We start from the raw sequence: 461,373 nt of genomic DNA on the forward strand, positions 1-461,373 counted from the left end.
TTTATCACAGCCTCGCACACAGCGTGCGCGCTCATAGCAGGGCATAAATCATAGGTCGCCACCTTTGGGCTGTCGATTAAAATGCGAGTTTCGTTTTGCACGCACTCTTCGCTGCCGCCGTTGAAAAAAAATGTAACATGAGCGTATTTTTCGGTCTCTGCGGTGTGAAGCTGTCTAAGTCCTGCGTCCGCGATGACCTCGGCAAGAGTATTTTGCAAAATGTCCTTTTTGACGATGATTGGAAATGGAAATTTCGCGTCGTATTCTGTCATGGTGATTAAATTTCGCACGCAAAATTTACGCTCAAATCCCGCGAAATCCTCCATACTCAAAGCTTGGCAAATCTCACGCGCCCTATCGTTGCGGAAATTTACAAAAATAATTCCGTCATTTTCTTTAATCCCGTCAAATTCCCCAAAAATCGCTGGCTCGATAAATTCGTCCGTAATGCCATTCTCATAGCTTTTGCGAGCATACTCGCTTGGGGAGATTTTTTGCTTCTCGCCCTCGCCCATTAGCGCAGCATAGGCCTTTTGCACCCTTTCCCAGCGATTATCCCTATCCATAGCATAAAACCGCCCGCAAACGCTTCCTACGCTAAATTTTGCTTCCAAAGCCTGCAAAAACCCTGCCCCGCTTGTGGGACTTACATCGCGTCCGTCGGTGATAGCGTGGGCAAAAACCTGCGCGCCAGCGTCTTTTGCTATTTGGCAAAGCGCGTCGAAATGGCGCATGTGTGAATGCACGCCACCGTCGCTGTATAGCCCTATGACATGCACCCTAGGGCAAATTTTTAGCAAATTTACGATTTCGGGCGCAGTTTTTAGGGTGTCATTTTCGATCATTTTATCAATTTTGACTAGATTTTGATACAGCACGCGACCGCTTCCAATCGTCATGTGCCCGACCTCAGAATTTCCCATTTGCCCCTCAGGCAAGCCCACCGCAAGCCCAGATGTGCGAAGTAGCGTGTTTGGCACAGAGGCGAAAAGCATATCATAAGTCGGCTTTTTGGCTGCAGCAAAGGCGTTAAATTCGGCACTTTGGTTGCAACCAATGCCGTCAGTTATCACAAGAATTGTTTTTTGTTTCATATTTTTCTCCTAAATTCAATGCGGACATTGAAATTTCGCATTATACTTTTTTTTAGCAAATATCACAAAATTTAAAATTTAAAAGCTAAATTTTACAAAGAAAGTATTAAAATAATCGGTTTTAAAATAAAATTTAAAAGGCAAATTTTGTTATATTATATCTACCAAATCACAAATATAAATTTCTTTCAATACACCACAGCGCGCGCTGGAATCGCGTTTTTCATAGCTTTTATTTTAAGCGTGTATCTAATGCCACGATTCATATCTTGGGCAAGAGCCAAAAACGCCTCCCAGCCTATCTACGACCTAGCCCCACAAACACACCAAAAAAAGTCCAAAACCCCCACAATGGGCGGACTTGTCTTTGTTTTCTCAGCGATTGTGGCGAGTGTTTTGTGCGTGAAATTTAGCATTTTCACAATCTGCGGTTTAATCACGCTAGCTGGGTTTTGCGCGATAGGATTTAAGGACGATTTGTCTAAAATTTTGGGTGCCTCTAACCACGCAGGGCTTAGCCCGCAAACCAAACTTTTACTCCAAAACGCCCTAGCTTTGGGGATTTCATTTACGCTGTATATTTTCAGTCCGCTTGGTGGCGAGCTGTATTTGCCTTTCGTAAAAAATCACATAATAAATTTAGAATTTTTCGCCATTGTATTTTGGATGATAGTTTTCAGCGCGAGCTCAAACGCTGTAAATTTAACCGACGGCCTTGACGGGCTAGCCACAATTCCCTCGGTGTTTTCGCTAGCTAGCCTTGGTATTTTTGCCTATTTGTGCGGACACGCGATTTATGCGCAATACCTATTTTTGCCAAAAATCGCAGGTGTGGGCGAGCTAAGTATCATCATCGCAGCCCTTATCGGCGCACTTTTTGGGTTTTTGTGGTTTAATTGCTACCCAGCCGAAGTTTTCATGGGCGATAGTGGAAGCCTGAGCGTAGGGGCGTTTTTGGGATATTGCGCGATTGTGACAAAAAATGAATTTTTGCTGATTATTATCGGATTTGTCTTTGTTATGGAGACACTAAGCGTGATTTTGCAGGTGGGAAGCTTTAAAATGTTTAAAAGGCGAATTTTCCTTATGGCGCCTATTCATCACCATTTCGAGCTAAAAGGTTGGAGCGAAAACAAAATCATAATTCGGTTTTGGATAATCGCGCTAATGGCAAATTTAATCGCGCTAACTTCGATAAAATTAAGATAAGGAAAAAAAATGAAAAAATCACTATTTGGGCATGGCACTACCACAAAAGCGTTAGCAAAAAGCGGCGGTTGGGACATTTACGATGATAATTTCAAAGAGGGCGTTGCGAAATTTGACGAATTTGGCAATGCGCTTTTAAACCCTTGCCTTTTTGACCCCGCAAAAAGCGAGCTAGAAATCCCAAGCCCAGGATTTCCCAAAGAGCATAATCTAATAAAATCCGCTAGGAATTTAATCAGTGAGTATGATTACTTCGCAAATACTGCGCCTTTTAAAATTTGGATTAGCGGGACAAATGGCAAAACCACAACCACGCAGATGACACAGCATCTCCTAGCCAGCCACGGCTCGCTTATGGGCGGAAATGTAGGCACACCACTCGCGCTTTTGGACAAGAGTGCGAAAATTTGGATATTAGAGACTAGCTCTTTTACTATCCATTACACCAAACACGCTCGCCCTGGCATTTACGCGCTTTTGCCAATCACGCCAGATCATCTTAGCTGGCATGGCAGTTTCGCTGAATACGAGCGTGTCAAACTCTCGCCACTTCTAGCTATGAGCGAGGGTTCAGTCGCATTAATACCGGCTGCGTATGCCAGTAGCGAGGCTGTGAAAAACTCGCGCGCAAGGGTGATTTGCTACGAAGATGAAAATGATTTGGCAGCCAAATTTGAAATCGAAATTGAAAAAATTTCATTTAAAACGCCGTTTTTGCTAGACGCTATCTTAGCCCTTTGTATCGAAAAAATCCTCACAGATCGCGCTAGCGTGGAGGTTTTGAACGAATTTGTAATCGAGGCAAACAAACTAGAAGAATTTTTTGATGTAAAAAAACGCATGTGGGTAAATGACACAAAAGCCACAAATATCGATGCTTGCGCGCAAGCCCTCAAACGCTACAAGGACAAAAAAATCCACCTAATCTTGGGTGGCGATGATAAGGGCGTGGATTTGGAGCCACTTTTTGCGAGCTTTGCGCCGTATGATTTGCAAATTTATGCGATTGGCTCGAACACCGATAAACTCGTAAATTTATGCGAAAAATTTAAAATTCCGTGCATTAGGTGCGAATTTTTGAAAAACGCAGTCGCCAAAATAGATGAAAATTTCTCTGGTGCGGGCGAAGTCGCACTCCTAAGCCCAGCCTGCGCTAGCCTAGATCAGTTTAAAAGCTACGCCCAACGGGGAAATTTATTTAAAGAGTGCGTGGCAAATTTAGCCATTTAAACACTGCGCCGAAATTTTTGCAAATTTAGAAATTTTAAATTTCTTACTCGTAGATTGCTTCGTCGCTTCGCTCCTCGCAATGACAAATTATTAGGCAAAATTTACGCCGAGTTTGTCATTGCGAGAATTTTGCGTTAGCAAAATTCGTGGCAATCTACGACTTTAAAATTTAAATTTTGCAAATTTGCTGTCATTACAAGCGAGTGCAACGAGCGTGGCAATCCAGTAAAATTTAGAGAAAATTTAAAATTCAACAAAATTCATTTGTGGATTAAAATTTATCGGAATTTCTCTGGATTGCTTCGAGTTTTTCAAACTCTCGCAATGACAACGAAATTTACAAAATCATAAATTTAAAAACAGAATTTCGTATCATAGCAAAACGATACGAGCGAATTTGAATTTGTAAAGAAATTTTATTTAAAGGATTAAAATTGGAAAAGTTAAAAGAAAATTTGGAAAATAATCAAAATTTAGATGAAACCATAAATTCGGAAAACAATAAAGAACCATTTATCATAAGTAACAGAAATCCATTGTATGTTTTTATTTTTTCATTACTTACTGGTTTTATGACCTTTGGCACACTGTTCCCCATATTTTTGATTTCGTCGATTACGCTAGAACGATTTATTTTTTTGATTATATTTATTTTTTCATCGTATGCCTTTTGTTCTACTATATTTTTTGAATATGCAAAATCATACAACGATAGAATTGTGATAAAGAAATATTTTTTCAAAGAATTTGTAATTTATCGTAAAGATATTATAGATACAAGAGTTTCTAGTAATCCTTTTGTAGGTAATATTTTTAGTATGTTTGTTAAAAGAAAGATAGGTATTAGATTTTTTGCCATATTTTGCTTGGCAGACAATCAATGTTATGGAATTTAAATTAACTCTTTTTCTGCATTTTATAAATTTAGACAGCTTTATTTTTTGTTACAGCTTCTATTTTTTATAAAATTCTTGCAATGCCAAATTTAGACATTGCAAGAAAATCTATTTAAGCGAAATCAAATCCAGTGGGTTTATGTGGTAGTTTTGTTGCGTTACTTCAAAGGTTAGATCCGAGCTAATTCTGCCGATTGTGTAGCCCTTTTTGACCGAAGAGCCCACGCGCACAGTATTTGGAATCTGATTTAAATGCGCATAAATCGTGTGGATTCCGCCCGCATGCTCGATGATGACGACCTTATCTAGCACGGCTGTTTCTTTGGCAAATACGACCTTGCCAGCTAGCACCGCTTTTACCTGCGTGTCGCCACTTTTCGAGCCTAACACGATATTTTCGTTAAAAAGCTTGATATTATACACAGGATCGCTGTAATTGCCAAATTTACGCTTCACATACGCCCCGTCAAGCGGTGCAGAGGTTTTTGCGCCAGTGTATTTTTTCACGCGAGAGGATTGGTAGCTAGATCCGTATTGTTTGACCTTGGTGTTGATTTTACTAACTCTCTCATCAGCTGGCTCGCTAGGCTCAGATTCAGGCTCTGGCTCAAATTTAGGCGCAGGCGGAGCTTCCTTGCCAGCTTTTTTGGCGGCGGCTTTTTGTTTTTCATACTCTTTTTTCTTGGCTTCAAGCTCTTTTTGTTTGGCTTCTTTTTCTTTTTTCTTTTGCGCTTCTAGTTTGGCTATGCGTTCCTTTTCCGCTTTTTCAGCTTTTTCGCGCTCCTCTTTATCATCGATAATTTTTAGCTCGGCTAAGGTTTTTGCAATCGCGTCTTGCTCGGCGTTTAGCTTTTCGAGCTGGGCGATATAGCTATCTTTGTTTTTTTGCAGGCTAGCTACTTTTTCTTTTTGTGCGTTTTGCTTTTCGCTCAAATTTATCTTTTTTTGGCTATAACTTTCCATATTTTCGTTGATTTGAGCGATTTTTTTGTTTTGTTCGTCGATGAAATTTTTATTATTTTCATAATCCTTCATTAGCTTATTTAGCTCGCTATTCATCACGCTCTCTAATCCGCCTAAAACCTCGCTAGCCACGATAGAATCAGGCGTAACGCTGGAATTTGTGTCGCTGATGAGATCAAATGAGAGCTCTTGGGAGATGATTTGGACGATTTTATTTTCTAGCTCGCTTTGCACGCTAAGCAAGGTTGCGTTTTGTTTTTTGAGATTTTCTAGCTCTTGCTCTTCGTTTGCGTATTTTTCTTTTAGTTCCTCGATATTTTGGCTAAGCTCTTTTATCTCGTTTTCACGCTTTTTAAAATCGTTTTGTTCTTGCACGATTAAATCAGCGATTTCATCGATTTTTTTAGACAGCCTCATCTCCTCTTGTTTAGAGGTTTTTAGCTCTTTGTTGCTTTGGGCGATTTTTTCCTTTGTAGTCGGTGCACCGTATGCAAAAAACGCAAGCGCGCACAGTATCATCAAACGCTTCATTGTGATTTTTTACCACTTACTTCTAGCATTACAAATGTAACTGCGATAAATGTCAGCCCCACAGCGATACCAAACAAAATGAGCGGTTCATACGGCAAAACAATCGTCTCGCTTAAATTTGTGATTTGACTCACGGTTTGCATGAAAATCGGCCAGTTTGGAAGCGCTAGATAAAACGCCACCACAATTAGCGTAGCTAACACGCTATCGGCTAGCGCCATGCGGTATAGCCTGCCACTTTTTATCATAAAACTAGCGCCGAATAGCTCCATAATCTCGATTCGCTCTTTGTGCTCATAGACCCAAATTCGCATTTGGCGGTGAATTAGCATAAGGCCTAAAACCACGATTAAAAGCGCAAATCCATAAACCAAACTTTTAATTAGTAGCAAAATTTTAAAAATATCATCGTGGGTTTTTTTGAAAATTTCAACCCTGCTAAGCGAACCCATGCTTTTTAGCGCGCTCTCTATGTCCTCTAAACGCGCGCTGTCTGGGAAATTTTCGAGCTTAATGCTGTAAAATTTAGGCAAATTTTTGCTAAGCTCGCCAAAGGCTGCTTCTGAAATTTTACCCTTTAATCTATCTGTGATATTATCAGCTGGAATTTCAATGATTTGGCTGATATCGCTGACCTTATCTTGCACTTCCTCTAAGCTTAGCGCCTTTTTTGAGACAAGGACGATGTTGTATTCGTTTTGGATAGATTTTTCGTAACTTTTGGCTAAATTATTTACAAAAATTCCAAACTGCACCGAAAACAAAAGCGCCACAAGCGAAAAAATAACCCCAAAATGCGTTTTAATCGATCTCAGTGACATGGGAGTCCTTTATCTCGAAATGTCTATGCGCAAAACGCAAAGTGCTAGGCATTTTGTGCGTTACGATAACCACGCAAGCGTTCCACGCCTCGCATGCCGAGCGCAATAAATTCCAAATAATATCGCTTGAATAATCGTCCAAGTTTCCAGTAGGCTCGTCGCAAAGTAGCAAGCGTGGATTGTGCGCCATAGCGCGTGCTAGGGCGACGCGCTGCTGTTCGCCACCGCTTAGTTCTAGCGGGTATTTGCCCATTTTGTGTCCAAGCTCGATATGGCGGAGCAGTTTTTTGGCCTGATCTTGGCAGACTTGCTCATTATAGCCCATAATCATCAGCGGCAGCATGATATTTCGCTCGATCGTCCATTCATTAATCAACCTGTAATCTTGAAAAATTATGCCGATTCTTTGGCGCAGTGCGCGCAAATCACTGCGACTAATGCCGTTTAAATCGCACAGGCAAACATTAAGTTCGCCACTTTTGATATCCATATCGCCGTAAAATGATTTTAAAAGCGTGCTTTTGCCACTTCCGCTTTTGCCGGTGATTACGACAAAATCTCTTGCGCCTATGCCAAAACTAGCATTTTTTATGACCTCACCGCTATCATATCCCAGTGTAAGCCCCTCGGCGGTGATTATGTTATTATCAGCTCCTATGCCTGCCATAACTCAAAAATCTCCATTATTTTTTTGTGTGCTTTGTAATTTTCGCTTGTAGCTAGCGGAGTTTTTAAAAAATACTCCGTCTTTGCCCCGATGCGAATAAAGCATTGTTGCGGGAAGTCAAACGCCCCAAACGAGGTCAAAATCAAAACCTCATCGCTATCATCAAATTTATAAATTCTCTCAAAATGCACGAAATATCCCTCGCCTTTGATAGTCAAATTTTTGAAATTTGCCTCTATTTTTTGCGGGTTAAAATTTGAGAAATTCATATCGAATTTCGCTGGTTCCTCGCCGTTTTCATCACTATTAGTAAAAATCAAATCAAAGATATTTTTATCCATTTTGCGCCAGCGATCCTCGTATTTCGAGCTAACGCTTAAATCTCTGTTTTTAAAGTGGTCTATCGCGCCACGCCCTGCACTTTGCGCTACGCCAAATTTATCCAACGCATAGGCAAAATACATATCGCTATCTGTGCGAAGCTCAAATTTCGCCCCTTTTTTGAGAGTTCGCACGCATTGATGAACAAACTCATCGCTAATGACTCTGCGGTGCGGGGCATCGTCCCACGGAACAGGAAAGTGCAAAAATATGCGAGAGAGCAAATTTGCAGGCATTAATGAAAGTAAAATTCGCGCGTCAGTGTTTATCAAAGCGACATTTTCCAAACCCTCTTTAATCGCTAGTTTTGCGACCTGCTCGATACTAGGCTTGTAAATTTCGATTCCAATTACCAGCGTTTGCGGATTTGTGCGAGCCTGATAGAGCAAATGTCTGCCCGAACCAAAGCCGATTTCGACGAAAATTTGGCTAAATTTCGTGGTTTTGAGCAAATTTAGCATTTCATCTTCATCTAGCACGAGCGGAGTTTTTTGGGTTAGGGATTTGCTTTTGAAAGCAAATGCGCTAAAAATCACACCGCTTGCGAATTCTTTCTTGTAAATTTCAAGTGCGCGTTGCAAAATACCAATTTTGGCTGGTTTGGTGGTTTTTTCGCCTTTGACTACGACTTTGTCTTTGGTGTATTTGAGAGTGACGAAAAATTCGTTATCAAAGCACCTTGTGCGCACGAGAGTGCAACTCTCATCGCTAGCGGACTCCAAAAGCTCCACGCCCTCCTTGCTAAATGGAAGGCGTGGTAGTTCTACGCTTTTTGCAATAAAATTTGGCAATTTATTCCGCCATTTGACTTACTTGGATTGGCGCGCTTGGAAGCGAGAGCATGCCTGTTTGCGATTTTGCGATTATGCGGTATTCGTATCCTGCGGTGTAATTTACATAATCAATATACTCTGCGCTAAGTCTGCCTGCGATATCTTTGACGCCACTCCACGAATCAGCGCCTTTGACCCTGCGCTCGATAGTGTAGCTTGCCACGCGCAAATCAGGGTGCGGACGCCAAATGATTTTCACGCGATCTGGCAGTGCGTAAGCCTGCGCAAACGGCACAGAATCAATCGTCTTTGTCGTGCTTACAATCGCAGCAGGCGAGCTTTCGCCCACGCCATTTATGCCATAAGCGCGCACGGTGTATTTATACGATGTGTTTGGCTCTAAGCGAGTATCGGCAAAGTGCGTAGTGTATGGATCACTAAGGGTTGCGATTTTTTTCGCTTCGCCACCGCCCATATCAGCGCGATAAACCACAAATCCTAAAAGGTTAGGATATGAGCCATAATTTGGCCACTCTAAGCCGATTTCGTTCGTGCCAGAGATACTTTTAATACCCTCGACGCGTGGCAAGCTTGCGTCATTTCCGCCCGGCACACTATGAGAGGAGCAACCAGCCGCTAGTATCGCTAAACTCGCGCAAAATGCTACTTGGTAAAATTTTTTCATAAATTTCATCCTTTTTATCGTGATTTTGTATCAAATTCTCAAACTCCACCGGCAAAGGCGCTGTAATCTGCATACGCTCGCCACTTCGTGGGTGCGTGAAATACAGCACATAAGCGTGAAGTAAAATTCTTGCTATTTTATCTTTTTCGCTCTTAAATCCGTATAAATAATCTCCGATAATATGGCGATTAATCGAGCTTAAATGCACGCGGATTTGGTGCGTGCGCCCAGTAAAAAGCTTGGCTGCGATTAGGTTGATTTTGCCAAATTTGTCGCTACTGCTCTGGCTAAATTTCGCCTGTCCCCAATCATCGCTAAAAATCGTATAAAACGCGCTTTTTGCCTCGCGTCCGCCCGAAATTATCGCCTTTTTTAGGCGGTTGTTTGGGTTGCGATCAATCGGGCGATCTATCAGGCATGGCTCTTTTAGGGGCAAATCTGTTAAAGCAAGGTAAATTCGCCCCATGCTTTTATCACTTAATTGCGCGCTTAGGGCTTGGTGCGTGGCGTTGTTTTTAGCTACGACTAGCGCGCCAGAAGTGCCCTTATCTAGGCGATGAACGATACCTGCGCGGATTTGACCATTTATCGTAGAGAGCATAAATCCTTTTTGGCGTAGCCACTCTACAATCGTGGCTTCTTTGACGCTTGGGGCTGGATGAACGACCACGCCAGCGGGCTTGTTTAACACTAGCAAATCATCATCTTCGTATAAAATTTCAATCTCGCCCTCAAAGCTAAATTTCGCCTCATCGCTATGAGTAGGCGCAGGGTAATTTACACAAATTTCATCTCCCAAATTTAGCTTTTGCGATGATTTGGTTATGATTTTTTGGTTTATAAAAACACTGCCTGATTTGATTAAATTCGAAATTTGATTGCGCGAAATGCCCAAATTTTCGCTTAAAAAAACATCGATTCTCGCCACGCAATCTGCTGTAAAATTATCCAAATTTATACCTTTTTTTGTTATTATCGCCCAAAATTTATTAGGACTTACTTTGAAATTTGACAAAAAGATTTTATCATATTTTGATTATATTCAACCTTTGCTGATTTTGCCAATTATTATTTTTTCATACCTTTTAATCAGCGAGGCAAACACCGCACTTGGCAACAAACAGCTTGTTTATTTTGGGGTTGGTTTTGTTGTTTTTATGGTCTTTTTTTTGTTTCCGATTCGCAAATTTTTGTATTTGATTCCGCTGTTTTACTGGGTAAATATCGCCCTGCTTTTAAGCGTGGAATTTTTCGGCATTAGCAAGCTTGGCGCGAAGCGTTGGTTGGAGTTGCCGTTTGTGCATTTTACCCTCCAACCAAGCGAGATTATGAAGCCAGCGTGCATGCTAATGCTAATGTATCTAATCCATAAAAATCCGCCACCGCCCGAGGGTTATGGCGTGAAGGATTTCGCTAAATTTAGCTTTTATATACTTTTGCCATTTGCGCTAATCGCCAAAGAACCAGACCTCGGAACCGCGCTAATTCTTTTTTTAATGGGATTTGCGACGCTTTTTATCATCGGCGTGAATAAAAAAATTTGGATTGCGCTGGTGTTAGCGTTTAGCGTGAGCTCGCCCGTGCTTTATAACAACCTGCACGATTACCAAAAAAAGCGCATTACGGATTTTTTGAGCGAAGAACACAACTATCAGGTCAAACAAGCCGTCATCGCTATCGGAAATGGCGGAATTTACGGCAAAAATTTAGAAGAAGCCACCCAAACTCACTTTAAATTTTTGCCAATTGCCACGAGCGATTTTATCTTTGCCTATATGGTCGAGCGCTTCGGATTTGTCGGCGCACTCGCGCTCATCGGCTTTTACGCGCTTTTAATCATGCACCTGCTTAGCCTAAATTACGACTTTGGTAGCGATTATCTCATACGGGTTTTTACCTCGGCTCTGGCGACGCTGATTTTTATCTACGCTGGGGTTAATATCTCCATGGTCATCGGATTTGCCCCTGTCGTGGGTGTGCCGCTGCCGTTTTTTAGCTACGGGGGAAGCAGTTTTATCACATTTATGATTTTGTTTGGAATTTTGCAAAATTTGCTGACTTTTAGAAACAAAGACAATTACAAAACGATAAGTATTAGGCTGTGAATTTTGAAATTTTGGCTAAATTTGGGCTAAATTTAGCGTGTAAATTTAGCCCAGATAGATTTAACTCTCTTTTAGAAGTTTCGTCGCTAAAATCGCGCCGTCATCGTGTTTGCGTGCAGATTTGTAAATTTTGTTAAAGAAAATTTCCAAATACTCGTGGTTATTAATGCGCTCTGCTTCGTTTGCCACGCTAATTGCGCTATATTCGCCGTCGCTTCCAAGCTCGTAAGCAAGCTCGGTATCGCTAAGCTGCAATTTTAAAATTTCTTTTAATTTATTTTGCAAAGCCTCGCTATAAATCGGCGTCATAAGCTCCAATCTACGCTCTAAATTTCGTGGCATCCAATCCGCGCTTGCGATATATAGGCATGGTTCTGCGTGTTTGAAATAAAAAATTCTAGCGTGTTCTAGGTATTTGCCGATGATTGAGCGGACTTTGATATTTTCGCTAAGTCCCGCCACACCTGGGCGCAAACAGCAAATTCCACGGATTATGAGATCGATTTTTACCCCGGCTTGGCTCGCTTTGTAAAGCGCCTTTATCATATCGCTATCGACGAGGGCGTTCATTTTAGCGATGATTCTGCCGTCACTTCCCTTGCTCTCTTCGACCTTAATCATCTTTAAAATTCTCTCTTTTATCTGCATTGGCGACATTGAGAGATTGCCTAGTTTGCGGTTTTTGTTATAACCTGAGAGTATGTGGAAAAAATTCGTCGTATCCTTATCGAAAGTATCCCCGCAAGTAAAAAAGCTCACATCGGTGTAGATTTTCGCACTGCTTCCGTTGTAATTGCCCGTGCCTAAGTGGATATAAAATTTAAGCTTTCCGTCTTCTTTTTTGATGATTTGAGTGACTTTGGCATGGACCTTAAAACCTGCGATTCCATAAATCACATGCGCGCCAGCGTCTTCTAGCGCCTTTGCCCAGTGCAGGTTGTTTTCCTCATCAAACCTAGCTTTTAGCTCGACCATTACGGTTACTTGTTTGCCATCGCTTGCAGCCTCGATTAGGCTCTGGACGATTGGCGAGTTTTTCTCCACGCGGTATAGCGTCATACGGATTGAGATGACTTTGGGGTCTTTGCTAGCTTCTTTTATGAGTTTTTGGACTGGATCGAAACTCTCATAAGGGTGAAAAATCAAAATATCATCTTTTTCCATTGCGCTCATTACTGAGGTGTTTTCGTTAAAGGGAGGCAGTGTTTTTGGCAGATACTGCGGGTGAGCTAGATAGGAAAAATCCTTGTTGCCAGCTATCTCCCAAAGCCCGTCAAGTGTGAGCGGGATCGAGCACTCGAAAATGTCTTTGTAGAAAATTTTAAGATGTTCGTTTAAGAAATTTAGCAAATCAGGGTCTGCGTTTTTGGCGATTTGAAGTCGCACAAAAGCCCCTTTGCGGCGCAGTTTAAGACCTGCTTCGAGTATCATCATAAAATCATCTGCTTCCTCTTCTTCGATTACGATATCAGCGTTTCTTGTAACCCTAAACGCAGCCGAGCTAATTAGCTTATAGCCCGGGAAAATCTCCTCAGCGTGGCGATTTACGATTGAATCAATCGTTACATAGGTGTTTTTTGCGACCTGCACAAATCTAGGAAGCACACGCGGGATCCTAATCATACCAAAATGAATCGCCTCTGGCGCATTTGCGTCGCAGAGTTTGACTGCAATCGAAAAGCTAAGGTTGTTTAGGTGCGGAAACGGGTGCGTCGCATCTACGGCGATTGGGATAATTACCGGCATGATTTGGTTGAAGAAAAACTCATCGGCGCTTAGCTTTAAATCAGGGGTTAGCTCGTCGTAGTTTTTGATAAAAAGGCCGTTTTTGCTAAGCTCCTCTTTGATAGCGATATAGTGCGCTTCTAGCTCGTTTTGCTCGTGTTTGAGATATGAGCGGATCTCGCGCAACTGCTCCAATGGCGTCATCTCATCATCGCCGCTAGCTGTTACGCCAGCTGTGAAAAGCTGTTTAAGCCCAGCCACACGAATCATATAAAACTCATCTAAATTTGTGCTATAAATCGCTACAAATTTCAATTTTTCAATCGGTGGAATTTGCTTTTGACACTGAGTTAAAACGCGCGAATTAAAGCGAAGCCAACTCAACTCTCTATTTAAAAATTTGCTTTGTTGCTCCATTTTATTTCCTTTTTTTTGGATTAAAAATTTTAAGATTATAACTCAAAAAAGATTAAAATGTGTTTTTTATGAAATTTAATTGCGCTTTAAATTTTTAAAGCAATTATCCAAATAAACGCAAAATTTCACGCCATTTAGATAAAAAATCCAACTTATGTAAATCCACAAAAAGAAAAATAACGCTACCGAAAATGAGCCGTAAATGCTAAGATAGGTTTTGTTATAAAACACATACTGCGCGAAAATAATCTTAGAAATCCACCATAATGTGGAGGCTACGAGAGAGGATATAAGCACGGCTTTGGGGCGAATTTCGCGGTTTATCGCCGTAGCGTAAGTGATAGCAAAAATAGCCCAAATGATAACAAATGGCAAAACCGAGAGCAAATTTATCCACCTAGAAAATTCGGTTTTATCGAGTAAATTTTGAAGTTCTGAACTAATGAAAAACGACGCGCCAAGCCCCACGGGAGCTAGTGTCATAAGCGTCCAGTATGTGCTAAGGCCTTTGAAAAATCCGCGCTTTGGCGAGTGCGAAATCTGCGCGATAATCTCCTCAAAATCATCAAAAAACAAAATCGAAGTTACAAGCACAGCCAAAAATCCCAGTGCGCCAAGGCTTAGGCCGTTTGCCATAAACTCTTCCAAATACGGAATCAGGCTTTCTTGGTTGGCTGGAAGCAGGTTTGAGAAGATAAATGCCTTGATTTTGGCGTAATAATCGTGGAAACTAGGCAGCTGCATAAATACGCTCAAAGATACCATAAGCACGGGAAGCAATGCCAAAATAGTGTGAAAACTTAGCGACGAGGCGTAGTGCATGAGGTGCGGATCGTAAATCTTGCGCCAGGATTTGATAAAAATTTTAAATTCGTCCAAAAATATCTTTAAATTTTTCATTTCGCAATTTTAGCTAAAATTTTAAAAATTTGGGTAAAAATGAAATTTAGAAAGGTTAAATTTGGCAAAAATTGGAATTCTTTAAATTTGTGGAATTTATAAATTTTGATTTTTAAATTTGTAGTTTGCAATTCTAAATTCTGCAAAAATTTGGCATAAAAAAACGGACAGGCGAACCTGTCCGTGAAATTTGGCAAAATTTAGAAAATCAAATCCTAGAATAATCCAAATTTGCCGTCTTTGCGTTTGTATAAAACGCGCATTTTAGCGTCCATATCGTTGAAAACTAGGAATTGATCGGTGCTTTCTTTTAATTTATTTAGCGCCTCGTCGATTTCTAGCGGTTTGTAAAGATCTAACTCTGTTGGGACGATTTCATCGACATTATCGTCTAAATTCGGCTCGCTAGCCTTGATGATTTCATCTACTGCGCTTTGTTTCATATCATCGCGGTTTTTGTGCGAATTTACCTTGTCATGATAGCGACGAAGCACTTTTGCAAGGCGATTTGTTGCGTTATCTACCGCTGCGTATAGGTCTTTGTCTTTTTCGCGCACTACAATTGTGTCTTGGTGAGCTAAATTTAGCGAAAAATCCATGACGAAGCCCTTGCGACCTTGTTTTTCATCTGCTGATACGACAGCACGACCTGATATAATGTCAAGGTTGTATTTTTTTAGACTATCAAACGCTTGTGTGATATAATCCTTAATAGCGTCTGTTAGTTCAAACTGTTTTCCTACTATACTTAAATTCATTCTTTCCTCCATTGAAATTAAGGTTTTTGTATTGTTCTTCTATGGTATCTGATTCGTGGTGAATCAAGAGCCGGTGTCGAAGTAACGACAACATCAATAATGGCTGCGTGACTAGTTACAGCATTTCCAGTCGTCTTGCTAAATGCGGTTGTTGTTGCCCTGTTGCACCTAGCAGGCATATTTGCATCCAAATAACTGATTGTAACATTTATGTCAAAAAGAGAATTGTTACGACTTGGATAAGTAATGTCAATTTGATTTAGACACTCTGCATTGTCAGTAGTTGTGGTTGGATACACATGTTGTTGCATAGCCAAAACAGCATACTCTGTCGCACTTTGCGCTAAAAGCACAGCCTGCTCGCGGTTGTGAGCATTATTTGTATCGCGGGCTGTCATCGTAGCGATAGAAAGCGCAGTAATAGCCGTAGTGGCAACTAAAACGATAAAAAATATTGCGGCTATCAAGCCAAAAGCTCTTCTCATCTTTTTCATTAGTACACCACCTGAGATTTACACATAATCATATCTAATTGATTAGGGTCAAAATTTCTACCATTATCTCTCATACATAGTTTCATTTCGACAGCACCATTATCATCTCTAAATCTAAACATAAACACATCTTCTGCTAACAAAACTTTTTGTGTTGTTGCGTCACTATATGTTTCACCTGCCCATGGTCTATAATTATAAGCTAATGTAAGATCGAAATTTTTGCCAGCTTTTCCACCATAATTAACCACTTGTGTTCCAGTAGGATAAATAGCATATGCTGAATGCGCCAAATAGTATTGATCTGAGAACTCTCGAACAGTAGCGCCAACATTGTCCAAACGAGTTGGATAATTTGTGATAGTCAAATTCTCATCATCATTGTTGCCTACTGTTGCACTAGCTACATAAACTCTATCGCTATTATTGCCTGTGCCGTTGTATCCATACGCACCATCGATATTCACACCATCATAGTCATTAGCCAAATAAGTAAATATAATAACAAAATCATTATATCTACCTGTTGCGCAATTAGATCTATTAACACATGTCAATTTATCAATTATATTACTCACACTATTCAAACTACTACCCTGAGAAAGTATAGAATTTGCCTTATTATCCGCATCATTAAAAGGATTTGGGATAGAGCTCATATCCACAAAACCACTCCAACCAGGATTTGAATTATTTATATTCTTAGTTTCTATACTTTGACCAATCCACTCGATAATATCGTGATCTTTACTAATACCAGCAAGATTGATAAAATCCGTTATAGGCTTACCCGCTTCTCTACCGATTACACTTCCATAAATACGATATTCCAATCGATTTGATATTAAAGTAATCGCGTTTTGCGTCCTTGATTCTAACTGATTTAGCGCACGGGTATGCAAGTATGATTTATATATTTGAGAATACAAATCGGCACCAAACATAGAGATTATACCCAAAATCACTATGACCATTACTAATTCTATTAAAGTAAAACCCTTTTTCATGTCATATTCCTAATACTGTTGCTTATCTATTTTCATAGAACCGGAGCCTATATTAAAACCATAATATCTAAGTGCAACGCTAGCCCCTGGATCATCTTCGTTTCTCGTGACTACATTTACCATTTTAACATTTGTAGGAGTTCCATTCGCAGGAGTAGTGCCAAAATTAGCTACCAAAGTAGAACTATTATTATAATTTCCAACTACTAATGGATCAGCTACATAATCTACACTAACAACAGTTTCTGTATTAAGAACAAAATCGCCTGTAACCAAATCTGAACTTTTTATCTTATGTTTAAAACCTTGATAATCATCTAAATCCCAATAAGGTTGATTTGCGCTAATAGATTTATCTTTTCCTGCGTATCGAATAGAACCAACCCCTATGCCAAAATTCCCATACGGTGTCGGACCCACATCGCTAATACTATCTTTTTTATCCTTGCCTTCCGAATCCAAAATCCCGACTCTACTTTCTTTTGTCGCACCAGCAGCTATATTCACACTATGAATAACATTAGCATTTGAACAACCGCCAGTACAACCAGCAGAAGTACTATATGCACTATCCCACTTCGCCGGCTGAATACGGCTCATCATAGATTTAGCATTATAAACAAGCTCCTGTTGCACGGCAAACATATTCAAATTTACCGTCTGAGCGACTATACGCGGTATGGCCATTGTAGTAATAGCCAAGATTACGATGGTAAAGACCAACTCGATCAGAGTGAAACCCTTTTTCATCTCGCCTTCCTTAAATTTTACTCATGGATACTCAATATCCACTGCTAGACGCATAATTATACAACGCAAAACCTTAAATTTGCTATTTTTACGCATACAAAATGAAATTTTTAAAATTTGAGTGAAATTTTGGTGTATATTTACCTAAATATTATAGAATTGCGGGTTAAAATTTCACAAGGAAAAAATATGCAAAATTTAATCAAATTTCTACTTTGTGCCTTATTTGTCGCATTTATCAGCGGTTGTAGCTCGAAAGGCGATGGCACACTTTTTAACCTCAGCCAAGAAGCATGGTATGCGCAAATCCTAGATGATTTAAACTCGCTTTCATACGATGATGCCGAGACGCACTACACGAGCTTTGCTAGCGAGCACATCGCTTCACCGCTTTTGGAAGAAATGACGCTGATTATGGCGCAAGCCTTCGTCGATGACGAAAATTACGAAAAAGCAAACAAATATCTAGACGAATACATACGCAGATACGGCACCGCGAGAAAAATCGAATATGCAAGATACCTAAAAATCAGAGCAAATTTCGACTCATTTTCACGCCCAGGTCGCAATCAGCGATTAATGCTAAATAGCATAGATGAAATTCGCAAATTTATCATCGAATACCCTCAAAGCCAGTATAGGCCGCTATTAGAGACCATGATGACCAAACTTCGCTTAGCCGAACACCAACTCAATAAAGACATAAAAGACCTTTACGAGCGCACTGGCAAGGACGAATCAGCCAAAATTTATGAAAGTAGAATCGAAAATTCGCCGATGAACAGCACCGAGATTATCAAACCGCAATCCCCATGGTATCGCGCGATATTTGAGTAGGAAATTTCTAATGCAGTTATCACAAAATAAAAAATTTCCCACAGATTTGCCAATTTTGGTCGAGGACGAGCTGTTTTTATACCCGTTTATGATAACTCCGCTTTTCATAAGCGATGAAAAAAACAAAAGAGCCATCGATCTTGCCATAAAAAATGAATCCATGATAATGGTAGTAAGCTCGACGCCCGAATTTAACGGCGACAGAAGCTTCGGCGGGATTTATCATATCGGCGTAATCGGCACTATCATGCGCACAGTGCCACTTCCTGATGGCAGGGTTAAAATTTTATTCCAAGGCTCTGCAAAGGGCAAAATTCTGCACGAAATTTCGCAAAACCCGCTATTTGCCACTATCGGTATCGTCCATGACGAGCGAGGCGACGAAGCGAAAATCGACGCATCAATCAATGTTTTAAAAGAAAGAGTCAAAGCCCTAAGTAGCCTAACGCACTTTTTCCCAAACGATCTGCTTAAAACTATCGAGGAAAACACAGACGCATCGCGAATTTGCGATTTAACACTAAGCGCGCTCAGAGTCAAAAAAGAGATAGCGTATTCGTTTTTTTCGCAGTTAAATTTAGAAAAAAGAATTTTCGATCTCATAGCCTACATTGCCGATGAAATCGAATCTTATCGCCTCGAAAAAGAGATCAAAAGCAAAGTTCATAGCAAAATCGATCAAACCAACAAAGAATATTTTTTAAAAGAGCAGTTAAAACAGATCCAAAAAGAGCTTGGCTCAGATAGCGACAGAGAGGTCGAAATCGAAGAATACAGAAAAAAGCTAGACCTAAAAAAGCCATTTATCAGCGATGAAGCCTACAAAGAGATAAAAAAGCAAATCGACAAATTTGCACGCCTTCACCCAGACAGCGCAGACGCAGGGCTTTCGCAAAGCTATCTAGACTGGGTTTTGGAAATCCCATTTGAGCAAATGGCAAAGGAAAAACTCTCAATCCAAAGCGTAAGCAAACAGCTAAACAAAGACCATTATTCCCTAGAAAAGCCAAAAGAGCGTATCGAAGAGTATTTCGCGCTAAAAGAGCTTTTAGAGCTTCGCGGAAGCGTGGATAAAGAGGGCAAACGCGTGAATAATGGCGCGATTTTGTGCTTTTACGGACCTCCTGGCGTGGGCAAAACCAGCCTAGCAAACTCAATCGCAACTGCGCTAAAACGCAAATTAATTCGTATCGCGCTTGGCGGATTAGAAGATGTCAATGAGCTTCGTGGCCACCGTCGCACCTATGTAGGCGCCATGCCAGGGCGTTTGGTGCAGGGTTTAATCAGCGCAAAACAGATGAATCCTGTCGTCGTGCTAGATGAAATCGACAAGGTATCCACCTCATATAAAGGCGATCCGACCGCTGTTTTACTCGAAATTTTAGATCCAGAGCAAAATTCAGCATTTAGGGATTATTACCTAAATTTCGATATTGATTTAAGCAAGATTATTTTTATCGCTACAGCGAACGATATTTCCCAAATACCTGCCCCACTTCGCGACAGAATGGAGTTTATCGGGCTTAGCTCATACACCCCGCAAGAGAAATTTCAAATCGCAAAAAACTATCTAATCCCGCAGGAATTAGAGCGACACGGGCTCAAACCAGCCGATATCAGCTTTCACTCTACTGCGCTTGAAAAAATCATCGCCGAATACACCAGAGAGTCAGGCGTGCGTAACCTGCGCCGCCAAATCGCTGCGATTTGCCGTAAAATCGCCGTTAGAATTCTAAAAGATAGTGAATTTAAAAAACTTGCCATAACAACCAAAAATTTAGAAGAATTTTTGGATAAAAAGGTTTTTGAAATCGACGCCGTGAAAAAAACGAACCAAATCGGCATTGTAAATGGCCTAGCTTGGACAAGCGTGGGCGGTGATGTTCTAAAAATCGAAGCGATTAAAATCAAGGGCAAGGGTGCGATGACGATTACCGGTCAGCTTGGCGATGTGATGAAGGAATCCGCTCAAATCGCATTTAGCGTGGTAAAAGTCCTAATCGATAATGGAAAATTAAAATTTGAAAAAAGCGCAAATTTGACGAAAGATGAGCAAATTTATAACAAATTTGACCTGCATATCCATGTCCCAGAGGGCGCTACGCCAAAAGACGGCCCAAGTGCTGGAATCACGCTAGCAACGGCGATTGCGTCGATTTTAAGCGAGAAAAAGGTGCGCTTCGATGTGGCGATGACTGGCGAGATTACGCTAAGTGGGGCTGTGCTTGCAATCGGCGGATTAAAGGAAAAATTAATCGCTGCGCACAAGGCCAAAATCACCCACGCCCTAATCCCGCGCAAAAATTTCGAGCGCGATTTGGACGAGATTCCAGATGAAGTCAAAAACGCCATGCAAATCACGCCAGTCGATCACATAGAAGATGTGCTAAAAATCGCATTGGTCTAAATTTAGCCTTTTAAGGGAGATGAAATGATAAGCAAAACTAGAAAAACGAAAGAAACCGACATAAGCTTAGAGCTTGAAATTTACGGCTCAGGCAAGGCTGAGATTAGCACAGGAATTGGCTTTTTCGACCACATGCTAACAGCACTTTGCAAACACTCATTAATGGATATAAAACTCGTTTGCAAGGGCGATTTGGAAGTGGATTTTCACCACAGCGTCGAAGACTGCGGAATCGTTCTGGGTGAAGCGATAAAAGAAGCGATTTATCCGATAAAAAATGTCGAGCGATACGGCGATAGTGTGGTTGTTATGGATGAAGCGGCGACTAGCTGTGCTTTGGATTTATCAAACCGAGCATTTTTGGTTTATGAAGGCTTAAAAACCGGCAAAATCGGCGAATTTGACGCTGAGTTAATCGCTGAGTTTTTCAGAGCTCTTGCATTTAATGCAAATATTACGCTCCACTTAATAAATTTGCGTGGCGAAAACGCTCATCACATAGCAGAAGCGTCGTTTAAAGCATTTGCAGTCGCATTTAGACGAGCAGTGGCTAAAAACCCACGCACAGGAACTCCAAGCACAAAAGGCGTATTGTAGCGTATGGATACATTACTTTGGCTTTTTGAATTTTTTTGGATACTTTCGTATTCTTTATTTATCCCAATTAGTATAACAATAGTTTTGTTAATCATTTCATTATATGGTTTTATTGAGCTAAAAAGAAGCGATAAAGAAAATTCGGATTATAAAAATTTGAAAAAAGTAGTCTTAAAATTTGCCATTATAACCTGCATTTGTGCAGTTATTACAATTGATTTATATATCACAAATTTAATACTCCAAGAGCCAATTTTTCATATGTAAATTTAGGAAAGTTTTAAAATGGGCGATTTATTTTTTACAATACTTTTATGGGGAATTCCGATTTTATTGCTTGTCGGAGTTAGAATTGTCGATAAAAAAATTAGAACCTATCTTAATACAAGAGGTGGCTCAAAACTTACCAACACATTGATTTATATAATTTTATCTCTTGTAATTGTAGCGATTGTCCTTATTTCTTCTTTTGTGGTGTTTATGATTTTAATGTCATTGCCCGGTGCTACAATGTAAGGAAAAATTATGAGTGATGAAAAATTTTATAAAATAATCCTTGTGATTTGCGTTATTTGGGCATTTAGCGTGGCTGGATTAGTTGCTTATACTTTTGATTTGCAAAGCAAATGTTCTATCATTTCGTATATCGCAAACGGGAAATAAGCCGTGAAAAAATCTCAAATTTTAACAATCATTTCGCTTATTTTTGCGTTTTTGGCGTTTGATTTGGCATTTTATCATGGCATTACCAAACGCTACAAAAACTCCACAAACCCCGAAATGCAGGCAAAATCAATCAAAATTAGCAAATTTTTGCCATTTGATGAAAATTCGCAAATTTACAAAACAAAGGCAAATTTAAATTTGCAAGGCGACTTGCCCGTTATCGACGGAGCGGCGGCACTTTTTCCTGTATTTTCAGCTTTTGTAAATGCGATTTATCCAAAAGATGGCGTAGAATTTGACGGCGAAAATTTCAGCGAAAAAAGCAAACTTCGCTATACAAACACTCGCGGTGCTTACAAGGCTGTGGTTGATAAAAAAGCAGATTTGATTTTTGTCGCAAAGCCCTCAAATTCGCAACTACAATATGCCAAAGAAAATGGCGTGGATTTAGAATTCGTGCCAATCGGGCTTGAAGCCTTTGTTTTTATTGTCCATAAAAATAATCCCGTATCAAATTTAAGCACCGCTCAAATCAAGGAAATTTATAGCGGAAAAATCACAAAATGGTCGCAAATAGGCGGGGCAAATTTATACATTGATGCTGTGCAACGAAATGAAGGCAGTGGCTCGCAAAGTGCGATGGTAGCGTTTATGAAAGATGAAAAAATGAAGCGAAACACACTTGGATTTTTTGGCTCAGCCATTGGCTTTTCGTTTCGTTACTATGTCGAAACTCTCGTCGCAAACGGCAAGGTTAAAATGCTAAGCCTAAACGGCGTGTATCCAAACAAGGAAAATATCAAAAACCGCTCGTATCCGATAATAGGCGAAATTTATGCTGTGTATGATAAAAATAACAAAAACGAAAATATCGCCAAAATTTTAGAGTGGATTTTAAGCAACCAAGGGCAAGAAATCATCGAGCAAAGCGGATATGTGGGGATAAAATTTTAAATTTTGCTAATCCCTCACCACGCTAAATCTTCCGCCGCCGCAGGCTAGCAGGCAAAGTGAAATTCCGATATAAAGGTATAAAATTTCAGCTTCAAATCCGCCGTGTTTTGATAATGCCAAAAAATCAGGGTGCGCTAGATAAAATATCACACCGCACAGCCCAAGCACGATGAGCGCGCCCACGCGGGTGAAAAATCCGATGATTATCATCACGGGTGCGACGATTTCGCCCAAATACACGCCATACGCGATAAACTCAGGCAATCCCTTTGCGCCAAGCATGCCCTTTATACCGCCCACGCCGTTCATTATCTTTGCCACGCCGTGCATAAAAAGGCAAACTCCAAGCGTCAAACGAAGCATTAATAATCCGAAATTTGGAAATGATTTAGGCATAGATAATCCTTTTTATGGCGAAATTTTAAAATTTTAAAATTTGGCAAAATTCAAGAATTCTAAAATTTTAAAATTTAAAAAAGGGGCGAAATTTCGCCCCCAAATGCTATTTTTTAAGCTTGACTTCTTTGTCTTTGTATAGACCAGTTCCGACTGGGATTATGTGACCTAAAATGATATTTTCCTTCAAGTCCTCTAATCTATCAAATTTTGCCGCGATACTTGCCTCGGTTAGAACCTTGGTAGTCTCTTGGAAGGAAGCAGCTGAAATCACGCTATCGCTTCCAACAGCCGCTCTTGTGATACCCAGAAGCACCGGCTCAGCGATTGCTGGCTCGCCACCCATTTTCATAATGCGCTCATTTTCTTCTTTAAACCTGCGGCGGCTGATTAAATCGCCGATGATTAGCTTAGTATCGCCACTATCTATGATGCGGACTTGGCGAAGCATTTGAGATACGATAATTTCGATATGTTTATCGTTAATCGCAACGCCTTGTGAGCGATAGACTTGTTGAACTTCGCTAACTAGGTAGTAATGAAGCGCCTTTTCGCCTAAAATTCTAAGCACATCGTGTGAGCTAATAGAGCCGTCAGTTAGCCTTTCGCCAGCATGGACAAACTCGCCGTTTCGAACCTGAATTTGGCGAGATTTATCGATTAGATACTCGGCCACAGTGCCGTCCTCACCCTCGATGATTACGCGCTCTTTTGAGCTCATAGGTTTGCCAAATCTCACAGTTCCGTCGATATCAGCGATGATAGCGGTATTTTTAGATTTGCGCGCTTCGAAAAGCTCAGAAACGCGAGGCAAACCACCTGTGATATCTTTCGATTTCGCAGCGGCTTTTGGCGTCCTAGCTAGGATATCAGCAATCGCTACCTCATCTCCGCTAGTTGCAAGAATTTGAGTTTTTGGTCCGATATTGTATTTCATCGGCTCGCCCTTGCTAGGAGTGATTACGATAGCTGGTTTTACGCCTTGCGGTAAATACTCATTAATCACCAAACTACTATGTCCTGTCGCTTCATCGTATTGCTCAGTAGCAGTGTAACCCGGCTCGATATCCTCGTAGCTAACCACACCAGCGCACTCAGCTACCACAGGGGTAGTATATGGATCCCATTGAGCGATTACGGTGTTTTCTTCTTTTTTAGGTTTTGCGATGATATCATCAAATTTAACCTTGCTATTATCGTTAAATACAAGCACAGATTCGCGTGGAATATAGTGTCTGATAGCCTCTCTGCCGTTTTCATCAGAGATTACAGCATACATACCTTTTTCGGTTACGATATTTCCCTTTTTGATATCTTTTAGACGCTCTAAATAATCGCCTTTTAAGATGAAATATTTGATCTCGCCAACTGCGCCTGATTTGATTTTTTGAGTTACAGGCTCGCCGTCTTGGACGCAAATTTCACTAGCAAACGGCACGCGAGCTGGGATATTCCAGTCTGTTTTGATAATTTCGACCAAACTCTCGTTTTCTTCGATATTATCGCCGTCTTTGCAAACGATATAATATTTGCCCTCGACCTTACCGCTAACACCAGCTAGCTCGTTTGGTTTAGCCAAATCGTGGCGGCGGATATTGTATTTGACCTCATCTTTTTTGCTTTTTACAGAGATATTGACATCATCGTGAGTTACTTCTATGCTTACCTTACCGCTAAATGGAGCTTTGATTTTTGGTTCGACCAAAAGCACAGCCGCATTTCGGCGGTTCATTACGATATTTTTGCCATTGTTTTCATAAGTTTTGACATTGTAATATCTGATATAACCCTCATCGCTAGCGATAACCTTATCTGCTTGTTGATCAGTAGCAGCCGTTCCACCTGCGTGGAAAGTTCTTAGCGTTAGTTGCGTTCCTGGCTCACCGATTGATTGAGCTGAGATGATACCGACAGCCTCGCCTGGTTTTACCAGTTTGCCCTCGCCCAAATTTACGCCATAGCATTTAGCGCAAACGCCCTTGTGAGCCTTACAAGTAATCGGAGTTCTAATGCTGACTGATTTAATTCCAGCATCTACGATAGTGCGAACCTCTTTTTCGCCAAGAAGTGTGCCCTCAGTAAATAAAATTTCATTTGAAACTGGATCAATCACATCTGCACTTAGCACGCGACCCAAAATTCTATCGGCTAAATTCTCGACCAAAGTTCCGTTTTCGACGATTTCAGTTACTTCGATACCCTCGTGTGTGCCACAATCATGGATTGTAACGCGAACATTTTGAGCGACATCGATTAGCTTACGAGTAAGGTAACCAGCATTTGCCGTTTTAAGCGCAGTATCGGCTAGACCCTTTCTCGCACCGTGGGTTGAGATAAAGTATTCGTTCGCATCTAGTCCCTCGCGGAAATTTGATGTAATCGGGGTCTCGATAATCGAACCATCTGGCTTAGACATCAAACCACGCATACCAGCTAATTGGCGAATTTGCTCTGAACTACCACGAGCGCCACTATCAGCCATCATATAGATTGAGTTAAAGCCGTCTTTGTCGTTTTTCATCAAATCCATCATCTCATCTGCTAGTTTTTTAGTCGTGCTTGTCCAAATTTGAATCGTTTTATTGTATCTCTCGCCCTCAGTTAGCAAACCACCAGAGTATTGGTTTTGGACTTCGCGGACTTGATTTTTCGCGTCCTCAATCAAATTTGACTTAGAATTTGGCACGATGATATCTGAAACAGCGATTGAAATTCCAGCTTTTGTCGCTGACTCAAAACCTAAATTTTTAAGGTTATCTAGGAATTCAGCACTTACTTCCAAACCGCCATTTTTATAGACATAATCGACTAGTTCTGCGATATCTTTTTTCTTTAATTTTTTATTCCACAATGTATCTGGGATAAAATCAGGCAAGATCGATTTGATGACCAATCTACCAGCTGTCGTAAATATAATGCGACCATCGACCATAGTTTTGATTTTAGCGTGGATATCGAGAGAATTCGCCTCCACAGCGACCATGACCTCATCGACATTGGCAAAAATTTTGTTTGTGCCTTTTGCGCCAGCTTTTTCAAGGCTAAGATAATAAATTCCCAAAACCATATCTTGCGAAGGCACAGCCACAGGCTTACCGCTAGCTGGAAGCAAGATATTCATAGAACTTAGCATTAAAATTTTGCACTCTGCGATTGCCTCTTGGCTTAGTGGGACATGCACAGCCATTTGGTCGCCGTCAAAGTCAGCGTTGAAAGCCGCACAAACAAGCGGGTGCAAACGAATAGCCTTACCCTCGATTAGGACTGGGTGGAAGGCTTGGATTGACATTTTGTGAAGTGTCGGCGCACGGTTTAGCATGACAGGGTGGCCTTTAACGACCTCTTCTAGGCACTCCCAAACCTCATTTACCTTGCCCTCAATCATTTTTTTGGCTTGTTTTACGGTTGTTGCGTAGCCTTTTTCTTGAAGTCTAGCTATCAAATGTGGTTTAAATAGCTCTAATGCCATAGTTTTTGGCAGACCACATTGATCCATACGCAAATTTGGACCTACGACGATAACTGAACGACCTGAGAAATCGACGCGTTTTCCAAGCAAATTTTGTCTGAAACGGCCTTGTTTTCCTTTGATAATCTCACTTAGAGATTTTAGTGGGCGTTTGTTTGCGCCTTTTACGGCGTTTGCCTTTCTGCCGTTATCAAATAGCGCATCGACAGCTTCTTGGAGCATGCGTTTTTCGTTGCGAATAATAATCTCTGGCGCGTCAAGCTCCAAAAGTTTTTTAAGGCGAGTGTTGCGATTGATAACTCTGCGGTATAAATCATTGACATCTGAAACCGCAAATTTACCGCCGTCAAGGCTAACTAGCGGTCTTAAATCCGCTGGTAGAACTGGTAAATTTGTAATCATCATCCACTCTGGTTTGTTGCCAGAATTTAAAAAGCTCTCTACGACTTTTAGGCGTTTGATTATATTTTTTTTCTTTAATTCTGAATTTGTGCTAGCCATTTCCTCTTTCAAATTTGAAAGAATTTCGACCAAATCAAGATCTGCTAGCATATCTCTGATAACTTCACCACCCATTTTAGCCACAAAACCAGTTTGCTCAAATCTCTCGCGCAAACTTTGGTATTGCTCTTCGTTTAAAACATCGTATTTTTCGACTTTTTTAGTGTTTTCGTTATCATAATACGCACTACCAGCGCTCTCTACGATATATGCTTCGTAGTAAAGCACGCGCTCTAAATCTTTCATTTTGATATTCAAAAGCGTGCCGATACGGCTAGGGAGCGAATTTACATACCAAATGTGCGCTACTGGGGTAACTAGCTCGATATGTCCCATGCGTGTGCGGCGAACCTTCGAACTAGTGATTTCTACGCCACATTTTTCGCATTTCCAGCCTTTGTAGCGCATTTTTTTGTATTTTCCACAAATGCACTCATAATCCCTTACTGGACCAAAAATTTTAGCGCAAAACAAGCCGTCTCGTTCAGGTTTTAGCGTGCGATAGTTGATAGTTTCTGGCTTTTTAACCTCGCCGTGGCTCCAATTTTTGATTTGCTCAGGGCTAGCAAGTCTTATGGCAAATACATCAAAATCTTGAACTCTACCGTCTTCTTTAATTTCAATTTTTTCTAAGCTATTGTTTTCGCTCATTTCTTTTCCCCGTTTCCGTAAATTTCAACATCCAAAGCAAGTGATTTAAGCTCGTTTGTTAAAACAAAAAATGTCTCAGGAATTCCTGTTGTTGGAACATTTTCGCCTCTGGTAAGTGCTTTATACGCCGCCAAACGACCATCGACATCGTCTGATTTGACGGTTAGCATTTCGCGCAAGGTATATGCCGCGCCATAAGCTTCAAGCGCCCAAACTTCCATTTCTCCAAATCTTTGACCACCAAATAGCGCTTTACCGCCGACTGGTTGCTGTGTAACAAGGCTGTAAGGGCCTGTGCTTCTAGCATGGACTTTTTCATCGACAAGGTGGTGGAGTTTGAGATAATACATACAACCCACATTTACGCGCTCTTTAATCTTTTCGCCCGTGCGTCCGTCATAAAGCTCGGTTTTGCCATCAGCGTCGATTTTCGCCATTTCAAATAGTTTCGCAAAATCCTCAGGCACGATTCCCTCAAAAATCGGAGCTGCAAATCTAACGCCCTTGCTCCAATCTCTGGCATATTTCAAAAGCTCTTCATCGCTGATTTTTTCTAGCGTTTTCTTAGCGTCCATAAGCTTAGAAACATTTGCGATATCAATCATTTTAGCGCGAAGTTCTTTTAACCACTCGCCAGTTTTTTGCTCTAAAATTTCAGCGATTTGCTCGCCCAAACGCCAGCCTACTAAACCTAAATGGCTCTCCATGATTTGACCGATATTCATACGGCTTGGAACGCCTAGCGGATTTAGGACGATATCTACTCTTTGACCATTTGGAAGGTATGGCATATCGACCTCTGGGACAATATTTGAGACAATACCTTTGTTTCCGTGGCGTCCAGCCATTTTGTCGCCGACTTTTAGTTTGCGTTTAGTTGCGACATAGACTTTGACTAGTTTTACTACGCCACTTGGCAAGATATCATCTTTTTCCAAAATTTCGATTTTTTCATCATGCTCTTCTTTAAGCTTTCGTTTTTCATTTTGGAAGTGGTTTTTCAAATCCTCATACTCTTTTTGAATTTTTTTAGAGTAACCTTTGATAAACGAATTTAGCGTAAAGCGGTTTGAACTTTCAAGCTCTTCTTTGCTAACGATATCGCCTTTTTTATACTCTTTTTTGTTTAGGCTTTGTGCGCTTTCTAGCTTGCTTTTTGATAGCAAGGCTACGACTTTTAGCATTTCTTCGCGGTCCAGCATCAAAAGTCTATCGTGGTGCTCGCGCTCTAACTCTGTCTTTTCGTCCTCATAAGCTTTGTTTGTTCTAGGATCTTTTTCATAGCCTTTTTTAGTGAAAATTTTGACATCGATTACCACACCTTCCATAGAAGCTGTCGCATAGAGTGATTTATTTACCACATGTCCTGCTTTTTCGCCAAAAATCGCCCTTAAAAGTCTTTCCTCTGGGGTTGGTTTAACTTCGCCCTTTGGAGTTACTTTTCCTACCAAAATCATACCAGGTTTGACATGGGTTCCGATTTTGATAATTCCACTCTCATCAAGGTGAGAAAGCTCTTCTTCCTTGATATTTGGGATATCTCTGGTGATCTCTTCTACGCCGTCTTTTAGCTCTCTGGCTTCAATCTCTTTCTCATAAATATGCACGCTTGTGTATTCATCAGCGCGAATCATCTTCTCGCTCATTACGACGGCATCCTCGTAGTTATAACCATGCCATGGCATAAACGCGATTAGAGCATTTTTACCGATAGCTAGCTCGCCACCGTCCATGCTAGGACCATCTGCGATGATTTGTCCCTCTTTGACACTATCACCTTTGCGCACAATTGGGTGCTGAGAAAATGTAGTGTTTTGGTTAGTGCGTAAATTTTTCTCCATTGAGTAGTGATCGATAAACGGACCTTTTTCATCTTCGCCTAAGATAAAGATATTTTTATTATCTACTTTTTCGACCACGCCGGCTCTTTTGGCTTTAATCGCTTCCCAAGAATCCCTTGCGATTGTAGCTTCCATACCTGTGCCTACAATCGGAGCAGTTGCGTATAGAAGTGGAACTGCTTGGCGTTGCATGTTTGAACCCATTAGCGCGCGGTTGGCGTCATCGTGCTCCAAAAATGGAATAAGTGAAGCAGCCACACCAGCAATCATACCAGAGCAAAGGTCGATTAGAGTGATATCCTCGCGTCTAGCCATGAGGTTTTCGCCGTCTTTTCTAGCTTCTAGCATTTCCTCGATAATCGCGCCGTTTTCGTCTAATTTAGCAGAAGCAGGAGCGATTACATGGCCCTCTTCTTGTGTAGCAGTTAGATAAACGATTTCGTCTGTTACCTTGCCATCGACGACCTTTTTATAAGGAGCTTCGACAAAGCCTAAATCATTTACTTTTGCATAAGTTGCAAGGGTATTGATAAGACCGATGTTTTGACCCTCTGGGGTTTCGATTGGACAAATTCTACCATAGTGAGTCGGATGGACATCGCGCACCTCAAATCCAGCGCGCTCTTTAACCAAACCGCCCTCGCCAAGAGCAGATAAACGACGCTTGTGAGTAACCTCGCTAAGTGGGTTTGTCTGATCCATAAATTGGCTCAACTGACCGCCTGTGAAGAATTCCATAAGTGTAGTTGTGATGATTTTTGGATTGACAAAATCATAAGGCATAAGCTCATCGATATTTCCGCTAATGCTTGCAAATTTATCTTTTATAGCTTTTTGAACCTTGATAAATCCAAGGTGCATTTCACTAGCCAAAAGCTCGCCGATAGAGCGAATTCTACGATTGCCTAGATTATCTCTATCATCGATAAAGCCTTCGCCATTTTTAACTTTTATCAAATATTTTGCTGTTTTTATAATGTCTTCGTTAGTTAGCACCGTTACATACTCTGGTGTTTCGTTGCCAAGCTTGTGGTTCATTTTCATACGGCCGACTTTTGTGAGGTCGTATCTTTCAGGGTTGAAAAACAGATCATTTACAAACGATCTTGCAGTCTCTTTAACCACTGGCTCGCCAGGGCGCATAACTTTATAAATTCTAATAGCTGCTAAATCGTTTTCGTCATCAACGCCTTCACTTTGTTGTAAAATTTTAAGAGCTTCACTATCTTGGGCAAATGAGTTGATGATAGAGGCATCGACACCACTAGCTAGGTCGTTTGCGATTGTAAATTTTTTCTGTGAATTTGCAATAGCGACTAGTTTGGTTTCATCTAACGCAGCAAGTGAATCATATATAACTTCGCCACTATCTTTATCAAAAATCGCGTCTGCTAAGTGGCGCTCTGCTAAAATTTCAGCTGGGTATTCTATAAGCTTCAACCCCTCTTCTGCTAATTTTTCAGCTTTTTTTAGAGTTAAACGCTTGCTTGCTTGGTGCAAAACCTCGCCTTTTTCGTTGATGATATCATAATCAAGTCTGCCAGCATACTCTTTTGGATCGAAATCTGTTAAGAATTTGCCTTTTTTGACATAGATTGTTTTAATCGGATAAAATAGTTTTATAATGTCTTGTTTTTTATATCCAAGTGCGCGGAAAAGTATAGTAATAGGAACCTTGCGTCGTTTATTAATGCGCACATACAATACATCTTTCGCATCGTATTCGAAATATAGCCAGTTGCCACGATCTGGTATGATTTGGGCTGTGTAGATTAGTTTGTTTAATACAGTCGGGCTCTCTTCTTCTTTGAAAATAACGCCAGGACTTCTGTGTAGTTGATTTACCACGACACGCTCGACACCGTTGATGATAAATGAAATTCTATCGGTGATAAGCGGAATATCGCGAATATAAATATCTTGTTCTTTTATATCTTTTACGCCGATTTTTTCGCCTGTTTTATCATCTCGCTCATGCACGATTAGGCGAATTTTCATCTTTAAATTTACAGAATATGTAAGACCACGCTCCATACACTCTCTAATCGAGTATTTTGGCTTGGAAAGCTCGCTACTTACATACTCGATGCTTAGTCTGTTTTGAGCATCATGAATAGGAAAGATAGCACGGAAGACTTTTTCTATACCACTATCTGCATTTGAGTTATCAAGATTTAAAAAGTGATCAAAACTTTTTTTTTGTAATTGTAATAAATTTGGTATCTCTATATCTTTTGGGACCTTAGAAAAATCAACTCTAAGACGATTACCTGAATATAAGCTATTTAACATTCTACTACCTCGTAGTTGTATTTTAAGAAAGAAGTGTCGGCGCTTGCACACCGACACACATTATGATTTGCAAAACTAATAAATTTTGCGAGATTATTTAAGTTCGACCTTAGCGCCTGCTTCTTCAAGCTCTTTTTTAGCTTTTTCAGCATCTTCTTTGCTAACGCCCTCTTTAAGAACAGATGGTGTAGACTCAGTAGCGTCTTTTGCCTCTTTAAGACCAAGACCTGTAAGAGCACGAACGACTTTAATAACATTGATTTTTTTGTCGCCTGCATCAACTAATACGATATCGAATTCAGTTTTTTCCTCAGCTGCTGCTGCACCTGCTGCTGCACCTGCTGCGCCAGCTACCATAACAGGAGCTGCGCTAACGCCGAATTTCTCTTCGAATTCTTTAACTAATTCGCTAAGCTCTAAAACTGAAAGATTAGAAATGAATTCTAATACATCTTCTTTTGTAATTGCCATTGTTTTTCTCCTAAATTTTTATTTTATGCTGTTTGTTCTTTTTTTTCTTTAAGCGCATTTAAGCCGATTGTAAAATTTTGAATCGGTGCGTTCCAGACTTGAAGTAACATTGCGATAAGCTCGTCTCTGCTTGGCATTTTTGAAAGCGCGCGAACTTTTTCGATGCTAGTAACTTCACCATCGACATAAGCAGTTTTAAGTGCAAATGCTTCGTTTTTCTCTTCAAATTTAGCAGCAACTTTACATACTGAAAGTTGATCGCCCCATAAGAAAATATTTGTATCTTTGAAACTCATACCATCTTTTTCGGCGTTTTTCAAAGCGATAGCTGCTAATGTGTTTTTGATAACTCTGACTTTTACATCAAGCTCACGAGCGCTATTTCTAAGTTCTTCTAGTTTTTTAACATCTAGACCTTTGAAATCAGATATAACAATAGCTTCGCTATTTTTGAAAGCTTCGCTTAGTTCTGCTACGATTTGTGATTTTTCATCTCTCGTCATTAGGTTTCTCCTTTCCGATCGGTGATTTCAAGCCAAGAGATTTAAATTTAAGCTAGTTAAATTTAAATCAATTAAGTCAAAGCGACCTTGAACTATCTCCAATCTAAGATAAAAATTTTAAATTTTTATTTTAAATCAATAACTTCTTGGCTATCAAGAGTAACAGCTGGGCTCATAGTTAGCGAAAGTGCTGCATGAGTCACATATCTACCTTTTGCAGTAGCTGGTTTGTGTTTGTTAATGGCTTTGATAAATGTTGTGACATTATCCAAAAGTTGTTCTTTGCTAAAACTTACTTTTCCAAGACCAGCGTGGATATTTCCTTGTTTATCAACGCGGAAATTTACTTGACCACCTTTTGCATTTTTGACAGCTTGTGCTACATCCATTGTAACAGTGCCTGTTTTAGGGTTCGGCATTACGCCTTTTGGTCCAAGAATTCTACCTACTTTACCGACTAATCCCATTAAATTTGGAGTAGCGATAAGAACATCGAAATTTATAATACCTTTTTGGATTTCCTCGATTAAATCATCTGCGCCCACGATATCAGCACCAGCCTCTTGTGCCTCAGTTGCTTTTGCGTCTTTTGCGATAACAGCAACGCGGACGCTCTTGCCTGTGCCAGCTGGTAAAACGATAGAGCCGCGAACCATTTGATCTGCGTGGCGTGGATCTACATTTAGTTTAAGAGCGATTTCAACAGTTTCGTCAAATTTAGCAGATGCTAGACCTTTTACTGTATCGATAGCCTCAGATATATTGTATAGTTTATTAGAATCAACTTTTTTCAAAAGTTCATTAAATCTTTTCGAATTTTTTGACATATATTTCTCCGCAATTTTAAAGTGCTACCGCTTTTATTTAAATCTTAGCGGTCAAAAGATTAATCTACTATGGTAATACCCATAGAGCGTGCAGAACCAGCAATGATTCTAGCTGCTTGTTCGCGATCGTTGGTATTTAAATCAGCGATTTTTTTCTCAACGATTTCCAAAACTTGCGCTTTTGTTAAAGTCGCAACTTTTTTCTTCAAAGGATTGTCTGAACCTTTGTCGATTTTAGCTGCTTTTTTAATCAAATCTGTCGCAGGTGGTTGTTTTGTGATAAATGTAAAGCTTTTATCAGCATAAACAGTAATAACAACAGGGATATTATAACCTGCCATATCTTTTGTGCGCTCGTTAAATGCTTTACAAAATTCCATAATATTTACGCCTTTTTGACCCAAAGCTGGACCAACTGGCGGACTTGGATTTGCTTTTGTAGCGGCGATTTGTAATTTAATCTCACCAACAACTTTCTTAGCCATTTACTATACTCCTTATTAAATTTTTAAATTATCTTTTCAACTTGTGAATATGAAATTTCAATCGGCGTGCTTCTACCAAAGATAGAAACATTTAATCTAAGCTTGCCGTGAAGCATATCATACTCTTCGACAATACCATTAAAATTCGCAAATGGTCCATCGATAATTCTAACAGTCTCGCCCTCATCAAAATTGATTTTTGGTTTTGGTGCTTGACGATTATTGATTTTTTCAAGAATTATTGCAATATCTTTTTCCAATAAAGGAGAAGGTTTTTTAGCCTCGCCGATAAAGCGACTAACTTTTGGCAAAATTTGAATTCTATGCCACAAAGTAGTGTCTAAATCTAAATTTGCAAAACAATATCCAGGATATAAACTTCTCTCTTTGATAGTTTGTTTTGTGTTTTTGACCTCGATAACATCTTCTGTGGGAACTAAAACCTCACCGATTTTATCTGCAAGCATCTCATCAGCTTTTAGAGCTTCGATAGCATTTTTTACTGCCATTTCACTGCCAGCATAAGTCTGAATTGCATACCATTTATGTGCCATAAAAAAACCTTTCTATGCAGTAATTGCAGTAGACATTAGAAAATCTACCAAAGCCAAAAATAACGCTATGACCACAACCACAACAACTACTGAAATATAAGCAGTTCTTGTTTGCTCTTTTGTTGGAAAAATTACCTTATCTAATTCTATTCTTGCTTGTCTATAATATTCTTTAATTTTTTCCATAATCCCTATCCTCGTGGCAGGGCAAGAGGGATTCGAACCCCCAACCATCGGATTTGGAATCCGGCGCTCTACCGTTGGAGCTATTGCCCTATAAACTTATTTAAGCTTAACTTCCTTGTGAAGTGTGTGTTTTTTTAATCTAGGGCAGTATTTTTTAAGTTCCAATTTTTCTGTTGTTGTTTTGCTGTTTTTATAAGTGCTGTAATTGATATCTCCGCACTCAGAACATTTTAGACCAATTTTTACTCTACTTGAATTTTTTGCCATATTACTTCCTTAAATTTAAAAAAACAGACGGATTCGAAAATCCGTCTGTATAAAAATTATGCAATGATGTTTGAAACAACACCTGAACCAACAGTTCTACCACCCTCACGGATAGCGAATCTTGTTCCTTGTTCAAGAGCAACAGGAGCGATAAGCTCAACTGTGATTTTAACATTATCACCAGGCATAACCATCTCTGTGCCAGCAGGTAGAGTGATTGAGCCAGTAACATCTGTTGTTCTAACATAGAATTGTGGTCTATAATTGTTAAAGAAAGGAGTGTGGCGTCCGCCTTCCTCTTTTGTTAGAATATAAACTTCACCTTCGAATTTTGTGTGAGGAGTGATTGATTTTGGTTTGCATAGAACCATACCTCTCTCAACTTCTTCTTTTTTAGTTCCTCTTAGCAATACACCGACATTATCGCCAGCTTCGCCTTGATCCATCTCTTTTCTAAACATCTCAACGCCAGTAACTGTTGTTGTTTGAGTTGGTTTAAGACCAACGATTTCGATTGTGTCGCCTACTTTAACAACACCTTTTTCGATTCTACCAGTTACAACTGTACCACGACCTGAGATTGAGAAGATATCTTCGATTGGCATCAAGAAATCTTTATCAGTGTCACGAGTTGGAGTTGGGATATAGCTATCAACAGCGTTCATAAGATCCATGATTTTTGCTGACCACTCGCCGTCGTTACCAGCTTTTGCCTCTTCAAGAGCTTGAAGTGCTGAACCAGCTACGATTGGAGTATCATCGCCTGGGAAGTTGTATTCATTTAGAAGCTCTCTAACTTCCATTTCAACTAGTTCTAGAAGCTCAGGATCATCAACCATATCAGTTTTGTTTAGGAAAACAACGATGTATGGAACACCAACTTGGCGAGATAGCAAGATGTGCTCTCTTGTTTGTGGCATAGGACCATCAGCTGCTGAAACAACTAGGATAGCGCCGTCCATTTGAGCAGCACCAGTAATCATGTTTTTAACATAGTCAGCGTGGCCTGGGCAATCAACGTGAGCATAGTGGCGAGACTCTGTTTCATACTCAATGTGAGATGTAGCGATAGTGATACCGCGCTCTTTTTCCTCAGGAGCATTATCGATATTGTCGTAATCTTTAAGCTCAGCAAGACCTCTTCTAGAAAGAACAGCAGAAATAGCAGCTGTCAAAGTAGTTTTACCATGATCGACGTGACCAATAGTACCAATGTTTACGTGTGGCTTGTTACGAGTAAATTTTTCTTTAGCCATCATATCCTCCGTTATTAATTTGTGGTTACACAATAAAAAACTAAGCAATTTTCTAAATGGAGCTCATAGCGGGACTTGAACCCGCGACCTCTTCCTTACCAAGGAAGTGCTCTACCTCTGAGCCATATGAGCATTACCCCTGGCCAAGAGAAATCGCTACCTACTATCTGACAATGTAAGACGAAATTTGGATATAAAAGCGTATAAAAGCATTAAGTTTTTACAGCTCCCAGTAAAACCCAAATGGAGCGGGAAACGGGGCTCGAACCCGCGACCCTCAGCTTGGAAGGCTGATGCTCTAGCCAACTGAGCTACTCCCGCATAGATTCATGGTGGTGAGACGTGGATTCGAACCACGGAAGACATAGTCAGCAGATTTACAGTCTGCCCTCGTTGGCCACTTGAGTATCTCACCTAATGAAAATCTGGTCAAACACTGTTACAAAAAAATGGAGCTGGTGAACGGACTTGAACCGCCGACCCACTGCTTACAAGGCAGTAGCTCTACCAACTGAGCTACACCAGCATTTTGAAATTGAAGTTTGGATTATATCTGAAAAAAAAATCTTTGTCAAGGTTTTTTTGAAAATTTTAAGTCAAAATTTCAAATTTTACTCCCCTTTTTGCTGCGGTATTATGTTTCCGCATTTTTTACACACCGCAAACGGCTTCGTGCAACTAAAAATAAAAATTTGCAAATTTCCACATTTTGGACATTTTACTAACTTTGGTTTTCCTGGAATTATGCCGTTGATTTTCATTTTTTATCCTTTATAATCGATTTTTTGTTTTTCTCGCAAAAGCGCAGGTATCGCGCCGTCTCGCCCTATGCCTAAAATTCGGCTTCTTAGCAAATTTATCTCACGCAGGCTCGCCTTTTTTTTATGCACGCTTGGATTTCGCACACTTTGCAGGGCAGTTATCTCGCCAAGCAAGGTGTAAAGTAGAAAATTTTCTAAATTTCTATCATTTAGCCTCTGAATTGCTTTTTTAATCCTAATTTGATTAAATAAAAATTTGTAAGTGCCTAAATTTGGGCGAGTATCAAACATATCTCGCACGGTGTAGTCCTTACCCTGCACCGAGTAAGGCACGGCTAAAATCTCTTTGTCAAAAATGCAAAGCCTTTTAAATAAAATTTTGACAAATTCGTAAATTTCAAGCTCCATAACCTTAGAATATCTCATCGAAATGGCGCTAAAATCGTAAATTTTATCATCTTTGTTGGCTAGGTATTCGATCTCGGCTGAGACTAAATTTTCCACGCTGTCGATATGTAAGATGTGAAAAATATCGCCGAAACAATACCTTGCCAAATTTTCTTTTACGCCCAAAAATTCGGCACTTTTATAGACATTTTTGTAAAAACACTCGCCACTGCTAAAATAATCAAGCGAATTTTTTTGTTCTACCACAAGCGGATAAACATAGTCGTTGCCGTAAATGCGGTAAGTCTTACCTCGCACCAAAAATCCGCTTAAAAAATCATCTCTGACGCGTTCGAAATCATTTCGCACAAGCTCACGCAAATCGCCTAAAATAAACCATTTCTCCACTTCTAAGCTCTCGTAGTAGCTCGGAGAGATTTCATCATCTAAGCTGTCTTTTACAGCGATGACTTTGGCTACATAAAGGCTAGAAAAATCGCTCAAAAATAGCTGAAAATAGGCATTTGTGTTCGCACTGGCATAAATTTCGTTTAGGGCGTTTTCATCTAAATTTTGCATATCCCTATCCTTGGCTCTGACCTTGCCAAATGCGACCTTGCCTTTGCTAAGCAAAATTTTTAAATGCTCTTCGATAACATTTGCCTTGAAATACGGGTTGTAAAGGATAAGGATATTTTTCATTTTTCACCTACCCATACCTAATATTGCACGACTAAATAAAGAAATAACAGAATCTAAACCTCTCCCAACCTCATTTGTTTCCACTTCTTTTTTATCGGAAACAGCCTTTTCGGAAACAGCCTTTTTTACACTCTTTTTCTTTTTAGGAGTTTTTACATTATCGTTTTTATATCGTTCATCGAAATTTACTATTATTTTCTCGCCAAAAACTTCACCAATCGCTTCTAAAAAGCCATTTATAACCTTTTCTAAATCTTTTAAATTCGTTTTTTCTAAATCAAATTTAAAATCTTCCGATTTGCTAAATTCTTGCAAATTTTTTGTGGCTTCATTGTCAAAATCTCCAAATTCTTGGCTAAAATCAAGACCAATGCTTTTTAATTTAGCCAAAATATCTTTTTTTGATTGTATGCTTGACTCTATGGCAAAGCGATATTCTTTATAAACACCATAAATTTTATCTACAATCTCATTTAGCTTGTTTGATTTTTTATCACACTCGCCAAGAAATTCATCGAGTGATTTTTTTTCATAATACCCTGTGATTTTATTTAAAGAGCTATAAGCACTAATCCCTACAAAATCTATCATATTGTCATCTAATATGCCTGAAATTTTCTCTATGATATTTTGTATATCGCTTTCGCTTCTTAAATCAGATTTATTTACGACTATATAAAGGTCTTTATTATCCAAATTTAATTCTTTTAAAAAATTTAAATCATCATTGGTTATAGTGCCACTTTCTGCACTGACTAACCATATAAATTTATTTGATTGAGCTAAAAATTCTTTTGCACTTTGTTTGTCATCGCTTTGCGCTCCTACTTTGGCTGGATTGTATCCAGGAGTATCGACAAAACAGACATTTTTATATTTCACAGCTGTTGTTAAAACCATAAAAGGTAAAATTTGTTTTAAATTGAAGCCCAATTTCGAAATAAAATCATGCGTCAATTTTGCTATAAAATTTTCAATTTTTCCTTGTGAATTTTTTAAATTTATAGATTTTTCAAAATTTGTTACTCCGCCTGTTTTGTTATATCCCAAAATCCCACTTTTGCCATCTATGATATACATAGGGATAGCAGTTGTCGGCTCGATAGACCTAGCTAGTTTTACGCCACCACTCATAAAGCTATTTATAAATTCACTTTTCCCAGCACTAAATCCACCACCAACAGGCAATAAAGTCTTGTCAAAAAGCTCCTTGCAGCTAGCAATCATCACAAGCTCATCTTTTATGGATTGTAAGATTATAAGTTGTTCTGCTTCGCTAGCTAGCGTGTCTTCTTTTTTGGCAAAATCTCTATAATCGTTATTTAAAATTTCATCAAATTTTCTAATACCACTATTTTCTAGCTTAGATGATAAAATTTCCGAAATTAGCGTGTGTTTTAAATTTAATTCATCGTAATTATTTTGCAAATTTTGCAAATTTTGCAAATTTTTTAAATTTTGATTGTTTTTGAAATTTAACTTTTCAAGATCACTCTTCATTTTTTCTCCCTCATTTTCTAAATTTATTATTTTAGCAGACGATTTCTCGTCTGCTTCTTTCATAAGCCTAATGTGCGTTTTTTCAAGCATTATCCACATTTTTAAGCTCCATTATGATTTGATTAAACTTCTCTATACTTCGCTTAGTGTTTTCTATGTTTGATTTAAGCTCGTTTATATCTTCATCATATTTAGCAAATATATTTTTACCGATATTTTGCGATTTTAAATCTCGCGTTAATGCTCCTATGGCATTTTTGATTTTTTCTTTTGCACTGCTTTGCAAATCATAAACAAAATCTCTTGCTTCTTCTAAAAACCTATCGGCGCTGTATCCCGTAAGCTCTCCACTTTTTCTTAAATTTTTAGGTAGCTCTTCTTTTTCGATAGTAGGAAATTCTACTTTTTTTACGATATTTATAATGGCTAGTTTTATAATATCAAGGTCTAAAATCTCATCTACGCTAGAATCAAATCTTATGGCTTCTAAAATTTTACTAGTAAGCGATTTTTTAAAATCCATAATATTTTTTTCATATTCTAACTCTGTCATATTTGAGAGTTCATTACAAAACTTATTTAAAGCAGAGCTTACCGCACCGGCTCTTACGGTAGTTTCGTAGCGTGTTTCATATTTTTTAGAAAATAAATCTATAAACCAATTTCTCTTAACCTGAACTTCATAAGACCTAGAACCTTCACTACTATCCATCTTTTCTTCGGTTGCATTAAAAAATTTATCCATTTGTTTAAACAATCTTTCTTTTGTATTAAACCCGAATTCTTCTATCAAACTCTCATAAGCCATATCCGCATTTGATATAGCCTTGTCTTTTATAGTTTGCATATTTTTGATTTTTTCATTTAACTCATTTATATCGGTGCTTTTGATTTTTTCTATTTTGTTTTCTTGCACTTTGATTAGCTCGTTTTGAAAAGCTTTTATATTTTTGTGCCAAACTTCTTCAAATTCAGCTTTTCGTTGTTTTAGAATTTCATCTTTTTTTATTTTAACGCCGTCAAATTTAGACTTTATAGCCTTGACGCCGTTTAATTTATCTAAATTTAACAAAGCACTTTCTTTGCTAGAAAAATAATCGCCATAATGTTTGTTTAGATTTGCCCAAACTACCTTTAAATTTTCATCCCATACTGCTTGGTTGTCAAATTTTTTAATGATTTCATAAGAGGCACTTGAAGTCAGTATCAAATCTGATTTCAGCATTTCATTTATATTAAAAACCGATTTTTCAAAGCTATTTAGCGATTTTGAAAAATTTGATAAATTTGTATTTTTTTGTGAATTTAGCGTCGTTTTTATGTTTTGTAGTGCCAAATCAAAATCACCACGCGATTTTTCTTTTTCGCTACCATAGAGTTGATTATCAGTTTGCGAAGCTACGACTAAAATTTCTCTAATGCCGTCTTTTGTGCTAATTCTCTCTAATAAATCCATATCAGAATTGCTCATAAATTGTCCTGCCGAGCTAACTATAAGCACGACATCGCAACCCTTTAAAAACTCTTTTGTGCGTTCTTCTCTCGAAACTATCGGATCATTGACGCCCGGGGTGTCAATGATTTCGACATTTTTTAAATTTTCGTTATCTATATAAAGTATGACAGATTTCGTCCAAGCTGTAAATTTGCCGTCAGCTCCGACATAATCTTTCAATTTTTCTTTTAATTCCGCCATAGTATCAGCACTAATTTGGCTACTTTCTTTAAGAGATGAAAAAGATAAATTCGAGTTTTCTAGCATAACTTGTTGTTCTTTATAAGCGCATAATGTTTTATTTTCATCTAAAACTCTTTTAGCGCTTCTTTGTGCTCTTTCTTCAATATCTTTTTTATCTATCTGCTGTCCCTTTTTTTGTGCTATGTCTTGTAAATTTTTAAACGCTTTTTCATATTCGTCTTTAAATTTTTTATCATACTCACTAGCACTTGTTTTGATTGTCTCTAAATCATCTTCATCATAAAATTCAATCTCAGCTTTTGGTGCAGTATCATACCTTAGCACAGTCAAAGCCGCCGTCATCGGTGTAGCGGCTTTTGGTAAAATGTCTTCTCCGTCAAAAAACAAAGCGTTTAAAAGTGAGCTTTTTCCTGCTTTGACACGACCGATAATACCTATTTTAAGCAATCTATTTTCATCGTTTATTTCAGCTATTCGTTTTGCTAGTTTTTCGCTTTTTTCTAGCGATAAATCTATAACTTTGCTAGTATCGATACTGTATTTTTCAATGACTTTTTCTAAATTTTGTGTTAATTTTACTATATCCATAAATCTTCCTTTTTTGATTAAATTAAGTTTGCAAATTCTCATTGAAAAAATTTGCAAACAATGCCACTTCTAATACAAATTCTCGCTTGATAGCCTTGCAAGTCTCTCTTTCGCATCTTTTAGGGCTGAAATTTTATTTTCTATTTCATTGGCATTTTCACTTCTTAAAGATACGGCTTTTGCGATTTCATCTCTTTTTTGTGTTAATTGAGCTTCAAATTCATCGCTTGCAGCCGCAACGATATTTGAAATCTGTTCGCCAAAAACAGCATTAATTTCATCTTTTAATCTGCCTTTGATTTTTGGTATCACGCTTGAAATAATCTGATTTTTTATCTCATCTTTTTTACTATTTTTTGTAAAAAATGAAATAATTTCTGGTAAGAATACAACTACAAGTTCTAAAACAGGATTTACAACATTTGTCGCAATACTTAAAATAGTAGTAAGAGCCTTATAGACCCTACCTGCTTTTTCAGCATTTTCCTTCATAGTTGTGCTTAATGAATTTAAACCACCCATAGCATTGTTTAATAAACTTTCTATGCCACTTGAAACTTTTTCTAGCCAAGTATCATCTATGGCAAAATTTGCTAAATTTAGCCCTTTTAATTCAAATTTAAAATCTCCAACTATATCTGAACTAATAGAATTTAGCTTTCTTCTACTCTCCCTAATAAGCGTATTTTGGATAATGTCATTTAGCTCGGATTCAAAACCTGCCCCACTCACAGCCAAATTTGCTAGATTATCTGCGCTATCATACAAATCTCGCTCTATGCTTCTGACGATACTATCTGCTGTGTTTGAGCTGTATTTAGCCTGAATATCAGCAATAGCACTTTCTTTTTTATCTTGCAATTTTGCCACTGCGCTTTCTAACTCTCTTATGGCTTTATCGCTTGCTTCTTTATCATTTTGAAGTGTGTTTATTTGCGTAGTAATGGCACTTTCTATCGTAAAACTATCGCTTTTTAAATCAGGCAAAACAATACTTTTAAATAGCTCTTTGCTATCGATTGATGATAAAATTTTGCCCAAATTATCGCCATCATCTAATCCGATAACAACGACTTCTTTATCGTAGTCAAAATAATCTTGAAGCTGTGATTTTATATGTGATTTGATACGCTCTACATCGTCACCTGAACGCAAATTTGCTTTGCTTACACATACTATAAAATCTTTTGAAAGCTCACTGATATTTTGTAATTCACGCATAACTTTATTTGTTATACCGCCCTCTTCGACGCTAATTAAAACTATAAAAAATTTACCTTTGGAAAGATAGTTTAAGATAGCTTTATTATGCAATGATACAGGAGAGTCAAAGCCTGGCATATCGACTAAAATAAGCGGTTCGATATTTTTTAAATTTTCATTATCTAAAAACGCTTTAACATACTCGTATTTATCTGAATTTTCATTTATAGATTTGCTTTTTGAAATTTCAAAATTATCAAATTTATCATCATCAAAAACGGCTTCGAAACGCTCGTTTTTATCATATATAAGCTCTGTTGCAAGAGCTGTTTCAGGTGTAATAGCCACAGATAAAATTTGATTTTTTAAAAACGAGTTTATAAAAGTGCTTTTCCCTGCACTAAATCCACCGATAACTGGGGCGATTAAACGCACTTCGTCAATGGCTTTGCTTAACTCTTTTTGCTTGGTTGTATCAAAGCCAATACCTTGCAAAATCCCACAAACTTCATCTAAATACGATTTGTATTTAACCTGTAAATTTTTCATATTTTCTCCTTAAAAAAATTTTTACTTCATCAAACAAACTATTTCAAATTTGTTTGATGAAGCAAATTTCACAAGTAAAATTTACTCATTTTTCTTTTAATTATATAATCTCCTTATCTCTTCAATTTCTTTTCGAATTTTTTCATTTTCTTGCTTTATATAGCTCGTATCTATGCCGTGAAAAAGCATTTCATATTTTTTGACTGCATTATTCGAAAATGCAGCTACAAGTGCGACATTTGGTTTATTAACCAAACCAAGAGCATATATATCGCCTTTGTCATTATAATGCCTTACTTCAACTCCAAAATCATTTTTTATTGAGTTAAGCACACCTTTTTTATACTCTTTAATACTTGCGTAAATTTTTTCATTATGAGATAACTCTTTTCTCTTTTTTTCTACTTTTGGTTCGCTATGATTGCTCTTAGTTTCTGCCTGTGGCTCGTCATCGTTATTTGTAGTTTTATCATTTTTTGGCTCACAGACGCCACCGCTTCCACGCAAAAATTTAAGCAAAGACCACGCCATTATCTTAATCTCGCTTTCATATTTTGTATAGTTTGATTTGCTTCTTCCACTCTTTTTAAAATTTGAGCTTCTTGTTCTTTTATATTTTGCACAGCTTTATTATTTTCGTCGATTTTTTCTTGCAGTGCCAAAATCAGAATTTTTACGGCTTTTTCTAGTCTTGCTTCCCTATTTTCATAAATTTTATCTGGTCTGCACATTGTATTTATCTGCTCTTTTAGCTCATTTATACCACTACATTTTATTAGCTCTGTATCGTTTTGCAAATTCCCATCAACATAACTTAAAGTTTCTATGCTAAAAACTTTCGCATTTGCACCAAATTCACTTTGAATTTGCTCTTTTATTTTTTCTATGGCTCTTTGAATATCATCATCGCTTTTTTCTTCTATATGATTTATGACAAAGATTGTCTTACCAAAAAACGATTTAACGCTATTTAGCTCATTTATCAGACTATGCAAATAGCCTATCTCATCTTTTTTCAGCTCGCCACCAGATAAAGAGTGCAAAAATATATTCACATCGGACATAAACTCATCGCCAAGAGCCTTTTCATCATCATTTAGCGTAGCATTTAGCCCGGGAGTATCTGTGTAAATAATGCCCCTATGCTCCACGCTTTTGGTTTCTAGCGTTTCTCGCTTGTCGGCTACTTTAAAAGTTTCGTTTTCAAAATCATCTATCAAAGCATTTAAAAGCGAACTTTTGCCACTATTATAAATCCCCATACACAAAACAATCGGCTTTTCATCTTGCAAATTTTTTAGTTTTTCTACAAGTTTTCTTTTTTCGTCGATACTCATCTTAATCCTTTTATAAAATTTGACTAAACCAACCCGCATTTAGCGGACTTGTTTAGCGAAATTTAAAGGCTTTTGGCGAGTGAAATTCGCAAATTTAGAAATTTTGCAAATTCGCAAATTTTCACTCGCACATTAGCCTACGATTTCTAAGAGCGAGGAAATGGTTTATCTCCCACAAGCATGTCTTTTACGAGACCCAAGACACCGCCAATTTGACTTCCAGTATTTACCCTTGGCACTTCGATTTTCACTTCATTTTTCTCATCATGCGTTTTTTGCAAATCCCTAGCGTCAGATAAAATATCTTCAAATTCATATTTTAAATCTTCGCCACTATCTAGCTTTTCATCGATTTTATCGCATAGCTCATCATTATCGTCCATAGCCTCCTTGGCTTGTTCGAGTTTCGCACTTTTCTCATCGATTTCTTTGATTGCAAATTCACAAAGCGCGATTATCAAATTCACCTCCAAATCCCATTGTCTAATGAGTTCTGGGGCGTTTTTTGCCCACTCGCTTTGTAGATTTGTCTTGTCATATCCGCCAGTGCAGCCAAACTCCTCAGCCTCCTCAGATATATCAGCCAATCTCTGCCTCAAATCATCTAAACTCTCATCAAGCTCGCTAAGCGTCGCCTCCGTATCTACAAAACCACTTACACCACCGACTACTGCGCTTTCATCAAAAATTCCCAAATCCATATCTTTCTCCTTGTTTTTTAAATTTCTCTCACATTTAAATATCGTTTGCAAATATCAGCTCCCAGAAACGCATTATTCTTTTTCTTGCCCCAACCAAAAGCTTCGTCTATGGCTTCGCACTTTTCGTCAATAACCTCAGAAATGTTTGAAGCCGTGCTTTCTATGGCGTCTTTCACGCTCTCGAAACCATCACAAACGCTCTCTATGACATCATCGACTTTTTCGGCGAATTCGTCATCTTCTTCGCACCTACTTTTGACATACGCTAACGCACCTACTCCTGCTATCGCACCTACGCCTAAACCTAAGAAAAACTTCCACATTTTTCATCCTTTCGTAAAAAATTTATGGTATTTTACGAAATGGCTGCGACAGGGTTTGTCGTTTCTCATAAATTTCCGCCATTTTTTAGATAATCTTGCAAAATTTTTTCAAATTTACTTTGCAAATTTGCTGGTTCGATGATTTTGATATATGGCAGATAGAGTTTTACGAAATTTAAAATTTCATCTTCAAACGCCGCAGTTACGGCGAGTATGGCGAATTTGTCGTTTTTATCAATAAAATTTTGTGTGATGAAAAATTTTTTGCGCCCAAGGTATGCAAGCGCAGTATTATCCACACGCAATCTCGCATTTATGGGACTAGATGAAAACCAGTGATTTTTATTTTCTTTGATTTGGGCTAGTTTTTTGATTTCTGGCGAAAAGGTTTGCTCCAAAACATCTAAATTTGAAATTTTCTCAAATGTAAATGTCTTTAAAACGCCCATTTCATCGCATAGCACATACCACACCCCAAGACGAAAAATAAAGGCATAAGGCTTTGCGGTGCGCTCCTTGCCCGAGTAAGTGAAATTTAAAATATTGTGATTTTTGATAGCGTAGCAAATCTCCTCAAAATCCCTTTTGAGCGTGGAATTTGGGGCAAATTTGTCAAATTTGGCGTCGATTTTATAAACGCCGTTTAGCAGGTCTGTGATTTCCTCGCTTCCAAAGCTAGGGAAAATCTCGCTAATGCCTAAATTTCGTGCTAGGCTAAGCGAGCAGGTATCTAGAAACCCCCCCCCAACGCAGTTTGCGTGAGTTACACCGTTTTTGGTCTCAAACTCAAATCCATACGCTCTAAGCGCCTTCAAATCCCTCTGTATCGTCCGAACATCTACGCCAAATTCGCTTTGCAAATCTTTCTCGCGAAAGCTCTCGCCCAAAAACGCAAATTGCATAAATTTAAGAAGTCTAATGGCGATATTTTCGCGACTATCTTTGGTTTTGCCCATTATCTTTTTCATTGTCCATTACCTAAAAATAAAGCTTATATTGTATCTTTTTCGCCTTAAAACCAAGCAATTAAAAGTTAAAATTTTGGTAAATTTAACTTATGCTATAATCACGCTTTGAAATTTACAAAAAGGTAAAAAGATGAAAATCGTTCCTTGGATTATCGTTATATTTATGATTTATGTGGTGTATTATTTTATTTCTCGTTCCGAAAAGCGCATCACAGCGCTAGAAAAGCGACTAAACCAAGCCGAGAGCAACTACGACGAGCTAAAAAAACAGATCGAAACCAACCGCATGCTAATCCAAGAAAACAGCCCAAAAGAGCCAGAAGCAGAAGAAAACGCCTACGAAGATTGAAATTTGGGGTTAAATTTAGATTTAACCCAGACTACCCCAACGCCCTAGCAATCAGTTCTAACGGATTTACGCATTTCATATCGATCTGCGCTAAGCCAAAGGCGTTATTTAGCTGCATTCTGCACGCGCTACACTCCGCACTTACGATTTTTAGGGGGCTATCTTTGAGCGAGGCGACCTTGTCTAAGCCAGCCTTGCGCGAGAGATGATATTTTTCGCTCTGCATTGTTACACCGCCAAATCCACAGCATTGATCGGCGTTTGGCATTTCGATTATTTCGTAATTTTGCGAGAGCAAATTTCGCGGTTCGCGCCAAATTCCTTGCATTTTGCGTGAGTGGCACGGATCGTGGTAGGTGATTTGCCCTATTTTTCCGCGCTCTGATAAAATTTCTTTTAAATTTGTAAATTTATCAAAATACTCCGTCGCTAGATAAATTTTACTCGCCACAGCCTTTGCGCGCTCTTGCCAATGCGAATCGCCCTCGAAAAAATGCACATAATCGACTTTTAGCATACCAGAGCATGTCGCCTCTGGCACAACGATAGCATCGAGATTAGCTAGCATTTTTTCAAAATACTCTATGTTAAATTTCGCATTTTTCTCCACAGAGCCAAAATCCCCAGTAAAATACTGCGGCGCACCACAGCAGGCTTGCTTTTTCATCAAATTCACATTGATTTTAAGCTCTTTTGCGATTTTCAAAAACGCTTCGCCAATGCCAGTATATGCGTAGTTTCCCATACAGCCGATAAAAAGCCCGATAGTTTTGCTTCCGCCATTGTCGATAAACTCGGCGTGCGAGTTCATAAAGCTTTTTTTCGCTAAGCTAGGCAGTGTGCGCTCCACGCTCATCATCGGCACCGAAAATCGCGGTCTCATCGTATTTCCGCGCTCGCTGTCTTTTTGTGTCTTAAAGGCGCACGGCACGAAAAAATACCCTAGTCTTGCTGCTAAATCCAAAATTTTGCGGTGGCTCAAAAACCAAAACGCAACCCTTTTATACCACGCTATGCCAAATTTTTGCGCGATTTTGTAGCGCGCGTTTTCGATCGCAGTATCGGTAGGCAGGGAGTCGTTGCACACATCGACACAACTCGTGCATAAAAAACAGCTCTCAAAGATATTTTTCATATTTTTATCGAGTTCGAGTTCGCCCCGCTCGACCGCACCAAGCAGGTCTAAAAACCCGCGTGGGCTGGTAACTTCGTCGCTATTGATATTATGAATCGTGCAGGCTGGAATACATTTGCCACATTTTACGCATTTATCACTTAGGGTTTTGAAATCATACATTTTTTACACCGTTTTTGAGAATTTTTTCTCGCCCAAATTTTTATGCATATACTCATCAAAGCACATTGCGATATTGCGGATTAGAAGCGTTCCAGTCGGCGTTACGCTAAGCTCATCGTCTGAAATTTTCACGAAATCTTTAAGATATTCAAGCTCTTTTAGCGAATTTGCAAAATGCTCGAAAAATTTAACACCATGCTTAGCTTCGATCTCTTTGATATTTACCCTGAAATTCGCCATTAGGCTCATTACGACATCTTTGCGAAGCAAATCCTCGCTATTTAGCAAAATTCCTTTGAAAAACGGCAATTTTCCGCTATCAATCGCCTCCTCATACGGCGCCATATCTTTGAAATTTTGCGCATAATGCCGCGCACCCTCGCCGATACTCGTTAGCCCAATGCCCACCAAATCCGCGCCACCTTTTGTGGTGTAACCTTGGAAATTTCTATGAAGCGTGCCATTTTTAAGGGCTGCGTGAAGCTCATCTGTTGGCTTAGAGTAGTGATCCATGCCGATTGGCTCGTATCCATTAGCGGTCAAAAAATCATGAGTAAATTTTAAAATTTCAAGCTTGATTTTTGGCGCAGGAAGCGTGCTTTCGTCGAATTTACGCATTGATTTTTTTATCCATGGAACATGGGCGTAATTAAATATCGCAAAACGATCTGGATTAAGGCTAAGGGCTAAATTTAGCGTTTCTTGGAAAGTCGCTAAATTTTGGTATGGCAAACCATAAATCAAATCCATATTAATCGACTTTATCCCAGCCTTTCGCGCCATATCCATTACGCTTTTTGTCAGCTCATAAGGCTGAATTCTATGGATTTCTTTTTGCACGCGCTCGTTGAAGTCCTGCACGCCGTAACTTATGCGGTTAAATCCATGCGAAATAAGCACATCAAGCTGCTGTTGTGTGAGAAATCTAGGGTCAATCTCACAGCTAATCTCAGCGTCAGCACTGAAATTTTTAAAATGTTTTTTTATGTTTTTTATGTGGCGATCAAGTTGTTCGGCGTCGAAATATGTCGGTGTGCCACCACCAAAGTGCATTTGCGTAACCACTCTGCTAGCGTCTAAATGCTCGCACAAAATATCCATTTCGCGATTTATGTAGTCTAAATACCTGTCCATTTTATCGCGTTTGCCAGTGTAGATGACATTACAGCCACAAAAATAGCACGCCGAACGGCAAAACGGCATGTGAAAATAAAGCGAAAGCGGGGCATTTTTATCTTGGGTTTTTAGCTCATTTATATACTGCTCGTAGCTGAAATTTTGGCTAAATTCTAGCGCAGTGGGATAGCTCGTATAGCGCGGTCCTGGGCGCGAAAATTTAGCATACGCGTCAAAATCAATGTTTGCCATTTCTGCTCCTTACTAACTCTTCGATATCTATAAATAAATTTGGGTGTGATTGCTTCACGCGCGAAACTATGGCGTCTAAATCTAAATTTATCTTTTTTATGCTTGGGTTTTCGCTCGTGATTTTACGGATCTCGTCCATGCACACGATCCACGCATCGCCAAAATCCACTGGGGCTTGCTGTAAAATCGAACGCTCTAATTTTAGGTTGAAATTCTCTGCAATCGCCCCTTTTGCGACTTGGATTAGATTATTTAGCGATTTTAAAGATACCATTGTGTGCAATTCGCCACTCTCATCTATCCCAAACCACGGCTCCTCGTCGCTCCATGAACCCTTTTTTAGTGTTAGTTTTTTTTCGTTTGTTTGCGGGTCGTGCGAAATCTCAAAAACCGTGCTATTAGCGTCCTCGATACCGAAAAATTCATTGATTTGATCAATTTTTGTTAATGCTTTGTCGTTTTTTTCCACTTAATTACCTCTGTGTCTATCTAGCCATACCATTACGCCCTTTTGGCCGTGCAATCTGTTTTCAGCCTCGCTAAAAACATCGCCCGCATGAGCTTCTATAATCTCATCACTGACCTCGTATCCGCGATACGCTGGCAAGCAATGCAAGAAAATAGCATCTTTTTTAGCTAGGCTCATCATATCTTTATCTACGCAAAATCCCTCGAAGAGCTTAACTTTGCGCTCTTTTTCGCTCTCTTGTCCCATTGAAACCCAAGTATCAGTCGTAACGACATCTACGCCACAAACCGCCTCGCGCGGATCGTGAGTATAGATGATTTTTGCCCCTGAAATTTTGGCGTTTTTCTCAGCTTGTGCTACGATAGACGCATCAGCCTCATAGCCCTTTGGCGTAGCGATTCTAAGCTCAAATCCCAAAATCGAAGCCAGCGAAATCCAAGTATGCGCCATATTGTTTCCGTCCCCGATATACGCCACGCAGTCCCCACTAGCACGCTCTTGCATAGTAAGATAATCCGCGATTAATTGCACCGGGTGGAGATAATCGCTAAGGCCATTTATCACAGGCACGGCTGAGTATTTGGCGAATTCTTCCAAATCACTTTGTTTATAAACCCTAAGCATAGCCATATCGACCATGCTAGAAATCACACGCGCAGTATCCCTCACAGGCTCGCCACGACCGAGTTGAATATCTTTCGAGCTTAAAAACAGCGCTTGTCCGCCTAGCTGATACATACCAGTCTCAAAGCTCACGCGCGTTCTAGTCGAGCTTTTTTCAAAAATCATTGCTAGGGTTTGGTTTTTTAGATACGGTTTGTAATCCTTCGCTTTGGCTTCTTTTTTAATCTCGGCCGCAAGGCGCAAAATTTCAAAAATTTCATCTTTGCTAAAATCTTCAAAAGTCAAAAAATGTCGCATACTCTCTCCTAAATTTAGCTAAATTTACGCAAAAGCTCAGCTACTTCTTTTGCGTGATATGAGATTATCATATCCGCTCCTGCGCGTTTTATGCTTATCATAGTCTCCATTAAAACCCGCTCATAATCGATTAATCCAAGCTTCGCTCCGCCTTTTAAAAGCGCATATTCGCCACTGACATTATACGCACAAATCGGAAGTAAAGTGCGCTCGCGCAAATCACGGATTATATCCAAATACGCAAGTGCCGGTTTTACCATTAAAATATCAGCCCCTTGTGCCTCGTCTTCTAAACTCTCATTTATCGCTTCTAGGCGGTTTGCTGGATCCATTTGATACGAGCTTCTATCACCAAAGCTAGGCGCGCTTTCCGCTACATCGCGAAACGGCCCGTAATACCCGCTCGCAAATTTCGTCGAATACGCCATAATCGGTAAATTTTCAAATCCATTGCTATCAAGTGCTGTGCGTAAAGTGGTGATTATGCCGTCCATCATACCGCTTGGGGCTATCATATCAGCGCCGTTTTTAGCGTGGATTAGGGCTTGTTTGGCTGAAATTTCAAGCGTAGCGTCGTTATTTACGGTTTGATGAACATGATCTAGTATCCCGCAGTGTCCATGGTCAGTGTATTCGCAAAAGCACAAATCCGTAATCACCATAAATTTTGGAAATTTATCCTTAATCGCACGAAGCGCAGTGGCGATTATGCCATCATCGCTAAGCGCGTCAGAGCCAATGCTGTCTTTAACCTCTGGAATTCCAAAAAGCAAAATTTTATTAATTCCCAAATTTGATAAAATTTCACACTCTTTTAAAATTTCGTCCAAACTCAGCTGAAATACGCCTGGCATGGAGCTTATCTCGTTTTTGACACCTTTACCAGGAACGACAAAAAGCGGGTAAATAAAATTTCTCATCTCTAACGAAGTTTCGCGCACGAGCTCCCTTACTACGGGATTTATGCGCACTCTTCTAAATCGTTTAAACATTGTTTTTCCTTTTTTGGGTAAAATCATCGATTTATAATATCACAAATGGAGTAAATTTTATATGAATATTCAAATTTCGCAGATTGCAAATTTGCCCTCACGCTTCGGTAAATTTAAGGTGCAGTCCTTCAAAGAAAACGAAAAAGAACACTTAGTAATCGCAAAAATGCCGTTAAATGAAATCGTAAATGTGCGAATCCACTCCGAGTGCCTCACAGGAGATGCAATCGGAAGCCTAAAATGCGATTGTAGAGACCAGCTCGAAGAGAGCCTAAAATACATAGAAAAAAACGGCGGTATGGTGATATACCTGCGCCAAGAGGGGCGAAATATCGGGCTTTTAAATAAAATCAACGCCTACGCGCTCCAAGATAAGGGCTTTGATACAATCGAGGCAAATCATCAGCTAGGTTTTAAAGCAGACGAGCGCACCTATGAAATCGTGGATTTTATCCTAAAACACTATGAAATCAAAAAGATAAATTTACTCACAAACAACCCTGAAAAGCTATCAAATTTGCATTGTGTGGAGATCGTCGAGCGCATACCGATTATCATTAAAGCCAACGAATTTAGCGAAAATTATCTAAAAACAAAAAAAGATAAAATGGGGCATTTGCTGTGAATTTGATTTTGCCTGAAAATTTCGACGAAAAGTGCGCTAAATTTGGCGAGTGTCTGCGTAAATTTAACGCAATCCACAGCCTTACGAATTACGATGATTTAAGCGAAATTATCGCTGATAGTATTGGTGGGGTGAAATTTATCCCAAAATACCCTAAAATCGCCATTGACATCGGTAGCGGGGCTGGGTTTCCGGCGATATTTTTGGCTATGGTTTTAAACCACACGAAATGGCATTTATACGAGCCAATCGCCAAAAAAGCGTCATTTTTGACCTACGCTAAGGTAAATTTGGGGCTAAAAAATGTCGAAATTCATAGAGAAAAAATCGAAAATTCGCTAAAATTTAGGGCTGATTTGATAACTTCAAGAGCTGTGATGAAAACGAAAAATTTAGTCGAAATTTGCGATGGATTTTATGATAGCAATACGCACTTTTTGCTCTATAAAGGCAGTAGCGTAGAGGCGGAAGTGAGTGAATTTTTAAAAAAATTTAATGGCGCAAAGACGCAAATTTTTAACGAAGAGAATAGAAATTATCTTTTAATAAGTGAAATTTCAAAACCAATTTAAAAGGCCAAAAATGGGAAAACTTTTATCATTAGCGATAATTATTGCGTTAATTTATTTTTTAATCGTGCCGAAATTTCGCGCCAAAAAGGGCGAGAGCGCAGACACAAAGGACGAGCAAGAGCCAACAGCGCTAATGCCTTGCGATGAGTGCGGGACATATTACGAAGCTAGCGCGCTTATCTCGCATAATTCGCGCCAAATTTGCAAATCTTGCTTGGCAAAAATAAAGGAAAAAAAATGATTATTCTAGGGCATGAATTGGTTGATTACGAGCCGTTTTACGCTATCAAACACACAGACGAGGTTTTTAGATACGATAATTTGCTCTTTAAATTTGATTCTAAATTAATCTCGCTAGCCAAAAGCACGGAGAAAAATTTCAGCGTCATTACAAACAACCTAAACGAAATTTTGCTCGCAAACGGCGCAGGTGCGAGATTTATCATCGTAAATAAAAAAACCGCTCCACTCGCGCAAAAACTAGCCAACGACTATCTTTTTGACGCTAAAATCGCGATGTTTGTCAGCTCCACTCGCGCCCTAAAACAGCTTGCCGAGCTTGGAATCGACGCCGTGGTTTTCAAAGAAGCCATCGCAAACCGCCCAAAATCCTTTTTAAGCGGGCTTTTTGCTGGCGGGCGTAAATTTCACCTGCCACACATCAATCCGCAAGGCCTAATCGGTCTAACCAAAAATTTAGGCGGAAAAATCAAAAATTTAGACACAAAAATCAGTGCGAAAAATTTATCCAAGGAGGATATATGGAAAAAATAAAAACCGCCCTGCTAATGAGCGGGCTCGTGCTACTTTTTATGTTCGTCGGCAGCCTAATTGGCGGACAAAAGGGTATGATTATGGCGTTTGTCGTGGCGTGCGGTATGAATTTTTTCAGCTATTTTTTCAGCGACAAACTAGTCTTGAAACACTACCGCGCTACGCCTGTAACTGCCGAGAGCCAGCCTATGTTATACGACATAATCGATCGCCTTTGCGCTAAGGCAAATTTGCCAATGCCAAAAATCTATATCATCAACGAGCAAGTTCCAAACGCTTTCGCCACAGGTCGCAACCCAAACAACGCCGCAGTCGCCGTTACACAAGGCCTGCTAAATCTAATGAGCCCGCAAGAAATCGAGGGCGTGCTAGCTCACGAGCTAAGCCATGTTAATCACTACGATATCCTAATCGGCTCGGTCGCAGCGATGTTTGCAGGCGCAATCGCAATGCTAGCGAATTTTGCCAAATTTGGCGCGATTGCAGGCTCAAACTCACAAAATCGCGGTGGTGCAAATGGAATTTTCTTACTCATCGGAGCCGTGATAATGCCGCTAGCTGCTAGCGTAATCCAAATGGCAATCTCGCGCACCAGAGAATTCAAAGCAGACGCCGGTGCAGCCGCGCTTACAGGACACCCTGAGTGGCTGATTTCTGCTCTATTCAAGCTAGATAATTACGCCAAAAACTACCGCATGCACTCTGCGACGGGATCGACTGCGCACATGTTTATCATAAACCCATTTAGCGGGATTAAGGCGAATTTCTCTCAGCTTTTTAGCACGCACCCTAGCACAAGCGACCGTATCGCAAAACTCGAAGAGCTAAAAGGCAAAATCGTTATCGAAAAATAAAATTTGCAAGGAAATGCGAAGCATTTCAGTAAAAATAAAATCAGCTAAATTTTAAAAAGCATTGCTTTTTAAAATTTAGCCACTTCTAAGGTTTTACAGGGGTGGGGGTTGGTAAGGGGGAGGGTAGCGTCTCCTAAAAAGCGCGCCCTCCCCCTTACAGAGAATTTCAAATTTCGCTTAAAATTTAAAAAATCGTTCAATGCTAAATTTAAGTAGAATTTTGAATTTAAATTTCCCTGGATTGACTTCGCCTACGGCTCGTCCAAATGCCCCTTCGCTTCGCTCGGGTCGCTACGCTCATTTTGCTTCGTCGCTTTGCTCCTCACAATGACAAATTATGCAAAATTTACACTTGATTTGTCATTGCTACAAATAAAAATTCCGGGTCAGTGTTTTTGCAAAATTTACAAAACTAAAATTTCATAAATTATTTCTCATTTCTTGCAATATAATCACAAATTTTCATTTTTTCAAATATTTACTATCTTGCGTTAAAATCACATTTTATTTTTCATCAAAGGAGAAAAAATGGGATTACTTTCATTTGTTGCAAATGCTGGTAAAAAGCTACTTGGTATCGGAAACGACGAGCAAAATGTCAAAGACGAGATCACCAAAAACCTCTCTTCTACCCCAATCGAGGGCTTAGATGTCAAAATCGAGGGCGATGTCGTTAAAGTAAGCGGAAACGCCGACAAAGAAACTCTTGAAAAAGCCGCTCTAATCGCAGGAAATGTAAATGGAATTTCAAGCGTAGAAATCGAAGGCGTCAATGAAGATAGCGAAGAGAACTACTACACTATCGTCAAAGGCGACAACCTTTCAAAAATCGCTAAAAAATTCTACGGCGATGCTAACAAATACCCTGTGATTTTCGAGGCAAACCGCGAGGTCATCAAAGACGCAAACCTAATCTATCCAGGTCAAAAAATCAGAATTCCAAAAATCTAAATTTATGGGCGCAAACGCGCCCTACTCTTTTTTTATTTTTCAAATTTTTGTATAATCACCCAAAATTTAGCTAGGAGCAGGTTATGAAAAACGCTTTTACTATGGTTGAACTTGTTTTTGTTATCGTTGTTTTGGGAATTTTATCTAGTATCGCTCTGCCTAGAATGAACGCCAGCAGGGACGATGCCGAAATCGTGCGATTGATGACAAATATAAAGACCCTTACTAGCGATATCACAAACTACTACAACGCAAACGGCTGTCTTAGCAACAATCCAAATTTTATGAGTAATGTCGCCACATTTAGCTCAGCCGCTGGTGGCGCACACGCAGGCAACGGCTCGTGCCTAGCTAACGGCGGTAGCGTATCAATGCACATCAGAGTCAAAAACAAACCTTGCTACGCCCTAACTTACGGCGTGAGCGAATACATGGGTGCTTGGGTGCGCATAGATGGTATGAGCGCAGGTGCCTCAAATGCGTGCGAACTAGCGCACAATCAAGCCACGATGAAATCAATGCGCGATGCAAGTTTCACATACACAGACGAAACTGGCGCGAACAAAACAGCCAAAGGCACAAGAATCGGCGGATTAAATCCGAATAAATTTAGGTAAAATTTGGTTTTGGCGGTTTTAAGGAGCTTTGAATTTTAGTTCTGTTTTCTCATTGTGGCGAGCGAAACGCCCACCCTACGATATTGCTTCAAATTTTAAAAGCAGCGTGGCGAAAATAATTTATAACCAATTTCGAACTAACTTCCTTCTTTTAAAGACAAACCACAAAAACGCAATCGCCAAAAACAAGGTAAAATTTTTGTATAATCGAAGCTCTTTTTGTGAAAATTTTACGATTTCTGCGTCTTTTCCACTATAAAATTTTAAAATTTTTGTTTTCTGCTCGTCTTCATAAACAAGCGCTTTGTAAATTTTATAAACATCGCCAAAACTTTCCTTTTTTACCCAAAATGTAAAAAAATAATTATTTTTGCTCAAATAACTAACTATCGGCTCAAATCCCAAATTTGGCTCTACGACCTTAATACAGCTATTCCCGGCGTTATTTTTAATGCAGACATTGTAATATTTTCTAGGCGATAAAACCTTATCTCTAAAATTTTTTACCGCTATTTCCTTGATAGATGTTACTTTTCCTTCGATATATTCGGTGTTTTTCAAATTAGTTTCTATATTAAACGATATAAAAAAAGCACGACAGAAAACAAAATGTAATAAATATTTTCCAAGATAAATTGTATAAATTTATTTGATTTCATAGATATTTTTCGATAAACCACCCTTACAGGCGCAAATTTCGCTAAATTTACGACCTGTAATCTGCGTTTATTTTGACATATTCATAGCTGAGATCACAGCCATACGCGCTAAATTCGCCCGCTCCAAGCCCCAAATCGCATGAAATTTCAAATTCGGCCTTTTGCATTACTTCGTGCGCTAGCCTTTCGCGCTCCTCATCTAGCTCACGGTGCGCACTATCATACACAAGCGCGTCATCGTATTTTATCACGAGTTTTTCGGCGTCGCACTCTATCCCGCACGCGCCGATTGTAGAGGCTATGCGCCCCCAGTTTGGATCCTCGCCATAAATCGCTGTTTTGACAAGCGGAGAATTTGACAAAGCCTTGGCAGCCTTTTTGGCTTCATTGTCATTTTTCGCGCCAAAAACTCTAAATTTCACTAGTTTATTCGCACCCTCGCCATCACGCACAAGCATTAAGGCAAGGTCGAGTGCGAGTTTTTTCAGCGCGGCACGAAACGCCTCTTTATCATAGCTAGCGCGCGCACTGGTCGCTAGCATGACGGTATCGTTCGTGCTCGTATCTCCATCGACACTGACCCTATTAAAGCTATCCTCCACAGCCTCGCTTAAAAGCTCGCCCATATCAGAGTGCGGGATTTTCGCGTCGGTTAAAATATAGCAAAGCATAGTCGCCAAAGCCGGATTTATCATACCCGCACCCTTGCAAATGCCTGCTATGCGAAATTTCTCGCCATTTTCCAAGCTCACTTCGTAAGCAAACTCCTTTTTTAGCGTGTCTGTCGTCATAATCGCCGTGGCTATGGCCTCAGAATCGCGCGCCATAAGGTCGAAATTTTTCGCAGCAGCTATGATTTTTTCTTTTTTTAATCTATATCCAATAACGCCGGTTGAGCTCATCACAGGATTTACTAAGGGCGTAAATTTTGAAATTTCAGAGAAAATTTCATCTATATCGCTAATGCCTGCTTCGCCAGTCATTGCGTTTGCGTTTTTAGAATTTATCAAAATGAAATTCGTGCGAAATTCCCCGCCGTTTTTCTCTAAAATTCGCCTAAAATGCGCTATTGGCGCAGCGGCAAATTTATTACTCGTAAAAATCGCGCTTATAGCAAACGGCTCATCGGCTCTGATAAATCCCAAATCATTTCCGACCTTTTTAAATCCAGAATTTAGCCCGCCAAAATAAAATCCGTCGATATTTTCGAGGCCGTTTTGCAAAGGGGCGATTTTATACATATTTCATCTCCTGCGGTTTGTATTTGCTTCTAATTAGCTTTTTGGTATCCCTGATACCCTCGGCTGTGCCGATGACTAGCAGTTTCGCGCCAGTGCCGATTAGATAATCGCCATCAGGCATAGCTACAAAGCGGTTGTTAGCTTCCTTCACGCCCACGATATTTGCGTTTGTCATCTCTTTGAGGCGGGTTTCTTTGAGGCGTTTGAACCTCATCCACGAAAACTCAGGAACTAAAATTTCTTCGATATCAATCGGGGAGTCTTTTTGATAAACGAGGCGTTCTAGGATATTTTCCATATCTGGGCGCACGCTAATCGCTGAAAGGCGCTGTGCGGCGAGTTTGGACGGCAACACGACAGAATTCGCACCAAGTTTTTTGAGGCGTTCGCTGTCGCTGTCGCTGTCAGAATTCGCCATGATAAAATACGGCGTAATACGCCCTAATTCTTTTTCATAAAGCCTAACAAGCGTGATAATAGCGATATTATCGGCCAAATTTGGACTTAGCGTGATTACGGATTTTGCGCTTGAAAGGTGCGCTTTTAAAAGCGTTTTTTGCTCGTGCGGATCGCCGATTATGTAGTATGGGTATAAATTTTCATCAGCGCTTTTTGCCAAATCTGGGTTTGGATCAATGACGACAAATGGGATATGATTGGCGCGAAATTCCTTCGCCAACTCCGCACAATACGAGTTGTTATAGCATATAATGTAGTGATTTTTGAGCCTTGCGATATTGTTTATCATAGCTTGCTCCCTGATTAAATTTTGCAGTGTTCCTTTTTTGATAACTTCGACGACGACACCCAGACAAAACGAAAATGTCCCAAAGCCCATCAAAATAAATGCGATTGTAAAAAGTCTGCCAGCAGGCGGGATTGGCGCCACCTCGGTAAATCCGACGGTGGTAAATGTCATGCCTGCTTGATAAATTGCATCAACTAGCGAAAATCCAGCGGTAAATATATAGCCCAAAGTCCCCACTAACTGCATTAAAACAATGATAATTAGTGGAAGTCTAAATGGGCGTAGTTCGTCGTAAATTTCGCTATAAAGGTTAATGTCCGGTTTAGTAGAGCCGGACCAGTTGAGGAATAATTTTATTCTGCCTAAAATAGACATAAATTCCTCTTTTTAAGGTTATCTTGATTGTTTTTTCATTGTTCTTAGAGTTGAAGCAGCTACTTTGATTTTTCTTGTAGTGCCGTCTTCTAGCTGAACGCGAACTGTGCGTAGATTGACTTGGAATTTTTTCTTAGTTCTGTTGTTTGCGTGGCTTACATTGTTTCCTACCATCGCACCTTTGCCAGTGATTGCGCATCTTCTTGCCATAATAAATCCTTATAATTTGAAAATAAACGGCGATTATATCTTAAAAAATTTCAAAATTTGCTTAAATTATACAAAGTATTAAATTTAGCAAAATTTATGAGAAAAATTAGTAAAATTGCGGGTTTTATAAATTTGATAAGGAAATTTGATATGTATGTAGCCCCTAGTATTTTATCGGCTGATTTTGGCAGGCTTAGCGAAGAAGTGCGCGCAGTATGCGATGCGGGAGCAGATCTGATCCATGTCGATGTCATGGACGGACACTTCGTGCCAAATCTCACAATCGGCCCACTTGTCGTAAATGCCGTAGCCAAGGCCTCCACAAAGCCTCTTGATATTCATTTAATGGTGCAAAATGTGCCGTTTTTCGCTGATTTATTTTTACCACTAAAACCGAAATTTTTAAGCTTTCATATCGAGGAGGAAAAACACCCTTTGCGCTTGATAGATCATATCCGCAAAAACGGCGTCAGCCCCGCTATCACACTCAATCCACACACACCAATTAGCGCGCTTGATTATATCATAGACGAGGTTGATATGGTGCTTTTAATGAGTGTAAATCCGGGCTTTGGCGGGCAAAAATTTATCCCATCAGCCTTGCGTAAAATTTCGGAACTTAGAAATTTAATCGAAAAACGGGGCGCGAAATGTATGATCGAAGTCGATGGTGGCGTAAATGGACTAAATGTCGCCGAGCTAGATAGTGCAGGCGCGGACATCGTCGTGGCTGGGAATTTCGTATTTTCATCAAACGATTACAGCGAAGCTATCAAAGCCCTAAAAGTATGAGCCAAGACAGCAGAAAAGGGCTTGATAACCTAATCGAACTTTTGGCGCAAAAAAGTATAAACTACCACGATTTTATCGCCAAAGCGCAAAAAATCGAGCTAGTTGCGGAGCTTTTTGAGCCAAAAGATTTTAGCATGTGGCGCGCCATGGGGCTAAATGTCATCAAGCTAGACAACGGCAAAATCACGCTCAAAACCCGCGAAACCGATATCGAGGACGAGATTTTTTGCTTTGTGGATATTGAAACCAGTGGCGGGCTAAGTAGCGGTCAAATCATCGAAATCGGCGCGATAAAGGTGCAAGGCGGGCGAGTTTTGGATAGATTTGAGAGCTTTGTATATGCAAATTTTGTGCCAGAGGGTATCACCGAACTAACCGGAATTAGCGCGCGCGATTTGGTGGGCGCACCAAGCCTAGCTAGCGTTTTGGAGCGGTTTCGGCTATTTTTGGGCGACGCGATTTTCGTGGCGCACAATGTCAAATTTGATTATGGTTTTATCGACGCAAGTATGCAAAAATGCGGGTTTGGCATGCTGCTAAACCGCAAAATTTGCACCGTCGAGCTAGCGCGTCGCACGATAGAGTCGCCTAAATACAATCTCGGCGCGCTAAAAGAGCTTTTGGGTATCGAAAACACCCACCACAGGGCTTACAGCGACGCTATTTCGTGCAAGGAAATCTTCGCTCACGCCATAAGCGCACTTCCATGGAGCGTGCAAAGCACAGAGGATTTGATACTATTTTCCCGCACAGCAGGGCTGAAAAAACCAATAGAAAAAGACATTAATTAAGTTTCGACAAAAATTTAAAAATTTTTAAATTTTCCTTGACTTTTAACCAATTTTGATGTATAATACAAGTTCTTTTGCATTGGGGTATCGCCAAGCGGTAAGGCAATTGGTTTTGGTCCAATCATGCGGAGGTTCGAATCCTCCTACCCCATCCACACTTCTTTAAATCATTTTTGTATCGCAGGGTAGAGCAGTGGTAGCTCGTCGGGCTCATAACCCGAAGGTCGGGGGTTCAAATCCCTCCTCTGCAACCAATTATTCATTTTTAGGCATTTGCGAAACAACCACAAAGACACTTAAAAAAATCTGAATTTTATTTAAACCGAATTTATCAAATTTTCAATCAGTTCTTTTGACTTTTTAATATTAGTTGTTATATATTTTTGCGTTGTTATTATATTTGTATGACCTAGCGCAAAAGAAACCTGCTCCACAGGAATTTTAAGATAATTTATCGAATATGTTCCGATTAAATGCCTTATATCGTGTAATCTTATTTTTGGTAAATTATTTCGTTTTAAAAGAGAATTCCAAGAACGGCGCAAATCGGTAAATTTAGTATTTGTCATAGGATTTACAAAAATATAATTATCTAAATTTTTATCATTTTTCGCTTGAATATACAGTTTTAAAAGTCTTTTATAAAGCTCATCACTCATCGAATAAACCATATCTCGCTTTGCTTTATTGATTTTACAAGGTATTATATATGTTTTTGTTTTGAAATTTATATCGCACCAACGCAAATTTAAGACTTCGCCTTTTCTGCGACCGTGTAAAAGAAAAAAGAAAATATCGGCATTATAACCTTTATTTTCGCAAATTGCTTTAATAAATTTCTTTTGAATTTTTAAAGAATAATCAAAATATCGCTTATTATCAAATTTAGGCAATTCCACGAAGTCGCAAGGATTTTTATTTATAATTTCTAGCTTCATACCAAGCTTAAAAATAACACGCAATTTCGCAAGTATGTTTTTAACTGTTTTGATTTTATAGTCTTGTTTTATTAAATCATTGCAAAACTTTTGAATATCGATGAAATTTAGCTCTGTTATATCTTTTTCGCCGATTGTGCTTTTTATGTGCTTATTGTATGTGTAAATATCGCTTTTTAGCGTATGTTCTCGCAAAATCAGCTCATAAAAAACGACATAATCAGCAAATAAATCGTTCAATATCATCGTTTGCCTTAAAATGGAAAAGGTATCAAACCACGATTAGCAAATTCATTTTGCAAAAATTCAAAATCATCTTTAAAAGGCTCAATATGATTTTTAAATCTTTGCAAAAATCCGCGTTCAATCATTTCATTTTCTAATTTTGCAAAATCAATAAAATCAAAGCAATCATCACTAATCCAATATTTATTATCTTTATAATAGCGTTTTAATCGTTCATCGCTCATATTTTCCCAAGAAGTCCTAAAAATTTTATAAGGGTTATAATGCACGATTTTATTACGATCGGCATCTTTGATATCTTTTAACTCAAAAGGATTAATCCTAGAATTACCACGATTTACAATTCGCTCATCACCACTCGCTAAATGCACGACGACTTTATCTGACCGCTTATAAGCGATTTTATGTTCTAAATAATCAAATCCGTCAATGCTTACGACTATCGTATCAATTATATAATCAGTTGATTTTAGTTTTTCGCCACTGCAAAATTTACTATTATCAGCGATTAAATCACAACTTATTAAGCCGTCACGGAATAAATTTGTCATCTGTTTTAAATCTCTAAATTCGCTTTTATGGCGAATTTTTCGATAAAGTTCCATTGTTATTAAAGTCCTACTAGTGCTAAAACGACGGATATTATAATAAATATACCAATATGCTACATCGTTAATCGCTCCATTTTTGCCGTTTGTAAAGCTTTTTAAAACATATTTCAAAAGATAGGCTATCACGCCACCGCCGTTATCGTCAAATTCGCTTTTTATATCCGTTTTTGTTTTAAAATAGTTTTGTGCTAAATTCACAAATCTATCTTTAAATTTACTAGGCACAAAAGCGACGATATGACAGTGCGGACAGCCGTCTAAATGCGGTTCAAAAACCTTTAAAAACATAATGTTTTCATTAAATTCGCTTTTTATCTCTTTAAAAATTCGCTGTCTTAAAAATTTACGCCAACTCTCACTTATAAAATCTCTTGCACGAACTACAAAATCAGCAGAGCCGTCAAATTTAGGATTATCGACAAGCTTTATATTTTTTGATTTACCTAATTTTACCTGTTTTAACGGCTTTAAATACGACGGAGCCGTCAAAGTTATAAAAATAGGCGTATCAAAACCAAGCTCGGATGCAAATTCTTGCATAGTTTTAATGCGATTATAAATTTCAGCGTGATAGCGTTTAGGCTGAATATTTGCCGAAGTCGAAAAATCAAAAAATGATATTTGCTTTTCGCCGTTAATCTCAATATATGAATTTTTGTAAAAATTCAAAGTATTTAAAATTTTCTTGTCAATATCTTTTTTATCAATGACACTTATGCCGTAAGGTTCGTTAAAAATCTCATATTTTGAACTAAAAAGATATTTTATTCCGTCTTTGATATAAACTCTCATAAAAAATCCTTTATAAAATTTCAATCGAAAGCGTTAAAGTTGTATCTTTATTCTCTTTTGAACTAAAAGAGAATAAATTTCCAATAAACCAAATATCGCTTAAAAGCGGAATAGAATACTTTTTATCGTAAGTTATTTGCTTGTTTATACCGCTTAAAACAAGCAATTCGCCTTTTTTTATGATATATGAGCTTTTTAGCTCTTTTTTGCTTGTCATAGGTTTATCGTTTTCATTACTTATAATGTCTTCAACTATCAAATGAAGCGACAAATCAACGCTTCCGTCTTTTAAAATTATCGGATAAAGCGTAATTTTTAAGCCAATATCTCGGTATTCATAGCTACTAGTTACGCTTTGTCTGCTATCTGTAAATTCTTTATTTTGCATTAAATACGGGATATTTTCAACACTGCTAAAATAAAGCTCTTTACCGCTACGAATTGTAAAAAACGGGCTTGATTTTATGTCACTAAAATCCTTTAAATCTAAAAATCGCAATACGCCATAATAACCAGACTTTGAATTTGCAGTTACATTTGAAACCGCATTATATGGCATTGTTATCAAATTTAAAAAATAGTTAAAAGTATCGCTAGGAAATGACTTCAAATATGAAGTAATTTCCGAGCCACGATCTTTTAAATCTTTTAAATTTGTTTCCAAAATCGTTAATTTGATACTTGTTTGTTTTGGCGTATCATCGATTTTTTGTAAAGCACTTAAAATTTTGCTTTGTTTTTCATCATCTGCGATATAAAAAAGAGTATTTGAATTGTCGATATAAGTTGAGTTTATATCTAAAATTTGCAAAACTTGTTTTATATCATCTTTTACAAAATTATTCAATGAAACAGAATAAAAATCAAATTCTTTATTTTCTTCATTATAAAATTCAATAGTTTTTAAATTTTTGATATTGTTTTCCAAAAAATCAACAAGAAAAAAACTATCAAATTTAATCAAAGTTAAGCCCTGTATTAAAAGCATTTCACGCAACATATCAAGGCTTATTTTTGGCTCTTTTTCATCGCTAAAAAAATAAAATTCGCCCTCATTAGCTTTTTCACTTACAATAATATTAACATTATTATGAGAAGAAGCAAAAGAAACGAATTCAACTAAACTATGTTTAAAACTATCTGCGTTCAGTATCTGAACCCAAAACACCAATATTAAAATCAGAATTTTTTTCATAGGATACTCCTTGATTTTTCATCAAATTTGTAAAAATATTTTCTTTAAAAACAAAAAAATACTTAATCGAATTTATGCTTTTTATTCGCTTCGAATAAATAGGCTTATAATTTTCCAAAAGAGCCATTAAATAAGACATAGGAAAAATTTCATATTCTTTTGAAATTTCGCAGAAATTATCATAACAAACTATAAAGACAGCGAAGCCGTCTTTATAGTTATTTAATGGCTCTTTTTCAATATGAGTGCCCGATTGTAAATCTCCTCCCCCATTTCTTACAGAAACGCCACCGCCAACCCTATTAAAATTGCTTTCAGCGACCGCCTTTTCTTTTTCTACATTGCTACCAAAAGAAAAAAGCGTATAAATAAAACTACAAATAGCAATTAAAACAAGCAAAAACGCAAAAATAAGGTATTTTTGAACGAAGCTTTTAATTTTTGTATCGTTACCGCTATGATATAAATTAAAAATTTCAGTGCTAAAAGGTATATTTAATGCACCGCCTTGAATAATTGAATTTTGATACATACGATAATTTGAATATTGAATATATCTAAATTTCTTTGAAAATAGCCGTTTTCCACTATCGACAGCTTTATAAAAAAACTCTGCAATTCGTTTATATTCGTTTGGAACAAGTGATAGATCTTGCGTTATCAAAAATAAATCATGGTATAAATGGCGATGATATGTAAGCCACCAAATCAAAATTTCATCGTTTTTCTTAAAGATATTATGAACTTCATCGATAACAAAAAGAGCATTTTTAAAACTATTATTTTCGCAATATTCAAGTAATTTTTGGTCGTTTTCTTTGTTTTGATACATAGTATAAAGATTAGTTAAATGATACATTAAATCGTTAAAATCAAACTCTAAAACATTATCAAAAAGATTAAATTTGAACTCGTTTATATTTGTATAGCAAATTTTATATTTTTGCAAATTTTCATTATCGATTTTTGATTTTTTCTTTTTGTTTTTATAGAAAAATTCCCAAATTTTATAAACTGCTAAATATGATTTTCCGCTTCCTGGATTTCCTACAATATAAGTAATAGCCATATTATTCCTTTAATGCAATAATAAGGCTTAAAACACTTATACGAAGTTGCAAAAGAGCCTTTAAAATAATTTTTGTAAGAAAACCAACAAAAATACTAATAAAACCGACACTCAAAATAGAAAACGCATCGACTGCGCCGTCCCAAACACCGCAAGATTTTAAAACCTTAAAACCAAGCGACAAAATATCATCACTATCAACGCTACTAAATCGACGAAGCAAATCATTAAAAGAACTATAAAGCCATAAAATAGTAGAAATAAGAGCGCTAAAATATGCAATAAAAGAAACAACAATCAAACTATTAATTGCCACAATAACCGCAAATTGCGCCATTTTTTTAGCAAAACTTACAGCACGAAGTCCAAAGAATTTAAGCAATTCTGCAAAAAAAGCTAAAATAGCACCAATCATTCAGCACCGCCCAAATTAATTACTCGAACAAAAATGAACTTCAAACCAAAAAACAAACAAGTAACCAAAGTCAAAAAATATAAAACAGAATAAAGACGAGATAACCAAACACACAAATCAAAATTAAACTGATAAGTAAAAAATTTAAAATCGATAGTATCAGATTTCAAAGGGCAATTTAAAACCCTAGATTTTCCAAACTGAATAAAGCCACCATTTTTAATATCATCAATAGCCGACTTTGCTTTATCAATAAGTCCATCAAGTTCTTTTTTGGTATTACCATAAGCTCCGTCAAATTGTTTTTGAGCGTCATCAAGCATTTTAGAATAATCGCTCGTAATATCTTGCGGAGTGCAATTATCACCCACACAATCACCAGAAGGGGTTTCTGGATTTTCTGAATTTTCTGGATTTTCTGGATTTTCTGGGGCAGTAGTGCCAGAATCATCACTAGGATCACCAGAACTTCCACCGCCAGAACTTCCACCGCCAGAACTTCCACCGCCTGAACTTCCACCGCCTGAACTTCCACCGCCTGAACTTCCACCACCTGAACTTCCACCACCAGAATTTCCACCACTAGGATTTTCATTGTCATCATTATTTGGGTTATTATTGCCACCACCACTAGGATTTTCATTGTCATCGTTATTTGGATTATTATTGCCACCACCACTAGGATTTTCATTGTCATCATTATTTGGGTTATTATTGCCATTTGAACCAGTGCTAGTATCGGATTGTTCGCGCAAAGTATCATCAACACTACAATAAATTTCTTCTGCATCAAATTCGCCATTACTACAAGTAACCTTACAAACAGCCAAAGGCTCATCATCATCACCATTTGAAATATTTGCAACAATACGAGAAGAAACATAAGAGCCTAAATTTTTTTGTTTGCAATGACAATCGGCACGAAATTTTAAATTTGGGATAATTTCACAATCTTTGGAACATGAACCAGTATCAGAATTAAAATATTGTCCATTTCTACCATCACAAACAACACATTTTTGATTACCAAGAATACAAACGCCATTATTATCATATTTAATACAAGGATCAAAAACATTATCATAAATTAACAAATGTTCAGAATTGATAGCATAAACACCAGAAAATAGATTGTTATAAGTAATTTTAGTCCAAAGACCAGAAGAACTAGAACCATAAGTTATATAAGAAGTAGTATTATTTATATTGTTATTATTTTCATAAGCACAATATTTATAATAAGTAAGTTCAGGATAAGTAGAATAAGGATCTAATACATAAATTTCATTTTCTTTATTAGTTGTAAGGATATCCGAAACAGGAATAGGCTTTAATTGAATATCGCAAAAGGCTAAATTAAAAAACAGCGATAACAATAAAAAAATTTTTAAAATTCCAATTAAAATTTTCATTTATGCCACCGTTTCACTAGGATACTAATAACCGCAGAAATCGGAATTAATGAAACAGAAAACCAAAAAAATATAGAGAAAAAATAATCAAATGAATTAATACCAGTCAAAGGGACAACACTATACATATTAAATCCTTGACACGAAAAACAAAACTAAACTAGCGAAAACAAATCCGCACAAAATGCCACTAAGAGCCATTAAATAGTTATAATCGCTAAAATTAAGATTTAAATTCGTAAAAATGTCGTAAGAATTCATAATTCGCCTTTCAAAAATCCGATACTTTCAGAAACGATTTTTACAAGACCAAGAAAAGCTAAAAAAATAACAAAAAACGAATAAATAAAAGTTTGCAAATTTTCAAAAGGTATTGTCATTTTAAATCCTTATTTATTCGTTTTAAAGCCCCAAAATAGGGGCTTTATTTTAACCGCGTCTAATGAAGCTAATCGCCCATCTAACGACAACAATAGCACCAAGAGCCGTAAAAATCGCAGTAGCGACACCATAAAGCGGAGAAATGTCAAAATTTCCGCTAACTTTTCCGTCTGCTGACATTGTTACATCAGCCATAGCGTTATTAACGCCAACGAACGCCAAAGCTCCTAATGTTAGGGCTTTTGCCTTTGCAGATTTTGCAAATTTTTTTAGTTTTTCCATGAAAAACCCCTTTTATGGAATTAGCTATTTAATAGCTTTATTAAGCCGATTTTGTTTAAATCGGCTTGTAAAACTATTTTTTAGATTTTGTTTGATTTTTTATAAATTCTATAAATTCGGTTAAATTAAAATCATCTACAACATAAACTTGACTTTGATTTTTGATTAAATTCCGAGTATTATTTTTATACTCATAAACTGGCATTTCTTCCGTAACTGGTAAAGTTATAAAACGCTTACCAACGAAATAAGTGTTAAAAAAATCCTTTAATGCAATTCCATTTAAATTAAATTTACGCATATAATCATCTGTAAATTTGATAATAAGTGTTTTTGTAATAGCATTTTCGCCCTTTAAAACTTCGCCATTTTCATTGACAGCATCATAAGTAACTTTAAATTGTGCTACAAGCTGAAACCACGAAACATAAACGCCGTTTTCGTTTTTATCGCCCGAAGCGTTAGCCTGATTTGGAAAAATGGTAATGTATGAAAATCGTTTAAATTGATTTTCAAAGCTAAAAGGTAAATTCTCGTTTTGAAAGATAAAATCTGATATATAACTTGACATAGGATACTCCTTAATTTTGTCTTTTTAGGATACTTAAACTCGCCTTTGTGATGAGTATCCTAAGCAATCACAAAGGCGGAACAGTTTAAAGCCATATTCAGGGCAAAATACAAATTTGATATTTCAAATCTATATTTTCTCAATATTTTTAAGTAATAAATAGATAAAATAAAGGTGCATAAAAAAATTACTTTATAGTTTATTACTTAAATTATTTTAGTATTTTAGTAAAAAACTATAAAATTGTCAAGGTTTTTAATGATGAATAACAAAGATTTTTGCAAATTACTAAAAATTTCAGAGCCAACTCTCTATAACTGGAAAAAAGAAAAAGAATTTCTATATAAAATAGTTATGGAATACAAAGAAAATTCAATAAATAAAACAGATAATGTAGAAACTGAATTTTTAAAATACTTCAATAATTTAAGCCAAACAGAGAAAGAATACTACATTGCAGACATTAAAGCTAGAATTCTTAAAAAAGAAATCGACAAGGAAAGTAAATGAAAAAAATCCTATTTTTATTTATTTTTACCTTGACTTTATCATCTGCAAACCAAGCCTTTGATTATGAATATAGTAAATTTAAGGCGTGGTATCAAAATAAATCTGCCTATGAGATCGGAAAATATATATTTGAAAGAGCAGAAAATGGATTATTTAATAAACTAAAACTAAAAGACAAATTTAGCTACAATTACGGCTACAAAGGCAATAAATTTTATTTCAAGTTAAAAGTCGATGACAAAAAGAAATTTTCAACGGCAGAATTTAGAAATGCGGTTGAAAGGCTAATTTGCCAAGAGCCTTTATTGTCTGCTGCTATTTATACTGAATTAAAAATGGAATTTAGTATTTATAATCCATATATTGACTTCACACACTACAAATTCGGATTAAACAAAAACACAGAACCGCTTTGTATAGAACATAGACAAAACATAAAACAGGTTGATAAATACTGGCAATAATTTTAATGGCGAACATTAGTATATAAAGACACAAGAGCAAACTAAGACGGGCGGTCGCAAGCTCCCGCCCATCTTAGTTTGCTGGAAGCCCCACCCCCCAATTTTATCTATTTTACTCATATAAACATAAAATTTCCCACCCTTTTAAAAATATGAGTGCCCGATTGTAAATCTCCTCCCCCATTTCTTACAGAAACGCCACCGCCAACCCAAGAAAAAGGGGTAAAGAGTTACCCACACGAATTTATAAATTGAAAGTTATAGGTAATTTTAAGATTATGTTTTTTGTTTTTAGGGGCGAAAATTCGACGACTGCAAATAAAATCACATTACGCCAATTGCAAATTTGACAAATTAAACTTGCAACACACGCTCGACGGCTACTCGCTACGCTCGTTTCACGCCGTCGGCGTTGGTATTTATGGGGCTTTGCCCCATACCCCACCCTATGCTATAAAAAGCCAATTTTAAGGGAATTATCAAAAGAAATTAAACGCACAAATTTCTCATAACCCGAAGGTCGGGGGTTCAAATCCCTCCTCTGCAACCAAATTTAATAATTTAAATCATACAAATGCATTTTTGTAACATAAATTTCATATAATTTCCAATATATTTAGAAAAAATCATAAATAAATTCAAATTTTATAACAAATTCCACAGCAATGTTTGTTATGAATAGTGGTTTCCGCGATCCAAACGGCGATTTGCTAGAAGAAATTTATCGCAAAATCAAATTTAAAAAGTGGTTTTTCGGACACTTTCACGAGGAACTTTTCTGCGTAAATAGCCAGTTTATCACACTTTGGCACGACATAGTGGAGCTGAAATTTGAGGGTGAGAAAATCAAGTATTTGTGCGTGATTTAATCTCGCTTCGCAAGCCATAAAACACTGCGCCGAAATTTTAAAATTTCCAAGGGGCAAAATCGGCTAAAATTTTGCCATTTTGGGTTTATTTATGCTTTTTTCTTTTATTCTTGCGCGGTTTTGACTCACCAGCTTTATCACCAGTAAAAATTTCATTTTTATGTGCATATTTTTGTTTTAAATAGTGCTCATAATCCACCAAATCCCCAAAACATTGTTTGCACCTTAAATTTTTTACCTCATAAAAATAAAAAGTCTTTTGACAATTTTTGCAGAAAAATAGTTTATTTTGATTGCTTTTTTTGCCAAATAAAAAGGCGATAAGCGAGGCAAAAGCCACAATAAAAACAAAAATTTTGCCCCTTGTGCCAAGTCTTACCCAGCCTTGGTGTTTGATCCACACTTTATATCCGTTTAGCGAAGCAAACCCATTAAAAAAAGAGATTGCAGACACCATAAAAGCGCCAAGCTTATCAGAACGAAAAGCATAGATAAAAAAGAGCATAATACAAATCAAAATAATGTCGAAATAATCCATACCAACACTAGATAAAAGCCCATTTATAAGGCTGTTTTGCCTAAGCATTTCTATGCCAATACAGACAAAAGACAAAAAAAGAAAAATTTGAAAATAGTTTTTATTTTTTATCTGGCTAGGTAGCGATAAAAGGGTGTAAATCACGAGAAAGATTGTTAGAAAAATTTGGATTTTTAACTGCATTTTAACTCATCAAATAAATTTATCGCAAATTCGTCGAATTTTTTACCTTTTAAGTGTGCTTTGCAAAATTCCACGATTAGTCCGTGAAATAGCGCAAATGCGCCGTTTTCGTCATTTGAAAAATTCTCATAGCGAGAATTTGCTAACTTAAAAACTTCGCTAAAATTTAGGCTCTCTAACCACTCTTTGCACTCATCATAGCACTCAAATTCATAGCCAAAATATCCCAAAATTCGAAGTGCGTAACTATCAACGACCATTGTAGGTCGCCCGCACGCATAGCACAAAATCGCGTCGCAGGTTTCCGCGCCTATGCCTTTTTGGCCGATAAGCCACTCACGGCTTACGGCGTGCGCGAAATTTTCAAAATCGCCAAATTCTGCCGCAATCGCCCTGCAAAGCGAGCTTAGCCGTTTTGCTTTTTGGTTATAAAATCCGCTTGGTTTGATGATTTCGGCTAAATTTTCCACGCTTAAATTCGCTAAATTTTGCAAAGTTAAAAGCCCTTTTTGGCGCAGGTTTTCAAGGGCAAGTTCGGCGTTTTTCCAGTTTGTGTTTTGGATCAGTATCGCGCCGACAATCACTTCAAATTCGCCATATCTCGGCCACCAGCGAAAATCATCAAATTTAATCGCGCCAAAAAGTGCGCGAAATAGCTCAGTCGCGCTCATTTTCGGGGCTAAATTTCGCAAAAAACTCGCTCGCATAGCTTAGCGCAAACTGCTTTGCGATCCGCCCGCTTCGGCTCGCCCTAACCCTCGCAAACTCGCTAGCTTTGGCGCGCAACTCGTCAAGTGCGTGCGCGAAACGCTGCCTAAACTCATCAACGCTCATAAATCTAAATGCCGCGAAATAGCTCTCCACCACGCCCAAATACTCGCTCATATTTCCACTATAAAAGCTAAGTTGCAAACCAAATCGCTCGCTAAGGCTAATGCGCTCGTTTTTAGCGTCGCTTAAATGAAGCTCGTCGGCGCCCACCTGCGCGCCCATGTTGTCGCTGGCTAGCTCGCTTAAAATGTGTCTGCGATTCGAGGTCGCATACATTAGCACATTTTTGGGCGCGCGCTCCATAGAGCCGTCAAGTAGCGGTTTTAGGTGCTTGTAGGCGTTTTCGCCAAGCTCAAAGCTTAAATCATCGCAAAAAATGATGAAATAATAATCCTGCCCCCTGATTTCATCGATTATGTCGATGAGATACTCCAAATCATCTTTACCGATTTCGACAATTTTAAGCCCGTCTTGCAAAAATTTCGTAAAAACTGCCTTTGCTAGGCTTGATTTACCACAGCCCGGCTCGCCCCAAAGCAAGGCGTGATTTGCCCCGCGCCCGTGAATAAAATTTCGCGTATTTTCTACAAGCGCAGTTTTTTGCGCCTCCAAGCCACAAAGCGCGTTAATATCCACAAAATCAATATCCTCTATCGCCCGCAGTTTTAATCCGTGTCTGCGAAACTGCGCCACTTGCACGCTTTGCCAATCAATTTTCAAATTTAACTCAGACATTTTTGTTTTCCTTTCGCAAATACACTAAAATTTCCGCTAGCACATCATCATCGTCTTTCGAAGGCGATTTTAGGCGGATTTTCTCGCCATTTTTATCTGTGATTACGATATTTACTTCCATGCTCGAAATCGCGCGCACACCGATATTTTGAGCTAACACCTTTATCATCATCATATCAATGAATTGCTTGGTATAAACATCAGCCTTGCCGAATCTATCCTCGATTTCAGCGTAAATTTCATTTATTTGCATAGCGTTTTCGCATTTGCTAAGCCTGCGATAAATATCAAGTCGCAACCTATCCTCCGCGATATATTCGCTATTTAAAAAGGCATTGACTGAAATTTTAAGCTCGACGCTTGAAATGATTGTTTTTTGGTTTAAAAGCTTGTTTATCTCATCTTCTAGCATACGCAAATACAGGCTGTATCCGATAGCCTCGATATGCCCGCTTTGCGCTTCGCCGACGAGATTTCCACCACCTCTGATTTCTAGGTCATGATACGCTAGCACCGAGCCAGAGCCTAGAAATGAGTTGCTCTCTAATGCCACGAGCCGTTTTAGCGCGTCGCTAGTAAGGGCGGTTTTATCGCTGATTAAATAGTAACAAAATGCCTGTTTGTTGCTTCGCCCTACCCTGCCTCTAAGCTGGTGCAGGTCTGCTATGCCGAATTTATCGGCGTTGTCGATTAAAATCGTATTGACGCGTGGCATGTGGATTCCACTCTCGACTATGCTCGTGCATAGCATGAGATCATACTCCCCAGCGATAAATTTAGCTATCTCGTCCTCGGTGGTTTGCGCATCGATTTTAGAGTGTAAGATTACGATTTTTAAATTTGGCAAAATTTCAAGCAACCGTTTTTTTACGCTAGGCATGCTTGCAATATGATTATGCACATAAAAAATCTGCCCGCCACGGCGAAGCTCCCTAGTAATCGCCTCTTTTACGATTTTTTCGTCCCACTCTTTAACCATTGTGCGCACATCGAGGCGATCTAGTGGCGGAGTTAAAAGCGTGCTGTAACTCTTAATCTGGCTTAGCGCCATATTTAATGAGCGTGGAATCGGCGTAGCAGACATGCTTAAAAGGTGCGAATTTTGCGATTTTTCCTTTAATTTCTCTTTTTGCTTCACGCCGAATTTATGCTCTTCATCGACGATTACAAGCCCTAAATTTGGCGCTTCGACATTTAGCAGACTATGCGTGCCCACACACACAATCGCTTCGTTATTTTTAAGCCGTTTTAAAATTTCGCTTTTTTCCTTTGCTTTGCTAAATCTATCTAGCCTAAAAACAGGGATTTCAAACTCTTCAAATCTCGCTTTTAGCGTAGCGTAGTGCTGGGCGCACAGCAAAGTCGTCGGCACGAAAAACAGCGCAGAAAAGCCACTTTTTATCGTGGCAAATATCGCGTTCATCGCCACTTCTGTCTTGCCAAAGCCCACATCGCCACTTAATAGCCTATCCATGACCTTGCCACTACGCAAATCCTGCAAAATCGCGCTAATCGCGCTTTCTTGATCTGGCGTGTATGAAAACCCGCTAGAAGCGATAAATTTGGCGTAATTTGGGCCAGTATTTTCTATCATCACGCCACGAATTAGCTCGCGTTTAGCGGCGGTTTGGATTATTTTGCTAGCGATGACAAAGAGTTTTTCGCGCACCTTTTCTTTGATTTTTGCAAAGCTTGCCTTGCCTAGGCGATCAGGGCTTACCACGCCCCCACCAGCGATATATTTGTCGATTTTATTTAGGTATTCCACAGGCAAAAGTAGCTTGTCGCCGCCTTCGTATATCAGGGCGACAAACTCACGCGAATGCCCCAAAACGGTGGCTAGTTCAAGGCCAGCGAATTTGGCGATTCCGTAGTCTTCATGCACGACAAAATCGCCCGGATTTAGCTCATCAATCGCCAAAGTAGATTTTCGCACACGCTTTTTTGGAATTAGCTTATTTAGCGAGATTATAATCTCATCAGGGCTGATTAAATTTAGGATAAAATCCTCTTTTAAAATTTTCGCATTGCTTAAATTTGAGAGATCCAAATGCGCCAAAAGCGCGTCGTTTCGCGCGATAATGGTAATTTTATCATTTTTGTGAAATTCGAAAAATTCGCTATTTGGCGTGATTTGCAAATCCTTAAATTTACGCGCGGCAGGTATTAGCGGCAGTGTATCAAGGACGCTTAGATCCCTTTCGGCAAAGATTTCATCTTTTTTGATAGGACACGCTAAAACCGCGCTAAATTCTTGCAAATAATCCGCAAACCCATCAATAAACCAAAACCCAAGCGAAGTTAGATCGTTAATCAAAGCGTCGCTATCAAAGGCGCTAATTTTTTCGTTTGCGCTCTCAAACTCGCCCTTGTTTAAATTCGCCAAAAACGGCTCAATCTCGACGCTTTCTAGCTCGATTTTTTCGGATTTTTGCGTATCAATGTCAAAATGCCTAATGCTCTCGATTTCATCATCATCGAGCAAAACCCTCACCCCGCACTCGCCTCCAAGCGGGAAAATATCGATAATCTCGCCACGAAAGCTAATCTCGCCTGCGCTTTCGACGACCTGCGTCACGCTATATCCAAGGCGCAAAATTTCATCTTTAAATTCAGCCAAATTTAGCTTTTGGGCGAATTCGATTTTTATCCCTTTTAGTTGCGATTTTGTGGGGAGTTTGTTTAAAATCGTGCGAACTGGCGAGATTAAAATTTTGCGCTTTTCGCATTTGTAATACGCGCTAAGAGAGCGTGAAATGCCGATTAGCTCGTCGTAGTAGCTTCGCAAATCCTCGCCAAAATGCGCCCTAAAATCAGGCAAAACAAAGGTTTTAAAACCCAAAAATTTCAACACCTCAGCGCAAAGTGCGCTATCTTTTTCATCATCTGTAATTAAAATTTGAGGACAAATTTGCGCAGAATTTTGCGCTAAAATTTGCGAAAAATACTCATAAATTCTAGCTTGCATTATTTTTGCGCCCCACTTTGCAAGACGCGATTTATCTCATACCACGATACATTTGGCTCGACCGACCAGATATTTAAATTCGAGCTATCCCACAGCATGAAATTCAAAGGATCTAGCGTCATACCCAAAAACCGCACCTCATAGTGCAAATGCGGCCCCGTGCTATACCCTGTATTGCCCGTGTATCCGATAACCGTGCCTTTGCTAACCCACATGCCAGGAGCCACGCTAACCGAGCTTAAATGGCCATACCTTGTCGAAAATCCGTAATTGTGCGTAATTCGCACGAGTATGCCATATCCGTTTCCGCTCTCGCCGGCAAAATCAACAAATCCATCTGCTGTGGCGATTACCGGTGTGCCGACACTGGCGCGCAAATCTATGCCGTGGTGCATGCGCTTAACGCCGGCTATCGGGTGCGTGCGCATGCCGTAATTATCGGTGATTCCGCGGTTTTTTATCGGGTAGCGGTTTGGTATGTATTGAAACATCAATTTATAGGTGTTATCGTTTGCGCTGATTGTTTTAGCGTTTGATTTGTTGCGCTGGGCCAGTCTTTCGCTGAAATACTGCGCGATTTGCGCGTCGCTCTCATCGCCGTCAGGGCCTTCGTTTGCGATATCGAGGCTGGTTTGTTCGCGCATTTGATTTGCCTGAATTATCAAATTTTGGTTTTGTTTTTCTAGCTTTTCGACCTGCGCCATTAGCGTAGCATTGGTGGTTTTTAGGTTTTTTTTGTCGTTATTTAGGCGAAAAAGCGCGAAAAACAAAACGAACAAAAAGACAATGATAAATGCGACTAAAATTTTAAGTTGAAAGCGAAAATTCTCGCCAAATTCCATGGTTTTCGAGCCGAAATTATCACTAATTGTGATTTTAGTTTTTGCCAAATTTCGCCCCGTTATTATAAAATTTCAAAAATTCCTCGACTAAATGAAACGAACCAAACACCAAATAAAGCTCATTTTCATAGGTTTCGCCTCTAAATTCAGAGTGCGCGATACCAAGCTCGTCCAAAGCCTGCGTAATCATCTCCCCGCCAAGCTCACGGCCTGGGGCCTCATAAGGCAAAATTTGGACATTTTTGATAATCGGCGCAAGGGTAGCAAGAACCTTTTTGATATCCTTATCGGCAAACGCGTTGTAAATCAGCGTAAATTTTTTGCCTGCAAATTCCTTGGCAAGTGCCGCGGCGGCTAGTTCGTTGTGCCCCACATCGATAATGATATTTGGAGCGATTGCTTCGGCGCGCCCAGGCAAATCAAGGGGCAAAATTTCAGCAATTTTAAAATTTAAGCCCCAAAATTTCGCCCCAGCCACGGCCAATTTTAAATTTGAATATTGAAAATTTGCTAGATTGTGAGTTTTGATATATTCGGCAATTTCGCGCTTTTCATCTGCGTTTAAAAAATCGCTTGCAAACGCCAAATTTGCCCCCTTTTGCGCTGCGATTTCACGCGCGATTTTCACGCTAAGGCTGTTCATCTCATCGCTTAAAATCGCATTTTGCGCCATTGCATTAAGCTTCGTGCGCGAAATTTGCTCCAAATTAACGCCCAGCATGCCGATATGATCGGTGCCAATAGGGGTAAAAAGCGAAAGCTCTCTATCAAAACTGCTCGTAGCGTCAAACTCGCCACCCATACCAGCCTCGAATACACAGTAATCACACTCCCTAAAATGCACCGCAGCCGCCAAAGTCAGGTATTCAAAATACGAAAGATTATTTCTAAATTTTGCCGGTAAATTTGCTTGCAAAAACTCGTGCGCGCCTTGCAACTCATCATCGCTAATCTCGCGCCCGTCGCGATAAATGCGCTCATTTAATCTCATAATATGCGGGCTAGTGTAGTGGCCGACGCTAAATTTAGGGCCCGAATTTCGCCCATTTGCGCCATTTGCACTCATAATAATCCTAGATAAAAACCTGCCAGTGCTTCCCTTGCCATTGGTGCCGATGATTTGGGTGATATTTTTTAGCGGGAGTGCGCTACGCACGGCCTCAAAGGCGGCTGGAAAACGCTCGTAATCGATCTTTTTATAATAAATCGGACGAGCGTTTAAGAAGTCAAAAATAGAGCTATTTTTTAGCGCGTTCAAGCTGTATGCCTTTGATCGCAAGCGCAGAAATAAACTCATCAAACGCCTGAGTAGAGGCATTTTCGATAGCGTCATAGCGCTCTTTGTCGCTGATGACTGAGATTGTGTCGTGTTTGTTTTTGACTAAGCGAGAGACCGAAAAATCATGGTCTCCTACGCAGTCTTTGCTAAAAATTTCGCCATTTTTAAGCTTTGTTTTGAAATTTAGCGTCAAATTCGCGCGATAACTCGTAATATAGCCGTATCTATCATAGGTAAGGGCTGTGAAAGTTAGCCTTTTTATGCTGGCTACAATGTAGGTTTGTGCGCTAGATTTGTCGGCTAAATTTGAGCCTAGGCGCGCTACGATACCGCTTTTGACAGCGTCTTTGATAGCCACTGTGTTTTGAGGGTCTGTTTTACTCATCAGCACATCGACATACACGCTTTTTGACATAATCTGCGAAGTGATTTTAGATACTGGCTGATATCCGCAACCAACAACCAAAACCACAAACGCAAAAACGGCTAAATTTTTAATCAAATTTCTCATTTTTTCCTACTTTACGACCAAATTTACAAGTTTGTTTTTGACATAAATTTCTTTTATTAGCGTTTTATCCTCTAACCATTTTGCGACATTTTCTTTGGCAAGTGCTAAAATTTCCGCCTCGCTCGCGTCCGCATTGGCGTCGATTTCGGCGCGTTTTTTGCCATTTACGGTAACTGCAAGCGTGATAGTATCGCTCACAAAAACCTCAGGCAAAAGCTCAATTTTTGTGAAATTTTTGCGCCCAAAAAGTGTCTGACTTAGCTCGCTTGCGATATGAGGCACGATTGGTTGAAGTAAATTTAGGATAATAAAATATCCCTCAGTGTAAATATCAGCGTTATCCTGCGCATTTAGGGCATTTAGAGCCTCCATACACGCCGCGATTAGGGTATTAAAGGCGAAATTTTCCGTATATACATCGTGCGATTTTTTTAGCGCCTCATAGACTTTTAATCTCGCATATTTTTCATCTTTGCTTAAATTTGCGTGGTTAATGCTAGGAATTTTATCTGTTTTATACGCATTGCTTGAACGCTCATAAAGGCGGTTTAAAAACTTATAAGCGCCCTCTACTGCGCTATCGTTCCACTCTAACTCTTTTGCAGGAGGTGCTGCAAAAAGTATGAAAAGTCGCGCAGTATCAGCCCCATAAGTAGCGATGATATCATCGGGATCTACGGTGTTGCCCTTAGATTTGCTCATTTTTGCGCCGTCTTTTAGCACCATGCCTTGTGTCAAAAGTCTAGCAAACGGCTCACTATCGCGCAAATAACCCAAATCGCGCAATGCTTTTTGGAAAAATCTAGCGTAAAGCAGGTGCAAAATCGCATGCTCGATACCGCCGATATATTGATCTACGCTCATCCAGTAATTCACGCTCTGCTCGTCAAATGCCTTGCTCGTCCAAGTTTTCTCATCGCTTGCATAGCGCGCGAAATACCAGCTACTCTCAAAAAATGTATCAAGCGTATCGGTCTCGCGAACGGCCTTTCCGCCGCATTTCGGGCAGGTGCAGTGCTTCCAGGTAGGGTGTTTATCAAGCGGATTGCCAAGTCCTGTGATTTGCACATCATCAGGCAACGCAACTGGCAAATTTTCGATTTTTTCGCCGACTAAACCGCATTTTTCGCAGTGAATCATCGGAATCGGCGCGCCCCAGTAGCGCTGGCGTGAAACGCCCCAGTCGCGGAGTTTGAAATTTACCACGCGAGAGCCTAAATTTCGCTCTTCAAAAATTTGCAAAATTTTCTCATTTGCCTCTTTGTATTTTAGGCCATTTAAAATTTCAGAATTTGCGTAAATTCCTGTTTTTTCGACATGTGGTAGGGTTTCGTTTTCGAAAATATTTATAATTTCAAGTCCAAATTTACTCGCAAACTCAAAATCCCTCTCATCGCCTGCTGGCACAGCCATAACCGCGCCGTCACCATAATCAGCCAAAACAAAATTTGCTATCCACACTGGGATTTTTTTGCCAGTTAGCGGGTGTAGGACATTTACGCCTAGATACGCTCCGTCTTTGTCGGCGATTTGTCGCTCTCTTGGGCTTTGGTTTAGGATCGCGCGAACCTTTTGCTCTACATCTTTTGGAAGTAAATTTTTCTCCAAAAGCTTCGCAATAACCGCGTGTTCAGGCGCAAGAGCCGAGTAGCTCATACCATAAATCGTATCAGGGCGAGTCGTAAATACATCAAATCCGTCGATTCCGTCTAGCATCTGGCGGCTTTCATCGTCAAATTTAAAGCGGAATTTCAAACCCTCACTTCGCCCAATCCAGTTTTCTTGCATGGTTAGGACTTGATTTGGCCATTTTCCCTCCAAATCCTTCAAACAATCAAGAAGTTCCCCAGCATAATCTGTGATTTTTAAATAATATCCTTGCATTTGCTTTTGCACTACTTCATTACCACAGCGCCAGCATTTGCCGTCTTCAACCTGCTCGTTTGCAAGCACGGTGCCGTCGTGTTCGCACCAGTTTAGCAGTGAGCTTTTGCGATAAATCAGCCCCTTTTCATACATTTTGATGAAAAATTCCTGCTCCCATTTTGTATAAAGCGGATCAGAAGTGGCTAGCAATCTACGCTTTGAAAAGCTAAAACCAAGCCTGTCTAGCTCGTTTTTCATATAATCAATATTTTCGTAAGTCCATTTTTTGGGGTGAATTTTATGCTTAATCGCTGCGTTTTCTGCTGGCATACCAAAGCTATCAAAGCCGATTGGTTGGAGCACATTGTATCCTTGCAAGCGGTAGTAGCGCGAGAGCGCGTCGCCGATAGCGTAGTTTCGCACATGTCCCATGTGGATACGCCCACTTGGGTATGGAAACATCGAAAGAATATATTTTTTAGGTAAGCTATAATCGTCCTTTGGCTCTGCTTCGCCCTCATCGTTCCAAATTTTTTGCCATTTTAACTCTATCTCTTTGCTATTATAAGCCATTATTACTCCTAAAATTCATCTTTTGATTTGGCTGATTCTACGGTGATTAGCACTAATGAGAAAATCACAGCAATCAGCGCGCCGATACAAAGCGCGGTTATAACCGAAAGATCACCTGGATGAACTATCATAAGCACAAACGCTGGGATTAGGTGCAAATCAGCCACAAGCGAGCTTGCGAAAAGCTCGGCTGAGAGCATATTGCGCACACCGACTTTAAGTAGCGTTGAGACTGCATTAATACTAGCAGCGATAAAGAGCAAAAGCTCGTGTCTTTCGTAGATAAATCCAGCGATTGTAGTCGCACTCATCAAAGCAAAAAATATGTATGTTACTCTTCCCCAGTTCATTTTCTATCCTTATACAGTGCCTTTTTCATACATTGCGCGCATTTTTTCTTTTTCTTTGGCGCGTCGTTGTTTATCAGCCAAAAACGCGCGGTATTTTTCCACATCGAATCCGAATAAAATCAAAAGCGGTGCAGCGATGAAAACCGAGCTAAATGTTCCAGCCACGACGCCAACAAGCATAACAAGGCTAAATCCATGTATCATAGCCCCACCCCAAACGAACAAAATCACAATTACAAGCAAGGTTGTAAATGATGTCAAAAATGTCCTTGAAAGCGTAGCTGAGATTGATTCGTTGATAACCTCGGTTAGCTTAATGGATTTGCTAGTGCGCACGCCCTCTCTAATCCTGTCGAAAACGACGATAGTATCGTTTAGCGAATAACCCATAATCGTAAGAAGTGCGGCCAAAATTTCAAGGTTAAAATCGATTTTAAATAGTATCAGCGCACCACATGCGATGATGACATCGTGCAGATCCGAAATCACCGCCGCAATCGCAAATCTCCACTCAAAACGAAAAGTAATATAGACTAAAATAAGTGCAAACGAAACACAAACAGCCATAATTCCCTTTGTGCGAAGCTCACTACCGACCTTTGGACCTACGACATCAACCTTGCGAACCTCGAAATTTCCACTTCCTTTTAAAATTTCTTGCGCTGCTAAGGCTGGATTATCGCCCAGTGAATCGCTACTGCCAGAGTATCTAATGGTAACTTCCTCATCGCTTCCAAACTCAGTTACATTTATATTTCCCAAATTTGCCGCTTCAAAGCGAGTTCGAATTTCATCAAGCGGGGCTTTTTGGTCGTATTTGACCTGAATTAGCGTTCCACCGCTAAAATCTATACCATAGTTAAAGCCCTTAATCAAAAACAGCCCAATCGAGCCAATTATCAAAATCGCAGATATCACAAATGCGATATGTCTAAATTTCATAAAATCATAAATTTTATCACTATCAAATACCTGCATTTTGCGCCTTTCTGACTTTATAACCTAGCCAAAATTTCGTATTTTTGCTCTTTTCCATTTTGCCCATTACCACCTCAAACATACCATGAGTGCCCAAAATCGCAGTAATCATCGACGCGATGATACCTATACTCATAGTTACCGCAAAACCCTTAACAGGGCCTGTGCCATACGCATACAAGGCAGCCGAAGTAATCAGCGTAGTGATATTTGCATCTACAATCGCACTCATAGCGTTTTCGTAGCCTTTGGTGATACTTTGGCTAATGGAGCCACCAGATTTTAGCACTTCCCTTATGCGCTCATTTATGATGACATTGGCATCGACTGCCATACCTACGGTCAGCACAATTCCAGCCATACCAGGCAGGGTCAGTGTCGCCCCAAACAGCGCCATAAACGCTATCAAAAATAAAATATTTACAATCAAAGCGATATCTGCAAACACGCCCGCCATACCATAGTATAAAACCATAAAAATCAAAATTACAATCGCCGCGAAAGTTAGGGCTTTCACGCTTTGATCTATGCTATCTTGACCTAGGCTTGGTCCGATACTGCGCGATTCGCTCACGCTAACAGGCGCCAAAAGCGCACCAGAACGCAGTGCAATCGCCACATCGTGTGCTTCTTGCACGCTAAATCCGCCACTGATTTGTCCGCTTCCACCACCGATTCGCTCGTTAATGCGTGGAGCTGAATAAACCTTGCCATCAAGCACGATTGCAAGGCGTCTGCCGACATTTTCGCCTGTAAAATCGCCGAAAATTTGCGCACCTTGTGAATTAAGCGTGAAATTTATGATTGGCTGATTTGTATTTTGATCGAAAGCCACCCTAGCATCGACTAGCATTGCTCCGTCTAAAACTGGAATTTCGTTGATTAGGTATTTATACTCTGGATTTTTCGCGTCAGGGTAAATTACATCGCCGTAGCTTTTGGCCTCTTCTTCGCTCATTGTTAAGGCTCTGTCTTGGCGAATTTCATCAAGTGCCATAAGTTGCAAATGCGCTGCTTTGGCGATTAAATCTTTGGCTCGTTGCTCCTCTTCTGAGCTCTTAATTCCAGGAAGCTCGACTAGGATATAGCTCTCGCCCTGTTTGGCGACCGTTGGCTCAGCAAGGCCAAATTGATCCAAGCGGTTGCGTATGGTATCCACAGCCTGAGCGATCGCGTATTCTTTGGTGCTAGCGATCTCTTCTGGCGTTAGGCTTACGCGGTATTTCTCGCCAGTTTTGGCGATTTCAAGCCCACTAGCAGCAGAGTGAAGCAAAGCGTCAAATTTAGGCGCTTCATCGGGGTCTAAAATTTCAAATTCGAAAAAATCGCTATCAAGCTTCAAGCCGTCCATTAGCAAATCATCGCGCTTAGCAGCGTAATTTACGCTAGCTGCGATTGATTTGATTTTCGAAGTTATCGCCTCGTCGCTTTGGACTTCGAGCAGCATGTGAAGACCGCCCTGCAAATCAAGTCCGAGGTTGATTTTATCGCCCTTTTCGCTCTGCAAAATCGAAGGCATAGCAAAAATCAAACTAAAAATTGCCGCTACTAAAAAGGCAATCAAACGATATGTAATCTTACTACGCATCTAACCTTCTTGCGATATAAAGTTTGTCTAGTTCGACGATAACATCATCATTAAGCTTAACTGTGATAAAATCCTCACTTGTTTTTACGACTGTGCATTTTAGTCCGCCACTTGTGACGATTTTATCGCCCTTAGCGAGCGCATCAACCATAGCTTTATGCTCTTTTGCTTGTTTTTGTTGCGGTCTGATTAGCAAAAAGTAAAAAATCCCAACAAAGACAATTAGAGGTAATAATGTTCCAAAAAGACTTCCTTGTTCCATCGTTTTCCTTTGTAAAAAATTTAAAAAGAGAGTATTTTACATTAAATAAAATAAATAACGGCTTTTTTCTTGCGCTTGGAGTTTCAAATTTTATATTTGTTGAAATTTTAAGCCAAAATTTAGGTGGAATTTTACCACTTTTGGCTGAATTTTTCTCGCCACTAATCGCGATTTTTGCGCTATTTGTCCTTTTAAAAAGCAAAAAGCAAATTTGGTTTTGGTTTGGGTTTTTTATCGGCGCGATTTGGTTTTATTGGATTAGTTTTAGTTTGATTTATTTTGGACTTTCGTTTTTAATCCCGGTCGAAATTTTAGGAATTTGCCTGATTGCGGGGGCGATTTTTCGTATTTTTGCTATTTTTGATGAGCCAATACTGCGCGCGCTCTGTTTGGCGGGGCTGAAATTTATCCACCCATTTGGCTTTGATTGGCTAAATTTCGAGCTTTTGTTTTCACATGGCATTTTTAGAGCCGAAATTTTCGCATTTTGCGCGATTTTGGCTGGAATTTGCATTTTGATAAAATTTAGGCACAAAGCCAAAATTTTGCTTTTTTGCGCTTGCTTAATTTGCGCGCTAGAATTTAAAGAAAAAGAAGCTGAATTTTTGCCATTTAAAATAAAACTTGAAAATTCACAAATTTCGCAGTTTGACATCTGGGACGAGGAGAAAATTTTAGACGCAATTAGAGAAAATTTAGCCAAAATCGACGAGGCGATAGAAAGTGGCTACGAGGCGATAGTATTGCCAGAGAGCGCATTTGCTCTGTATCTAAACCGCGAGGAAGCCTTAAAGGAAATTTTGCTAGAAAAATCGTATAAAATTTCGATTGTAGCCGGTGCTGAGGCGTATGAAGAGTCTAAATTTTACAACAGCGCCTATGTTTTTGAAAACGGAAATTTGCGCAGAGTTGACAAACACATTTTGGTGCCTTTTGGCGAGCAAGTGCCACTGCCTGCGCCGATTAGAGATTTTATAAATAACACATTTTTAGGCGGGGCTAGCGATTTTTCGATTGCCCCAAATTTTAGTTTTTATACAATCAAAGAAATCCCCGTAAAAAGCGCGATTTGCTACGAGGCGACGAGGGGCGAGTTTTACAGCGATGACCCAAAATTTGTCGTGGCGATTTCAAACAACGGCTGGTTTATCCCCAGCTATGAACCGCACCTGCAACGCCTGATAATCCGCTATTACGCCACGCTAAGTGGGGCAAGTGTGTATCACGCCATAAACGCAAGCCCTAGCGAGATAATCACGCCCAGAAAACTATGGGTGAATAAATTTTTGGCATTATTTAAAACGGCGTAAAAAGCTATTTTTAAACGAGTTTTAGATAACATAATCAAATTTTTTCAAGGAGCATTAAAATGGCAAAATTTAATCGTGTGCTCGTTAAATTTTCAGGCGAGGCACTGGCTGGAAAAGATGGTTTTGGAATAGATAGTGAAATTTTAAAATTTATAGCCAGAGAGATTAAACAGCTCGTCGATAACGGTATCGAGGTAGGTATCGTAATCGGTGGCGGAAACATAATCCGTGGCGTAAGCGCGGCAGCTGGCGGTATCATCAAACGCACAAGTGGCGATCACATGGGCATGCTAGCAACCGTAATCAACGCAATCGCTATGCGCGAAGCACTCGAATACAACGGCATAGATGTGCGCGTGCAAAGCGCGATAAAAATGGAAGCGATCTGCGAAACCTTCATCATCGGCAGAGCCAAAAGACATTTGGAGAAAAAACGGGTCGTAATCTTTGCAGCAGGCACTGGAAATCCATTTTTTACCACTGATACAGCTGGCACCTTGCGCGCAGTCGAAATCAGCGCAGACGCGATTATCAAAGCAACAAAGGTAAATGGAATTTATGACAAAGATCCGCATAAATTCGATGACGCAGTGCTTTTAAATACCATTACCTACGATCAAGCCTTGCACGATAATATCAAGGTCATGGACGATACCGCAATCGCCCTAGCTAAGGACAACAAGCTTCCAATCATCGTATGCAATATGTTTGAGAGCGGAAATTTACACAAAATCATCAATAACGGCGATTTAAGCCAATGTTCAATCGTAAAAAACTAAAAAAGGAGAATTAATGAGAACAGAACAAATCATAGCAAAAGCGTTGAAAGTCACAGGAGGCGATCGCTACAAGCTATCACTAATGACTACTAAACGCACAGAAGAGCTTGCCGCTGGGGCAACTCCACTTGTCGAAAACATCGACACACGCAATATGAAATTTGCAGATATTGCGATTTTAGAATTAGCAGAAGGTAAGATTACCCTAGATGGAATCATTGACAAGGATTAGTGACGGCTATTTGGAAAGCCTTATCGAAGATATTGTCGAAACAAAAGAGATCGAGGACGCCAAACGGCTACTTTATAGCCTAAAAGAGCCTACCCCAGTGCTTGTAGATGCGATAAATTTATGCGTTACACAGCATGAGGGGCAGTTTCGTAAAAGTGGCGAACCATACGCAATCCACCCTATTTTAGTCGCATGTTTTGTCGCATTTATGGGCGGCGATGACGCTATGGTCATTTCTGCGCTTTTGCACGATGTGGTCGAGGATACGGATTTTAGCACCGAGCAAGTTGGGGATAGATTTGGCGAAGATGTCGCAAAAATCGTAGAGGGTATGACAAAAATCGTAAATATCCGCGAGGATAAACTAGCCCCTTCTGGCGATAAAAACGCCAAGCTTCGCACCACAGCTCTGACATTTCGCAAAATGCTAATGATCTCTATCGAAGATCAACGCGTTTTGGTAGTCAAACTCTGCGATAGGCTCCATAATATGCTAACCCTAGAAGCACTCCGCCCAGATAAGCAAAAACGCATAGGCGAAGAGACGCTTCTAGTTTATGCGCCAATCGCGCACAGACTTGGAATTTCATCGATTAAAAATATCTTAGAAGATTTAAGCTTCAAATATGTAATGCCAAAAGAATACGCCACAATCGCAAACTATGTCGAAGAGCATAAACAACAGCTCCAAATAAATTTAAGCAAATTTAGCGAAACGATTAGCGAGTATCTGCTTACAAACGGATTTAGCGAAAACAGCTTTGAAATTCAAAAGCGTATGAAGCATTACTATTCAATCTACCTAAAAATGCAAAGAAAGGGCATTTCGATTGAAGAGGTTTTGGATTTGCTAGCTATCCGCATAATCGTGCAAAAACCGATGGATTGCTATCTAGCACTTGGCGTAATTCACACCAAATTTAACCCCTTGATTTCGCGCTTTAAAGACTATATCGCCCTACCTAAACAAAACGGCTACCAGACGATTCACACGACCGTTTTTAACGACAGCATGATAGTCGAGGTCCAAATCCGCACCACAGAGATGCACAATACAGCTGAACTTGGCGTGGCTGCGCACTGGAAATACAAATACTCTGGCTCACTAAATCCTAAGCTTGATTGGATTAGCGATATTGGCTTGCAAGAAGCCGATGATTCAAACGCTGATGATTTATACGAATATGCCAAAGATAGCCTATATATCGAGGATATCGCAGTGTATTCGCCAAAGGGCGGAATTTTCACGCTCCCACGAGGTGCGACTGCGCTTGATTACGCTTATGAAATACACTCACAAGTCGGTCTTAAAGCCGTCGAAGCCTTTGTCAATCGCATAAAAGTCCCGCTTCTAACCGAGCTTCAAAACGGCGATATCGTCCATATCATCACAGGAAACAACCCGCACTATCGTTGTAGCTGGCTAAATTCTGTCAAAACAGGCAAGGCAAGAGCCACAATTAAGGCATTTTGCAAACAAAAAATTCGCGATGTAAATCAAGAAGTAGCGATTAAAATTTTAAGTGCGATTTTCGCTACGACCGAAGAGAGCGTGATAAACTGGGTAGAAAAAGAAAATTTAATCAAAAAAGTCGGTAAAGCAAGCTATGATTCGGTATTTTTGAAAGATGTCGTAAATGCACTGAAAAAATACCCACTCAAAGAGAAGCTTTTCAATATGAAATTCCGCGATAAATACAGCGTAGAAAAGCAAAAATTCGACAATATCGTGGTGTATTCAAACTACAAAATCAACGAAGTAGAGTTTGATTACTGCTGTAATCCTAAACGCGGGGACGATATCATCGGATTTCGCAACGGACACAATGTCACGGTTCATCACAAGCTTTGCGAAAGAGCGGCAAATTTAATGAAAAGCGATGAAATGATTTTCGTCAAATGGACGCGAAACGCGCCACACAGATACAAAATCATACTAAACATAGAAAACAAGCGAGGCTCGCTGGCTGAGTTTTTAACATATTTGGCTAAACTAAGCGTCGATTTAGTTTCGATAAATTTGAACGAAAACAACGAAGCTGTGTCTGATTTTTTCGAAATCATTATAGAATTAAACGAAAATTTAGACCACACTTATATCAAAGACAGATTAAAAAATAGATATAAAATCGCTGATTTTATATCATTAGATGATGTGTATAAAAACTAATAAAAGGGAGAGTAAATGGCTGACATTAAAGATATAATGGCAAATTTCAAACGCGGAGTAAGCGAGATAATAGGCGAAGAGCAAATCGAGGCTTTGATTACTAAATTTTACGAGAGTGGCGAAACATTTTTGGTAAAAATCGGCATGGATCCGACTGCGCCAGATCTACACCTAGGACACACTGTCGTGCTAAACAAACTCGCATTTTTGCAACAACACGGCGCAATCGTGCAGTTTTTGATCGGTGATTTCACAGCTCAAATCGGCGATCCAACAGGCAAAAGCGAAACTAGAAAAAAACTTCCTCACCATGTCGTAATGCAAAATGCCAAAACCTACGAAGAGCAAGTTTTTAAAATTTTAGATCCAGAAAAAACAAAGGTAATGTTCAACTCAGAATGGACAAATCGCTTAGGCGCTAGCGGTGTAATCGAGCTATCAAGCACATTTAATGTAGCCAGAATGCTAGAAAGAGATGATTTCGAGAAACGCTACAAGGCCGAAATGCCAATTAGCATTAGCGAATTTTTATACCCGCTTTTGCAAGGCTATGATAGCGTATGTATGAAATGCGATATCGAATTTGGCGGCACTGATCAAAAATTTAACCTTCTTATGGGACGCCAACTCCAAAGAGTTTATAATGTAGGCAAAGAACAAGCCGTCGTTATGATGCCACTTCTTGTGGGCACTGACGGGGTAAATAAAATGAGCAAGAGCCTAGGAAACTATATCGGCGTAACAGACGCTCCAAACGATATGTATGGCAAGGTAATGAGTATCAGCGATGATTTGATGTGGGATTGGTATAATCTACTATCACAAAAAAGCAACGAAGATATCGCACTAATCAAACAATTCGTAGCAGACGAAGCTGTGCATCCAAAAGCCGTAAAAGAGGAGCTTGCCACAGAAATCGTTACGAGATTTTACGACGAGGATGTCGCATTAGAGGCGAAAGAGGAATTCGATAGAGTTCATGGTGGAAACGAGCTTCCAGCAGAAATCCCTGAATTTAGCGTTTCAGCACCAGCATGGATCGTCAAAGCTCTACTTATTTGCAAGCTAGCCACTTCTAGCTCGGATGCAAGACGCCTAATCAAATCAAACGCCGTCAGCGTCGATCAGACCAAAATTTCAGACGAGCAACTCCAACTAAGTGCTGGCGAATACACCTTACAAGTAGGAAAGAAAAAATTTGCTAAATTAAAGGTAAGATAATGAGCGTTAAAATCGGCAAATACGAGATCAAACACCCTATTATCCAAGGCGGAATGGGGCTAGGGATTAGCTGGGACAAACTAGCTGGAAATGTCAGCTTAAATGGCGGTTTGGGCGTGATTAGCTCAGTAGGGACTGGATATTATGACGACCTGAAATTTTCGGAAAAGTGTATCCACGATAGACCATTTTCTTCGCTAAATTTTTATAACAAAAAAGCCCTTACTCAAATCGTAAAAAACGCTCGCGAAATCTGTGGCGACGCACCACTAGCGATGAATATTATGTGCGCGGCTAATGATTATGAGCGCATTGTAAAGGATTCTTGCGAAGCTGGGATAAATATCATCATCAGCGGTGCTGGACTTCCTACGAATTTGCCCGAATTTACCGCCGATTTCCCAGATGTCGCGCTTATGCCTATCGTTTCATCTGCCAAGGCTCTAAAAATCATAGCCAAGCGTTGGAGTGGTAGATACAACCGCCTGCCCGATGGCGTCGTGCTAGAAGGTCCATTAAGTGGCGGTCATCAGGGCTTTACCTACGAGCAATGCACTGACCCAGAGTATCAGCTAGAAAAATTAATCCCGCAAGTAAGAGCCGAAATTGATAGCTGGGGCGATTTTCCACTATTTGCAGCAGGTGGAATTTGGGACAAAAACGATATAGATAAAGCCAAAAGCCTAGGCGCAAACGGCGTTCAAATGGGCACTAGATTTATCGGCACATTTGAGTGCGACGCCCACGAGAAATTTAAAGAAGTCTTACTAAAAGCCACAAAAGAAGATATCAAACTTCTAAAATCCCCAGTAGGCTACCCTGCGCGCGGAATTCATACGAATTTGCAAGATATGATTGCCGCTGGAAGCGCACCGAAAATTTCATGCGTTAGCAACTGCGTGGCACCTTGCGAGCGTGGCAAAGGAGCCAAACTCGTCGGATACTGCATAGCAGATCGCCTAAGCGACGCCTATCTTGGCAGACAAGAGAGCGGGCTGTTTTTCACAGGCGCGAACGGCTGGAAGCTAAATGAAATCATTTCTGTAAAAGAATTAATGGAAAAACTCGTAAATGGCGAAGATAGTTAAAATTTTATGCGCTATTGTTTTTAGCGTAAGTTTCGCATTTGGCGCGAACGCTAGTAGCGTTTTTGCGAATTTTGACAAAAACTATGTCAGCGCTAGCAAAACCGCGAAAAAAGAGCTTCACAGCGAGCTTAAAAAAATTTATTCCGCCACTTCAAATAAAGATAAAAAAACCAAAATTAGCGTCCTAAAACGGCTAACTTATAGTAGCGAGGTGCTTGGGTATTCAAACTACTCTGTGTATAAATCCGAGCTAGAAAAACTAGGCGCCAAGGCCGATTACAAGCCAGCTATCACGGACGCCAAAAAAACTTTAAGCAAGGCTGATTTGGAGTTTTTAAACTCAGGCAAAATCACGCCAAATAGCACGAAAATCGATAAATCAAAACCCTTGATTTTGCAATCAATCAGTAGCGATGAAAATAGCGTCAGAGTGAAATTTAATAGAGATTTAGACCACAGCGAGTATAAAAATTTCGTAATTAACAAAGATAAAATTTATCGCTATGTCCTAGATTTTAACGCCAAAAACAGCTCGCACACCACGAGATTAACAGGCAGTTTCGTAGATGAAGTGCGAACTTCGCAGTATAACGACAAAATCGCCCGCGTCGTGCTAAATCACAACCAAAAATTTAACCCAAAGATTGAAATTTTTGGCAATGAGTTAATCATCGCCAAAACAGGGGCTAAAATCGCTATGCCAGCGCAAACTAGCGCAAAAGCTACTCAGGTAAATTCAGCCAAAAGCGAGGCGAGCGGGACGAATAAAATTTACAAATCTACAAAAGGCAAACTAATCGTCATAGACCCAGGCCATGGCGGCAAAGATAGTGGCGCTATCGGAAATGGCTTAAAGGAAAAAACTATCGTTCTTGCAACCTCCAAAAAGCTTGGCGCACTGCTTCAAAAGCGCGGTTACAAGGTGCTTTATACCAGAAGCAACGATGTATTTATCAACCTCAAATCCCGCACAGCTTTCGCCAACAAAAAAAATGCCGATATGTTTATCTCAGTGCATGCAAACGCCGCGCCAAACGCCAAACAAGCGCCAAATTTCAGTGGCGTGGAGACATTTTTTTTAAGCCCAGCCAAATCCGAGCGTAGCAAAAATGTCGCAGCATTCGAAAACCAAGGCGACATGGAGGATATGAACGCATTTTCGCAAGAGACATTTTTAAATTTCTTAAATAGAGAAAAGATAATCGCCTCAAACAAGCTTGCAATCGATATCCAAAGCTATATGTTAAATTCCGTCCAAAAAAGTTACAAAAGCAAAGACGGCGGTGTCAGAGAGGGGCCGTTTTGGGTGCTAGTGGGGGCTACAATGCCAGCTGTGCTCGTAGAAATGGGCTATATCTCACACCCAAGTGAGGGCAAAAACCTAGGCACCTCTGCATACCAAGACCGCATAGCCCAAGGTATCGCAAACGGCGTAGATGCGTATTTTCAAAAGAATAAGTAATGAAATTTATCAACGATGCACCATTTAGTGAAATTTACGAGGATTTTTATTTTAATTTCAAAAATCCTCTTGGCGAGAGTGAATATGTCTTTATAAGCGCGCTAGATTCGGCGTTTGCTAGCAATGCGCCTATCATCGTGGGCGAGCTAGGATTTGGCGTGGGGCGCAACTTTTTGCTCTGCGCAAAAAAGGCGCTTAAATTTAACAAACGCCTACACTTTGTCTCAATCGAAAAAAATCCGCTTAGCAAGGACGAATTAGCCCAAATTTGGGCGAAATTTGGCGAACTTTCATCAGTTTCTAAAATTTTAATCAAAAAACTCCCGCCCCTTACCAATGGAATTCACCGCATAAATTTTGGCAAAAAAATCACGCTTGATCTTTGCATTGGCGAGGCTAGCGAGCTAATCAACGAACTTGATTTCAAGGCCGATGCGTGGTTTTTAGACGGATTTTCACCTGCGAAAAACGAAACCATTTGGAGCAAAGAGATTTTTGCCGCCCTTACACCACTTTGCAAAAAGGGCGCGATTTTAGCGACATACACAAGCGCTGGCTGGGTGGCAAAATCACTGCGCGAGGCAGGGTTTTTCGTCGAGAAAACAGACGGATTCGACACCAAACGCCACATGATTAGGGCGAAATTTTTGCGCGAAGATGATGAAGTAGAAAATTTTTATTTTGCCAGAAAGCACCCGCAAATTTTGCCAATACAGTTTTCAAATTTCGCCGATTTATCCGCCACGCACTGCCTATACGACCCTAATTCATACGACGAAGAGCGCGCACCGCAGGCGCAAACCCCCACAGCGATTGTCGTGGGAGCTGGAATTGCTGGGCTTTGCACGGCTTTTAAGCTTAAAAAAGCTGGTTTTAGCGTCAGCGTGATAGATAAAAGAAGCGAAGCTGGGCTAAATGGTAGCGGGAATTTCACAGGCGTGTGCGCTCCGCTAATCACCAAAGAGGGCGTGAAGCTTGGAGAGATGCACATACACGCATTTGATTTGGCTCTTAGCTTTTATGCCAAACACGCTCCCAAAAAGCTAGCTAGCCTGCTTGGGGCGCAGGATTTTGCCTATGATAGCGAGCTTTTAGCAAGGTATCAAAGCGCAGGAAACCCCGAAATTTACGAATTTAAAGCGCACTCAAAACCATATCCAAGCATAATGATAAAAAACGCCGTCCTAGCCCACCCGCACAAGCTCTGCAAACATTTCGCCAAAAAACTCGGCGTCAAATTTAACCACGAAATGCTAAATTTCAAAAAGCAAAATGAGAAATTCGAAGTGATTTTAAAAGACCGCGCAAGCCTATTTTGCGATATTTTAGTCCTTTGCGCAGGAAGCGAGAGCGAGGAATTTTTCGGTCGCGGCGCAGTATCGCAAGATGCCAAATTTAACCTAGATCCTAGCGTGCAAATCAGCTCCGTGCGCGGTCAAACCACGCTAATTCGCCCGCTAATCAAAACCAAATTTCCACTCAGTGCCTCTGGCTACATCTGCCCAGCCGTGGGCAAAAAGCAACTAATCGGCGCGACTTACGATAGGAAGTGCTACCACGACGAAGCAAGAGCGATTGACGATGTCAAAAATCTAGAAAGCGTTGGCGAGTTTTTGAGCAAAAAAGCCAAAATCATCGGCTCTAAGGTCGGATACAGGGGATATAGTGGCGATAGATTTCCGCTAATTGGCCCAGTGTGCGAGCCAGAAACTCTGGCGCGAGATTTCAAAGACCTGCCATGGAGCAAAAACAAAAAATCCGCCAGACGCGCCAAATTTATCCCAAATTTATATCTTAACACAGCGCATGGCGCACACGGACTAAGCACCGCAGTTTTGGGCGCAGAGCTTATATGCGATTATGCACTTTCGCGCCCGCTTTGCGTGCCACGCTCGATCGCAAACGAGCTAATGCCATCGCGCTTTTTGATTCGCAAACTCAAAAAAGGACTAATCAAATGAAAAAACTAATCCTAATAATTCTAATCCTTTTTGCCCTCGGCGCACTCGCACTTTACGGCATTTCGAGGACAAATCCAAATTTGTTTGCCGAGATTAAAATTTTAGCTATTTTGCTAAATACCGCGCTTTTTGCCATTGCGCTTGTGATAATCGCAATCAAAGAAAAGGACGCCGTGCGCTTTCCGTTTCTCACGGCTGTGGTTTTGGCGCTGTTTTCTGGGCTCATAAACGGCGCGATAATCTTTAAAAACCGCTACTATATCATCGCAACGGCGGTTTTGTTTATCGTTTTTGTGCTCTATTTGCAGATCAAACACCGCAGATTTTCGAATAAAATTTACAAAACCGAAGAATAGTTAAATTTTAATTTAGAAATAAATTTTGATAAATTTTAAATTTGGCGAATTTTGAAATTTTAAAATTTCCCAATTTCGCTGGCGCAACCCCCAAACCCTGCCCCGAAATTTCACCAAATTCTTATAATGCTTTTGCGCCAAGACTTTCCTTTTCGATAGCTTCTGCCAACGCATTTGCAATCAAACTTGATAATCGGCTATTTTCCAATAATCTTTGGTAAGCTTTGTCAAGCACCTTTATAGCTTCACTAATTTTTGCTGAACTTATAATAAGTTCTCCTTTCTAAAAAAAATGGTTTATCAAATTTAATTTTTCTTACTAAAAACACTATAAACACAAGGGATATTGTTTATATCTTTTTTCAAAATTTGGATACAATAAGCCCTAATTGTCTTGTATTCTTGTTCAGTAACAATTAGAATATTCATAATCCTACCACCTTTAAAATCGTTCTCATAAATTACAAATTGATCAAAAAATCTAAGCGAATTAAAACCTCCTTTGTGGATATGAAGTATAAATTTAATTGAAACAATAACCAAGATAAAACCAATCACAAAAATTAAACCTTTTTCTAGTTCTCCTGCCAAAAAACCAGCAAAAAGCCATATAGCCACAAAAGCAAAATTTAATTTATCGATATTTTGCGACCTATCCCAACGAATATCACTTGACATTTTTATTGAACTTATATCGCTGATATTTAGCTTTTTTATAATTTTTTTATCAGATAGCAAAGTGATAGAATTATTTGTAAATTCAAATCGTTTATTTTCTTTATCTGTTTGTTTATTTTTGTATAAATAAAATAGTGATAGTGGTATTAAAATGATAAAAACTCTAATATAAAATTCTATCTCTTGCGCCCCAGTGTGAGTTGTAAAAATCAAAGTTAAAAAAAGCAAAGGAAAAACTATAAACATAGAATATACGGCATATTCGCCCGTAACATAATCCTTGATAATCAACGGTTCTTTATCATAATCTCTCTTATTATAATTCATCATCTCTCCCTCACTCACACTTCTTACTCTGCCCTGCGCCTCGTCCCGACCTGCCATGCTTCGCACACCACCGCACGCTCGAAATGACAGCAAATTTAGCGCAAGGAATTTTAAAGTCGTAGATTGGCACGCGCAGTATGCGCTCGCAATGAAACTAAATTCGCGCTTTGGTAATTTTCACTCGTAGATTGCTTCGACGACTTCGTCATCTCGCAATGACAATGGCGAACAAATTTGCATAATTTGCAAATTTCGGGGCAGTGTTTTAAAAGCCTCGCTAGCGGGTTATGATAACCCGCTAATTACGCCATCATCGCTGATTTTCATATCTAGCGCGCTAGGGTGTTTGGAAAGTCCGGGCATTAGCATGATTGTGCCAGCCACAGCCACGATAAACTTAGCCCCAGTGCGAATCTGCAAGTCTTTGACCCGCAGGCTAAACCCGCACGCGCGACCCAGCGCCTTTTCATCGTCGCTGAAACTATACTGCGTCTTGGCGATACACACATCGTAATCTTCTAGCCCAAGCGCGCGAATTTGTTCCAACGCCCTAAGTGCGGCCTCTTCGAAAACAACCTCTTTCGCGCCGTAAATTTTCGTGGCGATTTTTTCGATTTTGGTCTTAATATCGTCAGTTTTATCGTAAGTGTAGTTGATATTTTTTAGGATTTTGCACTCAGCAAGGACGAGTTTTGCCAAATCTATTGCCCCAACTGAGCCTTTGGCGAAATTCTCGCAAAGCGCCATTTTGACACTGCGCGCGGTGCAGTAGTTGCGCACAAACTCAATCTCTTCATCGCTATCAAAGCTAAATTTATTCAGTGCGACAATCGGATTTAGACCGAAATTTTGCAAAATTTCAATATGCCCGCCTAAATTTTCGATTCCCACCATAAGCGCTTCTAAATTTGGCTTAGTGATTTCATCTTTGGCTGCGCCGCCATTGTATTTGAGCGAGCGAATCGTAGCCACCAAAACCACCGCATCAGGGGCGATACCTGCGCGCGGACATTTGATATCGAGGAATTTTTGCGCGCCAAGCTCAGAGCCAAATCCAGCCTCTGTCACGACAAAATCGGCTAGGCTCATCGCTGTTTTTGTAGCGATTATCGAGTTGCACCCATGAGCGATATTAGCAAAAGGCCCGCCATGCACGAAAGTAGGCGTATGCTCGATACTTTGGAATAAATTTGGCTTAATCGCCTCTTTTAAAAGCACGCTCACAGCCTGCTCGCAACCCAAATCTCGCACGAAAATCGGCTTATCATCTTCATCGTAAGCCACCATGATATTTGCGATATTTTCCTTCAAATCTGCCAAATTTTTCGACAAGCACAAAATCGCCATAATCTCACTAGCTGCGGTGATATTAAAGCCGTCTTTGCGCTCTACGCCATCAAATTTACCACCTTGTCCCACAGTGATTTGGCGCAGTGCGCGATCGTTCATATCCATACAACGCTTCCAAAGCACGCTTTTAATTTTAAGTGGATTTCCTTGATAAATCGAGTTGTCGATAATCGCGCTGATTAGGTTGTTTGCGCTAGTAATAGCGTGAAAATCGCCGGTAAAATGCAAATTTAGCTCCTCCATGGGTGCTAGTTGCGAGTATCCTCCACCTGCTGCGCCACCTTTTATGCCAAATACTGGACCCAGAGATGGCTCACGAAGTGCCAAAGCCACGCTTTTACCCAGTGATTTAATTGCGTCAGCTAGACCGATTGAGGTCGTGGTTTTGCCCTCGCCATACGGAGTCGGGCTAATGGCTGTAACTAAAATCAGCTTTGCGCTGTGTGCGCCATTTTTAGCGTGGCTATCGCCATACTCGCGCCCCGGAATTTTCGCCTTATAAAACCCATAAGGCTCGATTTCATCTTTTTTCAGACCTAGTTTTTTGCCGATTTTTGTGATTTTTTTAAGTTTTGCATTGTGTGTAATTTCGATATCGCTTAACATTTTTTCCCCTTAAATTTAAATTTTACAAATCAATCTCAATGCCGATTGGGCAGTGGTCGCTACCTGTGATATCAGCGCGGATAAAGGCGTCTTTGAGACGCGAACGCAAATTTTGCGAGATGAAAAAATAATCAATCCGCCAGCCGACATTTTTAGCGCGTGCATTGAAGCGGTAGCTCCACCACGAATAAGCATTTTTTTCATCGCCGTGAATTTCACGGAAAGTATCGATAAATCCGTGATTTATCACCTCATCAATCCATGCTCGCTCGATAGGCAAAAAGCCAGAAATTTTAGAATTTGACTTTGGATTTGCTAAATCAATTTCCCTGTGAGCAGTATTGACATCGCCACAAAATATCACGCCAAGCCCCTGCGCGACCAGCTCATCGATATAGCGCAAAAAATCGGCGTAAAATTTCATCTTATAAGCAAGGCGCTCATCGTCCTTTTGGCCGTTTGGGAAGTAGATATTTAGTAGCACCACATCGCCAAATCTATGCTCCAAAACCCGCCCCTCATCGTCGCTAGCGAAGTTGCATTTGCTAACCTTGCTAGCAAATTTAGCTAGGCTTGCCACGCCAGAATACCCAGCGCGCGTGGCTGAGTTCGTATCAATCTGCGAAAATCCCAGCTCATAAAGCTCTTTTGGGATATTTTCTGCGCTCGCTTTTATCTCTTGCAAGCCCAAAAAATCGGGCTTTTCATCATCAAGCCATGCAAATGCGCCCTTGCCAAGCACGGCTCTGAGCCCATTTACATTCCAGCTCATTAGCTTCATTTTTACCCTTTAATTATCAAAATTTGGCTATGATTATGCCTAAATTTAACTAAAATTTAAAAGGAAAAAAATGAGAAATCAGCCAAAATACAAATTTTTCGCAAACTGGGGTTATGCTTTGGCGGGGTTAGTTGAAATTTGGCGTAGTGAGCGGAGTTTTCGGCTAGAAATTTTTGTTTTTGCGCCACTTTTGGTTTCGCTATTTTTTTGGAATTTTGGCTTAGTTTGGAATTTGGCTTTGGTTTTTGGCGCGGTTTTTACGCTGGTTGTCGAGTGCATAAACTCATCAATCGAGCGTGTGGTCGATTTAGCAAGCCCCGATTTTCACCCGCTTGCAGGGGCTGCCAAAGATACCGCCAGCACCGCTGTAATGCTCACTCTAAGCCTAAATTTCGCCCTGTGGGTATGTGCGATTTGTGGTAAAATTTTTGGCTAAACACTGCGCCGAAATTTTAAAATTTAAAATTTTTGCACCTAATTTGTCATTGCGAAAATTTTGCGTCAGCAAAATTCGTGGCAATCTACGACTTTAAAATTACTTGCGCTAAATTTGCTGTCATTGCGAGGCGATTTATCACCGAAGCAAAATGAGCGTAGCGACCCGAGCGAAGCGAAGGGGCATTTGGACGAGCCGTAGGCGAAGTCAATCCAGGGAAATTTAAATTCAAAATTCAACATAAATTTAGCATTGAACGATTTTTTGAATTTAACCTGCGCCGTGAAATTCTCTGTTTTACCCCAAAGATAGTAAGAAAGCAGTTCTACTGCAAAGTTTTCGTTTGTTAAATCTAATGTTGCCATTGTTTTTCCTTTTTACTGAAATGTTTTATTAAAGTTTGTTTATCTAAAATTAGAATATTTTAAGCACCTCTTGGGTCTATTCCGTCAGCGTATTGCTTATTTGTATCATAATTTAATTTACCACAATTATCAAATTTGTAAATTTTATACTTGCAACTAACGCTTGTTTTTTTCTCGGTATCGTAATAATTGATATGATGATACAAATGAGAAATTCCATTGCCACATAAATCAAAAGTATGTTCAGTTTTTAAAGTTTTTCTGTCTTGATACCCTATGGTTAGAATAGGAATAGAAAAACCACTTTTTTTATTTTCTAAATCAAGTTCCAAAAAATCCATAGGATTTATTTTTGTAAGCCCAACTTTTCCCACCAAAAAATCTTTAACCGATTTATGTTTTATAGCTATTTTGTTAGACATAGATGATTGGTTATCTGTGTTTTTATTGTTTATTGAAATTAAAGTTGAAGAATATTCATCTAAAAAATCTTGCAAATTTGAAAAATTAATACCGACTAAACGATAATATCCAACTTTTATTGTGTTGCATTCCCTGTCTTTAAAACCACCGTTGTAAGCGCATCTATATTCTGCAATCTTTTTATTAATTTCCAATTCTTTTTCCAAAAACTCTCTAATTGCCATTTTATAAAGTTCTTCTTTATCTAAAATCTTGTTTTCTACTAAACAATAACCCTGATTATATTTGTTATAATCCCATAAGCTTACTATTTCAAAGCCATATTTATTGCCATAATTCGGCACTGTTCTAATAAAACCAAGACATAAAATAATCGTTATAATTGCAACAAACCAACTTATTTTTTTAAATTTGGTATCGAACAATTTTTTAAATAAATTTTTCACTTTTATTTCCTTTAATAAAAATTCCCTTGCAAATTCAAATTCAGGTCGTATCGTTTATCCACGATACGAAATTCTGTTTTTAAATTTGCGATTTTGCAAATTTGTTATTTTGCTTTTGGCGATTGCCACGAAATGCTTCGCATTTCTTTACATGTAAAATCAACGCAAATTTCGCTAAAACCTCGCCCTCTCTGCCCCGACGCTCGTAGGCTCTCCATGCCCCGAGTATAAAACCACCTCATCTGGCAGGGTAAAAATCTTGCCCTCGATACTAGCTCGAAGCTCAGCGTAATCGCCACCGGGCAAGTCAGTTCTACCCACGCCAAAACGAAAAATCAAATCCCCACAAAACGCCAAATTTTGCCCCACACTATAAAACACCACGCTATCGCTCGTATGCCCTGGCGTATAAATCACAGCTAACTCGCACGCCCCGTTAGCTAGCGCGATCCTTTCACCATCTTTTAGGGGCGTGAAATCCTCTATGATTATCTCTTCGCCCGTGAAATTCGATAGATTATAGTCTGGCTCGCCCAGATACACGCCTGCGTTTTCGTGCGCAAGTATCGGCGCGCCCAAAGCCCGCGAGAGCTCGCTAGCTGCGCCAATGTGATCGAAATGTCCGTGAGTGAGCAGGATTTTTTCGATTTTGAAATTTCTCTCTTTTATAATCCCCAAAAGCTTGTCAGCTTGCGCCCCAGGGTCGATTACAAACCCTGCCCCACTCGCCTCGTCGATAAAAAAATAGCAATTCTCACTGATATAACCTGCCACTTCCACGCATAAAACCATGTTTTCTCCTTGAATTTCTCCAAATTTTACGCTCTTAAATTTAACCAGCCATTAAATTTAGCCAAAAATTATCCTTGATTTACCAAAATGCAGTAAAATACGCGCTTTTGCAAATTTTTTCAAAGGAGAGCTTATGAAAAAGCTTTTGGCCGAGTTTCTTGGCACATTTTGGCTAGTATTTGGCGGTTGCGGAAGCGCGATTTTCGCCGCATACAACATCGGATTTGTCGGCGTTTCAATCGCCTTTGGTTTGACCGTGCTAAGCGGTGCTTACGCATTTGGACACATTAGTGGCGGACATTTTAACCCAGCAGTTTCAGTGGGCTTGCTATGTGGTGGCAGATTTAAAGCTAGCGAGCTGGCTGGCTATGTCATAGCGCAAGTGCTAGGCGCGATAATAGCAGGAGCTGCGCTATATCTAATCGCAAGCGGAAAGGCTGGATTTGACATCAGCGCAGGATTTGCGACCAATGGATACGGCGAGCACTCACCAAACGGATATTCAATGCTAAGCGCGCTAATCGCAGAAATAGTTCTAACTGCGTTTTTCCTAATCGTCATCATGGGCGCGACAGATAGGCGCGCGCCAAGTGGCTTCGCACCGATTGCGATCGGACTAGCCCTCACACTAATCCACCTAATCTCAATTCCAGTTACAAACACATCAGTAAATCCAGCCCGCTCGACTGGCGTGGCACTTTTCCAAGGTGGCTGGGCGCTTAGCGAGCTATGGCTGTTTTGGGTAGCGCCAATCATCGGTGGCGCAATCGGCGGAATTATCTATAAAACTTTTTTGGAAAAAGAGTAGAATTTCGCTAAATTTGGCGTAAATTTCGCCTCACCCCTTGTAAATTTTCGCAAGGGGCTTTTTAAATTCTTTGAATTCTTAAATTTCCGCTTCGCAACTCCCAAACACTGCCCCGAAATTCTGTCATTGCGAGAATTTGCGTAGCAAATTCGAAGCAATCTACGAGCGAAAATTTACCCAAACGCAAATTTCCGTGTCATTGCGAGCGAGTGTAACGAGCGAAGCAATCCAGGGAAATTTACATTCAAAATTCTACTTAAATTTAGCATTGAACGATTTTTTAAATTTTAGGCGAAATTTTACTTTTCTTGTAAGGGGGAAGGGGCTTGAATTGCGAGGTCGCGCCCCTTCCCCCTTACAATCCCCCAACCCCCGACGACGCTTTACAAGGTGGCTAAATTTAGAAAAACGAAGTTTTTCTAAATTTAGCTGGTTTTATTTTTACTGAAATGCTTCGCATTTCTTTGCGATTTCGGGGCAGTGTTTGGGGGTTGCGAAGCGGAAATTTAAAAAAGCAAATTTTAAAAATCAATGCAATCTTGGATAAAAAGTCGCTTGGAGGGGAATTCCATAGCGCAAAGGCGGGCGTTTTTGTAACCGCGCTTTTTAAAAACACAGCCCAAATCGATATTCGCGCTGTAATCATTGATAAATGGCTCATCTTGTGGCGTGTGGCCATAGACATTGAAAATGCCCGCATTATCGGTGAAATCGTCGCGCCCGCTCAACACATGCGCCTCAAAATCGTCCTTTACTGCCACGAAGTCGCGAAATTTCCACATATTTCCCACAGCCGAGTGCGAGACCACGAGAGAGCGAGAATTTTCGTCGAAAATGTCGTATTGCAAAAACACGGGCAAGTTTTGCAAATACTCTAAATGCTCGTTTAAAAGCGCGCTAAATTCGGGCGCAAAATACGATTTCATAGTATCGCTACCGCCACTTTTGGCAATCCAGTTGATATCATCACTTGCGCCGATTACGATTTCGCGGTCTCTCACGCACCTTTGTGCACTGGATTTTGCTAGCAAAAATCTGCGCTCGTGGTTTCCGCGCACGCAGTCATAGCCGTGCGAGCGCACAAACTCGATAACTTTGGCGCTATGAGGGCCGCGATCGCACAAATCGCCCACGAAGCAAATTTTGCTATCAAATTTCGCTGGCAAGCGCGCAATCAGCGCCATTAAACTCTCATAGCAACCATGCACATCGCCGATAATGTAGATATTTTGCATAAATTTACCTTTGAATTTTTAAGGAATTATATTAGAATTTTTAAAATTTAAAATTTAAAAAAGGTCAAATTTAACCCAAATTTGGGTTAAATTTGAAATTTACGCTACGACATTTGGGAAGTCAAAGACCACTTTTCCGCTTTTTATCGTTAGCACGCACGCACCTTTTAGCTCTTTGCCAAAAAGTGGCGAATTGCATGATTTTGACTTGTTGAGTTTCGCGTCGTAAGTATATCTTAGCTCAGGATCGATTATAGCGATATCAGCTAGCTTTCCGACAGCGATTTCGCCTTTGCCAAAGAGTTTTAAAATTTGGGCTGGATTATACGAGGTGAGAGCGACCATTTTTTCATAATCAATCACGCCCTCATCAACTAATTTTAGCGTCAAAGGCACGAGCGTTTGAAGCCCTAAAATCCCAAACGGTGCTTTGTCAAATTCGACAAATTTATCGTCCCAGCTGTGCGGTGCGTGATCTGTGGCGATGACATCTATTAGCCCGCTTTTTAAGCCCTCTCTCATAGCCTCTACATCGGCATTTGTGCGAAGTGGCGGAGACATTTTAAAATTCGTATCATAGCCCATAAGTTCGCTCTCATCATAAGTAAAATGGTGTGGCGTAACCTCGCAGGTTACATTTATGCCCTCTTTTTTGGCTTGATCGATGAGTTTTAGCGACCAGGCTGAGCTTACATGCGCCACATGCAGGTGTCCGCCCGTTTTTTTAGCGAGCAAAATATCGCGTGAAACCATAATCTCCTCTTTTTCGCTCGCCATGCCTTTAAGCCCTAGTAGCGCGCTCACCCTGCCCTCGTTCATCACTCCACCATGACAAAGCGAGCAATCCTCGCTATGATTTATGACAAAAGAGCCAAAATGCGCCGAGTATTCGAGGGCTTGTCGCATGACTGAGCTATCTGTAACAGGAAGTCCATCATCGCTAAATGCCACGCACCCAGCCTCGATCATATCGCCCATTTCGACGATTTTCGCCCCTTTGCAATCCTGCGAAATCGCTCCGATTGGAAGCAGGTCGATTAGCCCTCTATCACGCGCTTTTTTAATCATTGCCTTTGTGATTGCAGAATTATCATTTACAGGGTTTGTATTTGCCATAGGCATAGCGGTCGTTACGCCCCCTGCTACGGCTGTTTCGCTACCAGTGATGACATCATCTTTATACTCAAAGCCCGGATCTCTAAAATGCACATGCATATCAATTAGCCCCGGCATGACGAGCTTGCCAGTCGCGTCGATGACTTTATCTGCGCTTGGCTCGTCCTTTGTAAGTGCTGAAATTTGGTCATTTTCTATTAAAACATTTATCTTTTCGCTTCTGTCGTGGTTAATAACGGTGCCATTTTTGATTAAAATTTTCATTACAAGCTCCTATTTAAATTTATTGTGTGAAGCACCGCCATACGCATGGCCGCACCGTTTTCGACCTGATCGAGAATGCAGGTAAATCGCGGATCGTCCGCGACATCTGAGTTAATCTCCACGCCACGATTTATCGGGCCTGGGTGCATGATAATCACACCCTCTTTGGCTACTTGCATGCGTTTTGCAGTTAGTCCAAAAAATTTACTATATTCTCTAACGCTTGGAAAGCTTGGCTCACCGTCTTGGCGCTCTAATTGAATTCTTAGCATTATTATCACATCTGCGCCCTCGATTGCTTCCTCGACGCTTTTGCAAATCCTGCACCCAAACGCCTCGCAGTCTCTTAGCATCATCGGAGGACCAAAGAGTCTGACATTTATGCCTAGTTTTTTCATCGCCCACGCATCAGATCTAGCCACGCGAGAGCGGAAAATATCGCCGATGATAGCGACTTCAAGCCCATCAAATTTACCCTTGGCTTCGTGGATTGTGAGCAAATCCAAAAGCGCTTGTGTCGGGTGCTCGTTTAGTCCGTCTCCTGCATTTACAATCGAGGCGTCGCAGTTAGAGGCGATAAATTTCGCAGCACCGCTACTTGCGTGGCGCACGACAAAAATATCACTACGCATGGCTTGCATATTTTTTATCGTATCGATTAGAGTTTCGCCTTTTTTGGTGCTACTTGAACCTGCGCTGAAATTTATGGCGTCCGCGCCAAGGCGTTTGGCAGCGATTTCAAAGGAAATGCGCGTTCTAGTGGAGTTTTCGAAAAAAGCATTAATCACGGTTTTTCCACGCAAAGAGTCTGATTTTTTGATATCCAAGCGGTTTAAGGCTTTGAAATCCTTCGCCAAAGCGATGAAATCGTAAATATCGTCTGCGCTTAAATCTTGCGTGCTAAGCAGGTGCTTTAATTTATACATTTTGCCTCCTAAAATGATTAAAATTTGCGCTGTATTTTACGCAAATTTGACTTAAATTTTTAAATCCTCGCCCTGCGAATTTTCATAATGTTTTTCAATTTTTTTGCCATTATTAATCATATCGCCAAAGATATTTAAAATCTGCCCGAAGCTCGAATTTGCGTCCTTTGCCAAATCCATTAAATCCTTTTCGATCCCGCCTAGTGAGCCGTTTAAATCGCGCACAATTTTCTCGCCTTTTTTGGCTAAATCTTCTAATTTATCCGCGTTTTTTTCGGCAAATTCGTTTAAAATTTTCGGTGCTTCCTTGCTCAATCTTTCCAAATTTTCACCCAAAATTTTAGCCGTTGCGGCAAATTCATCAATTGTTTCGTTGATATCTTTTGAAATTTTGCCCTCAGGCTTTGGCACTAGCTCGATTTGAACCTTTGGTTTAGCGCTTTGGCTCAAATTTGCCTCTGGCACAGGCTCGCTTGAAGTGGTGCTTCCTGGCGCAGGTTTAGGGGCGCTCGCACTTGCTGATAAATTTTTATCCAAATTTATCTGCGTTTTTGGCTCATTTTTCTCAACCATTTTTTGAGATTTTTTTTCGATCTCTTTCTCGATATCTAGGCCGTTTTGGCTAGATTTGTCACTGTCGCTACACGCACTAAAAATAAGCGCGCAAGCAAGCAAAATTCCACATTTTTTCATACTCTCTCCTTAGTTTAAAAATAAATCACTTCTTAATTTCAAAAGCAAGCAAACTGCGATATTTGCGGCCTCTTCACGGATATAGTTGCGATCTCCGTTTAGGTGAAATTTGCCGATTATCTGTCGCCCACCAAGCTCTTTTGCCCCGATAAATACCGTTCCTACGGGCTTTTCATCGCTTCCACCCCCAGGTCCAGCTATCCCGCTAATGGCTAGGGCAAAATTCGCCCCTGAACTCTCCAATGCCCCGCCAAGCATACCTGCGACGCATTGCTCACTCACTGCGCCGTAATCTTGCAAAACCTCATCGCTCACATCTAGCCACGCGCGCTTTATCTCGTTTGCATAGCTTACCACCGAGCCATCAAAAATATCGCTCACACCGGCTATTTCGCCAAATTTAGCCGCTAAAAGTCCAGCTGTGCAACTCTCTGCAAATGTGATTTTTGCGCCGATTTCTCGCAACTTCTCCACGGCGTGAGAAATGAAATTTTTCGGCGCGATAAATGAGTTTGCGTAATATTTACTCACGCTGTCTAAAAATTTATCCAGCGCGCCAAATTTCTGCTCGCTGGCGCGCACAAAGAGCAAAAACGAGCTGTATTCGCTGATGATAAATGAAATTTTATAGCTTAATGCTAGGCTTTCAAGTCTAGCTTTTGCGCTCGCATAGTCTGTGTCAAATAGATAAAATCCCTCGCCCTCGTTTAGGGGATCTTGCAAAATTTGGGGCAGTTTTTGCAAAGGGTCTGCTTTTAGCACATTTACAAGGCAACCCTTAATATCTAGCAAAAAACTATCCTTTACCACAAATTTAGCTGCTGAGGGGGCTAGCGTGCCACAATCTTTAAGCTCCAAAGTATCAAGCGTGAGCGTGGAGAGGATTTTCCCTGCGATTGCATAAGCCACTTTTGTCGCAAAAATCGTGATATAATCGTATTTGCCGAGCATTTTTTCTATCAAAAATGGCAAATTTTTATCGTTTTCATTTATAAATTTAATATCATCAATCACGCCGAAAACCTGCTCGTATTCGCGCAAAATATAGCTAAAAAATGGCGGATTATAGCGGATAGCTTCGCCGATGATTAAAATCACATTTTTCATAAATTTCGACCTTTAAATTTTTGCCATTATAGCATAAAAAATTCTTGCATTTTCAGTCCTTTTTAAAAGCCTTTTTGCTACACTTACCAAATTTTTTAAAACACAATTAAAGGTTTTTTATGGATTACAAAGAAACACTTTTTCTCCCTACTACGGACTTCCCTATGCGAGGCTCACTCCCAGCGAACGAACCAGCGCGATTTTCTAGCTGGTATAACGAGCGAGCAATTTATGAAAAAATGAAAGCCAAACGCAAAAACGCGGGCGTCAGCTTTAATATCCACGACGGCCCACCTTATGCCAACGGACACCTGCATATCGGTCATGCGCTGAATAAATTTTTAAAAGACATTATCACTAAAACCCACTATTTTTTCGGTGAAAATATCCGCTATGTCCCAGGCTGGGACTGCCACGGCTTGCCGATTGAGCAACAAGTAGAAATCAAAATGGGCGACGCGAAAAAATCAGCTACCAAGCACGAAATCCGTGAGCTTTGTCGCGCACACGCGAAAGATTTTATTGATATCCAAAGAGATGAATTTAAAAGCCTTGGCGTAATTGGGGATTGGGAAAATCCATATTTGACACTGAAATTTAACTTCGAAGCTGAAATTTACAAAACCCTTTGCAATATCGCTAAAAAGGGTATTTTAATCGAGCGCAGTAAGCCTGTATTTTGGAGCTGGGCGGCAAAAAGCGCGCTAGCTGAGGCAGAGGTCGAGTATAAGGACAAAGAGGATTATTCGATTTATGTGGCTTTCGATTTAAGCGATGAAGCAAACGCCAAAATCGGCGCAAAAGGCGCAAAAGCCGTGATTTGGACGACTACGCCTTGGACGCTTCCAGCAAACGGCGCAATCAGCCTAAATCCAAACGAAACCTATGTCCTAACAGCCGAAAATTTCATACTTGCAAAACCGCTTTTAGAAAATTTAATCGGCGCAGGTATCACAAATGGCGAAATTTTAAAAGAATTTAGCTCAAAAGAGCTAGAAAATTTATACGCAATCAACCCGCTAAATGATAGAAGCTCAAAATTTATCCTAGGCGAACATGTCTTAATGGACGGCGGAACAGGCTTAGTCCATACCGCCCCAGGACACGGCGAGGACGATTATTTCGTGGGCTTAAAATACAGCATAGAGGTGCTAATGCCAGTCGATGAGGCAGGGTGTTTTGATGAAACACTGCGCGCGAAGGGGCTATTTAGGGCTGGTGTCGTAGATGAAATGGTCGGCATGCACATTTTCAAAGCAAATGAAAAAATAGTCGAAATTCTTGGCGATGCGGTGGTAAAAGTCGGCAAATTTACCCACTCATACCCACACTGCTGGCGCACGCACAAACCAGTAATTTACCGCGCTACAAAGCAATGGTTCATCGCTATGGATAAAGAATTTAGCGGCGGAAAAACACTGCGCCAGATCGCGCTTAGCGAAATCAAAAAGATCAAATTCTACCCAGCCACTGGCGAAAATCGCCTTACAGCGATGATTGAAAACCGCCCTGATTGGTGCATTTCAAGACAGAGAGATTGGGGTGTGCCGATTGCGTTTTTCCGCGATCGTGGCACAAAAGAGCCGATTTTCGATGAAAAAATAATGGATCATTTATACGAAATTTTCAAAGCCAAAGGTGCTGATGCGTGGTGGGATAGCGAAATTTGCGATCTTTTACCACAAGGCTCTGGCTACAACCCTGAAAATTTAGAGAAAGTTACCGATATTTTAGATGTTTGGTTCGATAGTGGATCGACTTGGAACGCTGTGCTAAAAAGCGGCGAATACGACGCAGGCGCGTTTCCAGCCGATATGTATTTAGAGGGCTCAGACCAGCACAGAGGCTGGTTTCAAAGCTCGCTTTTGCTAAGTTGCGCTGTAAATGAGTTCGCTCCGTATAAAAGCGTCTTAACTCACGGCTTCACCGTCGATGAGAAGGGTCAAAAAATGAGCAAATCCGTAGGCAACATCGTCCTTCCACAAAAAGTCGCCAAAGAATACGGCGTGGAGATTATGAGATTATGGGTTGCGCTAAGCGATTACTCCACAGATTTGAAAATCAGCGAAAATATCCTAAAACAAGTCAGCGAGCAATACCGCAAAATTCGCAATACAATTCGCTTTTTGCTAGCAAATGTTAGCGACTTAGAAGAGCTTGAAACCTCAAATTTCACAACCCTTGATAAGTGGATTTTAACCCGCGCAGTAAGGACTTTTGGCGCGGTTGAAGATAGTTTTAGAGAGTATGATTTCTCAAAAGGATTTAACCAACTTCTAAATTTCCTAAGCGCAGATTTAAGCGGAATCTACCTAGACATCATCAAAGACCGCCTTTACTGCGACCATATCGACGAACCAAGACGCAGAAGCGCGCAAAGTGCGCTAGTGCTAATTACCAGAGCGCTGCTGCCTCTGATTGCGCCTACGCTAACTTACACAATCGATGAAGTAATGCAATACGCGCCAAGTATCGTTAAAAACGGCAAAGAAGACGCTTTTGATTTGATTTATGCGCCGATTGAATTTAGCGATTTTGTCGAATATGATGAAATTTTAGAGCAATCAAGAGAGAAATTTTTCGAAATCATCGACGCGCTCAAAAAAGACAAAATCATCAAATCAACCCTAGAACTCGCTTTGCAAACTAGCTCAAATGAAATTTTATCTTACGATATTTTGGGCGTGAGTGATTGGTTTATGGTAAGCGATGTAACCTCGCTAGATGGCAACAGCGATAATGCTTTGGCAGAATTTCGCATAGGTGATGAAATTTTCCGCCTTGTAAAATCTGATAAATTTAAATGCCCAAGATGCTGGAAATTTAGCGCAAAAGAGCAAGATTGCCTATGCCCAAGGTGTGCAAAGGTGCTAAATGCTTAGTTCGCCTCAACATTTTAGTATAGTAGTTCTCACGATCGCGCTAATTTTTGTCTGCATAGGCGTGGGGATAAAATTTGTAATAAAATTTAAGGATAAAAAATGATAAGTTTAAAAGAGGCTTTGAAACTGAGCCCTAGCGAAATTTTGGCACTTCGCGCAGATTTAAAAAGCCAAATCATAGCCAATAAAAACCTTGGCGCGTATGTCGAACAACTCACGGGCGAGGAATTAAACGAAAGTGGCGCAGGTGTGCCAATCGCGATTAAAGATAATATTCAAGTCAAAGGTTGGAGCGTAACGGCAGGTTCTAAAATCCTGCAAGGCTACATTGCGCCTTATGACGCAACCGTAATCAAAAAGCTAAAAGAGGCAAATTTAGCTCCATTTGGTCGCACCAATATGGACGAATTCGCCATGGGAAGCACGACAGAGAGTTCGTATTATGGCAAAACTCTAAATCCACTCGATCACACTCGCGTCCCAGGCGGAAGCAGTGGCGGAAGTGCCGCTGCTGTGGGAGCTGGACTTGCAATCGCAGCCCTTGGTAGCGATACTGGTGGCTCTATTCGCCAGCCTGCTGCGTTTTGTGGTTGCGTGGGATTTAAGCCAAGCTATGGCAGGGTTAGCCGTTACGGCCTTGGGGCGTATTCATCTAGCCTAGATCAAATCGGACCGATTACAGGAAATGTCGAGGACGCGGCGATTTTATACGATATCATCGCTGGACACGACACTATGGATAGCACGAGCTACGCTGGCGAGTTTATCAGCACGGCTGATAAATTAAATAGCGAGCGCAAACTTACAATCGCAGTCATCGAAAACTACCTAAACGAGGCTAGCGACGAGATAAAAACTGCGCTAAATTTGGCAATCGAGAAGTTAAAAAGCTTCGGACACAAGATAATTTATAAAAATTTGCTAAATTCCAAATACGACATTGCGACTTACTATATCATCGCCACAGCCGAAGCTAGCGCAAATTTAAGCCGATATGACGGCGTGCGATACGGAAACCGCGCAAAGGCGTCAAATTTAAACGAACTTTACGCAAACACCCGTGGCGAGGGATTTGGCGACGAGGTCAAACGCAGAATGCTTCTAGGAACATTTGTGCTAAGTAGCGGTTACTACGACGCCTACTACATAAAAGCGCAAAAAGCCAGAGCCTTTATCAAGGCTGAATATGAGGAAATTTTGAAAGAGGCTGATTTGATTTTTATGCCGATTGCGCCTGATGTGGCGTATAAATTTGGCGAGTTAAACGACCCGCTAAAAGCTTATCTTAGCGATATTTACACAATCGGCGTAAATTTAGCAGGACTTCCAGCGATTTCCGTGCCAGTAGCTAGAAATTCACAAAATTTAAATATCAGCGCACAACTAATAGGACGCGCTTATGACGAACAAACGGTGCTTGATGGCGGGTTAAATTTAGAAACAATCGTAAGGGGTTAAAATGAAAATTTTGAAAAAAGCTTTGACATTTGAAGATGTTTTGTTGGTGCCACAATACTCTGAAATTTTACCAAAAGATGTAGATTTAAAGACAAAATTTACCAAAAATATCACTCTAAATACGCCACTTGTGAGTGCTGCTATGGATACGGTTACCGAGTATCGCACAGCTATCATGATGGCTAGACTTGGTGGGATTGGCGTAATCCACAAAAACATGGATATCGAAAGCCAAGCCAAAATGGTTAAAAGAGTGAAAAAAAGCGAAAGTGGCGTCATCATCGATCCGATTTTTATCAAAGCCACAGCCAGCGTGCAAGATGCGCTAAATTTGATGGCTGAATACCACATTAGCGGAATTCCAGTCGTCGATGACGAACATAAATTAATCGGAATTTTAACTAACCGCGATTTGAGATTTGAAAGCGATACCTCAGCGCGCGTTGGCGATAAAATGACTAAAATGCCACTAATCACGCTCAAAAAGGGCTCGACGCTAGATGACGCTGAGAAAGTTTTCCGCAGCACCAAGGTAGAAAAACTTCCGATTGTTGATGAAAACAACCATTTGGAGGGATTAGTTACCATTAAAGATATCAAAAAACGCATCGAATACCCTCTTGCAAACAAAGACGCTTATGGCAGACTTCGCGTAGCAGCCGCCATTGGCGTAGGTCAGATTGATCGTGCAAAAGCCCTTGTCGAAGCAGGCGTAGATGCGATTGTAATGGATTCTGCTCACGGACATACCAAAGGCATCATAAACACCCTAAAAGAGCTTAAAAAACAGCTAAATGTCGATGTCGTAGTAGGAAATGTAGCAAACCCAGAGGCTATCAAAGATATCGCCGAAGCTGGCGCAGACGCGATAAAAGTCGGTATCGGACCGGGCTCAATCTGCACCACTAGAATCGTCGCAGGTGTGGGCGTGCCACAATTTACTGCAATTGTAGATTGCGCAAACGAAGCGGCTAAATTTGGCGTTCCAATCATCGCAGACGGCGGTATCAAATACTCAGGCGAAATCGCCAAAGCCCTAGCAGCGGGCGCTAGCTCAGTAATGATGGGAAGCGTGCTAGCTGGGTGCTACGAAACTCCTGGCGAGCTAATCACCTTCCAAGGTCGCCAGTATAAGACATACCGTGGTATGGGCTCAATCGGCGCTATGCAAAAAGGAAGCTCAGATAGATATTTCCAAGAAGGCACCGCCAAAGAAAAACTCGTCCCAGAAGGCATCGAAGGACGCGTCCCTTATGCTGGTATGCTAAAAGATGTAATCTTCCAGCTAGTAGGCGGTCTAAGAAGCGCTATGGGATATTGCGGAAGCAAGGATATCCCTACCTTGCAAGAAAAAGCTGAATTTGTCGAAATCACAAGCGCAGGACTTAAAGAGAGCCATGTCCATGATGTCATCATCACACAAGAAGCTCCAAACTACCGAGTTAATCAGTGAAAATCCAAACCAAAACCCACTATTTTGACGAACCGCTCTATTTAGAGAGCGGTCGTGTTTTTTCTAAATTTCACCTAGCTTACGAAACTTACGGCGAGCTAAATTCTGATAAATCAAATGTCATTGTCATCACACACGCTCTAACCGGTAGCGCACACGCTGCTGGCAGATACGAAAATGAAAGCAAGGCTGGCTGGTGGGACAGCCTAATCGGCGATGGCAAGGCAGTGGATACGAGCAAATTTTTCGTCATCTGCATAAATATCCTCTCATCGCCCTTTGGCTCGACCTGCCCGCTAGATATCGATGATAGCACCGGCAAGGAGTATCGCACACGCTTTCCCGTGCTTGTCATCTCAGATGTCGTAAAGGCGCAGGTTAGATTGCTAAGCGAGCTTGGGATTTCGCGCGTAAAAGCCGTAATTGGCGGGAGTTTAGGCGGTATGCAGGCTCTGTGCTACGCAATCGAATACCCAAATTTCGCCGAAAATATTTTCGCGCTAGCTACCACTTATGCGACGCAACCTTGGGCGATTGCATTTAATAAAATCGCGATTAGCGCGATTAAAAGCGATCCAAATTTCAAAGGCGGGTATTATGACAAAGATGAAATCGCCAAATCCGGCCTAAACGGTATGGCAGTAGGTCGCATGGCTGGGCATATTAGCTTTTTAAGCCCTGCTTCGATGAACGAAAAATTTGGGCGAAATTATGTAGAAACCGACGGACTTTACGAGCTTGACGGCAGGTTTCAAGTAGATCGCTACCTAGACTACAATGGGGTAAATTTCTCTCATCGCTTCGATCCGCTATGCTACCTTTATATCGCAAAAATGATGAATCTTTTCGATTGCACGAGGCATTATGGCTCGCTAAAAAACGCCATGGCGCAAATTCGCGCGAAACTATTTTTGATTTCGTTTTCTGGCGATATTTTGTTTCCGCCAAATTTAATGGAGGAAATGTATAAATGCATGATTGATCTTGGCGCGAAAGAGCGCGTGTTTTACACGCAAATCGACAGCGATTACGGACACGACGCATTTTTGGTCGAGGTGGAAAAATTTGACTATATCATTAAAAGGGTTTTAGATGCAAGATAATTTCGAAGAAAAAATGAAAAAAATAGGCGAGCTATTAGAGAGCTTAAACGACAAAGACATCACGCTAGATCGCTCCGTAGAGCTGTATAAAAGCGGAATTTGCCTGCTAAAAGAGGCGAAGGAAATTTTAGAAAACGCCAAGCTTGAAATCACGCAAATAAACGAAGGTGCGCAAAATGATTAAAATCTGCGCTCTACAACTCGCCACGCTTTCGATGAGCGAAAATCGCATTGATTATTATATGAAAATAGCCCACGACAATGGCGCAAAAATCGTGGTTTTGGGCGAATACACGCTCAATTCGTTTTTTACCGAGCTAAAACACATGCCAAGCTCAATCACGCAAAAACAAAGCGAACACAAAATGGAGCTAATGCAAAATTTAGCCAAAAAATACGACCTAAACATCATCGCGCCCATAATTCGCCAAAGCAGTAGCGAGGCTGGCGAAATCGCATGGATCAAATCCTGCGCGCATTTTAGCCCCTCTGGCGTGAAATTTTACGATCAAACTATGCTGATAAACTACTCGCACTGGAACGAGGACGAGTTTTTCCTAAACGCCAAAATTCACGAAAACGGCAAATTTGAGCCACTGATTTTCGAGGTTGGTGAGGCGAAATTTGGCGTTTGTTTTGGGTTTGAAGCGCATTTTGATATGGTGTGGCAGCGCTTCGACCACGAAAGCGTAGATTGCGTGCTAATCCCCACAGCTTCGACATTTGAGTCAAATTTGCGCTGGGCAGAACTGCTTAAAATGCGAGCTTTCACGCACTCGGCGTATATCGTGCGCACAAACCGCATAGGCGAGGCAAAATTCGGCGATATGGACTTTAAATTTTATGGTGGCAGTTTCCTAGCGAATCCTTACGGCGAGATTATCAACGAATTGCGTGACGAAGAGGGCGCACTAATGTGCGAAATAGACCCAGCAATCGTGCGCGAAGCTACGGAATTTTGGGGCTTTAAGGCAAATTTGAAAAACAAAGGCTTTGCGTGAAATTTTTCCACAGACAAATCCAGCTTTGGGGCGAGGATACCCAAAACGCCCTAGCGCAAAAATCCGTCCTAATCATCGGCTCTGGCGGGCTTGGAAGCTCATTTGCGTATGCGCTAGGAGCCAGCGGAATCGGGCGGATTGACATTGTCGATTTCGACACAGTGTCGCTTCATAATATCCACAGGCAGATTTTATTTTCGCTAAGCGATGAGGGACGATACAAGGCTGATATTTTCAAAGAGCGCGTGCAGGCTCGATACGATGGAGTGCGTGTGAATACGCACAAAATGAAAGCTGATGAATTTTTTGCTAGTTGCGCGGATAAATTTGACCTGATTTTAGATGCGACTGACAATCTCGCCACTCGCGCGCAAATTGATAAGTTTGCCAAGCAAACTGCCACGCCATGGGTGTTTAGCTCGGTCGATAGCTTTCAGGTGCAAGTCTGCTTCATCGAAAAAAGCGATTTTAAATTTTTCCCAAATTTGGGCGCCACGCCAGCTGGAATTGCTGCGCCGATTGTGATGTTTGCAGCAAGTTTTGCGGCAAATTTAGCACTTCGTTATTTAGCAAATTTGGAAGTTAAAAAAGATACGCTTTATTATCTAAATTTTTTCTCGGGCGAATTTGAAACCAAAAAAATCGCTCTTGTTTAAGGCAAAAAATGGTTATACTCATAACGGGCGCTTCGCATACTGGCAAAACGCTTTTAGCACAAAAAATGGTTGAAATTTATAAATTTTCGTCTTTTTCAATCGATCACCTAAAAATGGGGCTAATTCGCTCAAAAAATACAAATCTTACCCCAAATGACGATGAAGCACTAACGCCCTATCTATGGCAAATCGTGCGTGAAATAATCAAAACTGCGATTGAAAACGGGCAAAATTTAATCATCGAAGGTTGTTATGTGCCGTTTTCTTGGCGGAGCGATTTTAGCGAAAAATATTTGCGCCAAATTCGTTTTATAGCCCTAGCGATGAGCGATAAATTTATCGATGAAAATTTTGATAAAATCAAAAAACATAGCCGTGATATAGAAAATAGGCTTAATGATACGACCTGCACAAAAGAAAATTTAAAAGCGGATAATCAAAATTTTATAAATGGCTTTGCCAAAAACGGCGAGAAAATCGTTTTGATTGATGATGATTATGAAAAAACTATAAGTAAGCTTTAAATTTACTCGGATTTAGGTATTCGCAAAACAAAAAATACCAAAGTGCTTTTTCAATATTGTTCATTTTTTTCTTTTTTTTCTTGGATTTCTAACTCATACCAGCCGTATTCGTCGCTACCGAATTTGGCTGTGAAAAGTGGCTTAAATTTCAAATCGCTTTTGAAATTTTCGCCAGTTTTAAGCTCGTTTGAGCGGAAAAATAGAAATAAATTTACTTTATCGGCGATTGAATTTAGCAAATTTTGCCCGCCTTCTATCATCACTAAGCCCGAATTTAAAGCAGTTTGCAAATCATTTGTGATAGCTACTTTGCGGCCCTCAACGCCAAAAAGCGGGATAGTTTTGTCAAATTCGCTTTGCCTAGAATAGATAAAAATATCTGGATTTTTTCCGTTCGCAATCAGCCTAGTATCGAGCTTCGGGCGATCTGTGCGCACGGTAGCGCCGCCGATCATCAAGCTATCGCAAACGCTTCTTAAATAGTGCGAAAATGTGCGAGATTTTAAATTTGAAATTTCGCCCGTAATCACGCCGTTTGCAGAAAATGCGAGTTTAAAAAAGTTAAAATTTCCGCCATTTTGCCACTGCAAAAACGGCTTCAAAAGCGCGCCACACTCGTCTTTTAAAACGCCAAATTCCACTTCCACGCCACTTTGCGCTAAGATTTCGCCGCCGCCACTAGCTTTTTCGCTTAAATCCGCCACGCCGATTACGACTTTTTTAAAGCCTAAATTTTTAAGTAAATTCGCGCATGATGGCGTTTTGCCGATATGGGCGCAGGGTTCGAGCGTAACAAAAGCAGTTGCATTTTTAAGTAAATTGCCATGATTTTGCGTGATAAATTCATAAACGAAATTTGCGTTTAAATCTTTGAATTCCAAAATTTGATTTGCAAAGTGCGATTTTGCGGATACAGCGTCTGAAATTTCAAAAAAATCGCCGTAAATTAAATTTTGCGGATTTTTGCAAATTTCGCTCAAATTCAGACCAAATTCGCTTTCATAAATTTGCAAAAATTTATTTAAAAATTCATCGCTTATCTCACAAAGTGCAACAAAAGCGGCATTTGCTTCGGCGTGTAAGAAACCTGCCTTTTTATGAGAATTTATACTTAAAATTTTGCCGTGCGTATCAGCGACCACGCACCCCACAGCAGGATTTGGAAAGGTTAAAATTTGATAATTCCACGCTTCCTTAACAGCCAAATTCATATAAAATTCGTTAGTCATTTTAAACTCTTTTGAATTTTTAAATTCATATTTTTCATAATTTTATCTTGTTTTGATTTGTCGCAAAAATCTCTGTTTAAATCGCAAATTTTTGCACCAAATTCAAGCCCTTGTTTGATTTGCAAAGGATTTTTTGGCTGGACTTCTAAAATTTTATTCATCGCTTGATAGCAACTTGGAATAAATTTTAACTCACAACCTTTTTTAAAATATTTCATCGAATTTTCAAAATCATTTTTATCACTATATAAAATTCCTAGATTGTGGCAACTTTGCGGTATTTTTTTATCACAAGCTTTTGTATAGTATCGAAAGGCTCTATCTAAATTTATATGTATTTTTGGCTCTTCGCTTCCTACATGAGACCAATATCCAGCATTATGACAACTTTTAGTTTTGCCATAATCACAAAGTTTGGCTTCAAAATTATCAATTCCATAAACAAAAGTTATGTAAAGAGCACCTATAAAAATTATCCATCCAACTAGGCTAATTAGCAAAACTTTCATCTACCACTCAATATAAGTTTTCGCCTTTTTTATATCGCTAAATTTAATGCAAATTTCGCCGTCAGTAGTGGCTAAAAATAAATTTTCATCTTCGAATTTAAGGATTTTTCCGCAAATTTTATCTTTTTCGCTCGTGGTTATTTTGACTAACTCACCCACGCTTTTGCTAAAATGCTCCATTTTGCTTAGTTTGCGCTCTAACCCCGGGCTTGATACTTCTAAAAAATACTCGCCCGAAACAGGCGGTTCGACATCGAAAATCGGCGATAAAATGCGACTTAGTCTTTCGCAGTCTTCTAAGCTCACGCCACCAGTTTTAGTCACAAAAACTCTATAAATCGTTTTGCCGTTTTCGCTAGCTGTTTCGCAATCGTAAAATTCCAGCCCACACTCGCTGGCAAGGGCGTTTAAATCAACCATTTTTATTTAAATCCTTACTAATTTTTTCAAACAAATCGTCCATTTTGTTTTGGTATTCGAGCCTATCGTCGAATTTGAAGTGAAGCGCAGGTGAGCGAAACCAGCCTTCTGCTTCCATGCAGTGGTTTTGGATAAAACGACTTACTTTTTTAAGTTTTGCCAAGATTAGCTCTTGCTCCCTTTCGTCTAAGCCCATTTTATCGAGATATACAAAGGCGTCATAGCGTCCTCTTTTGCACTCGACATCGGTTACGCAAAGCCCGTGCAAAAACTCATCATCAAGCTGCGATAAAGCCTGTGGAATAAGCTCTTTTAGGACACTTGCGGTTCGTAGTCGTCTTACTTCGTGAGCGTTCATAAATCACCTTTATAGCGTGGCTTGTTCTTCTTTTTCTTTGAAGCTTTCGATGAAATCCCCAACGCGCATATCGTTATATCCGTCTATACCGACACCACACTCGAAGCCCTTAGCGACCTCTTTTGCGTCATCTTTAAAGCGTTTAAGTGAGCTGATATTTCCTTCGAAAACCACCACGCCGTCGCGGATTACGCGGATTTTAGCTCCCCTTTGAATCGAGCCTTCTGTAACCATACAACCTGCAATCTGTCCGATTTTTGGCACATTGATGACTTGGCGAATTTCAGCTTGACCAAGGTCTTCTTCTCTGATAATCGGGCTCATCAATCCGCCCAAAATCGCCTTGACATCGTCAAGCAAGTTATAAATGACATTGTAAGTTTTTATCTCTACACCGCGTTCTTTGGCTTTTTCTTTGACTTCGCCTGTCGGGCGGATATTAAAGCCTAAAATCACGCAGTTTTCACTCGCACTTGCTAGCCCTACATCGTTTTGCGTGATACCGCCTACGCCTGAGTGTATAATATTTACCTTAACTTCGTCGTTGCGAAGTTTTTCTAAACTTGCCTTAATGGCTTCAAGAGAGCCCACCACATCGGCTTTTACGATAACAGGAAGCGATTTTAACTCGCCTTCTGCGATTTTTGCGCTTAGTTCGTCGATTGTAACTTTTGTAGATTTTGATAGCTCTTTTTGGCGTTGGTGCTCGTAAATTCGGCTCGCATACTCTCTTGCTTCTTTATCGCTTCCAACGCCAATTAGCGTTTCACCGGCTTCCGGGACTTCGCTAAGACCGATGATAACGCCACACTCACCCGGAGCAATCGAGCTTAGCTTTTTGCCTTTATCATCATTTAGAGCTCTAACCTTTCCATACGCCACACCAGCTACAACTGTGTCGCCGACTTTTAGTGTGCCATTTTGCACAATGACGGTGGCGACAGGACCGCGACCCTTTTGAAGCGAACTTTCGATAATAGTTGCTTTTGCTTGGCGAGTTTTGTCGGCTTTTAATTCAAGCAAATCGGCTTGAAGCAAGACGATTTCAAGCAAATCTTCAATTCCCATACCTGTTTTAGCTGAAATCGGCACAAATTCATAGCTTCCGCCCCACTCGGTCGGCATTATATCAAGTTCCGCAAGTCCTGTTTTTACCAAATCAGGATTTGCATTTTCTTTATCCATTTTATTGATAGCGATGATTATCGGCACGCCTGCAGCTTTCGCATGATTTACGGCTTCTTTTGTTTGTGGTTTTACGCCATCATCTGCCGCAACCACGATGATAACAATGTCGGTAACTTCGGCACCTCTGGCGCGCATAGATGTAAATGCTTCGTGTCCCGGGGTATCGATAAATGTAATATTTCGTCCGTTTTTCTCGACCATATAGGCACCCACATGTTGGGTGATACCACCTGCTTCGCCACTTACGACGCGTGAATTTCTAATGAAATCAAGCAAACTAGTCTTTCCGTGATCGACATGCCCCATAATGGTAATTACTGGCGCTCTTGTAGTTAAATTTTCTTCTACGATCTCATCTTCGTAAGCCTTGACATAGTCGAATTCCTCGGCTTCATTTACGATATTTACCTCAATGCCAAATTCTTCTGCCAAAATTTCAATCGCATCTTCGTCCAAAAAGTCGTTTTTAGTCGTCATCATACCGAGCAAAAATAGCTTTGAAATGATTTCGCTAGGCTGTTTTTTGATTTTTTCGGCAAATTCATAAACACGAATTTCTTTTGGGATATTTACAGAAGTTACGCTCTGCTCGTCGTCTTTTTTGATGACTTTTTTATGTTTTTTGCGACTTCCACGGCTAATACCCGTATCGTTCCCGTAAAACTGCGTTTGCGAACCTTTGTAGATATTTGGTTGATTTTTGGTTTTTGTTTTGTTTTCGACTTGGATAGGCTTGACGGTGAGATCCGGCAAAACTACCATATCTTCATCATCATCGATGACAATGTCCGCTAGTTCGTGGTCACTAACCAAATCGATTTTTTGGGTATCTTCTTTTTTAGAAACGGCGATTTTTTTCTTTTCAGCTTTTTTCTTTTTCAAATTTAACTCAGCGTTTGAGAAAATCGCCTCCAAGCTAGCACTTACCTTTTCGCGGCTTTCGCTTGGTTTTTCCACCTTTGGTGCTTCGGTGTCTTTTTTCTTTTTGACTATCACCAAACCACGGCGCTTTTGCAAACTCTCACTAGCTAGGCTCTCACCACTATTTATTTGAGGGGTTTGCGCTTCGGGCTTGGATTTTGGCTCGGTTTTAACTTCGGCTTTTGCTTCGATTTTCGTTTCACTTTTTGGTTGAGAGTGCGGCTTTTCCTCTTTTGGCTCAGGTTTTAGCTCAGACTTTGGCTCTTTGCTTTGAGAATTTTCAACCTTTGGCTCTGTTTTTTTGCTCTGAGTTTTTTTAGGCTCATCTTTTTTGGCTTCGCTCTGCTTTTTTGGTTTCGCAGGGGCTTTTTTAGCACTGGATTTTGGCTTTAAAGACTCTGGCAAAATTCCTGTTTGAATATACTCATATATAGCCGCTGCTTCTTCGTTGCTTACCTTGTTTGACGCGGTTTTGACCTTAGTATAGCCCATTTCTTGCGCTTTTTCGATGATGTCTTTGCTTGCGTATCCAAGCTCAGCCGCGATGTCACTGATTTTAACTCCCTCAGCCATTTAAAACCCTCTCTTTAATAATCTCAAAATTTTCATATTTTCTAAATTTTGATAAATATTTAATAATTTTTTCTTTTTGATTTATACATTGATTGCAAATATAAAATTGCCGTTTTGAATTTTCTTTTTTGAAATTTTGCACAAAGGCATTAAGCCCCGCCTTAGCAAATCTACCTCTACAAATAACGCACATTCTTATCGGTTTATTCATAAAATTATATCTTACTTTTTCTTAGCTAATATTAAAGCCGTTATTATCTATATTTAAAATTTCTACCTTGAAATTTTTAAATTTATCCACCAGCGCATTTTTTATCTTTTGCGCGTCGCTAGCATGGGCTAAATTTAAAAATGTCGAGCCACTACCGCTGAGCGAACTCATAATCGCGCCATTTGCATAAGCCACTTCGCGCACGCTAAACAGCTCAGGTAGCGCACTCATACGCACCTCCTCGTGCATTTTATCCACACAAGCAAGCCTTAGACTATCATAATCTTTTTTCATAAAACAGGCTGTCAAAAACGCAGCGTGCGAAAGGTTGCTCACGCAATCTTTGATAGTAAAACTCTTAGGCAATTTTCCGCGAGATTCGTTTGTAGGCATTGGCGTATCCGGGATAACGACGATAGCCTTGATATCAGCGTCGATCTCGCATTTTTGCGAATAGACATTTTTGCCAGAAGTTATGCTCGAAACAAACCCGCCATAAGTCGCCGGGGCAATATTGTCAGGGTGGTTTTCGTATTCTAGGGCGAGATTTAAAATTTTGCCCCTATCCACGCTAAATCCGCGCATATAATACGCTGCCGCGATTGCTCCGACTATCACAGCCGACGAGCTTCCAAGACCGCGCGAAAATGGGATATTGTTTTGAAATGAAATTTTGAAATTTTGGTTTGGATTTCCGCCTAGTTTGGTGTAAATTTCGCGGAAAATGTTTAAAAACGCATTATTTTTTTTAAGCCACGCCTTTTCGCTTCCATATCCGTTTAGCGAGATACAATGAAAGCTGTTTTCGCAAATCTCTACTTCGTTAAAAAGCTCTAAACTAAGTCCTAGTGCGTCGAAGCCTGGCCCCAAATTTGCGCTGGTGGCGGGAATTTTTATAATCAAATTTTCTCCTAAACTGCATCAATAATGTAATTTGGTAGTATATCATTGCTTTTATTTAAAGTTGATAAATTTTGCGGTAATTTCATAGGAGCAGGCTCTAATTTTGCCATTTTTATCTCGCCATTTTCGTAAATGTATGAAAATGCCTTGTTTGCCCTAATCGGCGAAAATCCATTTAGCTCAAATCCACTGACCGCGTAAAGTGGCAAATTTAGGGCGATACTAAGCGTTTTTAGCATTACAAAGCTAACTTTTATGCCCATAAAAGAGCCGGGTGTATTCGCATAGATAAGCTCTGAAATTTTATACTCTTTTAAAATTTGAGAAAATTTTTCTACCAAAAATTCATCGGCTTTTTGCCCTGGCGCGCTAGAAAATTCTAAAATTTTGTCATTTTTCTCGTAAATACCGACAAGCACGGGCGAAGTGAGTGCTACGACTAAAACGCTGATTTCTTTGATGATTTGCCCTTACGCGAAAGCTTTTTGATACTCTCTTACGATTTGCGCGTTTAGCTCGACTAATTCATAATTTTTAGCGTCGCTAAATACAGCCTCGGTGAGCTTGTGATTTAGATCATGGCTTCCAGCAAATGATGTGTAATCACCCAAAATAGGAGCTCCACTAAGTGCCAAATCGCCGATAGCGTCTAAAATTTTATGGCGGACAAATTCGTTTTCATAGCGCAAACCCTCTGGGTTTAAAATTTTATTATCGTCGATTACGACGGCATTTTCTAGGCTTCCACCAAGTGCTAGCCCCATAGAACGAAGCGCTTGAACATCTTTTAAAAATCCAAAAGTTCTAGCCCTAGAAATTTCTTTAATATAAGCCTTTTTGCTAAATTCAAAGACATGGTGCTGTGTGCCGATAATCGGATTTGCGAATTTAATCGTATAATCAAATTTAGGCCTTGCACTTGGGCTTAGGCGGACGAATTTATCGCCCTCTTTGACCTCGACATCGCGTTTGATGATAATGACTTTTTTATTCGTATCTAGCTCTTTGATCCCAGCCTCGTCCAAAAGCATACAAAAACTCGCCGAGCTTCCGTCCATTACAGGGATTTCGTTCGCATCGACGATAATGCGAATATTGTCGATTCCATAGCTTGAAATCGCGCTCATTAGGTGCTCTATCGTAGAGACATAGCCCTTTTCGTTGCCCACGACAGTGGCCATTTGGGTATTTACGACATTTTGGGGCGTTGCTTTAAAACTAACTCCAAGGTCGCTTCTATAAAATACTATTCCGCTACCTGCTTCCAAAGGCTCCAATGTAAGTCTGATTGGCTCACCTTTATGCAATCCGATACCGACACTATGGACTTTTTTAGCTATTGTTCTTTGTCTCATTTTTCCCTCATTTCATTAATTTTTGCATTATAGCGAAAAATTTGAAATTTATTTTCCTTTTTCGATAACTTTTTTCGCACTTTCGAGCACATCGCTAACATTATCTTTGATCCACTTCGGATCCATCCACTCCTCTGGCCTTACTTCCACGCCCTGAACCACTATGCCAAAGTGCAAATGATCGCCAAAGGCAAAGCCAGTGGCGCCAGTTTGGGCTAAGATATCGTTTGGTTTGACCTGATCGCCCACGCTAAGGGCTGAATTCGAGCAGTGCGCATACACGCCATAAACTCCAAATCCATAATAAACGCCCAAATTTAGGCCATAAATTCCATTATCTTGCAAAAACACGACCACGCCATAATTACTCTCTTTGATATCTGCATTTGCCACGCTAGCAAGATCAAGCCCCATGTGCCAACTCTCGCTAACTTGCTCGCTATTTAAGAAAAACAGCCTGTGATCGGCGAAACTCGCTACTGCAGCGCCCTTTGCAAGTGGATAAAACGGACGAAGCGAAAACTCGCTTATCATATCCTCATGCACCCTGCTCGTAAATGCGTGCAAATCCTTGGCGTTTTGTTCGCGCAAAGTCTCATTTACAAATTTAAATTTATCCAAATCGCTCATAGAGTTGAAATTTTGCGCATGTTGGCTGGCTAGATCGCTAACCTTGCCTGAGAGAAAATTTTCGCTAAGTTTGATTTGCGAGACCTTGTATTTTTTGTCGCTGTAAAAATAGCGAATCTGCGACGAGCTAACATTGCCAGCCTTGTCGGTTGCTACGATTTCGGCGCGAAATTCATCTTCGTTTGCCGGCCAGGCTACAAGCGAAGCGTAATACCCCTCTTTGACAAACGGCGTAGCTTGAAAAATTTTACCATAATTTGTGCGGATAAAAACCTCATCTAGCATTTCGTCCGTCGCACTGAAAACAACCACAGCCGAGCCGCCTTTGGTGATTTTATACGAATTTGCGACCAAATTTATCAAAGGTTTTTTGTTGTCGATGATTATATTTACGACTTTATCGGTTTTGTTGCCTTTGGTGAAATTCCACGCGCTAATATCGCCAGCTTCGATGTGTAGTTTGTATTTTTTATCTTTGTTTAGGATTAAATTTTTTGGAAATTCAACTGCGACTTCTAGCTCTTTTTGGCTTATACCATACTCTTCATCTTTTAGCGGAGTTAAATTTTCCCCGTCATTTAGGCTTACTTTTATTGATTTTACGCCTGTGTCATCTGAAATTTTAACCTTCAAAGGCGAGATTAAATTCCAGTAAATTTCATCTGCAATTTCGATTTTAGGGGGATTTTGTTCAAATTTAGGAGAGGTTAAAAAATGAAAAACTCCATAAGCTATCGCCAAAGTTAGTATTAAAAAAATGAAAATTTTAGGATTTATTCTGCTTCGATTTCTATACATAAATTACCTTGATTTTAAATTAAAGCCTGATTTTACTGAGTTTTTGTAAATCGTAAGTAAAGGATTGGTTAAATTTCATTAAGGTTAAATTTTGGGTAAAAATGAAATTTACCCAAAATTTGCGCCAAATTTTAGTTAAATCTAGCTCCAATGCTAAATTCGAAACTATTTGTCTTATCGTGTGGTTTTTCGTTAAGCGGTTTTGTGAAATACAACTGCAACGGCCCCATTGGTGTCAGCCACTCGATACCAGCACCTGCGCTATATCGCTCTTCCTCGTTCCAGTCATTGTCGCCTATCATACCATAATCGAAAAATGTTACAAGGCGCATTTTCATACGATCGATTAGCGGGAAGCTTAGCTCGACTGAGTTGTTGAAGCTTTGCATACCGCCAGTTTCGACATAACGGCAACTACCACTAGCTACGCAAATTTCTTTACGCGGAATCGATCTAGAATTATATCCTCTCACCGTCCTAATACCGCCTAGGAATAGTTTTTCGTTGATTGGAAGTGGATCGCCTCTATCCCAAACATATCCAGCCGCAGCTTTGTAGCGGAAAATCAAATCGTAATCAATATAATCACGCAATCCAAAGTAGTAATTAAAGCTTCCTTTGGCTTTGGTAAATTCGATATCTCCGCCAAGTCCAGCGTATTCTAGGCTAGCAGTCGCGATGATACCGCTTCGTGGCAGGTAGTAATCATCTGTGCTATTGTATGTAAGTGCCGGTGTAATCGAGCTTTTTATGCTTTCGTGGTTACGATAACCAGCGGCTGCGTAGTATTCGTTTAGCCCTTCGATTTCTGTCTTTTCTAGGTAGTATGTCAGACTTGCGCTTAAATTTCGTCCCAGCTTTCTGCCAAGCGTCAAAGCAAATCCGTAAGATTTCTCCTCGTAATCGTCCCAGTCATAATCATTAGCAAAGACCATACCGCCCAGGCTGTATTCTGAATCGAAAATTCTAGGATTTGTAAGGCTTACTCTACCGCTTAATTTATCATCTGATTTTTCTACCGATACTGAGCCACTTAGTCCTGTGCCAAAGACATTTCTATCGCTAATTCCACCGCTTAGTAGCAATCCATCATCGCTACCATATCCGATACCGCCTGTAATCGAGCCGGTTGGGGTTTCTTGGACTACGACTTCTAAATCTAGCTGATCGTCACTCACCCTAGTTTCTTTGATTTCGACATTTTCGAAATATCCAGTGCGTTTAAGAGCCGCGATAGAATCAGCATAATCGGTTCTGCTAAATAAATTTCCCTCAGTTAGATACATTTCGCGTCTAACGACTTTATCTTCTGTTTTGTCGTTGCCAGAGATTGTTACATTTCTGATATAGACTTTATTTTCAGGTATGATTTTATAAGTTATGCCTATGGTTTTGGCCTCTCTGTCTTGATCGGTTTGCGGGACGACCTTGACATAAGCATATCCTTGATCGGCGACTAAGGTTTCGATTTTTTGGATATCACGACGCATCCAGTCTGAATTCATCGTATCGCCCTTTTCGAGTTTTAGATCGCTTATGACCTTTTCTTTATCCATAGTTACATTTTCTGGGCAGTCGATATCTATACTGCTGACCTTATAACGCTCGCCCTCTGTTACATAATATGTCAAATCCGCGGTGTAATCGCCAGTATCGGCATTTACGATTGGGGCAGATACCCTAGCGTCGAGGTAGCCTTTTTTGTAGTATTCTTCTTGGATTCTATTTGCGTCGTTTGGCAACTCATTAGCTTTTAGCTGTCCGTCGTTAAAGCCCCATAGCCAGCCAAATACTTCGCGTTGTTTGTTTGAAACAGCTGGTTCGATATCATCATAATCTAGTTTTTTAGCACCGACTAAATTTACTTTTTCGATGATGATGTTTTCGCCTCTATTGACATCGACTATGACATGCACGGCGTTTCCTTCGCTATCAAGCGGTTTTGGGGTAACTTCGACAACAGTGTCAAAAAAGCCCTTTACTTCGTAAAATTGCTTGATTCTAGCGGCAGCATTTTTTGCCAAAACCTCATCATAGACCTGTCCTGGGCGAAGTCCGATTAGATTTTTGATAGCGTCTTGGTCGTTTGTAACGACATTTTTGATATCGACTTTGGCCACGCTTGGTTTTTCTTTTACGCTAATTGTTACATTTCCGCCCTGTTCGCTGATATATACATCTTCGAAATAGCCCTGAGCAAAGAGATTTGAGATCGCTCGGTTTGTGTTTTCGCCTGTGATTTGATCGCCTATTTGTAGGCCAGAAATAGCAGCTGCAACTTGCGGAGATAGGTGTTTTAAACCCTCGAATTTAATAGTTTGGATTTGCGCTGCGCAAGCAACAGAAACCCCACCTAATAATAAAAACAAACTTTTTCTCATAAAATTTTACCTAGAAATGAAAATAATTGCGTATAATAGCATATTAAAATTAATCAAAAAGAATTTACAAAGGAAAATTATGAAAATAGGCATTATAGGCTTAGGTTTGATAGGTGGCTCGCTTGGGCTTTGTATGAAAAAATCAAAGATTATTAGCACGGTTAGCGGATATGATATTTCTAGGGAAAACGAAAAAGAGGCCTTGGAGCTGGGGCTGGTGCATGAAATTTTAAGTATCGAGGAGATGAAGCAAAAATGCGATGTGATTTTTCTAGCAATCCCAGTCGAGGCGATTATCACGACGCTAGCCCAGCTAAAAGACGCGCGCAAGGAAACCACAATCATCGATTTAGGAAGCACGAAATTTAAAATTTTGCAAAGTTGCCCGCCAGAGATTAGAGGAAATTTCATCGCCGCTCACCCTATGGCAGGCACGGAAAACTCAGGTCCGAGTGCTGCGTTTTCGGAGCTACTAAACGGCGCAGTAGTCGTCATCTGCGACGATAACAACGCCGATGAAATGCATGTCAAACGCGCGGTTGAAATTTTTTCGTTTGCGGGTATGAAGATTGTCTTTATGGACGCGCTCAGCCACGACCACCATGTGGGGCTCATCTCGCACCTGCCACACGCGATTAGCTACTCACTCGTAAATAGCGTCTTAAAAGAGGAAAATCGCCGAAATATCATAAATTTAGCCGGCGGAAGCTTCACCGGCATGGCAAGAATCGCCAAATCAAGCCCTGAAATGTGGGTCGATATCTTCAAACAAAACAAAGAAAATTTGTTAAAATCGATAGAGTCTTTCAAAAAAGAGCTTCAAATTTGCACCGATATGATCGAAAACGAAAAATGGAGCGAGCTAGATAGCTGGATGCACAGCGCAAGGACACTGCGCGAGATTTTGTAAATTTTCCTGATTTGTCGCGCAAGCAATCTGAGAGTTTGAAATTTATCTAAATTTTGCTAGATTGCAACGCTATGCTCGCAATGACGCGGTTGTAATATTTTGGTTATTTTTTCTCACTGCAATGGTTAATCAAAGGATTAAAAATGATGAAATTTGATAAAAATATAAAATTCGGCGGGCAAGGATACCCACCCTACGGCGCTACAAAAGGAATTTCATTTTTAGTTGAATTATTATCAGGCATTTTCTTCCTCCTTATTAAATTTTATTGATCCAATTAAAAAATACTCTTTTGTAAATTCATTAAATTTTATATCATTAAAATAGTTTGAAATTTTTTTGTTGTCTTCTAAACTAATACGAAAGCCGTTTTTTTCAAAAATAATATATTTTTTTTCGCAAAAACGATTTAAAATTTTAAAAACCAAATTTTCCACAAATCTAATACAACACGCCACAGGTCGAATAAATATATCTGTGAAATTTATATCATCTGGTGATGGAAATTTTCCAAGCACAGGTTTGTTTGAGTATGTTATGTTAGCATTATTTAAATCCATTTTATATCGTTTTTTATTTCCGTTTGCATCATAAAAATCATATTCTATGTAGTTATCATAAATTTTAGCAACTAATGGCATTTTTTTAATTTTTTGTATTAACTTAATATTGTCAAATATTAAAATAAATGCACCACAAAGCGTAAATCCAATCCCGCCTTTTCTATACAATTCTTTTAATGGATCATCATGCGAAATACAAAGCAATACAAAACACACAATTAAACAAAACATAATCCACGGAATTGCCCCAGCAATGCGAGCTTTAATGAACCAATTATTTTCTATGATTACAAACTCTTCTGAGGTATTGTTATTTTCTTTATTTCCCAAGGTGCTATCCATTGAACTCATAGTTCTCTCCTTGTGTCATAAAAATTTTTATCAAAAATTCCAAAACTTGATTTAGCATTTGAAATATTTAATTTCACATTTTCTAAAAAGTATTTTTTAAATTCTTTAAATTCTTTGTCGCTACAAATCATAATATTCATCACTTTTCCATTTTTACTATAAATGGTAAGACAATCATAAACGCTATCATTGATTTTGCCACCATTTATTGTATGGGTTATGATTTTTGGAATTGCATAAAATACAAAGATAAGTGCAAAAATAAAAAACAAAATAATCGGTTCATTAAACGCAAAAATCGCATAAATATATGTTGAGATTATAATAAAAAGTAAAATTTTAGCAATAAATGGAATTTGTTCGTTTCCGTCTCTAAAATCAATGCTAAATTTAACATTTTTAATCTCTTTTATTTGTATAAAATCAAAAGATTTATCATTTTTTATTTGACTTATCATTTCGTTTTGCAAAATAAAGTAATTTTTGCCTAAAAATTTCATAATATAAGGAATTGCTACCATAAGAGACAAAATCGTAAAACCATTGACTTTTTCTGGTCTTACGATACACAAAATAACAAAAGCTAAAATCATCAAAAATATACCAATCAAATTTACTTGTGGCTTGTAATCTTTTATAATAATCGGATTTTCGTCATAATTTCGTAAATTCGCTTTTTTAACATTTGGTTTATTGTCGAAATTTGTATTCTCAAAATTTTCCAAATTTAATCCTTTTATAAAATCTCGGTCAGTATCGTTGATACTGAATTTTTAAATTTACAATTTTAAACCATAAAAAACCAAAATTTAAAAAAACTCCAAAATTTTATCTCGCATTAAATTTGCATTTTCTATGTGATTTATCTCTTCGCGAAATGCGCTAGCGTTTGCGTAGCCCTTGGAGTATTCGTGCAGGTGTTTGCGGAAAATCGCCACGCCGTGCGCCCCATAGTGCGCTATCATCTGCGCAAAATGCTCCAAAATAATCTCTTTTTTCAGCTCCGTGCTAGCACTTTGCCCCTGCTTAATCTCGGCGAAAACCCACGGGTGCCCGATACTTGCCCTGCCTATCATAAGCCCGTCTGCGCCGGTCGTGCTTCGCACAAATTCGGCATTTTGCGAGCTAATGTCGCCATTGGCGATAAGCGGGATTTGCACGGCACCTTTTGCCTGCGCGATTGCGTCGTAATCGACCTGCGCGCTGTATCCACCAGCTCTCGTGCGCCCATGCACCGCGATGAAATCAGCCCCGCCTCGCTCCACCGCGCGCGCGATATTTTCGATATCAACGCTAGCAAAGCCAAGCCTAACTTTCGCGCTTACGAATTTTTTGTTTGAGTGAGTTTTGATGATTTCTAAAATTCGGGCTATCTTGTCCAAATCCAGCAAAAGCGCCGAACCAGAGTTTTGCTTCACGACCTTTGGCACAGGGCAGCCGCAGTTGAGATCAATCCCGCAAAATCCGTCAAATTTATTCAAAATCAAAACCGCCTTTTTTATCACTTCCTCGTCGCTTCCGGCGATTTGGACGAAAAACGGCTCTTCTGCTTCGTTTTTTTCTAACATTTTTAGGGTTTTGTCGTTTTCAAACACTAGCGCATTTGCGCTAATCATCTCGCTTATCGTCGCATCAGCGCCGAATTTTTTCACCACACCACGCAGTGGCGGATCTGAAAACCCAGCCAAAGGCGCCAAAAAAAGCGGTTTTGTCTCGAAAAATTTATTTAAATTCATTGATTGTGTAAAAATGGCGCGAATTTGCAAATTTACAAAATTTACAAATTTGCGCCCCGAAATTTAGAATATCAGCGAAGCTGGCACTGATTTGCCATTGTCGCGTAAAAATAGCAAAATTTGGAATTTATCAAATTCGTCGCCGTCGCTCATGTGGAGCTGCTCTCTTAGCTCATCAATCATACCAAGCTCATATAGTGCATACAAATACGCCTCTGTCGCGCTTGAATTTTGGTTTTTGAGCCTTTCGAAAAAGGTTCTGTATTGCTCTGGGTTTAGGTGGTCTTTGAGCTTTTTGGCAAAATAAATGAAGTCTTTGTCGCTGAATTTATCGCTATTTATGAGATTAAACAGCTCCTCGCTACTGACCTCAAACTCGCTCTCATCGGCAGCGCGCTCTACGATACGCTTGATATCGTCGCTATCTTGGAATTCTTTATAGGTTTTAATCGCGCTATAATCGCCCTTATCGACTAAAATTTTATATGCTTTTTTGGTGATTTGATCATTATAAACGCCCTTTGTTTTTAAAATTTCGCGCGCATAATCAGGCTCAGCGTCAAGGCGGTTTAACTCATTTTGTAAAAACATACCGTTTGATTTAGGGAGTTTGTATTTTTTCAAATCCACAACCTCGCCGTTTTTTACCTTTTCGACGACATCGACTATCTCTTTTAGGCTTTCGTTTTTGATATCAAGCTCGCTACTATCATACCATGGAGATAAAATTTTAGTTATATCGCTTGGATCTTTGAAAAACTCTGTTTTGAAATTTCGGTTCGTCTCTAATCCCAGTAAAACCTCTTTTGTCATCTCGTCATACGAGCTTACATCTTTTTGTATAGCGCGGTTTTTGCGATAAACCATAAAACCATAAAAGCCCAAATGACAAAGCGCTAGTATCATATACAAAGCTAATGGCAGCACTACCCACACAGCCACAGGCAGTGTTAGCGAATGCCCGAGCAAGCTTAGCGTATAACTTGCACTTTCTTGCGTGAAAATCACAGCCGCGATGATACCGATATATATCACTGAATATACAAAAAATTGTTTTGCCTTCATCATTATCTCCTTTGTGCTTTTTCGGCAAGTTCTTTGCAAGAAATACATAGTCTTGATTCTGGGCGGACTTTTAGCCTTTCTGGGCTGATTGGCTCGCCACACTCCAAACACTCGCCATAAGTGCCATTTTCAATGCGTTCTAGCGCAGAGACTATTTTATTTAGGCTCTCTCTTTGTTTTAGCCCAATCGAATACTCAATCGTCAAATCCGTATCCATGCTAGCTACATCAATCTCATCTGTCGCGCCGTGCTCTCTAAGCTCTTCGATATCTTTTGTCGCGCTGTTGATATTAGCGCTTAGCTCGGCTTTTCTTTCTTCTAAAAGTTTTTTGTAAATTTTCAACTCACTTTTTTTCATTTTACCCTCACTTATGATATGGATGATTTGCATTTATACAAAGCGCACGAAAAATTTGCTCAAAGAGCATAAGCTTTGCAATTTTATGTGCCAAAGTTAGCTTTGTTAGGCTGATGATTTTATCGCATTTGCCCTTAAAATCATCGCTTAGCCCGTAAGCACCGCCTATGAAAAATGAAACCAAATTTTTCCCGTCTAAAATTTTAGCAAATTCCATACTATCAAGCTCTTCGCCCCTTTCATCAAGGGCGATATTATAACCTTTTAATCTAGGCATATAAACCTCGTCATACGCCCTAAGCGCGCTGGCTCTATCGATTGTCTGAGCCTTTGCGATACTAGCGTTAAAGAAAATTTCATCTTTTATGCTAGCAAATTTAGCCGACATTTTGCGATATTCGTTTAACTCGCTCGCAAATTCGTCGGTGCCTTTTTGTATAGAATTAACGATAATCTGCACTATTCGTCTTCTTCGCCGTGCGTATCAAATAGCCCCTCATCGCTACTATCATCGAGTTGGACTGGGGTATTTGTTAGCATATTTACCATATCGCTTAGATACTGACGCATTTGCGCTCTTGGCACGATAGCGTCGATTAATCCATGTTCTAGCAAAAATTCTGAGCGTTGGAAACCCTCTGGCAAATCTGCTCCGATTGTTTGTTTGATGACCCTTTGACCAGCAAAGCCAATCAATGCACCCGGTTCAGCGATAATAATATCGCCTAGCCACGCAAACGACGCACTAACTCCGCCCATCGTAGGATCTGTCAAAACAGAGATAAATGGGATTTTGTTTTCGCTTAAAATTTTAAGCGCAGCCGAAGTTTTGCTCATTTGCATTAGCGAATATGTGCTTTCTTGCATTCTAGCTCCACCGCTAGCTGAGACGATAATCAAGGCTTGCTTTTTATCAAGCGCGCGTTTGACGGCTCGCACGATTTTTTCGCCCTCTACCGAGCCAAGGCTTCCACCCATAAAATTAAAATCAAAAACGACCAATTGCACAGGTTGTTTTGAAATTTTGGCCTCGCCAGCGACGACAGCACTCGATCTACCTGTCTTTTCCTGCCCCTCGCTTATGCGTTTTTTGTATGATTTTTTATCAACAAATTTAAGCGGATCAACGGGTTCGAGGGTTTTATCACACTCTACAAACGAACCCTCATCACAGATTAGCGCGATTCGCTCATCTGCGCTAAAACGCATGTGATAGTTACATTTAGGACAGACATGGTGGTTTTGTTCCACCTCCTTAAAATACATCAAAGAAGCACAACCAGGACACTTAACCCAATGCGCAGGTGCCTCAGAAGCTTCTGGTTGGGCTCTACGAATCTTTGAAAACAAATCTCCAAAATTCATAATATTCCTTTAATTTTGCAAAATTAAACTTCTAATTCTAACCTATTTTTCTTTATTTAAATTTAAAATTTCGCTAGAATATAACCATGCAAGGATTTATATTAAAAGTCACAAAAATCAAAGACGAAGATTGTATAGTAGATGTGCTATGCGCTGACGCCTTGGTGCGCGCGTATCGCTTTTATGGTGCCAGACACCCAAATATCACACAAGGATACAAAATAGATTTTGAGCTAGTCTCAAACCAAAATTTCCTTCCGCGCCTAAGCAATGTCATGCACCTAGGATACGGCTGGCTCGCAAATAGAGAAAAACTCATTTTTTGGCAGCAATTCATCAGGCTACTGGGCGCGCATTTAAAGGACGCAAACGAGCTTGATAAATTTTACTATGAGCTTTTAAATTCCGCTGCTTCGCGCTTTGGCCGCCAAAATCCACGCCGAATAATTATCGAAAGTTACGCCAAAATTTTAGAATTTGAGGGTAGGCTTCACAGCGAGCCATTTTGTTTTTTATGCGATGAAGAGATTAGCGGCGCAGTATCACTCACACGCGGATTTTTGCCCGCTCACGAGCATTGTTTGCACCAAAAAGGCTTTAAATGGGGCGAAATTTTAGAATTTCTGCAAAATCAAAATTCGCTAAATTTAGAAGACGACGCAGTTGAAAGGCTGTATGCTATCACGCTTCAAGGCTTCTAAATTTCGGCTATTTACTTAGCTTTTTATACTCCGAGCATGAAATTTTATCACCCATAGCGCAGGCTCTGGCGTAGTAGTTTTTCGCCCCCTCGATATCGCTTTGACCTTGGAAAATAATGGCTAAATTTCGGCACGAAGTCGCGACATCTAGCTTGCAAAGTCTATCTGTGTAAAAAATCGCTGATTGGATATTTTCAGGCGTGCCTTGGGCTTTAAAATACAAATTCACCAAGGTTTCGCAAGAATCTTTATTGCCGTTTTTGCAGTCATTATCCAGCCTTGCCACAGCTTTTGTGTTTTCCAGCGTCACAAGGGCATTTTCGCAGTATTCATCCTCGCCATTTTTGCACAAAAACGCGCGAATTTCACTTAATCTTTTTTTGTTTTTATTCGAAGCAGAGTGCAATCTCTCAGCCCCTTTGCACGAAAGGACATTTTTTTGCTTACAGCCGTTTTCGTATAAATTCAAGGCTGCGTTTTTATCCGCCTTGATTCCAAGGCCGTTTTCTAACATTTGCGCGTAAGCTACGCAGGCATTATCGTGCTTTTTATCGCACGCTTTTTTAAAGAACAAAACCGCGCCCTCATCGTCTTTGGCAGTGCTTTGCCCCATATAAAGCAAAAGTCCCACCTCATAGCACGCCTGCGCGTCGCCCTTTTCGCACGCGATAAATTTCGTATCTTCGATAGCAAATAAATTTGAGAAAAATAAAAAGATTAAAATTAGTTTTTTCAAACTAACCCCTTTGAAGTGAAATTTGGGCTAAGCTTAGCCCAAATTTGTTAATAAATAGTTTTGATTACGACGCGTCTATTTGGTTTGAGACACTCTTTTAGCGCGGCACCTTTTTCGCCTGGGCAGAATTTGACCTGATCTGCCTCGCCCATGCCGATAGCTTGGATTTTGCTAGCTGGGATTCCATTTGCGATAAGTTCGTTTTTGACCATATTTGCGCGTTGTTGAGATAGAGTTTTGTTATAAGCGTCGCTTCCTAGCGGATCAGTGTAACCATAGACCTTAACGCTTCTGACCATATTTACATCGATATCTTTGGCGACAGCTGCGATTTTTTCGTGGCCCTCGGCTTTGAGATTGTCTTTGTCGAAGTCAAACAAAAAGTCAGATTCTAGCTCGACATTTTGGTTCGGTAGCTGCACAGGGGCTACATTGGCACAACCTTTTGGATTATAAAATGTGCTTCCTACGCGATAATCTTTGTCGTAGATGATTTTGAATTGGCAAATTTTATCAGGATCGCCAGCTTTTTTCTTTAAATTAAATACATAATCCCACTCTCTAACCGCATACAAGCCCTCTTGGTGGTGCGGATGACCGATTAGGAAATAGACTTGGTCTTTGCTCATACCTTTTTCTACTTTGCCCAAATTTTCGGCATTTGGGTGAGTTGGAGCGTCGATCCATGTTTTGTTCATATCCAGAAAGGTTACATCGTCCCATTGCATGACGCCGTCTTCTGGGATATTGTCGCTTACATGAGTGGTGCAACCACTAAAAAATAAAATTCCAGCCAAACTTAGAGCTGATAGTAATGATTTTTTCATTTTTTACCCTTTAAATTTAAAAAAAGCGAAACCGAAATTCATCGGTTTCGCACTAGGCTACCTTAGAAGTGGAAGCCCAAAGACGCGCCTGCGCCAATGTTGTCTTGTGTATCGACTGAGATAGATGATTTAAATACCCATTTACCATTGTCTGACATTTTTGATAGACCGATAGATAGAGCACCCTCATCTTGGTAATATCCAGTACCCACACTTAGCATACCCTTACCAGGGATTGTAGATTGTGGTAGGTTACCGATAGCGATAGCAGAAGCGATACCAGCCCTAGCCTCATCTCTAACATTGTCAATTTTTTTGTCCAAATTATCAATTCTTTGATTGATATTTGTTATGTTGCTACCCAAATGCTCGGCGATACCCTCGATAGCAGAGTATAGTTGTGAGCCGTTGATCGCATCGGTGCTGTCTTTGCTAATTAGACCAGGTGCGACATTTTGAATTCGGCGTGTTTGTGCTACACCTTTACTGTCTTTACCCTTTCCGACGCTGACTACACCTACGACTTCATCTCCGCCTGCAAATTCTTTCACGCCGATAGTAACTTCTTCGCCGTTTGCGTTTGTAGCTTTAACTTCTGCACTGTTGTAGCCTTTTGCGTTACCTTTTGTTCTAGTATTATCATCTGCTACATAAGCTGCATTATTACCGAAGAATAACGAGTTTTCAACTGTGCTAGTTACATTACTACCTAATACAAATGTATCTTTTGTAGATACATTGTTATTATTACCGACCACATAGCTTCCATCGGCTTCTAGTGTTACGGTATTTGGATCACCAAATGCACCTGAGTTGTTAGCATGGACTTCATTGCCAGTTCCGATAGAGATAGACTGAGCTCCACTAGCTTGTGCACCATTACCGATAGCGATAGATTGCTCGCCGCTTGCATTTGCATTATCGCCAACAGCTAATGATGATTTACCACTAGCGTCTGCTTGATAACCAATAGCTGTCGCATGTCCGCCACTGGCTGATGAATCGACAGTATTCTTTCTTTGTTCTTCTGGTTTGAAATTTTCATCTTCATTTGTATGGAAGTATTTAATACCTTGCTCGTTCATCTTAGAAATCGCAGTTACGACATTGTTTGTAACATACTCGCCTTTATCTTTGACATTGTAAGTTTTTAGTGTTACGGTATTGCCTTTTTCATCTTTTGTTTGAACTACATTTTTAAATGTATTGCCTTCCTCATCGGTGTAGTTTTCAACAGTGTAGTTACCAACTAGCTCTTTTAGTTGAGATACATTAACTGCATCAGTTGGAGCTGTGCCAGCTGCAACATTTTCTATTTTATTTCCGCCGACATCTACTTTATCGCCTGTGATATTTACATTGTTTTTATCACCAGTAATACTTATACTACCTTTATCCAAAGTAATATCTTTATTTAACGCCAATTCGTAGTTTGTGCTGCCGTCAGAATTTTTAGTTTCAATCATAGCCAAATTTTGTTCTCCATTTTTTAGAGAAACTGTATTTGGAGCCTTGATTTTACCTTCAACTTCTTTTAATTGAGATACATTGACAGCGTCATCATCGGCAGTTCCTTTTGCTACATTGTGGATTTGTTTTCCACCCATATCAACATTGTTTTTGGTTATAGTTGGACCATTTGCAATAGTCAAACCATCGTTGTTGATAGTAGTATCGCCAGCTTTAACACTTCCGTCTTTTCCTAGGTCAATATTTTGAGCGAGTTTAATGATCAAATCACCACCCTCATTAACAACGCCGATATTGCCGTTGGTTAGGCTATCTTTACCGGCTGTGTGGTTACCTTTGATATTTTGTTTTTCATTTAGTTTTTTAGCTACCTCGCCGTTATAATCGCCTTGGAATTTCAAGCCGTCTTCCATAGTAGCAACTTGCAATGTGATCTCATTACCAGTTTTGTTTTTAGTTTTGTAGATAATTCTACCTGGTTCTTCATTATCAAGCGTATCTTTACCCTTAGCTACTGTGATTTCGGCGTCTTTACCATCTTTACCATTGATACCGATAGTTCCCTCGCCATCTTTTGCTCCAACAGTTACACCTGGATTGCCATCTTTGTCGATAACTTCGATTTTACCATCTTCGCCAGGTTTTCCAGGTGTGCCATCGCCTTTTTCACCTATTGTTAGGTTATTAGCAAGTTTTAGGTCATAGGTGTTGTTGTCTTCACCGCCATGAGTAAGTTTTAGGTTACCATCTGTGTATTGACCAGGGGTCTTAGGTGCTTCTGTGCCACCATTGACAGTAAGATAAGTTCTATTACCCTCAGCTGCTGTTTTTAGTTGAGATACATTGACTGCGTCTGTATCAGCTTCACCAGGAGCTAAATTTGTAATCTTAACTGGTCCTCCGTTTTCATCACCAACTTTAATGTCTCCATTATCGTTGCTGATTTTTGCACCATCTTTGCCGAAGTAAATACTTCCAGCTTCTGTTAAATTTACATCCTTAGCAAGTTCAACAACTAGTTTTTCGCCATTATTGATAACACCAATGTTACCAGTAGTTAGTTTATCTTTACCAGCTGTATGAGTTCCTACTATATCTACTTGCTCATTTAATTTTTTAGCGATAGGGTCGTTAGTGCCATCTCGGTAATTACCCTCGAATTTCAAGCCGTCATTAAGCGTAGCGATAGTCTCTTTCTTGCCATCTTCTGTTGTATAGACAATTCTTGTTTTTTCGTTTGTCTCTTTTACACCAGGTTCGCCTTTTTCAAGAGTAATATCAGCTTTAACTGCGTCATTACCATCTTTGCCATTTAAGCCGATAGTTCCATTGCCGTCTTTTGCAGCGATAGTTACACCTGGATTGCCATCTTTGTCGATAACTTCGATTTTACCATCTTCGCCAGGTTTTCCAGGTGTGCCATCGCCTTTTTCACCTATTGTTAGGTTATTAGCAAGTTTTAGGTCATAGGTGTTGTTGTCTTCACCGCCATGAGTAAGTTTTAGGTTACCATCTGTGTATTGACCAGGGGTCTTAGGTGCTTCTGTGCCACCATTGACAGTAAGATAAGTTCTATTACCCTCAGCTGCTGTTTTTAGTTGAGATACATTGACTGCGTCTGTATCAGCTTCACCAGGAGCTAAATTTGTAATCTTAACTGGTCCTCCGTTTTCATCACCAACTTTAATGTCTCCATTATCGTTGCTGATTTTTGCACCATCTTTGCCGAAGTAAATACTTCCAGCTTCTGTTAAATTTACATCCTTAGCAAGTTCAACAACTAGTTTTTCGCCATTATTGATAACACCAATGTTACCAGTAGTTAGTTTATCTTTACCAGCTGTATGAGTTCCTACTATATCTACTTGCTCATTTAATTTTTTAGCGATAGGGTCGTTAGTGCCATCTCGGTAATTACCCTCGAATTTCAAGCCGTCATTAAGCGTAGCGATAGTCTCTTTCTTGCCATCTTCTGTTGTATAGACAATTCTTGTTTTTTCGTTTGTCTCTTTTACACCAGGTTCGCCTTTTTCAAGAGTAATATCAGCTTTAACTGCATCATTACCATCTTTGCCATTTAAGCCGATAGTTCCATTGCCGTCTTTTGCAGCAACAGTTACACCTGGATTACCATCTTTGTCGATAACTTTGATTTGACCATCTTCACCAGGTTTGCCGTTTTCACCTTTTTCACCTATTGTTAGGTTATTAGCAAGTTTTAGGTCATAGGTGTTGTTATCTTCACCGCCATGAGTAAGTTTTAGGTTACCATCTGTGTATTGACCAGGGGTCTTAGGCGCTTCTGTGCCACCATTGACAGTAAGATAAGTTCTATTACCCTCGGCTGCTTCTTTTAGTTGAGATACATTGACTGCGTCTGTATCAGCCTCACCAGCTTCGACATTGTGAATTTGATTTCCACCCATGCTAACATTGTTATCTGTAAGCTTGATAATTTTATCAGGGTCGGTATTATTAATGGTTAAGCCATTATTATTAACAAAAGTATTTCCAATTGTTAAATTTCCATCTTTTGTTAAATCAACAGCCTTAGCAAGTTCAATAACTAGTTTTTCACCATCATTGATAACACCAATGTTGCCAGTAGTTAGTTGATCTTTACCAGCTTTATGGCTTCCTACAACTTCAAGAGTTTCACCAAGTTTTTTGCTGATATTTTTATCAGTGCCTTCTAGGTAATTTCCACCAAATTTCAAACCATCATTAAGCGTAGCGATAGTCTCTTTCTTGCCATCTTCTGTTGTATAGACAATTCTTGTTTTTTCGTTTGTCTCTTTAACACCAGGTTCGCCTTTTTCAAGAGTAATATCAGCTTTAACTGCGTCATTACCATTTTTGCCATTTAAGCCGATAGTTCCATTGCCATCTTTTGCAGCAACAGTTACACCTGGATTACCATCTTTGTCGATAACTTTGATTTGACCATCTTCACCAGGTTTGCCGTTTTCACCTTTTTCACCTATTGTTAGGTTATTAGCAAGTTTTAGGTCATAGGTGTTGTTATCTTCACCGCCATGAGTAAGTTTTAGGTTACCATCTGTGTATTGACCAGGGGTCTTAGGCGCTTCTGTGCCACCATTGACAGTAAGATAAGTTCTATTACCCTCGGCTGCTTCTTTTAGTTGAGATACATTGACTGCGTCTGTATCAGCCTCACCAGCTTCGACATTGTGAATTTGATTTCCACCCATGCTAACATTGTTATCTGTAAGCTTGATAATTTTATCAGGGTCGGTATTATTAATGGTTAAGCCATTATTATTAACAAAAGTATTTCCAATTGTTAAATTTCCATCTTTTGTTAAATCAACAGCCTTAGCAAGTTCAATAACTAGTTTTTCACCATCATTGATAACACCAATGTTGCCAGTAGTTAGTTGATCTTTACCAGCTTTATGGCTTCCTACAACTTCAAGAGTTTCACCAAGTTTTTTGCTGATATTTTTATCAGTGCCTTCTAGGTAATTTCCACCAAATTTCAAACCATCATTAAGCGTAGCGATAGTCTCTTTCTTGCCATCTTCTGTTGTATAGACAATTCTTGTTTTTTCGTTTGTCTCTTTAACACCAGGTTCGCCTTTTTCAAGAGTAATATCAGCTTTAACTGCGTCATTACCATTTTTGCCATTTAAGCCGATAGTTCCATTGCCATCTTTTGCAGCAACAGTTACACCTGGATTACCATCTTTGTCGATAACTTTGATTTGACCATCTTCACCAGGTTTGCCGTTTTCACCTTTTTCACCTATTGTTAGGTTATTAGCAAGTTTTAGGTCATAGGTGTTGTTATCTTCACCGCCATGAGTAAGTTTTAGGTTACCATCTGTGTATTGACCAGGGGTCTTAGGCGCTTCTGTGCCACCATTGACAGTAAGATAAGTTCTATTACCCTCGGCTGCTTCTTTTAGTTGAGATACATTGACTGCGTCTGTATCAGCCTCACCAGCTTCGACATTGTGAATTTGATTTCCACCCATGCTAACATTGTTATCTGTAAGCTTGATAATTTTATCAGGGTCGGTATTATTAATGGTTAAGCCATTATTATTAACAAAAGTATTTCCAATTGTTAAATTTCCATCTTTTGTTAAATCAACAGCCTTAGCAAGTTCAATAACTAGTTTTTCACCATCATTGATAACACCAATGTTGCCAGTAGTTAGTTGATCTTTACCAGCTTTATGGCTTCCTACAACTTCAAGAGTTTCACCAAGTTTTTTGCTGATATTTTTATCAGTGCCTTCTAGGTAATTTCCACCAAATTTCAAACCATCATTAAGCGTAGCGATAGTCTCTTTCTTGCCATCTTCTGTTGTATAGACAATTCTTGTTTTTTCGTTTGTCTCTTTAACACCAGGTTCGCCTTTTTCAAGAGTAATATCAGCTTTAACTGCGTCATTACCATTTTTGCCATTTAAGCCGATAGTTCCATTGCCATCTTTTGCAGCAACAGTTACACCTGGATTACCATCTTTGTCGATAACTTTGATTTGACCATCTTCACCAGGTTTGCCGTTTTCACCTTTTTCACCTATTGTTAGGTTATTAGCAAGTTTTAGGTCATAGGTGTTGTTATCTTCACCGCCATGAGTAAGTTTTAGGTTACCATCTGTGTATTGACCAGGGGTCTTAGGCGCTTCTGTGCCACCATTGACAGTAAGATAAGTTCTATTACCCTCGGCTGCTTCTTTTAGTTGAGATACATTGACTGCGTCTGTATCAGCCTCACCAGCTTCGACATTGTGAATTTGATTTCCACCCATGCTAACATTGTTATCTGTAAGCTTGATAATTTTATCAGGGTCGGTATTATTAATGGTTAAGCCATTATTATTAACAAAAGTATTTCCAATTGTTAAATTTCCATCTTTTGTTAAATCAACAGCCTTAGCAAGTTCAATAACTAGTTTTTCACCATCATTGATAACACCAATGTTGCCAGTAGTTAGTTGATCTTTACCAGCTTTATGGCTTCCTACAACTTCAAGAGTTTCACCAAGTTTTTTGCTGATATTTTTATCAGTGCCTTCTAGGTAATTTCCACCAAATTTCAAACCATCATTAAGCGTAGCGATAGTCTCTTTCTTGCCATCTTCTGTTGTATAGACAATTCTTGTTTTTTCGTTTGTCTCTTTAACACCAGGTTCGCCTTTTTCAAGAGTAATATCAGCTTTAACTGCGTCATTACCATTTTTGCCATTTAAGCCGATAGTTCCATTGCCATCTTTTGCAGCAACAGTTACACCTGGATTACCATCTTTGTCGATAACTTTGATTTGACCATCTTCACCAGGTTTGCCGTTTTCACCTTTTTCACCTATTGTTAGGTTATTAGCAAGTTTTAGGTCATAGGTGTTGTTATCTTCACCGCCATGAGTAAGTTTTAGGTTACCATCTGTGTATTGACCAGGGGTCTTAGGCGCTTCTGTGCCACCATTGACAGTAAGATAAGTTCTATTACCCTCGGCTGCTTCTTTTAGTTGAGATACATTGACTGCGTCTGTATCAGCCTCACCAGCTTCGACATTGTGAATTTGATTTCCACCCATGCTAACATTGTTATCTGTAAGCTTGATAATTTTATCAGGGTCGGTATTATTAATGGTTAAGCCATTATTATTAACAAAAGTATTTCCAATTGTTAAATTTCCATCTTTTGTTAAATCAACAGCCTTAGCAAGTTCAATAACTAGTTTTTCACCATCATTGATAACACCAATGTTGCCAGTAGTTAGTTGATCTTTACCAGCTTTATGGCTTCCTACAACTTCAAGAGTTTCACCAAGTTTTTTGCTGATATTTTTATCAGTGCCTTCTAGGTAATTTCCACCAAATTTCAAACCATCATTAAGCGTAGCGATAGTCTCTTTCTTGCCATCTTCTGTTGTATAGACAATTCTTGTTTTTTCGTTTGTCTCTTTAACACCAGGTTCGCCTTTTTCAAGAGTAATATCAGCTTTAACTGCGTCATTACCATTTTTGCCATTTAAGCCGATAGTTCCATTGCCATCTTTTGCAGCAACAGTTACACCTGGATTACCATCTTTGTCGATAACTTTGATTTGACCATCTTCACCAGGTTTGCCGTTTTCACCTTTTTCACCTATTGTTAGGTTATTAGCAAGTTTTAGGTCATAGGTGTTGTTATCTTCACCGCCATGAGTAAGTTTTAGGTTACCATCTGTGTATTGACCAGGGGTCTTAGGCGCTTCTGTGCCACCATTGACAGTAAGATAAGTTCTATTACCCTCGGCTGCTTCTTTTAGTTGAGATACATTGACTGCGTCTGTATCAGCCTCACCAGCTTCGACATTGTGAATTTGATTTCCACCCATGCTAACATTGTTATCTGTAAGCTTGATAATTTTATCAGGGTCGGTATTATTAATGGTTAAGCCATTATTATTAACAAAAGTATTTCCAATTGTTAAATTTCCATCTTTTGTTAAATCAACAGCCTTAGCAAGTTCAATAACTAGTTTTTCACCATCATTGATAACACCAATGTTGCCAGTAGTTAGTTGATCTTTACCAGCTTTATGGCTTCCTACAACTTCAAGAGTTTCACCAAGTTTTTTGCTGATATTTTTATCAGTGCCTTCTAGGTAATTTCCACCAAATTTCAAACCATCATTAAGCGTAGCGATAGTCTCTTTCTTGCCATCTTCTGTTGTATAGACAATTCTTGTTTTTTCGTTTGTCTCTTTAACACCAGGTTCGCCTTTTTCAAGAGTAATATCAGCTTTAACTGCGTCATTACCATTTTTGCCATTTAAGCCGATAGTTCCATTGCCATCTTTTGCAGCAACAGTTACACCTGGATTACCATCTTTGTCGATAACTTTGATTTGACCATCTTCACCAGGTTTGCCGTTTTCACCTTTTTCACCTATTGTTAGGTTATTAGCAAGTTTTAGGTCATAGGTGTTGTTATCTTCACCGCCATGAGTAAGTTTTAGGTTACCATCTGTGTAAGTGCCGTCTGTCGGAGCGACTGTGCCACCATTGACAGTAACTTTTGTTTTATTACCCTCTACGCCTTTTTTCAACTGCCATACATTAACAGCATCAGTGTCATCTACGCCAGGTGCGACATTAGTCAATGTTACATTTTTATCATATATAGGCTCGCCCGCCTTGTTATATGAAACAAGAGTAATAGTGTCATTGTTATCACCACCTAGTTTGACAGGGACTTTCAAATCATAGTTTGTTGTCATATTATCATCGCTGCGTGTAGTAGCTATGATAACTGTGCCGTTTTTAGAAGTTACATTTGTATCTTTCGCGCTAAATTTAATGCCATACGCACTACTAGTTTCATTATTATCTTTGCTTAGCTCGACATACGAGATATCTACATTATCCCCAGCGATAAAGTCAAGACCAGTTTTATTATAATCCTCAGTGCCTACTGTGTGTTTGCCAAATGTAAGAGTTCCGTCATTGTTTGTGCCAGTGCCATTTTTGTCTATACCCACAGACCAAATTGTGCCAGCACCGCTCACTGCTCGTTTTAGTTGAGCGACATTGACTGCGTCTGTGTCCTCGCTACCAGCGGCTAAGCCTGTGATTTGGCGAGTGATATTTTTATCTATATTTCCGACTGCGATAGCATTTGCTGTGCCAATCCATACAGCATTATCAGGCATTTTTAAATTGTCCTTGCCTGCTGTTTTTGTTTGAACATCGTAGCCTTTATAAGTTCGGTTTTCATCGGAAGATGAAAGCGTAACTACATTATCTCTATTAGCTACCGAACCACTACCAAGCGCTATGGTATCAGCCACAGATACAGTCGCACCCTTGCCGATAGCAGCTGAATTCTCTGCCTTTCCCTCAATAATACCGCCTAATGCACCAAGTGCATTAGGAGCATAGACTTTCGAGCCATCGCCAAAAGCAGTTGAAAAATCGGCTGCCAATGAACCGTTATTATTCAAAATCCATTTTGCGATTTCTTTTCTTTGGTCTAAATCAGTAGCACCACTTTCGTTCCAAAGCCATTTTTCATCATTATCATATATGGTTACTATATTTCCTTCTTCATCTTTACCCTGCACAAAATAATAACCAGTATTAATCGTTACACTCGGATCTCCCGGAGAAGGCACTTTTTCGATTTTAATTTCAATAGTTACATCAGTGTAATCTTTACCACCATAAGTCACCGTGCCTGCACTTACCAGAGATTCTCTACCCCAAGCAGTCGAATTATCTCCTGCTGATTTAGTATGCGAACCCCAAGCGGTCGAACCTATACCGTAAGCCTCAGTATTAGAGCCCCAAGCAACGCTATTTTCAGAACTAGAAATAGTTCTGTAACCAAATGCAGTAGATTGGCTTCCTGTCGCTTGTGTTTCCATGCCAAATGCGGTTGCTCTCTTGCCACTAGCTATGGTTTGATGTCCCCAAGCAGTAGCTCTTGTTCCGCTAGCAATAGTTCTATAACCAAACGCAGTAGAATTGTCTCCACTAGCATTGGTTCCCTCGCCAAAAGCAGTAGCGTTTTTACCGGCGACTATTTTATTTATACTGCTCATCATCATGCCGCGATTCATATAATATAATTCGCCGTTTTCAGCTCTGCGATCCTTGCTACTTGCTTGCGCATCAAATCCTTCTACATAAGTACCATCTTCCTTCATAAGCACCCATGCCACAACTTCTGTACCATCTTTTAATTTGATTGTTTTTTGGATAGGAGTAACATCTTTATTATCATATTGATATTTTACTCCAGCATGCGTAGCTTCACCAAATGCAGTAGATTGATCTCCGCCAGCAATCGTATTAGAACCAAATGCAGTAGCATTTTGACCTCCTGCGACAGGCACAGAGGTTGTTTCCATGTGCGAACCTACTTCGATTTGAGCATCTTGCTCTAACTTGTAACCCCAATTATAAAAGTCTCTTCCAACGCAATCTTTGCCACCAGTTTTTTTACCATTTTCCACAAAATAAAATGCATAATTACTACAATCACTATGTGTTCCAATATATCCGCTTTGGTTATAACCTGCGCTTGCTTGATTATTAGAACGACGATAAATATCGTGTGTCTCATAATCAGCTACTTGTATTCTTGCTTCTTGCACATATCCACCAGCACTTACGCCTGTGCCCCAAGTCATAGCATTTTCACCAGTAGCAGTAGTTCCCATAAACGCAGTAGAGTTATCACCATTAGCTTGTGAATTTGCACCAATTGCTACGGCGTTTGTGCCAGTAGCTTGTGCAGAAGTAGCAGGAGCGCCTGCTACACCGTTTATGTGTATATATGGGCTTACTATTTTATCATCATCGATTCTTACGACTCTGTTGTCGCTAGTGATACTACCGCCACTTGGCAAATTCTCTATCACAGAGTATAGTTGGCTTCCATTTATTGCGTCTGTGCTAGCAGCAGAGATCAGACCAGCGGCGACATTTTGGATTCTGCGTGGAGCTGTGGCGTTGCCTATGCTCACTACGCCAGTAGGTATAGCACCTGCAAAGCTTAATTTGTTTGCCGCAATCTTTCCTATCGCGACAGAATTTGTAGAGTATGTATCCATACTAGCCGAGGTATCACCTGTCACATACGCTGCACCATCGCCAAGAAATACAGAATTTCCAATAGTAGTTTGGACATTATTACCCAAAATAAATGTTTTGTCGTCGCTGTCTTTGATTTTATTATTATTACCTATGGCATAGCTATCATCACCGTCGATATTGCTCGGATCGCCAAACACACCTGAGCGATCGCCAGTTACGGTATTATTGCTACCCATAGCAATAGAACTTTTACCGCTTACGGTATTATTAAAACCATGAGCGATAGATTTATTGCCATCTATGGTTACGGTATTACCAGAACCCACAGCGAAAGATTCCGACGCTAATGCTTTGTTTTCATAACCAAGAGCAGCTGATTTTTCAGCACCAGCTACATTTCTCATACCAGCAGCAACAGAATTTTTCTTAGTAGCGTTGTTTTCTGAACCCAGCACCATAGAATTCAAACCAGTCGCATTGTTTTCTGAACCGATAGCTAGGGTATTTGCAACCCAAGCCTCATTTCTGATACCAAATGCGGTTGAATTTGCATCCCACGCTATATTTCCTCCACCCACAGCAATAGCACCATTGCCATGAGCATAGTTTTTTAGACCTACGGCTGAACTAGTGTTACCATCTGCGGTATTTTCTAAACCGACGGTAATAGTATTTTCGTTTTTGTTTGTATTATAGTAACCAGCTGAGATAGAGAAGTTAGAGTCAAACATCCTATTGCGGTTACCTAATGCCATAGCATTTTGAGAGTGCTCGTCGATATAGTTTATTACACCGATTGCAGTAGAATTCGTGTCATAGACTTTATTTTCTACACCGATTGTGGTAGAGAGGTGACCCGCAGAGATATTGCTTACACCGATAGCGTTAGAGGCGATACCGCTAGCTGTATTTGTGAAACCTAGTGCATTAGAGAAAGTGCCTGTCGCAATAGAACTTTGACCGATAGCCATGGAAGCCAAACCACCAGATAATGTAGCTAAATAACCAACATTATTTTTCCAAGCAATTTTGCCATCGTTATTAAATGCGCTTTGTAGCATATTTGTTCTTTCGGATGCAACACCGTTTCCACCAAGCTCTTCTATATACGCTGTGATTAAATCGTATTTATTATTCGGATTATCAGTTCTGTTGTTGTCTTGTTCTTTACCAATATCATCACCACCGATAGCGATAGAGCCATACCCGATGGCGACAGTATTAGCACCAAGTGCAATTGTTTGCGAACCGATAGCCTTAGCTTGCGTTCCGATAGCTACGCTTTGCCCAGCATTATCAGATCTTTTTGATAAATCTTTTGCGATAGCTAGGTATCCAATAGCGACATTACCTTGCCCGGTTGCACCACCATCAGCCAAAGACTGTGCGCCTATGGCGACCGCTCCTTTGCCAATGGCATTAGCTCCGCCAACTTCTATTTTCCTTATTGCTTTGCCATTATCATAAACTTCATAACCACCTAAATCTCCGTTATTATATAAGCCATATTCAGTCCTATCTCCACCACCGATAGCTACGGTTCCGGCATCTTTTGCAAATGTATTTTTACCTATGGCTGTGCTTCTGTCACCCGAAGCTTGTGCCTTGCTACCAAGAGCGATAGTATTATCGGCAGCAGCTATCGAATTGTGACCTATTGATACCTGATCATCTCCACTACCCTTAGCAATATAAGCAACGGAAGAAATGTTACCGCCAAGTAATGTGCCGTTATTTTTATTATTATCTATAAACTGATTGATATTCTTAGTTACCTCTTCGGCATTATCACCAACCCAATATCTCCTATGATTTACCATATCGCCGTTATTATTGCCATCCGCATAATTTTCTCCACTGATAAAAGAATAGGTTCGAAGTAAATCTGCGCGTTTGGTTCCACTTACGATTCCGTCATCTCCCCTAGTAGCACCATCTTGATATAAATCTAAATCTCTATCCAAACCACCGACTTTAACAAATCCACTAGCAGTTTGATAACCTAAATAGTAATAAGTCTTTGTCGCAGTGCTTAGACCCATGGCTTGCATTTCTGCTTGTGTATAAGCCTTGGCTACTAATTTTGTCAATTCACCACTATTGATATAGCTGGCAATAATTTTAATTTGTGCCGTATCGCTTCCTCCAGCCTGAGCATCTTTGCCGACTGCAACAGCATTATTTGACTCCACAGTAACACCATCGCCGAATGCAATGACTCCCTCACCCGAAACTACCTGATTTTCACCATCTATAATATTGCGAGCATACAGACCCTCTGGTGCAAATGGCGCACTGATAGCCACTATCGTAGCTAGCGACATAGCCAGCCGTCCCAGAGCAGGCGCGCTCGCTATCTTGCCAATGCTTGAAAAAATCGTGCTACCGAACCCCTCGCGCACAGTTTTTTCGCCACTGTGTCCCTTAGCGATCTCGCTAACGACCTTGACGCCGTGTGAGCTCCTTTTGAGCTTATAGACCTTGTTCATGAAAAACTCCTTTTTTCTGCGAACTTAATCGCAAAATGTGATAAATAACTCCGTATTTTAACTCTTTAAAAATTAAACGAAGTTTAATTACACATTTGTAAAGGATAAAATTTATCGCCGTTTTTTTTTGCGCCGTCTTTGGGGGAAATTTGGGGGGTTGTGAGTGCGAGAATTTTCGCTCGATATGTCATTTTTGAGAATTTGCCTAATCTGTCATTGCGAGCGTAGCGAAGCAATCCAGAAAAATTTAGAGAGAATTCTAAAAATTTGTCAAAATTCATTTGATAATTTGAAATTTATCTGTGAATTAAAATTTTTTAGAATTTCCCTGGATTGCTTCGTCGCTTCGCTCCTCGCAATGACAAATCAGGCGAATTTTGATATACTTTACAAAAAATGAAGGCAAAAATTTGAAACAATACTTCGTTTATATCCTTTTTAACGAACGAAACGGCACTTTGTATATCGGCGTAACAAATGATTTAAAACGCAGAATCTACGAGCACAAAAACAAAATTTTCAAAGGTTTTACCGAAAAATATGGCGTGGATAAACTCGGGTATTTTGAGAGTTGCGATAGCGTAGAGAGTGCGATTTTGCGCGAAAAACAGCTAAAAGGCGGAAGCAGAAAACAAAAACTAGCTTTGATTGAAAGCGTAAATCCATTTTGGAAAGATTTGTATTATGAGATTTGAATTTTGTCATTGCGAAGCAATTTTTGCTCGATATGTCATTGCGAGAAATACGAAGTATTTCGAAGCAATCCAGGGAAATTTAAAGAGAATTCGAAATTTATAAAATTTATTTGATAATTGAAATTTATTGGAATTTCTCTGGATTGCTTCGTCGCTTCGCTCCTCGCAATGACAAATCAAGGCAAATTTACTTTGCTTTTGCAATGACAATAGCATACAAAAATCTCGGGGCAGTGTTTAGAAGTTGCGCTAGCGGAAAAAAATGCGAAATAAAAAAGCCTAGACGCAAGGTCTAGGCAAAGGGGGAAATGAAATTTAAATTTCAAACAAAATTTCAAGTAAAATTTTAAGCTATAAGCCCAAAATTTTAATCGTAAATTTAAACAAAATTTCAAATAATCAAAATTTCAATCACAAATTTAAGCGACCAAAATTTAAAACAAAAATTTGAATAATCAAAATTCCAATCGCAAATTTAAATAACTAAAATTTCAATCATAAAATTTAAAACAAAAATTTAAATAATCAAAATTTCAATCAAAATTTCAATCAAAAATTTAAAAAACTAAAATTTAAACAATCAAAATTCACAATCAACGCAAATTTAAATCATCAAATTTCAAGCCAAATTTAGCCAAAAAGCTTCCTCATCGCCTTGAAAAACAGCGCAGTAATCGGGTTTGACTTGCCAGTAATGCGCACAATCCAGCTCTCATAAGTCTCGCCTTGTTTTTTGAGATACTCGTTTAGCAGCGCCTCGCTAGCCTCCATACCGCCTTGCTCCTCTGCGGCGAGAAGCTTTTTATACAGCGGTTCGACGATGTCGATAGCAGCGCGTGGCGGGGCTTTGCGATAGGCTGTGTATTCGACAATCTCGCCTGTGGCGGGGTCTTTTTTAGGGATAAATTCGGTCATGACCCAGTAGTAACTGCCGTCTTTGGCCATATTTTTGACGACTGCGACGAAATCGCGACCCTTTTGGATTGTATCCCACATGAGCTTAAACGCGATTTTTGGCATATCTGGGTGGCGGATTATGTTGTGTGGCTGACCGAGTAGCTCCTCGACGCTATACCCGCAAATAGCGCAAAAATACACATTGCCAAATGTGATGATACCCTTAGGATCGGTGCGCGAGACGATATACCTGCCCGGATCTAGCTTGATTTCGTTGTTTTTAGGGGTTGGTCTTGGCATTTTTTTCCTTTACGATAAAATTTCTCTCAATTTTACAAAGTGATTTATAAAATTTAACTTAAAATAAAAAAACAACAATAATATTATGTGAAAAATTTAAAATTCAGGCAGTTTGAGTATCTCAAATGGTGCGATGAAACCCTGCGCGAAATCCGTGAAAATCGCTGTTTGCGCCTGAGAAAGAGCGCACGAAAACACAGCCCCTGTGTCGGTGAAATTTAGCGTGTAAGCGAAATTTTGCTTTTTCATAAAGTGCTCAAATTTCGCAATTTGCGCAAACGGCACGAAAAATTCGCAAGGTTTTTTGAGCTCGTATAATACTAGCTCGCTCGCATTTATCGCCAAATTTACAGCCCCACCATACGCGCGCACTAGCCCGCCAGTGCCTAGCTTAATCCCGCCAAAATACCGCACCACAAGCACAGCCGTGTCAATCAGACCTGCGCCACGAAGCGCATTTAGGCACGATGGCCCGCTCGTGGATTTTGGCTCGCCGTCGTCGCTTTGGTTCTCGACGATTTGAGAATACTCATTTAGCGCTCGATACGCCCAGACGATGTGGCGGGCTTTGGGGTGTTCGTCTTTTAGTCGCTCACGCACGCGCTCAAACTCGCCTAACGGCACCAAATGCGCGATGAAATTTGACTTTTTGACCTCTAAATTCGCGCTAAATTCGCGCTGTATGATATACATTTTCGCCTTTTTGATTAAATTTTAAATTTTGAATTTGAAATTTGAGGCTTACCACCCACCACTGGCACCGCCACCGCCAAATCCGCCTCCGCCACCGCGAAAGCCACCTCCTCGCGAACTGCGCCCAAATCCACCAGAGCCACCGCCGAAACCGCCACGAGAACCTGTGCCAAATCCACCGCCAAATCCGCCAGAGCTGCCAAAACCTCCACGCAAAATTTCATCAAGCCCGTCGCCTAAAATGATAGTGTTGCCATAATCCCCATGTGAGCGTGATTTGTTTCTCATCATCATAAAAAATACGAAGAAAAAGAAAAGCATAAAGATTATGAAATCAATGTCGATTTCCTCGCCCTGAGCGCGCTCGATTTTGGCGAATTTTATGTCGCCACTCTCGATAAAATCGAGGATCGTAAGCACCCCAGAAACTATTCCGCCCTCAAAATCCCCAGCCCTAAAATGGGGCAAAATTTTATACTCGATTATGCGTTTTGACACGCCGTCAGTCAGCACGCCCTCCAAGCCATATCCGACCTCGATACGCACCCTGCGCTCATTTGGCGCGACGAGCAAAAGCACGCCGTTATCATAGCCCTTCTGCCCTATGCCAAGCGCCCTAGCCTGCTCGTTCGCGACCTCTTCGATAGAGTAATCCCCGAGCGTTTTTAGGGTTACGACCATGATTTGATTGGTGGAATTTTCGTCAAATTTAAGCAAAATTTCGTTTAACGCACCAGCCGTAGAGGCGCGCAAAATACCCGCCTCGTCGATAATAGCCGTGTCGTTTGGCAAGGCCAAATAGTCTGAAATTTTAGCCTGCAAAAAAGATAAAGCCAAAAATAAAAAAAGTAAAATTCTTCTCATTTTATTTCCACAATCTTTTCTTTGATTTCATCTTTATCGCCCATTTCATGGGGGATTTTCGCCATTATTAGCGCGCAAAGCCTATCTATACCCACGCTCACAGCCTCGCCGAAATTCGCAGTTTTTGCCTGAACGCAAAATTCCTGCACAATCTGCAAAAATTCAGAATTATCAATCTTCGCGCTGATATTTTCGCCACAAACTATGTGCGCGATTTTTTCATTTTTGCAAACACAAAAAATCACAGCGTTTAGGATTTTATCATATCCAAACAGCTCAAATTTACTCACGGCAAAGTCGTAAGTAAGCCTAAATTTAAAGAATTTAGGGATAAAAAATTCTAAAAATTTAGGAAATTTAGAAAATAGAAATTTAAAGAGCAAAAATACAATCGCAATCAACTCAAACGCGCCTACTTTGCCTACTTGCTGGAAAAACATCAGCGCAGTGCCCACTACAAAGGCAATCGTGCAAGCCACGCCCCAGCTAAGGGGCTCTAAGTCCAAAGCCTCGCCACTTAGCACGCAGATAATCTCAGCGTCGCTCGCATCTTCGGCCTTTGAAATTTTATCCGTTATGGCGTCTTTGTAAATTTGCTCAATCATCTAAAACGAAACTTTTGGCGCGTTTTGATTGGCTTCGCCTGCGTTAAATACAGGCTTAGCTCCGCCTTTGCCTACGAGTTTGGCGATGATATTTGTAGGGAAAACCCTAATCATCTTGTTATACTCTTGCACCACAGCGATATAGTCCTTGCGAGCCACAGCTATGCGGTTTTCGGTGCCCTCTAACTGATTTTGCAAATCCGTGAAATTTGAGTTTGCTTTTAGCTCAGGGTATCGTTCTACAACCAGCATTAAGCGCGATAGAGCCGAGCTTAGCTCGCCTTGTGCGTTGTTAAACTGCGTAAAGGCTTCTGGGTTATTTGCGATATCGTTTGCGTCGATTTTCACGCTCGTTGCCTTCGCGCGAGCCTCGATTACGCCCTCTAAGGTGCCTCTTTCATGGCTTGCGTATCCTTTGACGGTTTCGACGAAATTTGGGATCAAATCAGCGCGCCTTTGATATTGGTTTTGCACCTGCGCCCAGGCCGCATTGACATCTTCGTCTTTTAGGGTCAGTTTGTTATACACAGGCACGGCGAAAATCGCAAACACAGCCAAAATTATGCCAGCGATAATCAGCCATTTTAGCCAGCCTTTTGATGATTTTTTCTCGACATTAGCAGAGCCATTGTAGGTTTGGCTTTGCTCTGCACCTTTTGCGCCTTTTTCGCCGTCATAGCCGATTTGTTCGGCGCCATTTTGGTTTTCTAACTCGTTCATACCACTCTCCTTGATATTTTTTCATGAAGTTTAACTAACACATCATACTCAATCGTGCCAAAAAATCTCGCCCACTCTCTGGCGTCATTTATCACGCACACTCGCTCGCCACCAAACTCAGCGCAAAAGCTATCCATAGACATTTTGCCAAGCAGCCTTTCTCCACTGGCTAATCGCAAATCGCCAAGCCCAGCGTATCGCAAAAGCCCGTCTGCATAGCCCAAATCATAGGTGCCGATTTTCATATCGCACGGCGCGCAAAACACCCCGCCATAGCCTACCCTTTCGCCTTTTTTAAGCACTCTTTGGCTGATTAAATCAGCCCACAAGCTAAGCACAGGGCGCAAATTTAGGCTATCATCAAACTGAGCGTATCCATACTGCGCCATACCCACGCGCACAAACTCATCATCAAACCCCGCTCTACGCTCGATCGCGGCTGAATTTGAAGAGTGTAAAATAAGCTCATTAAATCCAGCCTCATTTGCCTTAAATTTGGCGATTTTTTTAAATTCGGCGAAATTTTGCCTTTGCGCGTAAAAATCAGAGCTTAGCTCATCGCTAGCGCGGTAATGGGTAAAAAATCCGCGCAAATTTAGCGAGTGTTTTTTACAAAGCGCGAGTGCTTCGTCCAAATCATAGGCGCAAATTCCATTTCTATGCATATTTGTATCTGCGACAATATGAATATTCGTGCCTGTTTTTAGGCGCGAAAAATAGCTCATATCATTTACGGCATAAATAAAATTTGGATTTTCGTTTCCGTTTGGGATATGCGAAAGAATTAAAATTTCCTCAAAAAATTCTGAAATCTCGCGCGCTTCATCTAGCGTCCTAGTAACGGCTCTTTTGATACCAAACTCACGCGCCAAACCCGCGATTTCGCGCATGCCATGCCCGTAAGCATTATCTTTAAGCACGAGCATAATGCGCTCTTTGGCTACTTTTTGCGAAATTTGCGAAAGATTGTGAAAATACGCTGATTTATCAATCAAAATTTCAGACATTAAAGCTCACTCCATACGCCTTGTATAAATACGGCAAAAGCTTGCGAATAGCATAATCATAGCCGTAAAATTTGGCGTAAATTTCCTTTAAATTCGCCTCTTTTGCGTTTGCGAAATCAAACACATCTGTGCCCTCTATTTTTGGCACTTTTTCGTCTAGTAGCGCGAAAAATTCAGCCCTAGCGCCAAGAAGCTCTTTTATATTTTGCTCGACTAGCTCTTTTTCCATTATTTTGCAATCTCCTCTAATGCGCCCATTATCACCCTTTGCATTTCATCGCGAAATTCAGGAGTTTTAGCCTCAAATCTCGTTACGATTATCGGTGTGGTATTGCTAGCTCTCACCAAAGCCCAGCCATCATCAAACCTCAATCTAACCCCGTCGATTTCTATCATATCGCGCACGGCTGGAAGCCCAGAAATGCCGTTTTTGGCTAAATTTTTAAATTTTTCAATTATCTCAAATTTAGCGGTGTCTGTGGTTTTAAATTTTATCTCATCAGTGCTGTGCATTACAGGCAGTGCGTCAAGTTCGGCATCTAGATCAATGCCTTTTGCCACAAGCTCCAAAACTCTCATCATCGCATACACACCATCATCAAAGCCAAAATATCGCTCCTTAAAATAAATATGCCCGCTCACCTCGGCCGCCAAATCAATGCCAAGCTCCTTCATAGCCTTTTTGATATTGCTATGACCGGTTTTACCCATAAAGCTCTTGCCACGGCGGTTTATCTCATCATACATTACCTGCGAGCATTTGACTTCGCCAAGGATTTTTGGATCTTTCATATTTAACGACAGCAAGCAGGCTAGCTCGTCGCCTTTGATATTTCGCTTCGCTGTTAGCACGGCGATTCTATCGGCGTCTCCGTCGAAACCAAAGCCCAAATTTAGCCCGTTTTCGCTAATTGCATTTTTTAAATCGACTAAATTTTTCTCTTCGCTTGGGTCTGGGTGGTGATTTGGGAAATTTCCGTCAGGTTCTGGAAATAAAATTTTAGCATTTAAGCCCAATCTTTCCACGATTTTACACGCCGTAACACCTGCTGCGCCGTTTGCACAATCAATCACAAATGGTGTTTTGAAATTTTTCAAATTTGCAAATTCTTTTTCGAAATAGTCCAAATACTCGCCCAAAATATTATATTTTTCGCAAAATGTATTTGTTGGGATCTCTACGCCACTAGCCATAAATTCAGCCACTTGGCGGCCGAGTGTTTTAAGCTGTGTGCCAAAAAAACTATCCGTGCCGATTGTGATTTTAAAGCCGTTATAATTTTTCGGATTGTGCGAGCCTGTAATCATAATGTTTGCGTCAAATTTATGCGTAAATACGCCAAAATACCCAACTGGCGTAGGCAAAAGACCAATATCAAAAATCCTAAGCCCAGCGTAATTAAGCCCACTTACTAGGTATTCAAACATATCTGGCGCGCTTAGCCTCGCATCATAACCCACGCTGATACGCTCGCGGCCTAAATGTCTAAGGTGCATACCAAAGGCAAAACCAATCGCCTTAACGCTCTCTTCGTTTAGATCCTCGCCCACGATTCCGCGGATATCGTATTCTCTAAAAATATCTTCAATCATAAAATTCCTTGACAAAAAAATTACAATATTTTAAATTATAAATGTTAAAATTTGTCAAATTTAAGGAGTCAAAATGAAAAAAATTTTTCTTGTTTGTGCGATTTTGGGCGCAGTTTTCGCTAAGGATTATGAGGTGATTGATAGTGTAAATACTTCGTTTAGAATTTTTGGCAAAAACGATAGAATCGAGGTTATCAGCGTCAGCGACCCTAAAATCGACGGGGTTACATGCTTCATCTCATACGCCAAAAAAGGTGGCGCCAAAGAGATTGTTGGCGTCGAAGAAGACCGCTCAGAAGCCTCTGTTTCATGCAGCCAAACAGCCCCAAAAATCATAATCAAAGAAGAGCTTAAAAAAGAGGATATATTTGCGAAAAAATCCTCGCTAATCTTTAAAAAAACCCATGTCGTGCGTATGTTTGACGAAGCAAGCCAGAGCATAATTTATCTAGTGTATTCAGATAAAATCATCGACGGCTCGCCAGATAATTCTATCTCGGCAATTCCGTGCAATCAAGCCGTAGGCAAGGTGTGCGAATTTAATTACAAAAAATGAGAATTTTTAAGAATTTTTTGATAAAATCCCAGCTCTTAATAAAATTTATCATTTAGCAAGGAAAAATATGAAATCTATTTTTAGCATGGAATCTGCCAGCATTATGCTTGCCCTGCTGGCTATCGCGTGCGCGGTGGCGACATTTGTGGAGACTGCATTTGGCACGCCAGTAGCGTGGGCGAGTGTGTATAATGCATGGTGGTTCGGGCTGATAATGCTACTTTTGGGGCTAAATTTAGCCTACAATATCTACCGCTACCGCCTCGGCGATATCAAAAAGCTTCCGACCTTTATATTTCATTTAAGCTTTCTTTTTATTTTGCTTGGTGCTGGGCTTACGAGATATTTTGGATTTGAGGGGAATTTGCACATTAGAGAGGGAGAGGAAAGCTCGCTAATTAGCACCAAGGACGAATTTGTGCAGTTAATCAGTATAGGCGAGGATAAAAATTTCATCTCAGCCGATGAAAAAAACTACCTAAGCGGCGTGGGAAAGATGAAATTTGATCTAAATTTAGATGTAAATGGCAAAAACGCAAATTTGAAATTTAAAGAATTTATCCCGCACGGCGAGCTAAAATGGGTCAAAGACGAGAGCCAAAGCGCACCCGCTAGAATCGAGTTTTTGTTCTCAAACGATACCCAAAAACAGCCCCTTTCGCTACTTTCTGGGCAGAGTATCGAGCTAGGCGAGGTTAGCATTAGCTTTAATACCATGCCAAAAACCAAATATTTTATCTATGTCAAAAACGACGCCGATAAATTCTATATAAATTCGAATTTCGACATAAACGCCACTAAAATGGGCACTAGCGAAAAAATCGCACTAAATAAAAATGAGGATAATCTAATCGATGATTTATCACTTTATAGCTTTGAGGGGACGAATTTCGCCCCAGTTAGCCTGCTAAGCTCAGCTGTGGAAAAATTTGTTAGGGTCGAGGAAAATTTAGCCGGTATGGGTGGCATTATCGCAGATCTTAGCTATAACAACGAAAACAAAGAGGTGCTAGTAATCCAAGGCGAAAAGGGGCTTCAATACGAAGTCGGCGGCGCAAATTTTATCACGCTTTTGGGGCCAAAAATGGTAAATTTGCCGTTTAAATTAGCTTTGCGTGATTTCGTCATGGATCGCTACCCAGGCACGAACTCGCCCTCAGGATACAAAAGCAAAGTCACCGTCAAAGACGGCGCAAACAGCTATGATTACGATATTTATATGAACCATGTCCTAGATCACGGCGGATACAGATTTTTCCAAAGCTCGTATGACAGGGACGAGGGAGGCACCGTGCTATCTGTAAATCGCGACCCGGGCAAATTCCCGACATATCTAGGATATTTTCTGCTCTGCCTTGGTATGTTTTTAAACTTTTTAAACCCAAATTCGCGCTTTTTCAAGCTTTCTAAACTCATCAGCGAAAACACTCACCTTGCAAAAAGCGTGGCGATTTTGGCTGTAATTTTCGCCTGTGTTGCGCCAAATTTAGCCCATGCAGAGGGAAATGAGAGTGTGAATTTAAATGAAATCAAGCTAAATTTGCCAAATTTTGATAAGGAATTTAGCAAAGAACTAGGCAAATTAGTCGTGCAAGGTTTCAATGGCCGTATGGAGCCATTTGATACAGTTTCGCGCGAAATTTTGCACAAAATTTACCGCGGCGAAACCTACAAGGGCGAGGACGGGATTACGCTCAATCACAACGAAGCCTTGCTTTCGTTTATGCTAAATCAAGATTATTGGCGCACCGCTAAAATCATACGCGTGGGCGATAAGGAACTACGCAAAATTTTGGGTTTAGATGAAAATCAAAAATACGCTTCGATGATGGATTTTTTCGAAATGAAGGATAATGAGAGCTTTTATAAGCTTGACAAATTAAGCGAGGAAATCAACCGCAAACCCCTTGGTAACCGCTCTGCGCTCGATAAAGAAATCATCAAAGTAAATGAGAGAGTAAATGTGTTTTACGGCGCGATTATGGGCGAATACTTCCGCATAATCCCTACCGGAAAGTCAAACGATAGCACCTGGATTTCGCCGTTTGCAACCCTTGAAATGCTGGGCGAGAGCGAGCGCGATAAGGTGCGCGATATGAGCGCGATGTTTGCCACAGCTGTGATTTACGCCCAAAACAAAAACGACTGGCAAAGCGCAAACAAAATGCTAAGCATTATCAAGGATTACCAAATCAAAAATGGTGGCGAGTTAGCACCTAGCGAGAGTGCGATAAAATATGAAATTTTATACAACAACGCGCATATTTTCAAGCGACTTTTTTCGATTTATACAATCGCTGGATTTTTGCTTTTAATCTTTATTTTTATCCGTATGATGAAGCCAAATTTGGGCTTAAAATGGGCGTTTAATTTAGTTTGGTTTGTAAATGTAGTGGCGTTTTTGATACATACTTTCGGGCTTGGGCTTCGCGCGTATGTATCAGGACACGCGCCGTGGTCGAATTCGTATGAGTCGATGATTTATATCGCGTGGGCGTTAGCGCTTAGTGGAATTTTCTTTTCGCGCAAATCTGCGATTTCTTTGGCACTAACGGCGATTATGGCGGGAATTACGCTAATGGTGGCGCATTTAAGCGATATGGATCCACAAATCACAAATCTACAACCAGTGCTAAAATCACACTGGCTGACAATCCATGTATCTGTAATCACCGCAAGCTACGGATTTTTGGGGCTTTGTATGTTGCTTGGAATTTTCACGCTTTTGATGTTTTGCTTCGGCAAAAACAACCCAGAAATCGCGCGCAATATCACAGAAGCCACTAGAATCAACGAAATGTCGATGATCCTTGGGCTTTGTTTGCTAACAGCTGGAAACTTCCTAGGTGGCGTGTGGGCAAACGAGAGCTGGGGCAGGTATTGGGGCTGGGATCCGAAGGAAACTTGGGCTTTGATTACGATTTTTGTCTATGCGATCGTGGTGCATTTTAGATTTATGCCAAAGCTAAATTCACAATTTGCCTTCGCCGTAGCGTCGATGTTTGCGTATTTTAGCGTCATAATGACATATTTTGGAGTAAATTTTTATCTCACAGGTATGCACTCTTACGCAGCGGGCGAAAAAATCCCTGTGCCAAGCTGGGCATATATAATGACAGCTTCTATGTTTATTTTGGCAATCGTTGCATATTTTCGCTCGGGAAAATCGGCTAGATTGTAAAATTTATTATATGAAATTTAGAGTTTGTAAAAATAAAATTTCAAACTCTAAATTTTAAAATTTCATTAAATAATTCCCTTAAATAGGCATTTTAAGCCAAAATTCTTAACTCAAATCAATTAAATTTAATATTTATTTGGCTAGAATTACCCTTTTATTTCACAAAAAGAAAGGGTAAAGATGTCTGTTAAATCTGATTTTAGTGAAAATAGACGAGGCTTTATCGGACTTGCGTTTGGTGCGGTCGCTGCTGTGGGCGGCGTGTTTGCATTAGGCGGTATGAAAAAAAGCTGGGATCCGCTTCCTAGCGTCAAAGCAGCCGGCGTAACGACTGTGGATTTAAGCCCGATTAAAGACGGAGAGCTATACAGGACAGAGTGGCGCAAAAAGCCAATATTTATTCTCAAAAAGACAGCCGATATGGGCAAAAACGATGAACGAGATGTCGTCGTAGGTGGCGCTAGATACACGCTTTGTATCGGTCTATGCACGCATTTGGGCTGTATCCCTAGCTACAAACCAGCTTCTAAACAATTCGTTTGCGCATGCCACGGAGGCGTTTTCAACACTGACGGCGTAGCTGTGTTTGGTCCGCCACCACGCGGTATGGATATACCTCCGTTTAAAATCGACGGAACTAAACTTGTCCTTGGCGAAGAAGGCCCTGAATATCAAGCTCTAATGGGCAAAGCGTAGGAGGATTGATATGCATGTAAGAAAATCAACAGGCATCTTGGATTGGTTAGATCAAAGACTTGCTGTTAATAAATTTATGAAAGTTATGATGACGGAGTATTGGATTCCGAAAAACATCAGCTTTTTATGGGCTATGGGCGTTATTTTGATGACGCTATTTATCGTGCTTTTCGTAAGCGGTTTAATGCTTGTAATGTATTACAAACCAGACGCTGCTTTGGCCTTTGATAGCGTAAATAAAACTATCATGCAAGAGGTAGAATATGGCTGGCTATGGCGACATATCCACGCAGTGGCTGCTTCTGTCGTGTTTTTGGTGATTTATATCCACACTTTTGTGGGACTTTACTATCGCTCATATAAGCAAGGCAGAGAGATGATTTGGGTCAGCGGTATGCTACTTTTCATACTTTTCTCAGCCGAAGCTTTTAGCGGATATATGCTTCCTTGGGGACAAATGAGCTACTGGGCGGCTATGGTTATTACAAATTTATTCGGCGGAATTCCAGTCATAGGAGACGCTGTGGTCGAGTGGATCAGAGGCGATTACGCTGTAAGCGATCCGACTTTGACAAGATTTTTTATGCTTCATGTCTGCTTGCTTCCGATAGTCGTAATCTCTGTCATCGCGCTTCACTTCTACGCACTTCGCGTCCCTCATGTAAATAACCTAGACGGCGAAGAAATCGATTTTGAGGTAGAGAGCGAAAAATTCCTAAGTGGCGATACAAAAAATGCGAAAGTTATCCCATTTTGGCCAGGATTTTTATCAAAAGACTTCTTATATCTCTCAATCTTTATGATATTTTTCTTCTATTTGGTTGGCTTTCAATTCAATTTCGCAATGGATCCGATAAATTTCGACCCTGCAAACAGCCTCAAAACACCAAACCATATCTACCCAGAGTGGTATTTCTTGTGGCAATATGAAATTTTACGCGGATTTTTCTTCGATGTTGGACCATTAAAGGCAGCAGATATCGGACTTATGGCGTTTGCGTTCGCTGGCGTTTCACTAATGATAGTTCCATGGATGGATAGAAGCTCTGTCGTAGCCCCAGCTCACAGAAACAAAGCATATTTTATCTGGTTTTGGGTATTACTAATCGATATGATACTTTTAAGCCTATTTGGCAAACTCCCAGCAGACGGCGCAGAGCTTGGCATATCAAATACATATTGGGGCTTTATTTTATCGATACTTTATATCGCATTGATAGTAGTTGTCTTGCCTTTGATAACAATCGCAGAAAGAAAGAAAAGAGGTTAAGATGAAAGAGATAAAAACATTAGCAATACTCGTTGTTTTAGTAGCGGTTTTATACTGGATGATTGAGCCTTTTGCTCATACTAGACTTAGCCCGCATGTCGATCCTGCTAATTATGACTTTGCAGCCGAGGATATCACTCTTGCTACTACAAATGTCGAAAAGGCGCAAAAAGCCCTAGAAACAGCCCAAAATTCAGGCGATGAGGGTATGATCGCAAGTGCGACTAGAACGCTTCAAGACGCAAAAAATCAACAAGACAAAGTTACGCTATTTTGGGACGAGATTAATAAAATCGACATTATCAAAGGTGACGCCACAAGAGGCGCTGATACCTTTATGAACGCAGGTTGTGTGGCATGCCACGGCGTAAGCAAGCTTGGCATGGACGCTCCAATGGACGCGACAAGTGCTAGCGAAGCTTATGGCGTAAATCCACCAGATCTTAGCAGCGCAGGATATCTATACTCACCAAAATTCCTAGCCGCTCTTATCAAAGACCCTGTAATGGCGATGAAGCTAGATCATAAATTTGGCGATGAAAACCCGCACCCAATGCCAGCATTTTACGGACTTGGCGATGATATAAACCAAGAAATCGCAGATATCGTAGCATATCTACGCTCAATCGCACCAAGCGCAATGGAAAACGCGCAGGTTTTCGAGGACTCATGCCAAAGATGCCACGATGTCAAATATGCTGGTCGCAAAGTAACAAGCGATATGGAGAAAGTCGCAGCCTACATGGGCTCTACTCCGCCAGATTTATCAATGATGATTCGCTCGAAATTGCCTGATTATTTGCACGAGTTTATCAACGATACACAAAAGAAACTCCCAGGCACATCTATGCCTCGCGTTGGTTTGACACAAGAAGCTGAAAATCAAGTCGTCGCCTATCTCGAAGAAGTCGGCGATAGCAAAAAAGATGAGCGCGAAAAAACAGCACTTTACATAATGCTATATTTCGCGATTTTATCAGTTTTCGCTGGACTTTGGAAAAGCAAAGTTTGGTCGAAACTACACTAAAACTAAGTAGTCGGTTCGCCGACTACTTTTAAATTTATCCCCTAAATTTCAATAAATTTTCTCAAATTTAACCTTTAAATTTCACTAAATTTCGATTTTGAATCCGCATAAATTTTGCCCTAAATTTGGCTAAATTTCGGCTATCATTTAGCCTTGTTTTTGATAAACATTTTTATTATAGTTTAAGTATTTTGCTGTATAATCCCAAACTGATTTTGAAACCAATTAGCAAAAAGGCAGGTTATGAAATTTATCCTAAAATCATCTTTTTTACTGATTTTTCTGTTTTTATCATCGCTTTTTGGCGCAGATTACCAAGTCCATGCCCAGGCAATAAAGGCTAAATTCGAGCAGGCTTTGAGCGCGTATGATAACGGCGATAGCGCTAGTGCGCGCAAACTAACCCAAGAGGCGTATTTTAGCCATTTTGAAAATTTAGAAGCTGGAATCCGCATAAATTTAGGACAGAAAAAATCCTACGCTATGGAAAAGCAGTTTGGAAATATCCGCAAAGCCTTTAAAGCAGGCACTCCAAGAGGCGAAATCGAGGCTATGATAGCAAAGCTAAATAGCGAAATCACTGAAATTTTGCCAATCATCGAAAGCGGTCATAAACTAGTCGCCCAATATCAAAACGAGGGCGAAGAACAGTCTCAAACTAGCGCAAATCAAAGCGAAAATTCTGCCCCAAACACCACGCAAAATTCTAGCGCAAATTCGGGTGCAAATTCGGCAAATCAAACCCCAAATTCCGACCCAAATTCTCCATGGCTTAGCGTTTATAATGATTTCATCACCGAACTAAATAATGCAAAAACCGCCTTTGATAACAAAGACGAAACCGCGCTAAAATCGGCTTTAAACAAGGCTAAATTTGACATTTATCGCAACACTAGATTCGAAGAGGTCGTGCGAAAATATGTTTCTAGCAAAAACGACCAAATGATTCAACGAATTATCTCAAATTTATTGCGCGATAGCCTAAATACGGGCGAAGCGAAATTTAACCAATCTCTAAAAGATTTAGATGATTTGCTTCTTAGTGCCACGCAAAATTTGCCTAGCCAAACTTACGCCCTAGCCCCACAAAGCGCGCAAGAGGCTAGCGAAAGCGAAGTGGCGCAAAATGCAGATTTTAGCCAAACCGTAGCAAACATAAAATCCAAAATGGCGCAGGTTTTGGCTCTGTATGAGGCTGGCAAAACCGATGAGGCAATCGATGAGAGCGGAAATATCTACTTCGACGAATACGAAGAAAGTGGCATGGAAGCACTCGTGGGAGCCAAAAACTCCCAACTCAAACTTGACACCGAGGCTAGCTTTAATAAAATTTCAGCCCTAATTAGCTCTGGCGCGCCAAAAGAGCAAATTATCGCAGCGCAAAACGAGCTTTTTGCGCAACTTGAAGAGAGCCTAAATTTGACGCAAAATTCTAGCGCATGGGATCTGTTTTTATACTCGCTTATAATTATTTTGCGCGAGGGTATGGAGGCCCTAATCATCGTGGCTGCCGTCATCGCCCTACTTATCAAATCAGGTAACGAGGGCAAATTAAAAATCGTTTATAGCGCGCTTGCGGTAGCAATTGCGCTTAGTTTTGCCACAGCGTGGGGCATAAGCGCGATTTTTGGTGCCGCAAAAGCAGGTCAAAGTCGCGAAATCCTAGAAGGCGCGGTCATGCTAGTAGCCGTGGGATTGCTATTTTATGTCGGGTTTTGGCTTCTATCAAATGCAAATTCGAAAAAATGGAGCGCGTATATCAGTGGAGCGATTTCGCAAAGCCTGAGCGAAAAAGACGGCAAAATGCTATGGTGGATGGTCTTTTTAGCGGTATATCGCGAGGGAGCCGAGACGGTGCTATTTTATCTAGCGCTCATAATCGACGCTAAAACTCCGAGCGCGCTAGGTATGGTGGGCGCGGGATTTGTCGTAGGCGTAATCGCACTGCTCGTGGTTTATATCCTAATCAAAAAATTCTCGCTTCGTATCGCAATCAAGCCGTTTTTTATGATAACTTCGGCTATTATTTTTTATATGTCGATTGTCTTTGTCGGCAAGGGAATAATGGAGCTAGTCGAGGGCAAGGTATTTACACCAACCATAATCGAGGGCTTGCCTACGATTACATGGCTTGGATTTTACCCTTACAAAGAGAGCCTAATCCCGCAAGCTGCGCTAATCGTGGCTTTAATAGTTGGAATTTTGATAATCAAACAAAAAAACAAATCTATTTCAAAGGAGAATTTATGAAAAAATTATTTTCATCAGTTTTGGCTTTAAGCCTTGCTTCAAGTATCGCCTTCGCTGGCGAGCAACCTATCGGCGAACCAGTCGAAATGAACGGCATGGAGATCGCCGCTGTGTATCTACAACCAATCGACATGGAGCCAAAGGGCATTGATCTAGCACCTAGCCTAGCTGATATCCACTTAGAGGCTGATATCCACGCGATCGAGGGCAACGCAAACGGCTTTGGCGAGGGCGAGTGGATCCCATACCTAAAAATCGGCTACGAGCTAAAAAACCTAGATAACGGCAAAATCCAAAAGGGAAATTTCATGCCAATGGTCGCAAGCGACGGCCCACACTATGGCGCAAATGTCAAAATGGAAAATGGCGTGGGAAATTATGAGCTGATTTTCCATATCGAAAACCCAGGCGCAAACGGCTTTGGTCGCCACGCTGACAAGGCCACAGGCGTGGGCAAATGGTGGGGCGCATTTGATGTGAAATACACATTTGCATACACTGGAACTCCAAAAGAATAACGAAATTTCACCCTTTTTGGGTGAAATTTTAGAAGTGTTTGAAAAAAGGAAATTTGCAAATTTAGCGTTGTGAGAAATGCGAAGCATTTCCGTAAAAATAAAACCAGCTAAATTTAGAAAAACTTCGTTTTTCTAAATTTAGCCACTTCTAGCGTTTTACAGGGGTGGGGGTTGGTAAGGGGGAGGGTAGCGTCTCGCAAAAAGCGCGCCCTCCCCCTTACAGAGAATTTCACGGCGCAGATTAAATTCAAAAAATCGTTCAATGCAAAATTTGGGTTGAATTTTGAATTTAAATTTTTCTGGATTGCTTCACTTTCTGCGAAAGCTCGCAATGACAGCAAATTTAGCGCAAGGAATTTTAAATTCGTAGATTGCCACGAATTTCGCTAACGCAAAATTCTCGCAATGACAAATTAGACAAAATTTAAATTTTAAATTTGCATTTTATTTCAAACAGCTCTAAAATTTCACATTTAGGTTGCAGTTTTGTCGATATTTTTTTACCATTTTGTTTTGGCATTTTTGCCACTATTTATCGTCGCCGCGCACTTTGGCAAAAAAAATTTTGCATTTGCCTTTTTTGGAGCGGTGTTTGGGGGCGCCTGTTTTAGCGCGCTAAATCATAGTCTAATCGCGCAAGAGGGCAAAATTTTCTTTGATATTTTTGCCTTGGTTGCGCTATTTTTACTGCCATTTTGCGCTAAATTTTGCCTTGCGAAACTGGCTAAATTTTGCATTTTTGCCCTTGGCGTTTGCGCCTGTTTTGAGTATTTTTTAATCAGCGCAAATTTTAAAATTTTTAGCACCGAACTCCTTGATAGCGGGGCTATTCTAAACCTTTTTATGGTGATTTTAGCTCTTTCGTGCCTAGCTTTATTTTACCTGCTTTATAGCGAAATTTTAAAAAATCGTGCGCGCGCAAATTTTGTCGCCCTTACCCTAACCTGCGCCCTCTTATTCATCGCTAAGCTCGGATTTGTGGGGCTAGGGATCAGGCAGGGCGGATACTTCGCAAATTACGCCTCGCTCAAATTTATAAATTCGAGCGAATTTCTAAGCATAATCGCCAAAATCATCTACCACAACAACCAGCATTTAATATTGATTTTGTGTGCAATTGCCCTATTTATGGGGATTTTCTACCTAAATTTAGCCCCCAAAAAACTAGCGCAAGATGAAAATATCATCGCTTGGCGCATAAACAAAAGCGTAAGGTTTAAAATTTGGCGCACTTTCCTCTGCGCACTCGCACTTTGCGCCCTATTTTGCGCTATTAGCCTATATTATCTGCTAGTAGCTTCTCGCCCGCCTACGATTGATACACCCACACTCGTAGAACCAGTAAATGGCGAGTTTGTCTTTGACGCGCAGGCTTTGCAAGACGGGCGCCTTCACAGATACGCCTATATCAGCGATGATGGCCATAAAATCCGCTTTTTTTTGCTAAATAAATTTAACACTCATCTCTCGCCGGTTGCGGTGTTTGACGCGTGCTCGATTTGCGGAGATATGGGCTATGTCAAAAAGGGCGATGAGCTAATCTGCATAGCGTGCAATGTGCGAATTTTCTTGCCAAGTGTCGGCAAAATGGGCGGCTGCAACCCAATCCCAATGAAATTTGACTTTGACGGCGAGCGCGTAAAAATCGCGCTTAGCGAAATTTTAAGCGGAGCAAGCTATTTTAGCGAAATCGTCGAAAAACAGGTCATAGACCCCGTTTCGCGCGCGAGGATTTCAAATTCATCGAAATTCAGCTATTTGTATTATGGCAGGATTTATTTTTTCGAAAATGAAAAAAACGAAGAAATTTTTACTCAAAATCCGCAAAATTTCGTCGATGAAAACGGCACATTAAAGGAGCTTAAATAATGTTTTTTAGAATTTTAAAAGCTTCGATTTTTGGGGCTAAGGAGTCGAAATTTTTAGCGTTTTTGACGATTTTTTTATCTGTTGGCTTAATCGCTTGCATGCTAAATATCACTCTTAAAATCGGCGACAAACTAGCAAGCGAGCTAGGAAGATATGGCGCAAATATCGTGGTTTTGCCCAGATCTGCCAACCTAAATATCGAAATTGCGGGGCGCGATTTTTCGCCACTTGCAAACGATGATTTTTTGGCCGAAAGCGATTTGGTAAAAATCAAAGAGATTTTTTGGCGCAACAATATCACAAGCTACGCGCCGTTTTTATCCGAGCAAATCGATGAATTCGAGGTCGTTGGGACATATTTTGACAAACCCGCAGGCGTGAGTGATGAGCCTGATTTTAGAGTCGGGGTAAGGCACCTTTATCCATTTTGGCGCGTTAGTGGCGAGTGGGCAAAGGATGGCGCAGATGATGAAGTCATCGCAGGCGAAAAGCTAGGTTTAAAAATCGGCGATGAGATTGATCTAGGCATTTACACTGTGCGCGTGGTGGGGATTTTGCACGATGCGGAGGAATACAGCGGTAAAATCATCGCGAATTTAGCCTTCGTGCAAAAGCTCACTCACCGCGAGGGTCAAATCGCCAAAGCAGAAGTATCTGCAATGACAATCCCAGAAGATGATTTATCGGTAAAGGCTAGGCGCAATTTAGACAGCCTAGACGCCGTAGAGCACGATACTTGGTATTGCTCAGCCTATGTTAGCTCCATAGCATACCAAATCGCCGAGGATTTCCCAAACGCAAGCGCCAAAGCAGTCCTTAGCGTGAGCGAAGCCCAGAGCGGAATCACCAAAAAAATCCAAGGCCTAATGGGCGTGGTGAGTATCCTCTCGCTCATCATTTCTAGCATTTGCATTGCAAGCTTGCTTAGCAACGAAACCTTCAAGCGCAAAAAGGAAATCGGGCTTTTAAAGGCGCTTGGGGCAAGCGGTTTGTCTATATATTTGCAATTCATCGCCGAAACCCTCGTCGTGTGCCTTTTCGCTTCGATTTTAGGGGCGAGCGCGGGATACTTAGCAAGTCAGATTATCGCTCAGCAAATCTTTGGCTCGTTTTTGGGCTTTGCTCTGCTAGTTTTGCCACTAAGCATTGCATTTGGGTTTGTAATCTGTCTAATCGGCTCGATTTTGCCACTTCGTAGCGCGCTAAAACTGCCACCAGCGGAGGTTTTATATGGTAGAAAATAATAAATTTTATCGCACAATAGTCTTAAAAAGCATTTTTGCCAACTCTTTGCGCTCGTTTGTGATTTTTATCGCAATCGCCCTTGGCTCAGCAGTTTGCGCGGCGTTTGTGAATATCTGGGCAGATATCGACAAAAAAGTCGCAGGAGAATTAAACTCTTATGGGGCAAATTTGATAATCTCACCAAATTCCTCGCAGAATTTTATCATTAGCGAAGATGAACTAAAAGCGAAATTTCGCAGTATTCCAAATCTCAAAGCGCACAATAGCTATCTATTTAAAAGTGCGAATTTAGGGGTAAATTCGGCTGTGGTAATGGGCGTGGAATTTTCAAATTTGGCAAAAACAATGCCATTTTTGCAACTCAAAGAGGGCGAGCTAATCAGAGTGGATTTCGACGATAAAAACGCCCTAATCGGCGAGGATTTAGCCAAAATTTTAGGCGTGAAGCTAGGCGATGAAATCGGCATTTCTCCGCACAACGCAAATACAAATTTCACTCACAAAGTCCGCATAAAGGGCATTGTTTTTGACGGAGGCAAGGAAGATGGCTTGCTTTTAATCTCGCTAAATTTGGCGCAAAATATCTTTAATGCCAAAGGCGAAATCAACTACGCCGAAGCGATTGTAGATAGCGATTTTAAGGGTCTTAGCGAAATTTCTCGTAATTTAAGCGATGAGAAAATGAGCTTTAATGTCGTGGGCAAAGTATCCAAAACACAAGGCATAATCCTAGATAAAATCAAGCTTTTAATGCTACTAAGTGGCTTTACGATTTTAGCCATAACCTCGATTTGCATAAACACTAGCCTAAGCCAGGTCCTACTCTCTCGCATTAAAGAATTCGCCCTGCTTCGCGCTATCGGCGCAAACAGAGCCAATATCTTTCACATAATTTTGGGCGAAATTTTGCTTTTGTGCGTTAGCGGGGCAGTATTTGGCGCGATCATCGGGTATTTTTTAGCCATAATTTTGGGTCAAATTTTATTTTCTAGCGGAGTGGATTTTAGATTTATAGGGCTTGTAATGGCGGTGATTTTATCGCTGATTTTCGCGCTTAGTGCGAGTTATTATCCCATAAAACGGGCGCTAAATCCAAATTTGGCAAATTTATTAAAGGAATAATATGGAAATTTTAAAATTTAATGGTATTTGTAAATATTTTGGTGATGTAAAGGCGCTAGATGACATTAGCTTTGGCGCGAAAAAGGGCGAGTGGGTGAGCATAATGGGGCCAAGCGGGAGTGGCAAAAGCACACTTGTAAATATCCTCTCCCTAATGGATAGCCCCACAAAGGGCGAGTATTTGCTAGGCGGAGATGATGCTAGCTCGCTAAATGAAGCGCAAATTTTAGAATTTCGTCGCAAAAAAATCGGCCTTGTTTTTCAGCAATTCCACCTCATACCATACCTAAACGCCATTGAAAATGTCATGCTAAATCAATACTACCACTCCTGCGTCGATGAAAAAAGCGCAAAAAGCGCGCTCGAAAGGGTCGGCCTAGCGCACAGGCTGGCGCATAGACCAAGCGAACTTAGTGGTGGCGAACAGCAGCGGCTTTGTATCGCGCGCGCCCTAATCAACGAGCCTGATATCATCATCGCCGATGAGCCTACGGGCAATCTAGACGAGGCGAACGAGGCTGTGATTTTGGAGCTTTTTAAGGGACTGCGCGCCGAGGGAAAGAGCCTCATACTCGTTACGCACAACGAAGAATTAGGCAAATATGCCGATAAAATCGTGCGTTTAAGGCACGGAAAATTAGATAAAATCGAGGTTTTAAATGAAATTTAAAATTTTAAAATTTGCGTTAGCCCTAGCGTGCGCTTTAATGCTTGGTGCATGCGATGGCGAAAAACGCCATTTAGCCCTAAATGGCGAGAGTATCGCGACGAAATTTGACCCTAAAACTCGCTCTTTTATGGTCGGTGAAAACGACAAACCTGTGATTTTGTTTTTTTTCACGGCTTCGTGTGGGGCATGTGGGGCGCAAACCCCTATCCTAAATGAAATCCACGCCTCGCAAAAAGCCCTTGTAATCGGCGTTTTAGGCAGTGGCGGTGAGCTAGAAACGGATCTGAAAACCGCGCGCGAAAAAGGGGTGAAATTCCCTACGCTTAGCGCGCCAGCCTCTGTGAAATACCTATCAAATGTCGCTGGTGGGATATTTGGCACGCCAACCTCGCTGATATATGATAAAAACGGCAAAATGGTAAAAAAACTAATCGGTCTGTATCCAAAAAGTGCGTTTGAAAATGAAATTTAAAAATTTAGCCTAAATTCAGTAATTATTTAAATTTTTCCACTAGAATTAGTAACTTTTTTATTTAAGGATAAGAAAATGACAAACCGCATATTAATCGCGATTTTCGCCCTATTTAGCGCACTTTGCGCCGAGCCGTATAGCGCGTATTCAAACGACGCTGTAATGAAAAAAAATCCTAATGGTGGTGCGAACCTCGACATCGCCAAACTCTACGAATACTCCGACGCGCTGTGCAAGCATGCCTGCGAGTATCCGCTGAAATTTGACAGCGAGGACGAAGCCGAGCAAGGATACAACGACTCCGTGCTCATGGCGAGCGTTTTTGAGTACATAAACAAAGAGATCATCACCGATAAAATCGACGCCAAAGACCGCACGCAATTTGATATGAAATTCGCCCAAATTTATGTATCCCAACACAATTTCGATGTGCTAGGTGCGAAGGAAAAAGCCGACGCGATTTATGAGAGAATACTAGCGCGCGATAGCCAAAACACCGAGGTTTTAACGACTTATGGCGAGTTTTTGCTAAATTCCACTCGCACAGACAAGGCAAAAGAAATTTTATCTCGCGCTACCGAACTTGGCGCAAAACGCCCGTATTTGGCACTCGCAGCAATCGAGCTAATGAATCAAAACAACGCCAAAGGGATTGAGTATTTGGAGATTTACTGCGCCGAGTTTAAAGACGACGAAAAGGCCAAAACCACGCTCGAAGGGCTAAAATCAGGCGATATCATAATCGAAAAAATTGAGCGATAATTTTGGGCTAAATTTGCGAAATTTGGCGAATTTTAAAATTTGTCAAATTTCGCGCGCTAAGTTTAGAATTTATCGCGCGCGCCACGCAAAGAGCGCTAGCAAAAGCAAAATGCAGATTATATCCTCCAAGCATTCCAGATGCGTCTATGCACTCGCCTGCAAAATACAGTCCGGGGATTTTTTTGCTTTCACAATCCGCGCCTAACTCGTCCGCGCAAACGCCACCCGCGCTAATTTCGGCCTTTTCAAAGCCAAAAGTGCCAGCAGGGGCAAACTCGTAAGAGAAAATTCGCGCGATTTTTTCCAACTCTGCGTGGCTATATTTTGAGAAAATTTTATCCTGTAAATTTTGCGAGCGCAAAAACTCCAAAACAAAGCGTTTTGGCAAAAATGGCAAACTCGAAAGCTGTTTTTTCCCGCCATTTAGGGCCTTTTCTAGGCTTTGCATATTGTGATTTGGGGCGAAATTTAGAGTGATTTTGCCACTTCTCCAAAACAGCGACGCATTTAAAATCGCAGGCCCACTAATGCCTCTGTGCGTAAATAGCGCCTCGCCTACAATCTCGCGCCCTGCGAGCTTTGCGCGCACGCCAAGGCTCACGCCACTTAGATTTTTGAACCAAAACTCGCTCTTTTGCACGCAAAGCCCCACGAGGGCTGGTCGAAATTTCTCGCACTTTATGCCAAAACTCACCGCAAAGCTTAGCGCACTATCACTTGCGCCAAGCGCCCTAAAACTAGGCCCGCCTGTGGCGATTATGAGATTTTTGGCGCAAAATTTCTCGCCTTTAATGCTAAATAAATTAAAAATTTCGCCACTCTTTGAAATTTCGCAAATTTCGCAATTTGTGCGAATTTCGCAGGTTTTTTGCGCCATAGATAGTAGTTTTTGCAATACTGAACGCGAGTGGTTTTTGCAAAAATACTGAGCGTTTTTTTCTAAGCCAAATTCCAAAGGCGCAAACACGCTCAAAAGCTCATCTACGCTTAGCCGGCGCAGTATTTGCGAGATAAAATTTTCATCTCCTAAATAATTTTTCGCACTCAAATTCGCATTTGTGATATTGCACCGCCCACCACCGCTGGCTAAGATTTTGCGCCCTGCTAAGGCGTTTTTCTCCACAATCAAAACGCTTTTTGCGCGCAAATTTATAGCAGCAAAAAGCCCAGCCGCACCCGCGCCCACAACAATCACATCGTAAATCAAAATTTCTCCTATTTTTGGGCGCATTTTACTAAAATTTGCAAAATTGGGCAATAAATTTGGAGAATTTGTCTAAGCAAAATTTCAAAATTTCGCTAATATAAACCAAAAATTTCAAAGGGAAAAAATGATTTTAAAATCGATTTTTTGGTTTTTTGCTACGGTTTTGTTTTTGGGCGCGCTCGTGCTTTGCTTCGTGAAATTTCACCCTGTTTTTGGCGGAGTACCAGATGAGATTTCTATGGCGAAAATCCGCGCCAGCAAGGCTTACAATGGCAAAACCTTCGAAAACGCCCAGCCTACGGTGCTAGCGACCAGCGATGAAATGCCAAGCATGCTAAGCTGGCTTTATGATATGATTTTTACTCCCAAGGGCAAAAACCCCTCGCGCGCGCTTCCTAGCGTGAAATTTGAGCCTAGCGCCCTCAAAAACGGCGATTTTGTCTGGTTTGGGCATTCGAGTGTGCTATTTCGCATAAATGATTTAAATATCATCGCCGACCCTGTATTTTACCGCGCCTCGCCGATTTTCGTGGGTGGCGCGCCATTTGCGTATGAGATAACGCCTAGGATTTCGGACCTGCCAGATAAGCTATGCGTGGTAATCAGCCACGATCACTACGATCACCTCGACATGCGCGCTATCAGGGAGATTGACGCCAAAGCAGAGCGCTATATCGTGCCTCTTGGTGTGCGCGCCCACCTGCTTCGCTGGGGCGTGCAGGACGCGAAAATTACGGAACTGGATTTAGAAGAGAGCGCAAGCGTAAATGGTGTGAGTTTCACGCTCGAACGCGCTAGACATTTTAGCGGTAGATTTCACAGAAATACCACGCTGTGGGGCTCGTATGCGATTATCGCTGATGGGGCTAGGATTTTTTACGGAGGCGATAGCGGAGATGGCGAGCATTTCGCGCAAATCGCGCAAAAATACGGACACTTTGATATCGCCATGCTAGAAAACGGCGCCTACAACCGCGCCTGGGCGCAGATCCACTCCATGCCAGAGCAAAGCGCGAAAAACGCCAGCGTGCTTGGTGCGCGCGTGCTTTTGCCGATACACTGGGCGAAATTTGATTTGGCGTATCATAAATGGAGCGAGCCAATGGAGAGATTTGTGCGCGCTAGCAAGGAAGCTGGGGCGAAATACACTATCACAACGCCGCTTGTGGGGGAGGTTTTCAACCTATCAAATTTACCGCAAAACAGATGGTGGGAAGGCGTGAAGTAGCTGGGTTGCGGGACACTGCGCCAGATTTGTCATTGCAAAATTTTCACGCAAATAAAATTCCTAACACAAATTTTGCAAAAACACTGCCCCGAAATTTTAAATTCGTAGATTGCTTCGCTTTCTGCGAAAGCTCGCAATGACAGATTAAACAAATTTGCAAAACTCTTGCAATGACAATAACAAGCAAATTTCAGGGCAGTATTTTGCAAAATTTATGAAATTTTATAAAATCCGTCTTTTAGGGTGATTTTTCCTAAATTTAGCAAATTTGCTAAATTTGCCTTTGAGAGTTCGCTAAATTTAGCCTCTACATCGCTTAGGCTTTGAGGACGGCGAATTAGCATTGATAGGATTTCATCTTCGCTAAAATCGAGCTTTTCGCTATCGTATTTTGGTTTTGCGACTATATTTACGCTTTGATTTTTCAAAAATTTGCTTAAAAATTCTAGCCTCTCAAAGCTTACTGGCTTAGCGTTTTTAAACGCAGGCGGACGATCAATCGTGCCTAAATCAATGCGAGCGGGATTTATTTTTTCAAGCACCGAATTTAGCGCTTCAAATTCGCGCGCAGTATCGTTAAGACCTGCAACAACCAAAATTTCAATAACTAATTCGCCCCTAAATTCAGAGCTAAATTTAATCAAATTTGAGATAATTTCGTCCAAATTCACACTACTATGCGGATTATCAATTTTTTTAAAAGTTTCACTAACCACACTATCAAGGGAAAATTTGCAAATATCGCATTTCAAAAATGCTTCATAATTTTGCGAAATTCTGCTCGAATTTGATAAAACTAGCAGTTTTTGGGGCAATTTTAAAGCCTTAATCTCGCTTACAAGTTCGCCAAATTTAGGGTGAAGGCTAGGTTCGCCATTAGCCGTAAGCGTGATGACTTGGGTATTTTTAAATTTAGCCAAAGCCGCTTTTAGCTCATCAAGCACGGGCGAAATATCGCAAATCTCGCTCATCTGCGAAATAGGCTTTTTTGCTTTTAATTCGCAATATGCACAGTTGAAGTTGCATTGCTTCGAATTTGGACTTAAATCAATCCCAAGGCTCTGCCCAAAACGGCGAGAACTCACAGGACCGAAAATATATTTCATTTTCCCACGCTCATTTCATGCACTAAATTTATGAAATATTTCGCATTTTCCACAGGAATATCAGGCAAAATTCCATGCCCCAAATTAAAAATGTGCGGGCGATTTTTCATAACTTCCAAAATCTGCGAAACACCCTGTTTTATGGCATTTTTGTCATAAAGGCGGGTCGGCTCCATATTTCCTTGAAGCGTGTATTTTTGTCCGAGTTTTTTCGCAGCCAAATCAATCGGAGTGCTCCAATCCACGCCAAAAACATCGAAATTACCGCTAATCTTATCCAAATATCCGCTAATGCCCTTTGGAAAGACAATAATCGGAATTTGCGGAAATTTCGCCTTTAAATAGTCGCAAATTTCTAAAATATACTTCCAGCTAAACTCAAAAAACGCGCTTTCTTCTAATGCACTCGCCCAGCTATCAAAAATTTGCACGGCATTTACGCCGTTTTTGATTTGGTTTTCAAGGTAAAGTTTAGTCGTCTCCGTAACGGCGCGTAAAATTTCGTGCAAAAGCTCAGGGTTAGAATACGCCATTTTTTTGCAAATCGCATAAGTTTTTGTCGTGCCACCTTCGATCATATATGTCGCCACCGTCCAAGGCGAACCGCAAAAGCCAATTAGCGCCTTATCATCGCTTAAATTTTGCCTTGTTAGCGCGACCGTATCATAGACATATTGCAGATTTTTCACGGCTTTTTCGGAGCTTAAAGCCTTTAAATCTTCCACGCTCTTCAAAGGATTTTTAAATTTTGGACCCTCGCCTGCGACAAATTCCAAATCAAGCCCCATTTCAAGCGGAACAACCAAAATATCGCTAAATAAAATCGCCGCATCGACGCCTAAAATCTCCACAGGCTGGATTGTAACCTCGCTTGCTTTGCGAAAGTCCTTGCAAAGTTCCAAAAACCCGCCCACGCTTTTTCGCACTGCCATGTATTCTGGCAAATAACGCCCAGCTTGTCTCATCATCCACACAGGCGTATAATGTGTCGGCTTTTTCAAACATGCGTCGATAAAAATCATCATTGCTCCTTAAATAGGCTAAATTTAGTGAAATTTGTAAAATTTAAAATGGGCGCCTTAAATTTGCGCCCATAAATTTATTTGTTTTCTTGAAGTTCAATCCAATCAAGCGCGATTCTAACGGCATTTGTAGCCGCTCCGACGCGGATTTGATCGGCACTGCACCAAAGGTGCAAGATTTTATCATCATAAATATCGCGACGGATTCTGCCTACGAAAGTTTCGTTCGTATCGGTAGCAACGATTGGCATAGGGTATTTTTTCTCGCTTGGATCATCGCAAAGCACGACGCTTTTTGCGTTTGCTAAAATTTCGCGCACCTTTTCAAGCGTGAAATCTTGTTTAAATTTAATCGTAATCGCCTCGCTGTGGCTTCTCATGACAGGCACACGCACGCAAGTGGCGGCTACTGGGAAGTTTTTGTGTAGGATTTTTTGCGTTTCATTTACCATTTTTAACTCTTCTTTGGTAAAGCCATTTTCGTTGAAAACATCGATATGAGGGATTACATTCATTGCGATTTGGTGAGCGAAAACCTTTGGCTCGCACTCATCGAGCTTGAAGGCAAAAAACGCTTGAAGCTGTTCGACTAGCTCGCTCATGCCCTCTTTACCTGCGCCACTTGTGGCTTGGTATGTGCTCACATCTACGCGCTCGATATCAAAAGCGTCGTTTAGTGGTTTTAGGATTTGCACCATTTGGATAGTTGAGCAGTTTGGATTGGCGATGATTCCTGTTTGCTCCCATAGCTCAATATCGCCAGGATTGCACTCAGGCACCACGAGAGGGACATCATCTTGCATTCTAAAATGACTAGTATTGTCGATTACCACTGCGCCACTAGCTGCTGCAAGTGGTGCGAAATGCGCTGAAATACTTCCACCTGCGCTAAAAAACGCGATATCAATCTCGTTTTCTTCAAAAGTAGTATCGGTAAGCTCTTTTACCACATACTCTTTGCCCTCAAATTCTACGACCTCGCCAGCCGAGCGTGCGCTAGCTAGTGGCAAAATATCTGCTACTGGGAAATTTAACTCAGACAAAACTCTAAGTATCTCTTCGCCAACAGCGCCTGTTGCGCCAACGATTGCGATGTTATATCTATTCATCACCCTCTCCTTGTATGATTTGATTTTCGCTATTTTCTAAATTTAGGCTCTCGCCACCATTTTCTTCGCCCACTTCGCCCTCATCATCGCTTTCTGCTTTCGGGCAAGTAGCAATGCTAACCACATCATCGCCCTCGACATTTACCACGATGACGCCACTTGTGTTGCGTCCGGCCTTGCGTATGCTTTGGATATCTGTGCGAATCATCTTGCCACTTGTGGTTAGTGCCATGAGATCCATTTCCTCATCGACCATTACTACGCCTACCAAATCGCCGGTGCGGTTTGTGAGCTTCATGCAGATTACGCCCTTGCCGCCGCGGTTTGTGAGGCGATACTCGCTAGCTGTGGTGCGTTTGCCAATGCCTTTTTGGCTCACGCTTAAAATTTCTAAATTATCATTTAAAATAAATGTCGCCCCGATTACCTCATCGCCAGCTTCTTTAAATTTAAGCCCTCTCACGCCTCTGGCTACGCGTCCCATTTGGCGGACCTTGCCGAGTTTAAATTTAACACACATACCCTTTTTGGTAGCGATGAAAATCATATTTTCGTTGATTTCGCTACTGTTTTCATCTAAAATTTCGCTCTCAACTTCTTCGATTTCTTGCGAAATTTCTAAATTTTGTCCATTTTCATCATCGCTCTCGATTGGTGCGCTCTCGCCTGCCTCATTTGGCACGATTAGCGCAGTTACTAGCGCGTCATCATCGTCTAGGCTAATAGCCCTTACGCCAAGTGAGCGGATATTCGAAAACGCGCTTAAATTTGTGCGTTTTACGATACCATTTTTGGTGAAAAATACTAGCGATTTGCTATCTGAAAAATCGGTAGTCGGGATTATCGCCATGATTTTTTCATCGCCTACAAGTTTGATTAAATTTACAATCGCCTTGCCTTTGGCTGTGCGTGAGCCCTCTGGGATTTTATAGACTTTGAGCCAGTAAAGCTGTCCGCGATCAGTCACAAACATAAGCGTATCGTGGGTGTTGCTAGTGAAGAAATTTTCGATGAAATCATCGTCGTATGTCGTCACTGCTACCCTGCCCTTGCCACCTCTTTTTTGCTTCTCGTAAGTCTTGCTTGGCACGCGTTTGATATAGCCTCTATGCGTGATAGTTACGACCATATTTTCGTTTGGTATAAGGTCCTCGATATCGATATCATCGTAGTCATCGACGATTTCTGTAATGCGCGGGCATTTAAATTTATCTTTGATTTCTAAGAGCTCATCTTTGATAATTTGCTCGATTAAATTTTCAGATTTTAGGATATTTTCAAGGCGTGAAATTTCAACCAAAAGCTCTTTTAACTCGTTTTCGATTTTTTCGCGCTCTAAGCCAGTTAGCTTGCTTAGCCTCATATCCAAAATCGCGTTTGATTGAAGCTCGCTTAGGCCAAATTTAGCCATTAAATTTTCCCTAGCTATCGCAGTGTCGGCTGAATTTCTAATGATTTCAATCACTTCATCGATATTATCAAGCGCGATTTTAAGGCCCTCTAAAATGTGCGCCCTAGCGCGCGCCTTTTGAAGCTCGAAAATCGTGCGTCTAATGACGACGGTTTTTCTGTGATTTAAGAAAAGTTTAAGTAGCTCGATTAGCGAAAATACCTTTGGCTCTTTACCGTCAATTGCGAGCATAATTACGCCAAAAGTGCCCTCCATAGTGGTTTGTTTGAAAAGATTATTTAGCACGATATCGCTCATAGCGTCGCGTTTGAGCTCGATTACGACGCGAATTCCCTCGAAATCGCTCTCATCGCGCACTTCGCTGATACCATCGATTTGCTTATCTTTGACCAAATCCGCGATTTGCTCGATAAGGCGGGCTTTGTTTGTCTGATATGGAAGCTCGTCGATGACAATGACATCTTTGTTTGCCTTTTTTTCGATATGCGTTTTGGCTCTGAGTTTGACCCTGCCACGCCCAGTGCGATAAGCATCAATTATGCCTTTTTTACCAAAAATAAGTCCGCCAGTTGGGAAATCTGGACCTTTGATGTATTGCATGACCTCTTCAAGGCTAGCGTTTTTATTGTCGATTAAAAGCAAAAGCCCATCAACAAGCTCATCAAGGCTGTGTGGCGGGATATTTGTCGCCATACCCACAGCGATACCGCTCGATCCGTTTAAAAGCAAATTTGGCACGCGCGCAGGAAGCACATCAGGCTCACTTAGGCTCTCATCGTAGTTTGGTATGAAATCGACCGTCTCTTTGTCTAAATCTTTCAAAAGCTCTTCGGCTAGTGGCGTCATTCTAGCCTCTGTATAACGCATGGCAGCTGCGCCGTCGCCGTCAATCGAGCCGAAGTTTCCCTGACCATCGACGGTTGGAATTCTCATAGAAAAGCTTTGTGCCATACGCACTAGCGCATCATACACCGCTGTATCGCCGTGTGGGTGATATTTACCGATGACATCACCTACAATACGCGCTGATTTTTTATATGGTTGGCGAGAGCTAACTCCAAGGTCGTTCATAGCGTATAAAATTCGCCTATGCACGGGCTTCAAGCCGTCTCTGGCATCAGGTAAAGCTCGCCCTATGATAACGCTCATCGAATAATCTAAATAACTCGTTTTTATCGATTCTTCAACATCTATATCTATGATTTCTTGATTGTCAAAAATACTATCTTGCATATCTTTCCTTATTGCAAATTTAAACTTTTGATTTTAGCAAAAAAACCTTTTGAGTAACCTAAAATTCGCGTAAATTTGCTTAAATTTGTGCATTTGCCAAAACTATGCCAAAAACCACTCTAAATCCAGCCTTTTTTAAAACCTCCCTAGCCTCCAACATACTAAGCCCGGTTGTAACGATATCATCGACTAAAATCACGGGAAATTTTGGCTCTTTTGTAATTTTATAATCGCGCCTGTGTTTTAGGCGAAATTCCAAGGACTGTCCTGCGTATTTGACCTTGTTTTGGGCTTTAATCACGCCATAAGCTGGCATTATTTCGCGCGATTTTAGCGCACGAGCAAGCACGGCAGTATGCGAAAAACCCGAGCTGATATCATCATCTAGCGGGACAGCTTGAAATTTGAAATTTGGGATTTCGCGCGTCAAATTTGGCAAATTCTCATCTAAAAAAGCCTTAAATTCATTTGGAAATTTCGCTAGACTAAATTTAGCCAAGCGCGATAAAACCGCACTTCCGTGCAAATGGTGCTTTGAGAGGATTAAATTTTTAACCTCCGAGTATCCGTAATAATAAAACACCACGAAATCCTCCACCACACGCGCATTTAGGCGGTTTTGCGAAAGGGTTCGCGCACAAGAGGCGCAAAAAAGGCGCAGGGAAAATGCGCCACAATTAATGCAACGCATTTAAATTTCAAAGCGAAGAGACGATTTGATCAGCTGATTTTTTGATGATATCTCTTAGCATACTTTCGACGAAAGGCTCCATTGTGCGGACATTGCGAAGGACTGCAAACTCGCTTTGATCTTGGGCGACGCGTTTTGTAATTGTCCTAGTGCCATTTACGATAGTGATGAAAACTTCGGCTTTTGCGCTCATATTTTGTTTAGAATACCCCTCGATTGCAGCATTTAGGGTTTTGATATCCACACTTATGTTAGCCCCACCTGCGCCTATGGCTACGCCACGCGCGCCAAGCTCAGTTTTAAGGGCGTTTTCGAACCACGAACTCAAATCTGTTTTAAGCAAAACCTCGTCGATTAAATTTCCGCTATTATCGTTGATAGTGCCGATGATTAGGGTATTTTGACGAGAGTCTTTGATATTTAGCTCGCCAGCGCTTTTGGTTTTTGCTTGTGGCGCAACACCAGAAATATATGGGCTAAGCCCCAAAACAGGCGTATTGCTCGAACACCCTGCGATTAGAAGTGCAAAGATTGCGACAAAAATTGATTTCATTTTGATCCTTTTTTGAAAAATTTGGCGTAATATAGCGATAAATTTTAAATTTATAGTTTTTTTTGTATCATTAAAGGTTTTAAATCAAGGAGAAATTTTGCAAGCACTCGCACTAAAATACAGACCCAAAAACTTCGACGCCCTAATCGGACAAAACGCAATCGCAAGCTCCCTAGCGCACGCACTAGATGGCGCAAGACTAGGACATGCGTATCTTTTTAGCGGACTTAGAGGCTCTGGCAAGACCTCGACCGCGCGTATTTTCGCCAAAGCCCTGCTTTGCGATCACGGACCCACTTCAAAGCCTTGCGAGAGTTGCGATAACTGCATAATGGCAAACGAGGGTCGCCATATCGATATCATCGAAATGGACGCCGCAAGCCACCGCAAAATCGACGATATCAGGGAGCTAATCGAGCAGACCAAATACTCCCCAGCTAGTGCGAGATTTAAAATTTTCATTATCGACGAGGTTCATATGCTTACAAAAGAGGCTTCAAACGCCCTTTTAAAGACGCTTGAAGAACCGCCTGCGTATGTGAAATTTATCCTAGCTACCACAGACCCGCTCAAACTACCAGCGACCGTGCTTTCGCGCACGCAACACTTCCGCTTCAAACCAATCGCCCAATTAGCGATTATTTCGCACCTTGAAGCGATTTTGCAAAACGAGGGTATTTCTTACGAAAATGGCGCGCTCAAAATCCTAGCTAGAAGCGGTTCTGGCTCGCTCAGAGATACTCTCACGCTTTTAGATCAAGCCATAATTTATAGCGAAGAAAATGTCACGCAAACCGCAGTAGCCGATATGCTAGGGCTCCTAGATCCCGCCAAAATCAATGAAATTTTAGAAATCGTTTTGCGCCAAGACCGCGTGGGCGCTATCGAAATCGTCAAAGAGATCGAAAACTACAACGCCGAGACCATAATCGACGAGATGATTGCGAATTTAAAAGAGAAATTTTTGCGAAATGATACCAAATTTAGCATGCTAATTTATGAGCGATTTTTCCGAATTTTAGCCGGCGCAAAAAGCATGCTAGGCGTGAGTTCGGATAATACTTACTCGCTTTTGATGATGATATTTTTGATGATGGAAGCTGTGAATTTGCAAGAAATCGACGAGTTAATCGAAATTTCAAAATCCATTGGTGATAGCAGTGCAAGCGGGGCGAATTTGGGCACTGCGCCAAATTTTGCTACGCCAAAAAGCGCGCAGGCAAATGCAAATTTCAGCGCACCGCGAAATGCGCCAAATTTAACGCAAAATTCAGCGCAAAATCCAGCTCCTACGCAAAACACCACTAGCCAAAAACTAAACGATTTAGAGCAAAAAGTAGCGCAAAAAACAGGCGCAGATACGCTAAGTGCGAATTCGGCGTATGATAAATTTCTCTCAAATTTATACGATAGAAGCTATGAGCTGGGCGAGAAATTTGATAATTGCATTGAATTTGTCAAATTTGAAAACTCCACTTTATATCTGATTTCTCGCGCCAAAAACGAGGACAAAGAGTATTTGCGCGCCGCGTCAAGGGCGATAAATAGCGTTTTGAAAATGACTTTTGGCGACAATGCTAAAATTTCAATCACCCAAAATGTCCCACTTCGCGAGGCGGAGCCAAAGCCAAATTTGGCAAATTCGCCAAAGGATTTACCCAAGCCAAATTTGCTAAATCAGACAAATTTGAGCAATTACGAAATCAGCGCCGAAGTAGCCAAGCCCGATATGCAAAAAACTAAAAACGAGCTTGCCAAGCTTGCAAGCGAGGCTGTGAGCAAGGAAGAAATTTTAAAAACCGAGCTTGCAAATCTTTTCGGCGAACCGAGTAAAATCGTAGAAAATTAGCTTAAATTTATCAGCTTTGGTGTAAAATTAGGGCTCATCTTATCACAAAGGCAAAATATGCGTGGCTATAAAATAGTATCAGGAAGTGCCAATCCTGACTTCGCAAAAAAAATCTCAAAATACCTATCCCTGCCACTTAGCGAGTGTTCTATCAAGACATTTAGCGACGGCGAGATTAGCGTGCAAATCGGCGAAAGTGTGCGCGGCAAGGATGTTTTCGTCATACAACCGACCTGCGCTCCGGCTAACTCAAATTTAATGGAGCTTTTAATCCTAAGCGACGCGCTAAAAAGATCAAGTGCTAGATCAATCACAGCCGTGGTGCCGTATTTCGGATACGCTAGACAGGATCGCAAGGCAGCCCCAAGAGTGCCAATCAGCGCCAAACTCGTCGCAAATATGATGCAAACAGCGGGCATTGATAGAGTGGTGACAATGGATCTGCACGCTGGGCAAATTCAGGGATTTTTCGATATTCCGGTAGATAATCTATATGGCTCTTTGGCGTTTTTGGACTATTTCAAAAACAAAAATTTAAAAAACCCTATCATCGCTAGCCCGGATGTCGGCGGTGTGGCGCGCGCAAGATCCTTTGCTAAAAAGTTAAATTTGGATATGGTTATTGTAGATAAAAGACGCGAAGAAGCCAACAAAAGCGAAGTTATGAATATCATCGGCGATGTAAATGGCAAAGATGTGATTTTGATCGACGATATGATTGATACAGCCGGCACTATCGTCAAAGCCGCTGCTGCGTTTAAAGAAAGGGGTGCGACTAGCGTTATGGCGTTTTGCACACACGCGGTTTTAAGCGGACCAGCTTATGAGAGGCTAAATGAGGGCGCATTAGATGAGCTAATCGTCACAGATACGATTCCGTTGCGCCAAGAATGCGATAAAATCAAAGTCATCTCGGTAACATCGCTATTTGGCGAGGTTATCCGTCGCGTATATCACGACGAGAGCGTAAATAGCCTTTTTGGTTAAAAATTTATACTAAAATTCTTCAAATTTACCCACATTTGCCGTGAAATTTAAATTTTATTTTAAAATTTCACGGTAAAATTACTCCTAATATATTTTTAAAAAAAACTAAAATTTCATTTATAGGAGTATATAATGAAAAAGTTTTTACTTTTATCACTTGGCTGTGCATGTGCATTTGGTGCCTCTTTGCAAGAAATTCAATCAAGCAAAAAGGTTAAAATCGGTGTGCGAGAAAACCTGCCTCCATTTAGCTCGCAAGCAAACGGCGAGAGCGAGGGGTTCGAGGTATCTTTGGCCAAAGAAATCGGCACAAAGCTAGTAGGAAGCGACGGCTCAATCGACTTAGTAGTCATCGAGGCAAAAGACAGACTTCCTATGCTTAAAAACGGCGATTTAGACCTAGTGGTCGGCAACTTTTCTGCCACACCAGCGCGCGCTAAGGAAGTGGATTTTTCAGTGCCATACCTAGCAGATGTGCAAGTCGTAGTCACCAGAAAAGCTGACGGAGTTACAAAACTATCTGATTTAAAGGGCAAAAAAATCATAGTCCAAAAGGGTACCACAAGCGATGATTGGCTCAAAACAAATGCACAAAAATATAGTTTTGATGTTTCTTACTGCGAACATGGCGTAGAGTGCGCGGAAAAAATGCTATCAAACGAAGTCGATGGCTACATGCACACAAATATCACAGCCGCCGCAGTTGTGATGAATAATCCTAGCTTAGAAACTGGCGTCAAAAGCGTAGGCGAGATAGATTATATCTGTGTGGGCGCGCAAAAAGGCAACGCAGAGCTTGTAAATTTCGTAAATAACGCGATTATCGAGCTGACAAAGGCGGAGTTTTTCCAACACGCATATACCGATACTTTCGAGAAATTTTACAAAGGCAGTATTGATAAAAAATACCTTCTCATAGACGATTTCCTTAGCAATTTTTAAGCTAAATTCTACTTTATAAGCCCAAATTTGGGCTTATAAATTTCCCTGATTTGTCATTTGCAAGCAAACGCAGCTAACATGTTAATCCATGGGATTTTCATTGACTTTTAATTTGTCATTGCGAGCCGTGCTTGCACGGCGTGGCAATCTACGACTTTAAAATTCCTTGCGCCAAATTTGCTGTCATTGCGAGCGAGTGTAACGAGCGAAGCAATCCAGGGAAATTCAAATAAATTTTAATTCGCAGAAAAATTTATCGAAAATTTAAATTCATAAAATTTTTGAAATTCTCCCTAAATTTTACTGGATTGCTTCGATTTTCTTGCGAAAATCTCGCAATGACACGAAATTCGCATTTTGGTTATTTTTGCTCGTAGATTGCCACGAATTTTGCTAACGCAAAATTCTCGCAATGACAAATTAAACAAATTTTACCCTCGCAAAATTCTCACATGACAAATTAGGCGAAATCCGGGGTAGTATTCACCAAACAGCCAAATTTTAATCAATCTTCAAAACGCTTAAAAACGCCTCACTAGGCAAATTCACCTTGCCGATAGCCTTCATGCGCTTTTTGCCCTCTTTTTGCTTTTCGAGCAACTTGCGCTTGCGCGTGATATCGCCGCCGTAGCACTTGGCGGTTACATTTTTGCCCATGGCGCGGACATTTTCGCGGGCGATGATTTTGTTGCCGATACTAGCCTGAATCGCCACTTCAAAAAGCTGGCGCGGGACGATTTCCTTCATCGCTTTTACCAAATCCCTGCCCTTAGACTGCGCCTTTTCTACCGGCACGATGATAGAGAGCGCATCGACAGCCTCGCCAGCGACGCGAATATCGAGTTTGACCAAATTTCCGCGCCTATAATCGCTAGGCTCGTAATCAAAACTCGCATAGCCTTTGGTGCAGGATTTGAGTTTGTCGTAAAAATCCATAATAATCTCATTTGTCGGCACATCGTATTCGAGCAAAACACGCTCTGGCGTGATATAGTCCATTTTGGTCTGCACGCCACGGCGAGAATTTAAAAGCGTGATTAAATTTCCCAAAAATTCACTCGGCGTAATGATTGTAGCGCGTACATAAGGCTCTTCGATATGATCTATATAATTTGGCTCAGGCAATTCGCTAGGGCTGTGGATTCGCTTGATAGAACCGTCTGTGAGATAGACCTCATAAGTAACAGTCGGCGCAGTAGCGATTAGATCGAGGTTAAACTCGCGCTCCAAACGCTCTTTGACAACCTCCATGTGAAGCAAGCCCAAAAACCCCACACGAAAGCCAAACCCAAGCGCGAGCGAGGTCTCAGGCTCGTAGCTAAGCGAGCTATCATTTAGGCTGAGCTTATCTAGCGCATCGCGGAGCTCTTCGAATTTATCGGTCTCGACGGGGTAAATTCCAGCAAACACAAAAGGCTTTGCCTTTTCAAAGCCACCGATTGGCTGGGAAGCTTGGTTGCGATAGAGCGTAATCGTATCGCCGACTTGCACATCGCTGACATTTTTTAGCCCCATTACTACGATACCGACCTCGCCGCTTCGCACGGCGTTTGTTTTAATCGGCGCAAGAGGGTTTGGATACATGAGCCCTAGCACCTCGTGGCGACCGCCAGTGCCCATGACATAGACCTCATCGCCCTTTTTGACCACTCCGTCATAAATGCGCACAAGGGCGAGTGCGCCAAGATAGTTATCAAACCAGCTATCATAAATAAGCGCTTTTAATGGCTTGTTTTCATCGGTTTTAGGGGCTGGGATTTTCGTGATAATCGCCTCTAATAGCTCTTTTATGCCCTGCCCAGTCTTCGCGCTTACTTCGATTGCCTCCGAGCAATCAAGTCCGATTATATGCTCGATCTCGTCCTTGACGCGCGTAGGATCTGCCGATGGAAGGTCGATTTTGTTTAGCACAGGGATAATTTCTAGGTTGTGTTCGAGTGCGATATAGACATTTGCGATAGTTTGAGCCTGCACGCCCTGACTGGCATCGACGACAAGTATCGCGCCCTCGCAGCTAGCCAGACTTCTGCTCACTTCGTAGCTAAAATCCACATGGCCTGGGGTGTCGATGAGATTTAGGACATATTTTTCGCCACCAAGCTCGTATTCTAGGCGCACGGATTGGGCCTTGATAGTGATACCGCGCTCTTTTTCGATATCCATAGTATCCATGATTTGCGAGCTCATTTGACGATCTTCGACCGCCTTACACTCGCTGATTAGTCTGTCTGCAAGGGTGCTTTTGCCGTGGTCTATGTGGGCAATAATGCTGAAATTTCGTATATTTTTCAAATGTCTTCCTAATTTAAATTTTACTATTTTTTTAAATTTGATTAAATTTAAAAAAGCCTAGCACCAAGGCTAGGCTTTAAATTTTAACTGGTGTGAAAGTTACCAGTTAATGCGGTTGTTGCGGTATGATCGTCCTTCATCATTACTTTCGACGCTATCTCCAGAAGCACTAGTATCATTACCACCGACGAAGTTACCTACATTATCTTCGCCACCTTTGATAGTGCCTTCACCGCCCCAAGTGCCATCAAGTCTAAATCTAACCTCGATAGGATTATAGTATTGTCTTACACCACTATATCTATAAGCATACTCTGAATCGCTTGGTGCGTCATCTATATATACTTTATAGCCATGAACTCCATTATCTGGCGTATAAATAAGCCATGGATTTGTTAGTATCCTAATCGTATCGCTTCCTCTGGTAGCAGAAGTAACAGATATAGTCTGAACTCCGTCTTTAAATTTTTCTCCATTATTTTTGCCAGAAGGTATTATGGTTGCCTTACTAGTAGCATACCTAGACACAAAAACATCGGCTATATTGCTAGCGTCAATTGTGGAAAGCTTGTTTATAACAAAACCTCCCCCCATAGTTTCATATTCGTTCGCATCTTTAAGGGCTTTAAATATATTGCTGCTAGGTTTTAAAAGCTCATAAGTAGTATTAGGAGCTAGTAAAGTAGAGCAATCGCCTTCGCTCTTAGGACAATACAACGCCTCTTTAATATCTATTTTTTCATTAGTTTTTACTGATGGGCGTTTGATAGCGCTACCATTATCTACATCGTATGATTTGCCATATATGAAATATGCATAGGTGCCAGTTCCACTAGGCAAGGCTGCAACACCACCAAGACTTTTTGCATAATCAGCGAAATTCTCGACTTTCATCTCTCTAACGCCACCCATTGGCTGTTTAGCAGATGAAATCTCGGTAGTTGCATAAGGTATAGTTGCATAATCTTTCTTGAATTTAGCCGGCAACATAGATGCTTTATCATCTATAAATTTAAAATTGCTTAGACTAAAATCAGTCGGATAAATCACCAAAGGCAAATGCGGACTTTTTTGCATTCTATCGAAGTTAAAAAAGATAGTCGCACTAGGTGTTTGACCCTCTTTAAACGCACGAGACATCAAGATGAAATCTGGTTGTTTTGGATTCAAATACACGCCAGTTTTATTGCCATTAGAATCTTTTTTGTGGATAAAACCACTATTTAAACTCTTATCAGTATAGAAGCTAATCGCAGCACTTAAAGGAAATGCTTTTCTATCAGTAGCGTCTTCTGATCTCGTTCCAGCTGCGCCTTGACTTTTGGTATTAAATTTATAACATCTACTATCATAATTTGCGCTAGCTATACAAACATCATCGTTAAAATACTGCGTTCCACTAGGAATTTTGACCTCAAAATTAGGTTTGTCTGGATATGGTTTATAATCTATCTCGCTAGGAGTAGTCAATGCGGTTTGTCCTTTGATACAACGAGCATCGGTAGAGTTTGTAGCACAATCGTAATCAAATCCTACACTAAGCTCCATATCGCTAGCAAAACCACACAATGGCTGCATGGCCTTTCCTGATTCTGCTTCGTATGCTCTTCCGTCATAAAGTGTAGCAATAACATCGCTATATACTTCATCACTCAAATATACCTTAGCATTTGCCTTTATCATAGCCAACTCGCTCAACTGGCTAGTAACAGCTTTGTTTTTATCTGAGTCCGCAAGGGTTATAGTGACATTATTATCGCCATAATAATCTATCGTTACATCATCTTCGACTTCTACTGAGTTAAAGTATGTAAAGCGGGTTTGATTTAGGTTTGAAGCAACACCATTTGTATAATTACCTGCAAGCACAGAAGCGTTAGCATCGTAGCTACTTGCATTTTTGAGTTCACCATCTTCGACAAACTTCCAACCAGCTCCATTTAAGCCGTTTTGCAATCCGATAGATGATATCTCAATGCGATCTGGTTTATATCTCAAAACCAATCCCAAGCTCTCATTGCTATCTTTTTTCTCGGCTCGTTTTATACTGATATCACAACCTACTCTACCTGTGCTATCAGGTTTATTTGTAGCAGAGTCGATGATACATTTAGTTCCCCAATACTTATCATCGCCGTCTTTTCTCTCATCATAGGTTTGATCACCATTTTTATCAGTCCATGAGTTGTCATAAACATTTACTAGCACATCACCGACATTGTAGTAGTTAAAAATTTGACCTTTTAGGCTAGATTTACTTGCATCAGAATATAGCGTTTCGGTAGTCAATACTGCCGCTACATCTGCTTTTTCATTTGGCGCCAATTTACCTTGCACTATTAAATCATTTGTGCCAAATCTGCTTTCTATCTTAGCAGCACCCTCTGAGAGATTTACACTTTTTACACCAAAATCTGCAAGCAAAGAAATAGCATCTTTATCCCAAATTTTGTCATAATTAGTATAAAAATCTTTGCCATTGACTTTACAACCAGTATCTATTTTACCGAAATCATTATCTATCTCGTCAGTCTCTTTTTGTTTTTTCACCAACATAGTCAAATCATCTATCGTATATTTTCCGTCCTCAAATTTGAAGCCAGAGTAAAGTGAGCGAGTATTACACTCTGTGCCAAGTGTAGATTTGACACCGGTTCTATCTTGCAATTCTTTTTCTACATAGTAAGCCTGACCAGATACAACTCCATAACAATCATTAGAGATAAACGGTTTTAGGTATGTTTTTTGCTCTCTAAATGCCACATTTGCATTTGCTTCATCTACGCTTAATGATTTAATCGTATAGCTGTTTCTTTGAGCAAATCTTTTTTCGCCTAAATTGCCACCTAAGACTGCATTATAGTTAGGCACCGGATTGCCTTTGTAGCTTCTTGCATAAAATACTTCGGTTAATACATCATCATTATCTGAATATTTACCGCCTACGCGTAAATCACTAGTGGGGCTATCAACCAAAGCCTCAGTGATATCGCCGTCTTTATCAGGATCTACTAGTTTGGCGTATTTGCTAGTTTTTGCCATATCTACTTCGAAATATGCAGGTCTAATTACGAAATGATCGCTATCACACACATGGAAAGACCCGTCTGGTGACATTTCAGTTCCGAAATACGATCTTGCACTATCTAGCTCAGCCACAACAGCATTTTTTTCTTTTTCAAATTCTGCTCTTTCCTCACTTGGAGTATTACCTGTCATAGTGCCGGCAAGCCACGCTAACTCTAATCTGCGTTTTTTAGCTTGGGCTTCCTCTACTGTCCTAGCACGATATTCAGATAGCCTAATCCTAAATCTATCTAAATTATACTCGTCCAAAATAGCCCTGACACTATCAGGTATATTTGCGTCCTTGTCGATATATTTCTGATACAAGCTCTCGATTTGATATCTCTTATAATACTCTGTTGAGTTTGTTATCAGCTCAGCCTCAGCATTTGGATTATCTACTGGATTATAATTATATAGTGCAGTAGCGTTCATATCGAGTTTATCAAAATCATTGTTAAGAGTTAGACCCCTAGGTCTATAACTAAACATAAATGTAACGCCACCGAAAGCATCTTCAAACTCAATTTTTTCGAGCGGAACTACTTTTTTCTTTGATTTTTCTTGTTCTTCTTTAAATCCTGTTTTGTAGTTAAATAACCTTTCATCCTTGCCATTTACCTTAAATGGTAACTTGTCATTATCGGTTATGTATTTACAACCACTACCAGTTCTGATAGCCGAAAGATACAAATCACCAGGAAGCGGGAAGTATTGCAAACTACCGTCAAGCTCACCAGTGCTACATCCATCAGGATCATTTCCTGGCATACACACTCCCCACACATTACCTATTTTTTTATAGACTCTTGCGCGACACTCTCCCTTTTCATCAGCCGGCAAAAATATTCCAGCGTAGTTCTCACATAAATCAAAATCATCTGACTTATATTTACATTTACCATCTGTATCTCTACTGACACAATACTCATCAAAGATATCATTGATATCTGGCTTAAATATCATATTTACTTTAAATTCCTTTCCAGCTATTTGAGTAAATAATCTATCGTCTTGGGCGAGAGTTTTGTTTTTATCACTTTCGCTATCGCCATAATCTTTGAAATTTTGATTTACCACTTTAAGACCATTTAGAAGCACGATTTTTACATCGCTTTCTTCTGAATCGCAACGACTCATTATAGCAGTAGGTCCTACGACCGCTTGACCAGCTAAATTCATAGTATATCCCATTGTATAGCGGATAGGCGTATATGTAAATGTCCTACCAACCGTAGCATTATATTCCAAAAATATAGATTCGCCTTTTTTTAGCTCGCCACCGACTGGTTCATTTCCTACTAAACTACCAGCACCACGACCTACATAAAATTTAAGCTGATTATCTCTTAAAGAATTTAGCTGTTTTCCTGCATATACCGTATCAGTTACATCGGGGGTTCCACCAGCGGCTCTTTTTGCCTGAGTAGAGTATGCACCAGGTGTATTATCTTGCAAGAACTTAAACTCCTTTATGCCATCTAGACTAGCACCTGTTACAGGGACATTGTTTATACCAGATGAATTTGGCGTATAGGTATTGCTTCTACCAGTATCCACGTGCACCCATGCACCACTTGCATCTTCACTATCTTTATCATCTTTATTTCTAATCTCAGTTCTATAATACAAATTCTCGCCAGTTACGACAGTTACATCCTCTACTGTTCCGATCTTATTCTTAGGTGTGCCATCTTCGTTATAAAATCCCAACCAACCAGCTGTATCATACATTTTTTGCTCATAGCATAGTTGTGGGACATATAAATCAACAGATACTCCCACAAATTGCACATAGGCACGGTTGCTTTCGTATGTTTTAGCATCCTGTGGTTTAAATGGAGTTAGACCGACCCTGACGGCGAGCGAACTTTGATTATTATCTAATATTTTTGTACTTTTTTTTGAAATGTCAAATTCATCTAAATCGAATCCTTGGTGATAGCCTTTATTATAATACCCAGCAGTACCGCTTCTGCCTTGTAGTGTATAATCTCCGCTATCATCTAGTTCTAGCCAAGTTCTCGAACCATTAAAGAAAGAATTTGGATGATAGACACTGCTAGGTAGCTTGTTGCTATATAGGTCTTCGCCTTCCTTCGCTACAAATAAACCTTCCTTAGCACCGGTTGTTGGACCTCTATTCGCACCAAATGACGCAAATACTAGTTTGCCTTGGACATCACCATTTTTTGGCGTATAAAACCCGCTCAAAGTAAAATCAGCATAAACTGATTTTGCTAACGCTTGCTCTTCGTTACTTACACCAGAGGCAGAAGGCTCCATATACAAATATCCATCGTATAAGGTAACATTTTTTGGTCTGAAAAATCTATCTATGTATTGTTGAGCGCTTTTTTTATCACTTGCGCCGATTTTATCAGGATTGTCTAGTAGTTGTTGTTGTGATTCTAGATTTTTATCATAAACCAATACTACATACCAACCACCAAATGGCAAAAGACGAGCAGTTCCTCCAAAAAACCCAGCATCTATACTACCGCCATTATAAGCTTCAATCATCCTCCATACTTGGTTACCTTTGCTATTATAATGCGGACTTCTTCCGGTGGCATTTACATTTCCTACCGCTATGTCGATACTTTCGCTATAATCTTTAAAATTACTTTTCACAAAACTAGTAATATCAGCTGAACAACTATACTTCATATCGTATCTTTGGTCTTGACCATCTTGTGCATTTTTAGATGAATTGTAAGCAAATATTCCTTCGCAAATTTCTCTTTGGACATTATAAGCCGAACTATTTCCTACCTTTAATTTAACATCCTGATAGCCTTTTAAAGCCTTTATTTTAAGGGTTGTTGGCAATCTTTTACAACTAGCATCTCTGTGTAATTTGCCCTCTCTTTTTCGCTTCGCAACCTCATCTAACTCAGCTTGTGTGCAATTTTCTGGACCATAACTATCGTCTAATTTACTATCTAGCTTTTCGTCGCTATCTATGTCATTGTTATTGTATAAGTGACCAAACCAATAAAGCCTAGCCATGACAATATCATCTTTCGTAACGCCCTTTGGAAGTTTTATTTCATTTTTAGAGCTATTGAAAGTATCCCCTATGCCACCGTCGTCAAAAAAATCGCCGTCATAGACATCTGTGCCAGAACTCGTCATAGTATCACCAGGCATAGGTTTTATAACAGGGGCACCCGCTGTCACGATATCACCAAATACATAAGTTCCTTCACCACCAAATCTTTTACTAAGCTTTTGGCTCTGAGGATTTAATGGGTCGAGATTGCTAAAATTTATGAATTGTTTTTTTCCATTTTCATCATACCAGACATTATCGCTACCATCAGGGTTTTTTGGAGCAAGACCGCCCCATGGTTTTAGATTATTAAGTCCACTACCACCGTATGTTATGGTACCTGAATACTCACCCAAAAAATCAGAAGGAATTTCACCGCTATTTGGAATCTCCGGATCTACTCCTACACTTGCAGTAGGTTTAAAATATTTAATATTACTGGCATAGCCGTCGTAGAGTTCATCATCATCTGCGAACGCGCCAACGCTAACTCCAAACAAAATCAACATAGCAGATAACGCCCTGCTAAATACCTTTTCTTTTTTCATAATATGACCTCCATCATTTTATGTGTAAAAATTTTCTCTATTTTATTACTAAATCGCTTAAAATAAATATAAATTTAACCTTTGAAAATGTGAATAATCAAGGCATTTAGTGGATTTTTTATTTTTGTTATTTGGGTGGTTAATTTGTTTGATTTATTTTTCTGAAAATTTGTCTAATTTGTCATTGCGAGAATTTACGAGCGTGAAATTTGTCTAATCTGTCATTGCGAGCTTTCGTAGAAAGCGAAGCAATCTACGAGTGCAAACCACCAGACGATATAATCCGTGTCATTGCGAGACGGCAACGCCAGGGGAGCAATCCAGTAAAATTTATGGAGAATTACAAAAATTTTATGAATTTTAAATTCCAATAAATTTTTCTGTGAATTAAAATTTATTTGAATTTCCCTGGATTGCTTCGCTACGCTCGCAATGACAGCAAATTCGGCGCAAAAATTTTAAAGTCGTAGATTGCCACGCTCGTTACACTCGCTCGCAATGACAAATTAAGAGTTAAAAAATTCCCTGGATTGCAACGCTGGGCTCGCAATGACAAAATAAAGTAAATTTACTTCGCTTACAATGACGATAAGATTTCGGCGCAGTATTTCAGGGTGACAGATTATGTGTCATTGCGAAAAGCCAAAACCTACATATATTTTTCTAAAACTTTTGGGATTTCTATAGTGCCGTCAGCGCGTTGGTAGTTTTCCATGACAGCGATTAGTGTGCGCCCTACTGCCAAAGATGAGCCATTTAGCGTATGCACTAACGCATTTTTCTTATTTTCATCTTTATAGCGAATTTTCGCGCGTCTTGCCTGAAAATCACGACAATTTGAAATCGAGCTAATCTCTCTATATTTGTTTTGTCCCGGAAGCCAAACTTCCAAATCAATCGTTTTTGCCGCACTAAAACCAAGATCGCCGCTACAAAGCACCATGTGGCGGTGCGGCAAGCCCAAAGAAGCTAGTAAATCACTAGCGCAAGAGACCATTTCATCTAACATTTTTGCGCTATCTTCTGGCTTCGTAATCGCTACAAGCTCGACCTTTTCGAACTGATGCTGACGAATCATGCCCCTAGTATCGCGCCCGGCACTCCCTGCTTCTTTGCGGAAGCAGTGGCTGTAACTCGTAAGCTTTATCGGCAAATTCGCACTTTCGATGATTTCATCATTAAATAAATTCGTCGCCGTAACTTCGCTCGTAGGTATGAGATACAAATTTAGCTCGTCGCTATCTACTTTGTAAAGATCGTCTTTAAATTTGGGTAGCTGTCCTGTGCCGTAAAGTATCTCATCACGCACCAAAAATGGCATATTTACAAGCTCAAAACCACGGCTATTGTTAAAATCGATCATATAATTTATAAGCGCCATATTTAGCTTCGCACCAAGCCCGCGAAGCGCGGTAAAACGGCTACCGCTAAGCTTCACGCCTCGTTCGAAATCTAGCCAACCAAGGCTTTCGCCAAGCTCGAAATGCTCTTTTGGCGTAAAGTCAAATTTACGCGGTTCTAGCACGGTTTTTACGCAGACATTTTCATTTTCATCTGCGCCAAATGGGACATCATCATCGATGATATTTGGCACGACGGCTGCCACACTATTTAGCTTTTCTTCGCACTCGCTGACTACTGTGCCGAGTTCTGCGATTTTTGCCTTGTTTGCGTCAAGTTCGGCTTTTAGGGCTTTCGTGTCGCCACCATTTCGCGCGATTACGCCCATTTCTTTGCTTTTGGCGTTTTGCACGGCTTGCAAATTTTCCAAATTTGTCTTTTTTTCTTTTAACTCATTATAAGCATCAAGTAGGCTTTTTAGCGTGTCTGCGGGGACTTTTTTGGCGATTAGTTTTTTATTAAATTCGTCAAAATTTGTTTCGATTAGTCGTAAATTTATCATATCTTTCTCCGTGAAATAAAAATTTTTGGATTTTAGCGAAATTTTACTTTAAAAATATAAAGTGGGCAAATTTAAGCGAAATTTTATAATATCTAAAAATTTTTAGTGTTATTTTAAGCTAAATTCTGTAATATTACGAAACTAAAATTTTTCACAAGGAGCAAATATGAAATTTAAAATTTTATCCCTTCTAACCTGCGCCGCAACAGCGTCATTTGCGCACTTTGGCGTAGTTTTGGCAGATAGTGATACTATCGAAGATGAGAGCAAAAACAAGCTAAATTTAGTTTATGAATTCACTCACCCTTTCGAGCAAAATCGCATGAATTTAGAAATTCCAAATGTGGCTGAAATTTGGATAAATGGCGAGAAAAAGCCGTTTTTGCAAAATTTAAAAGCGCAGAAAGAGGGCGAAAACGCTTATTTCACAGCCGAATTTGAGGTAAAAGAACCGGGCGTTTATCAATTTTACTTCGATCCTAAGCCATATTTCGAACCAGCCGAGGGAAAATTTATCCGCCACCAAAGCAAAACCATAATCGACGCTTACGGATATGGCGAGGGCTGGGACGAGCCAGTGGGGCTAAAAGCCGAAATCGTGCCACTTACGCGCCCGTTTGGCCTGTATGCGGGAAACTCATTTTGCGGGACAGTATTATACAAAAATACCCCAGCTAAGGGCGTAGAAGTCGAGGTCGAATACTACAACAAATCCGCCCTAAAAGCCCCTAGCGAGGACCATATCACGCAGGTTGTAAAGACTAATGCAAACGGGGAATTTTGCTTTACGATGCCTCTATCTGGGCATTGGGGCTTTGCGGCGTTAATAGACGATGACGAAAAAATCGCGCACGAGGGCAAGGAATATGGCGTCGAGCTTGGCGCGGTGCTTTGGGTGCAGACCAAAGACTACGAAAAATAGGGATTTGCGCGTGAAATTCAGCATAAAATTTGGAGCGAAATTTAGTATGAATTTAAGCAAGAAATTTGGCATAAATTTTACCTATAAATTTAGCTCAAATTTGAGCTAAATTTCATTTAAAATTACGAAATTTAGGACATTAAATGCACATTAGCGAAGGCGTTTTACCAAGCGAAATTTTAATCTCAGGCTGGGCGATAAGTGCGCCCGTGGTGGCGTATCTCGCATACCGCTTAAAAGTGGAGAAAATCCCGCAAGTAGCGTGCATGAGCGCGATTTTTTTCATCGCTTCATTTATCCATTTGCCAGTGGGCGCAAGCTCCGTGCATTTGATTTTGGGCGGATTAATCGGCGCAGTATTGGGTGCTGACGCGATTTTAGCGATATTTGTGGGGCTCATGCTTCAAGGGGTTTTCTTTGGCTTTGGTGGGATTACGATTTTGGGTGTAAATACCGCAATCATCGGCTTTCCAGCCGTTTTGGGCGCAGTGTTTGTGCGTGCGTGGCGAAATGCTAAAATGCCCACCACGACGGCATTTTTCCTAGCAGGAGCGGTGCCGATACTCATCTCGACGCTACTTTTGGATTTAATCCTTTTTGCTAGTGGCAAGGAATTTTACACAATCATCACGCTAATCTCGCTAGAATCGGCAGTTTTGGCGGTTTTGGAGGGGATTATCGCGCTGTTTGCGCTGAAATTTATCGTGCGCGTAAAAAAGGAAATTTTGCTATGAAAAGGCTCATTTTTGCGCTGTTTGCGTTAGCTTTGGCAAATACTGCCCTGGCTCACTCGCTCAAAGTTTTCGCCAGCCAAGACGGGGAAAATGTGCGCATAAAAAGCTTTTTTTACGGCAATTCGCCCTGCCAAAACTGCGATGTGAAAATCAGCCAAAACGGCGCAGTATTACTGGAATCAAAAACCGATAAAACTGGCGTTTTAAACCTAGATTTGGGCGCTGGGGAATACGAAATCGAAATTTACGGCGGCGCAGGTCATGCGAAAAAAATAAATTTTAAAGTGGAAAATGCGGTGGAAAATTCGCAAAATTTGCAAAGCCAAAATTTAGATCAAAATTCTAGCGAAATTTTGCAAAATTCGCTTGAACCAAAAAATTCATCAAACCAAAATTTATTAAATTTTGCGCTTAGTTTGGCTATAATTCTCGCGATTTTTGGCGCACTCTACGCCATAAAAAAACGCAAATAAGGATCAAAAATCAAAACTTTTAACCCCTGCCAAAACGCCGCAATTAGCCTACTTTGCTTTGTGATTTATAGCTTTTTTGTCGCACTTGGGGGCAAAATTTATCTTAGCTATTTTTTGCCAGTTTTGGCTCTTTTGGTGCTAAATTTCGCCGATTTTAAAGAGATTTTTAAAAAACTTGCGATTTTAAATATTTTTGTATTTTTTATGATACTAAGCGCGCTAATAGCGCAAAATTCGCACTTTGCACTGCTTGTGTTTTTTCGAGCAAATTTGATTATGCTTTTTGCAATTTTGATTTTTTGGAAGAGAGACGAGTATTTTTTGGCACGCGGGGTGCGAAATTTAGGGCTTGGGGATAAAATTTCATCTATTTTTTATTTTTGCGTGAAATTTATCGCGTTTTTGCGTGCGGAGTTAGAACGCCAAAAAACCGTGCTTTTGGTGCGTGGATTTATGGCGAAAAGTTCGATTTTTAGCTACAAAACCTACGCAAACTGCGTCGCGCTACTGATTTTAGGGGCGTTAGGCAGGGCAGAAAATCTGCAAAATGCCCTGATTACGCGCGGATTTAGCGGGAAATTTTTCTTCGCCAAAGAGAAATTTGGCGCACTTGAAATCGGATTTTTATTTTTTGTATTAATTTGCCTTTTTGCAAGGCTTGGAGAGATGATTTGAGCTGTTCGGTAAAACTTAGAAATTTAAGCGCGAAAATGGGCGAGAGAGCCCTTTTTGCGGGGCTAAATTTAGATGTCGCGCACAAGGAAAAAATCGTAATCTTGGGCGAAAATGGTCGTGGTAAAACCACGCTTTTGGAGATTTTGTGCGGGTTAAGGGCACCTAGTAGCGGAGAGATCGAGATTTTTCACGAAAAAATTTCTAGCGTCAAAGAGTTTGCGAAATTTCGCCAAAATATCGGGTTTTTGTTTCAAAACTCCGACGAGCAATTCATCTGCGCCAATGTCTTTGACGATGTCGCATTTGGGCTTAGGGCGCGAAACGAAGCGATAAAAAAGGGGCAAAACGGGGGCACAAAAAAGGCTAAAATTTTAAAATTTTTCCGTAAAAATTCGGGCGAAAATTTAGAGCAAAATTCCAGCGAAAATTCCAGCGAAATTTTCACCACGCCACACAATCACCACATAAAACCACGAAAAATTTTAAGCGAAGACGAGATAAAAATCCAAGTTGATGAGATTTTGCAACGCTTTGGAATCTCGCATTTAAGGGACGCCGTGCCGTATCATCTAAGTGGTGGCGAGAAAAAACTCGTAGCACTTGCTGGGGTGATCGTGTGCGAGCCTGAGATAGTTTTGCTCGATGAGCCCACGACTGGGCTTGATTTTGCTATGCAATCGCGCGTCGCAAAAATCCTCAAAAACCTCGATATTAGCGAGATTATCGTGAGCCATGATGAGAAATTTATAGGTGCTGTGGCGGATAAAATTTACACATTGGGCGAAGAGGGATTATTTGGCATAAATGGCGAGCCTTGCGGGATTTGAACCACGCGTTTCTACACTGAGAATGTAGCGTCCTGGGCCGCTAGACGAAAAGCTCAAAAAATATGAATTATACTATTTTTTTGCTAAATTTTGCTTTTACTCTAAATAAAATTAAAAATTTCGGCAAATTTAAATGCGAAATTTGCCGAAATTTAGCTATTTGCTGTGTAGTTGCGTCTCTACAATCTCTTTTTTGCAAGTTTGTAAATCTACCCTATAAAGAAACGCCGTGTAAATCGGCGCATAGGTATATCCATTGAAAACAGTGCCATTTTCTTTTAAGCCATATTTGAAACATAAAGTCTCTCCAACTTTTGCCACGATTGTTTCGCCCCACTCGGGGATACCAACATAAATTTTCGTTTGTATATTTGCAGGAATTTCGACTTTTGCATACGCCCCGTTGCTTATCGTGCCGATTTCTTTCGCACCATCTCCATTATCATAGTAAGCCGTAGTGCGCACCAACGCCCCCATGGCACTTGTTTGTCTATAAACATAAACTATGGCATTATTATTTTGCGGTTCGACAAAATGCTCAAATTTCGCGCCTTTTGCACCACAACCACTCAAAAAAATCGCAAAAAGTATATAAAATATATAAATTGTTTTAGGCATTACAACCCCTTTAAATTTCAAAATTCAAAGCCCTTTTAATCGCCAAAATTTCATTTATATTTTTTTCTAATTCGTCTAAATTTAGCATATTTGGCCCATCGCACAAGGCTTCGCATGGATTTAGGTGTGTTTCGTAGAAAAATCCATCGACCCCCACGCTAGCAGCTGCGCGCGCTAGATATGGCACAAATCTCGCGTCTCCGCCACTTGTCGCACCGTTTGCGCTTGGCATTTGCACGCTGTGTGTCGCGTCGAAAATCACAGGCGCGAACTCACGCATTATCGGGAAACTTCGCATATCTACGACCAAATTTCCGTATCCAAAGGTGCTTCCCCTCTCGCACAGCCACACGCCGTTTTCTTTGGCAGCCTCGTAACCTGCGCTTTTTACGCCACGCGTTTCAAGGACTTTTTTCACGCTGTGATTCATCGCCTGCGGTGCGAGAAATTGCCCTTTTTTGATATTTACTACCGCTTTTGTTTTAGCAGCGGCTACGAGCAAATCAGTCTGTCGGCACAAAAACGCCGGGATTTGCAACGCATCAGCGACCTCCGCCACAGGCGCAGCTTGATTGCTTTCGTGAATGTCGGTTAGGATTTTAAATCCAAATTTTTCCTTCACTTCGGCTAGTATTTCGCAGCCCTTTTTAAGCCCTGGACCACGGAAGCTTGCGATACTCGTGCGGTTTGCCTTATCAAAACTGCTTTTAAAATAAAAATCGATCCCGTCCATTTCGTGAAATTTGCGAAGCTTCTCAGCCACCGCGAAAATTAGCTCTTTGCTTTCGATGACGCAAGGTCCTGCGATTAAAATCATTTTCTATCCTTTGTTTAAATTTCGGCTATTTTAACCAAATTTAATTAATAATTAATCTTAATACGGCTTGCCAAACATCTTCTCGTAATGCTCGTAAAATCGCTTGTAGTAGGGGTTGGAGTAGCGTTTGCGCATGCCGTAATTATAGCACTCGATTGTGTCTTTTATATTTTTGTTTTTGGCGTTCCAGCATTTGCGCAGGATTTTGGCGCATTTTGTGAGATTATAAACGGGGTTGAAGATATAATCAATCTCGCTTTTGTCGAAATTTACGGCGTTTAGCTGCCCAAGTCCCACATCGATAGGAAAGCCGTCTTCGTAGAGTTCTTTTGCGATTTGGATTGCGTAGGCTTCGTTTATGGGGTGGATCGCCACGACCCATTTGGAGCGATTCAGGCTGTAATTGCTAGTGCGAATTCGCGCATTTGGACTGCTTAGGGTGGCGAAATAATCGGCGTTTGCTTTGTTTGTGAGAAATGAAATCGCAAAGGGGTTAAAATCGCTTTCGATTTTTACGATTGTGTATAAAATTTCGGGTTTGACACCCTCATTTGTGGCGACATACGCGATGGAATTTGTAATATCTGCGTGCGAATACCCAAACAATCGTAATGAAAAAAATAAAATCAGTATAAAATTTCTCATAACTCTTTCTTATTAAATTTAGCTTTGCGTGAGTATAGCAAAAAATTCGATTTTTTTCTCCAATTTAAGCGAAATTTAATATCAATCGATATATAATCACACTTCATTTTTAATAAATGGTCGCTTAGCTCAGTTGGTAGAGCGCCACCCTTACAAGGTGGATGTCATAAGTTCGAGTCTTATAGCGACCACCACTTGTGCGATGGTAGTTCAGCTGGTTAGAATGCCGCCCTGTCACGGCGGAGGTCGTGGGTTCGAGCCCCATCCATCGCGCCACTTACTTTACAATCCGTGTCTTGCTAGCTCAGTCGGTAGAGCATCTCACTTTTAATGAGGGGGCCGTTGGTTCGAATCCAACGCAGGACACCACTTTTTTATCCACATAATTTTTAATCCTTAAAGTGTTTGGCTTAAAACCTATATAAATTTTATTTTTCTTTTGATATAATCGCCAGATTTCAATTTTTGGGTATTTTATGAAAAATTTCTTTTTGCTAATTTTCTTTTTTTCGTTTGCAAACTCGCAAGAGCTACTAAATGGCTACATAGAGGCTGAATTTACCTATATTTCACCGTATAATTCTGGGATTTTAGATGAAATTTATGTGCAAAAAGGGCAAGAAATTTCTCCCGCAGATAAACTTTTTTGCGTAGATAAGGCTCTTGGTGAAGCGAATTTAAAAATCGCCCAAAACGAGCTAATCAAGGCAAAATCAAACTACGAAAATTTAATCAAAGGCAAAAGACAAAGCGAAATCTCTGCCCTAAATGCCCAGTTAAATTCCGCTAAAATCGCACTCGAAAACGCACAAAAAGAGTTTTTTAGAGCGCAAAAACTTTTCAAATCAAACACCATAAGCAAATCCGAATTCGACCAAAAATCTGCGAATTTCGACACGGTAAAAGCCAAAGTCGCGGAATTCGAGGCAGTGTTACAAACAGCTAACCTTGGCGCAAGAGACGATGAAATCGAAATCGCAAAAACAAACATCGCCATTGCTGAGCAAAATTTAGAAAAAACAAAATTAATCTTTGCCAAAAACACAGCCGTCTCGCAACACAGCGGTCAAATTTACGATATTTATTTCAAAAAAGGCGAATTTGTCGGCGCAAATAGCCCGGTTTTATCGATTTTAGAACCGCAAAATATCAAAGTCAGATTTTTTGTGCCACAAAAAATCCTTGCGAAGCTCAAAATCGGCGATGAAATCGGAGTTTTGTGCGACGGCTGCGAGGGCGAAAAACCAGCTGTGATCTCGTATATCTCGCCAAGCGCCGAATTTACTCCGCCCGTGATTTACAGCGTCGCAAGCAGAGAAAAAATGGTCTTTATGCTCGAAGCCACCTTTGCGCCAAACACCGAATTAAAGCCGGGTTTGGGCGTTAGCGTGAGAATAAAATGAGCGAATTTGCAATCGATGTTAGCGAGCTAAGAAAAAGTTTCGGCGGCAAAGAGGTCATAAAAAATATCTCGCTTCAAGTCCCGCGTGGCAAAATTTACGGATTTTTAGGCCCCAACGGCAGCGGCAAAACCACGACAATCAGGCTAATTTGCGGACTTTTGACCCCAGATAGCGCAAAAGGTCAGGTTTTAGGATACGATGTTTTGACCCAAAGCGATAAAATCCGCGAAAAAGTCGGCTATATGACCCAAAAATTCAGCTTTTGGGAAGATTTGACGATAAGGGAAAATTTAGAATTCGTAGCCCAAATTTATCAAATTCCAAATTCGAAAACAATCATCGACGAAACACTCGCAAACTTAGGCCTTATGGATAGACAAAATCAGCTAAGCAGGGGACTTTCTGGTGGTTGGAAACAAAGACTTGCGCTTAGTGCTTTGCATACTGCACAAGCCTGAAATTTTGCTGCTTGATGAGCCCACGGCAGGCGTCGATCCAAAGGCTAGGCGCGAGTTTTGGGACGAGCTTGGCAGGCTCAAGGACGAGGGAATTACCACGCTTGTGAGCACGCACTATATGGACGAGGCTGAGCGTTGCGATGAGTTGGTCTATATCGCAAATGGCAAAATCGTCGTCAAAGGCACTCCAAAAAGCGTCGCTAGGCAAACTGGGCTTTTTTCGTTTATACTTGGCGGAATAAATTTGGCAAATTTGGCGCAAATTTTGCAAAACATGGACGAAATCACCACAACAGCGATGTTTGGAGAGAGTTTGCGAATTTGTGGCGAAGATGAGCAAAGGCTAGAAAAAATCCTGCAAACCTATAAATTTAAGCACGAACTTTCGTGGCAAAAAAGCGAGGTTTTGCTAGAAGATGCCTTCGTGTATTACCTAAAAAAGGCGCTTAAATGAGGCTAGCGCGCATAAAAGCCCTCGTCAAAAAAGAGCTAATCCAGCTAAGGCGCGATAAAACCACATTTGGCATGGTCGTGGCGATCCCGATAATTTGGCTTTTGATGTTTGGTTACGCCATAAATATGGACCCCAAAAACCTGCCCATGGCGCTTAATTGCAGGGACAATTCGCCGCTTAGCAGAAGCATTGTAAGTGGGCTTGAAAATTCTGGCTATTTTAGGATAGTCGCCGAAATCTCAGATGACAAAACCGGCGAAAAGCTCCTAAAACAGGGAAAAGTTTTGTTCGTGCTAAATATAGGCGAAAATTTTACCAAGGGTATAATCCGCGCTGAAAATCCTAAAATTTTGCTTCAAGCAGACGCTAGCGATCCAGTGGCTGTATCGTCGGCTATAAGCGCGATTTCTGGGGTCAGCCAAAGCGTGATAAATAAAGAATTTAAAGGAAATCTGGCTCATCTGCGCACCAAAAATCCGCCATTTGAAATTCTGCTTCACCGAAATTTCAACCCAGAGGGATTTACGAGATACAACATAATCCCTGGGCTAATCGGCATGGTTTTGATTTTTACCGGCGTTATGATGACGGCACTATCGCTGACAAGGGAGCGCGAGCTAGGCACGATGGAAAATCTGCTCTCCATGCCAGTAACCCCGCTCGAAGTGATGATTGGCAAAATCACGCCGTTTGTTTTCATCGGCATTGTGCAAACCTCTCTCATAATCATAATGGCGAAATTTCTCTTTGAAGTGCCTATTTTAGGCTCTTTGGCACTGCTTTTTTTCTGTTCGTTTATTTTCATTGTTTGCAATTTGGCATTAGGATTTTTGATATCGACAATCGCCAAAAACCAGACCCAAGCCCTGCAAATGTCGGTTTTCGTAATGCTTCCATCAATGCTATTAAGCGGGTTTATGTTCCCATTTTTAGGCATGCCAAGCTGGGCGCAGTTTTTGGGACAGTGTTTCCCGCTGACATATTTTTTGCGAATTTGTCGCGCGATAATGCTAAAAAACGCGCAATTTGTCGATGTTTTGCCAAACCTTGCCCCACTTTGCCTAATCGTGCTTGTAATCACCGCCCTGACGCTAAAAGCCTACAAAAACACATTGGACTGAGAAATTTAAGCATTTTTTGATAAAATATATCGTTATTGAAATTTATAAATCCCGTAAAAAGGATATTTATGCAAAATAAAATCGCAAATACGCTATTTATTCCATTAATCGCAAGAATTCATGCAAGTAAAAATTTCAAGCAGTATTTTTACGATGAGACGGCGATGAAATTTGAAGATAAAATCCCGCAAAAATTCCTAAAAATTTCGTCCGAATACGAGTCTTTGGCTTCTGCGGCAAGATACTATGAAACCGACATTATGATAAAGGATTTCATTGCCACGCATGGCGTTTGCAATGTCGTAAATTTGGGCTGTGGCTTGGAGACTTTGGCGTTTCGTTTCGGCAAAAATGGGGCTAGATTTTACAGCGTTGATTTGGCGGAAGTTATCGAATTTAGGCAAAATTTACTCCCACAAAATGATAATGAAACTCTGATTAGTGGCAATATGTTTGATATGAAATGGACAGAAATTTTAGATAAAAGCTTGCCTACGATTTTTGTCGCAAACGGCGTTTTTATGTATTTTACCGAGACAAAAATACTAAATTTAATCGCAAATTTAAAGGCAAATTTTAAAAATTCCGAGCTCATTTTTGACGCTACGACAAAATTTGGCATACGATGCGCGAATTTTTATGTAAGTAGATTTGGCGAAAATATGGCTAAAATGGAGTTTTGCGTGCAAAATGGGGGCGAATTTGCCAGTAAGTGCGAGTGTGAAATTTTAAGCAAAACGCCGTTTTTCGCCACTGCACGAAAAATGCTAAAAAATAAAACAAAACTCTCCACTCGCCTTATAATGGCGTTTGTGGATAAATTTAATTTGGCGTTTATTTTGAGATTAAATTTGCGAAAAAAATAAAAAGACGGGCAAAACGCCCGTCAAATTAAAAATTACTCCCACTCGATAGTTGCAGGTGGTTTGGACGAAATATCATAAACTACTCTATTTATGCCTTCTACTTCGTTTATAATGCGACGTGAGCAGTTTTCTAGCAGGTCATAAGGAAGACGCGAAAAACTAGCCGTCATGCCGTCGCTCGCATCGACTACGCGGATACAAACTGCATTTTCATAAGTGCGGTTATCGCCCATGACGCCGACACTTCTGACATTTAATAACACGCAAAATGCCTGCCAAGTTTTATCATACCAACCGCTCGATTTTAGCTCTTCTCTTAAAATCACATCGGCTTTGCGAAGTAGCTCTAAATTTGGCGTATTTACTTCGCCCATAATGCGAATCGCAAGGCCCGGTCCCGGGAAAGGGTGGCGGAATACGACATCTCGCGAAAGTCCTAGTTCGAGCCCTAGCTGGCGCACTTCGTCTTTGAAAATTTCACGCAATGGCTCGATTAGCTCAAATTTCATCCACTCAGGCAGTCCGCCTACATTGTGATGGCTTTTTATCGTTTTACTTGCCCCGCTTGGAGAGCTTTCGATCACATCGGTATAAAGTGTGCCTTGTGCTAGGTATTTTACATTTTCAAATTTTTTAGCTTCCTTATCAAAAACTTCGATAAAAGTCTCGCCGATGATTTTGCGTTTTTTCTCTGGCTCAGTTACGCCTTTTAAGCGGCTTAAAAACAGCTCACTCGCATCGACGCTGATTAAATTTACGCCAAGTTTGAGCTTAAACATCTCTTCGACTTGCCTTGCTTCGTTTGTGCGAAGTAGTCCGTTATCTACAAAAACTACGATTAGATTCTCTGGCACTGCGTGGGCAAGGAGAGCTGCCACCACGGAGCTATCTACGCCGCCGCTTACCGCACAAAGGACTTTATCATTGCCTACTTTTGCTTTGATTTTTGCGATTTGCTCTTTTGCGAAACTTCCCATATTCCAAGTGCTACTTAACCCGCAAATCTCTTTTGCAAAATTCTTTAAAATTTGATTGCCAAATTCTGAGTGTTGCACCTCTGGGTGGAATTGCAATGCGTAAATTTTCTTCGCGTCATTGCCAAACACGCACCACTCGCTCTCGTCCGAACACGCCAAAACCTCGAAATCCTCTGGCAGGCTAGCGACCTTGTCCGAGTGGCTCATCCACACGGTCGAGTTATCGCTCACGCCGTTAAAAAGCTTGTTTGAACGAAGTAGTTTTAGGCTTGCTTTGCCAAATTCTTTTTTCGCTGCTGGCACGACAGAGGCACCGAAATGTTGCGCGATTAGCTGCATACCATAGCAAATCCCAAGTATCGGCAAGCCTAAATCAAAAATTTTCTCATCACAAAAATAAGCGTCCTTTGCATACACGCTCGCTGGCCCACCGCTTAAAATCAAGCCTTTTGGGTTTTTCGCCATAATCTGCTCGATTGAGGCGTCAAATGGTATGAGTTCTGTATAAACACCTTGTTCGCGAAGCCTACGCGCGATAAGTTGCGTGTATTGCGAACCAAAATCCAAAACTAAAATGTCAGCTGTTTGCATATTTTCCCTTCATTAAAATTTCACTGATTATAACTAAATTTAGCCATTATTTGGTTACCTTGCTCGAATTTGAGTCTGTGCTATAAAACGGATCGGCTTTGTATCCGCACCCACTAAGCAAACCTAAAATAAAAAATGCTAAAATCAACTTATGGAAACTAAAAGTATTAAACAAATCATTGCACATGTAAAAAATAGTCCTTTATACGCCAAATTTCGTGCCAGAGAGAGTTTTATTAAAATTTTGCCCAAAAACTGGCAAAAAATCATAGCCTTTATCTACACCAAAAATGACATTTTGATGATAGCTGTGAAGCACCCAGCAGGACTTCAAGAGCTAAAACGAGATAGTAGTATAAAACTGATAAAAGATATATTAAAAATCTTTGCCAGCGTGCATAAATTTGGCGAATTTCACCCTGATATGGATGTGAAAATTTTCGTCGCTACCAAAACAATGAGCAAAAAGCGCAAGCAAGAACTCGCCCAAAAAAAAGCAAGTAGTAGCGATGTGCGCGTGGCAGAGAAATCACAGGGCAAATTCACAAACAATATCAAAGATGAAAAAATTCATAAAATTTTTGAAGAAATAAGAGAGATTATCATTGCTAATCGACGAAATCAAATCCCTGCCCGCTAATCCCGGCATTTATCAGTATTTCGGCGCAGACGGGAAATTGCTCTATGTGGGCAAAGCAAAGGTGCTAAAAAACCGCGTCAAAAGCTATTTTAGCTTCACTCCCGCGCTCGCTCCAAGCCCGCGCCTTGGCGCTCGAATCGCCAAAATGATAAGCGAAGCTGTGCATTTAGAATACATCATCACCCCAAGCGAGAGCGACGCGCTGATTTTGGAAAATTCCTTTATCAAACAGCTCAAACCCAAGTATAATATTCTTTTGCGCGACGATAAAACATACCCTTATATCTATATAAATTTAAACGACGAATTTCCGCGCTTTGAAATCACGCGCAAGGTGATAAAAGGGGCGAATATTCGGTATTTTGGTCCGTATTTTCACGGCGCGAAGGAAATTTTAGAGACGCTTTATATGAAATTTCCGCTCGTGCAGAAAAAAAACTGTATCAAAGATAAAAAAGCCTGCCTATTTGCGCAGATTGGTCGCTGCAAAGCCCCGTGCGAGGGCAAAATTTCAAGTGGCGAATATAAAAAAATAGTCGAAGAGGCGTTAAATTCGCTCAAAAATCCGCAAAAAATGGTGCCATATCTAAGCTCGCTAATGCTTAAATTTGCCGAAAATGAAAATTTCGAAGAAGCTGCCAGTATGCGCGATAAAATCGAAATTTTAAAGCAAATGAATATCAAAGTCGAGGTGGATTTAGCAAAGTTAGATGATTTTGAAGTATTTGCGATTGCTGGGGAGGCAAATTTGATTTGTGCTGTGCATTTTAGCGTGAGAGAGGGCAAAATTTCAGCCTCGAACTATCACATTTCTCACCTAAAAAACGCAAACGATGATGACGCGAAAAACGGCTATAAACAGCTCATTTTAAGCGCGTTTCCAGGGGGTTCGCCAGTAGCGTGCTCTAAAATTTATTGCTACGCCGAATTTGACGACAAGGCGCTTGTGAGCGAAATTTTAGCCAGCAGGCATGGCAGAAATTTTAGCATTATCGTCCCAAAAATCGGCGAAAAACGCAAAATTTGCGAAATCGCCTACCAAAACTGCCAAATAAACATAAAAAAATATCTCAAAACACATGATTATGGATTTTTAGCGGAATTGAAAGATTATTTTGGTTTGCAAAATTTGCCTGTAAATATTGAAATTTTTGATAACTCGCACATGTTTGGAAGTGCGCCAGTAGGGGCAATGGTCTGCTATAAAGAGGGCGAGTTTTTCAAAGAAAATTATCGCCACAAACACCTAAGCTCAAACAACGACTACGACCAAATGAAGGAATATCTCACCTCGCGTGCGCTTAAATTTGACGAGCTTGGCGCGCCTGATTTGTGGGTGATTGATGGCGGCGAAGTTTTGTTAAATTTAGCTTGCGACATTATTTCTAGCGTTGGAGCAAATGTCGATGTAATCGCGATTTCAAAGGAAAAATTGGGCGCCAAAGCTCACCGCGCCAAGGGATCGGCAAAGGATAAAATTTGCACAAATAGTGGAATTTTTGCACTCCAACCAAACGATAAAAAATTACAATTTTTCCAAAAATTAAGGGACGAGGCACACAGATTTGTGATCTCATTTCATCAAAAAACAAAACGCAAAAATGACTTAAATAGCTCAAAGCTCCTAAATTTGGGGCTTACGCAAGGCAAAATCAAAAAACTTTTGGATTTTTACGGAAGTTTTGAAAATATATATTTGGCAAATTTTGATGAAATAAAAAGCTTAATCGGACAAAATTTTGCTGAAAAATTGTTCAAATTCCGCCCATAAAATAGGCAAACAAAGCTACCTTTAAAGATTTTTAGAGTAAAATCCGAGATTAAATCTTTGAAATACAGTTTTCATTTTTCTTTGTAAAGCTTATTTTGAGGTTGAAATTTCACTTTTTTGCATTTTGCAAAATACGAAGGATGTTTTATGAGACTAAATACTTCTAGCGCTCTTAAAATGGTTGCGTGGGTTCCACTTTTAATCATTTTTGTCGTTGCGTCTTGGTATTTGTATGATGCTGCGAGGTTGTATAAAATCAACGAAAACCTCAAGCATAAAGTCGATATCTCAGCTGCTTTGTATGACTTCTACGAGGAGTTTGCCAAAGAGCGTGGTATCACAGCGGCGTATCTAGGTAGCGGTAACAATGTCGGTCTTGGCTCTGTTCTTAAAACACAACGCGCCAAAACTGATAAAGCATGGCAAGATTTCCTTGACTATCACGCTCAAACACACGAACAAGACAATGCTCTTCACCAACTTTTCATCGAGCACTCAGAGGCACAATCTGCTGCGATTAATCAAATTACAAATTTGATTGGCAGACTTCCTGAGATTAGAAAGAGCATTGATAATCGTGACAAAGTGTTCGTTGAGTTATTCGAGGAATATTATGATAAGTTTGACGAGCAATTGACTGCCTTCCGTGATACTATCAACGAAAACTTGTATTCAGCCGATGTTGGTACTCTATCGCTTACTCTTGCAAACATGTATGACACGATCTCTGGAACAGCTGCGGTTCGCGATGTCAGTATCGAATACATCATCTCAGGTAGCCCACTTCCTAGGGAAGAGATTGATCACTGGAAAGAGCACGCATGGCAATCAGAAATGCCTGACCTAGTCATCGCTACTCACTATGCTGCTACTGGTGAAGATATCGGTATTAAAAACGAGCTAGAAGAGTATTTCGCTAAACCTGAAAATGAGCAAATCGCCGAAAATGCACAAAATGCAATGAGAACGATTGAAACTCAATTAGCAACTGGCGAGTATGATATTCCATTTAACGAGTGGTTTAGTATCCAATCTAAAAAATATGCAATGCTAGATGAAGCTGTTAAAATGGCTTCTAACGCACTACAAGAGCGTGTTGATATTCACTCAGCGCAACAACTTCAAACATTGATTTTCGCTGCCGCTGCGTTCTTGCTATCACTTATCCTAGTTGGTTTCTCAATCGCCGTCGTTAGACGCATTAACAGAAACATCAACGACCTTGGAAGGGTTCTTGGTAGAGTTGGTGAGCTTTCTAACAACAACGAGCAATTCGATATCAACACAGCTGACGGTATCGACAAAGCCTACTCACTTATCGAGGACGCGATCGACTTCATTGCCTTGCAAAAAGCAGAAGCTGAGGATGCCAACAAAGCGAAATCTATCTTCCTTGCGAATATGTCACACGAGATTAGAACTCCGCTTAATGGTATTATCGGATTTACAGAGTTGCTCAAAAACACAGATTTGGACGAAGAAAAACGCGATTATGTCGATACAATCGAAAAATCATCTGAAAACCTTCTAACCATCATTAATAACATTCTTGATGTTTCTAAAATCGAAAGCAATAAAGTTGAGATTGAGGATATTTTATTCAACCCAATTCAAGATTTCGAGAGTGCTGTTGAGATCTACGCTGCAAAAGCTGCCGAGAAAAACATCGATATCTTGCTTTACATTGACCCTACGCTGGTTCATCACCTATACGGCGATATTACTAAGATTAAAGAAGTTCTTATCAACCTTATGTCAAATGCCGTTAAATTTACACCAGAGCAAGGTAGCATTGCTGTCAATATCGTCAGAGAAGAAGAGAAAAACCCTGGCGAAGCTATCGTAACATTTAGCGTCGAAGATACAGGTATCGGTATCTCTGAGGATAAACTAGCAAATGTATTTAACGCCTTCTCACAAGCTGATTCTACAATCACTAGAAAATACGGCGGAACCGGTCTTGGTCTAACCATTTCATCTAAATATGTTGCGATGATGGGTGGTAAGTTACAAGTTAAATCAACAGTTGGTAAAGGAACGAAATTCTTCTTTACTCTACCACTTAAAGAGACTCAAAAATCAGACGCAGAAGAGATGTTTGCTCACATCAGCGGCTTAAATTTCGCACTTCTAGCAGATCCTAACGATGTAATGTATAGCGATGTCGTTAAGAGATATGTAAATAATCTAGGTGCAAAAATTTCAGTCTTTAATTCAAGCGCACAACTTCGCTCTGCACAAAACAACAACTCTTTTGACGCGTTGATTACTAGATTTAAAAACTATGGCGATGTAAGCAATACTACGATTTTACCTACAATCCTAACTCTAAAACCAAAAGAGTTACAAAGTATTAGCATTACAAACCCTAGAATTTTCACTCTATCTGAGCCAGTGAACTTATCAAAACTAGGCAAAACAATAGATAAAATTCTAAAATCTGGTTCATTAAAAGCTAGACCAGCGGCAGCAGCAGCGGCAGCGCCAGTAGTAGAAGAGCCTAGCCTATCTGCTATCGCTGATGAATCACCAATTATCCCAGATATCACTCTTGATGAATCGCCAATCATCGAGGAAAGCCCTGTCGTAGAAACTCCGATAGTTGCAGAAGAGATGATTATGGATGAGGCTCCACTAGCCGTAGAAGAGCCAAAAATAGAAGAACCAAAAATAGAAGAGCCAAAACCATCTAGCTCATCAGCAGATGAATTGCGTGCTATTTTACAAAACAGACACAGAGGCACAGCTAGCGAAGCAAGCTTCGTATCTACACCAGAGCCTGCAATCTCAGAGCCAGTTGTAGAACCTAGCGTAAGCATCGAGCCTGAAATCCCAGAGATTAGAACTGATATTTCTGATATCACTCTTGATATCCCTGAAACACCAAATGTCGAGGTAGAAATTCCTGAGATTACAATTGAAGAGCCAGTTGTGGCACCAGTTGTAGAACCAGAAAGCCAAGAGATTGAAATTTCAGATATCGAAGCTCAAATCAGCGAGCCAGAAGTAGCAATTCAAACTCCTGAGATCAAAGTAGAAGCTCCAAGCGTAGAAGTTAGCGCTCCTGTGGTAGAACCGGTAGTAGAGCCTGAGCCAGTAGTCGAGCCAGTTGCTGCGGTTGTAGAACCAGTAGTAGAACAAGCAGTTGAGCCAGTCGTAGAAAAAGTAGTCGAGCCAGTGATAGAAACAGTCGCTCCTGCCGCAGTAGCTACTACACAAAGAGTAATCGAAGAAATCATCGAAGTTCCTGTTACAATCTATGAGGAAGTTCAACAAGAAGAGACAATTATGGTTGAAGAGGAAGTTGAAGTCGAAGAGGAAGTTGAAGTTCCTGCTGAGCACAATCCAAACGATGACAATGTTCCTATGGTTAATCGCAAATACGCTGCTAAAATTCTAATCGCAGAGGATAATGAAATTAACCAAAAACTTATGAAGCACACATTAAACAGCTTCGAAATGGATTTAACGATCGTAGAAAACGGCTTGCTAGCACTAGAAGCTAGAAAATCAGGCGAAGAGTATGATTTGATTTTTATGGATATTTCAATGCCTGTAATGGACGGTATCGAAGCAACAAAACAAATCAAACAATACGAAGCAGATAACAACCTACGCCATATCCCAATCGTAGCTGTTACAGCTAACGCGCTAAAAGGCGATAGAGAGAAATTTATGGCAGCTGGCTTAGATGAGTATTGTACAAAACCGATCAAAAAAGACATTTTGGCTAATATGCTTAATGACTTTATTGGTGACAAACGCTCTGACGCGGCTCCTGCTGGTGGCACAGTCAAACAAATAGTCAAAAAACTTGTAAAACGCCAAGTTCCAAAAACTATTCTAAAAACCGTGAAAGTGCCTAAAACGATAATGAAACAAGTTCCTAAGAAAACTATCATTAATGAGCCAGTAGCACAAGCTGTGAAAGCAAAAGATGTCTTGATTTGTAAAGCAAATGTCATGGAAAGCAAAATTTTCGCAAGCATTTTGAAACACCAATACAAAGATGTTGATATGGCTGCAAATTTTGAGCAACTAATTTCTATGGCAACTAACGATAGCTACAAATTGGTATTGATAGATAAAAAACTAGCTGGTATCGATTTCGCTGCCCTAGAAAATCTACACCAAAAAGCGCCAAATACAAATCTAGTATTGTTCTCTAACGACAACGACGAGAACCCTGCATTTAGCGAAGTTGTTACTTACAACATCACTAAATCTGGCCTAGAAAAACTTGCGCAAAAATATATATAAGGGATAGTTGATGAAAGAATTAAAAGTTTTGATGATTGATGATGACCTTATAAATTTGAAACTATTAGAAGTTATGATAAAAAAATATGGTAAATTTACCACAATCCTCCAAGCCAAAAACGGCTTGGACGGATTGGCCGTATTAGAGGCAGAGCCAGTGGATTTAGTCCTACTTGACATTGTTATGCCTGTAATGAACGGCTTAGAATTTTTAGATAACTTGCATTCTAGGGAGCATATCGCACATATTCCTGTAATAGTTTTAACCACAGATGAAACTGCAAAAAGAGAGGCTTTAAATAAAGGCGCGTATGACTTTATGACTAAGCCAATCGATTATTCAGATTTACAACGCAAGCTAGATGATGTTATGAACATAATCGGTGATTAATTTCACCGATTTTGTCCTTGTAGCTCAGCTGGATAGAGCGCAAAATTCCTAATTTTGAGGCCGTGAGTTCGAATCTCGCCAGGGACACCACCTATTGAATTTCAAATCAAATTTATTAAAATTTAACCCCTTTATAAAGCACAAAACGCTATAATCGCGCCAAAATTTTAAGGATAATAGTGAGAATCGCACTTTTTGGCGGGAGTTTCGATCCGCCTCATGCTGGACACGACGCGATAGTAAAAGAGGCTCTAAGCGCAAATTTAGCCGATTTGCTAGTGATTATGCCAACTTTTATAAATCCGTTTAAGTCCGAATTCACAGCCCCTCCGAGCCTGCGCCTAAAATGGTGTCAAAGCCTTTGGGGTGAGCGCGAAAATATCCTTATTAGCGATTACGAAATCTCGCAAAACCGCAAGGTTGCGACTATTGAAAGCGTGAAATTTTTAAAGCAAAAATTTAACCCTAGCCAAATTTACCTCATCATCGGCGCAGACAATCTCGCCGAGCTTGAAAAATGGCAAAATTTCGAGCAGTTGCGAGATTTGGTTTGCTTCGTGATCGCCACCAGAGAGGGCGCTAGTATCCCCATAAAATGGGCGAATTTGCCAAAAATTAATATTAATGTTAAAATCTCTTCCTCATCTTTTCGCGCTAGCTTAAAAGGCGAAATTCCAGCGCAAATCAAAGATGAAGTAATAAATTTTTATAAAGGAAAAAAATGCAAGAAGTAAGACAAAGAGCCGAAAAAATCGCACACATCCTAAGCGAGAAAAAGGCAGAAAATCCCCAAGTCATCGACATGAGCGATAAAGAATACATCGCGAAATTCGTAGTCATCGCCACCACTTTCACAGGTCGCCACGCATACTCGCTAATCGAGGAGCTCAAAACCGCTCTCAAACCCGCTGGTGAGGAGTTTTTGGCTATTGAGGAAGGCGATGATTGGAGCGTCGTTGATCTTGGAGATATCATCGTTCATCTTATGAGCGATACATACCGCACCAAATACGATATCGAGGACTTTTTAGCAAAACTTAAAAAAGAAGAGTTCTAATGGAGCGTCAAACTTGGAGTAACAAACTCACCTATATCCTAACCGTCGCAGGCGCAACAATCGGCTTTGGCTGCACCTGGCGTTTCCCGTATTTAGTCGGCGAAAACGGCGGTGGGGCGTATGTTTTTGTATTTTGCGTAGCGATGATTGCGCTTGGAATTCCAATGATTTTGGTCGAAAATGTCATCGGACGCAGGGCGCTAAGAAATTCAGTCGATGCCTTTGGTGTGCCAAAACTTAATGGCGAGAAAATCTCGCAAAAATGGAAAATCGTAGGCATTATGGGGCTAATTGGCGCGTTTGGAATTTTGGCTTATTATATGGTGCTTGGCGGCTGGGTTCTGACATACATTATCAACATAATCAATGGAAATTTCAATCTCTCCGCCCCGATAACAGACCCAAAATTTACGGAAAATTTCTACAACGCAAATATCGAAAACAACCCGCTTTGGATCGGAATTTACACATTTATTTTCGTGGCAATTAACTGGTATATCCTAAAAAAGGGCATAATAGATGGAATCGAAAAATTTGTCAAATTTCTCATGCCAGCACTTTTTTTGTGCTTTATCGCGGTTATTGTTACGAATTTGACCCTGCCTAGCGCGACAGCGGGCGTGGGATTTTACCTTAGCATTGATTTTGCCAAAATCACGCCAAAGCTTCTAATCGATGTGCTAGGGCAGGTATTTTTCGCCCTATCTTTGGGCTTTGGCGTTATGATTACCCTTTCTAGCTTTTTAGACAAGGAAGAAAATTTAATCCAAACCGCCACACTCACAGCCGTGATAAACACAATAATTGCGGTGCTTGCGGGATTTATGATTTTCCCTGCGCTCTTTTCTGTGGGCTTAGAGCCTACAAAAGGCACGAGGCTAGTATTCGAATCCCTACCTATCGCGTTTTCGTATATGCCATTTGGCAATCTAATCGGCGTCGTGTTTTTATCGATACTACTCATCGCCGCCCTTACCACATCGCTTACGATTTATCAGGTTTTGATAAATTATGTCGAGGAAAAATTTGGTCTTAGCACCACGAAATCCACAAATATCGTGCTTTTGGCTATTTTCGTGCTAGGAAATATCCCTTGCATACTTTCAAGCAATATCTTGGGCGATGTGCAAATTCTATCTCGCTCGATATTTGATGCGTTTGACTTCGTGAGCGCAAATATTTTCTTTGTCCTAACAGCCTTGATGTGTAGCCTTTATGTGGGCTGGGTGCTAGGCGATGACGCCGTGCATGAGCTCACGAACGGCGGAAAACAAGGCGCAGGTTTAGCCAAAATTTGGCTAGTATATGTGCGATTTGTGCTACCACTAATCATAGCGGTCGTCTTTGTGTATGGAATTTTTGGATAGAAATTTATGATTTTATTTTTTCTTACAATGTTTCCGATTTCGCTAATGCCGGGCATTAATATGATTTATGCGCTAAATTTAGGCATGTCGCATGGATACGCGCGCTCGCTTCCTGCGCTCATAGCCCAAACTATCGGTATTGCGCTCGTTTCACTTGCTTGCATTTTAGGTATTGCTGGGCTTTTGATAACGCACCCAAGCGCACTTTTTGTAATCAAGGTTTTGGGCGGAATTTACATTTTATATCTTGGAATTTCGCTTTTTAGAAGCAACGGAAAATTCGAAGAAAAAGAGCAAAAAATAGAGAAAAATTTATTCGCGCAAGGCTTTGTGATTTCTACGACAAATCCCAAAGCATGGATATTTTTCGCCGCGATTTATCCTAAATTTATCAATGCTAACCAAATTTTGGGTTATTACAACTTCGGCTTAATCGGCATAATGTGTCTAAGCGAGATTATCGCGCTTAGCGTGTATTCGCTCGGTGGAACGATTTTGAAAAATTTGCTTAAAACGCATTTGCGATATTTAGAGATTTTTTGCGCGATTTTAATGTGCGTAATCGGAATTTTGATGATTTTTAGATGATTTAAGGAGGGAAAATGGCAGAGAGGTATAAAGGCTACAATTTTAGGCTAAAAGATTCGCTTTTAGGCGTGCAATTTTTATTCGTAGCATTTGGTGCGCTTGTTTTGGTGCCGATTTTGACAGGACTTGATACTAATGTCGCGCTATTTACGGCTGGTATCGGAACGCTTGTTTTTCAGCTTTGCACGAGAAAGCAGGTCGTGCCGATATTTTTGGCTAGTTCGTTTGCGTTTATCACGCCGATAACTTTCAGTGTATCACAATGGGGCGTGAGTGCGACAATGGGCGGATTAATGGCGGCAGGTTTGCTCTATGTCGCACTTAGCTTTGTGGTTAGATACAAGGGCGATGGCTTCATACACAAGCTCTTACCCCCAGTCGTCGTGGGTCCTGTCATCATCGCAATCGGCCTAATCCTAAGCCCGACAGCCGTAAATATGGCTATGGCAAAAGACATCGACGCAATCCCGCAAACCACCGCGCTTATCATCGCTTTTATCTCGCTAATCGCCACGATAATCGCCATAATGTTTGGCAAGGGTATCATCAGGCTAATACCGATTTTATCTGGTATTTTTGTAGGATACATCGCCTCGCTATGCTTTGGAATCGTGGATTTCTCGCCCATTAGCAACGCAAAGTGGTTTTCCGTGCCAAATTTCAGCGCACCAAGCTTTAATCTCAACGCGATTTTATACATGCTTCCAATCGCCATAGCCCCTACAATCGAGCATATCGGCGATATTTTGACGATTAGTAATGTAACAAAGGAAAATTTCTTAAAAAACCCAGGACTTAAAAGCACGCTTTTGGGCGATGGTTTGGCGACCACGGCAGCAGCGTGTTTTGGTGGTCCGCCAAACACCACTTATAGCGAAGTTACAGGCGCTGTGCGCTTAACCAAAGCCTTCAACCCAGCCATTATGACATGGACAGCCATAACTGCGATTTTGCTTGCATTTGTGGGCAAGCTAGGGGCATTTATCGCCACAATCCCGGTGCCTGTCATCGGCGGAATTATGATTTTGCTCTTTGGAATCATCGCTTCTGTGGGCATGGAATCTCTCATCAAAGCCAAAGTTGATCTATCAAATCCGCGAAACATGGTCATAATCTCGCTAATCTTGGTCGTTTCAATCGGCGGGTTGGTGCTGGATTTTGGTTTTGCTAAATTTAGCGGCATTGGCCTTGGAGCAATCGTGGGCGTGGTTTTAAATTTAGTTCTACCAAAGGTCGATAAAATCGAAGAAATGGACTTCGAGCAGCTAGAAAGCGACGAAGAATAAACTCAAAATTTAAAGATAAATTTGCAAAAATTTATCTTTAAATTCCTACTAAAATTCCAAATAAAACAAAATTTGTAATAAATTATAATTATGTAACATTTTAAGCAAATTTATTGATTTAAATCAATAAATTTTTACTAAATCGTGCTAAAATACCAACTTAACAAATTTTAAATGAAAGGAGTGCTTTGATTACTAACAAATCATCACAGAAAAAGCCTTTTTCTGTAGCCGGCCTCATTCTTTCAGCCTTGATAGGCTTAGTGTTTGGCTTCGGTGTTTTTACATTTGTCTATGCAGACGGCCTAGTGCATCTTAGCAAAGATCCAATCGCCTGTAAAAAATGCCATGTCATGAACCAAGTCTATGAGAGCTGGGAAAAAGGTGGTCACCAGCATGTCGCTACTTGTGGTGATTGCCACTTGCCACACGACTTTGTCGGCAAATGGCTGATGAAAGCAGAAAGCGGTCTTCACCATGGCTATGCTTTTACTTTCAAGGACAACCCGGTAGCTTTTTCAGCTAGCCCTAAGAGCAAAGCAATCGTGCAACAAAACTGCATCGAGTGCCATAAAGAGTATGCTGAACCAGCGATTCACGCTAAACAAGCAGGTGGCTCAGATGTCCAAAACGAAGCCCTTAGTTGCGTATCTTGTCATAGACAAGCCGGACACGCCCATAATTATTAAAATTTAAATAGGAGTACCATAATGAAAAAACTTTTTGCTACCGTTTTTGTCATCGCGGCACTTGCAGGTGCTGGCGTCCTTGCGCTTTTCGCTGACATTAACAGTAAAAAAAATGAGGATAGAGAATATCCGCTAATGCTTACTAAGAACGACGATACTGTTCCAAATATCCAAGAGTGGGGTAAAAATTTCCCAAGCCATCTTGATATGACTTTGAAAATGAAAGACATAAATTTCGAGACTGATTGGGCTGGTTCATTACCATACTCAAAACTTCGCCGCTTCCCAGCTGCTAGCGTATTTTGGAAGGGCTATGCGTTTGCGGTAGATTACAATCGCCCAAGACTTCACTACTATTCACAAATAGATCAAATGGAGACAAAACGCAACAACAAAGAGTATCTAAATTCTCACGGATTGCCTAAATTTAACGGCCAACCAGGATATTGTATGAACTGCCACAGCGGTCATATCATGGCTATAATGAGCGATCCTGATTACAAAGAATTACACGATCCAGCTACTCGCCCAGAGTCATTTAACCAACCAATGGGTTATTTCGACAATGACAAAGAAAATGGCGTATTCAAAAAAGAAGCATGGACAAAAATGAACTCTATCCCATACTTCGATGTTGTTAAAATGATCACTAAAAAACACGGCGAAGATCCTCACGGCGGCGCTCAACTAGGTTCAGCCTGTGCTGATTGCCACCACCCAGATGATATGAGTTTGCGCGTAACTCGCCCAGGATTTGTAAATGCGATGGTTGAGCGCGGTTATGAAGCAGATCCTAAATCAGGTATCAAAGGCACAAGAGTAGAGATGAGAAACTATGTTTGTATGCAATGCCATGTCGAATACTATCCAGGCATGAACTCTACACTAGTTTTCCCATGGGCTAAATGGAAAAAAGACGAGCCTTTCAAAATCGAGAATTTCGATGAATACTACGATGAGAAAGCTGCAAATGGTCAATTCAAATTCGACTACAAACACAAACTAACTGACGCTCCAATCGTAAAAATGCAACACCCAGAAGCAGAGCTATACTCTACAAGCATCCACGCTAGAAGCGGTGTAACATGCGTAGATTGCCACATGCCATACAAACGCGAAGGTGCTAAGAAAATCACAAATCACACAATCCAAACACCTTATGCTGACATTACTGGCGCATGCAAAACTTGCCACATGCAAAGCGAGCAAGAGCTAAAAGATAGAATTTCATTTATCCAAAATCGCTATGCGTTCGAGCTTAGAAAATGCGAAAACAACCTAATGGCATTTATCCAAGATGTTGTTACAGCACGCGAAGAGCTAGCTAAACACGAGCAATTCTCAGGCCTTGATGCTGACGCTCAAAAAGCAGCTATCAGCGAGGCACTAAAAGATGTTCTAGCTTACCACAGAAAAGCTCACATCCGCTGGGACTTCGGATTTAGCGAGAACAGCTACGGATTCCACGCTCCACAAGAAGCAAGCAGAATCGTAGGTCAATGCCAAACTGTCGCAAGAGAGGGTCAAGCAGCACTTGTTAATGCCCTAGTTCCATACGGTATCACAATCGCTCTACGCCAAAACGCAGACGAGATCCCTGAGCCAGAGGTTATCACATCTCACAACTACCCAACAGCGATTGATCCTTCTGATAAACTCAAAAAACTTGACGAGGATATCAAAAATATGAATTTCAAATAATCTTTGATTGATTGAAATTCAGCTGCCCCGAGCAATCGGGGCATTTTTTTTGCCCTAAAATTTTAAAATTTAACCTTCACAAAAGCACTATTTAACGCTAAATTTTGTATAATCGCCAAATTTTATTTTTGAAGGACGCTTATGAACGCAAAGGCATATTTTGGCGCATTTGGAGGGCAGTTTGTCCCAGAAACTGCGATGTTTGCGCTAGAAGAGTTAGAGGAAGCTTACGATAAAATTTCAAAAACCAAAGAATTTCAAGACGAGCTAGCAGATTTGCTGAAAAACTACGCTGGTCGCCCTAGCCCGCTTTACCACGCTACGCGCCTTAGCGAGCATTACGGGCATGAGATTTATCTCAAACGCGAGGATCTAAACCACACTGGCGCGCACAAAATCAACAACGCCCTAGCCCAAGCCTTGCTCGCCAAAAAAATGGGCAAAAAAAAGGTCATAGCAGAAACCGGCGCAGGTCAGCACGGTGTAGCGACTGCGACAGCTGCGGCACTTTTGGGCTTGGAGTGCGATGTGTATATGGGCGAAACAGATGCCGCTAGACAGCAGTTAAACGCATTTCGTATGAAGCTACTCGGCGCAAATTTGGTTACGATTTCAGACGGCTTAAAAACATTAAAAGAAGCTACCACAGCGGCAATTCAAGCATGGGTAAATGAGATTGAAAGCGTATTTTATGTCATCGGCTCGGCTGTGGGACCGCACCCATACCCTGCTATGGTGCGCGATTTCCAGCGCATTATCGGCGACGAAGCCAAAGTACAAGCCGCAGAACTTGGCATAAAACCTGATTTCGTCATCGCCTGCGTGGGTGGCGGAAGCAACGCGATTGGAATTTTCACTGCATTTTTAGACGATGAAAGCGTAAATTTAATCGGCGTAGAAGCCGCAGGTCTTGGCGTAGATACACCTTATCACGCAGCTACTATCACAAAGGGCAAACCCGGCATAATCCATGGCATGAAAACTATCGTTTTACAAAACAAATACGGCATGATCGACCCAGTCCATAGCATTTCAGCAGGTCTTGATTATCCGGGTGTGGGCCCACAGCACGCGCATTTGCACGATATCGCTCGCGCCAAATACGCCGCCGTCACAGACGATGAGTGCATAAACGCGCTTAAACTTTGCTCGCGTTTAGAGGGCATTATCCCTGCGATTGAGAGCTCGCACGCCCTAGCCTATCTCGAAAAACTCTGCCCAAATTTGAAAGAGAAAAAAACCATAATCGTAAATGTCAGCGGACGCGGTGATAAGGATATGAACACCGTAATGAATTATCAAAAAGGAACAATCTATGGATAAGATAGCAAGCGTATTTAAGGGCAAAAAACCAAATATCGGCTACATCGTCGCAGGATACCCAAGCGTGGCGCACACGAAGGAATTTTTATCAAATTTAGACGCTGGCGCGCTTGATTTGCTAGAAATCGGCATACCATACTCAGACCCAATCGCCGATGGCAAAGATATTTTTAACGCTAGTTTTAGCGCTGTGCAAAATGGCGTTACCACCGACACAGTGTTTGAAATTTTGGGCGAAGTAAAGACGCAAAAACCGCTTGTGTTTTTGGTGTATTACAACCTAATTTTCGCTTATGGCGTGGAAAAATTCATCGAAAAATCCGCGCAGTGCGGGATTAGCGGATTTATAATCCCTGATTTGCCATTTGAGGAAAACGAGGAAGTATTTGCTCTGTGCCAAAAATTTAACCTAGCCCTAATCCCGCTAATTAGCGTTACTAGCGAGCATAGAGCCACTAGACTTTTAAGCAGGGCGAGTGGATTTATATATGGCGTGGGCGCGATCGGTGTAACTGGCACGAAGCAAACCCCGCTAGATAGGCTAAAAAACATGGTCGCAGACCTGCATAAAATGAGCGATTTGCCAGTGGCTATTGGCTTTGGAATCCGCACCAAAGAAAATGTTTCAGAAATCAAATCCTTTGCCGACGGCGCGATAATCGGCACTGCGATTGTGAATTTGTGCGCGAAATTTAGCGGAGCCGAGCTACAAAAACAAATCGCAAATTTATTTGAATAAAGAAAGAAAAAAATGAGAAAACTACTTTTAATCTTACTTGCAAATTTCGCCCTCGGGGCAAATTTATTACAATACGAAATTTTCAACAACGACGATAGCGTCGATATCGTGCTCTCTTTCGACTCGTCGTATGAGCCAGATATCACGCGCACGATCGACGGGCAGTCGATGAGCCTAGTGCTAAAAAACCTAGGCAGCGAAGAGAAATACAACGAAATGCGCACCAACCAAAAGGTTTTGCGCGGATTTACTATCGCGCCTAAGGGCAACAATGTCGAAATCAACTTCCCCACAGGGGCGAATTTAATCGCAAATGCGATTTCGCAAGACGCGAAATTAAAGCTCTCGATCAATATCAAAAACCCAAATTTCGACCAAAGCCAAATGAGCGTTTCGCCTAGCCAAAGCGAAACCGAGCAAGAAAAGCCAAGCTCAAATTCTGGCCTTGGCTGGATACTGCCTAGCATTGTCATTTTGCTACTAATCGGCGCAGTAATGGTGCTCGTGCGCAAATTTAAGGAATTTAAAGGGCGCAAAAGCATAGATGATACTTGGGAGCAGTTTAACTCATCTGTGCTAGAACGCCACAACAGCGATGAGAGCGAGGATACAGACGCGAAAGGTAGCGAGCGTAGCTATGAGGCGCGGGCGAATTTCGACGATGAAATCAGCGACGAAGTAGCACAAAACATATCCTTCACCCAAGAGAGCGAAAAATCGTGGCAAGAACTAGCTCAAAGCGACGAAATAGAGGAAGTCATGGCGGAGGAATACGAACCGCGTGGCGATAAATTTGACGATGAAATGCAAGATGAAATAGAAGAAGAATTTGAAGAAGTCCCGCAAAACAGCGCTTCTCAAAACACTGCCCCGAAAAACAGTGCGCCGCAAAGCTCATTTAGCTCGGAGCTTAAAGAGCGTTTGGAGGCTAAAAGCGATAAAATTTCAGCCTTTGAAAGCGTTTTGCGAAATGAAATCAAAGAGAGCGTAAGCGCAAGCCCTAGCGATATAGGCGTCGAGTTTGTCAAAGAAATCGACGAAAGTAGCACCGCTGTGGTGTTGAAATTTAACGGCAAAAAACACCTTGTCGTGCTCAAAAACTCAAATATCATCGAATAATTCTAAATTCAGGGCGAAATTTAGCCAAATTTCGCCTTTTTTATCTTTTTTATCAATTCATATTGTAGTTTTTATGCTTTTTCAAATTCTACATAATTTTAGAGTTTGTCACAAATTTGGACAAGTCATATCTTTTGTATCGTAAAAATTATATATTTTTGCATTTTTTACAACGCACAAATTTTTTCAATAATTTTATTTATTTAAATTTGCTATTTTTTTTATATATTGAAAATTCAAAAAATAAATTAGCGTAAATCAAAATAATCACATAGATATGTATGACAAAAATAAAAAGCCAAAATAAAAAATTAATTGATTCTAGGCTCTTCATTATAAATTCTATATCTGAAACAATAGCTAAAAAAGCAAAATAAAAATTTGGGACAAATATAAGCAAAATCGCAAAAATGCTGACCAAAAAATCACCATTATCACTCAATTCGTAAAAAACATAATAGGTTTTGTATATAAAAATACCGCCAAATAGGTAACCTAAAAAAAATAATAATATTAATCAGCAAGCTATCATCAGATACAAGATTGCGAAAATGCAAACAACTCGCCAACATAATAATCAAAACTCCAATCAAATATAAAATCCAAGAATTTTTGTTTTTTGCAGTTTTTGACATTATGTAAAATTGCTTTATTTTGATTAAAAGCACAGAAAATAAAGCAAAATAAGCCAAGCCTAAATTTATCGAGCTTGAAACTGGGAGAAAAACTATACACAAAAGACAAACGCTGACTATAAGTAATTGAATATGTATATATCTCTTATATTTTTTTAAATCAGTTTTTATTAAGTGCATTGTTCAAATTCTTTATATTTTTCTGTATTATTCTAAATTCTGCTTCTTTTTCACAGCCTCGTAAATTTCATCTACGCTGGTTAAATTCTGCTCGATAAATTTTTGCGCACTTTCGCGGGTTTTGCGCCCGAAAATCCCGTCTTGCTTGGCTCCGACAGCCTTTTGGATAAAGAGGATTTTCTCTTTTTGACTGATATTTACGCTATCGTTTGCATCGCGGATTATCACGACGGTGAAATTGCCCTCGTCCTTTATCGCCACGGGCGCGCTCGCGCTATCCCCAGGGCTAAATTTCGCGCACAGCTGGCTGGCTAAATTTTCAAATTTGCCCGCAAGCGCGATTTTTGGGACGCTGTTTTTAGCCGCCAGCGCCCCATACACGCCACCAGCTAGCACAAAAACAGCCAAAATTTTCGCAAATTTCACAAACGCAGGGCGATTTCGCAGACTTCTGCGATATTCGCTTGGGATTTCGCGCTGTTTTATCAGTGTCCAAACGCTACTTAGCCCCCACAGCACCGCACCGCACACGCTAGCGCTCAGAGCGAAAACACACAACGCGCCCAAAATCCCCACTAGCGCGCTTTTGCCTAGTGCCCCCGCCATAAATCCACACGCCCCAAGCGCGCCTAGCACCCATACTATCGCACCTAGCACGCCCCACACAGCGCGCGAGTGCGTAGGCGAAACCCTATCTAGACAGCTCCTTATCATCGCGCTCATATTTCGCGCCATTTCATCGCCGATGAAGCCCTCACATGAGCGTTTTACGATATTTGCAGCCTCGTCCTCGCTAGGATTTGGCGCGCTAGCGATTTTTTTCATCGCGCTATCAAGCACGGGCTGAGCGGAATATTTCTCGAAAAATCCATAAGCCTGACGCGCGCTCATACCGCCTTGGGATTGAATTTTGACCAAATTTATGGCATCATCGGCGAATAAATCATCGAAAATTTTAGGCTTTATAAAGATACTAAGCCGATCGCCAAAGCCCACCAAAACATAATTTTTATCAAAAATTTCAAACCTTAGCTCGACCACCTTGCATTTGCCGATATATTCGGCCTCGCACGCACTTTCGCTAAGCTCTTCCCCGCTTTGGGTAAAGGCGATTTTGCTAGCAATAAATTCTAAATTTTGCGCGCACAAATATGCCAAAAATTCATCATTATAAGCGATTTGGCGCAGTCCGATTCTAGCGCTTGCACTTGCATTTGCGCAAACGCTTCTAGTGCGGATAAAAAAGCCATTTCCCGCGCATACTTCGCAATCGCTCCAACCAGCCCCGTCGCAGGCTTTGCACTTCAATTTCCCAGTGCCAGCGCATTTTTGGCACTCTTCATAGCCCGCGCCACCGCATTTTTGGCAGGTTTGCACACCCTCGACCATTTTGGTAGAGCCGTCGCTTTGCTCCTTAATGTATGTGGCTGGGATATGACCTGCGCCTGCGCAGACAAAGCAGGGCTGTTTGCCCGCACCCTCGCATGCTGGGCAATCTTGCGTGCCTGAACCTGCGCATTTTTTGCAGGCGATTTTGCCCTCTTGGGCGCATTTTTCGCAACCCTCATAGACGCTAAATGGGCTAAATGAATAATACCTTTGCTGTGCTTGCGCGCTTGCGATTGCCGAATTTGCCCCCTCTCTTAGCGAGCTAAGCAAAATTTCATGCAGTTTTTGGCTGTTTTTGGCCTCACTCATGCACTCGCTTGCATGCGCTTCAAACCCCGCTCTATCCTTGCCAAAATGGATTGAGGCGTTTTCTCCACCGGCTACGACCTCATCGCTAAATTCGCCGTCAAATTCCCATTTAATGGAAATTTTGACCTCGCTAGGGAAAAAGTCCCCCCTAGCATTGCGCAAATCGCTAGCCTTGGCAGAGTTTTTGTCGATTAAATTTCGTAATTTTTGTATCAGTGCTTCGTATATTTCGTCCATTTCATCGCCTCAAATTTAATCCCTAATTATAATCAAATTTTGCTTTATTATTTTTCAAATTTCGCCCACCAAGGCGCAACTAGGATAAAAATTTTGTTTTATAAGCAAATTTAAATTATAATCGCTTTATAAAAAAGGAAAACGGACAAAATGAAAAAACCAACCCCCATAAACGAAGAAATTCGCCTAGAACCAGATCGCTACATCGTATCCAAAACCGATACTAAGGGCTTTATCACCTTTGCCAACACTTATTTTTGCTATATTTGTGGATACAGCGCCGATGAGCTTCTAGGCTCGCCACACTCGATTATACGCCACCCAGACATGCCACGCCTCGCCTTTAAAATGATGTGGGACGAGATAAATCAAGGGCACGATTTTATCGCGCTAGTTAAAAATTTAGCCAAAGACGGGCGGTATTATTGGGTGATGACAGAGTTTCGCCCATACCGCGATCCCCTAAGTGGCGAGATTTACGAGCATACCGCATATCGCAAGGCTCCGCCTCGCTCTGCGATTGAAACAATCGCGCCGATTTATGCCAAGCTTTTGGAGGCTGAGAAAACAGGCGGGATTAAGGCTAGCAAGAAAATTTTGGACGAGATTTTAGCTAGCAAGGGCAAAACTTACAAAGAGTGGATTTTAGAGCTGACACTACGCAAAGATACATTTACCGATAATTTTTTCCGCACGATGAGAAATATCTTTAACCGCGGCGAAATTTGAAATTTTGCATTATTCATTGTCGTTGTAAGCAAGCGCGCGTTTGATTTATCATTGCGAGAATTTGCTGAATTTGTCATTGCGAGCACGCACCGCGCGCGTGGCAATCTACGAATTTAAATTCGTTGCACCAAAATTGCTGTCATTGCGAGAATTTGCGTAGCAAATTCGAAGCAATCCAGTAAAATTTAAAGCAAATTCAACCCAAATTTAGCATTGAACGATTTTTTAAATTTTAGGCGAAATTTTGCTTTTCTTGTAAGGGGGAGGGCGCGCTTTTTAGGAGACGCTACCCTCCCCCTTACCAACCCCCACCCCTGTAAAACCTTAGAAGTGGCTAAATTTAGAAAAGCGTTGCTTTTTTAAATTTAGCTGGTTTTATTTTTCGGAAATGCTTCGCATTTCTTTGCAATGACAAATTAAAGACAAAAGGGATAATTCGGCTCAGTATTTTGAAGTTTGCGCTAGCGGAATTTGGAGAAAATGGCTAAATTTAGACTTTGCCAAATTTAGCCCAAATTTTAAAATTTAGCCGTTTTTACGGGCGAATTCGTTCATAAACTCCACGAGAGTTTTGACATTTTGCACCGTAATTGCATTGTATAGCGACGCACGGATTCCGCCTAGCACGCGGTGTCCTTTGAGCCCAATCATACCAGCCTTGCTAGCCTCATCGATAAATTTCGCCTCAACCTCAGCCCCGCTTGCAATATTAAAGCTAATATTCATCAAGCTCCTGCTATCCACCCTCGCATGCCCAGTGTAAAATCCGCCGCTCGCGTCGATTGCCTCGTATAAAATCGCGGCCTTTTGCTCGTTGCGCTCAGCCATTTTAGCTAGACCTCCGATTTCGTTTTCGATCCACTCTAACATCAAATCAAGCATATAAATTCCAAAGGTATTTGGGGTATTATACATAGAATCGGCGTTTGCTTGGGTTTTGTAGCGCAAAATCATAGGCGTGCGAGTATCATCAGCCCTATCAAGCAAATCCTCGCGGATTGCCACCATTGTTACACCTGCTGGGCCGCCGTTTTTTTGGATACCGCCATAAAACAAGCCAACGCTTGAAATATCCACAGGCCTTGAAAACAAATCGCTCGAACTATCCACGACTAGCGGGCATTTGCACTTTGGCAGAGCCTTATACTGCGTGCCATAAATCGTATTATTCGAGCAAATGTAGCCATAATCGGCGTCATCGCTGAATTTCACCTCTGGGATATGGTCGAATTTGCTCTCTTTGCTACTTGCGATTACGCGGTGATTTATGCCTAAAATTTCCGCCTCTTTTATAGCTTTGTTCGTCCAGTTGCCGGTGTTTGCGTATTCGGCGTAGCCTGTTTTTGTCATGAGATTCATAGGCACTTGCGCGAACTGCAAACTGCCACCGCCTTGCAAAAACAAAATTTTGAAATTTTCGCCAAAGCCATAGAGCCGTTTTACGCGCGCCATTGCGCTATGCAGGACTTCCTCGAAAATTTTGGTGCGGTGAGAAATCTCGATAATCGAATATCCATGACCCTTGTAGTCGGTAAATTCGGCCTTAGCGTGCTCTAAAACGCTTAGCGGGATCGTGCTAGGACCAGCGCTGAAATTAATAACTCTACTCATTTTGCCTCCTTGAAATTTAATCTAATATTTGCGCCTCTTTTTTAGCATTTTGCGATACAATCGCGATTTTATCGCCACTTTGTAACTCTTCTAGGCTGATTTTTTTGCCATCTTTTTGGATTTGCACCAAATCTTTGGTAAGCTCAAAATAGCTTGCTTTTTGTTTTAAAATTTCATTTTTTAGCTCGATTTGGTGAGTTAAATTTGCAAATTTGGCGTTGATTGTGTTTTTAAATTTAATCTCTAAATTTTGCAAATTTAATAAATTTTGCGTGATTTTGGTATCTACGGACTTGCTTTTTAGCTCGAAATATCGCATTTTAAGCTCACTATGCAAATTTGCGATTTTTTCGTTTATAAATTTTTTCAAATAATTTTCCGCGCCGTCTAAATTCTGATAAAGCGTGGAAATTTCAGGCAATAAATCCACCATAGCCGCCGTTGGCGTGAGCGAGCGATGATCTGCGACAAAATCGCTTATGCTAAAATCTATTTCGTGTCCCACAGCCGAAATTATCGGCGTTTGCGCTGCGTAAATTTCGCGAGCGAGCATTTCGTCGTTGAAGCACCACAAATCCTCTTTGCTGCCACCTCCCCTTGCGATGATAATCGCGTCATAGCTCGCGCTATCGGCCCTGCGCAGTGCCGATATGATCGAGCTTGGCGCGCTAGTTCCTTGCACCAAAGAGTTGTAAATATCGATTTTAAGCATAGGAAATCTATCGTTTGCTACTCTAAGCATATCTGCGCACGCAGCCGATCCTGCGCTCGTAATAAGCGCGATATGGCGCGGAAATTTCGGAAGCGGTTTTTTGCGCGACGCGTCGAAAAGCCCCTCGCCAGAGAGCTTTTCTTTAAGCGCATTAAAGCGCATTTCTAGCTCGCCAGCCCCAGCTTCGCGCATTTGCGTTACTTGGATTTGATACGCACCTGAGGCTGGATAAATCGTAAGTTTGCCCGTTAGCACGACACGCATACCGATTTTTGGCGCGAAATTTACCCTTTGATTGGCGAAGCGAAACATAGCGCAACTAAGGGCTGAGTTTTCGTCTTTTATCGTAAAATACCAGTGTTTGCTTATGCTTTGCTCGCTAAATTTCGAGATTTCGCCCTCGACCTCGATACCAGCAAAGGTCGTTTCTAGTAGCGCTTTGGCCTTTTCATTGACTTCGCTGACGCTAAGCATCGCGCACCTTTTTGGCGATAAAAAGCGTGCTCACATCGAAGCTAAATCCCTTTATCACAAGTGGCTCAAAGCCCGAATTTATGAGCTTTTCTTTGAAGCTTGCGGTGTCTAGGAAATTACCGATTGAGCTTGGCAAATACTCGTAAGCTTCCTTGTTTTTCGAAATCGCCCCACCGATTAATGGCAAAATTTTGCTGACATAAAAATCGCGCATTTTAAATACTAGCCCGCCATTTTGGGCTTTGGTAAATTCTAGCACCACGACTAAGCCACCTGGCTTTATCACGCGGTTAAACTCGCGCAAAGCTTCATCTAAGGCCACTACATTTCGTATGCCATAGCTGATACTTACGATATCCACACTAGCGTTTTCTAGCGTCGTTTGCGTCGCAGTCGCAGTGATGAAGGTGTGGTCTTTGAATTTCTCTTTGGCTACGCCTAGCATACCAACGCTTGGATCAATTCCTATGATTTGCTCGATTGAAACGCCGTGTTTTGGGGCTAATTCCTCCCAAATTTTAATCATATCGCCAGTTCCGCACGCTACATCGGCGATTTTTACGCTTTTGTTTTTGCAGTATTCAAGCGCCGCTCCCACGCCTGCTTTGCGCCACGAAGTATCCACGCCAAGGCTGATTGCGCGGTTTGCCTTGTCATAGGTAGGCGCGATTTCATCGAACATTTTTATGATTTTTTCTTGTTTTTCCACGATTTTTCCTATCTGTATATTTTGATTTTTGCAATTGCTTTTTTTATGGATTTTAAAAACTCATCTTTGTGAGCTAAAATCTCGCTTTTTAGGGACTTTGTCTTGGCAATTAGCTCGTTATTTAGAGCTAAAAGGTATTTGAAACTCTCATCATTTTTATCGCTTGCTTTTTGATACATGGCGATGAAATTTTGCCAAATACTCACATCTTGGAGCGCGCCAAAGCTCTCTTGCGCGATTTTTACCTGCTTGTAAGCCTCGCTGATCCTAGCGCTCTCATAAATCCTAGCGCAAAATTCAAGCTCATAGCGAACCTTTTTTAGATAAATTCGCGCGTCGTGAAATTTGGCGATTTCGCTTTTTTCGTTTAATTCGCTAATCACGCCTCTAAGGGCTTTTAACGCCTTGTTTAGGCGATTTGAGATAAATTTTTTGGCGATTTTTTCATACTCTGGGCTAAGGTAAATTCCGCCTAAATTTTTCAAAAAATCCTCAAATTTAGCCCTAAATTTATCAAATTCAGCGTCGCTTAAAGCTCTTTTTGTGCGCTCATTAATACTGCGCCCAAGCGCGTCCATCTGCGCTCCAAAGTGCGCTGGGGCGGAGTTTTGCACCAAAAATTTGCTAAATACTTCGATATCTCGCATTTGATTTGTTTTGCCGACAATATTTTTTAAAAGTGTCAAAATTTCATCAGTGATTTTTGGCGCGAAAAGCGGAACGAAAAATTTCACCATAACCCGCATTTTGCGCATTGCAATGCGAAATTTATGAAGCGCTTCCTCATCTTTGGCGCACATATATTCATCGTGCGATTTTAAAATTTGCGAATAAATTTTAGCAAAAATCACGCCAGCACTTTGCGCGCTATCGGCGTATGGCGGGATTTGAAATTTCATATCGTCAAATTTTTCAAAAACGCTTTTGGCAAAGCCATAATTTAGCTTTTCGCAAGGCTTACCAAAACGCGCTAAATAGCGTGTTTTGTAGCGAAAATCATCGCTGATATCTAAAAATTCGTGCTCGCCAAATGTTTTGATAAAATCAAACTTCTTGCTAGCTTCTTCGCTTTTGAAATTCGCAACTAGCGTGATTAGCGTAGATAGCCTGGAAGAATAAATTTCTAGGTGAAAATCAGCCTGAGAATTCGCAAAGCCATAACGGCATTTTTGCACCATTTCGCCCTGCATATCGGCCTTAGCTTCGCTAAAATCGTCTTTGGAAATTTTAAATTTTAAAGCCTCGCGGATGAGATCTTCTTTTTTATGATGAAGCGTAAAGGTATTGTTTTCGCAGACATAGTAAATTTCGGGCGAAAATGATGTATAAAACCAGCTAACATCGCTTTTGCGAAGTTTGACGCCAGCATCTTGCAATGCAAATAAAATCGCCCTATCATAAAGTAGAAATTTGCGCTTTGTCTTCATACCCACTCCAAAAATAAAATGGGTAATGATAGCAAATTTAAGCTTATATTACCTACAAAACTCGCAGTCTTCAACTGTGGCTGTGATATTTAGTTTGCGGACAAAATTTTTAAGCTGTTTTTCGACACTGGTGCGCATATCGTCCATAAAAATATCGCCCATAAACATATCGCTGACATTTCCGCATTTTTCGCAAACGACATGCATGTGCGGGGTATTGTAGATATCGTATCTTGGCTTTTGGTTTGGAGTATTTACCTCGACAACCACGCCCTCATCAAGCAATCTATTTAAATTTTTATAAACCGTAGCAAGCGAGATTGATGGATAATCCTCTTTAATCCCGTCATAAAGTGAGTCAATATTTGGGTGCTCGTGGCGGTCTAGCACTTTTAGGATACAAAGGCGTTGTGGCGTGGCTTTGAGCCCGCAGTTTTTGAGCAAATCTACATGTGTCATAATGTCGTCCTTAGATAAAATTTACTCATTATATGCAAAAAATATTAAACTAAAATTATACTAATTGATAATTTTTTGTATTTGATATTACCTTTGCCAAATTTTGCGCGTCTAAACCTAGCGATTTCTCCACATCTGCGGTGCTTCCATGTGGCAAAAACTTATCCTCAAATTCATAAGAAATAATTTTTACATTTTGAATATTTTCCTCTTGTAAAAACGCGCCTAGTATTTCGCCCACACCGCCTTTTTTCATACTTTGGCTAAATACGAACCAAATTTTGGTTTTTTTCGCTAAATTTAGTAAAAATTCTCTATCCAGCGGCTTCACAAAGACCAAATCAACGATATTTACGCTCATTTTATCATTTAGGATTTTTGCTACCTCGCACGCCTTGCCAGTGCTATCTCCATAGCCGATAAATGCGATTTGGCTAGCCTCACACTCTTTGATAAATCTCGATTTTAATGGCGAAATTTCAGGAATTTTCCCTAAATTTGGCTCCAAATTTTGCATCGTAAAACTTCCGCGCGGATAGCGAATCGCCAAAATCCCCTTATGCTCGTGCGAATACCTCATCAAAGCCCTAAAACTCGCCTCATCGCACGGCGCACACATGCTTAAATTTGGAACCCCGTTAAATAGGCTGATATCAAACACACCCTCGTGCGTCTCGCCGTCCTCGCCCACGATTCCAGCCCTATCCATGGCGATTACTGCGTTTAAATTCATAAGCGCTAAATCGTGGATCACTTGATCGACCGCGCGCTGCATGAAGGTTGAATATATCGTAATGTATGGCCTAAAACCCTCTTTTGCCATTGCTGCCATTGAGGTTACCGCATGCTCCTCGGCAATCGCCACATCCCAAAATCTATCAGGGAAACGCTCAATTAGCGCGTCTAGCCCAGTCCCACTTGGCATAGCAGCTGTTACGCCAACTACATCAGAGTGAGCCTGCGCTAGCTCTAAAAGGGCTTCTTGGTAAATTTTTGTAGCTGATTTCGCGCCCGATTTTTTCTTAAATTCGCCACTTTTTATGTCGAAAGCTCCCACGCCATGCCAGTTGCCATCGTCGTTTTCGCTGTTTTTATAACCCTTGCCTTTGATTGTTTGGATATGCACGATTACGGGCTTTTTAGCACTCTTTGCGACCTTAAATGCGCTAATTAAATCGCCTAGGTTGTGTCCATCAACTGGGCCGATGTATTCAAGTCCAAGCTCCTCGAAAAACATGCCAGGGATTATGAGTTTTAGCGAGTTTTCAAAGCGCCTTGCCATGTATGTAGCACTCTCTGGCGCGTGAGATAAAAGCTCTCTTATGCGCGATTTAAATTTTTGATATGTCTCGCCCGCCATCATTTGGCTAAGATACTTGCTAAATGCGCCGATTGGCTTAGAAATGCTCATTTTGTTATCATTTAGTATGATTACGCAAGGCAAATGCAAATCCCCTAGCTCGTTCATCGCCTCATAAGTCATGCCCCCACTCATCGAGCCATCCCCTACTAGCACCACAGGCACCCTATCCTCGCCTTTGAGTTTGATCGCCTTTGCCGCGCCCACAGCTAGGCTAATCGAGGTGCTAGCATGCCCAGCTACGAAATAATCATGCTTACTCTCGCTAGGCTTAGTATATCCGCTAAGTCCGCCAAATTTACGCAAAGAGCCAAATTCGTCCCAACGCCCAGTTAGAAGCTTGTGCGCGTAGCTTTGGTGGCTGACATCGAAGATAAATGGATCTTTTGCGCTATCAAAAACCACATGCATAGCCACTATCGCCTCGACCGCGCCCATATTTGAGCTAAGATGACCGCCGTTTTGGCTCACGACTTCGACGATTCTGGTGCGAATTTGCTCACAAAGCTCGCTAAGTTCGGTTAGGCTTTTGTTTTTGATATCCACTATAACAACTCTTTTAAGGCTTTAAAAACGCGCGAATTTTGCTTCGGAAGCCCGATTGTAATGCGAATCGCGTTTAATCCATAACTCTTTAAATTTCGCAAAATTATACCTTGTCGCAAAAGAGCGTCGCAAATTTGGGTTGAATTTTGATTTTCGCCAAGCATAAATGTTATGAAATTTGCATAACTTGGCAGGAATTTAATGCCGTTTTTGGTGGCAAATTTTTCAAATTTTTTCATCTGCTGAAAATTATTTTGCAAGGTCTTTTGCACAAATTTATCATCGCCAAGTGCCGCAATCGCCGCTGCTAAGGTCGGCGTGGTGATATTAAATGGCGGGCGCAGTTTATAAAGCGCGCTAATAATTCCACTCTCGCCAATTCCATACCCCACTCTCATGCCCCCAAGCCCATACGCCTTAGAAAATGTCCCAAGATAGAGGGCATTTGTGAAATGCGTGGCTATAAATTTAGGGTCAAGGTGCTTGTTTTTGTCCTTAAATGTGGCAAATTCGTTATAAGCTGCGTCGATGATGACAAGTGTGTCCTTATCCACACTAGCGATAAATTCGTAAATTTTCTCAGCGTCCAAACACTCGCCAAGAGGGTTATTTGGCATACACAAAAATATCGCTTTAATCTCGTTTTTGTGCGCCTCGTAAAGCGATTTTAGCGCCTCTAAATCGTGCGAAATTTCTTTGGTTTTATAAATTTTGCCCTCGCAGTGCCTTGCGTAAATGCCATACATCGCAAAACTTACCCCTGCTTGAAGTATCGCAAAACCCTTGCTAAGCACGCTGTGAAGGGCAAATTCGATGATTTGATCGCTACCTGCGCCGATTATGATATTTTCGCTTTTTACGCCAAATTTCGCCGCTAGCGCGTCTTTTAGCTCAAACATACTATCATCAGGGTAGAGATGAGCACAGGTGGCGCATTTTTTAATGGCTTTTTGCGCTTTTTTGCTAGATCCAAATGGATTTTCGTTGCTAGCTAGTTTTAGCACATCTTTTTTTTTCACGCCAAATTCGCGCACCACTAGCTCGATTGGCTTTCCAGCCTCGTAATTACTCAAATCGTCCAAAAATTTGTTAAATTTCATTATTCATCTCCATTTAAATAGCTTCCAAGCCAAGTTATTTCATGAGCGTGGCGAGTGGCGTTTTCTAGCACTCTAATCACACCCTCATCGTCGATATGCCCCTCAAAATCGATATAAAACACACTTTTGAAATCATGCGATTTAATCGGACGGCTCTCTAATTTAGTCAAATTTATCCCCTCATTGCGAAACATTTGAAGTAACTCCACTAAACCACCCGGTTTATCATCGGTTTTAGCCAAAATGCTGGTTTTGTTGCGATCACTTCTTTGGTTTTTGAAGTCGCTTAGCACGAAAAATCTCGTGCGATTGTTTGCATTATCCTCGATTTTTTCATACATTACAGGCACGCCATACAGCTCGGCTGCGATTTTAGAGCAAATCGCTGCTGAATTTGGATTTTCTAGCGTTGCCTGCGCGGCTTTGGCAGTGGATTTGGTGGCTGTAAATTTAACCCCGCTAAGCCCGTGATCGTCTAAGAATTTCAAGCATTGATTATAGGCTTGTGGGTGAGAGAAAATCTGCGTAATCTCGGCTGTTTGCGTGCAGTTCGTAACCAAAGAGTGGTGGATATCCATATAAATTTCGGCTACGATTTTGACCTCTTGATATTTGCGCAAACAATCAAGCGTCACGCCGACTGCGCCTTCGGTGTTGTTTTCTATGGGCACGACGCCGTATTTGGCCTCTTTGGTGATTAGGGATTTAAACACTGCCTCGATGTTTGAGAGCGGCTCATAGGTGCTAATCGCGCCAAATCTGGCCTTGGCTGCTTGGTGAGTGTATGTGCCAAAAGGCCCTAAAAACGCTACGACTTGCGGTTTTTCTAAATTTCTAGAAACTGAGAAAATTTCAAAAAATATCGCCTCAATCGCCTCTTTGTTTAAATTTTTAAGTTTGACGCCATCAAGCCTAGAAATTATCGCACGCTCCCTTTCTGGGCGATACACGGCGCTTCCTGTGGTTTGCTTCAATTCGCCGATTTTTTTGACATAATCCATACGCAAATCAATCAAACGAATAATCTCATCGTCGATTTTATCAATCCCTACGCGTAAATCTTCTATGCTTTTCATCGCTCTTCCATATATTTTTTTTCGTTTGCAACGAGATCCTCGAAACTCTCTCTGGCTCTGATTAAGCGATCCTTGCCCTCGCTAATAGCCACCTCAGCTGGACGCGGGCGCGTGTTGTAGTTGCTAGACATGCTAAACCCATACGCTCCTGCGCTTTTTATCACCAAAATATCGCCGTGGTCTAAATTTGGCAAATTTACATTTTTGGCTAAAAAATCGCCACTCTCGCAAATCGGCCCTACGATATCACAAAGCGAGCTTTCGCCCTCTTTTTGCACTGCTACGACCTCGTGATAGGCTTGATATAGGCTCGGGCGGATTAGATCGTTCATAGCTCCGTCTGTGATGACAAAGCGTTTGGCGCCGTTGTATTTCTCGTATAAAACGCTAGTGATAAACTCGCCCGCATTTCCTACGATAAACCTGCCCGGCTCGCATGTAATCGTAACATCTAGCCCACTTAAAACAGCCAAAATTCCTTGCGCATAATCATACAAACTAACCTGTTTTTCGTCTTTATAGCGGATTCCAATCCCTCCGCCGATATCGAAAAATTTAATCTCAATCTGCGCTGCAAGCAGTTCGCGCAAAAGATCACTTACGATTTTCGCTGCGTCGTGGATCGGCGAAATATCAGTTAGCTGCGAGCCTATGTGAAAGTGGATTCCAACTGGATTTAAAAATTCAGACTTTTTAGCGTAAAGATACATAGCGCGCGCATTATCAATGCTAACGCCGAATTTGTTTTCGTTAAGTCCAGTAGAAATGTATGGGTGGGTTTTGGCATCGACATTTGGATTTACGCGGATACTAATCCTAGCGGTTTTGCCCAAATTTTGCGCGATTTTTTCTAGGCGATACATTTCGGCTTCGCTCTCTAAATTTATATATAAAATTTCGCTTTTTAACGCCTCTTCTAGCTCGTAATCTTGCTTACCCACGCCTGAATATATGATTTTATACGGATTTGCCCCAGCTAGTAGCGCGCGTCTGACCTCGCCGATACTCACACAATCAAACCCGCTTCCTAGCCTTACTAAATGTTGCAAAATGCTTAAATTTGAATTTGCCTTAATAGCAAAGCAAACTAACGATTTGCGCGCCGCAAATGCACCTTTGAGCAATTCATAATTTTTCGTAATCTCGTCGAAATCATAAACATAAAGTGGAGAGCCGTATTTTGAGACTAAATTTTTGTAATTCATATATTTTCTTTCGGTAAAAAATTTTGCCCATTTTATCAAATTCGGACTTAACGATGCTTAAAAACCAGCCAAATCGCAAATACTAAAAGTAGCAAAATCGGCACGACAATGCCTAATTCTGGGAGTATCACGCCATTAAGCGAGAAGCGAATCAGCACGAAAAACAGCCCCCACGCACACAGCGTAATGATAAAAAACCCAAAACTCATAAGAGCTAGGTTAAAAAACCTGCCAGTAATCGGAAAATAATAATAAAGGATTAAAATCATAATCGGCGCAAAAAGCGGGAAAAATATCATATTGTATAAATTTGCCTTGATTGAATTTACATTGACGCCTTGGTTTGCGAAGGTTTTGATAGAGCGAATCGCGTCTTTGATCGAATAGACATTGCTCGTATCATACACGCTTTCGATCGAGCTTGGGTTAAAGCCCCTTAGCATGGCTTCGTTTTGGATACTTTCCCTTTTCAACCCAGCCTCGCCAAGGCTTAAATTTGTAGGAATTTGGGTTTTTTCGCCCTCTTTAAATTTCCACTCTTTCGCACTATATTCGCCGTTTTTAGCCCAAATTCTGCTTTGCAACTCGCTAGCGTTGATATCAAATGCTATCATCTCATCGGCATGGTTTTGGTGAAGGCCGTTGATATAGACATATTTGCCCTCGTATTTTAAAAACATCTCAGGCCCTACTGGGGTAAAATCCGTCAAATTCTTTTGAAATTTCAAAGCATAGGCAAAAGGGGTGGTATTTAGATAAATATATCCTAGCGTGATAAAAAGCGATATCAAAAACGGCGGGATTATCAGGGCGTTTTTGCTCACGCCAAGGGCGTAAAAGCTGATAAGCTCGCTACTTCGAATCATGTTAAAAATCATTATAATTAGCGCAAAAATCAGGCTTAATGGCAAAATATAAGTAATCGCCACGCCAGCTGTTAGCGCCACATATAAAAGCCCTGTATTGGCGCTTTGCGGGAAGTCTTTGAGATTGGTTAAGACATCGATTCCCACATAAAAAAAGTCCAAAGCTACAAATAAAATAAAAAAATATTTAAGATAAACAAGGCTTACATATTTGGCATACAGCTTCATTGTGTTACCTTTTTTATCGTGAATTTTTGCGAAATTTCATCTATATCGCTACGAATTAGCTCATTTACAGCCTTTTTGGCATACTCTAAAATTTGGCTTAGTTTTTCCGTATCATCGTCCCCAAATTTAGCCAAAACAAAATTTGCAGCATCCCAGCCTTCTGGCTTTTTGCCCACGCCGATACGCACTCTTTCATACTGGGTTCCGATTAGATTGTCGATTGATTTAAGCCCGTTGTGCCCGCCAGCGCTTCCGCCAAGCTTAAATTTAATCGCACCAAGTGCTAAATCAATATCATCGTGGATTACGATAACTCTATCAGGTTTGTAAAAATCGCAAACCGCTTTGACAGCATTTCCGCTTAAATTCATAAAAGTTTGAGGTTTAAGAAGTAGAAGTGAGCCTTTTTTATAAAGCTCACCTTGGAATTTCGCTCCGCTAACATCGCTAAAACCGCCACCATTTAGCAGAGCGTCGATTAGCATAAATCCTACATTATGCCTAGTGTGAGAATACTTCTCCCCTGGATTACCAAGTCCGACGAGCAGTATCATAGCTCACCTATTTAGCCGAAGTTACTCCGACAACTGCAACAGAGCCATCCATGATAATGCTTACGCCATCTTTTACAGGGATATCGCGAACTAGGATAAAATCGCCCAAATCTAGCTCTGTAACATCTAGCGTAAAGCTATCTGGTAGATCTTTACCAGCACATTTTACAGCTAAGCGGCGTTTTGATTGGACTAAAACACCTTTGTTTTTTAGGCCTTTTGCGATACCTGTCGTATAAACTGGAACAAGATATTTGCTAACTACATTATCATCTACTACGCGTAAATCAACATGAGTTAGGGCGTTTGTTACAGGGTGTTTTTGGTATTCTTGCACCACTACTTTGTATGTGCTATCGCCCACTTTTACCTCAAAAGGCAAAGTATTTTTGCTGCGAACTGCTTTGATAAAATCGTTTGTTTTAAACGCAGCATTTATATTTTGTAATCCTTTCGCATAAATATTAGCGATTAGATAACCATCTCGTTTTAAAGACTTAGAAGCCTTTTTACCGATACTATCTCTAACGATACCTTCTAACATGAGTTTTCCTTTAAAAAAAATAGGGGCTGATTTTACTAAAATTTAACTTTAATATAGCTTTATAAAAGGGTGCTAGCAAGAAATTCTTGCTAGCGTAAATTTAACGACGAATATCTTGGAGTTGAACGACTTCTTCTGCGAGTTGATCTGGGATATCCTCGCCGTTTGCGAGCATAATACCGCGTTTTTTCGCTAGGTCTGCGTTTTTCATTTTTAGCTCTAAGTCGTTGCGTTTAGAGGCCTTATCAAGTGCTTCATCTCTCGTAATCACCTCTTGGACATACAGATCAAGCAGGTGTTGATCGAAGGTTTGCATACCATAAGTATTGCGTCCATCAGCGATTGCGTCTGGAATTTCAGAGTCGCGTCCTTCTAAAATCATATCTCTAATACGGGTATTTTTACGCAAAATTTCAACTACCGCCACGCGTTTTCCATCAATTGTGCGCGCAAGGCGTTGCGAGATTACAGCCTCGATAACGCTAGCTAGTGTCATACGGATACGCTCTTGCTCTGCTTGTTCAAACATCGCAACGATACGGTTGATTGTCTCTTTGGCGTCGATTGTATGCACGGTAGAAAAGACAAGGTGACCAGTCTCAGCGGCATGCAATGCAGTCTCAATCGTAACAAGGTCGCGCATCTCGCCCACAAAGATAACATCAGGGTCCTCGCGCAGTGCCGCACGAAGCGAATCAGCGAAAGTGTTGCAGTCCTCGCCGATAGCGCGTTGGTTGATGATACATTTATCATCTTTGAAAACGAACTCAACCGGATCTTCAATCGTAACGATATGGCTCGTTCTAGCGTGGTTTATGCGATTTAGCATAGAAGCGATTGTGGTTGTTTTACCGCTACCTGTTGGGCCAGTTAGAAGCACGACGCCACGCATAGCAGTATCGCAGATCTCTTTGATACTTTTTGGAAGTCCTAGCTCATCAATTGTAGGAATTCTTACCGGAATCGTTCTAAATACCGCACTTACGCCGTCAATTTGGAAAAAGATATTTACACGAAAGCGGTATTCGTCGTTTAATTTGTATGTAAAATCCACGCTTTTATTTTTAATCATCTCTGGGAAACGAGTTTTTAAAAGCTCTTTTGCCAAAGTCATCATATCCTCTTTAAGATAAGGATCTTTTGTAAATTTTACAAGCTCACCATTAATCCTACCGCGCACCACAGAACCTGCTTTTAGGTGCAAGTCGCTACCGCCGTTTTGAACCAAAAAATTCAAAAATTTATCAAGTCTATCGCGTTGCTTAAAATCCAGCGTGCTTACATCGACTTGATATTGTGAATAATCAATTGCGTCAGCCATTATTTCTCCTTTTCAAGTGTTGTCATAATCTCATCAAATGCTTGTTCGAAAGCCACCAAGCCATCTTTTAAAAGCTTTTTGTAAATTTTATCCATATCAATGCCAGCCTTTTGCGCGACATCGGCGAAAAATTTATCAATTTCCTCATCGCTAAATGGAGTTTTTGGCTCACATTTTGCCCCTATGAAAGCCTTGATTGTATCAAGCGGGGCAGTATTTACGCTAAGCGGATACAAAAGCTCTTTTATATAATAATCCGCAGGGATTTCGCCACCTTTTACGCCCGTGCTAGCAAAAAGTGCCCTAACAAACGGCAAATTTTCCTTTGCGATTATATTATAGCATTTCGTAGCGTTCATAATGCCGATTTTTGCAGGCTCTAAGCCAGCTTTTTTCATATCCTCATCAAGGGCTCTATCAAAACGGCTAACAAAAATGCTAATCACAGATTGTGGCAGTTTTGCGCCTTCAAATTTAGCCGCGAACTCGCTCGTGCCCTCTTTAATCGCTTCTAGGCATTTTGCGGTTTGCTCTGGCGAGAAAATCAAGGTCGCATTTACATTTATACCCCGCCTCGTCAAAGCTCTCATCGTCTCGTATCCAGCCTGGGTCGCTGGGACTTTTATCATCACATTTGGCATTGCGATTTGCGCAAACAGCCTTTTGCCCTCTTTTATCATAGCCTCTGCATCATCTGAGATACTAGGATCTACTTCGATACTAATAAAGCCGTCATCGCCCTTAGCGTAGTTTGCCAAAAGCGCATTTGCGGCGTTTTTGATATCAGTTATAGCTAAAATTTCATAAAGCTTTTTTGTATTTTTGTGCGCAAATTTCGCCTTTTGCGCGCCGTAAGCTTGGGAGGTGGTAATGGCGTTTTTGAAAATAGAGGGATTTGAGGTCGCGCCGTTAAATGTGCCTTTTGCGAGAAATTCGCCAAATTCCTTTGCGATAAAATCGCGCTCGATAAAATCGCACCACAAGCTAAATTTGATATCGTCGTTATACATACTGCATTATCTCCCTTAAATCTTTTTTATCCACGCAATGAGTTGCCTCTTTTTTCAAAATTTCATTGGCGCAAAACGCGATTCTTAGCCCCGCTTCCCTAAACATTGCCACATCGTTTGCCCCATCTCCCACACACATAACCTCATCTGCACTTAAATGCAAAATCGCTTTGAGCTGTTGCAAGACCACGCCTTTGGAGTAGCCAAACATCATCTCTCCGCCCACATGACCGGTTAAAACGCCGTCTTTTCGGTGCAAGATATTGGCAAAACTCGCATCAAATCCTAGCACCTCTTTTGCCCAGTCTGTCGCCACATGAAATCCACCACTAAACACCACAACGGTAATTCCCTTGGCTTTGAGGTAGCTTATAAGCTCTTTTGCGCCTGGCACAAAGGGCAAATTTTGCGCGATTTTTTGCATATCCGAAAATTTCATACCCTTTAAAAACATAGCCCGCTCTTGCAAACTCTCGAAAAAATCAATCTCGCCCGCCATTGCGCGCTTTGTAATCTCTTTAACCTCTTTTTCTTTTCCTACGCTTTTTGCAAAATTCGTTATCGTCTCCCCGTCCATAAGCGTAGAATCGAAATCAAACACACAAAGTTTTATCATTAAATTTCCTTTATAAAAAAAAGCAATTATATCTAAGTTTTAATTTAAGTTTTTTGAAAAGAGCTCAAAATTTTGGCTATTTTGCACCTCGTAAATTTTCTCACACACGGCAAATGAGTTTAAATTTATATATTTTACGCCCTCAAATTCTAAAATTTCATCTTGGTGATAATGCCCCTCGATTACGATAGGCGCGGTGTAGTTGTGGATTTTTGGCTCGATATAGGATTTGAAATTCTCAGCCTTTTTATACAAAATTTTATTCTCTTGGCTTTTTAAAATCATTTTTGAAATTTTAAAATTTAGCGCGCAATCGATTTTATCCATAAATTTCAAAAACGCCCTATTTCGCAGTGATAAAAGCGCAAATTTTGTCAAAGCTGGCAAAAAAATATCGCCGTGAGAGATTTGGATTTGCCTGCCTTTAAAGCTAAAATTTGCTGGCTGGGCGCAGTTTGCGAAGACCAGTGCGTGCGGAAAAATAGCCTCTAAATTAAAATCGTGATTTCCCTCGAAATAATAAATTTCACATTTTTGCGAAATTTCGTTGATTATGGCGATATATTCGGCGTAAAATTCGCGCACAAATGTCGTATTTGCGAGGAAATCAAACATATCGCCAAGCATGAAAATTTGCGGCGGCAGTGTTTTCGCGCTCCTCAAATTTCGCAAAAATTTCAGAAAATTTCGCTTGTTTGCGTTATCGTGCGCGTCGCTGATAAAAACAGCTCCGGGCTTTATTTGCAGATTTTCCACGATTTAAATGCTATTTCCTAGGCGTGGCAAACCCTCGCCCACATCGTAGCCAAACATCAAATTCGCATTTGCCACAGCCTGACTTGACGCGCCTTTTAGCAGGTTGTCGATTGCCGAGTTTATCCAAATTTTATCCCCCTGCGTTTTGACAAAAATATCGCAAAAATGCGTTCCTGCGACATTTTTCACAGACACTGGCTCACTACGCACACGCACGAAAGGCGAATTTGCGTAAAATTCGCGCAAAATTTTCTCCGCGTCGATACTCTCTTTTAGCACGCCAAATACGCTTGCAAGCATTCCGCGCGTAAATGGGGCTAAATTTGGCACAAAAGATACGCTAAATTCCGCGCCGTTTATTAGGCTAAGTTGCTCCATAATCTCGTCTGCGTGGCGGTGAGTGAGTGGTGAGTATGCATTTATGTTTTCATTAACGCTCACGAAATGGCTAGTGGCTTTTAGCCCCTTGCCTGCGCCACTGACACCACTTTTAGCGTCGATAAAAACGCCGATTTTACTATCCATATATTTCACAAACGGCGCAGCAGCTAGAACCGAGCATGTCGGATAGCAGCCAGGATTTGCCACAAGCCTTGCAGAGGCGATTTTTTCGGCATTTAGCTCAGCCAAACCATACACAGCGTGGGCTAAATTTAGCGGGTCTAAATGTTTGGTGTAGTTTTTCTCGTAAAGTTCAAGCGATAGGCGATAATCCGCGCTTAAATCTACGACTTTGACGCTAGGAAATTTTAAAATTTCACTCGCAAACTCCATTGCCTTTTCGTGCGGAAGTGCCAAAAACACCACATCGCAACTTTGCGCGGCAGTTTTAGGATCTGCTATTTGCACCCTCATATCCAAAATCCCAGCCAGCTGCGGGAAAATCTCAGAAATTTCGCCCTCACTCGTAGCAGCGAGGTATGAAATTTCAAAGCCTCTGTGCGCTAGTAAAATTTTAACTAGTTCAAGCCCAGTATATCCACCTACACCGATGATTCCAGCTCTTTTCATATTTTCGCCTTAAAATTTAATCGGTTTGTAGCTAACGCTGATAATCTCGACATCTCTGGTGCCACTTGGCAGGTTTAGCACCACTTCATCGCCCTCGGCCTTGCCCAAAAGCTGGCGCGCTAGCGGAGTGTTGATATTAAGCAGTCTTTTTGAAATATCAGCCTCCATAAGCCCCACGATGACATAGGTTTCCTCGATTTCGGTTTCCACATCCATGAAAGTCACGGTAGAGCCGAATTTGACCTTATCGTGCTCGTAGCTTGCGGGATCTATTATGCGAGAGCGCGAGAGTATATCGTTTAGCTCGGCAATGCGAGAGAGCAAAAACGCTTGTTCCTCTCTGGCCGCGTGATACTCGGCATTTTCCTTCAAATCGCCGTGATCTCGCGCGATATCGATTTGTTTGATAATGTGCGGGAGTTTGACATTTTGGAGCTCTTTAAGCTCGGCAGTGATTTTTTCGTATCCGTAAGAGGTCATGGGTTCTGTGATACTCATAGCAATCCTTTTTCAAATTTTTCTAATTATACTTTAAATTTCGCGTTTGTCGTTAAAATTCGCGCCACATTTTTCGCACTTGGCATAGCCAAATACTCTCTAAGCTCCACGCAAGCGCGCGCAAAGCGCTCATCATCGCGCAAGGCGTATGCGTCGTAGAGATTAGCCACACTTACTTCTTCTTGAATTAATTCTTTGTGAAGCTCGTCTTTTTCGCAAAAATCAAAGATTATGTTTGCAAGGCCGACATGTTTTAGCTTCACAAACCTGCGCGCGATCGCGACATCTAGGGCTTTGGCTTTGTAGCAAAGCACAAAAGGTGTGCCAATAAGGGCGGCTTGCAGGGTCGCAGTCCCAGAGCAGATAAAGGCAAATTCGCTTTTTGCTAGGGTTTTTATAGCATCAGTTTCTATGCTAAAACCGCGCGTATCGCCGTAAATTTGCTCCACCTTATCCGCCAAAAATGGTGGCACAACTAGGCTAAATTTTAAATTTGCATTTTCGCTTTTTAGCTTTTTAGCTAACTCCCTATAAACCGGCATAAGCCGCGAAATCTCAGCCCTGCGAGAGCCTGGCATAAAGGCGATTAGGCCGTTTTTTTCATACGAGTTTTTGCGCTCTTTGATTTCATCTAAAAGCGGGTGTCCTACGAAGCAAAAACCGCTTTTATCGCTTAAATTTGGCAAATTTTCAAAATTTAGATCCAAAATTTTAGAATAAAACTGCCTCTCAAACTGCCAAATTCCACACAAAAAATCGCAATTTTCTTGCAAAGCCTTGACTCTACCGCGCTTCCACGCCCAAATTTGGGGCAGGATATAATACACTATCCTCGCACTCGCGCCCGATTTTTTCAGAGCCTTTGCAAGGGGCAGGTTAAAGGCTGGGCTATCGATTAATAGCACCACATCGCAGTTTTTTGCTAGCTCGCACATTTGCTTTAACGCCCTTTTTGCCTTGAAAATCAGCGGAATAATCTCCACAAATCCCATTGCCGAAAATTCGCTCGATTTATACAACGGCTCGCCGTGCGCGCTAAATTCCTCGCCAAAAATGCCATAAATTTTAGCGTTTTTATCGAGGGCTAAAATTTCACGCAAAACCTCGCTAAAATGCAGATTTGCAGACGGCTCCAAACACGAAATCAAATAATTCAAACTCTTGCCTTTTTTAATTTTTGGCAATTATATCAAAATGTGCTAAAATTAAACATTTTTAAATTTTAATCACAAGGAAAAATTATGCAAAAATCCCTAATTTGCGCCATTTGTGCGCTATTTGTGACAGGGTGCGCTTCCACTCCGAGCTACCAAAAAATGCAAATCGACGAACCAGATAGTGCCATAAAAGTGGCAAAGACAATGACCGCAAACAACGCCCCAGAGGGTATCGCAAGGCAAATCAGCGATAGTTTTCGCGCTCACCCTGGCGCACAGGCTGATTTTAACGGCGCAAGGCTAGTAGATGTCACGAGCGAGGGAGCAAGTGCTGTTTACCACTTCGAACTATCCTCAAAATGGGGCGAAATGAGCCCAAAAAATAAGGAAAATTATCTCAAATCCTTCCAAATCGTCCTAGCAAATCAGGCTTGCAACTCGCCTAGCAAGCGCATTTTGCTCCGACATGGCGTGAAATTTAGCCACAGATTTTTCTACGATGACCCAGCTTCGCCACTCTCATCTAGTGATGTCGATGAGAGCTTTTGCCTAAGCAAGGGGCTTTAATGCACGAAATTTTAATCACAAACGACGACGGCTTCGAAGCTAGGGGGCTTTTGGAACTTGCAAGCGCGCTAAGGGATATCGCGCATATCACTATCGTAGCCCCAAGCTCGCAAAAGTCCGCCTGCTCGCACTCTCTCACGCTCACTCGACCACTTCGCTTCATCGCAATCGGCGATGATTTTTACAAACTCGACGACGCTACGCCTAGCGATTGCGTGTATCTCGCACTCCAAGCCCTGTATTCGCGCAAACCCGACCTTGTGATTTCTGGCATAAATCACGGCGCAAATATAGCCGAGGATATCACATACTCAGGCACTTGCGGAGGGGCTATGGAGGGGGTTTTGCAAGGAATTCCCGCGATTGCAATCAGCCAGTATTACAGCGCAGATTCGCTGGATAAATACGGATTTAGCCTAGCTTGCAAATTAGCGCGAAATTTGGTTAAAAAGATTTTTGCCACCGGTTTTCCGCTTCCGCCAAAGCAGTTTTTAAATTTAAATGTCCCGGCTGTGAGTGCGTCGCAGTTTTTGGGGCTAAAATGCGCGAGGCTTGGCGAGAAATTTTACGGACACGACGCCACGCTAAATCGCAATCCGCGCGGAGAGGAGTATTACTGGCTAGGAAATGCGGTTTTTGAGTTTGACAGCGAAAAAAACGCAGGTAGCGACATAGACCTTTTGATGAAGGGCTATGCTACGCTCTCGCCGGTGCAGTTAAATTTGACCGCAAATGAGCAATTAAAGGGGCTTGAAGAGTGGATTATGAAATAAATGACCGCTTCACCAGAGCGCGCTGGATTTTTGGCGAGAAATTTGAAATTTTGCAAAATGCGCGCGTGCTTGTGTGTGGCTGTGGCGGCGTAGGAGGCGCGCTCATAGAGGCGCTGTATCGCAGTGGCGTGGTAAATTTAAGCGTGATTGACTGCGATGAATTTGACATCACCAATCAAAATAGGCAGTTTGCAAGCGAAAATTTAGGCGAGAAAAAAGCAGAAGTTTTCGCGCGCAAATTTGAAGGCGTGCGCGCAATCTGCGCCAAAATAGATAGCGAATTTTTAGCTGGTTTTGATATAGGCAAATTTGACTTCATAATCGACGCAATCGACGATGTGGGCGCCAAAATCGCACTTGCCTCGCTCGCTCACAAAAAAAATGTGAGATTCATAAGCTCTCTTGGCGCTGCCAAACGGCTAGATCCCACCAAAATCGAAATCGCCTCCGTGTGGAAAACCCACACCGACCCATTTGCGCGCAAATTTCGCTACGAACTCAAAAAAGCGGGATTTTCTGGCGATTTTCCTTGCGTTTTTAGCTCCGAGCTTCCGCGCTGCGAAAAGCTTGGCAGTTTCATGGGCGTAACGGCTAGTTTTGGGCTTTTTATCACCAGCTATGTCGTGCGAAATCTAATAAACGAAAAATGAAATTTTTCATCGCCGAGTTTTGGGCTTTTGGGCTAAAACAAATCCGAGCTTGCATTTTTGCTGGCTCATTTTTTGTGCTACTTTTCGTCTCAAAATACCTAAATTTGGGCTTCATCGCGCGCTATGATTTTTTGCTAATTTCGGCTTTGATTTTGCAAATTTTGCTTGTGGCGTTTAAATTCGAAAGTCTTCGCGAACTTTGCGCGATTTGCCTTTTTCACGCCATTGGGCTAGCCTTAGAGATTTTTAAAACCCACCCAGCTATCGGCTCGTGGAGCTACCCGGAGGCGGGAGTGTTTAAAATTTATGGCGTGCCACTTTATAGCGGATTTATGTATGCGGCTGTGGGAAGCTATATGATTCAGGCATGGCGAATTTTGCATTTACACCTCGCTCACATGCCCCGCTCATACGCTAGTTTCGCCCTTTGCGCGCTAATTTATGCGAATTTTTTCACACACCATTTCATAGGTTATGATTTTCGCTATGTCCTATTAATCGCTGTTTGCGCGCTGTATTTTCGCGCGAAAGTCTATTTTCGCCCGCGCCAAAGAGAGTATGAAATGCCGCTTTTGCTTGCGTTTTGCCTAATCGGATTTTTTATCTGGGTTGCCGAAAATATCGCTACATTTTTTGGCGCGTGGGTTTATCCAAACCAAGCTCAGACTTGGCATATTGTGAGCTTTGGCAAGATTTCTAGCTGGATTTTGCTTTGTATTATTAGCTTTATTATCGTGGCGATTTTGAAGCGAATAGAGGGCAAAATTTTGGGTAATGGCTAAATTTCGCTAGCGCAACTTTGAAATACTAAGCGCGAAATTTAAAATTTAAATTTCGGCTTTGATTTTGCAAATTTTGCTTGTGGCGTTTAAATTCGAAAGTCTTCGCGAGCTTTGCGCGATTTGAATTTGCAGTCAGGTGTCATTGCGAGAAATGCGAAGCATTTCGAAGCAATCCAGTGAATTGAAACAATGTTTGATTTTAAAAACAGCTTTCGCTGTTGCTGGATTGCCACGACGGCTTCGCCGTCTCGCAATGACAAGATTGAAACAAAATTGTAAATTTAAAAACTTTCGTATCGTGGATAAACGATACGACTTGAATTTGAATTTGCAGGGAAACACCGAATTTAAGGTTAAAAACATATCAAATTTAAGCTTGATTTTTTGTATAATGCTGACTTTGTCGGTATTGAAAGGAAATAAAAGTGAAAAGAAAATATAAAATTTTAATTCTTGCAATATTTTTTACATTGAGCTTCATTGCATATCAAACAATAACTCACAAAACAGAAATAACTAAATTCATTGTAAAAACAATACTAGAACATAAACAAGAAAATGCTTTTGAATTTGCAAATAAATTTGTAAGTGTAGTTCCAAATTACGGCATAGATGACGGCTTTGAGATAGTAAGCAAAGAAGATTATGAAAAATATCAACAAGGGTTTTGCTTGGCAGAAAATAGGATTTTAGATAAAGAAGAGTTGTATAAAAGAGCAATAAAAGAGTATTTGAATAAAAAGATTGAAATTTGGAAAGGTGTTAGAACAAGACAAATATTAGACTATGGCTATAATATAGATATAAAAAAAATAGAAAATATTGGTTATTATGTAAGTAATTTTTTTGGTAACTTAGATTGGTATGAATTTTTAATAGAAAATTTTGATGAAAACAAAACATACATAGAAATAACTAATGCTAAAAAAGTTGATAATCCTATGGATTATATAATATTTGATTTTGATAATGATGTGATAGGTTTTAGTAAGCCTGTTATTTTTAATAATTATTCAAATAACGATTTATATTTAGATAAAGGTTTTATTTTAGAAAAAAATACAATTATAGATAATTACATATCATTATCTGATAAACAAAGAATTACGGAACACGGAAGATGGCTATATAATTCCAAGATAAAAAAGAAAACTTTGGCATTTAGAAATAAAATTGATAATTGTGGGAATGTAGAAAAAAATACTCAACAAGCTATCAATAATACAGTTTTAGCTATTGTGCAAGGTGGTTAAAAGCCTAAAAATTCAAAGACAAATTTTAATAAACATTTCAATAAAAAGGATAAAAAATGACAACAACATTAAATTTAAGCACCGTAAGGTGGGTATCCTTGCTCACCATAAGGTTGTCAAAATTTTGCTAGACAAAATATCCACTCTACAACTAAAATTTCGGCGCAGTATTGCGAGGTTGCGACAGCGAAATTTCAAAATTTGCAAATTTACTCGCTAAAATGGTGCCTTACGCCCCTAAATTCACAAGTATTGTCTAAATTTCGATTCTCTGCCTTGCCAATGACGCTAATTGGGGTTTTGGTTTTGGAGGCGATTTCGTAAATTTTGCTAAGAAATTTTGGCTCGAACGCGAATAAAATCTCATACTCTTCGCCCGAGTTTAGCACATATTCTTTGGGGCTAACAAGCCAGCTCATACCCACGCCGCTAGCGCGCAAAAGGCGCTCCAAATCCTGCCCAAGCCCATCGCTGATATCTATAGACGCGCTTATATATTTGGCGGCTTTGTAGAAAAATTTCGCCCTGAGTTCTGGGCGGAGCATGCGAGAATTTGGCGAAATTTCGCTTCTCTTGCCCCCTCCAAGCAAAATTTGCAAATCAATGCCCACATAGCCGAGCTTGCCCGTGTGCGCGATCAAATGCCCGCACTTCGCACCATTTCTGAAAATCGGCTTTTTGCACTTGCCTATCATCGTGATACTAATGGAAATTTTATCGTCGCTAATCGTATCTCCACCGATAATCTCAATGCCCCATTTCTGCGCGGTTTCGTTTAGCCCAGCGCACAGCTCGTCAATCTGGGCGGTGGTAATGTCCCCAGGCAGCGAAAGCCCGATTAGAGCATATTTTGGCTTAGCGTTTTTGGCGATCATGTCCGAGATATTTACCAACATGGCTTTCGCACCGATTTCGTGCATGCTAAGCCACTCGCGCCTAAAATGCACGCCCTCGACAAAAAGGTCCTTGCAATACGCCAAATCGCCTACGATAGCGCAATCATCGCCGTTTAGTTTGCTTTTGAATTTCGTGTAAATGTAGGCCTCTTTGTCCATTTGCTAACCTTTTTCGCGAGAATTAAATTTTGCTATTATATGAAATTTAGCTTAAATTTATGGGGTAAAAGCGATATTAGGCGTGAATTTCAAGCTACGGGCTAAATTTAAAATTTAACCCATAGCCTAAATTTGGAAATTTGAGAATTTTGCAGAATTTATAAATTCTAAATTTCCTACTCGCTCACAGCTTTTTTGATTTTTTTGACTTCATCAGCTGTATCTTTTGCTTTTTTGGCTTTTTTAGCTGTATCTGTGTTTTTAGCCTTATCTTTTAGATTTACAATCTCTTTTTTGACCTTTTTATCGGCTTTTTTTGTGGCTTTTTCTTTTTCTTTTTTCACGGTTGATTTTAAATCGCTAGTGTCCGTCTTGCCAGTAAGAGTTAGGTCGTCCTTGATAGCCTCGAAGCGCTTCTCGCCGATACCTTTGATGTTTTTAATCTCGTCAATTGAGTTAAATTTGTTGTTTTTTCTGTATTCGATGATAGCCTCGGCCTTGGCTTCACCAATTCCAGGAAGTGCCATTAACTCGTCTTTTGTGGCGGTGTTTAGGTTGATCGAAGCTAGGGCTAAACTTGCAAAGAGCGCAGTTGATGATAGGATTTTAAAGATTTTCATTTTTTCTCCTTTAATTGATTTGAGAAATAATTCTAAATTTAAGCCACTTAAAATTTAATAATTTTTTTAAATTTCGATAAGAATAATTTAAAATTTAGCGATAAAGTTAAATTTGCAAAGTGAAATTTTAAATTTAAAGATAGAATTTATAGAATTTGGAATTTTAAAATTTAAAAACTACAAGCGAAATTTTAAAATTTTCATTGTAATTGATTTAAAATTTGATTGACATAAAAATTTAATTGATTTAAAAAAGCATAAAGAATAAAACAAAGTCCGCAACGACCTACTTTCCCGACATCCGAGTAACGGAGAGTATCATCAGCCATGATGAGCTTAGCTTCTTGGTTCGGTATGGAGCAAGGCGTTTCCTCATCTGTATAGTCACGGACAGTGTTAATTAAAAAATTACTTTGTCTTTTTGGCTATTTTTGTAGAGCTTGATTTTCGCTTCCTTGCAACGAACGCTCAGTTCGTCTCAGTCGCTCAAATCTACGCAACTCCAAAAATATCTCAAAAATACTTCGTAATTTTAAGTTATGCAAATTTACGAAGTTTTTAATTTCTTAATTAACACTGCAAAAGTCATCAAGCCTAATAAAATCTTTTACCATTATTGTTAAAGGATTTCTAATACCTTTAACAAGGAAGTAATGCTTAAAAAGATAAGCAAACGAGCTATTAGTACCGGTCAGCTAAATGACTTTCATCACTTACACATCCGGCCTATCAAACAGATAGTCTTTCTGAGCTCTTAAAAGAAGATTCATCTTGGAGTTGGCTTCGAGCTTAGATGCTTTCAGCTCTTATCACATCCCGGCTTAGCTACTGGGCGATGCTCTTGGCAGAACAACCCATACACCAGTGGCCAGTTCGACTCGGTCCTCTCGTACTAGAGTCAACTCTCCTCAATCTTCTTACGCCCACGGCAGATAGGGACCGAACTGTCTCACGACGTTCTGAACCCAGCTCGCGTACCGCTTTAAATGGCGAACAGCCATACCCTTGGGACCTGCTCCAGCCCCAGGATGCGATGAGCCGACATCGAGGTGCCAAACCTCCCCGTCGATGTGAGCTCTTGGGGGAGATCAGCCTGTTATCCCCGGGGTACCTTTTATCCTTTGAGCGATGGCCCTTCCACACAGAACCACCGGATCACTAAGACCGACTTTCGTCTCTGCTTGACTTGTGTGTCTCGCAGTTAAGCTGGCTTATGCCTTTATACTCTACAAGCGATTTCCAACCGCTTTGAGCCAACCTTTGTAAGCCTCCGTTACATTTTGGGAGGCGACCGCCCCAGTCAAACTACCCACCAGACATTGTCCTACCTAAGGATAACTTAGGCTAGTTAGCTACCCAAATAAAGAAGAGTGGTATCTCAACAATGGCTCACCATACACCGGAGTATATGGATCAAAGCCTCCCACCTATCCTGCGCATCTTTATCCAAGCAGCAGTGTCAAGCTATAGTAAAGGTCCACGGGGTCTTTCCGTCTTGCCGCGGGTAGGAGGAATTTTCACCTCCACTACAATTTCACTGGATCCCTCTTTGAGACAGCTCCCATCTCGTTACGCCATTCATGCAGGTCGGTATTTAACCGACAAGGAATTTCGCTACCTTAGGACCGTTATAGTTACGGCCGCCGTTTACTCGGGCTTCGATCAGATGCTTCGCAAAAGCTGACATCATCAATTAACCTTCGAGCACCGGGCAGGCGTCACACCCTATACATCCTCTTACGAGTTAGCAGAGTGCTGTGTTTATGGTAAACAGTCGGGAGGGACTCTTTGTTGTAACCTTCTTTGCTTACAGAGTAAATCCTTAACAAAGTTAGGCACACCTTATACCGAAGATACGGTGCTATTTTGCAGAGTTCCTTAAAGAGAGTTCTTCCACGCGCCTTAGAATACTCATCCCACCCACCTGTGTCGGTTTACGGTACGGGCAATATTAGCTAAACTTAGAAACTTTTCTTGGCTCGATAGTATCAAGGATTCTCAATCTACTCCGAAGAGCGTCAAGAGCCTTTAATGTCTCGGATAAAGAGTTACGGATTTGCCTATAACTCAACCTACACACTTAGACCAGCACTTCCATCAGCTGGCTCCCCTAACTTTAAGCGTCCTTCCATCGCACACTAATATTGGTATCGGAATATTAACCGATTTTCCATCGCATACCCCTTTCGGACTTTGCTTAGGACCCGACTAACCCTACGATGACGAGCATCGCGTAGGAAACCTTGGGTTTACGGCGAATATGATTCTCACATATTTTATCGCTACTCATGCCTGCATGCTCACTTCTATCCGCTCCACCACTCCTTGCCGGTATGGCTTCGACGCTGAATAGAACGCTCTCCTACCACTTGCACTAGGTGCAAATCTACGACTTCGGTACTTATTTTAGCCCCGTTATATTTTCCGCGCAGAATCACTAGACCAGTGAGCTATTACGCTATCTTTAAAGGATGGCTGCTTCTAAGCCAACCTCCTGGTTGTTTCAGTAACTCCACATCGTTTTCCACTTAAATAAGATTTAGGGACCTTAGTCGGTAGTCTGGGTTGTTCCCCTCTCGACGACGGATTTTATCACTCGCCGCCTGACTGCTGTGATTACATTATAAGTATTCGGAGTTTGATAGGGTTTGGTACATTGGTGTATGCCCTAGCCCATTCAGTGCTCTACCCCTTATAATTACGACACAACGCTATACCTCAATATATTTCGGAGAGAACCAGCTATCACGATGTTTGATTGGCCTTTCACCCCTATCCACAGGTCATCCGGAGCTTTTTCAACAGCCGTCGGTTGGGTCCTCCACCGGTTCTTACACCGGCTTCAACCTGCCCATGGATAGATCACATCGTTTCGGGTCTGCAGCATCTGACTAATCGCCCTATTAAGACTCGCTTTCGCTACGGCTCCGGGTTTCCTTAACCTCGCCAGATACCACAACTCGCAGGCTCATTATGCAAAAGGCAGTCCATCACCCTGATAAATCATAGGGCTCTGAATGATTGTAAGCAAACGGTTTCAGGTTCTATTTCACTCTGATCACCTCAGTTCTTTTCACCTTTCCCTCACGGTACTTGTGCACTATCGGTCTAGTAGTAGTATTTAGGGTTGGATAGTGGTCTACCCAGCTTCAGACAGGATTTCACGTGTCCCGCCCTACTCAGGATACTGCTAAGTAAAAAGGAGATTTCGCATACGGGATTATCACCCTCTATGATTAAACTTTCCAGTTTATTCTGCTATCTGCTTTTAGTCTTTATTGCAGTCCTACAACCCCACTAGCAAGCTAGTGGTTTGCCCTCTTACGCGTTCGCTCGCCGCTACTAGCGTAATCTCTTTTGATTTCTTTTCCTGAAGGTACTTAGATGTTTCAGTTCCCTTCGTTCGCCCCCGTAGGTAGTTAATATTACTATTAACTGGGTTGCCCCATTCGGAAATTCCCGGATCAAAGCCCCTTGACGGCTCCCCGAGACTTATCGCAGCCTGGCACGTCCTTCATCGCCTCTACTAGCCAAGGCATCCACCGTTTGCTCTTAGTAGCTTACCTTTTATTTTACTTCATAATAAAATGAAGTATTAGACTATGTTAATATTCTAATTTGCATTACTTCCTTGTTAAAGATAAAAGATTTAATTTATAAATTCGTAAATTTAATAAATTGCTTTTACAATATTTAATTTATTTGATTAAGACGGAAAGAGATTAAAATTATAAAGTAAGTTAAGCTTTATAACCCTGTTATTAATCTTAACTTTTAAATTTGGATAACAGATAAATTTAAAAGCTTGGCTTTCATCAAATACAATTAAAGCTTTAACAAGATCCTGTAAAATCGTTTTTATTAAAACTTGATTGTGACTTTTAACAATGGTAAGTTAAAGAACTTTAAGTCGTAAAAGACTTAAATAGAAAGTTAAAATTTGCAACTTCCTATTTAAGTCTTTAAAACTATCTTTTGATTTTAAATTTGAGATTAAATGGTGGAGAATAGCGGGATCGAACCGCTGACCTCCTGCGTGCAAAGCAGGCGCTCTCCCAGCTGAGCTAATTCCCCTCTAACTCGTTCTTTTTCTTTTATACTGCGTCAGATAGCTTCACAAACTGCGTCATTACCATAAGGTAACTTCCTTGTTTATTTGCTATCTTCCTTGTCTAAAAGAAAAATAACTTCGTTATAAATTTTAATTTAAACTAAAATTTAAACCTACTACTTCTAAATCAATCCCTCAAACCTAAACAAGGACGATTGAGTTTATGATGAATATCTTGTGAGAGAATATTCATTTGTACTCTAGAAAGGAGGTGATCCAACCGCAGGTTCTCCTACGGTTACCTTGTTACGACTTCACCCCAGTCGCTGATTCCACTGTGGACGGTAGCTAGTTTAGCATTCCGGCTTCGAGTGAAATCAACTCCCATGGTGTGACGGGCGGTGAGTACAAGACCCGGGAACGTATTCACCGTAGCATGGCTGATCTACGATTACTAGCGATTCCGGCTTCATGCTCTCGAGTTGCAGAGAACAATCCGAACTGGGACATATTTTATAGATTTGCTCCATCTCGCGATATTGCGTCTCATTGTATATGCCATTGTAGCACGTGTGTCGCCCTAGGCATAAGGGCCATGATGACTTGACGTCGTCCACACCTTCCTCCTCCTTACGAAGGCAGTCTATTTAGAGTGCTCGGCCGAACCGTTAGCAACTAAATACGTGGGTTGCGCTCGTTGCGGGACTTAACCCAACATCTCACGACACGAGCTGACGACAGCCGTGCAGCACCTGTCTCAACATTCTAGCAAGCTAGCACTCTCTTATCTCTAAGAGATTTGTTGGATATCAAGCCTAGGTAAGGTTCTTCGCGTATCTTCGAATTAAACCACATGCTCCACCGCTTGTGCGGGTCCCCGTCTATTCCTTTGAGTTTTAATCTTGCGACCGTACTCCCCAGGCGGTATACTTAATCCGTTAGGTGGATTACTGCCATGACTAGCATAGCAACAACCAGTATACATCGTTTAGGGCGTGGACTACCAGGGTATCTAATCCTGTTTGCTCCCCACGCTTTCACGCATTAGCGTCAGTTAAGTTCCAGTAGATCGCCTTCGCAATGGGTATTCTTCTTGATCTCTACGGATTTTACCCCTACACCAAGAATTCCATCTACCTCTCCCTTACTCTAGATTACCAGTTTCCCAAGCAGTTTAACGGTTAAGCCGTTAGATTTCACAAGAGACTTGATAATCCGCCTACGCGTCCTTTACGCCCAGTGATTCCGAGTAACGCTTGCACCCTCCGTATTACCGCGGCTGCTGGCACGGAGTTAGCCGGTGCTTATTCGTTAGGTACCGTCAGTGTTCTTCCCTAACAAAAGGAGTTTACGCTCCGAAAAGTGTCATCCTCCACGCGGCGTTGCTGCTTCAGGGTTTCCCCCATTGAGCAATATTCCCTACTGCTGCCTCCCGTAGGAGTCTGGACCGTGTCTCAGTTCCAGTGTGACTGATCATCCTCTCAGACCAGTTATGCGTCATAGCCTTGGTAAGCCATTACCTTACCAACTAGCTGATACAATATAGTCTCATCCCTTAGCGAAAAACTTTCCCGACTTAACTTATGTTAAGAAGGAGTATGGAGTATTAGCAGTCATTTCTAACTGTTGTCCTCCACTAAGGGGCAGATTAACTATACATTACTCACCCGTGCGCCACTAACTCATAAGAGCAAGCTCTTACTTGTCCGTTCGACTTGCATGTATTAGGCACGCCGCCAGCGTTCACTCTGAGCCAGGATCAAACTCTCCATAAAAAATGTATCAAAGATAAAAAGAAACTTTTTATCTTTTAAATTCAATTTATGAAGTTTTTAATCTAAAAACTTAATTGTTTGTAACTTTTAAATTTGACAATTTATAAAAATTGTCTTTGGCTCAATCGATCACTTGTTTAGATTTCAAAGATTGACTAAAAGATAGTTTTTGACAATAATAAATAAAATAACACGCATTGGAAAATAACAGAAGTTAGATTTCAAAAACGGAAAGTGGATTATATTCAAGGGTTGCTTAAAAAGAGATTAAAGGTTAGGGGAAATTTTAAAATTTTTCAAAATTTATAAATTTCGCCAAATTTTGCTTGGCGAAATTTAACTAAAATTTATCTATAAATCCCCACACTTTCGCGTATTAGGCGCATTTTTTCACTTGCGATTTTTTGCGCTTTTTGCGCACCATAAGCCAAAATTTCATCTAGTTTTTTCTTATCAGCTAGCAACTCAGCGTATTTTTCGCGCGCCTGTCCGAAATACTCACTCACAAGCTCGCCAAGATACATTTTAAAGTGTCCGTGCCCCTCGCCACCGCGCTCATATCGAGCTTGCAAGGCTTTTTGTCCTGCTTCGTCTAAAAAGAGTTTTGCTATATTGTAGACATTGCAGTTTTGCCACTGTTTTGGCGCTTCGAGCGGCTCAGATGTCGTAACAATCGAGCCAATTTGCTTTTTTTGTTCCTTTGGCAAAGAAAAAATATCAATCGTATTTCCGTAGCTTTTGCTCATTTTTGCGCCGTCCGTGCCAGGGACTATTGCGACATTTTCGCTGATTCTAGCGCTTGGCAGGGTTAAAATTTCGCCATGCGCGTTGTTAAATTTCAAGGCGATATCGCGCGCGATTTCGACATGCTGAATTTGATCTTTGCCCACAGGCACGCTCGTGGCGTCGTATAGCAAAATATCAGCCGCCATTAGCACAGGGTATGAAAACAAATCATGCTTGCTCTCAAAGCCCTTTGCGACCTTGTCTTTGTAAGCGTGAGCGCGCTCTAATAGCCCCATTGGCGTGTATCCGCTAAGTATCCAGTAAAGTTCCAAAACCTCTTTCACATCGCTTTGCACCCAAAATGTCGATTTTTCTGGATCGATTCCCAAAGACAAAAACGCCGCAGCCGCCTCATAAGTGCTCTCTTTGAGCTTCGCACCCTCGCTAACAGAGGTGAGCGCGTGGTAGTTTGCGATGAACAAAAACAGCTCCTCGCCCGCATTTTGCGCATCTACCATTTGCTTAATGCTGGCGAAATAATTCCCCAAATGTAGCCTGCCTGAGGGTTGAAGCCCAGTTAGCGTGCGCGGATTTGAAATTTTAGATTTTTCACTCATTTTTTAACCTCTTTTTTGATAATTTTTAGTAATTTTTCAATAACTTCTTTTTGCGAATTTTTCTCTACATTTACGATATAATCGGCCTTGGCGCTGTATTTTTTATCCCTTTGCTCATGCAGGGCGCGCGCCTTTTTCAAATCAGCCAAAAGCGGTCGTTTTGCGATTTTTTTGCTAGCATTTTGGCTAGAATTTATGCGCTTAATTATCGCATCGAAGCTCGATTTTAGGTAGATTACGGTGCCAATTTTGTTTAAATTTTTAACAGCATAAAACCCGCCGCCAGTCGAGATTATCGCGCCACTTACATTTTTTTCCAAAAATTTAGCGAGTTTTTTCTCTATTTTGCGAAATTCCACCTCGCCCTGCTCCTCGAAAATTTTGCAAATTTTTTTGTTTGCATAGCTTTCGATCATATCGTCGCAATCTATCGCAAAGCGCCCGCTAGCCCCAGCCAAAGCTCGCGCGAAAGTCCCCTTGCCAACGCCCATAAAGCCGATTAGGATTATATTTTTTGCGCTCATTTTTACCCTTTTTTCAAATTTTCCTCGCCCTCATCGTCGTTTCCGCGATTTTTAGGGATTATAACCAAAGGCGTCCCACTTAAATCAAATTTTTCTCTAAGTTTGTTCGCCAAATAGCGTTTATAGCTAAAATGAAGAGCTCTCGGACGATTCATCACAAGCGCGATTTTAGGCGGAGCGAAGCCAAACTGCGCCGCATAGTAGATTTTCACGCTCTTGCCCTTATCGTGCGGAAGCGGGTGAGCTTTGGTCGCTTCCTCGATTAGCGCATTTAAATGGGCGGTTTTTATCTTTTGCGTGTAATTTTTATAAACCTGCAAAATCAGCGGGTAGAGCTTGTGTATGCGTTTGCCACCAAGCGCGCTTACGCTAATAACCGGCGCGTAAGCTAGAAATTTAAATTTATCGCGCAAATCGCGCACCATAGCGTCAAATTCGGCCTCGCTTTTGTCCCATTTATTTAGCACGATTATCACGCCTAGCTCAAATTTAGCCGCGAGCCCAGCAATTCGCTCATCTAGCTCGCTAAATGGCTCAGAAGAGTCCAAAACCAAAAGCGCAATATCTGAATTTTCTAAAATTTTCTCCGTTCTATTTAGCGCAAACCTCTCTATTCCCTCGATTTTACCGCGCTTTCTGATACCGGCAGTATCCACAAACTCAAACCTTCTGCCCTCAAATTCATAGCTTTCATTGACAGGGTCTATCGTCGTGCCAGCCACACTGCTTACCACCGAGCGTTCGTTTTTCACAAGGGCGTTTAAAAGGCTAGATTTACCCACATTTACACGCCCGATGATGCCTACATTTATGGTTTTATTCTCGTAATACTCGCTCTCATCGCTCTCTTTGATTTCGCCATTATCGTCAAAATTTTCTAAAAAATCATCGAAATCCTCGCTCTCGTCCCCTCGCACAGGCGCAGGATCTAAGTGAGTATAAATCCAATCCCTAAGCTCGTCAATACCGGCATTATGGCTGACAGATAGTGCAAACATCTGCGCGCCAAATTCGTTAAATTCCCAGCTTCTTTCTTCATCTTTTTTGCTATCTACTTTATTTACGAGCAAAACTATCGGCTTGCCTAGCTTTTGCAAAGAAAAGAAAATTTTGCGATCCTGCTCGTCCGGGAGCAGTTTGCCATCGACCATAAAAAGAATAATATCCGCATTTTGCGCCTCGGCTAGGGTTTTTGCCTGCACGCGCGCAAAAAGCTCGCTCGTATCATCAAGCCCGCCAGAATCGACTATCATCGCATTTCTATCATAAATTTGCACGGCGATTTTGTTTGTATCCCTCGTGGTGCCTGAAACCTCGCTAGTAATGGCAATTCTTGCGTTTGCGAAGCGGTTAAAAAGGCTCGATTTCCCCACATTTGGGCGCCCTATTATCATCACTGTTTTCATAATACTTCCTTTGATTTTTCTCATTATAGCCAAATTTTATTAAGTAAATCAAAATTTAAAAACAGCTATAATTATAGGCTTTTTGAGGGGTCAAATTTTGAAATACAACAGCTTTTTATTGCACCATTTAAGCATTTATTATATGTTGCTTGCGTGCTTTTACAACTCCATTGCAGGGACATTTGCTAAAATTTTGGCCATGCAAATCCCAGCCATCGAGGTCGTGCTGTTTCGAAATTTATTAGCCCTTTTTATCATTTTATATATCATGCGTAAAAATCGCAAAATTCAAGCACAACCAAGCCGCGGCGGACATCCGTGGATGCTTGCTACGCGCGGAGTTATCGGGATTTTGGGCTTAATCGTATTTTTTTACAACCTTACGCAACTAAGCCTAGGCGAGGCCTTTACCTTCCAAAAAACAGCGCCGATTTTTATCGCTGTGATTGCATATTTTGCGCTAAAAGAAAAATTATCCAAATTTGGCTGGTTTGCCGTATTTTTGGGCTTTGTGGGTATTGTTTTGGTGATACAGCCTCACTTTGGGATTCATGCTGGACATATTTTTGGGATTTTAAGTGGTCTGTTTGCTGCGATTGCGCTCACGGCTGTAAGGGAGCTGCGCAAGTATTACAGCGCAAATGTAATCATACTCTCAGCCCTGCTTGCAGGCACGCTAATGCCGATACTTTTCATGGCGATTGCCGAATTTATCGAAATTCCTGCGCTAAATTTTATGATTAGCAAATTTGTCATGCCAGATATTAAAGGCTGGGGAATTGGCGCGATTTTGGGCGTTTGCGGGCTATATTATCAATCCTATCTCACCAAAGCCTACGCCGCTACCAGAAAGGCTGGGATCGTCGCCACACTAAGCTACACGGATATTATTTTTTCGATGATTTTTGGGCTAGCTTTGGGAGATACGCTCCCAAATTTCACCGCACTTTGCGGAATCGCGCTAATAATTGCGGCTGGAATTTTAATAGCAAATAGGAGATAATTTTGGGTTATTCTAAATTTTGGCTTAAAAATTTAGGCGTGTATTATATGCTAATCGCTAGCTTTTATTTCGCGCTAAATGGGGCGCTAGCCAAGGTCATGGCAGAGCAAATGAGTAGCGTAGAAATCGTATTTTTCAGAAACGCCGTAGGGCTAGCTATCGTGCTAATCTCGCTAAAAAGGCTAAAAAATTTCGGCGTGGGCGGGAAGCCTTGGCTACTTTTTTTCCGCGCATTTATCGGCAGCTGCGGGATTATAGCGACCTTTTATAATATCGCTCACATCGAGCTTGGCACGGCTTTTACCTTCCAAAAAACAGCCCCGATTTTCACCGCACTTTTTTCATCGATTTTCCTAGGCGAAAAGCTTAGCTTTAAAGGCTGGTGCGCCATAATGCTAGGTTTTGGCGGGATTTTGCTCGTTATCCAGCCTCACATTAGCATTGCACCGACCGATATCATCGGCGTTTTTGGCGGTATGTGCGCGGGTCTAGCTTACACCAGCGTCAGGGAGCTTCGCAAATACTACGCCACGGATATCATAATCCTAGTTTTCGTCTTTGGCGCCGCGCTTGTAAGCTCTGCGCTAATGTGCGCTGAATTTGCGCTAAGGGGGCGCGAGATTGAAATTTTAGGCGTGATTTCGAGCGCGAATTTAAGCAAATTCGCCTATTTTAACATGCCAAATCTCTTTGGCTGGGTTTTGGTCGCACTGCTAGGAATTAGCGGAATTTATTTCCAAAAATATATGACGCGCTCTTACGCAGCCTCCAAAAAGGCTGGCGTTGCGGCTGCGATTAGCTACACGGACATTATCTTTACGCTGATTTTAGGCGTCATGCTAGGCGATAGTTTGCCGAATTTAATGGCGTTTTTGGGGATTTTGGTCGTCATCATAAGCGGAGTTTTAATCGCAAGAGAACGCTAAATTTAGCCGAATTTTACAATTCCGCTGTCCGCAAGCTTGGATACTGCACCGAAATTTTACCCATAAGTGCAATTGCAAAGAATTTTGCGTAAGCAAAATTCAGTAAATAAACGCGCGCGTAGCACGCCACTTTATAAGCGTCGGCCTGGTGGGGGTGTGGGGGCGGGCGGCCCTCGCAACTCTGAGCGCCGCCCCCACATAAAAAGATTAGACTTTAAAAATCCTAGCGGATTGCAATTATCAAAAATTTGAAATTCTGGAAAATTTGAAATTCTGCTATTTGCCCTGATTTTGATTTTGCTTTGTAGATTGCCACGCTCGTTTCACTCGCTCGCAATAACAATGGCAAACGCACCATTTGATTTGTCATTGCAAGGAGCTGTTTTAACAGCGACGAAGCAAAACAAGCGTAGCGGTGGCGTGCGAAGCACGACATGTTTGGACGAGCCGTAGGCGAAGTCAATCTGCTAGTTTAAAATTTACAGCGTGTAAATTTGCTGTCATTGCGAGAATTTGCGAAGCAAATTCGAAGCAATCTAGTAAAATTTAAAGTTAAATTCTACTTAAATTTTGCATTGAACGATTTTGTAAATTTTAGGCGAAATTTTGAAATTCTCCGTAAGGGGGAGGGCGCGCTTTTTAGGAGACGCTACCCTCCCCCTTACCAACCCCCACCCCTGTAAAACCTTAGAAGTGGCTAAATTTGGAAAAACGAAGTTTTTCCAAATTTAGCTAGCTTTATTTTTACTGAAATGCTTCGCATTTCTTTACAATTATAATGGATTGCGTAAATTTTGGCTCATAGCTCAAAATTTCAATATTGCCACACAAGCAAAGTTTGCTCGCAATGACACTTAGTGGCAAAATTTCGGCGCAGTGTTTTTAAGGTTGCGCAAGCGAAATTTTGCAAAATTTAAAAATTTACTTTAACTCGCCCCAGCTAGTAGCGATATCTAGGCTTGTGACGAGCGGGACATTTAAATTCACAACATTTTGCATGATTTCCCTAATTTTCGCGCCAAATTCCTGCGCATACTCGCTTTTTACCTCGAAAATCAGCTCATCGTGGATTTGCAAAACTAGCCTTGCCTCCGCGCTTAAATGTGGCGAAATCTTAACCATAGCCTTTTTGATAATGTCCGCTGCCGAGCCTTGAAACTTCGTATTTACCGCCTCTCGCTCATAAGTGGCTAGAAGCATTGGCGAAGCGTTAGCGAAATCAAAATACCGCCTGCGCCCAAAAAGCGTGGTGATAAATCCGTCGTTTTTGGCGCTGTTTTTTAGCCCCTCCAAAAACTCCTTAATCGTCGCAAACGAGGCGAAATATCGCTCGATATAGCCCTTTGCTTCATTTCGCGGAATTTGCAAATTTTGCGCTAGTTTGCTTGCGCCCATACCATAAATCAAGCCAAAATTTATGCTTTTTGCAATCGCCCTGTGTGCGGGTTCGCTATCGCCAAAAATGCTGATTGCAGTGCGCGAGTGTATGTCCTCGCCCGCCGCAAAAGCGCTAAGAAGCGCAGGGTCCTTGCTAAAATGCGCCAAAAGTCTAAGCTCGATTTGCGAATAATCCAGCGAAAGTAGGCTATACCCCTCCTGCGCGATGAAGCAATTTCGCATATCCTTCGCCAAAGCCCCACGCGCGGGGATATTTTGCAAATTTGGATTTTTGGAGGATAACCTGCCAGTGCTGGTGCCTGTTTGCATGAAATTTGAATAAATTCTGCTATTTTCGTTTTTCCTCGCAAGGGCGTAAAGTGGCTCACAATAGGTGCTTTGAAGCTTGTAAAGCTCGCGATAAGCTAGGATTTTTTCGATTACTGGGTGAGCTTCTTTAAGCCCAGCAAGCACGCTCTCATCGGTGCTGTAACCTGTTTTGGTCTTTTTTTGACACGGCAAACCCAAATGCTCGAAAAGCACCACGCCAAGCTGTTTTGTGGAGTTTATGTTAAAACTCTCGCCACTAAGCTCGTAAATTTCGTTTGTCAGCACCCTAAGCGCGCTTTCGTTGCGAGAAATCAGCTCGCTTAAATTTGGCTTTGAAATTTTAATTCCTGTATTTTCCATATCGCGCAAAACACGCACAAATGGGAATTCTAGCGTTTTTGCCAAATTTAGCAACTCTGGCGAGAGTAAATTTTGAAATTTAAAATAAAATTTCAGCGTTATCCACGCATCTTCGGCTGCGTATTTCGTGGCCTCATCAAACTCCAAACTCGCAAAAGTCTCGCCCTTGGCAACAATATTTTCAAATTTAATCGTATCATAATCAAAATACCGCTTAGCCAAGCTATCCATACCCACGCTCTCGCTAGGATTTATGAGCCACGCTAAAATCATCGTATCAGCGAATTTGCGTGGCGGTTTTATGCCGAAATTTTGCTCTATGATATTGAAATCGTATTTTAAATTTTGCCCTACAACAAAACCAGAAAAAATCCGCTCAATCGCCATTTTCGCCGAATTTAGCGAAATTTGCTCGCCCACGCCTAAGTAATTATGCGTAAGTGGCACATAATACGCCCTTTGCTCGTTGAAACAAAACGAAAAGCCCACGATTTTGGCGTTTTTGCTATCTAGGCCAGTGGTTTCGGTATCAAATGCCACGATAGTATCCTCGCTAATGCCCTCGCAAAGGCGCGCTAGCTCGCTTTCGTCCCTCACACACACTGGTTTAAAAGCTAGGCTCTCTTCGCTTTTATCGCCCTCGTTTTCGAGCGCGGAAAGAAGCTTGTGTAGCTCGTATTCACGCAAAATTTCTTTGATTTTATGAAGCGGATTTTGCTCGGGAAATACGGCATTTTGCAATGGCGAAATTTCGACCTCATCGCAAAGCGTGGCAAGCTTTTGGCTCATAAAAGCTTCATTTTTGGAGGCGATGAGATACTCGCGCTGTTTGTTTGGTGGCAAAAGCTCGATATTTTCGTAAATCCTCTCCAAACTCCCCCACTCATCAAGCAGTTTTTTCGCCCCCTTTTCGCCTATGCCTTTTACGCCCGGGATATTATCTGCGCTGTCGCCACAAATAGCCAAAAAATCAATGATTTGCTCGGGATAGACGCCGTATTTTTCATAGCACTCATCGCGTCCATAGAGCATTTTTTTAGCATGGCTATAAATACGCGTCTCACCACCGATTAGCTGATAAAGGTCTTTGTCGCTGGTTACGATATTGATTTTGTGCGTATTGCGATAGGTTTTAACGACACTTGCTATTAAATCATCAGCCTCATAGCCCTCTTTTTGCGCTGTGCAAAAGCCCATTTTCTCTATCATTTCTATGCAAACCGGAAGCTGTGCCAAAAGAGCGTCCGGTGGGGTTTGGCGGTTTGTTTTGTAATTTGGGTCAATGTCTGAGCGAAAGGTCTTACCCTTGCTATCAAGGGCGAAAATTATATAATCGCTTTTAAACTCTCGCTCCAAATTTGCGATGAAATTCGCAAATCCACTCACCATACCACTTGGCTTGCCACTTTTGGTCTTTAAGCTACTCATCGCATAATACAGGCGGAAAAAAAAGCCAAAAGTGTCGATAATCGTGATAGTTTTCATATATTTCCTTAAATTTTGATTTTGCGTAGTGTAGTGAAATTTGGCTAAATTTTGCAAATTTAAAATAAAACTTGATTTATCTCAATCACTAAATTTCAAAATATCGATATAATCTATCATTTTCAAAGAAAGGATATTTCATGGATTTTTTCAAAGGTTGGGAAGAATTCAACCCAGAAGGCGCAAGTGTGAAATTTTATCGCACAAACAAAGATAATTGCGAATTTATTGGCTTTGATTCGCGCTCTTGCGTTCCGCCAGGACCTATGATAAATGGGCTTGTAGCGCTAAATTTAGTAAAAGACAAAAATACAAAAGTAGTTATGGTAAATCACAAATTTCCAGTAGGCTTAATCCCAAAAATCGAAGCTAAATTTGATTATGAAAGGCAAGATTTGCCAAATGGTGGCGTCAAACTCGTATTTAGCTTAAAAGACGGCGCAAGTAGCGGGGATTTGGACATTAATGTATCTTGCCACGGATAGAATATGAACTTTACCACATTTTCGCCACCATTTCGCATAGTTGGTGGATATTTTATTTGCGGGCTGGTGTTTTTAGCCCTTAGCATTTTTGGCTTTTATAACGCCGATTTTTATGGACTAACCAGCCTAAAAACTGCTTCGTTTTTTCATATATTTTTACTAGGTTTTGCCCTTAGTATCATTATTGGCGCACTTTATCAGCTAACCTCTGTCATCATAGAAAATAAATTTTTCAGCACTAAATTTGCCTTTGCAAATCTTTTTGTATTTGCTAGCTCGGTTGCGATTTTGTCTCTTGGCATGGTTTTAGAAAAACTGCCACTTTTGCACGCAGGTGGCGGTATAGCGATGCTATCTTTGCTGTTTTTTGGCACAAGCTATGCGCTTAGCTTTATCAAGTCCAAATCGTGGAAAACGCCAAGCCTTGCCCTGCTAATCTCGGCGATTTATCTTATTGTAGGCATAATGCTCGGATTTTTGCTCGTTCTTGTGGTAACTGGGGCGAGCGAGGCTGATTTTAGTAGAGTTTTGGCTTATCATATATACTTTATGTGTGGATTTGTGTTTTTCGTCATCATTGGCGCTGGGTGCGTGCTTTTGCCGATGTTTAGCTTAGCACATGATTTGAGTTTTTTACCAGCTAAAATTTCAATTTTGCTCTACCTAATTTGCGTGTTTTTTGTAAAATTTGATTTTGGAATTTATCTTTGTGCTTTGGCATTTGCGATTTTTGGGGTGCAAATTATCTACATTTTATCAAAGCGAGTAAGGCGTAAAATTGATTATTGGAGTGCAAATATATTTTTGTCGCTAATAGCGCTTGTTTTGGGATTTTGCTTATGGAATTTTGATAAAACCCAAAGTGCGATTTTTTGCCTGTGTTACGGATTTTTATACGCATTTATCTGTGCTCATTTGTATAAAATTGCGCCGTTTTTGATCTGGTATCATTATGTATCGCCTTATGTGGGCAAAGGTAAAATTCCACTACTTGAAGATATGATTATCAAAAATTTGGCCTATTTTGCGATATTTGCAAACATAATCGCACTTGTTTTTGTCGTATTTGAAATCACAGCGTTTGCGCTTATTTTTCAAGCACTAAGTATAATTTTTGTAGTAATAAACATAATAAATGTCTTTAAATACACTAAATTTGGAGTAGAAAATGGAAGAGATAAAGGATAAAATCTACACTGCACTTCGCGCTGTAATCGACCCTGAGGTGGGCTTTGATGTAGTAAGTCTTGGGCTAATTTATGGCGTTAGCGTCGATGAAAATAAAAACGCCACAATCACAATGACTCTATCGACTCGCTCATGCCCATTACACGAAATGATGATAGAGTGGGTAAGAAATGGCGCAAGTAGCGTAGATGGCGTAAAAAATGTCCAAATCGAACTTGTTTGGGAGCCAGCGTGGAATATCGAAATGGCGCAAGATCATGTCAAAAAAGCACTTGGCAAAATTTGAAGGTTTTATAACCTTCAAATTTGTTAAATTTGGTGTTAAATTTATATAAAATTTATCGCAAAAACAGCTGGTTTTGGGAGTTTGCGCAGGCTGTCTTTGAGCATTAATTTGTTTTTTGCGCCAGTGATTTGCAGGGTTAAATTTTCGAATTTAAACTCCAAATTTTTAAGTGCGTTTTCATTTAAAATCCTAGCGAATTCGCACAAAAAGCTAAGCCACGCTAATGTTCGCTCATTTGGTAAAATTTCGCTTAAATTTGCAAAATTTGGGCTTAAATTTGGCTTGCCGTGCATTGCAATAATCGCCGCGATTAGGGCTTTTTGCTCGTGGCTCGTGCGGTAGTTTAGCCCATTTAGCACCATGGAAGCTGCGCTTTCGTGTTTGGCATAAAAGCCAAGCCTTGCGCCAATCTCGCAAAGTTTGGCAGCGTAGCAAAGCGGGCTAATGTATCTGTCTTCTAGCTTGTGAAGGGAGAAAAACACGCTAAAAAGGGCTTTGGCGAACTTGTCTGCGTGCGAGCTTTCGCTAGCAAATCTATCTTGCAGACTTTTTAGGCTTGGGTTGAAATTCTTTGGCAAATTTGCCCCATGCAAAATCGAGCCCAAAAACACACCCTCTCGCACGCCCACACCGCTTGTAATCACGCTTTTTGCGCCGATTTTTTTAGCAATCTCGCTAAAAATTATCGCACCCTCTCTAATCGTGTCGTAACGCTCTTTTTTTATCGGAAATTTGGCTAGTTCTAGGGTTTTTGCGCCGATTAATTTGCTAAAAAACGGCGCGTATTTTTCGTAATCATAGCAGTAATTATGCACGATTTTAATCGGATAATTCTCAATCGCCATTATGGCATTGCTTAGCGCTCTTGCCGAACCGCCCATAGCGATTAAATTTGAGCTGGCAAATTCGTCGCCAACTGCGCTGATTGCCTCATTTACATAGCCATATAGCCCGCCCATATCGCCTTTGTCGAAAAATAGCTCTTTTAGGCGAACGGTGCCTAAATTTAGCGAAATTTTAGCCTCGATTTTGCCATTTTTAATGCGCGCAAGCTCAGTCGAGCCTCCGCCGATATCCACGCTCACGCCCTCTTTGAAATCGCTAAGGAGATTGTGTGCGGCGTATCCTCCAAAATACGCCTCACTCTCGCCGTCTATTTTGCGGATTGCGATTTTGGTTTTTTTAAAAACTAGCTTGATAAACTCGCCCCCATTTGGAGCGTCGCGCAGTGCAGAAGTGCCTACGCAAAGCACCCTTTTGGCGCCGTATTTTTGGAGCAATTCTTTAAATTCCACAAACGCGTCAAGGCATTTTTGCATAGCCGCTGGTTGCAAAACTCCGCCATTTTCATACGCGCCCTCGCCTAGGCGGACTTTGATTTTGTGCTCTGCAAGGATAAAAAACCCAAATCTGCTCGTTCGCTCAAAAATCACTAATCTGGCAGAATTTGAGCCTAAATCAATCACTCCAACGCGTTTTGGCATTAATAATCCATGTGAGCGTGTTTGTATTTGAGCTCACCCTCGGTTTCGATATTATCAGGATCGTAAGTTATACACTCGACAGGGCAGACTACGATGCAGGCTGGTTCTGAGTATTGATCCACGCACTCGCAGCACCTATCTGAATCAATCATATATGTCGGCTCGTCCTCGAAAATCGCCTCATTTGGGCACTCTTCGCGACACGCATCGCAACTAATACACTCGTCTGTAATCATCAAAGACATAAATTTAACCTTTACAAAAAAAATTAGTGCATTTATACACTAAAAACTTTTAATTTTATTTTAAAAAATACCAAATTTGCGCTATTTTTTGAGATTTTTTAGCGGAATTGTAAGGGTCGCTACAATTTTGTCTTTGGCGGGCGAATTTTTAAGGCTCACAGATGCGCCCATAGCCTGCGCGGCGTTTTTAGCCAAAAACAGCCCAAGCCCAGCGCCAGGCTTGCCACCCTTGCGTTTAAACGGCGCGAAAAAGTCCTGGCTCTCGTCGATACTCTCGCCTAAATTTTCCACACGCACGATAAAATAATCGCCCGAAATTTCACTGAAAACCTCGATTACTTCGCCCTCTGGGGAAAATTTAATCGCATTTTGGACGAAATTTTGGATAATGTGCATAAAAAGGTTTTTTTGGATACTCACTTCTAGGGATTTTGGCGAAATTTTGCTTACGACATCTTTTTTTTCGTTTCTAGCCAAAATTTTAAAATTCACGCACAGCTCGCCCAGATACTGCACGATATCAAGCTGCTCTGGGCTCTCAAACTGCGCGCCCTCTTGGCGACCAATCTCTAAAATCGAGATTATCATTTTGTTCATATCGTCGATTGATTTGTTGTTGTTTTGGAGCGCCTCGATGTATTTTTCTGCCTCTCTTGGCTTTATGAGCGTTACTTCGTTTTTGGTTTTCATCACTGCTAGCGGGGTTTTTAGCTCGTGCGCGATACCGATAAATAGCTCTTTTTGATACATTATGAAAGTCTGAATTCGATCGATTAGGCGGTTTATGTTTGTCAAAATCGGGCGAAATTCGCTCTCGCACCTCTCCATATCAAGCGGGGCTAGGAATTTCTCATCGAGACTGGCTAGCTTTTGCGAGATTACTTTAATTGGCATCAAAAGCGTGCGTGATAGAAACATAGCGTAAAAAATTATCAAAAATATCATTGTCAAATTTAGGATAATAATATCCACAAGTATCTGATTTGCGATATTTGCATAGACCGTGACATCGGTTTTGATCTGCAAAATTTCCTCGTTGCTATATGGGTATTGAAGTGTCAAAAAATTATTTTCACCCTCTTGGCTCTCGTAAAATTTAGGCTTGGTGATTTTCTCGCCATAAACGAAACTCGTGATAAACTCGCCTTTGGGATCTGGCAGATACTCTGGGATTTTTTCGACTGGGATTTTTGGCAGTTTTGTGATATTTTCAGCCCTTACTAAAAGCCCATGGACTGAATTTTCAAAAATCGTAATCCTTATGTAGTTATAAAGCATTACGGAAAAAATCAAAATTAGCATCGCCGAAGCAGATGCTAATTGGATTATGAAACGGGTTCTTAGGCTTTTTGTGGAAAGCAAAATCTATATCCGCGACGACGAACTGTCTCGATTGTAGAAATATTTAGTGGTTTATCCATTTTTTGGCGGATTTGGTTGATTGCGACCTCGATTACATTTGGGGTTACTAGCTCTGGCTCTTCCCAAATAGCGTCGAGTAGTTGTTCTTTGCTTACGATTTGGTCTGAGTGGCGAGCTAGGTGAGTTAGCACCTCGAAAGGTTTGCCTTTTAGCTCGATTTCTTGACCAAGATATGTGATTTTCTCCTCATCTGGGTCGATGATAAGATCGTCGATTTTGATAATGTTTGAGCCACCAAATCTAAGTCTAGCTTCAAGTCTAGCCACCAAAACATCGAAATCAAATGGTTTCTTGATATAATCATCTGCGCCAGCTTTTAGGGCTTTTATCTCGCTTTCTTTATCGTCTTTTGCAGATAGCACGACGACTGCTGTGCGAGCGAATTTTTGTTTTATAATGTTGATTAGATCGACGCCGCTGCCATCTGGTAACATCCAGTCGGTTAAAACTAAATCGTAATTTCGTATGCCTATGTAATATTCAGCGTCTTTAAAGCTTTCTGAGCTGTCTGTTTGGTAACCAAACTCCGCCAAACCCTCGGCGATAGTTTTGTTTAGAGTAACTTCATCTTCGACAATTAAAATTCTCATTGATTTTCCTTCGTAATAAAATTTGGCGTGATTGTAGCATATTTTAAGCCAAAATTCAAGTTTTTTTAAAGAAATTTTAAAAATTTATTTCGATTTGCGCGCCGACTTTTGCGTCAGCTAAAATTTGGGTTTTGTAAATTTTCATATAGAAGTAATTCAGGCTTTTATACTGGGTTTTAAAGCTCTTGGCGAAGAAATTTAGCGCGTCTTCGACGAGCAAAAATTTCTCCCTCTCAAAGCTAAATTTTATAAATTCGCACGCCTTGGCGTAGTCTATAAATTCATCTGCGCCAAATTTTGCGCTTACTAAAATTTCTTGTTTTTTTTCTCTTTCGAAATCCAAAATTCCAACAATCGCGTCGAATTTCAAATCCTCAATCAAAACCCGAATCATATTACCCGTTTTTCCTCGCCACGAAGCAGTCTTGCGATATTTGGAATATGTTTGTAAAAGACGATAAAAACTATGATAAAAATCGGCGCGTGAGTGTGGATTGCTGGCATATCTGCGTGGAGTATGTAGCTAGCCACAATTAGCGCGAGCGCCGCTGATAGCGAGGCTACGGACGAAATTTTAAGCACTTTGCCCACAATAAACCAAACAACAAGCGCGATGATTAGCTCGATTGGCACGAAGCATGCTAACACGCCAGCCCCCGTGGCTACGCCCTTGCCACCGCTAAATCCAAGGTATGGCGAAAAACAATGCCCCACCACTGCAAACACAGCCATGCCCCAAAGCACATTTTCATCAAAACCCATAGCCCTCGCCACCAAAATCGGCACCACGCCCTTTAAAGCGTCGCAAACCACGGTTAAAATCGCTAAAATTTTAGCCTTTTTGGGGTCTGTTTCTTTAAGCACTCGCAAGACATTTGTAGCCCCTATCGAGCCACTTCCAGCAGATTTAATATCAACCTTGCCAAAGTATTTGCCAATGAGCAAGCCAAACGGCACAGCTCCTAGTAAATACGCTATTAAATAGCACCAAAAATTTGGCGCTTTAAAAAGTCCTAAAACCACATCTAATATCATTTTTTACCCTAACTCTTCCACAAAATCGAAATTTTTTCATCATAAATATCTGTCTTTTTCGGAGCCAGCGACACTACGCCAAGCTCGATATTTTTGAGATCCAAGCTCTCTTTTAACTGCGCGATTTGCTCATCAAATCTCTCTTGCAGAGCCTGCATTTGCGAGTATAGCTCATCTACGCTAGCTTCTGCATTTTTGGCTTCGTTGCGCTGGGTTAGCACGCGGTGAGCGTTTCGCACGCCACTTACGGTTTTGCTAATCGTAGTCGCACTAGCGCGCGATCTGCCAAAAAGCGAGCCTAGTATCGCGCTTCCTATGCTAAGGGCTGCATTAATTCCTTGGCTAGTAACATCGCTTTTTTCTTTTTCTAGCTTCTCTTCGGCGCGGTTTATGCGGGTTTGAAGCGTAGATTTTTCTTTTTCAAATTTAGCTAGAATTTCATCTGTTTTTTGCTCTAAAATTTCATTTGCCTTATCTTGCAGTCTTTGATAAAATTCCTCTTTGCTCTCATCTGGCGTGCTGTGCATATCAAGCGCGCTGTATAATTCTAACCTTTGATTACGATAAACCCAGTCTTTGAAATTGCGAATAAAAGTGGCGAAATTTTTCGCACTAGCAATAAAGCTTGGCAAAGCGCAATACGACGAATCCTCTAACTCATCGCTTCGTATATTATCGATAGCGCGGTCGCTCGCCTCGTCCCAGTTAATTTCGCTAGCATCTGAGATATCAAGCAAATACGCGTAATCCCTCGTGTATTCGCCCTCTTTGTCAGCATAGCGCACCTTAGCTGTGGCGTATAGATACGGGCTTAGCTCACGAGAGGCGCCGTAGCTGTAAATTTGCGAAATTTCATTTGATACGATTGGTTTGGCACTGCTTGCGCTTTTTACTTTGTTTCCAGTGCCACTCGCGCCTGGTGCGCCCTTTTTTTCGCTCATTAAATTTGAAATTTGCTCGTTGCTTAAAGGGCCTTTTAAATAACTAAGTGCAAAGCGAGTTTCTATCGTTTTTAGGCTATCCTCGTTGATATTTTTGACTAAGAAATTTCGCTTTTTAAGGTTTGAGATTTGCTCCATTAGCGCAGATTTATCCACAGGATTTGAGCCAATTCCGCTAAGTCCGCCGATTACTCGCTCTTTATCTTGGGCGGTTTGGAGGCGGCCGATAAACCAAGTGCCGATATTGCTAAGACCTTTGTAATCCAAATCCACAGGGTTTTGCGTGCTAAGAACGCAGCCTAGCCCAAAAGCGCGCGCTTGTTTTAGCAGGGTTAGCATAGGGGTTTTTGACGGCGGATTGCCATTTGGCGGGAAAAATCCATAAATCTCGTCCATATACAAAATCGCTCTAAGCGCGCTGGTGCCTTGCGTTTGGCGCATCCAATTAACCATTTCGTTTAAAAGCAAGGTTACGAAAAACATTCTCTCATCGTCATTTAAATGCGCGATACAAAAGATATTCGCCCTAGCCTTGCCACTCTCATCAAATAGCATTTTTGCGATATCTAGCCTCTCGCCCTCGCACCAAAGCTTGAAACTTGGGCTTGCGATTAGGGCGTTGATTTTCATAGCTAGCGCCATGCGTTTATCGCTAGGGAAGAAGTTATTCACATCAAAAACGCCGATTTTATCAAACGGCGGAGTGATGATTTGGTTGATGAGATCGACCACGCTCACGCCCCTGCCCTCGCTGAAATTTGAACTAAAAATTTGAGAAATCAGCAAAAATTCCGGCGAGCTTAGATTATCGCTAGTAATGCCAGCTAGGCTAAGCACGCTAGAAGCGATACCGCAGATATAATTATTCATATCCTCATCGTTTAAATTTTTCGGTGCTTCAAAGTCGCTAAGCAGGCTAACTCCTAGCCCAGCGCTTGATTTTGGCGTATAAATTTTAAACTCGGCGCTGTTTTTAAGTAGCTCGACTCTGTCTAAATTTTGGTAAGAATTTTCTATGCCATTTCGCCACATTTGCGCAGTTTCACTTGCCATTTGCTCCACGCTAAGGCCTTTATTCGCAGCCTCTGTTTCGTCGATATAAGGCAGAAAATCCTGCGCGCTCATATTTGGAAATGTAAGAGCTAAATTTGTCAAATCGCCCTTGGGATCGATGATGATAGATGGGATATTATCAATCGCGGCCTCTTCTAAAAGCGTGATTCCAAGACCGGTTTTACCACTACCAGTCATACCAATGATTAGTGCGTGGGTTGTGAGATCTTTGTTTTTATACAAATACGGCTCAGAATTTTCGAGCCCCAAATAAAAAAGCTTCAAATTTTCTTGCAAAGTCTTCATAAATTTTCCTTCGTAAAATTTGGCGCATTATATCATTTAAATTTTTAAATTTAAATTTGCTACAATATCCTAAATTTAAGGAATTTATCAATGTTGGAACAAAAAATTAAAAACAATGCTAGCGGAATTTTGCTCTATGGTATCGTTCCGCCAAAAATCAGTTTCGAGCCCGAAAAAATCGAGCGACTTGGCGCGCTTTGGAGAGAGCGCATAAACTCCATGCCTTGCGATGGCATAGTCATTTATGATTTGCAAGATGAGAGCGCAAGGACGAGAGAGACGCGCACTTATGAATTCATCGAAACGCTAGATCCCGCGCTGTATTACACCAAACACCTGCGCGAGGTCAAACCAGCCATAATCTACCGCGCTGTGGGAAAATACAATGAGAGCAAATTTAACGAAATTTTAAATGCAAGAGCGAGTAATTTTGGCGTATTTGTGGGGGCTTCCTCGAAATACGATACGATGAAAATCCCGCTAAAACGGGCATATCAGATAAAAAAAGAGATTGCTAGCGATTTGCATTTGGGCGGAATTTGCATAGCCGAGCGCCACAAACAAACACGCGCCGAGCACCTAAAAATCGCGTCAAAAAGCATAAGCGGGTGCGAGTATTTCATAAGCCAAGCTGTCTATGACGCTGAGAGTGTGAAAAATTTCATAGATGATTATGCTAATCTTGGGTGCAAAAAAGTGCCTATAATCTTTACTTTCACGCCGTGCGGAAGCGAAAAAACGCTCGAATTTATGAAGTGGCTTGGCATTAGCGTGCCGGATTTTTTGGAAAATCGCCTAAAAACCAGCACCGATATCTTGCAAAGCTCGGTGAGCCTGTGCGTGGAGCTGTTTGATTTCATCTACAAATACTCGCTTGCAAAGGGCATTAGCGTGGGGGCAAATGTGGAGAGTGTCAGCACCAAAAAGGCTGAAATCGAGGCTTCGATCGAGCTTTTGAAAAAAATCAAAAAAATAATCGTAAAAAGGGAAAATTTAGGAATTGGCGAAAAGTAAATTTCGCCAAAATTTAGTAGATTTGTGGCGCAAAATTTTGTTTAAATTTCACCCAAATTTTGCTAAATTTTGCGCCAAATTCGCCAAATTTACTCGCCCGAATTCTGCCCTGCTTCATCAAACATTTTTTGCACGCTTGGAGCGTTGTTGGTTAGCTTTTTGATAGTTAGTTTTTCGGCTTTATCATTAGCTAGGCGCAGGTTATTTTCAGAAGATAAAAGCTCATTTTTTACCTTTTCTAGGTGGCTTATGGTTTTGTCGATTTCATCGATTGCCTTTTGAAATTTCTCGCTTGCTAAGCGGTAATTTTTGCCAAATTTATCCTTAAATTCGTCAATATTGCTTTTAAAGGTTTCGATATCTAAATTTTGGTTTTGATACTCTACTAGACGCTTTTTATCTTCGAGCGAATTTAGCGCAGCATTGCGTAGTAGCGAGATTATCGGCAAGAAAAACTGCGGGCGGATCACATACATTTTTTCATATTTGTGCGAAACATCGACGATACCGGTGTTATAGAGCTCACTATCGCTTTCAAGTAGCGAGACAAGCACTGCGTATTCGCAGTTTTTCGCATTTCTGTCCTTGTCTAATTTGGCAAAAAATTCCTCGTTTTTGTGCTTTGACGCGGTCGTATCGGCCTCGTTTTTCATCTCAAACATTATCGAAATATACTCTACGCCATCTTTGAAATCGCGAAATATAAAATCGCCTTTGCCGCCCTCTTTGACCTCATTGTCTTTTTCAAAATAAGCGTTTGCAAATGCGGTGGTGCGGAGCTTCTCAAACTCTGTGCTACAATGTGTTTCCAAGCTCTCGCCAACCATTTTTGTCGATAATTTCGCCTTTAAATCCTTGTAATAATCTATCATCGCGTCTTTGTCGCTGATTGTTTTTTCGAAATTTTCACGCAAAATTTGCTCTTTTTCGACGAAATTTTTTTCTTTTTCGCTCAGTGTTATTTTAAGCTCGGAAATTTCGCTATCTTTGCTCGAAATAGCGTTGCTCACAGCCAAATTTTTCTCATTTTCACTTGCGCTGATTTTGGCGTTTAACTCAGTGATTTTCTGATTTAGCTCTGCGATTTTAGCCTCATTTTCTAGGGAAATTTTGCTTTTTTCAATCTCAAATTTTTGCGTTAAATTCTCATCTTTGCCTTTTAGTTCGGCCTGTGATTTCGCCAAAATTTCTTTAAGTTGTGAAATTTCACTATCTTTTTGCGCTTTTAAATTAGCTATATATTCTTTTGCCCTAGCGATTTCTTGGGATTTTACAAGCTCTAATTCACTTTGAAATTTTGCGTTTTCGTTTTGTAATCTCTCGTTTACAATTTTCTCAAATTCGCTATTTCTGATTTGGCTTACGATTTTTTGGTATTCACTCTCATCAATTGCGAAAATTTCGCCGCAGTTTGGACATTTGATTTCGGACATGATTTTTCCTTTACTTTAAAATTTTAGTGAATTTTACAATAAGAATTCGACAATTAATGTCTAAATTTGATAAATTTTGAAATTTAAGCGTTAAATTTAAATAGCACAGAACCCCAAGTAAATCCCCCGCCAAAGGCGTCTAGCAAGACTAACGAGCCATTTTTTAGCCTGCCAGTCTCATAAGCTTCGTTTAGTGCCATTGGGATTGAAGCCGAGCTTGTGTTGCCGTATTTTTGCACAGTTACGACACATTGATTTTCCGTAAAGCCTATCTTTTCGCGCACTGCCTCGATTATGCGCAAATTCGCCTGGTGCGGGACAAACAGATCAATATCGCTAGCTTTAAGGCTATTTTTTTCTAATGCCTCTTCGACCGATTTTATCAGCGTTGGAACTGCGATTTTATAGACATCTTGACCGCGCATTTTGATAAATCCGAGCTTATCGTCTAAAATTTGTTGTGAGATAGGATTTGCGCTCCCAGGTGCTGGCGTGATCAAATAATCAGCCTTTGCGCCGTCGCTCGCACTGTTTGTGTAGATTATGCCCTCACCCTCGCCCTCGCTCACTACCGCTGCGCCAGCGCCGTCGCCAAAAAGCACGCAGGTGCTTCTATCGCCATAATCCGTAATCGCGCTTAGTTTTTCGCTTCCGACGATTAGTATATGCTTTTTCGCTCCGCTTTCGATAAGCGATTTTGCTAGGTCTAGTAAATATACAAATCCACTACACGCAGCACTTATATCAAACGCCATAACGCCAAATTTACACCCTAGCTTATCTGCAATCAAAGCCGCAGTTGATGGCATACAAAAATAATCAGGCGTGATTGTAGCGCAAAGCACAGCGTCGATTTGCTCTGCTCTTAGCCCGCTTCTTTGAAGTGCCAAAGCAGCAGCCTTTGCGCCCATATCGCTAGTAGCCTCATTTGTATCTGCGATATGGCGTTCTTTAATGCCCGTTCTTTGGGTAATCCACTCATCGCTGGTATCGACCATACCCTCCAAATCGTGGTTTGTTAGAACTCTCTTTGGAGCGTAGGCGCCTATGGATACCACCGAAGCCTTCATCTTTATCCTTGGTTGTAGTTGCTAAGTTGGGTTTGGATAACCGAGTTTATGTTTGAATCCGAAAATTTAAGCGCTTGAAAAATTGCGTTTTTTATCGCTTTTGGCGTGCTTTTGCCGTGGCTTATGATTACGCACTCTTTCACGCCCAAAAGTGGCGCACCACCAGTTTCATCGTAATCGGTCGATTTTTTGATTATCTTAAATACTCGCCTCATCAAAATCGAACCAGCTATCGCAATCGGCGATTTTTTCGCCTCTTTTTTGATAAGCTTATTCATAGCGCTGGCTATGCCTTCGCTGGTTTTAAGCACGATATTTCCGATAAATCCGTCAGTGATGACGACATCTACCGAACCGTCGAAAATCTGATTTCCCTCGGCGTTACCGACGAAATTTTGCATTTTTTTGAGTTTTGGGAAAATTTCTTTATTGACCTCGTTACCCTTGCTATCCTCTTCGCCATTTGACAAAAGCCCGATTCTAGGGGTTTTAATCCCCATAATCTCTTTTGCGTAAGCCTCGCCCATAACGGCAAATTCGAATAAATTTTCAGGTTTGCAATCCACATTTGCCCCGACATCTAAAACCAGCGTTTTACCACCCTGACTAGTCGGAAAAAGCGTAGCAATGGCTGGGCGCGAAATACCTGGAATTCTACCGATTCTAAGCGTAGCTAGGCTGTGCGTAGCCCCGCTATGACCAGCTGAGACCACGGCCTTACAGGTGCCATTTCTGACTAAATCTACTGCTTGATAAATGGTGGAATTTTTGCGCTTTAAAACATCTGTCGCACCCTCTTTCATCTCGAAAACTTCGTCAGTTTGGACATACTCTATATATTTTTGAAATTCTGCCGGGATAAAAGGGGCGATTTTTGCCTCGTCGCCTACTAAGAAAGCTTTGAATTTTTGCTCTCTTAGCGCTTCAATAACTCCGCATACAATAGGCTCGCAACCGAAGTCGCCACCCATTGCGTCGATAGCAATCGACGTCATGGGATTAGTATTCTCCTGTATTTTTATTTACTCTGTGAGGAATCTTCCAGCTACCGTCTTTGTCTTTGACTGGCACAGGTAGAGTTACAGTGTAATGAGTTCTTCTTTTTGCTGCGCGAGTTTTACTCACTCTTCGTTTAGGAACTGCCATTTTTTCTCCTTTATAAAATTTATAATTCTTTACATTTATCGCAATAAAAGTAGTCGCTCTTTATCGCTTCTACTTCGCTTTGTAAAATTTCGTCTACGTCGATACTGCCCTCGAAAAACTCGATTACATCTAAGCTATCAGAGCCTCTATATATCCCGTCGCTTAGCGTTAAATCGACATTTTCGTCTAAGTTTAACTCAAATTCGCTTCCGCAACGATCACAAATATATGGTATCGCTCCGCAAATTTGGCCACTGCATTTATACAGGCTTTCTCCTGATTTGTGCAACTCGCCACTAAATTTAACACCGCCACTTTGGGTATCAAATTTAATCGGCTCTTTTGTGATTTTTACAAAGCTAATTTTCAAAATTTTACCTTAGCAAATCTCTTTTTTAGCAAAGAAAAATGCAATCTCGATAGCTGCGTTTTCTAGGCTATCGCTACCATGGACTGCGTTTGCATCGATACTTTCAGCGAAATCAGCGCGAATTGTGCCTGGCTTTGCCTCTTTTGGATTTGTTGCACCCATTAGTTCGCGGTTTTTAGCTACTGCGTTCTCGCCCTCTAAAACCATAACCACAACCGGGCCACTAACCATAAAATCAACTAATTCGCCAAAAAATGGACGATCTTTATGAACTGCATAGAACGCTTTTGCGTCATCTACGCTTAATTGCAATTTTTTTGCTGCTGCTATACGCAAACCGTTGCTTTCAAATCTATCTATGATTTTGCCTATAACGCCCTTTTTTACGGCATCTGGCTTAATTATTGATAGTGTTTGTTGCATACGAACTCCTTTATTGTAAAAGGATGATTATATCTAAAATAGGTTAAAATTTATTTAAGAATTAAATTTTCATGGCATTTAAGCCATGAAAATTTTGAATTTGTATTTATGCGACTACCGGAGTATCGCCACCGCGCAATTCTGCGCCGATTTCAGCTTTGCTTGGTTGTCCAGCGACAACTTCGCTCCAAACGATACAGCCGTCAGTTGGACAGGCGTTTGCACAGGCTGGTTCGTCATTGTGGCCTACACACTCTACGCATTTATCAGCATATACATAGTATGTGTCTGCCCCTGTTGGGTTATCGCTATCATCAACAATCGCGCTAACTGGGCACTCATCGATACAAGAACCGCATGCTATACAAATATCAGTAATTTTTACTGCCATATTTTCTCCTTTATCAAAAAATACTCTAAATAATAACACACATTTTTTAAAAAGTCATTAAAAATTTTGATTAGATTTGAATTTTATATTGCGTGTAAATTTGGTTTAAATTTTTTATAAGATAAAATGTGTATAATTCGCAAATAATAAATTTTATTATTAAGGAGAAAATATCATGTTAGTAACTACAAAAGCAGTAGATTTTACAGCACAAGCCGTTCTTGGCGACAACAGCATTGTAGAGGATTTCAACCTTTACAAAAACATCGGCCCAAAAGGCGCAGTTGTGTTCTTTTATCCAAAAGATTTCACATTTGTTTGCCCTAGCGAAATTATCGCATTTGACAAACGCTATAAAGAATTTAAAGATAGAGGCGTAGAGGTTATCGGCGTATCTTGCGATAGCGAGTTTGTTCATCTTGCATGGAAAAACACACCAGTAAATGCAGGCGGTATCGGCAAAGTCCAATTCCCACTAGTTTCAGATATCACAAAAGATATCGCTAGAAGCTTCGATGTGCTTTTTGGCAACGCAGTTGCGCTAAGAGGCTCATTTTTGCTAGATAGCGACGGCACAATCCGCCACGCTGTCATCAACGACCTTCCGCTTGGCAGAAATATCGACGAGATGATTCGTATGGTAGATACTATGCTATTTACTAACGAGCACGGAGAGGTTTGCCCAGCTGGCTGGAACAAAGGCGACGCTGGTATGAAGGCTAACCCACAAGGCGTAGCCGAGTATTTAGGCAAAAACTCAGACAAACTATAAAACTCCAAATTTGGCGCAGCCCCCTGCGCCAAATTTATCACGCAAACGCGTGCGTATGGGGCCTTCCCCCTAAGGCTCCACCTTTATGTATCCCCATAAAATTGAAATTTTAAGAGAGCCTTTAAAAGCTCTCTTTTTTCATTTAAAATTTACTATTTTCAGTTAAAATCTCGCTTTTTTAAAAAGGATAATTTATGAAAAAAATATTTTTCGCACTTTGCGCGGCATTTAGCCTAAATTTCGCCGTATCACTTGATCCAAATTTAGCGCTAAAATTCGACGCCAATGTCACCACAGGCACGCTAGAAAACGGCCTAAAATACTTCATACAGCAAAACCTCGTCCCCAAAAACAGCGCATATTTTTACCTAAATGTAAATGCTGGCAGTATCGACGAAAACGACGATGAGCAGGGATTTGCGCACTTTGTCGAGCACATGGCGTTTAACGGCAGCGAAAATTTCGACAAAAACGAGCTAGTCAAAAAATTAGAAAGCCTAGGCGTGAAATTTGGCGCAGATTTAAACGCACAAACTAGCTTTCAAAACACGACCTACAATATCCAAGCAAGCGTGAGCGATGAAAATTTAAACGATATTTTCACGGTATTTAGGGACTACGCTAAGGGCGTGAAATTCGACCCAGCCGAGGTCGAAAAAGAAAAAGGCGTGATTTTAGAAGAGGCAAAAAAGGATTATAAAACCAGATTTTACGAGCAAAGAGCCAAGTCTTTGTATCCAAACTCGATCTTTCAAAGACGCTTTCCAATAGGCAAAAACGAAGCCATAGCGGGTGCGACGAGCGAGAGTTTGCGGGCGTTTTATGATAGAAATTATGCGCCAAATTTAATGAGCGTCATCGTCGTGGGCGATGTAAATTCGACGCAAATCGAAAATTTAATCAAAGCCAAATTTAGCGATTTAAAACCTCGCTCTAAAAAAATCGCGCGCGATACGAGCCTGCAAAAATTCGGCGCAGGTTATGCAAACATCATAGAGCCACAGATTGGCACAAATGCCGTAAATATCGTATTTGCCGGCGAGCACAGCCCATTAAATAACATAGGCGAAATGAAAAAAGCCTGGCTTGATACCTACATCGCAAAACTTCTTAGCCTTAGCTACGATGCCCTAAATGTAGGCGCGAAAATCCCCCTAAAAGCGGGATTTGACAGCGATGATTTATTCGGTGAGCGCAGACTTTACTCGTTTGGCGCAAACATTTTTGATTTCGACGCAAATGCCACGCTGACTAGCCTATTTAGCGCGATTAAGGGCGCTAGGGAGCATGGATTTTCGGCTGGGGATTTTGAGAGTGCAAAGGCAGAATTTATCAACTCAGTCCAAACCAATCTCATCAAAAACGACACGCAAAACAAGCAAATTTATGAAATTTTGGATTTTGTAATAAACGGCAACACTAAGCTTGGCAAGCAGGACAAACACGATTTAAGCCTTGCGATTTTGGGCGAAATTTCGCTAAGCGATGTCAATGAATACTTTAAGCAAATCACGAGCGGAGCGCACTTTACGGAGATAATTTCGACGAAAGATCTAAATTTAAGCGCAGGGGAAATAGATAAAATTTATCAAAACGCAACCCCATTTAATTTTAGCAAAAACGGCCTGGGCGAGAAAAAACTTTTAGAAAACGAGCCTTCACCAGCCAAATTTAGCCAAAATTTTGACAGCGATAAAAACATAACCACGCTAAATTTCGATAACGGCGTCAAGGCGATTTTAAAGCGAAATTTGGGCAAAAAAAATAGCATACAAATCAGCGTGAAAAAACTAGGCGGAATTTCGAATTTTGCGAGCAAGGCTGAGGCTGAAATTTTAAGCGCATTGCTAAATTCAGGCACTATTGGCGAGTTTAACGAATACGAGGCCAGGAGGCTAACTAGCGGGTTTAACTACTCTTTACGCTTTGGTATAAACGAGCTTTCTAGCGGATTTAGCGGAGAGAGCGCTAGCAAGGATTTCGAGGCGATGATGAGGGAGCTGTTTGTGAAAATGAGCACGCCAGAAATCCACGCAAATTCGCTAGAAAAATACCAAAGTAGCGCGCTATCTAACCTTGCGCTCAGAGATGAGACGATAGATTTTCGCTTCAACAAACAAATCGTAAATTCGCTATTTGGCGGGGATTTGCGTTTTAAGGCTCCGCTTGAAATAAGCGATGTAAAAAGCGCGAATTTAGCGCATTTTGGGGGCTTGGCAGATAAAATTTTCGCTAATGGTGGCGAGTATTTGTTTGTGATAAGTGGCGATTTTGACGAGGATAAAATCACCGAAATTTTAGCCAAATACGCAGGAAATTTAAAAGGCAAAGCTGGCAGGGGCGAAATCGCCCAAACAAAGCTTAGCGCAAACGCCATAAAAATCGAGGAAAACTACGGCGATAGCGATAAAAGCGAGGTTAGAATGATTTATCTAAACTACGATTTGAGCGAGTTTGACATTTTAAACTCATACAAGCTCAAAGCCTTCGAAAGTGCCGTAAAAACGCAAATCACCGAAAAAATCAGAGAGGCCAAAGGGCTAATCTACTCAGCCAGCGTGAGTGCCTCATACGCGCAGTTTCCGCAGATAAAATCTGGGCTAAATATCTCGTTTTCGTGCAACGAAAAGGATAAAGAAGCGGTGATTGAGGGAATCAAAGAAATCGTCGCTGATATCGCGCGCAACGGCACTAGCGCAGATCAGCTAGAAAATTTCAAAAAAGCGCAAATTTTATCTATGAAAAGAGCCAGCGAAAACAACGATTTTTGGCTAAGTAACATCGCTTCGCACGAGCTTTTCGGCTATCCGTTTTACGATGATGAAATTTATGCCGCGCGCATAAACGCCCTTAGCAACGATGATGTGAAATTTGGGGCAAATTTAATAGCAAAAGAGCCGTTTATCGCGATTTTGAATCCGAAAAGTAAGTAAATTTAGCCTTTTAACGATACTGCGCGCGCCATAAATTTGGCAATTTGCGCAGTGTCGAATTTATTATCATAAAAAAGATTAAACGCTAATGCGCCTTGGTTGATTAGCATTTCGCGTCCGTCTTTTGTGCGAACGCCGTGAGTGCTAGCCAAATCCAAAAACGGCGTAATCTTGCCATAAATTGCGTCAAATGCGAATTTTGCCTCTTTAAAAACAGCGTCCAAAATTTCGACTGGGGCTGGTAAAAAATCATCTTTTAGCCCTGCGCTTGTGGAATTTACGACCAAATCATAGCTTTGAAATTTGAAATTTTCATAAGTATAAAAATTCTCGCATTTAAAATTTTCTGGCTCTTTTTCGCTGCGGTTTAAAATGTCAAATTTAACGCCATTTTTCGCCAAAATATAGCCAATCGCCCGTGTCGTGCCACCAGCGCCCAAAACAAGCACGCGCTTTAAGCTTCCAAACTCCCTAATCGCCTCGTAAAACCCGGGCGCATCAGTGTTGTATCCGTAAAATTTGGAGTTTTTTCGCACGAGAGTATTCACCGAGCCAATCTCGCGCGCCGCCTCGCTTAGCTCATCGCTTATCCTATGAGCTTCTAGCTTAAAAGGCACGGTGATGTTCGCGCCATTTAAACCTAAATTCAGAAATTTTTGTTTCAAATCCGTGGCTGTTTCTAACAAAACCCGCCCATAAAAGGCGTCAAGGCCTAGCTCTTTAATCGCCAAATTGTGCATTAAAGGCGATATGGAGTGGGATATCGGATTGCCAAAAACGGCAAATTTGTGCATTATTTCACTCTGTAAATGTATGCGCCACTATTAACCGCACGCATGTCGCTAATAGCCTTGTTTAGCTCTTCTCCACTAAATGGACCGACCAAAATTTTAACCACATCTTTGCCATTTACTTGGGTTTTTAAACCCACTGGATTATAGCCTTTGGCTGTGATTTTGCGCACATCTGAGCTATTTGGATCATAAGAGTTCGAAGCGAAAACTTGGATATAATTTCCAGCCCCCACGCTCGAATTCGCAGTTTTTGCCGCAGTGCCTACTTTGGTAGGTTCTTTTTTAGGCTCAGTTTTTGGAGATTCTTTTTTGACTTCGGCTTTTTTGATTTCCTCTTTTTTAGGTTCAGGTTTTTTCGCCTCTACCTTTTTAGGCTCATCTTTTTTGACCTCAGGTTTTTTCACCTCTGCTTTTTTAGGCTCGGTTTTTGGGGTCTCTTTTTTTACTTCGACTTTTGGAGCTTCTTTTTTGATTTCAACCTTTGGAGCTTGCAACTGCTCTTTTACGGTTTTTACCTCTTCTGGTTTTGGTTCTTCTTTTTTAACCTCAATTCTTTGGACTACGACAGGTTTTGGCTCTTCTTTGACCTCAGGTTTTTTTATTTCCACTTTGATATCAGGGGCAGTGTTTTGCACCACTGGCTTTGGCTCATCTTTTACTTCATTTTTGATTTCAACTTTTGAAATTTGAAGCTCGCTTGGTTTTGGCGCAGGGATTGGCTCTGCCTTTGGAGCTGGGGTTTGAGGCTGCGCACTAGAAGCCTCGCTACTAACTACATTAACCTCTGGCTCTTTTTTTACCTCTTCTTTTTTAGTAAGTTCTTCTTCGCTAGGCATTGTTAGGGCTGCGTTTGTATCAATGTCGTTTTTGTTGATAGCTTTCATTATTATAAGAACTATCAAAAACAAAACTATAATTCCAGCCGCAATAGTCAAAAGCTTTTTTAGGCTAGCTGTGCCGTCTCCTGGCGCTCCGTTCATAGTGATATCGCTCATATCAAATTTATCCGTCATAATATCTCCTAAAAATTTATTTACCCTTTTTAAAAAATTTAACAAATCTTTTAAAAAGGGTAATAAGGCGCACAAAGCGCCTTAAAATCAATACATCGCTTTATCGTAAATGATAAATTTATGTGCCAAATCAACAATCTCTTTTTTAACTTTTGCTTGAAGTTCAGTGTTTGTTATATCGCTAAGCACATCTGCGATTTTATTTGCGATAAACTCAAACTCAGCTTCCTTCATACCGCGAGATGTCAAAGCAGGGCTTCCGACGCGAATACCGCTTGTGATAAACGGACTGCGAATCTCGCCCGGGACTGTGTTTTTATTTACGGTAATTCCTGCATTTCCTAGGGCTATATCAGCGTCTTTTCCGCTAAATTCTCTATTTAGGAAACTTACTAAAATCAAGTGATTATCCGTGCCACCACTTACTAGATCAAAGCCCCGTTTTACCAAAGTTTCGCCTAAAATTTTTGCATTTGCTTTGACCTGTTTTGCATAAACTTTCCACTCAGGACTTAGATTGTGTTTAAAACCGACAGCCTTTCCTGCGATGACATGCATTAGGGGCCCTCCTTGAATGCCCGGGAAAATCGAGCTGTTGATTTTTTTAGCAAATTCTTCATCATTTGTCATAATGATACCGCCGCGTGGTCCGCGAAGTGTTTTGTGAGTGGTAGAGCTAACGACATGGCAGTGCGGGAACGGATGAGCGTGCTCGCCAGCTACAACTAGTCCTGCGATATGAGCCACATCGGCAAAAAGATACGCACTCACGCTATCAGCGATTTCTCTAAATTTAGCAAAATCTATCTCTCTTGTATAGGCACTTGCGCCACAAACTATCATTTTTGGTTTTACGATATTTGCAATGTCTGCTACGCGGTCGTAATTTATGCGACCATCTAGCTCGACGCCGTATTCAAAGCTCTCATAATACTTTCCGCTACTTGAAACTTTTGCGCCGTGTGTTAGGTGTCCGCCGTGGCTTAAAGACATGCCTAAAATTTTATCACCCGGTTTTAAAAACGCTCCATAAACGCCTTGATTTGCTTGTGAGCCTGAATTTGGCTGAACATTTGCGAATTCGCAACCAAAAAGTTTTTTACATCGCTCAATAGCGATTGTTTCGATTTCATCGACAAATTCGCAGCCGCCATAATATCTTTTGCCAGGATAGCCCTCTGCGTATTTGTTTGATAACACTGAGCCCATTACCTGCATAACTTCTGGGTAAGTGAAATTTTCGCTTGCAATCATCTCTAAATGGTCGCACTGACGAGCTAGCTCCTTGCTCATCAAATCAAAAATTTCTTTATCAAAATCTGCCAACATTTTTACTCCTTATCTGAATTTAACGGTTTCATAGCTGGAAACAAAATAACATCGCGAATCGATTTTTTATTTAATAAAATCATCACCAATCTATCAATCCCAAGCCCCCAACCAGCGGTAGGTGGCATAGCATAACTTAGTGCTTTGACATAATCAGCGTCCATTTCGTGCGCCTCGTCATCGCCTGCATTTTTGGCGTCGATTTGCGCCTTAAATCTCTCAAATTGATCAAGCGGATCGTTTAGCTCGTTAAATGCGTTTGCAATCTCCTTGCCAGCGATATATAGCTCAAATCTCTCGGCGATTTTTGGATTTTCGTCGCTCCTTCTTGCAAGCGGGCTAATCTCGATAGGAAAATCCACGATAAAGGTCGGATCTATGAGCTTGGCTTCGACATAATTATCGAAAAGTTCGCTTTGCAAGTGGCCCAAATCTAGCTTTTCATTGACTTCGAATTTATCGGCTTTAAGCTTTGCTAAAATTTTGTCTTTATCATTTATAATCTCAGAATCCAATCCGCCTATTTCGACCAGCGCGTCAAGGTATTTTATGCGCGCAAAAGGCTTAGTAAAGTCGATTTCAAGCTCGTCGTATTGAAGCTTTTTATCAAGTCCTAGCTTATCCATCACAGCCCAGATTAAATTTTGTGTCAGATCCATGACATCATTATAATCATGCCATGCCCAGTAAAACTCAATGCTGGTAAATTCGGGATTATGCGTTAAATCCATGCCCTCGTTGCGAAAATTTCTATTGATTTCAAAAACAGCTTCCATACCGCCTACAATCAGCCGTTTTAGATAAAGTTCAGGTGCGATTCGCAGGTATCTATCCACATCAAGAGCGTTGTGGTGCGTGATAAAAGGCTTCGCGTTTGCGCCACCTGCGATTGGGTGCATCATCGGAGTTTCTACTTCCAAAAATCCATGCGCCTCAAAAAAGTTGCGAATTTCACGGATTATGACAGAGCGTTTGATAAAATCGCTTCTAACCTCTGGGTTCATTATCATATCGAGGTAGCGTTGGCGGTATCTCATTTCGATATCTACTAGGCCGTGAAATTTCTCAGGTAGTGGAGAAATCGCTTTTGAAGCTAGTTTGATATTTGAGGCATGTATCGAAAACTCGCCAGTTTGCGTGATAAAGGCGTATCCTGTAACGGTGATGATATCGCCTACTTCGAGATTTTTCTTAAATTTAGCGTAATCTTCCTCGCCGATACTGTCGCGCGAATAATAAATTTGAATATTTCCGCTTTCGTCTTCAATATTTGCAAATGTCGATTTGCCCGCAACTCTTTTTAGTTTCAAACGCCCTGCTAAAACGACAATCTCATCTGATTTTTTTTCTTCTGTATTTGCAATACTAGCGAATTTCTCGCGAAATTCTACGATTTTCATATCTCGTTTTAAAAAATGAGGGTATGGATTTACCCCTAAATTTCGCAATTCGTTTGATTTATCTATTCTTTGGATTTCTAATTGTGAGTCGAACAAATTATTTCCTTTTTGCCGCGCAATCAGCACAGATTCCGTAAAGCTGCATAATATGGCCAGTTAGGACAAAGCCATTTTCTTTGGCGATTTGGATTTGTTTTTTCTCGATACTAGCGTCGCGGAATTCGACGATTTTATTGCAACTTTTGCAAATTAAATGGTCATGGTGAGGCTTATTTGCAAGTTCAAATTTCTTACCTTGCGCGCCAAAAGTAATCGATGTCGCCATGCCTGATTCTTCGAGCAAATTTAGCGTGCGATACACTGTGGCGATACCTACATTTAGCTCAGGATTTTTCGCTTTGATTTCGCTGTGCAAAGCCTCTGGCGTAAAGTGCGTATTGCTATTATAAAGCGTTCTTAGCAAAACCTCGCGCTGTTTTGTGTATTTTAAGCCATTATCGCTAAGTGCTTTTTTAAATTCAAGCAAAAGCGCGTCAAATTCCAAATTTTCGATTTTAGCGTCCATTACAATCTCCCTTCACTTACATTTAAATCCAAGCTTTGATTGATATCAAAAACCTCGTTTGAAATATTGTTTTGAATTTCTGTCGTATTATCTTCGCTTGGGGTTAAAATTTCACTAGCTTTTTGCTCTAAGCTTTGCAAATTTTCTTTGACTACTGGGTCGTCTTTTAAATCCATAATCCACTTGCCCACGCTTAGTAGCACCGGAGCGACTGCGCTAGTTTCGAAAAATTTCTTTGTCTGCTCGTTTAGCATCATAGGACCTCTTGCAAAGGTTACGATAACGGCAAAAATTAAGAAAATTTTAGCCACACTAAATGCAAATCCACCGATTCTATCGACAAATCCTAACCCACTCCATTTAAAGAGTTTTGAGATAATCTCACCCAAAATCAGGCAGATTATCCACACGCCAAAAAGCACAGCCAAAAATCCGATTAAAGTCTGAGTAGTATCGCCGGAGAAAATTCCATTTGCATTTTGCAATGCAGGGACTTTGCTAGCTATCCACGCCCCTGCCATCTCTTTGTAGCGCACAGCGATCCACAAACCACCAATCAAACCTAAAATTCCAAAAATTTCCTTCATAATGCCATTTGTAAGACCCCTTAATCCAAAAAGGATTATCAGGCCCACTACAATGGCGTCAAACCAATTTATACCTTCCATAATCACGCACCCACAACGCCGATAAGCTCTTGTAAATTTGTAGAGTAGCGCAATGCCGTTTCTTTGGCGATTTGATTTGCTCTGATTGCCTTAACCATAGCCTGTGTTTGCGTAATCATACCAGTGCTTTGTTGGTTAAGTTGCATTTGTGAGTAAATTTGATGAACTTTGTTTTCACGGATTAGGTTGGCAACCGCGTTGTTGTTAATCAAAATTTCATGCACTGCAATACGACCGCCACCAAGCTTTGGAAGCAAAGATTGCGAAATAACCGCAGTTAGCGAAACTGAAAGCATGTTTCGCACTTGAAGTTGCTCGCCGCCGTCGAAGCTATCGATGATACGGTTGATTGTTTGGATTGCTGAGTTTGTGTGAAGTGTGCCAAAAACCAAGTGTCCTGTCTCAGCCGCAGTAATCGCGATAGAAATCGTCTCCCTATCACGCATCTCACCGACTAGGATAATATCAGGGTCCTCACGAAGCGAGAATTTCAAAGCTTGCGCATAAGAGTGTGTATCCGTGCCGATATTTCTGTGAGAAAATAGAGATTTTTTGTTTTGATGCACGAACTCCACAGGGTCCTCAACTGTGATAATGTGCTTTCGCTCTTTTTCGTTGATTTCATTTAGCATAGCTGCCAAAGTCGTTGATTTACCAGATCCTGTCGGACCAGTGACTAAAATCATACCCTTTTCGCGTTTTACAACCTCTTTAAAAATGCTTGGAGCCTTCAAATCATCAAGGCTAGGGATATCGATAGGAATAATACGAAACGCAGCGGCCAAATCGCCGTTCATAGTGTAATAGTAGTTTCCACGAAAGCGTCCGATATTTGGCAACTCAATCGCGAAGTCAAGCTCTTTGTTTTCCTCTAAATCGCTTTTTTGTTGATCTGTAATCATCGCATAGCAAATATACTCGATATCACTTCCGCTAAGGCTATCCATAGCCAAAGGACGAAGCGTTCCGTCGATGCGAATTTGCGGTGCTGAGCGAGAAACTAGGTGCAAGTCAGAAGCTTTATTAAAAACAACTGTCTTTAATAAGGTTTCGATATCTACTAAATTTTTTCTTGGATCTTCCATATTTTTCCTTTCTAATCAATAATTTTAGGCACTACAAAATAATCACCCTCGCTTGAAGGTGCATGCCCTAGGATAATAGAGCGAACATCGCTAGCGCGTGGCTCATCCTCGCGAAACGGAGTTCCGCCCTTTAAAGTAGTTATGGCTACTTCCTCACCATCTAATTTTAATTCGTTTAAAATTTCGACAAAATCTACTACCTTATTTAACTGACCGATAAACTCATTTCGTTTTTCATCAGGGATTTTTAAAGCAGCTAATTTTTCGAGCCTTGATAATAAAATTTCATCTATTATCATAAATTTTCCTTTTCTGATAAATGCGACATTATATCATAAAAATTCTTGTCTTTGGGCATATTTAAATTTTTTTATGCTACAATTACCGCCAAATTTAATCACAAAAGGATACTACTTTGGCTTTAAAAGACGACATCGAAGGCGTTAAAAAAGAAATAGGCACAGAAGAGCAGTTTTTAGAAGGCGTTATCAAAAGCGAAATTTTCATTAAAAAATACAAAAAACCTTTAATCTTTTTCGCTACCCTTATAATGGTGATTTTCGTAGGATACTGGGCGAACGAATTTATCCAAAATTCTCGCATAAACAGCGCGAACGAACTATACTCAGAGCTTTTAGAGGCGCGAGATGACGCAAAATTAGCCAAGCTAAAAGACAAAGATTTCAATCTATACGCGTTATATATGCTAAATCACGGCACAGCCGATGATTTGACAGCTCTTGGAAGCGATAGCAAGGTCGATTACTTGCTAAAAGAGATTATCAGCGTGCAAAACGGCAAACAAAGCCCGCTTTTACTTAACGATTACGACGCTATCGTAAAGGGATACGAGCTTTTAAAAACAGGTCAAATCGAGGCCGCAAACGCCGAATTTGACAAAATCGCCATAGATTCGCCAGTGCGAAATTTAGCGTTAAATTTAAAACATTACAAAGGAAATAAATAATGAAAAAATCAATCATATTTACACTTCTGCTTTCGTTTTTATTTTTCGGTTGTTCGACCAAACGCCAGTATTTCGACCCAGGCGATGACAATATCACAGGCAAAATGGCCTTTAACGGCTCGCTTCCAGCAGAGATTGTCTATGCTGCCAAAGAGGGCGCCACACTATCAAACGGCGCAGTTATCACCAAATCAGGCGTAAATGAAAATATCAAACTTAACAAAAACGAGCGATTTTTAGGCGAGTATAATGGAAATTTCATCGCCACAGACACAAACGGCACGACTAGGGTTTTGGGTAGCGATGGCAGTGTGAAATTTGAGCGAGATCTCAAACGCTATGCCCTAAGTGGCGCGATTGACGGCGATGATTTAGCACTTGTGATGAGCGATAATAGCGTAATGCTCTTTCGCCTAAGCTCGGGTGCTATGGTGCTAGATGATAAAATCGGCGACGCATTTGCCATAGATTCACGCACAGCCGCTCCACTTTTTATCAACCAATTAGTAGCCTACCCAGCCCTTGATGGCTTAGTAAATATCGTAGAGCGCACAGGTGGCCGCTCTGTGAGGGATTTCGTCGTATCAAATCAACCATTTTTTAACAACATAACCACGCTTCAAGCCCGTGGCGACGACCTTTATGCAGGCACAGGCACAAGGCTAGTTCTCATCAGCCCAAATGGCAACAAAACCTACAACCGCGACATTAGAAATGTCCTATTTGACGGCGATAGAATCTATCTTTTGCTAAAAGACGGCACGGTCGAGCTTTTGGATAAAAACCTAAATTTAATAAAATCTCGCAAATTTACCTTCGCTCAGCTATTAGAGGGTGTATTTAGCGGGGAATACCTTTATATCGTGGAGCGCACAGGTTTTGTTATCCGCACGGATAAAAATCTGCAAAGCGAGGCGATTTTTGAGCTAAATGATGAGATTGACTCTCGCGCATTTAGCGCAAATTCATCATTTTACTACGATGATAAAGTGCTAAATTTTGCTAAGTAAAATTTCCAATCTCATGGTTAGCCATGAAATTTTGCTTAAAAATTTCAAAACCATAGATTTGAAAATTTTCACTCGCTCTCACGCATACAGCGCCTATTTTGGCGTGGATTTATCTGGGTTTAATACCCTGATTTTCATGCGCGAGGCATCATCTCGCTTCATTATGCGAGATAGCGAATTTTTATTAAATTTAACCGAACAAATTTGCGCAAATTTAGGCAAAACTATCAAAAAACGAGTTTTGTTCCACAACAGCCAAATTTGCTCAAAAAGTAAAAAATTTTTAGAAGAAAACGGATTTAAAACCTATGCTTTTATGTGATATCGGCAACACAAATGCCAAATTTTATGATAACGGCACAACCTTTGCTATGGGTATCGACGAGTTTTTGAACTACGAACCAATCGAGAGAGTGTATTGTATAAATGTAAATGCCAGAGTGCAACGCAAGCTAAACAATCCCCTATTTATCGACATTACGCACCATTTCCACATAAACACCACCTACCAAGGGCTAGGAATCGATAGAATCGTCGCGTGCAGTATGGTCGAAACCGGTGTCATCGTCGATGCAGGCAGCGCTATCACGGTCGATGTCATGGAAGGTGGCACCCACCTTGGCGGATTTATCCTGCCTGGAATCCACGCTATGCTTCGCACTTATGGCGAAATTTCATCTGTTTTAGATGTCAATCTCTCGACGAAAATTTCCCTAGACTCGCTTCCACAAAAAACAAGCGACGCCGTGAATTACGGCATTTTCAAGCCCACAATCCTAGCCATAGCCGACATTGCCGGCGATAAACGCATACACTTTACCGGCGGGGACGGCGCGTTTTTAATGCGACATTTCAAAAACGGCGTTTATGATAGGGATTTGATTTTCCGCGCTATGAAAAATTTAATCTCACAAAAAGGACTTTTATGATTACGATTGCGCTACCAAAGGGTCGCATTGCCGATGATACACTCAAAATTTTTAAAAGCATTTTTGGGCTAGAATTTGCCTTTGAAGACCGCAAATTAATCATGCAAGAGGGTGATTTTAAATTTCTTTATGTCCGCAACCAAGACATTCCTACCTATGTCGTCGGAGGCGCAGCAGATATCGGCGTAGTGGGGCTAGATGTGCTCGAAGAGCACAAACCAGATGTTTTGCGCCTGCTAGATCTCAAAATCGGCAAATGCAGAGTCTGCGTAGGCGTGCCAAACGAAACCGAGCTTGATTACAACACCCCAGGTATCAAAATCGCAACCAAAATGCCAAATATCACGCGCGAATACTTCGCCACCAAAGCCGTCGCTACTCAGGTCATCAAACTATACGGCTCAATCGAGCTAGCTCCGATTATAGGGCTATCAGACGCTATCGTCGATGTGGTCGAAACAGGCGCTACGATGAAGCAAAACGGCCTTAAAGTCGCCGAGGTTATCATGCACAGCTCAGCGCACCTCATCGCCAACAAAAATAGCTTTGTCATCAAACGAGATGAAATTTTAGATTTGCGCGACAAAATTGCAAAAGAAATCGCAGGAAAATAATGGATTTTTTAATAATTTCTTTTTCTTATGTTATTACATATTTGGCTCAAAAAAGTATTGTTGAAATTCTCTATTTTTTTGCTACGATAGTTGTATTTTGCACTATTCTTTACTCTATGTTGCCATATAAAAAAGAAAAATAATTAAATTTACACCTAATCCATCAGGTATGGGAAATAAAATTTAAAGACAAATTTAATAACTATTACGCAAATTTGTCTCTTTTTAGCGTTTTTAAAAACTCTAATCCGTGTCATTGCGAGGAGCTGTTTTACAGCGACGAAGCAATCCAGCACAGCAAGCCGTAACGAAAAATAAAACCAGCTAAATTTAAAAAATCGTTCAATGCAAAATTTAAATAGAATTTTGCTTTAAATTTTACTGGATTACTTCGCTCGTTACACTCGCTCGCAATGACAGCAAATTTGCAAAATTTAAATTTTTTACTCATAGATTGCTTCGGCGCTGTAAAACAGCTCCTCACAATGACAAAATAGGCAAAATTTGCAATTTTTCCCAAAAAATTTTAAAATTAAAAACCAAAATTTAAAAAAGGAAAAAAATGAAAAACCTAATCCTACCCTGCCTAATCGCGCTAAGCTTCACAGGTTGCGCCTTTTTCGCGCCACGCACCACGCCACTTTGCCCAGACACCACCGCCAGCAAAATGCAGATTTCTAGCTACACAAGACAGAGCAAAGTCGCATATACATATAAATTTATAAATGGTAGCGAGCAATGCAGTGCCAAATCAAATAAATACTTCGCCAACCCAGGCGATGTCGCACTCATCAGCGTTACAAACGGCACCGTTTCTAGCGCGCAAATACTCTCTCGCAAAATCACCCCTGGCAAGAAAGAGAGCTACACACCGACCAAAATCATCAAAAAACAGCTCCACAAAAACGAAAATATCAAAGCCCCAACCGAGGAAAAAATCAGTTTTTGATAACTTACGCCCGAATTTCGCCCTTTAAATTTAACGCAAAATTAACAAAAAGGGCAAATTTCGCGCCAAAAATTATAAATTTTGCATAAATTTTATGAATTTTATCAGCCAAATTTAGCTTAACTGCAAATTTTTTACTATTAAAAATAATTCTCATTTGTTGCCATATATTTACTCAAATTTAGCTACAATCACCCTATCGAAATCAAACTCCTTTCAATATTTGCGAGGCGCAAGGGCGTCTCGCTTTTTTTATGCAAAATTCAGCGATTTTGGTTAATACTCGGTAACAAAATGGTTATATTTCAGTAAAATTAAGATTGTTTTAAGCAAATAATTTAGTATTTTGTGCTACTATTACGACCATAACTTTTACAAGGAGTTCAAATGAAATTATTCAAACTTAGTTTAGCAGCTGCATTAGCAGCAGGTGCATTTGCTACATCAGCAAGTGCTGTGGCATTAGAAGATGCAATCAAAGATGTAGATGTAAGCGGTTTCGCTTGGATGCGTGTTGATAGCACTAAAAATGACAATAAATTTGCTGGCGAAGCTGGTGATAAAGCTGATGCTGCAAGACGCAATGATCACAGATGGAGATTCAAAAGCGTTGTTAATGTAAATACAAAAATCGATGACAACTTCTTCTTCGTGGCTGGTATCCGCTATGCTCACGATGGTGACTGGGCAGAAAGTAAAACAACTAATGCTGATACAACAAAATTTGATCTATACCAAGGATACCTAGGATATAAAATCGGTGGCACAACAGTTCAACTAGGTCGCCAAAAAATAGGCGCATTCTTCACAGACGATATGTATGGTGATGGTTTGAAAGTCGTCAATCAAGATATCGAGGGCTTGACTCTTGCAGCTCTATATATGGATGCATTAGAGAGCGATGGCGATATCGCTATGAATGCAGAAGTTGCAACACTTGCACCAGATGGTAAAAAGCTAGACCAACACAACCTATGGGGCGTAGCTGCTATCGGTTCTTATGATCCAGTATCTTTCCAACTATGGTATGCTAGCTTAGAGGATGTTGTTGATTTATTCGCAGTTGAAGCTGGTCTAAGCTTCGATGTTACAGAGGATATCAACCTAGGTTTGACAGCTCAATACGCTTTCTCTGATTTCGACGGACAATACACAAGCATTAACGGTGGCGGTGCTGTTGATGATGCTGATTACTTCGGCGTAGAGGCTAGCGCAGATTTGTTTGGTTTCGATGCAAGCGTTGGTTATGTTAAATATGACACAGATGCTGCTACACATTCAAGAGTATCATTTGAAGATGACACTTCTTTCCTTGGCGCAGGCGAAGCTTTAATCGGCTATACAGATTTCGCAGGTGACAACTGGGCATGGTATGCTACACTTGGCTACACTATTCCAGATACTGGTCTAAGACTAGGTGTTGATTATGTAGGTGGCGAATTTAATGGTCTTAACGGAACTGATACAGATGGCTGGGAAACAGTTGTAAGAGCTGATTACAAATACAACAAAAAACTTAGCTTCAAAACTTTCTGGTCACACGCTGAGCTAGAAAAAAGTGGCGCGGACGGCAAAGATCAAGAACAAGATTTTATCCGCTTCCAAGCTAGATACGCTTTCTAATCATTTACTCTGATTAGTTATAATCCTAGGGCGAGGGCAAAACCTCGCCCTTTTTAAATTCTATCGACAAGGTATCAAATGAAGATTTTAAAACTTTCGTTTTTAGCATGTTTTTGCGCGTGTGCGCTTTTGGGGGCTAATGAGCCAGAAGAAAGCTATGTGTTTGAGGCAAAAGGCGAGTTCGCAAAAGAGCTAAAATCCCTCATCGAAAAGCATTCCAAAGACGAAAATATCACAGTCAATGTCTATAAAAACGACGGCTCAAAAGGTCGCGTGCTAAATAGTATTAAGCATAACCCTGCCGCTGCCAAAGAAGAGGGAGCTAAGATTTTCGCTGCTAAATGCGCCTCATGCCACGGCTCAAACGGCGAAAAGCGCGCTCACGGCGTATCTAAAAAAATCAAAAATCTATCCGCAGGCGAAATAGCTATGGCGATTAGCGACTACGGCTCAGATTATGAATATGGTGGCAAAAAAGCCTTTTTGATGAACCCTATCGCACTATCTACAACCTCGACAGAGATAGGCTATATCATCGCATTTTTGAAGGGCGACACTTCATTTTTGCCCGGCGGTTCAAGCTCTGCGCGTGGTGGCAATACCGATATTTCGACCACTCCAAGCGAGCAAGGCTCATATCTAAAATAAAGGAAAAAAATGAAAGTAGCCGTTATTTTAGCTAATGGCTTCGAGGAAATCGAAGCAATAAGCGTGGTTGATTTGCTAAGACGAGCTGGGATTGACGCGAAATTTCTCGGTTTAGAGAAAAAATGCGTTACAGGTTCGCACGGCGTGGAAATCATCGCCGATGATTTGCTCGTAAATTTAGACATTAACGAATACGAAATGATAGTCTTGCCGGGCGGTTTGCCGGGTGCCGAGCATTTGGCAAAAAGCGAAAAACTAGGCGAAATTTTACGTGAATTTGACAAAGCCAGCAAAAAAATTGGCGCGATCTGCGCTGCACCTTGGGCTCTTGGCACAGCCGGTGTTTTAAAGGATAGCTACACCTGCTACCCGGGCTTCGAGGGCACGGTCGCGCACGCTGGCTACACCGCTAACGCAAATGTCATAATAGATAAAAATATCATTACCTCTCGTGGTCCAGCCACTGCAATGGAGTTCGCACTCGCAATCGTGCGCGAACTAAAAGGCGAGCAAGCTTTTAGCACACTAAAATCCGAGCTACTTTTTAACTAAAACAAATATTTTCACTAACTCTCAATGATAAATTAGGCAAAATTTACGCTTGATTTGTCATTGCGAGAATTTTGCGTTAGCAAAATTCGTGTCAATCTACGAATATGAAATTTGAGCTCAATGTTTTTGCAAAATTTATCAAATTTTGCAAAAATTTTATAAATCGTTCAATGCTAAATTTAGGTTGAATTTTGAATTTAAATTTTACTGGATTGCTTCGCTTTCTGCGAAAGCTCGCAATGACAGCAAATTTAGCGCAAAGAATTTTAAAGTCGTAGATTGCTTCGGCGATAAATCGCCTCGCAATGACAAATTAGAGGCAAATCAATTGCTTACTTGCATAACAAATTCGGCGCAGTGTCTGCCAAAACACAGCGATAACACAAAGCAAATTCTCCAAATTCCAAAAAGCCAAAATTTAACCCCTTTTTGCTAAAATGAGCGCAAAATCAAAGGAAATTTTATGAGCGAATTCACACATTTACACCTGCATACAGAATACTCATTGCTTGACGGGGCCAACAAAGTCAGCGAACTAGCCAAAATCCTAGCCGAGCGTGGCGCCAAAGCCTGCGCAATCACAGATCACGGCAATATGTTTGGGGCGATCGATTTTTACCAAACCATGCGCAAAAACGGCATAAAGCCGATAATCGGTATCGAAGCCTATATCCACAACCACGATGATATCGGAGATAAAAGCGACAAAAATCGCTTCCACCTAATTTTGCTAGCCAAAAACGAAATCGGTTACAAAAACCTAATGTATCTTAGCTCGCAAGCCTTTTTAAACGGATTTTACTACTACCCACGCATAAACAAAAAACTACTTCGCGAGCATAGCGAGGGGCTTGTTTGCTCATCTGCTTGTCTTGCGGGCGAGGTTGAGTTTCACCTAAATTTAAGCGAACGAAACCTAAAACGAGGCGCAGGCGGATACGAAGCCGCCAAAAAGGCCGCCGCAGAATACAAAGAGATTTTTGGCGATGATTTTTACCTAGAAATCATGCGACACGGTATCGGCGAGCAACTAAATGTCGAAAAAGATCTAATCCGCATAGCGCGCGAGCTTGATATCAAACTCATCGCCACAAACGACGCCCACTACGCCTACAAAGAGCGCGCCACAGCCCACGATGTGTATCAGTGCATAGCCATGGGCAAAACCATAAACGACGGAGATCGCCTAAAACATGTCGTAAGCGAATTTTATGTCAAATCAGATGAGGAAATGCAAAGGCTCTTTGCAGATATGCCAGAGGTCATCACAAATACGCAAGAAATAGTCGAAAAGTGCGATTTGCACTTTGCTTTCGAAGAAAAGGGCTACGCGCCCACACCGCCAAATTTCAAATTTACCCTCGAATACGCTAGCAAACACGGCCTAAGCCTGCCTGAGCCAGAGGCTAGATATAGCTTTGCCAATGATGATTTTTTGTTTGATTATCTATGCCGTGAGGGTTTGAAAGAGAGATTAAAATTTATTGATGAGGCAAAACACCAAATTTACGAAGAAAGATTAAACAAAGAGCTTGAAATCATAAAAAGCATGCACTTCTCAGGCTATATGATTATCGTGCAAGACTTCATCAACTGGGCCAAAGACCACGATATCCCAGTAGGACCCGGCCGTGGCTCTGCGGCTGGCTCGATTTGTGCGTATGCGCTTCGTATCACAGACCTAGATCCGATACCTTATAACCTGCTTTTCGAGCGATTCTTAAACCCTGCTCGTATCTCTATGCCAGATATTGATGTGGATTTTTGTCAAGCAAGGCGTGGCGAAGTAATTGATTATGTCATAAAGCAGTATGGCAAATACAATGTCGCCCAAGTAGCGACCTTTGGTAAATTGCTAGCTCGTGGCGTAATCCGTGATGTCGCCAGAGTATGTGATATGCCTCTCTCACAAGCTGACAAAATGGCAAAACTAATCCCAGAAGGTCCCGGCGTAACCCTAACTGGCGTCGGCGATCCAAGTAGTGATAAATACAAACCGGGTGCTTACGAGCAAGAGCCAAAAATCGCCGAGCTTTTGCAAAGCGACCCCACAGCCGCGCAGGTATGGGAGTTCGCGCTTCAATTAGAGGGCTTAAACCGCAACGCTGGCATGCACGCAGCAGGCGTGGTTATCTCAAACGAGGAGCTATGGCACAAGGCTCCACTTTTCAAGCAAGATAAAGGCGATGACGCGCGTATCGTCACGCAGTATATGAAAAACTACCTAGAAGATGTGGATCTCATCAAATTTGACTTTTTAGGGCTTAAAACTCTCGATGTCATCGACAGCGCGCTAAAACTCATAAAAAGGCGATATGATAAAGACATAATCTGGGAAAAAATAGATTTTAACGACCCTGCGACTTATAAAACAATCCAATCAGGCAACACGCTTGGAATTTTCCAAATCGAGGGCGCTGGCATGCAGGATTTAGCCGTAAATTTAAAGCCAGATAGATTTGAGGATATCATCGCGATGATTTCGCTATATCGCCCAGGTCCAATGGATCTAATCCCGCGCTTTATCGATATAAAACACGGACGCGAGGAAGCCTCGTATATGTTCCCGCAAATCAAGGAAATTTTAGAGCCGACTTATGGAATCATCGTCTATCAAGAGCAGGTCATGCAGCTAGTGCAAACTATCGGCGGATTTTCGCTTGGCGAAGCCGATTTGGTGCGTAGAGCCATGGGTAAAAAGGACGAAAAAAAGCTAGCTCACATGAGAGAGCAGTATTTAGAGGGTGCTAAGACAAACGGCTTTGATGTCGCTAAGGCAAACGAGCTATTTGATATGATTATGAAATTTGCCTCTTATGGATTTAACAAATCCCACGCGGCGGCTTATTCGATGATTACATTTCAAACAGCCTATCTTAAAACCTACTATCCAGCCGAATTTATGGCTGGTTTGCTCACATCAGAAGAGGGAAACACAGATAAAGTCGCCAAATACATAGACGAAGCCAAGCGCCTAGGAATCGGCCTTAAACAGCCCTCAATCAACCAAAGTTTGCGCGGATTTAGCGTAATCGACGACGAGGCAAGCGAATCAGGCCAGTCTATCATCTACGGACTTGGCGCGATTAAGGGCGTGGGTTCGGCTGCGATTGAAAATATCTTGGAGCTTCAAAACGAAAGGCTTTTTGAAAATATCGATGATTTTGCCACCAGAGTGGATAATTTCAAGGTCAATAAAAAGGTCATAGAGTCCCTAACCTACGGCGGCGCGATGGATTGTTTGGGTAAAACTAGGCTTGCGATTATCCAAAACATGGAAAATATCCTAGATGTGATGAAAAAAATCACAGAAATCAAAAAAGACGCTCAAAGCTCGCTATTTGGCGAAGATGAGGAGATGACCGAGGGGATAAAAGTAAGCTTCGTGGAAAATGCCGAGGAATTTGCGCAAAGTGAAATTTTAAAATTCGAGCAACAAACCGTGGGCGTGTATCTCTCAGGCCACCCGCTCGATGATTATAAAGAGCAAATGAGCGGTATAGATTACCTGCTCTCATCGCAATTTGGCGAGATTACGGGCGATAATGCCGAAATTTTAAGCGTTGGGCGGATTGAGGATATCACTACTCGTATCACAAAAACTGGCAAAAAAATGGGAATTTTGACCATTTTGGATTTGCACGGCTCGTATGAACTAGCCGTATTTGATAACACGCTAAAAACTATCGAAAATTTAAGCCCTGCTGAGCTTGAAAAACCATACGCTTTTATGATAAAAATCAGCAAAAGTGCCGCTGGCGAGGGAGCATATCAAGTTTCCTTCCTTTCAATGCTAAGCCTAGAAAACGCCAAAGACGCTGGGTTTAGACCGCGCTCTGGCGTATTTTTACAAGGAAATCCGCTCAAAGTTTTTGAAAGCGAAATTTCGCCTATCGCACACAGCAAATCGAGCGAATTTGATGAAATTTTGCAAAATGATGGCTCATCAATGAAGCTTTTGTGTATCGGCAAAATCGAAAGCGTAAATTCTCGCACCACAAAATCTGGCTCGCAAATGGCAAATTTAACCATACTCGATTTATCAGGAAGCTTCGAAGTCGCGGCATTTGGCGATGTGTGCGAAAGCGTGCTAGCCCTAAGCGATAGCGACCTAGAACGCCCGCTGGCATTTTGGGTAAGGCTTGCGAAAAACACAGGAACTTACGGCGGAAAATATCAAATTTACCTAGATGAAATTTTATCGCTCGATGAGGCGCGAAATATCGAAAACTACGCCCCTAGCGAAGCGAAGGCTTATGGCGGCTCTGCGCGCAAAGAGAGGCGAAATTTTAGCGATAATGGCTTTGAAAAGGGCGAAAACGCAGCACTTGTGGCCTTGCAACAAAGCAAAAAAGAGCGCGAAGAACAGCGCAAAAAGGCCGTGGATTTCGAGTTTGAAATAAGTGCTAGCGAGCTAAACCGCGACAAAATTCAAAAAATCTACTCCCTAGCCTTCAACGACAGGGATTTGAAAAACTCCAAACGGCTAATTTTGCGTGTGAGGTTTGAAAACGAGGTTTTGATCTATCCTACCGAATACATCGTCGGCGACGATTTTGGCGAGAAAGTGGGCGAAATTTTAGCTGCATGAAATTTCTGAAATTTACGAATTTTAAGAATTTGAAATTTAGCCCAAAATTTGGGCTAAATTTATTAAATTTGATTAAATTTGGCTACGAACGGGCAAATTCCACAATCGCGCGCGCAAGTTCAAGCGTAGCGTCAAGGAAAACCTTATCCGTCTCAATAAGTGGCAAAAACAGCGGAATCTCCGTGCAGCCAGCGATATAAACATCAGCGTCAATGCTATCTAACACGCTTTTAAAAAGCTCCACATATTCTGCGGTTTTGCCGGCTTTCACACCTTTGTAAATACAATCCATTAACTTAGCTTGATTTTCCTCGCCAAGCTCTACGCTGATTAATCCAGCATTCTCTAAGTGCTCATCATACACCCTAGCCTTTTTCGTGCCAGAAGTAGCTAAAACTGCGATTTTTTTGGCATTTGGATAGCGGGTTTGTATCGTGCTAACTGCATTTTTTGCGATATGGATTAGCGGCAAATCCACAGCCTCCAAAACCCTTAGCGCGAAATAATGCGCTGTATTGCAAACCATGACAAACGCCTCGCAACCTGCATTTTTAAGGCGAGTTGCGCTTTCGATTAGCTTTGGCGTAGGATCCTCGCCCTCGCCGAAAATGCACGCCGTCCTATCCTCGATTTGCGGATAGCTATCGATTAGAAGCGGGATATTTTCTTGATCGCTTCTAGCCCCCGTTAATTCTATCGTTTTTAGATACAAATCAGCACTTGCTAGCGGTCCCATACCGCCGATTACTCCGACTCTGCGCATTTAATTCTCCCATTTTGAGGCATCTAGTTTGCCCTCTGTTTTAGCCACATATAATGAAGCCACGACATCACCTGTAACATTCATAGATGTGCGCCCCATATCTAGTATCGCGTCAATGCCTAGTATCATACCATAAGCCACTGCCACGGTTCCAGTTACGCTGATACCTACTGATTCTAGTATCAAAAGTAGCATTAGCGCGCCAGCACCAGGCACGCCGGCTGTTCCGATAGCCGCTAGCATAGAAGTGATAATAATCGTAAAGTAGTTTTGAGCGGTTAGGTCGATACCGCACGCATTAGCGATAAAAAGCGTGCAAACGCCCAAATATACGGTCGTTCCGTTCATATTCACAGTCGCACCCACAGGCAAAACAAAGCCGTAGATTGATTTTGGAATTCCCATTTCCTCATCAGCCGTCCTCATTGTAATCGGAAGCGTGCCGTTCGAGCTTCTGGTAACAAACGCCGTAAGCATAGGCGCGCGGACTTTTTTTAAGAATTTCGCAGGATTTATGCCAATTAGCATACAAACCACGCAGTATATCGCAAACACCTGCACTGCAAGCCCCACATATAGCGCAATCGTAACGGTCAAAAGCGAGCTAATCGCGCCAATTCCAGCTTTGTTAAACACAACGAACATTAACGCAAAAACGCCGATTGGTGCATATTGCATAACCCAGCGGATAACCTTAAACATAATCTCGCTCATACCATCAAAAAACGCATACACAGTATCTGCACTGCGCGCAATGCGCTCATCGTCGCTACTTTTGCAATACGCTAGGCCAATTCCCACAAAAATACAAAATGCGATAATAGGCAAAATTTCGCCTTTAACGATAGCTTCAAATGGATTTGTAGGGATAATATTTAGCAGAATTTGGCTCATCGCAGGAGCGTTTGCGCTCTTTTCCACAGCTTTGGCAGCATCTAGCTCCAACCCACTACCAGGGCTGAAAATCAATCCGCACGCCAAACCTATCGCGATCGCAAACAGCGTCGTAATCGCGTAGAAAATTATCGTTTTGACGCCAACTTTACCAAGGTGAGCCGGATCAATCGAACTTGTGCCAATTATCAACGAGCAGACGATTACAGGCACCATAATCATTTTGAGCATTCGCACAAAAAGATCACCAAACGGCGTTAAAATCGATACCCAAGTGGTATCGCCAACGGTGGCATTTTGCGGTAAAATTATACCCAAAACCGAACCCAAAACAAGCGCAATCATTATGCGCCAAAGTAGGCTTGACTCAAAATACCATGCAAATATACCGCGCTTTTTAGGCGCATTAGCGTCACTTTGCGACATTTTTTCCCCTTTTAAATATAATGTTCTTACGATTTTACAATAAATTTGCATAGAACAAATTTAATTAGGGCTGAATTTATAACGAAAGGTTAAAATTTCGTTTGTTTTCTAAATTTTGCACCATAAATTTGGCGAATTTAAATCGGATAAGGCGGAATAATCCACCCAAGCGACGCTGATCACTGGATTTATGCGATTGAGCTTTACACAGATGATAAACTCGTAGCCAAAGCCTCGTTAGAACCAGTCGCAAGCAGGGGATTTTTGAGCGCAAGACTAAATCTAAAAGATATCAAAACCCTAAAAGCAATCTCTCGCTGTAACCTGCACGGAAATTTTACATTTTCGATAAATTTATAACCACTAAGCCCCAAATTCGGGGCTTTGAATTTTATTTTTTAATTTTATATAATCGTTTTTAAAAAGCTTATAAAAAAGGCTGAAATTGTGTGGTGGTGGGCTCACCAGGACTCGAACCTGGGACCATCCGGTTATGAGCCGGATGCTCTAACCAACTGAGCTATGAGCCCGATTGAATAAATTGGATAAGCTGTAATTTTACAAAAAATTTCTTAAATTTGAGTTAAAGCGCAAAATTTCGCCAAACGCCAAATTTCTTTGCCATGCAATATGCAATCCAACCTGCACACGCAAATTTTAGCGCCAAATCACGATACATTACAACGCAAGAACCGCACGCATTTCGGCGCAGTATAATTCACGCAATCCACGCTTAAAAATATCGCACAAATTTCGGCGCAGTATTAGCCCAAACCAAAATCAAGCGCAAAGCAAATTTCGGCGCAATGTTTAAAATCGCAAGAATATTTAACAAAATTTAACAACAAATTTTAAGGATTAAATTTAAAATTCCCTGCTAAATTCGGCAAATTTAACAAATTTCGCAAATTCGCCAAATTTAATCAGGGAGGGAAGAATTATTTGTTTGCTTTTTCGATATATTCGCCACGCACGGTATCTACGCGGATAACCTCGCCTTCAAGCACATGAAATGGGATTTGCACGACCGCGCCAGTTTCAAGGGTCGCTGGTTTTTTGTTGCTTCCTTGTGTATCGCCACGGAAATTTGGCGCAGTTTCGACGATTTTTAGCTCGACTACTTGCGGAACTTCCACGCCAATCGCTTTGCCGTTGTAAAACATAATGCTAACCATCATGCCATCGAGCATCCATTTTTTCGCCTCGCCCACATCCTCGTCAGCGATTGCCACTTGCTCGTAGCTCTCTGTGTCCATGAATTGGCAATACTCGCCGTCATCATAAAGGTATTGCATATCTTTTTGCTCTAAATTTGGCTCCTCGCATTTATCGCCTGCGTGGAAAGTTTTTTCCAAAACCTTACCGTCGATGAAGGATTTTAGTTTCGCGCGCACGAAAGCCGCACCCTTGCCCGGTTTTACATGTTGATACTCTACGATTTTAAACGGAATTCCATCAACTTCGATTTTAAGACCTTTTTTCAAATCGCCCATTGAATAAGCCATTTTTTCTCCTTAGTTTGGTTGCATAAAACTGCGATTATACTAAATTTAGCTTTAAATTTAGCCAAATTTAATCAAAGTAAAATTTTAAAATCCTCAGTATCAAAAAGCAAAATTCTATCATTTTTGATTTTTTCTAGCTCGCCTGAGAACCCAGATTTCGAAAACAGCGCCACCATATCGGGCGCAAGCGCGGAATTTTCGCACTTTACGAGCAGTTCGTTTAGGACATTTTTTGAGATTTTGCGCTCTTTGTATTTGCACTCGCCCACGATTAAAAACCCCTCAAATTTCGCGAAAATATCAATCTCGCTATTTTTATCCCAATAACTCGAAATTTGCGAAATGTCGATATTTAGGTAGTTCGCGAGCAGTTCGCGGCAGAGTATCTCATAGCCAAAACTGGCGTAATTATCGAAATCCTCCCTAATCTCGCCGATGACTTTTTCGTATTCGCCCTGCGCCAAAATTTGCAAATTTGGCTCGATAAACCTGAACCAAAACCGCGAGAAATTATCGTTAAAATGGACTTTGTCTGTGATTTGATAGCGTCTTAAAATTCGTGGTAATTTATCATTTTTATGCAGTTTTACAGGGCGTTTTTCGTGCGATTTTTCTAAATTTAAAAACCCAGCTTCTAGCAAAATTTGCGTGATTTTTTGCGCGGTGAAACGGGGCAGTATCTTTGCGACACCGATTTTTTTGCGATCTGATCTAGCGAATTTCATCAACGCCTGTTTTAGCTCTTTTTCATACTCGCCGCCGAAACTAAACCTCTCGCCAATCTCCCTAAAATTCGGCAAAATTTCAGCCTCTATCGCGCTAAATACATCGTCATATTTCGCGCAAATATCAAAAGCATCGAATACGAAGTGGAATTTCAAAATTTCACCCAGTTCTAAATGGCTAAATTTGCTAGCCGTCTGTTTTAACCCTAGAATTTCACCCCTCCTAAAACGGCTAATTTTAGCAAGTTTAGGTATAATTTACAAAATTTTGGAGTAAAAAATGCAAATCGAAAAAATAAAAAATGATTTAATACTAAAAGAGGGGCTCAAATACTTCGATTTCGCCGCGTCCGGGCTAGCGTGCAATAGCATCGAGCGCGAAATCGAGCGGGTTTTGCGCACTTATGCCAACACACACTCTCTTGGCGGCGAAAACGCCCACACCACGAGCGAATACTACGAAAACGCGCGCGCCAAAATCAAAGAAATGCTAGGCTGTGCGGGCAGATACTACCTCATCTCGTGCGGATTTGGCGCGACAGCCGCGATTAAGAAGCTATGGGAAATTTTAGGCATTTACCTGCCACCAAATACCAAAAAACGGCTAAATTTGACAAATTTCGCCACAAATGAGCGCGCGAAATTTCCATTAATCGTGATTTCACCATACGAACACCACTCGGTCGAAATCAGCCTGCGTCAGGCTCTGTGCGAACTCGTGCGCGTGCCACTGGGTGCAGACGGGCTTATAGATTTTGGCAAATTAAATGAAATTTTAGGCGCAAATAAAGGGCGCGAAATTTATGGCGTATTTAGCGCGTGTTCGAACGCCACTGGGATTTTAGTCGATTATAAGCGGGTGTTTTTGGCGCTGAAAATGCACGGCGCGAAACTTTTCATCGACGCTAGCGCGCTTGTGGCGCATGATAATGTGGATTTGGGCTTTTGCGACGGGCTGTTTTTTGGCGCACACAAATTAATCGGCGGAGTGGGTGCGTGCGGGATTTTGGCACTGAAAAAAGAGTTTTTAGAAGGCGCGGAGCCCACATTTGCGGGCGGTGGCGCGGTAAAATACGCTGATTTTAGCACGCAAAGCTTCATCATCGACAAAGAGAGGCTAGAAGAGCCGGGCACGCCCGGGATTACGGCGCTCATTAGGGCGTATTTGGCGCTGGATTTGCGCCGCAAGGTGGGATTTACGGCGATAAAAGAGCGAGAAAGCGCACTAAATGCGAAATTTATCGATGAAATTTCAAAAATCAAAGAGATTAAAATTTACGGAAATTTAAGCGCGCCAAGGGTGCCGATTTTCGCCTTTAATATGCAAAATTTAGCCTCTGACGCCCTAGCCTCCGTGCTTAGCTCGAAATTCGAAATCCAAACGCGCTCTGGGTGCGACTGCGCAGCGCCGTATGGATTTGATCTGACAGGACTTGCGCCAGATCCCGTAAATCAGACCAAACCAAGCTGGGTGCGAGCAAGCTTCTCGTGGGTCAATGACGAGGACGATATCGCCTACCTCGCCCACGCGCTCAAAGAAATCGTCAAAATCCGCACAAAGATAAATTTCGTAAGCGGAAAATATCGTTGCTAAATTTCGCCTCCTGCAAGGTAAAAATACTGCGCCAAATTTGAAATAATGATAAATAAAGGATAAAAAAACGATGAAATTTGATAAAAATATAAAATTCGGTGGGCAAGGATGCTCACCCTAAGGTGCTGCAATATAGGAAGGATAACCGTTGAATAATAGCATTATTAGAAATATGACAAAAAAAGAGCAACTATTAATTAAAGTATTGCTTAAAAATAAACTAGATGATTATAAGGATATTTATTTCAAATACTCAAATAAGGTAGTTGAATGGGGCGATTGTAGTGGTAGTTTTGATTTTGTTTATGAACAAGAAATTGATCCAAAAAGCAATCGTTCATCAATAATTTCGGAAATTCGTTTTTATGATGTCGATGAAATTGTATGCGAAGCAATATTATTGGGATATATCAATAAACAGTGTTTATATTGTATTGATATAGTAAAACTAGACGAAACTGGTTTATTGATTCAATTACCAACAAATGAAAACGAATTTTTCATACCGGAATAGGATTTAAATATGATTACTGAAATTTATATAAAAATTTTAAATGAAGATTTGTTGGTTTGGCGACCAGTTAAAGCTAAGCTTATAAAAGAAAATATTTTTAAAATAATTGACAAAAGAGATTTTGTAAATGATTTTGATGAAAATTTAGAATTTATTTTTGACGATACAGTTGAGTGCTATTGTAAAAATGGGGAATATTATGCAAACAAACGCTTTTTATTATCCGAATAATTTTGTATTTCTAAGAACTAGTATCGTAGGGTGGGCATCCTTGCCCACCACAATCATAAATAAAGAATAAAAAATGATAAAATTCTCGGCGCAGTATCCCAAAATTTGCGAAGCGAAATTTGGCGAAATTTAAATCACAAAATCACAACCAAAAACAAAATCCCCACGATAATGCGATAAATTCCAAACGGGATAAAGTCAAATTTGCTAACAAAGCTCAAAAATAGCTTGATTGCGATTAGCGCGACCACGAAGGCAACCGCGCCACCAAGCAGAAAAATCCAAATATTTTGCGAATTTTGCGCGAAGGTGTCAAGGTTTTTGTAAGTATCATACAAAGTCGCCGCAAACATCGTAGGAATCGCTAGCAAAAAGCTAAACCTGGCGGCTAAATTTCGGCTAAGCCCACAAAGAAGCCCAGCGATAATAGTCGCTCCCGATCTAGAAGTGCCCGGCACCATAGCAAAACACTGCGAAAGCCCGATTATAAAGGCTTGTTTGTATGAAATTTCGCTGAAATGTTCGCTCTGGCTCACAGGCGGATTTTTCTTTCGCAAAAGCTCGACCATGATAAAAATCACGCCCCAAATGACAAGCATATACGCAGTCGTGGCGGGCGAAAATAGCGATTTTATCGTCTTATACATCAAAAAGCCGATGATTGCTGTGGGGAAAAATCCGACCATTAACTTAACCCAAAGCGAAAAATCCTGCTTCAAGCGCTCGAAAAACATAAAAACTACCGCTAAAATCGAGCCTAGCTGAATTACGACTTCAAAGCATTTAAGCGTATCAGTTTGCTCCAAGCCCAAAAAATGCGACGCCAAAATCATGTGTCCGGTCGAGCTTACGGGCAAAAACTCGGTCAGCCCCTCGACAACGCCTAAAATTATCGCACTAATTATATCCATTGATTATGCCTTGTAAATTTTTTATGTTTTGCGAAATGGTTTTTGGTCTGTAAATCGCACTCACAAGCGCGATATAATCAGCGTTTAGCTCCAAAATTTGAGCTAAATTTTGCTCGCTAATCCCGCCAATTATCGCAACTGGGATTTCAAGCTCACGCTTTGCCATTTGCACGATTTCGTGCGGGCAGAGCGGGGCTTCTTTTTTGGTGGAGCTTGCAAACATCGCCCCAAATGCAGCGTAACTCGCACCGCAGCTTTGGGCAATTTTGGCCCGTTTTATGTCGCTATAACATGTCACGCCGATGATTGAGTCTGCGCCCAAAATTTCACGCGCGCTGGCGGGATCTGCGTCATCTATGCCGATATGCACGCCGTGAGCGTGGAGTTTTTTCGCCAAAGCGACATTATCATTGATGATTAGCTTCGCGCCGTAATCCTCGCAAAGCGAAATTAGCGAGGCGATGAGAGTTTCGTCTTGGCGTGGGAGTTTGGAGCGATACTGCACGAGTTTGACGCCACTATCTAAAATTTCACGCACCTGCGAAAAAACGCTAGAATTTGGCGTCAAAACATCATCGGTAAGGGCGTAAATTTCACTCATTGATTGACATTTCTATCGTTGGTTTGTTTGGGGTTGGCTCTTCGGTTTTAGACGCAGGTTGCTCTGCACTAGGCTCTTTTTTAGGCTCACTTTGTTTGGCTTTTGGCTCATCTTTTATGCCAAAGGCACATTTGCTTACCTTTGAATATTTTTTGCCAAAAAACCCTTTTTCGCCCTCAATCGCCAAAACGCTAGCCTTCACAAACGCCTCTTTATCGTCGTTTTTAGGCATAGCAAGTCCAGCCCTTACCAAATCTAGCCCCAAATTTGACTTTTCGGTGCTGATATCGCAAATCAGCTCGTTTTTGCCCTCGGCTCTGATTTTTATGAAATATCGCTGGGTTGGGACGAGAAATTTTTCAATCATATTTTTTTGATCTTTTTTGAAAGTTTTTAAATCTTTTTTGTCTTTGATACATTTAGCGACTTGCTTTTCGCTAATTAGCGTAACTTCGCTAAATTTGCACATTAGCCTTGTCTTGCCCCGTTTAAAAAGCAATCTATCCTCGTCTTGGACGAAGCCTAGGAATTTCGCTACGATAAAATCATCATTTCTCGCACACGCACTCGTAACCAAAAGCGATAAAAATATAAAAATCAGTTTTTTCATAAAAGCCCTTTAAATAGAAAAAAGCGCAAAATTTAAAAGGCTAAATTTTGCGCCAAATTTGGATTATTTTAGGTTGTATTTTTCTAAAAGTTTGTCGTATGAGCCATCTTTCTTCATCTCGTCGATTGCTTTGTTGAATTTCTCCACAAGCTCAGGATACTTGCCCTTATCGAAAGCAAAGGCAAATCCGTCGCTTCCGTCAGACTCTCTCATAAACTCCACGATATCGTCGTTTTTCTTCAAATACTCCACGCCCACAGATGAATCCACGCAAAGCGCATCGACCTTTTTGTTTTTTACTAGTAGCACGCCAGCAAACACGGTTTCTGCTGGATTGACATCTGCGCTAGGAATTTCGCGGATTGCGTTTTCTTGGATTGTGCCAAGTTGCGCTGTTAGGCGTTTGCCTTTAAGATCGTCTTTGGTTTTTAGGCTATCGTCGTCTTTGTGTTTGATATATAAATTTTCAACCTCATAGTATGAATTTGTGAAATCCACAGCGTTTCTTCTCTCTGCTGTCGCGCTCATACCTGATCCTGCTAGATCGATTTTGCCGCTTTTTAGCGCTGGGATTAAGCCGTCAAAGCTCATATTTAAAATTTCGATTTTCAAATCGGCTCTTTTTGAAATTTCATTTACCAAATCAATATCAAATCCAGTGATAGTTGAGTTTTCATCTACGAACTCAAATGGCGGATATTCGGCGTTTGTGCCCATTACATAGACATCTTTTGCACAAGCAATTGAGCCAACCAAGCTAGCTGCCAACATAAATTTAAGAAATTTTTTCATTTCTGCTCCTTTTAATGGTTTAAAATTTTGTTTAAAAAGTCTTTTAAGCGCGGATTTTGCGGATTTTCAAAAACATTTTTAGGCGTATCATCGACTAAAATATTTCCGCCGTCCATAAAAAATATTCTATTTGCCACATTGCGCGCAAAGCCCATTTCATGGGTTACGACAAGCATTGTAATGCCCTCTTTGGCAACCTCTTTCATAAGAGCTAAAACCTCACCTATCATCTCAGGATCTAGCGCGCTCGTAGGCTCGTCGAAGAGTATCACATCTGGGTTCATCGCTAGGCTTCTAGCGATTGCGATGCGTTGTTTTTGACCGCCTGAGAGTTTGTGCGGGAAAGCCTCCGCCTTGCTTTCCAAACCCACTTTTCGCAAAAGCTCCATTGCCTTTTCTTTGGCTTTTTCTGGGGTATAAATTCCAGCTTTTACCGGGGCTAGGGTTAAATTTTGCAAAACATTTTTATTCGCAAAAAGGTTAAAATGCTGAAAAACCATGCTGACTTTTTGGCGAATTTTATTGATATCGGTTTTTTTATCGGTAATGTCTGCGCCACCGATTTTGATACTGCCCTCGCTTGGGGTTTCGAGCAAATTTAAACATCTCAAAAATGTCGATTTTCCACTCCCACTAGGTCCGATGATTGCGACAATATCGCCTTTATTTATGGTTTTTGAAATGTTTTTCAAAACACAAAGCTCGCCATAATTTTTGCTTAAATTTGAAATTTCAATCATGTCTATTTAGCCTTGATTCTAAAATTTTAACCAAAAGCGAGAAAAATTTCACACTCGCATAATAAATCACACCCGCGAAAAGTATCGGCTGAACCGTATATAGCGAGGCTTGCAGGCTTTTTGAATAAAATGTCAAATCCGTAATCGCTACAAGTCCCACGACCGAAGTTTCTTTAAAAAGGCTGATAAATTCGTTTGCCAAAGCTGGCAAGATATTTTTTATCGCTTGCGGGAAAACAATGACTTTCATCGCTGTCGAATACGACAGACCCATAGCGCGCGCAGCCTCCATTTGACCGCGATCGACGCTGTTTATTCCACTACGGACGATCTCGCACACATAGGCCGAGCTGTTAAGACCTAACGCTACGATTGCGGCGAAAATGTTGTTTTGCCAGGTCGCAAAAACGACAAAAACAAAAATCATAAGCTGTATGATTATCGGCGTGCCGCGGATGATATCGACATACTCGTCGATAATAAAATTTAAAATTTTATTATCCAAAAATTTCAAAAACGCCAAAATAAATCCCAAAACTATACCAAGCGCGATACCGCCACTTGTGAGTATTAGCGTAACGCCATAAGCATTTACAAGCGCCATTTTGCGCGCGTCTGTTAAGTTATCTGGATAGCAAAAATAAATTCCTGCGCAGATGATAATCAACGAAAAAACAATCTTTAAAATTCTCTCGTTCAATCCCCAGCCTTTAAATTAAAATTTAGCCTAAAAGCATACTAAAATTTTGATAAATTTCAAGTAAATTTTGATAAAATCGCACCTTTTAAGGAGTGGAAAATGAGTTATTGGATCTATGCCTCGATCGCTATGTATTTCCTAGCCCTCGTCATCATCGGCAGACACTACTACGACAAAAACGCAAGCCTGAGCGAATACCTCATCGACAATCGCAGATTAAACCCCTTTGTAACCGCACTTAGCGCAGGTGCTAGCGATATGAGCGGTTGGATGCTTCTAGGGCTTCCTGGGGCGTTTTTTGCTACTGGAATTAGCACGGTTTGGATTGCAATCGGGCTTTGTATCGGTGCATGGTGCGCGTATAAATTTCTCGCAAAAAGGCTTAGAATTTACACCGAAGTCGCAAGCGATAGCATTACAATCCCCGATTTTTTGGAAAATCGTTTTAAAGACAAAACAAAATCTCTTCGCATAATCTCTGGACTTTTGATTATCGTATTTTTCACGCTATATGTTTCTAGCGGAATCATCGCAGGCGGAAAGAGCTTCGAGACATTTTTCGGGCTAAATTTCGCTTACGGCGCGATTGCGACGATTTGTATCGTTGTGTTTTATACATTTTTTGGCGGATTTAAGGCCGTGGCGATAACAGACGCTTTCCAAGGCGCGCTGATGTTTATCGTACTCATTATGATTCCAGCCTTTTCGTTTAATGCTCTACAAATCCCAGATAGTTCGAGCTTTTGGGGCGAGGTATCAAAAATCAGTCCGTCGCATTTGGATCTGTTTGAGGGACAAACTTTTCTTGGAATTTTGGGGCTTTTGTCATGGGGGTTTGGCTATTTCGGACAGCCTCATATCATCGTGCGATTTATGGCGATTAGAAATTCAGCCGAGATGAGTTCTGCGCGCAGAATTGGCATTTCGTGGATGGTTTTTGGACTGCTTGGAGCAATGGCTAGCGGACTAATCGGCCTAGTGTATTTTCACCAAAACTCCCTATCTATCAGCGATCCAGAGAAAATTTTCCTAGAACTTGGCAAAATTTTCTTCCACCCATTTATCCTTGGCGTGATTATTTCAGCCGTGCTAGCTGCGATTATGAGCACGATTTCTAGCCAGCTTTTAGTCAGTGCTAGCTCGGTTACGAAAGATTTTATTTTCGCATTTTATAAAAAAGAGGTCTCATCAGCCACGCAAACCCTAGTCTCCCGCCTCGCAGTCGTTTTCATCGCGGTGCTAGCTACGATTGCGGCGTTTTTGTGGGACGATAGCGTCTTAAATGTCGTCGGACACGCTTGGGCGGGCTTTGGCGCGAGTTTTGGCGCGGTGCTGCTTTTTAGCCTGTATTCTAAGCACATGAGTGCTTTAAGCGCGCTGTGTGGCATGCTAGTGGGCGGAATCACCGTCATAATCTGGATAATTGCCGATTTATCGGGCTATATTTATTCGCTTTTGCCTGGATTTACATTTTCGATGATTGCCATAATGCTAGTCAATAAATACAACTCCGTGCTAGATAAAATGGCGGACGAGCCGAATCTAAGCGAAATTTCAATCGAATTCGAAAAGATGAAAGCACGAAACGAAAGCGAGAAAAAATAATGCTAAATTTGAAAATGGCAAAAGATTTAATCTCAGGCGCAATTTCACAGCCAAATCTGCTAGCGCATTGCGAAAATGTAATGGCCGCAATGGGGGCTATGGCGGAGTATTTCGGCGAGGATAAAGAATACTGGCAAGCAATCGGCTATCTGCACGATTTCGACTACGAAAAATTCCCAGACGAGCACCTAGCTCACACAGCTGAGCCACTTTTGGGCGCCGGCGTAGATGAAGCTAGCGTGCGGGCGATACTCAGCCACGGATACGGCATTTGCACTGATGTCGAGCCAATTTCAAATTTAGAAAAAAGCCTATTTTGCGTCGATGAGCTAACAGGCATAATCGACGCCTGCGCCAAAATGCGCCCAAACGACTTTGCGGATTTAGGCGCTAGCAGTGTAATGAAAAAATTTAAAGATAAAAAATTTGCCGCCAAATGCGATAGAAGCGTGATTTTAAAGGGTTGTGAAATGCTTGGCATGGATATCAAAGAGGTCGTAGAAATCTGCATAAAAGGCATGAGAGAACTGCACCAGGCTTGATACAGCAGTGAAATTTTAAATTTCTGCAAAACACTGCCCCGAAATTTTAAATTCATAGATTGGCAAGAATTTTACCTACGCAAAATTCTCGCAATGACAATGGTTGAGAAATTTGCATAATCTGTCATTGCGAGAGCCCAAAGGCTCAAAGCAATCTACGAGCATAAAATTTAAAGTGTGTAAATTTGCTGTCATTGCGAGCGAGTGTAACGAGCGAAGCAATCCAGTAAAATTTAGAGCAAAATTCAACCTAAATTTAGCATTGAACGAACACTGAAATTTTAGGCGAAATTTTATAAATTCTGCAAAAACACTGCCTTGAAATTTTATATTCGTAGATTGCCACGAATTTTGCTAACGCAAAATTCTCGCAATGACAAATTGGAAGCAAAATTTAAGTTGAAGTGTGCTGAAAATTTTACTGGATTGCTTCGGCAAAGCGTCTTGACGCTTTGCTTTTGCTCGCAATGACAGATTATACAAAATTTACAAATTTCGGGGCAGTGTTTAAAAAGTTGCGCTAGCGGGTTATGCTAAATTTAAAATTCTATCAAATTTCGCTTCAAAAGCCTAGCTAAATTTCGCCCAAGCCTCTCGTAGCCCCCAGCTTCTAGGTGGATTTCATCGGGTCTGATTAGCCCCATTTTGCGCCAGCCCTCCCAGCCTCCGTCCTCGCTCATCGCCATATCAAAATCATAAAACATAAGCCCCATATCGCTGGCTAGGTGCCTTATCACGGCTGCTGCGCGAGGGGCGTTTGGCACTTTGGGGCTACGAGGCGGGGCAATGAGCAGGATTTTTGCCCTGCGCGAGCCTTTGCGAAGCGAGCGCACTAGCCCCCGCAGAGTCGCGTAAAATTTCGCCTCGTCAAAGTTGCTATCAAGGGCGTCGTTTGTGCCATAAGCGATGATAAAAAGCTCGTAATCAAGTCGCGCTAAATCTCTGATAAAGGCGTTTTTGCCCCATTTTTGATACGCGCTCGAATACGCGCCATTGCTAGCGCAACTATCGGCAAAACTGCCATTTTTGCGGTAAATTTTATACCCGCCAAGCTCGGCTCCCTCGCGCAAAGAGCGGATTTGCACCGGAAAAGCGAGCGTAAAGCGCGTGTATTCCCAAGAATTTCGCAAAAGATGATTTATGCGAAATTTCCGCCCACTAGCGTCGATAATCTCGAAAATTTCGCCATTTCCACCCACTCTGTGAAGCACTTCGACCTCAAATTCGCCACTTAGCTTTTTAAGCTCTATTTGCAAACTCGCCCCATTTCTCGCCCTTGCGATGACCCCACATAGCGGGAAATCCGAGTCTGTATCCCTGCGCGATGAGATAATCTCAAAGCCCTCATTTTTAAATCTCACTGCCTCACTAGCGTGAAATTTAGGCATTAGCGGGGCGATAAAGCCCACGCTATCGTCGCTTCCGCCGAAAAATTCATCTCTAAATGCCTGTATTAGCGCGTCGCTTCCAAGGTGCGAATCGCCCAAAAACTTCACCCCAAAGCCCTGCGCTAGCGCGCCACTAATGCAGAGCAAAACCGCGAAAAGTGCGCGTGCAAGGCTATTCAACGCTAATCCTTGCTAAAATTTTTTGGGTTATGATTTCACAGCCTTTTTTGCTGATGTGAATTCCGTCGTCTTGGCGGACACGAATTTGGCTTTTGCCATTTTTCAAATAGACCTTGTATGCGCCATTTTCGCACACAAATGGGCTTGTAGGCATGTAAATTTCGCCAAATTCGTTATTCACGCTTTTATAAACTTTGTTAATCGCCTCGGTTTTTTGCTCAAATTTTGCTTCGTTCATGCACGGAAGCCCCAGCCACAGCACCTTTGCGCCGTATTTTTCGGCAGTATCGTAAATCTCCCTGACCCTGCTAGCGTAAAATTCGCTCCAAACCTCGCTTCCTACGCTTCGCACAGCTCCGTTAATCTTGCGCGGGTGAGTATCGTTCGCACCCAAAAACACCACCACTAGCCCGATATTTTCGTTATTTGCCAAATTTTCGGATAAAACCTGCTGCCAGTTGTGCCCCTTTTTATCGACTAGACCGGTTGATTGCTTGCTAAGATCAAGCACTTTTAGCCCTGATTTTGGGAAAAATTTCTTAGCGCTCATACCCACATACTGCATTAGACTATCGCCGATAAATAGCACGGTTTGACCGGCTTTAAGTGCGATTTTTTCATTAGATTTTTTCGCGAGTTTTGGCGCGAGAGCAGGAGCTGTTTCGTTCGCCTCGCTAGGCTTTGGCACGCTTAAATTCGCGCTTTTATTATTATCAATTTTAGGTAGAGTTGTATCGGTTAGCTTAACTGCTTCGATTTTTTTAAGCTCGCGCTCGATGATTGCGTCTTTATCGCTTGGAGCGATAACGGGCGCAGTGTTACTAGCAAGCGTGTAAGTGGCTGTTTGCGGAGAGAAGCTCGCTATTTTCGCCTTCAAATTTGGCGTGAAATTTTGGATTTTTTGGCTAATGTTTGATTGCAATTCGCCCCCAAATCTCAAAGGCGAATTCGCCAAATACTCTTCCAAACCGAAATTCGAGCCAAAGCGCGAATTCGCGTAATAAATCAAGGAATTTTGCGCAAAAAAAGCTAAAATCAAAAACGCCACAACCAACGAAAACAAAAATTTAATCATCTAAAAACTCGCATAAATAAAATTTGGAATTCCACTTGGCATCAAAAGATAAATCGCGCAAAAAACCGCGCCCAAAACTACCCCTTTTAACCAAAATGGCAATCTCTTTAAAAAGCCCTCAATTAGGCGGTTTGTAACCAAAAATTTAGGATAAATCAAAACAAAAATCAAAACAGCCAAAACTAGCAAAATTTCAAATTTGCTCTGATAAAGTGGAGATGAAATAAGAGCCGAGAAAATCGCGCCAATCTCGCTAAAATCAGTATTTGCGAAAAACACCCACGCAAAACTGACATAGATAAATGTAATTAACCTAGAAAAGTGTAAATTTAGTGGCTTTACTTTGCAAGCTCTAAGGCATTTTAACCACACGCAAGCAACCCCATGCAACGCCCCCCAAATGGCGAAATTTAGCCCCACTCCATGCCAAATTCCAGAGAGCAAAAACGCTAGCATTATATTCAAATTCATACGCCAAAACTTCCACGCACCACGCACTTCGACAAATTCGATTATCTCTTTTTTGGCTTTTTTCTTTTTCTTTTTATTTGCGCCGATTTTGAGCTTTACTGGCAGTTTTTTGCCCCAGCCACAATTCCCGCCAAGCGGGATATAAATGTAATCGCGGATAAAGGTAGAAAGGCTGATATGCCACCTATCCCAAAACTGATCGATATTTCGCGCAGTATATGGCATGTGAAAGTTGCGCGGCAAAGCAAATCCAAGTGCCAGCGCTAGGGCGCGCGCAATGTCGATAAATCCGCTAAAATTCGTATAAATCACAAAAGAATAAAGCAAAATCGCCAACACAATTTTTAGCGCGCTAACCTCGCTAAAATCGTAAATATTGCTAAAAATCTCACTCACAAACGGCATGAGATGACCGCAAATGACAAGAACTTTAAAAGCGCCGATGATAAAAAGCGCAAGAATTTTATCGCCGTTTTTAAAGCTCTTTTTTTGGTTAAATTGTGGCAAAACCGGATAAATTTTAATGTATCCTTTGGAATTTTTATGCGCGGCTGCCCTGCCTATGGGGCCCATTACCACACTTGGGAAAAACGCCAAGTAACAAAGCAAGCTCAAAAAATCCGCCCCCTCGCACTGCTTTTTGCCCACAGCCACGAGATAGGTTATCGACATAAAAGTATAGTATGAAATGCCCAGTGGCAGGGCGATTGACTCGATTGGGGAAAGTCCAAAAAAATTTGTAACAATGGCGAAAAATTCTCTAATATGGCTAAAATATTTAAAAAAACACAAAAAACAAATAGAGCCAAAAACTGCCGATAAAATGGTAAATTTGCCCGAATTTCGCTCTAAAAATTTACCCGCACTATACACAAAACACGAGTAAGCAAACAAAATTGCGCCAAATTTTGGGCTTACAGAGCAGACGAAGCCGTAACTTGCAGCCAAAATTAGGATTTTTTGGATAAAGACGCTGTCTTTTTGCGACCAATACAGGGCAAAAAACAGCGTAAAAAGCAAAATAAACTCGGGCGAAAAAAATGTCATTTTGATTGATTATGAAGCGCGCAGGGCTTCACACCGCCCTGCTCGCGCTCCACCGCTCCTATCCTCTTACAATTTTCACAGCTTCTACCATATTTTTTAGGCTTGGTTTTACCTCTTCCCATTTGCGAGTTTTAAGCCCACAATCAGGATTTATCCAAAGCTGACTTTTTGGTAAAACTTCTAAAAGTGCGTTAATTTGCGCTACCATTTCATCAACACTTGGCACTCTTGGGCTGTGTATATCATACACGCCAGGTCCTACTTCTTGTTTGTAGCCGACTGATTTAAAAATTTTCAAAAGTTCGTTGCCTGAACGCGCCGTTTCTATGCTGATAACATCGGCGTCCATCGCTTCAATCGTTTTGATAATATCGTTAAATTCAGAATAGCACATGTGAGTGTGAATTTGCGTCTTAGCGTCTGCGCTTGAAACTGCGAGTTTAAACGCGCCCACCGAGAAATTTTCGTATTGGCTGATATTTTCCTTACGAAGCGGATAGCCCTCTTTAAAGGCTGCTTCATCGACTTGGATTATCTTAATACCTGCAACTTGTAAATCAGAAATTTCATCGCTAATTGCCAAAGCTAGTTGCTTGACAACCTCGCTTCTAGGCTTATCATCACGCACAAACGACCAGTTCATAATCGTAACTGGTCCAGTTAGCATACCCTTCATAATCTTGCTTGTTTTGCCTTGCGCGTATTTTATCCACTCTACGGTCATCGGTGCAGGGCGCGAAACATCACCAAATAAAAGTGGCGGTTTTACGCAGCGACTGCCATAGCTTTGCACCCAGCCGTTTGCGCTAAATGCGTAGCCTTTGAGCTGTTCGCCAAAATACTCAACCATATCATTTCGCTCAGGCTCGCCATGGACTAAAATATCAAGCCCAATCTCTTCTTGGAAAGAGACACACTCATCGATATAGGCTTTTATATCTTTTTCGTAGGCTTCCTTGCTAATTAGGCCCTTTTTATAAGCGTTGCGAACTTGGCGAAGTTCGGTTGTTTGTGGGAAAGAGCCTATCGTCGTAGTCGGCAAATCGCCGTAAGCAAGGGCTTCGCGCTGAATTTTAATGCGGTCTTCAAATTTATCACTTCGCTCAAATTTTGTTAAATTTTTCACGCGATTTTGCACCGCTATATCGTGGATCAACGGTGAATTTAGGCGTGTTTTGGCAGATTTTTGATTTTCTTCATATTTTTTGATACCGCTATCGCAGATTGGAATTTTAAAGAAAAGGTGCGTTAAAATACAGACTTCTTCGAGTTTTTCACACGCAAAACTTAGCCACGATTTAATCTCAGGGCTTAGTTTTTCTTCATATTTTAGCGTAAATGGCACATGCAAAAGCGAACACGAAGTTCCCACATAAAGGCGATCTTTGCTGACATACTGGGAGATGAATTCCAAAAATTCTAACTTTTTATCAATGTCGCTTTTCCATATATTTCGTCCGTCGATTACCCCAGCAAATAGCGTAGTTTTCGCATCTTTTAGGATTTCAAGCTGGACTTTGATATTTTGCGCGCTTGCATAGACAAAGTCTAACCCCACAGCCCAAATGTCCGTTTTAACGACTTCTTTCAAAGCTTCTGTGGCGTGTTCGAAATATGTCATAAATACGATTTTAATGTTTGAAGCGACCGAATTTAGCTTGTTATAAACAGGTGCGATTTTTCCCGTTAGCTCCACGCCCCTATCGGTTACGAAAATCGGCTCGTCGATTTGGATGACGACTTCGCTATCAAGGGCCGAAATCTTGCCTAGAAGCTCGGCGTATTTTTCTACTAACTCATCAAGTTTAGCTAGTGGTTCGCTCCCGTCCGTGCTTTTCGAAAGTGCTAGATAGGTTATCGGTCCGATTAAATTTATCTTTAACGCGCAACTATCCTTAAAATCGTTGTTTTTAGCTGCTTTGTATTCGTTTAGAATTTTGTCTGCATTTAGGCTAAATTTTGTGTTTTTGCTGATTTCAGGCACAATGTAGTGGTAGTTTGTGTTAAACCACTTTGTCATTTCCATTGCCACGGCGTCTTTGTTTCCACGCGCCATCGCAAAATACTGCTCCACGCCACTTAAATTTGCAAATCTCTCAGGCACTGCGCCAAAAAGCACGCTATTATCGAGCATTAAATCATAAAATGAGAAATCATTTACGCTAATTAAGCCAGTCCATGCCTCTAACTGGTATTTTATGTGGCGATCTTTTAGCTCGTCTGCTACCTTTTCTAGTGCGCCCAGTTCGCACTTTCCTGCCCAAAAACTCTCTAATGCTTTTTTTAATTCTCGTTGTTCGCCAATGCGCGGAAAACCTGTGATATAACTTTTCATTTTTATCCTTTTTGTTTTAAAATTTTATAAATTGTGTTGAGAAAAAGTCTGAATTTTGCGCCGCTAGCGCGGCATGAATATGCGTGAATAAATGATTAGCCCTAGAAAAACACCGATAATATCAAGTCGCCATGGGACAGTGCATTTATTGCTTCCTTTAAATTTCAAATTAATCTGAGCATTTTAGCCTTATTTTGCTTTGATATAGATAAAATTTAAAATTTTAATTTCCACAAACACTGCCCCGGAATTTGCTCACCATTGTCATTGCGAGAAAACGAAGTTTTCGAAGCAATCCAGGGGAATTTAAATTTAAAATTCTACTTAAATTTAGCATTGAACGATTTTTTAAATTTTAAGCAAAATTTGAAATTCTCTGTAAGGGGGAGGGCGCGCTTTTTAGGAGACGCTACCCTCCCCCTTACCAACCCCCACCCCTGTAAAACCTTAGAAGTGGCTAAATTTAGAGCTTCGCTCTAAATTTAGCTGGTTTTATTTTTACTGAAATGCTTCGCATTTCTCGCAACGACAATGGCGAACAAATTTTGCTTGATTTGTCATTGCGAGTGAGTGTAACGAGCGAAGCAATCTACGAGTATAAAATTTCGGCGCAGTATTTTGCAAAATTTCAAAATTTCACTCAATAAACCCGCTGGCTAGCACGCGGTCCTCTTCGTCGTAAAAAACCGCCAGCTGTCCCCCAGCTACGCCATTTGCTGGCTGAGAGAGCGTGCCACTAACCCCGCCACGCTCATTTAGCGCGATTTTTACAGGGATTTTCGTGCTTCGATATCTAAGTTTCACGCCCAAATTTGGTCTGTTTAAAATTTCATCTACACTCACAAATGCGTTTAAATTGCGCGTCGAAAACTCGTAAGTATCGAGCTCATCACGCCCGCCGACGATGATTTCGTTATTTTGCGCGTCGATTTTGAGCACGAAATGCGGCTCATGCGCGCCGTCTATGCGAAACCCACGCCTTTTGCCGATTGTGTAGTGCATATAGCCCTCGTGAGTGCCGATAATTTCGCCATTTGTGTTTTTTACCACGCCCGGGGTTTTGGTGTTTGTGTGGCGCTGTAAAATTTCGATATAGGTATTTTCCACGAAGCAAATCTCGCTACTCTCGCTTTGCGAAGCGATTTCTATAAGCTCTGGATACGCGCTAGCCTTGGCTTTGACTTCGCTTTTAAGCATTTCGCCAAGCGGGAAAATCATAGATTTTAAGGCATTTGGATTAACATTTGCCAAAAAATAGCTTTGATCTTTGCTCTCATCGCGCGCCTTTTTTAAAAGTCCGTTTTCCACGCGCACATAATGCCCAGTGGCTAGGCGTTCGCAGCCGTTTTTATGGGCAAATTCCAAAAGCTTGCCAAGCTTGATTGTGCGGTTACACAGCGCGCAGGGATTGGGCGTAAGACCGTTTTGGTATGTGCGCACAAATGGCTCATAAACCTCGCGCCTAAACTCATCTTGCAAATCCAAAATATGCGTTTTTATCCCCAAAAACTCCCCTACTTTGCGCACTTTTTCGATATTTTTCTCGTGATAGCCCGGCTTTTCGTGTAGCTTCATATAGCAGCCCTCGATCTCGTGCCCAGCGTCCTTTAAAAGCTTCGCGCTCATCGAGCTATCCACGCCCCCGCTTAGGGCGACCATGATTTTCAAATTTTCTCCTTTTTGATATGCTCTATTATCTCTTCTATGCTAGAACAGAGCCTAAATCCCGCCAAATCACCCTCATCAATCGTCCCCAAAGCCAACATTGAGGTTTTGAAAAACTCCACCAAAGGGGCGTAAAATTTGGCGTCGTATAGATAAATTTGGGCTGTTTTAAAGCCTGTTTGTTTGAGGGTTAATACCTCAAACAGCTCGTCCATCGTCCCAAACCCACCCGGGAAAATAACGAAAATTTCGCTATTTGCGATGAGCGCGCCTTTTCTAGGGGCAAAGGTTTTAAAATGCACATCGTGAGTCAAAAACGCATTGCTTTTTTGCTCGAAAGGAAGCTTTATGTTAAAGCCCACGCTTGGGGCTTTTGCGCGAGCAAATGCGCCTTTGTTTGCCCCGCGCATTATCCCGCCACCTCCGCCTGTGATGACCGCATATCCCATATCAGCGAGTGCCGCGCAGAGTTTTTCTGCGTCTTTGACATATTGATTGCTCGCATTTAGCCTCGCTGAGCCAAAAATCGTAACGCCTGGTTCTATGAAATTTAGGCTATTTTTCGCCGTTCTGATATCTTGTAAAATTTCTCGTATTTGCATTGTGTGATTAAAATTTAGATTAAATTACTAAGCTTTCCTAGAAAGCCACCAAAAGCGCCGCGCTTTGGCAAAGCTTCAAGCCCAAGTGCCACCAGCGTCCTGCTTACGCTATCACGAAGCGCGATACTAGCCTTGCAAAACGGGCGCGAGATACTGAAAAGCTCCCTGTTTTGGGCGTTTATAAAGACATATTTATCATAAGGCATGAAGCCAACTAGCCCAAATTTCACCTCGCCCAAATTCTTTTGCGCCACGGATTTTAGATTTTCGAATATCCCCACAGCCTCGTCCTCGCAAGAGGCGAAATTCATCAAAAACAAAATCTCTTTTTGTGGCAAATTTAGCGATTTCAAAAACGCGTAAGTGTTGCTAATAGCGCAGGGTTCGTTCGCGCACACCACAATCGGCTCGGTGTCAAATTCTACTAGTTTTTTCGCATAATCTAGCGAAGCGTCGATTAAGATGAAATCAAACATATCCGCGCCAAGCGTTGCGCCCAAAAAGCTCTCTATCGCGCCATTTTCGCTTAAAAACACGCCGTCATTTGGCGCAATCAGCGTCAAATTTGGCAAAATTTTAAGCCCCTTGGCCCAAGAGTTTGCGAAAACAAAAATTTGGTTTTTGTCGATTTTAGCGTTTAAGATTATCTCTTGGTTATTGAAATTTGGCACTTCTAGCACAGCCACAGAGTATCCTGCGTTAGCTAAAATTTGAGCGAAATTCGCCACAATCTGGCTCTTGCCAACTCCCCCTTTTGCGCTTAGAAATGTTAGAATTTTATTTTTCATACCAAACCTTTTTCAATCATACTTCCAAGTGGATAAATCACGCTTATGCGCTCTGCTGCGCCTGGGTGTGGCACGATTAAGCGCTCGTTTCGTCTAATTTTCGCGCTAGAATACAAAATGTCAATATCTAGCGTGCGCGGGGCGTTTTTGAAGCTTCGTTTGCGCCCAAATTTAAGCTCGATTTTTTGCATAGTTTTTAGCATTAAATTCGGTGCGAGCGAGCTTTGCACGCACAGCGTAGCGTTTAAAAAATTGCTCTGCTCTAAAAACCCAAATGGCTTGTTTTCTAAAATTTGCGACGAGGCGCAAACGAAAAAATTTGGATTTTTTTGTAGCAGGTGATACACACGCTCGAACCTCGCCCTAGTATCGCCTATGTTTCCGCCAAGCCCTAAAATATAGCAAAATTTAAAATTCTCTTTTTTGGCGAATTTGCGCGGGAAATTCCGGCTTTTTATGACCCTCACAGCTTCATTTAGCCTTAAAAATCCGTTTTTTTGCGCTAGAATTTGCATTATTCGCTCATGACCTCGCAACCATTTTTTGTCACGATTACGGTATCTTCGATCCTCACGCCAAACTCGCCTTGCAAATAAATCCCAGGCTCTATGCTAAAAATCATGCCTTCCTCTAAAATGGCCTTCGAGCGCGGGCTAATAATCGGCAATTCGTGGATATCCACGCCCACGCCGTGCCCCGTAGAGTGCAAAAACTGCGCCCCAAAGCCCTCACTTGCGATATAATCTCGCGCGATTTTATCTATTTCGCGCGCAGCGACACCGGGTTTTACGGCGTTTATGGCGCGTTTTTGGGCTTCTTTGACAATGGCGTAAATTTTATCTTTTTTCGTATCGCCAAAATTTTGATTTTTGCTAAAATTTATTCCCTCTTGTGCGCTAAATTTCGCCGTTCTTGTGCGATCCGAGCAGTAGTTTTTATATCTCACCCCAGCGTCCAATAAAAGCAAATCGCCGTCTTTTAGCCTCTCATCGCTAGGCAAAGCGTGAGCCTTGGCGGCGTTTTGATTAATCGCCACAATCGGCTCGAAGCTAAGGGCTAAATTTCCGCTATCTTTGAAAATCAAAGTCGCGTTATAAAATAGCTCTTTTTCGCTCATACCAAGCCCATTTTCGCTCACAAATTTGGCAAATTCATCGAATTTCTGCGCGCCGATTTTAGCCGCAGTGCGCAAGATTTCAAGCTCATTTTCGCTTTTTATCGTGCGACGAATTTGGCTAAAATTTGGCTTTGGGATAAAGCGCGTTTTTAAATTTTTACTTAGTGCGTTAAATGCGCCAAAACTAAAATCATTAGGATCAAAAATCACAGCCCTCACCTTGTAAGAGCGCAAAATTTTACGCGCAGAAAGGGTTAAATCCGAGCTTTGCACGATTTGCGCATTTTTGGCTAACTCGCTAGCTTCGAGGCTGTATCTAGCGTCTGTGATAAAAAACCGCGCGCCATTAAGAGCTAGAAATATGCAGTTATCGCACGCATATCCGCACTCCCAAAATACGGCGTTAGTATCCCTTAAAATATAGTTCATCTGCTTTGATTACGCCTCTTTTTTCGCCTCTTTTGCAGCCTTGATTTGCTCGAAAATTTGAAGCATACCAATCATCGCCAAATGATATCCCACAGGGCCAAAGCCGATGATTTGACCAGCTGTAACAGGAGCTATCATTGATTTTTCGCGGAATTCCTCTCTACGGTTGATGTTTGAGATATGCACCTCGATCGTAGGCAACGCCACAGCCATAAGCGCGTCTCTCATAGCGATTGATGAGTGAGTGTAAGCGGCTGGGTTGATGATGATTCCATCGCATGTGCCATAGCACTCTTGGATTTTATCGACTAGCTCGCCCTCGAAATTACTTTGGAAAAACTCGATTTCTACGCCACTTTGCTCTGCTACGACTTGCATTTGTCTGTGGATATCTTCCATTTTCATACGGCCGTAAATCCCTGGCTCGCGTAGTCCTAGAAGGTTGATATTTGGTCCTTGGATTACCATAATTTTCATTTTTTGTCCTTTTTAAAAAAATTTAATCGCTCATTATAGCCAAATATTGCTTATTTTTGACTATCTTAAATTTTTACTAATTTATTGTAAAATATTTCATCACAAATCACAAGGATTAATTATGAAAATTTTAAAGGCGAAGTGGATTTTAACCTGCGATGAAAAATTTAAAATTCACCGCGACAAAGCCGTAGTTTTTGACGAAAAAATAGAAGAAATTTTAAAACCAAATGAAGCTAGGGAAAAATACCCCGAGGCTGAATTTATCGATTGCGGAAGCGATATCGCTATGCCAGCGTTTATCAACACACACACGCATTTAGAATTTAGCGCGAACCGCACGCACCTAATCTACGGCGATTTCGTAAAATGGGTCGCCTCTATCGTAAATGCCAGAGAAGAGCTCTCCAAACAAGCCTTAGAAACGATAATCGAAAAAGAAATTTTAACTATGATGAAATCAGGCGTGGCTACAATCGGCGAAATTTCTAGCTTTGGCACAGAGGCTCAAATTTGCGCCAAATCGCCTGCGCGCTTCGTGTTTTTCAACGAAATTTTAGGCGCAGATAAAAACACAATCGACGCAAATATAGATAAATTTAGCGAGCGCTTCACAAGGTCTGCTGAGCTTGTAAGCGATCTGTTTATCCCGGCAGTTTCGGTGCATGCGCCATACTCCACGCACCCAGAAATCACGAAATTTGCCACTGATTTTGCCCGCGATAACGAACTTTTGATGAGTTCGCATTTCATGGAGAGCAACCATGAGCGCGACTGGCTCAAACACGGCAAAGGCGCGTTTAAAGAGTGGCTTGGGGCGTTTTTGCCAAACCCAAAACCATTTTATTCGCCAAAAAGCTATATCGAGTATTTCAAGGGCGTGCGCACGCTCTTTACGCACTGCGTCTTTGCAGATCTCAAACTTTTTGATAAAAAACTCCACTCTATCACGCACTGCGCGGTCTCAAACCGCCTTTTAGGCAGAGATAGATTAAAGCTAACTAGCGTTATCAAAAACGGCTATTTATTTTCTATCGGCACAGACGGGCTAAGCTCGAATATCAGCCTAAATTTCCTCGACGAGCTTAGGGCAAATCTCTTTGTGCATGACGGATTGGAGCTTAGCAAGCTTGCGCGCGAACTTTTGCTAGGTGCGACAAACCGCGCGGCAAAATCGCTGGATTTGAATTTAGGCGAGCTAAGTAGTGGCAAAATCGCAGATATCGCCGTATTTGAGGGATTTGAATGCGATGAGAGCCAGCTAGCGTTACAGCTGATTTTACAAAGCAAAAACGCAAAATCACTATATATCAAAGGCAAAAAATGCAATTTCTAAAAAACCTTTTTACGCCCATTTTAGCGGTGCTTGGCTTTATAAATAAATATTTTAAATCAATGATATTTTTACTCATTGTGTTTTTGATTTTTAGCGGGGATAAAAGTGCGCAAAGTCCAAATGCAAATTTAGCCACGATAAATTTGACCGGAGCGATTATGGACGATAGTCAAATTTTAGAAAAAATCAAAGAAATCGAAAACAACGGCGCAATCAAGGGCGTTTTGCTCATCATTGATAGCCCAGGCGGAGCTCTAAGCCCAAGCGTAGAAATCTCACAAGCGATAAAATCCCTAAACGCCAAAAAGCCAGTCGTAGCATACGCCAAGGGCACAATGGCGAGCGGAAGCTATCTTAGTGGCGTGTGGGCTAGTAAAATTTACGCAAACCCAGGCTCGTTTATCGGCTCAATCGGCGTGATTATGCAAGGGCTTGATGTTTCGAATTTAACCGAAAAAATCGGCATTAGCGAGCAAGTCGTTAAGGCTGGGGAATTTAAAGAGGCTGGAACCATGATGAGGCCGTGGAGCGAGGCTGAGAGAGAAAGTCTGCAAAGCCTAGTAAATCAAAGCTACGAGCTGTTTGCGCGCGAAGTGGCAAGTGCGAGAAAGCTTAAATTCGACGAGCGCGAAATTTGGGCGAACGCTAGGGTATTTTTAAGCGCGCAGGCCAAAAAACTAGGCCTAATCGACGAGGTCGACTCACTGCAAAGCGCCAAAACAGCGTGCGAAAAGCTAAGTGGCGTATCAAATCCAATCTGGCTAGAACCAAGCCCGTATGAAAAAATGCTAAATAAACTCGCCACACAGGGCTCTGCGATGATTTATAATCTAGCGCACGCGCGTTTAATGGCGTTTTAAGGGCTTTTTGCTCATGCTAATAATTCGCAAGATAATTTTCGCGATTTTGATTTTTATGGCTATCGTCACGACCGCGGTGTTTTCGATGTTTGTTTATAATGTCTTTTTCTCTGACGAGAAAAGCCCTAGCGAAATTTTATTTGAAAAAAAAGAAATCAAACGACTTTAAAGGAGAAAAAATGCCACTACTTGATAGTTTTTTAGTAGATCATACCAAGATGAAAGCCCCTGGCGTGCGACTCGCCAAAAAAATGACCACAAAGGGTGGCGATAGGATTTGCGTTTTTGATTTGCGATTTTGCAGGCCAAATTTAGAGATTATGAGCGAGCGCGCCACACACACGCTCGAACACCTTTTTGCGGGCTTTATGAGAGCGCATTTAAACAGCGCCGATGTCGAAATCATCGACATTTCGCCAATGGGGTGCAGGACTGGATTTTATATGAGTTTAATCGGCGAACCGCGCGAAGAGGAGATAATTCACGCGTGGAAGAGCTCTATGCGCGATGTGCTAGCGGTAAAATGCCAAAGCGACATACCAGAGCTGAATAAATTTCAGTGTGGCACCTGCGAAATGCACTCTTTGCAAGGCGCCAAGCAAATCGCACAAAATGTGCTAAACAAGGGCATTTGCGTCATCAAAAACGACGAAATCAAACTTGATTTATCTTTGGTGAAGTAAATTTCACTCGCAATGACGATAAATTTGCTCAATCTGTCATTGCGAGGATTTGCCTAGTAAAATTTTAAATTCCCATATCCTCTGCCATTTTTTTCACAGCTTTAAAATCCACCTTGCCGCTGCCTAAAATCGGTATTTCACCCACTTTTTTTATCACGCTTGGCTGCATTATCGGGGCTAAATTTGCACCCTTTATCATCTGCGAAATTTCATCTTCGCTAAACTCGGCGCTGTATAGTAGCGCGATTTTTTCGCCCTTTTTCTCATCAGCCAAATTTACGCACGAAAAGCTAACCGTAGAGCCCAAAATTTCGCCTATCGCCCCCTCTACTGCGCCCAGACTTATCATCTCGCCACCGATTTTTGCGAAGCGCGAAAGGCGGTCTGTGATAAACAAAAACCCGTCATCGTCGCAGTATCCGATATCACCGCTGTTATAATACCTCACGCCATCGATCTCGATAATCGCGCGCGCCGTGCGCTCTGGCTCATCGTAGTAGCATTTCATCACCTGCGCCCCGCCGATTAGGATTAGCCCTGCTTCGCCGTTTCCAAGCTCGGCGAAATTCACAGGATCGACGATTTTTATTATCGTGCCAGCTAGTGGCAAACCCACGCTTTTTTCGCGGTTGAAGGCAAGTTCCTTGAAAAAATCAGGCTCTAAAATATTTGGCGTATTTACGCTCACCACAGGTGCAGTTTCTGTGGTGCCGTATCCCTCGTAGATATCCACGCCAAATTTGACCTTAAAGTCCTTTTTCACGCTCTCGCTCAGTTTTTCAGCACCTGCGATTGCAAGGCGCAAATTTCGAAGCATTAGCGGATTTAGGCGTTTGTTTTTGGCATAAAGTCTAAAAAATGTCGAGGTTCCAAACATAATCGACGCGCCGTATTTCGCGCTCATTTTGCCCACGCAAAACGCGTCTGTCGGATCTGGGACATGTATGCTCAAAAGTCCGTCATTTAGCGGAAATAGCGTCGTAACGGTTAGCCCAAAGCAGTGAAAAATCGGCAATGAGGCCAAAAGCGCGTCTTCGCCCGTGGCATTTACGAGTTCGGAGATTTGGCGCACATTTGCCATTATGTTTTTGTGTGTGAGCACCACGCCTTTTGGGCGTCCCTCGCTTCCGCTGCTAAATAAAATCGTAGCCTCATCGTCGATTGCGTGTGGCGCGATATACAAAACCTCGAATAAAAATTTCGGCATCAAAAGAGCCTTTATTGCCGTGCTTATGCGCTCTTTGCGTGTGATATCTGCGCCGATATCCTCCAAATACACTAATCTCTCGCCAAGGCTACTTTCTAGCTCAAATCCGCGCGATTTTAGCTTTTCGACAAATTTTTTCGAGCTGATTATGGTGCGCAAATTCGCCTTTGTGGCGCAATACACGAGATTTTCTTCGCTTAGAGTGTAGTTGAGATTTACGCTGATTTTTCCCATGGCTAAAATCGTCAAATTTATCGCACTTGCAATCACGGAGCTAGGCAGGATTATGCCTATGTTTTTTTCATTTCCTATGCGCGGCGCTAGGCGCTTTTGAAACATTATTAGCGCGCTCATCATCGCTAAATTTGTAAATTTCACCCCTGTGCTATCGACCGCAACCGCCTTAAATGGCGAAATTTTCGCCTGATTTAGCCAGTTATACGCTAAGGGATCAAGCGAGCTAAGGTATTTTTCCCAGCTAAAAAACGATAACTCTCTCACGGCCTTTTTGACCTCGTGCGCTTTGGCGTTTATATCTAGTGGCGCACCAAAGCTCACTCTAAGGGCGTGCGTGCCAAGCTTGGAGATTGTTTTTTTGTAATGTTCGCTAGCCCTCGAAAATGTCGAACCCCAAAGCCCACGGATATAAAACGGCACTATCACGGCATTTGCGCCCCGTGCGGCGTGCTCAAATCCAGCTTGAAACTCATCAATTCTGCCGTTGTAGCTAATGTGCCCTTCTGGGAAAAGCCCCACCACTTCGCCAGCATTTAGGGCTTCTTTTATCGCGCCAAGCGCACTTTTGCTGACCCCTGCGCCGATCGGAATTACGCCAAAAATTTTCAAAAACCACTTCAAATACCACAGCTCATAATAGCTTCTATGCATTACAAAGCGCACAGCGCGCGGGCAGGCAAGCTGCACGACCGCCCAATCTATCCAGCTAATGTGATTGCCTAAAAGCAAAACTCCGCCACTTTGCGGGATATTTTCTAGCCCATCGACGCGGACTTTATATCCAAATTTCAAAAACGGCAAAAGCAAAATTCGCATGAAAAGGTGCGGCAGGTATCGCGCGCTAAAAATTCCGCAAATTAGCACGCACAGCGCGCACATTACAAAGATTTCGCCACTATACACGGCAAAATTTACTAGAATTATGGCGATTATCAAAAACAGCACCATAAAGATATTTTGGATAAAATTTGACCCCGCTAGCACGCGCCCCATGCGCTCATCGCGGGTAAAAAATTGAATATTCGCATTAAGTGGCACGATAAAAATTCCACCGCTAAATCCGAAAAATAGCGACGCCAAAGATAGCGTAAAAGCCGAATTTGCGTTTGCCAAAATCATCAGCGCAAGTCCTAGCCCAAATGCGCCAAATGGCACGATTCCTAGCTCGATATGTTTTTTGCAGTAGCTTCCTGCAAACACCGCTCCCAGCGCGATTCCGATTGCGCTTAGTGCTAAAATGACTTGGATAATCATCACATTATCATTTCCGCTAATAGCCTTGAAATGCGCCGGAAATGTCGCAATTACGAGCTGTGAAACAGCCCAAAACATCGAAAGTCCAAGCGTGCAGAGCAAGATATTTTTATCCGAGGTTACAAATTTTAAATTTTGCCTTAGATACTCAAATTTTGCGAATTTTGCAAACTCAAATTTCGCCTCAGGTTCGGCAGCGTCAAAATATGGAATTTTATACGCAAAATACGCCTCCACCATAGAGCCAGCCACGAGCAAAAGCCCGATAAACCACACCGAGCGCAAAAGCTCGCCAGCACCTGCGCCTTGCTTTGCGAAGCTTTCAAAAATCACAGAAAACACAAGAGAAGAGAGCAAAATCGCGATTATGGTTAGAGCCTGCACTGCGCCGTTTGCCGCGCCTAAATTTTTCGCTCCGACGATTTTTTTGATTAATCCATATTTCGCGGGCGAGTATATCGCGCTTTGCGCAGCTAAAAGAATTGTCATAAAAAATGCGAAATAAAACCACCCGCAAATGTATCCAAGCGTGATTAGCGCGCACAGCCCCACGCCAAGCAGGGCGCAAGCGCGAGTGATTTTCGTGCGCGAGAATTTGTCGTTTAAAAAGCCAGAAGTGCTAAATAAAAAAATATATGGAAGCAAGATTAGCATATTTACAAGCGCGGTCAGGGCAATGAGCGTGTCGCCTGAAAAGCTCTTGACTAGGACATTTTGGATAGTGATTTTGTGCGCGAGATCCACGCTGGCGTTGATAAACATTATTATCATAAAGGGCAAAAATCCGCTGATTTTGAGTAAATTTTTCATAATTTTTCCTTGAATTTGCGCGAATTTTAGCCTTTTAAATTTAACATAGAAAATTTAAGCCGAATTTGATAAAATGCGCCAAATTTTATCAAGGAAAATTATGCAAGTAACTATCACCGAGCGCGATGTGAGCGCACTTAACAAATTTATGCTTCTTCACAGCAAAAAAGCAAAAAAACAAAAAATCGTCAGCACCTATGCGATCGCCTTTGAGTTTTTGATCTTTGGTATCATCATCGACGGACTTTTCAAAACAGCCCCAATTGCAAGCGTCGCTTCGCTAATCATGGGCGCGCTGTGGCTGGTGTTTTTCCCTAAATTTTATCGCAAAATGCTTCGCAAACATATCGCAAACGCCGAAAATATCGAGCCTTCGAGCGTGGTGATGAATTTTTTGTGGAGCGAGGCTGAGATTAGCTTCGCTAATGGAGAGGCGAGTGCGAGCGAGAAGTTCGCTACTAGCGATTTAAACCGCATAGCTAGGAGTGGCGAAAACTATTTTTTGGGCTTTGAGCGTGGATTTCATATAGTTTTGCCTTACACCGAAGATACTGCGCGCGAAGTGGAAAATTTGGCTAAATTTCGAAATTTAGCAATCGAAAGCGTGGATTTAAATCAGAAAATTTGATTTTGTTTTGTCAGTGCTTCGCTTCCTTGCAATGACAATAGCGAGGAAAATTTGTTTAATTTGTCATTGCGAGAATTTGCGCTTAATCCGCGCCCAAAGCGCCTAATTTGTCAAATTTTTAAAAAAATGCAAAAATTCCCATAAATTCTTTAAATTTTACCGCTTTTTTCTGTGATTTAAGTTATAATTTCAGCTATTTATAAAATTTCAAAGGAGTTTGAGATGAAAGCATTAAACAAAAGCAGAGGAAGCATTGTCTTAGCTACAATTTTGTTTGCCGTAGGCGGAGTTGGCATTGCAGATGCAGTTGGCATTGATGGGGCAACCCCATCTGGCAACAATCCCAACTATATTGGAGTTAAAAGTCCTAGTGGAGCAAAAGTTACTATTAGTGAAAGTGGCAGCGATACTGTAAGTACAAAAACTGTTGTTTTTGGTGGCTATACAAACGGAACAGATAATGTTTTGAACAATAGTGTAAAAGTTGATAACACAACATTAAGTATAGCTAGCATACAGGCTGGTTATAGCACACTTGTTGGCGATGGAACCGAGACTACTACAAGACAGGTAAATAGCAATTCTATTTATATAACAGGCTCAATTCTTAGTGCTAGTATGTGGGCAGGTAGGGCTGATAAAAGTTATGCCGGTGAAGCTAAATATAATACAACCGTGATTGATAAATCATCAGAAATTAATCATAATCAGCTTAGAGGAGCGATAGTATATTCAAGTAACGGTAAAGCAGAGTATAATACGCTTTCGGTTAAAGACAGCACAATGTATGCCCATGGCAATTCTTTCGAAATAACAGGTGCAATGGGGCAAGCAGATGATACTACAAAACCCGTTACTGTGAGCTTTAATCAACTCATCTATGAGGGAGTTACTACATACGCTCATCCAAATAAAGGCGCTACTTCTAAATATCTATTTGGTGGTGCGACAAGAGTCGGTGAAGTAAAAGATAACCGAGTATATGTAAAGAATCTAAATAAAGATGTAGGTAATAGTGTTGCGATAGAAACTAATGTCGTAGGCGGTGCTACTTATAGACCAAATTCGGGTGGTGCGACAGGAAATATAGCTGTCGCAACAGGAGGAGAGAGCAAAATCGCAAATATCTATGGCGGTGCAGTAGGATTGGCTCCTTCTGTGGGCGCATTGGGCGAGAAAGATAGTAATGGTAACGATGTATATGAAAATGGAAAACAGAAGCTTAAACTTGATTCTCAGGGAAACTATATACTACCAATAACTGGCAAAACAGATGGGGCAAATAATAACTTAGCCATTTTGGATTTATCAGATGCTGGAATAGTAAATAAAAATGTATATGGCGGATATGTATCTGATAAATATGATGTAACACGAAAATTGGAAGGCACAAACAATGTAGAAGTTATAGACACGATTTCGTATGATGCAACCACAAAAGATAATGCCGTATATTTTATGAGCGGAACTGTCGCTGGTAGTGTAATCGGCGGAAGCAAAGAAGCGACAGGAAATACCTTAATACTAGGCAAAGATAAATATAATCTTGGCAAAGTAAAAGCAGGACAAATTTCAAATTTCAATACTTTGCAATTTAACGCATTTACTCACGGTGATAAAGCCACCCTTACGCTAACAAATCCTCAAATCGGGGCTGATTTAGAGAGCGTGGCGATAAATGTCTTGAAAGAGGACGCTAGCGGGGCGGTCAAAGTAAAAGTCGGTGGCAATAACAATCGTGAAGTAAGTATTGAAGAAAGAGGCGGTGGCGGTGGGGAAAACGCTATAACAAATTTAACCAAAAACGCTATCAAATACGGCACAAATTTAGATAAAATCGCCATTATCACAGGTGGCGCACAGGCTAATAATAACATAGAAGAGACGCTAACAAGATCTCGCACAGATGAAGAATATCAGGCAAAATACGGCATAGGCGATACTTTTAGTTATACTTACGATGTAATCGACCTTAATAAAGAAAAAAACAAAAAATTCTATCTAATCAAATCAGCCACGAGTTTGCAAAATATTATCCCTGATCCAAATAATAATATTAATGGAATAGATATCAACTGGCAAAACAAAGAACACAGTGGCGAAACGCTAGCAAACGGCGCAAAGATAGTCGATGCGTTTCAACCTGATCAAATTTATAAAATTTTAAGCTCCAAAGAATACACCAGAAATTTACGCGGTATATATTTGGAAAACAATGATGAAAACCTCTATTTCACAGGCACAGATGAAATAACAGAAGAGTGGAGCGATCCTAAATTTAACACGAACGAATTTGCCAAATTTAACCAGCCTTCGAATACAGGAAATCATGTTTATGTCGAAACCAACATTCAAACTGGTGATTTAGGTGGAAAAACAATCTATGGCGGATATAGCGACAGTGATGATTCTACTAAAAATAGTGTTGAAAACAACAACATCTACATTAATCAAAACGCTAACCTATCAAACGCTACAATCATAGGTGGATTTAGCCAAAAAGGCAAGGTTTCAGGCAATAGCATTGATTTAAACAAAACTAACATTACGGCTGATATCATCCTAGCTCAGACCGAGAGCGGAAGTGTAGAAGTTTCAAGCGATGATATCAAAAACGCAGACAAAGTTACGATTGGCGGCTCAGTAACTATTGCTAAATCCACAGGAAGTGCAAATTTAAATGGCTTAAATTTTGAAATGCCAAAATTTGAAAAAATCACAGGCGATTTTACCTTAGCAGATACAAACACAGGTAGTGCAAATGAAAATTCTTTAACACTCAACAATGATATTAATGTAGATGGAAATATCTATACTGCAAAAAGCTTAGGCAATGCAAACAAAAACACCCTAACACTAAACGGTAATGTTAAAGCTAATGAAATCTATGTCGCAAAAGGTGCAAATGAAGCTACCGATAACAAACTAATAATCAATGGTGAAATCGATAGCACAAAAGTAGTCGTGGCTGAGGGAAAAACTACAAATAAAAATATTGCTGATTTTAACTCAGGCAAAATCACAGGCACACTATATGGTGGTATCGGCAGTGGCAAAGAAAATACTCTAAATGTAAATTCTACTAAGTTAGAAGCTGGAAATGTAGCTAACTTTAATATTATGAATTTTAAAGATATAACTTCTACTAAGAATAACAGCGATAACGCAGCCCTAATCCTAACCAAAGATGAAGCAACTGATTTAAGCGGAGTTAGAATAGATATTTCAAATAGCCCATATAAGGTAGAAAACTACGCCACACTAGATAAAGATAGCAAATACTATCTAATCCACAAAAACAACAACAAGCTAGCAAACTACGATAAAATTGAAAATAAACCTATGCCAAATCAAGGCAACACGGTAGGAAATGGCGACAAAGCAGTAGGCGCACTTCAAACAGACCAAGTTTATAAAATTTTAGACAAAGATACCTACACCAGAAATCTAGCAGGTATGTTTGTAAGCGAAAATAAACAAGATCTTTATATAACAGGTGCAAAAGAATTCAAAGAAACTTGGGAAAACGATAAATTTGATACCGATGAATTTGCCAAATTTGACAAACCTGATAACAAAGACAATCATATCTTTATAGAAGCAAACGCTGGTGATTTAGGTGGAAAAACAATCTATGGCGGATATAGCGATAGCGAAGATGTAAATAACAACAATATCTATATCAATCAAGGTGCAAATTTAAGTAACGCTACAATCATAGGTGGATATTCTATATCAGGTAAAGTTTCAAACAACACTGTTGATTTAAACAATACTAGTGTAATAGCAGATATTACACTAGCTCAGACTGATAGCGGAAGCATAGATATAGCTACAACTAAATTAATTAATGCAAATAATCAAAAAATAACAGGCTCTTTAACAGTAGCTAAATCAGATTCTGCAAATTTAGAAAAAGCTACTTATATAATGCCCGAGAACATAACAATAACAGGGGATTTTATCTTAGCTAATAGCGATAGTGGAAATATTTCAAATAATACACTAGATGTAACAAATGCAATCGCTAAAAATATCTATGTAGGAAAAACTAATAGTGGCGAAGTCTCAAATAATACTATCAACATAAAAGGCGATAAAGTAGATGGTAATATTTATGTAGGATATAGCCAATCAAAAGCTACAAATAACAATATCGCAAACTTTGAAAAAGGTGAAGTTACAGGAACAATCTATGGTGGAAACAATGGCACAGGCAATACTCTAAATGTAAAGGATACCAAGCTAAAAGCAGGAAATGTGGCGAATTTCCAAGTTATAAATTTCGACAATAGCAATAACAAGTTAGCTTCTACTAAGAATAATAGTGCTAATGCAGCTTTGATTATAACTAAAAATGAAGCAACTGATTTAAGTGGAGTTAGAATAGATATTTCAGATAACCAATACAATATAGAAAACAATCCGGGTTATGCTACGCTAGATAAAAATAGCAAATACTATCTAATCCGTAATGAAAACAGCACATTAACAAACTACGATCAAATCACAAATACCCCTATGCCAATGCCAAATCAAGGCAACACAGTAGGAAATGGAGATATAGCAGTAGGCGCACTTCAAACAGATCAAATTTACAAGATAAAAAGCTCTGCTTTATACACAAGAAATCTAGCAGGTATGTTTGTAAGCAAAGATGAAAAAGATCTTTATATCACAGGTGCAAGTGAAGTAGAGGAAAATTGGGACAATGCAGAATTCAACACCGATGAATTTACTAAATTTGGCAAACCTGATAATAAAGATAACCATATCTATATCGAAGCAAACGCTGGTGATTTAGGTGGAAAAACAATCTATGGCGGATATAGCGACAATGATGATGTAAGTAGCAACAACATCTATCTTAATCAAAACGCTAGCCTATCAAATACTACAATCATCGGCGGATATTCTAAATCAGGTACAGTTTCAAACAACACTGTTGATTTAAATAATACTAGTGTAATAGCAGATATTACACTAGCTCAGACTGATAGCGGAAGCATAGATATAGCTACAACTAAATTAATTAATGCAAATAATCAAAAAATAACAGGCTCTTTAACAGTAGCTAAATCAGATTCTGCAAATTTAGAAAAAGCTACTTATATAATGCCCGAGAACATAACAATAACAGGGGATTTTATCTTAGCTAATAGCGATAGTGGAAATATTTCAAATAATACACTAGATGTAACAAATGCAATCGCTAAAAATATCTATGTAGGAAAAACTAATAGTGGCGAAGTCTCAAATAATACTATCAACATAAAAGGCGATAAAGTAGATGGTAATATTTATGTAGGATATAGCCAATCAAAAGCTACAAATAACAATATCGCAAACTTTGAAAAAGGTGAAGTTACAGGAACAATCTATGGTGGAAACAATGGCACAGGCAATACTCTAAATGTAAAGGATACCAAGCTAAAAGCAGGAAATGTGGCTAACTTTCAGGTTATGAATTTTACAGGCGATATTACTAAAACGACTTCTGCTGATAATGCAGCTTTAAAATTAACAGCTGATGATAATACTGATTTAAGCAAGGTTGAAATTCAAATCAATGACACCACATATAATCCAGAGAATAGTTATGGATTAAGTGCAAATCAAAAAGCGTATCTCATCGCTCACACTAGTAGTGCAGATAGTGCAGAAAATGTAAATTTCAACGATCTTAAAAACTACGCTTACGGCAAAGAGACTAAAACTATAAAAGACGGCTCAACCGCAATCAATGTCATCCAAACAAATAATGAATATCGTATAATCGATAGCCAAACTTACACTAGAAATTTACAAGGTATGTTTGCCGATAGCGACAAAAACCATATCTATATCACGGCTGAAAACGAGGTAGAGGAGAAGCTAGACAAAACGCTAGGGGATGAGGAATTTACAAAATTCGGAGGTGATATCATAGATAACACAATCACAATCGATCCAAAAGACCCGAGCAAACCGCTTGATTTAAGCAATGTCACAATCGGTGGTAGCGACCCAAGCGGAAATACCCTAAACATAGGTAAAGATTCAAGCAATACTATCGAAATGGATAAAATCACAGTAAAAGATGTGCAAAATTTTGAAAAAATCAATTTCTACTTGCCTAAAAATCCGGGCGTCGGCACAACTGCTGTCAAACTAAGTGACGGTTCTAGTACGGACTTATCAAATTCAAATGTAATGATATATGTCGATAATTTGGATGATTTGGAGAAACAAGGCGGTAGAGTGCATTTGTTTGACGGTAATAACGAATTGGCAAATAATAAGCCAAAAAGTGCAAACTATCAAATCGGTTCAATTTTAATGATAGATGTAACAAATTCCTTAGATTTATCTGTGGATAAAACGACACCGATTACGCCAACTGACCAAACCAAAATTTTCAATGAAGCAAGGATTGCTGGTATGGCGGCTGTTTGGGAGGGTTCGTATCTCATCTCAAACCACTTAGAACGCATTATACCTGATGGATACACCGAGCTTTTCCCTTATGCTATCGTAGAGGGTTACGACAAACGCTACAACACAGGCTCTCATGTAGATAGTTTGGGCTTTAACGCAAACGCTGGTCTTGCAGGCAAAGCACCAAATAGCAAGGGCGAATTTACAATGGGTATTTTCATCGAATACGGCAATGTAGATTATGATGCCTACCTAGATGACGGCACCAAGGGCAGTGGAGACGCATACTACGCTGGTGTGGGCGCATTTGGCAAACAAGAAAACACCACTGGCTCATACTATGAGGGCTCATTTAGAGTAGGCCAGCTAACTACGAATTTCGACGGCACTCTAAATTTCAACGGCGTTAGCAAATACTATGATTGGAGCATAGACTCTACATACTACGCTGTGCATGTAGGTGGCGGCAAAATCGTCCCACTAAGCGATAGCAATGACTTGGATTTTTATGCTAGATATTTCTACACTCATATCGACGCAGCCGATATCAAAATAGATGGAGTCGATACTCACTTCGACGCCCTACAATCACACAAGATTAGAGCCGGCTTGCAAGATAACTTTAAAATAGATGAGCATAATAAATTCTTCGTTGGTTTGGCTGGCGAATATGAGTTTAGCTCAGAAGCAGGAGGACGATTTATCGTGCCAAATGGTAGCACAGGCGAGATGCTAAGCCCAGATCTAAAAGGTCTAACAGGAATTGGCGAAATCGGCTATCAATACAAAACCGAAACGCTTAAATTCGACGCTGGCGTGAAAGGATACGCTGGCAAACAAGAAGGCGTAAGCGCACAAATGGCACTTAGCATTGCGTTTTAGTTAAATTTGGCAAAATTTTAAATTTTGCCAAATTTCTGAAATTTAACCCTAACCAGGGAGCAATCCCTGGTTTTTTTATGGTTTGAAATTTCAAAGAAATGCGAAGCATTTCAGTAAAAATAGAACTAGCTAAATTTAAAGCTTCGCTTTAAATTTAGCCACTTCTAAGGTTTTACAGGGGTGGGGGTTGGTAAGGGGGAGGGTAGCGTCTCCTAAAAAGCGCGCCCTCCCCCTTACGGAGAATTTCAAAATTTAGCCTAAAATTTAAAAAATAATTCAATGCTAAATTTAGGTTGAATTTTGCTTTAAATTTTACTGGATTGCTTCGGCGATAAATCGCCTCGCAATGACAGCAAATTCGCATACTTTAAATTTTAAACTTGTAAATCGCTTCGTCGCTGTCGCTCTTCACAATGACAAATTTGCAAATTTCAAATCTCGGGCGCAGTGTTTAAAAACCCAAAAAGGCTAAATTTTACTCTAATTTACCCATTTTTCACGCTCGCCACTCTCGTCGATTTCGTTGCCGATTTTTTCATAAAGCGCGTAGTAATACTCCACAAACTCCCTACACACCGCGTCTTTTGGCAGATACACGCCGCTAGTATTTTCGACAAATCCGTCCAAAAAGTCGTAAGCGTCGAGCTTTTTGTAATAAGTGCTCGCTAAAATTTCGTAATTTTTCAGGCAAATTTTCTTAAATCTCTCATACCCCGCCTCGCTAAAATCGACTGCGAGCTTCGCGCCGTCAAATTTCAGCACGCCAGAGCGAAATAATAGCGTCAGATGAATTAGCCCCTCGCAATAATACGGCCTCACATCATTTACCCTTTGCCACGCGATGAGCCCCACGCTGCGGCGGATTAGCTCGTCAAGGACCGGTAGGCGCATTTCTGGTTTTTCGTTGAAAAAGAAGTTGATTAATCCGCCTGTGGTGGCCTTGTATTCTTCGACGAGCTTGAAAGCGCCTGATTTATTCATCAGCGACTCTGTGTCCTCGTCGATGAAAAATATATGACCAAACTCGTGGCCGATTGTGGAGATTTCATAGACCATACGCCAAATTTTAGGCTGTTTGAATAAAATTTCGCGCCCAAAATTTAGATAATCTAAATCAAAAATTTGCGATGAAATTTTCATAAACGGCTTGGCTTTGGCGCTTTCATAGACAAAATTTACAAATGCGAAAATTTTCTTTCCGCAGTTTGTGCTGACGAATTCGTCATTTGGCACAACCTGCGCCGAAAATAGCCCGTTTAAATCTGCGCCGTAATAAATCATCGGCGTGGAGATATAAAGCTGGGTTTTATCAATGTTTGAAAGCACGAGCGAGCGCATTACAGGGCTATTTGCGCCGATTTGTTTGTAAATTTTATCAAAGCTAGCACTTATTTCGGCCTTAAATTTATCAGCGTCAAACCTAGTTGGCTGAGATAGTCTGATGTCCCATTCTAGCGCGACTGCGTGTGTGTAGTTATCCTCGTAGTATTCAAGTGGATGGCCGATTTGTATCGGGGATTTGGTCTCCATCCACGCCATTTCAGCGTCCCGCCACGCGCCGATTACAAAGACATTGTTGCGCTCGGCAAAGGCTGTGCGAAGCTTGGCTAGGTAGTAGATATATGCCCGCTCCTCGGCGTTGCTAGCTAGATCTTCTAGCTCTAAAATCGCTTTATTAAATGTGCCGATTAGCTCCTTGCTATCTTCTTCAAATGCCACGGCATAGGGCGCCATGACAAATTTGCCCTCGCTATCTTGGATAATCGCGCCATAGCAACGATCGCAAATTTCATCGTGTGGCGTGCGCTGTAAAAGCTCGTTTTCGAAAAGATACTCTTTGGCGTCCGCGATACTGGCGAAATTCATCTCTAAGCGTTTGTTGTTGGTATCAATGATGAGTTTTTGCCAGCTTTTTTGCATTTGATTGATTACAAGTCCGATTTTATGCACGCTTTTGATAAGTTCCAAATAAAATGGGTTTAAAATTTTTTCCTCTTCAATTTTTGCGATAAGCGCGGCATGCATGTCAGAGTGTATTTGCCTGACATAATCATACATTTTTTCGCGTAGCAGGCTTTGTTTGTTTGCGTCATAGCCTAGCTTGCGAAATTCTTGCATCATCGCTTCTTCTTTTAAATCCACAATGCGCCTTAAAATCGCGATTTTCGCGCTTTGCGTGTCGCTAAATTCGCAAATTTGCAGACCTTGTTTTATGATTTCGCTATCTGAGTTTGCATAAAGTGCGTTTAAATTTGCCTTCGTTTCGCTCACCAATTCATTTAATCGATCGAAATTATTCATATTTTTCCCTTTAAAATTTTGGCTAATTTTAGCAAAATTTTTTTTAAGAGAGTTTTAGTAACTTTTTATTTAATCTGGCTTTGCTACAATGCCAAGCTTAAATTTACAAATAAGGAGAAAATATGGAACACATGGGCGAAGCAGTTATAAAAATCATCGCTATGCCAACAGACACTAACCCAGCCGGAAATATTTTTGGCGGATGGATTTTATCACAGATTGATTTGGCTGGAACGGTCGCAGCAAGGGAGTTCGCGCCTGAGCGCGTGGTCACGATATCGATGAAAGAGGTGATTTTCAAACAGCCTGTTTTCGTGGGAGATTTAGTCACTTGCCACGCAACCGTGACCAAAATCGGCAACACTTCGATTACGGTTTTGGTAAATGTCACAGCCGAGAGATATTGCAAAGAGTCGCGCTCTCGCATTTGCCAGCATGTAACAAGCGCAGAAGTAACCTATGTAGCCGTCGATAGCGAGGGCAACAAACTCGTAATCGATCCAGAGCTAAAAAAATTAAAGGGATTTTAGGCTAAATTTGGCAAATTTTAAAATTTGCCAAATTTTTATTTTGTGTGTTTTTTAAACTCTTCGAAAAATTCAGATTCTAGCTCGGCATTGCTTTTTACAATCATACCAGAGCCGTGTATTACGCTTGGCATACAGGCGGTGCAAATATGCACGGTTTCGCCGTTTTTGTGGGCTTTGATGAATACAGCATTTTCGTCATCGCTACTTTTGAGTGAGCAGATATTGCAGATATAGACATTGCCAGTTTTCATGAGAAATCCTTTGAAATAAACTAAACCACTATTTTATATAAATTTGGCATAAATTTCATTGATTTGCATTAATTTTTTTAAATTTTAGTTGCGATAAAAATATTATATGCGATAAGTATATGATAAAAAACAGCTGAAAAAACAGACCCACGAGCGGAATCAAACACGCTAAATAAAACAAAAATACGCTAAGCATAAATTTATACCCACCGCCCTTTTTATAGCATTTTTCAAAGCTTTTTTTATCTAGGGTGTTTGAAGCGACATCGATTAAAATGAGTTTATAATAAATATAAAAAAATGGTATATTTATCACAAAAAGATTTATTAGTGGAACCGCTAAAAGTAGCAAGCAAAGCAGTAAAATTCCAATAAATTTTAAAATTTCAATCGCCATTAGGGTTAGCACTCGCCCCAAATTTGGCTCATCGGCGCGCTCTAAATGATAGTGTCTTAAATTTATCTCTTTTGTGACAATGGGCGTGAGAAATCCAGCGATAAAAAGTGCGCAAAACACGCTTAGCATAAGCACCAAAAATGTCCCAAAGGTGTAAAAAATCACACCGATTATCCATTTTGTGGCACCATAAGCTAGCAGTTTTGCAATCAGCGGAAATCTCGCCTCGTCCAAAAAGCTAAAATCACCGCTTTTTGCCCCCTCTTCGAGCAGAGCAAAAATCTCGCTTCCGCCAAAATACATAAAATACCCAAGCACTAAAAGCGCGCAAAAAAACGGCAAAAGCGAAAGGGTGATGAATTTTTTCGTAAAAAAATCTTTGATTGAAAGGCGAAAAATTTTACCCATTAAATTTCTTTAAATTTCGCTGTTTTTATAGGCTTTTTCTAAATTTGCGTAAATTTCGCCCACTTCCAAAACGCCACTATTTAAAATTTCGACCAAAACGACATTATCCTCTTTGCCGTTCCAAATTTTGCGGTAGCTGCCCTCTTTATAGCCGTTGTCTTGGCGGAATTTATTTAGCACATTTTTGCCGATATATTTGGCGAAAAGCACCTCCAAATTTACCCCGCACTTGATCGCCACTCTGAAATAATCCTGCAAAAGCGAACCCACGCTAAAATTAAATCCGCTCGTCTCGTGAATCAAAAGCTCGATATCATTTACGATTTCATAAATCGAGTAATCCTCGATATTCGCGCGGTGCGCGCTAAATTCTCTAAACGCACTTACGCTGATTACTTCGCTAGCAATCTCATCAATGCTCTTTAAATTTTTGTTTTGTTCCAAAACATAGCTCATCACAAAGTGCCAAATATCCACGATTTCGATGACGATATTATCTATATCAGGGGCTGCGGCGATGTTTTTCCAGTGCTTCCACGCAAAGCTATCGATTAGCTCAGCACACTCCATATAAATACAACGCTTCCAGTTGATTAATTTGCCGTTTTTGGTGTATCCGTCCTCCCAGCTCACGCCGTTGGTTTCGTCGTTTAGGCGCTGTTGCATTAAAAACATCTCTTTTATTTTTTTATAATTTTCCATAACTTCTCCTAAATTTAGCGCGAAATTATAGCGCATAAAAGAAAATGTAGGTATAATTACTCAAATTTTTGAAATTTTAAATTTTACAGGGGGATTTATGGATAAATTTGACCTATTTTTAAGCAAAATGAAGCTTATGTCAATCGCCGTGCTAGTCGAAAATCTGCCGTATTGCTCAAACGCATTTTACGCTTACGATAAAGATAATAAAACCTTGATTTTCTCAGGGCATGAAGATTCTACGCATATCAAAGCGCTTTTTACCAATCGTTTCGTCTCTGGCACGATTGCTTTGGATACCAAAATCATTTCTAGGATTAAAGGAATTCAGTTTAGAGGTAAAATTCGTAGCGCAGATGAAAACGAAGCTAAAATTTACTTCAAAAGATTTGCCGTTGCCAAGGCGATGAACCCTGAGCTTTTTGCCATTAGGCTTGATTGGATGAAGCTAACCGATAATGTCGTAACCTTCGGTAAAAAGCGCGTTTGGGAGCGCAAAAAAGAGGAGTAAATTTTACTCCTTTTACTTAAATTCAGTTGAATTTGTATCCATAAAATTTCATTTTTATTTTAATTACTTACAACAAATTAAGCAACTTTTAGCTAAAATTTACAGGTTTTACACAATCCCGAACAGTAAGGAGAAATTATGGGAAAAGTTATGAAAACTATGGACGGAAACGAAGCCGCGGCTTATGTTTCTTACGCTTTTACCGAGGTTGCAGGAATTTACCCTATCACACCTAGCTCACCAATGGCTGATTATACAGATATGTGGGCTGCAAAAGGCATGAAAAACCTTTTTGGTATGCCAGTTAAAGTCGTAGAAATGCAAAGCGAGGCAGGTGCCGCTGGAACAGTGCATGGCTCACTGCAAGCTGGTGCGCTTACTACAACTTACACAGCTTCACAAGGCTTACTACTTAAAATTCCAAATATGTATAAAATCGCTGGACAAATGCTACCGGGCGTTATCCATGTAGCAGCCAGAGCCCTTGCAGCGCAAGCTCTTTCTATCTTTGGTGATCACCAAGATGTCTATGCATGTCGCCAAACAGGCTTTGCTATGCTAGCAAGCGACAGTGTGCAAGAAGTAATGGATTTAGGCGGTATCGCTCACCTAGCAGCGATTAAAGGTCGCGTTCCTTTCCTACACTTCTTCGACGGTTTCCGCACAAGCCACGAAATTCAAAAAGTCGAGGTTATGGATTACGCTGAATTTGACAAATTGCTCGATTATGACGCAGTTAAGGCTTTCCGTGATAATGCGCTAAACCCAGAACACCCAAAAACTCGCGGAACAGCTCAAAACGATGACATTTACTTCCAAACAAGAGAGCTAACAAACAAATTCTACGACGCTTTGCCAGATATCGTAGCTGATTATATGGAAAAAATTTCAAAAATCACAGGCAGAGAGTATAAGCCTTTCACTTACTATGGCGCAAAAGACGCTACAAGAGTCATAGTCGCAATGGGTTCAGTAAATCAAACTCTTGAAGAGGTAGTTGATTATCTAAATTCAAAAGGCGAAAAAGTAGGTATTATCAAAGTTCATCTTTACAGACCATTTAGCGTCAAACACCTATTTGCTGTTTTACCAGAATCAGTAGAGAGAATTTGCGTTTTAGATAGAACAAAAGAGCCAGGAAGTATCGGCGAGCCACTATACCTAGATATCAAATCAGCATTTTATGGTAGCAAAAAAGCTCCACTAATCATCGGCGGACGCTATGGCCTAAGCTCAAAAGATGTCGATCCGGCTCAAATGATTGCTGTATTTGACAACCTAAAATCAGACCAACCAAAAAATGGCTTTACTGTGGGTATCGAAGATGATGTCACCTTCCTATCACTAAAAGTCGGCGAGAAAATTTCTCTTGGCGAAGCAGATGAAATCGAGTGTCTTTTCTACGGACTTGGCGCAGACGGCACAGTCGGTGCGAACAAAAACTCAATCAAAATTATCGGCGATAAAACAGATCTTTATGCGCAAGCATATTTCGCTTACGATAGCAAAAAATCAGGCGGTTACACACGCTCACACCTAAGATTTGGTAAAAAACCAATCCGCTCAACTTACCTAGTTTCAAATCCAAATTTCGTAGCCTGTTCAGTAGCAGCGTATCTTGAAATTTACGATGTAATCGACGGTATCAAAGATGGCGGAACTTTCCTTTTGAACTCAATCTGGGACGCAGAGGAAACTATCAAAAAAATACCAAACAAAGTAAAAAGAATCCTAGCGCAAAAAAATGTTAAATTCTACATTTTAAACGCTACTAAACTAGCCCACGAAATCGGACTAGGCAACCGCACAAATACCATTATGCAATCAGCGTTTTTCAAACTAGCAAAAATTATTCCGTTTGAAGAAGCTCAAAAATATATGAAGGAATTTGCATACAAATCATACGCTAAAAAAGGCGACGCAATCGTGCAAATGAACTATGACGCGATTGATAAGGGCGCTGACGGCTTAGTCCAAGTCCCAGTAGATCCTGCATGGGCAAATTTGAAAGACGAAGTAAAAACTGATAGCGTAGGATACAAAGGCACAGAATTCGTCGAAAAAATCGTAAAACCTGTAAATGCAGCGCGCGGTAACGATTTACCAGTATCAGCATTTATCGGACACGAAGACGGCTCTTTTGAAGCAGGCACTACAAAATACGAAAAACGCGGTGTAGGCGTGCTTGTACCAAAATGGATCGAAGAAAATTGTATCCAATGTAACCAATGCGCGTTCGTTTGCCCACACGCTGTAATCAGACCGTTCTTGCTAGATGAAAACGATGTAGCAAACGCTCCACAATACACAAAAGAGCACCTACTTGACGCAAAAGGCAAAGATTTTGCAGGTATGAAATATAAAATTCAAGTAAGCCCGCTAGATTGCACCGGTTGTGCATTGTGTGCTGAAAACTGCCCAAGCAAAGAGAAATCTTTGGTTATGGTTCCGCTTGGTGAAGAAATGGATAAAGGCGAGCAAACAAGCGCTGATTATTTATTCGAAAATATTCGCTATAAAGATGATTTGGCACCGAAAAACAATGTCAAAAATGTAGGTTTTGCTAGACCATATTTCGAATTCCACGGCGCATGCCCAGGTTGCGGTGAGACTCCATACATCACACTTGTAACAAGATTATTCGGCGATCACATGATTGTAGCAAATGCGACAGGATGTAGTTCGATCTACGGCGGTTCTGCTCCTTCGACTCCATACCGCAAAGACGCAAACGGACGCGGTGTCGCATGGGCAAACTCACTATTCGAGGACAACGCAGAATTCGGCCTTGGTATGAAGGTAGCAACTGAGACAATTCGCCATAAAATCGAAGATGTTATGCTAAATACAATGGACGAAGCTCCAAACGCGCTAAAAGCTCTATATAATGACTGGATTGAAAATCGCAACGACACTGTAAAATCTCGCGAAGTTACAGACAAACTAATCCCAATCTTAGAGCAAAACAAAGGCGTTAAGGGCGTTAGCGAAATTTTAGAGAGAAAATCTTACCTAAGCAAAAAATCACAATGGATTATCGGTGGCGACGGCTGGGGTTATGATATCGGATACGGCGGACTTGATCATGTTTTAGCTAGTGGCGAAAATGTAAATGTTTTGGTTCTAAACACTGAGGTTTATTCAAACACAGGTGGCCAAAGCTCAAAAGCTAGCCGCCGCGGTTCTATCGCTCAATTCACAGCTGGCGGAAAACCAGTTCAAAAGAAAGATTTGGGACAAATCGCTATGACTTACGGAAATATTTTCGTAGCTCAAATCAACTCAAACGCTAGCCAAGCTGCTACAATCAAAGCGATTTTGGAAGCAGAGGCTTATGATGGTCCATCACTCATCATTTGCTACTGCCCTTGTATCGCTCATGGTATCAAAGGCGGTCTAAACCACTCTGGCACACAAGCTGAGCTTGCGACAAAATGCGGTTACTGGCCAACTTATACCTTCGATCCACGCTTAGCAGACGCTGGTCAAAACCCACTAAAAATCAGCTCAAAAGAGCCTGATTGGGATCTATACGAGAGCTTTTTGATGAACGAAGTTCGCTACAACGCTCTAAGGAAAAACAACCCAGAGCACGCTGACGAGCTTTATGCTAAAAACAAACAAGACTCTCAAAAACGATACAGACAGCTAAAACGCTTAGCAAATTCTGATTATTCAGACGAGATTTAATCTCGCAGGTTGCGGTAAATTTACCGCAACCTTTTTCTTTATCTCTTCAAATTTCCCCAAATTTAGCCTTTTTAAATTTATAAAAATTCTGAGATTTTTATATCCATTATCAGAAAGTTTTAAATTTTTTGTGTTATAATAACCAATATCAAAACAAAAGGGGATAAAATGAGTGTTTTAGTAATAGGCGCAGATGAAATCACTCCAATAAAGGTCGTTTTGCACAATCTTGGCGCGACGCATATCGAGCATTGGGACGCACGCAACGAAAACCGCGTCAATCGCAAACCAATCCCGCAAAACACCGACTGCGTGGTAATGCTAACTAGTTTTTTAAACCACAACACGATGAAAAAAATAAAAAGCGAAGTCAAAAAGCGCAATATCCCGCTTGTGTGCGCAAAACGAAGCGTGAGCTGTGTATTTTGCGAGTATTGTAAAATTTTCGGGCTAAAAAATACATTTTGTTGCGATAAAGACAAAAACGATTAATCTAAAATTTCGCCCAAATTTCTCGCTGAAATTTTGGGTGAAATTTAGCTTTTTACAAATTCCCAAATTTAGCCCTTTTAAAATTTGCTAAATTTAACCAAACCGCGATTTTAGCGCACTTTTAGCAAAATCAGAATTTTGCATTTTTGCGCGATTTGTATGCGAATTAATCACCAAATTTAAGTATAAATTCATAGCAAAATTAGTAATATAGACCCTCGAAATTTAGCTTATAAAGGATTTTAAATGATAGGCATTATCTACGGTAGCTCGATGGGAAACACAGAAGCAGCCGCAAAACTCATAAGCGAAAATTTAGGCATTGTAAATGAAATCAAAAATGTAGCAGATATCACGCCAGCGGACCTCGCAAACTACACCGCGCTCATCGTGGGAAGCTCTACTTGGAACGATGGCGAACTCCAAGACGATTGGGCGAGCTTTGATTTTGATTCGCTCGCAATTAATATAGCTGGCAAAACGGTAGCGATTTTTGGCATGGGCGATAGTTCGAGCTATTCTGGCGCATACTGCAACGCAATGGCGGAATTGTATGCCAGATTTAAAACCGCTGGCGCAAAAATCATAGGCGCGGTGCCGACTGAGGGTTATGAATTTAGCGCAAGCAAAGCCATAAAAGACGGAAAATTCGTAGGCCTTGCCCTCGATAACGACAACCAAAGCGCCCTCACAGAAGGTCGCATAAAGGCTTGGTTGGCCCAAATCACCCAAGATCTTCAATGATTTTAAGATACCTTATGGTCTCTTTTTGATTTTCAAATTTTAATTTTTAAAGCTTTCAAATTATCAAATTTGGCTAAATTTAGCCCTTTTTCGCTAATAAAAATATACACGAAAGTATCAGCACAAATCCTACGAAATCCAAAAACACAAATTTTGTCCCTAGCCAAAAATGCGCAAAAAAGGCTGCGCTAACTGGCTCAATCGCGGCGATTAGGCTTGCTTTTGGCGCACCGATTAATTTCACCCCAACCATATAAAAGCTAAATGCCAAAACCGTGCCGAAAAACACCACGCCCAAAAACGCCAAAACACCGCTTAAATCGCTAACGCCAGCTAAATTCCACACGCCCAAAACCCCGCCTAAAACCACTCCGCCAAGCACCATGCCCCAACCTAAATTTAGCACGACGGGGTATTTTTGGTTTAGTTTTTTGGGCGCGAGATTATACACGCAAACGCAAGCTGCGCTAAGCAGACAAAAAATAAGCGCTTTTTGGCTGATTACAAGCGAGCCCAAATCCCCATGCGTAGCCAAAATCACAACGCCTAAAATCGCCAAAATCAGCGAAATAAACTCATTGATTTTAGGTAGTCGCGCCTCCGTGATACACACAATCGCCAAAATCATCGCGGGCGCGGTGTATTGGATCACGGTGGCAACAGCGGCGTTTGAAAGCTCGATAGAATAAAAGTAAAAATATTGCGTCAGCATTAAGCCCAAAATCGAAAACGCCAAAAATTGCGCCCTCAAATTCGCGTCCAAAATCGGCGCAAAAACTCGCCTATCTCGCAACGAAAAGACGCAATAAATCACCAAAACTCCCCCAGCACAAAGCAGGCGAAGCGGGACAAGCCAGTTTGCGCTCACACCCTTTATTTCGAAGAGATACTGACCGCAAACCCCGCTAAATCCCCACAAAACCCCACCAAGAAAGGTTATGAAAATGCCAAAAATTTGACCCTCGAATTTCATTTTCTTAAAAATTCTTCATCGAATTCACGAATTTGTTGTTTGCTTAGTGGTAAATCAGCTGAAATTTTAATAAATATTCCACTCGTAAGAATATCGTCTGAAAATTTTTCCAATCGCCCATTGATTAAAATAGGCGGGCTGTATTGCTCATATAAAACCCCGCCACCGATCAAAACGCTCTTATCGCGCATCGTTTCGGCAAAATATAAACTAGTATTCTCTGGATAAGCGTCAATGAAATTTTCATCTATTTTATTGCCATTTTCATCAAATTCTACAAATTTAATCCATGTTTCCAATTTCTTTTTATTACTTTGCGAAACCACGAGCAAAAACCCATTTTTGTAATTACTTAGCAAATAGCGCACAAAATTATCGCCATTTTCTCTATGCAAATTTTTACTCCAAATTTCATTTAAATCGCTATCAAATTTCGTTACATTTGCTATGCCATCATAAAAAAATCCATTTTCCTTTTTTGTTTTTAACGCAAAAAGCGATCCGTCATCATTTTGGATTATTTTCACATACTCCCAATCGCTAAGACTTTGCTTTTTAATGAGATTTCCATTTAAATCATATTTGAGTAACCCTTGTCCAGCAACCGAAACCAAAATTTTATTATCTTTGGTTTTTAAAATTTGCTCACAAACTGCCCTTGTTTTGCTCGTAGTCTTCGTATCTTTAAGGCTTCCGTCTGAATTATAATAGTATTGTGTGGAATTAGTTTTTAAATCAGTTTTAATGGATTTAGTCCAAATTTCGTTTAAATTTCTATCCAAAAAATATAAATTATTATGCTTATCCGAGGCTACGAAATTTTCCCCAAAGCTAGCTGTTTCGTCAAAAATTTTATCTTTTTCTACGCGTTGCATTATGCGATGAGATTGTTTGTCTAGTATTACATTACGGGCTACTATGTAGCTTTGCATGGTCTCTATTCCGTCCCTTAAATCGGTAAAATTTATATTTTTTTCCCACGAAATTTTACCATTAAAATCAGTTTGTATAATCCTTCCACCTGAATTGTCCAATTTCGCAGCAAACAAATATCCCTCATCGTTTGGTTGCATAAACTGAAAATTATCATAAATTCTAAGTTTAGCACTAGGAAGCTCCCAGATAGCGGTTTGCATTGTGTTTTCATAAGAGCTAATTTTGGCTTGTGGTTCATCAAAACTAGGCTTTTGCGTTTTTGTTTCGTTTTGAGTAGTTATTTGATTTTGCGATTGATTTTGCACCGGCACACTAATTTCATTATTTTGGCTTTGCACATTTTGCTGTGTTTGAAGCTTAGAAAAATAGATTGTTACAACACAAATTACCGCAAAAGCGATAACACCAAATTTGTACAAAAAAAATATATTTGGATCATTGCTATTTTTCAACAACACTTACATAATCTCCATATCCACCGGAACCGGGCTCTGCTTGTAAAAATAGATATTTTTTATCTTGTGAAGGCACGGCAAAAAGATCGTGGCTTTCTGGCATATTATAGCTTTTAATCAGCATAGGATCTAGCTCGTATGATAAATCCACAATCTCAATTCTAGCAAATTTGCCCTCTTCTGTTTTAGAATCCCAGCCAAGGTAAGCTAAATTTGCATTTTCATCTATCGTCATAGTCCTTGCTGTCAAATTTCCATTAGATAAGTATTCGCCTAGAAATTTTATATTTTTTATATCGCTGATATCATAAATCCTAAAACCTTCCATTGTGGAAGTGTAAAGCCTTGTATTGTTTTTCGCAATCTTAAAATCATGCATCATTTGATATTTTCCACCCTGAATCCAATTAAAATCATAACTGCGATATTTAGATTTAATATTTTTTGGATCGCTAACATCAAAAATATGCATTTCATTGAAATTTATAAACAAAATTTCATTTTCTGAAAGAAAATCAAAATCCCCTCTTGGGCGTATGGCACCCAGCTGTTCTTCATTATCACTATCGCTAGTATCGCTAACAAACTCGTCTAATATTTTCATTTCTGACCCAGAAATATCAATCGTAAAAAAACCTTTTGTCGTCTTAGCAAAAGCAATTTTATCATCACGGCTTAGCTTAATTTTAAGCGGAACCTCTAATGGCAAAGCAGAAATAAGCGTAATGTGAGCAGGGTTACTGATATCAAAATACAAAATTCCATTATGTGGATCGGCGACATATAGTCTTTTTCCGTCCCTACTCTCAGCAATATCTATATTATTGACAAAATATCTTGCTTTTGGATATTTGTAAATTCCGATTGGAGCAATTTTCTTAGGATTGCTAACATCTATAATCATAAATCCATCTCGGTTTATCCCATACGAAAAAAGCCTTTTACCATCGTGCGATAACTTTAATCTTCTTGCATCAGCAAAAACATCAACAACATTATTTGCAAAATCTGACTTATAAAAAAATATCTCGTTTTCGTCGCCTACAATTCGAGGTTTTGGAGTGCTTTGTGGTGCTGGTTTTGGCTCTGGTTGGACCTGTGGGCGCGGGCTAGGTTGAGCTTGCGGGCGCGGGAGTTCAACCTGCTTTATGGTCGTATCTTTTGACTCTTTTGGTTGCGAGTTCTCATGTTTGATATAAACAAACGCAAATGGCAAAACTACAATTATTGTTATAAGAATTCTAAAAAGCTTTTTCTTTAACTTTATATTTTTATCTCTCATTTTAAAATTCCAACGAAATTTCAGATTTAAATTTTTCTATTTTTTGATTTGCTTTTACTTTTTCATCTAATTTATCTGTGATTTCTTTTAAATTTTCAAGCTCGGTTTTTAAATTTTTCAAAGATTGCTCTTTTAGGGTATCCATTTTATTCAAAGCTTCATCGATTTGACTAAACGCCTCTTTTAAATTTTCCAAATTTAGCGTTCCTTTTGATGACATTGCAAAAATTTCATCACTTTGTTCGTTCATTTTTTTTGCATTTTGCAAAATTATTTCATCGGCTAGGGATTTTGTTTTTTCCACCGCCTGCATGACATTTTTTTGATTTTCCAAACTCACAGCCATTGCAACGCCAATTTCTAGGGCTCTTTTGGTTACGATTTTGACATTTGAGATATTATCGATTAGTTCGTAGTTTGTGTTTGCAATCTGGTCGCTTGATAAAAACCCTTGCCTTGTAACAGCCAAAATTTCATAAATGCTTCTAATTTTTTTATTTAAATTTAAAAGCAGATTATTTTCGTAAAATTTCTTATCCTCTGGCGGAAATTTTGCTAAATTTTGCTCTATCGCGCGAACTAACTGCTCAAAAACAATCGCCTTTTTTTGCAAAGATATAGCACTTTGTTTATAAAACTCTTTTTCATAGTCCAAAACAGCATTATCTTCTCTTAGAAGTTTTTGTCCCTCTTCCAAATGCGAAAGCGTTTCATCTATCGTAGCTTTTGCTGTTTTAAATTTTTTCAAATACGCATTTATCGGCTTTCCTACAAACGGTAAAAAAGATAAAATTTTGCTAGGCGTAAAATTAAATTTATAAGGATTAATCGCAGATAATTCATCATTTAGCTTTATTAGCGACTTGCTTATGCTGTGCGATTTGTCGCTTTCTATGCTTTGAAGTTGCGAGATTTTCACGCTTAAAAGCGATGATGAATTTTCTAATTTTTGGGTATCGGCTATGGTAATGCTCTCCAAAATTTCTCTTATTTGCGCACTATCCTTACCAGATAAAAACGCTAAAAGCTCCATTGCTTTTTCATTGATTTTCTCTTTATCGCTTTGATTGATTTCATCTTTAAAAACAGCATTAGCCAAATTTACCTCACTATTTTTTATCGTATTTACAATCAAATCCGTAGTCATATCTTATCCTTTGTTTAGTTGTTTTATAAGTTTTAGAGTTCGCTCTAACTCAAATTCAGCAAAAGCACTCTCTTTTTCGTTTTTATTATTGCCACTCAGTTCATCGATATATTTATCCAAACAATCCATAAGCGAAGCGTTGTTTTCGCTATTTTTGTGAATTTGCTGAACAAGGTGCATTTTATTTATAGAATTTGAACTAGCCAGACTCTGTTTGAGTTTGGCATTGGTATTTAAATTTTTTATATAAACACTTAATGTTTGATTTATAAGATTTATGATTTTTATACTTGCTAGGCTTGTGCTTGAAAATTTATCATTTACCAAAATAGAAATAATTTCTATTTTTTTAAATATATTTGCATCTTTGCTAAGGTCGTATTTGCGCACTATTTCCTCGCGAAAAAGCTCGAATTTCTCTTTTTCTCTCTCTATTTTATACTCTTGCCTTGTCTTTTTAAAACTTATAACAAACAAAATTACCCAAAAACCACAAAGCCCTAAAAGCACCAAAAATATATCTTTGTATAAATTTGTATGTTTTAAAAAATACAACCACAATAAAAATCCATATAAAACGGCAAAAACCACTATAAATGACCAGAAAAACGATGGTCGTTTTCTAAAAAAATAGATTATTTCGTCCAACATAAATATATTCCTAATCCACAAATTTAAAAGGCAAATTCACGCTAAATTTAACGCAAATTTGCCAAATTTAAGAATTATTTATTTGCTAAATACTCTTGCAAGCTTTTCACTTCTAGTGCGCTTCCATCTTGAACCGCACACACTGACATAGTAGCAGCGAGCGCGGCCTTGATATTCGTAAAATACGGCAGTTTAAATCTCACCACAGCTTGGCGGATTTTAAATGTATCTGACGAGCTTGATTTAGTGTCGCTGGTGTTGATGACAAGGGCGATTTCGCCATTTTTTAGCTTATCTTCGATATTTGGGCGACCTTCTGAAATTTTATAGACGAACTCGCACTCTAACCCCGCCTCTTTTAGCGCCTTGCAAGTCCCGCCAGTGGCAATCAAACTAAATCCTGTTTCAACCAAAGTCTTAGCTAGGCTTACCCCTTTTTCTTTGTCGCGATCAGTCAAGCTCATAAACACAGCGCCCTTGCTTGGCAAGACATTGCTGGCTGAAATTTGGCTTTTGGCAAAGCTTTTTGCGAAATTCTCGCTAATACCCATAACCTCGCCCGTGCTTTTCATCTCAGGCCCTAGCGCGATGTCGCAGCCTGGGAGTTTATTAAACGGAAATACGCTCTCTTTGACACATACTCTGCCACTCACGCGCGGTTTTAAAATGCCCTTCTCCTCGCACAAAACGCCAAATTTATCGTAAAATTTAAGCGCCTCGCGCAAATTTCCTTGCCACATTACGCGAGTGGCGACTTTGGCCATTGAAATTCCAGTTGCTTTGCTCACAAACGGCACGGTTCTAGAAGCTCTCGGATTGACCTCAATCATATAAAGCTCGTCCTCAAAAATCGCAAACTGAATATTCATAAGCCCCACGACGCCCAAATTTAGCGCGATTTGTTTTGTGGTTTCGTTGATTTTATCAATCATCTCATCGCTTAGGCTCATTGGAGGCAGTATGCTAGCACTGTCTCCTGAGTGGATTCCAGCCTCTTCGATATGCTCCATTATAGCGCCGATATAGACATCTTTGCCATCGCTTATAGCATCGACATCAAGCTCAGTTGCATCAAGCAAAAATTTATCTAATAATACCGGCGAGTGGTAGCTCACGCTCACGGCCTCGCTCATATACTCTTTTAGCTCATCGACATTATGCACTCTTCTCATAGCCCGTCCGCCAAGCACATAGCTAGGGCGCACAAGGACCGGATAGCCGATAATCGCGGCTTTTTCGATTGCTTCGGCTTCGCTAATGGCTGTGTCGTTTTTAGGCTGTTTTACGCCGATTTTAGTGATAAATTCGCTAAATTTCTTGCGGTCTTCTGCGATATCAATCGTGCGCGCGCTCGTGCCGATAATCTTGGCTCCGATTGCGTTTAGGCGTTTGGCAAATTTAAGCGGAGTTTGTCCGCCAAAATGCACGATTACGCCCTCTGGCTTTTCTGTCTCGATTACGGTGCGAACATGCTCGAAATCAATCGGCTCAAAATACAAAATATCGCTCGTATCATAATCAGTAGAAACCGTTTCTGGGTTGCAGTTATACATAATGCTCTTTATGCCAAGGTCTTTTAGCGCGTAACTTGCATGCACACAACAATAATCAAACTCTATGCCCTGCCCTATGCGGTTTGGGCCACCGCCGATGATTAGGACTTTTTTGGCGTTTTGCGGCGTTCTGGTTGGCAGGTTTGGCGTGATATTTGTGCTAGAATACAAATACGGCGTGAGAGCCTTAAATTCGCCTGCGCAGGTATCGACTTCGTTATACTCTAAATTTATGCCGTGTTTTGCGCGCGCAAAGAAAATATCGTTTTGCGTAAGGCCTAGATTATCGACTTTGTTGATCAAATGTGCAATCATTTTGTCCGAAAAGCCCATAGTTTTGGCTTTGCGAAGCAAATTTGGAGCATTTAGGATATCCATGTCGATTTTGACTTCAAATTCGACGATTTCGTGAATTTCGCGCAAAAACCACGGATCGATTTTGCTAAATTCAAAGACTTCATCTACACTAAATCCCTCGCGAAAAGCTTGCGCGACATACAAAATTCTATCCTGTCCTGCGTTTCTAAGCCCAAAAATCAAATCATCTTTGCTTAAATTTAACTCGATAAAGCCATAGTAGCTTTTCTCCATTGAGCAAAGTGCCTTTTGGATACTCTCTTTAAATGTGCGCCCAATCGCCATTACCTCGCCGATACTCTTCATCGCAGTGCCAAGGTGCGGGTTCGCGCCCGGGAATTTCTCAAAGGCAAAGCGAGGGATTTTTGTGACGATATAATCAATCACAGGCTCAAAACTCGCAGGCGTGCCTGTAATATCGTTTTTGATTTCATCTAGGCTAAATCCCACAGCTAGCATGGTAGCGACTTTGGCTATCGGGTAGCCTGTGGCCTTGCTAGCTAGGGCTGAGCTACGGCTGACACGCGGATTCATTTCGATTACTATCATGCGACCGGTATTTGGATTTATGGCAAATTGTACATTGCTACCACCCGTATCGACGCCAATCTCACGCAAAATCGCAAAACTTGCATCACGCATTCGTTGGTACTCTTTATCCGTGAGCGTCAAAGCTGGCGCAATCGTAATGCTATCGCCCGTATGCACGCCCATAGGATCAAGGTTTTCGATAGAGCAGACGATTATGCAGTTATCTTTATTATCTCTGATAACTTCCATTTCATACTCTTTCCAGCCAAGCAAACTCTCTTCAATCAAAATTTCATGGATTGGGCTGATATCAATGCCGTTTTGTGCGATTTCTTTAAATTCGTCGATATTATACGCTACACCTGAACCAGCCCCGCCTAGCGTATAACTAGCGCGGATAATGAGCGGAAAGCCGATTTCTTCGGCTGCTTGATGAGCTTCTTCCATAGTGTAGGCGTATTTTGACTTTGGCAAATCCATACCGATTTTAATCATAGCTTCTTTAAAAGCCACGCGGTCTTCGCCCTTTTTAATCGCTTCTGGTTTAGCGCCTAGAAATTTCACATCGCCTAACTCGCCACTTTCATAGACTTCCATTGCGACATTTAGCGCAACCTGACCGCCCATAGTAGGCAGTATCGCATCGACACCCTCTTTTTTGATAATTCGCAAAATGCTCTCTTTTGTGATTGGCTCGACATAGGTCGCATCTGCAAAATCAGGGTCTGTCATAATCGTAGCTGGGTTTGAATTTATCAAAACTACGCGATAGCCCAAATTTTTCAAAGTCTTAGCAGCTTGTGTGCCACTATAATCAAATTCACACGCTTGACCGATGACGATAGGACCGCTTCCGATAAGCAATATCGTCTTTACATCTTCTCTTTTTGGCATTATCTTTCCTTTGTAACGACATACAAAAACGTTGGCATATTTGGATTTGCGTATGGCTCTATGACAGCGCTTTTGTATAATTTACCACTCTGAACTGATTTGACCCGCCCCACAGGCACACCCTCGAAAAATATCTCGTCCTTTCCGCTCGTATAAACCTCATCGCCGACTTTTGGATCTAGCCATTGCGGGATAAATTTCACCACCAAAGCATTTCCCTCGCCGTTTGCAACGCCTGGAATTTGGCTCTCGCCGATTGAGACAGAAAAATTGCTTTTTTCATCTTTTTGGAGTATGGCTAGGGGTTTGTTATCGCGATTTACGACGATTCCTACGGTTTTGCCCTCGCTAATGAGACCATAGACTTTATCTGGATTGAAATTTTTAAAATTTATCCAAAATTTGTTGTAATCGTTCAAACTAGCGTAACTTAGCGTCCTAACAAGCTCGACGCGCGGTTCATAAGCGGAGCTGTTTTTATCAAGCAGAATTTTATTTAACTCTCCCGCAAAGGTGCCAAGAAGCATGGCGGATTTTTTCAACTCCTCGTTTTCGGCGCGCAGGGCTTCGATAGTGTTTGCTTGATCGATATGTTTTGAAATTTTGTTTTTTATAAAGCTCGTAATATCTTTGTAAGTATCGATAGCTCCTCCGCTAAGACCGATAAATTTACCATGAATTTGCGATCCAAAAATAAGCGAAGTAGCCACCAATACCACAGCGATGAGTAGAAACTTTACATTAGTCATTTGCTGCTTGTTTTAGCGATTTGATCTCTTCTAGGGCTTTGCCAGTGCCGTTTGCAACGCAAAGAAGCGGTTCATCTGCTACGAATACAGGCAGTTTCACAGCCTCGCTTAGATATTTATCTAGCCCTCTAATTAGCGCGCCTCCGCCAGTTAAAACCACGCCGTTTTCTACGATATCGGCTGCGACTTCTGGCTGGATACTTTCAAGCACAAATTTTAGCGCGTCAGCGATTTCGCGGATTGAGTCTTTTATCGCCTCTCTGACATCTTCGCTAGTTAAATCAACCGAGCTTAAAAGCCCACTGATTTGGTCCTTGCCTTTGACCGTGTAGGTTAAATCTTTTGGTTGTTGGATTGCGGTGCCGATTTTGATTTTGATCTCTTCGGCTGCACGCTCTGAGATAAGAAGGCTGTATTTTTCTTTGACATAATTTACAATGCTAGCGTCGATTTTATCGCCTGCTACGCGCACTGATTTTGCATTTATAATGCCCCCTAGTGAAATCACACCAATCTCTGTCGTGCCACCACCGATATCTACGACTAGTGAGCCTTTCGCCTCGGCTACTGGAAGCCCTGCGCCAATCGCTGCCGCCATTGGTTCTTCGATTAGATAAACCTCGCGCGCACCTGCTATCATCGCGCTTTCTCTCACGGCCTTGCGCTCGACTTGCGTTAGACCATAAGGCACAGAGATGATAATCCTAGGACTTACGAAAAAGCGTCTTTTGTGCGTTTTTTCGATGAAATATCTAATCATCTTTTCAGTCATATCAAAGTCTGCGATAACGCCGTCTTTCATCGGGCGCACAGCCTCTATATCGCCCGGTGTGCGACCTAGCATCTCTTTGGCTTCTGCACCCACAGCTATGATTTTTTGTTTGCCATAGCGTTCGTTTTGCACCGCCACGACGCTTGGTTCGTTTATGATTATACCTTTATCTTTGAGCAAAACTAGCGTGTTTGCCGTGCCAAGATCAATCCCCATATCACTAGAAAATAAGCCTAATAAAGAATCAAGTAACATTTATTCCCCTATGCAGTTAAATTTTGTTTTACTAATATCGGCTTTGCGCCCTCACTGACTACCTCTTTTGAGATAATCACATCATATCCACTAAGCTCTGGTAGGTCAAACATTATATCAATCATAATCTCTTCAATAATCGATCTAAGTCCCCTAGCACCAGTTTTGCGCTTGATAGCAAGTTTTGCTACCTCGCTTAGAGCTTCATCGTCAAATTTCAAATTTGCCCCGTCGATTGCGAAAAGTTTTTGGTATTGTTTTAAAATCGCATTTTTTGGCTCGGTTAAAATTCTAACCATTGCCGCCTCGTCGATTTCGTTTAAACTCGCCATGACATGAAGTCTGCCGATAAGCTCAGGGATTAGCCCATAATGCACCAAATCATCAGCCTCTACCATGCCAAGCAAATTTTGGTTTTCCTTTTTGCTTCGTTTTTCTTGCCCAAAACCAAGCACATTTTTGCCGATTCTGCGTCCGATAATCTCGTTTATGCCATCAAACGCTCCACCGCAAACGAATAAAATATTTGTCGTATCAATCTGAATAAAGTCCTGATTAGGGTGTTTTCTGCCACCTTTTGGCGGGATATTTACCACACTTCCTTCGATGATTTTAAGAAGCGCTTGTTGCACGCCCTCGCCACTGACATCACGCGTAATCGAGCGATTTTCGCTCATTCTAGCGATTTTATCAATCTCATCGACAAACACAATTCCTCGCTGAGCCCTATCGACATCGCCACCGGCTGCTTGAAGCAGGCGAGTTAGGATATTTTCGACATCTTCGCCCACATATCCAGCCTCTGTTAGGCTTGTAGCGTCGCTGATTGCAATAGGCACATCTAAAAACCTAGCCAAAGTCTGCGCCATAAGCGTTTTTCCACTTCCTGTCGGACCGATTAGCAAAATATTTGATTTTGAAATTTCAGTATCGTCGCCCTCTATCTCATCTTTGCGAAAAATTCGTTTGTAGTGGTTATAAACACCCACACTAAAAATCTTTTTTGCCCTTTCTTGGCCGATTACATATCTATCCAAAACCTCCATTAAAGCCTTTGGTTTAATCGCCTCGAAATCTATCTCACCTGCGATTCGTTCGCTTTTTTTTGCGACCTCCCCGCCATGAAGTGCTGCATAAGCCTGATCTATACAATAGCTACAAATCGAAGCCGTGCCACTATCGTTTGGGAAAATCGTAAGTCCGTCCTTTTCGCTCGAACCACAAAAACTACATTTATCTGACATTAATTTCTACCCTTATCTAGCGGAATTCCGCGTTTTGTGTTTAATATAAAATCGCACATTTTTTTCACATGCGCATTATCTGTTTCGTTTATCAAAATTTCGGCTTGTTCTTTTAATCCCACGCCTTGGTTAAACAAAAATTTATATGCTTTGTTGATGATTTCGACCGTATCTCTGTCAAATCTACGGCGAATTCCTGTTAAATTTAGCCCCCTGATATAGGCTCTGTTTCCCTCCGCTAGACAAAACGGCACTATGTCTTGTCCAAGCGCGCTAGCCCCTGCTATCATGCAACTCTCGCCGATTTTGACGAATTGATGCACGGGGGTTAGACCGCCGATTACTGCGTAATCGCCCATTTGCACATGCCCAGCCAAAGTGGCTGAATTTGCCAAAATAATATTATCGCCTAAAATACAATCATGCGCCACATGGCAATACGCCATCATAAAGATATTATCGCCAATGCGCGTAAATCCATCTCCCTTGTGCGAACCAGAGCTAATGGTGCAAAATTCGTGGATTGTGGCGTTTTTGCCGATTATGAGGCCTGTTTTTTCGCCTACTTCAAAGCTGATATCTTGCGGGATATCGCCCACAATCGCATAAGAGAAAATTTTAGAATTTTCGCCGATTGTAGTATCGCCGATGATGCGCGCGCCCTGCTTTATGAGTGTGCCAGAGCCAATTTTGGCCTGAGCGCTTATGAACGCATAAGGCTCGATTATGACATCATCGCCCAAAACTGCGCCATCTTCTACGATAGCGGTGTGATGAATTTTGCTCATTTTATTTATCCATTACCATTGCTTGAAGTTCAGCTTCGGCTGCCAAAACATCGCCTCCTGCGTCATCTTTGATATACGCTTCGCCCTTTAACTGCCAAATTCTGCCTCTGTGTTTAATCGCCTCTAAGCGGTATTCTAAGCGATCACCTGGGCGCACTGGTTTGCGAAATTTCGCTTTGTCGATACTCATAAAATACACAACCTTATCGCTTAAATCTGTGCCCTCAGCTTCCATAGATTTAAACGCCAAAATTCCCCCAGCTTGGGCAAGTCCCTCGATAATCATCACGCCAGGATAAATCGGGTGGCCAGGAAAATGTCCTTGGAAAATTTGCTCGCCATAGGTGATGTTTTTGTAAGCGATTATCGTTTTTCCCATATCCATATCGGTAACTTTGTCGATCAAAAGCAACGGGTAGCGGTGCGGGAGTATGTTTAAGATTTCGGTTATGTCAATCATTTCGTATCCTTGATAAAAATTCTTGCCATTTTACCCTAACTTTACTAAAATTTCCCTAACATCTAAAAATATCCGAGATAGCGCGTAAATCTCCACTTTGGCTGGGTAAATTTCATCTACGACGATGATTGGCGAAAGCGAGCGCGCACCGCAAATTTTCGCGCGAATTTGCTCTTGTTTTTTCAGGCTTGGCGGATTTTTTAAAATTTCGGCTGTGTTTTTGAAATCTGTTTTTAAAATTTCGTTGAAAAATTTAAGGCTTAAAATTTTAATCTCGCCCTTATCGCAGTAAAATTTCTCGCAACTCTCATTTATGCTAAATTTGACAAATTCGCGCCTAAAATGGGAGTTATGCAAGATAAACGAGGGGCTTATCTGCCCAGAGAATTTCACCCACGCCCTAAGCAGGCGGTAGTTTAAAAACTCATCTCTGATAATCTCAAATTTCACCCCTTCGCGCCTAAATTTCGCCACTTTTTTATAAATTTTAAACTTTTCTTCTATCGAAGCAGGCAGTATTTCCCCGCCAACTGGCGACATAAGCTCGTAAATTTCGCCCTCTGTGCGCTGCGCGCGTAGCGCAAACATGCAGCCGCAGTAGTTTTGGTGATAGAGGCTGTCTTTTTTGGCTAGGGCAAACTGCTCGTTCGTGCCGCCGTTTTTGCGAAAATCAGGCGCGACAAACTCCAAATTTTGCTCTTTGCAGATTTTTTCTAGCGAATTTACAAGCTGGGCGTACGATTTTTTGGGGCTCATTAAAAGCGTCGTGGTGATTTTTTGCTCGCCAATACTGCGCGCGAAACAGGCGGTGTTTTGCATACGAAAATCGAAGCAAAACTCACAGCGCCTGCCCTTTTCTGGCTCGTTTTCAAGGCCTTTTGCACCACTAAGCCACGCCTCATAATCATATTCCCCAGCGTAAAATTTAATCCCAAGTCCCTCGCACACGCTCTTTGCGTCCTCCAACCTCAGCAAATACTCGCTGTAAGGGTGTATGTTTGGGTCGTAAAAATACCCTACCAAGGGCTCGTCGCACTCGCGCGCCAACCTGCGCAAAAAATAATCACAATCCACCGCACAACAGATATGAACTAACAAAATCAGCCTTTTAATTTAATTTGCTATAATTTTAGATTATTAAATTTAACAATCAATAGGCGCAAAAATGGTAAAATTTTTAGCAAAACACAAGAAAAAATTTATTTATAGCATTTGTGGGATTGGCGCGTTTTACACGCTTTTTGGCTTTTTTGGCGTGCCACTTCTCATCGAAAAAGCAGTTCCAAAAATCCTAGAAAACGAGGCAAATTTCAGCGTTAAAAGCGCGAAATTTAACCCCTTCACCTACGAGCTAAACATCACAGCTCCCTCGCTTTCGACTTTCAAACCGCTATTTTCGGCCGAAAAAATCGATGTCAAGCTGAAATTTGGCGAGCTGTTTAACAAAACCATAGATATCCAAACCCTGCGCCTGCAAAGCCCTAAAATCAGTATTTCGCGCGAAAATAACGGCTCGTTTAATTTCGAAAGCCTTTATGCTGGGGGCGAGAGCGAAGAAACAGACGAAAATTCGAGCATAAATGTCAAGCTGGATAATTTCAAAATCGAAAACGGCGGGGTTTTTTACGAAGATTTGAGCCTAGAAAGACCCTTTAAAATCGAGCTTGGTAGCTTAAACTACGAAATCGCCGGCCTAAATTTGGCTAGTAATTCTATCGGAAACCACGATTTTAACGCCTCTTCGCAGACTTTTGATAATATCTTTCACTCAGGCTCAATCAGCCTAAATCCGCTTAAAATCGAGGGAAATTTAAGCGTAGAAAATCTCAAAATCAATCCCTTTTGGCTATCGTTTTTGGACATAAAAGAGCTTGATCTTCTTGGCGGGAAAATCAGCGCAAATGCCCTTTATGAGGTGATTTTGGACGAGGAAATCGCGCTAAATTTGAAAAAAAGCAAAATCGCACTAAATGACCTTGCCCTGCTTGCTAGCCAAAATTTAATCAAATCAGAGCAAATTTCGCTTGCAAATATCGATTTTGACGCCAAATTTGGCCGAAATTTAGCCGCCACTTTGGGCGCTGGTGAAATCGCGCTTAAAAATAGCGAGTTTTTAAGCGCAGAAAATAACGCGAGTTTGGGCGAATTCAGGGCTTTTGATTTTGGTTTAAAATTTGGCTTAGAGGGCGAAAATTTGGGCTTAAATGCGAATTTGGACAAGATAAATTTAAGCGAGTGCAAATTTAACGATAGCCTAATAAATTTAAGCGCAAATGGTGGCGAAATTTCGCAAATCAGCGCAAATTTCAGGGGCGAAAACAACGCCTCCAAAACAGAGGCGAAAGTCGCAAAAATCGAAATTTTGCCACTAAATTTAGCCTTGGCGAAATTTGACAAGATAGATTTGGCAAATTTAAGCGCAGATGATTTTAGCTTCCAAATGGACGAAAAAGGCTCAAATTTAGCCCTAAATTTAGCAAAATTTGGCGAATTTGACCTAGCCAATAAAAACGAAAAATTTAGCGGAATTAAAAATTTAAGCGTGCAAAAGTTAAATTTTGCCCCAGATAAACTTGCCCTAAATATCGACAAAATCGGCATTGACGCGCCGTTTTTTAACTCAGAGATTAGCGAAGAGGGCGCAAAAAGCATAAACGATTTAAGCGTGATTTCTTACGCGCCTAGCAAGGCGGAAAATGCGAAATTTAGCCAAAATTTGCGCTCTGCGATACACACACTCGCCCCAGAGGGAAATTTCACGCAAAATAGCGAAAATAACGGCTCCGCGCGCAGTATTTCACCAGCCAAAAATGAGCCAAAATTTAGCTTTGCTATCGCGCAAATCGCGCTAAATGGCGGCCACGCGAAAATCACAGAGAGCTTCGTAGCCCCAAAGATAACCCACAACCTCGCTAAAATTGACGCTAGCGTGCAAAATCTATCTAGCAATTTTAGCGCCCCTTTTAGCGCCAAAGCAAGCGTGGCAAGCGACGAAATAAGCGCCAATGCGACCTCGAAAATCACCATAAATCCGCTAAATTTAGACATTGATTTTGATGTCGCTCACCCTGATTTGCGCAAAGCAAACCCGTATTTGGAGCAGTTTTTAAACGCAAAAATCGCAAGTGGTAGCGCAAATTTAAAAGGAAATTTCAAATTTAGCGATAAATTCGCGCTAAATGCCGAAATTTCGGGCAAAAATTTAGCCCTAAACGACGCAAAAGGGGCGAAAATTTTTAGCATAAATAGCGCAAAAGTGGGCGCACTAAGCCTAAATGAGAGCAAAATCGATATCAAAAATATCGCCATAAACGCCCCTTACGCGAAAATCCATATCGCCAAAAACGGCGAGATAAACCTAGCCAAACTAGCCAAAACTTCGCCAAAATCCACAAGCAAACCAGCCTCCAAAACATCTGCGCCAAAAGCCCAAGCCAGGGGGCAAAAAAGCGGTTTTGGCGTAAATATTGCAAATCTCAGCGTGCAAAACGGCTCGTTTAATTTCATCGATGATACGCTATTTATGCCACTAAATATCACGGTCTCCAAAATCAAAACTACAATCGATAAAATCAGCGACAAATCCCAAGCAAACCTCAAATTTAACGGCCTTGTGGGCAAAAGTGGCTTAGGGCAAATCGCTCTTAGGACCTATCCTTTCGCGCCCGAGCAAAAAAGCGATATTAGCGTGGTTTTAAAAGATGTCGCGCTCAGTGATATCACCCCATACAGCGCGAAATTCGTAGGCTATGAGATAAAAAGTGGCAAGAGCAATTTAAAGCTAAATTATAAAATCAACGCCTCCAAACTAAACGCCACAAACGACATAAACCTCGATAATCTCGTGCTTGGCGAAAAAGTTGAGAGCAAAGACGCGCTGAATTTACCGCTGGATTTAGCGATTTCGATTCTCAAAGACAGCGACGGTCAAATCAATGTCAGCCTGCCAATCAGCGGGAATCTAAACGATCCGAAATTTAGCTTTGGTGGCGTTATCGTGGGGGCTGTGACGAAGCTATTTGGCGATATCGTGCTAAGTCCGTTTAGGTTTTTGGGCAAAATCGCTGGAATCGATACTGCCTCGCTCGATGGAATCGACTTTGAGCCAGCTAGTAGCGAGATTTTAATCAGCGAAAACGAAAAAATCGAGAATCTTGCCACGATTGCAAAATCAAAGCCAGAAATCAAAATCACCCTAACCCCAGCATATAACGAGAAGCTCGATACTAGGGCGTTTAAGCTCGTCACGCTAAACGAAAATATAGACAGGGTAATGCTAAAAGAAAATCTCTCATCTGACGCTGCGATTGCGAGCCTAAGGGCGAAACACCGCATAAAAGAGGGTGGCGAAGAGGGGTTTGAAAAACTCATACAGGCGCAAAAATTCACAACCTCGCGCTTGGAGGATTTGGCTAACGCGCGCGCTAAATCCGTGCAAAGCGCGCTTGCAAATTTGGGCGTCTCAGACTCACAAATCGTGATTAAAAAGCCTGCAAATGTCAGCGCGAAGCAAGATAGCTTCATCAGCGTCGGCCTTGGCGTAGAGAAGTGAAATTTAAAATTTTGCAAATTTAGCGGTAAAAATTTTAAAGTCGTAGATTGCTTCGTCAAGGCTGTGCCTTTCCTCGCAATGACAATAGCGGACAAAATTTACGCCGGGTGTGTCATTGCGAGAATTTGCATAGCAAATTCGAAGCAATCTACGAGCATAAAATTTAAAGTGTGTAAATTTGCTGTCATTGCGAGCGAGTATAACGAGCGTGGCAATCCAGAAAAATTTAAATTCAAAATTCAACCTAAATTTAGCATTGAATTATTTTTTAAATTTTAGATTGCGTCGTGCTTTTCTCGTAAGGGGGAAGGGGGCTTGAATTGCGAGGTCGCGCCCCTTCCCCCTTACAATCCCCCTACCCCCGACGACGCTTTACAAGGTGGCTAAATTTAGAAAAACTGCGTTTTTCTAAATTTAGCTGGTTTTATTTTTCGGAAATGCTTCGCATTTCTTTGCGCTATAAAATAATCCGCGACGAATTCAGAAATAAGCTAAATTTGGCTATACTACGCCAAATTTTTACAAATTCAGAAAGGGTTAAAATGGTTAGGATTGGTATCCACGGCGGTAGCGGTAGAATGGGAAGTATGATTTACGAGTGTCTGAAAAACTACGAAAACGCGGAAGTTAGCGCGATTTATACTATCGAGGAGCTATCATACAGCCCCAAATGCGTAATCACAGACGATTTGGCGAAATTTTTTGATTCTTGCGATGTGGTGATTGATTTTACCATTAGAGATGGGGCAATAAATTTATTAAAATTCGCCCAAACTCACCCAAAACCCCTTGTCATCGGCACTACTGCCCTAGGCGATGAGGGCGAAGCACTACTAAAAGAGTGCGCGCAAAAAATGCCAGTTTTTCACGCGACAAATATGAGCCTTGGCGTAGCCGTGCTAAACAAGCTCGTAAATCTAGCTAGCAAGGCTTTGCGCGATTTTGATTGCGAAATAGTCGAAATGCACCACAAACACAAAAAAGACGCCCCAAGTGGCACAGCAATGACATTAGCCACTACTGCTGCAAATGCGCGAAATTTAGATATCAAAAAAGTGCGAGTTAGCGGTAGAGACGGACTAATCGGAGAGCGGGGCAAAGACGAAATCGCTGTCATGGCACTTCGTGGTGGCGATATCGTCGGACGCCACACGGTAGGGTTTTACAACGATGGCGAGTATATCGAGCTAAACCATACCGCCACGAGCCGTGCAACCTTCGCCAATGGCGCGATTAAGGCTGGAATTTGGCTTGCCACACAAAAAAATGGCCTTTATAGCATAAATGATTGTTTAGGATTTTAAAATGTGCGCGATAGTAGGAGTTATAAATTCAGCCAATGCGGCTAAAACGGCGGTTTATGGGCTGTTTTCGATGCAGCACCGAGGCCAAGAGGCAAGCGGAGTAAGTGCTAATCACAACCACCATATAAACACGGTAAAAGGTCAAGGACTAGTAACCAAAATTTTCACCCCGCAAGCCCTTGAAATTTTAAAGGGAAATAGCGCAATCGGCCACAATCGCTACTCCACAGCAGGCAACGAGAGTATCCACGACGCGCAACCAATCTCTGCTAAATACGCCCTAGGCGAAATTTCAATCGTGCATAATGGAAATTTAATAAACAAAGATAGCGTTAGATCTGAGCTAATCGCCGAGGGAGCGATATTTCAGTCAAATATGGACACAGAAAATATCTTGCATTTGATCGCTAGAAGCAAAGAAAAAAAATTGCAAAACCGCATAATCGAGGCTGTGAAAAAATGCGCTGGGGCGTATTCGCTTCTGATTTTAAGTCGTAGCAAAATGTTTGCCCTGCGCGATCCACACGGCGTAAGGCCCCTTAGTATCGGAAGACTAAATGATGGCGGATATATCGTAGCGAGCGAAACATGCGCCTTTGATTTGGTGGGAGCGGAGTTTATCAGAGATGTGAAGCCCGGCGAAATGGTGATTTTCGAAGAGGGCAAAGACGAGATAAAATCGCTTCAAATTTTCGAAGAGGTTGATCCTAGAATTTGCGCGTTTGAATACATATATTTCGCCCGCCCAGACAGCACGGTCGAGGGCAAAAATGTCTATAATATCCGCAAAAAACTAGGCGCAGTTTTGGCTGGGAAATGCAAAAATATCAAGGCGGATTTTGTCGTCCCTGTCCCAGATAGTGGCGTGCCAGCAGCTTTGGGATACTCGGCTGCAAGCGAGGTGCCTTTTGAGCTAGCGATTGTGAGAAATCACTATGTGGGGCGCACCTTTATCGAGCCGACACAAGAAATGCGAAATTTAAAGGTCAAACTCAAACTAAACCCTATGAGCGAGGTTTTAAAAGACAAAAGCATAGTCGTCATCGACGATAGTATCGTGCGCGGAACCACGAGCAAAAAAATCGTCGAGCTTCTGCGCCACGCTGGGGCGAGGGAGATTCACATGTGTATCGCAAGCCCAGAAATCAAGCACCCAGATAGATACGGCATAGACACACCAAGCTACGCCGAGCTAATCAGCGCAAACAAAAGCACCGAAGAGGTGCGCGAGTATATCGGCGCAGACAGCCTGACATTTCTAAGCATAAATGAGCTTGTCGGCGCACTAGGTGATGAGCGAAAATATTCGCTAATCAGTTTTGACGGAGATTATTTTATAAAGGAGTAAAAATGCCAATCATCAATATCCACCTAACCAAACCAGCCCCAAGCAAGGAGTTGCAAGACAAAATCGCTGGCGAAATCACCAAAACAATGGTCGAAAACCTAGGCAAGGTGCCAAGTCGCGTGGTCGTGAAATTCGAATACGACGAGGCTGAGAATTTCTATTTCGGTGGCGAAAGCGTCGCAGATATGCGAAAAAAGGCGCAAAATGGCTGAGACTACATTTAGCGCAGAGGATTTAGCGCGCAAAATCACGCTTGCTAAGGGCGATATGGCGCCAAATTTCGCCCTAGAAAACGCCGACGGGGTGCAAATTCGCCTAAGCGATTTTATCGGCAAAAGGGTCGTTTTGTATTTTTATCCTAAGGATAATACGCCTGGTTGCACCACTGAGGCGTGCGAATTTAGCGAGCTTTGGGATAAATTTATCGCCGAGGACGCCCTGATTATCGGCATTAGCCCGGATAGCACCAAATCACACGCAGGTTTCATTGCCAAGCAAAGCCTACGCCATATCCTACTAAGCGACCACGAACGCGAAGTCGCCAAGGCTTACGGCGTGCTTCAAGTGCGCAAAAACTACGGGCGCGAGTATCTAGGGATCGTGCGCTCGACATTTCTAATCGGCAAAGACGGCAAAATCGAAAAAGTCTATAAATCTGTCAAAGCCAAAGACCACGCCGCAAAGGTGCTTGGCGACATTTTGGCGCAAAAATAAACAAAATTTAAGCGCAAATTTGGGGTAAAATTTCGAAATTTTAACGAATTTCAAAATTTGCCCCTTTTTAAATTTAGCCGAATTTACAGGGGAAATCAATGAAAAAATTTTTAATTTTTATCTGCGCTTTGGGGGTTTTGTGTGGCGCGCAGGGCGAAAATTTGACCAAAGAGCAAATTTTGCAAAAATACTCTGCCTCCACGCCCAAACTTTGGGGCGAGGAATTGCAGGGTGTAATTAAAAATTTCAAAACTGACAAAAAGCAAGTCGCCCTCACGCTCGATTTGTGCGGAAGCAAAACGGACGATTTGGACGAGAGAATCGTGGAATTTTTAGAAAAACACAGCCTAAAAGCGACATTTTTTGTAAATTTGCGCTGGATAGAGAAATTCCCGCAAAAATTCGAGCGTTTGCGCCAAAATCCAAATTTTGAAATCGAAAATCACGGCACCGCACACTCCCCAGCCTCGCTAAATGGGGCTAGCATTTACGGCATAAAGGGCACGGCGGATGCTGGCGAGCTATACGATGAAATCGCGCGAAACGCGGAATTAATCGCAAGGCTTACTGGCGCGCGCCCGAAATTTTACCGCTCAGGCACGGCGTATTACGATGAGCTTGCCGTGGCGCAGATTTATGATATGGGATACGCGCCCGTGGGATTTAGCGTGCTAGGAGATGCAGGGGCTACGATGAGCGCGGAAGGGGCGCGCACCGCTGTGTCTAGTGCGCGCGGCGGCGACATCATCATCGCTCATGCAAACCACCCCGAAAAGCCAAGTGGCGCAGGCGTGGTGGGGGGCCTTAAAATTTTGGTTAAAAATGGCTTTGAGTTCGTGCGATTAGACGAGGTTTTGGAGTAAATTTCGCCCGTTTTGTCAGTGTTAAAATTTGCTTAACTTCACATTTCGAGGAGTAAATTGACGAAGTAATCCAGAGAATTTTAAGTAATTTAAATTTTGCTTTTGTGTAAATTTTATTGCTTTTGCGCGGAGAAAATTTGCGTTATTGCGCTGAATTTGGCGAAATTTAACCTTTTTATTTCGATTTCATAGAGTTTTGTTAAATTTTGCTCGCTTAAAATTTCGTTACTTTCGCCAAAAGAGTAGCTCAAATCGCTTTGTAAAATTAGCGTTTTATCCGATATCGCAAGGGCGTGCGAGGGCTGGTGCGTGGTGAAAATCACGCTTAAATCAAAGCGCTTTTTAAGCTTAAAAATCAGTGTTAAGACCTTATCTTGGTTTTTTAAATCAAGTGCGCTTAAAGGCTCATCTAAAAACAAAATTTCGCTTTTGCTTGCGATACAGCGAGCAAAAAGCACAAGCTGTTTCTGTCCGCCACTAAGGCTATTAAAGCTCTGTTTTGCAAGGTTTGCGATATCTAGATTTTCAAGGGCTTCAAGAGCGATTTTAGCGTCATTTGGGCTTGGTTTGCTAAAAAGCGAAATCTCTCGCACTCTCCCCATAATCACGATATCAAGGACATTAAAATCAAAATTTAGGGCGAAATTTTGTGGTAGATATGAAAATGTAGAATTTAGACTAACGCTTCCAGCCCGAAGTGGTAAAATTTTCATCAAACAGTTTAAAAGTGTGCTTTTACCTTGCCCGTTTAAGCCCAAAATAGCCAAAATTTCGCCTTTTTTCACGGTAAAATTTAGTCCCGAAAACAAAATTTTGTCTCGCTCATACCAAAATTCTCCGCTGTTTATCTCAACTAGATTTTCCACCCACGCTCCTTTTTAAAAGTATTGCAAAAATCGGACTTCCGATGAGCGCACTTAGTATTGAGATAGGAATTTCAGCTGGGAAAATTCCCCTTGACGCATCATCGATTATAAGCATAAAAATCGCCCCTAGTATAAAACAAGCTGGAAGCGAGCGGATATTATCAGATCCACACACTATCCTTGCGATATGCGGGATGACGAGCCCTATCCAACCGATATTTCCACTGACACTAACTTGGGCTGAGATTAAAAGTGTGCAAAGCACTAAAATACCAATGCGAAGTGCGGCGACATTTACGCCAAGTGCTTTTAAATCGGCATCGCCAAGGCTTAAAAGGTTAAATCTAAATCGCATTAGGATTAAGATTATTATGCAAGGTATCGACACGGCTGCGCATAACACTAGCTTATCGTAGTTTGCACTCGCAAAGCTTCCAAGAAGCCAGTAGATTATGTTTGGCAAGATATTTTCATCATCTGCGACATATTGTGTGAGTGAAATTAGCGCAGAAAATAGGCCATTGATGACAATGCCTGCTAAAATTAGCGAGAAAATGTCGGTTTTGCGGACAAATTTTGCTAGGAAAAATAGGCACAAAAGTGCTATTACGCCAAAAATAAAGGCACAAAGTGGCAAAAGTGTGCTTGCAAATCCAAAAAGTATCGCAAGTGCGCCACCAAGGGCGCTAGCGGTGCTTATTCCGATTATGTTGGGACCGACTAGTGGATTTTTAAACACGCTTTGTAAGCACAGTCCAGCAAGGGCGAGTGTGCCTCCGCAAAGGGAAGCTAGCAAAATTCTAGGAATTCGTATTGTAAAAATCACGCTACTTGCGACGCTATCGCCTCGTCCTAGCAAAATTTTCAAAATTTCACCAATGCCTAAGCTATACTGTCCAATCCCTAGCGAAAAAATCGCCAAAAACGCCCAAAGTATAATTAAGAAAATTCTCATTTATACGAGGTTTTGTAGAATTTTTTATAATAATCTTCGACCTTTTCATCAAAATTGTTTTCGAAGTTTTGCGGATACAGTAGCCTTGCAAGCCACTCCTCGCCAAGTGCCATAGCCTCAGGAGTAGGATATCCCCACGCTTTGACATATTCTGGCATAAGGAAAATTTTGCCCTCTTTAATTGCGCTAAGTTCCTTTAATAGAGGGTTTGATTTAAGCTCATCTGGAACCCCAGGGTAGCGTTCTTGGACAAAAATTATATCTGGATTATAGGACAAAAGCTTTTCTGCTGAGATTTGTTTATAGCCTTTAATGTCCTTTTTAGCAACATTTTCACCACCTGCACGCTCGAACATTATACCTGTGTATTTGCCACTGCCGTAGGTGGTTAAATCTGGATTTGCCATGTAAATTTTTACTCTATTTTTTGTGTCGATTTGTGACATTTTCGCTTTTAGTTCGGCTTGTGAGTTTTTGATATACTCTATCAGCTCGGTAGCCTCTTTTTCTTTATTTGCGATGTTTCCTAGAAGCTCCACACCTTCGTAAAATCCCTCATTATAGGCTTTTTCATCATCTTCGAAGGTCGGATTTACCTTGTCGTTATCCTCACCACCTTTGAAAAAACTCATTGCTACAACCGGAATTTTAAGCTCATCAAGTTTATTGATTTGCTCTTTTGGAAGGTAGTTTGTGACGATTACCACATCTGGCTTTAAAGCTAGCACACTTTCGAAATTTACCTGCTTTAAATCCCCAGCTACTGGCATTTCTTTAAGACTTGGGGCAAGTCTTGCGTAGTTTTTGCCAAGCTGTTTTTCCCAGCTTTCTAGCACGCCTACAACCTTATCAATAGCACCGATTTGGTTTAGCACATTTAAGCTTTGGTGTTGCAAAACAACGATTTTAGAAACCTCGTCTTTAATCTCGACATTGCGACCTAGTTGGTCGGTAATCTGCTTAGCACACAGTGAGCCAGCACATACTATGCTAAGAAGTGTAAAATTTAAAATTTTGCTCATATTTATCCCTTTAAATTTTATTTTTATATAGAAAAAAATCCTTAAAATAAGAATTTTAATGCTAAATATAAAACACTTTATATTAGTATAAAATTTATAAAAATCTAGTTAAATTTTTTTGCATAATTTTTAAAATTTAAGTAAATAAAACTTAGAGAAAATTCGCTAAATTTTGGAGCGAATTTTGCCCCAAAATTTAGCTAAGCTTTAATGCTTTGCAAGATAGTTTGTATCGTAGTCGTTGTTGATAAAATCAGGGTTGTTCATCATAGCGATGTGGAAATCGCGGGTCGATTTGATACCGCCGATGACGAGCTGGGATAGTGCGATTTTCATTTTTGAAATCGCGCGAAGCCTGTCTTTGTCATGCACGATGAGCTTGCCAATCATACTATCGTAAAACGCTGGCACGCTGTATCCCTCATACACATGGCTATCCATACGCACATTGCGTCCGCCAGGTGCTATGTAGCGAGTGATTTTGCCCGGATTTGGCATGAAACTTTTCGGATCTTCGGCTGTGATTCTGCACTCAATCGCATGTCCGCTAAATTTAATCTCGTCTTGGCTAGGGAGCTTATGACCCTCGGCTACCCTTATCATTTGCTCGATCAGATCAAGCCCTGAGCGCATTTCGCTGATTGTATGCTCGACCTGCAAGCGCGTATTCATTTCGATGAAATAAAATTTCTTATCCTTGCTGTCGTATAAAAACTCAAATGTTCCTGCGCTGACATAGCCAATCGCCTTAGTCGCGCGAACTGCTGTTTCTAGGAGCTTGGCACGGGTTTCTTCGTCGAGTATCACCGCTGGGCTCTCTTCGATTAGCTTTTGGTGGCGGCGTTGCATAGAGCAGTCACGCTCGCCCACATGTAGGACATTTCCGTGCTCGTCGCCGATGACTTGAACCTCGATATGGCGCGGATTTGTGATGTATTTTTCCATATACATTGTCCCGTCGCCAAACGCGCTCATAGCCTCACTCTCAGCCGACCAAAAAAGCTTTTCTAAATCCTCTTCTCTCTCGACCACTCTCATACCGCGTCCGCCACCACCAGCAGCTGCTTTGATGATGACAGGATAGCCGATTTCTTTGGCTAGTTTGCGCGCAGCCTCGACATCGGCAATCGCGCCATCTGATCCTGGCACTACTGGAATTCCGGCTCTCATCATTACTTGCTTAGCCTTGCTTTTATCGCTCATTAGTGTCATAGCTTCAACACTTGGACCAATAAATTTAATGCCGTGTTTAGCGCAAATTTCGACGAAATTTTGATTTTCGCTCAAAAAACCATAACCTGGAAAAATAGCGTCAGCTTCTGTCAGCTCGCATGCTGTGATGATTGCGGGGATATTTAGGTAGCTATCGGTTGAGCGTGGCCCACCTATGCAGATCGCAGCATCAGCGTATTTGACATAAAGTGCGTCCTGGTCGGCTGTTGAATGCACGACAATGGCCTTTTTGCCCATTTCCTGAATAGTGCGAAGTGCGCGAAGTGCTATCTCACCGCGGTTTGCGATAAGAATTTTATTTAGCTCTTTCATAGCTTTTCAACCTCAAATAGCGACATAGCGTATTCTACTGGCTGTCCGTCCTCTACTAGCGATTTGATGATACGACAATCAAACTCAGCCTCGACCTCGTTCATAATCTTCATCGCTTCGATAATGCCGATAGTATCGCCTTTATGCACGACTTGACCAGCACTTACAAATGGGTTTGCGCCCGGACTTGCAGCCTTGTAAAAAGTGCCAACCATAGGGCTATCGATAGTATCCATACTAGCCTTGCTAGCTGCGTGAGAGTCGCCTACGACAACATTTACAGCTGGCACAGCAGCCGGGGCGTGCGGTGCAGGTGTGGCACATGCTGCGCCGGTTTCGATATCTGCGCCGAATTTTTTAATTTCGATTTCAAAATCGTCGTTTTTAATTTTAATCTTGCTCAGAGATGATTTTTCGTCGAAGAAAGTCATCAATTCCTTAATATCTTCTTGTTTCATTTATTTCTCCTAAAAATAGAAATTCCAAAGGCGCATTTTACCTAAATTTAGTTAATTCTTACATTAAATTTAAATTTGGCGAAATTTTGTGAAATTTGAAATTGAGTAAAATTTAAAAAAGGGCGCAAAATCTGCGCCCAAGAGTTATTAATGAGTAGCGTAAATTTCGGCAATTTTCGCTTTGTCTAGACCTTTTGAAAGGGCAAGTTGTAGTAAAACCCTAGCTTTGGCAGCGTTTAGGTTGTCGCTTGTCAAAAAGCCGTATTTTGCGTCATCAACCTCTGCGCCAACGCTTGTTGAGCCAGAACCTGTGCGAGAAGCGCGAACTACGACAACGCCAGCTTCGCTAGCTTTTGCAAGTGCAGCTTCGACGGTTGGGAAAGGATTTCCATTACCCATACCAGCTAGCACGATACCTTTGGCGCCGTTTGCAACAGCAGTTTCAACGAAATCAGCGACATCTTGTGCGTGAGCGAATAAAATATCAACGCGTGGAAGCTCTTTTACATCTTTGATATTAAATACGCTATCGACTGTGTGTTTGCGAAGTGGATTCATATAGAAATTTACGATTCCGTAATTTACGGTGCCGATTTTGCCTGCGTTTGGTGAAGCAAATGTATCAACAGCAGTTGTGTTCGTTTTAGTTACTTCGCGTGCAGCGTGAATTTCGTCGTTCATTACGACCATTACGCCTTTTTCGCGAGCGCTTGGGTTGATTGCGACATTTACTCCGTTAAAGATATTTAGCGGGCCATCTGCGCTTAGCGAAGTGCCAGATCTCATCGCGCCAACCATTACGATAGGTTTTTTAGTTTTTACAACCAAATTTAGAAAATACGCTGTCTCTTCCATAGTATCAGTTCCGTGAGTGATGACTACGCCATCGACATCATTTTTCGTAAGTAGCTCATTTACGCGGTTTGCTAGTTTTAGCCAAACTTCATCGTTCATCTCTTGTGAGCCGATTTGTGAAATTTGCTCACCTTTTACATTTGCAATGTCGTTGATTTGAGGAACAGCAGCTAGCAATTCATCGACAGTTTTTGTGCCTGATGTGTAATCACCGCTAACAGCGCTATCACCTCCACCAGCGATTGTGCCACCTGTGGCCAAAATGTAGATATTTGGTTTAGCCGCAACTAGTGATGAAGCGATAAAAAGCGCAGCGAACGCGAATTTGCCTAAGATTTTCATATTGTCTCCTTAAAATTTGATAAATTTCTGCATTTAATTGCAAAATTAAATTTGAATTATAGCACCAAATTTGTAAATCGTGGAATTTTATTGCTATAATGCGCGAAAAATTTTTCAGTTTAAGGATAAATATGGGACTAAAAAGCGATAAATGGATTAGAGAAATGTCGCAAAAGCACGCTATGATAGTGCCATTTGCCGAGGAGCAAGTGGGAAAAGGCGTGGTGAGCTATGGCGTATCAAGCTACGGATATGATATCAGAGTGGGAAATGAGTTTAAAATTTTCACAAATATCGGTGGCACGGTCGTAGATCCGAAAAATTTCGATGAAAAAAATGTCGTGGATTTCGTAGGCGATATCTGTATCGTCCCGCCAAATTCTTTCGCGCTGGCTCGCACAATCGAGTATTTTAATATGCCTTCTGATGTGCTTGCAATCTGCCTTGGCAAGAGCACTTACGCAAGGTGCGGAATCATCGTAAATGTAACGCCTTTTGAGCCGGGATTTAAGGGGCATATCACAATCGAAATCTCAAACACAACCCCGCTTCCAGCCAAAATTTACGCAAACGAGGGAATCGCGCAGGTGCTGTTTTTGCAAGGCGATGAGCCGTGCGAAGTAACATACGCCGACAAAAAGGGCAAATACCAAGCCCAAGAGGGCATTACGCTACCAAGAATTTTAAAATAAGAGAGAAATATGAAAAATTTAGTCATAGTTGAATCACCAGCCAAAGCCAAAACGATAAAAAAATTTTTAGGCGAAGATTACGAAGTAATCGCTAGCAAAGGTCATATCCGCGACCTTCCGCAGAAAAAATTTGGCATTAAAATCGACGGCAACAAATTTAGCCCCGAATACGAAATCAGCACCGATCACGAAGCTATCGTGTCGCAGATAAAAAATTTAGCCAAAAAAGCAGGTCAAATTTACCTAGCAACCGACGAGGATAGAGAGGGAGAGGCGATAGCATACCATATCGCAGAATCAATCGGCAAAGCCCCAACCAGCCTGCCTCGCATTGTATTTCACGAAATCACAAAAAGCGCGATTGATAACGCCATAAACTCACCACGCACGCTCGATATGAATAGCGTAAATGCCCAACAAGCGCGTCGCTTGCTAGATCGCATAGTAGGATACAAGCTAAGCCCGCTACTAAACACCAAAATCCAAAGAGGGCTAAGCGCTGGGCGCGTCCAAAGCGCGGCTTTAAAAATCATTGTCGATAAAGAGCGCGAAATAAGGGCGTTTGTGCCGGTAGAATACCACAGCATAGACGCTGTTTTTAAGAAAAAGCTAGAAGCCGAATTTGTCAAATTTAACGGCGAAAAAATGGAAAAACTATCCATAAAAACAAAGTCTGAGGCCGATAAAATTCTAAAAATTTTAAAAAGCGAAGAATTTAGCGTTAGCGCGATTGAGAGCAAATCTCGCAAAACAGCCCCAAGCGCGCCGTTTATGACAAGCACGCTTCAACAAGCAGCCTCAACTAGCCTTGGCTTTAATCCTCGCAAGACTATGAGCCTAGCCCAGAGCCTGTATGAGGGGGTGAATACGAATTTTGGTGGTGCGATTACATATATGAGAACAGATAGTCTAAATTTAGCCAAAGAGGCCGTCGCTGCCGCACGCGATATGATCGAAAAAACCTATGGCGCGCAGTATCTGCCAAAATCGCCAAACATTTACACCACCAAATCCAAAGGCGCGCAAGAAGCCCACGAGGCGATTCGCCCTACAAACATAGCCTTTACCCCACAAATGGCAAAGGCCACGCTCCCACGCGACGAAGCTAGGCTTTATACGCTGATTTATAATCGTTTCATCGCATGTCAAATGAGCGCTTCTACCTCAGATATCCAAACAATCACGATTTGCGGAGGGAACGCTGAATTTCGCATAAGCGGGCGCAAGGTTACATTTGACGGATTTTACAAGGTTTATGGCGATTTGGATAAGGATAAAATTTTGCCCGAGCTTAAAAAAGGCGATAAAATGGAGCTTGAAAGCCTAGGAAGCGAGCAGCATTTCACCGAAGCTCCTGCCAGGTATTCGGAAGCTAGTTTGATTAAAAAGCTAGAAAGTCTAGGCATTGGCAGACCAAGCACTTATGCGCCAACTATCACGCTTCTAACATCGAAAAAATATGTCGAAATCGACAAAAAACAGCTAATCCCAGCCGAGGTCGCCTTTAAAATCACCGAGGTTTTGGAGGGGCATTTTAAAAATATCGTTGATAGCAACTTCACCGCCAAAATGGAAGAAAAACTCGACGAAATCGCCGAAAATAAGGCTGATTGGCAAGAAATTTTGGCGAATTTTTACTACCCATTTATGGACGAAATCGCCAAAGGCAAGAGCGAAATCGCTAGCCAAAAAATCTCCGAACCAATCGGCGAGAAATGCCCACAATGTGGCAAAGAGTTAGTAAGGCGCGCTGGCAGGTTTGGCGAGTTTATCGCGTGCGAGGGCTATCCGAAATGCAAATACTCTCGCAATCTAGGTGAGAGCGCAGACGAGGCAAGCAAGTCTGAGCCTGAAAAAATCGGCGAGAAATGCCCACAATGTGGCAAAGAGCTAGTCAAGCGCGCTGGCAGGTTTGGCGAGTTTATCGCGTGCGAGGGCTATCCGAAATGCAAATACTCTCGCCAAATCGAAGGCGCTGCCAAAGCCCCAGCCAAAAAGGCCACCAGCACCGGCGTAATCTGCCCAAAATGCGCCAAAGGCGATGTGGTCGAGAGATTTTCGCGCAGGGGGAAATTTTATGGTTGCTCGAACTATCCAAAGTGCGATTTTGTGAGCAACTACGCCGTGCTTTCGCGCAAATGCCCTGAGTGCAAAAACACCTACATGGTGCGAAAAGAGCTGAAAAAAGGCAATTTCGCCGAGTGTCCGAAATGCAAATTTAAAGAGGAAATCGAATAAACAAATTTAGCCATTGCCAAATTTGGCGTGGCTAAATTTCGAAATTTAACCAAAATGAGCGAAATTTTAATTTTAATCACACTAGGATTTTTCATATTTACCTCGCCGTATCTAGCCAAAGTGCTAAAAATCCCAGTCTCGCCCACAGAGATAATCCTAGGCATAATCGCTGGAAATTTGGGCCTGCTTTACGCCAATCCTACCTTTGATTTCGCCTCTAAAATCGGGTTTTATTACCTTATGTTTTTGGCTGGCGCGGAAGTGGATTTTCGCTTTTTGTTTAAAATTTCGCGCCAAATTTTAAAAAAATCGCTTCTGTTTTTGGCTCTACTTTATATCTTGGGCGCGATTTTGGTAGCGATTTTTGATTTGCCAAATTTAATCATCATCGCCGTGCCACTTATGAGCGTAGGACTGCTCTCGACGCTGTATAAGGACTACGGCAAGGACGAAGAGTGGCTCAATCTAGCCATGCTAGTAGGCGTGCTTGGCGAGATAGTAAGCATCGTAGCACTTAGCGTGGTGGGGATTTACCTAAAAGATGGCTTTGGAGCAAGCATGCTGCTTAAAATCGGCTCGCTTGTGGGATTTATCGGCGCAATCGCGCTAGTGTTTAAGTCCCTAGAAATGGTGTTTTGGTGGTATCCGAGCCTAAAAACCATAATCATGCCACATTATGATAAAAACGAAAAAGACATACGATTTGCTATGGCGATTTTTTGCCTAATTTGCGCGAGCGCGTCGTGGCTAGATATCGAAATCTTTATCGCGGCCTTCATCGCGGGGGCGTTTTTGCCGACATTTTTCTCGCACAAAGAGGGCCTCGTGCCAAAGCTATCGTCGTTTGGCTTTGGCTTTATCGTGCCGATATTTTTCATACACACAGGCGCAGCGGTCGAGCTGAACGCGCTCCTAATGCCTGGGGTTTTGAAATTTTGCCTGCTGCTAGCCGGGATAATGATTTTTACGAGAATTTTATGCGCTGGGGTGTTTTGGGAGATACTGCACGCGCGAGCAGGCGCACTTTTTGCGCTTAGCCTCTCAATGCCACTGACGCTTTTGATTGCGACTGCGACGCTGTTTTTCGAGGCAAATTTCATAAGCAAAGAGATTTATTACGCAATGATTGTGGCTTCGCTGATAGAAGCCTTGGTCTGCATGATTGGGATAAATTTGATATATAATAGAACAAAGCAAAAATCATAAAAGCTTTCTTGAAAATTTTCCAAAGAAAGCTTTTATGGATTTGTCAGAGTTAGGTTTATGATATCTTAAAAATCGAGACCAAATTCATCAATAACAAATTCACCTTTATCTGTTTTAATTTTAACTTCTAATATCTTGTCGTAATTACAAGCAGTATAAACAGTCATTGTATCACCAAATTCCATTTTTACATGCTTCATAGGTTTTCTTTCTTTATGAATATCAACACCAAGAGCTTGATAGCCTTTGGCCATTGCCAATGTAATTACATCCCATATTAATCCACATTTTTTACGATTTATAATTATGTCTTCAATTATTACATCGTCCTTAGCCGAAATTGATATACTTGTCCCCATTTCATTATACTTATCATCATACTGCGATTTTAACTTAAATTTTAATAAATCATTAGAATCGGCATATACAGATAAGCCAAACAATAAAAAAGTTAAACCTAAAATTTTGCTTTTCATCTTATCTCCTTTTAAGTTATGATTTTTGGTAACAATATCGAACCTAGCAGATTTAAAACTATGCCAGTTAGTGATTTTTTATCTGGAATAAATTCCTTCAATTTCTGCCAAGTTGTTTTTTCACCATTTAATTTTTTCTTTATTTCATCATAATTTTTATGTTTTTGAACTATATTTTTACATTTTTCATCTCCAATCAGCCCAAAAATGGCGTCTATGCTTACCCTTACTATCTCAGAATTAAAGCTAAAATCTGCATAATAACCAAGCTTTTTTATGCGACCTATAAAAATGTCTCTTTGAACCGAATTTTCAAGCCCAAAAACTATTTCGCCTTTTTCAAAATCAATTTTACTTTTGCTATTTTCTCTATTTAGACTAGATAAAATTTCTTTTATGATTTCATCATCATCTTTTTTTCCATAACGCAAGTGAGCGTTCAAGCATAGTGTTTTTACTCTGGTATCAGTTATTTTTAGTTGTCTTGATTTTTCATAATTTGACATAGCTAAATACGGCTCCAAAAGACTAAAAACCAAAATATCTATTTCGCTTTTGCCAAGAGACCCAAAACTGCCAGCGAGATAATTCGCCAAAAAGTTTTCCGTAAATTCTTTATAAAATTTATCTTTATTTTCTATTTTTCTTATAAAAACAGGTAATTGTGAATTTTGCATAACCCATTTTACTCCAAAGCAAACAGCTCTACAAAAATAAAACTCTATTATTATAGATTGATACGAAATTATAATCAAGCTAAACTTAAAAATCTATTATAGTAGAGTTTTAAGTATGGAAAATGAAGTAGAAATTCAAAAAGCAGAAATAAACGAATTTTATAAACTAATCGGAAAAAATGTAGCGAAAATTCGCAGAAACAAAAACATCTCGCAACTCGAATTAAGTCTAAAACTTGGCTACAAATCAGTTTCTTTGGTATCAGGTGCTGAAATTTGCTACAACGGCGTTCATTTTAATCTCGAACATCTTTATAAAATCTCAAAAATCCTAAACACAAATATAAATGAATTTTTCATAGAATAAATTTAGCCCACAAATTTATATTGCAAAAACGCAAATCAAATTTAATCCATAAATTTAAAGATAATTTATAAAATAAAAAAATCTTAATGTCAGCCTAGAAACTTGACAACAAGCACCAAAAAACTCGAAGCAATCCAGCAAAATTTCAAGCAAAATTCCGCTTAAATTTTAAAATTCTGCAAAATACTGACCCTGTAATTGATTTAAAATTTGATTGACATAAAAATTTAATTGATTTAAAAAAGCATAAAGAATAAAAACAAAGTCCGCAACGACCTACTTTCCCGACATCCGAGTAACGGAGAGTATCATCAGCCATGATGAGCTTAGCTTCTTGGTTCGGTATGGAGCAAGGCGTTTCCTCATCTGTATAGTCACGGACAGTGTTAAAAAAGGAAACTTTGTAAGTTTGCTTTTTTAACACTGTAAAAGTCATCAAGCTTAATAAAATCTTTTACCATATTGTTAAAGGATTTCTAATACCTTTAACAAGGAAGTAATGCTTAAAAAGATAAGCAAACGAGCTATTAGTACCGGTCAGCTAAATGACTTTCATCACTTACACATCCGGCCTATCAAACAGATAGTCTTTCTGAGCTCTTAAAAGAAGATTCATCTTGGAGTTGGCTTCGAGCTTAGATGCTTTCAGCTCTTATCACATCCCGGCTTAGCTACTGGGCGATGCTCTTGGCAGAACAACCCATACACCAGTGGCCAGTTCGACTCGGTCCTCTCGTACTAGAGTCAACTCTCCTCAATCTTCTTACGCCCACGGCAGATAGGGACCGAACTGTCTCACGACGTTCTGAACCCAGCTCGCGTACCGCTTTAAATGGCGAACAGCCATACCCTTGGGACCTGCTCCAGCCCCAGGATGCGATGAGCCGACATCGAGGTGCCAAACCTCCCCGTCGATGTGAGCTCTTGGGGGAGATCAGCCTGTTATCCCCGGGGTACCTTTTATCCTTTGAGCGATGGCCCTTCCACACAGAACCACCGGATCACTAAGACCGACTTTCGTCTCTGCTTGACTTGTGTGTCTCGCAGTTAAGCTGGCTTATGCCTTTATACTCTACAAGCGATTTCCAACCGCTTTGAGCCAACCTTTGTAAGCCTCCGTTACATTTTGGGAGGCGACCGCCCCAGTCAAACTACCCACCAGACATTGTCCTACCTAAGGATAACTTAGGCTAGTTAGCTACCCAAATAAAGAAGAGTGGTATCTCAACAATGGCTCACCATACACCGGAGTATATGGATCAAAGCCTCCCACCTATCCTGCGCATCTTTATCCAAGCAGCAGTGTCAAGCTATAGTAAAGGTCCACGGGGTCTTTCCGTCTTGCCGCGGGTAGGAGGAATTTTCACCTCCACTACAATTTCACTGGATCCCTCTTTGAGACAGCTCCCATCTCGTTACGCCATTCATGCAGGTCGGTATTTAACCGACAAGGAATTTCGCTACCTTAGGACCGTTATAGTTACGGCCGCCGTTTACTCGGGCTTCGATCAGATGCTTCGCAAAAGCTGACATCATCAATTAACCTTCGAGCACCGGGCAGGCGTCACACCCTATACATCCTCTTACGAGTTAGCAGAGTGCTGTGTTTATGGTAAACAGTCGGGAGGGACTCTTTGTTGTAACCTTCTTTGCTTACAGAGTAAATCCTTAACAAAGTTAGGCACACCTTATACCGAAGATACGGTGCTATTTTGCAGAGTTCCTTAAAGAGAGTTCTTCCACGCGCCTTAGAATACTCATCCCACCCACCTGTGTCGGTTTACGGTACGGGCAATATTAGCTAAACTTAGAAACTTTTCTTGGCTCGATAGTATCAAGGATTCTCAATCTACTCCGAAGAGCGTCAAGAGCCTTTAATGTCTCGGATAAAGAGTTACGGATTTGCCTATAACTCAACCTACACACTTAGACCAGCACTTCCATCAGCTGGCTCCCCTAACTTTAAGCGTCCTTCCATCGCACACTAATATTGGTATCGGAATATTAACCGATTTTCCATCGCATACCCCTTTCGGACTTTGCTTAGGACCCGACTAACCCTACGATGACGAGCATCGCGTAGGAAACCTTGGGTTTACGGCGAATATGATTCTCACATATTTTATCGCTACTCATGCCTGCATGCTCACTTCTATCCGCTCCACCACTCCTTGCCGGTATGGCTTCGACGCTGAATAGAACGCTCTCCTACCACTTGCACTAGGTGCAAATCTACGACTTCGGTACTTATTTTAGCCCCGTTATATTTTCCGCGCAGAATCACTAGACCAGTGAGCTATTACGCTATCTTTAAAGGATGGCTGCTTCTAAGCCAACCTCCTGGTTGTTTCAGTAACTCCACATCGTTTTCCACTTAAATAAGATTTAGGGACCTTAGTCGGTAGTCTGGGTTGTTCCCCTCTCGACGACGGATTTTATCACTCGCCGCCTGACTGCTGTGATTACATTATAAGTATTCGGAGTTTGATAGGGTTTGGTACATTGGTGTATGCCCTAGCCCATTCAGTGCTCTACCCCTTATAATTACGACACAACGCTATACCTCAATATATTTCGGAGAGAACCAGCTATCACGATGTTTGATTGGCCTTTCACCCCTATCCACAGGTCATCCGGAGCTTTTTCAACAGCCGTCGGTTGGGTCCTCCACCGGTTCTTACACCGGCTTCAACCTGCCCATGGATAGATCACATCGTTTCGGGTCTGCAGCATCTGACTAATCGCCCTATTAAGACTCGCTTTCGCTACGGCTCCGGGTTTCCTTAACCTCGCCAGATACCACAACTCGCAGGCTCATTATGCAAAAGGCAGTCCATCACCCTGATAAATCATAGGGCTCTGAATGATTGTAAGCAAACGGTTTCAGGTTCTATTTCACTCTGATCACCTCAGTTCTTTTCACCTTTCCCTCACGGTACTTGTGCACTATCGGTCTAGTAGTAGTATTTAGGGTTGGATAGTGGTCTACCCAGCTTCAGACAGGATTTCACGTGTCCCGCCCTACTCAGGATACTGCTAAGTAAAAAGGAGATTTCGCATACGGGATTATCACCCTCTATGATTAAACTTTCCAGTTTATTCTGCTATCTGCTTTTAGTCTTTATTGCAGTCCTACAACCCCACTAGCAAGCTAGTGGTTTGCCCTCTTACGCGTTCGCTCGCCGCTACTAGCGTAATCTCTTTTGATTTCTTTTCCTGAAGGTACTTAGATGTTTCAGTTCCCTTCGTTCGCCCCCGTAGGTAGTTAATATTACTATTAACTGGGTTGCCCCATTCGGAAATTCCCGGATCAAAGCCCCTTGACGGCTCCCCGAGACTTATCGCAGCCTGGCACGTCCTTCATCGCCTCTACTAGCCAAGGCATCCACCGTTTGCTCTTAGTAGCTTACCTTTTATTTTACTTCATAATAAAATGAAGTATTAGACTATGTTAATATTCTAATTTGCATTACTTCCTTGTTAAAGATAAAAGATTTAATTTATAAATTTTAAATTTGATAAATTGCTTTTACAATATTTAAATTTAAAACACCCAAGACGGAAAGCATTAACAACAACTAGATAAGTTTTAACTCTAATTGTTTGTGCCGTTAAACTTGATTTAGTAAATGTAAAACTTAAACTTTATGATTTAAATCTGAAAATTTAAATCTCAATCATTTAAATTTGGGATAACAAATTTACTAAATTTGCATTAGTGTCTAAATTTAAAGCTTTAACAAGATCCTGTAAAATCGTTTTTATTAAAACTTGATTGTGACTTTTAACAATGGTAAATTAAAGAACATAGATTTTGTTAAATCTAAATAGAAAGCTAAATTTAACTCTCTATTTAAATTTAAATGGTGGGCCTAACAAGACTTGAACTTGTGACCTCACCCTTATCAGGGGTGCACTCTAACCAGCTGAGCTATAGGCCCATTTAAAATCTCAACTAACTTCTAAATCAATCCCTCAAACCTAAACAAGGATGATTGAGTTTATGATGAATATCTTGTGAGAGAATATTCATTTGTACTCTAGAAAGGAGGTGATCCAACCGCAGGTTCTCCTACGGTTACCTTGTTACGACTTCACCCCAGTCGCTGATTCCACTGTGGACGGTAGCTAGTTTAGCATTCCGGCTTCGAGTGAAATCAACTCCCATGGTGTGACGGGCGGTGAGTACAAGACCCGGGAACGTATTCACCGTAGCATGGCTGATCTACGATTACTAGCGATTCCGGCTTCATGCTCTCGAGTTGCAGAGAACAATCCGAACTGGGACATATTTTATAGATTTGCTCCATCTCGCGATATTGCGTCTCATTGTATATGCCATTGTAGCACGTGTGTCGCCCTAGGCATAAGGGCCATGATGACTTGACGTCGTCCACACCTTCCTCCTCCTTACGAAGGCAGTCTATTTAGAGTGCTCGGCCGAACCGTTAGCAACTAAATACGTGGGTTGCGCTCGTTGCGGGACTTAACCCAACATCTCACGACACGAGCTGACGACAGCCGTGCAGCACCTGTCTCAACATTCTAGCAAGCTAGCACTCTCTTATCTCTAAGAGATTTGTTGGATATCAAGCCTAGGTAAGGTTCTTCGCGTATCTTCGAATTAAACCACATGCTCCACCGCTTGTGCGGGTCCCCGTCTATTCCTTTGAGTTTTAATCTTGCGACCGTACTCCCCAGGCGGTATACTTAATCCGTTAGGTGGATTACTGCCATGACTAGCATAGCAACAACCAGTATACATCGTTTAGGGCGTGGACTACCAGGGTATCTAATCCTGTTTGCTCCCCACGCTTTCACGCATTAGCGTCAGTTAAGTTCCAGTAGATCGCCTTCGCAATGGGTATTCTTCTTGATCTCTACGGATTTTACCCCTACACCAAGAATTCCATCTACCTCTCCCTTACTCTAGATTACCAGTTTCCCAAGCAGTTTAACGGTTAAGCCGTTAGATTTCACAAGAGACTTGATAATCCGCCTACGCGTCCTTTACGCCCAGTGATTCCGAGTAACGCTTGCACCCTCCGTATTACCGCGGCTGCTGGCACGGAGTTAGCCGGTGCTTATTCGTTAGGTACCGTCAGTGTTCTTCCCTAACAAAAGGAGTTTACGCTCCGAAAAGTGTCATCCTCCACGCGGCGTTGCTGCTTCAGGGTTTCCCCCATTGAGCAATATTCCCTACTGCTGCCTCCCGTAGGAGTCTGGACCGTGTCTCAGTTCCAGTGTGACTGATCATCCTCTCAGACCAGTTATGCGTCATAGCCTTGGTAAGCCATTACCTTACCAACTAGCTGATACAATATAGTCTCATCCTACACCGAAAAACTTTCCCGACTTAACTTGTGTTAAGAAGGAGTATGGAGTATTAGCAGTCATTTCTAACTGTTGTCCTCCAGTGTAGGGCAGATTAACTATACATTACTCACCCGTGCGCCACTAACTCATAAGAGCAAGCTCTTACTTGTCCGTTCGACTTGCATGTATTAGGCACGCCGCCAGCGTTCACTCTGAGCCAGGATCAAACTCTCCATAAAAAATGTATCAAAGATAAAAAGAAACTTTTTATCTTTTAAATTCAATTTATGAAGTTTTTAATCTAAAAACTTAATTGTTTGTAACTTTTAAATTTGACAATTATAAAAATTGTCTTTGGCTCAATCGATCACTTGTTTAGATTTCAAAGATTGACTAAAAGATAGTTTTTGACAATAATAAATAAAATAACACGCATTGGAAAATAACAGAAGTTAGATTTCAAAAACGGAAAGTGGATTATATTCAAGGGTTGCTTAAAAATAGATTAAAGGTTAGGGGAAATTTTAAAATTTTGCAAATTCTGTTTCTGTCGCGTAGATTGTGGCTAAAAACGCACAAGTCGCGATGTTTATCGCCACACTTAGCCCAAAAACTGCTACCGCCGAAGTCCCGCTAAAACTAAGAGCAAAAAATGAAACCATGCTAGTAAGAGCCGCAACGCTTATGCCAAAGGTTTTTTTGGCTGTTTGAAGGTGTGAATTTAGCGCAAAAATCATATAATCAACCCCAACAGCCCCCGCTAAAATCAGCCCAAAAATCACAAAAATATTGATAGAAAAACCAAAAATACTAAGGATAAAAAGGGTGATTAAATTTGATAAAAATACCGTCGTGACGATATTTGCACTGATTTTTAATCCGAAAAAATAACACAAAAGCGCAAAGGCTAAGGCGTAAGCGATGATTTTAAGGTAGATTGCATTTATTTTAATGTTTAAAAATGCCGAATTTGCGCTATCTTTGAAGCTTAAATACGCTCCGCCACCTGCTAAAATGGCATTTTTTAACGCGACTTTATCTTTTATATCGTATAAAAAAACGATATTTTTATCATCTATTTGCAAATTTTTTAAATTTAAAAAAAGTGATGAATTTAAAACTTCATTTTGCGTGAAGACCCGCGAATTTGCGAGTTTGTCAAGCTCTTTTTGAACCAAATTTGGATTTATGCCTTTCATCAAATCCGCGTTGGAATTTGCAAAAATTTCGATTATTTTTTCTTGCGTTTTTGGACTTTGGATAAATTTTTCCGCACTCAAATACGAGCCGATAACTCCGCTAGAAACGAGTGTATTTGGCACATTTGAGCCACTATCTAAAACCGCCAAATCATAACTTTGAGAACTTAGCGTGGATAGTTTAGCACTCATTTGCAAAAGCGTTTTATCCATACTAGAATACTCGCTAATGTCGTCTTTAAAAACGGCAAAATTATACAAAAATAGCGTTAAAATCGCTATGCAAACGAGATTAAATTTCAAATTTACAAATTTAAATTTAGCACTAAATTTAATCAAAATTTGCAAAAATTTATCCCAAATTTTAGAGCTTTTAAATTCGCAATTATCAAAAATTTCAGGCAATATAAAATAAGAAAATAAAAACGCTCCCAAAAGCGCAAATATCGCAAATACAGCGATTTGCAAAAGCAAATCAAACGACGAAAACAAAAATACAGCATATCCCCCGGCGGTAATAAAAAAGCCTAATAAAAATATTTTTTTCATATCTTTTATGCTCTGTTTTTTTACCAGCGAATTTGCATTTGAGCCAAGCCAATGTGCGCTAAAATCGAGCATTAGTCCGATTAAGCTAGTCGAAATCACCACGCTTATGCTATGAACGCTCTCAAAAAACAAAAATAACGCAAACACCCCGCTAACTAGCCCAAAAACCACTACGCCGACAACGGCAAAAATTCTAGCGTTTTTAAAAGCCAAAAATAGCAAAATAGCGCAGATTATCAGCGAAAAACTTCCCATAAACGCACTTTCAAATTTAGCCGAATTTTTCCCAAGCGCCGAGTAAATCGCACCGCCGCTTATAAGAATTTCGCTATTTTTTGCGATTTTGGTTAAATTTAAAAGCGCATTTTCATCATAAATTTGCTCTAATTTTGCTTTGGCAAAATAATATTTTTGGCTTTCGATCTCGCCGTAAAAGCGATTTTCACTCATATCAAATTTAATCCCGCCGCCACCCTTTAAAATCTCTGAGTGAAGAGTCAATGAAAAAAAATCCTGCGAAGCACTTAACGGCTTAAATTTGTTAAAAAAATCCGCCTGACTTCGCGCAAAAAAGGCAGTGGCGTTGTTTTCGAGCAAATTTACGCTCTCATCGTCCAAAAGTGCGATTTTGTAAATTTCAAGCTCTTTTTGATAATTTTTTATCGAATTTATTTTATATAAAATCTCGCTAAAAATCCCGCTATTTTCGCACTCTACGATAAAATTTTCAAATTTCATTTTATCATTTGAAGCAAAAATTATCTCATCTCTTAAACTCTCGTTTAGGTTGGTAAAAATTTCCTTGCTTTCTTTATCAAATCCAATTAAGCCGTAAATATCGGAATTTATTTTGCCTAAATTCAAAGCGATAAAAACGCTCATTATGGCGAAAGTTACGGCAAAAACGGCTTTATTTAACATCGCTAAACAAAGTCCTTGTTTCATCGCCCTGCGCGTTAGTAATGGCGATTTCTCGCACCATTTCGCCACCTTTTATGATAATGTTTTTAAAAATTTCTTTAAAAATCGCCCCTTTTGGGCTTAAATTTAGCTCCCACGCGCCACTTTCGCCACTTAGCGAAATGTCAAAATCTTTTTGCAAAACGCCAAAATCCAAAGAAAAAATCGCCAAAAAAAGCTCTTTATCCATGAGTGAGTTTTTTTGCAGTTCCCATTTACCATTTTCTAGGCTAAAAATGCCATTTTGTGCGATTTTAACGCTACTTTCGAGCGGTTCTTTTATATGCCAAATAAGCTCTTTGTTTTTTATTTCAAATTCGCCACTACTTTTAATCGGCTCGTCAAATCCACCCAAAATCATCTCTTCGTTAAATTTACCGCTTATGTTGTCGGTTTTGAGATTTAACTCGCCCACTTCCAAGCCAAAAACCAAACCACAAAATGCCAAAAACGAAAGCAAAATTCTCATTTTATTCCTTGATAATCAAAAAAATTTATTAATTTTACTATAACTCATAAAATAAATATTGCTAAATTTTGTAAAAGTGCCATTTTGGGTCAAATTTCTTTTAAAATTTAAAATTTCCAGCTAACGCAATCTTAGATACTGCGCCGAAATTTTAGTTGTAGTGTGGCAAGTTGCCTAGCGAAAATTTTGGTAACATTATGGTGGGCAAGGATGCCCACCCTACGGTGCTGTAAATTATTTCGCCATTTTTGTATATTATTTTTCCTGAACCCAATTTTAAATATGGTGCTATTTTAGTTTTTATTATCCAACCAAGCTATTGCCATTTTTAATAATTTTTCCAAATTATTTGAACTAGAAGCACCATCAAAACTATTTTCGGTTGCATTGATTACAAGCCAATCATTATCCGATATATCTAAATTTTTACTTATTCTTTGTTTGTCTTCTTCGCCGCTTATATTTATATGCCAACCTGGATTGTCTAAATTTTCTATGACAATTCCATTATTATGTTCCCATTCTCCATTACATTTTGAAATATACCAATTTTGTAAATATAGGATTTCTTTACTCATTATTACTCTTTTCTAAAAGTTTTTTAGAACCGTAGGGTGGGCATCCTTGCCCACCAATTTTTTATATTTATCAAATTTTGTCATTTTTAATCCTTTAATTAACCATTGTGGTGGGTAAGAGCGCTTGCCATACGAAACTCACAAAAATTCCTTTGGAATTTGTTTTAATTGTTTTTCTAGCGACCAATTATCAGGCTTAATACTAGAACGAAACCAATTATTAAAATATGATACATTATTTTGCCATTTCAATTTACCACTCAGCCATTGTTTTCTATATTCTCTAATAATATCTATATTGTAATCATCGCAACCAAATTCGCAACCACAACAGCCACAAATTTCAAAATTAGCAGTTTCGCCATCATCGCCCCAAGGTGCCTCTAACTGCTCTAATCCACAAATTCTACAATAAAATTTATTTTTGTCTATCAAAATAAGCCTTTCCTTCTTTTGGCTTAAACATAGCACCGCAGGGTGGGTATCCTTGCCCACCGAATTTTATATGTTTATCAAATTTTATTTTATCCCCTTTAATTTTTCTTTTAAAATCTCAGGTAGGTAAAAGCAGGTTTCCATATTTTTTAAATTTACTGCTGCTTGGGCGGTTGTGGCTTTGCATAAAATTTCGCCCGTATCAGCGTTTTTTATGGTGTATTTAAATTTAAGTAAGCTTTCAAATTCGCTCAATTCTACTTCTACGCAAATTTCATCATCAAACATCGCAGGACGCACAAATTTAAAATCCATTTTCACAATCGGATAAGCGTATCCGTCATTTTTCATATCGATATAAGTGTAGCCGATTTTTCGCAAAAACTCGCACCTAGCCATTTCGCAGTATTTGACATAGTTTCCGTGCCACACCACGCCCATGCTGTCGGTATCGTAAAACTCAACTCTAAATTTATAGCTCTTTTTCACCTTGCCCCCAAAAATCAAAAAAATTATACCATTGCGCGGGATCGCTTACGCATTTGCTCTCTAAATCCGCCACATACGCTCTCAAAGTAGGCATTACAGAAGCGATTTTATCGCTTTTTAGCTCCACGCTTGGCAGTTTTTTCGTTTCAAAAGTATATTTTTTGCCTACTTTGTAACACCAAAATGAGTAAATTTCAGCCTTTAAAATCCCTGCTATGAGATACGCCCCAATGCTAAAATTCGCCGTTTTTCCTAAAAATTCGGCACTTGCGACCTTTTCGCTTTTTATCGGCACACGATCTGCCATTATGGCGATATGTTCGCCGTTATCTAGCAAATTTCCCAAATTTAGCATAGTTTCAATATTTAGCTCATCGACCCAAAAGACATTGATTTTCCCGCCACTGACTTTATCCATAAATTCGTTAAATTTGGCGTTGTTTGCACGATACATAAAGATATTTATTTTCGTGCGACCAAGTTCGCTCACAAGGGCTTTTGCCACTTCGATATTGCCGTAATGGCTAGTTAGCAAAATTTTGCCCCGTTTTACGCCGTCTAGTTGTGAGCGAATTTTTTCTAAATTTGTTCGGTCGATTTCTATGCCATTTTTATTTGTCCAAATGGCGACTTTATCGCAGATTGCAACGCCAAAATTATAAAAATTCGCATACGCGTTGCCGCTTATTTTCCCGCCACTTTGTGCGACATTTTTTCTAAAATTTATTATATTTTCTCTTTGGTTTTTTAAAAACAAAAAATAGACGCTAACCACGATAAATACGATATACTTAACGATAAAACTAGGCAGTTTTGTAACCAAAAAAAATGTCGCTTTTAAAAATAAACTTGGTGCGACTTCGTTTTGCTCTGCCCAGTGCTTAGCCATGAAATGCCCTTTTTGCCAACCACGGCAGAAGCGTGAAAAACAGCCTTGCGTGAGTTAGAGAGATTAAAGCATTGTCCCTAAACATGCGAAAGTGGCTAACTCCGCCTTTCTCGTAGCAAACTTTTAGCTCAATCCATTTTAGGTTTATTTTCGCTCTGTAAGCTTGAACCAAAATTTCTATATCAAAGCCCATGCGATCATTTTTTACGCTTGGTAAAATTTCGCAAATCTCTTTTAAGGGATAAATTCTAAACCCGCACATGCCGTCTTTTATGTCGTTTGAAAGAGAATTTATAGCGCACCAAAAATTTGTTATTTTTCGTCCGTAAAAACGGCTTTTTGGCGCATTTTCATCATAAATCGGATTTGCACAAATTAGGCTTTGCGGAAATTCCTGCGCCGTTTTTAAAAATTCGTCGCATTTTGAAATATCATGCTGAAAATCGGCATCAATCTGAAATGCGTGAGTGTAGCCTTTTTGCAAAGCGATTTTAAGCCCGTCTTTGAGCGCAGCGCCCTTACCGCCGTTGTTTTCACGAGTAAAAATTTCAGCTTTTAAACCGATTAGCGCATTTTTGCTAACTTCATCGCTACCGTCATCGATGATTAAAATCTCGCCCATTTTTGATAAATTTTCTACTAAAACGGCGATTTTAGCAGGGTGGTTGTAGTAAGGCACCAAAAAAACAGGCTTAAAGGCTGATTTTTCCATTGCAACACTCTTTTTGACTTTTGATTTTAAAACTTAGCGTTTTTTCTTTTTTCTCAAAAGTTATGGTTATTTCGTCATTTGGGCGGATAAAGTGCATAAATTTTATGCTTGGAATATGGCTTAAATTTTGCAAATCATATCCTAATTTTTCGGCGCAAATCCTAGCAAATTTAAACTGCATAAAGCCCGGCACCACAGGAAAACTCGCAAAATGTCCGTCAAAATAAAAATCACTTGGCTTAATTTTTGCTCTAAATTCATTTTGCGAAATTTGCGTAAATTCAGGCATTTCGTAGCTTTCATAAGCTTTTAAAAAATCATCTTTTTTTACCTTGCTTTGCGCAGAATACGGGACTTTGCTGACTATTTTAAAATACCTTACAACCGAGCCAAAATCATATTTTAGATATTTTTTTAAGTTTTCTACGACACCTTTTTTGCCGTTTTTTCTAAACTCTTCTTCGCCAAATTCACTCAAAACTATCAAAGCCAAAATTCGCTCAAATTTTGGGTGAAGCCCTAGTTTGCAATCTTTTATAAGTTCATTTTGATTTAATTTTTCTTCTATGGCGTCCAAATTTACGCGGTTTTCGCTAAATTTGACAATCCTATCAAGGCGTCCGTGCAAAATAATATCATCGCCTCTAATCTCGCCACTATCGCTACTTTCAAACCTTTTGCACCAAGGCGAAGTTATGATGAGTTCGCCTTTACTGCCCACTTCTAAATTTACAGGCTCAAATTTTTTAAGCCCCACTCCTAAATTTGCCCCAACAACGCCCGTTTCGCTAGATCCATAAATATCGACGATTTTGGCTTTTGTGATTTTATTTAGCTCACTACGCAAATTTTGCGGAAGCCTAGCACCTGCTGAGATTATCATCTTTAAATTTTCTATTTTTTTGGCGTTTTTGTGCTGGTAAAGTGCGTTTAAAATCGTAGGCGATGAGATCAAAATAGAGCCATTTAGGCTTTGATCAAAAATAATTTCAGGGTAGTTATACTCGCCTCCATCGGACTTCGCACCCAAAACTAACGGCAAAAAAAACTTAAATGTCAGCCCAAACATATTTTGGTGAGTTACGCTGGCTAAAAACTGCTCTTGGGAGCTTAAATTTAGAGCTTTTGCTAAATGTTTTGCTTCTAAGACCATATCCAAAAGCGACTTTTGAATATTTTTTGGTTTGCCTGTGCTTCCGGAGGTTTTTAGATAAAAAATCTCGCTTCCGTTTAAATTTAACTCGCCAAATTCGCTCAAATTTTCAAACCCAGCACAAATCTCGGCAAATTTTTCATCATCAATGCCAAAAAAACCGTCTTCAAAATGATTATCTCTTAAAAGCTCAGGCTTTGTCCCTGCTAACATCGCCCCAAAAAAGGCGATTTTAAACTCTTCCATATCGCTTAGAAAAATTTGAGTTCGCTTTATGTTTTTATTTTTTAAAACAGCTGCAAATTTGCAAATTTGCTCCGAAATTTCACTTAAATTTTGTATAAATTCACGCATTTTTTATATAAAACTTCCTAAAAATAATCTCGCCAAAAAGCAACGCTCCTACCAAAACATAAGAAATCGCCCCACAATAAACGCCCCAATAAACTTTGTTTTCGCACAATGCCAAAAGTCCGCTCACGCCACCATTTATCGCAAAAAATCCTATCCAAATTTTGGTTAAATTTCTTGTATAAATCAAAGCTTTTGGCTCTAAATTTTTTTCTTTTAACATAGCAAATTTAGTTATCATCGGCGTGCTAGCTAAGCTAAAATAAAAAACTGCCCCCAAAAAGGCATTTATTAGCACAGGATAAAGATATTTTATCCCATAAGCACTAAAAACCGCACAAAGTGCGAAAAACCCGCACAAAACAAAGCTAAATTTACCAAATTCGCTTAAATTTTTGCTTTCATTTTCGCTCTCAAAGCCAAATTCCAAAATCCCGCGCAGTCCCCATAAAATCGCCATTATAATCAATAAATAAAAACTAAACTCTCTAAAAAAGACAATTCCAAAAGGATAAATCACGCTAAAAAGCGTAATTATCGCCTTTAAAATAGTTTTCAAATTTACTCGCCGATTTGGTATTTTTTCGCCACGACCTCAACGATATCGCCAAGCGTTTTTATAGCTTTGAAGTCTTCTGGCATTAGTTTATGACCTGTTTGTTTTTTGACAAAATCAACCAAATCAATCGCATCAATGCTATCAATGTCTAAGTCTTCATAAATCTTAGCATCAAGCGAAATTTTGCTTTCATCGATTTCGAAAAGCTCAACCAGAGCCTGTTTTAGAATTTCAAAAATCTGATTTTTATCCATTTTATTTCCTATTTTTTGATATAAAATCTGCCAAATTTACGACATTTGCGAAAATTTCTTTGACATTTTCAGTTTTTGAGTTTATAACAATGTCATATTTTTTTTGGATCAAAAGCCCAAGTTCGAGCGCATCGACGCTATCAAGCCCAAGTCCTTCTCCAAAAAGCGGTGCATTCTCGTCAATGTCGCTCACGCTCATATCTTCAAGGTTAAGCCCTGAGATAATCATCTCTTTAATCTCTAAAATAAGATCACTCATAAATCTTGCCTTTCATATAAATTTTGCATTTTTTCGTGTAATAATCTAACTCGAATCGGATTTGAACGAGATTTTTCAAATTCGCTCAAATCTAAATTTTCTAAAATATCCACTTCATATTTTATCTTATTTTGTGGCGTATCATACCACGATTGTCCTTTTTTTAAGCTTTTTGGAGACATTTTTATGCCTAGCGCGATTAGCTCTTTTGCGCAGTTTATGGCTATATAAAATGCGCCTTTTTGCATGCAAATTTTATCTTTCGTGCGAGTGCCTTCTGGGAAAATTATCAAATTTTCTCCATTTTGCAACGCTTTTTTTGATAGTTCTAGCATTTTTTCATTTTCTGTATTTAAAATATAATTTGCCGATTTTATCGCCCCAAATAAAAAAATATTTTTTGCTAAACTTGCCTTTACTATGCAATTTGCCCTGCGTATGTGAGATAAAAGCAACACAACATCGAGCAAGGACGGGTGGTTTGCGATGACGATAGCGCTATCTTTGCGAACAAATTTTGCTCTAAAATCTATTTTTGCGTATCCATAAAACACAATCAAATACAAAAACACTCGCCAAGCCACAAAAACCAAATCCCTAGCGAAATTTTCTATGATTTTAAATTTGTTTAATCGCAGTATTATTACGGGGATAAAAAAGAGATTTCCAACCATGCAAATAATGCCAAAACTTGCAAAGCATAACGCTACGCAAACTCGCCTAAATAGCAGTTTCATCGACCCATTTCCAGCTTAAATCTTGCTCTTTTGTAACCCAAGATTTTTTGTGATTTTTTAGATTTAGCAAAAATTCAAAATCGCTATTTTTAGTCAAATTTGCTAAATTTGGCTCGTTATTTGGCGAAATTTCAATGCTAAAATTTTTACCTTTTTCTACCACGACCAAAATCGCATAAATCAAATCTCCCACGCTCATAAGTTCATTATTTATGCTCTCAAAATAGCTAATAATCGCTATTTTATCAAATTCATCAAATTTAGCTACGGCATTTAAAATTCCGTTTTCTAGGCTTAAATTTGTAGAAATCGCTGAAATTTCGGCCCTATTTTTGGCAAAAATCGCATTTTGTGCCACAATCGCATTATGAACGCTAATGCAAAATGAAGCAGGAGAGAGCGGTTCAAGTCTAGCTAGGTTAGATTGCAAAGAAAAACAGCGATTTATCTCGCCGTGCTTTGAGCTAAAAATGACAGGCATTTCATCGCACTCTTTTAAGAGCGAAATGCAAAATCTAGCCCCTTTGCTAAGTCTTCTTCGCTCAATAGGGGCGATATGCGTTAAATCTGGACTTTTTTTGTAAATTTCAAGCTCACCTAAATTCGCGCCAGTATCGATAATAGCGTCAAATTTGGAAATATTAAAATAAACTTTATTTTGCAATATAACCTCTAAATGTCACGCCGACCATGATATTTCCGATACCACACTCAAATTCTTTATCGCTGACAAATTCGTGTTTGTAGTAATAACTCGATAAATTCACAGCCTTGTTTCCGCCCTCTCTTTTGGCCCTTTCTTGGAAACTTATCATAGCAGAAGCAAACGCTCTAAAACACGCCTCTTCCTCGCTTTTACCGACTTTGTTTGCCTTTTTGTTTGATGAAATTAAGCCTGTGATTTTTTTACCACCGCCTTTTTTACCAAAGCTTAGTTTCACGCTAGGATCTAGCACAGACTTGACAGCTGGATCGCTTAAAGCCTTTGAAATAGAAAATTTCTTAACTTCATTTTTTGCAAAAGCAAAATTCGCACAAACCGCCAACGCAGCAACAATACTCAAAAACTTTTTCATTTTTTCCTCCATTAAAAAATTAATTATCAAAATTTTTAAAAATCAAAGATGTATTAACCCCGCCAAATGCGAAGTTATTATTCATTACAAATTCGGTTTTTATCTCAGTAATATCGCGCAAATAGTTTAAATTTGCGCACTCGCAATCTACTTTATTTAAATTTAAATTTGGATAAAACCTACTTTGTTTCATCATCATTATACTAAAAAAACTCTCCAATGCCCCACACGCACCCAAAGTATGCCCAAGATAGCTTTTTAGCGAACTAATCGCCGTTTTTTCGCCAAAAAGCTCGTTTGTAGCGATACTTTCTGCGATGTCGCCTTGCTTGGTGGCTGTGGCGTGGGCGTTTATGTAGCCGATTTTTTCAGGCGTTAAATTGGCATCTTTTAAGGCTAAACGCATAGCTTCTTTCATCGTGGCACTTTGTGGTCTAGTAATGTGAGTGCCATCACAACTCGATCCAAAACCCACAATCTCAGCGTAAATTTTGGCATTTCTTTTTTTTGCGCTTTCTAAACTCTCTAATACTAGCATCGATCCGCCCTCGCCCAAAACCAGTCCGTCTCGCTCGCTATCAAACGGCGCAGAAGCTAAATTTGGCGTATCATTTTTGCAACTTGTCGCAAACAATCTATCAAAAACAAAGGCTTCGCTAGGGCAAAGCTCTTCTGCGCCACCGGCTAACATCATATCAATTTGTCCGTATTTTATGGCTTCATACGAATATCCTATGGCATGACTTGCACTCGTGCAAGCCGAACTTGTCGGAATCATACGCCCTTTAAGTCCATAAAAAATCGCTATATTTGCCGCCGTAGTGTGAGGCATCATTTTGACATAGGTATTTGCGTTAAAATTACTTGGCATACCAAGCATAAGTTTTACTGCTTCGCAAATCGACCCCGTGCTTCCTGTGCTTGACCCAGCTGCCACGCCCATTCGCCCGTCTTTTATGCTCTCGTTCTCTAAAAGCCCAGCATCTTTTAGCGCTAGACCTGCGGCTTCGACGGCGTATTGAGAAACTATCCCCAAAGAGCGAAGTTGTTTTCTATCCCACTCTTTGGGTGGTGCATAACCTATTATCGGAGCGGCTAAGCGAGTATTTAATTCACTCCCAAACCTATCCCACTCGCTCATAAATTTAACGGCATTTTGCTTAGCTTCAAATTTAGCTCTTATCTCGCTCCACTCACGCCCAAATGCACAAACATTTCCAAAACCAGTAACAACAACCCTATTTAACATAATCCGCCATTTACTCCTATTACTTGTCTTGTGATATAGCTAGCATTTTCGCTTAGCAAAAACTCAGCCAAAGCAGCCACTTCGTCTGCTTCTCCGATGCGACGAGCCGGGATTTGTTTGATTATCTCATCTTTTAACTCGCCCAAATCTGTCATAGCCGTATCTATTAGGCCCGGCGCTATGCAATTAACGGTTATTTTCCTACTTGCAAGCTCTATCGCCAAAGATTTTGCCGCTGCGATAAGACCTGCTTTACTAGCGGCGTAATTGCTCTGTCCGCGATTTCCCATGATTGCGCTAACTGAGCTCATTACGATTATTCTAGCCGGATTTTTTGCCCTTATCATCGGCATTAGTACGGGATTTAACACATTGTAAAAACTATTTAAATTTGTATCAATTACGCTTTTCCACTCGATCTCTTCAAGTCCAGCAAATGTGTTATCTCGCGTGATTCCTGCATTTAAAATCACGCCGTAATACACGCCGTTTTGCAAATCTTTTGTAAGAATTTCTTTTGCCCCCTCAGTATCTGCGACATCAAAATTTAAAATTTCAGGCTTTTTAGCTCCAAATTTGCAAATTTCATCCGCTACGGCTTGTAAATTTACCAAATTTCGCCCGTGCAAAACCACTTCATAACCGGCTTTTGCTAGTCTTAAAGCACACGCCTTGCCGATCCCCGCACTAGAACCTGTAATCAAAACCCGCTTATTCATTTATCGCCTTATCTAAAAATTCTTTGCTCGGATTTAACACACTCAAACTCGCCCTTGCAACGCACTCATTGCTAAGTAAAATTTCACAATCAAACACAAACATTCCTGCCCCGTCACTTAGGCTCTCCGTTGCTTTTATGATTAGCTCGTCGCCCACATTTACAAAAGGGCGGAAAATATCCATTTTGCGACAACTTAGCAAAAATCCAAGCTCGATTTTATCGTTGCTTCCTGCATACGCCGCGATTGATTGTGCCATTATTTCGATATATGTGTAGCTTTCAAGTCGTCCGTTTTCTACAAATGGCGAACCAGGTGGAATTTTCACAGCGCATACTATCTCGCCTTGCTTGATTTCTTTGATTTCGTCCAAAAAAACCATATATCCGCTTTGGGGCAAAATTGATTTTATATTCATATTTTTCCTATCACGCTAACTGCGTTGTCTCCGCCAAAAGCAAAGCTTAAATTTATCGCAGTTTTTATGTTTGTCTGTATTTTTTCATCTATTATATTTATTTTTGGCAAAATTTGCTCTTTATCGTAAATTTGAGGTGGCAAAATGCCGTTTTTTATGGCTTGGAAGCAAATTCCAAGCTCTATGGCTCCTGCTGCTCCTAGCGTATGCCCAAAAATCGGCTTACTCGAACTACACGGCGTGTTTTTTAAAGTGTCGCTTATCGCCACGCTTTCCATAATGTCGTTCGCATTTGTGCCTGTGCCGTGTAAATTTACATAATCCACTTTGTCCAAACCCGCTTTTTGCAAGGCTAAATTTATCGCCTCAATTTGCATAGTGGCATTTGGATTTGGCTGAGTTATATGAAAAGCGTCTGAATTTGCGTGGTATGAGAGCAAAGCAATGTCTGAAATCTCATCACGGCTTAGCAAAAAAACTCCCGCTCCTTCGCCCAAATTCGTGCCTTTTCGGTTAAGAGAGAACGGATTTAATCTCTCATCGCTTAGCACTCCAAGACTCTCAAATCCCAAAACGGTCAAAGTATCGATCCCGTCGCTCCCACCGCAAATCACAGCGTCGCAAATCCCGCTTTTTATAAGTCTTGCGGCTTCGATTACGGCTTTATTTCCGCTAGTGCAAGCTGACGAAATCCCCACAGCAACGCTTTTTAAGCCAAAAAAATCTCTCACGAAATTCGCAGGATTTCCCTGAGAGTTTTGCTCTGCATTGTATCCTTTAAATTCGCCAGTTTTTGCGTGATTTTCAAAGGCTTTAAAATTGCTTTGCACGCCTGTTACGGTCGTGCCAATGACCACACCGACGCGGTGTGAGCCAAATTTAGCAATCGCATTTTTAATCTCATTTTCAATCTGCATAAAAGCAAGAAACAAAATTTGATTTGTGCGGTTTGCAAAATCTTCTTTAAATTTAGGGCAAATTTGATCTAAATTTTGCGAAATTTTGCCCAAAACAAAGCTTTTGTTGTTATAAAAATTTTCTATTTTTTTTAGAGCTGAGTTTTTATCGCAAACTGCCTTAAATACGGCGTTTGTATCATTTCCGGCAGAGCTTATGAGCCCAGGACTACTTAGATAAATTTGCATTTTTGACCTTGTAAATTTGACCTTGCAAATTTAGCTCAAATTCGCTTTTTTCGATATTTTCAAGCAAATTTAAAAATAAATTCTCAGCCCCTTTATTTGGCGGTAAAAATCCGTCGTTTTCAAACTCCCCACAAATTTTTTCACCGCAATTATTTAAATGCAAAAATTTCCTTGCAATCGGGGCTTTTAGCATATCAAGCCAGATAAAATGATAAAATCCATCGCCGCTTCTAGCAAAAATTTGGCTTTTTACGCCGTCCTTTTCTACCAAAAAATGCTTTTGGCTAAATTTGGGCGTATCGCTAAGTGTAAATTTAGCAGCACACCCAAAAAACAAAAAAACCAAAAAAACGGCAATCAAAAATCTCATTTGCAAAGCTCAGCTAAGGTATCTAAATGCCTTTTCGCATCTTTTACAAATGGATTGCTTTTATCCCACGCATAACCCGCTAAAACCGAGCTTATGTAGCGTTTGATTTTGTGATCTTTTTTCGGATAATAAATCACATCTTGGAATTTGCCATCATACCAGCCATCGACATAAACTCTAAATGTATCAACGCCGCTCATTAGCTCTTTTGCGTAGTCATTTTCCCAATCAGCCTTGCCGTTTTTGATCTCGTCTATCACGCATTTTGCAGCGATTTTAGCTGAATACAATGCAATTGTAACGCCTGAGCTAAATACAGGATCTAAAAACTCAGTCGCATTGCCCAAAAGTGCGTATTTATCGCTATACAGACGGCTCACATTTTTTGAATATCCGTTGAGATTTCGCACAGGCGTATCCCAGAGAGCATTGTTTAAAAGCCTTTTTAGCATAGGGCATTCATAAACGCATTTTTTAAGAATTTCGGCGTTATTTTCAGGATTTATTTCTAAATTTGATGGATTTATGATATGTTTTTCGCCGACCACACCGATAGAACAACGCCCATTTGAAAACGGAATCAACCAAATCCAAACATCTCTATGAACTGGGTGAGTGGTGATTAAAATCTTATTTCTATCATAAAGCGGCTCGGTTATGTTATCCTCTATATGCGTGAAATACGCACTTCTAGGCGGTAAGTGAGACGGCGTTTCTAAATTTAAAAGTGTCGGCAAAATCCGTCCGTATCCGCTCGCATCAAGGACAAATTTGGCTTCTAAATTTTCGCTAATGCCGTTATTTTCCACGCTTAAAACTGCATTTTGTCCGCTAAAATCGACTGCTTTTACTTCGCATTTGTAAGTTACTTCTACGCCCAACTTTTGAACTTCATCGATTAAAAGTTTGTCAAAATCAGCCCTTGGGACTTGAAAAGTCGTCCCGCTTCCAACGCTTGATTTATCGCAAAAATCGATATATGTGTATTTTTCGCCCCACGAAAAAGCTGCGCCGTTTTTGTATTGAAATCCGTAGTTATAAACAGCGTCTAATAGACCTGCTTCTTCAAGGATGTTGTTGCAGTTTGAGAGCAAACTCTCGCCAATGACGAATTTTGGCATGGTTTCTTTTTCCAAAACTCGCACTTTAAGACCGGCTTTATGCAAAAATGCCGCCGCCACGCTACCACTTGGTCCAGCACCAATTACCAAAACATCATACATTTTTATCCTTTGAAACAAATTGAAATTAAAAACTGATTATAGAGTAAATATGTTTTAAATCGGATAAATTTTTCCTTGTGATTTTTGGCTTTGATTTCGTTTTTATTTCCAGTCAGCCCAACCCTTGCAAGGTCGCTAAATGCGAGATTTTCGAGCTTGATTATAGCTTCTTTAATAGTGTAAATTTGATAAAAAAGGATTATTTTTTCGCTTTTATCGCAAATTTGCATTAATTTTTTTTCAAATTCGTTAAAACAAAAATCAATCACACTGTCAAAATCTCGCTCCGCTAAAATCTCCAAATCAAGCCCAAATTTTTTATTTGAAAACCCAACTGTGGCGATATGGAAATTTTGCAAATTTTCATCAAATTTTTTATGCGAAATGCAAAACTTGCCCCGTTTTTTAATGCGTGATTTAATAGAACGAGAAAGCAAAAAATCAGCAGAATTTTTACGGGATTTATATAGTTTTTTATCTTTCTTATCTAGTTTTGATTTATCAAATTTAAAGATTTTATCGCTAATATAGATTTCAAATCGTTGCATAATTTTATCTGAATAAAAAGTGGTGGTTAGAGGCAGAATCGAACTGCCGACACGCAGATTTTCAGTCTGCTGCTCTACCGACTGAGCTATCCAACCACGAAATAAAGGGGGCATTGTATTCAAACCCCGCTTAAAATCTATTTAAACGAGCCAGAATACAAAATTTAAAAGGGAGAATTTCAAGAAAAAATCTTGAAATTCAAAAAATTATTTTAAAGCAGCCTTTGCTTTATCGGCTAATGCAGCGAAAGCCTTAGCATCGTTCATAGCAAGGTTTGCTAGGATTTTTCTATCTAATTCGATATTTGCAAGTTTAAGACCGTGCATAAATTTAGAATAGCTAATATCGTTGATTCTGCAAGCAGCGTTAATTCTAACGATCCATAGTCTGCGGAAGTCGCGTTTTTTCGCGCGTCTGTCGCGGTAAGCATAAACCAAACTTCTTTCTAATTGTTCTTTGGCTTTTCTGAAATGTTTTCTTCTTGCGCTATAAAAACCGCGAGCAAGTTTTAAAACTTTATTGTGTCTGCGTCTTCTAACAACGCCTGTTTTTACTCTTGCCATATTAATCCTTTCTTAAATGGCGCCCATTTTTGGGTCTTTCCCTATCTTAGGGGAGTTTGAATGACTAGGTCAAAAACTAAAATTATTTACAAAGCATAAGCTTAACAGCTCTAACATTTGTAGAATCTACATAATGTGGGCCGCGCAAATCTCTTTTACACTCGCTAGACTTTTTAGTCAAGATATGGCTGCGGAAAGCTGAACCGCGTTTAATCTTGTTTTTGCCTACTTTAAAGCGTTTTGCTGCGCCACGCACACTTTTCATCTTTGGCATGTTTATCCTTTTTTTTAAGATAAGCTGTGATTATATAATAAAATTTTAAATTTCTGCTGAAATTTAAAAATATTTAAGCTACGCCGAAATTTAAGACTTTTTCGGCGTAATTAGCATACTCACATATCTTCCCTCTAAAATCGGGGCTTTGTCGCGTTCTGCGCTACCTGCGAAATTCTCTTCCCAAATTTTGTTTAGCAAATTTACGCCAATCTCAGGAGTGCTCATCTCGCGACCCTTCAAAAACACGCGAAGTTTGACATGTTTGCCAGAATCTAGGAATTCTTTTGCGTGTTTTACCTTGTAATTCACATCGTTTTGAGCGATTTTTGCCGAAAATTTTATCTCTTTAATCTCGATGATTTTCTGTTTTTTCTTGGTCTCTTTTAGCTTTTTTTCTTGTTGATAACGGAATTTACTATAATCCATTACCTTGCACACTGGCGGTTTCGCATCTGGCGCGATTAGCACGAGATCGACACCTTGTTTGCTTGCGATTTGCAACGCCTCATCTAGCGAGATTACGCCGTATGCTTCACCATCTTCGCCGATACATCTAACTTCATCAGCCTCGATTTCTTCGTTTAGAAAAACTTCTTTTTTGCTGCTCAAAAATTCACCTCATTTAATTTGTTTTGCACGAAATCCAAGAACTCGCTAAGCCCTAAATTTCGCTGTTCGCGCGCACGCCTATCACGCAATGCGACGCTACGATTAGCCACTTCGTTATCGCCAAGAACGATGATTAATGGCACCTTTTGCTTTTCGGCTGTTCTGATTTTTTTATTTAAAGTTTCGTTTTTGGTTAAAATCTCAGTGTCTATGCCCAATTCGCGCAACATAGCTGAAATCTCTTTTGCATACGCGCTGTGCGCTTCACCAATCGGGATAATCGCCACTTGTGTCGGGCAAATCCAAAACGGAAGCTCGCCAGCTGTGTGTTCGATCAAAATTCCTATAAATCTCTCAAAGCTTCCCAAAATCGCTCTGTGAAGCATGACAGGCTGTTTTTTCTCATTATTTTCATCGATATAGCCTAGCTCGAAGCGATTTGGTAGGTTGAAATCCACCTGCACGGTGCCACACTGCCATTTTCGACCCAAAGCGTCTGTGATTTTTATGTCGATTTTCGGACCATAAAACGCACCGCCGCCCTCGTCGATACCGTATTTAAAGCCCTTTTCATCAAGCGCTTCTTTAAGCGCTTTTGTAGCAATCTCCCAGACTTCATCATCGCCCACAGCTTTGGTAGGTTTGGTTGAAATTTCCATTTCGTAGTTGAAATCAAACGCGCCCATTAGCACATCGACAAAGTCCAAAATTTCATAAACATTTTCTTTGATTTGGCTTGGCATACAAAAGATATGCGCGTCATCTTGGGTGAATTCGCGCACTCTAAATAACCCATGCAAAACGCCTGATTTTTCGTGTCTATGCACGACGCCGTATTCGCAAAATTTAAGTGGCAAATCGCGGTATGAGCGAATTTCGCTTTGATAGACTTTGATATGACCCACGCAGTTCATCGGCTTGATGCCGTATTCTTGCTCTTCGATCATCGTAAAATACATATTTTCTTTGTAATTTGTGTAGTGTCCGCTGATTTGCCACGCGTCAGATTTTAGGATTTCAGGGCCTCTGACTGGCTCGTAACCGCGGCGGCGAAGCTGGCGATATAGCCTTTCTTCGAGTTTTACGCGCATTTTCGCGCCCGCTGGCAACCAAATCGGAAGTCCAGCGCCGATTTCTTCATCAAATGTGAAAAATTTCATCTCCGCACCAAGCTTGCGGTGATCGCGCTTTTTAGCCTCTTCGAGCATTGTTAGGTGATTTTTTAGGCTCTCTTTATCGGCAAAAACCACGCCGTAAATTCGAGTTAGCATTTCGCGTGTCTCATCGCCACCCAAATACGCACCCGCAATCCTAGTTAGCGCGAAATTTCGCAAAAATTTGGTGTTTGGCACATGCGGTCCGCGACAAATATCCTCAAAATCGCCTTGCGCATACAAACTCACTTCGCCCTCTGGGATTCGCTTCAAAACCTCGACTTTTAGATCGTCCTCGGCGTATTTTGCGCTAACAGCGCCTTTGGTAGAGCAAATTTTAACTATATCTTGCTTGGCTTCGGCTAGCTCTTTCATTTTTTTCTCAATCGCCTTCAAATCGTCCTCGCCAAGCTTCTCGCCGTCAGCCTTGCTCACGCGCATATCATAATAAAATCCATCTTCAATCGCAGGACCGACGAAAAATTTCGCGTCTGGGTAGAGTGATTTGACAGCTTGTGCTAACAAATGCGCGCATGAGTGGCGAAGCACTTTTAGCGCGTCAGCAGAGTTATCGAAAAATATCGGTTCTGCGCCATCTGCGCCATCGCCGATACTTTGGGTATCATAAATTTCACCATTAAATTTATATGCGATAATGTCGCTCATTTTTTTCCTTTTTTACCAAATTTATCTTTTCTACAATAAAAGAATAAGCTGTAATTTTAGCCAATACAACCTTAACCATAAATTTAAATTTGGCTAAATTTTAAGAAATTTTAAGCGAATTTTGAATTTTCATTAAATTTTGATTTGAAATTTAATTTTTGGATTTTGTATTTTAGTGGTGACCCCTACGAGATTCGAACTCGTGTTACCGCCGTGAAAGGGCGATGTCCTAACCGTTAGACGAAGGGGCCACTTAATTCGGTTAAATTAAAATGAACGATTATTTTATATAAATTGCGCTTAAATTTCACTTAATAAAGCTGGAATTTTTATAAATTTCGCTAAAATGAAAATATTAAAATTTAAAAAAGGACAAAAATGAAAAAAATAAATTTGATTTTTGCTGGATTTTTGGGAATCGGGGCAGTGTTTTGTGGTTGCGCCAAGCTCACCCCGCAAAAAACGCAAGCGGTGGCATTTTCGATAATTTCGCCAAATTTGCGCCTAAACGACACTGGATTTATTAGAAGTTTTAAAAACCAAACCGAGTTGCAGGTCTATTCTAGCGGGGTTAGCGTGCTTTCCTTGGTCGCAAAAAACGAAAGCGTGTGCATGAATAATGCCTGCGATGATGAGCCAACTTTCAATGAGAAATTTTTCAAAAACGCCCATTACAAGGGATTTTTGGGCGAAATTTTGGGCGCAAAGGCAATCTATGGCGCGAAAAATTTAGCCAAAACAGATTGCGGATTCGAGCAAAATTTGGGCGAAATTTCATACAGCGTCTGCGATGATAGTGGCAAAATTATCAAATTTAGCGACAAAAAAGCCGGGGTAAAAATCAGCGTAAGGGAGCTTTTATGAAGCGTGTCGGAGCCCATGTAAGCGCTGCTGGCGGGGTTTTTAACGCTCCACTTAACGCGCAAAAAATCGGCGCAGACGCGTTTGCGCTTTTTGTCAAAAATCAGCGCCAGTGGAGCGCAAAACCGCTTAGCGATAGCGATATAGCGCAGTTTCGTACAAATCTCGCCACCACTGGCATACGCGCAGAGCATATCCTAGCCCACGATAGCTATCTCATAAATCTAGGCCACCCAGACCCCACGCTTCGCCAAAAAAGCCTTGAAGCCTTTGTCGATGAAGTGCAGCGTTGCGAAAAGCTTGGCATAAAACTGCTAAATTTCCACCCGGGCTCACATTTAAATGAAATTTCGCCCCAGCAGTGTCTGCAAAATATCGCAGAGTGCATAAATTTCGCTATCGCAAACACTAGCAGTGTCAAACTCGTCATCGAAAACACAGCAGGCCAAGGCTCAAATTTAGGCTTTGAATTCGCCCAAATCGCCTACATAATCGCGCACGTAAGCGACAAAACCCGCATTGGCGTTTGTATCGACACCTGCCACGCCTTCGCCGGCGGATACGACTTTCGCACGAAAGACGCCTATGAGCGCACTATGAGCGAATTTGACCGCGTCATCGGCTATAAATTTTTATCTGGCATGCACCTAAACGACACCAAAAACGACCTTGGCGTGCGCAAAGACCGCCACGAGAGCCTTGGGCGCGGATTTTTGGGGCTGGCAAGCTTCGAAAACATTATGAACGACAAAAATATCGATGAAATTCCGCTCATTTTAGAGACGATTGATGAGAGTATTTGGGCGGACGAAATCGCGCTATTACGCTCGTTTGTGCGCTAAATTTAGCCAAATTTTGCTACCGCAAGTTTTTAAATACTGCGCCGAAATTTCGGGCGCAGTATTGCAGAGTTGCGTAGCGAAAATTTAAAATTTAAATAAAAAAGGGAAATTTAGCGATTTGCTAAATTTCCTAAAATTTGCAATGAAATTTGCGTAAAATTTTACTTCGCCACAGCTTCGATTTCGATAGAAATTTTTATATCATCGCCTAGCATCGCAGTGCCGCTACCTGGGGCGAAATTAAAATCAGAGCGTTTGATTTTGCCCTCTAAACTAAATCCGATTTTAGCCTTATCGCCCTGTTTTGCCTCGCCACCAAAATCATAGTCAAACTCGACCTCTTTGCTCACATCGCGGATCGTTAGCTCGCCTTTGACCTTATCAGGCGCGAACTCTTTCATCTCAAATTTCATATCAGGAAACTTTTCCGAGCCGAAAAAATCGTCCGCTTGCAAGTGTGCGTCGCGTTTTTCGTTGTCAGTAAAAACTGAGGCGGTTTTGACCACGGCGCTTAGTTTGTTTAGCTTGCCGTTCTCGGCGTCAATCTCTGCGCTAAAATCCTTGAAGTTTCCAACCACATTGCTAATGCTCATGTGTTTGATCTTAAAACCTACGCTAGAATGGGCGTTATCGACCTCGTAAGGGGCAGCGTTTGCTAGCATTGCGCCAAGCGCGCATGCACTTAGAATTGAGACAATTTTCATTTTTTCTCCTTTTGAAAAATTTAAAATTTGGATTTTAGCTTATATTTATTAATAAAAATTATTTATAAGAAATTTTATGCGAGAAAGGTGCGAAAAATATAAAAATCTATTTTTATCCTTTCTTTTGTAATTGATTTTGTAATTGATTAAAAGCACAATATTTGAAAGTGTGCAATACACTACGATTAGCAATACATACACACTCCGTTGTTTGTATAATTTTTGGCATTGAATTTTTTAAATTCTTCCTCTAATGCCTGTATGTCAATATCGGCGTTTTGCATAATTTGACTTAATAAATATTTGAAATAAAATTTAGAAATTTAGAAGAAAAGTTGTCTGCGAGTTTCCTCGCAGACAAGAGCTATTACATATATCCGTAGAAATGAGCTAGGATATAGCCTAGGAAGCATGAGCTAAATACGCCGATGAAACCAGGGATAATGAAGCTGTGGTTGATAACATATTTACCGATTTTTGTTGTGCCTGAGCGGTCGAATTGGATCGCAGCAAGGTCGCTTGGGTATGTAGGTAAGATGAAATAACCATAGCATGCAGTTGCGAACGCAATGATTGTTCCTGGATTTACACCGATAGCAATCGCTAGTGGGACGAAAGTCGCAGCAGCAGCAGCTTGTGAGTTAAGGAATTTTGAAATCAACATACCAACTACAATGTATGTAAATGGATATGCTTGCATTACCTTACCAAGTGAGCCAGCCAGCATATCGATATGAGCGTGGAACATAGTATCGGCCATCCATGAGATACCATAAATCGCAACAAGCGCAATCATACCGCTGTGGAAGATTTCGTTTTGAGCGATTGTGCCGGCTTTGATACCTGAATAAATCATCATAATAGCAGCAGCAAGGAGCATAAACATTTGGATAGTATCAACCATACCAAGAGTTTTTGAGCCTTTTGTGCTTGTAGCTACATCAATTTTTGCGTTTTCGTAAGTTTTTGTTTCGCCTTTTGCATTTACATAAGTTACTTTTGCACCGTCTTGGCTAACTTTGTAAGTTTTGCCGTCTTTATCTTTAACCTCTACGCTTTGAGCACTTTGAGTTAATTTAGATTTATCTTTTTTAACGCTCATTTTTGTCTCAGCACCGCTTAACATCATAGTTCCGTCGCTGATTTTTACTTTGTCTAGGACTTTTGAGCTATCGCCTGCATCTACGATATTAACGATAGCAGCGTCTTTTGAGATAGACCATGTCGGGCGAAGTTGTTTGTAATAACCCAAAACCGCAACAACAACGATTGCTGAAAGGAAGATATACATAACATTCCATTGTTTTTGTGGAAGTTTAACACCGATAAGTGATTTAGCATCGTCAGAACCATAGATGATTTTTCTTTGCTCTGGATCTTTAAGTTTAGCTTGGAATTCCTCATCTTTTTCAAGGCTTTTACCGCGGAATACTGAGTATGTGCTGATACATAGCATACCAAAGAAAGTAGAAGGAATAGTTACTTTAAGAAGGTCAAGGTAGCTAGAAAATCCCTCGATTTGAGCACCAGCGCCTAGCAATACAGCCACGATAGAAACACCAGCAACTGAAACTGGGCTAGCGATAATTGCTAATTGTGATGAAACGGTAGTAGCTGCCATTGGACGCTCTGGGCGCACACCACTTTTCATAGATACATCGTAGATAATCGGCAAAAGTGTATAAACTGTGTGACCAGTACCGCAAAGAACTGTCAAAGTCCAAGCACACATTGGTGCAACATAACAAACTAATTTTGGATTTTTTCTCAACGCTTTTTCAGCAAGTTGAAGCATAACATCCAAACCACCCGCAGCCTGCAATGTAGCTGAGGCGACAACAACTGCAAGGATTGTCAAAATAACATCAACGGCTGGTTTGCCCGGAGACATTTTGAATAAAAATACGAGTATAACTAAACCTATACCACCTAAAATACCAAGGGCCATACCACCCTTTTTGGCACCATAAAACAGACACGCCAAAACTATTATCAACTGAATAGTAAATTGGACGCTCTCAGACAAACCTGTAAGAAACTCCATCGCTTCTTCCTTTCCTTAAAAAATACTTATTTTATTATATCAATATTTCTTTTAAAGAAATATAAATAAAATTCAAAATATTGAATTTTTATAGAATAAGTGTTAAAAATTTATTTATAATACTTATTCAAAATTTAGAGTTATCTTTTCTCTACATGTAATCCAGCCCAAGTTTGCGCTGTCGCCATAGCCTCGACGATATTTATATTGACATGATGAGGCATATTTATGCAATTTAGCACGATTTGTGCTATATCCTCTGCTTTAATCGGATCTGTGTTTTCATAGACCTTTTTCGCTCTTGCTTTATCGCCTTTAAATCTCACATCGCTAAATTCAGTCTCGCAAATACCCGGCGCGATCTCTGTTACGCGAATACCAGTGCCGATTAAATCGTTTCTGATATTTCTGCTAAATTGCTTCACAAACGCCTTGCTTGCGCCATAGACATGGCTTCCAGGATATGGCCATGCACCAGCAGTAGAGCCGATATTGAAAATATAGCCATTGCCACTTTGCAAAAGTAGTGGCAAAACTGCCTTTGTAGTGTAAATAACGCCCTTGATATTCGTATCGACCATAGTCTCTAAATCCTCGATTTGAGCGTCTTTAATGCCATCTAGACCAAGCGCAAGACCAGCATTATTTACCAAAATTTCGACATCTCTATACTCACTCGGCAAATTCTCCACAGCCTTGAAAATTTCATCTTTATTTCGCACATCAGCTGCGATTATATGGGTATTTCCTAGCTCTTTGACCAAATTTTCTAATCTCTCTTTTCTGCGCCCAAGAGCGATGATTTTATAGCCCTCTTTACTCAAAATTCTAGCTATCGCTTCGCCAAAACCACTCGTCGCGCCTGTAATAAAAGCTGTTTTTTTCATAATTTTTCCCTATTTTATAAAGCTAACTTCTGGCAAAATTTCAGCCAACGCCTCATCTTTTTTCTTGTTAAATTCAACCTTATTTTTCTCAAAAAGATTATTGCCTTTCGCGTCGATTGATACGATTAGCGGGCCAAATTCTTTGACTTTGCAATTCCACAAGGTCTCTGGCATACCAAGCTCCATCCAATCAGCGCTTACGATTTCCTCGACCTCCATAGCAGCGATTACTGCGCACCCTGCCGGGAAAACGCAGTGCAATGCGCCAAAATCCTTGCAACCATTTTCTGTATTGCTAGCCATTCCACCCTTACCCACGATTATTCTAACGCCTGTTTTTTCGATAAATTCATACTCGAATTTCTCCATACGCATACTTGTCGTAGGTCCTACCGAGACGATTTCGTATCTATCCTCGCCACCAGCGCTTGTTTTTTTAATAATTGGGCCTGCGTGCAGTATCGCCCCACCATGGATATCAAGTGGCAAAGGCATATTTTTTTCGACCACACGCCTATGAGCCACATCGCGACAAGTTACGATATTTCCGCTTAGATAAATGATATCGCCAATTTTAATATCCTCTAAATCCTCCCTAGAAATCGGAGTTTGCAAAATTTTCTTATTCATATTTATAGTCCTTATGAGATGTCACGGTAAAGCTTAAATCGCCGTTCCAAACGATATTCGCGCGTCTGTGCGACCAACAGCCTGTATTTACAGCCACAGCGATGACTGAGGGGTGACGGGCTGAGTTTTCGATATGCACGCCAAGCACCGAGCTAGCTCCGCCCATGCCTTGCGGGCCAAGGCCGATTTTGTTAATGCCATCTTCTAGCAATTTTTCGGTTTTTGCAGCGCGCTCGTTTGGATTATGTTTTCCAAGCGGACGAAACAAAGCTTTTTTAGAAAGCAATGACGCCACATCTATCGAGGTTGCCACGCCCACGCCCACGACTAGCGGCGGACAGGCGTTTAGGCCATAGCTTGTCATTATATCCATTACGAATTTCACCACGCCCTCATAGCCCATACCAGGCATTAGCACGCCGGCCTTGCCAGGAAGCGTGCAACCACCTCCTGCCATGTATGTATCAATCTCGCATTTATCGCTACCAGGGACTATTTCCCAAAAGATCGAAGGCACATCTTTTCCGATATTTTTGCCGGTGTTGTATTCATCAAAGGTCTCGACGCTGTTGTGGCGAAGTGGAGCCTCCTGTGTCGCTCGCAAGACGCTTTCACGCAAAATTTGCTCTAATTCGCCAATTAGCGGGAATTTCGCGCCACATTTTACGAAAAACTGAATCGCGCCAGTATCTTGACAAGAGGGGCGGTTTAGCTTTTTGGCAAGCTCTTGGTTTTTAAACATTGTCTCATAAATCGTCTTTGCTAACGGCGCATTTTCTTTGCTCGCTAGCTCCTTTAATTTCGCCGTGACATCATCTGGCAAAATTTTGCCACTGTATCCGACGAGACTAGCCATGACGGCGGTCATTTTCTCTACATTTTCCACGCTCTCTCCTTATAAATGGTTGATTATACTCGCATTATACGCTGCGCCGTATCCGTTGTCGATATTTACGACACTAATGCCGTTTGCGCACGAATTTAGCATACCAAGCAAGGCTGCCACGCCACCAAAACTCGCCCCATATCCCACGCTCGTAGGCACGGCGATAACTGGGGCTTTGACAAGGCCTGCAATCACGCTAGGAAGGGCTCCTTCCATGCCTGCTATGACGATTAGGACTTTGGCTTTTTGGATTTCATCAAGCTTCAAAAACAGCCTATTTATCCCAGCCACGCCCACATCGGTGATTTTGCGCACATCATTACCCAAAAATTTCGCCGTCTCGTATGCCTCTTCCACAGCGTAAGAATCAGATGTGCCAGCCGAAATGATACCGATATAACTTTCGGTAAGTTTTGGCTCGTTTATGATAATGCTTATCGTGCGACCGACCTCGTTAAATTTAGCAAGCGGGAAGTCTTTTTGCAAAATTTCAGCCACCTGCGAATTTGTGCGCGTGATTAGGACATTGTTGCCGTTTTTCACACACTCGCGCGCGATTGCCAAAATCGCCTCAGCACTTTTACCCTCGCCATAAATCACCTCGCCAACCCCACTTCTAAGCTCTCTTTGCATATCGACCTTAGCGCAGCCGATATCAGAAAATGGGTAGTTTGCGAAATACTCGACGACCTTTTCATCAGAAATTTTGCCACCCTTGATTTGGGCGATTAAGTCCAAAATTTCAGCCTTTTTCATTTAAAACTTCCTTTCTAAAACCCTTTAAATCGAGCAAAATTTCATCAATTTGCGAAATTTCATCTATTTTTTGAATAATTTTTGCAAAATTTTCACTCGCCACGAATTCGCTCATCAGCGCTCTTGGCATTTCGATTTTTAAATTTCGCCCATTAAAGCGCGCTCTGATGTTTGAAAAGCCGTTTTGTATGAGTAAATTTTCCACACGCTCGATTAATCTCAAATCATCTGCGCTAAATTCGCGCCCGTGAGGCAAGCGAGTCAGCAAGCACGCAAAGCTAGGTAAGTCCGCACTTTCTAGGCGCAGGGTGCGTGAATACTCCCTAATTTGGGCTTTGGTTAAATTTATCAGTGGCGAAATGACGCCAAGCTCGCGCACGGCGCGAAGTCCTGGGCGATCTTCGCCCAAATCATCTTTGTTTGTGCCGTCTGCGAAATTTGAAAATCCCAAATTTCGCCCAAATTTAATTAAATTTTCGAATAAATTTCTTTTGCATAAATAACAGCGATTTTGCGGATTATTCGCGATTTCTTGCGGGGTTTGGAGTTCTAAAATTTCGTGGCGAAATTTGTGAATTTTAGCAAAATTTATAGCCTGCGAAATTTCGCGTTCGCTCATATATGGCGTTTTTATGGTAAGCGCGATGAAATTTGCGCCCAAGATTTCACTTGCCACGCAGGCTAAAAACGAGCTATCCACCCCGCCAGAAAAGGCCAGGGCGAGATTTTTAAGCCCTCTAAGCTCTTCCTTTAAAGTTTCCATTTTCATACTCTTTGATCGCCGCAGCTCGCACCGTAGCGATATTTGTGCCAAATTTTTGTGCCAAATTTTTGCAATCATCAAATTCGGGTTTGATTTTTTCTCCACCCTCAAATTTGCAAATTTTAATCCTAACCTCGCCGAATTTTGTATTCACAGCGCGAATTTGGCGCGGAAGTTCTGTTTTTTGCACAGAAATTTCGCGCACCCCAATCGCCGTGGTATGGCGAAAAATCAGCTCTTTTAGCGCGGGCGCGTCGCAAGATTTAGCTAGCACGCTAAGCTTCGTGCCAAGGCGCGATTTTTTCATATTCACAGCCTCGCTAAACACATCAAGTGCGCCAGCATTTAGTAAAATTTCACTCGCTAACGCCAAGCCCTCAGCGTCCATATCATCGATATTTGTCTCGATTAAAACCTGCCCTGATTGAGCCAAGCGCTCATCTTCGCAAATCATAATTTTAAGCAAATTTGCGAATTTGGTTTCCTTGCTTCCAGCCCCGTATCCAGTGCGCAAAATTTTAGCGCTAAATTCGGCGCAAAATTCGCTCGTTAGAGCCTTTGCGATACCTGCGCCAGTAGGTGTAGTCTGCTCGAAATCACCGCCAAATTTCACAGGCACGCCAGATAAAATTTCACTTACCGCGGGTGCTGGCACGCTTAAAATTCCGTGAGCGCACTTCACAAATCCCCCGCCAAGTGCAAGTGGCGAGCAAAGCACGCGTGAAATCCCAAGCGATTCGAAGCAAATCACGCTTCCTACGATATCGACTATACTATCGGTGCAGCCAACCTCGTGGAAATGGACATTTTCTAGGCTACTTTGGTGGATTTTTGCCTCCGCTTCGCCGATGATAGTGAAAATTTCGATTGATTTTTCTTTTACAAATTCGCTTAAATTTGAAGAATTTATTAAATTTACAATGTCTTTAAAAGTGCGTCCATGCTCATGAAAATGGGGCGTCGTGCTCCATTTGCGCTTTAAAATCACATCTACTTTCGTAGCGCTTATGCCGGATTTTAAAACCTTTTTGGCGCAAATTTCATACTCATTAGAAATTCCTAACTTTTCGAGGCTGTGTTTTAAGAAGCCAAAATCTACGCCAAGGTCGATAAATGCGCCAAGGCACATATCTCCGCTAATGCCACTGGCGCAGTCTAAATAGATAAATTTACTCAAATTTTTGGAACCGTCATTGAACCAAATGGCAAAATCACAATCTTAGCGTCTTTGCCCTTTTCGCTAAGCGCGTCATCTAGGGCTTTTTGCAAATCATGGTATGGCTTTAAATGCACAGCTCTCATCTCATCGTCGCTTAGATCGCTAACCGCCCAAGTCTGCGCCCAAAGCCCAATCTCAGCCATTTTGCCAGCTTTATGATAGCCTAGATGAAATTCCTCTTGGATTTTTTCTAGCACTTTTTGCGGCGTATCGGCTGATGCCATGAGGTTAAAAAACGGCTTAGGGCCGATACCTGTGCGACATTTGGCCACCATGATAAGCACGCCACCCTCTGCCAGGGCTAGTTTGCCGTTATCTAGCGCTTTTTGGGCTTGGTATAAATCCACATCCATTGGATATGGGGCTACTGAGATTACGATATCGGCTTTTTGAGGGATTTTGACGCAAAATACCTCTTCTGCTTTTTGAATACAATCATAAAATGTATCGTTTAAATCGCCACTATTTACATAATAAATATTATGGTCGCTATCTAGCACCGTCATAATCGCAAATACATCGATATGAGTTAGCACCTTCATCGCATCGACCATATCCTCATGCACAGGATTGCCCTCTAATCGCAAAGCCTGCGCGTCGTGGCTAAGGGCTAGTTTGTGGTTTTGCTCGATAGTTTCGTATTTGGCAACGCCTGGCAAAAACGCCTTTCTGCCGCCTGTGTAACCCGCGAAATAGTGCGGTTCGACTGAGCCGATTGGGATAACTTTTTTCGCGTTTGCTACGATTTTGTTTAGATACATTTGGGTTTTGTTGCTACTCTCGCCCAGATAGACCATTTCATCGTTTTTAGAATCGTGGCTGTGAGCCTCGCCTTTGGCCTTGACCTCAGCCCAAATTTCTTTTGAAAAGATCATCTCATACTCATCTTCGGTCGGATCTCTGTGGCAGCCGTTTGCGATGATAAAGGTTTTCTTTTTGTCCCTGATTTTTGGATAAATTTCTTTTAAAATTTTAGATGTCGGAGTTGGGCGCGTGCCGTCATTTACGATGATTACAATCTCTTCATCACCACTGATAAACTCATCAAAAGTTTTTTGATTGATTGGATTTTGCATTGCTTTTTTGATAAGCTCAGCCTCGTCAAATTTCTCAACCTTATTCGGATTGAAAATCCCCAAAAGATTTTTTTCGTCAAAATTTATGTTTAAAACATCATCTTTGCCATAACGAATTGGAACTTGCATTTTTCACCCCTTGATTAAAATTGAATTTTTCGATTGTATCAAAAATTTTATTTAAAAGAGATTTATGTCACAAAAATTTAACTTAATTATCAAAATTTAAGGTTTTTTAGCGATAAAAAACCTTGCTAAACGCAAATTTAGCAAGGCGAAAATTTAAAAATTTAAAGCTTAAAGTAGATTATAAATATCATCTAGCAAGAAGTATTTTTTCTCGGCTGTGCCCTTGTAATATGGGGAAATGTGGTTGTTAAACTCTGTTTCGAAAAAGCCGGTTTTAGATAGCTCCACAAGCGCAGCGTCGATTGCTTTTAGCAAATCTGTGTTGCCCTTTTGCACGCCGATTGAGTTAAACTCAGAGGCTCCGAGGTTTTTTTGTGGGACTTCGACATTTCTATTTATCACTGGAAACGCCATTACGATGATGTTTTCATCAGCATAGGCATCGCCTTGATTTTCGAGTAGCGCCCTAGCGCAGCCACCAGCGCTATCGCACTCTTTGATAGTATAGCCTTGTTTTTGGAAATATTTTTCGCCGATACTTCCTGGCATGGCTAGGATTGTTTTGTCTTTTAGATCTTTTATGCTTGTTATCGCGTCTGCTTTGCGGGTTAGGATACCGACATTTACGCTAAAATACGGGCTAGAAAAATCAGCGAGCTTCTCAGTCTCGACGGTAGGGACTAGGGTCGAGACAGCCATATCCACAGCGCCATCTTGCAACAATCTATAAGAGGTCTCATCGTTTGCAGACGCTACGAACTCCACCTTTCCCTCGCTACCTGCGAAAATCTTCGCAGCCACAGCCTCGGCTAGGGTTATTTCAAAACCCTCGTATTTGCCGTCAGTTAGCTTGCCAAATGGAGCCTCGTCATCATGGACGGCTATTAGAATTGTTCCGCTAGATTTGATTTCTGCTAGGCTTTTGGCGCAAACTCCGCTAAAAAGTAGCGCACTAGAAGTTAGTGCGAATAAAATTTTATTCATTTTTTTCCTTTTTTTTAGTGTAGATAAAAATTTAGGCGCTGATTATATACTTAAATTGTTTAATTAAATTTTAAAATACATAGTATTTTTATAAATTTACCAAAGTATTGTATTTTTACCTTTTAAAGCTAAATATTCATTGCATTTGCTAAAATGTCTGCACCCAAAAAACCCACCGCGCGCTAATGGGCTAGGGTGCGGGGCTGTGAGGATCAAATGGCGATTTGCGTCAATCAAATTTGCCTTTTTTATGGCGAAATTTCCCCAGAGCATAAAGACTAAATTTTCGCACTTTTCGCTGATTTTAGCGATTATGGCGTCTGTGAATTCGCCCCAGCCAAGCTTGGCGTGCGAATTTGGAGCACCTGCACTCACGCTTAGAGTGGAATTTAGTAACAGCACGCCCTGCCTCGCCCACGGGGTCAAATCGCCCCCACTTATGGCGCACGAGCCTATATCTGCGGCGATTTCTTTGAAAATATTTTTTAGGCTTGGCGGGATTTTTACCCCCTCTGGCACGCTAAATGCTAACCCCATAGCCTCGCCTGCGCCGTGGTATGGGTCTTGACCTATGATTACGACTTTTAAGCTTGAAAGCGGGGTTAAATTTAGGGCGTTAAAGATTAAATTTAGCGGTGGGTAAATTTGGGTAGTTTGTGAAATTTGAGCTAGATTACGCTCTAAATTTTTGAAATTTTCGCTTTGAAATTCGGCGCGCAGTAGATCTCTCCACTCGCGCGCACTAAGAAATGAGGCTAAATTTAGCACTAAATTTTGTCCCTAAATTTAGGCTGGTTTTGGTCCTACGGCCTTAGCCACGATGTATCCGACTAGACCTGAGACGATAGAGCCGATGAAAACAGCGAGTTTGTCTGTGTGATGATAAATGTCGCTTCCGCCATAAGCTAGACCATCGACAAATAGCGCCATTGTAAATCCAATACCGCAAATTATGCTTACAGCGTATAGTTGCGCCCAGTTTGCGTTTTCTGGCAAGTAGGCGATTTTGCCCTTGATAAGTAGCCAACTAAATGCAAAAATTCCAAATTGTTTGCCGAAAAATAGGCCAAGCGCGATACCCATTGGAACTGGGCCAAATAGATAGCTAGGGCTCATGCCAGCTAGGCTTACGCCCGCATTTGCAAAGGCAAAAATCGGCAAAATGAAAAAATTCACAGGATATGCAAGTCCGTGCTCCATATCTTTTAGCATTGAGCCAGAGCGAGTTTGTAGTGGGATACAAAATCCAGCCACAACGCCAGCGATTGTCGCGTGGATACCTGAATTTAGCACCATTACCCACAAAATAAGCGACATAATGACGAAAAGCAGTTTTTTATCTACCTTCATTTTATTCATTATAAACATAATCGCCACGCAAATTCCTGCGCCGATTAGGTAAGAGATATTTATCGTAGATGAGTAGAAAAGCGCAATAATCAAAATCGCGCACAAATCGTCCATAATCGCAAGTGTTAATACGAAAATTTTAAGACTTGCTGGAATTCGTTTGCCAAGTAGCGCCATTACGCCCACAGCAAAGGCGATATCAGTAGCCGTAGGAATCGCCCAGCCCTTCAAAGCCTCGCTATCGCCCCAGTTAAGTATCGTAAAGATAATCGCAGGCGCCATAACACCACCAAGTGCCGCGAAACTAGGAAGCAAAATTTGAGAAAAATGGCGAAGCTGACCTTCGATTTTTTCGCGTTTTAGCTCCAAACCGATAGCGAAGAAAAATATCGCCATTAAAAAGTCGTTTATCCAAAAGTGCATATCCTCATCGAGTTTTAGTTTGCCGATACCCATGACGATGTGCGTGTGGATAAACTCGCGGTAATACGGAGATAAAATATCGACATTTTGTGCGATGATAGCAAATACTGCGGATAAAAGGAGGATTACGCCAGCACTACTTTCGCTGGATAGGATTTTTTTGATTATGCGTTGCATGATTCTCCCTTTGAACAAATTTGTCTATTTTAGTATAAATTTCATTAAATTCTCATTGATTTGGCATGATTAACATAGCATAAAGTATGCCTATCATCAGAATCGTTGGAATTTCATTTAGCGCACGGAAATACTTGCCACTTTTTTTACAGGCGTCTTTTTCGAATTTAATCAAATAATAATGAAGCCAAAAATGATAAGCCACCATTAAAACAGCGCAAAGTAATTTTAGGTGAAAATAGCCCATTTTCATAAGTCCCGGATTTAGCAAAATCAGCATAACCGCGCTAAAAATCGTAACCGCCAAAGCTATCCAGCCGATAGCGTGATAGAGCATTTTTTCCATTTTTTTCACAACTTTGACAAAATTTGGATTGTCCAAATTCTCAGCGTGATAAACATATAGGCGCGGTAGATAAAACAGCATCGCCATCCACGAAATAAAGCCCACAAAATGGATAAATTTAAACCAATAATAACTCATTTTCCTTCCTTTCAATCTCTCATTAAAATATCTTTTCTAGCTTCAAATTCTTCCTTGCTAATCGCCCCTTTTTGGAAAAGCTCGTATAGGGCCTCTACCTTTTTAAGACGCTGTGAATAATCCTCAGCCACGCCTTCGCCAGCTTCTTCGTTGATATCCTCGACCCAAATTCCTACGAAAAATAGGTCAAAAAGCACCCAAAGAAGCCAAATCGGCAAAATCACAAGCCCTAGCAAAAAATACAGCGTAAAAATCCCAGCCCAATACAGCCCGATTTGCGCAAATCCACTGACAAATTTACCACAATAAATTCTATGCAATCCCCCGCCAATAGGAAGTCCCACAGCCCACGAAAAAGCTCCGGCAAACCACAGCGCATACGCGATATAATTGTTTCTTTTCAAATTTTGCCTTTCTTTGAAATTTTCAAATTTTGCCATAAAAATATGACAATCGCCAAATCAATCATCACATCGGCAAAGTTAAAAACCGCAAATTCAAACCATTTGTGCCACGCCACATAATCCACAACTCCGCCGTGGATAAAGCGATCTAGCACATTTGAAACCCCGCCTCCAAGCAAAATGCCAAAAGGAAGCCAGTGCGCGTTAAAAAGCTCTTTTTGGCTAAAAACATACCACGCCAAAAGCGCGATTAGCCCAAGCTGGATAAATTTCAAACTCTCGCCCAAAAAAGCTAACATCGAAAACGCTACGCCTCTATTAAAGGTCAGTATCAGCGAAAAATACTCACCCTCCCACGAAAAACCATTTAAAAATATAAATTTTATAAATTGATCAAGTGCCAAAACAAGCGTAAAAATCAGGACAAATTTAACAAATTTTCTAGTCATTTAACGCTTTTTTGAAAAATTTTTCTGCTTCGTTTGCCCATTTTTCCAGAGCTTTTGCATTTTTGCCCTCAAAAAGCAAACGGATCAAATTTTCCGTGCCAGAGTAGCGAAACAGCGTGCGAATTTTATCTTTTTTGATCTCTTCTTCAAGCTCTTTTAATCCAGCGATTTTTTCAAGCGGTTTTTTGGTCGTAATCTTTAAATTTCGCAAAATTTGCGGATACGGCTTGATTAAATTTGCTAGCTCGCTCGCTTTTTTATTCATACCGAGCATACACGCTGCAAATTGAAGCGCAGACGCGATTCCATCGCCTGTTTTAGCATAATCGCCAAAAATCACATGTCCGCTTTGCTCGCCACCGAAATTCGCCTTTTTCTCTTTCATCATTTCTAGCACAAATTTATCGCCCACACTGCATCTATGCACAGCGATTTTGTGCTTTGCCAAGAAATCATCAAGTGCGCCGTTACTCATCACGGTTGCGATAATTTGGTCGTTTTGAAGCTTGCCAAGCTCTTTTAAATACAGCGCCAAAACGCCAAGCAAAATATCTCCGTGTAAAATTTGACCGCTATCATCGACTACGACTAATCTATCAGCGTCCCCGTCGAAGGCAAATCCCACATCAGCGCGCAATCTTTTTACTTCGCTTGCCAAATTTTGCGGAGCCAAGGCGCCACAATTTTCGTTGATATTTTTTCCATTTGGCTCATCGCCTAGGACTATCACTTCTGCGCCAAGCTCGCTAAACACCGTCGGAGCGACCTTGTAGCTTGCGCCATTTGCGCAATCAAGCACAATGCGAAGTCCATGCAGGGTTTTGTTTTTTGGAAATGAATTTTTAAGCTGGACGATATATCTGCCAATAACATCATCGACGCGCCTTGCCACGCCGATTTCCATCATTTGTTTTCTAGCCTCGGCGATTAGCTCGTCGCTATAATAAATTTTTTCAATCTCGGCTTCCTCTTTTTCGTCGAGTTTAAAGCCCGTGTGATCGAAAAATTTAATGCCGTTATCATAGTATGGATTGTGTGAAGCGCTTATCATAATTCCGCCATCACAGCGCATATCCTCTGTCAAAAACGCGATTGCTGGGGTCGGCATAGGGCCGATTTGGCGGACATTGTATCCCACGCTAGTAAGTCCAGCCACAATCGCAGTTTCTATCATATAGCCACTTCGCCTAGTGTCTTTACCGACTAAAATCATATTTGTAACGGAATTTTTCCTAAAATAAATTCCAGCCGCCATAGCTAGTCGCATAGCAAGTTCAGCTGTCAAAAACTCGCCTGCTCTGCCCCTGACGCCGTCAGTTCCGAAAAGTTTCATAAATTTAATCCTTTATAAATCAAAATTCTCGCAATATTAGCAAAAAAAGTTTAATAATCGAATTTCTTTTAAAAATTGCTTAATTTCAGCAACGCTTAAAATTTTTGTAGTATAATCACGAGTTTAATATTTTCATTTAAAGGGATAAAAATGGCAAATCACAAATCAGCCGAAAAACGCGCTAGACAAACTGTGAAAAAAACAGAGCGCAATAGATTTTACCGCACAAGAGTAAAAAACATGACAAGAGCGGTAAGAGAAGCAGTAGATAGTAAAGACCTAGCAGCAGCCGAGGCAGCGCTAAAAGTAGTTAATCAAAGCTTCCACGCTTTCGTTAGCCGTGGATTTTTGAAAAAAGAAACTGCAAGCAGAAAAGTTAGCCGCTTGGCAAAACTAGTAAATACACTAAAAGTCGCATAATTATCATTAAATGTTAGCCCAAAAATTACAACCCTTTTTAGACCGATACGAGGAGCTTTCACGGCTCCTTAGTGATCCAGGTATCGCAAGCGATATTTCAAATATGACAAAGCTTTCCAAAGAGCAAAGAGGTATCGAGCCGATAAAAAACGCCGCAGATAGGTATATAAAGGTTGTCGCTGATATCGAGGAAAACAAAAATTTATTAGGCGATCCTGAGCTTGGCGAGCTTGCCAAAGAGGAGCTTAAAAATTTAGAACTCGAAAAAGACGAACTCGAAGAGCAAATCAAAATTTTACTTCTTCCAAAAGATCCAAATGATGATAAAAATATCTTCCTTGAAATTCGCGCCGGAACCGGTGGCGACGAGGCTGCGCTTTTTGCGGGGGATTTGCTAGGAGCATATTTGCGTTATGCTGAACTTCGTGGCTATAAATGCGAAATCGTAAGCCAAAGCGAAGGAAGCGTGGGCGGTTTTAAAGAAGTTATTTTGCTTGTTAAGGGCGATGGGGCGTATTCAAGGCTTAAATTCGAAGGCGGCACACACAGAGTCCAAAGAGTGCCTGAAACCGAAAGTCAAGGACGCGTGCATACCTCTGCTATCACGGTTGCTGTGATGCCTGAAATCGAAGATAGCGAAATCGAAATCAAAGATAGCGATTTGCGTATCGATGTCATGCGTAGCTCGGGGCATGGCGGGCAGTCTGTAAATACCACTGATAGCGCCGTTCGTATCACCCATATACCAACAGGTCTAGTCGTAACCAACCAAGACGGCAAAAGCCAACACAAAAACAAAGAAGCTGCGATGAAAGTGCTAAAAGCTAGGCTTTATGACTTGCAAGAGCAAGAACGCCTAGAAAAAGAGCGCGCCGAACGAAAAGATCAAGTCGGCACAGGCGATAGAAGCGGTCGAATTCGCACTTACAACTACCCACAAAACCGCATTAGCGACCACCGCATAAATTTAACACTTTATCGCTTAGACGCGATAATGGCTGGCGGGCTTTTTGATGAAATCATCGATCCGCTCATCACAAACGCACAGGCCGAAGCGATTGCAAACGCAGGGCTGTAAAGCTAAATTTATCTATAAATCAAATTTAATCAAAATTTTATCTGTTTTTAATGGGGAGAGCTATAATCCCCTTTTTAAATTTTAAAAAAAGGAAATTTTATGGGAATTTGGCAAAAAACTTTTGGCGGGTTAGACAAGGCGTATTATTTTAGACATTTTATCTTTGGCGCAGTTTTGGCTGTGATTTTGATCTGGGCGCAAAGCTACTCGGCAGAAAGTATGAGCGCAAGGACCGGCAAGGAATTTGCTGGCATGGATTTTTTCATCTATGTATTTTATGCGATTTGCGCGCTTTTGTATCCGTATGCGAGATTTGTGTATGAAAGTATCGTAAATTTCATCATCGGAAACAACTTTTTTATCGTAAATGCCGTGTTTTTGCTCATTTGGAAACTTGTAGTTATGATAGTGCTTTTTGCGTTTTCTATCATCATCGCACCCGTTGGCCTAGCGTATCTATACTACTATCACACAAAAAACCGCACATTTGACGAAAATTCAAGCGATTATTTTGAATTTATAGAAAAAGGCGATGAATAATAAAAAATAGCGAAATTTAAACGAAATTTATTCTAAATTTTGCTATTCTCTTTCGAATTTTAATCAAAAGGATAGCTATGAGCAAAAAAGTATTTATCTGTGTTGATGAAAATGCGCTTTTAAAACCTGTTTGCGATTATGGAATCTACACTGCAAAGCGTCTTGACGCCGAGGCTGTGTTTATCCATGTGATCGAAACCCCAGAGCTTGGTCAAAATTTTTACGGACTTGCAGCTGGCGGGATAGTTTTGGGCGAAAATGATATGGTAATGTCGCAGTATGGGGCGTTTGACGGCAAAGACAACGAAGTAGATGAGAGCAAAATCAAAGCATGGCTAGATAAATGCGTAGATGAGGCAAAGGCTCAGGGCGTGAGCGCTAGCGCGATTTTGCGCGACGGCGATTTTATCGAAATCATCGAAGAATACAAAGACGAGGCTAGAATTTTCGTGCTAGGCATAAAGGGCACAAACAGCGAAGATGTGGGCTTTAACGCAACTATGCTGATTAAAGAAATGAAAGTTCCAGCCCTTTTGGTAAATAAAGATTTTAGCCCAATAAACTCCGTGCTTGTGGCATTTGACGGCACAGAGGCTGCGCAAAAAACTCTAAATTTCACAAAAGAGGCCAAGCTTCTAAAAGACGCGAAAAAATATGTCATAAATGTAAATAACGACGCCGAGGAATCGCAAAAAACGCTTGAAATCGCAAGAGAAATTTTAAAGGGCGAAAACGCCGAATTTGTAAGCGTCTCAGGCGATGTGCCAGGCGATGAGATCATCAAATATCGTCGCGCCAACAACCTCGATTTAATCGCGACTGGCGCATTTACGAAGAGTTTTTTCAAAAAGCTTTTTGTAGGAAGCGTTTCAGAGGATATCTTGCACAACGCTCTTGTGCCGATTTTAGTTCTAAGTTAAAATTTGGGGCAAATTCGCCCCAAATTTACCAAATTTCTTTAAATTTCAAAATTCTATCAAATTTCAAAATTTCACCAAATTTTGCGCCTAAATTTTAGCCCTTAAAACGGCAAATCACGCCCCGCTCGCTCGCAAATAAAACTTTACCTTTTGCCTTTTTCTTAAATTTATCGTAAAGCCTACCTGCACTCATGCTCTCGCCAATGACAGTTTTAGTGCTGTTTGCGACATAGCCGATTTTACCAAAACCCTCCAATTTCACGACGATTGCCTCGCGGTCGTATTTATTATCTGGCTCTTTTTCGAGATTTACGACCATATTTTCCTTCAAAAATTCCCACCCATAGTAGAAATTTAGCCCAGTGATTGTGAAATAAATCTTTTTCATTTCGCGCTCCTTTCCTAAAATTTCCACTATTTTAGCGTGAAATTTTGACATATTATGTCGAAATTTAAATTTGTCCTTCCCACAAATCAAGCGCAGTTTTTAGCCTAGATAGACCATCAATCACATTTTTGCGCGAAGTTGCGATATTTAATCGCAAAAATTTCTCTCCGCCCTTGCCGTATTGCGCGCCATGGCTTAGGAAAAGCCCTGTTTTTTGGCGGATAAAATTAGCTAATTTCGTGCCCTCATCGCAATACTCGCTTACATCAAGCCACATTAAATATGTCGCATTTTGCGCTACGCTACGCACTTTTGGCAGTTCGCGCGCGATAAATTCATTGGCAAAAGCTCGGTTTGCGCTCACATACGCTCTCATCTCTTCCAACCACGCTTCGCCCCGCTCAAACGCACAAATCGCCGCAATTAGCCCAAAAAAGCTAGGCTCTGCGATATCATCGCCATTTAGCGCACGACTGACTTTTTTATGCAGTTTTGGATTTGGGGTAAAAACAGCCGCTGTTTGCAAACCAGCGATATTAAACGCTTTTGTCGCAGCTATGATATTTGCGCTTAAATTCGCACAAACCTCGCTAGCAGCGGCAAATGGAGTGTAATTTACACTGGGCTCAGTGATATCGCAATGCACCTCATCGCTGATGACGATGACGCCGTATTTTTCGCACAGCTCGCCAATTCTCATTAGCTCGTCCTTGCGCAATGTCCTGCCGATAGGATTGTGCGGATTACAAAGCAGTAATAGCGATGTTTGCGGGTCTTTTAGGCAAAATTCCAAATTTCCCCAGTCGATGAAATACTCGCCCTCTTCGTATCTAAGCTCGCAAGAAAGGGTATTTCTACCCATATTTTTAATGCAGTAAAAAAAGCAGTTATAAACAGGCGTTAGGATTACGACATTTTCTCCGGGCGCGCTAAGCTTGCGAATTAGCGAATTTATCGCTGCTAGCGTGCCACCAGCGTAAGTTAGAGAGCCTTTTTTGATTTCGTAATTATGGCGCCTTTTCCACCACGAAGTATAGGCGTTTTCCCACTGCTCATCTAGCACGCTATATCCATACACGCGCTCTTCTAGGCGATTTTTTAATGCCTCATAAATCTCGGGTGCTACGGCAAAATCCATATCCGCAACCCACATTGCAAGCTCGCCCTCACCTACTTCCCATTTTAGCGATTTTGTGCCAGCTCGGTTTGGCAGATTGTCAAATTCATACGCCATTTTATGCCCTTAATTCAGTGATAATCTCTGTTTTGCTCGCGTCTGTCGCGCCGTCTTGGATCAGCTCGCGGATTTTAGCGGCTTTGATTAGCCCTGAGCGCGGGTTTTTCACGCTGTCGATTTCGCCGATGATTTCGGCATGCACATCGCTAAATTCAAACGCCAAGGTCGTGTTTATGAGCTCGCAGTTTTCTAGGCGCAAATTTTGCATATAGCAAAATCCTTGCAGGCTTTCGATTTTGCAGTTTTTCAGAGTGACATTTTTGGAATTCCAGCCAAAATACTCGCCCGCGATGAAACAATCCTCGATTAGGATATTTTCGCAGTTCCAAAACGCATCTTTGCTAAGAAGTTTTGAATTTTTGATTTTCACATTTTTGCAGCCGTCAAAGCAATAATCGCCAAAAAGATTTAAATTTTGTATTTCTAAATTTTGGCAATCAAGCCCGAAATAAGGGCCTTTTGCGCTGATATTTTTAAGCACGATATCCTCGCAATGCCACAGGGTTTCTAGCGCGTCAGTGAATTGAATATTTTCTAATCGCGCATTTTTCACTCTGCGAAGCCCCTTTGGCGCGCCATAAACGCAATCGCTTAGCCTTAAATTTTGGCTATACCAGATACCTGCGCGCGCGATTTCATCGAAAAGGCAGTTTGAGATTTCGATATTTTTCGCATACCAAAACGGATATTTCCACTCAAATTTTGAGTTTTGCACGATTATGTCAGAGCTCTCTTTCAGCGGTGATTCGCCGTCGCAAAAAACAGAATTTTCTATTTTTAATTTTTTCGCGCCAAAAAGCGCTCTTTCACCACTAAATCGCATTTGTTTTAATGTTTGCATAAATTTTCCTTGTGATAAATTTACCTTTTTATACCAAAATTTTTAAAATTTTAATAGAACAATATTGCAAATTTCTTGCCTAATTATGCAAAATTTGATTTATTTGTGTTTTGGCGTTTTGCGCAAATCAAAATAGATAAAATGTCCTGTGCTTTCGCCGTTTTCGAAAATTTCGAGTTTGTAGCGCATAATAGGGCTGTGGCAGGCTGCGACCATGATTTTAGCATGGTATGAGCCGTCGTTAAAGCGCGCAAGCGGGCTTTCGAAATTTCCCATATTCATGCTAATTCCTTTGATTTTTAGGGTTGGATTTTTTAGCTCGCGCAAAATCCCGCTTACCACAACCTCGCTCTCGCTCATCGCTACAATCGGCGCTGGTATGATTGTAAAGCTCGCACTCTCGCCACCTGCATTGCTAAGGCACGAGGCTGTGTTTAAATCGCACGGCAAGGAAATTTTAGTATCCCCAAATAGCTTGTCGCTATCCTCATTTGCGTGAGTTAAACCGCATAAAATCGCCAAAACAAGATAAAATTTTTTCATTTTTTCTCCTTGAAAATTTTTGCGTAATTTTAGGTAAAAAAGGTAAATTTTAATGATTGTTATTAAAATTTTGCTAAAATATCAGCCAAATTTTTAATGATAGGAGAGCTATTATGGATTTAAACGCACTTATGAAAATGGTTTCTGCGCTAAAAAGCGACGAGGGAAATGTCAGCAATTTCCAAGCAAACCCTACTGCATTTATCGAGAAATTTCTAGGCGTCGATCTGCCTGATGATCAAGTAAATGCCCTAATCGCCGGCGTTAGCAATAACTTTTTAAAAGGCAACACTGCAAATGCTATGAGTAATGGCGGCGGCAGCGATATGATTGGAGCTGTGCTAGGCGGACTTTTAGGCGGTGGAGAGAGAGCAAACGCAAACTCAGTAGATAAATCAGGCGTAGATTTTACTGCGCTTATCGGCAAGCTTGCTGTGGCGAAATTTGACACAAACGGCGACGGCAAAATCGATATGAACGATCTAGGCGGGATACTCGGCAATATCATTGGTGGCGGAAACAAGGCTGGTTTTGGCGCAGATAATGGTGGGCAAGCTGGGCTTGATCTTGGCACATTGATGAAAATGTTCAAAGTCTGAAAATAAAAAAATATGCGAAATTCCTAAATTTCGCATATTAAAATATACTTAAATTATCATTTTTATATCACATATTAATCATTTATTTACCAAACTAGTAGTATAATCCCCCTGTCCGACAAGATAAAAACCTCCTTTTTGTATTTGCCTAGGCTTTCGGGTCTAGGCTTTTTTTATGCCCAAAAATTTGCTATAATCCCGCCAAATCAAATTCCAAGGAAAATCAATGCTAACACACATAGACGAAAACAATATGCCACGCATGGTTGATGTCAGCGCCAAAGACGACACCCAGCGTGTAGCCACAGCCAGCGGGATAATCCACCTAAACGAGGCTGCATTTCGCGCAGTCAAAGAAGGCGATGGCAAAAAAGGCCCCGTGCTTCAAACCGCCGTTGTAGCGGCTATCATGGGGGCAAAAAAGACAAGCGAACTAATCCCAATGTGCCACCCGCTAATGATAAATTCGGTAAAAACGCAAATAACAGAGCTTCCTAGTGCGTTTAAATTATCAGTCACCGTGAAAATCACAGGCAAAACAGGGGTCGAAATGGAGGCTCTAACCGGCGTGAGCGTGGGCTTACTAGCCATTTATGATATGGTTAAAGCCGTGGATAAATCAATGCGCATTTCAGACATAATCTTAGAGCGCAAAGAGGGTGGCAAAAGTGGCGTGTATGTTAGAGAGTAAGCCCGTAATCGCCTATCCGACGCAGTGGAAATACAAGGTCATCATCGAGTGCGCCACGCAAAAAAAAGAAAAGATTGACGAGGTTTTAGCTAGCGAGGAATACAGCCTGAAATTTTCGAAATTTTCAAACGGCGGAAAATACGCAAGCTTCGATATTTCGGTCTTGGTAGCCAGCGAGGCTCACAGGCTGGGCGTTTTTGAGAAATTAAAGAAAAATTTTAAATTTGTATTATAGGAGAGAGTATGAAAGAGGAATTAGTAGCGAAATTTGGCGAGAATTTACGCAGCGCAAGCGAGGCGCAAATTACTGAAAGTATCGAAAATTTGGCATTTTTAGCGTGCGAAAGCGAATTTAGGAATTTAAGCAAAGATGAGAAAACCGCTAAATTTGCGACCCTTACTAGCGCACTTTGCGCCCAGCTAGGTGAGCTTGAAATTTTAAACAAATCAAACGCCAAATCTGTCATAAACGGCGCAAAAAAGGCACTTTGCGAAGAGGGCGAAAAGGAGCTTTATAGCCTGTTTTACGAATACGACGATTTGCGCAAAAAAATCCTAGCCTCACAAAGAGAGCTTTTAAATTTAGTCGAAAACGGCTACGAAAAAATCGAAAATTTGCTCCCAAATTTGGGCGAAAATGAGAAAAATATAGTCTCTGACGCTCTTGGCGAGCTTAGCAAAAACTCGCTTTTGCTTGCCGATGTTTTAAAAGAAGCTAGCGAAATGGCGTTTATCAGCGTGCTTGAAAATGGCGATGATATCGAGGATACGGCGCATTATACGGCGAAAAATATCGCATTTTACGCTATTAGCGAGGGCGAATTTACCCGCTTCCGCCTAAAAGAGATAGCCAAACTCATCATCGAAAGCGCGATTTTCGTAGCAAACGAGAGCAAAAACACTGCCCCTGCACTAATTCGTGGAGCCGTGCTTGGCGTGTATGATGCGATCACCAAAGTGGCTGAAAAATACCTAGACGATATGAGCGTGAGCCCTGATGAGAGCGTGCAGACCTTGGAGCAAAAAAAGGCGCAAATCGCCCAGACTAGCGACATTTTCACAGCTGTTTTAAGCGACGCAATCTCTCGCGCTGGTGAGCCAGCCAAAAGCGAAATCGAAAAATTAGCGCAAGAGGAATTTGGCGGATATTTGTCGAAATTTAAGAAAATTTATGGCGAGCTTGGCGAGGTGCTAAGCGATAAAATCAGCGAAATGAAATTTGGCGAAAAGGCCAAGGATCTAAGCGCGCAATGGAAGGAAAAGGGCGAGAGGATTATCGAAAATTTCGAGCTTGATGAGAAATTCGGTAGCTTTAAAAAGGAAATGAGCGAAAAGCTTAGCGAAATCAAAACGGATATGGCGAAAAATATGAGCCAAAAAGCGCGTGAAATCAGCAAAAAAGCCTATGAAAGCGCACTCGATGCACTTGCTAAGATGAAAAACAAAGGCGAGAGCAAATGAGGGGCGAAAATAGCACCTATCCGCTAATGGGAACGAGATTTGTCCTTGACGAGGAAAAAATCCTGCGCGAGGGCAAATACCGCCCAAAAACGCTTTACGCACAGATTGATAAAATCGCCAAAGAGTGCAATATGCAAAAGCAGGATAAAAAGATAAATTTGAACTAATAAATTCGCTAATTGCTACCATAGAAGCAAAATCAGAGCTACAAGCTCATATACTAAAATCAAATTTCACGCTTAAAAAGCTTGGCTTAATTACAAGCCAAAGCAAAGCGTGTGAGTAGGTGGGGAAAATGGGGAATTTAAGTGATAATCTAAATGAGCGAAAAGAAAAAACTCGTGAAAAACTGGTGCATAGTGCAATTTGGGTTAGTTATACGATTTTGGCTTTGCACATTTTTGTATTGCCACACGATGTATTGGATAAAGTCCCATTTCTTGCACCATATACGGAATTTATGAAGTATAATTTGCCTTTTATACGCCAAATTTCGCTTCGTATTTCAAATTTGCCACAAGTTGGAATTTTATATGCGTCAAACATGATAATATTGGCGGTATTATATGCTATACCTATTTTAAAAACAGGTTATCCTTATTCAAAATATTCAAATTCTTGGGCGTGTAATTCTATAAAAAATGAAAAATTTTTTAATATACTTTTTATTTGTATTGTGACTTTTTGTGTCGCAAGTTATATTTTATACACTATGAATTCTGGCGAAATTTTTGATACGAATTTACACGGCGCCCCAAACAGCGACAATATAAACTCCAAGATAGGACTATTTGTAAGACTTTATATTTTATTTTTTGGTCTTGTTTTAATTTATACAATATTTTTGAGAACACTATTTTTAGAATTTAAAATTTTAATCAAATTTCTATTTAAAGGATAAATTATGGATCAAAATTCAACAAACAACACTCCGTCTAATGAAGAAGAGGGAAATGAGGATTTGATTGAAGATATAGCAGAGGTAAAACAATGGAAAAAATCCTAAATTTGGGCTAAATTCACGCTAAATTTAACCCAAATTTCATGCCTACTCAGCCGGACTCATCTGCTTTATCACAAGTTCTGGCGAGATTACACTTCTGAAATTATTTTTATTTATGCTAAAAATCAAATCCACTCTCTGATTTTCGCGTGGCAAAAAATCATAGTTAAACCACAGCGCCTCGACGCTGGCGCCGTTTTTTTGGATACTCATTTTGATATGTTTGCCCTCTTTGCCGATTTGGCGCACATTGCCCACACTCGCGCCACAGATATTAAAGACAGGCTTTGGATTTTTCTGCCCGTAAGGCTCGAAAAATTCCAAAATTTCAAGCAGTTCAAAGTCGATTTGCGAAACTTCTAGCTCTCCTAGCAAATCGTCCGCCGCCCTGAAATCCTCCAAATCATCAGGCGTGATTTTCGCATTTACCCTGCGCCTAAATTCCTCCAAATTCGCAGGCTCAATCCCCACACCAGCTGCACCCTTATGCCCGCCATAGGTGGTTAAAATTTCAGCCTGCGATGAGATTAAATTTAAAATATCAAATTTCCCCACGCTCCTAGCGCTTCCCTTGGCGCGGTCCTCATGCACGCTAAAAACAATCGCTGGTTTTTTGTAAGTTTTGCTTAGGCGCGAAGCCACGATTCCGATAATCCCCTCGTGCCACTCATCACCCCAAACCACGATGATATTGTCGTCTTCGTTGATACTTTGCGCGATTTGCTCGTAAAGGGCCTTTTCCTCCTCTTTGCGAGAGTTGTTGATGTGATCTATCATTTTTAGGTATTGATTTGCCTCTCTGATATCGCGCGCACACAAAAATTTATACGACATCGTCGCATCGTCCATGCGCCCCGTGCAGTTAATCAGCGGAGCAATCGTGTAGCTAATATCGTCGAATTCGAAATGTTTTTTGAAATAATGCTCTTTAATCGCCTTAAAACAAGCCCGATTTGAGTTGTTTAGCTTTTTGATACCATAGCGCAAAAGCGCCCTATTCATATCTCTAAGCTCCATCATATCGGCGATTATGGCGATAATTAGGATATCCATTAGACTAGACATATCGTAATTCACGCCAAGGGTTTCTTTAAGCGCGCCCACTAGATACCACGCGACCTGCGCCCCGCAAATTTCGATATTTGGGAAGGTGCAGTCTGGTTGTTTTGGATTGACGATAGCGTAGGCTTCTGGCAGGACGGGTGGAGGCATGTGGTGATCTGTGATGATTAAATCAATGCCCTTTTTAGCGCAAATTTGCGCTGCTTCTATCGCCGAAGTGCCGTTATCAACGGTAACTATCAGCCCGATACCCTCTAATTCATCGATTATTTCGTTATTTAGTCCGTATCCGTCAGTGAAGCGGTTCGGGATTTTTATGACATAATCTGCGCCGATTTGGTTAAAAAAGTCGCTCATAATCACGGTGCTTACGATACCATCGACATCGTAATCACCCACGACTGCTATGCGTTCATTTTCATCAATGGCAGTTTTTATACGCAATGCAGCCTTATAGATATCTTTGAGCTGGCTTGGTAAGGGAATTTCACTAAGTTTTGTATGTTTATCATTTGCAAACCTCGATTGTAAAATTTCCCTTACTTCGTTTTTACCTAACATTTTTAATAGAAGCTTCGATAAAGCCCAAAATCGCAGGATTTGGGCGCACTAAGCGACTAGTAAATTCTGGGTGAAACTGCACACCTAGAAAAAACGGATGATTTTTTAACTCTACCGCCTCGATTAGGCCGTTTGATTCGCCACATACGATCAAACCCTCTTTTTCAAATTCGGCTCTGTATTCAGGATTTGCCTCGTATCTGTGTCTGTGGCGCTCTCTAATGGTCTTTGCGCCATCGTAAATTTTGGCTAGCAGTGAGCCTTTTTTGGTATCGCAGTCGTATCCGCCAAGGCGCATAGTCCCACCTAGCGGGCTTTTGTGCGTGCGGATTTGTTTTTTGCCACTTGCGTCGATAAAGCTATCAATGAGATAAATAAGCGGACTTTTGGTATTTTCGTCAAATTCGATTGAATTTGCGTCCTTTATGCCTAGCACATTTCGTGCAAATTCGATTATACATAATTGCATACCAAGGCAAATGCCCAAAAACGGCACTTTGTGCGTCCTAGCGTAATTTATGGCTAAAATTTTGCCCTCTACGCCACGCACGCCAAATCCCCCAGCTACTAGCACGCCATTTACATCGCTTAGCATTTCATCTAAATTTGACTCTTCTATTTTTTCACTATCAATCCATTTGAGATTTACCCTAGTATCCAGAGTAGCCCCTGCGTGGATAATGCCCTCGGTTAGGGATTTGTAGCTCTCTTTGAGGTCGATATATTTGCCTACAAATGCGATTGTGGTCTCATTAGTCGGAGCGATTACGCGCTTGACTAGGCTGTCCCATTTGCTCATATCTGGCTTTAAAACGCCCAAATTTAGGAAGCTTGCAATCGGCTCTAAAATTCCTTGGCTCATAAATGCGAGTGGAATTTGATATATGCTTTGGCTATCTGGGCTTTCGATGACGCAGTTTTTATCCACGCCACAACTTAGCGCGATTTTGTCCTTTAAATTTCGATTTAAAGGCATTTCCGAACGGCAGATTATCATATCAGGACTGATACCGATACGGCGCAACTCGCCCACACTATGCTGGGTTGGTTTGGTTTTTAGCTCGCCAGCGACCTTGATATATGGAACTAGCGTTAGGTGGATATTCATGGTGTTTGCGCGCCCAAGCTCCACTCTCATAGCCCTTATCGCCTCCAAAAATGGCAAGCCCTCGATATCGCCTACGGTTCCGCCGATTTCGACGATTAAAATGTCATTGTCTTCGCCCGCTTTTTTGATACGGCGCACGATTTCGCCCACGATATGCGGGATTACTTGAATAGTCTTGCCTAGATAATCCCCCCTGCGCTCGCGCTCGATTACTGCGCTATAAACTCTGCCTGTGGTGAAGTTGTTATCTTGGCTTAAATTTTCGTCCAAAAATCTCTCATAATGTCCCAAATCAAGGTCAGTTTCAGCCCCGTCATCAGTGACAAAAACCTCTCCGTGTTCTAGCGGGCTCATAGTGCCTGGATCGACATTGATGTATGGATCTGCTTTTAGCATGCGAACTTTTAGCCCCGAGTGCTTCAAAAGTGTCGCAATCGATGCCGCCGCAATACCCTTGCCAAGGGAGCTTAAAACGCCACCCGTCACAAAAATATACTTCGTTTGTTTTGACATAGAAATATCCTAAATTTTGATTTTGATTAATGGCGAAATTATATCTTTGTTTTGGTTAAAGATAGATAATTTAAAATTTTATTATTTTTGGTTACAATGTCTTTTTGAATTTAATCCAAATTTTAAGGAGAAGCTGTGAAAAAATTTCTTGTTCCCATAGTGGCTGTTGTGGTGCTAATTTTGGGTTTTGCCTTTTTGCCAAGCAAAGATAAGGGCGAGAGCCAAAATGAGCCAAAAGTAGAGCAAAGTGCGCCCGCAAACCCTATCGCTAAGGCTATTGATAGCGTAGTTGGCAACAAAGCAGGCGAGCTAGCCGAAAAATACATTAACCAAATGCTAGAAAATAGCCAGTTTTTCGAGGTCAAAGAGCGTAAATTCGACCGAGGCGATAGCTCGTCTGCTGGATATTTTACCGGTGTGATTAAAAAACAAACCCTAAAAGATCAGCTAGCCGCAGTCGTAGCTAGCGTGCTTGGCGAGGCAGAAGCTAAGGATTTGCAAAAGTTAAATTCCGAAATGGATGAAATTTTCCCGCAGGATTTGGAGTTTAGGTATGATTATACTATCGCGCACAGTGTCGCAAATATCGCTGATGGCGCGCAAATCGAGGGCAAAATCAAAGTTTTAACCCCACACTATGCTGAAATTTTAAAACAATTTTTCAAAACTGAGGAAATCGCTACAAACCGCGTTACAATCGCAACTGATATTAAATTTATCACCCAGCTCGCAGACGCCGAATACTCAAACGAGGGGGTGATGATAAATTTAAGCGGGCTAAATTTTGGCGGAGTTAGCGATTTAAATGGCGAAATTTTTAAAACCCTAAATTTGAGTTTGGATAAATTTTTCGTGTATGGCGTAGAGGGTGTGGATATCGAAATGCAGGGCCTTAACTACGATATGAAATACAAAAACGGCGTCAAAAAGGGCGCAGAGCTAGTGGATTATTTCCTAGCTGATATGAGCTATACTTCCAGCCTTAAAAACGCCCTAATCACCGTGGAAGGCGATAGATTTATCGTCGCAAATGACGCTTCTAGCGAGGGCGAGACTAAGGTTAGTGGCGGAAAATACTTTATGGACGATAAATCGCGCATAGCAAGCCTCAAAGTCGCAGATGTGCTAGTGCGAAATGTCGCAATCGATAGCGACATCGCTATGAGCGAGAAACTTTACCGCGAGCTTGCATTTGCGAACCAAAACAAAGCAGAGGAACTAGCGAAAAATCCGCAAATTTTAAGAGATTTGCTTAAAGATGATATTTCGCTAAATTTGAAAAATTTATCCTTCGAAAACAGCGTCGGCAAAAAATTTAGCCTTAGCGCAAAGGGTGTCGTGGGCGATTTCGTCGATGAGGAGACGCTGTTTGCGAAAATGAGCGCCAGCGGCAGCGCTAAAATCGACACAAGCCTTGGCGAGTTTATCTCTGATTACGATAGCCTGCGCCCGTTCGCACCGCTAATCGAGCTGTATTCGGCGCAGTTTTTACGCCCTGAGGGAAATGGCGTAAAGCTCGATTTTAGCTACGATAAGGCTTCAAATTTACTGCAACTAAACGGCGAAAATATCCCGCTTCAATAATTTTTAGGTCAAATTTATGCGCGGTAAGCGTTTAAATTTGACCATTACACATTTTAAATTTGTGAAAATTTGTAATTTAAATCAAATTTAAAGGATAAAATTTATTAATATTATTTTATAAAAATTTTAAAATTTCGCTAAATTTTAAAATTTTGTTACCATAAGTAACGCACAAAAAAATTTTCAAATTTTATTTAACGCAATTTTAATAAATTTCCAACCTAATTTTGTATTATTCATAAAATCTTACAAAAAAGGAGTAACATGCCTGATCAAATCAAGGTGCGTGGGCACAACTTCCCAGACCTAGAACCGCAAAACTCGGAAGAAGTTGCGGAAGTAGCGCAACTAACCGATGTTGATTCGTTTCCGAAGCGTGGCATTATCATTGCGATAGTAGCGGCGTTGATTGCATTTGCGCTTTACAATGTCTTGCCGTTCGAGCCAAATGTCAAAAAGGGCTTGGCGCTTTTGGCATTTATCGCGATTATGTGGCTTACAGAGGCCGTGCATATCACGATTACAGCGCTTATGGTGCCAGTTTTGGCTGTGGCGATTGGGATTGGTAAATTTGGCAAAGACGGCGAATTTACGGCTTTGACGCTAAAAAACGCCTTGGCAAATTTCGCAAACCCTACGATTTTTACATTTTTTGGTGGATTTGCCCTAGCTACGGCACTTCACATGCAAAAACTCGACAAAAAAATCGCAACCTGGCTTATCCAAAAAGCCGGCGGACGCCTTGGCGTGGCTGCGATTTTGATATGTATCACGACTGCGCTTTTATCAATGTGGGTTTCAAACACCGCAACCGCTGCGATGATGTTACCGCTTGCGCTTGGAATTTGCGCGAATTTAGACGCAAAGAAAAAAGAAGATCGTGGCACAATCGTCTTTTTACTCTTAGGAATTGCCTATTCAGCTAGTATCGGAGGACTTGGCACGATTGTTGGCTCACCGCCAAACATCATCGCAGCTGAGGCTTTGGGCTGGAATTTCGCTGATTGGATGAAGGTGGGACTTCCAGTAATGCTTTTAATGCTTCCATTAATGTTAGTGGTGCTATATTTGGTATTCCGCCCAAATTTAAATCACAAAGTAGAGATTGAGCTCGAAGAAATTCCATGGAACAACAAGCGCATACTTACCGTCATAGTTTTCGTAATTACTGCGTTTGCGTGGATTTTCTCAAAAGACATTAGCAAGGTAATCGGCTTTAAAATCGACGACTCTTATGTCGCTGTGTGCGCTGCAATCGCTGTGGTAATGCTAGGCCTTGCTAAATGGCACGATGTGGCAGAAAACACAGAGTGGGGTGTTTTAATGCTATTTGGTGGCGGTTTAACGCTAAGTGCGGTGCTAGGCATGTCAGGAGCCTCTGGCGTGCTAGGAAACCTAGTAGCTGATACCTTCAAAGACGCGCCTGTGTATTTGGTATTGCTTGTAACTGCTGTATTTATCATCTGCCTTACAGAATTTACTAGTAACACTGCCTCGGCTGCGCTTTTGGTACCTGTATTTGCGGGCGTAGCAGCTCACATGGGCTTGCCGAAAGAAACACTTACAATCGTAATTGGTATCGGCGCAAGTTGTGCGTTTGTAATGCCAGTAGCGACTCCGCCAAATGCCCTAGTTTTTGGCACTGGCATGATTAAACAAATGGATATGATTAAAGCAGGTGCTTACCTAGCCTTTGCTGGTGCGGTGATAGTATCGCTTTATGTTTATCTATTTTTTGCATAAAATTTAGTTGCGAGATTTTCTCGCAACTACTAAATTCTGCCAAATTTCACCTGCTAAAATTTATTAAAATTTTGATAAAATCACCAAATTTCATTTCAAAGGATTTTTATGAGAAGCGATATCGTTAAAAAGGGCTACACACGCACACCGCACCGCTCACTTTTTCGCGCGACAGGATTAAAGGACGAGGACTTTGATAAGCCGTTTATCGGCGTGGCAAACAGCTTTATCGAGTGTATTCCGGGGCATTTTTATCTCAACGAATATGCCAAAATCGTAAAAGACGAAATTCGTAAAAATGGCTGTGTGCCGTTTGAATTTAATACAATCGGCGTCGATGACGGTATCGCAATGGGACATAGCGGAATGCTCTACTCGCTACCAAGTCGCGAAATCATCGCAAATTCGATAGAAACCGTGATGAACGCTCACAAACTCGACGCTCTTCTATGCATACCAAACTGCGATAAAATCGTGCCCGGTATGATAATGGGAGCACTAAGAGTAAATGTGCCTACGATTTTCGCTAGTGGTGGTCCAATGGCCGCTGGCAAGGGGCTAAGTGGCGAACAAATCGATTTAAATACCGCATTTGAGGCTGTTGGCGCGTATGAGACTGGCAAGATTAGCGAAGAGCAGTTAAAAGCTATCGAGTGCGCGGCATGTCCTGGTGGGGGAAGTTGCTCTGGTATGTTTACTGCAAACTCAATGAATACCCTATGCGAAGCTCTTGGAATCGCGCTTAAAGGCAACGGAACGATTCTAGCCCTTACGCCTGAGCGCGAGGAATTATTACGCACGGCTGCTAGGAGAATTTGCGAAATTGCGCTTGATGAGAGATTTAAAATCCGAAATTTAATCAACGAAAAATCGATCCGCAACGCCATGGTTATGGATATGGCAATGGGCGGTAGCTCAAATACGATTTTGCACATGCTAGCAATCTCGCGCGAAGCGGGCGCGCCACTTGATATCGCGGAATTAAACGAAATTTCGCGCAGTGTGCCTCACATAGCCAAAGTCAGCCCAAGCCTACCAGGAGTTCATATGCAAGATGTGCAAAAAGCAGGCGGACTAGGTGCTATAATGAAGGAAATAAGCAAATTTGATAGCTCTTTGCTTGATTTAAATTTACTCACAATCAGTGGCGAAAGCCTAGGTGAGCGTATCCAAAACGACGATATCAAGGACGAAAACATAATCCACACCGTAGCAAACGCATATTCTAAGCGTGGCGGACTTGCGATTTTGTTTGGAAATTTGGCCGAGCAAGGTTGCGTTATAAAAGCAGCTGGAATCATCGGCGAGCGCAAATTTAGTGGCAAAGCGATTTGCTTTAACAGCCAAGACGAGGCAATCGAGGGGATTTCGGGCGGAAAAGTGCAAAAAGGAAATGTAGTCGTCATACGCTACGAGGGCCCAAGAGGAGGGCCTGGTATGCAAGAAATGCTAAGCCCAACTAGCCTAATCGTAGGCCGTGGCCTTGGCGCAGATGTCGCGCTCATCACAGACGGGCGTTTTAGCGGTGCTACAAGAGGGCTAAGTATCGGTCATGTAAGCCCAGAAGCAGCCGAGGGCGGTATGATAGGACTACTCAAAGACGGCGATATAATCGATATCGATGTGGATAATTTCAGCATTAATGTCCGTCTAAGCGACACCCAAATCGCCGCTCGCCGTGCCGCATGGAAATACGAGGGCAAAAAAGTAGAGGGCAAATGGCTTCGCCAATACCAAAAACTAGTAACCAACGCCAGCAGTGGCGCGATACTAGAAGCGTAGATTTAAATTTAAAACCCTTTTTTAAATTTTAAAAAGGGGTTTTAAAATAGTTAAATTTAGACTTTATAAATTTTGCAAAATTTTAAAATTTAAAGGGCAAATTGCCCTTTAAATTTACGCATTTAAAAATTCTTTAATATTTCCTGCGATTTTGGAGATTAGCAGTTTGCGCGCTTCCACGCTCGCCCACGCAATGTGCGGAGTAAGGATTAGATTTGCCTTGTTTTTCACGCCAAGAAGCGGATTATCAGCGTTAATCGGCTCTTTTTCGACCACATCTAGACCCACGCGAAGTCCCATTTCATCGATAGCCCATGCCAATGCACTCTCATCGGCGATTCCACCACGACCAAAGTTCATAAACACAGCGCCCTTTTTCATTTTAGCGATTTCATCTTTGCCGATTAGACCTTTTGTTTTTTCGTTTAATGGCGCATGAACCGAGATGATATCGCACTCTTTAAGCATAGTTTCCAAATCCACCCTTTTAAACTCAGCGTCATCGTGCGCCCCGCTCGTAGAGTAGTAGCAGACATTTGCGCCAAAGGCTTTTGCTATGCGCCCTACTTCACGACCGATTTCGCCAAGGCCGATTATGCCGAAATTCTTGCCAGAAATTTGATCAATTGGCGCGTTTAAATGTGTGAAAATTTCACTCTCACACCATTTTTTCTCGCCGTATTCGGCGTAGTATCTCACATCGTTTAAAAGCGCTAGAAGCGTAGCAAAGGCTTGTTGCGATACACTTTTGGTCGAATACCCAGCGACATTTTTCACAGGCACACCATGCGCTGCGGCCGCTTCGGAGTCGATATTGTTCGTGCCGGTTGCGCTTACGCAAATTAGCTTTAAATTTGTCTTTTCGAGCACCTCTTTTGTGATTAAAACCTTGTTAGTGATGACGATATCAGCGCCCGCTAAACGCTCGATTGTCTGCTCAGCCTTGGTTTTTGGGTATGTTACAAGCTCGCCCAAGGCCTCAAATTCGCTGAAATTTGCGTCGCTTCCTAGTGTATCAGCGTCAAGTAAAACAATTTTTGGTTTCATTACTCCACCCCTTCGATGTAGTGACCGACAAATTTAGAATAGTTGTCGATGATATCTGCGCCCTTCCTAAATCCAAGCGCACAGCCTTCAAAGGCGTAAAATACCCCAGCTTGGTATTTTACGCCGTTTTTATCAGTGTTTAGATTTGCAAATTCTTGGTATAAAAAATTTTGATTTGCGTATTCGCCACCTTTTTCTTTGATTTTTTTACCATCTTCGTCAAAAATACTCACATTTGCCCCCTCGCGCCCAAAAAACGGCTTTTTGACCATTTTTTTGCCGATTAGTGGCTCGCACGCGCTTTCTAGCAAAAGCGGGTGATTTGGGTATAAATCCCATAAAATTTTCATTATTCCCTTGCTTTGGAAAAGTAGCGTGTATGCGGGGTTTAGGATAATTGCTTTTTGGTTTTTCATTATGTTTTTTAGTATCAAGGCTAGCTCGCCCTCCTCGATAGCAATCGCCTCCCACGGGATTAGTTTGCACCAATACTCGTAATTTTCGCCACCAAAAAATACCCCTTTCTCGTCGTCAAACTCGACCTCGTGCGCGTATGCGAAGGCTGTCTTAAAGCCCGCTTCATCGGCAGCTGTTTGCAAAAGCCTGATTGTTTTTTCGTCCTCATCGCTTCCAGCGACCGAGCTAAACAAAATTTTCCACCCCTCGTAAAATTTATCAAATTCCTCCAACTCTCCGCCCAAAACGACAAGGCGTTTGAAATTATCGCTAATCGCGGCGAAAAGCTCGTTAAACTGCGCCATTTCATCAAGTCCATTTTCTTTAAGCAACGCCCACTGGATAATCGCTGTTTCAAACACAGCCGTTGGGGTATCGGCGTTAAATTCGAGCAGTTTTATCGGCTCGCCGTCTAATCCGCCAGCGAAATCAAACCTGCCATAAAGGTGCCAATGCACATCATTTTCCCAGCTCATTTTGATAATTTCTACTAGATTAAAGGGAATTCCAAGCTCGTGGAAAAGGTCATTATCTATCACATACTGCGCCGCTGCGATAAACATATCATACAGCTCGTTTGCCACCTCGTAGTAGGCGTTTGCCTCCTCTGCGCTCACGCTTACGACCTCATCTGCTATGTATGCTGATAAATCCGCGTCAGTGTGCCACGAAAAGCCAAGTTTTTCTAAAAATTCATTGCTTAGTGGGGTTAGTTTTTTGAGTTTCATCTATTTCCTTGAATTTTAAAATTTAGCCTGAATTTGCGGGTAAATTTAGCCACCAAATGCACTACCGCCACTTTTTGTGGGCGCGCTTGCTCCGCTTGATTTTGAGCCGAAAAACCCGCTTTTGCCACTTTTTGCTTTGGCGTTATTTGCCCTAGCCTCTTTGAAGCTATTTACGCTCCTTGAATACGCGCTAGGGTTTTTAAAGGCTGTTTGTCTGTGCGCTTGATACGCTGGTGAGCCAAAGAGTTTCGAGCCTATCCATGAGCCGATGATTGCGCCTGCTGCGCTTGCTAAAATCGCCTCGCCAAGGCTGTATCCGCCACTAGAAATTTCGGCGTTTTGATTGGTTAAATTTGAAGTGCCAGCGTCGATTTTGGCGTTTTCCTCAGCCAAAAGCGCGTTTGTCTCAGCCTCGCTTAAAATTCTCTCGCTTCCGTCCAAACTTTTTAAGATAATTTGCGTTTTTTCGCTAGGAAATTCCTCTAAAATTTTATATTTTCCGGGCGCTACTTCCTCGATTCTAACTAGCGCGCCCTCTTGGATACGAAGCTCCGAGCCTGTATTTTCGCGCTCGCAGCCTGCCAAAGCACCAGATAAAATCAGTCCGAAACCGCCCACAATCGCATAACTTGCAATTTTTCTAATTTTCATTTTTTTCCTTTTAAATTTTTGATATCTAAACTCTTATGCACCAAAAGCTCATCGCCAATGACCCTGATTAGCTCGTTTGCGCCGATATTTTCGATGATTAGACTTTGGGCTTTCATCCGTTTTTTGCGCCCTAAATCTAGGCTTTTGATAAATTTCGCTAGGCTTAGCCACTCGTTTTCATCGAAAATTTGCTCTTTTACCTCGACATCGTATGGCTTTTTTTCGCGCACACTCTCGCCGATTAGGGGCTTTTCAAAAAACGAGAGAAAATACCCTAGCTTCTCATCTCGCTCTTTATACATGAGCTTGATTTCTTCTTTTGATGAGATTAAAATTTCCTCTTTTTCGCGGTAAAGTTTGTCTTTATCATTTTGTAAGGTTTGGATTTGTTCTTTTAGCTCGGCGATTTCTTTGATTAAATAATCAATAAAATTTTGGTTCGAATTTTGCGGGGCAGGTTTTGAGGGGCGCGCTTTTGCGCTAGCTCCTTGCGCGCTAGAATTTGAAATTTCATCGTTTTCGTCTTCTAAAACGACATATTTTACGCCATTAATCTCTGTCGTGCGAATAGAATTTCGCCTGATTCTATTGTAAATCGCCTCTTTTGAAACACCCAAAATTTCGGACGCTTCGCTTATAGAAACCTCTCTCATAATTCGCCTTATCCGCGTTGAAATTTTAAAACTGGGTATTATGGCGAATTTTGCCTAAAAATGGGCTTTAAATATCAAATTTCACAGACAAATTCAGATTTTTTTCGTGAAAAAATATCCAAATTCTATAATTTTAATATGTAATTAATCTTTTAAGAGTAAAATCGTGCATTTATACAAAAAGGACATTTCATGGAGAGTAAAATCTCGAAATTCAGGCAGAAGCGCTACTTTTTTTACGCTATCGCTTCGCTGTGGCTTTTCATCATGCCGTGGCTTCAAATAGGTGGCAAACACCTGTTTTTAATCAGTTTTGAAAAAAAAGAAATTCACCTTTTTTTCAACACCTTCTCGACGCAAGAATTTTTCTTAATGCCGTTTTTGATAATATTCTTTTTCATTTCGATATTTTTCCTAACCACGCTCGGCGGGCGCGTGTGGTGTGGCTGGGCCTGTCCGCAAACGATTTTTCGCGTGATTTATAGAGATTTAATCTGCACTAAAATTCTTAAAATTCGTGGCTCTATCACAAACAAACAAAAGGGCGAAAAAGGCGGCGCAAAGGGTATTATCGCGGTTGCGCTTTTTGCCATTGTTGCGCTGATTGCAGCCTCAAATTTGCTCTGGTTTTTCGTGCCACCACAAAGCTTTTTTGCCTATCTAGGCGAGGCTAGCGAGCATAAACTTCTCTTTGGTATAGTGCTAGGATTTGCGGCGTTTTTGACATTTGATATCACATTTTTGGGCGAGAATTTCTGCGTTTTTATCTGCCCTTACGCAAGGATTCAATCAACCATGCTTGACGAAGACTCGCTTGGCGTGATTTACGATGATATCAGAGGTGGCGCAGTTTATGACGAGCATAAAAATTTAATCTCAAACAAGCCTGCTAATGGGGATTGCACCGGCTGTCAGGCGTGCGTGAGGATCTGTCCGACACATATCGATATCCGCAAAGGCATGCAGTTAGAGTGCATAAACTGCCTAGAATGCGCCGACGCATGCTCAAATACAATGAGTAAGCTTGGCAAAGCTCCACTTATCAACTGGACGAGCCTAAATGCGCAAAAATCGCAAAGCAAGGTTAAATTTATGCGATTTCGCACGATTGGCTATATCGGCGTGCTAGCCGCTGCGCTAATCGGGCTAGTGGTGATGAGTGGCACGAAAGAGAGCATGCTTTTAAACATCAATCGCAACACCCAGCTCTATAAAATCGATTTCGACGATAACGGCGAAAAAATCGTCAAAAACAGCTATACATTTTTATTCGAAAACACCCACAGCGAACCGCACAGCTTCTTTTTTAGCGTAGATAACGAAAATATCAGCATTTCTCGTCCAGACGAGCCTGTGAAAGTAAGCCCCGGCAAAAAGGCAAAAATCATAGTCTCGCTTACAAGCAAGGCAAATTTGAGCCTAGAAAACGAGCACGATAATGTCGTTTTACCACTAATCATCAAAGCTTATGCGGTTGATGATGAAAAAATCAGCGTTACACGCGAGAGTGTATTTGTCTATCCGCAACAAAAATTTATCGATAGGAAGGATTAATGGCACAAAAATCGAGGTATTATAAATCGCAAATTCGCATAGAAAAGATTTTCGAGGTGGCCACAGAGCTATTTTTACAGCGAGGATATGACAGCGTCAGCCTAAATGATATCGTCGCTATCAGCGGCGGCTCGCTTGCCTCGATTTACAAATATTTCGAAAGCAAGGAAAATCTATTTTTGCATGTGGTCGAATTTCACACCCAAAGGCTTGATAAAAAGCTGGATAATCTGCTTAGCTTAGACGAAAACCTCGCGCCACAGGAGTATTTGAGCGAATTTGCTCCGATTTATTTCGACTTTATTTATAGTGCCGAAAATCAAAAATTTCTAAAAAATATCCTGCTTGGAACCTCAAAAACCTTTGGTTCCATGCTAAAAAATGTCTCAAAAATCTTCTTAGATACCAGCACGCTTGCATTTCCAGCGGGGCTGAGCGATTATTTTAGGGCGCATATTGATGAGTTTGATAGTGCAGATCCTGAGTATTTGGCACGCTATTTTTGCTTTTTGCTTCGCGAACCGCACTTCAACCGCCTTATATTTTTCGGCGAAGAGCCAAATTTAGACAAAGAAAATTTCATAAAAGACCGCATTAAAATCTTTTTGCACGGCGTGAAAAAGCAATAAATTTATGCGAAATTTAGCGAAATTTAGCCTTTTGGCGTTTTTGTGCGTGGGCGCGTTTGGCACGGATTTATCCAGCGTGGCAGAGAAAATTTACGCCAACGAAACCGGAGCGAAAAAATCAAATTTAATCCACTGGAATAGTGGCGAGAATTTCCCGTCCTTGGGGATCGGACACTTTATCTGGTATAAAAAAGACGAAAAAGATAAATTCGAAGAGAGCTTTCCAAATTTAGTAAAATTTTATAAAATTCGCGGCGTAAGCTTGCCCAAAATACTGCGCCTGCACTCTCACGCGCCTTGGCAGAGCAAAACCGCGCTTGATGCGCTAAAAAAATCAGGCGACGCGGATTTAATAGAGCTAGAAAATTTTTTGTATCAAACCAAAAATTTGCAGGTAGAATTTATCTATGAAAGGCTTCAAAACTCCCTAGAAAAAATGCAAAATTTAAGCGACAAAAAAGAGCATATCAAATCGCAGTTTTACCGCGTCGCAAGCTCACCAAATGGGCTTTATGCGCTCATTGATTATGTCAATTTCAAAGGCGAAGGCATAAAAGAGAGTGAGCGATACAGAGGCGATGGTTGGGGGCTAATGCAGGTTTTGGAGTGCATGAGCACGCAAAAAGAGACAATGAGCGAGTTTCGCAGGTGCGCGAAATCTCTCTTAGAGCGCAGGGTGGCTAACGCGCCCACAAACCGCGATGAAGCGCGCTGGCTGGCCGGCTGGCTAAAACGCTGCGATACATATAGATAAATTTTAAATTTTGCTTACGCAAGCCCGTAATACTGCGCCGAATTTTAAATTTGGCAAATTTTGCAGAATTAGGCAATGAATTTGGATAATTTTTCTAACGAAATTTTCGCTTTTTTTATATAATCTTTGAAATTTTAACTAAGGGGCAAGTATGAAAAAAATCCTACTTTTTTTTCTTTTATTTTTCTTTGGCTGTGCGGGAAATGCCGCTGACACAAAGGTTTCACAAGGATTTAATATGAGTGGTAAAAAGGTGCTAATCGCGTATTTTTCGCGCGCAGATGAGAATTATCAGGTGGGCTATATAAAGAAGGGAAACACTGAAATTTTGGCTGAGTATTTGGCTGAGTTTAGCGGCGGCGAACTCTTTAAAATCGAAACTATCGCGCCCTATGCCAAAGAGTATCAAGCCGCGATAGATTTTGCAAAAAGCGAACAAAAACAAAAAGCAAGACCCGAAATCAAGCCATTTGATAAAAATCTAGCCGATTTTGACGCCGTGTTTTTGGGCTTTCCTACTTGGTGGGGCGATTTGCCAATGGGTGTTTTCACATTTTTAGAGGGGCAAAATTTTGGAGATTTGCCAATTTTCGTCTTTAACACCCACGAGGGAAGTGGGCTAGATAGGACAATCAGCTCGGTCGAAAAAGCGACAAAAGCCAAGGTTTTGGGCTATTTTAGCCTGTATGGAAGCGTGGCGCAAAATCAAAGAGAGAAAGCCAAAACCGAGCTAAAAGCGTGGTTTGATGAGATTTCAAAATAAATTTTGCAATGAAATTTAATAAAAAATCGTTTTACTGGGGCGCGATTTTCGCCCTAGTTTTATGTATGAATTACAAAAAATTTGGCGAGATAGCGCATGAAATTTTGGGCTTAATCTTAATCTTTTTCGCCCTTTTTCACGCCTTTTCGCGTCGTAAAAGCTTAGCCAAATTTAGGGTGCGAAACGCCCTAAATTTCGCCCTTTTAGGCTCATTTTTAGCCACTTTTGCAAGCGCTGTTTTTCTTAGCGAGCATATTTTTTCTTTTATTGATTTTGGTTTTGGCTCGGACGCAGCCAAAAATATCCACATGTTTGCCACGCACGCGCTATTTTTGCTAAGTGCTACGCATTTGGGGCTAAATTTTAGAATTTTTGCAAATTTGCTTAGCGTGAAATTTGGTAAAATTTTGCAATTTTGCCTCTTTTTAGCTCTTTTGGCTTTTGGAATTTATTCGTTTGTGGATCTGCATTTTTACGAATATCTGTTTTTTAAAACCGGTTTTGGATTAGAAAACAAAAATACATTTTTATTCAGCAGTGCCGAATATTTGGCGATTTTTGCAGCTGTTATGCTAGGCGTAAGAGCGATAAATTTGAGATTTAAATTTTAGGGTTAAATTTTAAAATTCTAGGGCAAATTTGCCCTAGATGGATTAGATTTTTTTGTATGGTGCTTGACCGACTTCGTAGAAGTTGTTTCCCTCGCAATCAATTGCGACAATCGCTGGGAAATCCTCGACTGTTAGTCTTGCCACAGCCTCTGGGCCAAGCTCAGGGTAAGCTAAAACCTCGTATTTTTTGATACTTTGGCTAATTAGCGCGCCAGCTCCGCCGATAGCTACCATATAAACACAACCTGATTTTTTCATAGCTTCAACTACTGCGTCGCTTCTATAACCCTTACCAATCATGCCGTTAATGCCTACTTCGTTAATCATTGTCGGAGTGTATTTATCCATACGACCGCTTGTAGTTGGGCCTGCTGCGCCTACTGCTTGACCTGGTTTTGCAGGTGTTGGGCCAAGATAATAAATAGTCTCGCCAGCTAAATTTACAGGCAGTTTCTCGCCACGAGCCAAAGTCTCAGTCAAAGCCTTGTGAGCAGCGTCGCGTGCTGCGATGATTGTGCCTGTGATTAGGACATTATCACCAGCTTTTAGGCTTTTTACTACATCTTTATCAAATGGAGCTGTTATTCTTTTTACTTCTGACATAATTATCTCCTTAAAGTTCAGCACTTGCGTGGCGTGCTGCGTGGCAATTGACATTAATAGCTACTGGAAGACCTGCGATGTGAGTTGGATACCACTCTACATTTACTTTAACAGCAGTGTTTAGACCGCCTAGACCTTGTGGGCCAACGCCTGTTTGTCTAGCAAGCTCTAATAGCTCATCTTCTAGTTTTGCGTATCTTTCATCTGGGTTTCTGCTATCTACTGAGCGAACAGCTGCTTGTTTTGCAAGAAGTGCTGCTTTGTCCATTGTGCCACCGATTCCTACGCCAAGAACCATTGGAGGGCATGAGTTTGGACCAGCATATTTTACAGCTTCAAGAAATACTTTTTTTACACCCTCTACGCCGTCAGCTGGAACAAGCATTTTTAGCACAGATTTATTCTCGCTACCAAAGCCTTTTGGAGCAACTGTGATTTTTAGTTTTTCGCCTGGGACTATGCGCATGTTAATAACAGCAGGAGTGTTATTTGTGGTGTTTTTGCGCTCAAATAGTGGCTCAGCTACAACTGATTTTCTTAGGTAGTTATCAACATAGCCGTTTTTAACGCCCTCGTTGATAGCGTCCTCGATATATCCGCCCTCGATATGCACATCTTGACCAAGTTCTACGAAAACTACCGTCATACCTGTGTCTTGGCAGATTGGAGCTACGCCTTTTTCTGCAAGATCAGCATTTTGAAGCAATTTGCCAAGGATTTCTTTACCGATTGAAGAAACCTCAGTCTCTTTTGCTTTTTCAAACGCTTTTCTCATATCTGGCGTTACTACATAACAGGCTTTTTTGCAAAGCTCTGCAACTGTTTTAGAGATTTCACTTGCTTGGATTGTTCTCATTGTATTCTCCCAAAAAATAGTGATTAAAGATTATACCTTTTTCAAATTTAGCAACCACTTAAAATAGTATAAATTTATGCATTTAATTTTTAAAAATAAATTTTAAAGCCAAAATTTTAAAATTTGGCCTTTAAATTTTCCTTACAAGCTCAGGAATTACAAGCTCAAATTTCACCCCGTCGCTGCGCCTCCACTCGCTATCACTCATAGTCTCTTTCATCGCGCTTACGACGAAATCAGCGGCTATGCGGATTGCGGTTTGGAGGGATTTGCCACGCATTAACGCACCAAATGCAACCGAGGCAAAAATATCACCTGTGCCGTTGTATTTCACAGGTAGTAGCTCGTGGAAATACTCGCTCACACGCCCGTCTTTGGCGTCGTAGCTAAACACTCCACACTGCTCGCTAATGTAATTAATCCCCTTTAAAATCACCTTTGACGCGCCTAAATCTTTTAGTCCTTCGAGCAAATCAAAGATAAATTCCCTCTCGGCCTTTTCTCGGTATTTCACGCCGACCATTGCGCAAGCTTCCGTGATATTTGGCGTAATCACATCTGCACTAGCGCACAAAAGTGCCATCATACGGGCAAAGTCGCTATCAAATCCGGGGTAAAATTCGCCATTATCGCCCATGCACGGATCGACTAATATCGTCTTTCCGCTTCCGCCAAATTCCATAAAAAGTTCGCTAATAAGCGCGATTTGTTCTTGCGAGCCCAAAAATCCAGTATAAATTCCGTCAAATTCCACCCCCTGCTCGTGCCAATGCGACATTATAGGGCGCAAATCTTTGGTAAGATCACGAAATGTAAAACCGCTAAATCCAGTATGCATAGAAAGCACCGCCGTAGGCAAAACGCTAACACTTAGCCCCATTGCGCTAATCACTGGCAAAGCAGCGCTAAGCGAGACCTTACCCACGCACGAAATATCTTGAACACTAAGAACTCTTTTCATCTATTTCCTTGATTAAATTTTTGCGCCATTTTACAGTTATTTTGCCTTAATGTAAAATTTAGCCCTTTTCGCGCGTTTTATAGAGATAATCGTATCAGCCACCAAAAAGCAAATAGCCATAAATAGGCAAATCATCAAAATATACGAATCAGGCTCGATTTTTTCGCCCAAAAGCAAAGAAACGCCTAACATCAAAAGTGGCTCGACATAGATTAATAACCCAAAGAAATTTATCGGAATTAGCGCGCTTGATAAAATTTGAGCCAAAAGCGCAGTCGCACTCAATAGTGCCAAAACCGATAAAAGCGTGTAAATGTTTGGATTTTGCACCGCGACCGCGCTAAGGTCAGTGTTGCTTACAAACCACAAACAAAACGGCAACAAAAGCGCGATTTCTAGGGCGAAACTGCTAGCCCCTTCTAGCCTAAAATACCGCCTTAGGCAAAAATACAGCGGAAATCCTATAAAAACAATCGCGCTATGCCACGACGGCGCGCCTCCAATTAGGATTTTTGAAAACACTCCAATCACCGCAAAGCCCACGCACAGAGCTTTTAGGCGCGAAATTTTCTCGCCAAAAACAAGATTGCCAAAAATCACCATGGAAATGGGCATTATGAGATATCCAATCGAGACTTGCAGTGCGTAGCCGTTACTTGGCGCCCACAGATACAGCCACATCTGAATTCCCATTGTAGCGGAAGTCGCGAGTAAAATTATGAGTAAAAACGGCTTTTTTATCAGACGCAAAAGAAGCTTTTTCATCTCTGCTTTTTTGCCGCCTAGCACCAAAAACAGCGCCACTATCGGAAATGTTACTAGCATGCGATATCCCAGCAACTCCTGTCCGCCAAGAGGCTGCATGAAAACCGACATATAATAAATGCTCGCAAATCCGATAGAAGAAAACAGCGATAACGCGATACCTTTTAACATTTTTTAAAATTTAGCCGTGCTAAATTTGACCTTTCCCTGAAATTTTAAATTTGGGATTTTATTAAAATTTGACTTAAAAAATAATGGCTAAATTTTGGCAAATTTGAAATTTGCCAAAATTTATTAGTGAGAATTTTTGCCCTTTTGCGCGCCGCCCGCCTCGCCTTTTGGCGCACGAGCCGGCAAAAGTGCGTTTAGGATTTCGCCCTCTTTGAGATTATATTTCGCGCACGCTTCGCGCAAATTTAGACTTTCGTCGAAATTCGCTATACCTTTATCAGCCAAAAATGCGCTAAATTTCGCATTATCCGTGCCAAATGCGCCTTTAAATTTGCTAATTTCCAAATTTAGAGCCTGCATATACACAGCCCTAGCTGGATTTCCAGCCCCGCTAGCGCCTTTGAGGCTGTATCCAGCGTATCCGCAGCTAAGCACTATAATAGCGCAGATTACAAGCCCCTGCCAGCCTTTAAAATAGAGTTTAAAGGGTTTGAAATTTATGAAAATATGCACCAGCGCAAGGGCTAGCATAGCCATGCCAAAGTATTCGTGGAAATTTTTCATAACCCCACTTTTTAGCCCAAAAAACATACCAGCCCCACTAAATGCGACGAAGCCAAAAACAGCGATTAAAAGCCCAGTTCCTACAAATCTAAGCGGTTTCAAAATAGCTCCTTTTGTAAAATTTAAAGGCGATTTTAGGCTAAAATTTTAACCCCAAAATCGCCCGAATCTAACCGAAGCTAACCTAGTTTTTTTCAGATTTTTTGCGCACTTGGATATTGATGAGCTCGACGACAAGCGAGAAAAACATAGAAAAATAAATATAGCCCTTTGGGATATGAAATCCAAGTCCGTCTGCTATGAGCGAAACACCCACCAAAATCAAAAACGAAAGCGCAAGAATTTTTATCGTAGGATTATCATCGACAAATTTCGCAATCGCCCCACTAGCAAACATCATCACAGCCACGGCGATGATGACAGCTAGTATCATTACAGGCAGGTGCTGTGCCATACCCACAGCCGTAATCACGCTATCAAGCGAGAAGATTATATCAAGCAAAGCGATTTGAATTAGCGTGCCACCAAAGCTAGCCTTTTTCTCATCTATCCGCTCTTCGTGGCTCTCGCCCACAGCAGAAGAGTGGATTTCGAGCGTGGATTTTACTAACAAAAACAAACCACCGCCGATTAGCACCAAATCTCGCCCACTAAAACCGTGTCCAAGCACGCTAAATAGCTCTTTTGTCAGCCCCATTACCCAGCTAAGGCTAAGTAGAAGCAAAATTCGCGTAATCATCGCAAGAGCTAGCCCCATAATGCGAGCTTTGTCGCGGTTTTCCTGAGGCAGGCGCGAACACAAAATCGCTATGAAAATTATGTTGTCTATGCCAAGAACGATTTCTAGCCCAGTTAG

426 protein-coding genes, 17 tRNA genes, 6 rRNA genes and 2 pseudogenes (2 of these 451 only partly in view) are annotated in these 461,373 nt (G+C 40.9%); 165 read left to right on the forward strand and 286 right to left on the reverse strand.

All coding sequences use genetic code 11. The features are described 5' to 3' along the window. Positions 1–1,094 carry the 5' portion of a 2,3-bisphosphoglycerate-independent phosphoglycerate mutase gene (gene gpmI, locus PF027_RS05345; protein WP_270872418.1) on the reverse strand. Its footprint begins 373 nt before the window's first position, so only the first 1,094 of its 1,467 coding nucleotides appear in the window; its start codon is at positions 1,092–1,094; its stop codon lies off the left edge, out of view. A 147-nt stretch (positions 1,095–1,241) separates the two neighbouring features. Here gpmI and mraY point away from each other — a divergent pair, with 147 nt between their 5' ends. From mraY to PF027_RS05360, 3 genes are all read left to right on the forward strand, one after another. Then, positions 1,242–2,303, forward strand: a complete 1,062-nt coding sequence (gene mraY, locus PF027_RS05350) for a phospho-N-acetylmuramoyl-pentapeptide-transferase (protein WP_270861953.1) — start codon at positions 1,242–1,244, stop codon at positions 2,301–2,303. A 9-nt stretch (positions 2,304–2,312) separates the two neighbouring features. Then, the gene (murD, locus tag PF027_RS05355; protein ID WP_270861954.1) at positions 2,313–3,533 is read left to right on the forward strand and encodes a UDP-N-acetylmuramoyl-L-alanine--D-glutamate ligase; all 1,221 of its coding nucleotides are present in this window, start codon (positions 2,313–2,315) and stop codon (positions 3,531–3,533) included. Between the two features lie 434 nt (positions 3,534–3,967). Further along, positions 3,968–4,429, forward strand: a complete 462-nt coding sequence (locus PF027_RS05360) for a hypothetical protein (RefSeq protein WP_270861955.1) — start codon at positions 3,968–3,970, stop codon at positions 4,427–4,429. A 108-nt stretch (positions 4,430–4,537) separates the two neighbouring features. Here PF027_RS05360 and PF027_RS05365 read toward each other — a convergent pair whose 3' ends face one another. From PF027_RS05365 to PF027_RS05390, 6 genes are read right to left on the reverse strand one after another with little or no spacing between them, the layout of a single operon-like run. Beyond that, positions 4,538–5,914 carry a murein hydrolase activator EnvC family protein gene (locus tag PF027_RS05365; RefSeq protein ID WP_442867980.1) on the reverse strand — a complete coding sequence of 459 codons (1,377 nt, stop codon included), beginning with the start codon at positions 5,912–5,914 and terminating at the stop codon, positions 4,538–4,540. Positions 5,915–5,919: 5 nt separating this feature from the next. Then, positions 5,920–6,744: a cell division protein FtsX gene (locus PF027_RS05370; protein ID WP_270864616.1), complete on the reverse strand. Its 825-nt coding sequence runs from the start codon at positions 6,742–6,744 to the stop codon at positions 5,920–5,922. Then, positions 6,725–7,411 (reverse strand): cell division ATP-binding protein FtsE, encoded by a 687-nt coding sequence (locus PF027_RS05375; protein ID WP_270864617.1) that lies wholly within the window; start codon positions 7,409–7,411, stop codon positions 6,725–6,727. The genes PF027_RS05370 and PF027_RS05375 overlap by 20 nt, the downstream gene beginning before the upstream one ends. Beyond that, complete coding sequence (gene trmB / locus PF027_RS05380) at positions 7,399–8,583, reverse strand: tRNA (guanosine(46)-N7)-methyltransferase TrmB (protein WP_270877219.1); 1,185 nt, start codon at positions 8,581–8,583, stop codon at positions 7,399–7,401. Before trmB ends, PF027_RS05375 begins: the two co-directional genes overlap by 13 nt. Position 8,584: 1 nt before the next feature. Beyond that, a complete protein-coding gene (locus PF027_RS05385; protein ID WP_270877220.1) occupies positions 8,585–9,250 on the reverse strand; it encodes a hypothetical protein in 666 nt (221 codons plus the stop codon). Continuing rightward, positions 9,180–10,202 carry an RluA family pseudouridine synthase gene (locus tag PF027_RS05390; protein ID WP_270877221.1) on the reverse strand — a complete coding sequence of 341 codons (1,023 nt, stop codon included), beginning with the start codon at positions 10,200–10,202 and terminating at the stop codon, positions 9,180–9,182. Before PF027_RS05390 ends, PF027_RS05385 begins: the two co-directional genes overlap by 71 nt. A gap of 49 nt (positions 10,203–10,251) precedes the next feature. Between PF027_RS05390 and PF027_RS05395 the strand changes: the two genes are divergently transcribed. Further along, positions 10,252–11,355, forward strand: coding sequence for an FtsW/RodA/SpoVE family cell cycle protein (locus PF027_RS05395; protein ID WP_270870565.1), 1,104 nt, complete (start codon positions 10,252–10,254; stop codon positions 11,353–11,355). A gap of 60 nt (positions 11,356–11,415) precedes the next feature. Here PF027_RS05395 and PF027_RS05400 read toward each other — a convergent pair whose 3' ends face one another. The 6 genes from PF027_RS05400 to PF027_RS05425 all read right to left on the reverse strand — a co-directional run bounded on the left by PF027_RS05400 (position 11,416) and on the right by PF027_RS05425 (position 17,406). Next, positions 11,416–13,497: an RNA degradosome polyphosphate kinase gene (locus PF027_RS05400; RefSeq protein WP_270868097.1), complete on the reverse strand. Its 2,082-nt coding sequence runs from the start codon at positions 13,495–13,497 to the stop codon at positions 11,416–11,418. 75 nt (positions 13,498–13,572) lie between these two features. Continuing rightward, positions 13,573–14,397, reverse strand: coding sequence for a YihY family inner membrane protein (locus tag PF027_RS05405; RefSeq protein ID WP_270861963.1), 825 nt, complete (start codon positions 14,395–14,397; stop codon positions 13,573–13,575). Positions 14,398–14,612: 215 nt separating this feature from the next. Then, entirely contained in the window at positions 14,613–15,155 is a 543-nt protein-coding gene (gene hpf, locus PF027_RS05410) for a ribosome hibernation-promoting factor, HPF/YfiA family (RefSeq protein ID WP_270859340.1), read from the reverse strand. A 17-nt stretch (positions 15,156–15,172) separates the two neighbouring features. Beyond that, positions 15,173–15,649, reverse strand: a complete 477-nt coding sequence (locus tag PF027_RS05415) for a type II secretion system protein (protein ID WP_270872420.1) — start codon at positions 15,647–15,649, stop codon at positions 15,173–15,175. Beyond that, positions 15,649–16,656 (reverse strand): prepilin-type N-terminal cleavage/methylation domain-containing protein, encoded by a 1,008-nt coding sequence (locus PF027_RS05420; RefSeq protein WP_270872421.1) that lies wholly within the window; start codon positions 16,654–16,656, stop codon positions 15,649–15,651. Before PF027_RS05420 ends, PF027_RS05415 begins: the two co-directional genes overlap by 1 nt. A 9-nt stretch (positions 16,657–16,665) precedes the next feature. Continuing rightward, entirely contained in the window at positions 16,666–17,406 is a 741-nt protein-coding gene (locus tag PF027_RS05425; RefSeq protein ID WP_270872422.1) for a type II secretion system protein, read from the reverse strand. Positions 17,407–17,595: 189 nt separating this feature from the next. Here PF027_RS05425 and PF027_RS05430 point away from each other — a divergent pair, with 189 nt between their 5' ends. The 7 genes from PF027_RS05430 to PF027_RS05460 are packed head-to-tail and all read left to right on the forward strand — an operon-like array spanning position 17,596 to position 22,867. After that, positions 17,596–18,243 (forward strand): outer membrane protein assembly factor BamD, encoded by a 648-nt coding sequence (locus tag PF027_RS05430; RefSeq protein WP_270869726.1) that lies wholly within the window; start codon positions 17,596–17,598, stop codon positions 18,241–18,243. Positions 18,244–18,253: 10 nt separating this feature from the next. Continuing rightward, positions 18,254–20,650 carry an endopeptidase La gene (gene lon / locus PF027_RS05435; RefSeq protein ID WP_270872423.1) on the forward strand — a complete coding sequence of 799 codons (2,397 nt, stop codon included), beginning with the start codon at positions 18,254–18,256 and terminating at the stop codon, positions 20,648–20,650. Positions 20,651–20,674: 24 nt separating this feature from the next. Further along, positions 20,675–21,247, forward strand: coding sequence for an imidazoleglycerol-phosphate dehydratase HisB (hisB, locus tag PF027_RS05440; protein ID WP_270872424.1), 573 nt, complete (start codon positions 20,675–20,677; stop codon positions 21,245–21,247). 3 nt (positions 21,248–21,250) lie between these two features. Beyond that, positions 21,251–21,514: a hypothetical protein gene (locus PF027_RS05445; RefSeq protein WP_270872425.1), complete on the forward strand. Its 264-nt coding sequence runs from the start codon at positions 21,251–21,253 to the stop codon at positions 21,512–21,514. Between the two features lie 18 nt (positions 21,515–21,532). Further along, positions 21,533–21,763: a hypothetical protein gene (locus tag PF027_RS05450; protein WP_270859332.1), complete on the forward strand. Its 231-nt coding sequence runs from the start codon at positions 21,533–21,535 to the stop codon at positions 21,761–21,763. A 9-nt stretch (positions 21,764–21,772) separates the two neighbouring features. Further along, positions 21,773–21,910: a hypothetical protein gene (locus PF027_RS05455; RefSeq protein ID WP_270872426.1), complete on the forward strand. Its 138-nt coding sequence runs from the start codon at positions 21,773–21,775 to the stop codon at positions 21,908–21,910. Positions 21,911–21,913: 3 nt separating this feature from the next. Beyond that, positions 21,914–22,867, forward strand: coding sequence for a PstS family phosphate ABC transporter substrate-binding protein (locus PF027_RS05460; protein ID WP_270872427.1), 954 nt, complete (start codon positions 21,914–21,916; stop codon positions 22,865–22,867). Between the two features lie 6 nt (positions 22,868–22,873). Here the strand turns inward: PF027_RS05460 and PF027_RS05465 are convergent, their stop codons facing one another. The 26 genes from PF027_RS05465 to PF027_RS05590 all read right to left on the reverse strand — a co-directional run bounded on the left by PF027_RS05465 (position 22,874) and on the right by PF027_RS05590 (position 47,284). Next, a complete protein-coding gene (locus tag PF027_RS05465) occupies positions 22,874–23,263 on the reverse strand; it encodes a DoxX family protein (protein ID WP_270870555.1) in 390 nt (129 codons plus the stop codon). Positions 23,264–23,369: 106 nt separating this feature from the next. Next, on the reverse strand, positions 23,370–27,884 hold the full coding sequence (gene rpoC, locus PF027_RS05470) for a DNA-directed RNA polymerase subunit beta' (protein ID WP_270862322.1): 4,515 nt from the start codon (positions 27,882–27,884) through the stop codon (positions 23,370–23,372). Beyond that, complete coding sequence (rpoB, locus tag PF027_RS05475) at positions 27,881–32,017, reverse strand: DNA-directed RNA polymerase subunit beta (RefSeq protein WP_270859327.1); 4,137 nt, start codon at positions 32,015–32,017, stop codon at positions 27,881–27,883. Before rpoB ends, rpoC begins: the two co-directional genes overlap by 4 nt. A gap of 93 nt (positions 32,018–32,110) precedes the next feature. After that, complete coding sequence (gene rplL / locus PF027_RS05480) at positions 32,111–32,488, reverse strand: 50S ribosomal protein L7/L12 (RefSeq protein WP_270862320.1); 378 nt, start codon at positions 32,486–32,488, stop codon at positions 32,111–32,113. Positions 32,489–32,511: 23 nt separating this feature from the next. Next, positions 32,512–32,991, reverse strand: a complete 480-nt coding sequence (gene rplJ, locus PF027_RS05485; protein ID WP_270859325.1) for a 50S ribosomal protein L10 — start codon at positions 32,989–32,991, stop codon at positions 32,512–32,514. Positions 32,992–33,116: 125 nt separating this feature from the next. After that, positions 33,117–33,818 (reverse strand): 50S ribosomal protein L1, encoded by a 702-nt coding sequence (gene rplA, locus PF027_RS05490; RefSeq protein ID WP_270859324.1) that lies wholly within the window; start codon positions 33,816–33,818, stop codon positions 33,117–33,119. Between the two features lie 59 nt (positions 33,819–33,877). Then, positions 33,878–34,303: a 50S ribosomal protein L11 gene (rplK, locus tag PF027_RS05495; protein WP_270859323.1), complete on the reverse strand. Its 426-nt coding sequence runs from the start codon at positions 34,301–34,303 to the stop codon at positions 33,878–33,880. Positions 34,304–34,326: 23 nt separating this feature from the next. After that, on the reverse strand, positions 34,327–34,857 hold the full coding sequence (nusG, locus tag PF027_RS05500) for a transcription termination/antitermination protein NusG (RefSeq protein WP_270859322.1): 531 nt from the start codon (positions 34,855–34,857) through the stop codon (positions 34,327–34,329). 12 nt (positions 34,858–34,869) lie between these two features. Continuing rightward, positions 34,870–35,043, reverse strand: a complete 174-nt coding sequence (secE, locus tag PF027_RS05505) for a preprotein translocase subunit SecE (protein ID WP_270859321.1) — start codon at positions 35,041–35,043, stop codon at positions 34,870–34,872. Positions 35,044–35,057: 14 nt separating this feature from the next. After that, positions 35,058–35,133: transfer RNA gene (locus tag PF027_RS05510), tRNA-Trp, on the reverse strand. A gap of 6 nt (positions 35,134–35,139) precedes the next feature. Continuing rightward, a complete protein-coding gene (rpmG, locus tag PF027_RS05515; RefSeq protein WP_270859320.1) occupies positions 35,140–35,310 on the reverse strand; it encodes a 50S ribosomal protein L33 in 171 nt (56 codons plus the stop codon). Positions 35,311–35,366: 56 nt separating this feature from the next. Continuing rightward, positions 35,367–36,566 carry an elongation factor Tu gene (tuf, locus tag PF027_RS05520; RefSeq protein WP_270859319.1) on the reverse strand — a complete coding sequence of 400 codons (1,200 nt, stop codon included), beginning with the start codon at positions 36,564–36,566 and terminating at the stop codon, positions 35,367–35,369. Between the two features lie 57 nt (positions 36,567–36,623). Continuing rightward, a tRNA-Thr gene (locus PF027_RS05525) sits at positions 36,624–36,698 on the reverse strand. Positions 36,699–36,810: 112 nt separating this feature from the next. Continuing rightward, positions 36,811–36,887, reverse strand: a tRNA-Gly gene (locus PF027_RS05530). Positions 36,888–36,896: 9 nt separating this feature from the next. Next, positions 36,897–36,981, reverse strand: a tRNA-Tyr gene (locus PF027_RS05535). Positions 36,982–37,016: 35 nt separating this feature from the next. Then, positions 37,017–37,092 (reverse strand) — tRNA-Thr (locus tag PF027_RS05540). 85 nt (positions 37,093–37,177) lie between these two features. Next, complete coding sequence (locus PF027_RS05545; protein WP_270859318.1) at positions 37,178–37,327, reverse strand: hypothetical protein; 150 nt, start codon at positions 37,325–37,327, stop codon at positions 37,178–37,180. Between the two features lie 3 nt (positions 37,328–37,330). Then, on the reverse strand, positions 37,331–38,416 hold the full coding sequence (locus PF027_RS05550) for an HP0729 family protein (RefSeq protein WP_270872428.1): 1,086 nt from the start codon (positions 38,414–38,416) through the stop codon (positions 37,331–37,333). A 3-nt stretch (positions 38,417–38,419) separates the two neighbouring features. Further along, complete coding sequence (locus PF027_RS05555) at positions 38,420–39,916, reverse strand: dynamin family protein (RefSeq protein ID WP_270872429.1); 1,497 nt, start codon at positions 39,914–39,916, stop codon at positions 38,420–38,422. A gap of 82 nt (positions 39,917–39,998) precedes the next feature. Continuing rightward, positions 39,999–42,203, reverse strand: a complete 2,205-nt coding sequence (locus PF027_RS05560; RefSeq protein WP_270872430.1) for a dynamin family protein — start codon at positions 42,201–42,203, stop codon at positions 39,999–40,001. Positions 42,204–42,272: 69 nt separating this feature from the next. Continuing rightward, positions 42,273–43,955 carry a dynamin family protein gene (locus tag PF027_RS05565; protein WP_270872431.1) on the reverse strand — a complete coding sequence of 561 codons (1,683 nt, stop codon included), beginning with the start codon at positions 43,953–43,955 and terminating at the stop codon, positions 42,273–42,275. Between the two features lie 96 nt (positions 43,956–44,051). Next, positions 44,052–44,486, reverse strand: a complete 435-nt coding sequence (locus tag PF027_RS05570) for a hypothetical protein (protein ID WP_270872432.1) — start codon at positions 44,484–44,486, stop codon at positions 44,052–44,054. Then, positions 44,486–45,292, reverse strand: a complete 807-nt coding sequence (locus tag PF027_RS05575) for a GTPase (RefSeq protein WP_270872433.1) — start codon at positions 45,290–45,292, stop codon at positions 44,486–44,488. The genes PF027_RS05570 and PF027_RS05575 overlap by 1 nt, the downstream gene beginning before the upstream one ends. Positions 45,293–45,438: 146 nt before the next feature. Next, positions 45,439–45,993, reverse strand: coding sequence for a hypothetical protein (locus PF027_RS05580; RefSeq protein ID WP_270872434.1), 555 nt, complete (start codon positions 45,991–45,993; stop codon positions 45,439–45,441). 17 nt (positions 45,994–46,010) lie between these two features. Further along, the gene (locus tag PF027_RS05585) at positions 46,011–46,316 is read right to left on the reverse strand and encodes a YtxH domain-containing protein (protein ID WP_270872435.1); all 306 of its coding nucleotides are present in this window, start codon (positions 46,314–46,316) and stop codon (positions 46,011–46,013) included. Positions 46,317–46,381: 65 nt separating this feature from the next. Further along, positions 46,382–47,284: a helix-turn-helix transcriptional regulator gene (locus PF027_RS05590; protein ID WP_270877222.1), complete on the reverse strand. Its 903-nt coding sequence runs from the start codon at positions 47,282–47,284 to the stop codon at positions 46,382–46,384. Positions 47,285–47,414: 130 nt separating this feature from the next. Between PF027_RS05590 and PF027_RS05595 the strand changes: the two genes are divergently transcribed. Further along, positions 47,415–47,633: a hypothetical protein gene (locus PF027_RS05595; RefSeq protein WP_270859308.1), complete on the forward strand. Its 219-nt coding sequence runs from the start codon at positions 47,415–47,417 to the stop codon at positions 47,631–47,633. A 31-nt stretch (positions 47,634–47,664) separates the two neighbouring features. Here the strand turns inward: PF027_RS05595 and PF027_RS05600 are convergent, their stop codons facing one another. From PF027_RS05600 to hemB, 5 genes are read right to left on the reverse strand one after another with little or no spacing between them, the layout of a single operon-like run. Continuing rightward, positions 47,665–48,930, reverse strand: coding sequence for a (Fe-S)-binding protein (locus tag PF027_RS05600; RefSeq protein WP_270877223.1), 1,266 nt, complete (start codon positions 48,928–48,930; stop codon positions 47,665–47,667). Between the two features lie 3 nt (positions 48,931–48,933). Further along, positions 48,934–50,298 carry an oxygen-independent coproporphyrinogen III oxidase gene (hemN, locus tag PF027_RS05605; RefSeq protein ID WP_270877224.1) on the reverse strand — a complete coding sequence of 455 codons (1,365 nt, stop codon included), beginning with the start codon at positions 50,296–50,298 and terminating at the stop codon, positions 48,934–48,936. Further along, positions 50,285–50,767, reverse strand: a complete 483-nt coding sequence (locus PF027_RS05610; RefSeq protein ID WP_270865587.1) for a DUF2603 domain-containing protein — start codon at positions 50,765–50,767, stop codon at positions 50,285–50,287. Before PF027_RS05610 ends, hemN begins: the two co-directional genes overlap by 14 nt. Beyond that, positions 50,768–51,688 carry an ornithine carbamoyltransferase gene (gene argF / locus PF027_RS05615; protein ID WP_270873504.1) on the reverse strand — a complete coding sequence of 307 codons (921 nt, stop codon included), beginning with the start codon at positions 51,686–51,688 and terminating at the stop codon, positions 50,768–50,770. Positions 51,689–51,702: 14 nt separating this feature from the next. Beyond that, complete coding sequence (gene hemB, locus PF027_RS05620; protein ID WP_270877225.1) at positions 51,703–52,680, reverse strand: porphobilinogen synthase; 978 nt, start codon at positions 52,678–52,680, stop codon at positions 51,703–51,705. Between the two features lie 61 nt (positions 52,681–52,741). Here hemB and ribA point away from each other — a divergent pair, with 61 nt between their 5' ends. The 7 genes from ribA to PF027_RS05655 all read left to right on the forward strand — a co-directional run bounded on the left by ribA (position 52,742) and on the right by PF027_RS05655 (position 57,073). Continuing rightward, positions 52,742–53,305 (forward strand): GTP cyclohydrolase II, encoded by a 564-nt coding sequence (ribA, locus tag PF027_RS05625; RefSeq protein ID WP_270872441.1) that lies wholly within the window; start codon positions 52,742–52,744, stop codon positions 53,303–53,305. Continuing rightward, positions 53,302–53,877: a 16S rRNA (guanine(527)-N(7))-methyltransferase RsmG gene (rsmG, locus tag PF027_RS05630; RefSeq protein ID WP_442868131.1), complete on the forward strand. Its 576-nt coding sequence runs from the start codon at positions 53,302–53,304 to the stop codon at positions 53,875–53,877. Before ribA ends, rsmG begins: the two co-directional genes overlap by 4 nt. A 10-nt stretch (positions 53,878–53,887) precedes the next feature. Further along, on the forward strand, positions 53,888–54,118 hold the full coding sequence (locus tag PF027_RS05635) for a PP0621 family protein (protein WP_270877226.1): 231 nt from the start codon (positions 53,888–53,890) through the stop codon (positions 54,116–54,118). Continuing rightward, positions 54,115–54,651, forward strand: a complete 537-nt coding sequence (locus PF027_RS05640) for a hypothetical protein (RefSeq protein WP_270877227.1) — start codon at positions 54,115–54,117, stop codon at positions 54,649–54,651. The genes PF027_RS05635 and PF027_RS05640 overlap by 4 nt, the downstream gene beginning before the upstream one ends. Continuing rightward, positions 54,639–55,505: a zinc metalloprotease HtpX gene (htpX, locus tag PF027_RS05645; RefSeq protein WP_270877228.1), complete on the forward strand. Its 867-nt coding sequence runs from the start codon at positions 54,639–54,641 to the stop codon at positions 55,503–55,505. The genes PF027_RS05640 and htpX overlap by 13 nt, the downstream gene beginning before the upstream one ends. A 528-nt stretch (positions 55,506–56,033) precedes the next feature. Then, positions 56,034–56,456 (forward strand): peptidoglycan-binding protein LysM, encoded by a 423-nt coding sequence (gene lysM, locus PF027_RS05650; protein WP_270859298.1) that lies wholly within the window; start codon positions 56,034–56,036, stop codon positions 56,454–56,456. Positions 56,457–56,539: 83 nt separating this feature from the next. Further along, complete coding sequence (locus tag PF027_RS05655) at positions 56,540–57,073, forward strand: type II secretion system protein (RefSeq protein ID WP_270862303.1); 534 nt, start codon at positions 56,540–56,542, stop codon at positions 57,071–57,073. Between the two features lie 120 nt (positions 57,074–57,193). On the opposite strand, the gene PF027_RS05660 is transcribed toward PF027_RS05655, so the two are convergent. The 4 genes from PF027_RS05660 to rpmB all read right to left on the reverse strand — a co-directional run bounded on the left by PF027_RS05660 (position 57,194) and on the right by rpmB (position 60,306). Then, positions 57,194–57,634, reverse strand: a complete 441-nt coding sequence (locus tag PF027_RS05660) for a hypothetical protein (RefSeq protein WP_270872446.1) — start codon at positions 57,632–57,634, stop codon at positions 57,194–57,196. Between the two features lie 145 nt (positions 57,635–57,779). After that, the gene (argJ, locus tag PF027_RS05665; RefSeq protein WP_270872447.1) at positions 57,780–58,973 is read right to left on the reverse strand and encodes a bifunctional glutamate N-acetyltransferase/amino-acid acetyltransferase ArgJ; all 1,194 of its coding nucleotides are present in this window, start codon (positions 58,971–58,973) and stop codon (positions 57,780–57,782) included. Further along, complete coding sequence (locus tag PF027_RS05670) at positions 58,966–60,096, reverse strand: potassium channel family protein (RefSeq protein WP_270872448.1); 1,131 nt, start codon at positions 60,094–60,096, stop codon at positions 58,966–58,968. The genes argJ and PF027_RS05670 overlap by 8 nt, the downstream gene beginning before the upstream one ends. 18 nt (positions 60,097–60,114) lie before the next feature. Beyond that, positions 60,115–60,306 carry a 50S ribosomal protein L28 gene (gene rpmB / locus PF027_RS05675; RefSeq protein ID WP_270859292.1) on the reverse strand — a complete coding sequence of 64 codons (192 nt, stop codon included), beginning with the start codon at positions 60,304–60,306 and terminating at the stop codon, positions 60,115–60,117. Positions 60,307–60,456: 150 nt separating this feature from the next. Between rpmB and rpe the strand changes: the two genes are divergently transcribed. The 4 genes from rpe to PF027_RS05695 all read left to right on the forward strand — a co-directional run bounded on the left by rpe (position 60,457) and on the right by PF027_RS05695 (position 62,143). Next, the gene (gene rpe, locus PF027_RS05680) at positions 60,457–61,098 is read left to right on the forward strand and encodes a ribulose-phosphate 3-epimerase (RefSeq protein WP_270862519.1); all 642 of its coding nucleotides are present in this window, start codon (positions 60,457–60,459) and stop codon (positions 61,096–61,098) included. Then, the gene (locus PF027_RS05685) at positions 61,095–61,889 is read left to right on the forward strand and encodes a 3'-5' exonuclease (RefSeq protein ID WP_270872449.1); all 795 of its coding nucleotides are present in this window, start codon (positions 61,095–61,097) and stop codon (positions 61,887–61,889) included. Before rpe ends, PF027_RS05685 begins: the two co-directional genes overlap by 4 nt. Before the next feature lie 80 nt (positions 61,890–61,969). After that, a tRNA-Gln gene (locus tag PF027_RS05690) sits at positions 61,970–62,044 on the forward strand. A gap of 24 nt (positions 62,045–62,068) precedes the next feature. Continuing rightward, positions 62,069–62,143, forward strand: a tRNA-Met gene (locus tag PF027_RS05695). Positions 62,144–62,206: 63 nt separating this feature from the next. On the opposite strand, the gene PF027_RS05700 is transcribed toward PF027_RS05695, so the two are convergent. The 9 genes from PF027_RS05700 to PF027_RS05740 form a co-directional block, all read right to left on the reverse strand. After that, positions 62,207–63,073, reverse strand: coding sequence for a tyrosine-type recombinase/integrase (locus PF027_RS05700; RefSeq protein ID WP_270874081.1), 867 nt, complete (start codon positions 63,071–63,073; stop codon positions 62,207–62,209). 8 nt (positions 63,074–63,081) lie between these two features. Further along, on the reverse strand, positions 63,082–64,476 hold the full coding sequence (locus PF027_RS05705; RefSeq protein WP_270876568.1) for a replication endonuclease: 1,395 nt from the start codon (positions 64,474–64,476) through the stop codon (positions 63,082–63,084). 10 nt (positions 64,477–64,486) lie between these two features. Continuing rightward, positions 64,487–65,671, reverse strand: a complete 1,185-nt coding sequence (locus PF027_RS05710) for a type II secretion system protein GspD (protein ID WP_270872452.1) — start codon at positions 65,669–65,671, stop codon at positions 64,487–64,489. Next, on the reverse strand, positions 65,613–66,740 hold the full coding sequence (locus tag PF027_RS05715; protein ID WP_270872453.1) for a zonular occludens toxin domain-containing protein: 1,128 nt from the start codon (positions 66,738–66,740) through the stop codon (positions 65,613–65,615). Before PF027_RS05715 ends, PF027_RS05710 begins: the two co-directional genes overlap by 59 nt. 1 nt (position 66,741) lies before the next feature. Further along, a complete protein-coding gene (locus PF027_RS05720) occupies positions 66,742–67,155 on the reverse strand; it encodes a hypothetical protein (RefSeq protein WP_270872454.1) in 414 nt (137 codons plus the stop codon). Then, positions 67,152–68,567, reverse strand: coding sequence for a hypothetical protein (locus PF027_RS05725; RefSeq protein ID WP_270872455.1), 1,416 nt, complete (start codon positions 68,565–68,567; stop codon positions 67,152–67,154). The genes PF027_RS05720 and PF027_RS05725 overlap by 4 nt, the downstream gene beginning before the upstream one ends. Positions 68,568–68,824: 257 nt before the next feature. Next, positions 68,825–68,947, reverse strand: a complete 123-nt coding sequence (locus PF027_RS05730; RefSeq protein WP_270877229.1) for a hypothetical protein — start codon at positions 68,945–68,947, stop codon at positions 68,825–68,827. A 49-nt stretch (positions 68,948–68,996) separates the two neighbouring features. After that, positions 68,997–69,230 carry a hypothetical protein gene (locus PF027_RS05735; protein ID WP_270872457.1) on the reverse strand — a complete coding sequence of 78 codons (234 nt, stop codon included), beginning with the start codon at positions 69,228–69,230 and terminating at the stop codon, positions 68,997–68,999. 73 nt (positions 69,231–69,303) lie between these two features. Then, a complete protein-coding gene (locus PF027_RS05740) occupies positions 69,304–69,801 on the reverse strand; it encodes a hypothetical protein (protein WP_270872458.1) in 498 nt (165 codons plus the stop codon). 258 nt (positions 69,802–70,059) lie between these two features. On the opposite strand from PF027_RS05740, the gene PF027_RS05745 reads away from it, so the two are divergent. The 3 genes from PF027_RS05745 to PF027_RS05755 all read left to right on the forward strand — a co-directional run bounded on the left by PF027_RS05745 (position 70,060) and on the right by PF027_RS05755 (position 71,644). Then, positions 70,060–70,311: a hypothetical protein gene (locus PF027_RS05745; RefSeq protein ID WP_270872459.1), complete on the forward strand. Its 252-nt coding sequence runs from the start codon at positions 70,060–70,062 to the stop codon at positions 70,309–70,311. Next, a complete protein-coding gene (locus PF027_RS05750; RefSeq protein ID WP_270872460.1) occupies positions 70,308–70,775 on the forward strand; it encodes a hypothetical protein in 468 nt (155 codons plus the stop codon). The genes PF027_RS05745 and PF027_RS05750 overlap by 4 nt, the downstream gene beginning before the upstream one ends. A gap of 674 nt (positions 70,776–71,449) precedes the next feature. Further along, positions 71,450–71,644: a hypothetical protein gene (locus PF027_RS05755; protein ID WP_270872461.1), complete on the forward strand. Its 195-nt coding sequence runs from the start codon at positions 71,450–71,452 to the stop codon at positions 71,642–71,644. 85 nt (positions 71,645–71,729) lie between these two features. On the opposite strand, the gene PF027_RS05760 is transcribed toward PF027_RS05755, so the two are convergent. The 12 genes from PF027_RS05760 to yajC all read right to left on the reverse strand — a co-directional run bounded on the left by PF027_RS05760 (position 71,730) and on the right by yajC (position 85,088). Beyond that, positions 71,730–72,230 (reverse strand): hypothetical protein, encoded by a 501-nt coding sequence (locus PF027_RS05760; RefSeq protein WP_270872462.1) that lies wholly within the window; start codon positions 72,228–72,230, stop codon positions 71,730–71,732. 125 nt (positions 72,231–72,355) lie between these two features. After that, positions 72,356–73,036, reverse strand: coding sequence for a 3-methyladenine DNA glycosylase (locus tag PF027_RS05765; protein ID WP_270872463.1), 681 nt, complete (start codon positions 73,034–73,036; stop codon positions 72,356–72,358). After that, a complete protein-coding gene (locus PF027_RS05770; RefSeq protein WP_442868132.1) occupies positions 73,023–73,850 on the reverse strand; it encodes an ATP-binding protein in 828 nt (275 codons plus the stop codon). The genes PF027_RS05765 and PF027_RS05770 overlap by 14 nt, the downstream gene beginning before the upstream one ends. A 13-nt stretch (positions 73,851–73,863) precedes the next feature. After that, positions 73,864–76,839 (reverse strand): DEAD/DEAH box helicase, encoded by a 2,976-nt coding sequence (locus PF027_RS05775; RefSeq protein ID WP_270872465.1) that lies wholly within the window; start codon positions 76,837–76,839, stop codon positions 73,864–73,866. Continuing rightward, the gene (locus PF027_RS05780; protein ID WP_270872466.1) at positions 76,839–77,729 is read right to left on the reverse strand and encodes a M23 family metallopeptidase; all 891 of its coding nucleotides are present in this window, start codon (positions 77,727–77,729) and stop codon (positions 76,839–76,841) included. The genes PF027_RS05775 and PF027_RS05780 overlap by 1 nt, the downstream gene beginning before the upstream one ends. Continuing rightward, the gene (locus PF027_RS05785) at positions 77,716–78,939 is read right to left on the reverse strand and encodes a Mur ligase family protein (protein ID WP_270872467.1); all 1,224 of its coding nucleotides are present in this window, start codon (positions 78,937–78,939) and stop codon (positions 77,716–77,718) included. The genes PF027_RS05780 and PF027_RS05785 overlap by 14 nt, the downstream gene beginning before the upstream one ends. Beyond that, positions 78,920–79,471, reverse strand: a complete 552-nt coding sequence (lptE, locus tag PF027_RS05790) for an LPS assembly lipoprotein LptE (protein ID WP_270872468.1) — start codon at positions 79,469–79,471, stop codon at positions 78,920–78,922. The genes PF027_RS05785 and lptE overlap by 20 nt, the downstream gene beginning before the upstream one ends. A 6-nt stretch (positions 79,472–79,477) precedes the next feature. Beyond that, positions 79,478–81,910, reverse strand: a complete 2,433-nt coding sequence (gene leuS, locus PF027_RS05795) for a leucine--tRNA ligase (RefSeq protein ID WP_270877230.1) — start codon at positions 81,908–81,910, stop codon at positions 79,478–79,480. A gap of 8 nt (positions 81,911–81,918) precedes the next feature. After that, positions 81,919–82,260, reverse strand: a complete 342-nt coding sequence (locus PF027_RS05800) for a DUF6394 family protein (RefSeq protein ID WP_270859281.1) — start codon at positions 82,258–82,260, stop codon at positions 81,919–81,921. 9 nt (positions 82,261–82,269) lie between these two features. Further along, the gene (gene secF, locus PF027_RS05805) at positions 82,270–83,238 is read right to left on the reverse strand and encodes a protein translocase subunit SecF (RefSeq protein ID WP_270866647.1); all 969 of its coding nucleotides are present in this window, start codon (positions 83,236–83,238) and stop codon (positions 82,270–82,272) included. After that, a complete protein-coding gene (gene secD, locus PF027_RS05810) occupies positions 83,225–84,826 on the reverse strand; it encodes a protein translocase subunit SecD (protein WP_270872470.1) in 1,602 nt (533 codons plus the stop codon). The genes secF and secD overlap by 14 nt, the downstream gene beginning before the upstream one ends. Then, complete coding sequence (gene yajC, locus PF027_RS05815) at positions 84,819–85,088, reverse strand: preprotein translocase subunit YajC (protein WP_270862572.1); 270 nt, start codon at positions 85,086–85,088, stop codon at positions 84,819–84,821. The genes secD and yajC overlap by 8 nt, the downstream gene beginning before the upstream one ends. Between yajC and PF027_RS05820 the strand changes: the two genes are divergently transcribed. The 9 genes from PF027_RS05820 to PF027_RS05860 are packed head-to-tail and all read left to right on the forward strand — an operon-like array spanning position 85,061 to position 95,667. Further along, complete coding sequence (locus PF027_RS05820) at positions 85,061–86,398, forward strand: apolipoprotein N-acyltransferase (RefSeq protein WP_270876802.1); 1,338 nt, start codon at positions 85,061–85,063, stop codon at positions 86,396–86,398. The genes yajC and PF027_RS05820 overlap by 28 nt on opposite strands. A 59-nt stretch (positions 86,399–86,457) precedes the next feature. Beyond that, positions 86,458–87,177 (forward strand): UMP kinase, encoded by a 720-nt coding sequence (pyrH, locus tag PF027_RS05825; RefSeq protein WP_270859276.1) that lies wholly within the window; start codon positions 86,458–86,460, stop codon positions 87,175–87,177. Positions 87,178–87,190: 13 nt separating this feature from the next. After that, positions 87,191–87,409 carry a DNA-directed RNA polymerase subunit omega gene (locus PF027_RS05830; RefSeq protein ID WP_270859275.1) on the forward strand — a complete coding sequence of 73 codons (219 nt, stop codon included), beginning with the start codon at positions 87,191–87,193 and terminating at the stop codon, positions 87,407–87,409. Then, entirely contained in the window at positions 87,387–89,579 is a 2,193-nt protein-coding gene (locus tag PF027_RS05835) for a RelA/SpoT family protein (protein WP_270868138.1), read from the forward strand. The genes PF027_RS05830 and PF027_RS05835 overlap by 23 nt, the downstream gene beginning before the upstream one ends. Before the next feature lie 15 nt (positions 89,580–89,594). Then, on the forward strand, positions 89,595–90,800 hold the full coding sequence (gene tyrS, locus PF027_RS05840) for a tyrosine--tRNA ligase (protein WP_270859273.1): 1,206 nt from the start codon (positions 89,595–89,597) through the stop codon (positions 90,798–90,800). After that, on the forward strand, positions 90,800–91,888 hold the full coding sequence (locus PF027_RS05845) for a nitronate monooxygenase (RefSeq protein ID WP_270872472.1): 1,089 nt from the start codon (positions 90,800–90,802) through the stop codon (positions 91,886–91,888). Before tyrS ends, PF027_RS05845 begins: the two co-directional genes overlap by 1 nt. Further along, complete coding sequence (locus PF027_RS05850) at positions 91,872–93,350, forward strand: N-acetylmuramoyl-L-alanine amidase (RefSeq protein ID WP_270872473.1); 1,479 nt, start codon at positions 91,872–91,874, stop codon at positions 93,348–93,350. Before PF027_RS05845 ends, PF027_RS05850 begins: the two co-directional genes overlap by 17 nt. Beyond that, positions 93,350–95,311, forward strand: a complete 1,962-nt coding sequence (mnmC, locus tag PF027_RS05855; protein ID WP_270872474.1) for an FAD-dependent 5-carboxymethylaminomethyl-2-thiouridine(34) oxidoreductase MnmC — start codon at positions 93,350–93,352, stop codon at positions 95,309–95,311. Before PF027_RS05850 ends, mnmC begins: the two co-directional genes overlap by 1 nt. Next, positions 95,308–95,667 carry a hypothetical protein gene (locus tag PF027_RS05860; protein ID WP_270869991.1) on the forward strand — a complete coding sequence of 120 codons (360 nt, stop codon included), beginning with the start codon at positions 95,308–95,310 and terminating at the stop codon, positions 95,665–95,667. The genes mnmC and PF027_RS05860 overlap by 4 nt, the downstream gene beginning before the upstream one ends. A 306-nt stretch (positions 95,668–95,973) precedes the next feature. On the opposite strand, the gene PF027_RS05865 is transcribed toward PF027_RS05860, so the two are convergent. The 3 genes from PF027_RS05865 to PF027_RS05875 all read right to left on the reverse strand — a co-directional run bounded on the left by PF027_RS05865 (position 95,974) and on the right by PF027_RS05875 (position 99,409). After that, positions 95,974–96,690, reverse strand: coding sequence for a hypothetical protein (locus tag PF027_RS05865; RefSeq protein ID WP_270877231.1), 717 nt, complete (start codon positions 96,688–96,690; stop codon positions 95,974–95,976). Positions 96,691–96,957: 267 nt separating this feature from the next. Continuing rightward, complete coding sequence (locus PF027_RS05870; RefSeq protein WP_270872476.1) at positions 96,958–98,628, reverse strand: formate--tetrahydrofolate ligase; 1,671 nt, start codon at positions 98,626–98,628, stop codon at positions 96,958–96,960. A gap of 22 nt (positions 98,629–98,650) precedes the next feature. Continuing rightward, positions 98,651–99,409, reverse strand: a complete 759-nt coding sequence (locus PF027_RS05875) for an exodeoxyribonuclease III (RefSeq protein ID WP_270872477.1) — start codon at positions 99,407–99,409, stop codon at positions 98,651–98,653. Between the two features lie 70 nt (positions 99,410–99,479). Here PF027_RS05875 and PF027_RS05880 point away from each other — a divergent pair, with 70 nt between their 5' ends. Further along, entirely contained in the window at positions 99,480–99,845 is a 366-nt protein-coding gene (locus PF027_RS05880) for a diacylglycerol kinase (protein ID WP_270859265.1), read from the forward strand. Positions 99,846–99,910: 65 nt separating this feature from the next. Here the strand turns inward: PF027_RS05880 and PF027_RS05885 are convergent, their stop codons facing one another. From PF027_RS05885 to PF027_RS05895, 3 genes are all read right to left on the reverse strand, one after another. Beyond that, on the reverse strand, positions 99,911–100,210 hold the full coding sequence (locus PF027_RS05885) for a hypothetical protein (RefSeq protein WP_270872478.1): 300 nt from the start codon (positions 100,208–100,210) through the stop codon (positions 99,911–99,913). Positions 100,211–100,269: 59 nt separating this feature from the next. After that, complete coding sequence (locus PF027_RS05890) at positions 100,270–101,079, reverse strand: hypothetical protein (protein ID WP_270872479.1); 810 nt, start codon at positions 101,077–101,079, stop codon at positions 100,270–100,272. Between the two features lie 174 nt (positions 101,080–101,253). Beyond that, complete coding sequence (locus tag PF027_RS05895; protein WP_270872480.1) at positions 101,254–101,871, reverse strand: MBL fold metallo-hydrolase; 618 nt, start codon at positions 101,869–101,871, stop codon at positions 101,254–101,256. A gap of 133 nt (positions 101,872–102,004) precedes the next feature. Here PF027_RS05895 and aqpZ point away from each other — a divergent pair, with 133 nt between their 5' ends. Beyond that, positions 102,005–102,679, forward strand: a complete 675-nt coding sequence (gene aqpZ / locus PF027_RS05900) for an aquaporin Z (RefSeq protein WP_270872481.1) — start codon at positions 102,005–102,007, stop codon at positions 102,677–102,679. A 521-nt stretch (positions 102,680–103,200) separates the two neighbouring features. On the opposite strand, the gene PF027_RS05905 is transcribed toward aqpZ, so the two are convergent. From PF027_RS05905 to PF027_RS05925, 5 genes are all read right to left on the reverse strand, one after another. Then, positions 103,201–103,914 carry a metallophosphoesterase gene (locus PF027_RS05905; protein WP_270872482.1) on the reverse strand — a complete coding sequence of 238 codons (714 nt, stop codon included), beginning with the start codon at positions 103,912–103,914 and terminating at the stop codon, positions 103,201–103,203. A 99-nt stretch (positions 103,915–104,013) separates the two neighbouring features. Next, entirely contained in the window at positions 104,014–105,294 is a 1,281-nt protein-coding gene (locus PF027_RS05910) for a dihydroorotase (protein WP_270876284.1), read from the reverse strand. After that, positions 105,294–106,220 carry an aspartate carbamoyltransferase catalytic subunit gene (locus PF027_RS05915; protein ID WP_270876285.1) on the reverse strand — a complete coding sequence of 309 codons (927 nt, stop codon included), beginning with the start codon at positions 106,218–106,220 and terminating at the stop codon, positions 105,294–105,296. Before PF027_RS05915 ends, PF027_RS05910 begins: the two co-directional genes overlap by 1 nt. A gap of 51 nt (positions 106,221–106,271) precedes the next feature. Further along, a complete protein-coding gene (locus tag PF027_RS05920; protein ID WP_270876286.1) occupies positions 106,272–106,913 on the reverse strand; it encodes a hypothetical protein in 642 nt (213 codons plus the stop codon). A gap of 9 nt (positions 106,914–106,922) precedes the next feature. Beyond that, positions 106,923–108,020 carry a CinA family protein gene (locus PF027_RS05925; RefSeq protein WP_270862555.1) on the reverse strand — a complete coding sequence of 366 codons (1,098 nt, stop codon included), beginning with the start codon at positions 108,018–108,020 and terminating at the stop codon, positions 106,923–106,925. Between the two features lie 119 nt (positions 108,021–108,139). On the opposite strand from PF027_RS05925, the gene ileS reads away from it, so the two are divergent. The 8 genes from ileS (at position 108,140) to PF027_RS05965 (ending at position 117,097) form a co-directional block, all read left to right on the forward strand. Further along, complete coding sequence (gene ileS, locus PF027_RS05930) at positions 108,140–110,902, forward strand: isoleucine--tRNA ligase (protein WP_270876658.1); 2,763 nt, start codon at positions 108,140–108,142, stop codon at positions 110,900–110,902. Positions 110,903–111,001: 99 nt separating this feature from the next. Next, the gene (gatA, locus tag PF027_RS05935) at positions 111,002–112,360 is read left to right on the forward strand and encodes an Asp-tRNA(Asn)/Glu-tRNA(Gln) amidotransferase subunit GatA (RefSeq protein ID WP_270877232.1); all 1,359 of its coding nucleotides are present in this window, start codon (positions 111,002–111,004) and stop codon (positions 112,358–112,360) included. A gap of 1 nt (position 112,361) precedes the next feature. Next, entirely contained in the window at positions 112,362–113,813 is a 1,452-nt protein-coding gene (gene guaB, locus PF027_RS05940) for an IMP dehydrogenase (protein WP_270865324.1), read from the forward strand. Then, positions 113,810–114,916, forward strand: a complete 1,107-nt coding sequence (gene metX / locus PF027_RS05945) for a homoserine O-acetyltransferase MetX (protein ID WP_270862552.1) — start codon at positions 113,810–113,812, stop codon at positions 114,914–114,916. Before guaB ends, metX begins: the two co-directional genes overlap by 4 nt. Then, positions 114,906–115,100 (forward strand): exodeoxyribonuclease VII small subunit, encoded by a 195-nt coding sequence (xseB, locus tag PF027_RS05950; RefSeq protein ID WP_270859252.1) that lies wholly within the window; start codon positions 114,906–114,908, stop codon positions 115,098–115,100. The genes metX and xseB overlap by 11 nt, the downstream gene beginning before the upstream one ends. Further along, entirely contained in the window at positions 115,093–115,917 is an 825-nt protein-coding gene (locus tag PF027_RS05955; protein WP_270877233.1) for a carbon-nitrogen hydrolase family protein, read from the forward strand. Before xseB ends, PF027_RS05955 begins: the two co-directional genes overlap by 8 nt. After that, complete coding sequence (locus PF027_RS05960) at positions 115,914–116,573, forward strand: HesA/MoeB/ThiF family protein (protein WP_270877234.1); 660 nt, start codon at positions 115,914–115,916, stop codon at positions 116,571–116,573. Before PF027_RS05955 ends, PF027_RS05960 begins: the two co-directional genes overlap by 4 nt. A gap of 8 nt (positions 116,574–116,581) precedes the next feature. Then, positions 116,582–117,097 (forward strand): adenylate kinase, encoded by a 516-nt coding sequence (locus PF027_RS05965; protein ID WP_270872493.1) that lies wholly within the window; start codon positions 116,582–116,584, stop codon positions 117,095–117,097. A 50-nt stretch (positions 117,098–117,147) separates the two neighbouring features. Here the strand turns inward: PF027_RS05965 and ribD are convergent, their stop codons facing one another. The 10 genes from ribD to bamA form a co-directional block, all read right to left on the reverse strand. Further along, a complete protein-coding gene (ribD, locus tag PF027_RS05970) occupies positions 117,148–118,326 on the reverse strand; it encodes a bifunctional diaminohydroxyphosphoribosylaminopyrimidine deaminase/5-amino-6-(5-phosphoribosylamino)uracil reductase RibD (RefSeq protein ID WP_270872494.1) in 1,179 nt (392 codons plus the stop codon). After that, the gene (locus tag PF027_RS05975) at positions 118,323–118,835 is read right to left on the reverse strand and encodes a tetratricopeptide repeat protein (RefSeq protein WP_270872495.1); all 513 of its coding nucleotides are present in this window, start codon (positions 118,833–118,835) and stop codon (positions 118,323–118,325) included. Before PF027_RS05975 ends, ribD begins: the two co-directional genes overlap by 4 nt. Next, positions 118,836–119,255: a ribosome maturation factor RimP gene (rimP, locus tag PF027_RS05980; protein ID WP_270872496.1), complete on the reverse strand. Its 420-nt coding sequence runs from the start codon at positions 119,253–119,255 to the stop codon at positions 118,836–118,838. Beyond that, the gene (gene rbfA, locus PF027_RS05985) at positions 119,248–119,613 is read right to left on the reverse strand and encodes a 30S ribosome-binding factor RbfA (protein WP_270859239.1); all 366 of its coding nucleotides are present in this window, start codon (positions 119,611–119,613) and stop codon (positions 119,248–119,250) included. The genes rimP and rbfA overlap by 8 nt, the downstream gene beginning before the upstream one ends. 9 nt (positions 119,614–119,622) lie before the next feature. Further along, positions 119,623–122,295 (reverse strand): translation initiation factor IF-2, encoded by a 2,673-nt coding sequence (infB, locus tag PF027_RS05990; protein ID WP_270877235.1) that lies wholly within the window; start codon positions 122,293–122,295, stop codon positions 119,623–119,625. A 232-nt stretch (positions 122,296–122,527) separates the two neighbouring features. Further along, entirely contained in the window at positions 122,528–123,409 is an 882-nt protein-coding gene (gene thrB / locus PF027_RS05995; RefSeq protein WP_270877236.1) for a homoserine kinase, read from the reverse strand. An 8-nt stretch (positions 123,410–123,417) separates the two neighbouring features. Beyond that, positions 123,418–123,828: a glycoprotease gene (locus PF027_RS06000; protein ID WP_270862542.1), complete on the reverse strand. Its 411-nt coding sequence runs from the start codon at positions 123,826–123,828 to the stop codon at positions 123,418–123,420. A gap of 51 nt (positions 123,829–123,879) precedes the next feature. Next, positions 123,880–124,764 carry a UDP-3-O-acyl-N-acetylglucosamine deacetylase gene (gene lpxC, locus PF027_RS06005; RefSeq protein WP_270872499.1) on the reverse strand — a complete coding sequence of 295 codons (885 nt, stop codon included), beginning with the start codon at positions 124,762–124,764 and terminating at the stop codon, positions 123,880–123,882. Between the two features lie 48 nt (positions 124,765–124,812). Next, positions 124,813–126,192, reverse strand: a complete 1,380-nt coding sequence (locus tag PF027_RS06010) for a M23 family metallopeptidase (RefSeq protein WP_270872500.1) — start codon at positions 126,190–126,192, stop codon at positions 124,813–124,815. Positions 126,193–126,323: 131 nt separating this feature from the next. Then, positions 126,324–128,573 carry an outer membrane protein assembly factor BamA gene (gene bamA / locus PF027_RS06015; protein WP_270870022.1) on the reverse strand — a complete coding sequence of 750 codons (2,250 nt, stop codon included), beginning with the start codon at positions 128,571–128,573 and terminating at the stop codon, positions 126,324–126,326. Between the two features lie 79 nt (positions 128,574–128,652). On the opposite strand from bamA, the gene PF027_RS06020 reads away from it, so the two are divergent. Next, positions 128,653–129,483 (forward strand): prephenate dehydrogenase, encoded by an 831-nt coding sequence (locus PF027_RS06020; RefSeq protein WP_270870023.1) that lies wholly within the window; start codon positions 128,653–128,655, stop codon positions 129,481–129,483. A 236-nt stretch (positions 129,484–129,719) separates the two neighbouring features. On the opposite strand, the gene PF027_RS06025 is transcribed toward PF027_RS06020, so the two are convergent. From PF027_RS06025 to accD, 7 genes are all read right to left on the reverse strand, one after another. Beyond that, positions 129,720–130,397: a hypothetical protein gene (locus tag PF027_RS06025; protein WP_270872501.1), complete on the reverse strand. Its 678-nt coding sequence runs from the start codon at positions 130,395–130,397 to the stop codon at positions 129,720–129,722. Next, positions 130,394–131,122 (reverse strand): hypothetical protein, encoded by a 729-nt coding sequence (locus PF027_RS06030; protein ID WP_270872502.1) that lies wholly within the window; start codon positions 131,120–131,122, stop codon positions 130,394–130,396. Before PF027_RS06030 ends, PF027_RS06025 begins: the two co-directional genes overlap by 4 nt. Before the next feature lie 84 nt (positions 131,123–131,206). Next, entirely contained in the window at positions 131,207–132,133 is a 927-nt protein-coding gene (locus PF027_RS06035; RefSeq protein WP_270872503.1) for a tRNA dihydrouridine synthase, read from the reverse strand. 63 nt (positions 132,134–132,196) lie between these two features. Then, positions 132,197–133,198 (reverse strand): LapA family protein, encoded by a 1,002-nt coding sequence (locus tag PF027_RS06040; protein ID WP_270872504.1) that lies wholly within the window; start codon positions 133,196–133,198, stop codon positions 132,197–132,199. Between the two features lie 2 nt (positions 133,199–133,200). After that, positions 133,201–133,557: an RNA polymerase-binding protein DksA gene (dksA, locus tag PF027_RS06045; RefSeq protein WP_270859227.1), complete on the reverse strand. Its 357-nt coding sequence runs from the start codon at positions 133,555–133,557 to the stop codon at positions 133,201–133,203. A gap of 7 nt (positions 133,558–133,564) precedes the next feature. Next, entirely contained in the window at positions 133,565–134,017 is a 453-nt protein-coding gene (locus tag PF027_RS06050) for a 23S rRNA (pseudouridine(1915)-N(3))-methyltransferase RlmH (protein WP_270862535.1), read from the reverse strand. Beyond that, the gene (gene accD / locus PF027_RS06055) at positions 134,017–134,922 is read right to left on the reverse strand and encodes an acetyl-CoA carboxylase, carboxyltransferase subunit beta (protein ID WP_270862534.1); all 906 of its coding nucleotides are present in this window, start codon (positions 134,920–134,922) and stop codon (positions 134,017–134,019) included. Before accD ends, PF027_RS06050 begins: the two co-directional genes overlap by 1 nt. 86 nt (positions 134,923–135,008) lie before the next feature. Between accD and recO the strand changes: the two genes are divergently transcribed. After that, positions 135,009–135,623, forward strand: coding sequence for a recombination protein RecO (gene recO / locus PF027_RS06060; protein WP_270872505.1), 615 nt, complete (start codon positions 135,009–135,011; stop codon positions 135,621–135,623). 7 nt (positions 135,624–135,630) lie between these two features. Here recO and PF027_RS06065 read toward each other — a convergent pair whose 3' ends face one another. The 3 genes from PF027_RS06065 to PF027_RS06075 all read right to left on the reverse strand — a co-directional run bounded on the left by PF027_RS06065 (position 135,631) and on the right by PF027_RS06075 (position 150,706). Then, positions 135,631–136,359 (reverse strand): tetratricopeptide repeat protein, encoded by a 729-nt coding sequence (locus PF027_RS06065; protein ID WP_270866607.1) that lies wholly within the window; start codon positions 136,357–136,359, stop codon positions 135,631–135,633. Positions 136,360–136,406: 47 nt separating this feature from the next. Beyond that, on the reverse strand, positions 136,407–137,186 hold the full coding sequence (locus tag PF027_RS06070; RefSeq protein ID WP_270865344.1) for an OmpA family protein: 780 nt from the start codon (positions 137,184–137,186) through the stop codon (positions 136,407–136,409). 62 nt (positions 137,187–137,248) lie between these two features. Then, positions 137,249–150,706 carry a YadA-like family protein gene (locus PF027_RS06075; RefSeq protein ID WP_270877237.1) on the reverse strand — a complete coding sequence of 4,486 codons (13,458 nt, stop codon included), beginning with the start codon at positions 150,704–150,706 and terminating at the stop codon, positions 137,249–137,251. A 410-nt stretch (positions 150,707–151,116) separates the two neighbouring features. On the opposite strand from PF027_RS06075, the gene PF027_RS06080 reads away from it, so the two are divergent. Further along, complete coding sequence (locus PF027_RS06080) at positions 151,117–151,401, forward strand: GIY-YIG nuclease family protein (protein WP_270872749.1); 285 nt, start codon at positions 151,117–151,119, stop codon at positions 151,399–151,401. Positions 151,402–152,031: 630 nt separating this feature from the next. Here PF027_RS06080 and PF027_RS06085 read toward each other — a convergent pair. From PF027_RS06085 to PF027_RS06120, 8 genes are all read right to left on the reverse strand, one after another. After that, positions 152,032–152,598: a PAS domain-containing protein gene (locus PF027_RS06085; RefSeq protein ID WP_270859968.1), complete on the reverse strand. Its 567-nt coding sequence runs from the start codon at positions 152,596–152,598 to the stop codon at positions 152,032–152,034. Between the two features lie 96 nt (positions 152,599–152,694). After that, positions 152,695–153,291, reverse strand: coding sequence for an IMPACT family protein (locus PF027_RS06090; RefSeq protein ID WP_270877238.1), 597 nt, complete (start codon positions 153,289–153,291; stop codon positions 152,695–152,697). Positions 153,292–153,339: 48 nt separating this feature from the next. After that, a complete protein-coding gene (locus tag PF027_RS06095) occupies positions 153,340–154,155 on the reverse strand; it encodes a TPM domain-containing protein (RefSeq protein ID WP_270872752.1) in 816 nt (271 codons plus the stop codon). Further along, complete coding sequence (locus PF027_RS06100; protein WP_270872753.1) at positions 154,152–154,760, reverse strand: hypothetical protein; 609 nt, start codon at positions 154,758–154,760, stop codon at positions 154,152–154,154. Before PF027_RS06100 ends, PF027_RS06095 begins: the two co-directional genes overlap by 4 nt. Continuing rightward, a complete protein-coding gene (locus PF027_RS06105) occupies positions 154,761–155,480 on the reverse strand; it encodes a LemA family protein (RefSeq protein WP_270865169.1) in 720 nt (239 codons plus the stop codon). Further along, positions 155,477–156,487: an alanine racemase gene (locus tag PF027_RS06110; protein ID WP_270872754.1), complete on the reverse strand. Its 1,011-nt coding sequence runs from the start codon at positions 156,485–156,487 to the stop codon at positions 155,477–155,479. Before PF027_RS06110 ends, PF027_RS06105 begins: the two co-directional genes overlap by 4 nt. Then, positions 156,480–156,716 (reverse strand): CmeU family protein, encoded by a 237-nt coding sequence (gene cmeU, locus PF027_RS06115; RefSeq protein WP_270859962.1) that lies wholly within the window; start codon positions 156,714–156,716, stop codon positions 156,480–156,482. Before cmeU ends, PF027_RS06110 begins: the two co-directional genes overlap by 8 nt. Next, complete coding sequence (locus tag PF027_RS06120) at positions 156,716–158,080, reverse strand: phosphomannomutase/phosphoglucomutase (protein WP_270872755.1); 1,365 nt, start codon at positions 158,078–158,080, stop codon at positions 156,716–156,718. The genes cmeU and PF027_RS06120 overlap by 1 nt, the downstream gene beginning before the upstream one ends. A gap of 73 nt (positions 158,081–158,153) precedes the next feature. On the opposite strand from PF027_RS06120, the gene PF027_RS06125 reads away from it, so the two are divergent. The 13 genes from PF027_RS06125 to PF027_RS06185 all read left to right on the forward strand — a co-directional run bounded on the left by PF027_RS06125 (position 158,154) and on the right by PF027_RS06185 (position 173,718). After that, positions 158,154–158,636, forward strand: coding sequence for a CreA family protein (locus PF027_RS06125; protein WP_270872756.1), 483 nt, complete (start codon positions 158,154–158,156; stop codon positions 158,634–158,636). A 67-nt stretch (positions 158,637–158,703) separates the two neighbouring features. Further along, complete coding sequence (gene ccsA, locus PF027_RS06130) at positions 158,704–161,817, forward strand: cytochrome c biogenesis protein (protein ID WP_270877239.1); 3,114 nt, start codon at positions 158,704–158,706, stop codon at positions 161,815–161,817. A 180-nt stretch (positions 161,818–161,997) separates the two neighbouring features. After that, positions 161,998–162,513: a ubiquinol-cytochrome c reductase iron-sulfur subunit gene (gene petA / locus PF027_RS06135; RefSeq protein WP_270859958.1), complete on the forward strand. Its 516-nt coding sequence runs from the start codon at positions 161,998–162,000 to the stop codon at positions 162,511–162,513. Positions 162,514–162,523: 10 nt separating this feature from the next. Continuing rightward, entirely contained in the window at positions 162,524–163,783 is a 1,260-nt protein-coding gene (locus PF027_RS06140; RefSeq protein WP_270877240.1) for a cytochrome b, read from the forward strand. Between the two features lies 1 nt (position 163,784). Continuing rightward, positions 163,785–164,810, forward strand: a complete 1,026-nt coding sequence (locus PF027_RS06145; protein WP_270862102.1) for a c-type cytochrome — start codon at positions 163,785–163,787, stop codon at positions 164,808–164,810. Between the two features lie 243 nt (positions 164,811–165,053). Beyond that, positions 165,054–167,060 (forward strand): FTR1 family iron permease, encoded by a 2,007-nt coding sequence (locus PF027_RS06150; RefSeq protein ID WP_270872758.1) that lies wholly within the window; start codon positions 165,054–165,056, stop codon positions 167,058–167,060. Continuing rightward, positions 167,057–167,578, forward strand: a complete 522-nt coding sequence (locus PF027_RS06155) for an iron transporter (RefSeq protein ID WP_270859954.1) — start codon at positions 167,057–167,059, stop codon at positions 167,576–167,578. Before PF027_RS06150 ends, PF027_RS06155 begins: the two co-directional genes overlap by 4 nt. Positions 167,579–168,064: 486 nt before the next feature. After that, the gene (locus PF027_RS06160) at positions 168,065–169,447 is read left to right on the forward strand and encodes a Fe-S-containing protein (RefSeq protein WP_270872759.1); all 1,383 of its coding nucleotides are present in this window, start codon (positions 168,065–168,067) and stop codon (positions 169,445–169,447) included. Then, entirely contained in the window at positions 169,447–170,691 is a 1,245-nt protein-coding gene (locus tag PF027_RS06165; RefSeq protein ID WP_270872760.1) for an ABC transporter permease, read from the forward strand. Before PF027_RS06160 ends, PF027_RS06165 begins: the two co-directional genes overlap by 1 nt. Beyond that, complete coding sequence (locus tag PF027_RS06170) at positions 170,678–171,814, forward strand: ABC transporter permease (RefSeq protein ID WP_270872761.1); 1,137 nt, start codon at positions 170,678–170,680, stop codon at positions 171,812–171,814. Before PF027_RS06165 ends, PF027_RS06170 begins: the two co-directional genes overlap by 14 nt. Before the next feature lies 1 nt (position 171,815). Continuing rightward, positions 171,816–172,484 carry an ABC transporter ATP-binding protein gene (locus PF027_RS06175; protein WP_270872762.1) on the forward strand — a complete coding sequence of 223 codons (669 nt, stop codon included), beginning with the start codon at positions 171,816–171,818 and terminating at the stop codon, positions 172,482–172,484. Beyond that, on the forward strand, positions 172,474–172,956 hold the full coding sequence (locus tag PF027_RS06180; RefSeq protein ID WP_270872763.1) for a TlpA family protein disulfide reductase: 483 nt from the start codon (positions 172,474–172,476) through the stop codon (positions 172,954–172,956). Before PF027_RS06175 ends, PF027_RS06180 begins: the two co-directional genes overlap by 11 nt. Before the next feature lie 75 nt (positions 172,957–173,031). Next, entirely contained in the window at positions 173,032–173,718 is a 687-nt protein-coding gene (locus PF027_RS06185) for a tetratricopeptide repeat protein (RefSeq protein WP_270865183.1), read from the forward strand. Positions 173,719–173,725: 7 nt separating this feature from the next. Here PF027_RS06185 and PF027_RS06190 read toward each other — a convergent pair whose 3' ends face one another. After that, positions 173,726–174,925, reverse strand: coding sequence for an NAD(P)/FAD-dependent oxidoreductase (locus tag PF027_RS06190; protein ID WP_270877241.1), 1,200 nt, complete (start codon positions 174,923–174,925; stop codon positions 173,726–173,728). A 124-nt stretch (positions 174,926–175,049) separates the two neighbouring features. Here PF027_RS06190 and PF027_RS06195 point away from each other — a divergent pair, with 124 nt between their 5' ends. Beyond that, positions 175,050–176,153, forward strand: coding sequence for an MBL fold metallo-hydrolase (locus PF027_RS06195; RefSeq protein ID WP_270865185.1), 1,104 nt, complete (start codon positions 175,050–175,052; stop codon positions 176,151–176,153). 212 nt (positions 176,154–176,365) lie between these two features. Here PF027_RS06195 and PF027_RS06200 read toward each other — a convergent pair whose 3' ends face one another. From PF027_RS06200 to PF027_RS06225, 6 genes are all read right to left on the reverse strand, one after another. Further along, positions 176,366–177,259, reverse strand: coding sequence for a radical SAM protein (locus tag PF027_RS06200; protein ID WP_270865186.1), 894 nt, complete (start codon positions 177,257–177,259; stop codon positions 176,366–176,368). Then, on the reverse strand, positions 177,256–178,281 hold the full coding sequence (gene hemE / locus PF027_RS06205; RefSeq protein ID WP_270872767.1) for a uroporphyrinogen decarboxylase: 1,026 nt from the start codon (positions 178,279–178,281) through the stop codon (positions 177,256–177,258). Before hemE ends, PF027_RS06200 begins: the two co-directional genes overlap by 4 nt. 77 nt (positions 178,282–178,358) lie before the next feature. Beyond that, on the reverse strand, positions 178,359–179,390 hold the full coding sequence (locus PF027_RS06210) for an aspartate-semialdehyde dehydrogenase (protein ID WP_270859647.1): 1,032 nt from the start codon (positions 179,388–179,390) through the stop codon (positions 178,359–178,361). After that, positions 179,383–182,034, reverse strand: coding sequence for a DNA gyrase subunit A (gene gyrA / locus PF027_RS06215; protein ID WP_270872768.1), 2,652 nt, complete (start codon positions 182,032–182,034; stop codon positions 179,383–179,385). The genes PF027_RS06210 and gyrA overlap by 8 nt, the downstream gene beginning before the upstream one ends. 79 nt (positions 182,035–182,113) lie before the next feature. Then, positions 182,114–182,725: a ComF family protein gene (locus tag PF027_RS06220; RefSeq protein ID WP_270872769.1), complete on the reverse strand. Its 612-nt coding sequence runs from the start codon at positions 182,723–182,725 to the stop codon at positions 182,114–182,116. Positions 182,726–182,732: 7 nt separating this feature from the next. After that, positions 182,733–183,278 (reverse strand): YajG family lipoprotein, encoded by a 546-nt coding sequence (locus tag PF027_RS06225; RefSeq protein ID WP_270872770.1) that lies wholly within the window; start codon positions 183,276–183,278, stop codon positions 182,733–182,735. A 94-nt stretch (positions 183,279–183,372) separates the two neighbouring features. On the opposite strand from PF027_RS06225, the gene PF027_RS06230 reads away from it, so the two are divergent. The 3 genes from PF027_RS06230 (at position 183,373) to PF027_RS06240 (ending at position 187,056) form a co-directional block, all read left to right on the forward strand. Continuing rightward, the gene (locus PF027_RS06230; protein WP_270872817.1) at positions 183,373–185,127 is read left to right on the forward strand and encodes a DNA polymerase III subunit gamma/tau; all 1,755 of its coding nucleotides are present in this window, start codon (positions 183,373–183,375) and stop codon (positions 185,125–185,127) included. A gap of 57 nt (positions 185,128–185,184) precedes the next feature. After that, positions 185,185–186,114 carry a ribose-phosphate pyrophosphokinase gene (locus tag PF027_RS06235; RefSeq protein ID WP_270859651.1) on the forward strand — a complete coding sequence of 310 codons (930 nt, stop codon included), beginning with the start codon at positions 185,185–185,187 and terminating at the stop codon, positions 186,112–186,114. A gap of 132 nt (positions 186,115–186,246) precedes the next feature. Beyond that, positions 186,247–187,056: a transporter substrate-binding domain-containing protein gene (locus tag PF027_RS06240; RefSeq protein WP_270872771.1), complete on the forward strand. Its 810-nt coding sequence runs from the start codon at positions 186,247–186,249 to the stop codon at positions 187,054–187,056. Between the two features lie 501 nt (positions 187,057–187,557). Here the strand turns inward: PF027_RS06240 and lepA are convergent. The 3 genes from lepA to serS form a co-directional block, all read right to left on the reverse strand. After that, the gene (gene lepA, locus PF027_RS06245; protein ID WP_270871437.1) at positions 187,558–189,348 is read right to left on the reverse strand and encodes a translation elongation factor 4; all 1,791 of its coding nucleotides are present in this window, start codon (positions 189,346–189,348) and stop codon (positions 187,558–187,560) included. Between the two features lie 99 nt (positions 189,349–189,447). Beyond that, positions 189,448–196,017: a hypothetical protein gene (locus PF027_RS06250; protein WP_270872772.1), complete on the reverse strand. Its 6,570-nt coding sequence runs from the start codon at positions 196,015–196,017 to the stop codon at positions 189,448–189,450. Positions 196,018–196,666: 649 nt separating this feature from the next. Next, positions 196,667–197,920: a serine--tRNA ligase gene (serS, locus tag PF027_RS06255; protein ID WP_270872773.1), complete on the reverse strand. Its 1,254-nt coding sequence runs from the start codon at positions 197,918–197,920 to the stop codon at positions 196,667–196,669. 166 nt (positions 197,921–198,086) lie between these two features. Here serS and PF027_RS06260 point away from each other — a divergent pair, with 166 nt between their 5' ends. The 5 genes from PF027_RS06260 (at position 198,087) to PF027_RS06280 (ending at position 201,551) form a co-directional block, all read left to right on the forward strand. Further along, the gene (locus PF027_RS06260) at positions 198,087–198,842 is read left to right on the forward strand and encodes a DUF4198 domain-containing protein (RefSeq protein WP_270872774.1); all 756 of its coding nucleotides are present in this window, start codon (positions 198,087–198,089) and stop codon (positions 198,840–198,842) included. 143 nt (positions 198,843–198,985) lie between these two features. Then, positions 198,986–199,576: a cobalt transporter CbiM gene (cbiM, locus tag PF027_RS06265; protein ID WP_270872775.1), complete on the forward strand. Its 591-nt coding sequence runs from the start codon at positions 198,986–198,988 to the stop codon at positions 199,574–199,576. Next, positions 199,573–200,049 carry a hypothetical protein gene (locus tag PF027_RS06270; RefSeq protein ID WP_270872776.1) on the forward strand — a complete coding sequence of 159 codons (477 nt, stop codon included), beginning with the start codon at positions 199,573–199,575 and terminating at the stop codon, positions 200,047–200,049. Before cbiM ends, PF027_RS06270 begins: the two co-directional genes overlap by 4 nt. 60 nt (positions 200,050–200,109) lie before the next feature. Continuing rightward, complete coding sequence (locus PF027_RS06275; RefSeq protein WP_270877242.1) at positions 200,110–200,724, forward strand: energy-coupling factor transporter transmembrane component T; 615 nt, start codon at positions 200,110–200,112, stop codon at positions 200,722–200,724. 35 nt (positions 200,725–200,759) lie between these two features. Further along, entirely contained in the window at positions 200,760–201,551 is a 792-nt protein-coding gene (locus PF027_RS06280; RefSeq protein ID WP_270872777.1) for an energy-coupling factor ABC transporter ATP-binding protein, read from the forward strand. Here PF027_RS06280 and PF027_RS06285 read toward each other — a convergent pair. The 4 genes from PF027_RS06285 to PF027_RS06300 all read right to left on the reverse strand — a co-directional run bounded on the left by PF027_RS06285 (position 201,530) and on the right by PF027_RS06300 (position 203,631). Further along, a tRNA-Glu gene (locus PF027_RS06285) sits at positions 201,530–201,606 on the reverse strand. The genes PF027_RS06280 and PF027_RS06285 overlap by 22 nt on opposite strands. A gap of 101 nt (positions 201,607–201,707) precedes the next feature. Further along, on the reverse strand, positions 201,708–202,169 hold the full coding sequence (locus PF027_RS06290) for a hypothetical protein (protein WP_270869198.1): 462 nt from the start codon (positions 202,167–202,169) through the stop codon (positions 201,708–201,710). Positions 202,170–202,179: 10 nt separating this feature from the next. Beyond that, positions 202,180–202,986, reverse strand: a complete 807-nt coding sequence (gene kdsA / locus PF027_RS06295; RefSeq protein WP_270872778.1) for a 3-deoxy-8-phosphooctulonate synthase — start codon at positions 202,984–202,986, stop codon at positions 202,180–202,182. Positions 202,987–203,043: 57 nt separating this feature from the next. Then, entirely contained in the window at positions 203,044–203,631 is a 588-nt protein-coding gene (locus tag PF027_RS06300; RefSeq protein WP_270865254.1) for a transglycosylase SLT domain-containing protein, read from the reverse strand. Positions 203,632–203,749: 118 nt separating this feature from the next. Between PF027_RS06300 and PF027_RS06305 the strand changes: the two genes are divergently transcribed. From PF027_RS06305 to PF027_RS06340, 8 genes are all read left to right on the forward strand, one after another. Then, a tRNA-Val gene (locus PF027_RS06305) sits at positions 203,750–203,825 on the forward strand. Positions 203,826–203,830: 5 nt separating this feature from the next. Then, positions 203,831–203,907: transfer RNA gene (locus tag PF027_RS06310), tRNA-Asp, on the forward strand. A gap of 17 nt (positions 203,908–203,924) precedes the next feature. Continuing rightward, positions 203,925–204,000 (forward strand) — tRNA-Lys (locus PF027_RS06315). Positions 204,001–204,107: 107 nt separating this feature from the next. After that, positions 204,108–205,034, forward strand: a complete 927-nt coding sequence (locus tag PF027_RS06320; RefSeq protein WP_270872779.1) for an HlyD family secretion protein — start codon at positions 204,108–204,110, stop codon at positions 205,032–205,034. Continuing rightward, positions 205,031–205,492: an ABC transporter ATP-binding protein gene (locus tag PF027_RS06325; protein ID WP_270872780.1), complete on the forward strand. Its 462-nt coding sequence runs from the start codon at positions 205,031–205,033 to the stop codon at positions 205,490–205,492. The genes PF027_RS06320 and PF027_RS06325 overlap by 4 nt, the downstream gene beginning before the upstream one ends. Continuing rightward, positions 205,440–205,946 carry an AAA family ATPase gene (locus tag PF027_RS06330; protein WP_270872781.1) on the forward strand — a complete coding sequence of 169 codons (507 nt, stop codon included), beginning with the start codon at positions 205,440–205,442 and terminating at the stop codon, positions 205,944–205,946. Before PF027_RS06325 ends, PF027_RS06330 begins: the two co-directional genes overlap by 53 nt. Continuing rightward, on the forward strand, positions 205,943–207,067 hold the full coding sequence (locus PF027_RS06335; protein ID WP_270872782.1) for an ABC transporter permease: 1,125 nt from the start codon (positions 205,943–205,945) through the stop codon (positions 207,065–207,067). Before PF027_RS06330 ends, PF027_RS06335 begins: the two co-directional genes overlap by 4 nt. Positions 207,068–207,135: 68 nt before the next feature. Then, entirely contained in the window at positions 207,136–207,933 is a 798-nt protein-coding gene (locus tag PF027_RS06340) for a class I SAM-dependent methyltransferase (protein ID WP_270872783.1), read from the forward strand. 32 nt (positions 207,934–207,965) lie between these two features. Here the strand turns inward: PF027_RS06340 and guaA are convergent, their stop codons facing one another. After that, on the reverse strand, positions 207,966–209,501 hold the full coding sequence (gene guaA, locus PF027_RS06345) for a glutamine-hydrolyzing GMP synthase (protein WP_270872784.1): 1,536 nt from the start codon (positions 209,499–209,501) through the stop codon (positions 207,966–207,968). A gap of 151 nt (positions 209,502–209,652) precedes the next feature. Between guaA and PF027_RS06350 the strand changes: the two genes are divergently transcribed. From PF027_RS06350 to PF027_RS06420, 15 genes are all read left to right on the forward strand, one after another. Then, entirely contained in the window at positions 209,653–210,141 is a 489-nt protein-coding gene (locus PF027_RS06350) for a hypothetical protein (RefSeq protein ID WP_270862134.1), read from the forward strand. Further along, positions 210,107–211,912: an excinuclease ABC subunit UvrC gene (gene uvrC, locus PF027_RS06355; RefSeq protein WP_270877243.1), complete on the forward strand. Its 1,806-nt coding sequence runs from the start codon at positions 210,107–210,109 to the stop codon at positions 211,910–211,912. Before PF027_RS06350 ends, uvrC begins: the two co-directional genes overlap by 35 nt. Before the next feature lie 147 nt (positions 211,913–212,059). Continuing rightward, the gene (locus tag PF027_RS06360; protein WP_270877244.1) at positions 212,060–216,172 is read left to right on the forward strand and encodes an ATP-binding protein; all 4,113 of its coding nucleotides are present in this window, start codon (positions 212,060–212,062) and stop codon (positions 216,170–216,172) included. Positions 216,173–216,182: 10 nt separating this feature from the next. Further along, positions 216,183–216,563, forward strand: a complete 381-nt coding sequence (locus PF027_RS06365; RefSeq protein WP_270859672.1) for a response regulator — start codon at positions 216,183–216,185, stop codon at positions 216,561–216,563. Between the two features lie 13 nt (positions 216,564–216,576). Continuing rightward, positions 216,577–216,653 (forward strand) — tRNA-Arg (locus PF027_RS06370). Positions 216,654–216,742: 89 nt separating this feature from the next. Beyond that, complete coding sequence (nadD, locus tag PF027_RS06375) at positions 216,743–217,297, forward strand: nicotinate (nicotinamide) nucleotide adenylyltransferase (RefSeq protein WP_270872788.1); 555 nt, start codon at positions 216,743–216,745, stop codon at positions 217,295–217,297. Next, complete coding sequence (rsfS, locus tag PF027_RS06380; RefSeq protein WP_270872789.1) at positions 217,285–217,620, forward strand: ribosome silencing factor; 336 nt, start codon at positions 217,285–217,287, stop codon at positions 217,618–217,620. Before nadD ends, rsfS begins: the two co-directional genes overlap by 13 nt. Then, positions 217,620–218,987, forward strand: coding sequence for a sodium-dependent transporter (locus PF027_RS06385; protein WP_270872790.1), 1,368 nt, complete (start codon positions 217,620–217,622; stop codon positions 218,985–218,987). Before rsfS ends, PF027_RS06385 begins: the two co-directional genes overlap by 1 nt. Before the next feature lie 6 nt (positions 218,988–218,993). After that, positions 218,994–219,575 (forward strand): LysE family translocator, encoded by a 582-nt coding sequence (locus tag PF027_RS06390; protein WP_270872791.1) that lies wholly within the window; start codon positions 218,994–218,996, stop codon positions 219,573–219,575. Between the two features lie 14 nt (positions 219,576–219,589). After that, positions 219,590–220,861, forward strand: a complete 1,272-nt coding sequence (locus tag PF027_RS06395) for a uracil-xanthine permease family protein (protein WP_270872792.1) — start codon at positions 219,590–219,592, stop codon at positions 220,859–220,861. Between the two features lie 263 nt (positions 220,862–221,124). Beyond that, the gene (nrfH, locus tag PF027_RS06400; protein ID WP_270877245.1) at positions 221,125–221,550 is read left to right on the forward strand and encodes a cytochrome c nitrite reductase small subunit; all 426 of its coding nucleotides are present in this window, start codon (positions 221,125–221,127) and stop codon (positions 221,548–221,550) included. A 21-nt stretch (positions 221,551–221,571) separates the two neighbouring features. After that, positions 221,572–223,251 (forward strand): ammonia-forming cytochrome c nitrite reductase subunit c552, encoded by a 1,680-nt coding sequence (locus tag PF027_RS06405; RefSeq protein WP_270872793.1) that lies wholly within the window; start codon positions 221,572–221,574, stop codon positions 223,249–223,251. Between the two features lie 141 nt (positions 223,252–223,392). After that, positions 223,393–224,574: a tryptophan synthase subunit beta gene (trpB, locus tag PF027_RS06410; RefSeq protein WP_270872794.1), complete on the forward strand. Its 1,182-nt coding sequence runs from the start codon at positions 223,393–223,395 to the stop codon at positions 224,572–224,574. Then, complete coding sequence (trpA, locus tag PF027_RS06415) at positions 224,567–225,313, forward strand: tryptophan synthase subunit alpha (protein ID WP_270872795.1); 747 nt, start codon at positions 224,567–224,569, stop codon at positions 225,311–225,313. The genes trpB and trpA overlap by 8 nt, the downstream gene beginning before the upstream one ends. Positions 225,314–225,325: 12 nt before the next feature. Further along, positions 225,326–226,432, forward strand: coding sequence for a hypothetical protein (locus tag PF027_RS06420; RefSeq protein WP_270872796.1), 1,107 nt, complete (start codon positions 225,326–225,328; stop codon positions 226,430–226,432). Between the two features lie 842 nt (positions 226,433–227,274). Here PF027_RS06420 and PF027_RS06425 read toward each other — a convergent pair. Then, positions 227,275–229,182 carry a zinc finger-like domain-containing protein gene (locus PF027_RS06425; RefSeq protein WP_270872797.1) on the reverse strand — a complete coding sequence of 636 codons (1,908 nt, stop codon included), beginning with the start codon at positions 229,180–229,182 and terminating at the stop codon, positions 227,275–227,277. Positions 229,183–229,332: 150 nt separating this feature from the next. On the opposite strand from PF027_RS06425, the gene PF027_RS06430 reads away from it, so the two are divergent. Beyond that, entirely contained in the window at positions 229,333–229,911 is a 579-nt protein-coding gene (locus PF027_RS06430; protein ID WP_270868826.1) for a PAS domain-containing protein, read from the forward strand. Between the two features lie 525 nt (positions 229,912–230,436). Here the strand turns inward: PF027_RS06430 and serC are convergent. From serC to lpxB, 19 genes are all read right to left on the reverse strand, one after another. Continuing rightward, positions 230,437–231,522, reverse strand: coding sequence for a phosphoserine transaminase (gene serC / locus PF027_RS06435; protein WP_270872798.1), 1,086 nt, complete (start codon positions 231,520–231,522; stop codon positions 230,437–230,439). A 16-nt stretch (positions 231,523–231,538) separates the two neighbouring features. Then, complete coding sequence (gene xseA / locus PF027_RS06440; RefSeq protein WP_270876329.1) at positions 231,539–232,708, reverse strand: exodeoxyribonuclease VII large subunit; 1,170 nt, start codon at positions 232,706–232,708, stop codon at positions 231,539–231,541. Beyond that, the gene (gene ubiE, locus PF027_RS06445) at positions 232,701–233,417 is read right to left on the reverse strand and encodes a bifunctional demethylmenaquinone methyltransferase/2-methoxy-6-polyprenyl-1,4-benzoquinol methylase UbiE (RefSeq protein ID WP_270859688.1); all 717 of its coding nucleotides are present in this window, start codon (positions 233,415–233,417) and stop codon (positions 232,701–232,703) included. Before ubiE ends, xseA begins: the two co-directional genes overlap by 8 nt. 8 nt (positions 233,418–233,425) lie before the next feature. Next, a complete protein-coding gene (locus PF027_RS06450; protein ID WP_270872800.1) occupies positions 233,426–234,844 on the reverse strand; it encodes a CYTH and CHAD domain-containing protein in 1,419 nt (472 codons plus the stop codon). Positions 234,845–234,892: 48 nt separating this feature from the next. Further along, positions 234,893–235,303 (reverse strand): Fur family transcriptional regulator, encoded by a 411-nt coding sequence (locus tag PF027_RS06455; RefSeq protein ID WP_270859690.1) that lies wholly within the window; start codon positions 235,301–235,303, stop codon positions 234,893–234,895. A gap of 55 nt (positions 235,304–235,358) precedes the next feature. Next, the gene (gene dxs / locus PF027_RS06460) at positions 235,359–237,209 is read right to left on the reverse strand and encodes a 1-deoxy-D-xylulose-5-phosphate synthase (RefSeq protein ID WP_270872801.1); all 1,851 of its coding nucleotides are present in this window, start codon (positions 237,207–237,209) and stop codon (positions 235,359–235,361) included. Then, positions 237,209–238,309 carry a histidinol-phosphate transaminase gene (hisC, locus tag PF027_RS06465; protein WP_270872802.1) on the reverse strand — a complete coding sequence of 367 codons (1,101 nt, stop codon included), beginning with the start codon at positions 238,307–238,309 and terminating at the stop codon, positions 237,209–237,211. Before hisC ends, dxs begins: the two co-directional genes overlap by 1 nt. Beyond that, positions 238,309–239,385, reverse strand: coding sequence for a prephenate dehydratase (gene pheA, locus PF027_RS06470; protein WP_270872803.1), 1,077 nt, complete (start codon positions 239,383–239,385; stop codon positions 238,309–238,311). Before pheA ends, hisC begins: the two co-directional genes overlap by 1 nt. Next, on the reverse strand, positions 239,382–240,590 hold the full coding sequence (gene lysA / locus PF027_RS06475; RefSeq protein WP_270872804.1) for a diaminopimelate decarboxylase: 1,209 nt from the start codon (positions 240,588–240,590) through the stop codon (positions 239,382–239,384). Before lysA ends, pheA begins: the two co-directional genes overlap by 4 nt. 47 nt (positions 240,591–240,637) lie before the next feature. Then, positions 240,638–241,684 (reverse strand): LptF/LptG family permease, encoded by a 1,047-nt coding sequence (locus PF027_RS06480; RefSeq protein ID WP_270872805.1) that lies wholly within the window; start codon positions 241,682–241,684, stop codon positions 240,638–240,640. Next, on the reverse strand, positions 241,681–242,238 hold the full coding sequence (gene pth, locus PF027_RS06485) for an aminoacyl-tRNA hydrolase (RefSeq protein ID WP_270872806.1): 558 nt from the start codon (positions 242,236–242,238) through the stop codon (positions 241,681–241,683). The genes PF027_RS06480 and pth overlap by 4 nt, the downstream gene beginning before the upstream one ends. A gap of 7 nt (positions 242,239–242,245) precedes the next feature. Continuing rightward, the gene (locus PF027_RS06490; protein WP_270872807.1) at positions 242,246–242,782 is read right to left on the reverse strand and encodes a 50S ribosomal protein L25/general stress protein Ctc; all 537 of its coding nucleotides are present in this window, start codon (positions 242,780–242,782) and stop codon (positions 242,246–242,248) included. Positions 242,783–242,882: 100 nt separating this feature from the next. Further along, on the reverse strand, positions 242,883–244,103 hold the full coding sequence (locus PF027_RS06495) for a type IV pilus twitching motility protein PilT (RefSeq protein WP_270872808.1): 1,221 nt from the start codon (positions 244,101–244,103) through the stop codon (positions 242,883–242,885). Then, complete coding sequence (locus tag PF027_RS06500; RefSeq protein ID WP_270871404.1) at positions 244,103–245,113, reverse strand: transaldolase; 1,011 nt, start codon at positions 245,111–245,113, stop codon at positions 244,103–244,105. The genes PF027_RS06495 and PF027_RS06500 overlap by 1 nt, the downstream gene beginning before the upstream one ends. Next, a complete protein-coding gene (serB, locus tag PF027_RS06505) occupies positions 245,106–245,729 on the reverse strand; it encodes a phosphoserine phosphatase SerB (RefSeq protein WP_270859700.1) in 624 nt (207 codons plus the stop codon). The genes PF027_RS06500 and serB overlap by 8 nt, the downstream gene beginning before the upstream one ends. Before the next feature lie 39 nt (positions 245,730–245,768). Then, a complete protein-coding gene (locus PF027_RS06510; protein WP_270871403.1) occupies positions 245,769–246,485 on the reverse strand; it encodes a UDP-2,3-diacylglucosamine diphosphatase in 717 nt (238 codons plus the stop codon). A gap of 3 nt (positions 246,486–246,488) precedes the next feature. Continuing rightward, complete coding sequence (gene argC / locus PF027_RS06515; protein WP_270877246.1) at positions 246,489–247,496, reverse strand: N-acetyl-gamma-glutamyl-phosphate reductase; 1,008 nt, start codon at positions 247,494–247,496, stop codon at positions 246,489–246,491. A 9-nt stretch (positions 247,497–247,505) separates the two neighbouring features. Continuing rightward, positions 247,506–247,988, reverse strand: coding sequence for a transcription elongation factor GreA (greA, locus tag PF027_RS06520; RefSeq protein ID WP_270859711.1), 483 nt, complete (start codon positions 247,986–247,988; stop codon positions 247,506–247,508). A gap of 32 nt (positions 247,989–248,020) precedes the next feature. After that, positions 248,021–249,151: a lipid-A-disaccharide synthase gene (gene lpxB, locus PF027_RS06525; protein ID WP_270877247.1), complete on the reverse strand. Its 1,131-nt coding sequence runs from the start codon at positions 249,149–249,151 to the stop codon at positions 248,021–248,023. Positions 249,152–249,235: 84 nt separating this feature from the next. On the opposite strand from lpxB, the gene PF027_RS06530 reads away from it, so the two are divergent. The 5 genes from PF027_RS06530 to PF027_RS06550 all read left to right on the forward strand — a co-directional run bounded on the left by PF027_RS06530 (position 249,236) and on the right by PF027_RS06550 (position 253,176). Beyond that, the gene (locus PF027_RS06530; RefSeq protein ID WP_270877248.1) at positions 249,236–249,718 is read left to right on the forward strand and encodes a hypothetical protein; all 483 of its coding nucleotides are present in this window, start codon (positions 249,236–249,238) and stop codon (positions 249,716–249,718) included. Further along, entirely contained in the window at positions 249,718–250,491 is a 774-nt protein-coding gene (gene surE / locus PF027_RS06535; protein ID WP_270865246.1) for a 5'/3'-nucleotidase SurE, read from the forward strand. Before PF027_RS06530 ends, surE begins: the two co-directional genes overlap by 1 nt. Next, a complete protein-coding gene (locus PF027_RS06540; RefSeq protein WP_270872819.1) occupies positions 250,488–251,141 on the forward strand; it encodes a tRNA threonylcarbamoyladenosine dehydratase in 654 nt (217 codons plus the stop codon). The genes surE and PF027_RS06540 overlap by 4 nt, the downstream gene beginning before the upstream one ends. Next, entirely contained in the window at positions 251,138–251,923 is a 786-nt protein-coding gene (locus PF027_RS06545; RefSeq protein WP_270872814.1) for a DUF817 domain-containing protein, read from the forward strand. The genes PF027_RS06540 and PF027_RS06545 overlap by 4 nt, the downstream gene beginning before the upstream one ends. Positions 251,924–252,348: 425 nt before the next feature. Then, a complete protein-coding gene (locus PF027_RS06550) occupies positions 252,349–253,176 on the forward strand; it encodes a hypothetical protein (RefSeq protein ID WP_270872815.1) in 828 nt (275 codons plus the stop codon). Between the two features lie 209 nt (positions 253,177–253,385). On the opposite strand, the gene PF027_RS06555 is transcribed toward PF027_RS06550, so the two are convergent. The 9 genes from PF027_RS06555 to der all read right to left on the reverse strand — a co-directional run bounded on the left by PF027_RS06555 (position 253,386) and on the right by der (position 263,950). Then, entirely contained in the window at positions 253,386–254,231 is an 846-nt protein-coding gene (locus tag PF027_RS06555; RefSeq protein ID WP_270872816.1) for a thiamine-phosphate kinase, read from the reverse strand. Between the two features lie 176 nt (positions 254,232–254,407). Then, positions 254,408–254,851 (reverse strand): ComEA family DNA-binding protein, encoded by a 444-nt coding sequence (locus tag PF027_RS08255; RefSeq protein ID WP_442867892.1) that lies wholly within the window; start codon positions 254,849–254,851, stop codon positions 254,408–254,410. Positions 254,852–255,124: 273 nt separating this feature from the next. Next, positions 255,125–255,243, reverse strand: a 5S ribosomal RNA gene (gene rrf / locus PF027_RS06565). A gap of 269 nt (positions 255,244–255,512) precedes the next feature. Next, positions 255,513–258,417 (reverse strand): 23S ribosomal RNA (locus PF027_RS06570). 432 nt (positions 258,418–258,849) lie between these two features. Then, positions 258,850–258,925, reverse strand: a tRNA-Ala gene (locus tag PF027_RS06575). Between the two features lie 241 nt (positions 258,926–259,166). After that, positions 259,167–260,677, reverse strand: a 16S ribosomal RNA gene (locus PF027_RS06580). The 16S, 23S and 5S rRNA genes sit together here with 1 tRNA gene alongside, the layout of an rRNA operon. A gap of 347 nt (positions 260,678–261,024) precedes the next feature. Next, positions 261,025–262,020 carry a tryptophan--tRNA ligase gene (trpS, locus tag PF027_RS06585; RefSeq protein ID WP_270872666.1) on the reverse strand — a complete coding sequence of 332 codons (996 nt, stop codon included), beginning with the start codon at positions 262,018–262,020 and terminating at the stop codon, positions 261,025–261,027. Further along, the gene (locus tag PF027_RS06590) at positions 262,017–262,544 is read right to left on the reverse strand and encodes a shikimate kinase (RefSeq protein WP_270872667.1); all 528 of its coding nucleotides are present in this window, start codon (positions 262,542–262,544) and stop codon (positions 262,017–262,019) included. The genes trpS and PF027_RS06590 overlap by 4 nt, the downstream gene beginning before the upstream one ends. Before the next feature lie 2 nt (positions 262,545–262,546). Continuing rightward, positions 262,547–263,950 (reverse strand): ribosome biogenesis GTPase Der, encoded by a 1,404-nt coding sequence (gene der, locus PF027_RS06595; protein ID WP_270872668.1) that lies wholly within the window; start codon positions 263,948–263,950, stop codon positions 262,547–262,549. A 97-nt stretch (positions 263,951–264,047) separates the two neighbouring features. On the opposite strand from der, the gene PF027_RS06600 reads away from it, so the two are divergent. Beyond that, on the forward strand, positions 264,048–264,953 hold the full coding sequence (locus PF027_RS06600) for a DMT family transporter (protein WP_270877249.1): 906 nt from the start codon (positions 264,048–264,050) through the stop codon (positions 264,951–264,953). A gap of 2 nt (positions 264,954–264,955) precedes the next feature. Next, positions 264,956–265,879, forward strand: coding sequence for a DMT family transporter (locus PF027_RS06605; RefSeq protein WP_270876331.1), 924 nt, complete (start codon positions 264,956–264,958; stop codon positions 265,877–265,879). A 921-nt stretch (positions 265,880–266,800) separates the two neighbouring features. On the opposite strand, the gene polA is transcribed toward PF027_RS06605, so the two are convergent. Beyond that, entirely contained in the window at positions 266,801–269,431 is a 2,631-nt protein-coding gene (gene polA, locus PF027_RS06610; RefSeq protein WP_270876303.1) for a DNA polymerase I, read from the reverse strand. Positions 269,432–269,571: 140 nt separating this feature from the next. On the opposite strand from polA, the gene PF027_RS06615 reads away from it, so the two are divergent. Genes PF027_RS06615 through PF027_RS06625 form a run of 3 tightly spaced genes read left to right on the forward strand, consistent with a single transcriptional unit; the run spans position 269,572 to position 271,390 of the window. Continuing rightward, complete coding sequence (locus tag PF027_RS06615; RefSeq protein ID WP_270872671.1) at positions 269,572–269,916, forward strand: hypothetical protein; 345 nt, start codon at positions 269,572–269,574, stop codon at positions 269,914–269,916. Between the two features lie 3 nt (positions 269,917–269,919). Further along, positions 269,920–271,104 (forward strand): peptidase M50, encoded by a 1,185-nt coding sequence (locus PF027_RS06620; protein ID WP_270872672.1) that lies wholly within the window; start codon positions 269,920–269,922, stop codon positions 271,102–271,104. Then, on the forward strand, positions 271,094–271,390 hold the full coding sequence (locus tag PF027_RS06625) for a metal-sulfur cluster assembly factor (protein WP_270872746.1): 297 nt from the start codon (positions 271,094–271,096) through the stop codon (positions 271,388–271,390). The genes PF027_RS06620 and PF027_RS06625 overlap by 11 nt, the downstream gene beginning before the upstream one ends. A gap of 41 nt (positions 271,391–271,431) precedes the next feature. Here the strand turns inward: PF027_RS06625 and PF027_RS06630 are convergent, their stop codons facing one another. The 7 genes from PF027_RS06630 to PF027_RS06660 all read right to left on the reverse strand — a co-directional run bounded on the left by PF027_RS06630 (position 271,432) and on the right by PF027_RS06660 (position 278,466). Further along, positions 271,432–272,874 (reverse strand): Ppx/GppA phosphatase family protein, encoded by a 1,443-nt coding sequence (locus PF027_RS06630; RefSeq protein WP_270872673.1) that lies wholly within the window; start codon positions 272,872–272,874, stop codon positions 271,432–271,434. Then, on the reverse strand, positions 272,874–273,119 hold the full coding sequence (locus PF027_RS06635) for a YfhL family 4Fe-4S dicluster ferredoxin (protein ID WP_270859720.1): 246 nt from the start codon (positions 273,117–273,119) through the stop codon (positions 272,874–272,876). The genes PF027_RS06630 and PF027_RS06635 overlap by 1 nt, the downstream gene beginning before the upstream one ends. Positions 273,120–273,200: 81 nt before the next feature. Beyond that, positions 273,201–274,421 (reverse strand): sensor histidine kinase, encoded by a 1,221-nt coding sequence (locus PF027_RS06640; RefSeq protein ID WP_270872674.1) that lies wholly within the window; start codon positions 274,419–274,421, stop codon positions 273,201–273,203. Positions 274,422–274,459: 38 nt separating this feature from the next. Further along, positions 274,460–275,131: a homeostatic response regulator transcription factor HsrA gene (hsrA, locus tag PF027_RS06645; protein WP_270859722.1), complete on the reverse strand. Its 672-nt coding sequence runs from the start codon at positions 275,129–275,131 to the stop codon at positions 274,460–274,462. A gap of 76 nt (positions 275,132–275,207) precedes the next feature. After that, positions 275,208–275,525: a dihydroneopterin aldolase gene (locus PF027_RS06650; RefSeq protein WP_270859723.1), complete on the reverse strand. Its 318-nt coding sequence runs from the start codon at positions 275,523–275,525 to the stop codon at positions 275,208–275,210. After that, positions 275,522–276,166 (reverse strand): glycerol-3-phosphate 1-O-acyltransferase PlsY, encoded by a 645-nt coding sequence (gene plsY / locus PF027_RS06655; protein ID WP_270868857.1) that lies wholly within the window; start codon positions 276,164–276,166, stop codon positions 275,522–275,524. Before plsY ends, PF027_RS06650 begins: the two co-directional genes overlap by 4 nt. A gap of 8 nt (positions 276,167–276,174) precedes the next feature. Next, the gene (locus tag PF027_RS06660; protein WP_270872675.1) at positions 276,175–278,466 is read right to left on the reverse strand and encodes a helicase HerA domain-containing protein; all 2,292 of its coding nucleotides are present in this window, start codon (positions 278,464–278,466) and stop codon (positions 276,175–276,177) included. Positions 278,467–278,556: 90 nt separating this feature from the next. Here PF027_RS06660 and PF027_RS06665 point away from each other — a divergent pair, with 90 nt between their 5' ends. Next, complete coding sequence (locus PF027_RS06665) at positions 278,557–279,480, forward strand: methylenetetrahydrofolate reductase (protein ID WP_270872676.1); 924 nt, start codon at positions 278,557–278,559, stop codon at positions 279,478–279,480. Positions 279,481–279,569: 89 nt separating this feature from the next. Here the strand turns inward: PF027_RS06665 and PF027_RS06670 are convergent, their stop codons facing one another. From PF027_RS06670 to PF027_RS06700, 7 genes are all read right to left on the reverse strand, one after another. Beyond that, complete coding sequence (locus PF027_RS06670; RefSeq protein WP_270872677.1) at positions 279,570–280,913, reverse strand: DUF2130 domain-containing protein; 1,344 nt, start codon at positions 280,911–280,913, stop codon at positions 279,570–279,572. A gap of 83 nt (positions 280,914–280,996) precedes the next feature. Then, a complete protein-coding gene (locus PF027_RS06675; RefSeq protein WP_270872678.1) occupies positions 280,997–281,983 on the reverse strand; it encodes a beta-ketoacyl-ACP synthase III in 987 nt (328 codons plus the stop codon). Positions 281,984–281,985: 2 nt separating this feature from the next. After that, entirely contained in the window at positions 281,986–282,978 is a 993-nt protein-coding gene (gene plsX / locus PF027_RS06680; RefSeq protein WP_270859729.1) for a phosphate acyltransferase PlsX, read from the reverse strand. 4 nt (positions 282,979–282,982) lie between these two features. After that, a complete protein-coding gene (rpmF, locus tag PF027_RS06685; protein WP_270859730.1) occupies positions 282,983–283,129 on the reverse strand; it encodes a 50S ribosomal protein L32 in 147 nt (48 codons plus the stop codon). Between the two features lie 19 nt (positions 283,130–283,148). Then, positions 283,149–283,499 (reverse strand): YceD family protein, encoded by a 351-nt coding sequence (locus PF027_RS06690; RefSeq protein WP_270872679.1) that lies wholly within the window; start codon positions 283,497–283,499, stop codon positions 283,149–283,151. Between the two features lie 9 nt (positions 283,500–283,508). After that, positions 283,509–283,922: a nucleoside-diphosphate kinase gene (gene ndk / locus PF027_RS06695; protein ID WP_270859732.1), complete on the reverse strand. Its 414-nt coding sequence runs from the start codon at positions 283,920–283,922 to the stop codon at positions 283,509–283,511. A 106-nt stretch (positions 283,923–284,028) separates the two neighbouring features. Then, positions 284,029–284,313, reverse strand: coding sequence for a DUF362 domain-containing protein (locus PF027_RS06700; protein WP_270859733.1), 285 nt, complete (start codon positions 284,311–284,313; stop codon positions 284,029–284,031). Between the two features lie 175 nt (positions 284,314–284,488). Here PF027_RS06700 and PF027_RS06705 point away from each other — a divergent pair, with 175 nt between their 5' ends. Next, the gene (locus PF027_RS06705; RefSeq protein ID WP_270868864.1) at positions 284,489–285,085 is read left to right on the forward strand and encodes a peroxiredoxin; all 597 of its coding nucleotides are present in this window, start codon (positions 284,489–284,491) and stop codon (positions 285,083–285,085) included. A 194-nt stretch (positions 285,086–285,279) separates the two neighbouring features. Continuing rightward, on the forward strand, positions 285,280–288,018 hold the full coding sequence (locus tag PF027_RS06710; protein WP_270872680.1) for a M16 family metallopeptidase: 2,739 nt from the start codon (positions 285,280–285,282) through the stop codon (positions 288,016–288,018). Between the two features lie 2 nt (positions 288,019–288,020). Here the strand turns inward: PF027_RS06710 and PF027_RS06715 are convergent, their stop codons facing one another. The 8 genes from PF027_RS06715 to gatC form a co-directional block, all read right to left on the reverse strand. Further along, on the reverse strand, positions 288,021–288,812 hold the full coding sequence (locus tag PF027_RS06715) for a shikimate dehydrogenase (protein ID WP_270872681.1): 792 nt from the start codon (positions 288,810–288,812) through the stop codon (positions 288,021–288,023). Continuing rightward, positions 288,812–289,825 carry an SPOR domain-containing protein gene (locus PF027_RS06720; protein WP_270872682.1) on the reverse strand — a complete coding sequence of 338 codons (1,014 nt, stop codon included), beginning with the start codon at positions 289,823–289,825 and terminating at the stop codon, positions 288,812–288,814. Before PF027_RS06720 ends, PF027_RS06715 begins: the two co-directional genes overlap by 1 nt. A gap of 87 nt (positions 289,826–289,912) precedes the next feature. Further along, on the reverse strand, positions 289,913–291,154 hold the full coding sequence (locus tag PF027_RS06725) for a serine hydroxymethyltransferase (RefSeq protein ID WP_270872683.1): 1,242 nt from the start codon (positions 291,152–291,154) through the stop codon (positions 289,913–289,915). A gap of 2 nt (positions 291,155–291,156) precedes the next feature. Beyond that, entirely contained in the window at positions 291,157–292,650 is a 1,494-nt protein-coding gene (gene lysS / locus PF027_RS06730; RefSeq protein WP_270877250.1) for a lysine--tRNA ligase, read from the reverse strand. A gap of 1 nt (position 292,651) precedes the next feature. Beyond that, positions 292,652–293,119, reverse strand: a complete 468-nt coding sequence (locus PF027_RS06735; RefSeq protein ID WP_270865390.1) for a Fur family transcriptional regulator — start codon at positions 293,117–293,119, stop codon at positions 292,652–292,654. Then, on the reverse strand, positions 293,119–293,787 hold the full coding sequence (locus tag PF027_RS06740; RefSeq protein ID WP_270868871.1) for a CvpA family protein: 669 nt from the start codon (positions 293,785–293,787) through the stop codon (positions 293,119–293,121). The genes PF027_RS06735 and PF027_RS06740 overlap by 1 nt, the downstream gene beginning before the upstream one ends. A gap of 2 nt (positions 293,788–293,789) precedes the next feature. Next, on the reverse strand, positions 293,790–294,872 hold the full coding sequence (locus tag PF027_RS06745; RefSeq protein ID WP_270859742.1) for a type IV pilus twitching motility protein PilT: 1,083 nt from the start codon (positions 294,870–294,872) through the stop codon (positions 293,790–293,792). Positions 294,873–294,883: 11 nt separating this feature from the next. After that, positions 294,884–295,171, reverse strand: coding sequence for an Asp-tRNA(Asn)/Glu-tRNA(Gln) amidotransferase subunit GatC (gatC, locus tag PF027_RS06750; protein WP_270859743.1), 288 nt, complete (start codon positions 295,169–295,171; stop codon positions 294,884–294,886). A 116-nt stretch (positions 295,172–295,287) separates the two neighbouring features. On the opposite strand from gatC, the gene PF027_RS06755 reads away from it, so the two are divergent. From PF027_RS06755 to PF027_RS06780, 6 genes are all read left to right on the forward strand, one after another. Beyond that, positions 295,288–295,839 (forward strand): hypothetical protein, encoded by a 552-nt coding sequence (locus PF027_RS06755; protein ID WP_270865388.1) that lies wholly within the window; start codon positions 295,288–295,290, stop codon positions 295,837–295,839. Next, a complete protein-coding gene (locus tag PF027_RS06760; protein WP_270872685.1) occupies positions 295,839–296,849 on the forward strand; it encodes an L-seryl-tRNA selenium transferase in 1,011 nt (336 codons plus the stop codon). The genes PF027_RS06755 and PF027_RS06760 overlap by 1 nt, the downstream gene beginning before the upstream one ends. Next, positions 296,839–297,171 (forward strand): hypothetical protein, encoded by a 333-nt coding sequence (locus PF027_RS06765; RefSeq protein ID WP_270872686.1) that lies wholly within the window; start codon positions 296,839–296,841, stop codon positions 297,169–297,171. Before PF027_RS06760 ends, PF027_RS06765 begins: the two co-directional genes overlap by 11 nt. Beyond that, the gene (locus tag PF027_RS06770) at positions 297,158–297,778 is read left to right on the forward strand and encodes a type III pantothenate kinase (RefSeq protein WP_270872687.1); all 621 of its coding nucleotides are present in this window, start codon (positions 297,158–297,160) and stop codon (positions 297,776–297,778) included. The genes PF027_RS06765 and PF027_RS06770 overlap by 14 nt, the downstream gene beginning before the upstream one ends. Then, on the forward strand, positions 297,775–298,392 hold the full coding sequence (gene hisG / locus PF027_RS06775) for an ATP phosphoribosyltransferase (RefSeq protein ID WP_270862753.1): 618 nt from the start codon (positions 297,775–297,777) through the stop codon (positions 298,390–298,392). Before PF027_RS06770 ends, hisG begins: the two co-directional genes overlap by 4 nt. A gap of 562 nt (positions 298,393–298,954) precedes the next feature. Then, on the forward strand, positions 298,955–299,341 hold the full coding sequence (locus PF027_RS06780) for a hypothetical protein (protein ID WP_270872688.1): 387 nt from the start codon (positions 298,955–298,957) through the stop codon (positions 299,339–299,341). Positions 299,342–299,345: 4 nt separating this feature from the next. On the opposite strand, the gene PF027_RS06785 is transcribed toward PF027_RS06780, so the two are convergent. Further along, on the reverse strand, positions 299,346–299,498 hold the full coding sequence (locus tag PF027_RS06785) for a hypothetical protein (RefSeq protein WP_270872689.1): 153 nt from the start codon (positions 299,496–299,498) through the stop codon (positions 299,346–299,348). A gap of 230 nt (positions 299,499–299,728) precedes the next feature. Here PF027_RS06785 and PF027_RS06790 point away from each other — a divergent pair, with 230 nt between their 5' ends. From PF027_RS06790 to dnaE, 4 genes are all read left to right on the forward strand, one after another. Next, positions 299,729–300,964 (forward strand): OprD family outer membrane porin, encoded by a 1,236-nt coding sequence (locus PF027_RS06790; protein ID WP_270872690.1) that lies wholly within the window; start codon positions 299,729–299,731, stop codon positions 300,962–300,964. A gap of 78 nt (positions 300,965–301,042) precedes the next feature. Beyond that, positions 301,043–301,612 (forward strand): cytochrome c, encoded by a 570-nt coding sequence (locus PF027_RS06795; RefSeq protein WP_270872691.1) that lies wholly within the window; start codon positions 301,043–301,045, stop codon positions 301,610–301,612. 9 nt (positions 301,613–301,621) lie between these two features. Next, complete coding sequence (locus PF027_RS06800) at positions 301,622–302,164, forward strand: DJ-1 family glyoxalase III (RefSeq protein ID WP_270872692.1); 543 nt, start codon at positions 301,622–301,624, stop codon at positions 302,162–302,164. A gap of 463 nt (positions 302,165–302,627) precedes the next feature. Continuing rightward, positions 302,628–306,755, forward strand: a complete 4,128-nt coding sequence (gene dnaE, locus PF027_RS06805) for a DNA polymerase III subunit alpha (RefSeq protein WP_270877251.1) — start codon at positions 302,628–302,630, stop codon at positions 306,753–306,755. Between the two features lie 82 nt (positions 306,756–306,837). On the opposite strand, the gene PF027_RS06810 is transcribed toward dnaE, so the two are convergent. Continuing rightward, on the reverse strand, positions 306,838–307,518 hold the full coding sequence (locus tag PF027_RS06810) for an aspartate/glutamate racemase family protein (RefSeq protein ID WP_270872694.1): 681 nt from the start codon (positions 307,516–307,518) through the stop codon (positions 306,838–306,840). Next, positions 307,519–308,838, reverse strand: coding sequence for a dicarboxylate/amino acid:cation symporter (locus PF027_RS06815; RefSeq protein WP_270877252.1), 1,320 nt, complete (start codon positions 308,836–308,838; stop codon positions 307,519–307,521). It lies immediately after the preceding gene. 195 nt (positions 308,839–309,033) lie between these two features. On the opposite strand from PF027_RS06815, the gene PF027_RS06820 reads away from it, so the two are divergent. Next, positions 309,034–309,198, forward strand: a complete 165-nt coding sequence (locus tag PF027_RS06820) for a hypothetical protein (RefSeq protein ID WP_270877382.1) — start codon at positions 309,034–309,036, stop codon at positions 309,196–309,198. Between the two features lie 93 nt (positions 309,199–309,291). Here PF027_RS06820 and PF027_RS06825 read toward each other — a convergent pair. From PF027_RS06825 to PF027_RS06835, 3 genes are all read right to left on the reverse strand, one after another. Further along, positions 309,292–309,368 (reverse strand) — tRNA-Ile (locus PF027_RS06825). A gap of 408 nt (positions 309,369–309,776) precedes the next feature. Further along, entirely contained in the window at positions 309,777–310,343 is a 567-nt protein-coding gene (gene efp, locus PF027_RS06830) for an elongation factor P (protein ID WP_270859759.1), read from the reverse strand. Positions 310,344–310,414: 71 nt separating this feature from the next. Beyond that, positions 310,415–311,224: a DUF234 domain-containing protein gene (locus PF027_RS06835; protein ID WP_270872696.1), complete on the reverse strand. Its 810-nt coding sequence runs from the start codon at positions 311,222–311,224 to the stop codon at positions 310,415–310,417. Between the two features lie 124 nt (positions 311,225–311,348). Between PF027_RS06835 and PF027_RS06840 the strand changes: the two genes are divergently transcribed. The 3 genes from PF027_RS06840 (at position 311,349) to PF027_RS06850 (ending at position 313,407) form a co-directional block, all read left to right on the forward strand. Then, positions 311,349–312,662: an aminotransferase class V-fold PLP-dependent enzyme gene (locus PF027_RS06840; RefSeq protein ID WP_270872697.1), complete on the forward strand. Its 1,314-nt coding sequence runs from the start codon at positions 311,349–311,351 to the stop codon at positions 312,660–312,662. A gap of 148 nt (positions 312,663–312,810) precedes the next feature. Then, complete coding sequence (locus tag PF027_RS06845; protein ID WP_270871492.1) at positions 312,811–313,176, forward strand: DUF6984 family protein; 366 nt, start codon at positions 312,811–312,813, stop codon at positions 313,174–313,176. 9 nt (positions 313,177–313,185) lie between these two features. Then, positions 313,186–313,407 (forward strand): hypothetical protein, encoded by a 222-nt coding sequence (locus tag PF027_RS06850; protein ID WP_270872698.1) that lies wholly within the window; start codon positions 313,186–313,188, stop codon positions 313,405–313,407. Positions 313,408–313,541: 134 nt separating this feature from the next. On the opposite strand, the gene PF027_RS06855 is transcribed toward PF027_RS06850, so the two are convergent. The 6 genes from PF027_RS06855 to PF027_RS06880 all read right to left on the reverse strand — a co-directional run bounded on the left by PF027_RS06855 (position 313,542) and on the right by PF027_RS06880 (position 317,761). Then, the gene (locus PF027_RS06855; RefSeq protein WP_270872699.1) at positions 313,542–314,318 is read right to left on the reverse strand and encodes an undecaprenyl-diphosphate phosphatase; all 777 of its coding nucleotides are present in this window, start codon (positions 314,316–314,318) and stop codon (positions 313,542–313,544) included. Then, positions 314,305–314,919: a thiamine phosphate synthase gene (thiE, locus tag PF027_RS06860; protein ID WP_270872700.1), complete on the reverse strand. Its 615-nt coding sequence runs from the start codon at positions 314,917–314,919 to the stop codon at positions 314,305–314,307. The genes PF027_RS06855 and thiE overlap by 14 nt, the downstream gene beginning before the upstream one ends. After that, the gene (locus PF027_RS06865; protein ID WP_270872701.1) at positions 314,912–315,529 is read right to left on the reverse strand and encodes a hypothetical protein; all 618 of its coding nucleotides are present in this window, start codon (positions 315,527–315,529) and stop codon (positions 314,912–314,914) included. The genes thiE and PF027_RS06865 overlap by 8 nt, the downstream gene beginning before the upstream one ends. A gap of 63 nt (positions 315,530–315,592) precedes the next feature. Further along, positions 315,593–316,321 carry a basic amino acid ABC transporter substrate-binding protein gene (locus PF027_RS06870; RefSeq protein ID WP_270862778.1) on the reverse strand — a complete coding sequence of 243 codons (729 nt, stop codon included), beginning with the start codon at positions 316,319–316,321 and terminating at the stop codon, positions 315,593–315,595. A gap of 11 nt (positions 316,322–316,332) precedes the next feature. Beyond that, positions 316,333–317,061 (reverse strand): amino acid ABC transporter ATP-binding protein, encoded by a 729-nt coding sequence (locus PF027_RS06875; RefSeq protein WP_270870051.1) that lies wholly within the window; start codon positions 317,059–317,061, stop codon positions 316,333–316,335. Beyond that, entirely contained in the window at positions 317,054–317,761 is a 708-nt protein-coding gene (locus PF027_RS06880; protein ID WP_270859767.1) for an amino acid ABC transporter permease, read from the reverse strand. The genes PF027_RS06875 and PF027_RS06880 overlap by 8 nt, the downstream gene beginning before the upstream one ends. A 99-nt stretch (positions 317,762–317,860) precedes the next feature. On the opposite strand from PF027_RS06880, the gene putP reads away from it, so the two are divergent. Continuing rightward, on the forward strand, positions 317,861–319,366 hold the full coding sequence (putP, locus tag PF027_RS06885; protein WP_270872703.1) for a sodium/proline symporter PutP: 1,506 nt from the start codon (positions 317,861–317,863) through the stop codon (positions 319,364–319,366). Continuing rightward, the gene (locus PF027_RS06890) at positions 319,366–319,908 is read left to right on the forward strand and encodes an HD domain-containing protein (RefSeq protein WP_270872704.1); all 543 of its coding nucleotides are present in this window, start codon (positions 319,366–319,368) and stop codon (positions 319,906–319,908) included. The genes putP and PF027_RS06890 overlap by 1 nt, the downstream gene beginning before the upstream one ends. A 539-nt stretch (positions 319,909–320,447) precedes the next feature. Here PF027_RS06890 and PF027_RS06895 read toward each other — a convergent pair. The 4 genes from PF027_RS06895 to metE are packed head-to-tail and all read right to left on the reverse strand — an operon-like array spanning position 320,448 to position 326,404. After that, positions 320,448–321,476 (reverse strand): GDSL-type esterase/lipase family protein, encoded by a 1,029-nt coding sequence (locus PF027_RS06895; protein WP_270872705.1) that lies wholly within the window; start codon positions 321,474–321,476, stop codon positions 320,448–320,450. Further along, complete coding sequence (locus tag PF027_RS06900) at positions 321,469–322,551, reverse strand: SGNH/GDSL hydrolase family protein (protein WP_270872706.1); 1,083 nt, start codon at positions 322,549–322,551, stop codon at positions 321,469–321,471. Before PF027_RS06900 ends, PF027_RS06895 begins: the two co-directional genes overlap by 8 nt. Further along, on the reverse strand, positions 322,552–324,069 hold the full coding sequence (locus tag PF027_RS06905) for an MBOAT family O-acyltransferase (protein WP_270872707.1): 1,518 nt from the start codon (positions 324,067–324,069) through the stop codon (positions 322,552–322,554). Between the two features lie 58 nt (positions 324,070–324,127). After that, the gene (gene metE / locus PF027_RS06910; RefSeq protein WP_270872708.1) at positions 324,128–326,404 is read right to left on the reverse strand and encodes a 5-methyltetrahydropteroyltriglutamate--homocysteine S-methyltransferase; all 2,277 of its coding nucleotides are present in this window, start codon (positions 326,402–326,404) and stop codon (positions 324,128–324,130) included. Positions 326,405–326,910: 506 nt separating this feature from the next. On the opposite strand from metE, the gene PF027_RS06915 reads away from it, so the two are divergent. Beyond that, positions 326,911–327,051, forward strand: coding sequence for a hypothetical protein (locus tag PF027_RS06915; RefSeq protein WP_270876308.1), 141 nt, complete (start codon positions 326,911–326,913; stop codon positions 327,049–327,051). On the opposite strand, the gene mnmA is transcribed toward PF027_RS06915, so the two are convergent. The 6 genes from mnmA to aroQ are packed head-to-tail and all read right to left on the reverse strand — an operon-like array spanning position 327,041 to position 331,482. After that, a complete protein-coding gene (gene mnmA / locus PF027_RS06920; RefSeq protein ID WP_270872709.1) occupies positions 327,041–328,072 on the reverse strand; it encodes a tRNA 2-thiouridine(34) synthase MnmA in 1,032 nt (343 codons plus the stop codon). The genes PF027_RS06915 and mnmA overlap by 11 nt on opposite strands. Then, positions 328,069–328,671 (reverse strand): TIGR00730 family Rossman fold protein, encoded by a 603-nt coding sequence (locus tag PF027_RS06925; RefSeq protein ID WP_270872710.1) that lies wholly within the window; start codon positions 328,669–328,671, stop codon positions 328,069–328,071. Before PF027_RS06925 ends, mnmA begins: the two co-directional genes overlap by 4 nt. A gap of 14 nt (positions 328,672–328,685) precedes the next feature. Next, on the reverse strand, positions 328,686–329,459 hold the full coding sequence (locus tag PF027_RS06930; RefSeq protein ID WP_270872711.1) for a nucleotide-binding protein: 774 nt from the start codon (positions 329,457–329,459) through the stop codon (positions 328,686–328,688). Further along, complete coding sequence (gene folK / locus PF027_RS06935; RefSeq protein WP_270872712.1) at positions 329,456–329,974, reverse strand: 2-amino-4-hydroxy-6-hydroxymethyldihydropteridine diphosphokinase; 519 nt, start codon at positions 329,972–329,974, stop codon at positions 329,456–329,458. Before folK ends, PF027_RS06930 begins: the two co-directional genes overlap by 4 nt. After that, the gene (locus PF027_RS06940) at positions 329,974–331,005 is read right to left on the reverse strand and encodes a M24 family metallopeptidase (RefSeq protein ID WP_270872713.1); all 1,032 of its coding nucleotides are present in this window, start codon (positions 331,003–331,005) and stop codon (positions 329,974–329,976) included. The genes folK and PF027_RS06940 overlap by 1 nt, the downstream gene beginning before the upstream one ends. 9 nt (positions 331,006–331,014) lie before the next feature. Next, a complete protein-coding gene (gene aroQ, locus PF027_RS06945; protein ID WP_270859780.1) occupies positions 331,015–331,482 on the reverse strand; it encodes a type II 3-dehydroquinate dehydratase in 468 nt (155 codons plus the stop codon). A 121-nt stretch (positions 331,483–331,603) separates the two neighbouring features. On the opposite strand from aroQ, the gene mqnF reads away from it, so the two are divergent. The 4 genes from mqnF to luxS are packed head-to-tail and all read left to right on the forward strand — an operon-like array spanning position 331,604 to position 334,361. Continuing rightward, entirely contained in the window at positions 331,604–332,818 is a 1,215-nt protein-coding gene (gene mqnF, locus PF027_RS06950; protein ID WP_270868909.1) for an aminofutalosine deaminase family hydrolase, read from the forward strand. Next, positions 332,806–333,678, forward strand: a complete 873-nt coding sequence (gene sppA, locus PF027_RS06955) for a signal peptide peptidase SppA (RefSeq protein ID WP_270877253.1) — start codon at positions 332,806–332,808, stop codon at positions 333,676–333,678. Before mqnF ends, sppA begins: the two co-directional genes overlap by 13 nt. Positions 333,679–333,691: 13 nt before the next feature. Then, positions 333,692–333,847: a hypothetical protein gene (locus PF027_RS06960; protein ID WP_270874969.1), complete on the forward strand. Its 156-nt coding sequence runs from the start codon at positions 333,692–333,694 to the stop codon at positions 333,845–333,847. A 10-nt stretch (positions 333,848–333,857) separates the two neighbouring features. After that, positions 333,858–334,361 carry an S-ribosylhomocysteine lyase gene (gene luxS, locus PF027_RS06965; protein WP_270862793.1) on the forward strand — a complete coding sequence of 168 codons (504 nt, stop codon included), beginning with the start codon at positions 333,858–333,860 and terminating at the stop codon, positions 334,359–334,361. 64 nt (positions 334,362–334,425) lie between these two features. On the opposite strand, the gene PF027_RS06970 is transcribed toward luxS, so the two are convergent. Beyond that, entirely contained in the window at positions 334,426–337,869 is a 3,444-nt protein-coding gene (locus tag PF027_RS06970) for an acyl-[ACP]--phospholipid O-acyltransferase (RefSeq protein WP_270877254.1), read from the reverse strand. Positions 337,870–337,969: 100 nt separating this feature from the next. Between PF027_RS06970 and PF027_RS06975 the strand changes: the two genes are divergently transcribed. Beyond that, positions 337,970–338,497, forward strand: coding sequence for a hypothetical protein (locus tag PF027_RS06975; RefSeq protein ID WP_270872719.1), 528 nt, complete (start codon positions 337,970–337,972; stop codon positions 338,495–338,497). 222 nt (positions 338,498–338,719) lie between these two features. Beyond that, positions 338,720–345,796 carry a hypothetical protein gene (locus PF027_RS06980; protein ID WP_270877255.1) on the forward strand — a complete coding sequence of 2,359 codons (7,077 nt, stop codon included), beginning with the start codon at positions 338,720–338,722 and terminating at the stop codon, positions 345,794–345,796. Positions 345,797–346,276: 480 nt separating this feature from the next. On the opposite strand, the gene ciaB is transcribed toward PF027_RS06980, so the two are convergent. Continuing rightward, entirely contained in the window at positions 346,277–348,097 is a 1,821-nt protein-coding gene (gene ciaB, locus PF027_RS06985) for an invasion protein CiaB (RefSeq protein ID WP_270872721.1), read from the reverse strand. A gap of 122 nt (positions 348,098–348,219) precedes the next feature. On the opposite strand from ciaB, the gene PF027_RS06990 reads away from it, so the two are divergent. Next, the gene (locus PF027_RS06990) at positions 348,220–348,627 is read left to right on the forward strand and encodes an acyl-CoA thioesterase (protein WP_270862798.1); all 408 of its coding nucleotides are present in this window, start codon (positions 348,220–348,222) and stop codon (positions 348,625–348,627) included. A gap of 35 nt (positions 348,628–348,662) precedes the next feature. Here PF027_RS06990 and PF027_RS06995 read toward each other — a convergent pair whose 3' ends face one another. The 3 genes from PF027_RS06995 to dut are packed head-to-tail and all read right to left on the reverse strand — an operon-like array spanning position 348,663 to position 350,385. Beyond that, positions 348,663–348,878, reverse strand: a complete 216-nt coding sequence (locus PF027_RS06995; protein WP_270859918.1) for a hypothetical protein — start codon at positions 348,876–348,878, stop codon at positions 348,663–348,665. 55 nt (positions 348,879–348,933) lie between these two features. Beyond that, on the reverse strand, positions 348,934–349,683 hold the full coding sequence (locus tag PF027_RS07000; RefSeq protein ID WP_270871547.1) for an EI24 domain-containing protein: 750 nt from the start codon (positions 349,681–349,683) through the stop codon (positions 348,934–348,936). Between the two features lie 9 nt (positions 349,684–349,692). Then, complete coding sequence (gene dut, locus PF027_RS07005) at positions 349,693–350,385, reverse strand: dUTPase (RefSeq protein WP_270872722.1); 693 nt, start codon at positions 350,383–350,385, stop codon at positions 349,693–349,695. A 97-nt stretch (positions 350,386–350,482) separates the two neighbouring features. Between dut and PF027_RS07010 the strand changes: the two genes are divergently transcribed. The 4 genes from PF027_RS07010 to PF027_RS07025 all read left to right on the forward strand — a co-directional run bounded on the left by PF027_RS07010 (position 350,483) and on the right by PF027_RS07025 (position 355,822). Further along, positions 350,483–350,896 carry a hypothetical protein gene (locus PF027_RS07010; RefSeq protein WP_270872723.1) on the forward strand — a complete coding sequence of 138 codons (414 nt, stop codon included), beginning with the start codon at positions 350,483–350,485 and terminating at the stop codon, positions 350,894–350,896. A gap of 138 nt (positions 350,897–351,034) precedes the next feature. After that, complete coding sequence (gene nifJ / locus PF027_RS07015; protein WP_270872724.1) at positions 351,035–354,586, forward strand: pyruvate:ferredoxin (flavodoxin) oxidoreductase; 3,552 nt, start codon at positions 351,035–351,037, stop codon at positions 354,584–354,586. 168 nt (positions 354,587–354,754) lie between these two features. Then, complete coding sequence (locus tag PF027_RS07020) at positions 354,755–355,078, forward strand: DUF2325 domain-containing protein (RefSeq protein ID WP_270872725.1); 324 nt, start codon at positions 354,755–354,757, stop codon at positions 355,076–355,078. Positions 355,079–355,324: 246 nt separating this feature from the next. Continuing rightward, complete coding sequence (locus PF027_RS07025) at positions 355,325–355,822, forward strand: flavodoxin (RefSeq protein ID WP_270872726.1); 498 nt, start codon at positions 355,325–355,327, stop codon at positions 355,820–355,822. A gap of 79 nt (positions 355,823–355,901) precedes the next feature. Here the strand turns inward: PF027_RS07025 and PF027_RS07030 are convergent, their stop codons facing one another. The 12 genes from PF027_RS07030 to PF027_RS07085 form a co-directional block, all read right to left on the reverse strand. Then, positions 355,902–356,795, reverse strand: coding sequence for a DMT family transporter (locus PF027_RS07030; protein ID WP_270872727.1), 894 nt, complete (start codon positions 356,793–356,795; stop codon positions 355,902–355,904). Next, positions 356,792–358,069 (reverse strand): hypothetical protein, encoded by a 1,278-nt coding sequence (locus PF027_RS07035; RefSeq protein ID WP_270872728.1) that lies wholly within the window; start codon positions 358,067–358,069, stop codon positions 356,792–356,794. The genes PF027_RS07030 and PF027_RS07035 overlap by 4 nt, the downstream gene beginning before the upstream one ends. A 103-nt stretch (positions 358,070–358,172) precedes the next feature. Next, positions 358,173–359,468 carry a hypothetical protein gene (locus PF027_RS07040; RefSeq protein ID WP_270872729.1) on the reverse strand — a complete coding sequence of 432 codons (1,296 nt, stop codon included), beginning with the start codon at positions 359,466–359,468 and terminating at the stop codon, positions 358,173–358,175. Between the two features lies 1 nt (position 359,469). Further along, complete coding sequence (locus tag PF027_RS07045) at positions 359,470–360,615, reverse strand: toxic anion resistance protein (RefSeq protein ID WP_270877256.1); 1,146 nt, start codon at positions 360,613–360,615, stop codon at positions 359,470–359,472. Between the two features lie 3 nt (positions 360,616–360,618). After that, on the reverse strand, positions 360,619–361,266 hold the full coding sequence (locus tag PF027_RS07050; protein ID WP_270877257.1) for a hypothetical protein: 648 nt from the start codon (positions 361,264–361,266) through the stop codon (positions 360,619–360,621). A 74-nt stretch (positions 361,267–361,340) separates the two neighbouring features. Next, positions 361,341–364,601: a carbamoyl-phosphate synthase large subunit gene (carB, locus tag PF027_RS07055; protein WP_270877258.1), complete on the reverse strand. Its 3,261-nt coding sequence runs from the start codon at positions 364,599–364,601 to the stop codon at positions 361,341–361,343. Beyond that, positions 364,601–365,350 (reverse strand): rod shape-determining protein MreC, encoded by a 750-nt coding sequence (gene mreC, locus PF027_RS07060; protein WP_270872733.1) that lies wholly within the window; start codon positions 365,348–365,350, stop codon positions 364,601–364,603. The genes carB and mreC overlap by 1 nt, the downstream gene beginning before the upstream one ends. Beyond that, on the reverse strand, positions 365,343–366,377 hold the full coding sequence (locus PF027_RS07065; RefSeq protein WP_270862807.1) for a rod shape-determining protein: 1,035 nt from the start codon (positions 366,375–366,377) through the stop codon (positions 365,343–365,345). The genes mreC and PF027_RS07065 overlap by 8 nt, the downstream gene beginning before the upstream one ends. 8 nt (positions 366,378–366,385) lie before the next feature. Then, on the reverse strand, positions 366,386–367,621 hold the full coding sequence (gene clpX, locus PF027_RS07070; protein WP_270868979.1) for an ATP-dependent Clp protease ATP-binding subunit ClpX: 1,236 nt from the start codon (positions 367,619–367,621) through the stop codon (positions 366,386–366,388). Continuing rightward, positions 367,621–368,409 (reverse strand): acyl-ACP--UDP-N-acetylglucosamine O-acyltransferase, encoded by a 789-nt coding sequence (lpxA, locus tag PF027_RS07075; protein WP_270868980.1) that lies wholly within the window; start codon positions 368,407–368,409, stop codon positions 367,621–367,623. Before lpxA ends, clpX begins: the two co-directional genes overlap by 1 nt. Position 368,410: 1 nt before the next feature. After that, positions 368,411–368,869, reverse strand: a complete 459-nt coding sequence (fabZ, locus tag PF027_RS07080; protein ID WP_270859936.1) for a 3-hydroxyacyl-ACP dehydratase FabZ — start codon at positions 368,867–368,869, stop codon at positions 368,411–368,413. Positions 368,870–368,899: 30 nt separating this feature from the next. Then, a complete protein-coding gene (locus PF027_RS07085; RefSeq protein ID WP_270872734.1) occupies positions 368,900–369,967 on the reverse strand; it encodes an epoxyqueuosine reductase QueH in 1,068 nt (355 codons plus the stop codon). A 67-nt stretch (positions 369,968–370,034) separates the two neighbouring features. Here PF027_RS07085 and PF027_RS07090 point away from each other — a divergent pair, with 67 nt between their 5' ends. From PF027_RS07090 to PF027_RS07115, 6 genes are all read left to right on the forward strand, one after another. After that, entirely contained in the window at positions 370,035–373,421 is a 3,387-nt protein-coding gene (locus tag PF027_RS07090; protein ID WP_270872735.1) for a DUF748 domain-containing protein, read from the forward strand. A gap of 542 nt (positions 373,422–373,963) precedes the next feature. Next, a complete protein-coding gene (gene dapB / locus PF027_RS07095; RefSeq protein WP_270871533.1) occupies positions 373,964–374,725 on the forward strand; it encodes a 4-hydroxy-tetrahydrodipicolinate reductase in 762 nt (253 codons plus the stop codon). Between the two features lies 1 nt (position 374,726). Continuing rightward, the gene (gene purF, locus PF027_RS07100) at positions 374,727–376,073 is read left to right on the forward strand and encodes an amidophosphoribosyltransferase (protein ID WP_270871532.1); all 1,347 of its coding nucleotides are present in this window, start codon (positions 374,727–374,729) and stop codon (positions 376,071–376,073) included. Positions 376,074–376,075: 2 nt separating this feature from the next. After that, complete coding sequence (locus PF027_RS07105) at positions 376,076–376,285, forward strand: tautomerase family protein (RefSeq protein WP_270862507.1); 210 nt, start codon at positions 376,076–376,078, stop codon at positions 376,283–376,285. A gap of 34 nt (positions 376,286–376,319) precedes the next feature. Beyond that, entirely contained in the window at positions 376,320–376,787 is a 468-nt protein-coding gene (gene bcp, locus PF027_RS07110) for a thioredoxin-dependent thiol peroxidase (protein WP_270866603.1), read from the forward strand. Between the two features lie 98 nt (positions 376,788–376,885). Continuing rightward, positions 376,886–377,650 (forward strand): polysaccharide deacetylase family protein, encoded by a 765-nt coding sequence (locus PF027_RS07115; protein ID WP_270871531.1) that lies wholly within the window; start codon positions 376,886–376,888, stop codon positions 377,648–377,650. A gap of 113 nt (positions 377,651–377,763) precedes the next feature. Here PF027_RS07115 and PF027_RS07120 read toward each other — a convergent pair whose 3' ends face one another. The 6 genes from PF027_RS07120 to PF027_RS07145 form a co-directional block, all read right to left on the reverse strand. Further along, positions 377,764–378,516, reverse strand: coding sequence for an ABC transporter ATP-binding protein (locus PF027_RS07120; protein WP_270872736.1), 753 nt, complete (start codon positions 378,514–378,516; stop codon positions 377,764–377,766). Further along, a complete protein-coding gene (locus PF027_RS07125; RefSeq protein ID WP_270872737.1) occupies positions 378,500–379,471 on the reverse strand; it encodes a FecCD family ABC transporter permease in 972 nt (323 codons plus the stop codon). Before PF027_RS07125 ends, PF027_RS07120 begins: the two co-directional genes overlap by 17 nt. Continuing rightward, the gene (locus PF027_RS07130; protein WP_270872738.1) at positions 379,468–380,493 is read right to left on the reverse strand and encodes an ABC transporter substrate-binding protein; all 1,026 of its coding nucleotides are present in this window, start codon (positions 380,491–380,493) and stop codon (positions 379,468–379,470) included. Before PF027_RS07130 ends, PF027_RS07125 begins: the two co-directional genes overlap by 4 nt. Positions 380,494–380,700: 207 nt before the next feature. After that, positions 380,701–382,038 (reverse strand): acetyl-CoA carboxylase biotin carboxylase subunit, encoded by a 1,338-nt coding sequence (locus PF027_RS07135; protein WP_270872739.1) that lies wholly within the window; start codon positions 382,036–382,038, stop codon positions 380,701–380,703. Beyond that, the gene (accB, locus tag PF027_RS07140) at positions 382,035–382,496 is read right to left on the reverse strand and encodes an acetyl-CoA carboxylase biotin carboxyl carrier protein (RefSeq protein ID WP_270859945.1); all 462 of its coding nucleotides are present in this window, start codon (positions 382,494–382,496) and stop codon (positions 382,035–382,037) included. The genes PF027_RS07135 and accB overlap by 4 nt, the downstream gene beginning before the upstream one ends. 147 nt (positions 382,497–382,643) lie before the next feature. Next, positions 382,644–383,693 (reverse strand): type II asparaginase, encoded by a 1,050-nt coding sequence (locus tag PF027_RS07145; protein WP_270870109.1) that lies wholly within the window; start codon positions 383,691–383,693, stop codon positions 382,644–382,646. A gap of 131 nt (positions 383,694–383,824) precedes the next feature. On the opposite strand from PF027_RS07145, the gene dcd reads away from it, so the two are divergent. Genes dcd through PF027_RS07160 form a run of 3 tightly spaced genes read left to right on the forward strand, consistent with a single transcriptional unit; the run spans position 383,825 to position 387,829 of the window. After that, positions 383,825–384,385, forward strand: coding sequence for a dCTP deaminase (gene dcd / locus PF027_RS07150; protein WP_270859947.1), 561 nt, complete (start codon positions 383,825–383,827; stop codon positions 384,383–384,385). A gap of 9 nt (positions 384,386–384,394) precedes the next feature. Then, positions 384,395–386,623, forward strand: a complete 2,229-nt coding sequence (gene topA / locus PF027_RS07155; protein ID WP_270872740.1) for a type I DNA topoisomerase — start codon at positions 384,395–384,397, stop codon at positions 386,621–386,623. 54 nt (positions 386,624–386,677) lie between these two features. Continuing rightward, a complete protein-coding gene (locus tag PF027_RS07160) occupies positions 386,678–387,829 on the forward strand; it encodes a cation:proton antiporter (RefSeq protein ID WP_270872741.1) in 1,152 nt (383 codons plus the stop codon). 65 nt (positions 387,830–387,894) lie between these two features. Here PF027_RS07160 and PF027_RS07165 read toward each other — a convergent pair whose 3' ends face one another. Both PF027_RS07165 and PF027_RS07170 read right to left on the reverse strand, forming a co-directional pair. Further along, a complete protein-coding gene (locus PF027_RS07165; protein WP_270872742.1) occupies positions 387,895–388,305 on the reverse strand; it encodes a hypothetical protein in 411 nt (136 codons plus the stop codon). 11 nt (positions 388,306–388,316) lie between these two features. Next, positions 388,317–388,901 (reverse strand): hypothetical protein, encoded by a 585-nt coding sequence (locus PF027_RS07170; RefSeq protein ID WP_270872743.1) that lies wholly within the window; start codon positions 388,899–388,901, stop codon positions 388,317–388,319. 196 nt (positions 388,902–389,097) lie between these two features. Here PF027_RS07170 and PF027_RS07175 point away from each other — a divergent pair, with 196 nt between their 5' ends. Then, the gene (locus tag PF027_RS07175; protein ID WP_270872744.1) at positions 389,098–389,349 is read left to right on the forward strand and encodes a helix-turn-helix domain-containing protein; all 252 of its coding nucleotides are present in this window, start codon (positions 389,098–389,100) and stop codon (positions 389,347–389,349) included. Between the two features lie 263 nt (positions 389,350–389,612). On the opposite strand, the gene rrf (PF027_RS07180) is transcribed toward PF027_RS07175, so the two are convergent. The 31 genes from rrf (PF027_RS07180) to PF027_RS07330 all read right to left on the reverse strand — a co-directional run bounded on the left by rrf (PF027_RS07180) (position 389,613) and on the right by PF027_RS07330 (position 414,527). Next, a 5S ribosomal RNA gene (gene rrf / locus PF027_RS07180) occupies positions 389,613–389,731 on the reverse strand. 125 nt (positions 389,732–389,856) lie between these two features. Beyond that, positions 389,857–392,761, reverse strand: a 23S ribosomal RNA gene (locus PF027_RS07185). Positions 392,762–393,213: 452 nt separating this feature from the next. Next, positions 393,214–393,290 (reverse strand) — tRNA-Ile (locus PF027_RS07190). Between the two features lie 103 nt (positions 393,291–393,393). Further along, a 16S ribosomal RNA gene (locus PF027_RS07195) occupies positions 393,394–394,904 on the reverse strand. A 285-nt stretch (positions 394,905–395,189) separates the two neighbouring features. Next, positions 395,190–397,358 carry a hypothetical protein gene (locus PF027_RS07200; RefSeq protein ID WP_270872509.1) on the reverse strand — a complete coding sequence of 723 codons (2,169 nt, stop codon included), beginning with the start codon at positions 397,356–397,358 and terminating at the stop codon, positions 395,190–395,192. Continuing rightward, on the reverse strand, positions 397,324–397,842 hold the full coding sequence (locus tag PF027_RS07205; protein ID WP_270872510.1) for a LolA family protein: 519 nt from the start codon (positions 397,840–397,842) through the stop codon (positions 397,324–397,326). The genes PF027_RS07200 and PF027_RS07205 overlap by 35 nt, the downstream gene beginning before the upstream one ends. 293 nt (positions 397,843–398,135) lie before the next feature. After that, on the reverse strand, positions 398,136–398,420 hold the full coding sequence (locus PF027_RS07210) for an Imm53 family immunity protein (RefSeq protein ID WP_270868282.1): 285 nt from the start codon (positions 398,418–398,420) through the stop codon (positions 398,136–398,138). Between the two features lie 138 nt (positions 398,421–398,558). After that, the gene (locus PF027_RS07215; protein WP_270872511.1) at positions 398,559–398,855 is read right to left on the reverse strand and encodes a hypothetical protein; all 297 of its coding nucleotides are present in this window, start codon (positions 398,853–398,855) and stop codon (positions 398,559–398,561) included. Between the two features lie 84 nt (positions 398,856–398,939). Next, a complete protein-coding gene (locus PF027_RS07220) occupies positions 398,940–399,344 on the reverse strand; it encodes an acyl-CoA thioesterase (protein ID WP_270872512.1) in 405 nt (134 codons plus the stop codon). After that, positions 399,328–400,233, reverse strand: a complete 906-nt coding sequence (locus PF027_RS07225) for a hypothetical protein (RefSeq protein WP_270872513.1) — start codon at positions 400,231–400,233, stop codon at positions 399,328–399,330. The genes PF027_RS07220 and PF027_RS07225 overlap by 17 nt, the downstream gene beginning before the upstream one ends. Then, positions 400,226–400,945 carry a glycosyltransferase family 2 protein gene (locus tag PF027_RS07230; RefSeq protein WP_270868547.1) on the reverse strand — a complete coding sequence of 240 codons (720 nt, stop codon included), beginning with the start codon at positions 400,943–400,945 and terminating at the stop codon, positions 400,226–400,228. The genes PF027_RS07225 and PF027_RS07230 overlap by 8 nt, the downstream gene beginning before the upstream one ends. After that, positions 400,926–402,452 carry an AMP-binding protein gene (locus PF027_RS07235; protein ID WP_270868548.1) on the reverse strand — a complete coding sequence of 509 codons (1,527 nt, stop codon included), beginning with the start codon at positions 402,450–402,452 and terminating at the stop codon, positions 400,926–400,928. The genes PF027_RS07230 and PF027_RS07235 overlap by 20 nt, the downstream gene beginning before the upstream one ends. Continuing rightward, complete coding sequence (locus PF027_RS07240) at positions 402,445–403,008, reverse strand: DNA gyrase subunit B (RefSeq protein WP_270868549.1); 564 nt, start codon at positions 403,006–403,008, stop codon at positions 402,445–402,447. Before PF027_RS07240 ends, PF027_RS07235 begins: the two co-directional genes overlap by 8 nt. Positions 403,009–403,010: 2 nt before the next feature. Further along, positions 403,011–403,262, reverse strand: a complete 252-nt coding sequence (locus tag PF027_RS07245; protein WP_270861439.1) for an acyl carrier protein — start codon at positions 403,260–403,262, stop codon at positions 403,011–403,013. Between the two features lies 1 nt (position 403,263). Further along, positions 403,264–403,521, reverse strand: coding sequence for a phosphopantetheine-binding protein (locus PF027_RS07250; RefSeq protein WP_270861440.1), 258 nt, complete (start codon positions 403,519–403,521; stop codon positions 403,264–403,266). Next, entirely contained in the window at positions 403,518–404,258 is a 741-nt protein-coding gene (locus tag PF027_RS07255; protein WP_270868550.1) for a lysophospholipid acyltransferase family protein, read from the reverse strand. Before PF027_RS07255 ends, PF027_RS07250 begins: the two co-directional genes overlap by 4 nt. Then, positions 404,242–404,922: a beta-ketoacyl synthase chain length factor gene (locus tag PF027_RS07260; RefSeq protein WP_270872514.1), complete on the reverse strand. Its 681-nt coding sequence runs from the start codon at positions 404,920–404,922 to the stop codon at positions 404,242–404,244. The genes PF027_RS07255 and PF027_RS07260 overlap by 17 nt, the downstream gene beginning before the upstream one ends. Continuing rightward, positions 404,912–405,334, reverse strand: a complete 423-nt coding sequence (locus PF027_RS07265) for an excinuclease ABC subunit A (protein WP_270872515.1) — start codon at positions 405,332–405,334, stop codon at positions 404,912–404,914. Before PF027_RS07265 ends, PF027_RS07260 begins: the two co-directional genes overlap by 11 nt. Positions 405,335–405,353: 19 nt before the next feature. Continuing rightward, complete coding sequence (locus PF027_RS07270) at positions 405,354–406,583, reverse strand: beta-ketoacyl-ACP synthase (RefSeq protein WP_270872516.1); 1,230 nt, start codon at positions 406,581–406,583, stop codon at positions 405,354–405,356. After that, on the reverse strand, positions 406,577–407,302 hold the full coding sequence (gene fabG / locus PF027_RS07275) for a 3-oxoacyl-ACP reductase FabG (protein WP_270868554.1): 726 nt from the start codon (positions 407,300–407,302) through the stop codon (positions 406,577–406,579). Before fabG ends, PF027_RS07270 begins: the two co-directional genes overlap by 7 nt. Continuing rightward, a complete protein-coding gene (locus tag PF027_RS07280) occupies positions 407,295–407,720 on the reverse strand; it encodes an ApeP family dehydratase (RefSeq protein WP_270872517.1) in 426 nt (141 codons plus the stop codon). Before PF027_RS07280 ends, fabG begins: the two co-directional genes overlap by 8 nt. After that, complete coding sequence (locus PF027_RS07285) at positions 407,717–408,865, reverse strand: beta-ketoacyl synthase N-terminal-like domain-containing protein (protein WP_270872518.1); 1,149 nt, start codon at positions 408,863–408,865, stop codon at positions 407,717–407,719. The genes PF027_RS07280 and PF027_RS07285 overlap by 4 nt, the downstream gene beginning before the upstream one ends. Further along, complete coding sequence (locus tag PF027_RS07290) at positions 408,846–409,235, reverse strand: hypothetical protein (RefSeq protein WP_270872519.1); 390 nt, start codon at positions 409,233–409,235, stop codon at positions 408,846–408,848. Before PF027_RS07290 ends, PF027_RS07285 begins: the two co-directional genes overlap by 20 nt. Next, complete coding sequence (locus tag PF027_RS07295) at positions 409,232–410,458, reverse strand: NAD(P)/FAD-dependent oxidoreductase (RefSeq protein ID WP_270872520.1); 1,227 nt, start codon at positions 410,456–410,458, stop codon at positions 409,232–409,234. The genes PF027_RS07290 and PF027_RS07295 overlap by 4 nt, the downstream gene beginning before the upstream one ends. A gap of 2 nt (positions 410,459–410,460) precedes the next feature. Further along, positions 410,461–411,006: a 4'-phosphopantetheinyl transferase superfamily protein gene (locus PF027_RS07300; RefSeq protein WP_270872521.1), complete on the reverse strand. Its 546-nt coding sequence runs from the start codon at positions 411,004–411,006 to the stop codon at positions 410,461–410,463. A gap of 20 nt (positions 411,007–411,026) precedes the next feature. After that, a tRNA-Phe gene (locus PF027_RS07305) sits at positions 411,027–411,102 on the reverse strand. Positions 411,103–411,213: 111 nt separating this feature from the next. Continuing rightward, the gene (gene rplT / locus PF027_RS07310) at positions 411,214–411,570 is read right to left on the reverse strand and encodes a 50S ribosomal protein L20 (protein ID WP_270858736.1); all 357 of its coding nucleotides are present in this window, start codon (positions 411,568–411,570) and stop codon (positions 411,214–411,216) included. An 82-nt stretch (positions 411,571–411,652) separates the two neighbouring features. After that, a complete protein-coding gene (gene rpmI / locus PF027_RS07315) occupies positions 411,653–411,844 on the reverse strand; it encodes a 50S ribosomal protein L35 (protein ID WP_270858735.1) in 192 nt (63 codons plus the stop codon). 90 nt (positions 411,845–411,934) lie between these two features. Further along, the gene (gene infC / locus PF027_RS07320; protein ID WP_270858734.1) at positions 411,935–412,456 is read right to left on the reverse strand and encodes a translation initiation factor IF-3; all 522 of its coding nucleotides are present in this window, start codon (positions 412,454–412,456) and stop codon (positions 411,935–411,937) included. After that, positions 412,453–414,276 (reverse strand): threonine--tRNA ligase, encoded by a 1,824-nt coding sequence (gene thrS, locus PF027_RS07325; protein ID WP_270872522.1) that lies wholly within the window; start codon positions 414,274–414,276, stop codon positions 412,453–412,455. The genes infC and thrS overlap by 4 nt, the downstream gene beginning before the upstream one ends. A 176-nt stretch (positions 414,277–414,452) precedes the next feature. Further along, a tRNA-Glu gene (locus PF027_RS07330) sits at positions 414,453–414,527 on the reverse strand. A 127-nt stretch (positions 414,528–414,654) separates the two neighbouring features. Between PF027_RS07330 and PF027_RS07335 the strand changes: the two genes are divergently transcribed. Next, positions 414,655–415,140 carry a hypothetical protein gene (locus PF027_RS07335; protein ID WP_270868562.1) on the forward strand — a complete coding sequence of 162 codons (486 nt, stop codon included), beginning with the start codon at positions 414,655–414,657 and terminating at the stop codon, positions 415,138–415,140. Then, positions 415,137–415,979 (forward strand): deoxyribonuclease IV, encoded by an 843-nt coding sequence (gene nfo, locus PF027_RS07340; protein ID WP_270872523.1) that lies wholly within the window; start codon positions 415,137–415,139, stop codon positions 415,977–415,979. The genes PF027_RS07335 and nfo overlap by 4 nt, the downstream gene beginning before the upstream one ends. A gap of 161 nt (positions 415,980–416,140) precedes the next feature. Here nfo and PF027_RS07345 read toward each other — a convergent pair whose 3' ends face one another. The 17 genes and pseudogenes from PF027_RS07345 to glmM form a co-directional block, all read right to left on the reverse strand. Further along, positions 416,141–416,683 (reverse strand): YceI family protein, encoded by a 543-nt coding sequence (locus PF027_RS07345; protein ID WP_270872524.1) that lies wholly within the window; start codon positions 416,681–416,683, stop codon positions 416,141–416,143. 367 nt (positions 416,684–417,050) lie between these two features. After that, positions 417,051–417,638: pseudogene (locus PF027_RS08260) on the reverse strand (anaerobic C4-dicarboxylate transporter family protein); the annotation flags it as partial. Between the two features lie 174 nt (positions 417,639–417,812). Beyond that, positions 417,813–418,727 (reverse strand): annotated as a pseudogene (locus PF027_RS08265) (anaerobic C4-dicarboxylate transporter family protein); the annotation flags it as partial. A gap of 140 nt (positions 418,728–418,867) precedes the next feature. Continuing rightward, positions 418,868–419,614 (reverse strand): SDR family NAD(P)-dependent oxidoreductase, encoded by a 747-nt coding sequence (locus tag PF027_RS07355; RefSeq protein WP_270872526.1) that lies wholly within the window; start codon positions 419,612–419,614, stop codon positions 418,868–418,870. A gap of 9 nt (positions 419,615–419,623) precedes the next feature. Continuing rightward, the gene (gene ttdB / locus PF027_RS07360) at positions 419,624–420,244 is read right to left on the reverse strand and encodes a L(+)-tartrate dehydratase subunit beta (protein ID WP_270872527.1); all 621 of its coding nucleotides are present in this window, start codon (positions 420,242–420,244) and stop codon (positions 419,624–419,626) included. Continuing rightward, positions 420,237–421,112, reverse strand: coding sequence for a L(+)-tartrate dehydratase subunit alpha (gene ttdA / locus PF027_RS07365; RefSeq protein WP_333720481.1), 876 nt, complete (start codon positions 421,110–421,112; stop codon positions 420,237–420,239). Before ttdA ends, ttdB begins: the two co-directional genes overlap by 8 nt. A 27-nt stretch (positions 421,113–421,139) precedes the next feature. Beyond that, positions 421,140–421,886, reverse strand: coding sequence for a nickel pincer cofactor biosynthesis protein LarB (gene larB / locus PF027_RS07370; RefSeq protein WP_270865422.1), 747 nt, complete (start codon positions 421,884–421,886; stop codon positions 421,140–421,142). After that, on the reverse strand, positions 421,873–422,649 hold the full coding sequence (larE, locus tag PF027_RS07375) for an ATP-dependent sacrificial sulfur transferase LarE (RefSeq protein ID WP_333720400.1): 777 nt from the start codon (positions 422,647–422,649) through the stop codon (positions 421,873–421,875). The genes larB and larE overlap by 14 nt, the downstream gene beginning before the upstream one ends. After that, positions 422,624–423,826 (reverse strand): nickel pincer cofactor biosynthesis protein LarC, encoded by a 1,203-nt coding sequence (gene larC / locus PF027_RS07380; protein ID WP_270872530.1) that lies wholly within the window; start codon positions 423,824–423,826, stop codon positions 422,624–422,626. The genes larE and larC overlap by 26 nt, the downstream gene beginning before the upstream one ends. Next, the gene (gene larA / locus PF027_RS07385) at positions 423,823–425,073 is read right to left on the reverse strand and encodes a nickel-dependent lactate racemase (protein WP_270872531.1); all 1,251 of its coding nucleotides are present in this window, start codon (positions 425,071–425,073) and stop codon (positions 423,823–423,825) included. The genes larC and larA overlap by 4 nt, the downstream gene beginning before the upstream one ends. Positions 425,074–425,241: 168 nt before the next feature. Continuing rightward, positions 425,242–426,057: a transporter substrate-binding domain-containing protein gene (locus PF027_RS07390; RefSeq protein ID WP_270872532.1), complete on the reverse strand. Its 816-nt coding sequence runs from the start codon at positions 426,055–426,057 to the stop codon at positions 425,242–425,244. Positions 426,058–426,153: 96 nt separating this feature from the next. Continuing rightward, positions 426,154–426,825 (reverse strand): uracil-DNA glycosylase, encoded by a 672-nt coding sequence (gene ung / locus PF027_RS07395; RefSeq protein WP_270872533.1) that lies wholly within the window; start codon positions 426,823–426,825, stop codon positions 426,154–426,156. Between the two features lie 18 nt (positions 426,826–426,843). Beyond that, positions 426,844–428,007, reverse strand: coding sequence for a Na+/H+ antiporter NhaA (gene nhaA / locus PF027_RS07400; protein ID WP_270858718.1), 1,164 nt, complete (start codon positions 428,005–428,007; stop codon positions 426,844–426,846). 52 nt (positions 428,008–428,059) lie between these two features. Further along, on the reverse strand, positions 428,060–428,491 hold the full coding sequence (locus PF027_RS07405) for a CopD family protein (RefSeq protein ID WP_270858717.1): 432 nt from the start codon (positions 428,489–428,491) through the stop codon (positions 428,060–428,062). 11 nt (positions 428,492–428,502) lie between these two features. Then, positions 428,503–428,895: an SHOCT domain-containing protein gene (locus PF027_RS07410; protein WP_270858716.1), complete on the reverse strand. Its 393-nt coding sequence runs from the start codon at positions 428,893–428,895 to the stop codon at positions 428,503–428,505. Next, positions 428,892–429,344: a signal peptidase II gene (gene lspA / locus PF027_RS07415; protein WP_270862847.1), complete on the reverse strand. Its 453-nt coding sequence runs from the start codon at positions 429,342–429,344 to the stop codon at positions 428,892–428,894. Before lspA ends, PF027_RS07410 begins: the two co-directional genes overlap by 4 nt. Further along, complete coding sequence (glmM, locus tag PF027_RS07420) at positions 429,337–430,677, reverse strand: phosphoglucosamine mutase (protein ID WP_270872534.1); 1,341 nt, start codon at positions 430,675–430,677, stop codon at positions 429,337–429,339. Before glmM ends, lspA begins: the two co-directional genes overlap by 8 nt. A gap of 150 nt (positions 430,678–430,827) precedes the next feature. On the opposite strand from glmM, the gene rpsT reads away from it, so the two are divergent. From rpsT to PF027_RS07440, 4 genes are all read left to right on the forward strand, one after another. After that, a complete protein-coding gene (rpsT, locus tag PF027_RS07425) occupies positions 430,828–431,097 on the forward strand; it encodes a 30S ribosomal protein S20 (protein ID WP_270858713.1) in 270 nt (89 codons plus the stop codon). A 10-nt stretch (positions 431,098–431,107) separates the two neighbouring features. Beyond that, positions 431,108–432,175 (forward strand): peptide chain release factor 1, encoded by a 1,068-nt coding sequence (gene prfA, locus PF027_RS07430; RefSeq protein WP_270858712.1) that lies wholly within the window; start codon positions 431,108–431,110, stop codon positions 432,173–432,175. A 99-nt stretch (positions 432,176–432,274) separates the two neighbouring features. Then, positions 432,275–432,715, forward strand: a complete 441-nt coding sequence (locus tag PF027_RS07435) for a hypothetical protein (protein ID WP_270876643.1) — start codon at positions 432,275–432,277, stop codon at positions 432,713–432,715. A 77-nt stretch (positions 432,716–432,792) separates the two neighbouring features. Next, the gene (locus PF027_RS07440; RefSeq protein WP_270858710.1) at positions 432,793–433,635 is read left to right on the forward strand and encodes a universal stress protein; all 843 of its coding nucleotides are present in this window, start codon (positions 432,793–432,795) and stop codon (positions 433,633–433,635) included. A 94-nt stretch (positions 433,636–433,729) separates the two neighbouring features. Here PF027_RS07440 and PF027_RS07445 read toward each other — a convergent pair whose 3' ends face one another. The 4 genes from PF027_RS07445 to PF027_RS07460 form a co-directional block, all read right to left on the reverse strand. Further along, positions 433,730–434,023, reverse strand: a complete 294-nt coding sequence (locus tag PF027_RS07445; RefSeq protein WP_270858709.1) for an HIRAN domain-containing protein — start codon at positions 434,021–434,023, stop codon at positions 433,730–433,732. Between the two features lie 64 nt (positions 434,024–434,087). Further along, complete coding sequence (locus PF027_RS07450; protein ID WP_270872538.1) at positions 434,088–435,257, reverse strand: MalY/PatB family protein; 1,170 nt, start codon at positions 435,255–435,257, stop codon at positions 434,088–434,090. 1 nt (position 435,258) lies between these two features. Then, the gene (locus PF027_RS07455) at positions 435,259–436,101 is read right to left on the reverse strand and encodes a DUF3737 family protein (RefSeq protein WP_270872539.1); all 843 of its coding nucleotides are present in this window, start codon (positions 436,099–436,101) and stop codon (positions 435,259–435,261) included. A gap of 99 nt (positions 436,102–436,200) precedes the next feature. Beyond that, positions 436,201–436,644 carry a hypothetical protein gene (locus PF027_RS07460; RefSeq protein WP_270872540.1) on the reverse strand — a complete coding sequence of 148 codons (444 nt, stop codon included), beginning with the start codon at positions 436,642–436,644 and terminating at the stop codon, positions 436,201–436,203. Positions 436,645–436,757: 113 nt separating this feature from the next. Between PF027_RS07460 and PF027_RS07465 the strand changes: the two genes are divergently transcribed. The 6 genes from PF027_RS07465 (at position 436,758) to PF027_RS07490 (ending at position 440,296) form a co-directional block, all read left to right on the forward strand. Further along, positions 436,758–437,243: a hypothetical protein gene (locus PF027_RS07465; RefSeq protein WP_270872541.1), complete on the forward strand. Its 486-nt coding sequence runs from the start codon at positions 436,758–436,760 to the stop codon at positions 437,241–437,243. Positions 437,244–437,469: 226 nt separating this feature from the next. Next, positions 437,470–437,934 (forward strand): cyclic pyranopterin monophosphate synthase MoaC, encoded by a 465-nt coding sequence (gene moaC / locus PF027_RS07470; RefSeq protein ID WP_270872542.1) that lies wholly within the window; start codon positions 437,470–437,472, stop codon positions 437,932–437,934. Beyond that, entirely contained in the window at positions 437,921–438,169 is a 249-nt protein-coding gene (locus tag PF027_RS07475; RefSeq protein ID WP_270872543.1) for an HP0495 family protein, read from the forward strand. The genes moaC and PF027_RS07475 overlap by 14 nt, the downstream gene beginning before the upstream one ends. An 8-nt stretch (positions 438,170–438,177) precedes the next feature. After that, complete coding sequence (locus tag PF027_RS07480) at positions 438,178–439,395, forward strand: hypothetical protein (protein WP_270872544.1); 1,218 nt, start codon at positions 438,178–438,180, stop codon at positions 439,393–439,395. Next, entirely contained in the window at positions 439,392–439,562 is a 171-nt protein-coding gene (locus tag PF027_RS07485; protein WP_270872545.1) for a hypothetical protein, read from the forward strand. Before PF027_RS07480 ends, PF027_RS07485 begins: the two co-directional genes overlap by 4 nt. A gap of 128 nt (positions 439,563–439,690) precedes the next feature. Next, positions 439,691–440,296 carry a hypothetical protein gene (locus PF027_RS07490; protein WP_270872546.1) on the forward strand — a complete coding sequence of 202 codons (606 nt, stop codon included), beginning with the start codon at positions 439,691–439,693 and terminating at the stop codon, positions 440,294–440,296. Between the two features lie 147 nt (positions 440,297–440,443). Here PF027_RS07490 and recJ read toward each other — a convergent pair whose 3' ends face one another. Beyond that, a complete protein-coding gene (gene recJ / locus PF027_RS07495; protein WP_270872547.1) occupies positions 440,444–442,021 on the reverse strand; it encodes a single-stranded-DNA-specific exonuclease RecJ in 1,578 nt (525 codons plus the stop codon). Beyond that, positions 442,011–443,642, reverse strand: coding sequence for a CTP synthase (locus PF027_RS07500; RefSeq protein WP_270858699.1), 1,632 nt, complete (start codon positions 443,640–443,642; stop codon positions 442,011–442,013). Before PF027_RS07500 ends, recJ begins: the two co-directional genes overlap by 11 nt. Positions 443,643–443,777: 135 nt before the next feature. Here PF027_RS07500 and PF027_RS07505 point away from each other — a divergent pair, with 135 nt between their 5' ends. From PF027_RS07505 to ilvD, 3 genes are all read left to right on the forward strand, one after another. Beyond that, positions 443,778–445,226, forward strand: a complete 1,449-nt coding sequence (locus PF027_RS07505; protein WP_270872548.1) for a hypothetical protein — start codon at positions 443,778–443,780, stop codon at positions 445,224–445,226. Between the two features lie 264 nt (positions 445,227–445,490). Continuing rightward, entirely contained in the window at positions 445,491–446,969 is a 1,479-nt protein-coding gene (locus PF027_RS07510; RefSeq protein ID WP_270872549.1) for an SLC13 family permease, read from the forward strand. 108 nt (positions 446,970–447,077) lie between these two features. Continuing rightward, the gene (ilvD, locus tag PF027_RS07515) at positions 447,078–448,751 is read left to right on the forward strand and encodes a dihydroxy-acid dehydratase (RefSeq protein ID WP_270872550.1); all 1,674 of its coding nucleotides are present in this window, start codon (positions 447,078–447,080) and stop codon (positions 448,749–448,751) included. Positions 448,752–448,865: 114 nt separating this feature from the next. On the opposite strand, the gene PF027_RS07520 is transcribed toward ilvD, so the two are convergent. The 4 genes from PF027_RS07520 to PF027_RS07535 are packed head-to-tail and all read right to left on the reverse strand — an operon-like array spanning position 448,866 to position 452,286. Continuing rightward, a complete protein-coding gene (locus PF027_RS07520; RefSeq protein ID WP_270872551.1) occupies positions 448,866–449,798 on the reverse strand; it encodes a D-2-hydroxyacid dehydrogenase in 933 nt (310 codons plus the stop codon). Then, positions 449,798–450,982 (reverse strand): glutathionylspermidine synthase family protein, encoded by a 1,185-nt coding sequence (locus PF027_RS07525; protein WP_270872552.1) that lies wholly within the window; start codon positions 450,980–450,982, stop codon positions 449,798–449,800. The genes PF027_RS07520 and PF027_RS07525 overlap by 1 nt, the downstream gene beginning before the upstream one ends. A 45-nt stretch (positions 450,983–451,027) precedes the next feature. Then, on the reverse strand, positions 451,028–451,633 hold the full coding sequence (locus PF027_RS07530) for a UPF0323 family lipoprotein (RefSeq protein ID WP_270872553.1): 606 nt from the start codon (positions 451,631–451,633) through the stop codon (positions 451,028–451,030). Beyond that, a complete protein-coding gene (locus PF027_RS07535; protein WP_270872554.1) occupies positions 451,630–452,286 on the reverse strand; it encodes a DNA-binding protein in 657 nt (218 codons plus the stop codon). Before PF027_RS07535 ends, PF027_RS07530 begins: the two co-directional genes overlap by 4 nt. Positions 452,287–452,478: 192 nt before the next feature. Between PF027_RS07535 and ccoG the strand changes: the two genes are divergently transcribed. The 5 genes from ccoG to PF027_RS07560 all read left to right on the forward strand — a co-directional run bounded on the left by ccoG (position 452,479) and on the right by PF027_RS07560 (position 456,597). Continuing rightward, positions 452,479–453,840 (forward strand): cytochrome c oxidase accessory protein CcoG, encoded by a 1,362-nt coding sequence (gene ccoG, locus PF027_RS07540; RefSeq protein ID WP_270872555.1) that lies wholly within the window; start codon positions 452,479–452,481, stop codon positions 453,838–453,840. After that, a complete protein-coding gene (locus PF027_RS07545) occupies positions 453,840–454,469 on the forward strand; it encodes a TetR/AcrR family transcriptional regulator (protein WP_270858690.1) in 630 nt (209 codons plus the stop codon). The genes ccoG and PF027_RS07545 overlap by 1 nt, the downstream gene beginning before the upstream one ends. Before the next feature lie 4 nt (positions 454,470–454,473). Next, on the forward strand, positions 454,474–455,223 hold the full coding sequence (locus PF027_RS07550) for a hypothetical protein (protein ID WP_270869898.1): 750 nt from the start codon (positions 454,474–454,476) through the stop codon (positions 455,221–455,223). 151 nt (positions 455,224–455,374) lie between these two features. Further along, on the forward strand, positions 455,375–455,986 hold the full coding sequence (locus tag PF027_RS07555; RefSeq protein WP_270869897.1) for a flavodoxin: 612 nt from the start codon (positions 455,375–455,377) through the stop codon (positions 455,984–455,986). An 8-nt stretch (positions 455,987–455,994) separates the two neighbouring features. Next, complete coding sequence (locus PF027_RS07560; RefSeq protein WP_270869896.1) at positions 455,995–456,597, forward strand: DUF4405 domain-containing protein; 603 nt, start codon at positions 455,995–455,997, stop codon at positions 456,595–456,597. A 42-nt stretch (positions 456,598–456,639) separates the two neighbouring features. Here the strand turns inward: PF027_RS07560 and PF027_RS07565 are convergent, their stop codons facing one another. From PF027_RS07565 to PF027_RS07590, 6 genes are all read right to left on the reverse strand, one after another. Continuing rightward, a complete protein-coding gene (locus PF027_RS07565) occupies positions 456,640–457,200 on the reverse strand; it encodes a Fe-S-containing hydro-lyase (RefSeq protein ID WP_270858686.1) in 561 nt (186 codons plus the stop codon). 10 nt (positions 457,201–457,210) lie between these two features. Further along, positions 457,211–458,056, reverse strand: a complete 846-nt coding sequence (locus tag PF027_RS07570) for a fumarate hydratase (RefSeq protein WP_270858685.1) — start codon at positions 458,054–458,056, stop codon at positions 457,211–457,213. 130 nt (positions 458,057–458,186) lie between these two features. Next, positions 458,187–459,017, reverse strand: a complete 831-nt coding sequence (locus tag PF027_RS07575; protein ID WP_270865455.1) for a pyridoxamine kinase — start codon at positions 459,015–459,017, stop codon at positions 458,187–458,189. Positions 459,018–459,053: 36 nt separating this feature from the next. Beyond that, the gene (gene rarD, locus PF027_RS07580; protein WP_270872556.1) at positions 459,054–459,953 is read right to left on the reverse strand and encodes an EamA family transporter RarD; all 900 of its coding nucleotides are present in this window, start codon (positions 459,951–459,953) and stop codon (positions 459,054–459,056) included. 123 nt (positions 459,954–460,076) lie between these two features. Then, complete coding sequence (locus PF027_RS07585) at positions 460,077–460,619, reverse strand: DUF4405 domain-containing protein (protein ID WP_270872557.1); 543 nt, start codon at positions 460,617–460,619, stop codon at positions 460,077–460,079. A gap of 82 nt (positions 460,620–460,701) precedes the next feature. Continuing rightward, positions 460,702–461,373: the 3' portion of a TerC family protein gene (locus PF027_RS07590; protein WP_270865458.1), read on the reverse strand. The gene runs 48 nt beyond the window's last position; only the last 672 of its 720 coding nucleotides appear in the window; its start codon lies beyond the right edge, outside the window — the gene reads right to left on this strand; its stop codon occupies positions 460,702–460,704.

The organism is Campylobacter sp. VBCF_01 NA2, assembly GCF_027797205.1.
Lineage (GTDB): Bacteria > Campylobacterota > Campylobacteria > Campylobacterales > Campylobacteraceae > Campylobacter_B.

What these genes read in the sequence shown, in the direction of transcription:
- PF027_RS06430 (WP_270868826.1), top strand. Translation starts at nt 229,333, where the DNA reads ATGAAAAAACCAACCCCCATAAACGAAGAAATTCGCCTAGAACCAGAT.
- rpe (WP_270862519.1), top strand. Translation starts at nt 60,457, where the DNA reads ATGTATGTAGCCCCTAGTATTTTATCGGCTGATTTTGGCAGGCTTAGC.
- PF027_RS06620 (WP_270872672.1), top strand. Translation starts at nt 269,920, where the DNA reads ATGAACTTTACCACATTTTCGCCACCATTTCGCATAGTTGGTGGATAT.
- PF027_RS06675 (WP_270872678.1), bottom strand. Translation starts at nt 281,983, where the DNA reads ATGAAGGCTTCGGTGGTATCCATAGGCGCCTACGCTCCAAAGAGAGTT.
- PF027_RS05465 (WP_270870555.1), bottom strand. Translation starts at nt 23,263, where the DNA reads ATGCCTAAATCATTTCCAAATTTCGGATTATTAATGCTTCGTTTGACG.
- argJ (WP_270872447.1), bottom strand. Translation starts at nt 58,973, where the DNA reads ATGTATAAAATCGCCCCTTTGCAAAACGGCCTCGAAAATATCGACGGA.
- PF027_RS05710 (WP_270872452.1), bottom strand. Translation starts at nt 65,671, where the DNA reads ATGAAAAAAATTCTGATTTTAATATTGGTGTTTTGGGTTCAGATACTG.
- PF027_RS07390 (WP_270872532.1), bottom strand. Translation starts at nt 426,057, where the DNA reads ATGAATAAAATTTTATTCGCACTAACTTCTAGTGCGCTACTTTTTAGC.
- hemE (WP_270872767.1), bottom strand. Translation starts at nt 178,281, where the DNA reads ATGATTTTTATCGACGCATGTTTGAAAAAGCCGACACATTATACGCCT.
- aqpZ (WP_270872481.1), top strand. Translation starts at nt 102,005, where the DNA reads ATGAAAAAGCTTTTGGCCGAGTTTCTTGGCACATTTTGGCTAGTATTT.
- PF027_RS07235 (WP_270868548.1), bottom strand. Translation starts at nt 402,452, where the DNA reads ATGCGTGAATTTATACAAAATTTAAGTGAAATTTCGGAGCAAATTTGC.
- hemB (WP_270877225.1), bottom strand. Translation starts at nt 52,680, where the DNA reads ATGTTTAAACGATTTAGAAGAGTGCGCATAAATCCCGTAGTAAGGGAG.
- PF027_RS06770 (WP_270872687.1), top strand. Translation starts at nt 297,158, where the DNA reads ATGCTTTTATGTGATATCGGCAACACAAATGCCAAATTTTATGATAAC.
- putP (WP_270872703.1), top strand. Translation starts at nt 317,861, where the DNA reads ATGAGTTATTGGATCTATGCCTCGATCGCTATGTATTTCCTAGCCCTC.
- PF027_RS05425 (WP_270872422.1), bottom strand. Translation starts at nt 17,406, where the DNA reads ATGAAAAAGGGTTTCACTCTGATCGAGTTGGTCTTTACCATCGTAATC.
- dnaE (WP_270877251.1), top strand. Translation starts at nt 302,628, where the DNA reads ATGAGCGAATTCACACATTTACACCTGCATACAGAATACTCATTGCTT.
- PF027_RS06090 (WP_270877238.1), bottom strand. Translation starts at nt 153,291, where the DNA reads ATGTATATCATACAGCGCGAATTTAGCGCGAATTTAGAGGTCAAAAAG.
- PF027_RS05670 (WP_270872448.1), bottom strand. Translation starts at nt 60,096, where the DNA reads ATGTCTATTTTAGGCAGAATAAAATTATTCCTCAACTGGTCCGGCTCT.
- PF027_RS06140 (WP_270877240.1), top strand. Translation starts at nt 162,524, where the DNA reads ATGCATGTAAGAAAATCAACAGGCATCTTGGATTGGTTAGATCAAAGA.
- PF027_RS07510 (WP_270872549.1), top strand. Translation starts at nt 445,491, where the DNA reads ATGCCTGATCAAATCAAGGTGCGTGGGCACAACTTCCCAGACCTAGAA.
- thiE (WP_270872700.1), bottom strand. Translation starts at nt 314,919, where the DNA reads ATGAGTGAAATTTACGCCCTTACCGATGATGTTTTGACGCCAAATTCT.
- ccsA (WP_270877239.1), top strand. Translation starts at nt 158,704, where the DNA reads ATGAAATCTATTTTTAGCATGGAATCTGCCAGCATTATGCTTGCCCTG.
- PF027_RS07255 (WP_270868550.1), bottom strand. Translation starts at nt 404,258, where the DNA reads ATGAAACTGCTATTTAGGCGAGTTTGCGTAGCGTTATGCTTTGCAAGT.
- ciaB (WP_270872721.1), bottom strand. Translation starts at nt 348,097, where the DNA reads ATGAATAATTTCGATCGATTAAATGAATTGGTGAGCGAAACGAAGGCA.
- PF027_RS07145 (WP_270870109.1), bottom strand. Translation starts at nt 383,693, where the DNA reads ATGAAAATCTTAGGCAAATTCGCGTTCGCTGCGCTTTTTATCGCTTCA.
- PF027_RS07265 (WP_270872515.1), bottom strand. Translation starts at nt 405,334, where the DNA reads ATGAAAAAGTTTTTGAGTATTGTTGCTGCGTTGGCGGTTTGTGCGAAT.
- PF027_RS06270 (WP_270872776.1), top strand. Translation starts at nt 199,573, where the DNA reads ATGAAAAGGCTCATTTTTGCGCTGTTTGCGTTAGCTTTGGCAAATACT.
- PF027_RS06615 (WP_270872671.1), top strand. Translation starts at nt 269,572, where the DNA reads ATGGATTTTTTCAAAGGTTGGGAAGAATTCAACCCAGAAGGCGCAAGT.
- PF027_RS05740 (WP_270872458.1), bottom strand. Translation starts at nt 69,801, where the DNA reads ATGTCAAGTTATATATCAGATTTTATCTTTCAAAACGAGAATTTACCT.
- PF027_RS06405 (WP_270872793.1), top strand. Translation starts at nt 221,572, where the DNA reads ATGAAAAAACTTTTTGCTACCGTTTTTGTCATCGCGGCACTTGCAGGT.
- PF027_RS06145 (WP_270862102.1), top strand. Translation starts at nt 163,785, where the DNA reads ATGAAAGAGATAAAAACATTAGCAATACTCGTTGTTTTAGTAGCGGTT.
- PF027_RS07285 (WP_270872518.1), bottom strand. Translation starts at nt 408,865, where the DNA reads ATGCAAATTTATCTAAGTAGTCCTGGGCTCATAAGCTCTGCCGGAAAT.
- PF027_RS06250 (WP_270872772.1), bottom strand. Translation starts at nt 196,017, where the DNA reads ATGAAAAAAGAAAAGGTATTTAGCAGGGCGTTATCTGCTATGTTGATT.
- PF027_RS05400 (WP_270868097.1), bottom strand. Translation starts at nt 13,497, where the DNA reads ATGGAGCAACAAAGCAAATTTTTAAATAGAGAGTTGAGTTGGCTTCGC.
- PF027_RS05640 (WP_270877227.1), top strand. Translation starts at nt 54,115, where the DNA reads ATGATTATTCTAGGGCATGAATTGGTTGATTACGAGCCGTTTTACGCT.
- PF027_RS07300 (WP_270872521.1), bottom strand. Translation starts at nt 411,006, where the DNA reads ATGCAACGATTTGAAATCTATATTAGCGATAAAATCTTTAAATTTGAT.
- htpX (WP_270877228.1), top strand. Translation starts at nt 54,639, where the DNA reads ATGGAAAAAATAAAAACCGCCCTGCTAATGAGCGGGCTCGTGCTACTT.
- PF027_RS05915 (WP_270876285.1), bottom strand. Translation starts at nt 106,220, where the DNA reads ATGTATAAATTAAAGCACCTGCTTAGCACGCAAGATTTAAGCGCAGAC.
- hisG (WP_270862753.1), top strand. Translation starts at nt 297,775, where the DNA reads ATGATTACGATTGCGCTACCAAAGGGTCGCATTGCCGATGATACACTC.
- gatA (WP_270877232.1), top strand. Translation starts at nt 111,002, where the DNA reads ATGATAAGTTTAAAAGAGGCTTTGAAACTGAGCCCTAGCGAAATTTTG.
- rpmG (WP_270859320.1), bottom strand. Translation starts at nt 35,310, where the DNA reads ATGGCAAAAAATTCAAGTAGAGTAAAAATTGGTCTAAAATGTTCTGAG.
- cbiM (WP_270872775.1), top strand. Translation starts at nt 198,986, where the DNA reads ATGCACATTAGCGAAGGCGTTTTACCAAGCGAAATTTTAATCTCAGGC.
- ccoG (WP_270872555.1), top strand. Translation starts at nt 452,479, where the DNA reads ATGGAGAGTAAAATCTCGAAATTCAGGCAGAAGCGCTACTTTTTTTAC.
- PF027_RS07280 (WP_270872517.1), bottom strand. Translation starts at nt 407,720, where the DNA reads ATGAATATAAAATCAATTTTGCCCCAAAGCGGATATATGGTTTTTTTG.
- recO (WP_270872505.1), top strand. Translation starts at nt 135,009, where the DNA reads ATGCAAGGATTTATATTAAAAGTCACAAAAATCAAAGACGAAGATTGT.
- PF027_RS05760 (WP_270872462.1), bottom strand. Translation starts at nt 72,230, where the DNA reads ATGCTTAGGCAAAACAGCCTTATAAATGGGCTTTTATCTAGTGTTGGT.
- argF (WP_270873504.1), bottom strand. Translation starts at nt 51,688, where the DNA reads ATGCGACATTTTTTGACTTTTGAAGATTTTAGCAAAGATGAAATTTTT.
- PF027_RS08255 (WP_442867892.1), bottom strand. Translation starts at nt 254,851, where the DNA reads ATGAAAATCTTTAAAATCCTATCATCAACTGCGCTCTTTGCAAGTTTA.
- PF027_RS07245 (WP_270861439.1), bottom strand. Translation starts at nt 403,262, where the DNA reads ATGGATAAAAATCAGATTTTTGAAATTCTAAAACAGGCTCTGGTTGAG.
- PF027_RS05565 (WP_270872431.1), bottom strand. Translation starts at nt 43,955, where the DNA reads ATGAAAAATTTACAGGTTAAATACAAATCGTATTTAGATGAAGTTTGT.
- PF027_RS06490 (WP_270872807.1), bottom strand. Translation starts at nt 242,782, where the DNA reads ATGTTAGAAGGTATCGTTAGAGATAGTATCGGTAAAAAGGCTTCTAAG.
- PF027_RS05715 (WP_270872453.1), bottom strand. Translation starts at nt 66,740, where the DNA reads ATGGCTATTACTTATATTGTAGGAAATCCAGGAAGCGGAAAATCATAT.
- PF027_RS07295 (WP_270872520.1), bottom strand. Translation starts at nt 410,458, where the DNA reads ATGTATGATGTTTTGGTAATTGGTGCTGGACCAAGTGGTAGCGTGGCG.
- rplJ (WP_270859325.1), bottom strand. Translation starts at nt 32,991, where the DNA reads ATGACGAGAGATGAAAAATCACAAATCGTAGCAGAACTAAGCGAAGCT.
- PF027_RS05775 (WP_270872465.1), bottom strand. Translation starts at nt 76,839, where the DNA reads ATGCAAGCTAGAATTTATGAGTATTTTTCGCAAATTTTAGCGCAAAAT.
- PF027_RS06640 (WP_270872674.1), bottom strand. Translation starts at nt 274,421, where the DNA reads ATGCTAATTTTGATTTTTTCCGTAATGCTTTATAACTACATAAGGATT.
- PF027_RS05845 (WP_270872472.1), top strand. Translation starts at nt 90,800, where the DNA reads ATGAGCGTTAAAATCGGCAAATACGAGATCAAACACCCTATTATCCAA.
- aroQ (WP_270859780.1), bottom strand. Translation starts at nt 331,482, where the DNA reads ATGAAAATTATGGTAATCCAAGGACCAAATATCAACCTTCTAGGACTA.
- mnmC (WP_270872474.1), top strand. Translation starts at nt 93,350, where the DNA reads ATGAAATTTATCAACGATGCACCATTTAGTGAAATTTACGAGGATTTT.
- rpsT (WP_270858713.1), top strand. Translation starts at nt 430,828, where the DNA reads ATGGCAAATCACAAATCAGCCGAAAAACGCGCTAGACAAACTGTGAAA.
- gatC (WP_270859743.1), bottom strand. Translation starts at nt 295,171, where the DNA reads ATGATAATAGATGAAATTTTATTATCAAGGCTCGAAAAATTAGCTGCT.
- PF027_RS05725 (WP_270872455.1), bottom strand. Translation starts at nt 68,567, where the DNA reads ATGAAAATTTTAATTGGAATTTTAAAAATTTTTTTATTGTTATCGCTG.
- rimP (WP_270872496.1), bottom strand. Translation starts at nt 119,255, where the DNA reads ATGGTTGATTTAAACGCCCTTGCCAGCGAGTGTGGGCTGGAATTTTAC.
- prfA (WP_270858712.1), top strand. Translation starts at nt 431,108, where the DNA reads ATGTTAGCCCAAAAATTACAACCCTTTTTAGACCGATACGAGGAGCTT.
- PF027_RS05705 (WP_270876568.1), bottom strand. Translation starts at nt 64,476, where the DNA reads ATGAGAGTTTATATCAAAGACGGAATAAAATATCTTTTTAGTTCAAAA.
- PF027_RS05955 (WP_270877233.1), top strand. Translation starts at nt 115,093, where the DNA reads ATGATTAAAATCTGCGCTCTACAACTCGCCACGCTTTCGATGAGCGAA.
- PF027_RS06180 (WP_270872763.1), top strand. Translation starts at nt 172,474, where the DNA reads ATGAAATTTAAAATTTTAAAATTTGCGTTAGCCCTAGCGTGCGCTTTA.
- PF027_RS05655 (WP_270862303.1), top strand. Translation starts at nt 56,540, where the DNA reads ATGAAAAACGCTTTTACTATGGTTGAACTTGTTTTTGTTATCGTTGTT.
- PF027_RS07000 (WP_270871547.1), bottom strand. Translation starts at nt 349,683, where the DNA reads ATGGGTAAAATTTTTCGCCTTTCAATCAAAGATTTTTTTACGAAAAAA.
- PF027_RS06210 (WP_270859647.1), bottom strand. Translation starts at nt 179,390, where the DNA reads ATGAATAGATATAACATCGCAATCGTTGGCGCAACAGGCGCTGTTGGC.
- PF027_RS07130 (WP_270872738.1), bottom strand. Translation starts at nt 380,493, where the DNA reads ATGAGCAAAATTTTAAATTTTACACTTCTTAGCATAGTATGTGCTGGC.
- PF027_RS05450 (WP_270859332.1), top strand. Translation starts at nt 21,533, where the DNA reads ATGGGCGATTTATTTTTTACAATACTTTTATGGGGAATTCCGATTTTA.
- PF027_RS06280 (WP_270872777.1), top strand. Translation starts at nt 200,760, where the DNA reads ATGGGCGAGAGAGCCCTTTTTGCGGGGCTAAATTTAGATGTCGCGCAC.
- PF027_RS05885 (WP_270872478.1), bottom strand. Translation starts at nt 100,210, where the DNA reads ATGGCAACATTAGATTTAACAAACGAAAACTTTGCAGTAGAACTGCTT.
- bamA (WP_270870022.1), bottom strand. Translation starts at nt 128,573, where the DNA reads ATGAGAAAAAGTTTGTTTTTATTATTAGGTGGGGTTTCTGTTGCTTGC.
- PF027_RS05570 (WP_270872432.1), bottom strand. Translation starts at nt 44,486, where the DNA reads ATGGCGTGGTCTTTGCTTAAATTTTTGCGTGGAAGCGGTGGCGTCTGT.
- plsY (WP_270868857.1), bottom strand. Translation starts at nt 276,166, where the DNA reads ATGATATTAGATGTGGTTTTAGGACTTTTTAAAGCGCCAAATTTTTGG.
- PF027_RS06795 (WP_270872691.1), top strand. Translation starts at nt 301,043, where the DNA reads ATGAAGATTTTAAAACTTTCGTTTTTAGCATGTTTTTGCGCGTGTGCG.
- PF027_RS06740 (WP_270868871.1), bottom strand. Translation starts at nt 293,787, where the DNA reads ATGGAAGGTATAAATTGGTTTGACGCCATTGTAGTGGGCCTGATAATC.
- PF027_RS06040 (WP_270872504.1), bottom strand. Translation starts at nt 133,198, where the DNA reads ATGAAGGCAAAACAATTTTTTGTATATTCAGTGATATATATCGGTATC.
- glmM (WP_270872534.1), bottom strand. Translation starts at nt 430,677, where the DNA reads ATGAAACTTTTCGGAACTGACGGCGTCAGGGGCAGAGCAGGCGAGTTT.
- argC (WP_270877246.1), bottom strand. Translation starts at nt 247,496, where the DNA reads ATGAAAAGAGCTGGAATCATCGGTGTAGGTGGATATACTGGGCTTGAA.
- efp (WP_270859759.1), bottom strand. Translation starts at nt 310,343, where the DNA reads ATGGCTTATTCAATGGGCGATTTGAAAAAAGGTCTTAAAATCGAAGTT.
- PF027_RS05895 (WP_270872480.1), bottom strand. Translation starts at nt 101,871, where the DNA reads ATGGTTTTATGCGTGGAAGTGGCAGGTTATATCAGTGAGAATTGCTAT.
- hsrA (WP_270859722.1), bottom strand. Translation starts at nt 275,131, where the DNA reads ATGAGAATTTTAATTGTCGAAGATGAAGTTACTCTAAACAAAACTATC.
- PF027_RS05920 (WP_270876286.1), bottom strand. Translation starts at nt 106,913, where the DNA reads ATGAAAAAATGTGGAATTTTGCTTGCTTGCGCGCTTATTTTTAGTGCG.
- PF027_RS05965 (WP_270872493.1), top strand. Translation starts at nt 116,582, where the DNA reads ATGGTTATACTCATAACGGGCGCTTCGCATACTGGCAAAACGCTTTTA.
- PF027_RS06450 (WP_270872800.1), bottom strand. Translation starts at nt 234,844, where the DNA reads ATGAAGACAAAGCGCAAATTTCTACTTTATGATAGGGCGATTTTATTT.
- PF027_RS05975 (WP_270872495.1), bottom strand. Translation starts at nt 118,835, where the DNA reads ATGAAAGTTTTGCTAATTAGCCTAGTTGGATGGATAATTTTTATAGGT.
- PF027_RS05585 (WP_270872435.1), bottom strand. Translation starts at nt 46,316, where the DNA reads ATGTGGAAGTTTTTCTTAGGTTTAGGCGTAGGTGCGATAGCAGGAGTA.
- kdsA (WP_270872778.1), bottom strand. Translation starts at nt 202,986, where the DNA reads ATGATTTTAATCGCAGGACCTTGCGTCATCGAAAGCAAAGAGCTAATT.
- polA (WP_270876303.1), bottom strand. Translation starts at nt 269,431, where the DNA reads ATGAAAACTATCACGATTATCGACACTTTTGGCTTTTTTTTCCGCCTG.
- PF027_RS06395 (WP_270872792.1), top strand. Translation starts at nt 219,590, where the DNA reads ATGGCAGAGAGGTATAAAGGCTACAATTTTAGGCTAAAAGATTCGCTT.
- PF027_RS06780 (WP_270872688.1), top strand. Translation starts at nt 298,955, where the DNA reads ATGAAAAACCTAATCCTACCCTGCCTAATCGCGCTAAGCTTCACAGGT.
- PF027_RS07555 (WP_270869897.1), top strand. Translation starts at nt 455,375, where the DNA reads ATGAAAAAAATCCTACTTTTTTTTCTTTTATTTTTCTTTGGCTGTGCG.
- PF027_RS07465 (WP_270872541.1), top strand. Translation starts at nt 436,758, where the DNA reads ATGGATTTAAACGCACTTATGAAAATGGTTTCTGCGCTAAAAAGCGAC.
- PF027_RS06340 (WP_270872783.1), top strand. Translation starts at nt 207,136, where the DNA reads ATGCAAAATAAAATCGCAAATACGCTATTTATTCCATTAATCGCAAGA.
- dapB (WP_270871533.1), top strand. Translation starts at nt 373,964, where the DNA reads ATGGTTAGGATTGGTATCCACGGCGGTAGCGGTAGAATGGGAAGTATG.
- PF027_RS07440 (WP_270858710.1), top strand. Translation starts at nt 432,793, where the DNA reads ATGAGCAAAAAAGTATTTATCTGTGTTGATGAAAATGCGCTTTTAAAA.
- rplA (WP_270859324.1), bottom strand. Translation starts at nt 33,818, where the DNA reads ATGTCAAAAAATTCGAAAAGATTTAATGAACTTTTGAAAAAAGTTGAT.
- PF027_RS05590 (WP_270877222.1), bottom strand. Translation starts at nt 47,284, where the DNA reads ATGAAAAAGATAATGGGCAAAACCAAAGATAGTCGCGAAAATATCGCC.
- PF027_RS06745 (WP_270859742.1), bottom strand. Translation starts at nt 294,872, where the DNA reads ATGGAAGATCCAAGAAAAAATTTAGTAGATATCGAAACCTTATTAAAG.
- PF027_RS05455 (WP_270872426.1), top strand. Translation starts at nt 21,773, where the DNA reads ATGAGTGATGAAAAATTTTATAAAATAATCCTTGTGATTTGCGTTATT.
- PF027_RS07135 (WP_270872739.1), bottom strand. Translation starts at nt 382,038, where the DNA reads ATGAAAGAGCTAAATAAAATTCTTATCGCAAACCGCGGTGAGATAGCA.
- pth (WP_270872806.1), bottom strand. Translation starts at nt 242,238, where the DNA reads ATGATACTGCTCGTCGGACTTGGTAATCCAGGGGAGAAGTATTCTCAC.
- PF027_RS07450 (WP_270872538.1), bottom strand. Translation starts at nt 435,257, where the DNA reads ATGGCGTATGAATTTGACAATCTGCCAAACCGAGCTGGCACAAAATCG.
- serC (WP_270872798.1), bottom strand. Translation starts at nt 231,522, where the DNA reads ATGAGTAGAGTTATTAATTTCAGCGCTGGTCCTAGCACGATCCCGCTA.
- PF027_RS05905 (WP_270872482.1), bottom strand. Translation starts at nt 103,914, where the DNA reads ATGCAAAATATCTACATTATCGGCGATGTGCATGGTTGCTATGAGAGT.
- PF027_RS05385 (WP_270877220.1), bottom strand. Translation starts at nt 9,250, where the DNA reads ATGAAAAAATTTTACCAAGTAGCATTTTGCGCGAGTTTAGCGATACTA.
- recJ (WP_270872547.1), bottom strand. Translation starts at nt 442,021, where the DNA reads ATGTTAGGTAAAAACGAAGTAAGGGAAATTTTACAATCGAGGTTTGCA.
- PF027_RS06095 (WP_270872752.1), bottom strand. Translation starts at nt 154,155, where the DNA reads ATGAGAAGAATTTTACTTTTTTTATTTTTGGCTTTATCTTTTTTGCAG.
- PF027_RS07020 (WP_270872725.1), top strand. Translation starts at nt 354,755, where the DNA reads ATGAGTGTTTTAGTAATAGGCGCAGATGAAATCACTCCAATAAAGGTC.
- PF027_RS07560 (WP_270869896.1), top strand. Translation starts at nt 455,995, where the DNA reads ATGAAATTTAATAAAAAATCGTTTTACTGGGGCGCGATTTTCGCCCTA.
- ndk (WP_270859732.1), bottom strand. Translation starts at nt 283,922, where the DNA reads ATGCAACAAACACTATCAATAATTAAGCCAGATGCCGTAAAAAAGGGC.
- PF027_RS06360 (WP_270877244.1), top strand. Translation starts at nt 212,060, where the DNA reads ATGAGACTAAATACTTCTAGCGCTCTTAAAATGGTTGCGTGGGTTCCA.
- PF027_RS06720 (WP_270872682.1), bottom strand. Translation starts at nt 289,825, where the DNA reads ATGACGGATAAATTTGATATGAGCGATATCACTATGAACGGAGCGCCA.
- PF027_RS07530 (WP_270872553.1), bottom strand. Translation starts at nt 451,633, where the DNA reads ATGAAAATTAGAAAAATTGCAAGTTATGCGATTGTGGGCGGTTTCGGA.
- rpmF (WP_270859730.1), bottom strand. Translation starts at nt 283,129, where the DNA reads ATGGCAGTTCCTAAACGAAGAGTGAGTAAAACTCGCGCAGCAAAAAGA.
- serS (WP_270872773.1), bottom strand. Translation starts at nt 197,920, where the DNA reads ATGATAAATTTACGACTAATCGAAACAAATTTTGACGAATTTAATAAA.
- PF027_RS07500 (WP_270858699.1), bottom strand. Translation starts at nt 443,642, where the DNA reads ATGTCAAAACAAACGAAGTATATTTTTGTGACGGGTGGCGTTTTAAGC.
- PF027_RS05765 (WP_270872463.1), bottom strand. Translation starts at nt 73,036, where the DNA reads ATGAGCGCGACTGAGCTATTTCGCGCACTTTTTGGCGCGATTAAATTT.
- PF027_RS06260 (WP_270872774.1), top strand. Translation starts at nt 198,087, where the DNA reads ATGAAATTTAAAATTTTATCCCTTCTAACCTGCGCCGCAACAGCGTCA.
- PF027_RS06850 (WP_270872698.1), top strand. Translation starts at nt 313,186, where the DNA reads ATGATTACTGAAATTTATATAAAAATTTTAAATGAAGATTTGTTGGTT.
- PF027_RS06990 (WP_270862798.1), top strand. Translation starts at nt 348,220, where the DNA reads ATGGAACACATGGGCGAAGCAGTTATAAAAATCATCGCTATGCCAACA.
- larA (WP_270872531.1), bottom strand. Translation starts at nt 425,073, where the DNA reads ATGCAAGTTCCAATTCGTTATGGCAAAGATGATGTTTTAAACATAAAT.
- PF027_RS05370 (WP_270864616.1), bottom strand. Translation starts at nt 6,744, where the DNA reads ATGTCACTGAGATCGATTAAAACGCATTTTGGGGTTATTTTTTCGCTT.
- surE (WP_270865246.1), top strand. Translation starts at nt 249,718, where the DNA reads ATGCACGAAATTTTAATCACAAACGACGACGGCTTCGAAGCTAGGGGG.
- rplL (WP_270862320.1), bottom strand. Translation starts at nt 32,488, where the DNA reads ATGGCAATTACAAAAGAAGATGTATTAGAATTCATTTCTAATCTTTCA.
- PF027_RS07485 (WP_270872545.1), top strand. Translation starts at nt 439,392, where the DNA reads ATGAGGGGCGAAAATAGCACCTATCCGCTAATGGGAACGAGATTTGTC.
- rbfA (WP_270859239.1), bottom strand. Translation starts at nt 119,613, where the DNA reads ATGAACGCTCACGAAGTAAGACGACTACGAACCGCAAGTGTCCTAAAA.
- PF027_RS05445 (WP_270872425.1), top strand. Translation starts at nt 21,251, where the DNA reads ATGGATACATTACTTTGGCTTTTTGAATTTTTTTGGATACTTTCGTAT.
- PF027_RS06785 (WP_270872689.1), bottom strand. Translation starts at nt 299,498, where the DNA reads ATGAGAATTATTTTTAATAGTAAAAAATTTGCAGTTAAGCTAAATTTG.
- PF027_RS06635 (WP_270859720.1), bottom strand. Translation starts at nt 273,119, where the DNA reads ATGTCTTTGATGATTACAGACGAGTGTATTAGTTGCGATGCGTGTCGC.
- PF027_RS06665 (WP_270872676.1), top strand. Translation starts at nt 278,557, where the DNA reads ATGTTGGAACAAAAAATTAAAAACAATGCTAGCGGAATTTTGCTCTAT.
- rpoC (WP_270862322.1), bottom strand. Translation starts at nt 27,884, where the DNA reads ATGAGCGAAAACAATAGCTTAGAAAAAATTGAAATTAAAGAAGACGGT.
- PF027_RS06670 (WP_270872677.1), bottom strand. Translation starts at nt 280,913, where the DNA reads ATGTCCGAAATCAAATGTCCAAACTGCGGCGAAATTTTCGCAATTGAT.
- thrS (WP_270872522.1), bottom strand. Translation starts at nt 414,276, where the DNA reads ATGAGCGACATTATCGCATATAAATTTAATGGTGAAATTTATGATACC.
- luxS (WP_270862793.1), top strand. Translation starts at nt 333,858, where the DNA reads ATGCCACTACTTGATAGTTTTTTAGTAGATCATACCAAGATGAAAGCC.
- dksA (WP_270859227.1), bottom strand. Translation starts at nt 133,557, where the DNA reads ATGAAAAAAAGTGAGTTGAAAATTTACAAAAAACTTTTAGAAGAAAGA.
- sppA (WP_270877253.1), top strand. Translation starts at nt 332,806, where the DNA reads ATGCAATTTCTAAAAAACCTTTTTACGCCCATTTTAGCGGTGCTTGGC.
- PF027_RS06020 (WP_270870023.1), top strand. Translation starts at nt 128,653, where the DNA reads ATGAAAATAGGCATTATAGGCTTAGGTTTGATAGGTGGCTCGCTTGGG.
- serB (WP_270859700.1), bottom strand. Translation starts at nt 245,729, where the DNA reads ATGATAAAACTTTGTGTGTTTGATTTCGATTCTACGCTTATGGACGGG.
- PF027_RS07335 (WP_270868562.1), top strand. Translation starts at nt 414,655, where the DNA reads ATGAAAAAAATAAATTTGATTTTTGCTGGATTTTTGGGAATCGGGGCA.
- xseB (WP_270859252.1), top strand. Translation starts at nt 114,906, where the DNA reads ATGCAAGATAATTTCGAAGAAAAAATGAAAAAAATAGGCGAGCTATTA.
- PF027_RS06300 (WP_270865254.1), bottom strand. Translation starts at nt 203,631, where the DNA reads ATGAGAAATTTTATACTGATTTTATTTTTTTCATTACGATTGTTTGGG.
- rpmI (WP_270858735.1), bottom strand. Translation starts at nt 411,844, where the DNA reads ATGCCAAAGATGAAAAGTGTGCGTGGCGCAGCAAAACGCTTTAAAGTA.
- mreC (WP_270872733.1), bottom strand. Translation starts at nt 365,350, where the DNA reads ATGACTAATGTAAAGTTTCTACTCATCGCTGTGGTATTGGTGGCTACT.
- PF027_RS07115 (WP_270871531.1), top strand. Translation starts at nt 376,886, where the DNA reads ATGAAAAAATTTTTAATTTTTATCTGCGCTTTGGGGGTTTTGTGTGGC.
- PF027_RS06185 (WP_270865183.1), top strand. Translation starts at nt 173,032, where the DNA reads ATGACAAACCGCATATTAATCGCGATTTTCGCCCTATTTAGCGCACTT.
- PF027_RS05730 (WP_270877229.1), bottom strand. Translation starts at nt 68,947, where the DNA reads ATGACAATACCTTTTGAAAATTTGCAAACTTTTATTTATTCGTTTTTT.
- ilvD (WP_270872550.1), top strand. Translation starts at nt 447,078, where the DNA reads ATGAGAAGCGATATCGTTAAAAAGGGCTACACACGCACACCGCACCGC.
- ttdB (WP_270872527.1), bottom strand. Translation starts at nt 420,244, where the DNA reads ATGAATAAGAAAATTTTGCAAACTCCGATTTCTAGGGAGGATTTAGAG.
- PF027_RS05420 (WP_270872421.1), bottom strand. Translation starts at nt 16,656, where the DNA reads ATGAAAAAGGGTTTTACTTTAATAGAATTAGTAATGGTCATAGTGATT.
- PF027_RS07250 (WP_270861440.1), bottom strand. Translation starts at nt 403,521, where the DNA reads ATGAGTGATCTTATTTTAGAGATTAAAGAGATGATTATCTCAGGGCTT.
- PF027_RS05600 (WP_270877223.1), bottom strand. Translation starts at nt 48,930, where the DNA reads ATGTATGATTTCAAAACCCTAAGTGATAAATGCGTAAAATGTGGCAAA.
- PF027_RS06870 (WP_270862778.1), bottom strand. Translation starts at nt 316,321, where the DNA reads ATGAAAAAATTTCTTAAATTTATGTTGGCAGCTAGCTTGGTTGGCTCA.
- PF027_RS07200 (WP_270872509.1), bottom strand. Translation starts at nt 397,358, where the DNA reads ATGAAACAAGGACTTTGTTTAGCGATGTTAAATAAAGCCGTTTTTGCC.
- PF027_RS05835 (WP_270868138.1), top strand. Translation starts at nt 87,387, where the DNA reads ATGGAATCATTGACAAGGATTAGTGACGGCTATTTGGAAAGCCTTATC.
- PF027_RS06175 (WP_270872762.1), top strand. Translation starts at nt 171,816, where the DNA reads ATGGAAATTTTAAAATTTAATGGTATTTGTAAATATTTTGGTGATGTA.
- PF027_RS07065 (WP_270862807.1), bottom strand. Translation starts at nt 366,377, where the DNA reads ATGTTACTTGATTCTTTATTAGGCTTATTTTCTAGTGATATGGGGATT.
- PF027_RS07525 (WP_270872552.1), bottom strand. Translation starts at nt 450,982, where the DNA reads ATGAAACTCAAAAAACTAACCCCACTAAGCAATGAATTTTTAGAAAAA.
- secF (WP_270866647.1), bottom strand. Translation starts at nt 83,238, where the DNA reads ATGCAGGTATTTGATAGTGATAAAATTTATGATTTTATGAAATTTAGA.
- PF027_RS06150 (WP_270872758.1), top strand. Translation starts at nt 165,054, where the DNA reads ATGAAATTTATCCTAAAATCATCTTTTTTACTGATTTTTCTGTTTTTA.
- rarD (WP_270872556.1), bottom strand. Translation starts at nt 459,953, where the DNA reads ATGTTAAAAGGTATCGCGTTATCGCTGTTTTCTTCTATCGGATTTGCG.
- lpxC (WP_270872499.1), bottom strand. Translation starts at nt 124,764, where the DNA reads ATGAGACAAAGAACAATAGCTAAAAAAGTCCATAGTGTCGGTATCGGA.
- PF027_RS06290 (WP_270869198.1), bottom strand. Translation starts at nt 202,169, where the DNA reads ATGCCTAAAACAATTTATATATTTTATATACTTTTTGCGATTTTTTTG.
- accB (WP_270859945.1), bottom strand. Translation starts at nt 382,496, where the DNA reads ATGAAACAAGAAGATATTAAGGAATTGATGACTTTCTTCGACGAAAAA.
- PF027_RS06890 (WP_270872704.1), top strand. Translation starts at nt 319,366, where the DNA reads ATGCTAAATTTGAAAATGGCAAAAGATTTAATCTCAGGCGCAATTTCA.
- lspA (WP_270862847.1), bottom strand. Translation starts at nt 429,344, where the DNA reads ATGACTAGAAAATTTGTTAAATTTGTCCTGATTTTTACGCTTGTTTTG.
- fabZ (WP_270859936.1), bottom strand. Translation starts at nt 368,869, where the DNA reads ATGATTGACATAACCGAAATCTTAAACATACTCCCGCACCGCTACCCG.
- PF027_RS05745 (WP_270872459.1), top strand. Translation starts at nt 70,060, where the DNA reads ATGATGAATAACAAAGATTTTTGCAAATTACTAAAAATTTCAGAGCCA.
- PF027_RS07040 (WP_270872729.1), bottom strand. Translation starts at nt 359,468, where the DNA reads ATGAGAGATAAAAATATAAAGTTAAAGAAAAAGCTTTTTAGAATTCTT.
- nusG (WP_270859322.1), bottom strand. Translation starts at nt 34,857, where the DNA reads ATGGCACATAAATGGTATGCAATTCAGACTTATGCTGGCAGTGAAATG.
- PF027_RS06240 (WP_270872771.1), top strand. Translation starts at nt 186,247, where the DNA reads ATGAAAAAGTTTTTACTTTTATCACTTGGCTGTGCATGTGCATTTGGT.
- PF027_RS05575 (WP_270872433.1), bottom strand. Translation starts at nt 45,292, where the DNA reads ATGAGTATCGACGAAAAAAGAAAACTTGTAGAAAAACTAAAAAATTTG.
- nhaA (WP_270858718.1), bottom strand. Translation starts at nt 428,007, where the DNA reads ATGCAACGCATAATCAAAAAAATCCTATCCAGCGAAAGTAGTGCTGGC.
- tyrS (WP_270859273.1), top strand. Translation starts at nt 89,595, where the DNA reads ATGGCTGACATTAAAGATATAATGGCAAATTTCAAACGCGGAGTAAGC.
- dut (WP_270872722.1), bottom strand. Translation starts at nt 350,385, where the DNA reads ATGGAAAATTATAAAAAAATAAAAGAGATGTTTTTAATGCAACAGCGC.
- PF027_RS06555 (WP_270872816.1), bottom strand. Translation starts at nt 254,231, where the DNA reads ATGGACAAAGAGGCCTACATTTACACGAAATTCAAAAGCAAACTAAAC.
- rplT (WP_270858736.1), bottom strand. Translation starts at nt 411,570, where the DNA reads ATGGCAAGAGTAAAAACAGGCGTTGTTAGAAGACGCAGACACAATAAA.
- ribA (WP_270872441.1), top strand. Translation starts at nt 52,742, where the DNA reads ATGAATATTCAAATTTCGCAGATTGCAAATTTGCCCTCACGCTTCGGT.
- PF027_RS07225 (WP_270872513.1), bottom strand. Translation starts at nt 400,233, where the DNA reads ATGGCTAAGCACTGGGCAGAGCAAAACGAAGTCGCACCAAGTTTATTT.
- PF027_RS05820 (WP_270876802.1), top strand. Translation starts at nt 85,061, where the DNA reads ATGTTCCAAAAAGACTTCCTTGTTCCATCGTTTTCCTTTGTAAAAAAT.
- topA (WP_270872740.1), top strand. Translation starts at nt 384,395, where the DNA reads ATGAAAAATTTAGTCATAGTTGAATCACCAGCCAAAGCCAAAACGATA.
- PF027_RS05555 (WP_270872429.1), bottom strand. Translation starts at nt 39,916, where the DNA reads ATGAAGAGTGATCTTGAAAAGTTAAATTTCAAAAACAATCAAAATTTA.
- lptE (WP_270872468.1), bottom strand. Translation starts at nt 79,471, where the DNA reads ATGAGAAATTTGATTAAAAATTTAGCCGTTTTTGCGTTTGTGGTTTTG.
- PF027_RS06495 (WP_270872808.1), bottom strand. Translation starts at nt 244,103, where the DNA reads ATGGCTGACGCAATTGATTATTCACAATATCAAGTCGATGTAAGCACG.
- lon (WP_270872423.1), top strand. Translation starts at nt 18,254, where the DNA reads ATGCAGTTATCACAAAATAAAAAATTTCCCACAGATTTGCCAATTTTG.
- PF027_RS07230 (WP_270868547.1), bottom strand. Translation starts at nt 400,945, where the DNA reads ATGGAAAAATCAGCCTTTAAGCCTGTTTTTTTGGTGCCTTACTACAAC.
- PF027_RS05595 (WP_270859308.1), top strand. Translation starts at nt 47,415, where the DNA reads ATGAAAATCGTTCCTTGGATTATCGTTATATTTATGATTTATGTGGTG.
- PF027_RS06500 (WP_270871404.1), bottom strand. Translation starts at nt 245,113, where the DNA reads ATGTATAACGACGATATCAAATTTAGCTTGTGGTGCGATTTTATCGAG.
- PF027_RS06840 (WP_270872697.1), top strand. Translation starts at nt 311,349, where the DNA reads ATGCAAATCGAAAAAATAAAAAATGATTTAATACTAAAAGAGGGGCTC.
- PF027_RS06545 (WP_270872814.1), top strand. Translation starts at nt 251,138, where the DNA reads ATGAAATTTTTCATCGCCGAGTTTTGGGCTTTTGGGCTAAAACAAATC.
- guaB (WP_270865324.1), top strand. Translation starts at nt 112,362, where the DNA reads ATGAAAATTTTGAAAAAAGCTTTGACATTTGAAGATGTTTTGTTGGTG.
- PF027_RS06070 (WP_270865344.1), bottom strand. Translation starts at nt 137,186, where the DNA reads ATGAAAAAATCATTACTATCAGCTCTAAGTTTGGCTGGAATTTTATTT.
- PF027_RS06085 (WP_270859968.1), bottom strand. Translation starts at nt 152,598, where the DNA reads ATGCCAAGACCAACCCCTAAAAACAACGAAATCAAGCTAGATCCGGGC.
- PF027_RS05755 (WP_270872461.1), top strand. Translation starts at nt 71,450, where the DNA reads ATGAATAGTGGTTTCCGCGATCCAAACGGCGATTTGCTAGAAGAAATT.
- hemN (WP_270877224.1), bottom strand. Translation starts at nt 50,298, where the DNA reads ATGGCAAACATTGATTTTGACGCGTATGCTAAATTTTCGCGCCCAGGA.
- PF027_RS06225 (WP_270872770.1), bottom strand. Translation starts at nt 183,278, where the DNA reads ATGAAATCAATTTTTGTCGCAATCTTTGCACTTCTAATCGCAGGGTGT.
- infB (WP_270877235.1), bottom strand. Translation starts at nt 122,295, where the DNA reads ATGGCTGAGGGAGTTAAAATCAGTGACATCGCGGCTGAGCTTGGATAC.
- PF027_RS06810 (WP_270872694.1), bottom strand. Translation starts at nt 307,518, where the DNA reads ATGCGCAGAGTCGGAGTAATCGGCGGTATGGGACCGCTAGCAAGTGCT.
- PF027_RS06630 (WP_270872673.1), bottom strand. Translation starts at nt 272,874, where the DNA reads ATGCCAAAACGCGTTGGAGTGATTGATTTAGGCTCAAATTCTGCCAGA.
- PF027_RS05925 (WP_270862555.1), bottom strand. Translation starts at nt 108,020, where the DNA reads ATGAAAAATGTGATTTTAATCATCGGCGAAGCTATCCGCTATAATCCG.
- trpS (WP_270872666.1), bottom strand. Translation starts at nt 262,020, where the DNA reads ATGAGTGAAAAATCTAAAATTTCAAATCCGCGCACGCTAACTGGGCTT.
- folK (WP_270872712.1), bottom strand. Translation starts at nt 329,974, where the DNA reads ATGCAAATTCTAGCGCAAAAAAACGGATTTTTAAGGCTAAATGAAGCT.
- carB (WP_270877258.1), bottom strand. Translation starts at nt 364,601, where the DNA reads ATGCCAAAAAGAGAAGATGTAAAGACGATATTGCTTATCGGAAGCGGT.
- PF027_RS05750 (WP_270872460.1), top strand. Translation starts at nt 70,308, where the DNA reads ATGAAAAAAATCCTATTTTTATTTATTTTTACCTTGACTTTATCATCT.
- PF027_RS07165 (WP_270872742.1), bottom strand. Translation starts at nt 388,305, where the DNA reads ATGAAAAGCAAAATTTTAGGTTTAACTTTTTTATTGTTTGGCTTATCT.
- PF027_RS06800 (WP_270872692.1), top strand. Translation starts at nt 301,622, where the DNA reads ATGAAAGTAGCCGTTATTTTAGCTAATGGCTTCGAGGAAATCGAAGCA.
- hisB (WP_270872424.1), top strand. Translation starts at nt 20,675, where the DNA reads ATGATAAGCAAAACTAGAAAAACGAAAGAAACCGACATAAGCTTAGAG.
- PF027_RS06385 (WP_270872790.1), top strand. Translation starts at nt 217,620, where the DNA reads ATGGAGCGTCAAACTTGGAGTAACAAACTCACCTATATCCTAACCGTC.
- PF027_RS07355 (WP_270872526.1), bottom strand. Translation starts at nt 419,614, where the DNA reads ATGAAAAAAACAGCTTTTATTACAGGCGCGACGAGTGGTTTTGGCGAA.
- PF027_RS05880 (WP_270859265.1), top strand. Translation starts at nt 99,480, where the DNA reads ATGAGAAATCAGCCAAAATACAAATTTTTCGCAAACTGGGGTTATGCT.
- PF027_RS06390 (WP_270872791.1), top strand. Translation starts at nt 218,994, where the DNA reads ATGATTTTATTTTTTCTTACAATGTTTCCGATTTCGCTAATGCCGGGC.
- PF027_RS06120 (WP_270872755.1), bottom strand. Translation starts at nt 158,080, where the DNA reads ATGATTGAAGATATTTTTAGAGAATACGATATCCGCGGAATCGTGGGC.
- PF027_RS07160 (WP_270872741.1), top strand. Translation starts at nt 386,678, where the DNA reads ATGAGCGAAATTTTAATTTTAATCACACTAGGATTTTTCATATTTACC.
- yajC (WP_270862572.1), bottom strand. Translation starts at nt 85,088, where the DNA reads ATGGAACAAGGAAGTCTTTTTGGAACATTATTACCTCTAATTGTCTTT.
- PF027_RS07290 (WP_270872519.1), bottom strand. Translation starts at nt 409,235, where the DNA reads ATGAGATTTTTGATTGCCGTTTTTTTGGTTTTTTTGTTTTTTGGGTGT.
- rsfS (WP_270872789.1), top strand. Translation starts at nt 217,285, where the DNA reads ATGCAAGAAGTAAGACAAAGAGCCGAAAAAATCGCACACATCCTAAGC.
- rpmB (WP_270859292.1), bottom strand. Translation starts at nt 60,306, where the DNA reads ATGGCAAGAAGATGCGCAATCACTGGCAAAGGTGCGATGGTAGGAAAC.
- PF027_RS07550 (WP_270869898.1), top strand. Translation starts at nt 454,474, where the DNA reads ATGCGAAATTTAGCGAAATTTAGCCTTTTGGCGTTTTTGTGCGTGGGC.
- PF027_RS05685 (WP_270872449.1), top strand. Translation starts at nt 61,095, where the DNA reads ATGAGCCAAGACAGCAGAAAAGGGCTTGATAACCTAATCGAACTTTTG.
- larE (WP_333720400.1), bottom strand. Translation starts at nt 422,649, where the DNA reads ATGGAAACTTTAAAGGAAGAGCTTAGAGGGCTTAAAAATCTCGCCCTG.
- PF027_RS07520 (WP_270872551.1), bottom strand. Translation starts at nt 449,798, where the DNA reads ATGAAACCAAAAATTGTTTTACTTGACGCTGATACACTAGGAAGCGAC.
- PF027_RS07405 (WP_270858717.1), bottom strand. Translation starts at nt 428,491, where the DNA reads ATGAGTTATTATTGGTTTAAATTTATCCATTTTGTGGGCTTTATTTCG.
- PF027_RS06320 (WP_270872779.1), top strand. Translation starts at nt 204,108, where the DNA reads ATGAAAAATTTCTTTTTGCTAATTTTCTTTTTTTCGTTTGCAAACTCG.
- PF027_RS05850 (WP_270872473.1), top strand. Translation starts at nt 91,872, where the DNA reads ATGGCGAAGATAGTTAAAATTTTATGCGCTATTGTTTTTAGCGTAAGT.
- PF027_RS07445 (WP_270858709.1), bottom strand. Translation starts at nt 434,023, where the DNA reads ATGAAAAAGATTTATTTCACAATCACTGGGCTAAATTTCTACTATGGG.
- PF027_RS07460 (WP_270872540.1), bottom strand. Translation starts at nt 436,644, where the DNA reads ATGAAAAAATTTTATCTTGTTTTGGCGATTTTATGCGGTTTAACTCAC.
- PF027_RS06530 (WP_270877248.1), top strand. Translation starts at nt 249,236, where the DNA reads ATGCAAAAATCCCTAATTTGCGCCATTTGTGCGCTATTTGTGACAGGG.
- fabG (WP_270868554.1), bottom strand. Translation starts at nt 407,302, where the DNA reads ATGAATAAGCGGGTTTTGATTACAGGTTCTAGTGCGGGGATCGGCAAG.
- PF027_RS05545 (WP_270859318.1), bottom strand. Translation starts at nt 37,327, where the DNA reads ATGAAAATCAACGGCATAATTCCAGGAAAACCAAAGTTAGTAAAATGT.
- pheA (WP_270872803.1), bottom strand. Translation starts at nt 239,385, where the DNA reads ATGAAAAGCATAGAAGATTTACGCGTAGGGATTGATAAAATCGACGAT.
- PF027_RS05560 (WP_270872430.1), bottom strand. Translation starts at nt 42,203, where the DNA reads ATGGATATAGTAAAATTAACACAAAATTTAGAAAAAGTCATTGAAAAA.
- PF027_RS06995 (WP_270859918.1), bottom strand. Translation starts at nt 348,878, where the DNA reads ATGAAAACTGGCAATGTCTATATCTGCAATATCTGCTCACTCAAAAGT.
- PF027_RS06660 (WP_270872675.1), bottom strand. Translation starts at nt 278,466, where the DNA reads ATGAAGACTTTGCAAGAAAATTTGAAGCTTTTTTATTTGGGGCTCGAA.
- secE (WP_270859321.1), bottom strand. Translation starts at nt 35,043, where the DNA reads ATGGAAAAAATTAAAGAATATTATAGACAAGCAAGAATAGAATTAGAT.
- der (WP_270872668.1), bottom strand. Translation starts at nt 263,950, where the DNA reads ATGAAAACAGTGATGATAATAGGGCGCCCAAATGTGGGGAAATCGAGC.
- PF027_RS07480 (WP_270872544.1), top strand. Translation starts at nt 438,178, where the DNA reads ATGAAAGAGGAATTAGTAGCGAAATTTGGCGAGAATTTACGCAGCGCA.
- PF027_RS07205 (WP_270872510.1), bottom strand. Translation starts at nt 397,842, where the DNA reads ATGAGAATTTTGCTTTCGTTTTTGGCATTTTGTGGTTTGGTTTTTGGC.
- lysM (WP_270859298.1), top strand. Translation starts at nt 56,034, where the DNA reads ATGGGATTACTTTCATTTGTTGCAAATGCTGGTAAAAAGCTACTTGGT.
- PF027_RS06980 (WP_270877255.1), top strand. Translation starts at nt 338,720, where the DNA reads ATGAAAGCATTAAACAAAAGCAGAGGAAGCATTGTCTTAGCTACAATT.
- PF027_RS06710 (WP_270872680.1), top strand. Translation starts at nt 285,280, where the DNA reads ATGAAAAAAATATTTTTCGCACTTTGCGCGGCATTTAGCCTAAATTTC.
- PF027_RS06155 (WP_270859954.1), top strand. Translation starts at nt 167,057, where the DNA reads ATGAAAAAATTATTTTCATCAGTTTTGGCTTTAAGCCTTGCTTCAAGT.
- PF027_RS06335 (WP_270872782.1), top strand. Translation starts at nt 205,943, where the DNA reads ATGAGGCTAGCGCGCATAAAAGCCCTCGTCAAAAAAGAGCTAATCCAG.
- PF027_RS06220 (WP_270872769.1), bottom strand. Translation starts at nt 182,725, where the DNA reads ATGCGTTGCATTAATTGTGGCGCATTTTCCCTGCGCCTTTTTTGCGCC.
- PF027_RS05700 (WP_270874081.1), bottom strand. Translation starts at nt 63,073, where the DNA reads ATGATATTGAACGATTTATTTGCTGATTATGTCGTTTTTTATGAGCTG.
- PF027_RS06940 (WP_270872713.1), bottom strand. Translation starts at nt 331,005, where the DNA reads ATGAACTATATTTTAAGGGATACTAACGCCGTATTTTGGGAGTGCGGA.
- PF027_RS06035 (WP_270872503.1), bottom strand. Translation starts at nt 132,133, where the DNA reads ATGAATTTAAATAAATTTTTCGAGACAAAACCGCTTTTTTTGGCGCCT.
- PF027_RS06010 (WP_270872500.1), bottom strand. Translation starts at nt 126,192, where the DNA reads ATGTATAGAAATCGAAGCAGAATAAATCCTAAAATTTTCATTTTTTTA.
- PF027_RS07045 (WP_270877256.1), bottom strand. Translation starts at nt 360,615, where the DNA reads ATGACTACGGATTTGATTGTAAATACGATAAAAAATAGTGAGGTAAAT.
- PF027_RS06200 (WP_270865186.1), bottom strand. Translation starts at nt 177,259, where the DNA reads ATGAAATATATTTTCGGTCCTGTGAGTTCTCGCCGTTTTGGGCAGAGC.
- guaA (WP_270872784.1), bottom strand. Translation starts at nt 209,501, where the DNA reads ATGCAAACAGCTGACATTTTAGTTTTGGATTTTGGTTCGCAATACACG.
- PF027_RS05375 (WP_270864617.1), bottom strand. Translation starts at nt 7,411, where the DNA reads ATGGCAGGCATAGGAGCTGATAATAACATAATCACCGCCGAGGGGCTT.
- PF027_RS05800 (WP_270859281.1), bottom strand. Translation starts at nt 82,260, where the DNA reads ATGAACTGGGGAAGAGTAACATACATATTTTTTGCTTTGATGAGTGCG.
- PF027_RS05550 (WP_270872428.1), bottom strand. Translation starts at nt 38,416, where the DNA reads ATGAAAAATATCCTTATCCTTTACAACCCGTATTTCAAGGCAAATGTT.
- hisC (WP_270872802.1), bottom strand. Translation starts at nt 238,309, where the DNA reads ATGAAATTTAACAAATTTTTGGACGATTTGAGTAATTACGAGGCTGGA.
- murD (WP_270861954.1), top strand. Translation starts at nt 2,313, where the DNA reads ATGAAAAAATCACTATTTGGGCATGGCACTACCACAAAAGCGTTAGCA.
- trpB (WP_270872794.1), top strand. Translation starts at nt 223,393, where the DNA reads ATGAACGCAAAGGCATATTTTGGCGCATTTGGAGGGCAGTTTGTCCCA.
- PF027_RS06105 (WP_270865169.1), bottom strand. Translation starts at nt 155,480, where the DNA reads ATGAACGAGTTAGAAAACCAAAATGGCGCCGAACAAATCGGCTATGAC.
- PF027_RS07050 (WP_270877257.1), bottom strand. Translation starts at nt 361,266, where the DNA reads ATGTTGGACGAAATAATCTATTTTTTTAGAAAACGACCATCGTTTTTC.
- PF027_RS06715 (WP_270872681.1), bottom strand. Translation starts at nt 288,812, where the DNA reads ATGCACAAATTTGCCGTTTTTGGCAATCCGATATCCCACTCCATATCG.
- purF (WP_270871532.1), top strand. Translation starts at nt 374,727, where the DNA reads ATGTGCGCGATAGTAGGAGTTATAAATTCAGCCAATGCGGCTAAAACG.
- PF027_RS06125 (WP_270872756.1), top strand. Translation starts at nt 158,154, where the DNA reads ATGAAAAAAATTTTTCTTGTTTGTGCGATTTTGGGCGCAGTTTTCGCT.
- PF027_RS06025 (WP_270872501.1), bottom strand. Translation starts at nt 130,397, where the DNA reads ATGAGTTCAATGGATAGCACCTTGGGAAATAAAGAAAATAACAATACC.
- PF027_RS06590 (WP_270872667.1), bottom strand. Translation starts at nt 262,544, where the DNA reads ATGAGCGCAAAAAATATAATCCTAATCGGCTTTATGGGCGTTGGCAAG.
- PF027_RS06365 (WP_270859672.1), top strand. Translation starts at nt 216,183, where the DNA reads ATGAAAGAATTAAAAGTTTTGATGATTGATGATGACCTTATAAATTTG.
- PF027_RS07030 (WP_270872727.1), bottom strand. Translation starts at nt 356,795, where the DNA reads ATGAAATTCGAGGGTCAAATTTTTGGCATTTTCATAACCTTTCTTGGT.
- PF027_RS07010 (WP_270872723.1), top strand. Translation starts at nt 350,483, where the DNA reads ATGGATAAATTTGACCTATTTTTAAGCAAAATGAAGCTTATGTCAATC.
- PF027_RS06235 (WP_270859651.1), top strand. Translation starts at nt 185,185, where the DNA reads ATGCGTGGCTATAAAATAGTATCAGGAAGTGCCAATCCTGACTTCGCA.
- PF027_RS06960 (WP_270874969.1), top strand. Translation starts at nt 333,692, where the DNA reads ATGCTAATAATTCGCAAGATAATTTTCGCGATTTTGATTTTTATGGCT.
- clpX (WP_270868979.1), bottom strand. Translation starts at nt 367,621, where the DNA reads ATGTCAGATAAATGTAGTTTTTGTGGTTCGAGCGAAAAGGACGGACTT.
- PF027_RS07210 (WP_270868282.1), bottom strand. Translation starts at nt 398,420, where the DNA reads ATGAGTAAAGAAATCCTATATTTACAAAATTGGTATATTTCAAAATGT.
- larB (WP_270865422.1), bottom strand. Translation starts at nt 421,886, where the DNA reads ATGAAAAAGGCTGAAATTTTGGACTTAATCGCCCAAATCAAGGGTGGC.
- hpf (WP_270859340.1), bottom strand. Translation starts at nt 15,155, where the DNA reads ATGAATTTAAGTATAGTAGGAAAACAGTTTGAACTAACAGACGCTATT.
- PF027_RS06915 (WP_270876308.1), top strand. Translation starts at nt 326,911, where the DNA reads ATGCTTCGCATTTCTCGCAACGACAATGGCGAACAAATTTTGCTTGAT.
- PF027_RS06705 (WP_270868864.1), top strand. Translation starts at nt 284,489, where the DNA reads ATGTTAGTAACTACAAAAGCAGTAGATTTTACAGCACAAGCCGTTCTT.
- PF027_RS06790 (WP_270872690.1), top strand. Translation starts at nt 299,729, where the DNA reads ATGAAATTATTCAAACTTAGTTTAGCAGCTGCATTAGCAGCAGGTGCA.
- PF027_RS05720 (WP_270872454.1), bottom strand. Translation starts at nt 67,155, where the DNA reads ATGATTGGTGCTATTTTAGCTTTTTTTGCAGAATTGCTTAAATTCTTT.
- PF027_RS05405 (WP_270861963.1), bottom strand. Translation starts at nt 14,397, where the DNA reads ATGAAAAATTTAAAGATATTTTTGGACGAATTTAAAATTTTTATCAAA.
- gyrA (WP_270872768.1), bottom strand. Translation starts at nt 182,034, where the DNA reads ATGCAAGATAGTATTTTTGACAATCAAGAAATCATAGATATAGATGTT.
- lysA (WP_270872804.1), bottom strand. Translation starts at nt 240,590, where the DNA reads ATGAATTACAAAAATTTAGTCTCAAAATACGGCTCTCCACTTTATGTT.
- PF027_RS06195 (WP_270865185.1), top strand. Translation starts at nt 175,050, where the DNA reads ATGATTTTAAAATCGATTTTTTGGTTTTTTGCTACGGTTTTGTTTTTG.
- nifJ (WP_270872724.1), top strand. Translation starts at nt 351,035, where the DNA reads ATGGGAAAAGTTATGAAAACTATGGACGGAAACGAAGCCGCGGCTTAT.
- PF027_RS05635 (WP_270877226.1), top strand. Translation starts at nt 53,888, where the DNA reads ATGGGAAAACTTTTATCATTAGCGATAATTATTGCGTTAATTTATTTT.
- PF027_RS05860 (WP_270869991.1), top strand. Translation starts at nt 95,308, where the DNA reads ATGAAAAAACTAATCCTAATAATTCTAATCCTTTTTGCCCTCGGCGCA.
- PF027_RS06925 (WP_270872710.1), bottom strand. Translation starts at nt 328,671, where the DNA reads ATGCAAATACGAGAAATTTTACAAGATATCAGAACGGCGAAAAATAGC.
- PF027_RS06735 (WP_270865390.1), bottom strand. Translation starts at nt 293,119, where the DNA reads ATGGACGCTAAAATCGAAAATTTGGAATTTGACGCGCTTTTGCTTGAA.
- PF027_RS07545 (WP_270858690.1), top strand. Translation starts at nt 453,840, where the DNA reads ATGGCACAAAAATCGAGGTATTATAAATCGCAAATTCGCATAGAAAAG.
- petA (WP_270859958.1), top strand. Translation starts at nt 161,998, where the DNA reads ATGTCTGTTAAATCTGATTTTAGTGAAAATAGACGAGGCTTTATCGGA.
- PF027_RS06700 (WP_270859733.1), bottom strand. Translation starts at nt 284,313, where the DNA reads ATGGCAGTAAAAATTACTGATATTTGTATAGCATGCGGTTCTTGTATC.
- PF027_RS06100 (WP_270872753.1), bottom strand. Translation starts at nt 154,760, where the DNA reads ATGATTGAGCAAATTTACAAAGACGCCATAACGGATAAAATTTCAAAG.
- rplK (WP_270859323.1), bottom strand. Translation starts at nt 34,303, where the DNA reads ATGGCTAAGAAAGTTGTTGGTGAGATTAAATTACAAATCGCCGCTACA.
- PF027_RS06865 (WP_270872701.1), bottom strand. Translation starts at nt 315,529, where the DNA reads ATGAAAAAACTGATTTTTATATTTTTATCGCTTTTGGTTACGAGTGCG.
- PF027_RS07435 (WP_270876643.1), top strand. Translation starts at nt 432,275, where the DNA reads ATGGGAATTTGGCAAAAAACTTTTGGCGGGTTAGACAAGGCGTATTAT.
- PF027_RS06425 (WP_270872797.1), bottom strand. Translation starts at nt 229,182, where the DNA reads ATGGACGAAATATACGAAGCACTGATACAAAAATTACGAAATTTAATC.
- PF027_RS06075 (WP_270877237.1), bottom strand. Translation starts at nt 150,706, where the DNA reads ATGAACAAGGTCTATAAGCTCAAAAGGAGCTCACACGGCGTCAAGGTC.
- nfo (WP_270872523.1), top strand. Translation starts at nt 415,137, where the DNA reads ATGAAGCGTGTCGGAGCCCATGTAAGCGCTGCTGGCGGGGTTTTTAAC.
- PF027_RS06725 (WP_270872683.1), bottom strand. Translation starts at nt 291,154, where the DNA reads ATGTTGGCAGATTTTGATAAAGAAATTTTTGATTTGATGAGCAAGGAG.
- PF027_RS07025 (WP_270872726.1), top strand. Translation starts at nt 355,325, where the DNA reads ATGATAGGCATTATCTACGGTAGCTCGATGGGAAACACAGAAGCAGCC.
- mqnF (WP_270868909.1), top strand. Translation starts at nt 331,604, where the DNA reads ATGAAAATTTTAAAGGCGAAGTGGATTTTAACCTGCGATGAAAAATTT.
- PF027_RS07565 (WP_270858686.1), bottom strand. Translation starts at nt 457,200, where the DNA reads ATGTCAGAAGTAAAAAGAATAACAGCTCCATTTGATAAAGATGTAGTA.
- PF027_RS06455 (WP_270859690.1), bottom strand. Translation starts at nt 235,303, where the DNA reads ATGACACATGTAGATTTGCTCAAAAACTGCGGGCTCAAAGCCACGCCA.
- PF027_RS06975 (WP_270872719.1), top strand. Translation starts at nt 337,970, where the DNA reads ATGCAAGTAACTATCACCGAGCGCGATGTGAGCGCACTTAACAAATTT.
- PF027_RS06170 (WP_270872761.1), top strand. Translation starts at nt 170,678, where the DNA reads ATGGTAGAAAATAATAAATTTTATCGCACAATAGTCTTAAAAAGCATT.
- PF027_RS06110 (WP_270872754.1), bottom strand. Translation starts at nt 156,487, where the DNA reads ATGTCTGAAATTTTGATTGATAAATCAGCGTATTTTCACAATCTTTCG.
- PF027_RS05415 (WP_270872420.1), bottom strand. Translation starts at nt 15,649, where the DNA reads ATGAAAAAGATGAGAAGAGCTTTTGGCTTGATAGCCGCAATATTTTTT.
- PF027_RS07125 (WP_270872737.1), bottom strand. Translation starts at nt 379,471, where the DNA reads ATGAGAATTTTCTTAATTATACTTTGGGCGTTTTTGGCGATTTTTTCG.
- tuf (WP_270859319.1), bottom strand. Translation starts at nt 36,566, where the DNA reads ATGGCTAAAGAAAAATTTACTCGTAACAAGCCACACGTAAACATTGGT.
- metE (WP_270872708.1), bottom strand. Translation starts at nt 326,404, where the DNA reads ATGAAAAGTTATATCACAGGTTTTCCGCGCATTGGCGAACAACGAGAA.
- PF027_RS06930 (WP_270872711.1), bottom strand. Translation starts at nt 329,459, where the DNA reads ATGAAAAATAAAATTCTAACATTTCTAAGCGCAAAAGGGGGAGTTGGC.
- leuS (WP_270877230.1), bottom strand. Translation starts at nt 81,910, where the DNA reads ATGGCTTATAATAGCAAAGAGATAGAGTTAAAATGGCAAAAAATTTGG.
- PF027_RS07575 (WP_270865455.1), bottom strand. Translation starts at nt 459,017, where the DNA reads ATGAAAAGAGTTCTTAGTGTTCAAGATATTTCGTGCGTGGGTAAGGTC.
- PF027_RS07455 (WP_270872539.1), bottom strand. Translation starts at nt 436,101, where the DNA reads ATGCAAACATTAAAACAAATGCGATTTAGTGGTGAAAGAGCGCTTTTT.
- lpxA (WP_270868980.1), bottom strand. Translation starts at nt 368,409, where the DNA reads ATGAGCAAAATTCATCACACCGCTATCGTAGAAGATGGCGCAGTTTTG.
- PF027_RS07105 (WP_270862507.1), top strand. Translation starts at nt 376,076, where the DNA reads ATGCCAATCATCAATATCCACCTAACCAAACCAGCCCCAAGCAAGGAG.
- PF027_RS07535 (WP_270872554.1), bottom strand. Translation starts at nt 452,286, where the DNA reads ATGAGAGAGGTTTCTATAAGCGAAGCGTCCGAAATTTTGGGTGTTTCA.
- PF027_RS05735 (WP_270872457.1), bottom strand. Translation starts at nt 69,230, where the DNA reads ATGGAAAAACTAAAAAAATTTGCAAAATCTGCAAAGGCAAAAGCCCTA.
- PF027_RS05910 (WP_270876284.1), bottom strand. Translation starts at nt 105,294, where the DNA reads ATGAAAATTTTAATCAAAAATGGCACCGTTATTAACCACGACAGAAGC.
- plsX (WP_270859729.1), bottom strand. Translation starts at nt 282,978, where the DNA reads ATGACGTCGATTGCTATCGACGCAATGGGTGGCGACTTCGGTTGCGAG.
- trpA (WP_270872795.1), top strand. Translation starts at nt 224,567, where the DNA reads ATGGATAAGATAGCAAGCGTATTTAAGGGCAAAAAACCAAATATCGGC.
- PF027_RS07270 (WP_270872516.1), bottom strand. Translation starts at nt 406,583, where the DNA reads ATGTTAAATAGGGTTGTTGTTACTGGTTTTGGAAATGTTTGTGCATTT.
- PF027_RS05830 (WP_270859275.1), top strand. Translation starts at nt 87,191, where the DNA reads ATGAGAACAGAACAAATCATAGCAAAAGCGTTGAAAGTCACAGGAGGC.
- PF027_RS05870 (WP_270872476.1), bottom strand. Translation starts at nt 98,628, where the DNA reads ATGTTAAGCGATATCGAAATTACACACAATGCAAAACTTAAAAAAATC.
- PF027_RS07175 (WP_270872744.1), top strand. Translation starts at nt 389,098, where the DNA reads ATGGAAAATGAAGTAGAAATTCAAAAAGCAGAAATAAACGAATTTTAT.
- PF027_RS06760 (WP_270872685.1), top strand. Translation starts at nt 295,839, where the DNA reads ATGAAAAAATCAATCATATTTACACTTCTGCTTTCGTTTTTATTTTTC.
- ribD (WP_270872494.1), bottom strand. Translation starts at nt 118,326, where the DNA reads ATGACTAACGAATTTTATATGAATTTGGCTGTTAAGGAAGCGTGGAAT.
- PF027_RS06855 (WP_270872699.1), bottom strand. Translation starts at nt 314,318, where the DNA reads ATGGATATAATTAGTGCGATAATTTTAGGCGTTGTCGAGGGGCTGACC.
- PF027_RS07570 (WP_270858685.1), bottom strand. Translation starts at nt 458,056, where the DNA reads ATGAGAACAATCCAAGCAAGTGAAATCTCTAAAACAGTTGCAGAGCTT.
- secD (WP_270872470.1), bottom strand. Translation starts at nt 84,826, where the DNA reads ATGCGTAGTAAGATTACATATCGTTTGATTGCCTTTTTAGTAGCGGCA.
- PF027_RS06815 (WP_270877252.1), bottom strand. Translation starts at nt 308,838, where the DNA reads ATGTCGCAAAGTGACGCTAATGCGCCTAAAAAGCGCGGTATATTTGCA.
- PF027_RS06875 (WP_270870051.1), bottom strand. Translation starts at nt 317,061, where the DNA reads ATGATTGAAATTTCAAATTTAAGCAAAAATTATGGCGAGCTTTGTGTT.
- PF027_RS05430 (WP_270869726.1), top strand. Translation starts at nt 17,596, where the DNA reads ATGCAAAATTTAATCAAATTTCTACTTTGTGCCTTATTTGTCGCATTT.
- PF027_RS05875 (WP_270872477.1), bottom strand. Translation starts at nt 99,409, where the DNA reads ATGAAGCTAATGAGCTGGAATGTAAATGGGCTCAGAGCCGTGCTTGGC.
- cmeU (WP_270859962.1), bottom strand. Translation starts at nt 156,716, where the DNA reads ATGGAAAAAGAGCTAGTCGAGCAAAATATAAAAGAGCTTCTTGGCGCT.
- PF027_RS06905 (WP_270872707.1), bottom strand. Translation starts at nt 324,069, where the DNA reads ATGACATTTTTTTCGCCCGAGTTTATTTTGCTTTTTACGCTGTTTTTT.
- xseA (WP_270876329.1), bottom strand. Translation starts at nt 232,708, where the DNA reads ATGCTTAGCGTCAGCGAAGTCAATGAAAAGGCCAAAGCGCTACTAGAA.
- PF027_RS06350 (WP_270862134.1), top strand. Translation starts at nt 209,653, where the DNA reads ATGGAAACTAAAAGTATTAAACAAATCATTGCACATGTAAAAAATAGT.
- dcd (WP_270859947.1), top strand. Translation starts at nt 383,825, where the DNA reads ATGGGACTAAAAAGCGATAAATGGATTAGAGAAATGTCGCAAAAGCAC.
- PF027_RS05580 (WP_270872434.1), bottom strand. Translation starts at nt 45,993, where the DNA reads ATGGATTTGGGAATTTTTGATGAAAGCGCAGTAGTCGGTGGTGTAAGT.
- PF027_RS06325 (WP_270872780.1), top strand. Translation starts at nt 205,031, where the DNA reads ATGAGCGAATTTGCAATCGATGTTAGCGAGCTAAGAAAAAGTTTCGGC.
- rpoB (WP_270859327.1), bottom strand. Translation starts at nt 32,017, where the DNA reads ATGTTAAATAGCTTATATTCAGGTAATCGTCTTAGAGTTGATTTTTCT.
- ileS (WP_270876658.1), top strand. Translation starts at nt 108,140, where the DNA reads ATGGATTACAAAGAAACACTTTTTCTCCCTACTACGGACTTCCCTATG.
- PF027_RS06420 (WP_270872796.1), top strand. Translation starts at nt 225,326, where the DNA reads ATGAGAAAACTACTTTTAATCTTACTTGCAAATTTCGCCCTCGGGGCA.
- PF027_RS06900 (WP_270872706.1), bottom strand. Translation starts at nt 322,551, where the DNA reads ATGATTAAATTTTTGTTTTCGTTGGTTGTGGCGTTTTTGATTTTAGCT.
- PF027_RS07475 (WP_270872543.1), top strand. Translation starts at nt 437,921, where the DNA reads ATGTTAGAGAGTAAGCCCGTAATCGCCTATCCGACGCAGTGGAAATAC.
- PF027_RS07090 (WP_270872735.1), top strand. Translation starts at nt 370,035, where the DNA reads ATGGTAAAATTTTTAGCAAAACACAAGAAAAAATTTATTTATAGCATT.
- pyrH (WP_270859276.1), top strand. Translation starts at nt 86,458, where the DNA reads ATGGCAAAATTTAATCGTGTGCTCGTTAAATTTTCAGGCGAGGCACTG.
- PF027_RS07490 (WP_270872546.1), top strand. Translation starts at nt 439,691, where the DNA reads ATGGGGAATTTAAGTGATAATCTAAATGAGCGAAAAGAAAAAACTCGT.
- PF027_RS06970 (WP_270877254.1), bottom strand. Translation starts at nt 337,869, where the DNA reads ATGAAAAATTTACTCAAAATCAGCGGATTTTTGCCCTTTATGATAATA.
- ttdA (WP_333720481.1), bottom strand. Translation starts at nt 421,112, where the DNA reads ATGACCGCCGTCATGGCTAGTCTCGTCGGATACAGTGGCAAAATTTTG.
- PF027_RS07345 (WP_270872524.1), bottom strand. Translation starts at nt 416,683, where the DNA reads ATGAAAATTGTCTCAATTCTAAGTGCATGCGCGCTTGGCGCAATGCTA.
- PF027_RS06650 (WP_270859723.1), bottom strand. Translation starts at nt 275,525, where the DNA reads ATGATTCGGGTTTTGATTGAGGATTTGAAATTCGACGCGATTGTTGGA.
- PF027_RS06480 (WP_270872805.1), bottom strand. Translation starts at nt 241,684, where the DNA reads ATGAAGCTGTATGCCAAATATGTAAGCCTTGTTTATCTTAAATATTTT.
- PF027_RS06165 (WP_270872760.1), top strand. Translation starts at nt 169,447, where the DNA reads ATGTTTTTTAGAATTTTAAAAGCTTCGATTTTTGGGGCTAAGGAGTCG.
- accD (WP_270862534.1), bottom strand. Translation starts at nt 134,922, where the DNA reads ATGAATTTTGGAGATTTGTTTTCAAAGATTCGTAGAGCCCAACCAGAA.
- moaC (WP_270872542.1), top strand. Translation starts at nt 437,470, where the DNA reads ATGCTAACACACATAGACGAAAACAATATGCCACGCATGGTTGATGTC.